The sequence below is a fragment of the Vreelandella songnenensis genome, assembly GCF_003002925.1.
Taxonomy (GTDB): Bacteria; Pseudomonadota; Gammaproteobacteria; order Pseudomonadales; family Halomonadaceae; genus Vreelandella; species Vreelandella songnenensis.
On the sequence record NZ_PVTK01000003.1, the window covers coordinates 1 to 340376 of the forward strand.

The 340376-nt window shown below is 59.2% G+C and carries 308 protein-coding genes, 4 tRNA genes, 3 pseudogenes and 1 riboswitch; of the genes and pseudogenes, 179 read left to right on the forward strand and 136 right to left on the reverse strand.

Annotation, left to right across the window (positions count from 1 at the left end; translation table 11 throughout):
* The 5 genes from B0H98_RS06435 to def form a co-directional block, all read right to left on the reverse strand.
* Window positions 1–101 (reverse strand): NAD-binding protein (locus tag B0H98_RS06435; RefSeq protein ID WP_146130238.1); only part of this gene is annotated, 101 nt, incomplete at its 3' end.
* Window positions 102–221: 120 nt separating this feature from the next.
* Window positions 222–428, reverse strand: coding sequence for a dodecin (locus tag B0H98_RS06440; RefSeq protein ID WP_106374252.1), 207 nt, complete (start codon window positions 426–428; stop codon window positions 222–224).
* Window positions 429–466: 38 nt separating this feature from the next.
* Window positions 467–1816, reverse strand: coding sequence for a 16S rRNA (cytosine(967)-C(5))-methyltransferase RsmB (rsmB, locus tag B0H98_RS06445; RefSeq protein ID WP_106374253.1), 1350 nt, complete (start codon window positions 1814–1816; stop codon window positions 467–469).
* The gene (gene fmt / locus B0H98_RS06450) at window positions 1813–2799 is read right to left on the reverse strand and encodes a methionyl-tRNA formyltransferase (RefSeq protein ID WP_106374254.1); all 987 of its coding nucleotides are present in this window, start codon (window positions 2797–2799) and stop codon (window positions 1813–1815) included. The genes rsmB and fmt overlap by 4 nt, the downstream gene beginning before the upstream one ends.
* Window positions 2800–2980: 181 nt before the next feature.
* A complete protein-coding gene (gene def / locus B0H98_RS06455) occupies window positions 2981–3496 on the reverse strand; it encodes a peptide deformylase (protein WP_106374255.1) in 516 nt (171 codons plus the stop codon).
* A 173-nt stretch (window positions 3497–3669) separates the two neighbouring features.
* Here def and B0H98_RS06460 point away from each other — a divergent pair, with 173 nt between their 5' ends.
* The 6 genes from B0H98_RS06460 (at window position 3670) to aroE (ending at window position 9018) form a co-directional block, all read left to right on the forward strand.
* Complete coding sequence (locus tag B0H98_RS06460; RefSeq protein ID WP_146130239.1) at window positions 3670–4515, forward strand: peptidoglycan-binding protein; 846 nt, start codon at window positions 3670–3672, stop codon at window positions 4513–4515.
* Between the two features lie 9 nt (window positions 4516–4524).
* Window positions 4525–5652 carry a DNA-processing protein DprA gene (dprA, locus tag B0H98_RS06465; RefSeq protein WP_106374257.1) on the forward strand — a complete coding sequence of 376 codons (1128 nt, stop codon included), beginning with the start codon at window positions 4525–4527 and terminating at the stop codon, window positions 5650–5652.
* Window positions 5653–5707: 55 nt separating this feature from the next.
* Window positions 5708–6265, forward strand: coding sequence for an L-threonylcarbamoyladenylate synthase type 1 TsaC (tsaC, locus tag B0H98_RS06470; protein WP_106374258.1), 558 nt, complete (start codon window positions 5708–5710; stop codon window positions 6263–6265).
* Window positions 6266–6267: 2 nt separating this feature from the next.
* Complete coding sequence (locus B0H98_RS06475; protein ID WP_106374259.1) at window positions 6268–7110, forward strand: oxygenase MpaB family protein; 843 nt, start codon at window positions 6268–6270, stop codon at window positions 7108–7110.
* Between the two features lie 101 nt (window positions 7111–7211).
* Window positions 7212–8126 carry an oxygen-dependent coproporphyrinogen oxidase gene (hemF, locus tag B0H98_RS06480; RefSeq protein WP_106374260.1) on the forward strand — a complete coding sequence of 305 codons (915 nt, stop codon included), beginning with the start codon at window positions 7212–7214 and terminating at the stop codon, window positions 8124–8126.
* 70 nt (window positions 8127–8196) lie between these two features.
* Window positions 8197–9018, forward strand: a complete 822-nt coding sequence (gene aroE, locus B0H98_RS06485) for a shikimate dehydrogenase (RefSeq protein ID WP_106374261.1) — start codon at window positions 8197–8199, stop codon at window positions 9016–9018.
* 124 nt (window positions 9019–9142) lie between these two features.
* On the opposite strand, the gene B0H98_RS06490 is transcribed toward aroE, so the two are convergent.
* The 16 genes from B0H98_RS06490 to trmJ form a co-directional block, all read right to left on the reverse strand.
* Window positions 9143–9946 carry a M48 family metallopeptidase gene (locus B0H98_RS06490; protein ID WP_106374262.1) on the reverse strand — a complete coding sequence of 268 codons (804 nt, stop codon included), beginning with the start codon at window positions 9944–9946 and terminating at the stop codon, window positions 9143–9145.
* 160 nt (window positions 9947–10106) lie between these two features.
* A complete protein-coding gene (locus B0H98_RS06495; RefSeq protein ID WP_106374263.1) occupies window positions 10107–10721 on the reverse strand; it encodes a hypothetical protein in 615 nt (204 codons plus the stop codon).
* A gap of 158 nt (window positions 10722–10879) precedes the next feature.
* Complete coding sequence (gene der, locus B0H98_RS06500) at window positions 10880–12283, reverse strand: ribosome biogenesis GTPase Der (protein WP_106374264.1); 1404 nt, start codon at window positions 12281–12283, stop codon at window positions 10880–10882.
* Window positions 12280–13449: an outer membrane protein assembly factor BamB gene (gene bamB / locus B0H98_RS06505; protein ID WP_422822144.1), complete on the reverse strand. Its 1170-nt coding sequence runs from the start codon at window positions 13447–13449 to the stop codon at window positions 12280–12282. The genes der and bamB overlap by 4 nt, the downstream gene beginning before the upstream one ends.
* Complete coding sequence (locus B0H98_RS06510) at window positions 13446–14102, reverse strand: YfgM family protein (RefSeq protein ID WP_106374265.1); 657 nt, start codon at window positions 14100–14102, stop codon at window positions 13446–13448. Before B0H98_RS06510 ends, bamB begins: the two co-directional genes overlap by 4 nt.
* Window positions 14103–14182: 80 nt before the next feature.
* Window positions 14183–15478 carry a histidine--tRNA ligase gene (hisS, locus tag B0H98_RS06515; RefSeq protein ID WP_106374266.1) on the reverse strand — a complete coding sequence of 432 codons (1296 nt, stop codon included), beginning with the start codon at window positions 15476–15478 and terminating at the stop codon, window positions 14183–14185.
* A 46-nt stretch (window positions 15479–15524) separates the two neighbouring features.
* A complete protein-coding gene (gene ispG / locus B0H98_RS06520; protein WP_106374267.1) occupies window positions 15525–16640 on the reverse strand; it encodes a flavodoxin-dependent (E)-4-hydroxy-3-methylbut-2-enyl-diphosphate synthase in 1116 nt (371 codons plus the stop codon).
* Between the two features lie 8 nt (window positions 16641–16648).
* Entirely contained in the window at window positions 16649–17617 is a 969-nt protein-coding gene (locus B0H98_RS06525) for a RodZ domain-containing protein (RefSeq protein ID WP_106374268.1), read from the reverse strand.
* A 41-nt stretch (window positions 17618–17658) separates the two neighbouring features.
* Window positions 17659–18393 carry a type IV pilus biogenesis/stability protein PilW gene (gene pilW / locus B0H98_RS06530; protein ID WP_106374269.1) on the reverse strand — a complete coding sequence of 245 codons (735 nt, stop codon included), beginning with the start codon at window positions 18391–18393 and terminating at the stop codon, window positions 17659–17661.
* Between the two features lie 102 nt (window positions 18394–18495).
* A complete protein-coding gene (rlmN, locus tag B0H98_RS06535) occupies window positions 18496–19677 on the reverse strand; it encodes a dual-specificity RNA methyltransferase RlmN (protein ID WP_106374270.1) in 1182 nt (393 codons plus the stop codon).
* A gap of 84 nt (window positions 19678–19761) precedes the next feature.
* Entirely contained in the window at window positions 19762–20187 is a 426-nt protein-coding gene (ndk, locus tag B0H98_RS06540) for a nucleoside-diphosphate kinase (RefSeq protein WP_106374271.1), read from the reverse strand.
* Window positions 20188–20370: 183 nt separating this feature from the next.
* A complete protein-coding gene (locus B0H98_RS06545) occupies window positions 20371–20697 on the reverse strand; it encodes a HesB/IscA family protein (RefSeq protein WP_106374272.1) in 327 nt (108 codons plus the stop codon).
* 33 nt (window positions 20698–20730) lie between these two features.
* A complete protein-coding gene (locus tag B0H98_RS06550; protein WP_106374273.1) occupies window positions 20731–21903 on the reverse strand; it encodes an aminotransferase class V-fold PLP-dependent enzyme in 1173 nt (390 codons plus the stop codon).
* Window positions 21904–21956: 53 nt separating this feature from the next.
* A complete protein-coding gene (gene iscR, locus B0H98_RS06555) occupies window positions 21957–22424 on the reverse strand; it encodes a Fe-S cluster assembly transcriptional regulator IscR (protein WP_106374274.1) in 468 nt (155 codons plus the stop codon).
* Between the two features lie 78 nt (window positions 22425–22502).
* On the reverse strand, window positions 22503–23378 hold the full coding sequence (gene cysE, locus B0H98_RS06560; RefSeq protein ID WP_106374275.1) for a serine O-acetyltransferase: 876 nt from the start codon (window positions 23376–23378) through the stop codon (window positions 22503–22505).
* Between the two features lie 69 nt (window positions 23379–23447).
* Window positions 23448–24200 carry a tRNA (cytosine(32)/uridine(32)-2'-O)-methyltransferase TrmJ gene (gene trmJ, locus B0H98_RS06565; protein WP_106374276.1) on the reverse strand — a complete coding sequence of 251 codons (753 nt, stop codon included), beginning with the start codon at window positions 24198–24200 and terminating at the stop codon, window positions 23448–23450.
* 190 nt (window positions 24201–24390) lie between these two features.
* On the opposite strand from trmJ, the gene B0H98_RS06570 reads away from it, so the two are divergent.
* Complete coding sequence (locus B0H98_RS06570; protein WP_106374277.1) at window positions 24391–25185, forward strand: inositol monophosphatase family protein; 795 nt, start codon at window positions 24391–24393, stop codon at window positions 25183–25185.
* Between the two features lie 145 nt (window positions 25186–25330).
* Here the strand turns inward: B0H98_RS06570 and secF are convergent, their stop codons facing one another.
* The 5 genes from secF to queA all read right to left on the reverse strand — a co-directional run bounded on the left by secF (window position 25331) and on the right by queA (window position 30981).
* Window positions 25331–26257 (reverse strand): protein translocase subunit SecF, encoded by a 927-nt coding sequence (secF, locus tag B0H98_RS06575; RefSeq protein ID WP_106374278.1) that lies wholly within the window; start codon window positions 26255–26257, stop codon window positions 25331–25333.
* A gap of 78 nt (window positions 26258–26335) precedes the next feature.
* On the reverse strand, window positions 26336–28189 hold the full coding sequence (gene secD / locus B0H98_RS06580; protein ID WP_106374279.1) for a protein translocase subunit SecD: 1854 nt from the start codon (window positions 28187–28189) through the stop codon (window positions 26336–26338).
* A gap of 132 nt (window positions 28190–28321) precedes the next feature.
* Entirely contained in the window at window positions 28322–28648 is a 327-nt protein-coding gene (yajC, locus tag B0H98_RS06585) for a preprotein translocase subunit YajC (RefSeq protein WP_018918121.1), read from the reverse strand.
* Between the two features lie 111 nt (window positions 28649–28759).
* Entirely contained in the window at window positions 28760–29878 is a 1119-nt protein-coding gene (tgt, locus tag B0H98_RS06590) for a tRNA guanosine(34) transglycosylase Tgt (protein WP_106374280.1), read from the reverse strand.
* Window positions 29879–29949: 71 nt separating this feature from the next.
* The gene (gene queA / locus B0H98_RS06595) at window positions 29950–30981 is read right to left on the reverse strand and encodes a tRNA preQ1(34) S-adenosylmethionine ribosyltransferase-isomerase QueA (RefSeq protein ID WP_106374281.1); all 1032 of its coding nucleotides are present in this window, start codon (window positions 30979–30981) and stop codon (window positions 29950–29952) included.
* 112 nt (window positions 30982–31093) lie between these two features.
* Here queA and B0H98_RS06600 point away from each other — a divergent pair.
* Window positions 31094–31180, forward strand: a tRNA-Leu gene (locus B0H98_RS06600).
* Between the two features lie 214 nt (window positions 31181–31394).
* Entirely contained in the window at window positions 31395–31751 is a 357-nt protein-coding gene (locus B0H98_RS06605; RefSeq protein WP_106374282.1) for a RidA family protein, read from the forward strand.
* A gap of 73 nt (window positions 31752–31824) precedes the next feature.
* Here the strand turns inward: B0H98_RS06605 and B0H98_RS06610 are convergent, their stop codons facing one another.
* Window positions 31825–32943, reverse strand: coding sequence for a pyridoxal phosphate-dependent aminotransferase (locus B0H98_RS06610; RefSeq protein ID WP_106374283.1), 1119 nt, complete (start codon window positions 32941–32943; stop codon window positions 31825–31827).
* Between the two features lie 28 nt (window positions 32944–32971).
* Window positions 32972–34354, reverse strand: a complete 1383-nt coding sequence (locus B0H98_RS06615; RefSeq protein ID WP_106374284.1) for an FAD-binding oxidoreductase — start codon at window positions 34352–34354, stop codon at window positions 32972–32974.
* Between the two features lie 632 nt (window positions 34355–34986).
* On the opposite strand from B0H98_RS06615, the gene B0H98_RS06620 reads away from it, so the two are divergent.
* The 7 genes from B0H98_RS06620 to B0H98_RS06650 all read left to right on the forward strand — a co-directional run bounded on the left by B0H98_RS06620 (window position 34987) and on the right by B0H98_RS06650 (window position 40764).
* Window positions 34987–36123: a hypothetical protein gene (locus B0H98_RS06620; protein ID WP_106374285.1), complete on the forward strand. Its 1137-nt coding sequence runs from the start codon at window positions 34987–34989 to the stop codon at window positions 36121–36123.
* A gap of 113 nt (window positions 36124–36236) precedes the next feature.
* Window positions 36237–36923: a hypothetical protein gene (locus tag B0H98_RS06625; RefSeq protein WP_106374286.1), complete on the forward strand. Its 687-nt coding sequence runs from the start codon at window positions 36237–36239 to the stop codon at window positions 36921–36923.
* 88 nt (window positions 36924–37011) lie between these two features.
* Window positions 37012–38487 (forward strand): restriction endonuclease, encoded by a 1476-nt coding sequence (locus B0H98_RS06630; protein ID WP_106374287.1) that lies wholly within the window; start codon window positions 37012–37014, stop codon window positions 38485–38487.
* A gap of 31 nt (window positions 38488–38518) precedes the next feature.
* A complete protein-coding gene (locus tag B0H98_RS17315) occupies window positions 38519–38914 on the forward strand; it encodes a DUF6979 family protein (protein ID WP_106374288.1) in 396 nt (131 codons plus the stop codon).
* A gap of 88 nt (window positions 38915–39002) precedes the next feature.
* Complete coding sequence (locus B0H98_RS06640; RefSeq protein ID WP_106374289.1) at window positions 39003–39434, forward strand: hypothetical protein; 432 nt, start codon at window positions 39003–39005, stop codon at window positions 39432–39434.
* A gap of 168 nt (window positions 39435–39602) precedes the next feature.
* The gene (locus tag B0H98_RS06645) at window positions 39603–40019 is read left to right on the forward strand and encodes a lysozyme inhibitor LprI family protein (protein ID WP_106374536.1); all 417 of its coding nucleotides are present in this window, start codon (window positions 39603–39605) and stop codon (window positions 40017–40019) included.
* 91 nt (window positions 40020–40110) lie between these two features.
* Window positions 40111–40764, forward strand: coding sequence for a DsbA family oxidoreductase (locus B0H98_RS06650; protein ID WP_106374290.1), 654 nt, complete (start codon window positions 40111–40113; stop codon window positions 40762–40764).
* Window positions 40765–40845: 81 nt separating this feature from the next.
* On the opposite strand, the gene B0H98_RS06655 is transcribed toward B0H98_RS06650, so the two are convergent.
* Window positions 40846–41973, reverse strand: a complete 1128-nt coding sequence (locus B0H98_RS06655; RefSeq protein ID WP_106374291.1) for a glycerol dehydrogenase — start codon at window positions 41971–41973, stop codon at window positions 40846–40848.
* A 160-nt stretch (window positions 41974–42133) separates the two neighbouring features.
* Here B0H98_RS06655 and B0H98_RS06660 point away from each other — a divergent pair, with 160 nt between their 5' ends.
* A complete protein-coding gene (locus B0H98_RS06660; protein WP_106374292.1) occupies window positions 42134–43096 on the forward strand; it encodes a ribonuclease Z in 963 nt (320 codons plus the stop codon).
* A 19-nt stretch (window positions 43097–43115) separates the two neighbouring features.
* On the opposite strand, the gene B0H98_RS06665 is transcribed toward B0H98_RS06660, so the two are convergent.
* Both B0H98_RS06665 and B0H98_RS06670 read right to left on the reverse strand, forming a co-directional pair.
* Window positions 43116–43535: a hypothetical protein gene (locus B0H98_RS06665; RefSeq protein WP_106374293.1), complete on the reverse strand. Its 420-nt coding sequence runs from the start codon at window positions 43533–43535 to the stop codon at window positions 43116–43118.
* 63 nt (window positions 43536–43598) lie between these two features.
* Window positions 43599–44771 carry a UbiH/UbiF/VisC/COQ6 family ubiquinone biosynthesis hydroxylase gene (locus tag B0H98_RS06670; RefSeq protein WP_106374294.1) on the reverse strand — a complete coding sequence of 391 codons (1173 nt, stop codon included), beginning with the start codon at window positions 44769–44771 and terminating at the stop codon, window positions 43599–43601.
* Between the two features lie 123 nt (window positions 44772–44894).
* Here B0H98_RS06670 and B0H98_RS06675 point away from each other — a divergent pair, with 123 nt between their 5' ends.
* Window positions 44895–45809: an NAD-dependent protein deacetylase gene (locus tag B0H98_RS06675; protein ID WP_106374537.1), complete on the forward strand. Its 915-nt coding sequence runs from the start codon at window positions 44895–44897 to the stop codon at window positions 45807–45809.
* Here the strand turns inward: B0H98_RS06675 and B0H98_RS06680 are convergent.
* Window positions 45731–46333: a DNA-3-methyladenine glycosylase gene (locus B0H98_RS06680; RefSeq protein ID WP_244183000.1), complete on the reverse strand. Its 603-nt coding sequence runs from the start codon at window positions 46331–46333 to the stop codon at window positions 45731–45733. The two genes, B0H98_RS06675 and B0H98_RS06680, sit on opposite strands and share 79 nt — an antisense overlap.
* Window positions 46334–46443: 110 nt before the next feature.
* On the opposite strand from B0H98_RS06680, the gene B0H98_RS06685 reads away from it, so the two are divergent.
* The 7 genes from B0H98_RS06685 to B0H98_RS06715 all read left to right on the forward strand — a co-directional run bounded on the left by B0H98_RS06685 (window position 46444) and on the right by B0H98_RS06715 (window position 53455).
* The gene (locus B0H98_RS06685; RefSeq protein WP_106374296.1) at window positions 46444–47907 is read left to right on the forward strand and encodes a protein adenylyltransferase SelO; all 1464 of its coding nucleotides are present in this window, start codon (window positions 46444–46446) and stop codon (window positions 47905–47907) included.
* Window positions 47908–47959: 52 nt separating this feature from the next.
* The gene (gene dinB, locus B0H98_RS06690; RefSeq protein WP_106374297.1) at window positions 47960–49006 is read left to right on the forward strand and encodes a DNA polymerase IV; all 1047 of its coding nucleotides are present in this window, start codon (window positions 47960–47962) and stop codon (window positions 49004–49006) included.
* Window positions 49007–49217: 211 nt separating this feature from the next.
* Window positions 49218–50045, forward strand: a complete 828-nt coding sequence (locus tag B0H98_RS06695) for an alpha/beta fold hydrolase (RefSeq protein ID WP_106374298.1) — start codon at window positions 49218–49220, stop codon at window positions 50043–50045.
* A gap of 9 nt (window positions 50046–50054) precedes the next feature.
* Window positions 50055–50303 carry a thiamine-binding protein gene (locus tag B0H98_RS06700; RefSeq protein WP_106374299.1) on the forward strand — a complete coding sequence of 83 codons (249 nt, stop codon included), beginning with the start codon at window positions 50055–50057 and terminating at the stop codon, window positions 50301–50303.
* A gap of 298 nt (window positions 50304–50601) precedes the next feature.
* On the forward strand, window positions 50602–51618 hold the full coding sequence (locus B0H98_RS06705) for a TRAP transporter substrate-binding protein (protein WP_106374300.1): 1017 nt from the start codon (window positions 50602–50604) through the stop codon (window positions 51616–51618).
* A 14-nt stretch (window positions 51619–51632) separates the two neighbouring features.
* A complete protein-coding gene (locus B0H98_RS06710) occupies window positions 51633–52127 on the forward strand; it encodes a TRAP transporter small permease (RefSeq protein WP_244183003.1) in 495 nt (164 codons plus the stop codon).
* A gap of 23 nt (window positions 52128–52150) precedes the next feature.
* On the forward strand, window positions 52151–53455 hold the full coding sequence (locus B0H98_RS06715) for a TRAP transporter large permease (protein WP_106374302.1): 1305 nt from the start codon (window positions 52151–52153) through the stop codon (window positions 53453–53455).
* Window positions 53456–53526: 71 nt separating this feature from the next.
* Here the strand turns inward: B0H98_RS06715 and gabT are convergent, their stop codons facing one another.
* The 6 genes from gabT to csiR form a co-directional block, all read right to left on the reverse strand.
* Window positions 53527–54801, reverse strand: a complete 1275-nt coding sequence (gabT, locus tag B0H98_RS06720) for a 4-aminobutyrate--2-oxoglutarate transaminase (protein ID WP_106374303.1) — start codon at window positions 54799–54801, stop codon at window positions 53527–53529.
* Window positions 54802–54858: 57 nt separating this feature from the next.
* The gene (locus B0H98_RS06725) at window positions 54859–55785 is read right to left on the reverse strand and encodes a GGDEF domain-containing protein (protein WP_106374304.1); all 927 of its coding nucleotides are present in this window, start codon (window positions 55783–55785) and stop codon (window positions 54859–54861) included.
* Window positions 55775–56587: an EAL domain-containing protein gene (locus B0H98_RS06730; protein ID WP_106374305.1), complete on the reverse strand. Its 813-nt coding sequence runs from the start codon at window positions 56585–56587 to the stop codon at window positions 55775–55777. Before B0H98_RS06730 ends, B0H98_RS06725 begins: the two co-directional genes overlap by 11 nt.
* Before the next feature lie 228 nt (window positions 56588–56815).
* Complete coding sequence (locus tag B0H98_RS06735) at window positions 56816–58030, reverse strand: CaiB/BaiF CoA transferase family protein (RefSeq protein ID WP_106374306.1); 1215 nt, start codon at window positions 58028–58030, stop codon at window positions 56816–56818.
* A gap of 61 nt (window positions 58031–58091) precedes the next feature.
* Window positions 58092–59270: an acyl-CoA dehydrogenase gene (locus B0H98_RS06740; protein WP_106374307.1), complete on the reverse strand. Its 1179-nt coding sequence runs from the start codon at window positions 59268–59270 to the stop codon at window positions 58092–58094.
* A 153-nt stretch (window positions 59271–59423) separates the two neighbouring features.
* Window positions 59424–60113: a DNA-binding transcriptional regulator CsiR gene (csiR, locus tag B0H98_RS06745; RefSeq protein ID WP_106374308.1), complete on the reverse strand. Its 690-nt coding sequence runs from the start codon at window positions 60111–60113 to the stop codon at window positions 59424–59426.
* Between the two features lie 149 nt (window positions 60114–60262).
* Here csiR and lhgO point away from each other — a divergent pair, with 149 nt between their 5' ends.
* The 4 genes from lhgO to B0H98_RS06765 all read left to right on the forward strand — a co-directional run bounded on the left by lhgO (window position 60263) and on the right by B0H98_RS06765 (window position 65191).
* Window positions 60263–61459, forward strand: a complete 1197-nt coding sequence (gene lhgO, locus B0H98_RS06750) for an L-2-hydroxyglutarate oxidase (RefSeq protein WP_106374309.1) — start codon at window positions 60263–60265, stop codon at window positions 61457–61459.
* A 118-nt stretch (window positions 61460–61577) separates the two neighbouring features.
* Window positions 61578–62540, forward strand: coding sequence for a TAXI family TRAP transporter solute-binding subunit (locus tag B0H98_RS06755; protein ID WP_106374310.1), 963 nt, complete (start codon window positions 61578–61580; stop codon window positions 62538–62540).
* Between the two features lie 21 nt (window positions 62541–62561).
* The gene (locus B0H98_RS06760) at window positions 62562–63074 is read left to right on the forward strand and encodes a DUF1850 domain-containing protein (RefSeq protein ID WP_106374311.1); all 513 of its coding nucleotides are present in this window, start codon (window positions 62562–62564) and stop codon (window positions 63072–63074) included.
* A 104-nt stretch (window positions 63075–63178) separates the two neighbouring features.
* Window positions 63179–65191 carry a TRAP transporter permease gene (locus B0H98_RS06765; RefSeq protein WP_106374312.1) on the forward strand — a complete coding sequence of 671 codons (2013 nt, stop codon included), beginning with the start codon at window positions 63179–63181 and terminating at the stop codon, window positions 65189–65191.
* An 87-nt stretch (window positions 65192–65278) separates the two neighbouring features.
* Here the strand turns inward: B0H98_RS06765 and B0H98_RS06770 are convergent, their stop codons facing one another.
* Entirely contained in the window at window positions 65279–67807 is a 2529-nt protein-coding gene (locus B0H98_RS06770; RefSeq protein ID WP_106374313.1) for a penicillin-binding protein 1A, read from the reverse strand.
* Between the two features lie 193 nt (window positions 67808–68000).
* Here B0H98_RS06770 and pilM point away from each other — a divergent pair, with 193 nt between their 5' ends.
* The 13 genes from pilM to B0H98_RS06835 all read left to right on the forward strand — a co-directional run bounded on the left by pilM (window position 68001) and on the right by B0H98_RS06835 (window position 86542).
* Window positions 68001–68996: a type IV pilus biogenesis protein PilM gene (gene pilM, locus B0H98_RS06775; protein WP_106374314.1), complete on the forward strand. Its 996-nt coding sequence runs from the start codon at window positions 68001–68003 to the stop codon at window positions 68994–68996.
* Complete coding sequence (locus B0H98_RS06780; RefSeq protein ID WP_106374315.1) at window positions 68993–69547, forward strand: PilN domain-containing protein; 555 nt, start codon at window positions 68993–68995, stop codon at window positions 69545–69547. Before pilM ends, B0H98_RS06780 begins: the two co-directional genes overlap by 4 nt.
* Complete coding sequence (locus tag B0H98_RS06785; RefSeq protein ID WP_106374316.1) at window positions 69544–70203, forward strand: type IV pilus inner membrane component PilO; 660 nt, start codon at window positions 69544–69546, stop codon at window positions 70201–70203. Before B0H98_RS06780 ends, B0H98_RS06785 begins: the two co-directional genes overlap by 4 nt.
* Entirely contained in the window at window positions 70200–70712 is a 513-nt protein-coding gene (locus B0H98_RS06790; RefSeq protein ID WP_106374317.1) for a pilus assembly protein PilP, read from the forward strand. The genes B0H98_RS06785 and B0H98_RS06790 overlap by 4 nt, the downstream gene beginning before the upstream one ends.
* A gap of 11 nt (window positions 70713–70723) precedes the next feature.
* Entirely contained in the window at window positions 70724–72418 is a 1695-nt protein-coding gene (locus B0H98_RS06795; protein ID WP_106374318.1) for a type IV pilus secretin PilQ, read from the forward strand.
* A complete protein-coding gene (aroK, locus tag B0H98_RS06800; RefSeq protein WP_106374319.1) occupies window positions 72418–72984 on the forward strand; it encodes a shikimate kinase AroK in 567 nt (188 codons plus the stop codon). The genes B0H98_RS06795 and aroK overlap by 1 nt, the downstream gene beginning before the upstream one ends.
* Window positions 72981–74087 (forward strand): 3-dehydroquinate synthase, encoded by a 1107-nt coding sequence (gene aroB / locus B0H98_RS06805; RefSeq protein ID WP_106374320.1) that lies wholly within the window; start codon window positions 72981–72983, stop codon window positions 74085–74087. The genes aroK and aroB overlap by 4 nt, the downstream gene beginning before the upstream one ends.
* 452 nt (window positions 74088–74539) lie before the next feature.
* Window positions 74540–78982 carry a glutamate synthase large subunit gene (gltB, locus tag B0H98_RS06810; RefSeq protein ID WP_106374321.1) on the forward strand — a complete coding sequence of 1481 codons (4443 nt, stop codon included), beginning with the start codon at window positions 74540–74542 and terminating at the stop codon, window positions 78980–78982.
* Window positions 78983–79016: 34 nt separating this feature from the next.
* Window positions 79017–80435, forward strand: a complete 1419-nt coding sequence (locus tag B0H98_RS06815; RefSeq protein WP_106374322.1) for an FAD-dependent oxidoreductase — start codon at window positions 79017–79019, stop codon at window positions 80433–80435.
* 242 nt (window positions 80436–80677) lie between these two features.
* Complete coding sequence (locus B0H98_RS06820; protein WP_106374323.1) at window positions 80678–82333, forward strand: CTP synthase; 1656 nt, start codon at window positions 80678–80680, stop codon at window positions 82331–82333.
* 9 nt (window positions 82334–82342) lie between these two features.
* Window positions 82343–83218, forward strand: a complete 876-nt coding sequence (gene kdsA / locus B0H98_RS06825) for a 3-deoxy-8-phosphooctulonate synthase (RefSeq protein ID WP_106374324.1) — start codon at window positions 82343–82345, stop codon at window positions 83216–83218.
* 58 nt (window positions 83219–83276) lie between these two features.
* Window positions 83277–84566, forward strand: a complete 1290-nt coding sequence (eno, locus tag B0H98_RS06830; protein ID WP_106374325.1) for a phosphopyruvate hydratase — start codon at window positions 83277–83279, stop codon at window positions 84564–84566.
* A 584-nt stretch (window positions 84567–85150) separates the two neighbouring features.
* Window positions 85151–86542 carry an L-cystine transporter gene (locus B0H98_RS06835; protein ID WP_106374326.1) on the forward strand — a complete coding sequence of 464 codons (1392 nt, stop codon included), beginning with the start codon at window positions 85151–85153 and terminating at the stop codon, window positions 86540–86542.
* Window positions 86543–86757: 215 nt separating this feature from the next.
* Here B0H98_RS06835 and fdxA read toward each other — a convergent pair whose 3' ends face one another.
* Together fdxA and mutS are read right to left on the reverse strand one after the other, a co-directional pair.
* On the reverse strand, window positions 86758–87081 hold the full coding sequence (gene fdxA / locus B0H98_RS06840; RefSeq protein ID WP_106374327.1) for a ferredoxin FdxA: 324 nt from the start codon (window positions 87079–87081) through the stop codon (window positions 86758–86760).
* 154 nt (window positions 87082–87235) lie between these two features.
* Window positions 87236–89818, reverse strand: a complete 2583-nt coding sequence (gene mutS / locus B0H98_RS06845) for a DNA mismatch repair protein MutS (protein WP_106374328.1) — start codon at window positions 89816–89818, stop codon at window positions 87236–87238.
* A 134-nt stretch (window positions 89819–89952) separates the two neighbouring features.
* On the opposite strand from mutS, the gene B0H98_RS06850 reads away from it, so the two are divergent.
* The 9 genes from B0H98_RS06850 to B0H98_RS06890 all read left to right on the forward strand — a co-directional run bounded on the left by B0H98_RS06850 (window position 89953) and on the right by B0H98_RS06890 (window position 97083).
* A complete protein-coding gene (locus tag B0H98_RS06850; RefSeq protein ID WP_106374329.1) occupies window positions 89953–90486 on the forward strand; it encodes a CinA family protein in 534 nt (177 codons plus the stop codon).
* A gap of 88 nt (window positions 90487–90574) precedes the next feature.
* Window positions 90575–91642: a recombinase RecA gene (gene recA / locus B0H98_RS06855; RefSeq protein ID WP_106374330.1), complete on the forward strand. Its 1068-nt coding sequence runs from the start codon at window positions 90575–90577 to the stop codon at window positions 91640–91642.
* Between the two features lie 5 nt (window positions 91643–91647).
* Complete coding sequence (locus B0H98_RS06860) at window positions 91648–92109, forward strand: regulatory protein RecX (protein WP_106374331.1); 462 nt, start codon at window positions 91648–91650, stop codon at window positions 92107–92109.
* Between the two features lie 170 nt (window positions 92110–92279).
* Entirely contained in the window at window positions 92280–94889 is a 2610-nt protein-coding gene (gene alaS / locus B0H98_RS06865) for an alanine--tRNA ligase (RefSeq protein WP_106374332.1), read from the forward strand.
* A gap of 99 nt (window positions 94890–94988) precedes the next feature.
* Window positions 94989–96239 (forward strand): aspartate kinase, encoded by a 1251-nt coding sequence (locus B0H98_RS06870; protein ID WP_106374333.1) that lies wholly within the window; start codon window positions 94989–94991, stop codon window positions 96237–96239.
* A gap of 192 nt (window positions 96240–96431) precedes the next feature.
* Window positions 96432–96620, forward strand: coding sequence for a carbon storage regulator CsrA (gene csrA, locus B0H98_RS06875; RefSeq protein ID WP_018918037.1), 189 nt, complete (start codon window positions 96432–96434; stop codon window positions 96618–96620).
* A 125-nt stretch (window positions 96621–96745) separates the two neighbouring features.
* Window positions 96746–96838, forward strand: a tRNA-Ser gene (locus B0H98_RS06880).
* A 17-nt stretch (window positions 96839–96855) separates the two neighbouring features.
* Window positions 96856–96932 (forward strand) — tRNA-Arg (locus tag B0H98_RS06885).
* 74 nt (window positions 96933–97006) lie between these two features.
* Window positions 97007–97083, forward strand: a tRNA-Arg gene (locus tag B0H98_RS06890).
* Between the two features lie 135 nt (window positions 97084–97218).
* Here B0H98_RS06890 and B0H98_RS06895 read toward each other — a convergent pair.
* Entirely contained in the window at window positions 97219–98226 is a 1008-nt protein-coding gene (locus B0H98_RS06895; protein WP_244183006.1) for a tRNA dihydrouridine synthase, read from the reverse strand.
* A gap of 126 nt (window positions 98227–98352) precedes the next feature.
* On the opposite strand from B0H98_RS06895, the gene B0H98_RS06900 reads away from it, so the two are divergent.
* The 3 genes from B0H98_RS06900 (at window position 98353) to B0H98_RS06910 (ending at window position 101846) form a co-directional block, all read left to right on the forward strand.
* Window positions 98353–98610, forward strand: a complete 258-nt coding sequence (locus B0H98_RS06900) for an OadG family protein (protein WP_106374335.1) — start codon at window positions 98353–98355, stop codon at window positions 98608–98610.
* Window positions 98611–98701: 91 nt separating this feature from the next.
* On the forward strand, window positions 98702–100513 hold the full coding sequence (gene oadA, locus B0H98_RS06905; RefSeq protein WP_106374336.1) for a sodium-extruding oxaloacetate decarboxylase subunit alpha: 1812 nt from the start codon (window positions 98702–98704) through the stop codon (window positions 100511–100513).
* A gap of 10 nt (window positions 100514–100523) precedes the next feature.
* Window positions 100524–101846: a sodium ion-translocating decarboxylase subunit beta gene (locus B0H98_RS06910; protein ID WP_106374337.1), complete on the forward strand. Its 1323-nt coding sequence runs from the start codon at window positions 100524–100526 to the stop codon at window positions 101844–101846.
* A gap of 73 nt (window positions 101847–101919) precedes the next feature.
* Here the strand turns inward: B0H98_RS06910 and B0H98_RS06915 are convergent, their stop codons facing one another.
* Window positions 101920–102549: an IMPACT family protein gene (locus B0H98_RS06915; RefSeq protein ID WP_106374338.1), complete on the reverse strand. Its 630-nt coding sequence runs from the start codon at window positions 102547–102549 to the stop codon at window positions 101920–101922.
* Entirely contained in the window at window positions 102550–102972 is a 423-nt protein-coding gene (locus tag B0H98_RS06920) for a LexA family protein (protein WP_244183008.1), read from the reverse strand.
* A gap of 281 nt (window positions 102973–103253) precedes the next feature.
* Here B0H98_RS06920 and ccmA point away from each other — a divergent pair, with 281 nt between their 5' ends.
* From ccmA to smc, 10 genes are all read left to right on the forward strand, one after another.
* On the forward strand, window positions 103254–103874 hold the full coding sequence (ccmA, locus tag B0H98_RS06925; RefSeq protein WP_106374339.1) for a cytochrome c biogenesis heme-transporting ATPase CcmA: 621 nt from the start codon (window positions 103254–103256) through the stop codon (window positions 103872–103874).
* A gap of 3 nt (window positions 103875–103877) precedes the next feature.
* Window positions 103878–104606, forward strand: a complete 729-nt coding sequence (gene ccmB, locus B0H98_RS06930; protein ID WP_106374340.1) for a heme exporter protein CcmB — start codon at window positions 103878–103880, stop codon at window positions 104604–104606.
* Between the two features lie 14 nt (window positions 104607–104620).
* Window positions 104621–105361 (forward strand): heme ABC transporter permease, encoded by a 741-nt coding sequence (locus tag B0H98_RS06935; protein WP_106374341.1) that lies wholly within the window; start codon window positions 104621–104623, stop codon window positions 105359–105361.
* Window positions 105361–105570 carry a heme exporter protein CcmD gene (gene ccmD, locus B0H98_RS06940; RefSeq protein WP_106374342.1) on the forward strand — a complete coding sequence of 70 codons (210 nt, stop codon included), beginning with the start codon at window positions 105361–105363 and terminating at the stop codon, window positions 105568–105570. The genes B0H98_RS06935 and ccmD overlap by 1 nt, the downstream gene beginning before the upstream one ends.
* Complete coding sequence (gene ccmE, locus B0H98_RS06945; RefSeq protein ID WP_106374343.1) at window positions 105560–106051, forward strand: cytochrome c maturation protein CcmE; 492 nt, start codon at window positions 105560–105562, stop codon at window positions 106049–106051. The genes ccmD and ccmE overlap by 11 nt, the downstream gene beginning before the upstream one ends.
* Window positions 106052–106112: 61 nt before the next feature.
* Window positions 106113–108098, forward strand: coding sequence for a heme lyase CcmF/NrfE family subunit (locus B0H98_RS06950; RefSeq protein WP_106374344.1), 1986 nt, complete (start codon window positions 106113–106115; stop codon window positions 108096–108098).
* On the forward strand, window positions 108095–108622 hold the full coding sequence (locus B0H98_RS06955) for a DsbE family thiol:disulfide interchange protein (RefSeq protein ID WP_106374345.1): 528 nt from the start codon (window positions 108095–108097) through the stop codon (window positions 108620–108622). Before B0H98_RS06950 ends, B0H98_RS06955 begins: the two co-directional genes overlap by 4 nt.
* Window positions 108613–109089 (forward strand): cytochrome c-type biogenesis protein, encoded by a 477-nt coding sequence (locus tag B0H98_RS06960; protein WP_106374346.1) that lies wholly within the window; start codon window positions 108613–108615, stop codon window positions 109087–109089. The genes B0H98_RS06955 and B0H98_RS06960 overlap by 10 nt, the downstream gene beginning before the upstream one ends.
* Window positions 109086–110003 (forward strand): c-type cytochrome biogenesis protein CcmI, encoded by a 918-nt coding sequence (gene ccmI, locus B0H98_RS06965; RefSeq protein WP_106374347.1) that lies wholly within the window; start codon window positions 109086–109088, stop codon window positions 110001–110003. The genes B0H98_RS06960 and ccmI overlap by 4 nt, the downstream gene beginning before the upstream one ends.
* 36 nt (window positions 110004–110039) lie before the next feature.
* Window positions 110040–113534: a chromosome segregation protein SMC gene (gene smc / locus B0H98_RS06970; protein ID WP_106374348.1), complete on the forward strand. Its 3495-nt coding sequence runs from the start codon at window positions 110040–110042 to the stop codon at window positions 113532–113534.
* 20 nt (window positions 113535–113554) lie between these two features.
* On the opposite strand, the gene B0H98_RS06975 is transcribed toward smc, so the two are convergent.
* Window positions 113555–114724 carry a mandelate racemase/muconate lactonizing enzyme family protein gene (locus B0H98_RS06975; protein ID WP_106374349.1) on the reverse strand — a complete coding sequence of 390 codons (1170 nt, stop codon included), beginning with the start codon at window positions 114722–114724 and terminating at the stop codon, window positions 113555–113557.
* Between the two features lie 124 nt (window positions 114725–114848).
* On the opposite strand from B0H98_RS06975, the gene B0H98_RS06980 reads away from it, so the two are divergent.
* The 4 genes from B0H98_RS06980 to B0H98_RS06995 all read left to right on the forward strand — a co-directional run bounded on the left by B0H98_RS06980 (window position 114849) and on the right by B0H98_RS06995 (window position 120358).
* Entirely contained in the window at window positions 114849–115727 is an 879-nt protein-coding gene (locus B0H98_RS06980; protein WP_106374350.1) for a LysR family transcriptional regulator, read from the forward strand.
* Window positions 115728–116188: 461 nt separating this feature from the next.
* Entirely contained in the window at window positions 116189–117958 is a 1770-nt protein-coding gene (zipA, locus tag B0H98_RS06985) for a cell division protein ZipA (RefSeq protein ID WP_106374351.1), read from the forward strand.
* 94 nt (window positions 117959–118052) lie between these two features.
* Window positions 118053–120089, forward strand: coding sequence for an NAD-dependent DNA ligase LigA (gene ligA, locus B0H98_RS06990; protein ID WP_106374352.1), 2037 nt, complete (start codon window positions 118053–118055; stop codon window positions 120087–120089).
* A complete protein-coding gene (locus tag B0H98_RS06995) occupies window positions 120086–120358 on the forward strand; it encodes a YheU family protein (protein ID WP_106374353.1) in 273 nt (90 codons plus the stop codon). Before ligA ends, B0H98_RS06995 begins: the two co-directional genes overlap by 4 nt.
* Here the strand turns inward: B0H98_RS06995 and mnmC are convergent.
* A complete protein-coding gene (gene mnmC / locus B0H98_RS07000; RefSeq protein ID WP_106374354.1) occupies window positions 120352–122349 on the reverse strand; it encodes a bifunctional tRNA (5-methylaminomethyl-2-thiouridine)(34)-methyltransferase MnmC2/FAD-dependent 5-carboxymethylaminomethyl-2-thiouridine(34) oxidoreductase MnmC1 in 1998 nt (665 codons plus the stop codon). The genes B0H98_RS06995 and mnmC overlap by 7 nt on opposite strands.
* Before the next feature lie 156 nt (window positions 122350–122505).
* Window positions 122506–122805: a YciI family protein gene (locus B0H98_RS07005; RefSeq protein WP_106374355.1), complete on the reverse strand. Its 300-nt coding sequence runs from the start codon at window positions 122803–122805 to the stop codon at window positions 122506–122508.
* A gap of 240 nt (window positions 122806–123045) precedes the next feature.
* On the opposite strand from B0H98_RS07005, the gene B0H98_RS07010 reads away from it, so the two are divergent.
* Window positions 123046–123984, forward strand: a complete 939-nt coding sequence (locus B0H98_RS07010; protein WP_106374356.1) for a PHP domain-containing protein — start codon at window positions 123046–123048, stop codon at window positions 123982–123984.
* Window positions 123985–124032: 48 nt separating this feature from the next.
* On the forward strand, window positions 124033–124656 hold the full coding sequence (locus B0H98_RS07015) for an L-threonylcarbamoyladenylate synthase (protein ID WP_106374357.1): 624 nt from the start codon (window positions 124033–124035) through the stop codon (window positions 124654–124656).
* 59 nt (window positions 124657–124715) lie between these two features.
* Here B0H98_RS07015 and B0H98_RS07020 read toward each other — a convergent pair whose 3' ends face one another.
* Window positions 124716–125591 (reverse strand): ion transporter, encoded by an 876-nt coding sequence (locus B0H98_RS07020; protein ID WP_106374358.1) that lies wholly within the window; start codon window positions 125589–125591, stop codon window positions 124716–124718.
* 103 nt (window positions 125592–125694) lie between these two features.
* Window positions 125695–126582, reverse strand: coding sequence for a CYTH domain-containing protein (locus tag B0H98_RS07025; RefSeq protein ID WP_106374359.1), 888 nt, complete (start codon window positions 126580–126582; stop codon window positions 125695–125697).
* 137 nt (window positions 126583–126719) lie between these two features.
* Here B0H98_RS07025 and B0H98_RS07030 point away from each other — a divergent pair, with 137 nt between their 5' ends.
* The 3 genes from B0H98_RS07030 to argA all read left to right on the forward strand — a co-directional run bounded on the left by B0H98_RS07030 (window position 126720) and on the right by argA (window position 130169).
* Window positions 126720–127400: a TIGR00153 family protein gene (locus B0H98_RS07030; RefSeq protein ID WP_106374360.1), complete on the forward strand. Its 681-nt coding sequence runs from the start codon at window positions 126720–126722 to the stop codon at window positions 127398–127400.
* Between the two features lie 9 nt (window positions 127401–127409).
* Window positions 127410–128675 (forward strand): inorganic phosphate transporter, encoded by a 1266-nt coding sequence (locus tag B0H98_RS07035; protein ID WP_106374361.1) that lies wholly within the window; start codon window positions 127410–127412, stop codon window positions 128673–128675.
* 177 nt (window positions 128676–128852) lie between these two features.
* The gene (argA, locus tag B0H98_RS07040; protein WP_106374362.1) at window positions 128853–130169 is read left to right on the forward strand and encodes an amino-acid N-acetyltransferase; all 1317 of its coding nucleotides are present in this window, start codon (window positions 128853–128855) and stop codon (window positions 130167–130169) included.
* Between the two features lie 58 nt (window positions 130170–130227).
* On the opposite strand, the gene B0H98_RS07045 is transcribed toward argA, so the two are convergent.
* Window positions 130228–131082: an SDR family oxidoreductase gene (locus B0H98_RS07045; RefSeq protein WP_106374363.1), complete on the reverse strand. Its 855-nt coding sequence runs from the start codon at window positions 131080–131082 to the stop codon at window positions 130228–130230.
* Window positions 131083–131765: 683 nt separating this feature from the next.
* On the opposite strand from B0H98_RS07045, the gene B0H98_RS07050 reads away from it, so the two are divergent.
* The 3 genes from B0H98_RS07050 to B0H98_RS07060 all read left to right on the forward strand — a co-directional run bounded on the left by B0H98_RS07050 (window position 131766) and on the right by B0H98_RS07060 (window position 134158).
* Entirely contained in the window at window positions 131766–132590 is an 825-nt protein-coding gene (locus tag B0H98_RS07050; RefSeq protein ID WP_106374364.1) for a hypothetical protein, read from the forward strand.
* A 93-nt stretch (window positions 132591–132683) separates the two neighbouring features.
* Entirely contained in the window at window positions 132684–133139 is a 456-nt protein-coding gene (locus B0H98_RS07055) for a phage holin family protein (protein WP_106374365.1), read from the forward strand.
* Window positions 133136–134158, forward strand: a complete 1023-nt coding sequence (locus B0H98_RS07060) for a DUF3618 domain-containing protein (RefSeq protein ID WP_106374366.1) — start codon at window positions 133136–133138, stop codon at window positions 134156–134158. The genes B0H98_RS07055 and B0H98_RS07060 overlap by 4 nt, the downstream gene beginning before the upstream one ends.
* A gap of 22 nt (window positions 134159–134180) precedes the next feature.
* On the opposite strand, the gene B0H98_RS17120 is transcribed toward B0H98_RS07060, so the two are convergent.
* On the reverse strand, window positions 134181–134498 hold the full coding sequence (locus B0H98_RS17120; protein ID WP_208623590.1) for a phosphoheptose isomerase family protein: 318 nt from the start codon (window positions 134496–134498) through the stop codon (window positions 134181–134183).
* Between B0H98_RS17120 and B0H98_RS07070 the strand changes: the two genes are divergently transcribed.
* A complete protein-coding gene (locus B0H98_RS07070; RefSeq protein ID WP_106374367.1) occupies window positions 134497–135822 on the forward strand; it encodes an aspartate aminotransferase family protein in 1326 nt (441 codons plus the stop codon). The genes B0H98_RS17120 and B0H98_RS07070 overlap by 2 nt on opposite strands.
* A 93-nt stretch (window positions 135823–135915) precedes the next feature.
* Here the strand turns inward: B0H98_RS07070 and xseA are convergent, their stop codons facing one another.
* Window positions 135916–137256 (reverse strand): exodeoxyribonuclease VII large subunit, encoded by a 1341-nt coding sequence (xseA, locus tag B0H98_RS07075; RefSeq protein ID WP_106374368.1) that lies wholly within the window; start codon window positions 137254–137256, stop codon window positions 135916–135918.
* A 169-nt stretch (window positions 137257–137425) separates the two neighbouring features.
* On the opposite strand from xseA, the gene guaB reads away from it, so the two are divergent.
* From guaB to B0H98_RS07100, 5 genes are all read left to right on the forward strand, one after another.
* Window positions 137426–138895 carry an IMP dehydrogenase gene (guaB, locus tag B0H98_RS07080; protein WP_106374369.1) on the forward strand — a complete coding sequence of 490 codons (1470 nt, stop codon included), beginning with the start codon at window positions 137426–137428 and terminating at the stop codon, window positions 138893–138895.
* Window positions 138896–138987: 92 nt separating this feature from the next.
* Entirely contained in the window at window positions 138988–140565 is a 1578-nt protein-coding gene (gene guaA, locus B0H98_RS07085; protein WP_106374370.1) for a glutamine-hydrolyzing GMP synthase, read from the forward strand.
* Window positions 140566–140699: 134 nt separating this feature from the next.
* Entirely contained in the window at window positions 140700–141356 is a 657-nt protein-coding gene (locus B0H98_RS07090; protein WP_146130240.1) for a DUF5320 domain-containing protein, read from the forward strand.
* Window positions 141356–141898 (forward strand): ImmA/IrrE family metallo-endopeptidase, encoded by a 543-nt coding sequence (locus B0H98_RS07095; RefSeq protein WP_106374372.1) that lies wholly within the window; start codon window positions 141356–141358, stop codon window positions 141896–141898. The genes B0H98_RS07090 and B0H98_RS07095 overlap by 1 nt, the downstream gene beginning before the upstream one ends.
* On the forward strand, window positions 141895–142959 hold the full coding sequence (locus B0H98_RS07100) for a beta family protein (RefSeq protein ID WP_106374373.1): 1065 nt from the start codon (window positions 141895–141897) through the stop codon (window positions 142957–142959). The genes B0H98_RS07095 and B0H98_RS07100 overlap by 4 nt, the downstream gene beginning before the upstream one ends.
* Here B0H98_RS07100 and B0H98_RS16965 read toward each other — a convergent pair.
* Window positions 142939–143562, reverse strand: coding sequence for a sce7726 family protein (locus B0H98_RS16965; protein ID WP_146130241.1), 624 nt, complete (start codon window positions 143560–143562; stop codon window positions 142939–142941). The genes B0H98_RS07100 and B0H98_RS16965 overlap by 21 nt on opposite strands.
* Window positions 143563–144007: 445 nt before the next feature.
* Here B0H98_RS16965 and B0H98_RS07105 point away from each other — a divergent pair, with 445 nt between their 5' ends.
* A complete protein-coding gene (locus B0H98_RS07105; protein ID WP_106374374.1) occupies window positions 144008–144214 on the forward strand; it encodes a DUF808 family protein in 207 nt (68 codons plus the stop codon).
* A 22-nt stretch (window positions 144215–144236) separates the two neighbouring features.
* On the opposite strand, the gene B0H98_RS07110 is transcribed toward B0H98_RS07105, so the two are convergent.
* A complete protein-coding gene (locus B0H98_RS07110) occupies window positions 144237–144569 on the reverse strand; it encodes a DUF952 domain-containing protein (protein WP_106374375.1) in 333 nt (110 codons plus the stop codon).
* Between the two features lie 206 nt (window positions 144570–144775).
* Window positions 144776–145141: a winged helix-turn-helix transcriptional regulator gene (locus B0H98_RS07115; RefSeq protein WP_106374376.1), complete on the reverse strand. Its 366-nt coding sequence runs from the start codon at window positions 145139–145141 to the stop codon at window positions 144776–144778.
* Between the two features lie 91 nt (window positions 145142–145232).
* On the opposite strand from B0H98_RS07115, the gene B0H98_RS07120 reads away from it, so the two are divergent.
* The 3 genes from B0H98_RS07120 (at window position 145233) to B0H98_RS07130 (ending at window position 148506) form a co-directional block, all read left to right on the forward strand.
* Window positions 145233–145967, forward strand: coding sequence for an SDR family NAD(P)-dependent oxidoreductase (locus tag B0H98_RS07120; protein ID WP_106374377.1), 735 nt, complete (start codon window positions 145233–145235; stop codon window positions 145965–145967).
* A 391-nt stretch (window positions 145968–146358) separates the two neighbouring features.
* Window positions 146359–147471, forward strand: a complete 1113-nt coding sequence (locus B0H98_RS07125; RefSeq protein ID WP_106374378.1) for a Fic family protein — start codon at window positions 146359–146361, stop codon at window positions 147469–147471.
* Between the two features lie 84 nt (window positions 147472–147555).
* Window positions 147556–148506 (forward strand): DUF808 domain-containing protein, encoded by a 951-nt coding sequence (locus B0H98_RS07130; protein WP_208623591.1) that lies wholly within the window; start codon window positions 147556–147558, stop codon window positions 148504–148506.
* 90 nt (window positions 148507–148596) lie between these two features.
* Here B0H98_RS07130 and B0H98_RS07135 read toward each other — a convergent pair whose 3' ends face one another.
* Window positions 148597–148905: a hypothetical protein gene (locus B0H98_RS07135; RefSeq protein ID WP_106374380.1), complete on the reverse strand. Its 309-nt coding sequence runs from the start codon at window positions 148903–148905 to the stop codon at window positions 148597–148599.
* A 331-nt stretch (window positions 148906–149236) separates the two neighbouring features.
* Between B0H98_RS07135 and B0H98_RS07140 the strand changes: the two genes are divergently transcribed.
* Both B0H98_RS07140 and B0H98_RS07145 read left to right on the forward strand, forming a co-directional pair.
* Complete coding sequence (locus B0H98_RS07140) at window positions 149237–150058, forward strand: type IV toxin-antitoxin system AbiEi family antitoxin (RefSeq protein ID WP_106374381.1); 822 nt, start codon at window positions 149237–149239, stop codon at window positions 150056–150058.
* Window positions 150048–150863, forward strand: a complete 816-nt coding sequence (locus B0H98_RS07145; protein ID WP_244183012.1) for a nucleotidyl transferase AbiEii/AbiGii toxin family protein — start codon at window positions 150048–150050, stop codon at window positions 150861–150863. Before B0H98_RS07140 ends, B0H98_RS07145 begins: the two co-directional genes overlap by 11 nt.
* Window positions 150864–151108: 245 nt before the next feature.
* Here B0H98_RS07145 and B0H98_RS07150 read toward each other — a convergent pair whose 3' ends face one another.
* Window positions 151109–151468, reverse strand: a complete 360-nt coding sequence (locus tag B0H98_RS07150) for a hypothetical protein (RefSeq protein WP_208623592.1) — start codon at window positions 151466–151468, stop codon at window positions 151109–151111.
* Between the two features lie 88 nt (window positions 151469–151556).
* Here B0H98_RS07150 and B0H98_RS07155 point away from each other — a divergent pair, with 88 nt between their 5' ends.
* The 4 genes from B0H98_RS07155 (at window position 151557) to B0H98_RS07170 (ending at window position 156623) form a co-directional block, all read left to right on the forward strand.
* The gene (locus tag B0H98_RS07155; RefSeq protein WP_244183014.1) at window positions 151557–152789 is read left to right on the forward strand and encodes an MFS transporter; all 1233 of its coding nucleotides are present in this window, start codon (window positions 151557–151559) and stop codon (window positions 152787–152789) included.
* Between the two features lie 362 nt (window positions 152790–153151).
* Window positions 153152–154135 (forward strand): DUF1852 domain-containing protein, encoded by a 984-nt coding sequence (locus B0H98_RS07160; RefSeq protein WP_106374540.1) that lies wholly within the window; start codon window positions 153152–153154, stop codon window positions 154133–154135.
* Window positions 154136–154163: 28 nt separating this feature from the next.
* Complete coding sequence (locus B0H98_RS07165; protein ID WP_106374382.1) at window positions 154164–155186, forward strand: methionine synthase; 1023 nt, start codon at window positions 154164–154166, stop codon at window positions 155184–155186.
* A 273-nt stretch (window positions 155187–155459) separates the two neighbouring features.
* On the forward strand, window positions 155460–156623 hold the full coding sequence (locus B0H98_RS07170; RefSeq protein WP_106374383.1) for a GGDEF domain-containing protein: 1164 nt from the start codon (window positions 155460–155462) through the stop codon (window positions 156621–156623).
* Between the two features lie 91 nt (window positions 156624–156714).
* Here B0H98_RS07170 and B0H98_RS07175 read toward each other — a convergent pair whose 3' ends face one another.
* Genes B0H98_RS07175 through B0H98_RS07190 form a run of 4 tightly spaced genes read right to left on the reverse strand, consistent with a single transcriptional unit; the run spans window position 156715 to window position 158901 of the window.
* Window positions 156715–157011: a DUF1330 domain-containing protein gene (locus B0H98_RS07175; protein ID WP_106374384.1), complete on the reverse strand. Its 297-nt coding sequence runs from the start codon at window positions 157009–157011 to the stop codon at window positions 156715–156717.
* A gap of 10 nt (window positions 157012–157021) precedes the next feature.
* Window positions 157022–157699 carry a type 1 glutamine amidotransferase domain-containing protein gene (locus B0H98_RS07180; protein WP_106374385.1) on the reverse strand — a complete coding sequence of 226 codons (678 nt, stop codon included), beginning with the start codon at window positions 157697–157699 and terminating at the stop codon, window positions 157022–157024.
* Window positions 157696–158340, reverse strand: a complete 645-nt coding sequence (locus tag B0H98_RS07185) for a TetR/AcrR family transcriptional regulator (protein WP_106374386.1) — start codon at window positions 158338–158340, stop codon at window positions 157696–157698. The genes B0H98_RS07180 and B0H98_RS07185 overlap by 4 nt, the downstream gene beginning before the upstream one ends.
* Window positions 158341–158391: 51 nt before the next feature.
* The gene (locus B0H98_RS07190; protein ID WP_106374387.1) at window positions 158392–158901 is read right to left on the reverse strand and encodes a cupin domain-containing protein; all 510 of its coding nucleotides are present in this window, start codon (window positions 158899–158901) and stop codon (window positions 158392–158394) included.
* 188 nt (window positions 158902–159089) lie between these two features.
* Here B0H98_RS07190 and B0H98_RS07195 point away from each other — a divergent pair, with 188 nt between their 5' ends.
* Window positions 159090–160289 carry a multidrug effflux MFS transporter gene (locus tag B0H98_RS07195; protein WP_106374388.1) on the forward strand — a complete coding sequence of 400 codons (1200 nt, stop codon included), beginning with the start codon at window positions 159090–159092 and terminating at the stop codon, window positions 160287–160289.
* Between the two features lie 131 nt (window positions 160290–160420).
* On the opposite strand, the gene B0H98_RS07200 is transcribed toward B0H98_RS07195, so the two are convergent.
* Window positions 160421–160813, reverse strand: coding sequence for a RidA family protein (locus B0H98_RS07200; RefSeq protein WP_106374389.1), 393 nt, complete (start codon window positions 160811–160813; stop codon window positions 160421–160423).
* A gap of 138 nt (window positions 160814–160951) precedes the next feature.
* On the opposite strand from B0H98_RS07200, the gene B0H98_RS07205 reads away from it, so the two are divergent.
* Window positions 160952–161869, forward strand: a complete 918-nt coding sequence (locus B0H98_RS07205) for a LysR family transcriptional regulator (protein ID WP_106374390.1) — start codon at window positions 160952–160954, stop codon at window positions 161867–161869.
* 29 nt (window positions 161870–161898) lie between these two features.
* Here the strand turns inward: B0H98_RS07205 and B0H98_RS07210 are convergent, their stop codons facing one another.
* The 7 genes from B0H98_RS07210 to B0H98_RS07240 form a co-directional block, all read right to left on the reverse strand.
* Window positions 161899–162696, reverse strand: coding sequence for an ABC transporter ATP-binding protein (locus B0H98_RS07210; protein WP_106374391.1), 798 nt, complete (start codon window positions 162694–162696; stop codon window positions 161899–161901).
* Window positions 162693–163736 carry a FecCD family ABC transporter permease gene (locus tag B0H98_RS07215; protein ID WP_244183015.1) on the reverse strand — a complete coding sequence of 348 codons (1044 nt, stop codon included), beginning with the start codon at window positions 163734–163736 and terminating at the stop codon, window positions 162693–162695. Before B0H98_RS07215 ends, B0H98_RS07210 begins: the two co-directional genes overlap by 4 nt.
* Window positions 163733–164710, reverse strand: coding sequence for a FecCD family ABC transporter permease (locus B0H98_RS07220; protein WP_208623593.1), 978 nt, complete (start codon window positions 164708–164710; stop codon window positions 163733–163735). Before B0H98_RS07220 ends, B0H98_RS07215 begins: the two co-directional genes overlap by 4 nt.
* A 61-nt stretch (window positions 164711–164771) precedes the next feature.
* Entirely contained in the window at window positions 164772–165758 is a 987-nt protein-coding gene (locus B0H98_RS07225) for an iron-siderophore ABC transporter substrate-binding protein (protein WP_106374393.1), read from the reverse strand.
* An 87-nt stretch (window positions 165759–165845) separates the two neighbouring features.
* Window positions 165846–168056 carry a ferric-rhodotorulic acid/ferric-coprogen receptor FhuE gene (fhuE, locus tag B0H98_RS07230; RefSeq protein ID WP_244183016.1) on the reverse strand — a complete coding sequence of 737 codons (2211 nt, stop codon included), beginning with the start codon at window positions 168054–168056 and terminating at the stop codon, window positions 165846–165848.
* Between the two features lie 265 nt (window positions 168057–168321).
* Window positions 168322–168840 carry a hypothetical protein gene (locus B0H98_RS07235; RefSeq protein ID WP_106374395.1) on the reverse strand — a complete coding sequence of 173 codons (519 nt, stop codon included), beginning with the start codon at window positions 168838–168840 and terminating at the stop codon, window positions 168322–168324.
* A 90-nt stretch (window positions 168841–168930) separates the two neighbouring features.
* On the reverse strand, window positions 168931–169362 hold the full coding sequence (locus tag B0H98_RS07240) for a MerR family transcriptional regulator (protein WP_106374396.1): 432 nt from the start codon (window positions 169360–169362) through the stop codon (window positions 168931–168933).
* A 71-nt stretch (window positions 169363–169433) separates the two neighbouring features.
* Here B0H98_RS07240 and B0H98_RS07245 point away from each other — a divergent pair, with 71 nt between their 5' ends.
* Window positions 169434–170456, forward strand: coding sequence for an SO_0444 family Cu/Zn efflux transporter (locus B0H98_RS07245; RefSeq protein WP_106374397.1), 1023 nt, complete (start codon window positions 169434–169436; stop codon window positions 170454–170456).
* A 78-nt stretch (window positions 170457–170534) separates the two neighbouring features.
* On the opposite strand, the gene B0H98_RS07250 is transcribed toward B0H98_RS07245, so the two are convergent.
* On the reverse strand, window positions 170535–171947 hold the full coding sequence (locus tag B0H98_RS07250) for a PQQ-dependent sugar dehydrogenase (protein WP_106374398.1): 1413 nt from the start codon (window positions 171945–171947) through the stop codon (window positions 170535–170537).
* Window positions 171944–172372 carry a DUF2231 domain-containing protein gene (locus tag B0H98_RS07255; RefSeq protein WP_106374399.1) on the reverse strand — a complete coding sequence of 143 codons (429 nt, stop codon included), beginning with the start codon at window positions 172370–172372 and terminating at the stop codon, window positions 171944–171946. The genes B0H98_RS07250 and B0H98_RS07255 overlap by 4 nt, the downstream gene beginning before the upstream one ends.
* A 280-nt stretch (window positions 172373–172652) precedes the next feature.
* Here B0H98_RS07255 and B0H98_RS07260 point away from each other — a divergent pair, with 280 nt between their 5' ends.
* Window positions 172653–173405 (forward strand): potassium channel family protein, encoded by a 753-nt coding sequence (locus B0H98_RS07260; protein WP_106374400.1) that lies wholly within the window; start codon window positions 172653–172655, stop codon window positions 173403–173405.
* A 17-nt stretch (window positions 173406–173422) separates the two neighbouring features.
* Here B0H98_RS07260 and B0H98_RS07265 read toward each other — a convergent pair whose 3' ends face one another.
* Window positions 173423–174118: a FadR/GntR family transcriptional regulator gene (locus B0H98_RS07265; RefSeq protein WP_146130242.1), complete on the reverse strand. Its 696-nt coding sequence runs from the start codon at window positions 174116–174118 to the stop codon at window positions 173423–173425.
* Between the two features lie 146 nt (window positions 174119–174264).
* Here B0H98_RS07265 and B0H98_RS07270 point away from each other — a divergent pair, with 146 nt between their 5' ends.
* The 4 genes from B0H98_RS07270 to B0H98_RS07285 are packed head-to-tail and all read left to right on the forward strand — an operon-like array spanning window position 174265 to window position 178269.
* Window positions 174265–175230: a sialic acid TRAP transporter substrate-binding protein SiaP gene (locus B0H98_RS07270; RefSeq protein WP_106374402.1), complete on the forward strand. Its 966-nt coding sequence runs from the start codon at window positions 174265–174267 to the stop codon at window positions 175228–175230.
* Window positions 175230–175808, forward strand: coding sequence for a TRAP transporter small permease (locus B0H98_RS07275; protein ID WP_106374403.1), 579 nt, complete (start codon window positions 175230–175232; stop codon window positions 175806–175808). Before B0H98_RS07270 ends, B0H98_RS07275 begins: the two co-directional genes overlap by 1 nt.
* The gene (locus B0H98_RS07280) at window positions 175805–177076 is read left to right on the forward strand and encodes a TRAP transporter large permease (RefSeq protein WP_106374404.1); all 1272 of its coding nucleotides are present in this window, start codon (window positions 175805–175807) and stop codon (window positions 177074–177076) included. The genes B0H98_RS07275 and B0H98_RS07280 overlap by 4 nt, the downstream gene beginning before the upstream one ends.
* A 17-nt stretch (window positions 177077–177093) precedes the next feature.
* Window positions 177094–178269, forward strand: coding sequence for a mandelate racemase/muconate lactonizing enzyme family protein (locus B0H98_RS07285; RefSeq protein WP_106374405.1), 1176 nt, complete (start codon window positions 177094–177096; stop codon window positions 178267–178269).
* 164 nt (window positions 178270–178433) lie between these two features.
* On the opposite strand, the gene B0H98_RS07290 is transcribed toward B0H98_RS07285, so the two are convergent.
* From B0H98_RS07290 to B0H98_RS07305, 4 genes are all read right to left on the reverse strand, one after another.
* Complete coding sequence (locus tag B0H98_RS07290) at window positions 178434–178910, reverse strand: DUF805 domain-containing protein (protein WP_106374406.1); 477 nt, start codon at window positions 178908–178910, stop codon at window positions 178434–178436.
* Window positions 178911–179652: 742 nt separating this feature from the next.
* Window positions 179653–181725: an FUSC family protein gene (locus B0H98_RS07295; protein WP_106374407.1), complete on the reverse strand. Its 2073-nt coding sequence runs from the start codon at window positions 181723–181725 to the stop codon at window positions 179653–179655.
* Between the two features lie 3 nt (window positions 181726–181728).
* Window positions 181729–182601, reverse strand: coding sequence for an efflux RND transporter periplasmic adaptor subunit (locus B0H98_RS07300; RefSeq protein WP_106374408.1), 873 nt, complete (start codon window positions 182599–182601; stop codon window positions 181729–181731).
* Between the two features lie 25 nt (window positions 182602–182626).
* Window positions 182627–182845, reverse strand: a complete 219-nt coding sequence (locus B0H98_RS07305) for a DUF1656 domain-containing protein (RefSeq protein ID WP_106374409.1) — start codon at window positions 182843–182845, stop codon at window positions 182627–182629.
* 267 nt (window positions 182846–183112) lie between these two features.
* Here B0H98_RS07305 and B0H98_RS07310 point away from each other — a divergent pair, with 267 nt between their 5' ends.
* Entirely contained in the window at window positions 183113–183856 is a 744-nt protein-coding gene (locus B0H98_RS07310) for a YoaK family protein (protein ID WP_106374410.1), read from the forward strand.
* Between the two features lie 63 nt (window positions 183857–183919).
* Here the strand turns inward: B0H98_RS07310 and B0H98_RS07315 are convergent, their stop codons facing one another.
* Window positions 183920–185683 (reverse strand): S8/S53 family peptidase, encoded by a 1764-nt coding sequence (locus tag B0H98_RS07315; protein ID WP_106374411.1) that lies wholly within the window; start codon window positions 185681–185683, stop codon window positions 183920–183922.
* Between the two features lie 259 nt (window positions 185684–185942).
* On the opposite strand from B0H98_RS07315, the gene B0H98_RS07320 reads away from it, so the two are divergent.
* Window positions 185943–187910, forward strand: coding sequence for a mechanosensitive ion channel family protein (locus B0H98_RS07320; protein ID WP_106374412.1), 1968 nt, complete (start codon window positions 185943–185945; stop codon window positions 187908–187910).
* Window positions 187911–187976: 66 nt separating this feature from the next.
* On the opposite strand, the gene B0H98_RS07325 is transcribed toward B0H98_RS07320, so the two are convergent.
* Entirely contained in the window at window positions 187977–188576 is a 600-nt protein-coding gene (locus tag B0H98_RS07325; protein WP_106374413.1) for a nitroreductase family protein, read from the reverse strand.
* Window positions 188577–188819: 243 nt separating this feature from the next.
* A complete protein-coding gene (locus tag B0H98_RS07330; RefSeq protein ID WP_106374414.1) occupies window positions 188820–192302 on the reverse strand; it encodes an acyl-[ACP]--phospholipid O-acyltransferase in 3483 nt (1160 codons plus the stop codon).
* Window positions 192303–192439: 137 nt separating this feature from the next.
* Here B0H98_RS07330 and B0H98_RS07335 point away from each other — a divergent pair, with 137 nt between their 5' ends.
* Together B0H98_RS07335 and B0H98_RS07340 are read left to right on the forward strand one after the other, a co-directional pair.
* Window positions 192440–193186: a helix-turn-helix domain-containing protein gene (locus B0H98_RS07335; protein WP_106374415.1), complete on the forward strand. Its 747-nt coding sequence runs from the start codon at window positions 192440–192442 to the stop codon at window positions 193184–193186.
* Between the two features lie 140 nt (window positions 193187–193326).
* A complete protein-coding gene (locus tag B0H98_RS07340; RefSeq protein WP_106374416.1) occupies window positions 193327–194193 on the forward strand; it encodes a putative RNA methyltransferase in 867 nt (288 codons plus the stop codon).
* A 138-nt stretch (window positions 194194–194331) separates the two neighbouring features.
* Here B0H98_RS07340 and B0H98_RS07345 read toward each other — a convergent pair whose 3' ends face one another.
* A complete protein-coding gene (locus tag B0H98_RS07345) occupies window positions 194332–194538 on the reverse strand; it encodes a cold-shock protein (RefSeq protein ID WP_018917934.1) in 207 nt (68 codons plus the stop codon).
* 476 nt (window positions 194539–195014) lie between these two features.
* Between B0H98_RS07345 and B0H98_RS17045 the strand changes: the two genes are divergently transcribed.
* Window positions 195015–195170, forward strand: coding sequence for a hypothetical protein (locus B0H98_RS17045; protein ID WP_167392651.1), 156 nt, complete (start codon window positions 195015–195017; stop codon window positions 195168–195170).
* Between the two features lie 55 nt (window positions 195171–195225).
* The gene (locus B0H98_RS07355; RefSeq protein ID WP_106374417.1) at window positions 195226–196488 is read left to right on the forward strand and encodes a dicarboxylate/amino acid:cation symporter; all 1263 of its coding nucleotides are present in this window, start codon (window positions 195226–195228) and stop codon (window positions 196486–196488) included.
* A 78-nt stretch (window positions 196489–196566) separates the two neighbouring features.
* Here the strand turns inward: B0H98_RS07355 and B0H98_RS07360 are convergent, their stop codons facing one another.
* Complete coding sequence (locus B0H98_RS07360) at window positions 196567–196740, reverse strand: YqaE/Pmp3 family membrane protein (protein ID WP_106374418.1); 174 nt, start codon at window positions 196738–196740, stop codon at window positions 196567–196569.
* Between the two features lie 154 nt (window positions 196741–196894).
* Here B0H98_RS07360 and B0H98_RS07365 point away from each other — a divergent pair, with 154 nt between their 5' ends.
* Complete coding sequence (locus B0H98_RS07365) at window positions 196895–198946, forward strand: TonB-dependent receptor family protein (RefSeq protein WP_106374419.1); 2052 nt, start codon at window positions 196895–196897, stop codon at window positions 198944–198946.
* Window positions 198947–199021: 75 nt separating this feature from the next.
* Here the strand turns inward: B0H98_RS07365 and B0H98_RS07370 are convergent, their stop codons facing one another.
* From B0H98_RS07370 to B0H98_RS07380, 3 genes are all read right to left on the reverse strand, one after another.
* Entirely contained in the window at window positions 199022–201544 is a 2523-nt protein-coding gene (locus tag B0H98_RS07370) for a glucose/quinate/shikimate family membrane-bound PQQ-dependent dehydrogenase (protein ID WP_106374420.1), read from the reverse strand.
* 251 nt (window positions 201545–201795) lie between these two features.
* Complete coding sequence (locus B0H98_RS07375; protein ID WP_106374421.1) at window positions 201796–202800, reverse strand: NADP-dependent oxidoreductase; 1005 nt, start codon at window positions 202798–202800, stop codon at window positions 201796–201798.
* Window positions 202801–203011: 211 nt separating this feature from the next.
* A complete protein-coding gene (locus B0H98_RS07380) occupies window positions 203012–203392 on the reverse strand; it encodes a septal ring lytic transglycosylase RlpA family protein (protein ID WP_106374422.1) in 381 nt (126 codons plus the stop codon).
* 317 nt (window positions 203393–203709) lie between these two features.
* Here B0H98_RS07380 and B0H98_RS07385 point away from each other — a divergent pair, with 317 nt between their 5' ends.
* Window positions 203710–205146 (forward strand): hypothetical protein, encoded by a 1437-nt coding sequence (locus B0H98_RS07385; RefSeq protein WP_106374423.1) that lies wholly within the window; start codon window positions 203710–203712, stop codon window positions 205144–205146.
* A 114-nt stretch (window positions 205147–205260) separates the two neighbouring features.
* Window positions 205261–206034: an RsiV family protein gene (locus B0H98_RS07390; protein WP_106374424.1), complete on the forward strand. Its 774-nt coding sequence runs from the start codon at window positions 205261–205263 to the stop codon at window positions 206032–206034.
* Window positions 206035–206069: 35 nt separating this feature from the next.
* Here B0H98_RS07390 and B0H98_RS07395 read toward each other — a convergent pair whose 3' ends face one another.
* Entirely contained in the window at window positions 206070–206948 is an 879-nt protein-coding gene (locus tag B0H98_RS07395; protein WP_106374425.1) for a DMT family transporter, read from the reverse strand.
* A 101-nt stretch (window positions 206949–207049) separates the two neighbouring features.
* Between B0H98_RS07395 and B0H98_RS07400 the strand changes: the two genes are divergently transcribed.
* The 4 genes from B0H98_RS07400 (at window position 207050) to B0H98_RS07415 (ending at window position 211209) form a co-directional block, all read left to right on the forward strand.
* Complete coding sequence (locus B0H98_RS07400; RefSeq protein ID WP_106374426.1) at window positions 207050–207922, forward strand: LysR substrate-binding domain-containing protein; 873 nt, start codon at window positions 207050–207052, stop codon at window positions 207920–207922.
* Window positions 207923–208052: 130 nt separating this feature from the next.
* Entirely contained in the window at window positions 208053–208610 is a 558-nt protein-coding gene (locus tag B0H98_RS07405; RefSeq protein WP_106374427.1) for a cytochrome b, read from the forward strand.
* Between the two features lie 61 nt (window positions 208611–208671).
* Window positions 208672–209400, forward strand: coding sequence for a hypothetical protein (locus B0H98_RS07410; RefSeq protein ID WP_106374428.1), 729 nt, complete (start codon window positions 208672–208674; stop codon window positions 209398–209400).
* Between the two features lie 153 nt (window positions 209401–209553).
* A complete protein-coding gene (locus B0H98_RS07415; protein ID WP_106374429.1) occupies window positions 209554–211209 on the forward strand; it encodes a multidrug ABC transporter permease/ATP-binding protein in 1656 nt (551 codons plus the stop codon).
* A gap of 26 nt (window positions 211210–211235) precedes the next feature.
* Here B0H98_RS07415 and fhuF read toward each other — a convergent pair whose 3' ends face one another.
* The 3 genes from fhuF to B0H98_RS07430 all read right to left on the reverse strand — a co-directional run bounded on the left by fhuF (window position 211236) and on the right by B0H98_RS07430 (window position 213639).
* Window positions 211236–212009 (reverse strand): siderophore-iron reductase FhuF, encoded by a 774-nt coding sequence (gene fhuF / locus B0H98_RS07420; protein WP_106374430.1) that lies wholly within the window; start codon window positions 212007–212009, stop codon window positions 211236–211238.
* Window positions 212010–212173: 164 nt separating this feature from the next.
* Window positions 212174–212941 carry an ATP-binding cassette domain-containing protein gene (locus B0H98_RS07425; protein WP_106374431.1) on the reverse strand — a complete coding sequence of 256 codons (768 nt, stop codon included), beginning with the start codon at window positions 212939–212941 and terminating at the stop codon, window positions 212174–212176.
* 101 nt (window positions 212942–213042) lie between these two features.
* Window positions 213043–213639 carry a cytochrome b gene (locus B0H98_RS07430; RefSeq protein WP_106374432.1) on the reverse strand — a complete coding sequence of 199 codons (597 nt, stop codon included), beginning with the start codon at window positions 213637–213639 and terminating at the stop codon, window positions 213043–213045.
* Between the two features lie 308 nt (window positions 213640–213947).
* Here B0H98_RS07430 and fhuB point away from each other — a divergent pair, with 308 nt between their 5' ends.
* Window positions 213948–215948 carry a Fe(3+)-hydroxamate ABC transporter permease FhuB gene (gene fhuB / locus B0H98_RS07435; RefSeq protein ID WP_106374433.1) on the forward strand — a complete coding sequence of 667 codons (2001 nt, stop codon included), beginning with the start codon at window positions 213948–213950 and terminating at the stop codon, window positions 215946–215948.
* Between the two features lie 29 nt (window positions 215949–215977).
* Here fhuB and ltaE read toward each other — a convergent pair whose 3' ends face one another.
* A complete protein-coding gene (gene ltaE / locus B0H98_RS07440) occupies window positions 215978–216991 on the reverse strand; it encodes a low-specificity L-threonine aldolase (protein WP_106374434.1) in 1014 nt (337 codons plus the stop codon).
* A 96-nt stretch (window positions 216992–217087) separates the two neighbouring features.
* Between ltaE and B0H98_RS07445 the strand changes: the two genes are divergently transcribed.
* A complete protein-coding gene (locus tag B0H98_RS07445) occupies window positions 217088–218299 on the forward strand; it encodes an NAD(P)/FAD-dependent oxidoreductase (RefSeq protein ID WP_106374435.1) in 1212 nt (403 codons plus the stop codon).
* A gap of 65 nt (window positions 218300–218364) precedes the next feature.
* Window positions 218365–218895 carry a spermidine N1-acetyltransferase gene (speG, locus tag B0H98_RS07450; protein ID WP_106374436.1) on the forward strand — a complete coding sequence of 177 codons (531 nt, stop codon included), beginning with the start codon at window positions 218365–218367 and terminating at the stop codon, window positions 218893–218895.
* Window positions 218896–219058: 163 nt separating this feature from the next.
* Here speG and B0H98_RS07455 read toward each other — a convergent pair whose 3' ends face one another.
* A complete protein-coding gene (locus B0H98_RS07455; RefSeq protein WP_244183017.1) occupies window positions 219059–219682 on the reverse strand; it encodes a M48 family metalloprotease in 624 nt (207 codons plus the stop codon).
* Window positions 219683–220217: 535 nt separating this feature from the next.
* Entirely contained in the window at window positions 220218–220340 is a 123-nt protein-coding gene (locus B0H98_RS17265; RefSeq protein WP_279628382.1) for a hypothetical protein, read from the reverse strand.
* A gap of 577 nt (window positions 220341–220917) precedes the next feature.
* Here B0H98_RS17265 and B0H98_RS07460 point away from each other — a divergent pair.
* The 16 genes from B0H98_RS07460 (at window position 220918) to B0H98_RS07535 (ending at window position 238444) form a co-directional block, all read left to right on the forward strand.
* Complete coding sequence (locus tag B0H98_RS07460; protein ID WP_106374438.1) at window positions 220918–222630, forward strand: thiamine pyrophosphate-dependent enzyme; 1713 nt, start codon at window positions 220918–220920, stop codon at window positions 222628–222630.
* Window positions 222631–222636: 6 nt separating this feature from the next.
* A complete protein-coding gene (locus tag B0H98_RS07465) occupies window positions 222637–222798 on the forward strand; it encodes a metallophosphoesterase family protein (RefSeq protein ID WP_244183019.1) in 162 nt (53 codons plus the stop codon).
* A 529-nt stretch (window positions 222799–223327) separates the two neighbouring features.
* Window positions 223328–224272, forward strand: a complete 945-nt coding sequence (locus tag B0H98_RS07470; RefSeq protein WP_106374439.1) for a tripartite tricarboxylate transporter substrate binding protein — start codon at window positions 223328–223330, stop codon at window positions 224270–224272.
* Window positions 224273–224279: 7 nt separating this feature from the next.
* Window positions 224280–224789: a tripartite tricarboxylate transporter TctB family protein gene (locus tag B0H98_RS07475; RefSeq protein WP_106374440.1), complete on the forward strand. Its 510-nt coding sequence runs from the start codon at window positions 224280–224282 to the stop codon at window positions 224787–224789.
* Between the two features lie 2 nt (window positions 224790–224791).
* A complete protein-coding gene (locus B0H98_RS07480) occupies window positions 224792–226279 on the forward strand; it encodes a tripartite tricarboxylate transporter permease (RefSeq protein ID WP_167392652.1) in 1488 nt (495 codons plus the stop codon).
* Window positions 226280–226290: 11 nt separating this feature from the next.
* Window positions 226291–227616, forward strand: coding sequence for an enolase C-terminal domain-like protein (locus tag B0H98_RS07485; protein ID WP_106374442.1), 1326 nt, complete (start codon window positions 226291–226293; stop codon window positions 227614–227616).
* Window positions 227617–227929: 313 nt separating this feature from the next.
* Window positions 227930–228847 (forward strand): 5-dehydro-4-deoxyglucarate dehydratase, encoded by a 918-nt coding sequence (gene kdgD, locus B0H98_RS07490; protein WP_106374443.1) that lies wholly within the window; start codon window positions 227930–227932, stop codon window positions 228845–228847.
* 37 nt (window positions 228848–228884) lie between these two features.
* Entirely contained in the window at window positions 228885–229877 is a 993-nt protein-coding gene (locus B0H98_RS07495) for a TRAP transporter substrate-binding protein (RefSeq protein ID WP_106374444.1), read from the forward strand.
* A 57-nt stretch (window positions 229878–229934) separates the two neighbouring features.
* Window positions 229935–230471 (forward strand): TRAP transporter small permease, encoded by a 537-nt coding sequence (locus B0H98_RS07500; RefSeq protein WP_106374445.1) that lies wholly within the window; start codon window positions 229935–229937, stop codon window positions 230469–230471.
* A 3-nt stretch (window positions 230472–230474) separates the two neighbouring features.
* The gene (locus B0H98_RS07505; protein ID WP_106374446.1) at window positions 230475–231755 is read left to right on the forward strand and encodes a TRAP transporter large permease; all 1281 of its coding nucleotides are present in this window, start codon (window positions 230475–230477) and stop codon (window positions 231753–231755) included.
* A 21-nt stretch (window positions 231756–231776) separates the two neighbouring features.
* Complete coding sequence (locus B0H98_RS07510) at window positions 231777–232913, forward strand: mandelate racemase/muconate lactonizing enzyme family protein (protein ID WP_106374447.1); 1137 nt, start codon at window positions 231777–231779, stop codon at window positions 232911–232913.
* 374 nt (window positions 232914–233287) lie between these two features.
* A complete protein-coding gene (locus tag B0H98_RS07515) occupies window positions 233288–234883 on the forward strand; it encodes an ABC transporter substrate-binding protein (RefSeq protein WP_106374448.1) in 1596 nt (531 codons plus the stop codon).
* Between the two features lie 41 nt (window positions 234884–234924).
* The gene (locus B0H98_RS07520) at window positions 234925–235941 is read left to right on the forward strand and encodes an ABC transporter permease (protein ID WP_106374449.1); all 1017 of its coding nucleotides are present in this window, start codon (window positions 234925–234927) and stop codon (window positions 235939–235941) included.
* Window positions 235941–236849 (forward strand): ABC transporter permease, encoded by a 909-nt coding sequence (locus B0H98_RS07525; protein WP_106374450.1) that lies wholly within the window; start codon window positions 235941–235943, stop codon window positions 236847–236849. The genes B0H98_RS07520 and B0H98_RS07525 overlap by 1 nt, the downstream gene beginning before the upstream one ends.
* Window positions 236850–236852: 3 nt before the next feature.
* The gene (locus B0H98_RS07530) at window positions 236853–237704 is read left to right on the forward strand and encodes an ABC transporter ATP-binding protein (protein ID WP_244183021.1); all 852 of its coding nucleotides are present in this window, start codon (window positions 236853–236855) and stop codon (window positions 237702–237704) included.
* Window positions 237701–238444, forward strand: a complete 744-nt coding sequence (locus tag B0H98_RS07535; protein WP_106374452.1) for an ABC transporter ATP-binding protein — start codon at window positions 237701–237703, stop codon at window positions 238442–238444. Before B0H98_RS07530 ends, B0H98_RS07535 begins: the two co-directional genes overlap by 4 nt.
* A gap of 68 nt (window positions 238445–238512) precedes the next feature.
* Here the strand turns inward: B0H98_RS07535 and B0H98_RS07540 are convergent, their stop codons facing one another.
* The 3 genes from B0H98_RS07540 to B0H98_RS07550 all read right to left on the reverse strand — a co-directional run bounded on the left by B0H98_RS07540 (window position 238513) and on the right by B0H98_RS07550 (window position 242926).
* Complete coding sequence (locus tag B0H98_RS07540) at window positions 238513–239409, reverse strand: alpha/beta hydrolase (RefSeq protein WP_106374453.1); 897 nt, start codon at window positions 239407–239409, stop codon at window positions 238513–238515.
* An 87-nt stretch (window positions 239410–239496) separates the two neighbouring features.
* The gene (locus tag B0H98_RS07545; RefSeq protein ID WP_106374454.1) at window positions 239497–241728 is read right to left on the reverse strand and encodes a right-handed parallel beta-helix repeat-containing protein; all 2232 of its coding nucleotides are present in this window, start codon (window positions 241726–241728) and stop codon (window positions 239497–239499) included.
* A 160-nt stretch (window positions 241729–241888) separates the two neighbouring features.
* Window positions 241889–242926 carry a lactonase family protein gene (locus B0H98_RS07550; protein WP_106374455.1) on the reverse strand — a complete coding sequence of 346 codons (1038 nt, stop codon included), beginning with the start codon at window positions 242924–242926 and terminating at the stop codon, window positions 241889–241891.
* 194 nt (window positions 242927–243120) lie between these two features.
* Here B0H98_RS07550 and B0H98_RS07555 point away from each other — a divergent pair, with 194 nt between their 5' ends.
* The 11 genes from B0H98_RS07555 (at window position 243121) to B0H98_RS07605 (ending at window position 256483) form a co-directional block, all read left to right on the forward strand.
* Window positions 243121–244275: a mandelate racemase family protein gene (locus tag B0H98_RS07555; RefSeq protein ID WP_106374456.1), complete on the forward strand. Its 1155-nt coding sequence runs from the start codon at window positions 243121–243123 to the stop codon at window positions 244273–244275.
* Window positions 244276–244380: 105 nt separating this feature from the next.
* Window positions 244381–246171, forward strand: coding sequence for a sodium:solute symporter family transporter (locus B0H98_RS07560; protein WP_106374457.1), 1791 nt, complete (start codon window positions 244381–244383; stop codon window positions 246169–246171).
* Window positions 246172–246311: 140 nt separating this feature from the next.
* Window positions 246312–247031 (forward strand): oligogalacturonate-specific porin KdgM family protein, encoded by a 720-nt coding sequence (locus B0H98_RS07565; protein WP_106374458.1) that lies wholly within the window; start codon window positions 246312–246314, stop codon window positions 247029–247031.
* A 190-nt stretch (window positions 247032–247221) separates the two neighbouring features.
* A complete protein-coding gene (locus tag B0H98_RS07570; protein WP_106374459.1) occupies window positions 247222–248937 on the forward strand; it encodes a pectate lyase in 1716 nt (571 codons plus the stop codon).
* 192 nt (window positions 248938–249129) lie between these two features.
* Complete coding sequence (gene kdgD, locus B0H98_RS07575; RefSeq protein WP_106374460.1) at window positions 249130–250047, forward strand: 5-dehydro-4-deoxyglucarate dehydratase; 918 nt, start codon at window positions 249130–249132, stop codon at window positions 250045–250047.
* Between the two features lie 39 nt (window positions 250048–250086).
* Entirely contained in the window at window positions 250087–250947 is an 861-nt protein-coding gene (locus tag B0H98_RS07580; protein ID WP_106374461.1) for an amidohydrolase family protein, read from the forward strand.
* Window positions 250948–251041: 94 nt separating this feature from the next.
* Window positions 251042–251839, forward strand: a complete 798-nt coding sequence (locus B0H98_RS07585) for an NAD-dependent epimerase/dehydratase family protein (RefSeq protein WP_106374542.1) — start codon at window positions 251042–251044, stop codon at window positions 251837–251839.
* A gap of 149 nt (window positions 251840–251988) precedes the next feature.
* Entirely contained in the window at window positions 251989–252666 is a 678-nt protein-coding gene (locus tag B0H98_RS07590; protein WP_340162377.1) for a FadR/GntR family transcriptional regulator, read from the forward strand.
* Between the two features lie 48 nt (window positions 252667–252714).
* Window positions 252715–254292: an aldehyde dehydrogenase (NADP(+)) gene (locus B0H98_RS07595; protein WP_106374463.1), complete on the forward strand. Its 1578-nt coding sequence runs from the start codon at window positions 252715–252717 to the stop codon at window positions 254290–254292.
* Between the two features lie 149 nt (window positions 254293–254441).
* Complete coding sequence (locus B0H98_RS07600) at window positions 254442–255455, forward strand: Ldh family oxidoreductase (protein ID WP_106374464.1); 1014 nt, start codon at window positions 254442–254444, stop codon at window positions 255453–255455.
* An 80-nt stretch (window positions 255456–255535) separates the two neighbouring features.
* Window positions 255536–256483: an AEC family transporter gene (locus tag B0H98_RS07605; RefSeq protein WP_106374465.1), complete on the forward strand. Its 948-nt coding sequence runs from the start codon at window positions 255536–255538 to the stop codon at window positions 256481–256483.
* A 28-nt stretch (window positions 256484–256511) separates the two neighbouring features.
* On the opposite strand, the gene B0H98_RS07610 is transcribed toward B0H98_RS07605, so the two are convergent.
* Complete coding sequence (locus tag B0H98_RS07610) at window positions 256512–257447, reverse strand: cation diffusion facilitator family transporter (RefSeq protein WP_106374466.1); 936 nt, start codon at window positions 257445–257447, stop codon at window positions 256512–256514.
* A 97-nt stretch (window positions 257448–257544) separates the two neighbouring features.
* Between B0H98_RS07610 and B0H98_RS07615 the strand changes: the two genes are divergently transcribed.
* The 3 genes from B0H98_RS07615 to B0H98_RS07625 all read left to right on the forward strand — a co-directional run bounded on the left by B0H98_RS07615 (window position 257545) and on the right by B0H98_RS07625 (window position 259877).
* Entirely contained in the window at window positions 257545–258105 is a 561-nt protein-coding gene (locus B0H98_RS07615) for a GNAT family N-acetyltransferase (RefSeq protein ID WP_106374467.1), read from the forward strand.
* Between the two features lie 111 nt (window positions 258106–258216).
* Entirely contained in the window at window positions 258217–259053 is an 837-nt protein-coding gene (locus B0H98_RS07620; protein ID WP_106374468.1) for an alpha/beta fold hydrolase, read from the forward strand.
* Between the two features lie 92 nt (window positions 259054–259145).
* Window positions 259146–259877: an ABC transporter substrate-binding protein gene (locus B0H98_RS07625; RefSeq protein WP_106374469.1), complete on the forward strand. Its 732-nt coding sequence runs from the start codon at window positions 259146–259148 to the stop codon at window positions 259875–259877.
* On the opposite strand, the gene nirD is transcribed toward B0H98_RS07625, so the two are convergent.
* The 3 genes from nirD to B0H98_RS07640 are packed head-to-tail and all read right to left on the reverse strand — an operon-like array spanning window position 259874 to window position 264083.
* On the reverse strand, window positions 259874–260260 hold the full coding sequence (gene nirD / locus B0H98_RS07630; protein ID WP_106374470.1) for a nitrite reductase small subunit NirD: 387 nt from the start codon (window positions 260258–260260) through the stop codon (window positions 259874–259876). The two genes, B0H98_RS07625 and nirD, sit on opposite strands and share 4 nt — an antisense overlap.
* A 23-nt stretch (window positions 260261–260283) precedes the next feature.
* Window positions 260284–262794 carry a nitrite reductase large subunit NirB gene (gene nirB / locus B0H98_RS07635; RefSeq protein ID WP_106374471.1) on the reverse strand — a complete coding sequence of 837 codons (2511 nt, stop codon included), beginning with the start codon at window positions 262792–262794 and terminating at the stop codon, window positions 260284–260286.
* 2 nt (window positions 262795–262796) lie between these two features.
* Complete coding sequence (locus B0H98_RS07640) at window positions 262797–264083, reverse strand: NAD(P)/FAD-dependent oxidoreductase (RefSeq protein WP_106374472.1); 1287 nt, start codon at window positions 264081–264083, stop codon at window positions 262797–262799.
* A gap of 743 nt (window positions 264084–264826) precedes the next feature.
* Here B0H98_RS07640 and B0H98_RS07645 point away from each other — a divergent pair.
* Both B0H98_RS07645 and cobA read left to right on the forward strand, forming a co-directional pair.
* A complete protein-coding gene (locus tag B0H98_RS07645; protein ID WP_106374473.1) occupies window positions 264827–267562 on the forward strand; it encodes a nitrate reductase in 2736 nt (911 codons plus the stop codon).
* Entirely contained in the window at window positions 267522–268433 is a 912-nt protein-coding gene (gene cobA / locus B0H98_RS07650; RefSeq protein WP_106374474.1) for a uroporphyrinogen-III C-methyltransferase, read from the forward strand. Before B0H98_RS07645 ends, cobA begins: the two co-directional genes overlap by 41 nt.
* Here the strand turns inward: cobA and B0H98_RS07655 are convergent.
* On the reverse strand, window positions 268398–269648 hold the full coding sequence (locus B0H98_RS07655; protein ID WP_106374475.1) for an MFS transporter: 1251 nt from the start codon (window positions 269646–269648) through the stop codon (window positions 268398–268400). The two genes, cobA and B0H98_RS07655, sit on opposite strands and share 36 nt — an antisense overlap.
* A 179-nt stretch (window positions 269649–269827) precedes the next feature.
* On the opposite strand from B0H98_RS07655, the gene dkgB reads away from it, so the two are divergent.
* Together dkgB and arfA are read left to right on the forward strand one after the other, a co-directional pair.
* Entirely contained in the window at window positions 269828–270637 is an 810-nt protein-coding gene (gene dkgB, locus B0H98_RS07660) for a 2,5-didehydrogluconate reductase DkgB (protein ID WP_106374476.1), read from the forward strand.
* A 102-nt stretch (window positions 270638–270739) separates the two neighbouring features.
* Complete coding sequence (arfA, locus tag B0H98_RS07665; protein WP_106374477.1) at window positions 270740–270889, forward strand: alternative ribosome rescue factor ArfA; 150 nt, start codon at window positions 270740–270742, stop codon at window positions 270887–270889.
* A gap of 77 nt (window positions 270890–270966) precedes the next feature.
* Here arfA and B0H98_RS07670 read toward each other — a convergent pair whose 3' ends face one another.
* A complete protein-coding gene (locus B0H98_RS07670) occupies window positions 270967–271683 on the reverse strand; it encodes a response regulator transcription factor (RefSeq protein WP_106374478.1) in 717 nt (238 codons plus the stop codon).
* A 165-nt stretch (window positions 271684–271848) separates the two neighbouring features.
* On the opposite strand from B0H98_RS07670, the gene B0H98_RS07675 reads away from it, so the two are divergent.
* Window positions 271849–272361, forward strand: coding sequence for a putative pterin-binding protein (locus B0H98_RS07675; protein ID WP_244183024.1), 513 nt, complete (start codon window positions 271849–271851; stop codon window positions 272359–272361).
* 18 nt (window positions 272362–272379) lie between these two features.
* A complete protein-coding gene (locus B0H98_RS07680; RefSeq protein ID WP_106374479.1) occupies window positions 272380–274611 on the forward strand; it encodes an ATP-binding protein in 2232 nt (743 codons plus the stop codon).
* On the opposite strand, the gene B0H98_RS07685 is transcribed toward B0H98_RS07680, so the two are convergent.
* From B0H98_RS07685 to B0H98_RS07705, 5 genes are all read right to left on the reverse strand, one after another.
* Window positions 274536–275768 carry an EAL domain-containing response regulator gene (locus B0H98_RS07685; protein ID WP_106374480.1) on the reverse strand — a complete coding sequence of 411 codons (1233 nt, stop codon included), beginning with the start codon at window positions 275766–275768 and terminating at the stop codon, window positions 274536–274538. The two genes, B0H98_RS07680 and B0H98_RS07685, sit on opposite strands and share 76 nt — an antisense overlap.
* A gap of 128 nt (window positions 275769–275896) precedes the next feature.
* Window positions 275897–277567 (reverse strand): methyl-accepting chemotaxis protein, encoded by a 1671-nt coding sequence (locus tag B0H98_RS07690; RefSeq protein ID WP_106374481.1) that lies wholly within the window; start codon window positions 277565–277567, stop codon window positions 275897–275899.
* 158 nt (window positions 277568–277725) lie between these two features.
* Window positions 277726–279573 carry an ABC transporter ATP-binding protein gene (locus B0H98_RS07695; protein WP_106374544.1) on the reverse strand — a complete coding sequence of 616 codons (1848 nt, stop codon included), beginning with the start codon at window positions 279571–279573 and terminating at the stop codon, window positions 277726–277728.
* A gap of 115 nt (window positions 279574–279688) precedes the next feature.
* On the reverse strand, window positions 279689–280219 hold the full coding sequence (locus tag B0H98_RS07700; RefSeq protein WP_106374482.1) for a chromate transporter: 531 nt from the start codon (window positions 280217–280219) through the stop codon (window positions 279689–279691).
* Window positions 280216–280773 (reverse strand): chromate transporter, encoded by a 558-nt coding sequence (locus B0H98_RS07705; RefSeq protein WP_106374483.1) that lies wholly within the window; start codon window positions 280771–280773, stop codon window positions 280216–280218. The genes B0H98_RS07700 and B0H98_RS07705 overlap by 4 nt, the downstream gene beginning before the upstream one ends.
* A 169-nt stretch (window positions 280774–280942) precedes the next feature.
* Between B0H98_RS07705 and B0H98_RS07710 the strand changes: the two genes are divergently transcribed.
* Both B0H98_RS07710 and B0H98_RS07715 read left to right on the forward strand, forming a co-directional pair.
* The gene (locus tag B0H98_RS07710; RefSeq protein ID WP_106374484.1) at window positions 280943–281614 is read left to right on the forward strand and encodes a GntR family transcriptional regulator; all 672 of its coding nucleotides are present in this window, start codon (window positions 280943–280945) and stop codon (window positions 281612–281614) included.
* Window positions 281615–281689: 75 nt separating this feature from the next.
* Window positions 281690–282256 carry a DUF1415 domain-containing protein gene (locus B0H98_RS07715; RefSeq protein WP_106374485.1) on the forward strand — a complete coding sequence of 189 codons (567 nt, stop codon included), beginning with the start codon at window positions 281690–281692 and terminating at the stop codon, window positions 282254–282256.
* A gap of 56 nt (window positions 282257–282312) precedes the next feature.
* Here the strand turns inward: B0H98_RS07715 and B0H98_RS07720 are convergent, their stop codons facing one another.
* From B0H98_RS07720 to B0H98_RS07755, 8 genes are all read right to left on the reverse strand, one after another.
* Window positions 282313–283980: a methyl-accepting chemotaxis protein gene (locus tag B0H98_RS07720; protein ID WP_106374486.1), complete on the reverse strand. Its 1668-nt coding sequence runs from the start codon at window positions 283978–283980 to the stop codon at window positions 282313–282315.
* Between the two features lie 124 nt (window positions 283981–284104).
* Window positions 284105–284599, reverse strand: a complete 495-nt coding sequence (locus tag B0H98_RS07725; protein ID WP_106374545.1) for a GNAT family N-acetyltransferase — start codon at window positions 284597–284599, stop codon at window positions 284105–284107.
* Window positions 284600–284692: 93 nt separating this feature from the next.
* Window positions 284693–285685 (reverse strand): LLM class flavin-dependent oxidoreductase, encoded by a 993-nt coding sequence (locus tag B0H98_RS07730; protein ID WP_106374487.1) that lies wholly within the window; start codon window positions 285683–285685, stop codon window positions 284693–284695.
* A gap of 256 nt (window positions 285686–285941) precedes the next feature.
* On the reverse strand, window positions 285942–286628 hold the full coding sequence (locus B0H98_RS07735) for an SDR family oxidoreductase (RefSeq protein WP_106374488.1): 687 nt from the start codon (window positions 286626–286628) through the stop codon (window positions 285942–285944).
* A gap of 111 nt (window positions 286629–286739) precedes the next feature.
* Window positions 286740–288041: a nitrate regulatory protein gene (locus B0H98_RS07740; RefSeq protein ID WP_106374489.1), complete on the reverse strand. Its 1302-nt coding sequence runs from the start codon at window positions 288039–288041 to the stop codon at window positions 286740–286742.
* 106 nt (window positions 288042–288147) lie between these two features.
* Entirely contained in the window at window positions 288148–289500 is a 1353-nt protein-coding gene (locus tag B0H98_RS07745; RefSeq protein WP_106374490.1) for a NarK family nitrate/nitrite MFS transporter, read from the reverse strand.
* Between the two features lie 302 nt (window positions 289501–289802).
* The gene (locus tag B0H98_RS07750; protein WP_106374491.1) at window positions 289803–290822 is read right to left on the reverse strand and encodes a patatin-like phospholipase family protein; all 1020 of its coding nucleotides are present in this window, start codon (window positions 290820–290822) and stop codon (window positions 289803–289805) included.
* 109 nt (window positions 290823–290931) lie between these two features.
* Window positions 290932–291654, reverse strand: coding sequence for a murein L,D-transpeptidase catalytic domain family protein (locus tag B0H98_RS07755; RefSeq protein WP_106374492.1), 723 nt, complete (start codon window positions 291652–291654; stop codon window positions 290932–290934).
* Window positions 291655–291759: 105 nt separating this feature from the next.
* Here B0H98_RS07755 and B0H98_RS07760 point away from each other — a divergent pair, with 105 nt between their 5' ends.
* Complete coding sequence (locus tag B0H98_RS07760; RefSeq protein WP_106374493.1) at window positions 291760–293397, forward strand: L,D-transpeptidase family protein; 1638 nt, start codon at window positions 291760–291762, stop codon at window positions 293395–293397.
* A 93-nt stretch (window positions 293398–293490) separates the two neighbouring features.
* Here the strand turns inward: B0H98_RS07760 and B0H98_RS07765 are convergent, their stop codons facing one another.
* Entirely contained in the window at window positions 293491–295146 is a 1656-nt protein-coding gene (locus B0H98_RS07765) for a peptidoglycan DD-metalloendopeptidase family protein (RefSeq protein ID WP_106374494.1), read from the reverse strand.
* Window positions 295147–295866: 720 nt separating this feature from the next.
* On the opposite strand from B0H98_RS07765, the gene B0H98_RS07770 reads away from it, so the two are divergent.
* Window positions 295867–296778 carry a LysR family transcriptional regulator gene (locus B0H98_RS07770; RefSeq protein ID WP_106374546.1) on the forward strand — a complete coding sequence of 304 codons (912 nt, stop codon included), beginning with the start codon at window positions 295867–295869 and terminating at the stop codon, window positions 296776–296778.
* 99 nt (window positions 296779–296877) lie between these two features.
* Window positions 296878–297876 (forward strand): glutathione S-transferase family protein, encoded by a 999-nt coding sequence (locus B0H98_RS07775; protein WP_106374495.1) that lies wholly within the window; start codon window positions 296878–296880, stop codon window positions 297874–297876.
* 167 nt (window positions 297877–298043) lie between these two features.
* Here B0H98_RS07775 and B0H98_RS07780 read toward each other — a convergent pair whose 3' ends face one another.
* Window positions 298044–298529: a PRC-barrel domain-containing protein gene (locus B0H98_RS07780; RefSeq protein ID WP_106374496.1), complete on the reverse strand. Its 486-nt coding sequence runs from the start codon at window positions 298527–298529 to the stop codon at window positions 298044–298046.
* Window positions 298530–298652: 123 nt separating this feature from the next.
* Window positions 298653–298850: a CsbD family protein gene (locus B0H98_RS07785; RefSeq protein ID WP_106374497.1), complete on the reverse strand. Its 198-nt coding sequence runs from the start codon at window positions 298848–298850 to the stop codon at window positions 298653–298655.
* A 498-nt stretch (window positions 298851–299348) separates the two neighbouring features.
* Between B0H98_RS07785 and B0H98_RS07795 the strand changes: the two genes are divergently transcribed.
* Together B0H98_RS07795 and nfi are read left to right on the forward strand one after the other, a co-directional pair.
* Window positions 299349–301076, forward strand: coding sequence for a DEAD/DEAH box helicase (locus B0H98_RS07795; protein WP_106374498.1), 1728 nt, complete (start codon window positions 299349–299351; stop codon window positions 301074–301076).
* 119 nt (window positions 301077–301195) lie between these two features.
* Window positions 301196–301885, forward strand: a complete 690-nt coding sequence (gene nfi / locus B0H98_RS07800) for a deoxyribonuclease V (protein ID WP_106374499.1) — start codon at window positions 301196–301198, stop codon at window positions 301883–301885.
* 3 nt (window positions 301886–301888) lie between these two features.
* Here nfi and B0H98_RS07805 read toward each other — a convergent pair whose 3' ends face one another.
* Window positions 301889–302605, reverse strand: coding sequence for a glutamine amidotransferase (locus B0H98_RS07805; RefSeq protein WP_106374500.1), 717 nt, complete (start codon window positions 302603–302605; stop codon window positions 301889–301891).
* A gap of 136 nt (window positions 302606–302741) precedes the next feature.
* Here B0H98_RS07805 and tpx point away from each other — a divergent pair, with 136 nt between their 5' ends.
* Window positions 302742–303245 carry a thiol peroxidase gene (tpx, locus tag B0H98_RS07810; RefSeq protein ID WP_106374501.1) on the forward strand — a complete coding sequence of 168 codons (504 nt, stop codon included), beginning with the start codon at window positions 302742–302744 and terminating at the stop codon, window positions 303243–303245.
* Here tpx and B0H98_RS07815 read toward each other — a convergent pair.
* Both B0H98_RS07815 and B0H98_RS07820 read right to left on the reverse strand, forming a co-directional pair.
* Window positions 303235–303918, reverse strand: coding sequence for a gamma-glutamyl-gamma-aminobutyrate hydrolase family protein (locus B0H98_RS07815; RefSeq protein WP_106374502.1), 684 nt, complete (start codon window positions 303916–303918; stop codon window positions 303235–303237). The genes tpx and B0H98_RS07815 overlap by 11 nt on opposite strands.
* Window positions 303919–303987: 69 nt before the next feature.
* Entirely contained in the window at window positions 303988–304995 is a 1008-nt protein-coding gene (locus B0H98_RS07820) for an amidoligase family protein (protein WP_106374503.1), read from the reverse strand.
* A gap of 158 nt (window positions 304996–305153) precedes the next feature.
* Between B0H98_RS07820 and B0H98_RS07825 the strand changes: the two genes are divergently transcribed.
* Window positions 305154–307574, forward strand: a complete 2421-nt coding sequence (locus tag B0H98_RS07825; RefSeq protein ID WP_106374504.1) for a mechanosensitive ion channel family protein — start codon at window positions 305154–305156, stop codon at window positions 307572–307574.
* Here B0H98_RS07825 and B0H98_RS07830 read toward each other — a convergent pair.
* The gene (locus tag B0H98_RS07830; protein ID WP_106374505.1) at window positions 307494–307922 is read right to left on the reverse strand and encodes a hypothetical protein; all 429 of its coding nucleotides are present in this window, start codon (window positions 307920–307922) and stop codon (window positions 307494–307496) included. The genes B0H98_RS07825 and B0H98_RS07830 overlap by 81 nt on opposite strands.
* Window positions 307923–307938: 16 nt before the next feature.
* Window positions 307939–308847: a DnaJ domain-containing protein gene (locus B0H98_RS07835; RefSeq protein WP_106374506.1), complete on the reverse strand. Its 909-nt coding sequence runs from the start codon at window positions 308845–308847 to the stop codon at window positions 307939–307941.
* Between the two features lie 112 nt (window positions 308848–308959).
* On the opposite strand from B0H98_RS07835, the gene B0H98_RS07840 reads away from it, so the two are divergent.
* Window positions 308960–310411, forward strand: coding sequence for a hypothetical protein (locus tag B0H98_RS07840; protein ID WP_106374507.1), 1452 nt, complete (start codon window positions 308960–308962; stop codon window positions 310409–310411).
* A gap of 71 nt (window positions 310412–310482) precedes the next feature.
* On the opposite strand, the gene B0H98_RS07845 is transcribed toward B0H98_RS07840, so the two are convergent.
* The 8 genes from B0H98_RS07845 to B0H98_RS07880 form a co-directional block, all read right to left on the reverse strand.
* The gene (locus B0H98_RS07845) at window positions 310483–311607 is read right to left on the reverse strand and encodes an aminotransferase class V-fold PLP-dependent enzyme (RefSeq protein ID WP_106374508.1); all 1125 of its coding nucleotides are present in this window, start codon (window positions 311605–311607) and stop codon (window positions 310483–310485) included.
* Window positions 311608–311773: 166 nt separating this feature from the next.
* A complete protein-coding gene (cdd, locus tag B0H98_RS07850; protein WP_106374509.1) occupies window positions 311774–312193 on the reverse strand; it encodes a cytidine deaminase in 420 nt (139 codons plus the stop codon).
* A 24-nt stretch (window positions 312194–312217) separates the two neighbouring features.
* Window positions 312218–312943 carry a purine-nucleoside phosphorylase gene (deoD, locus tag B0H98_RS07855; RefSeq protein ID WP_106374510.1) on the reverse strand — a complete coding sequence of 242 codons (726 nt, stop codon included), beginning with the start codon at window positions 312941–312943 and terminating at the stop codon, window positions 312218–312220.
* 33 nt (window positions 312944–312976) lie between these two features.
* Entirely contained in the window at window positions 312977–314221 is a 1245-nt protein-coding gene (locus B0H98_RS07860) for a phosphopentomutase (RefSeq protein WP_106374511.1), read from the reverse strand.
* Between the two features lie 26 nt (window positions 314222–314247).
* Entirely contained in the window at window positions 314248–315576 is a 1329-nt protein-coding gene (deoA, locus tag B0H98_RS07865) for a thymidine phosphorylase (protein ID WP_106374512.1), read from the reverse strand.
* Between the two features lies 1 nt (window position 315577).
* Complete coding sequence (gene deoC, locus B0H98_RS07870) at window positions 315578–316369, reverse strand: deoxyribose-phosphate aldolase (RefSeq protein WP_106374513.1); 792 nt, start codon at window positions 316367–316369, stop codon at window positions 315578–315580.
* A gap of 73 nt (window positions 316370–316442) precedes the next feature.
* Complete coding sequence (locus B0H98_RS07875) at window positions 316443–317726, reverse strand: NupC/NupG family nucleoside CNT transporter (protein ID WP_106374514.1); 1284 nt, start codon at window positions 317724–317726, stop codon at window positions 316443–316445.
* A gap of 36 nt (window positions 317727–317762) precedes the next feature.
* A complete protein-coding gene (locus B0H98_RS07880; RefSeq protein WP_167392653.1) occupies window positions 317763–318599 on the reverse strand; it encodes an outer membrane protein OmpK in 837 nt (278 codons plus the stop codon).
* 254 nt (window positions 318600–318853) lie between these two features.
* Here B0H98_RS07880 and B0H98_RS07885 point away from each other — a divergent pair, with 254 nt between their 5' ends.
* The 6 genes from B0H98_RS07885 to cyoE all read left to right on the forward strand — a co-directional run bounded on the left by B0H98_RS07885 (window position 318854) and on the right by cyoE (window position 324709).
* Window positions 318854–319651 carry a DeoR family transcriptional regulator gene (locus B0H98_RS07885; protein ID WP_106374516.1) on the forward strand — a complete coding sequence of 266 codons (798 nt, stop codon included), beginning with the start codon at window positions 318854–318856 and terminating at the stop codon, window positions 319649–319651.
* A 277-nt stretch (window positions 319652–319928) separates the two neighbouring features.
* Entirely contained in the window at window positions 319929–320915 is a 987-nt protein-coding gene (gene cyoA / locus B0H98_RS07890; RefSeq protein ID WP_106374517.1) for a ubiquinol oxidase subunit II, read from the forward strand.
* A 2-nt stretch (window positions 320916–320917) separates the two neighbouring features.
* Window positions 320918–322894: a cytochrome o ubiquinol oxidase subunit I gene (gene cyoB / locus B0H98_RS07895; protein WP_106374518.1), complete on the forward strand. Its 1977-nt coding sequence runs from the start codon at window positions 320918–320920 to the stop codon at window positions 322892–322894.
* Window positions 322894–323508, forward strand: a complete 615-nt coding sequence (cyoC, locus tag B0H98_RS07900) for a cytochrome o ubiquinol oxidase subunit III (protein WP_106374519.1) — start codon at window positions 322894–322896, stop codon at window positions 323506–323508. The genes cyoB and cyoC overlap by 1 nt, the downstream gene beginning before the upstream one ends.
* The gene (gene cyoD, locus B0H98_RS07905; RefSeq protein ID WP_018919031.1) at window positions 323505–323828 is read left to right on the forward strand and encodes a cytochrome o ubiquinol oxidase subunit IV; all 324 of its coding nucleotides are present in this window, start codon (window positions 323505–323507) and stop codon (window positions 323826–323828) included. The genes cyoC and cyoD overlap by 4 nt, the downstream gene beginning before the upstream one ends.
* Complete coding sequence (gene cyoE, locus B0H98_RS07910; RefSeq protein WP_106374520.1) at window positions 323786–324709, forward strand: heme o synthase; 924 nt, start codon at window positions 323786–323788, stop codon at window positions 324707–324709. The genes cyoD and cyoE overlap by 43 nt, the downstream gene beginning before the upstream one ends.
* Window positions 324710–324804: 95 nt before the next feature.
* Here cyoE and pta read toward each other — a convergent pair whose 3' ends face one another.
* Together pta and B0H98_RS07920 are read right to left on the reverse strand one after the other, a co-directional pair.
* Window positions 324805–326997 (reverse strand): phosphate acetyltransferase, encoded by a 2193-nt coding sequence (pta, locus tag B0H98_RS07915; RefSeq protein WP_106374521.1) that lies wholly within the window; start codon window positions 326995–326997, stop codon window positions 324805–324807.
* Window positions 326994–328178 carry an acetate/propionate family kinase gene (locus B0H98_RS07920; RefSeq protein WP_106374522.1) on the reverse strand — a complete coding sequence of 395 codons (1185 nt, stop codon included), beginning with the start codon at window positions 328176–328178 and terminating at the stop codon, window positions 326994–326996. The genes pta and B0H98_RS07920 overlap by 4 nt, the downstream gene beginning before the upstream one ends.
* 152 nt (window positions 328179–328330) lie before the next feature.
* On the opposite strand from B0H98_RS07920, the gene B0H98_RS07925 reads away from it, so the two are divergent.
* The 5 genes from B0H98_RS07925 (at window position 328331) to B0H98_RS07945 (ending at window position 332454) form a co-directional block, all read left to right on the forward strand.
* Window positions 328331–329251 carry an EamA family transporter gene (locus B0H98_RS07925; RefSeq protein WP_106374523.1) on the forward strand — a complete coding sequence of 307 codons (921 nt, stop codon included), beginning with the start codon at window positions 328331–328333 and terminating at the stop codon, window positions 329249–329251.
* Between the two features lie 77 nt (window positions 329252–329328).
* Window positions 329329–329838: an outer membrane beta-barrel protein gene (locus tag B0H98_RS07930; protein ID WP_106374524.1), complete on the forward strand. Its 510-nt coding sequence runs from the start codon at window positions 329329–329331 to the stop codon at window positions 329836–329838.
* Window positions 329839–330057: 219 nt separating this feature from the next.
* Window positions 330058–331119, forward strand: a complete 1062-nt coding sequence (locus tag B0H98_RS07935) for an HlyD family secretion protein (RefSeq protein ID WP_106374525.1) — start codon at window positions 330058–330060, stop codon at window positions 331117–331119.
* Window positions 331109–332170, forward strand: coding sequence for a DUF2955 domain-containing protein (locus B0H98_RS07940; RefSeq protein ID WP_106374526.1), 1062 nt, complete (start codon window positions 331109–331111; stop codon window positions 332168–332170). The genes B0H98_RS07935 and B0H98_RS07940 overlap by 11 nt, the downstream gene beginning before the upstream one ends.
* 107 nt (window positions 332171–332277) lie before the next feature.
* Entirely contained in the window at window positions 332278–332454 is a 177-nt protein-coding gene (locus tag B0H98_RS07945; RefSeq protein ID WP_106374527.1) for a CsbD family protein, read from the forward strand.
* Window positions 332455–332543: 89 nt separating this feature from the next.
* On the opposite strand, the gene thiC is transcribed toward B0H98_RS07945, so the two are convergent.
* Together thiC and tenA are read right to left on the reverse strand one after the other, a co-directional pair.
* Window positions 332544–334442 carry a phosphomethylpyrimidine synthase ThiC gene (thiC, locus tag B0H98_RS07950; protein WP_106374528.1) on the reverse strand — a complete coding sequence of 633 codons (1899 nt, stop codon included), beginning with the start codon at window positions 334440–334442 and terminating at the stop codon, window positions 332544–332546.
* A 38-nt stretch (window positions 334443–334480) separates the two neighbouring features.
* Window positions 334481–335149 carry a thiaminase II gene (tenA, locus tag B0H98_RS07955; protein ID WP_106374529.1) on the reverse strand — a complete coding sequence of 223 codons (669 nt, stop codon included), beginning with the start codon at window positions 335147–335149 and terminating at the stop codon, window positions 334481–334483.
* 84 nt (window positions 335150–335233) lie between these two features.
* Window positions 335234–335384: riboswitch (TPP riboswitch) on the reverse strand.
* 130 nt (window positions 335385–335514) lie between these two features.
* Here tenA and B0H98_RS07960 point away from each other — a divergent pair.
* A complete protein-coding gene (locus tag B0H98_RS07960; RefSeq protein ID WP_106374530.1) occupies window positions 335515–336117 on the forward strand; it encodes a class I SAM-dependent methyltransferase in 603 nt (200 codons plus the stop codon).
* Between the two features lie 8 nt (window positions 336118–336125).
* Here B0H98_RS07960 and B0H98_RS17320 read toward each other — a convergent pair.
* Window positions 336126–336340 (reverse strand): annotated as a pseudogene (locus B0H98_RS17320) (site-specific integrase).
* A 221-nt stretch (window positions 336341–336561) separates the two neighbouring features.
* Here B0H98_RS17320 and B0H98_RS07970 point away from each other — a divergent pair.
* From B0H98_RS07970 to B0H98_RS07985, 4 genes are all read left to right on the forward strand, one after another.
* Window positions 336562–337452 carry a hypothetical protein gene (locus B0H98_RS07970; protein ID WP_106374531.1) on the forward strand — a complete coding sequence of 297 codons (891 nt, stop codon included), beginning with the start codon at window positions 336562–336564 and terminating at the stop codon, window positions 337450–337452.
* 94 nt (window positions 337453–337546) lie between these two features.
* Window positions 337547–338167, forward strand: coding sequence for a hypothetical protein (locus B0H98_RS07975; protein WP_106374532.1), 621 nt, complete (start codon window positions 337547–337549; stop codon window positions 338165–338167).
* A 73-nt stretch (window positions 338168–338240) separates the two neighbouring features.
* The gene (locus B0H98_RS07980; protein WP_106374533.1) at window positions 338241–339056 is read left to right on the forward strand and encodes a hypothetical protein; all 816 of its coding nucleotides are present in this window, start codon (window positions 338241–338243) and stop codon (window positions 339054–339056) included.
* A gap of 71 nt (window positions 339057–339127) precedes the next feature.
* Entirely contained in the window at window positions 339128–339571 is a 444-nt protein-coding gene (locus B0H98_RS07985; protein WP_106374534.1) for a GNAT family N-acetyltransferase, read from the forward strand.
* A gap of 138 nt (window positions 339572–339709) precedes the next feature.
* Here B0H98_RS07985 and B0H98_RS07990 read toward each other — a convergent pair.
* Together B0H98_RS07990 and B0H98_RS17270 are read right to left on the reverse strand one after the other, a co-directional pair.
* A pseudogene (locus tag B0H98_RS07990) lies at window positions 339710–339924 on the reverse strand (Txe/YoeB family addiction module toxin).
* Between the two features lie 80 nt (window positions 339925–340004).
* A pseudogene (locus tag B0H98_RS17270) lies at window positions 340005–340211 on the reverse strand (type II toxin-antitoxin system Phd/YefM family antitoxin); the annotation flags it as partial.
* Window positions 340212–340294: 83 nt separating this feature from the next.
* Here B0H98_RS17270 and B0H98_RS17355 point away from each other — a divergent pair.
* Window positions 340295–340376: transposase (locus B0H98_RS17355; protein WP_217901937.1), on the forward strand; the 82-nt coding region annotated here is incomplete at its 3' end.

Here is a 340376-nt window from a genome sequence, read left to right on the forward strand (position 1 = left end):
TTGGCGTCCGTGTCGACCACGGTGATGTCGTTTTCCTCGCGGGCGAGGTGCTCCGCCAGGGTGCCGCCGACCTGGCCGGCGCCGAGAATGATGATTTTCATTACTGAGCATCGGTTCCATGAAAAGCGCCAGCGCAGTGGGCAACGTAAGGACTACGTAGTGCGCTGCAATAAAGACGGCGGCCAGTGTAAACCAGCCGCCGTCGAAAAGCAGGTGAGGATTTATTCCAGCGTGAAGCCGACCTTGACAGTGACCTGCCAGTGGGCGACACGGCCATCTTCGATATGCCCGCGGGTGTCGGTCACTTCCAGCCAGCGCATGTGCTGGATGGTTTCTGATGCCTTGGCGAGTGCGTTCTGCACGGCTTCCTCGATACCTTTCTCGGAAGAGCCGGTGATTTCTACGTGCTTGTAGGTGTGATGAGTCATGGTATCTCCATCCTTAGTCATGAATTCACTGCTTATGCTCAAGCAGTGCGCTTCTCTAGTCTGGCATAAAAAAAGCCATCGTGACGCCCCGGTTCGGGAAACAGCTGTCGACCGTGGCCGCTCGGAGTTCCCCAGGCCACGTCATTGGGCGTGGTGACACGGGCATCCGGCGTGCGTGCCAGAAATGCTTCGATTTGCTTGGCGTTCTCTTCAGGCAGCACCGAGCAGGTGGCATACAGCAGCGTGCCGCCTTCGCGCAGCATCGGCCAGAGGTTATCCAGCAACTGCTGCTGAAGCTTGGCAAGCTTGCGGATATCGTCCTTGCGGCGCAGGGTCTTGATATCCGGGTGGCGCCGGATAACGCCGGTGCCGGAACAGGGCGCATCCAGCAGAATAGCTTCAAACGGCGTGCCGTTCCACCAGTCGCGCTGGGTGGCATCGGCGTGCTGTAACTCCGCTGACAGGCCCAGGCGCGTGAGCGTGTCCTCTACTCGCGAGAGGCGCTGGTTGTCGCTGTCCAGCGCGGTCAGCGCGATATCGAACTGCTCGAGCAGATGGGCGGTCTTGCCGCCGGGGGCGCTGCACGCATCCAGCACGTGGGCACCTACACGCGGCGCCAAGGCCGGGCCCAGAAGCGCCGCCGAGAGCTGCGCCGCTTCATCCTGAACGCTGACGTGGCCTTCGGCAAAGCCAGGCAGGGTGGTGACATCGCAAGGCGTCTCGAGCGTGATGGCGTCCGGTGCGTGGGCGCACAGCTCGCCGCTCAGCCCCTGCTCGACCAGGCGCTCGAGATAGGCTTCGCGGTCGTTGTGGTGCTGGTTGACGCGCAGCGTCATGGGACCGGCCTGATTGTTGGCCTCGACAATGGTACGCCACTGCTCGGGCCAGGCGTTGCGCAGGGCATCCAGCAGCCAGCGAGGGTGGGCAAGCGCCACGCTTTCATCTTTATCGACGCTTGCCTGAAGCGCTTCGGATTCACGCTGAAGCCGGCGCAGGCAGCCGTTGAGCACGCGGGTCGCCCACTCCTTGCCCAGCAGGCGCGCAGCCCCTGCGGTTTCGCCTACCGCCGCGTGAGCCGGGATGCGCATGTAAAGCAGCTGATAGATGCCCACCAGCAGCAGGGCGTGAATATCGCTGTCGCGCTTCTTGAACGGCTGCTTGAGCAAGGTGTTGGCCAGCGCCTCCAGACGCGGCAGCTGGCGGCAGGTGCCGTAGCAGAGCTCTTTCAAGAGGCCGCGGTCACGGGCGACGACGCTGTGCTCGTCCAGGCTGGCCAGAGAGCCCTGCTGGGCGATTACCGGTGCCAGGGCACGGGCAGCGGCGGCGCGAACGTCCTGGCCGCTGTTGCCTGAAGTGCGGCCTTTCTGCGCGGGGCGTTGCTGGCTCATAGGGAGTCTCCTTGCTGGGATTCAGACTGACCAAGGCGCGTGCCGGTGGTCAGCCGCGCGTGGCGGGCATTGAGCAGGTCACGTACTGCCATGGCCTTGCCGCCCGGCAGCTGGGCACTGCTTACGCACAGCACCTCGCGGCCTTCAGCGCCGCAGGCAATACGCAGATGGTCGTCACCGTGGGCAAGCAGCATGCCAGGTGGTTCCGGCGCGTGCTCGCCGGGTTCCACGCTTGCCATCAGCAGACGCAGGCGGTCGTCGCCCAGCTGGCACCACGCCACGGGCCAGGGGTTGAAGGCGCGGATCTTGCGGGCAAGCGCTTCAGCGGGCTGGGTGAAATCGAGCTCGGCCTCGGCCTTGCTCAGCTTGGTGGCGTAAGTAACGCCTTCAAGAGGTTGGGGAGTGGCGCTTGCCTTGCCCTGGGCAAGCTCGTCCAGCACGCTGACCAGCGCATGGGCGCCCTGAATCGCCAGGCGGTCGTGAAGATCACCGCCGGTAGTGCGCGGCGTAATGGGCGTGCGCACCTCGTGCAGCATATCGCCGGTGTCGAGCCCGGCATCCATCTGCATGATGGTAACGCCCGAGGCGGAATCGCCGGCTTCGATGGCGCGCTGAATGGGCGCGGCGCCGCGCCAGCGCGGCAGCAGCGAGGCATGCACGTTGATGCAGCCAAGCCGGGGGATGTCCAGCACGGCCTGAGGAAGCAGCAGGCCGTAGGCGACCACGACCATGATGTCGGCGTTCAGGGCGGCGAGTTCGGCCTGGGCATCGGCATCTTTCAGCGTCTGCGGCTGATAGACCGGTAAATCATGTTCAAGAGCCAGCTTTTTCACGGGGCTGGGCGTGAGTTTGCGGCCGCGGCCGGCGGGGCGGTCGGGCTGGGTATACACCGCCACCACCTGATGATGGCTCTCAAGCAGAGCGGCCAGGCTAGAGGCTGCGAAATCGGGGGTGCCCGCAAAAACAACGCGCAACTGTGACATGACAATAAATACCTGCTGACTGAAAAAAGAGAAGGCTCAAACCCACAATAAAGGCCGAGAAGCAAAGGCATACAACGACTGTTGTGATCGCCGGGCTTCTCGACCTTGCGCGTTTTACGCCGCACTTTTTACCCGGGCGACTACCAAAGCCGAAGTAAACTGTGCTAAAACGCGTTGAGCGTTATGCGTCGTCCTGCATCTGCTTGTGGCGTTTCTGCATCTTTTTCATGACGCGATCGCGCTTCAGCGGCGAAAGGTAGTCAACAAACAGTACGCCCTCAAGGTGGTCGTACTCGTGCTGAATGCAGTGTGCCAGCAGGCCATCGGCCTCGAGCTCGTAAGCCTCGCCGTTGCGATCCTGGGCATTCAGCTTGACCTTGAGATAGCGGGGTACTTCGGCGTAGTACTCGGGAATCGACAGGCAACCCTCGGAAAGCGGCTCTTTCTCGTCGCCAATGGGCGTGTAACGGGGGTTGATCAGTACCAGCGGCTTAGAGTTGTCTTCGCTGACATCCATCACCACCACGCGGCGGTGGACGTCGATCTGGGTCGCCGCCAAGCCGATGCCGCGGGCGTCGTACATGGTCTCTAGCATATCGTCGACGAGCTTTTTGACCTCGTCGTCAACGGCTTCCACCGCGACTGCCTTGGTACGCAGGCGCTCGTCGGGGAATTCAAGAATAGGTAGTTTGGCCATGGGATTACAATCACCGTTCAGCTGAATCTGGAGTAAAGGCCGGGTAACCGCGGCCGGGTACTTTTCTGCCGGATACTATAGCACGCAGGCTACCCTTCTGGGCATTGCTCTGGGGATTGCTGCGCGGTCTGGAAAACGCTAAACCGCGCGACTCATCAGCACTGGAAAACCGCATGACGATACGCACGCCCATACCTGCCAGGACAACCGCCGGCGCTTGGAGTGCCTGGTTGAAAAGCACTCTTGTCGTGGGCCTGCTGCTGGGCATGGTTCAATCGGGTGGGGTGCAACTGGTCAGCGCGCAAGACGTATCTCCCTCGGTGATCGAGGCGTTCTTGCGTGGCCACCGTATCGTAGAGCCCAGTGACACCTTGCCAGCGCAGGCTTACGTGCTGGCCGGGGAGGGTGAACGGCTGATGAGTGGCGCAGGCGACACGCTATATGCGCGCGGACATGTACCGCCAGAGGCGCGGCTTGGAATTTACCGCCCAGGGGCCCGCTACCTCGATGAGCAGGGCGCACTGCTGGGGCATGAACTTCTTTATATAGGCGAGGCGCGGTGGCTGCACGGCGAGGGCGATATCAGCCAGCTGGCGGTACTGAGCGCACAGCGAGAGGTGCTGAGCAATGACCTTGTGCTGCCGCTCGAGCACCCCTTGAGCCCTCAGGCGCTGGCACCGCACCCGCCTGCATCAGCGGTTGCCGGGCGCATTCTGGCCGTGCCGGGTGGCCTGCGTTTCATTGGCCGCCTGCAGGTCATTACGCTGGATGTGGGCACGCGGGATGGCCTGCAGCCGGGGCATGTGCTTCAGGTAAATCAGGCCGGTGCACTGATTGACGACCCGCGCACCGGCGCCAAGGCCCGGCTGCCGGATTCGCCCGCGGGCCAGGTGCTGGTGATCAAGCCTTACCAGCGGGTCAGCTATGCCCTGGTGACGCAGGCGTCTCACGTGCTGGAAGTGGGTGACCGCGTGGTTAGCCCGACTCATGACATCAACGCGCCTGGCATCAGGCGCTGAGGAGAGCGGATGGAGGCCAAGGAGTGGTTAGCGGTCAACGCCCTGCCGGGAATGGGGGCGCTGCGTATTCATCAACTGGTACGGCGCAAACCGCGCTGGCCGGAAGGTTGGCTTGCCGCGCTGCCCAGCAATGCGGCAAGTGCATTGCGGCTCTGGCTCGAACACCCTGAACGCAGCCCGCTTCAGGAAGCGGTCAAGGTGTCCCTTGACTGGGAGCAGGGTGCTTCCAACCGGCATATCCTGCATCGCCACCACCCGGCCTGGCCCGCGCTTCTCGATGAAATAGACGACCCGCCGGCGGTGCTCTGGGCCCAGGGCGACCTGCACGCGCTCAATGGCCCAAAGCTTGCCATGGTGGGTACGCGCAAACCCACCGCCGAGGGCAGTGCCAACGCCCAGGGGTTTGCCCGTGAGCTTGCCCGCCGCGGCTGGTGCGTGGTCAGCGGTATGGCGCTGGGTGTGGATGGCATTGCCCAGCGCGCGGCGCTGGCCGCTGGCGGTACCAGCATTGCCGTGCTGGGCTGCGGTGTGGATGTCATCTACCCCGCCCGGCACCGCGACCTGCACGAGCAGCTTAGCCAGGCGCCGGGCGGGCTGCTGCTGTCCGAGCATCCGCCGGGAACCACTGCCCGACCAGCGTTCTTTCCCCGGCGTAACCGTATCGTGACCGGCCTGGCGCTCGGCACACTGGTGGTCGAGGCCACGGAGAAAAGCGGCTCGCTGGTGAGTGCGCGGCTGGCCCTCGAGCAGAGCAAGGAGCTGTTTGCCCTGCCAGGGTCGATACATAACGTGCAGGCCCAGGGTTGCCTGCACCTGCTACGTCATGGCGCCACGCTGGTGCGTCACGTTGACGACATGCTCGAAGAGCTGCAGCAGTGGGCAAGCACCTTTCTACCGGAACCTGGTCTCGCAGAACTGGGCACGGAACCGCCGACCCCAATAGCCGTGGAGGCACCAAGCGAAGCGGTGCCGGATACGCTGCTCAACGCGCTTTCAGCAACGCCTACTCCCATCGATGTACTGGTGCAGACCAGTGGTGAAAGCGTGAGTGGCTGCCAGCAGCGGCTGCTGATGCTGGAGCTTGATGGCTGGGTAGCCCAGCGGGCGGGTGGTTGGGTACGCGTGCCCAGGCCGTGATAAAATAGGCGCATACTCATCATCGTCCGTCGCCTTTAATAGAGCAGGAGTTGCCATGAAATCGGCCATCGACCTCGAAGCTGCCGTTAATGCGCTACAGGCAGGGGGCGTCATTGCCTGCCCTACCGAAGCCGTGTGGGGGCTAAGCTGCGACCCGGATAACGACGAAGCGCTCACTCGCCTGATGCGCATGAAGGACCGCGACCCGGCCAAGGGCGTGATTCTGGTGGCGGCGAACATTCAGCAGTTCCAGCCCTGGCTGAACAAGCTTCCAATGGAGCTGCATGCTCCGCTGGCGGCCAGCTGGCCCGGTCCCAATACATGGCTGGTGCCGGATAACGGCCGCAGCCACGCACTGGTGCGCGGTGCACACCAGTGCGTGGCCCTGCGCGTGACCGACCACCCGCTGATGAAAGCCCTGTGCGAGGCGTTCGGCGGGCCGCTGGTGTCTACCTCGGCCAACCGTGCCGGGGATCCACCGGCCATGAGTGCTACACACGTGCATGAGATATTCGGTGAGGAGCTGGGCGCCATTCTGACGGGTGAGCTTGGCGGGCAGGAGCGCCCCAGCACCATCCGCGACCTGGTGACGGGCAAAGTGATGCGCGCCTAGTCGTGACCACCTACCTGTACGACGCCATGGCGGCGCGTCTGGGCGAGGCGCGCGCCGCGCAATATCCCGGCCCCTTTCCTCTGGATGGCCTGGTGCGCAACCTGCATGGCGATTTTACCCCCATGATGTGCGGCGGGATCAGCGCGCTGCTCCTGCAGATGCTGCATCCGCTGGCGCTGGCCGGGGTGTGGGACCACTCCAACTTCCGCCATGACATGGTCGGGCGCCTGAGGCGCACCGGCGACTTTATCGCCACCACCAGCTTCGGCACCTTCGAACAGGCTGAAGCCGTGATCAGCCGGGTGCGGCGGGTACACGCCAAGGTACGCGGCCATACCGCCGACGGTCGTGCTTACTCGGCGGATGACCCGGCGCTTCTCACCTGGGTGCACGTTGCCGAGATGAGCCGTTTCATGGCCGCGCACCTGCGTTACCGGAACCCCCATCTCGCGCGTGAACAGCAGGACCGCTACTTTTTCGAGACCGCCTGTATCGCCGAGGCGCTTGGGGCGCGCAACGTGCCGGACAGCTGCGCGGCCATCGAGGCGTACCTTGACGCCCAGCGGTGCGAGCTCGTCTGCGATGAGCGCACCCGGGAAGTGGTACAGGTGCTGCTGAACGCCCCGCCGCGGCATCTGGTCGTTCGCCCGGCCGGGGCGCTGTTCATGCGCGCAGGCATCGATCTGCTTCCGGAGTGGGCGGCGAATCAGCTTGAGCTGGACATGCCCTGGGTACAGCGTCGGCTGGTACGGGCCGGGATCAAAAGCGCCATGCCGATGATCAGCCGGGCAGTGCGAAGCGGCGCTTACCACCGGGCGCTGGCACGTTTTCAGGCGCGGCCGTAAGGGCCAGGAGCCGGCCTGGCTTTTGCCAATCTGCCCTTCACCCCTTAATGCTTACGCCGTACTATTGTTATCTACACCCTAGGCACAATGTTGGAGATACCGTGGCCCACGAGCATCTAGACGACGTCAAACAGTACCTGCTCGACCTCCAGGACCGGCTATGCCAGGGCCTGATGGCGGCTGACGGTAAAGCGACGTTCAAAGAGGACAGTTGGCAGCGCGAAGAGGGCGGTGGCGGGCGTTCCCGGGTGATCGAAAACGGCGGCGTGTTCGAGAAGGGCGGCGTCAACTTTTCGCACGTCTATGGCGCGCAGCTGCCGCCCTCGGCAACGGCGGCCCGCCCGGAACTCGCCGGACGCAGCTTTCATGCTGTCGGCGTTTCCTGGGTGCTGCATCCGGAAAACCCGCACGTGCCCACCAGCCACGGCAACGTACGCTTTTTTATCGCCGAAAAGGCGGGCGAGACGCCGGTATGGTGGTTTGGCGGCGGCTTTGACCTTACCCCCTACTATCCGGTGCTCGAGGATGTGACGCACTGGCACCAGGTGGCCAAGCGTGCCTGCGACCCTTTCGGCGAGGAGGTATACCCCCGCTACAAGGCCTGGTGCGATGAGTACTTCTACCTGAAGCACCGCGATGAAACTCGCGGGGTGGGTGGGCTATTCTTTGATGACTTGAATGAAGGCAGTTTCGAGGAGTGTTTCTCGTTTCAGCGTGCGGTGGGTGACAGCTTTCTGGAAGCTTATCTTCCGATTGTAGAGCGCCGCCAGCATGATGCCTTCGGTGAACGCGAGCGCGAGTTCCAGCTCTACCGGCGCGGGCGTTACGTCGAGTTCAACCTGGTATGGGACCGGGGGACGCTGTTCGGCCTGCAAAGCGGCGGCCGAACCGAGTCGATTCTGATGTCGATGCCGCCCCTGGCGCGCTGGGAGTATGCCTACACGCCCGCGCCGGATAGCCCCGAAGCGCGGCTGAACGACTATCTGGTCGCCCGCGACTGGCTGGGTATCGAGTAATGCCTCATGGATTACCTGCTCGACGGCAAAGCCCCGCTGGGCAATGTACACACCGCACAGGAGCGCGCTAATGAGTGACCTTTACTGCGTATTCGGTAACCCGATCGAGCACTCGAAGTCGCCACTGATCCACGCCGAATTCGCTCAGCAGACACAGCAGGCGCTGGAATACACGGCAAAAAAGGCGCCCCGCGATGACTTTGCCAACGCCTGGCGCGACTTTGTCCTGCACGGCGGCCGGGGGGCCAATGTAACCGTACCGTTCAAGAACGACGCCTACGCGCTGTGCGATACCCTGAGCAAGCGCGCCCAGCGTGCCAAGGCGGTCAATACATTGACGGTGGGAGGCAATGGCCTGACCTACGGTGATAACACCGACGGCGTTGGCCTGATCCGCGACCTGAAATACCACCGTGTAACGCTTGCTGAAAAGCGCGTTCTGGTAGTGGGCGCAGGCGGCGCAGTGCAGGGGATTCTTGAGCCGCTTCTGGCAGAGCACCCTAGCGAAGTCATGGTGGTCAACCGCACCGCCGAAAAGGCCGAGCAGCTGGCCGAGGACTTTTCCGACCTGGGCGAGCTGCACAGCGGCGGATTCAAGGCGGCCAAGGGGCCGTTCGATGTGGTCATCAATGGCAGCAGCGCCAGCCTTTCCGGTGACCTGCCGCCGCTGCCCGGCAACCTGTTTGCCGACGGCGCCTGGGCCTACGACATGATGTACGGCGCGGATCAGACGGTGTTTCTGAAATGGGCCGGCACCCACGGTGCCAAGCGCCTGGATGGGCTGGGCATGCTGGTGGAGCAGGCAGCGGAAGCGTTCTATCTATGGCGCAACGTACGCCCGGATACTACTCAGGTGCGACAGACACTGCGCCGTATGCTGAACAGTCACTAGTACTATGCTAAACAGTCACCAGTACTATGCTGAACAGTCACCAGTACTATGCTGAAAATAGGAAAGGGCCGAGTGAACTCGGCCCTTTCTGGTTGGCGGCTGTGCTGCGCGGTAACGCCTGCGCTCAGGGGCGCTGGCAGTTAGGCGCCCGCCCGCTGCTGCGTGCCTGCTCATAAGTGGCCAGGGCGCCATCCATGTTGGCCTGAAGGCCTTGAATACGCTGACCCTGGTTGGGGTGTGTCGACATCCACGCCGGGGGCGCGCTGCCGCCGGAGGCTGCCTGCATGTTCTCCCAAAGCGTGACGCTCTCACGCGGATCAAATCCTGCCTGAGCCATCAAATCCAGGCCGATGATATCGGCTTCGCTTTCATGACGGCGTGAGAAGGGCAGGGCAATGCCGTACTGCGCACCCATGCCCAGCACGCCCATCAACTGCTGACCGCCCGGGGTCTGCATGCCGGAGGCGCTGGAGATCACCGAAAGGCCAAGCGAGGTGGCGTTCTGCGTAGAGGCACGCTCGTTGGCGTGACGGGCCAGCACGTGACCGATCTCATGGCCGACGACCGCCGCCAGCTGGTCCTGATTGGTCGCCACATTGAGCATGCCGGTGTTCACGCCCATGTAGCCGCCGGGCAGCGCGAAAGCGTTGGGCTGCTCGGATTCGAACACGCGGATCTGCCAGTCAAGATTGCGCTGCTCGGTAGGCAGGACATCGACAATCGCGTTGGTGATGCACTGCACGTAGCGGTGGCTGGCCTGCCCGGCGGTAGGAATATCCTGCTGGTACTGGGCAAACGCCTGCTGGCCCATTTCATTGAGCTGATCATCGGAGAGCAGCAGAAGCTGTGAACGCCCGGTGGGCGAAGTAGAGCAAGCGGCCAAGGAGGCGCACAACGCGGTAACCGCAAATGGACGAAGCCAACGCATGAGATGGTTTCCTTCTAGACGAATGAGTTCCCTGCACACAAGATAACCACTAAGAGTGGTAAATCAATTCCCCTATTGTAACCCTGCTTGCCAGAGGAAAGGTATGCACGCTGAGCCGAGCCAACGTTTGCGTCCTGGGTGGGCGCAAACGTCTAAAAGCCTAGCGCTGCGGAATCAGCTGACCATCCGGTCCTACGTTAAGGCGGATGGTAGGCGTCAGTAACCCAGCGGGCAGCGTCATGCCCAGCCCGCGCAGGTCTCCGGGGGTAATCGCCAGCTCACTGCCCGCCGGCAGCTCGCCCTGTGCGGCAAGCTGCTTGGCCAGATTGACCATGGGCGCCATCTTCTGCGTGTCGGTGCCCAACACATCAAAGGCCAGCGGCAGGCGCAGGTTGGCATCATCGCCAGGCGTCAGCGCCACATCCTGAGAGTACTGGCCCTTGACCGGGTCTACGCCCGGCATGTTCAGCGTCCAGTTGAACCCTGACATGGCCACCGCCGGCATGCCCGGCGGCAGGCCCAGGCCCATGGCGAGGGTCGCCTGAACCGGCAGGCTGCCCGCCCCCAGGCTCGAGGCCAGCAGGCTGCTCAGGTCGCTGGTATCCAGACCCGCATTGAGGCTGTAAGGGCCAATACGCACGTCCTCAACGCCCAGCGAGGTCACCGCCAAGCGAAACGCAAACAGCCCGGTTTGGGGCAGGGCCAGGCAGCCAGTAAGCAGGCTGGCCAGTCCCAGAGTTACCAGCCAGCGCCAGTAACGAACGGCATAACGCATAGATTCCCTCCCGGGAAGGGCAAGTGCTGGTACACGCCAGCAGTGGTGGGCTAAAAAGCGCGGCTATTTGAGGGCCCGCGCGGGTTTCTGTCAAGTATAAAAAACGCCTGCCGGTGACGGCAGGCGTTGCGATAAAGCGGGCGAGATAGTGCGTAACCTCAGCGGCGCTTCTGGCGCGCCTCTTTGGTCCGGTTGAGCTCGCGCTTCTTGGCTTTCTCTTTATCGCTGGCGCCGGCCATGTGGTCAAACGGGTTGTCGCCGGAGCGGAACTCGAAGCGCATGGGTGTGCCGCGTACTTTCAACACCTTGCGGAAGGTGTTGATCAGATAGCGACGATAGGCTTCGGGCACCGATGAGGTCTGGTTGCCGTGTACCACGATAATCGGCGGGTTGCTGCCGCCCTGGTGGGCCATGCGCAGCTTGATACGCCGCCCATTGACCATGGGGGGCGGATGCTGGCTGACCGCATCCTGAAGCAGCGTGGTCAGGCGGTTGGTAGACCAGTGCGCGTTGGCCGCGTTGAACGCTCGGTCAATCGAGGGGTACAGGTCGCCTACCGCGGTGCCGTGCAGCGCCGAGATAAAGTGCATTTCGGCGTAGTCGGCAAATCCCAGGCGGCGCTTGATATCCGAGCGCATCTTCTCCTTGGCGTCGCTTTCCAGGCCATCCCACTTGTTGATGGCCAGTACCAGCGCGCGTCCGGTGGTCAGCACGTAATCCAGCAGGTGCATATCCTGCTCGACCAGGCCATTGCGCGCATCCAGCACCATCACTGCCACGTGACACTCTTTGATCGCATCCAGCGTCTTGATGATCGAGAACTTCTCGGCGATTTCACTGACGTTCTTGCGCCGCCTCACACCTGCCGTGTCGATCAATACGTAGGGTTTGCCACGCCGCTCGAAGGGAATCTCGATGGCATCGCGCGTGGTGCCCGCTTCATCGAACACGACCACGCGGTCTTCGCCGAGCAGGCGATTGACCAGCGTGGATTTGCCCACGTTCGGGCGGCCGATGACACCAATACGAATACCCTTGCTGCCGGTATCTGCCGGAATGCTGGCGTCGCGCTCGGGGAACGGCTCCAGCACGGTATCCATAAGGGTGGAGACATTGCGCCCATGGGCGGCGGCAATCGGGCACGGGTCGCCAAGGCCCAGTTTCCAGAAGTCGGCCATGGCCGAGTGCTCTTCCAGGCCGTCGGTCTTGTTGACCACCAGCCAGGTTTTCTTCTGATTGACCCGCAGGTGGTTGGCGATGGCCTCGTCGGCCACGTTCAGGCCGGCGCGGGCATCCACCAGGAACAAGACGATATCGGCTTCATCGATCGCGGCAAGCGACTGCTCGGCCATTGCCGCATCGATGCCTTCTTCATCACCGCTGATGCCGCCGGTATCGATGACGGTGTAGCTCTTGTTGCCCAGCATGCCGTTACCGTACTTGCGGTCACGGGTCAGGCCGGGAAAATCAGCGACCAACGCATCACGCGAGCGCGTCAGTCGGTTAAACAGCGTCGATTTGCCCACATTGGGGCGACCGACTAAAGCAATGACGGGTGTCATGGAGTGACTTCCAGGGTTTCCAGGCGACCATTGTTGGCCTGGACATGAATGGTGTTGCCTTCGGTAACCGGGGCCACGCTGATACCGGATTTGTGGACCCGTGTGCGGCCGGTAAGGTCGCCGCTACGCGCGTCGATCAGGTGGACATAGCCCTCGAAATCGCCAAATACCAGGTTACCATCGGCAAAGGCCGGGGCGGTCAGCCAGCGGTCTTCAAGATCGTCGTTGCGCCAGATTTCCTGGCCGGTACCGGCATCCAGGGCAACTACCTGGCTATCGTCGGTGACCACGAACAGGTAATCGCCCACCATCAGCGGCGTCTTGCGGCTGGAGAGGCTGCTTTCCCAGATAACGCTTCCCTGAGTGGCTTCCAGCGCCACGACGCGGCTGTTGTAGCTGGTGACGAACAGGCGGCCATCCGGAGTGATCAGCGGCTGGCCGGAAAGATCCACCAGGCGCTCGACTTCGCTGCGACCGGAAGGCGTGGCAATCTGCAAGTCCCAAAGGGGCTGGCCGCTGCGGTTATCCAGCGTCACCAGGCGACCGTTGGCCAGGCCAGCGAAGGTGACCGGATCAATGACCGTGGGCGTGCCGGTGCCGCGCAGGGTAAGCGCTGGTTGGGAGCTGGTATAGACCCAGCGCTCCTGGCCGGAGGCGCGATCCAGGGCGGTCACCTGGCCGTCCACGCTTTGAACGATCAGCAACTGCTGGTTGGCCTGGGGGGCGGCGAGTACTTCACTGGAGACCCGTGCACGCCAGCTGACGCTGCCGTCGCGCTGGTCAAGGGCGATGACTTCGCCGTTGCGCGTGCCCAGGTACACCTCGCCGGCAATGGCGGTCAGAGCGCTTGAAACCGGCGTATCGAGCTCTACCTGCCACTTGCGGTCGCCGTTATCCGCGTTGAGCGCCATGACCAGGCCTTCGGCATCCGCGGCAAAAACGGTATTGCCTGCACGGGCCGGGGCGATGGGGTAGCGTGCGCGACCAAGGCCATTGCCTACGTTCTGGCGCCACTGGGTATCGAGCGTGGCGGTTTCATTAAAGCTTTGCAGCTCTTTTGGCGTGTAAGCGGGCTCACCCTTGCTGGCACAGCCGGCCAGCAGGGCAATGGCGGCGGCGCCGAAGGTCACGCGCATGATCTGTTTGGAAAGTCGCAGAGTCATCATTGTGTCGCCTCCTCGGCGCCGAGATCGTCAAGCTTGAATTGCACGCCGTAAAGCGTTTGGTCCTGCTCTTGGGCAAGTGCCATGGCGTCCTGCCAGGCGCTTCTGGCCTGGTCGGTCTGGCCGAGGGCGGCGTAGGCATCACCGCGAACATCGGCCTGCTGAGCAGCCAGGGAATCGCTGATCGGCTCATCCAGCAGCTCGAGGGCAGCGTCAGGGTTGTCGCTCTCCACTTCGATACGCGCCAGGCGTAGCCAGGCAAGGCTTTGAACGTAGCGGTGCGAGGAGTCGTCGGCCACCTGTTCAAGTGCTTCCCGAGCGGCGTCGAGATCATCTTGCTGCACGGAGATGCGGGCATCCAGCAGACGTGCCAGATCGGCGTACAGCGTCTTGCCGTAATCGTCGGTCAGCTCGGCAATCAGTTCGCGGGCGCCGGCGGTCTGCTGCTCGTCCAGCTCATTGGCCGTCGCGATGCTGACCAGCTGCTGATAGCGGACCGAGGCGGCTTCCGACTGGCCTTGCTGATAGTTCTGCCAGGCGTTCCAGCCAAACACACCGGCGGCGGCCAGCACGGCACCGGCAATCAGCGAGGTGCCGTTCTCTTTCCACCAGCGCTTGGCTACATCCAGCTGCTCTTCTTCGCTTCGATCCGCCACGGGCGGTCTCCTATTGCATGATATCGCCGCTCCATAGCGACGATAAGTGATTGGTAGGCGCGCAGCGCCGGTTCAACGGCTCAGCGAGCCAGCAGTTCGCCAAGCGTGGAGGCGAGTTCGGCCTGGCGTGCATGCTGCTGTTCGCGGTCATCGCGCAGGAACTTGAGCGTTACCTGCTGCTTGGCCAGTTCATCTTCGCCCAGCAAGATGGCAATGGCCGCCGCGCTCTTGTCCGCCTTCTTCATGCGGCTCTTGAAGCTGCCGCCGCCGCAGTGCAGTTGAAGGCGCAGATCGGGGAGCTCACTACGAAGCTGCTCGGCGAGCGTCAGTGCGGCAACCGTGGCGCTATCGTCCATGGGCACAACATAGACATCGCAGCCGCCAAGCGCTTCGTCAGGCACGAGATCCAGCGTTTCCAGCAGCAGAATGAGGCGCTCGATGCCCATAGCGAACCCGACGGCGGGTGTGGGCTTGCCGCCCAGCTGCTCGACCAGGCCGTCGTAGCGGCCGCCAGCGCATACCGTGCCCTGGCTGCCCAGCGCCGTGGTGGTCCATTCGAACACCGTGCGGCAGTAGTAGTCGAGCCCGCGCACCAGGCGTGGGTTGACCACGAAAGGCACGCCTGCGGCGTCGAGCATGGCCTTGAGCTGCTCGAAGTGCTCGCGGGATTCGTCATCCAGGTGATCCATCAACTGCGGCGCGCCGTCGAGCATCTCGGCCATGGCCGGGTTCTTGGAGTCCAGAATGCGCAGCGGGTTGCTGGTCAGGCGGCGCAGGGAGTCTTCATCCAGCACCTCGTGGTGCTGTTCAAAATAGGCCACCAACAGGTCGCGGTAGGCCGCACGCGCCTCAGATGAGCCCAGCGAATTGAGTTCAAGCGTGACATGTTCCAGCAGACCAAGCTCTTTCCACAGCCGGGCCGAGAGCAGGATCACTTCGGCATCGATATCCGGGCCGTCGAAGCCGTAGGTTTCAACCCCTACCTGGTGGAACTGGCGGTAGCGGCCCTTCTGCGGACGTTCGTGACGAAACATCGGGCCCTGGTACCAGAGACGCTGGGTCTGGTTGTACAAAAGGCCGTGCTCCATGGCCGCCCGCACGCAGCTGGCGGTGCCTTCCGGACGCAGGGTCAGGCTGTCGCCGTTGCGGTCCTCAAACGTGTACATCTCCTTTTCGACGATATCCGTCACTTCGCCGATGGAGCGGGCGAACAGCGCAGTCTGCTCGACGATGGGCGTGCGAATCTCGTCAAAGCCGTAGCGCAGCATCAACTGGCGCACCTTGGCCTCAAAAAATTGCCAGCGAGGGCTATCGCTGGGCAACAGGTCGTTCATTCCACGGATGGCTTGAATCTTTTTAGCGGCGGACTTGCTCAATGAAAACTCCTTGTTCTGCATCCTGGCTGATGCACGGTCCCGGCGGTTAGACGCTGCGGGCAATCATGTCATCTTCTTGCTGCTGTTTTTGGCGCACTTTTTCGCGGATCAGCCGCTCCAGGTCATCCACCAAGTGGTCGTTACGCAGCTTGCTGGCGGGCTTGCCGTCGATATACACAAGGTTCGCGGGGCTGCCGCCGGTCAGGCCGATATCGGTCTCCTTGGCCTCGCCCGGGCCATTGACCACGCAGCCGATCACGGAAACATCCAGCGGTGTCATCACGTCTTCCAGGCGCTCCTCGAGCTGGTTCATGGTGCTGATGACGTCGAAGTTCTGGCGCGAGCAGCTGGGGCAGGCGATGAAATTGATACCCTTGGCGCGCAGCCGCAGGCTCTTGAGCATGTCAAAACCGACCTTGATCTCTTCCACCGGGTCGGCGGCAAGCGAGACGCGGATGGTATCGCCAATGCCATCCATCAACAGCATGCCAAGGCCAATGGAGGATTTCACCGTGCCCGAGCGCAGGCCGCCGGCTTCGGTAATCCCCAGGTGAAGCGGCTGTTCGATGCGCGTGGCAAGCTCGCGGTAGGCGGCCACGGCCATGAACACGTCGGAGGCCTTGACGCTGACCTTGAACTCTTGAAAGTCGAGCCGGTCCAGGTGGTCGATATGGCGCATGGCCGACTCTACCAGAGCGGCAGGCGTGGGTTCGCCGTACTTCTTCTGCAGGTCCTTCTCCAGCGAGCCTGCGTTGACGCCGATACGGATCGGGATGCCGTGGTCGCGGGCAGCGCTGACCACCGCGCGCACGCGGTCTTCGCGGCCAATGTTGCCGGGGTTGATGCGCAGGCAGTCAACGCCAAGCTCCGCCACGCGCAGGGCGATCTTGTAGTCGAAGTGAATATCCGCGACCAGCGGTACATCGACAAGCTTCTTGATCTTGCCAAAGGCTTCGGCGGCGTCCATGTCCGGTACGGAAACACGGACGATGTCAGCACCGGCTTTTTCCAGCTGCTGGATCTGCCCAACGGTTGCCGCCACGTCCAGCGTGTTGGTGTTGGTCATGCTCTGTACGGAAATGGGCGCATTTCCGCCTACCGCCACATTACCTACGTGAATCTGGCGAGACTGGCGGCGTTTTATCGGAGAAGGGGCGTGCATAGGACGGGTCACTCTCCCAGGGTAAATCGGGCGACATTGTTGGCGCCGGCGCGTTGCGCAAGGTTGACCTGCTCACCTTGGTAGCGCAGCTCGACGCCAGTGGCGTTTCCTACGGTCAAACGAAACGGCGGCTCACCTTCCACTGTGGCGGTGGTGCCCGGCGTTTGCAGGCCAACGAACACGCGCTGGTTGTTGGCGTCGAAAATTTCGGTCCAGGACTGCTCGTTGAAGGTAAGTTCCAGGCGGTTGGCGCTGCCGGTAGGCGCGTCAGCCTCCTGAGTCTCTTCTTCCTCGGAGCTTGCGTTTTCAGCGTTGGCGGCGACAACCAGAGCGGCCACGTCGTTTACCGTAGCGGCAGGCGCATCGCTTGCATCGCTTTCGGCCGGGGCGTCTTCACCGGTATCGGCATCGCCTTGTGGCGCAGTACGTGCGGAAGGCTGCTCTGAAGAGAGCGCGGGCGAAGTGGGCGGCGCGGGCTCGGCGCCTTCCTCGGCGGCGGGCGGCAGCTCGCCCTCTTCTTCCATGGAGCTTCCATCGAAGCTTGGCGGCTCGCTGCCGCCACGGCTTTGCCACCACATCACGGTCACGCCAATCAGCGCGGCAATGATCAGTACCGTTACCAGCCTGAACAGCCAGGCGCCCAGCTTCGAAGGCGGGCGATTGACGGACACCGGGGCCACCTTGCGTTCGGCGTCTGCCGCACCAAAGCGCTCCTGGTAGGCGTCCAGCACCAGCCGGTCATCCAGGCCCAGGTACTTGGCGTAGGCGCGCAGGTAGCCGCGGCGGTAGGCGGTCACCGGAATCTCGTCGTAGCGGTCCTGTTCGAGCCCTTCGACCACGGCAGGGCGCAGGTTGAGCGCACGGGCAGCGTCACTTAGCGGCACGCCGAGCTGTTCACGCTGACGCGAGAGCAGTTCGCCGGGGGAGGCGTGGGTACGAGAAGCAGTGGCACTATCTTGTAACGGTGTCTCGCTCATGGCTGAGCATCCTTAAATAAATTAGGTGATCAGGGCATCAATCAATACGTGCCAAGCTGGCGCTGGTAGTCGGCTGCCAAGGCGTCATCGCCTGTGACGCGGGCGATATTCATCGCCATTTCCAGCGTTGCCTGGTCCGGGCCGGCCAGCTGCAGGTAGGTCTGCAGCGGCGTCCGGGCGCTTTCGTAATTGCCCTGTGAAAATTCCAGTTCGGCTAGGGTTAAATACCCGCGTGGGTCTCGCGGGTCGATTTGCTGCGCGCGGGTTAAATGGCCGCGCGCCTTATCAAATTCGTCCAGTGCCAGATAACATTGGCCCAGGTTGGTAAATAGCTGGGCACGATTGGCGTACTGGGTATCTTCAGACGCGTGTTCCAGCTGTTCGCAGGCGGCCGAAATCTGCCCCTGCTGATACAAAAACGCCGCATAGTTATTGCGGGCTTGGGTGAAATCGGGCTCGGCGTCTATCGCCTTTAGAAAATAGGTCTGAGCCAGCTCGACATCGCCCTGCTGCTGGTAGACCAGCGCCAGGGCCTGCAGCGCCTTGGCGTGCTGCGGGTCGAGCTCCAGCGCGCGGGTCAGGGCGGTATGCGCCCGCGGCAGGTTGGCCTGCTCAAGGTAGGCCACGCCCAGTTGGGTGTAGGCGTACTTGGCATCGTCGCTTGCCTTTGGAGGCGATGGGGAAGATGTGGCACAGCCGGCTAGCCATACGCTGCTCAACAGCACAGCGAGTATGGGCACCCTAAACGGGTCGAAGCGCCTGCAGTGACAGATCATGGTTGCCCTCATGGTGAAAATTGCCAGCTAACCGTCAACACGACGAATAAAAAACGTGTCCATCAAAGCGCCGTGCTGGCCGGAAGTCAAGATAAGCACCGTTTAGTCAGCATCCAACTGCACGGATTGAATATAGCGTGCGCTGCGTTTCGTGCGGTCTTTCACGCGGCCCACCAGCTGGCCGCAGGCGGCGTCAATGTCATCACCGCGGGTGATGCGCACCGTCGCGTTGTAGCCCAGGTCGTAAAGCCACTGCTGAAAACGCATTACCTGATTGCGCGAGGGCTTTTCATAACCCGAGTTGGGGAACGGGTTGAACGGTATCAAATTGATCTTGCAGGGCAACTCTTTCAGCAGGGCGGCCAGCTGCTCGGCATGCTCCTGCTGATCGTTCACATCGCGGATCAGCGTGTACTCGATGGTGACCTGGCGATTGTCCGGGCACTTGGAGAGATAGCGATGACACGCATCCAGCAGTGCCTGAATGTTGTACTTGCGGTTGATGGGCACCAGCTCGTTACGCAGCTCGTCGGTCGAGGCGTGCAGCGAAATGGCCAGGCTCACATCGATTTCATCGCCCAGCTTGTCGATCATGGGCACGACACCGGAGGTGGACAGGGTCACGCGGCGCTTGGAGAGCCCGTAGCCGTTGTCGTCCAGCATCAGCTTCATGGCGGGCACTACGTTATCAAAGTTGAGCAGGGGTTCGCCCATGCCCATCATGACCACGTTGGTGACCGGGCGGTTGGCGGTGTCGCGGCGCGGGCCTACGCTTCTTTGGGCGACCCATACCTGGCCGATGATCTCGGCGGCGGTCAGGTTGCGCTGAAAGCCCTGCTTGCCGGTGGAGCAGAAACTGCAATCCAGCGAGCAGCCCACCTGGGAAGAGACGCACAGCGTGCGGCGCTTGCCGTTCTCGGCCGGGATCAGCACTGTCTCGACGTAGCTGCCGTCTTCCACTTCCAGCACCCACTTACGCGTGCCGTCGCTTGAGGTCCCTTCATACACCACGCCCGGGCCGCGGATTTCAGCCACCTGGGCGAGCTTGTCGCGCAGCGGCTTGGACAGGTTGGTCATGACGGAAAAGTCGTCGATGCCTTCCTGGTGAATCCACTTCATCAGCTGGGCGGCGCGAAACTTCTTTTCGCCGATCGACAAGAAGAACGCTTCCATCTGCTCGCGCGACATGCCGAGCAGGTTCTGACGCGCAGGGGCGTTGGCCGCTGGTGTCGTGTCATCAGGGGACGATTGGGGAGCAGGCGTATGTTGTACGGTGGTGGTCATGGCGGTCAGCGTTCTGGAAAGGGGCGGGGGCAGAACCCCCGCGAAAATGGCCGGCAACGAACGTTGAAACGGCGGCGCTAGGGTTTAGCGCGGGCAGATTTCGTCGTTACCGAAGAAGTAGCTAATTTCACGCTCAGCACTTTCTGCAGAATCGGAACCATGGACAGCGTTGGCGTCGATTGTTTCCGCAAAGTCAGCACGGATGGTGCCCGGTGCTGCTTCTTTCGGGTTGGTAGCGCCCATCAGGTCGCGGTTCTTGGCAATCGCGCCTTCGCCTTCCAGCACCTGTACGACAACCGGGCCGGACGTCATGAAACCTACCAGGTCCTTGAAGAAAGGACGCTCTTTGTGCTCGGCGTAGAAACCGCCCGCTTTCTCTTCAGAAAGGTGAGTCATTTTAGCAGCAACGACTTGCAGGCCGGCTTTTTCGAAACGCGCGATGATGTCGCCGATAGCATTCTTGGCAACGGCATCGGGCTTGATGATGGAAAGAGTGCGTTCAGTAGCCATGTCAAAATCTCCTCAAAAAGGGATAAAGCAGAAATTGCCGCCCTGGCAAGCCGGGGCGGCGAAGGAAAAGCGTTTCGGCAAGAGGGCGGTGACGCCCAAAGCGCTCACCGGTTGCCGAGTGGGCGCGATTATAGCGCTTCACGCCGGGGTTGAATACCGATGATACGCGCCAAGCCAAGCGGATCAGACCGTGAAGCTCTCACCGCAGCCGCACTCGTCCTTGACGTTGGGGTTGTTGAACTTGAAAAAGCGGTTCAAACCCTCGCTGACATAATCCACTTCGCTGCCGTCGAGCATCTCGAGCGCATCCGGTGCCACATAAACGCTGGCCCCATGCGCTTCAAAATGAATTTCGTCATCACCGACTTCATCGGCAAAATCCAGCACGTAGCTGTAACCCGAGCAGCCGCTGGGCTTGACCGATACCCGCAGGCCCAGGCCCTGGCCGCGCTCATCGAGCACGTGACGGATCTGTTGTGCGGCAGACGGGGTAATGTTGAGTGTTGCCATGAGGCGTCCTCCTGATAAAAAAGCGCCGGCCGCTTAGCCTGGCGGTGTACGCAGACCGAGCACCGCATGGCGGATAAGGGTCAGCGCGTGATCAATATCGTCTTCGCTGGTAAAGCGCCCAAAACTGAAGCGTAGCGAGGATAGCGCCAGCGCGCGCGGTACGCCGACCCCCAGCAGTACATAAGAGGGGTCGACGCTTGCCGAGTTGCACGCCGAACCGGTAGACACGGCCACGTCGCGCAGCGCCATCAGCAGCGACTCGCCGTCGGTGCCTTCAAACGCCAGATTCAGAATATTGGGAACCGACTGTTCCAGCGGGGTGTTGGCCACCACGCCGTCAAGCGTTTCAAGCCCTTCCAAAAAGCGCTGCCGAAGGCGGGCGATATGCGCCTGATCTTCGGCATGCTGCTGGTGCATCAGCGCAAACGCCTCGCCCATGCCGGCAATCTGGTGAGTCGGCAGGGTGCCGGAGCGCATGCCGCGCTCGTGCCCGCCGCCGTGAATCAGCGCTTCCAGGCGGATATCCGGGTGACGCTTGACGTAGAGCGCACCTACCCCTTTCGGCCCGTAGGTCTTGTGCGCGGACAGCGACATCAAGTCGATCTGCTGCGCCACGACGTCTAGGGGAATACGTCCCACCGCCTGGGCGGCGTCGGTGTGAAAGACCGCGCCGAATTCGTGCGCCACCGCCGCCAGGGCAGCAATATCGTTGATGCTGCCAAGTTCGTTGTTCACGGCCATCAGCGACACCAGCGCGGTATCGTCGCGCATGGCATCACGCAGCTGCTCGGGCGTGGTGCAGCCATCTTCTCCCGGGGCCAGCCAGGTGACTTCGAAGCCTTCGCGCTCCAGCGCTTTGGCTGTATCCACCACCGCCTTGTGCTCGATGGTCGAGGTCACCAGGTGCAGGCCACGCTCGCGGTTGGCACGCATATAGCCAATCAGTGCCAGGTTGTCGGCCTCTGTCGCGCCGCTGGTCCAGACAATTTCACGCGGGTCGGCGCCGATGGCATCCGCCACCTGGCGGCGCGCCTGCTCGACCACCTGTTCGGCCTGCCAGCCCAGCATATGGCTGCGCGAGGCGGGATTGGCAAACAGCTGATCCACGGTCAGGTAGCGCTGCATGACCTCGGCCACGCGGGTGTCCACCGGTGCGGTGGCGGCGTAGTCCAGGTAAATGGGAAGCGAAGGAGTGGTTGTCGTCATGGGGACCCGCTTAATTCAAATGCGCCAGGAGGTGGTGTTCACACGCCGGGCCATTACGGTGATGAGGCGAGAATACCCGCTTCAACGCGATTTCGTTGCCGTGAGGCGATACGTAGTACATCGGGGCGCTGCATCAATTGAGCAAGGGTGACGTCGTCAAGAAAGTGGCGGATCTGGCCGGAGAGCTCGCACCATAAATGGTGGGTCAGGCAGGTGCTGCCCTGCTGACAATCGGACAGGCCCTGGCAGCGCGTGGCATCGACGGTTTCATCCACCGCATCGATCACCTGAGAAACGCTGATGTCATCCGCCGAACGAGCCAGCAGATAGCCACCGCCCGGGCCGCGCACGCTCTGGACAAGCCCCGAGCGGCGCAGCCGGGAAAACAGCTGCTCAAGGTAGGAGAGCGAAATCTCCTGACGCTTGGAAATATCCGCAAGGCAGGTCGGCCCGTACTGGCCGTTCAAGGCCAGGTCGAGCATGGCGGTTACAGCGTAACGCCCTTTGGTAGTCAAACGCATGACAGGCACCTCGACGCTGAACGATCAGCGTGCTCCCGGCAAATGTGCTGCCATTATGGGAAAACCTGAGTAGTTTGGTCAACCTTTACCCGGTGGGCGGGTGTCATCTTCCGGCGTGCGCTCCGGCGTAGCGGCGTTTGCTTGTGGCTTGCCAAGCCCTGCGCAGCCGGTGTCGCTTTCCTCCAGAATGCCGGCGAAGTCCTCATCGCGCAGCTCTGGAAGGCGGCCTTCACGGTAGCTTTCATCCAGCTTGCGAAGTGTCGAGCACATGCGCTCGATACGCTCGTCCACAGCGTGCATGTGATCGAGCATCGCCTGCATGGAGCGGGCGACCGGGTCGGGCATGTCCTGGCTGACGCCGTAGGCATCGAAGCCAAACTTCTGGCAGATGGCCTCGCGGCGCGCCGGGTCCACTTCCAGCGCCTCTTCTACATCCGGCTCGGCACGCTTGACCACCTTGCCCGGAATGCCGACCACGGTAGCACCTGGCGGCACCTCCTTGGTGACCACGGCGTTGGAGCCGATCTTGGCGCCGGCGCCCACGCTGAACGGCCCGAGAATCTTGGCGCCCGCGCCGACGATCACGCCGTCTTCAAGGGTCGGGTGGCGCTTGCCCTTGTTCCAGCTGGTGCCGCCCAGCGTCACGCCCTGATACAGCGTGACGTTATCGCCCACCAAGGCCGTTTCGCCAATCACCACACCCATGCCGTGGTCGATGAAGAAACGCCGGCCGATGGTGGCGCCCGGGTGAATCTCGATACCGGTCAGCCAGCGCGAAAAGGTCGACAGCGTGCGCGCCAGCCACTTGAGATTCTTCTTCCACAGCCAGTGGCTACAGCGATGAATCAACAGCGCGTGCAGGCCAGGGTAGTTGGTCAGCACTTCCAGAAAGTTACGCGCGGCCGGGTCGCGGTCGAATACGCTATTAATGTCTTCACGCAGGCGTTGGAACATGGGAAGTCCTTGTAAGGGCAGACAGTGGGGCCAAGTGCTTCAAGCCTAGACCCCGTCCAGCTATTTATATCAGGAAGCGCTATCGGTCTTCTTGCCTGCCGACTTCTCGGTGGCCGATAGAATACCGCGCAGAATGTTCATCTCCATCTTTTCCGGGCGGGCGCGCAGATAGAGCCGGCGCAGCCTGGCCATCAGTTGACGAGGCTGAGCCGGGTCGTGGAATTCGATGGCGATAAGGGCGCGCTCCAGATGCTCGAAATAGCGCTCGAGTTCTTCATGGGTGGCCTGCTCGTCGTCGTCCACTGGGGTTGGCGCGGCATCCGCCTGGCTGAGCCAGGCCATGCGGCACTCGTAGGCCAGCACCTGTACGGCGGCCGCCAGGTTGAGCGAGCTGAAATCAGCGTTGGTAGGAATATGCACGTGGGCGTGGCAGCGCTGAAGCTCGGCGTTGGTCAGGCCGCTATCTTCCCGGCCAAACACCAGCGCTACCCTTGACGCCGCCTGCTGGCACTCGCCCGGCAAGCGGTCAGCCAGTTCGCGCGGGGTGATCATCGGCCAGGGCAGGGTGCGCGAGCGGGCACTGGCGCCCACGGCGAGCGTGCAGTCGGCCACCGCCTCTTCAAGCGTTGCGTGAACGCTTGCCTGGTGCAGCAGGTGGTCGGCACCGGAGGCCCGCGAGATGCTGTCCTGGGTGATCACCTCGCAGCGCGGCGCTACAAGGGCGAGATCCGCCAGGCCCATGTTATGCATGGCACGGGCGACGCCGCCGATGTTGCCGGGGTGACTGGTGCCGATCAAGACGATACGAATGCGCTCAAGCATGATGGTAGAACTCGGTAAACGGGGCTCGGTCAGCCGTGTCTGATCAACAGAGCGTACTGAGTGAGCAAAAACGGGAAACGCGCAGTTTAGCACGAGTCGATAGCGTGCCCGACAGGGGTCTGCTAGAATTGCGCGCCATAGGCAATCCAGCGCCTAACGTTCTTTAACATCACTGTGACAAGGCCCGATCATGAATCCGATGGTCCAATTTACGCTGCGCGCGGCGCGCAGCGCAGTTGAACAATTTCAACGTGTTCGTGAGCGTATCGAAAACGCCCATGAAGAATCCAACCTCGACCGCCTGCTTGAAGACACGGCGCGCAAGGCCGAAGCGACCATTGTGCACCAGTTGGAGCGCGGCTACCCCCAGCACGGTGTTACCGGCCGCTACACGCCCCATAAAGCGGGCGAAGGCGAGGGAGAAGAGATCGTCTGGAAGATTGAACCCATGCATGGCTACTCCAATCTGGCGGTAGCGGGTAAAGGCTTTGCTCTCTCAGTGGTGTGTCTCGTCAAGGGCCGCCCGGAACACGCGGTGATCATCGCGCCGTTCGGCGACGATGAATACATTGCCAGCCGCGGCCGCGGTGCCCAGCACAACGGCAAGCGTATGCGGGTCAGCAAACCCACCGCGATTACCGGCACGCGTTTGGCCATGAGCCTTCCTGAAGCGTGGCTGCGCCCCAGTCATCTGCCTGCCTATCTCACCGTCACCCAGCAGCTTGCTCCTCAGGTAGAAACCCTGGTGGCGACTGGCTGTGGCCTGCTGGACATGTGTGAACTGGCCGCCGGCCGGGTCGACAGCGCCTTCGTGATGGGCATGGAAGAGCAGGACATGCAGGTAGGTACGCTGTTTCTGAAAGAAGCCGGCGCGCTGATGGGCACCCCGGACGGTCAGCCCAGCGTCAAGGTGGAAGGCCAACTGATGGCCGCTGGCCCGCGCCTTTACAAGGCGATGATCAAGCAGCTGGCGCCGCATTTTTGATCGGTGAGTAAAGCGCAAGGCGTGAATGGCAAGTCGTGAATGGTGAGGGGTAGGCCGTCGCGTTTGTCGCTTGCCATTGGCGCATTAAAAAGGCCCTGCCGGGAAACCGGCAGGGCCTTTTTTGTGGCTGTTTATCAGTGCTTCATCAAGGCAGCTCTTCTTCCTCTTCATCCACGGCTTTCTTGGTGGGGATCAAGTCCTCACGGGAAAGCTTGAGCGGCAGCAGCAGCGCGCCCGAGATGTAGATGGAGGAGAACGTGCCCACGCCAATGCCGATCAGCAGAGCGATGGCGAAGTTCTCGATCATGTCACCGCCGAGCAGCAGCAGGGCGACCAGTACCAGCATGGTCGTGCCGGAGGTGGCCAGCGTACGCGACAGGGTGGCGTTGATCGCTTCGTTGAAGATCTGCGGCATATCGTCGATACGCGAGGTGCGGATCGTTTCACGAATGCGGTCGTACACCACGATGGTGTCGTTCAGCGAGTAGCCGATAACCGCCAGAATGGCCGCCAGTACCGTCAGGTCGAATTCAAGCTGGAACAGCGCAAAGACGCCCACCACGATGATCACATCGTGAAGCAGGGCCAGAAGTGCCCCGATGGCAAACTTGTACTGAAAACGCAAGGCGACATACAGCATCACCACGCCGAGTGCGACCAGCAGGCCCAGACCGCTCTGGTCGCGCAACTGATCGCCTACCTGTGAGCCAACGAACTCGGCGCGTACCAGGTTGACGCTTTCACCGCTGGTGCGCAGCAGGTTGACGACATCGCTGCCTACATCCGGGTCGAAAGCCTGCTGCAGGCGGATAAGTACTTCCGTCGAGGCGCCGAAGGTCTGTACCGAGACATCCCGGAAGCCGCTATCCACCATCAGCTGGCGAATGGCATCCAGCGAGGGCGCCGTGGCGTAACGCACTTCGATCAGCGTGCCGCCGGTGAAGTCGAGCCCCAGGTTGAGCTGTTGGAACACGAGGGCGCCAATCGACACAATCAGCATTAAAGCAGAGACGATGAACGCAAGCTTGCGCCGTCCCATGAAGTCGATTTGCAGTTGCGATAGGGGTTTCATTGCCACCTCTTCAATTCGGGGCTGAGCGCACGGCTCAAACGCATGTTCTCTAAGTCCATGTTCTTGAGATCCATGTCCTTAAATCCACAGCTTTTTGACGGGCTTGCTGCCATAGGTCAGGTTGACCATGGCGCGCGTCACCATCAGTGCGGTGAACATGGACGTCAAGATGCCGATAGAGAGCGTGACCGCAAAGCCTTTCACCGGGCCGGTACCAATCGAGAACAGAATCACCGCCACCAGAAGCGTGGTGATGTTGGCATCCACGATCGAAGTAAAGGCGCGCTCGTAGCCTGCGTGGATGGCCTGCTGAATCGACAGTCCGTTTCTAAGCTCTTCACGTATGCGCTCGAAGATCAGTACGTTGGCATCTACCGCCATCCCCAGCGTTAGTACGATACCGGCAATGCCCGGCAGCGTCAGCGTGGCGCCCAGCATCGACATTACCGCGACCAGAAGCGTCAAGTTGAGGGCGAGCGCCACATTGGCAAAGATGCCGAACACCTTGTAGCGAACGAGCATGAACAGTACGACCAGCAGCAGGCCGATCTGTACCGACAGCAGGCCGCGTTCGATGTTTTCCGCGCCCAGGCTTGGGCCAATGGTGCGTTCCTGCACGAAGTAGATAGGGGCGGCAAGCGAGCCCGAACGCAGCAGAAGCGCAAGCTCAGCGGCTTCGGTCGGGGAGTCCAGGCCGGTAATCCGGAAGCTGTTACCCAGCGCGCTCTGGATGGTCGCTAGGCTGATCAAACCACGCTCAACATACGGCTCGCGCTCGATGGTCTCTTCGCCGGTTTCCGGGTCGGTGACCACCGTGTCTTCGCTCTTGTGCTCGATGAACAGCACCGCCATGTTACGGCCGATATTGGTGCGCGTGGCGCGGTTCATCAGTGTGCCGCCGGTGCCGTCCAGGTTGATGTTGACCTGAGGACGACCGTTTTCATCAAAGCTGTTGCTGGCACTGGAAACGCTGTCACCGGTAATGATGACATCGCGCATCAACTCCGCCGAGCGTGCCGAATCATTGCGGAACACGTGGGTTTCCGTTTCAGCCGTTGGCGTGTCGTTACGGGCTTCCAGACGGAATTCAAGATTCGCCGTCGCGCCCACGATCCGCTTGGCAGCCACGGTATCCTGTATGCCGGGTAGCTCGACCACGATCTGGTTCGGCCCCTGGCGTTGAACCATGGGCTCGGCAACCCCCAGCTCATTCACCCGGTTACGCAGGGTGGTCAAGTTCTGGTTGATGGCGTAGTCCTGAATTTCGTTGACGGTCTGATCGCTCAGCGTCATCACAAGCCTTGAGGAGCGGTCGCTGCCTTCGCTGGTGAAATCGAAATTGGGGAAGTCGCGGCTGATCAAGCGACGGGCGCTGTCGCGGTCTTCAGAGCTTGCGAAATCGATCGACAGCGTACGGCCCTCGACGTCCGTGTTGCGGTAGCGGATACGCTCGCTACGTAAAAGCTCGCGCATGGCGCTGGCGTTGACTTCCAGGCGCTGGGTCAGCGCTGCATCCATATCCACTTCCAGCAGGAAGTGAACGCCGCCGCGCAGATCAAGGCCCAGGGTCATGGGCGATGCCGAAAACGCTTGCAGCCAGCCGGGGGTGGCTTCGGCAAGGTTGAGTGCTACGGTGGCTTCACCGTCCAACTGCTCAGCGGCAATATCGCGAGCGTTGAGCTGGTCTTCGTCGTTGCGCAGGCGAATCAGCCATTGGCCGTTCTCCTGCTCGGAGGCCTTGACGGCGATGCCGTTCTCTTCAAGGGCGCTTTCAACGCGCTGGATTTGACGCAACTCCAGCGTCTCGCCCTGGGCGCTGCTGAGCTGAATAGCGGGATCTGCGGGGAATAAGTTGGGAAGCGAATAGATAAGGCCAACCACCAGGACGACCAGTATCAGCAGATACTTCCACAGGGGGTAACGGTTGAGCATGCAAGCCCTGCCTTCAATTACAAACGGAATTGCTGTGCGCGGAGGCCCACGCACAGCAAAATTTACCATCGTATCTACCATGGCACCCCTGCCGGGGTGGCTGGCACTGAATCGGCAGGGATGTTTTAAGCGTTAGATGGACTTGATTGTGCCCTTCGGCAGTACGGCAGCAACGGCATTCTTCTGCACGTTGACTTCGGTACCTTCAGATACTTCCAGGGTCAGGAACTCATCGCTGACTTTGGTGACGCGGCCAACCAGGCCACCGCCGATCACGACTTCATCGCCTTTATCCAGGCTGGTCACCAGCTGCTTGTGCTGCTTGGCACGCTTGGCCTGCGGGCGCCACAGCAGGAAGTAGAAAATCAGCACGAAGCCGACCAGCATGACGATTTGCGCGATGCCACCGCCAGCCGCCGCTTCTTGGGCGTGGGCTGGTGAGATGAAGAAATCCAGCATTGCAGAGAACTCCTAGGTTAAGACCCAAATGGGTGAAAGAGTTAGTAGAGGCGCCGATCAACGATTAGGTTCATGAGCGCCTCTTGGCTCATCCGCCAACGCGGATGATGACTATTCGGCCAGGGGAGGCACCGGCAGGCCGCGCCGGGCGTAGAAGCCTTCCACAAAGGTCGTCAATGTACCCGCTTCGATTGCCGCGCGCAAATCAGCCATGACGCGCTGGTAGTAGCGCAGGTTATGGATGGTATTGAGCATCGAACCCAGCATTTCGTTGCAGCGGTCGAGGTGGTGTAGATAGCCGCGCGAGAAATTCTTGCAGGTGTAGCAGTCACACTCTGCTTCAAGCGGGCTTGTATCGTGGCGGTGCTTGGCGTTGCGGATCTTGACCGTGCCGTCAGCGGTGAACAGATGGCCGTTTCGCGCGTTGCGGGTAGGCATGACGCAGTCGAACATATCCACACCGCGGCGCACGCCTTCCACCAGGTCTTCAGGCTTGCCCACGCCCATGAGATAGCGGGGCTTTTCGTCCGGCATCCAGGTGGGCAGGTAGTCGAGCACCTTGATCATCTCTTCCTTGGGTTCACCCACGGAAAGCCCGCCGATTGCCAAGCCGTCGAAGCCGATCTCCAAAAGCCCCTTGAGCGAGCGCTCGCGAAGCTCCGGGTGCATGCCGCCCTGAATGATGCCGAAAAGCGCCGAAGGCGAATCGCCGTGGGCATCGCGGGAGCGCTTTGCCCAGCGCAGCGACAGCTCCATGGATTTTTCGGCTTCCTCGAACGTGGCGGGGTAAGGCGTGCACTCGTCGAAGATCATCACCACGTCCGAGCCCAGCGAGCGCTGCACGGCCATGGACTCTTCCGGGCCCATGAAGACCTTGCTGCCATCCACCGGCGAGCGGAAGTGCACGCCCTGCTCGGTGATCTTGCGCATCTCGCCGAGCGAAAATACCTGGAAGCCGCCGGAGTCGGTGAGGATCGGCTTGTCCCACTGGGCGAAGTCGTGCAGGTCGCCGTGGGCTTCGATGACCTCCACCCCCGGGCGCAGCCACAGGTGGAAGGTATTGCCCAGAATGATTTCCGCTCCGATCTCCTTGATGGACGCCGGCGTCATGCCTTTTACCGTGCCGTAGGTGCCCACCGGCATGAACGCAGGGGTTTCTACCGTACCGCGGGGGAAGTGAAGGCGACCGCGCCGAGCGCGGCCATCGTCGGCCAGGCGCTCAAAGCGCATAAAGCATTCGTTTCGCATTGTCGTACTCGTCAAATAATCGTCGGTAAAGCGCTCATGCCAGCATGAACGCGCTAGCGGGTCAGCAGCATGGCATCGCCGTAGCTGAAGAAGGCGTAGCGCTCCTCCACGGCTTGCTGGTAGGCGTGCATGGTGTGCTCGTAACCTGCAAAGGAGGAGACCAGCATCAAGAGCGTCGATTCCGGCAGGTGGAAATTGGTGATCAGCGCCTCCACGCAGCGCCACTCGTAGCCCGGGTAGATGAAGATATCGGTATCGCCGCTGTAAGGCGCGATCTGCCCATTGCCGCTTTTCTGGCAGGCGCTCTCCAGGCAGCGCACGCTGGTGGTGCCTATCGCAATCACGCGCTTGCCCGCCGCCTGGGTGTCGCGCACCTTCTGGCAGGTGGCTTCCGTCACCTCGATCCACTCGCTGTGCATGTGGTGCTCGAGGATGTTGTCCACCCGCACCGGCTGAAAGGTGCCGGCGCCCACGTGCAGCGTGACGAAGGCGCTCTCCACGCCTTTCTCCTTGAGTGCGTCCAGCAGCGGCTGGTCAAAGTGCAGCCCGGCGGTGGGGGCGGCCACGGCGCCGTCCCGGCGGGCGTACACGGTCTGGTAGCGCTCGCGGTCGGAAAGCTCGTCTTCCCGGGTAATGTAGGGCGGCAGCGGCATGTGGCCGTGCTGCTCCAGAAGCGCAATCATTGGCGTGTCACCCAGAAAGCGCAGCTCGAACAGCGCGTCCCGGCGGCCTTCCACCACGGCATGAATGTCGCCTTCAAAGATCAGCTCGGTGCCGGGCTTGGGCGACTTGCTCGAACGTATATGCGCAAGGCCGCGGTGGCTGTCCAGCGGGCGTTCAAGCAGCATTTCCACCTTGCCGCCGCTGGCCTTGTGGCCGTGCAGGCGGGCGGGGATCACGCGGGTGTCGTTGAACACCAGCAAATCGCCGGGCTCCAGCAGCTCCAGCAGGTCGGGAAAACGGCGATGCGCAAGCTCTCCGCTTTGCCCGTCCACGCACAGCAGACGGCAGTCGCTGCGCTGTTCTGAAGGGTAGCGAGCAATAAGCTCATCGGGTAGCTCGAAATGGAAGTCCGCGCGCTGCATGGGTTGGCTCTTAACGGTGGTCAAACAGGCGGCATAGGATAGCGCTTTGTAGCCACAAAGTCAGTCAATGTGATTGACCCACCGATGATTCCCCGTATAATGCGCATCCATTGCCGGTGTGGCGGAATTGGTAGACGCAGCGGATTCAAAATCCGCCGCCTTTACGGGTGTGCCAGTTCGAGTCTGGCCACCGGCACCAAATTTCAGGGCTTAGCGTTTATCGCTAGGCCCTTTTTTGTGGCCGCTATCTGGTTTTTCAGGAGTGATATTGGTTTAGACATGAGGTAAGCGCCGTGTCTTGTGCTTTGAATGATTTCTCTGCATGATCTTGAAACCAATAATTGACTGCTGAGCGCTTTAATAGTCAAAACAACCTTTTATCTCAGCAGAGCCACTTCTTAAAGGAGAGCGGCATGAGCGTTACCTATCAAGAAAGCAATGCACGCATGAGCCAGGTGGCCATCCACAACGGCACCGTTTACCTGGCAGGTCAGGTGCCCGGTGACGCCACGGCGGACATGAAAGGCCAGACCGAACAGGTCCTGACGCGTATCGATCAGCTTCTGGAACAGGCAGGCTCCTCGAAAGCGCATCTCATCAGTGCTCAGGTGTGGGTCACCGACATGGCCGAGTTCGATCAGATGAACGTGGCCTGGGAAGCCTGGATCGGTGCCAACAAGCCGCCGGTACGCGCCGCGCTGGAAGCCAAACTGGCCAAGCCGGAGTGGAAGGTCGAGATCATGGTGATCGCGGCGTTGCCGGATGCGTAATGCGTTGTTAACGAAGAAATAGCGTTAGTGGATTGAAAACCCCGGCTCGAGCCGGGGTTCTGCATTTATAGAGCTAAGGTTTACCCACCTGTTCCTTGATGGCCTGCTCGAGTGGTGCCAGCCGCCCGGGTACTAAAGCGTCCGCCACGGCGGTAATGCGAATCACGTTGGCAAGCTCCGGGTGCGCCAGCCGCGCCACCAGCACGCCTTCGGCCAGCAGTGCCTGATGAACCGACGCCGCCAGCTCAGTGCTTGGCAGGCGGATGCCGATGAAGTTGGTCGCGCTCGGCAGCACATCGGCGCCCAGCGCGCGAAAGTGCTCGGCCAACTGCTCGCGGCGCGCTTTCACATCCGCCACGTGCTGACGCACCTCTTCCAGGTTATCCAGCACCACTTCAGCGGCGGCCAGAGCGATTGCCGATACCGCATAGTGGATACGCACCTTCATCATCATCGCAAGCACGGAAGGCTCGGCAATTGCGTAGCCGATGCGCAGCCCGGCCAAACCGTGGGCCTTGGAGAGCGTGCGTAGGCGAATCACCCCCGGCAGCGCTTTCGCGGCAAACTCGCTGCCAGCATCATCGCGAAAATCGCCGTAGGCCTCATCCAGCAATAGCCAGCAGGACTCCGGCAGCGCCTCGCGCAGCTTGAGAATCGCGCTGTCATCATGCAGGTGGCCGCTGGGGTTATCCGGGTTGGCCAGGTACACCAGGCAAGCGTTTTCAGTGTGCGCCGCGGCCGCCAGCGCTTCCAGGTCCGGCGCCAGCACGCCGGGCGCTTCATGGTAGCCAGGCTCGATCAACCGGCAGCCCTGGCCCTTGGCGAAGTAGCCAAAGGTGGGGTAGGTGCCCGCAGTCGCCACCACCGTAGCGCCCGGCTCGCAGGTAGTACGCAGCGCCAGTGCAATCAGGCTGTCTGCCCCGGCATCTACCAGCAGGTGATCCAGCGGCGTGCCCAGCAGGGCGCTCAGCCGGGTACGCACGCCCACAGCCTCGGCATCGCCGTAGGCGTAAGCGTGCTCGGCCAGCGCATCGCCAAACTGCGCACGCAGCGCCCGGTGGGGCATATCCAGGCCTTCGTTGGAACCCAGCCGGTGGGGGATTTCCCGGCCAATACGCCGTTCAAGTGCCTTGATGCCGGGGAATGGATTAACCGGGCCTTCACCGCTCAGGTGATCGGGGTAGCGGGGCATGTTGATATCCTAAAAACGAAACTGATGATTAAGCCAAGACTTTACCGCGATTCAGCAGGCCGTGGGGATCGAGTGCCTGTTTGAGCGTCTGCATCAGCTCGATTTCAGCGCTGGTGCGGCAGGCGCCTAGCCAGGCGCGCTTTTCAAGCCCGATACCGTGTTCTGCTGATACGGACCCGCCCAAGGCTTGAAGCGGTTCATACACCAGCGCTTCGACGGCCCGGCGAACCTCAGGGTCATGACTGCCAACACTGATGGAGACGTGCAGATTACCATCGCCCAGATGGCCAAAGATGACTAACCGTCCGTCCGGCCAACGCTGTAGCAGCTGCGTTTCCAGGGTCTCTGTGTAGCGCTGCATATCGACGATCGGCAGGCTGATATCAAAGGTCAGCTTCGGCGCCAGCCCTTTGATGAGCCCTTCGATATCTTCACGGATAGCCCAAAGGCCAGCACGCTGAGTGGCCGATTGGGCAATCACGGCATCGACGATCAGTTCGCGCTCCAGCGCCTGCTCCAGCGCCTCACTAAACTGTGCCTCCAGGCGGGCTTCATCACTGCCTAATCCTTCGATGATCACGTAAAACGGGTATTCGGTCGAAATCGGCGGCGTGTGGCGGCCCAGCGTTTCGGTAAGCAGCCGGTAATGGCTCTGCCACATGACCTCAAAGGCACCGAGGCTGCCGCCCAGCATTTTACCCATATGACCGAGCAGCTCGGTCAGCGCCTCAAACGACGGGCAGGCGACCAATGCGGTTTGTTCGATGGGCATGGGAGGCTGCAACCGCAGCACGGCGCGGGTGACAATACCCAAGGTACCTTCGCTGCCGATAAACAGCTGTTTCAAGTCGAACCCGGCGTTGTTCTTGAGCATGCGGTTCATCGAGCTTACCACGCGGCCATCGGCCATCACGGCTTCTAGCCCCAACACCTGCTGGCGCATCATGCCGTAGCGAATCACCCGCACGCCGCCTGCATTGGTGGCGATATTTCCACCGATCGTGCAGCTACCGCGTGCGCCAAGGTCCAACGGAAACTGCAGACCGGCCTCACTGGCCGCTTCCTGTACCCGTTGCAGCGGTGCGCCCGCCTGTACCGTCAGCGTGCCGCCGACGCGGTCTATCTCTTCAATGGCGGTCATGCGCTCAAGGGAGATCACCAGTTCATCGGGCGTGGTTTCAGCGCCGTGCACCAGGCCAGTTAGCCCTCCGTGAGTAACGACAGGCTGCTTGACCTCAAAGCAGGCACGCATAACGGCTGAAAGCTGGTCGGTATCGGCGGGGCGAACAATGGCACCGGCGTGGCAAGGCGCGCCGGTTACCCAGTCTTCCTGGCGGCTGATCACATCATCGCCGGTGAGCACATGGGCAGCGCCCACAATATTGCGCAGTGTATCTAGACTTATTTGCACTGATTATCCTTAGTATTAATGGGCAAGCTGTTACGTGGCGGCGGCCATCAGCGCGTCCCTGCGCCATACGTCTTCCATGCGGAATCCCTACTATAAGATCATAAGTTGGCGCTGTTCGTGTAATAGGTTGGGCTGACACTGGCACCGCATGAATCTGCCATGGCTCACCCAAGATGCCACGCCGCTGCACGTGCCTGCCGAGCCGTTTCCCTACCAACGCAGGCTTCGCAAACGTCTTGCCGGGCTGCCATCTGCACATCCATTGCGTGACTACCTAACGCTTTTGTTGGAAAAACAGTGGGGGAGGGGGTAAAACAGCAGTAGTTTGGTGGGGCGATGGTGTGTGAGGCTAGTGTAATTGCCTGTCTATGTGCCGCGAGGCCCACACTATTTTGCCCTTCAACCGCCTGCGCATTGCCGGACGATGTGGATGCGCCAGTATGATTGAAACCGGAAAAACGCGCAGGTACGCGAATTTTAGATATGTAGCCAAATCTTGCTTTGCTCACAATAGAAGCAATGGGGTAGAGTCCAATGAGCTGGCTACATAACCTCAATGAATGAGCGGGCACGTTTATTGAGGTTATGCAGCCTTCCGTATAATCACTGTTATATTTCTTAAGGAAGCACCGGTGGCAAATTACATTAAGCAAAACAAAAATGATGTCAATGGTTGGTTTGATGCTGTAGTCAATAACGGTATTCTTTTTCTGAACTCTTCAGTTAGTAATCTATCTACATCTCCCAAGAGTTCTCTTATTGACCTTTACACTGCAATAGAGCTTTTTTTTAAAGCAAGATTAATGAAAGAGCACTGGTCACTTATCATTTCAAAACCAGAGTCAGCAGTTAAGCAAAAATTCGAAAATGGTGACTTCCACTCAGTTTACCTAGAGCAAGCTCACACTCGTTTGAAAAACATCTGTGGTGACAAAATTAAAAAAGAAGCTATGGATAATTTTAAAGCTTTGGGTGAGCATCGGAATCAAATCGTTCACTTTGCTCATACTGGGTTTGCAGGTAAAGAAACAGAGGTGGTGATTGAACATTGGGTATCATGGTTTCATTTACACGAACTGCTAACTAATAACTGGTCAGAAATATTTGAAAGTTATCAAGAGTCGATAGAAAAAATAAATGTAAAGGTTAAATTAAACCATGACTTTCTCAAAGCCAAGTTTGATTTGATTCAAGGAAAAATTGAGATAGAAAATAAAGCAGGGAATCATATCGTCGATTGTACATCATGCGGATTAGCGTCAGCTAAAGTGCTTAAATCACATAGCTGGGGTGGAGAAGATATCGAGTGCCTAGTCTGTGATGTGAAAGATTTAAAGTTGAAGGCAATCGAAACTTCAATACCATGCTCAAACTGCAATAAAGAAGTTAAGTACTTTATGGTTAAGGATCATAAATGTACCGAGTGCCAGACAGAGTTAACGTCTGAATATGCGCTGGATAAATATACTGAAATATATCAAGAGCAAGATCCTGAAGCTCGCTATGATGATGGATCTGAACCATTAGCTTATTGCCACAACTGTCAGCTTGAAGAGCCAACAGTATTAAATCTAGAAGGAATGTGGGTTTGTGTCGAATGTGAGGATCGTGGCTGGTCTACACTAGACTGTGAAAATTGTGGTAGCTTCGTCACAGGAGATGTTCAGGCTATTCAATACTTTGCTTGTCATCGCTGCGAGGATGATGTCAGGAAACTGCATGAAGAAGAAATGAAAAAATATAGAGCTGAAGTAGAAGACGAAATATAACAAGCACTTTAAGTCGGATCAAAAACAGTTGGTTTTGTTTCGCTTCGCTATACAGCAAAACCAACAATTTTTGTCCGCTTAAGTGGACGTTAGGCACTGCAATGAGCGATGACATGGAACATGAGTCTGTAGATTTCTTTGGAAACGGGTTATGTACTCATTGCCATCTCGCGCGGCGGGAATTAGAAGAGTTTAGGTTCTTTAACGAAGCCAGCGAATCGGCATGGGGAGATAGAGATAAGCAGCTCCAGGAGCACTTGAATTCAATTCTTACCAAGTATCCAAAATCAAGCCACGATGAGATTGTCGAGAGTTACGGCTGGGACCTTCACGTGAACCAAGTAAAGTATCCGAGCATCCATCGTCAGTCGATCATTTTGACAATATTCAGCTTCCTTGAGCATGAGTTAAATAGCCTGTGCAATATCCTGTCTGAGTCCGTGAAAAACTCGGTATTGCTCAGGGATTTAAACGGTCAAGGCGTGGAAAGAGCCCTGCTTTTTCTTAGAAAGATCGCCGCTTTCGAGCTTTCTGCAATGAGTAGTGAGGTTGCCTACATTCGAGGCGTAAACTCGGTTAGAAATCAAATAGTCCATAACGGAAGTACCCTTCCGCAGAATGGGGAACACAAAGTCAACTTATTTGTAGGATCGCAGTTGCATTTAGCTGGTGAGCCAGGAAGATCTCTCCTTGTGCGAGAGGAGTTCGTGCCGGAAATGATCGTAACTCTGATGGGCTTCTTTGAAAAGCTAGATGAGCAAGTGCAAACTCATATTCAGGCGTACAGCAGCGATGCCTAACCAAGCAATCAAGTTCGCTCTTTGCGGTCGCCGGACGCTCGTTCCTCGCGCCACTTATTGCGGGCGTTAAGTGCCTAGGGAGGCATTGTTGAAATTTTCAGATTGGCGTGCATATCAAAACGAAGTGGCCGCTTTCTTTAGAAGGCAAGGCTGCAACGCCGAAGTGGAAAAAATAGTACAAGGTGTACGAGCAAAGCATGAAGTTGATGTGCATGTGAAATTTCGTCGTTCGGGTATTGAATGCACCTGGGTCGTTGAATGCAAGCTTTGGAAAACTAAAGTGCCTAAAGAAAAGGTTATGGCGCTAAAATCAATCGTGGATGATGTGGGTGCGGACCGAGGAATTATTGTTAGTGAAAAAGGATTTCAATCTGGAGCGCTAGATGCCGTCCGAGATACAAATATCACTCTCGTCACATCAATAGAAGAATTTGAGAGAACTGCATCAACCAATTCCAGCGAAGAGCAGCTTATCTATTCTGATAGCGGAAATGGTATGGCGATCTATAAGTTCCCAGATGACTCAAAGCCCCAACACTTATTGAAATATGGAGATTTTATAGTTTCAGCTAATTGGGGAAGCGTAACAATATCAATCGTAGACCCAAAAAAACGAACGATAGTTAGAACTGTCGAACTGGATAGATATGAATCAAAATCTCCAATAACCGGTGAGCGTGTGATTCGAAAACATCCACCTGGAGCTATGGCCATAGCTGAAGGAAGGCTTTTTGTTGGACAAGTATTCTCGGACTTTCTGCTTGTTATTGACATTGAAACTCATTCTATTGTAAAGCGCATTTATCTCCCCGGAGGCGGAGAGGGACAAATAGCTGTATCTCCTGATGAAAAGACTATCTATTTTGCAAGCAATAAAGAAAACCAGTTTTATATAATAGATAGTGCTACGTATAAATTTGAGTCTATTAATTATCCATCAGGAGGGCGTGGCTGCATGTCCTTATGTGCAGATCCTGGCGGAAGGATTATATATATTGGGATACAGCGTGGAGGGAAGCTAAATGGAGTGTCCTATTTTGGCGGGAATTGCTTTGTGGCTGTCTATGATCTTTCTCGGAAAGAATATTTGAAAACTTTATACCTTGCAGAGATCAATAATGGGCGCTCAGATGATGCAACTCCTGCTTGTATAGAGATCGATTCAAAAGATCAAAAAATATACATAGGTATGTTTCAGTCAATGCGAGGGGTTTGCGTTGTCGACTCCAATTCTTATGAGATTTTCGCCGACATTAGATTTCAAAAAGGCGACCATAATAAACACTTCAATTGGGTAGATCCATTGTCTGTAAAAATTTATGAAAACTACCTCCTGTCATTGAATAGAAACAATTGCGAACTAGCAGTGCTAGACAAAACGTCTCTCGAAGTTATTGAGACATTTTATCTAGGAGAGGCGCCAAATGGCCCACGAGACCTCGAAATTATTAGCGATGAGGTGATTATCAGCTACCCCGAACGAAATGGCCTAATCATATTGGATATCGAAGCAACGTCACTTAACAAATCAATGCAACCGACCGCTAACGCGGCGGCTGATTGAAGCGTTAGACATACGTAAGGAAGAAAGAGGAATGGGGAAATACGGAAAGGCCGCTGTTCGGGCTCAGGAGCTTTTGACAGCGGATATAACTGCGGAACCTGCCTCAGCCTGGAAGAGGGCTGTAAAAGAAGTCTTTCCGAATAGCCCCTCATCCCGGGAGAAAAGCTGTCCTCGCGGTGCATTCTTGGACCTTTGCTCTGACGGTTTAGTTTTAGGGGTATCATCAGGGAAGTACACACGATCGAAAGATAATCGTCGCTATGCTCGCGAAGCTGTAAAGCTTCTCCTGAAGGTACCTACGTTGGCCGACAAACCAGATGAGCTCTGGAGAGAAATCATGCCAGGGGAGGCGAAGACGGAGAATTCGCAGATGGATGTTACTATTTCGCTATGGCAAGCCGGTGTCATTAGCAAGAGCGATGTCTAACAAGTCGCTCAAGTTCGTTTCAGCCTTCGACCTCCGCCTGACGCGGTAGAGGCTCGCCGCTTAGCTCAGACGTTATAGCGAATCCCACATGAAACTCCTCATACTAACGATGACTCTATTGCTATCAGGCTGCGTTGTTTATCCCATCAACAAAACGCTTCAGCCGGAGGCCGAAATCCTCGTCACCGACGCGGAAGGAAAGCCCCTTCAGGGTGCTTGGGTGACTTTGATATCTAGCTCCTACCCGTATGGCTTTGAACAGATGAGAACGGGTGATCAAACCAATGATAGAGGCGAGGCGAGCTTTCAAAGCATTAAGGAGTGGCGCACTGAATCGTTAATGCTTCACGGCTCAAACGTATTTTTCTGGAATTGGTGCGTAGTAAAACCAGCTTTTGAAACACACACGACCATGTGGAGTAGTGATCAAGATTTTCAGCCCCAATACAACGTCATTCTTACGCCAGGGGAAAGCACGCCATGCCCAGAAGAGATGAATAAAATCGACCGCAGGCTATAACAAGCACATGTTGCCGGGCTGATTTTAGCTGAGTTCCGGGCTGGCCATCTATGCGGGTCATAAATGCGCGGGCAGGGCATTCAACGGTTAGATGATCTTCCTGACGTCGAGTGTGAGAACATGGCAGCTGTGCCTGCTTGGCCCGCACCGAATGCGTTTGGAGAAAACATGAAAAAGTGGTTATTCATAGTGCTTGCTACGCTGTCGCTGTCCGCCGTGGCTGACGACGAAGCGCTTGATTGCAATAACGTAAGGAACACGCTCGATACCAATCGGTGCGCGGCTATCGAGCTGGAGGCCGCCGAGGAGGTACTCGCCCACTATCTGGAAACGAGCGTTGAACATAACGCGGCTGACCCTGAATTAGTCGATGCTATTCAGGTGGCTCAAACGCAGTGGGAGGCGTATGCCGCTGCCCATTGCGGCGCTGTCTATACGCAGTGGCGCGACGGGACCATTCGAGGCGTCATGGGCATTACGTGCAGTACACGGTTAACGAAACAGCGAACGCACGACGTCTGGCAAGATTTCCTGACCTATATGGACAGTACGCCGCCGGTGTTACCGGAACCCGCCATCGAGTAACGCTTTGATTCGTTATATGACGGTACTGTCGTTACTTTCTATAGGCACGTACCATGCTTTCTTCCGCTTGATCGAATGAGAGGGTTCCCCAATGCAGACGTTGAGAATTGACCTGGTGTCCGATGTTGCCTGCCCGTGGTGCGCGATCGGCTACCGGCGTTTGGAACAAGCGCTGGAAACCCTGAAAGGCGAAATCGATGTGGAACTCCACTGGCAGCCTTTTGAACTCAACCGCGACATGCCGCCCGAGGGCGAGCCGATCCTTGAGCACCTGTGCCAAAAATACGGCAAGGATGCGGCCACCATGGAACAGTCCCAGCGCGAGATCATGAAGGTTGCCGAAGAGCTTGGTCTGAATTTCCGTGGTGCCGTTGAACGTCGAGCGAACAACACCTTCGCGGCCCACCGGGTGCTTGCCTGGGCTGCCACGCAGAACCGAGAGACGGCTCTACAACTGGCCCTGTTCGATGCCTACTTCGGTGAGGCGAAAAACCCGTCAGATCCACAGGTGCTACGCGAGAAGGCGATTGAGGCGGGGCTTGACGGCGATACCGCCGAGGCCATCGCCCGCTCTGATCAGTACGCGGACGAGGTTCGCGCGGCTGAGCAGAAATTCATGGAGGCGGGGGTGAGCGCCGTGCCGGGGTTCATCCTCGACGGCCGCTACCTGATTTCCGGCGCCCAGCCCGCCGAGGTGCTGGTCGATGCGCTTCGTCAGGTGGCGGAAGAAAACGCTAATCGCTAAGGGGCTAGAGGCTCTAGCCTGAATCAAGGGCTGGTCGATGCACATGACGCCACACACGTGGCGCCATGTGCCTTGCGGGCCTTACTCGCTCACCCCCACCTTCTCCATAAACGCCCGCGCATGCACATCCACTGCCTTGATGGCGTGAACGATCTGCTTGGGCGTCAGCTCATACGCCAGGTTATGGCTCGATTCGCCTTCCTTCAGTGCCGCTTCCGCTACGCGATAAAGGTCTTCCTCGCTGGCCTGGTCGAGCTTGAGCGCTTTTAGCGTCATCGGCAGGCCCAGCGCTATATACAGGTCCAGATACTCTTCCAGCTCCGCCTGCGGCGTCTGGTCAAGGATCAGCTGTGCAACCGTGCCGTAGGCGACTTTTTCGCCGTGAGTCAGGTCGTGGATCTCGCCGTGCAGAGCGGTGAAACCGTTGTGGATGGCGTGCGCTGCGGCCAGGCCGCCACTTTCGAAGCCCAGCCCGCTCAGCAGGGTGTTGGCTTCCACTACGGCTTCAAACGAGGGCGTGACGATCTGCGCCTGGTTCGCCTGATAGGCCAGCATGGCGTGCTCGAACAGAATCTCTTCGCACTTCTCGCCAATGGTCGCGCCCAGAAGCGTTGCCTTGCCGCCGGCCATGTTGTTGGCATTGGCGCGAATCGCCGCGCGTGCCTCGACCCAGGTGGCCAGCGCATCGGCAATGCCCGAGGCCAGAAAACGCGGCGGCGCCTTGCAGATGATGCCGGTATCGACCAGCACCAGATCGGGATTCTTGCTGTAGAAGCGGTAGGAGTCGAACTCGCCATCGTCACTGTAGATGACCGACAGGGCGCTGGTAGGTGCATCGGTAGAAGCGGTGGTGGGCAGTACCGCACAGGCCGCGTCGAGCTTCTCGGCCACGCCCTTGGCGGTATCAATCGCCTTGCCGCCACCGAAACCGATGACTACCTCGGCCTGCTGCTTGCGGCCCAGCTCGACGAGGCGGTCGATCTCGCGGTTGGAGGCCTCGCCCTCGAACACCGCGCGCTCAAAACTGACGCCTTCGCCCTCCAGGCTGGCGCTGAGCTCCTTGCCCGCGATCTCCCAGACTACATCGTCGGCGATCAGCAGTGCCGTTTTCCCTAGTGCCGAGACATAGTGACCGGCCCGTGCGATAACACCTTCACCCTGAACGTAACGGGCAGGGCTGATGAAGACTTTCTCGTTCGTGGCTTCCATGGCGGATACTTCCTATACATAGAATGAGTTGCCTGATCAGTGTAGTCACTTATGCTATTTGTGCGCCTGTGATGATTTGCCGCCTCTACATATCAGGCTGGCTAACAGGCCGTTCTGTACCTTGGACCCAAGTGAGCACACCAGAGATGACGAACAACCTATGAACCTGCTCTTCCTCGGCACCTCCGCCGGTGTACCCACCAAAACCCGCAACGTCACCGGCATTGCCCTGCGCGAGAGCAAGGGTAAAGGCTGGTACCTGATCGATTGTGGTGAGGGGACGCAGCATCAGGTGCTGCACACCAAGCTGTCGTTCCATTCATTGAAAGCCATCTTTATTACCCACGTACACGGCGACCACTGCTATGGGCTGCCGGGCATATTGGCGAGCGCGGCGATGGGCGGCCGGGAAGAAGCGCTGACGATTGTGGCGCCCGCGGGTATCAAGGCGTGGCTGGAGGCGACCCTTGAAGCTACGCAGCTATGTTTGCCCTTCGAGCTGGCATTTATCTGCGCCGATGAGCTGCCAAGCGTCGCGTTTGCGAACATGACTGTGGCTACTTTCACTCTTTCCCATGGCGTCGCTTCCTATGCCTATGCATTTACCGAGCGAAAGGTAAATGCCGAGCTGGACGTCGAGAAGTTGGCCCAGAAGGGCGTGCCGAGAGGGCCGCTATGGGGGCAGCTAAAGCAGGGGTTCGATATCGAGCTGGCGGGTGAAACCTTGAAAAGCCACGACTACCTGATCTTCAAGAACCGCCCCAGAAAGATGGTAATCGCTGGAGACAATGCGCGACCTGAGTTATTGCGTGATGCCTGCACGGATGCCCAGGTGCTGGTGCATGAAGCCACCTACACCCAGGAGATGGCCGAGAAAGCCAGCGCGGTGGGGCATAGTTACGCCCGGCGGGTGGCTGAGTTTGCCGAATCGGTCGCGCTGCCTAACCTGGTGCTGACGCACTTCAGCCCGCGCTATCCGCTCAAGGCCGGCGCTTTGCCGTCGATTGAAGATTTTCGCACGGAGGCCAAGAACGTCTACTCCGGTGGGCTTTACCTGGCGCGGGATTTTCTCGAATTCACCCTGGATAAATCGGGCCACTTTCGTGAAGTGGCGGATGAGTAACCCCCCTTCATCGCGCTGTTCAATCGCGGCAGTAGCCTTCGCCGGGGTGTACTACCAGGCAATCTTCCTTGTCCGCCAGCCATTTCAAGCCGGTAGCTTCGCCGTCAGCCTCGCGCAGCAGCTGTTCACCGTCTTCACGGGTAAAGCGGATGCCCTCGTCCGTTGCCTGCCCTTCGAAGGTGCCGCGCTGATCGGCGTCCAGGCCGTACTGCATTTCAAGCAGGTAATTGCCCGGGCCGGCGGAATCCTTATGGCGGATCTCCAGAACTAATCCTTCCACGCCGACCCACCGGCCAATCCAGTGGTCGGTCATCTGATGGGGCGCACTTTGCTCTGCAGAGGTATCCGATGCGGGCTCATTGGAGGTAGCCGTGCTGCTTTCCTGGCTGCACCCGCTGATCAGTATCGTGGCGCTTAACGCCAAGACTATTTTTAACATGACGAGTACCACCGGCTATCAAGGGAAGAGGAAGTGGCCAACGGATACCCGTTGGCACGCGGTTTACCACATCTTGAACGGATTCAGCCCATTGGCCTGCTGCATCATCATGCGCTTGGCGAACGGGAAGCGTTCGGCCAGGTGCAGGCTCAAGTCGCCCAGCTGGCGCAGCGGCCTGGCGCCGGTGAACAGGTGGTGGAAGCTGTCGGTCGCGGCGATCATGGCCTGGTTGGCCGCCCGGCGCTGGCACTCGAAGCGCAGCAGGTTGAGATAATCGCCCGGGTCGCGGCCCTTGATGATGATCTCCGCCAGGGTGTCCGCGTCGTGCAGGCCGATATTCAGGCCCTGGCCTGCCAGCGGGTGCACCACGTGGGCGGCGTCGCCCATCAGCGCCAGACGCTTGCCGATGTAGCGCTTGGCGTGCTGGCGCTTGATGGGAAAGCTTGCGTGGGCCACGACTCGAATAAGGTTGCCCAGGCGTTTCGGGAAGGCCGCCTCAATCGCCGCCTTGAGCGCCTCATCGTCGAGCTGTTCGCGCGCCAGGGTATTCTGGGCCGTGTCGTACCACACCAGCGAGGCGCGATGGCCGGGCAGCGGCAGCATGGCAATCGGGCCGGTGGGCGTGAACACCTGCCAACTGACATCCTGCTGGGGCAGCTCGGTTTCCACGTTGATGATCATGGCGCGCTGGTGATAGTCGTAGCTCGTGGTCTCGATCCCGGCCAGCTGGCGCAGGGTGGAGCGGGCGCCATCGGCTCCCACTACCAGCCGGGCGCTGAGCGTTCTGCCGTCGTCAAGCTCTACTCGGCGCGTGGCGTCGGTGGCGCGGGTGCTCGTCGGCGCGCTCTGGGTGTAGCAGGTCACGCTGGGAAGCTCCTTCAAGCGCTCCCATAGCGCGTGCTGCAGCGCACGGTTTTCGATGAACAGGCCGAAGTCGTCCATGTCGCTGTCCGCCGCCGAGAACACGCTGTGCCCGGTGCCGTCCTGGTTGGAGACGTCGATATGCCGGAACGGACAGCAGCGCTCTTCGGGAAGCGTGGTGCCGCTCAGCTTGACGAAGGCCAGCGAGCGGGCGTTCAGCGATGAAATACGCAGATCGTAATCGCCGCTGGCGGGTTCCGGCGCGTCGCCGCGTTCGACCAGGCCGATGGAGAAGCCCGCATTGCCCAGACGGGCAGCCAGCGCGGCACCCACCATGCCCCCGCCAACAATGATGATATCGTGATCCTGCTGCATGAGGTGCTCCTTCAATGCGTCGTCGGCACCTATCAAGTACGTTGCATGTGCCCGGAATGTCCTACAGTATCGTCGAGATAGGGGAAACTTGCCTAGGGTGAACAATTGACGCAGGCCGTGGAAATGCAAAAAAGGGTGGCCCAGGCGGGCTCGGAACTGGCCCGCTTTATCGAGCAGCACCCCAGGCTGTGGGTAATTACCGGCGCGGGCGTGAGTACCGACAGCGGCATTCCTGACTACCGTGATGAAGCGGGGCAGTGGAAGCGCCCGCCGCCGGTGCAGCACGGCGATTTCATGGCCTCGCCCAGCGTGCGTCAGCGCTACTGGGCGCGGGCGCTGGTCGGGTTCCAGGCGCTGCGTGAAGCCAAGCCCGGCGGCGCGCACAAGGCGCTGGCCGCGCTGGAAGCCATGGGGTATATCGAGCGGCTGGTGACCCAGAACGTGGACCGTCTGCATCAGCGCGCCGGCTCGCGCCGGGTGATCGACCTGCACGGCCGCGCGGATCTGGTGAAGTGCATGCGCTGCGGCTATCAAATGATGCGCCATGCCATGCACAGCGAAATGGCGCGCATGAACCCGGCTTTCGCCGCCCTTGACGCTACCCACGCCCCGGACGGGGATGCCGACCTGGAAACCGATTTCAGCACCTTTCGCGTCTTCGACTGCCCGCGCTGCCACGGCATTCTCAAGCCCGACGTGGTCTATTACGGCGATGTGGTGCCGGTCGAGCGGCGTCTGGCGGCGGAAGCGGGGCTCAAGAGTGCTCAGGCGGTGCTGGCGGTGGGGACCTCATTGATGGTGTTCTCGGGCTATCGCTTCTGCCGGGAAGCCCACGCCATGGGCCTGCCCATTGCTTCGCTGTCCCTGGGCGTTACTCGGGCGGATGCGCTGCTGACGCATCAGTGGCAAGCGCCGCTGACGCCCGTTCTGACGTACGCGGTGGAGCAGTTGGCCTCCCATCAGCGCGCCTTGGATACCCAGGGGTTGTCCGCCAGCCAGAACCGCCAGGGGGCATCGCGGTCTTCGGGTTCGGCGTAGTCGATGCCTACTCGGGGGCCGCTGGCAATCGGCAGGTGATGGCGCTCCTCGCTTACCCATAGTTTCTCGGCGCGGGTCATGTCGTGGCCATAAAGCGCCTTATCCACCCCAAGCGCCCGGGTGAGCTTGCCCGGCCCGTTGCTCAGCGCCCTTCCCGCCATGCTGCGCCGCTCGCGCATTGCCTCTTCGTTGAGTACGGGCTCCACGGCGCGAATCAGCACCGCACAGGGCGAGCCTTCCGGTTCGGTCACGATATTGAGCAGCCAGTGCATGCCATACACCAGATACACGTAAGCGTGGCCGGGCTCGCCGAACATGGCCGCCGTGCGCGGCGTCAGCCCGCTATGGGCGTGGCAGGCGGAGTCGTGGGCGCCGCAGTAGGCCTCGGTTTCCACGATGCGCGCGCCCATCAGCGTGCCGTCCAGTTCGCGTACCAGCCAGCAGCCCAGCAGGTCGTTGGCAACGGCCAGCGTGTCGCGCCGGTAGAAGTCGCGGGCAAGGGGAGGCAATGATCGTTCGTTCAAGGATCGTTCTTTCACGGATAGGTCAGGCAGTGATGACATTATCTCGCCGCATACTTGAGTGAGCTGCTAGGGTATTGGTAGACGCCATTGAATGAAAGAGGGAGATCGCCATGCTGACCTTCGAACACGATTACAAGACACTGCCCGCGCCGCTGTGGGCCGCCTGCCAGCCAACCCCGGTTGATACCCCTGCCTTGATTGCCTTCAACCGAGCGCTGGCCGGTACGCTGGGCGCGACGGATATACCCGATGACGCGACGCTGGCGCAGTGGTTCAGCGGCAATACGCTGCCCCCGGGTGCCGATCCGGTAGCGCTGGGTTACGCGGGCCACCAGTTTGGCAATTTCGTGCCGCAGCTGGGCGATGGCCGGGCGCTGCTGCTGGGCGAGGTAATGGATGCCCACGGTCAGCGCCGGGATATTCAGCTCAAGGGCAGCGGGCGCACGCCGTTTTCACGCGGCGGCGATGGCCGTTCGCCGCTGGGGCCGGTGCTGCGTGAATACCTGGTCAGCGAGTTCATGGCCGCCATCGGCGTACCTACCACGCGGGCGCTGGCGGCGGTGGCCAGCGGCGAGCAGATCCGCCGCCAGCTGCCGGAACCTGGCGCGGTCTTTACTCGTGTGGCCAGCAGTCACGTGCGCGTGGGTACTTTTCAGTTCGCGGCGGCGGGCGGCAACGAAGAAACCCTCAAGGCCCTGGCAGACTATGTGATCCAGCGCCACTACCCGGAAGCGGCCCAGGCAGAAGATCCTTATCTGGCCCTGCTCGACGCCGTGGTGGCGCGTCAGGCGGCGCTGATTGCGCGCTGGATGAGCCTGGGCTTTATTCATGGCGTGATGAATACCGACAACACCAGCGTGGCCGGGGAAACCATCGACTACGGCCCCTGCGCGTTCATGGAGCAGTTCGACCCGCGCAAGGTGTTCAGCTCCATCGATCAAGGCGGGCGCTACGCGTTCGAGAACCAGCCGGCCACTGCCCAGTGGAACCTGGCCCGGTTTGCCGAAACCTTGCTGCCGCTGATGAATGCCGAAGGCGATGAGCTTATCGCCCAGGCAACCGACGCCATCCGGCGCTTTAGCGACGTGTTCGCTATTGAGCAGTGCCGCCTGCACGCCGATAAGCTGGGCCTTGCAGCGCAAAGCGAACAGGCCCACGACCTGATGCAGGGGCTGGAAATCCAGATGCATCAGGGCGGGATGGACATGACCGCAACCTTCGATGCGCTGACCCAATACGCCGCCTCGCCAACCAACGAGCGCTATGCGGCACTGCTGGCGCTGACTGCTCACCCTGAAGAGCTGGCAACGTGGCTGAAGGCCTGGCACGTCGTGGCGGTGGCAGGCAGGGAGAACGAGCGGCTTGACGCCATGCGCCGGGCAAACCCGATCATCATCCCGCGCAATCACCGCGTACAGGAAGCCATCACGGCCGCTTATGATGGCGACTTCGCGCCGTTCAATACCCTGCTTGAGGTCGTGACACACCCTTATGACGACTCGACCCAGGCGCGCCGTCTGGCGGCGCCGGCGACCAGCAGCGAGCAGGTGTTGAGGACGTTCTGCGGCACCTGAACGTAAAGTGTCTGTGATAAACTGTGGTTTTTTACAGGTAGGCAGGTAGCCGGTGCGCAAAATCATCCACTGCGACTGTGACTGCTTTTATGCGGCGGTAGAGATGCGCGATAACCCCGCGCTCAAGGATATTCCCATCGCCATTGGCGGGAGTGTCGAGCAGCGCGGGGTAGTCGCGACCTGCAACTACCCGGCGCGCACGTTCGGCATTCACTCCGCCATGCCCATGGCCCAGGCGCTCAAGCGCTGCCCGCATCTGACGCTGATCCGCGGCGATATGCCTAAGTACAAGGCCGTGGCCCGTCAGGTATTTGCCATCTACCGCGAGGTGACCGAGCTCATCGAGCCGCTGTCGCTGGATGAAGCGTTTCTGGATGTTTCCGATGTCTCGCTGCTTCAGGGCAGCGCCACGCGGATGGCCCAGATGATTCGCGAGCGCGTCAGCCGCGAAGTGGGCATTACCGTGTCTGCCGGGGTCGCGCCCAACAAGTTTCTTGCCAAGATCGCCAGCGACTGGAACAAGCCCGACGGCCTGTGCGTGATTACCCCGGATGAGGTCGAGCACTTTGTACAGGCGCTGCCGGTGAAGAAGATTCACGGCGTGGGGCCGCGCACTGCCGAAAAGATGGCGGGGCTGGATATTCATACCTGCGCCGATCTACGCACCCGTTCATTGACCGAGCTGGTGGAGCACTTTGGCCGATTTGGTAAACGCCTGCACGAGCTGAGCTTCGGCCACGACGACCGCCCGGTGAAAACCCATCGCGAGCGTAAATCGGTAAGCACCGAGCAGACCTACGCCAAGGACTTGCCCTCTTTAGAGGCGTGCCGCAAGGAGCTGCCCATACTTCTCGAGGACCTGGAGCGCCGCTACGCACGCCTCGACCCGCCCCCGGCAGTCAGGGGGCTGATGGTCAAGGTGAAGTTCAACGATTTCACCCAGACCACCGTGGAGCACGCCGACCCGGCCCCCAACCTCGATCAGTTCGAAACCCTGCTGAACGTGGGCTGGGCACGCGGCGAGCGTCCGGTGCGTCTGCTGGGGGTGGGGTATCGCCTGGCAGAAGCCGCCCCGGTCGAACAGCTGTCGCTGTTTTAGAGGGTTTCGTTAGCCTGTTAATACCGATGTCGATTGACGCACTCCCAGGGGAGCGTTAAAACAGACGTATGATAGATCGGTTACCGCTGGCTCGGCACCTGCAACGGCGGGTTAACGCCAGGCTAAAAAAGCCAAGGTTCAAGAGCTGCGCCCATGACAAGAGCTGCGCCATGACAAGAGCTGCGCTATGACATCAGCAACGACACCCACAATGACAACAACCCCTGCACGCCCTCGGCTGGTATTTGCTCACGCCAACGGATTCCCCGGCCTGAGCTACAGGAGCCTGCTGGCGCCGCTGGCCGATACCTTTGAGGTGACTCCCCTGGATCGCCTGGGCCACCACCCGGACTACCCGGTCAACCACAACTGGGCCAACTTGGTCGATGAGCTTCTGAGCTATCTGCCGGACACCGGAGCGCCGCTGCTGGGCGTTGGCCACTCGCTGGGCGGCACGTTGATGGCCATGGCCGCCGACAAGCAGCCCGACCGCTTCTGCGGGGTAATCATGCTCGACCCGCCGCTGATGCTTGGGCCAGATGCCTGGGCCATGAAGGCTGCCAAGCGGTTTGGGTTTATCGACCGCATCACCCCGGCAGGCAAGACCCAGGGGCGGCGCAGCGTATGGCCAAGCCGCGAGGTCATGGCCAGCTATCTAAGCCGCCGCGGGCTGTTCCGCCGCTTTACCCCGGACGCGCTGAACGACTACATTGAAGCAGGCACCCGGCTTTTAGAGGATGGCAGCGCCGAGCTGACCTTTGATCCGCGTATCGAGGTGGAGATTTTCCGCCACCTGCCGGACCACCTCTCGCGCCTGCCCAGCCGGGTAGGCGTGCCGCTCGAGCTGGTGGCGGGGCAGGAGTCGCACCTGCTGACCGCCTCGCGCATCAAGCGGCTACGGCGTAACGGCCTGAAGGTTGCACAGGTGCCCGGTACGCACATGTTCCCCATGGAGCATCCGGATGAAACCCGCGCCGCCATCCTGGCCGCCTGGCAGCGCTTGTCGCGCACATCCGCCAGTCCATCACACACCGCATAAGGAGGCGTCATGTATCTTTCCGTACAGCTTAGCTACTACCCGCTCGCCGATGATTTCAAACCGGTAGTAAAAGAGGTGGTCAAACGCCTGGAAGCCTCGGGCCTCGAGGTCTATCCCAACCGCATGAGCACCCAGGTATTCGGCGAGTTCGGTGCGGTCATGGGGGCGCTTGGCGAGGTCATGAAATGGTCCTTCGAAACCCATGGCAAGGCGGCGTTCGTGGCCAATTTCCTCGAAGGCGACCGCCGTCCGCGTTAGCCGAGCCCGTGAGATGATGGTTGGATCTAAAGCGCCGCTTTAATAGCGGCGCTTTTTTATGCCACACGGTTATGGGGATGTGGGACAGCTTGCGTTGCTGTTCGCCATGCCGACGATTGACGATTTTGTCGCTTTCACTACAGGGTTTAATTAACGTAAAAAGTAAATAATACGTTAGTTTCTGGTCATGTGGATGTCGCGTTCAGAAGCGTTCGCGTCGTTTGTAAAAACTAATGCCTTGCCGATAAAGGTACATTGAAAACGACATTCAATAACAATCGGCAGGGAACCTGACTTCATGACAATGCTAAGAAATCAAAACCATCGGTTCAATGCCGGTAAGAGTCTTCTTGCTGCGCTGGGGCTTGTGATCATTGGTGGTCAAGTGCACGCCCAGTCCTTCAGCCTGGATTTTTCAAACGAATACAACGCAAGCTCGATCCACGCCCAGGGTGACGCCTACTTTATCGACAAGGTAGAAGAGCTGACAGATGGCGATATCAGCATCACGCTGCATACCGGCGGTGCGCTTGGTTTCAATTCCGGTGATCACTTTTACGCTGTGGCAGACGGCGCCGTGGATATCGCGGATACGCTTTCGGGTACCATGAGCGGCGTAGATTCGATCTTTTTACTCTCCTCCTTGCCGTTTCTGGTCAACGATATCGAGGATGCCCGCAAGCTTTATGATATTGCCAAACCCTACTACGAAACCGTATTCGAAGATAATGACCAGGTGCTGCTTTATGCTTCACCCTGGCCACCCAGCGGTATCTGGTCGAAAGACGCTGTCGACAACGCCGGTGATCTGAAGAACCTCAAGATTCGTACCTTTGACCGCAGCGGCACTGAAACCTTTAGAAACGTCGGCGCCTCGCCGGTAAGCCTCTCCTGGGGCGATGTGGTGCCGCAATTGGCTACCGGCGGTATCAGCGCCGTGCTGACTTCCGCCGAGGCCGGCGCCAACGCCAGTTTCTGGGAGCATCAAAACCACTTCTCTGCGGTTCAGTACGCCATCCCTCTCAACATGGTGCACATGAACAGAGCTGTTTTCGATTCGTTCAGCGAGGAGCAACAGCAGGCGGTACTGGAAGCCGCTCGTCTGACCGATCAGCATAACTGGGCAGCCGTTGAAACGCGTACCGAAGAGAACTACCAGGTATTGGCAGAGAACAACGTCGAAGTGAGTGACCCGGTAGCGCCAGACCTGACCGACGCGCTCTCCAAAGCCTCTAGCAGCGTGATCGAGAACTGGCTGGAGAGCACCGGCGATACCGGCGAGACGATCATGGATGAATTTCGGGGTCAGCAATGAGGTTTTTCGAGCCCTTGGAAAAAGCATCCATATTGCTCAACCGGGTGGGCGCCTTGATTGCTGTGGCGCTCATCATCTACATGTTTGGCCATATCATCCTCGAAATCGTGATGCGGTTGTTTGGCCGCTCGACCTTCATTCTGGATGAATACATTGGCTACGCCGTGGCCACCATGGCCTTTATGGGGCTTCCTTACGTGCTCGAAAAGGGCGGTTTGATTCGGGTGTCACTGCTCATGGAGCGCATTCCTGAGCCCAGGCGGTGGCCGCTGGAGCTTTTCAGCAGCCTGGTCACGGCGGGCTGCTTCTTGTGGCTCTCCACGTTCTGGCTGCAAAACGTTCAACGCAGCTACCAACGCGGCGTGGTGAGCGAAACCCTGGCCGAAACGCCTATCTGGCTTCCCGAAGGCGCCATCCTCATCGGTATGTGGCTGATCTCCTTCACGCTGGTGGTAAGGTCTTTGAAGATAATCTTGCTGCGCTCGCGGTATTCATCCCACACGGCCTAGGGCCTGGCTAACAGGAATAGATTATGGATATTTTCTGGACGGCCGTTGGCGTGGCGCTGCTGCTGGTGTTCTTCCTGTCCATGGGAACCTGGATATTTGCCTCGATGTTGGCAATCTCCATCGGCTCACTTTGGGTTTTTGGAGACTTCAGCGCTGATCGTATCGGTTTGATCTTCTCGCGTATCTTGTATCGCGCCAGTAATAGCTGGGAGCTTTCGGCAATCCCGCTGTTCATCTTGATGGGCGAGCTGATCTTCCGCTCCAATCTTTCGGAGCGGTTGTTCAAGGGCCTGGTACCTATCACCAGCCGCCTGCCTGGCGGCATTCTGCACACCAATGTGCTGGGCTGCACGCTGTTTGCCGCGGTGAGTGGCTCGAGTGCGGCCACCACCGCCACCATCGGCAAGATAACCACACAAGAGCTCAAGCAGCGCGGTTACGATCGGCACCTGTCGATTGGGTCGCTTGCCGGCGCTGGTAGTCTGGGCCTGCTGATTCCGCCGTCTATCGTCATGATCGTATACGGGGTTCAGGCGGAGGTCTCGATCAGTCAGCTGTTCATGGCAGGCGTGGTACCGGGGCTTGTGATTGCCTTGCTGTACAGCGGCTATATCAGTCTACGCGCCACGCTTTCACCAGCGCTTGCGCCCAAACAGATAGCGCACGGCCAATCCATCGGCCAGTCGATTCTGCTGCTGTTGCCGATCCTCATACTTATCGCCATCGTGATCGGTTCGATCTACACCGGTATCGCTACACCGTCCGAGGCGGCGGCGGTGGGCGTGGCGGCCACTCTGGTGCTGCTGGGCATCGAGCGGCAGATCAACCTGGCGATGCTGATCGAGGCGTTTCGGGGAACGCTGATCACCTCGATCATGGTGTGTAGTCTTTTGATCACGGCAAGCCTGCTGTCGACGGCGATGGGGTATCTGCACCTGCCGCGTGAACTTGCCAGCTGGATTGCCACACAGAACTTCAGCCCGACCATGCTGTTGCTGGCGCTGGCGGTGTTCTACATCGTGCTGGGGCTCTTTCTGGACGGCATATCGATCACCGTCATGAGTCTGCCTATCACGCTGCCGATCGTGCTGTTGGCAGGCTTTGATCCGATCTGGTTCGGCATTTTCCTGATCATAATGATCGAGCTTGGCCAGATCACCCCGCCGGTGGGCTTCAATCTCTTCGTGCTGCAGAGCCTGACCGGGGAGAGCATTGGTCGCGTGGCTTGGGCGGCGCTACCGTTCTTTTTGCTCATGTGCCTGGCAGCCATCATCATCAGCGTCTGGCCTGGCCTCGTACTTTGGTTGCCGCATTTCATGAACGGCTGAGCTGGCAGGCAGGTGCCAGTCAGGTACAACAACGCCGCCCATTGGGCGGCGTTGTTGTGTTCAAGGCGATGTTACACCAACGATTCCAGACAGGATTCGATGATATCGAGCCCTTCGTTGAGCACGCTGTCGTCGATGGTGATGGGCATCAGAAACCGGATGGTGTTGCCGTACATGCCGCAGGAGAGCAGGATCAAACCCTCTTCGCGGGCCTTCTTGCACAGCGCCCCGGCAAGCTCGGCGTTGGGCGTCTTGGCATGTTTATCCGATACCAGTTCGAAGGCGGCCATGGCGCCCAGGTGGCGAACGTTGTCCACGCACTCGTAGCGCGCCTGCCACTGGTTGAAGCGCTTGGCGAGCTTCTCGCCCAGCGCCAGGCTCTTTTCCAGAATGTTCTCTTCTTCGAACACTTCCATGACGGCAAGGGCGGCGGCGCAGGCAGTGGGGCTGCCGGTGTAGGTGCCGCCCAGCGAGTTGGGGCCGGAGGCGTCCATCACCTTGTCGGTACCCACCACGGCGGAGATCGGCATGCCGTCGGCCATGCTCTTGGCCATGGTCATGATGTCGGGCTCGACGCCGCTGTGCTCGATGGCGAACATCTTGCCGGTGCGCCCGAAGCCCGACTGCACTTCGTCGATGATCATTAAAATGCCGAGCTCATCGCAGATGGCGCGGATCCTTTCCAGAAAGGAGGTCGGCGCGGGGTAGAAGCCGCCTTCGCCAAGTACGGGTTCGAGAATGATGGCGGCGGTATTGGTGGGGCCGGCGTCGGTTTTCAGCGCCATCATCAGCCCGCGAATGGCTTCGTCTTCGCTTACCCCGTGGTAATCTACCGGGTAGGGGGCGCGGAATACGGTGCCGGGCATGGGGCCGAAATCGGTCTGGTAGGGGGCTACCTTGCCGTTCATCGCCATGGTGAAGAAGGTACGGCCATGATAGCCGCCATCAAAACAGATGACGTTGGGGCGGCCGGTGGCGGCGCGGGCGATCTTGACCGCGTTTTCCAGCGCCTCGGCACCGGAGTTGGCCAGCATTACCTTGGCATGCCCACGTACCGGCACCAGATGGCTGAGCTTTTCAGCTACCCGCACGTAGCCTTCGTAGGGCATCACCGTCTGGCAGGTGTGCATCACCTTGTCGAGCTGCGCCTTGACGGCGGCGACCACCTTGGGATGACGATGGCCAATGTTGAGAACGCCGATGCCGCCGGCGAAATCGATGAAGCGGTTGCCGTCGGCGTCCCACACTTCAGCGTTTTCGGCATGGTCGGCAAAGGCGGTGGCGGGGCTTGCCGCGCCGTTGGCAACGTATTTGCGCTTTAGTTCGTTCAGCTCAGCATTGCTCATGACTCAACTCCTCTTGGTTAAGAGTAGTGATAACTTCGTGGCCGCCTGTGCACCGCACTAGGCGATAACAACCCCGTTGCCGCCAGCCTCCTTGGCTTTGTACATGGCATCGTCGGCCCGGTCCAGGATGCAGCGGTGGGTGGTTTCAGCGTAGCAGGCAACGCCCGTTGATACAGTGACGCGTATCTGCTGGCTGGTAAAACGTGCGCTCGCGATCGCCTCGCATACGCGCTGCATGGCCCGCTTCGCAGCCTGGGTCTCCACTTCCGGCATGATGATCAAAAACTCCTCGCCGCCCAGGCGCACCTGAATATCCGTGCTGCGCAGGGTCTGGCCGACCAACTCCGTGACTTCTCTGAGTGCGTCGTCGCCAATGCCGTGGCCGTAGGTGTCGTTGATGGCCTTGAAGCTATCCAGGTCAAAGATGGCGATGCTGAGCGCGTTGCCGTAGCGCTTTGAGCGCTGCTGCTCCTCTTCCAGGCGCTGAAGGCCGGCCCGGCGGTTGAACAACCCCGTCAGCTCGTCATGATGGGCCAGGTGATCCAGGCGCTCGTTGGCCTTTTTCAACCGCTCTTCCAACTGCTTGCGTTCGGTAATATCGACAATGAACGTTACCTTGCGCGGCCTGCCGTCGTCGCCTTCAATACGCGCCGCCTCGGCAATGATCGTGTATACGTCCCCTTGCCTGCCGTGAACTTCCCACTCCTGGCGAAGCTCCTGATTGCTGTCGCCCTTGATGAACTCGTCATGCAGCGTCGTCAGTTGATCACGGTTGGCTGGTGACACCATCAGGGTAAAGTGCTTGCCCAGCAACTCCTCTTCGGTATAGCCGTAAAAGTTGCAGTAAGCGGCATTGACCATCTCGAAATGGCCATCGGGGTCGGTAACACAGATACCTAAGGGGGCTGTCTTGATAATATTCTCAGTATTGCGCTTTGAGCGGGTGAACAATTGATAGATCTGCTCCAGGCCCTTATCGATCATGAAGGCTACCCGCGATTGTTGTTAGCTGGGCTTCGTCGCGTAAAGCAGCGAGCCGGAGTGTCAGATCTTCACCTAATGAATTGACGGCAGGTCTGGCAAAATAAAACCCTTGCTGGAGGACAATGCCCGCCTTGGCAAGCCAGAGCGCTTCTGCATGGGTTTCGACACCTTCGGCGATCAGTTCGATCTCCAGTTTCCCGGCCAGCGATACCAGGGCGCTCAAGAGTGCCTGACGGCGCGGATGATGGTCACAGTTCATGACCAGCTCGCGGTCAATCTTGAGCCTGTCCGGGGTAAGGTCGGTCAGTAGATCCAGGTTGGCATAGCCGTTGCCGAAATCGTCCAGCGCGGTCTTGAAGCCCATGGAGCGGTAGGCGCCGATGATATCGCGCAGATGTTCGCGATCCTTGACGCGCTCGGTTTCGGTGACTTCGAAAATAAGCCGTTCGGCGGGCCAGCCGACGCGGCGCGAGGTTTCAAGCGTGGCCTGAATGCAGGCCTCGGGCTCATAAACCGCGTTGGGTAGAAAGTTGATCGACAGGCTGGTCTGCATGCCAAGCGCGCTGGCCATTTCGATGGCCTTGACGCGGCAGGCCTGATCAAATCGATAAAGAAGATCGTCGGTTACCTGAGAGAGAATACTCCAGGCAGATTCGCCCTCTAACCCGCGAACCAGGGCTTCGTAAGCCTCTGTTCGCGCATGGGCAAGATTGACGATAGGCTGGAATGCCATGGTGAAATCGAACGGCAGTTCGCCTTCACAGCGTTTACAGCGCCCGTTGACGCGTGCGCAATGACTCATAAAGCCTCCTTACTTGCCGTGCCCGCACAATCCCTTGTTGCAAACACTTGTTGTTTACAAACGGACACATCGATATAGAACATAGCTAAGTGTAGCGGCTATCGGGCGCTTGGATAATATGCCAGGTTATTAATTGGTCGAGTCGCCGTATTTATAGTAAGTGCATAAAAAAGCGCCCGATAGGGCGCCTGTAAGGGAGTATATACTGCTGGTCTGGCGCGCAGTGGATTAAATGATGCCGGCTTCCTGCAGCGCCTGGCGCTGTGCGGGGCTAATGCCGATTTCCTCGAGGATAGCATCGGTGTGCTCACCCAGGCTGGGTGGGGCGGTGGACGCGCTGATGGACTCGCCGTTCATGCGAATGGGGTTGGCCACCAGGTTGACCACGCCGGCCTGGGAGTGGGGTAGCGTCTGTTTCAGGCCGCGCGCCTTGACGTGGGGGTCATCAAATACGCGGTCCAGGGTGTTGATCGGCCCGCAGGGCACGCCGACGGTTTCAAGCGCTGCCAGCCACTCATCGGTGGTGCGCTGGGCAAGGGCCGCCTGGAGAATGGGCACCAGGGTTTCACGCTGATGGACCCGAGCGCCGTTGGTTGCAAACCGTGCATCGGTTGGCAGCTCGCTCAGCGAAAGCACCTCGCAAAAACGCCGAAACTGCTCATCGTTACCCACCGCGATGATCATGTGGCCATCAAAGGTGGCAAACGCCTGGTAGGGCACGATATTGGGATGTGCGTTGCCCAGACGCTGCGGCACCTTGCCCGATGTCAGGTAGTTGAGCGCCTGATTGGCCAGCACGCCCACCTGAACGTCCATCAGCGCCATGTCGATATGGCAACCCGCATCCGTATCCCGGCGCTGGTAGAGCGCAGCGAGCACCGCATTGGCGGCGTAAAGCCCAGTGAAGATGTCGGTAAACGCCACGCCGCTTTTCACCGGCCCACCGCCGGGCTCAAGGTCGGGCTTGCCGGTCAGGCTCATGATGCCGCCCATGGCTTGAATCATGAAGTCATAGCCCGCGCGGTGGGCGTAGGGGCTTTCCTGGCCAAAGCCGGTAATCGAGCAGTAGACAAGCCGCGGGTTGAGCGTCTTGAGGCTTGCGTAATCCAGCCCGTAGCGCTTGAGCCCGCCCACCTTGAAGTTCTCCAGCAGCACATCGGATTGAGCTACCAGCTGGCGGATAAGCGCCTGGCCTTCCGGCTTGGCCATGTCGATGGTGACCGAGCGCTTGCCGCGGTTAGCGCACAGGTAGTAGGCCGATTCCGCCGTGCCTTCAAGCCAGGGCGGGCCCCAGTGGCGGGTATCGTCGCCCGCGACCGGGCGCTCCACCTTGATCACGTCCGCGCCCATGTCAGCAAGCATCTGCCCGCACCACGGCCCTGCCAGCACCCGGGAAATGTCGAGTACCTTGATGCCGGCCAGCGGTTTGGAAGGTGTGCTCATGGTGACTCCTTTGGCCTGCCGATTAAGCGGCTCAATCAGTTGAACCGCCTGGATGAACGCTTTAGAAGAACGACTGAAGGCCGGTCTGGGCGCGGCCCAGAATCAAGGCGTGCACGTCGTGGGTACCTTCGTAGGTGTTGACCGATTCCAGGTTCACCATGTGACGGATCACGCCGTACTCGTCGGATACACCGTTGCCGCCGTGCATGTCCCGGGAAACCCGCGCAATATCCAGCGCCTTGCCGCAGTTGTTGCGCTTGATCAGCGAGACCATTTCCGGCGTCCAGTTGCCGCTGTCCATCAGCCGGCCCACTTGAAGCGCGGCCTGCAGGCCCAGGGTGATTTCCGTCTGCATGTCGGCGAGTTTTTTCTGGATCAGCTGGTTGGCGGCCAGCGGGCGGCCGAACTGCTTGCGGTCCAGGGTGTACTGGCGCGCTGCGTGCCAGCAGAATTCCGCCGTGCCCATCACGCCCCAGGCAATGCCGTAGCGCGCCTTGTTCAGGCAGCCAAACGGGCCTTTAAGGCCGCTGACGTTGGGCAGCAGGTTCTCTTCGGGCACGAAAGCGTTATCCAGCACGATCTCGCCGGTCACCGAGGCACGCAGCGACACCTTGCCTTCGATCTTGGGGGTGGAGAAGCCTTCGGTGCCGCGCTCCACGATGAAGCCCTTGATCTGATTATCGTGGGCGGCGGATTTGGCCCACACCACCGCGATATCGGCAATCGGGCTGTTGGTGATCCACATCTTGGCGCCGGTAAGCCGGTAACCGCCGTCCACTTTCTCGGCGCGGGTAATCATCGAGCCCGGGTCCGAGCCGTGGTCCGGTTCGGTCAGGCCAAAGCAGCCGACCATTTCGCCGCTGGCGAGCTTGGGCAGATACTTCTGCTTCTGCTCTTCAGAGCCGTAGGTCTCGATGGGATACATCACCAGCGACGACTGCACGCTCATGGCCGAGCGATAGCCGGAGTCGACGCGCTCCACCTCGCGGGCAATCAGGCCGTAGGCCACGTGATTGACGCCCGCACCGCCGTACTCCTCGGCGACGGTAGCGCCCAAGAGGCCAAGCTCGCCCATCTCGGACATGATCTCGCGGTCAAAACGCTCTTCACGGAAGGCGCTGAGTACCCGGGGCTGAAGGTTTTCCTGGCAGTAGTCGTGGGCCGCGTCGCGAATCTGGCGCTCTTCGTCGGTGAGCTGTTGTTCCAGCAGTAGCGGGTCATCCCAGTTGAAATGTGTCATTACGAAGCTCCTGGCGGTTCTTGAATATTGTGTTTGAAAAAGCGTTTCGCGTAGACACACAGGCGCCCACGACGAGCCATCGATCTACTCTTCAAGTAAAGTCAATGTATCGCCGTTATTTTAAAATATCTACATTTTTTTAAAATGCAGAATTTACCGAATGCCCCGGGCCTCAAGCACTCGGGTAATGATGGGTACCGGCGTCATCAGGTGATCGCGCATCTGCACGGCGGCCCGCTCGGCATCGCGGGCCAGAATGACCTCCACCAGGGCTGCGTGCTCCTGGCGCTTGAGTTCGAGCGCGTCCGAAGACATCACGGTTTCCTGCAGCCAAAGATGGCGGTAACGCTCTACCTGATCGAACAGGGTATGGCGCATTTGCAGCAGGTGGGGGGAGTTGCAGCCGCTGGCGATGGCGGTATGAAACGCCTTGTGGCGAAAATCCCAGCCGTCGAGCAGCTCATCCGGTGAGCTTATCTCGGTTACCTTGGCAAGCCGGTGGGCGGTAGCCACCACCGAGGCTTCCCAGTCGTCGTCGCCCCGCTCGATGGCCAGGCGCAGAATCAGCCCCTCAAGCTGAGCACGGGCATCGTAGATATCGTTAAGCTCGGCAAGCGACATGGGGGCCACGCGATAGCCCCGCTGGCTGATGGCTACCACCAGGCGGTCAGCCACCAGTTGGGAAAGCGCTTCGCGCAGCGGGCCGGTGCTGACGCCGTAGCGCTCCTTCAAGCGGCTCATCAAAAGCTTCTCTTCCGGCGCGTAGCGGCCGCGAATAATATCGTGCTTGAGCGTGCGGTAAGCGTTGATGGCGAGGTTCTGGCGCGGCGCTTCTGTTTCCATGGCAATCTCCCTACTGGTTTCCATGACAATCCCCCTAACGCGCGGCTCCCTGGTGAGATGGCGGCAAACAGGCGAAGATAGAACTGGCGAAAATAGAATAACGGCTATTATCAATAAATTTTAACAATTTGGCACAAGAGGGGCGATTCATGTGGGATTTCATCATTATTGGCGGCGGCATTCTGGGCATGTCCACTGCCATGCAGTTGCAAAAGGCCTATCCTGAAAAACGCCTGCTTGTGCTCGAGAAGGAGAGCGGCCCCGCCCAGCACCAGACCGGCCACAACAGCGGTGTCATCCATGCCGGGGTGTATTACACGCCGGGCAGTCTGAAAGCCAGATTCTGCCTTGAAGGCAACCGGGCAACCCGGGAATTCTGTGACCAGCACGGCGTGGCCTACACCACCTGCGGCAAGCTGCTGGTGGCCACCAACGCGCTTGAAACCGAGCGGATGCGGGCGCTATGGGAGCGCACTGCGGCCAACGGGCTTGAACGGGAGTGGCTGAGTGGCGAAGCACTCAAAGAGCGCGAACCCTATATTCGCGGTGAAGCGGGCATCTTCGTACCTTCAAGCGGCATCGTCGACTACGCCGAGGTCACGCGCGCCATGGCTGCCGAATTCGAGCGCCTGGGCGGCAGCATCCGCTATGGCGTCAAGGTCACGGGGCTTGAAGAGCGCCGGGCGGAAGTCGTGGTCAGCACCGCTCAGGACACGTTCAGCAGCCGCTACCTGGTGACCTGCGCAGGGCTCATGGCGGATCGCGTGATTCGTATGCTGGGTCAGGACCCGGGCTTCACGATCTGCCCGTTCAGAGGCGAGTACTACCGCCTGCCGGCGCGGCATAACCAGATCGTCAATCATCTGATCTATCCGATTCCCGACCCCGCCATGCCGTTTCTGGGCGTTCATCTGACGCGCATGATCGATGGCGGCGTCACGGTCGGGCCCAATGCGGTGCTGGCGCTAAAGCGTGAAGGGTATCGCAAGCAGGACATGTCACTGCGCGATATGGGCCAGATGTTTACCCACCCAGGCATATTGAAGGTATTGGGCAGGCATCTGAAACCCGGCCTTGGCGAGATGAAGAACTCGCTTTACAAGCGCGGCTATCTGGAGCTGGTGCGCAAATACTGCCCCAGCCTGACGCTTGATGACCTGCTGCCTTACCCGGCGGGCGTGCGCGCTCAGGCGGTTTCGCGGCAGGGCAAGCTGATGGATGATTTCGTGTTCGTGAACACCCGGCGGACCGTGAACGTGGGCAACGCGCCGTCGCCGGCGGCCACCTCGGCGCTGCCTATCGGGGCACATATTACCCGGCAGGTCATGGCACTATTGTCCCAATAGCCTCCACGCATGAGCCGTGCTAACGTCTGGCTACCGCTTCTGCACGAACAGGAGTCGGAAATTTGCACCTCCTTTGTCAACCCTACCTATAAGTCCAAACAGGACGGAGGCATTACGCATGCGCACACTCAAATACGCAGCCGCAGCATCCATGCTGGCCGTAGCACTGCCTGCCAGTGCCCAGCAGCTCTCTATCGCCACCGGCGGCACCGGGGGCGTTTACTACCCCATCGGCGGCGGCCTGGCGGAAATGATCAACAAGCATATCGAAGGCGCTCAGGCGACGGCAGAAGTGACCGGCGCCTCGGTCGAGAACATGGGGCTGATCATGCGTGGCGATGCCGACCTTGCCACGGCACTTGCCGACACGGTGTATCAGGCATATACCGGCACCGGCGATTTTGAAGGCCGTCAGATAGAAAATACTCGCGCACTCGCCTCCATCTACCCCAATGCGGTGCAACTGGTCACGCTTGCGGAATCCGACATTCAAAGCATCAGTGACCTGGCCGGCAAGCGGGTTTCCGTCGGTGCGCCGGGGAGCGGTACCGAGCTTAACGCCCGCGCCGTGCTGGAAGCCAACGGCATCAGCTACAAGGACTTCACGCCTCAGCGGCTCAACTTCAACGAAACCGCCGACGCTATCCGCGATGGCGATATCGATGCCGGTTTCTGGAGCGTAGGTCCGCCCACCAGCTCGATCCTCAACCTGGCGGCCACGCGTGATATTCGCCTGATCGGCTTGTCGGATGAAGAGATTGCCAACGCTCAGGAAGAAGAGGCGGTCTTCGCCCCTTACGAGCTGGCCGCCGGCATGTACGACGGCATGGACGAAGCCGTCCAGACCATCGGCATTCCCAACGTCCTGGTGGTCAATGCCGATATGGATGAAGACCTCGCCTACCAGCTGACCCAACTGCTGTTTGAACACATTGACGAGCTGATCGCCGTACACCCGGCAGCCAACGACACCACAATCGAGTTCACCATGAACTCTACGCCGGTACCGCTGCACCCGGGCGCGATCCGTTACTTCGAGGAAGTGGGTGCCGAGATTCCGGACCGCCTGCGCCCGGAATGACGTTCTGACGGAGTATCTGTCATGCAGTGGCAACAACGAACGCTGATGATGCTCCTGCTGGTCGGTTTACCGCTCGCCGAGGCCGGGGCTTCCCCCGCCTCGGCGTCGGCGCATCTGGTGGTAACTACCCAGCAGGGTGAAACGCTGCTGGATATGCCAGCGGCCAGCGGAGCGAGCTGGTGCATTCAATGGAAGCATTCGGTTGAACACTTCACGGTGCTGGACTGCTACCGCAACGCGAATGGCGTCATGCAGCTTGAGCGCAGCCACCAGCCCGACTTTGCCGCCGGGCTTGGGCATATCATGGGCCGGGGTGAGCAGGTATCCGATGGAAAGGGCGGCTACTGGATCAACGCCATCAACGAGCCGGTGGCCGACAACCGCTATGTGCTTCGGGTCGGCGCGCCAGCGGTCAACCACCAGGTGGTATGGCCGGGGGGTGAGCATCCGGCGGTAAGTCTGAGCGAGCAGGCGGCCGGGCAACGGGTGACGATCCAGCTGGTAGAGCCATCGACGCACACCATAAGTCAATAAACAGTGTGAAGTAAGCAGCCTGAAGTAGACAAACAACCTGAGCCGCGAGAGCCAGGGTAGTACATGTCATTAAAAACAAGCTAGACAACATTTCCGAGGACTTCATGAACGAATCCAATCCACCGCCGGTCCTCATGCCGGGCGGTAATGCGATTCAGCCGCGTCTGGTGCTGTGGTGCATTACCATCGTGGCGGTAGCACTTTCCCTGTTTCAACTCTACTCCGCCGGCATTCAGCCGCTGGGGCTTTTTTACCAGCGCGGTATTCATCTGGCGCTGATCATGCTGCTGGCGTTTCTGATGTTTCCCGCCTTCGGGCCAAACCGCAAGCGCGGGGTACTGGGCTGGGGGGTTGATCTTGTGTTCTTCGCCGGGGCCTTGATCACCGGCGGCTATCTGGTGCTCTTCCTGGATGACATCTTCAGCCGGGCCGGGTTCTGGAGCGACACCGACATTCTGGTGGCCTGCATTGCCACGGTCACCGTGCTTGAAGCCAGCCGCCGTGCCGTAGGCCTTGGCATGACGATTATTGGTTTGCTGGCCATCGTATATGCCTTTGCCGGGCCGCGGGGCGAGCTGCCCTGGCTCGGCGAATGGTTGCCCGGCATTCTGAACCACCGCGGCTATTCGCTTGACCGGGTCGCCGGGCAGCTGTACCTGGGCCAGGAGGGCATCTTCGGCCTGCCGCTGGGCGTGGCAGCCACCTATATCTTCATCTTCGTGCTGTTCGGCGCGTTTCTGGAAAGCACCGGCGCGGGCAAGTTCTTTATCGATATGGCCTACGCGGCCACCGGGCGCCAGCGCGGCGGCCCGGCCAAGGCCGCTGTGCTTGCCTCGGCCGGCATGGGGTCCATTTCGGGTAGCGCCATTGCCAACGTGGTGACCACCGGCGCCTTTACCATTCCGCTGATGAAAAAGCTGGGCTATCAGCCCAAGCAGGCGGGCGGCATCGAAGCGGCCGCGTCCACCGGCGGGCAGATCATGCCGCCGCTGATGGGTGCCGGCGCCTTCCTGATCGCCGAATACACCAATACGCCGTACCTGGACATCGTCAAGATCAGTATTCTGCCGGCGATCATGTACTTCGCCACGGTCTACCTGTTCGTGCACATCATCGCGCTGAAGCAGGGTATGCAGGGCATGCCCAGAAGCGAGCTGCCGAAGATGCGTCAGGTCATGAAGGATGGCTGGCACTTTCTGCTGCCGCTGGCGGTGCTGGTCTGGCTGCTGGCGCTGAGCCTTTCGCCCATGCGCGTGGGCTACTACGCGGTGGTGACCATGGTGGCCGTGGCGGTCATTCGCTATGCGCTGTGGTACTTCTTTGTCGCCCCCGGCCAGGGTCAGCCGGTTACGCTTGAGCGTACCAAAGGCGTTATCTGGGCAGGGCTTGTCAAACTGGTGGAAGGGCTCGAACTTGGCGCGCGCAACGCCGTGGCGGTTTCCATGGCCTGTGCCGTAGCGGGAATTATCGTTGGCGTGGTGGGGCTTACCGGCCTGGGGCTCAAGTTCTCCTCCATGATGCTGGCGTTCTCCGGCGGCAACCTGGTGCTGGCGCTGGTCATGGTGCTGCTGGCAAGCCTGATTCTGGGCATGGGGCTGCCGGTCACGGCAAGCTACATCGTGCTGATCGTGCTGGTGGGCCCGGCGCTGACCAACGAGTTCGGCGTACCGCTGTTGATCGCTCACCTGGTGGTGTTCTGGTACTCCCAGGACTCCAACGTGACGCCCCCCATAGCGCTTGCCGGGTTTGCGGGGGCGGCCATTGCGGGCAGCAAGCCCATGGAAACCGGTTTTCAGGCCTGGAAGTTTGCCAAGGGGCTTTACCTGATTCCGCTGTTCATGGTGTTCAACCCGGAAATCATCGTGGGCGGGCCGGTGCTGGTGGTGGCCTGGAACGCAGTCATTGCCATTCTGGCACTGTGCGCCTTTGCCGCCGCGCTCGAAGGTTACCTGTTTACCCGCATGGCCTGGTTACCGCGTCTGGCGATCAGCGCTGCCATCTTCGGCGTGTTCTACCCAAGCCTGCTTACTGAGGTGGCCGGCGTCATCGTCATGCTGGTAGCCATCGGCATGAACTGGAACGCCAGCAAGCGCGAAGCACCCACCACCGTGGCGTAAGGCGTCAGGAAAATACCTTGCATCTTGCAATAAAAAAGCCCGGAAACCACAAGGTTTCCGGGCTTTTGCGTTAAGCGCTGCGCACTTTTAGAAGATCGATTCTGCCGTACCCGAGCCCTGGGAGCCGCTGGCCTCTTCCAGCTCGCGGCTGATGCCGCGCGGCTGGTAGTCAGGCAGGTGGTCACGGTGGAACAGCTCGGTGATACCGCCACCTTGCCCATCCTGTAAACGACGCCCGGTGTCGGGGTCTACCTGAGCGGTGACCACCGTTGAGGGGCGTTCCAGGATGGCGCTGGGCGTGCCTTCAAGCGCTTTACCCATGAAGGCCGTCCAGATAGGCAGGGCCGCGTTGGCGCCGTATTCGGCAATGGTTTCATTGCTGTCTTTACCCACCCATACGGTGGTGACCAGGTTGGCATTGAAGCCTGCAAACCAGGCATCGCGCTGACTGTTGGTAGTACCGGTCTTGCCCACGATGTCTTCACGGTTGAGGCTTAGCGCACCGCGCCCGGTGCCCGAGGTGATAACGTCGCGCAGCATGTCGCGCAGGATGTATACGGCCGCGGCGTCTGCCACGCGCTCGGCAATCGGATATTCGCGCCCGTCGATCTCGACGAACTCCTGGCCCTCTTCACAGCTCGGGCAAGCCACTTTGGGCGTGGCTTCATCGATAAGCTCGCCATCATCGTTACGCGTCACGCGCTCGATAAACCACGGGGCTACCTGGAAGCCGCCGTTGGCGATCACCGAGTAGGCGTTGGTCATTTCCATGGGCGTGAGGCTCGCGCTGCCCAGCGCCAGCGAAAGCCCGTGAGGCAGACGGCCAGGCGCGAAGCCGAAGCCTTCCAGGTAGTTGATCGTGTGATCCAGCCCCATGGTCTGCAGCACGCGGATGGTAACCAGGTTACGCGAACGGGCAAGGGCCGGGCGCAGGCGCATGGGCCCCTGGAAATCGCGGCTGGAGTTGACCGGGCGCCACATCGAGTTGCTGCCGTCATCCAGTACGACCGGCGCATCGTTCACCACGCTTGCCGCGTTCATTTCACCGTCCTGAAGGGCGGCCAGGTAAATGAACGGCTTGAAGATGGAGCCCGCCTGACGCTGGGCCTGAATGGCGCGGTTGAACTTGCTGGCGTTGAAATCAAACCCGCCCTGCAGGGCCAGAATGGCACCGGTGCGTGGGTCCTGCGCAACCAGCGAGCCTTCGGCATCCGGGCGCTGGGAAAGGCGCACGGCACCGTCCGAGGGTTCGATGATCCGCACCAGATCACCACGCACGGCGATCTGGTCGGCGGAGCTTGGCTCGCCGCCGCGGCTGCGCGGGCTTTGATACGCGCGCGCCCAGCTCAGGCCGTCCCAGCCAATGGTCTTGAGTTCGCCGCCGCGGGTCAGCACCTGCATCTCCCGGCCGCTGCTTTGCACCACGATGGCCGGCTGAAGCAAGCCATAGTTGGGCGTACGATCCAGTACCTGAATCCAGTTGCTCACATCGCCTTCGATACCGGCGATCTCGGTCTGGCTGCGCTCGGCGGCCTGACGGGCGGTCTGGCGGATTTCCGGCGACTCGGAAAGCTCTTCCTCAAGGCCTTGGGTGGCGGTACGTTCCTGGGCTTCGACAAGGCTTGGCGCAATGTCGTGCTGCTCGGCACCGCGCCAGCCGTGGCGCATATCATACTCGCGCAGGCCGCTTGCCAACGCATCACGGGCGAACGGCTGAAGCTTGCTGTCCAGCGTCGTGTAGATACGGTAGCCGCCGGTGTAGGCGGTATCACCAAAGCGCTCAACCGCGTACTGGCGAGCCATTTCGGCCACGTAAGAGGCATCCACTTCCGTCTGAGTATAGTGGCGGCGGGCGGTTACCGGCTCCTGTACCGCCGTCTGATACAGGCTGTCATCGATGTAGCCAAGCTCGCGCATCCGGAACAGGATCCAGTTGCGGCGAATGAGCGAGCGCTCCGAGTTGGCCAGCGGGTTGAACGCCGAGGGTGCCTTGGGCAGCCCCGCGATCATGGCGGTTTCCGCCAGGGTCAGTTCGGAAAGCGGTTTGTCGTAGTAGGTATCGGCCGCCGCGGCAATGCCGTAGGCTCGATTGCCTAAGAAAATTTTGTTAACGTAAAGTTCGAAGATCTCTTCCTTGCTCAGCACCTTCTCCATCTGCAGGGCAAGCAGGATCTCGCGGATTTTACGTGTGAAGGTCTGGTCCAGCGTCAGCATGTAGTTACGCGCGACCTGCATGGTAATGGTCGAGCCGCCGGACTGAATGGCACCACCGCTCTGGGCAAGCTCAACGGCTGCCCGGGCAAGGCCGCGGGGGTCGACACCCGCGTGATCAAAGTAGTTGGTGTCTTCGGCGGCGATCAGGGCGTTCACCATGTTCTGAGGGATTTCATCGAAATCCACCACTACCCGGCGCTCTTCACCAAATTCACCAATCAGCTTGCCGTCGTTGGTGAAAATACGCAGTGGCGAATGCAGCTCGAAGTTTTGCAACTGGCGCACATCGGGCAGGCCCGGCGAGAAGTAGATAGCAGCACCCACCACGGCAAGCGCGGCGGCACCCACTAACGAAACGACAAGAAAGAACAGCGATAGGATGAGGGTTCGCAAAAACGTCATGAACAGGGGGCACCCATGATAAGAAGAATAGGATCGGCGTTTAAACGGCCGTATCGCGCAATTGGCTGCCATTATAGGAAGGCGAGGCACCGGCCACCAGTGTTGATATGGCGTAAATTCAACAGCGCGTTACATGATTGATGAGGCGTAACGCCGCGGGGCAGGCACGCAAGAAGGCGGGGTGAAACCTAGTATGCGCTTATTCAAAGCCAGTAAAAGCTTGATTGGCATCGATATTACTTCAAGCGCCGTCAAGCTGTTGGAGTCCAGGAAACGCCGTGACACCTGCCAGATCGAAAGCTACGCGATTCGACCGCTTTCCAAGGGTGCCGTCGTCGACGGTCGCGTTCAAAGCGCCGATGACGTGACGCACGCCTTGGTTCAAGCACTTGACGATGCCAGACCCGCTACCCGAAATGCCGCTATCGCCTTGCCCGCTCGCATGGCCATCACCAAAACGCTCACCTTTCCTTTAGAACTCAACGAGCAGGAAATCGAGGAGCGTTTGCTGGTCGAGTCAGACCGCCTTCTTCCTTTTCCGTTCACTGACGTCGCCTTTGATTTTGTGTCTCTGGGCGCCATGCCGGATGCACCGCATTTACAGCAGGTCATGCTGGTTGCCGCCCGGCACCAGGACCTCTGGTCGTGGACCGATGTAGTGGTACGGGCGGGACTCGAGCCTGTCGCCGTTGACGTAAAAACCCTTGCGCTGGCGCGCGCGTTCAGCGCACTGAAGCTTGCCCTGCCAAGTAACGCAGGCCCAGCCTGTGCAGGTCTGGTAGAAATAACGCTTGGTGAAGAAGGTAAGGCGGCCATAACGCTTTATGTGCTTCATGACGGGCAGGTCATCTACACCCAGGAAGGTGGGTCTAAACGCATTAAGGCGACGGTTTCAGCCTGCTGCTTTACCTCTCTGGCACAGCAGATCAACCGCGCCTTGCGGCTTTATTACGCTACGGGGAAAGTGCCGGAGATTGCCTATCTGGTGCTGGTTGGAGACGAGGCGTCAGCGCCGGGCCTTGCCGCGCATCTTGCCAGGGCGTGTGGTGTTGACGTAGCGCCTGGCGACCCGCTGGGCGCCATGGGGCTGAGTAGCCGCCTGGCGAAACGGCTGGCTCCCGAGGCACTGGCAGACGACTCCACACGCCTGATGGCCGCCTGCGGGCTGGCCATGCGGGTGGCGCCATGAGCATGAGCATCAACCTGCTGCCCTGGCGCGAGGCGCGGCGCAGAAAGCGTACGCGCCACTTCTATATCATCATGCTGCTGGTCGGCGCCTTGGGGGCCCTGGTCGGCGGCGCAATTGCCCATGGCTACCAGCAGAAACTTGCCAGTCAGCAGGCCCGCAATGCTCATATCAAGAGCCAGATAGCCCTCTTCGAACATGAACTGGCCGAAGCTGAACGCCACCATCAGGCGATAGCTCGGCTTGAGCGGCAACTGGTCTTTTTCAGGCGCTTGCTTGAAGCGCGCCCCCAGACGCTGAACCTGTTCAATGACCTGGCGGCCAGCCACGTCGCCGGCGTGACTTACCAGCGCCTTGAGCGCCGCCATGGCAAGCTCAGTGCCACGGCGGTGGCGGATAGCGAGCATCAGGTATCCGAGCAGCTGCGCCGCCTGGCGCAAAGGCCGGGGCTTGAGAGGCCGGTACGCACCGGTGTCGAGCGTGGGCAGCACGGCCAGCGCCACTTCAGCTTCGAGATCGCGCCGCTGCGCGCTGACGAACAGGAGGCGCCATGATGTCCAGCCAAAGGCGTTGGCATGAGGAGTGGCAGCGTTTGCGAACGCTTGACTGGCAGGCGCTGGACCTTAATGAAGCGGGCACCTGGCCCTGGTCGATAAAAGTGCTTGGTGGCGTACTGGTGTTCATCGCTGCGTTAGCGCTCATCGGCGGGTGGTGGGCAAGCGACTCCCGCCTGGCGCTGGCAGGCGCCCAGCGGGAGGAGGCGCGCTTGCTCAACGACTACCGCAGCAGCGTTCACGCCGCCGGGTTGCTTGGCCAGGCGCGGGCTCAGAAGGCAGCGCTTGATGCACAGCTGACCCAGGTGCGCGGCATGTCAACGCCCGAGGCCGACATGCCAGCCTTGGTAGATAGTATTATTCACGCCGCCGAGGCTAATCGCCTCGCCGTCGACACCTTGCACCAGCAGCCGAGCGTCAGCCGTGCGCTGCATACCGAGCACCCTCTGGACATCGAAGTGCTCGGTGGCTATCACGAGATTGCCGAGTTTATCGCTGATATCAGCCGCCTGCCCCGGCTGCTCAGCGTGCATGCGTTTACCCTCGAGCCCAGTGCGCCGCAAAGCGCCACGCTGCGGCTGACGCTGGCGGCCCGCGCCTATGACACGGGGCCCTCAAGTGGGGGTGAAGACCACCCGCAGGAGGGGGCGCCATGAGATGGGGGCTCGCGGTGGTCATCGTGCTAGGGCTTTCAGGCTGTGGCGGGCCGGAGCTTGACCAGTTGGACGCCACGCTTGCCGCGCTGCGTGAAAATGCCGGGCCTTACGCCGTTGAAGCGGTAAAGCCGCTGCCGGCGGTTGCCAGGCCCGTATATCGCCACGCAGAAGCCCCGAACCCTTTTCAGATCGGCGAAATAGTGGCCGGGCCGGTGGAACGTACACGTACTGCGCACACGCCCGAACCCCTGGAAGATTTTTCGCTTGCCGAGCTGCGCCTGGTTGGCACGCTTGCCATGGGCGGGCAGCGCGTAGCCCTGGTCGAGACGCCGGGCGGGCAGGTGCTGAGCGCCCGTGAAGGTGGCTACATCGGTCGTGACAGGGCGCGCATTGCAGAAATAACCGCGCAGGCGGTGCACATTACCCGGCGCGCTGCTGCGCTTGATGTAGGGCAGGCGCCGCAGGTGTCGCTTTCCCTGGACGCGCCACGCCACACCCAATCAATGTAGAGGAGCACGCCATGGCCGCATGGATGAATCGAGTAGCGCTGGTGGTTTTACTGCTGATGCCTTGCGCGGCCATGGCATCCATACTCACCGCCATTGATGTGCACCGGGTAAGCGATAGCGAGGTCAGGCTGGAGCTTCAGTTCAGCGGGGGCGTAGCGGCGCTTCAGGGCTATCGCCTTGAGGACCCGCCGCAATTGATGCTGGATCTTGCCGATACGCAAAACGGCCTGGGCCAGCGCCATATCGGGGTGGGCCAGGCGGGCGTTGGGCGTATCAGCGTAGTGGAAGACGCCAGCCGTACCCGATTGGTCGTGGGGCTGGCCAGGCCGCTGGACTACACCGTGCAAACGGCTGATGACAAGCTTCAGATTACCCTGCGCGAGCCCTCTTCAGCGCTGACTCAACGCCTGCAGGGTGAAAGGCCGCGCCCTGCCGCAGGGGCTGGCGAGCCGACGCGCTTCAGCGGTGAAAAGCTGAGCCTGAACGTGCAGGACATGGACATACGCGCCGTGCTGGCACGGCTTGCCGAGTTCACCGACATGAACCTGATCGTAAGCGACAGTGTAACCGGGCGTATCACTCTGAACCTGAACGAGGTGGCCTGGGATCAAGCACTTGCGCTGATTCTACACACCCAGGGGCTTGCCAGCCGTGAGCATGACAACGTCATTCTGGTGTCGCCGGCAGGGGAGCTTGCCGAGCTTGAGCGCCAGGAGATGGATAGTTTGAGTCAGCAGGAGGCGCTTGCCCCGCTGGTGGATGAGCTGATCGAGATAAGATACGCCCGCGCCGAGGAGCTTGCGCCCCTGGTGCGCGGCGCTGACGGCTTCGGGTTATTGACCGAGCGCGGGCGGATCAGCGTGGACCCCCGAACCAATGCCCTGCTGATTCAGGATACCCCCGAACAGGTGCAGAGCATCATGGGTACGCTTGCGCGACTCGACGTGCCGGTGCGTCAGGTGCAGATCGAGGCGCGCATCGTGATTGCCCGGGACACCGCCTCCCGGGAGCTTGGGGTTAACTGGGGCGCCTCCAGCACGCGCGGCTTTCAGGCAGCGGAGAACGGCAATTTTGGTCCGCGCAACATCAACCCGGGCGGCCTGAACCGGGCGCGCGGCGGGCTGGCCGTTGACCTTGGCGCACCTTCCGGGCCTGGCACCGGCTTCAGCTTTGGCTATTTATCCGGCGATATTCTGCTCGACCTGGAGCTCAGAGCGCTGGAGAGCGAAGGCAAGAGCCAGACCATTTCGCAGCCGCGGGTCATTACTGCCAACCAGCGCACGGCGATCATTCGCCAGGGCGAAGAGCGGGCGTTTCAAAGCGTGGATGTGCAGGGTAATCCGGATACCCAGTTCAAGGAGGCGGAGCTTTCGCTTGAAGTCACGCCGCAGATTACGCCGGATAATCGTATTATCATGGACCTGGTCATCAAGAATGACAGCTTTCGGGAGTCCGGATTTGGCGGCGAGCCGCCTATCGATACCAACCAGATCGAGACTCAGGTGCTGGTGGATAATGGCCAGACGGTGGTGCTGGGCGGTATCTTGACCACCGAGCAACTCAGTCAAATGGCCAAAACACCGCTTCTGGGTGATATTCCTTGGCTTGGGCGGCTGTTTCGGTATACCGAAGAGAGCAATGAGAAGGTAGAGTTGTTAGTCTTTATTACTCCACGACTACTTGACGACGGCTTGGCGGTTCGCTGATGCAGGATTTACCCAACCTTTTTCTGATCGGCCCCATGGGGGCTGGTAAAAGCACGATAGGCCGCCTGCTGGCAGGTGAGCTTGCGCGCACGTTTTATGACAGCGACCACGCCATTCAGGACCGCTGTGGTGCGGACATTCCCTGGATATTCGATGTAGAGGGCGAGGGCGGCTTTCGTCAGCGCGAAATTCAGATGATCGACGAGCTTACCCGTCTTTCAAGCGTAGTGGTGGCTACCGGCGGCGGGGCGGTGCTGCGTGAAGAGAACCGCCGCGCGCTGCGCGAGCGCGGCACGGTCGTCTATCTGATGACCACGGTGGACCAGCAGCTCAAGCGCACCGCGAAGGATAGAAACCGGCCGCTTCTGCAGTGTGCCAACCGTGAGCAGGTGCTGATCGACATGTTTGCCGCCCGCGACCCGCTCTACCGCGCCACATCCGATATTACCGTACGCACCGACCGTCGCAGCCCGCGCGCAGTGGTCAATGAAATCCTGCGCCGGGTACACCGGATGCTCGACCCGCTGGAAAGCGTCGATGCGCTCAACTCAAAGGTTTCTCCATGACTCGACCCGCCACGGCCCAGCGTACGCTTGATGTAGCCCTGGGCGACCGCAGCTACCCGATCCATATTGGCGCCGGACTCTTGAGCGACCCGCAGGCGCTCGTGCCCTACCTGGCGGGCAAGCAGGTAATGGTAGTCACCAATGAAACCATCGCCCCGCTCTATCTGGAAACGCTCTGCGCTACCCTGCCTGATGAGTTCGACGTACGCACCGTTATTCTGCCGGACGGCGAGCAGTACAAGAGTATCGAGCAGGTCGGGCGCATCTGGGATGCCCTGCTGGAGGCAGGCTTCAACCGGCGCTGTACGCTGGTAGCGTTAGGTGGGGGTGTCATCGGCGATATGGTTGGCTACGCGGCCGCCTCCTATCAGCGGGGTGTGGCCTTTATTCAAGTGCCTACGACGCTGCTTTCTCAGGTGGACTCGTCTGTCGGCGGCAAGACCGGCGTCAACCACCCGCTCGGCAAGAACATGATTGGCGCATTCTGGCAGCCCCGGGCGGTGCTGATCGATATCGCAACGCTTGCCACCTTGCCGGGCCGCGAGCTTTCGGCAGGCCTTGCCGAGGTCATCAAGTATGGGCTGATACGCGACGAGGCGTTTCTGAGCTGGCTTGAGGAGAACATGGCGGCACTGCGCCAGATAAGCCCTGAGGCCGTGATCGAAGCCATCGCCAGCAGTTGCCAGATCAAGGCCGATATCGTCGCTGACGATGAAACCGAGCAGGGCGTTCGCGCGCTGTTGAACCTGGGGCATACCTTTGGTCACGCCATCGAGGCGCACCAGGGTTACGGCAACTGGCTGCATGGTGAAGCAGTGGGCGCCGGGATGGCCATGGCGGCTACGCTCTCCGAGCGATTGGGCTTTATCAGTACCGCCGACCTGAAGCGCGCTCAGGCGGTGATCGAAAGTGCCGGGCTGCCGCTGGCGGCCCCGGCGGGCATGGGCAGTAACGACTTTCTCGTCCGTATGCGCCTGGACAAGAAAAATGTGGATGCCAGGCTGCGCCTGGTGCTGCTCGATGCCATCGGCGATGCCTGCATTGATGACACTACCTCTGAAGCGTTGCTGTGCGAGCTTATCGACGGCTACCCGCGCGCGTAACCCGTCTGTAAAGCAGCACTGTTTTTATAAAACCCGCCGATTGGCGGGTTTTCGCGTTTTTAGAACAGTGTTAGATAATTGGTCATAATGTAATCAGCATGAGTTATGCGTTATCGGCATGGGGGTAAAGTGTGTTGTTAGACTAAAGTTCAATGGGTTTGGTTTTTCGTTGAAATAGCGTTTTATCAATATGCAAGTCCTTGAACTGTATGTCTTTTTTGTCATGTGCTGTGTTGCAAATGCTGGATTTGAAAAGGGTTTCTTGCATTGGCGGGTGTCGGGTGATTGCGCGACAGGTAGGCGAATCGCTATGCTGAGCGACCATTTTCATGCGGCAGCGGACCGGGCGAGCGCCCTATTCCAGGCGGGTTAAAAAGGCTTTAAAAAAAGAAAAACCTGCTATTAAACCATAAGAACGCTGCTAATAAAACACCTTGACTAGAGGCACGCCCATGAATAGAGGTCTTCACCAGCCTGGCGAGTTTCGCGATAACTGCGGCTTTGGCCTTATCGCCCATATGGAAGGGCAGGCCAGTCACGATCTGCTGAAAACGGCGATTGAATCGCTGACCTGCATGACCCACCGCGGCGGTATCGCCGCCGACGGCAAAACCGGTGATGGCTGCGGGCTGCTGCTCAAGATGCCCACCCAGTTCATGCGCGAAGCTGCCCAGGAAGCACTGGGCGCCGCGCTTGGCGAGCAGTTCGCGGTGGGCGTTGTGTTCCTGCCCAACGACGATGCTCGGGCCGTTGAGGCGCGTGACACCGTCGAGCGCGAGCTGAGTGCCCGCGGCCTTCACGTGGCGGGCTGGCGCGTCGTGCCCACCGACTCAAGCGTTTGCGGCCCCATGGCGCTTGATTGTCTGCCCCGTATCGAGCAGGTGTTTGTCGAGCCCGGTAACAGCGAACAGTTCACCGTGGATCTCTTCATGGCTCGCCGCTATGCCGAGCAGGCGCTGAAGCGCGAAGAAGACTTTTACGTGGCCTCGCTCTCCTCGGAAGTCGTCTCCTATAAAGGCCTGGTGATGCCGGAAGACCTTCCGGCCTTCTACAAGGACCTGAACGACCCGCGCCTGGAAACCGCGATCTGCGTATTCCACCAGCGCTTCTCGACCAATACCGCGCCGCGCTGGCCGCTGGCCCAGCCGTTCCGCCTGCTGGCGCATAACGGCGAGATCAACACCATCGAGGCCAACCGCGGTTGGGCCAACTCGCGCAAGGCCAACTTCGTCAACGAGCGTCTGCCGGATATCGACAAGCTCGATGAAATCGTCAATACCACAGGCTCCGACTCCTCGAGCATGGATAACATGCTCGAAGTGCTGTTGACCGGCGGTATGGAGCTGCACCGCGCCGTGCGTATGATGGTGCCGCCGGCCTGGCAGAACGTCGAAACCATGGACGCCGAGCTTCGCGCCTTCTACGAATACAACTCCATGCACATGGAGCCCTGGGACGGCCCCGCCGGCGTGGTCATGACCGACGGCCGCCAGGCTGTGTGCATGCTCGACCGCAACGGCCTGCGCCCGGCGCGCTGGGTGATCACCAAGAACGGCTATATTACGCTTGCCTCGGAAGTGGGCACCTACGGCTACAAGCCCGAAGACGTGGTGGCCAAGGGGCGCGTTGGACCGGGGCAAATGCTCGCCGTCGACACCCAGACCGGTGAAGTGCTGCATACCCAGGATATTGATGACCGCTTGAAGTCCGCCTACCCCTACAAGCGCTGGCTCAAGCAGGAAGCCAACTATCTCGAGTCGGCGCTCACCGAGCTTGCGCGCTTCCAGTCCATGGATACCGACGCGCTCAACGTGCAGCAGAAGATGTTCCAGGTGACATTCGAAGAGCGTGACCAGGTACTGCGTCCGCTCGCGGAAAGCGGTCAGGAAGCCGTGGGTTCCATGGGCGATGACACGCCGATGGCGGTGCTTTCTAGCCGTCCGCGTCTGCTGACCGATTTCTTCCGCCAGAAGTTTGCCCAGGTCACCAACCCGCCCATCGATCCGCTGCGCGAAGCGATCGTGATGTCGCTGGAAACCTGCTGCGGGGCGGAGCTCAACGTATTCAAGGCAACGCCGGAGCACGCGCATCGCCTGATTCTGACCACGCCCGTGCTTTCGCCGCGCAAGTTTACCGCGCTGGTCAGCCAGGACGATCCGGCCTTTGCCAGCCATACGCTGGTAATGGGTTACGACCCGGAGCAGCAGAGCCTCAAGCAGGCGCTGACGGCGCTTTGCCAGGAAGCCGAAGCCCAGGTCAAGGCGGGCAAGGTGCTGCTGGTACTGACCGATGCCGACCTGCCCAGAGGGCAGATTCCCCTTCAGGCGGCGCTGGCCGTGGGCGCGGTACACACCCACCTGGGCCGTCTGACGCTGCGCCCGAACGCCAACATCATCGTGGAAACCGGCTACGCCCGCGACGCCCACCAGATGGCGGTGCTGTTCGGCGTGGGTGCCACCGCCGTCTACCCGTGGCTTGCCTATCAGGTCATGGCGGACATGCATCGCGTGGGCGAGCTGACCGGCAATCCGGCGGATGGTCGCGAAAACTACCGCAAGGGGCTGCAGAAGGGGCTGTTCAAGATTCTCTCCAAGATGGGCATCTCCACGCTCGCCTCCTACCGCGGCTCGATGCTGTTCGAGGCGGTGGGGCTTTCTGATGACGTCATGGACACCTGTTTTGCGGGTATGGCCTCGCGCATTCAGGGGGCAGGCTTTGCCGAGCTGCAGATGCAGCAAGAGCTGCTGGCACGAGACGCCTGGATTCCCCGCAAGGGCATTTCTCAGGGGGGAATGTTCAAGTACGTGCACGGCCATGAATACCATGCCTACAACCCTGATGTGGTAAAGACGCTGCAGGCCGCCGTTCAGGAAGGCAGCTACGCCAAGTGGAAAAAATTCGCGCAATTGGTGAACGAGCGTCCCGTGGCGACCATCCGCGATCTGCTCACGCTCAAGGCGGCTGAAACGCCGGTGCCGTTGGAAGACGTCGAGCCAATCGATGCGCTGCTGCCACGCTTTGACAGCGCGGGCATGTCGCTGGGCGCGCTGTCCCCAGAGGCGCATGAAGCGCTGGCCCAGGCCATGAACGAGGCCGGTGGCCGCTCCAACTCCGGTGAAGGCGGTGAAGACCCGGCCCGTTACGGCACCATTCGCAGCTCCAAGATCAAGCAGATCGCTTCCGGCCGTTTCGGGGTTACGCCCGCCTATCTGGTCAACGCCGAAGTGCTGCAGATCAAGGTGGCCCAGGGCGCCAAGCCCGGCGAGGGTGGCCAGCTGCCCGGCGGCAAGGTCAACGCACTGATCGCTCGTCTGCGCCACGCGGTGCCTGGCGTCACGCTGATTTCACCGCCGCCGCACCATGATATCTACTCCATCGAAGACTTGGCGCAGCTGATCTTCGATCTAAAGCAGGTCAATCCGGAAGCCCAGGTGTCGGTCAAGCTGGTGTCCGAGCCGGGCATCGGCACCATCGCCACCGGCGTTGCCAAGGCCTATGCCGACCTGATCACTGTCTCCGGTTACGACGGCGGCACGGCGGCAAGCCCGTTGACCTCCATCAAGCATGCGGGGTCGCCCTGGGAGCTGGGGCTTCCCGAGGTGCATCAGGCGCTGCGTATCAACGGTCTGCGCGACAAGATTCGCCTGCAGACCGACGGCGGCCTGAAAACCGGGTTGGACGTCGTCAAGGCGGCGATTCTGGGGGCGGAAAGCTTTGGCTTCGGCACCGCGCCGATGGTCGCGCTGGGCTGCAAGTTCCTGCGTATCTGTCACCTGAACAACTGCGCTACCGGCGTGGCCACGCAAGATGACTTCCTGCGCGGCGAACACTTCCGTGGCACCGTGGACATGGTCAAGAACTACTTCCGCTTTATCGCCGAAGAAGTGCGTGAATTGATGGCCCTGCTGGGCGTGCGCCAGTTGACTGACCTGATCGGGCGCACCGACCTGCTGGAAGTGCTGGAAGGCAATACCGCAAGCCAGCGCAAGCTGGATCTGATGCCGCTGCTGGCCAACGACTTCGTGCCGGCGGATGCGCCGCAGTTCTGCACCGTGAGCCGCAACGTGCCTCACGACCCGGGCGCCAAGAACCAGGAAGTGCTTGCGGCATTGAAAGAGGCCATCGAGAGCCAGTCCGGCGGTGAGTTCAGCTTTACCATTACCAACTGCGACCGCAGCGTGGGCGCGCTGACCTCCGGCGCCATTGCCAAGCGCTACGGCGATGAGGGGCTTGAGAGCGCGCCGGTGACCGCACGCTTTACCGGCGTGGCCGGGCAGAGCTTTGGGGTGTGGAACGCTCGTGGCCTGAACCTGTATCTCGAAGGCGATGCCAACGACTACGTGGGCAAGGGCATGAACGGCGGCAGCATCGTGATCGTGCCGCCCAAGGTCAGCCAGTTTGAGAGCCACAAGACGGCCATTATCGGCAACACCTGCCTTTACGGCGCAACGGGCGGCACGCTGTTTGCCGCGGGTACTGCCGGCGAGCGGTTCGGGGTGCGCAACTCCGGCGCCACGGCGGTCATTGAAGGTGCCGGCGATCACTGCTGCGAGTACATGACCGGCGGCCTTGTATGTGTACTTGGCGAAACCGGCGTCAACTTCGGCGCGGGCATGACGGGTGGGTTTGCCTACGTGCTGGATGAAGATCGTACCTTCGTGGACAAGTACAACCACGAGCTGGTCGAGATTCATCGTATCAGTACCGAAGCCATGGAGGCGTATCGTCGCCACCTTCGCGAGCTGATTACCACCTATGTGGAAGAAACAGGCTCCAGCCGTGGCGCGGCCATTCTGGAAGATTTCGGCGACTACCTGCGCCACTTCTGGCTGGTGAAGCCAAAAGCGGCAAGCCTTGGCAGTCTGCTGGATCAATCTCGGCGTCAGCCGCAATAACCGCCCGTGACCCTACGCTGAGAGGAGAGAAGACATGGCTAACCGTTTGAATAACGACTTCCAGTTCGTCGATGTGGGGCGTATGGACCCGCAGAAAAAGCCGGCCCATACCCGCGCCAAGGAATTTGCCGAGATCTACGAGCCGTTCAAGCCCACTGATGCGGCAAGCCAGGCGCACCGCTGCCTGCACTGCGGCAATCCGTACTGCGAGTGGAAATGCCCGGTACATAACTATATTCCCAACTGGCTGCAGCTGGTGGTGGAAGGCAATATCATCGAAGCCGCCGAGCTTTCCCACAAGACCAACTCGCTGCCGGAGGTGTGCGGCCGCGTGTGCCCGCAGGATCGTCTGTGCGAAGGCGACTGTACGCTCAATGACGGCTTCGGCGCGGTCACCATCGGCTCGGTCGAGAAATACATCACCGACACCGCCTTTGCCATGGGCTGGCGCCCGGACATGTCCAAGGTGGTATGGACCGACAAGAAAGTGGCGGTGATCGGTGCGGGCCCGGCAGGGCTTGGCTGTGCCGACATCCTGGCGCGCAACGGCGTCAAGCCCGTGGTCTTTGACAAGTACCCGGAAATTGGCGGCCTTTTGACCTTCGGTATTCCCGAGTTCAAGCTCGAGAAGAACGTCATGGAGCGCCGCCGCGCGGTATTCGAGGAGATGGGCGTCGAGTTCCGCCTGAATACCGAAATCGGCACCGATATCGAGTTCGACACCCTGCTTCAGGAGTACGACGCGGTCTTTCTAGGCATGGGCACCTACAAGTACATGCAGGGCGGCTTCCCCGGTGAAGACCTGCCCGGCGTGTACAAGGCGCTCGACTTCCTGATTGCCAACGTCAACCGCCGCCTGGGTTTCGAGAAGGATGCGAACGACTATATCTCCATGGAAGGCAAGCGCGTGGTGGTGCTTGGGGGTGGCGATACCGCCATGGACTGCAACCGCACCTCCATTCGCCAGCACGCGGCCAGCGTGACCTGCGCCTACCGCCGCGATGAGGGCAACATGCCCGGTTCGCGCCGTGAGGTAGCCAACGCGCGCGAAGAGGGCGTCGAGTTCCTGTTCAACCGCCAGCCGGTGGCGGTAGTGGGCGACGATAAGGTCGAGGGCGTGAAAGTGGTGCGCACCCGCCTGGGCGAGCCCGACGAGAACGGCCGCCAGCGTCCTGAGGTGGTGCCGGGCTCTGAAGAGATCATTCCCGCGGATGCGGTGGTAGTCGCGTTTGGCTTCCAGGCAAGCCCGGCGCCGTGGTTCGAAGGCTCGCGCATCGACCTTGACGAACGCGAGCTGGTGAAAGCCCCGGAGCACGGCCAGTACGCCTTCCAGACCAGCAACGAGAAGATCTTTGCCGGCGGCGACATGGTGCGCGGCTCGGATCTGGTGGTCACGGCAATCTATGAAGGCCGTCAGGCAGCGGAAGGCATCATGAACTACCTGGGCGTTTAAGCGGTTAACAGGCCGTGCCATCACGGCCTGGTTGCATACGTAGGAGCAGGCTTTAGCCAGCGACTTGCCTGGGGTGGCGCCTTCCTTCGCCCAATGAATTGGGCTCCTACGGGATGGCAGATCGATTAGGAAGGATGGCATGGCAGTTCAAATTGAGCCTTAAGGCGTAGTCTGCTATTCTGTCGTCCCATCCTGGTGTGGCTTTCTGTTACGCCTTTTGATCACGTTTCGACAGGTTTTCCATGACACGATATATCTTCGTGACCGGCGGCGTTGTGTCCTCTCTTGGCAAGGGCATCGCGTCGGCCTCGCTGGCGGCGATTCTCGAGGCCCGCGGCCTTAAGGTCACCATGCTCAAGCTCGACCCGTACATCAACGTGGACCCGGGCACCATGAGCCCCTTCCAGCACGGCGAGGTGTTCGTCACCGAGGATGGCGCCGAAACCGACCTGGACCTTGGCCACTACGAGCGCTTCATTCGTACCAAGATGACCCAGGGCAACAACTTCACCACCGGCCGGGTGTACGAGCACGTGCTGCGCAAGGAGCGCCGCGGCGACTACCTGGGCGGCACGGTGCAGGTGATTCCGCATATCACCGATGAAATCAAGCAGCGCGTCTACGCCGGCGGTGAAGGCTTTGACGTGGCGCTGGTGGAAATCGGCGGCACCGTGGGCGATATCGAATCACTGCCGTTTCTTGAGTCGATCCGTCAGATCAGAAGCGAGCAGGGCGCCAACCGTGCGCTGTTCATGCATCTGACGCTGGTGCCCTATATCAAGACGGCGGGCGAGACCAAGACCAAGCCCACCCAGCACAGCGTCAAGGAGCTGCGCTCGATCGGTATCCAGCCGGATATCTTGATCTGCCGCAGCGAAGTCGAGCTCGAGGAGAGCGAGCGCCGCAAGATCGCGCTGTTCACCAACGTCGAAGAGCGTGCCGTGGTGCCCTTGCAGGATGCCGATACCATCTATCGCATTCCGCTGATGCTCCACGAGCACGGGCTCGACGATATCGTCTGCGACAAGCTGCGCCTTGAAGCCGAACCTGCCGATCTTTCCGAGTGGGTGAAGGTGCTGGACTCCAAGCTCAACCCGCTGAAGTCGGTCAGCATTGCCATGGTCGGCAAGTACATGGAACTGCTGGATGCCTACAAGTCGCTCAACGAAGCCCTGATTCATGCCGGTATTCAAGGACGCATCAAGGTCAACGTCGACTATATCGACTCCGAGGACATCGAGCGCCACGGCACCGAGCGCCTGGCGGGTAAAGACGCCATTCTGGTACCCGGCGGCTTTGGCGAGCGCGGCGTGGAAGGCAAGATCCTGACCGCCCAGTTCGCCCGCGAAAACAACGTGCCGTACCTGGGCATCTGCCTGGGCATGCAGGTTGCGGTGATCGAGTTTGCGCGCAACGTGGCTGGCTGGAAAGATGCCAACTCTACCGAGTTCACTCACGATACACAGCATCCGGTGGTCGGTCTGATTACCGAGTGGATCAACAAGGAAGGCAAGATCGAGCTGCGCGATGCGGCATCCGACCTGGGTGGCACCATGCGCCTTGGCGGCCAGATATGCCATCTGAAGTCCGGCAGCAAGGCGCGCGAAGCCTACGGATCTGATGAAATCGTCGAGCGTCACCGTCACCGCTTCGAGGTGAACAACCAGTTCATCGACGAGCTGGAGCAGGCAGGGCTTGTGATTTCGGGTAAAAGTGTCGATCAGTCTCTGGTCGAAATGGTCGAGCTTGCCGATCACCCCTGGTACGTGGCGTGTCAGTTCCACCCGGAATTTACCTCTACCCCGCGTGACGGGCATCCGCTCTTCTCGGGCTTTGTCAACGCCGCGCTCGAGCACAAGGCGGCCCGCGCCCGGGCCCACGCGACACCTCAGGAATAAGGGGGAGCGATGGCTTCTCAAGTACCGTTACAAATGCCGTCTGAAGAGCGTCATATCACCATTGCCGGCCTAACCGCCGGCAATTCTTTGCCGCTGATGCTGCTGGGTGGCATGAACGTGCTGGAGTCGGCAGAGCTTGCCGATGAAGTTGCCAGTGCTTACGTCGATGTGACGAACAAGCTCGGCATGCCTTATGTGTACAAGGCAAGCTTTGACAAGGCCAACCGCAGCTCCATCAACTCCTACCGCGGCCCGGGGCTCGAGAAAGGCCTGCAGATTCTGGCCGACATCAAGTCGCGCCATGGCGTGCCGATCATCACCGATGTGCACGAACCCTGGCAGGCGGCACCCGCGGCGGAAGTGGCCGATATCATCCAGCTGCCCGCCTTCCTGGCGCGTCAGACGGATCTTGTGGTGGCCATGGCCAAGACGGGTGCTGCGATCAATATCAAGAAACCGCAGTTTCTGGCCCCGCACGAGATGCGCCATATCATCCAGAAGTTTCAGGAAGCGGGTAACGACCGCCTGATGCTCTGTGAGCGCGGCGCAAGCTTCGGCTACAACAACCTGGTCGTGGACATGCTCGGCTTTGGTGACATGAAGCAGACCGGCTATCCGCTGTTTTTCGATGTCACCCACGCGCTTCAGCGCCCCGGTGGGCGGGCGGACAGCGCCGACGGCCGACGCGCCCAGGTGGCGGAACTTGCTCGGGCAGGTGTGGCCGTAGGACTTGCAGGGCTCTTTTTGGAAGCCCACCCGGACCCGGACAACGCCAAGTGCGATGGGCCTTGCGCACTGCCGCTTGATCAGCTCGAGCCGTTCTTGACCCAACTTTCCCAACTGGATTCACTGGTGAAGAATTTCGCGCCGCTGACCATTAATTGATCGCGGCCACCCCTGCGGCACTCAATCTTCTATTAGACCGACAACCAAGGACACTGCCATGACCAAAATTGTAGATATCAGTGCACTGGAAGTACTCGATTCGCGTGGTAACCCGACGGTACAGGCGCGCGTGCGCCTGGAAAGCGGGGCAGTAGGCGAGGCCTGCGCGCCAAGCGGTGCTTCCACCGGTTCACGCGAGGCGCTCGAGCTGCGTGACGGCGACAAGGCGCGCTACCTTGGCAAGGGTGTCCTGAAGGCGGTTGAAGCGGTCAATGGCAAGATTCGTGATGCGCTGCTGGGTATGGATGCACGCGACCAGCGTGGCCTGGATGATGCCATGCTGGCCCTCGACGCTACCGAGAACAAGGCGAACCTGGGCGCCAACGCCATTCTGGCGGTGTCCCTGGCCGCGGCCAAGGCGGCTGCCAACGCCAAGGGCGTACCGCTTTACGCGCACATCGCCGAGCTTTACGGCCAGCCGGGCCAGTACAGCATGCCTGTCCCCATGATGAACATCATCAACGGCGGCGAGCACGCGGATAATAACGTGGATATCCAGGAGTTCATGGTGCAGCCGGTGGGCGCCAAGAATTTCCGCGAAGGCCTGCGCATGGGTGCGGAAATCTTCCACGCGCTGAAAAAGGTGCTCTCTGCCAAGGGACTATCGACCGCCGTTGGCGATGAAGGCGGCTTCGCGCCGGACCTGGCGTCTAATGCAGACGCGCTGGCGGTCATCAAGCAGGCCGTGGCGGATGCAGGCTACACGCTGGGTCAAGATATCACCCTGGCGCTCGACTGTGCCTCTTCAGAGTTCTACAAGGATGGCCAGTACAACCTGTCCGGTGAAGGCAAGAGCTACGACGCTCAGAGCTTCACCGACTATCTGGCGGGTCTGTGCGACGAGTATCCGATCGTCTCCATCGAAGACGGCATGGATGAGTCCGACTGGGACGGCTGGAAGGCGCTGACCGACAAGCTCGGCGACAAGGTGCAGCTGGTGGGCGACGATCTGTTCGTCACCAACACGAAAATCCTCAAGCGCGGTATCGACGAGAAGATCGGTAACTCGATTCTGATCAAGTTCAACCAGATCGGCTCGCTGTCGGAAACGCTGGATGCGATCAAGATGGCTCAGGATGCCGGTTTCACTGCGGTCATTTCCCATCGCTCGGGCGAAACCGAAGATACCACCATTGCCGATTTGGCGGTGGGTACCTGTGCCGGCCAGATCAAGACCGGCTCGCTGTGCCGCTCTGACCGGGTTGCCAAGTATAACCGCCTGCTGGTGATTGAAGCGGAACTTGGCGAGGTTACCTATCCGGGGCGCAAGGCTATCAAGGGCCAGTAAAGGGCTGTTTTTGCCTCCGGTGTAAGAGATGTCTCAAAAAATTGTAAGACATTTCTTACAAATGCCGACGAGAATCGCTCGGTTTGGGGTAAGAAATAGTGAAATTTCTGGTTAGCTATACTTCAAGTTATTGATTGATTGTTACTTTTTTTCAGAAAGCGAGCCTTGAAGGCTCGCTTTTTGCGTTTTGTGCCGCTTGAGAAGACACCGGTATCTGCCACAATGCACACAGGACAGGGGAGGCAGGGATGCTTTAGACAGGATGCAATGCAACGGGGTGTAGGCAGGTACGCCGGGTGCCACATTGATGTGAGCCTTGGTAAGGAAGTTGCCTGAGGAGTTTGACACAGGGAGTGGTCAGAGGAAGTGCTTGGAGCGGGCGGCCTACGGGCCGCCTTTTTTATGCATGAAAAATGGTCGATTCGTGAAAAAGATTATTAGGTTATAAGTAAAATACATTTTTATTCCACGCTGCTATTACTTACCATGGCGCGCAAGCGTTAGCAGGCTAGGTTTTACACCAGGCTGACGACAGCGGTACATCATTGATGTGCCGTTTTTTTAGTTTAGGGGAGACGGTAAATATGCTTGGGTTGGTTACGATCAACGTGTTGATCTTTGCGTTGGCCATCGCGCTGCTGGCGCGCTGGCAGCGAAGCGGCGCAAGCCTTTCGAAGGTGGTGCTGGTGGGCCTGGTGATCGGGGTTGGTCTGGGCGCGCTGCTACAGTGGCTGTTTGCGGATTCAGCGGTGCTTGAAGGCACCATCGACTGGGTCAATCTGGTCGGCGGTGGCTATGTCCAGCTGCTGAAGATGATCATCATGCCGCTGGTGCTGGTGACCATTCTCTCGGCGGTTACAAGGCTGCATGATGCCAGTGCGCTGGGCAAGATCAGCCTGGGGGTGCTGGCCATGCTGATGATCACAACCGCGATCTCGGCCGTCATCGGTATCAGCATGACTCAGCTGTTCGGTCTTTCCGCCGAGGGGCTGGTGCAGGGGGCGCGCGAACTCGAGCGTGGGCAGGCCATTATCGAGCGCAGCGCACAGGTGGCGGACCTGAGCGTACCGCAACTGCTACTTTCATTCATTCCCGCCAATCCGTTTCAGGATCTGGCCGGCGCGCGCCCGACGTCCATCATCAGCGTCGTGATCTTTGCCACCTTCCTGGGCCTGGCGGCACTGGGCATCAGGCGGGAAAGCCCCGCGCTTGGCGACAAGCTGATTGAAGGCATCGATCTGGTACAGAAGTGGATCATGCGCCTGGTCCGCATGGTAATTCGCCTGACGCCTTATGGTGTCATGGCGCTGATGACCAAGGTGGTTTCTACCTCCGATCTAGGCGATATTCTCGGCCTGCTTGGCTTCGTGGTGGCCTCCTACGTGGGCCTGACGCTGATTCTGGTCATGCACGCGCTGTTCTTGATGGGTGTTGGCGTCAACCCGCTACGCTATTTCCACAAGGTATGGCCGGTGCTTACCTTCGCCTTTACCTCACGCTCCAGTGCGGCCACGATTCCGCTGAATATCGAAGCCCAGGTAAGCCGCATTGGCGTGCCGCCTGCGATTGCCAACTTTGCCGCCTCCTTTGGCGCAACGATTGGTCAGAACGGCTGTGCGGGCCTGTATCCTGCGATGCTGGCGATGATGATTGCTCCCACCGTGGGAATCGACCCGCTGTCGTTCGAGTTTCTGGCAACGCTGGTGCTGGTGGTGACGCTTGCCTCCTTCGGCATTGCCGGTGTCGGCGGCGGGGCGACCTTTGCGGCCATCATCGTGCTTTCGACGCTCGACCTACCCATTGCCCTGGCGGGCCTTTTGATCTCCATCGAGCCGCTGATCGACATGGGCCGTACGGCGATCAATGTCAACGGCTCGATGACCGCGGGCACGGTGACCAGCCGGCTGCTTGGTCAGCACGACAGCGCGGTCTTCGATTCCAGCGACGACGAGCTGGGCGAGCCGAAAAGCGTCTAGTCAGACAGGCACGTCCTGACTGGCACGTCCTGACAGGCACGTCCTGACTGGCACGTCCTGACAGGCACGTCCTGACAGGCACGTCCTCACAGGCATGTCCTCACAGGTACGTTCTGTAACGCAGAAGAGCTGCCTCCGGGTGGCTCTTCTGCTTTTGGGGCATAAAAAAACCAGCGCGGACGCTGGTTCTTCGAAAATACCCTTGCGCCGTCTTGTCAGCGCTCGAGCTTCTCGAGCTTGCCGGTCTTGCCATCCCACTCTTCGGCGTCGGGCAGGGCGTCCTTCTTTTCCGAGATGTTGGGCCATACCTCGGCCAGTTCGGCGTTGATCTCGGTAAACTGCTCCTGCCCCTCGGGCAGCTCGTCTTCCGAGAATATCGCCTCGGCGGGGCATTCGGGCTCGCACAGGGCGCAGTCGATGCACTCATCCGGGTGGATCACCAGGAAGTTGGGGCCTTCGTAAAAGCAGTCGACCGGGCAAACCTCTACACAGTCAGTGTATTTGCATTGGATGCAGTTTTCGGTAACGACAAACGTCATCGCGCTATCCCTCTTGCGGGACCGGGGATGCGTCCCGGTCATGGTCAATCGTGAATGGTTATAAAACAGCCGTTTTTTATAAGCTAAAAAGTATGGGCGGTATTCTAGTAGCGCCCATACCTCACGGCAAGCTCTTGCCCCGTTTCTGAACCAATTACAGCAGATCGCGCCACTGATAGATCAGTGCCAGCGCCTCACGGGGCGACAAGTCGTCAACATCGGCCCGCTCAAGCGCGTCAATGACCGGATGCGGGGCGCTGGCAAACAGATCGTTCTGCTGGGGTGCCGATGGCGTGTGTGGCGCCTGGGCAGCAGATAGCGTCTGGTGGGTATCGACATCACGCTGTTCAAGCGCCATCAGCTTTTCTCGGGCGCGTTTGATCACGTGGGTGGGCACCCCGGCCAGCTGGGCGACCTGCAAGCCGTAACTCTGGCTTGCCGGGCCAGCCTCGATACGGTGCATGAACACGATGGTGTCGCCGTGCTCGGTGGCGGTCAAATGGATATTGGCCACGCCCTCGGCCTGTTCCGGCAGGGCGGTCATTTCAAAGTAGTGAGTGGCAAACAGGGTCAGTGCCCGTGCCCGCGCCAGATGCTCAGCGCTTGCCCAGGCAAGGGAAAGCCCGTCAAAGGTGCTGGTGCCGCGGCCGATCTCGTCCATCAGCACCAAGCTGTGCTCGGTGGCGTTATGCAGGATATTGGCGGTTTCGGTCATCTCGACCATGAACGTCGAGCGCCCGCCGGCCAGATCGTCTGATGAACCAATCCGGGTGAAAATCCGGTCGATGGGGCCGATGTCGGCGGCATCGGCGGGCACGAAGCTGCCGCTGTGAGCCAGCAGCGCGATCAGGGCCGTCTGGCGCATGTAGGTCGATTTACCGCCCATGTTGGGGCCGGTAATCACCAGCATATGCTGCTCGGGGGTGAGCGTCACGTCGTTGGGCACGAAAGGCTTGTCGCTGACCTGCTCGACCACCGGATGGCGCCCGGCAGTGATGGTAATGCCGGTGGCATCGCTTAGCGTCGGGCGTACCCAGTTGAGCGCTTCGGCGCGTTCGGCAAAGGCGCACAGCACGTCAAGCTCGGCAAGCGCGCGCGAGGTGGCCTGAAGCTCTGCTAGCAGCCCGTTGAGTTCGCCCAGCAGACGGTCGTACAGCCACTTTTCCCGAGTGAGGGCGCGGGACTTGGCGGAAAGCGCCTTGTCCTCGAACTCCTTGAGTTCGGGAATGATGAAGCGTTCGGCGTTTTTCAGCGTCTGGCGACGGATGTAGTCAGCCGGCGCCTGCTGAGCCTGAGAGCGCGGCAGCTCGATAAAGTAGCCGTGTACGCGGTTGTAGCCGACCTTCAGGTTGGCAAGCCCGGTGCGCTCACGCTCGCGAAGCTCCAGCTGAACCAGATAGCTGCCGGCGTTTTCGGCCATGCCGCGGTGCTCGTCGAGCTCGGCATCAAAGCCATCGGCAATCACGCCGCCGTCGCGGATTACCACCGGCGGATTCTCGATCAGCGCGCGGCTGAGCGTTTCGGCAAGCTCGGGGTAGGGGCGTACATGCGGGCGCAGGTTGTCCAGCGCGCTGCCATGCTCGATGTCGCCCAGCAGCTGCTCGAGATCAGGTAGCGTATTCAGCGCGTCGCGCAGGCGTGCCAGATCCCGCGGGCGGGCGCTGTAGAGCGCGACCCGGGCAAGGATACGTTCGACATCACCCACGTCGTTGAGCGTTTCGCGCAGGGCCATGTACGCCGCGTCAAGGCCAAGCAGGGCAACCCCTGCCTGGCGGCCCTGCACGATGTCGCGCTGGCGCAGTGGCCGGTTCAGCCAGCGTTTCAGAAGGCGCGAGCCCATGGCGGTGGTGCAGGTGTCCAAGACGCTTGCAAGGGTGTTGTCCGTGCTGCCGCCAAGGTTGATGTCAATTTCCAGATTGCGCCGGCTGGCGCCATCGATCACGACCGCGTCGTCGCGGTTCTCGACGCTGATGGCAGTGACGTGGGGCAGGCGCGAGCGCTGGGTATCGCGGGCGTAATCAATCAGCACGCCAGCGGCCACTAGCGCCGTGCTCAGGTGGGCGCAGCCAAATCCGCGCAGATCCTTGACTTCGAACTGGTCGCACAGGCTGCGGTTGGCGCTTTCCAGGTCAAAAAGCCATTCGCCCTGACGGCGCAGGCTGCGCTTTTGCGCCCACACGTCCGGCAGCGTCAGGCTTTCCGGCACCAGCAGTTCGGCAGGCGAAAGGCGGGTCAGCTCGGCCAGCATCTCGGCTTCGCTCTCGACTTCCAGCACGCTGAAGCGCCCACTGGAGAGTTCGAGCCAGGCAAGCCCCCAGCGGTCGTGGCCAGGGGCCAGGGAGACCAGCACGTTGTCGCGCCGGGCGTCCAGCAGCGCCTCGTCGTGCAGCGTGCCGGGGGTAACGATACGCACCACCTGGCGCTCCACCGGGCCTTTGCTGGTGGCCGGGTCGCCAATCTGCTCACAGATGGCCACCGATTCACCGGTGGCTACCAGGCGGGCGAGATAGCCTTCGGCGCTATGATAGGGCACACCGGCCATGGGAATCGGCTTGCCGCCGGACTGGCCACGCTGGGTCAGGGTGATATCCAGAAGCGCTGCGGCACGCCTGGCATCGTCAAAAAAGAGCTCGTAAAAGTCGCCCATCCGATAAAACAGAAGGACTTCGGGATGTTCGCGCTTGATCTTGAGATACTGGGTGATCATTGGCGTGTTGGCGGGGATGGCCTGTGACATGGGCGTCCTGATTGAGCGTAGCGCAAGTCGTTTCGACTCACGGCATGTTCCTGGGCAAATTCGTTGCGCAATTTCGTTGAGAAAGCTAAACGCAGTATTCTACGCTGACTGATATCTTACATGAAGGAGCGGCCATGACGCCCAGCGTGTCCAGCCTCAAGAATCTCGATCTTTCCCTGTTGGCGCAGCGCCTTGGAAAGCTTTGCCGTAAGCTGGATATAGACATCACCACGGCGGAGTCGTGTACCGGCGGCGGCATAGCCTGCGCCATTACCTCGACGCCAGGCAGCTCGGCGTACTTCACCACAGGCTATGTCACCTACGCCAACGCGGCGAAAACCCGACTGGTTGGCGTGCCAGAGGCTACACTACAAGCGCATGGCGCGGTAAGTGAAGCCGTGGTCAAGGCCATGGTGGCTGGCGCCTGCCAGGATAGCGGCGCCCAGCTTGGGGTGGCCGCCAGTGGCGTCGCAGGCCCTGATGGCGGCACGGATGACAAACCCGTGGGCACGGTATGGCTTGCCTGGGGCGATGCCAGCTTTCAGGAAGCCGAATGTTTTTATTTCCCCGGTGACCGTCAGGCCGTGCGTGAGCAGGCCGTACGCGAGGCGCTGGCCGGTTTGGTGGCGCGTCTGGATACCTGGGCGGCAGGGTCTGCCAGGAAATAATCGTTAAAAACCGCGTTGAGGATTTGTTTAGCGACGAATTTTTGGCATAATACTGGTTAATTATACAGTCTGTTATGAGGGTGTTTGCATGGCTCAGGATGACAATCGTACGAAAGCGCTAAACGCCGCACTTAGCCAAATTGATCGCCAGTTCGGCAAAGGCACGGTAATGCGCCTGGGCGACGCGCCCCGCGTCGTGATGCCGTCAGTATCCACCGGCTCTCTGGGGCTGGATATCGCGCTTGGCATTGGCGGCCTGCCCTTTGGCCGGGTGGTGGAAATCTACGGCCCGGAATCCTCGGGTAAAACTACGCTGACGCTCTCGGTGATCGCCCAGGCGCAGAAGCAGGGCAAGGTGTGTGCTTTCGTGGATGCCGAGCACGCGCTTGACCCAAGCTATGCCGAAAAACTCGGTGTCAATCTGGATGACCTGCTGGTTTCCCAGCCGGACACCGGTGAGCAGGCGCTTGAAATCACCGACATGCTGGTTCGCTCCGGCGGTGTCGACGTCATTATCATCGATTCCGTGGCCGCACTGACCCCGCGCGCCGAGATCGAAGGCGAGATGGGCGACTCCCACGTTGGCCTGCAGGCGCGCTTGATGTCTCAGGCACTGCGTAAAATTACCGGCAACATCAAGAATGCCAACTGCCTGGTGGTCTTCATCAACCAGATCCGCATGAAGATCGGCGTCATGTTCGGAAGCCCGGAAACCACCACCGGTGGTAACGCGCTGAAGTTCTACTCGAGTGTGCGTCTGGACATTCGTCGCACCGGCTCGGTCAAGTCCGGCGATGAAGTCACCGGTAACGAGACCCGCGTGAAAGTGGTCAAGAACAAGGTGGCCCCCCCGTTCCGTCAGGCCGAATTCCAGATCCTGTACGGCAAGGGCATCTACCATGCCGGTGAGGTGGTGGACCTTGGCGTGCAGTGCAACCTGGTCGACAAGGCCGGCGCCTGGTACAGCTACAAGGGCAGCAAGATTGGTCAGGGCAAGGCGAACGCCGCTCAGTACCTTGAAGAGCATCCTGAGATCATGGAAGAGATCGAAAGCCAGATCCGTGATCAACTGCTGGCCAAGGCCGATCCAAAGGCAGAAGAAGCACCCGCAGCTGATGTAGCTGCCGATGCCGATGCTGACGACGATCTGCTGTAACACTCATGTTCGGCGCCTCACGTGATGCAACCCCACGCGAGATAGTGGTTCAGCTGCTGGCTCGGCGCGAGTACTCTCGCGCCGAGCTTGCGCAAAAGCTTAGACAGAAAGCCTTTGAGAGCGCGGATATCGAGGAGTGCCTCGATACCGTTGCCGAGCAGGGGCTTCAATCCGACGTTCGTTTCGCCGAAAGCTTCGTGCGCTCACGCATCCTGCGTGGGCAGGGCGTCATCCGCATCAAGGGCGAGCTTCGCCAGCGCGGCATACATCAGGACATTCTCAGCGAAGCGCTTGCAAGCGTGGAAGCCAGCGAGAACGTGGACTGGTTCGAACTGGCCAGGGAAACCCTGGCACGCCGCTTCTCCTCCCCGGGTGAAAATCCCAAAGAGCGTGCCCGACGCGAGCGTTTTCTCGCTGCACGCGGTTTCGATTTTGAACAAATTCGTTACGCCCTCTCTTGCCTGTAAAGCCTTCTTTCATCACTATTAAGGCTTCATCACCTCTTGCGTCTTTAGCTTTCAGCCACTAACTGCCGCTTTAGTCGTTTGACAACTGCGCTATAATGGCGCTTTTGCGACCCCAGCGGGTAGCGGCGACAGCGCCCTGGGGCATCATGCTTTCTTGTTACGGATACCCTATGAAAAGCGCAGAGATCAGGCAGGCCTTTTTATCCTTCTTCGAAGAGCAGGGGCATACCATCGTCCCGACCAGCTCGCTGGTGCCAGGTAACGACCCCACGCTGCTGTTCACCAATGCGGGCATGGTGCCTTTCAAGGATGTCTTTCTTGGCCGTGATCCGCGCCCCTACGTTCGTGCAACGTCTGCCCAGCGCTGCGTACGCGCCGGCGGCAAGCACAACGACCTGGACAACGTCGGCTATACCGCGCGCCACCACACCTTTTTCGAGATGCTGGGCAACTTCAGCTTCGGCGACTACTTCAAGCGCGACGCCATCCGCTTTGCGTGGACCTTTCTGACCGAAACCCTGGGCCTGCCCAAGGAAAAGCTCTGGGTCACGGTACATATCAGTGACGACGAAGCCGAGCGCATCTGGAAAGACGAGATCGGCATCGACCCCGAGCGCTTCTCCCGCCTGGATGAGGACAACTTCTGGCAGATGGGGGATACCGGCCCCTGCGGCCCCAGCTCGGAAATCTTCTTCGATCACGGCCCCGACGTCTGGGGTGGGCCTCCCGGCAGCGCCGATGAAGACGGCGACCGCTATATCGAGATATGGAACCTGGTGTTCATGCAGTTCGATCGTGACGCCCAGGGCACGCTGAACCCGCTGCCCAAGCCCTCCATCGATACCGGTATGGGTCTTGAGCGCGTGGCCGCCGTCATGCAGGGCGTCCACTCCAACTACGAGATCGACCTGTTCCAGAACCTGCTGGCCGCCGCTGCCCAGGCGACCGGCCATGCGGATACCGCCGCCCCTTCGCTGCGCGTCATTGCCGACCATATCCGTTCCTGCGCGTTCTTGATCGCTGATGGCGTGCTGCCTTCCAACGAAGGTCGCGGCTATGTATTGCGGCGTATCATTCGCCGGGCCATCCGCCACGGCCACAAGCTGGGTGCCACCAAGCCGTTCTTCCATACTCTGGTAGACGCGCTGGATGCCGAAATGGGCGACGCCTACCCGGAGCTGCGTGACGCGAGTGCCCAGATCGCCCGCGTACTGCTGAAAGAGGAAGAGCAGTTCGCCCGCACGCTGGATCACGGCATGGGCCTGTTGAACGCTGCCCTTGAAGAGCTTGATGGTGACGTGCTGTCCGGCGAAACCGTGTTCAAGCTTTACGATACCTACGGCTTCCCGTTCGATTTGACTGCGGATGTATGCCGCGAGCGCGGCGTAACCCTCGACGAGGAAGGCTTCCAGCGTGAGCTCGAAGCCCAGCGCGAACGTGCCCGGGCGGCCAGCCAGTTTGGCGCCGACTACAGCGCCAATATCGAGCTTGACGGCACTACCGACTTTACCGGCTACGAGCGTCTGGAAGATCAGGCCAAGGTCGTTGCGCTGCTGGACAGTGAAGGTAACGCTCTGGCCGCGCTGGAAGCCGGCCAGAAGGGAACTGTCGTGCTGGACCGCACGCCGTTTTACGGCGAGTCTGGTGGCCAGGTAGGCGATACCGGCTACCTGCACATAGAGGGCGGGCGTTTCCAGGTAACCGATACCCAGAAGCAGAGCGGTCACCACCTTCACCAGGGCATCATGGTGGAAGGCGCGCTTGACGTCGGCGCCAACGTGCGTGGTGAAGTGGATGCCAGCCTGCGGGCTGCCACCATTCGCAACCACTCGGCTACCCACCTTCTCCACCAGGCGCTGCGCATGGTGCTCGGCGATCACGTGCAGCAGAAAGGCTCGCTCGTGAATGCCGAGCGCCTGCGCTTTGACTTCAGCCACTTCGAGCCGATGAGTGCCGAGCAGCTGGAGGAAGTCGAGCGGCTGGTGAACGAGCAGATTCTGGCCAATGCGGCGACCCGGGTTGAACAGATGAGCCTGGAACAGGCCAAGGCCAAAGGCGCGGCGGCGCTGTTTGAAGCCAAGTATGCCGACAACGTTCGCGTACTCACCATTGGTGCCGACGACTTCTCGATCGAGCTGTGTGGCGGCACCCACGTGGCCAGAAGTGGCGACATCGGCTGCTGCCACGTGGTCAGCGAAGTGGGGATTGCCTCCGGCGTACGCCGGATCGAGGCGATCACCGGCGAGAATGCGCTGACCTACTTCCGTGAGCAGGAAGCCCGCGTACAGCGCCTGGGCGAGCGCCTGAAGACCAAGCCAGAGCAGGTCGAGGCGCGTGTCGAGTCGCTGGTCGAGCGTAACCGCAGCCTGGAGAAGGAGCTTGAGCAGCTGAAAGCCAAGCTGGCGAGCGCTGCAGGTAGCGACATGCTGAGCCAGGCGCGTGACGTCAACGGCGTGAAGCTTTTGGCTACCCAGCTGGAAGGCGTTTCAGGCAAGGATCTGCGCGGCGTGCTCGATCAGCTCAAGAACAAGATCGGCTCCGGCGTGATCATCCTGGGCGTGGCGGATCAGGCGGCGGGCAAGGTCAGCCTGATTGCCGGCGTTACCCAGGACTTGACCGGACGCGTCAAGGCCGGCGAGCTGGTCAATCATGTGGCCTCGCAAGTGGGCGGCAAGGGCGGTGGTCGCGCGGACATGGCTCAGGCAGGGGGCAGCCAGCCAGAAGCGCTGCCCGAGGCGTTGGAGAGCGTTCCCGCGTGGCTTGCAGATATACTTAGCTAAACAAAAAGGCCGGTGGCATTATCTGCAACCGGCCTTTTGCCAACTTAATATAAATTACGTTTCATCCTCCATTCCCGAACGAATAGGAAAAAACGGCATATGGCATTATACGTACAGAAGTTCGGTGGCACCTCGGTGGGTTCAGTCGACCGTATCAAGGCCGTGGCGGAAAAGGTCAAGGGCTTTCGTGATCAGGGCCATCAGGTCGTGGTCGTGGTCTCCGCCATGAGCGGAGAGACCAACCGTTTGACCGATATGGCCAACGCGCTCAATGAAGACCCCGCCCCGCGCGAAATGGACATGCTGCTCTCGACCGGTGAGCAGGTAACCATTTCACTGCTCGCCATGGCGCTCCAGCAGATTGGCGTATCCGCCACCTCGCACACTGGCGCCCAGGTGGGTATTCATACCGATAGTGCCTACACCAAAGCCCGTATTCAGCGTATCGAAACCGATGACCTCAAGGCCGACCTGGAAGCAGGCAAGGTCGTGGTGGTCGCCGGTTTCCAGGGCGTTGATGAGAACGGCAATATCACGACCCTGGGTCGCGGCGGCTCGGACACCACCGGCGTGGCGCTGGCGGCGGCCCTGGGCGCTGACGAGTGCCAGATCTATACCGATGTAGACGGCGTTTACACCACCGACCCGCGCGTATGCACCAAGGCTCAGCGCCTTGAGAGCATCACGGTGGAAGAGATGCTGGAGCTTGCCAGTCTCGGCTCCAAGGTTCTGCAGATTCGCGCGGTAGAGTTTGCAGGCAAGTACAACGTTCCCCTGCGGGTGCTGTCGAGCTTCGAAGATGGCCCCGGTACCCTAATTGTTGCAGATGCTGACCAAGACGAGGACTCCATGGAAGAACCGCTGATCTCCGGTATCGCGTTTACCAAGAACGAAGCCAAGCTGACCCTGTTGCACACTCCTGATGTGCCGGGCGTGGCATCGCGCATTCTTGGCCCTATCGCCGATGCCAATATCGAAGTCGACATGATCGTGCAGAATGTAGCACCGGCGGGTGACTACACCGATTTCACCTTCACCGTGGCAAAAGGCGACTACAAGGCCACCAAGAAGCTGATCGAAGAGACGGTCATTCCGGATCTGGGCGGTGGCGAGCTGCGCGGTGACGACAATATTGCCAAGGTTTCCCTGGTAGGCGTCGGTATGCGTTCACACGCAGGCGTGGCCTCCAAGATGTTCCGCGTCCTGGCCGACGAGAACGTCAATATCCGTATGGTCTCTACCTCGGAAATTAAGATTTCCGTGGTCATTGACGAAAAACATATGGAATTGGCAGTGAACGCGCTGCACAAGGCATTTGGCCTGGATAAAGCAAATATAGAATCTGAATAACATTTATGCCTTAAACCTTCTACGCTGAAGAGGTACTCGCTGCCGTTGGTGGTGGGCTTTCTTTCAACGGGAGGTTTAAGTGTCATGGAACCAGAGGCATTGGTGACAGCGCCGCTATGACGCATAATGGCGCGGTGGCGCCTCTGGTGGACACAACCCGTTGTAATAAAACGTCTGAAAAGGAGATCAGCCATGCTCATCCTAACCCGCCGTGTCGGCGAAACGCTGATGATAGGTGATGAGATCACCGTCACAGTGCTAGGTGTGAAAGGTAATCAGGTACGTATAGGCGTCAACGCGCCTAAAGACGTAGCGGTACACCGGGAAGAGATTTACCAGCGCATCCAGCGCGAGCGTAATAGTGAAAGCGAAACCGAGTAAATGGCCGCTTATATCACGCCCAATAAAGGGCGTCTAAACGGTAACGTAAGGCCGGCGCGAAAAAAAATCGGCAGAGGGCTGGACACCGGCCGCTGAAATCGGTAACATTCGCGCCGTGCTGTTGAGGAGAGGTGGCCGAGTGGCTGAAGGCGCTCCCCTGCTAAGGGAGTATAGGGTTTATAGCCCTATCGAGGGTTCGAATCCCTCCTTCTCCGCCAGCCGCACATTAGAAGATGCGCCCGTAGCTCAGCTGGATAGAGTACCTGACTACGAATCAGGGGGTCGGAGGTTCGAATCCTCCCGGGCGCGCCATCTTCTAACCCGATGTGAGGCGAAAGCCCTAAAGTACTTGATTGATGTCTGACTAGGTATTTTACATCGCTAAAGCGCCCGTAGCTCAGCTGGATAGAGTACCTGACTACGAATCAGGGGGTCGGAGGTTCGAATCCTCCCGGGCGCGCCAGATTCCAAACCCGCTCTCTTCTTGAGAGCGGGTTTTCTGTTTTCTAGCCTGATCGAGATGGCTCGCGTCTCGATCTTGGATCGTTTAGAGCGCCCCGCACGTTGCGAGGGCGCTTTTTTTTGGCCCGCGGTTTGGTTATGTCGCCCAATCAGGCATTTGCAACGGTCCGCTATCCACAACCAGGCTTTCCAGCAGGGTTTCAAGGTCGGTCAGGCGCTTTACGCGCTGAAAGTGCTGATCAGCCTCTGCATTGCCCTGGCGCATCTGGGCAAGCCACTGCTTCACCAGCGAGACCACGATGCGGTCCGGCAAATGCTGGCGTTGCAGGTCGGCATACTTCTTGAGCACGCCGGCACGCATCTCCCAGGTGGTTTCCGGCAGCCGCTCACCGGTTTGCTGCCAGTGGCGAATACGCGGCGCAAGCCAGGGATCTGCCAGGGCGCTGCGCCCCAGCATGACATCGCGGCAGCCCGACAGCGTGCGCGCCTTCCAGTAAGCCTCCAGCGACCATATATCCCCATTGGCCACCACCGGTATGGATACCTGCTGGCGGATGCGTCCAATCCACTCCCAGTGGGCCGGCGGGCGGTAGCCCTCGTCGCGGGTGCGCCCATGGACCACCAGGCGTGCTGCACCACCGGCCTGGGTCGCCTGCGCGCAGGCCACCGCCAGTCGGCGGTCTGAAAAGCCCAGGCGAATCTTGGCCGTGACCGGTATCTCGCCCGCCAGGGCATCGGCCACTGCCTTCACCGCTCGATAGACGCGCTCGGGTCGGCGCAGCAGCGAAGCGCCGCCATCGTGACGGTTGACCAGCTTCGCCGGGCAGCCAAAATTGAGATCCACGCTCAGCGCGCCCAAAGAGAGCGCCTGACGGGCGTTCTCCGCAAGCGCCTCAGGGTCAGAGCCAAGCAGCTGTAAATGCACAGGAACGCCGCTAGGCGTCGCCACAGGGCGCTTGGCAAGCTCGGGACAGTGGCGATAGAACACGCGCGGGGGTAAACGCGTATCCACCACGCGGACAAACTCGGTAACGGTCCAATCGAATCCTGCCTGACGCGTCAACAGCTCGCGGGTGAGCGCATCGATGACGCCTTCCATCGGGGCAAGCCCAATCTTTCCGTTTTGTAGTAAATTAACAACCATGACTTCCACTATGGCGCGATTGCAAACTATGCTGGGTGTGGCAGGTTAGTGTATTACTTTCATTACGCCAAGGAGCTTTTATCGCCCTTGAATGCTTGATGAGTACCCAATAACAGGAGGGGGGTTATGCAGGATTCTGAGCTGCTCCAGGAAGGCCTGGCCATTATGGGGCTGGGGATGGGGTTTGTTTTTGTTTTTCTTACGGTTCTGGTTATCAGTGTCACGCTGATGTCAAAACTGATTGGGCGTTTTCAGCCGTTGCCGACACCGGCCGCGCCGGGTTCGCAGGGCGGGCGTGCGCCTGCACGGGCGGATACGGATGCCGAAGTGCAGGCCGTGATCAGTGCTGCGGTGCATCGTTATCGTTCTTCACGGCTCAATTGAACGACCCGCATTTTGTTGGTTACGACAATTCAAACGTCTTTTTTTGTTAGTTTTACTACATATCTATAATTTCAACGTGTGAGCTATCGCCATGAACGAGACAAAACGCCCGCTGGGAATTACCGATGTTGTGCTGCGCGACGCCCATCAGTCGCTGTTTGCCACTCGCCTGCGCCTTGAAGACATGCTGCCTATCGCCGAAAAGCTGGACCGCGTCGGCTACTGGTCGCTCGAGACCTGGGGCGGCGCCACCTTCGATGCGTGCATCCGCTACCTGGGTGAAGACCCGTGGGAGCGTATTCGTGCCTTGAAAGAAGCCATGCCCAATACGCCGCAGGCCATGCTGCTGCGCGGCCAGAACCTGCTGGGTTACCGTCACTATGCCGATGACGTGGTCGACAAGTTCGTCGAGCGCGCCAAGATCAATGGCGTAGACGTGTTCCGTGTGTTTGACGCCATGAACGACCCGCGTAACCTGGAGCGTGCCATCAAGGCGGTGCGTCAGGTAGGTGGTCACGCTCAGGGCACCATTTCCTATACGGTAAGTCCGGTCCATACCCTGGATAGCTGGGTCGACCTTGCCTCAACCATTGCAGCAATGGGTGCAGACTCGCTGGCTATCAAGGATATGGCGGGGCTTTTGACGCCGTATACCGCCTTCGAGCTGGTATCCAGGCTCAAGAAAACGCTCTCCATTCCGGTCCATCTGCACTGCCACGCCACGACCGGGCTCTCCACCGCCACCATTCTCAAGGCGGTGGAAGCGGGAATCGACAACGTGGATACCGCTATCTCCTCCATGTCGATGACCTACGGCCATAGCCCGACGGAATCGGTCGTGGCCATGCTCAAGGATACCGACCGTGACACCGGGCTGGACCTTGAACTGCTGGAAGACATCGCCAGCTACTTTCGCGAGGTGCGCAAGAAGTACACCGCCTTCGAGGGCTCGCTGCGCGGTATCGACTCGCGCATTCTGGTGGCCCAGGTGCCCGGCGGCATGCTCACCAACATGGAAGGCCAGCTCAAGGAGCAGGGCGCCGGTGACAAGCTGGACGACGTGCTGGGAGAAATCCCCCGGGTGCGCGAAGACCTGGGCTTCATCCCACTGGTCACGCCGACCTCGCAGATCGTGGGTACCCAGGCGGTCATGAACGTGATGATGGGGGAGCGCTACAAGTCGATTTCCAAGGAAGTGCAGGCGCTGCTGAAAGGCGAGTACGGCGCCGCGCCTGCGCCCTTCAACAAAGAGCTTCAGGCACGCGTGCTGGAAGGTGGCGAGCCGATTACCTGCCGCCCGGCGGATAATCTTCAGCCGGAAATGCAGCGCCTTGCCGCAGAGCTTAAAGATAAGGCCGGTGCCGAAAAGGTACGCCTGGCTGACGGTGAGCGCGAGCTGGACGACGTGCTGACCTACGCGCTGTTTCCGCAGATTGGTCTCAAGTTTCTTAAAAACCGCGATAACCCCGATGCCTTCGAGCCAACCCCCCAGGCTGCCGGCAGCGAAGCGGCGGCGGTGCCCGGAAAGCCGGCGAGCGCTCCGGCACCCGCCCGTGGCCCGGAAACCTATACCGTCAAGCTCAACGGCAAGGCGTTCGTGGTCGAAGTCTCCGAAGGCGGTGATATCGGCCAGGTACAGGAGCAGTCTCAAGCCGCCAGTGCCACTCCCGAGCCTGCGCCAGCGCCAAGCAGCGGTGAAAGCATTGCCGCGCCGCTGGCCGGCAATATCTTCAAAGTGAACGTGCGCCCGGGCGACCAGGTCGCCGAAGGGGACGTGGTGATCATCCTTGAAGCGATGAAAATGGAAACCGAGATCCGCGCAAGCGCTGCCGGTACGGTTTCGAAAGTCAATGTCAGCGAAGGCGACAGTGTCGCTGTCGGTGACGCACTGATCGAGCTTTAAGGGCACCGGCATGGAAAAACTAATCACCCTATGGGAAGGCTCGGGGCTTTATAACCTCGAGCTTGGCCAGGCGGTCATGATCCTGGTGGGGCTCTTGCTGCTTTACCTTGCAATCCACAAGAAGTTCGAGCCGCTGCTGCTGGTGCCTATCGGCTTTGGCGGTATTCTGGCCAACATACCGGAAGCGGGGCTTGCGATCTCGGCGCTCGACCAGGCCATCGAGGTAGCCAAGCCCGCGGTGCTTCAGCAGATAAGCGTCGCACTTGGCACCACCCTTGACCCGCTGGCCGGCGTCGAGGGCTGGCGCGAGACGCTGCACGTGCTGGCCCATGGCGACGTGGCGCCGGATCAGCTGCGGGCCGCCAAGGATATCGCGCTAAGCGTGGGCTACAGCGACGGCATGCTCTACAACTTCTACCGCGTGGCCATCGGTTCGGGAGTGGCGCCGCTGCTGATCTTCATGGGCGTGGGTGCAATGACCGATTTCGGCCCGCTGCTTGCCAATCCGCGCACGCTGTTTCTGGGTGCGGCGGCGCAGTTCGGCATCTTCGCCACGCTGTTTGGTGCGGTGCTCTTGACCTCGATGGGCGTGATGGATTTTTCGCTCAATCAGGCGGCGGCCATCGGTATCATCGGCGGCGCGGACGGACCGACCTCGATCTACGTCTCAAGCGTTCTGGCGCCGGAGCTCCTGGGGGCGATTGCCGTCGCTGCCTACGCCTATATGGCGCTGGTGCCGCTTATCCAGCCGCCCATCATGCGTCTGTTGACCACGGAAAAAGAGCGCCAGATCACCATGACCCAGATGCGCCCGGTCTCCAAGCTGGAGAAGGTCGTTTTCCCGCTGATGCTGCTGATTCTGGTGGCGCTGTTTCTGCCTGATGCGGCACCGCTTCTGGGAATGTTCTGCTTTGGTAACCTGATGCGCGAGTGCGGCGTGGTCGAGCGGCTTTCCGATACCGCCCAGAACGCGCTGATCAATATCGTGACCATCATTCTAGGGCTTTCCGTAGGCTCCAAGCTGATGGCCGACAGCTTCCTGACCGTGCAGACCCTGGGCATTCTCGGCCTGGGGATCGTGGCCTTCGGCATCGGCACCGCCGCCGGTGTGCTGATGGCCAAGCTGATGAACCTGGTCAGCCGCATGCCCATCAACCCGCTGATAGGTGCAGCCGGTGTCTCGGCCGTGCCCATGGCGGCCCGGGTAGCCAACAAGGTCGGTCTGGAGGCCAATCCGCATAACTTTTTGCTGATGCACGCCATGGGGCCGAACGTGGCCGGGGTGATCGGCTCGGCGGTGGCGGCGGGAGTCATGATCAAGTATCTGGGTTGATGTAGAAACGCTATTGGTCATGCCAATGAGCGGCTTGCGGGGTACCGCAAGCCGCTTTTTTTATCGGCAGTGATCAAGGTGGGGCATCAAGCGGGGTAATGTCCAACGTGCACTTCAAGCGATTTTCAAGCGGAGCAAGATCAAACGCCTGATCGCGCGGCCAGCCGATGGTCAGCTGTACGCCGTCCTTGTCGTAATCGACCTGCTCGACAGGAATGGCCTGTTCGCTGCACCAGCTGCGGGCAACGGCTTCGTTGGCGAATGTCAGGCGCAGGGTGTAGGCGTCGCGCTCGATCACCTCAAGCGTGGGCAGGGTTTCCAGAGCGTGGCTGACCGCCTGGGCATAGGCACGGGCCAGACCGCCGGTGCCAAGCTTGGTGCCGCCAAAATAGCGGATCACCACGCAGCCTACCTCGCCAAGCTGGCTGCCCTGCAGCACCTGATACATGGGGCGGCCCGCCGTACCGCCGGGCTCGCCATCGTCGGAAAAACCGATCTGGGTCTGCTCGCCGGGCGGGCCTGCGATATAGGCCGTGCAGTGATGGCTGGCGTTTGGATGGGTGGCGCGGGCCGCCTCGAGCAGCGCGCTGAACGCGTCAGCATCCGGCGCGTGGCATAGCCAAGCGATAAACTGGCTCTTTTCCACATCGATCTCGGCGCTATGCCACTGCGCGGCAGGTAAATCAGGGACTCGGTAACGCAATCAGTGCTCCAGAGGCCCATGAGCGTCGGCCGCAAGGCCTTGCATATCGTGCTGGGCCACGCCCATGACCATTCCCAATACTTGAATATCGCGATTATGCAAGAAGAGATCCGGCGCGTGGGCATCGGCAGGCCACAGATGCACGCCAAAGCGGTTGATCGACAGGTGCTTCAAGGCAATTTCCTGCTGATTGATCTGGGCCACCGCGGTCTCTTCATGCGTATCGTGCTGAAAACGCCGGATAATGATGACATCCCCATCGAACAAGTTGCAATCGCGCATGCGATTGCCGCGTACCTTGAGGGCGTAGGTATTGCGTCTGGTCATGCGCGGTGCCTGGAAAGCGCGCGCCGTCTGAATGCTCTTGGAAGGGCAGGGCGCTGCGGCCAGTGGCGAACGGCTCGCAAAGGTTGGTGCTGACATCGACATATTCATAGGGGATTCTCCAATGCAGCGCCCTCTCCCTAGGCATGTGATCGTGATAAACCGGTATGGTTGTTGGTATGGTTTTTCATACAGTGGTTTCAGTATACAGCTGTTCTTGCATACAGTGGTAGTGCTGTTTTTATTCACGCGTCGGGGAATGCACTGAAGGCGCCTATCGTTAGCAGGCTTAATTTATGCGTTAGACGGCCCCGGCGGCTGGCGATGAACCGGCTTTACGTGTAGAGTTTTGCCCACTATCAATACGCCGGGAGATACCCTTGAGCCTGTGCCTGGAAGCACGAAAGCTCGCCTGCGAGCGTGATGGGCGCTGGTTATTTGAAGGGCTCGATCTTTCGATTCGAAGCGGCGAAATCCTACGCATTGAAGGCTCCAACGGCAGTGGCAAGACCACCCTGTTGAAGCTTCTGTCAGGCCAGTTGAGCGATTACCAGGGTGAGCTTTTCTGGAACGGCGCCCCGCTTGGCAAGGTACGCGAGCAGTTTCTGGCCAACCTGCTGTATCTGGGGCATTCACCGGGCATCAAGGCAGGCCTTACGCCGCTTGAAAACCTGGCCTGGTATCAGGCACTCGGCGGCGAGCGGGGCAGTGAAGCGCAACGTCTTGTCGCCTTGGAGCAGGTGGGGCTTGGAGGGTTTGAAGACGTGCCGGCGGGGCAGCTATCTGCTGGCCAGCAGCGCCGCGTGGCGCTGGCGCGGTTGACGCTTACACGCCGCGCGCTGTGGGTGCTTGACGAGCCGTTCACCGCCATTGACCGCCAGGGCGTGGCCGCGCTTGAAGCGCAGCTTGCCGCCCACGCAAGCGCCGGGGGCTGTGTCCTGGTGACCACGCACCACACGCTGAGCGCGTCTTCCGCCGTTCGAAGCATTCAACTGGGGTAGAGGATGACGCAAGGGCAAAAGACTACCCCGGTAATCGCTGAGGCAACGCTGCCGGGTGGGCTGTGGATTGCCTTTACAGCGACGCTCAGGCGCGATGTGACGCTGATGTTCAGGCGCCGCGGTGAGCTGCTCAATCCGCTGGTCTTTTTCGCGCTGGTGATAACGCTGTTCCCGATTGGCATTTCGCCCGACCGCGAGGTGCTTGCGCTGATAGCCCCCGGGCTTTTATGGGTGGCCGCACTGCTGGCGGCGCTGCTGTCGCTGGATAGCCTGTTTCGCACCGATTACGACGACGGCAGCCTGGAGCAGATGCTGCTGGCACCTCAACCTCTGGCCGCGCTCGGCCTTGCCAAGGTGCTGGCTCACTGGCTGTTGACCGGGCTGCCGCTGGCACTGGTTGCGCCGCTTCTGGGGGTGACGCTGGCCCTGCCTCCGGGCAGCTACGCGGTGCTTGCACTTTCGCTTTTGCTGGGCAGTGCCAGTTTGAGCCTGATTGGCGCGATTGGCGCGGCGCTCACGGTCGGCATTGCCCGCGGGGGCGTACTGCTGTCGCTGCTGATATTGCCGCTGTATATCCCGGTGCTTATTTTCGGCGTCGGGGCGGTGCAGGCCGCCGTCATCGGTGAAGGCGTTGCCGCGCACCTGGCCATGCTCGGCGCATTGCTGGCCGCGTCGCTCTTGCTGGCCCCCTGGGCGATTGCCGCTTCTCTGCGCATCAGCATCAACGGTTAAGGACAGAACACGCCATGTGGACCTTTATTCATAAATGGGGCTCGCCCAAATGGTTTTATGCCATGAGCGCACGGGTACAGCCCTGGTGCTGGGCGGCCGCACTGATACTGATTGCGCTGGGGACAGTGTGGGGCTTGGCCTTCGCCCCGGCGGATTATCAGCAGGGCGATAGTTTTCGGATCATCTATGTCCACGTGCCCGCTGCCTTTCTCGCTCAGTCGGTATTCGTGTCGATGGCGGCGGCGAGCCTGGTCTTCATGGTGTGGAAGATCAAGGTGGCGGACATGGCCGCCACGGTAATGGCGCCATTCGGCGCGGTGATGACGTTCGTAGCGCTATTTTCCGGCGCGGTGTGGGGCGTGCCTACCTGGGGCACCTGGTGGATGTGGGATGCCCGGCTGACCTCCATGCTGATTCTGCTGTTTCTGTTTCTGGGCGTCATCGCCCTGCGCGGCGCCTTCACCAGTCGTGACGGTGGTTCAAAAGCGGCCTCGGTGCTCGCCATGGTGGGCGTCATCAATATCCCGATCATCAAGTACTCGGTGGACTGGTGGTTTACGCTCCACCAGTCCTCCACGTTTTCGGTCACTTCACGCCCGGCCATGCCCACCGAGATGTGGCTGCCGCTGCTGATCATGGTGCTGGGTTTCTACTGCTTTTTTATCGCCCTGACGCTGATGCGTACGCGCAGCGAAATTCTACGCCGAGAGATCAACAAACGCTGGGTCATGGACCTTGCCAAGGAGGCGCGCTGATGGCCTTTTCATCGCTGGGCGCGTTTTTCGCCATGGGCGGGCACGGCCCTTACGTGTGGGCAGCCTGGGGTGTCACGGCACTGCTCATGGCCGCCTGCGTTATTCACGCGCGTATCGAGCGCCGCCAGCTGGCCCGGGTGTTAACGCGCCGCGCCCGGCGTGGCGGTACTTCTCAACCCCATCAAGCGAGCCATGCCGATGACCCCTAGACGCCGCCAGAAGCTGCTGATCATTCTGGGCGCACTGGCGCTTGCGGGGGTGGCCGTGGGCCTGACGCTCTATGCCCTGCGCAGCAACATCAACCTGTTCTTCAGCCCGGTACAGATCGCCCAGGGCGATGCGCCTATCGAGCGCACCATTCGCGCAGGTGGCATGGTCAAGGAAGGTTCGGTGGCCCGTGACCCGCAAAGCCTCAACGTCGAATTCCGGATTACCGACTACGTGGATGAGCTTGCCGTGGCCTACAACGGCATCCTGCCGGATCTGTTTCGCGAAGGGCAGGGCGTGGTGGTGGTAGGCAAGCTGGCGGCCGACGGGCAGTTCATGGCCGACAAGGTGCTGGCCCGCCACGATGAAAACTACATGCCGCCGGAAGTCGCCCAGGCGCTGGAAGAGGCAGGCTACTCACCGGCCGATTACCAGGCCAAGGCCGCAGAGGTCGGTGAGCGCCTTCGCTCACAAGACAAGTAAGTGTATTCGTTGAACGGCCATGGGCCGACGATGTTGATCAAAGTGCCGGGGTAGAGCGTCGATGTTGGTAAAAATGATTCCTGAGCTTGGCCATTTCGCGCTGATCATCGCCCTGCCGATGGCCGTGGTGCAGACCCTGATGCCGCTGGCCGGTGCCGCCACGCGCCGGCCGCTGTGGATGGCCTACGGCCACCCCATGGCCGTGGGTCAGTTCCTGTTCATAGCGCTTGCCTACCTGTGTTTGACGGCAAGCTACGCGCTGGATGATTTCAGCGTGGCGAACGTGGCCAACAACTCCAATTCGATGCTGCCCTGGTACTACAAGCTGAGCGCGGTGTGGGGCAACCACGAAGGCTCGGTGCTGCTGTGGAGCCTGATGCTGGCCGGCTGGGGCTACGCCGCTTCGCGCTTTTCGAAAAGCCTGCCGCGGGACATGCTGGCCCGGGTACAGGGCATCATGGGGTTCATCAGCGTGGGTTTTCTGCTGTTTATTCTGCTCACCTCCAACCCGTTCACGCGGCTTTTACCCAACGTGCCGCAGGATGGCGCGGACTTGAACCCGCTGCTTCAGGATATCGGACTGATCGTGCATCCGCCCATGCTCTACATGGGCTATGTCGGGTTTTCGGTGGTGTTTGCGTTTGCCATCGCTGCGCTGCTGGGCGGCCGGCTGGACGCCGCCTGGACCCGCTGGGCGCGCCCCTGGACCAATCTGGCCTGGGCCTTTCTGACCGTGGGCATTGCGCTTGGCAGCTGGTGGGCCTATTACGAGCTTGGCTGGGGCGGCTGGTGGTTCTGGGACCCGGTAGAGAACGCCTCGCTTCTGCCCTGGCTGACGGGCACGGCGCTGATCCATTCGCTGGCGGTCACCGAAAAACGCGGCTCGTTCAAGAGCTGGACCGTGCTGCTGGCTATCTTCACCTTTTCGCTTTCGCTGATGGGCACTTTTCTGGTGCGCTCCGGCGTGCTTACCTCGGTGCATGCGTTTGCCAACGACCCTTCTCGGGGGCTGTTCATCCTGGTGCTGCTGGCCATTACCGTCACGCTGTCGCTCGGCGTCTTTGCCCTGCGTGCGCCCCGGGTGAGTCACCATGCAAGCTTCAGCTGGCTCTCGCGGGATGCGCTGCTGCTGATCAACAATATCCTGCTGGTCATCATGACCGTGACCATTCTGCTCGGCACGCTCTATCCGCTGATTCTGGATTCCCTCGGGCTTGGCAAGATCAGCGTGGGGCCACCGTACTTCAACGCCCTGTTCGTGCCGTTGACCGTGATCATGTGCATCTTCATGGGGCTTGGGCCGGTGGCTCGCTGGAAGCGCATGGCATCCGGTGAGCTGGTCGGCAAGCTGTGGCTTGCCGGGGGCGCGGCGCTGGCGCTGGGCGTGGTGCTGCCGCTGCTCTATCGGGGCGAGTGGAACCTGTGGGCGTCGCTGGGTATCGTCACCGCGCTGTGGATCGTGCTGCCCCTGGTGCGCGATGTCTTCGACAAGACCCGCCATGGCGCTACCCGCCTGGGCGGGCTTGGCAAGCTGTCGCTGGCCTACTGGGGCATGGTGCTCGGGCATCTGGGCATTGCGGTCACCATTGTGGGCGTGGCGGTGGTGTCCAACTACGCCGTTGAGCGCACCGTGCGCATGGCGCCGGGCGCCTCTGTAGACGTCGCCGGCTACGAGTTCACCCTGCAGGAACTGGTCAGCCGCCGGGGGGCCAACTTTCTCGCCGATACGGCGGTGCTCGAGGTTGCGCATACCGATTCAGGCCGGCGTTTTACCCTGCGTCCGGAAAAGCGGTTTTACCTGGCCACCGGCATGCCCATGACCCAGGTGGCGCTGCGTCCGGGACTTTTCCGTGACCTGTACGTCGCCATGGGCGAAGACCTTGATGATGGCAGCTGGGCCATGCGAATCCAGTACAAGCCCTTCGTGCGCTGGCTCTGGCTTGGCGGTCTGCTGATGGCGCTGGGAGGCGTGCTGGCGGTTATCGACAAGCGCTACCGCCGCACCCCGAAAGCGTCGCGCACCGCGCCGCAGGAGGTTACTTCATGAATCGTCGGCTGCTGCTGTTGCTTCTGCCGCTGGGCTTTCTGATCGTGGCGCTGTTTTTCTACCAGCGCCTTCAGCACGACCCGTCCGCACGGGATTCGGCGCTGATGGCCCGAGCCTTCCCGGCCTTCGAGGCCACTACGCTGCGCGATGAAAGCCACCACATCGACCAACGCCTGCTGGAAGGCGAGCTCACGCTGGTCAACGTGTGGGGCGAGTGGTGTCCGGCCTGCAAGCAGGAGATGCCCCAGCTGCTCGAGCTTGCTGACCACGGCATCCGCATGGTGGGGGTGAACTACCGCGATACCCGCGAAAAGGGCAAGAGCTTTCTTGACGAGTATGGCGACCCGTTCGAGGTCAATATCTTCGACCCCGAAGGCGACCTGGGCTTTGATCTGGGCGTGTACGGCGCCCCGGAAACCTTTCTGGTGGATGCCGAGGGTATCATTCGCTACCACCATAAAGGCTACATTTCGCCCGAGGACGTGACCCAGCGCATTCTGCCGGAGGTAGCCAAATGGCGTTGATTCGTCTGTTTAAAGCGGCGCTGTTTTTCGGCCTTGTGTTGACGGCGCTAAGCGCCGCGGCGGGGGGTATCGAGGTGCGCGAGTTCGACGACCCGTTGCTTGCCCAGCGCTACCATGACCTGACCGCCTCCATGCGCTGCCCGCTGTGTGAAAACCAGGCGATTGGCGACTCCGACGCGCCAATTTCCGCAGATATGCGCGAGCGCGTGTATCGGATGCTTCAGGAAGGCCGGGCGGACAGCGAAATCATAAACCATATGGTGGAGCGCTTTGGCGACTACATTCTCTATAATCCGCGCCTGGAGAGCCGCACCTACCTGCTGTGGGGGTTGCCTGTCGGCCTGGGTGTCGTTGGCTGCCTGGTGGTGGTGCTGGTGGTTCGCGCCCGGCGCAACGCGTCGGCCAAGGCGCTCAGCGCCGAAGAGCGCGCCCGCCTCGATGCCCTGATCGACCGGAGGCCCTCATGACGCTTTTATGGGTCGCCATGGCGCTGATGCTGCTGCCGGCGATGGTCTGTCTGCTCGCGCCGCTGCGCTCGGCGCGCAGGCTGTATGACCAGCAGCAGGCCTTTGAGGCAAACGACGATGCCACCGAGCAGAACGTGGCGATTTTCAAGCGCCGCCTGGCCTCGCTGAACGCCGCCCACGAGCGCGGCGATATCGACGCCGAGCAGCGCGCAGAAGGGCAGCTTGAGCTTGAGCGCAGCCTGCTCGAGGATACCGCCGCTCACCGCCCGCGCCCGCTGAAATCGGCCCGTGCCGGGCGGCTGGCCGTGCCGGTCATTGCGCTGGGGATTACCGCCATCAGCCTGTTCTGGTACGTGCAGGAGGGCGCCGTGGACGACCTCACGCTTTATGGCGTGCAGCAGGAACTGCTGGAAGATTCCAGCGCCACGGCGACCACCTATATCGCTCGGCTCGAGGAGTTGGCAGCGCGCCAGCCCGGCAACCCCAACGTCTGGGCCACGCTGTTTCCGCTCTACCGCGACACCGGCCAGCAGGCCAAGGCAATTCACGCCCTGGAACAACTGATGGCCCTGGAAGGGCGGCAGCCCGAGGTGCTTGCCCAGCTCGCACAGATCCGCTTTTTCATGGCCGGGCGAGAGCTTACGCCAGAGGTGCAGGCTCTGGTGGATGAAACCCTGGCACAAGACCCGCGCCAGCCAACGGTGTTAGGCTTGCTCGGCCTTCACGCCTTCGGTGAAGGCGATTACGCCGGTGCCATAGAGCGCTGGCGCCGGGCGCTGGCCACGGCAAGCGATAACGCCATGGCGGATTCGCTGCGCGAAGGCATTCGCGTAGCCCAGCAGCGCCTGGAAAACAGCAATGACTCAACCGAAGATAATGCCGCCGAGGCCGTAACTGATCGTGTATCTGAATAATTTTTCCATGCTGAACAGCCGCCTTGCAGGTCCGGCATGCGTTTAACCTCCATTCGTCTGGTGGGCTTCAAGTCGTTTGTCGACCCGGTGACGGTGCCGTTTGACGGCAACATGACCGCGATCGTCGGCCCCAACGGCTGCGGCAAGTCCAACATCATCGACGCCGTACGCTGGGTGATGGGCGAATCCTCCGCCAAGACCCTGCGCGGCGAGTCCATGGCGGATGTCATCTTCAACGGCTCCACCGGGCGCAAGCCCGTGGGCCAGGCCTCCATCGAGCTCAAGTTCGACAACCGCGACGGCACCATGGGCGGGGTGTATGCCCAGTACGCGGAAATCGTGGTCAAGCGCCTGGTGACCCGCGACGGTCAGTCCAACTACTTCTTCAACGGCCAGAAGTGTCGCCGCCGGGATATCGCTGACCTGTTCATGGGCACGGGCCTGGGCCCGCGCTCCTACGCGATCATCGGCCAGGGCATGATCTCGAGGCTCATTGAAGCCCGCCCGGACGATCTGCGCTCGACACTCGAGGAAGCCGCGGGCATCTCCAAGTACAAGGAGCGCCGCCGGGAAACCGAAAACCGCATGCGCCGCACGCAGGAAAACCTGGAGCGCCTGGACGACATTCGCGAGGAGCTGGACAAGCAGCTCGAGCGCCTGAAGCGTCAGGCCGAAGCGGCCAAGCGCTACCAGGAGTTGAAGCAGCAGGAGTACCGTCTCAAAGGCGAGCTTGCCCTGCTGCGCGGGCGCACCCTGCGCGCCGAACAGTCGTTGCAGGAGAGCCGGGTACGCGAGCTTGAAACCGCCGTCGAGAAGGACGTGTTTGGCGTACGCGCGTGCGAAACCCGCCTCGAGCAGGCCCGCGAGCAGCACGATGAGCTGGCGGAAGTGCTCGAGCGCCACCAGCAGCAGTTCTTCGAGACCACCACGCACATTGCCAGGCTCGAGCAGGATCAGGCCCACCGCAAGAGCCGCGACGCCCAGCTGGCCGCGGACATCGCCACCGCCCGGCGCGATCTCGACGAGCAGCGCCGGGTCAGCGAAGGCGACCGCGAACGCCTGATCGCCATCGACGAGCGCTTTGAAGACCTGGCGCCGGAGCACGAAGCGCTCGAAGAGCAGCTGGAAGCGCTGGAGCAGGCGCTTGCCGATACCACGCCAGCCCTGGAGGCCGCCGAGCAGCAGTGGACAGAGGCGGAAAATCGCTGGCGGGACTCGAGCCGCGAAGCCGAACGCAGCCAGGATCAGCTGCGCGACCTGGAGCAGCGCATTGCGCGCCTGCAGGCCGAGGGCCAGCGCCGGCGTCAGCAGCGCGGCGAGCTTGCAGATCTGAGCGCGCTGCGCGAAGAGCACCTGCAGTATCAGGCGCAGCTCGAAGAGGCACAGGCGCGCGCCGAAGCCTTCACCCAGACCCGCGAGCAGTGGCAGCAGCAGTACTTGGAAGCCAAGAACGCCTACCAGCAGGCCACGCGCACCCGCGATGACAAGCGCGCCAGCTTGAGCCAGCGCCAGGGCGAGCTTGCTTCGCTGCAGGCGCTGATGGACGCAGCCCTGGCTGACCACGACCCGGATATGCAGGCCACGCTTGCCACCCACGGCCTGAGCGATGCCCCGCGTCTGGGCGAGACCCTGAGCGTCACGCCGGGCTGGGAAACCGTCATCTCCTGGCTGCTGGCGCCCTGGCTGAATGCCCGGTTGGTCGCAAGCCATCAGCTGGCCGCGCTGCCGGAGGCGCTGGCCACCGACTGGTGTTTGATCGATGATACCGCACCTGCCGTTTCAACCGACGGCAAGCGGCTGGATTCGCTGGTAAGCGGCGCCGGTGCGCTGGGTGAATGGTTGGCAAGTATTCACTTCGTGGAGTCCGGCCTTGAGGCCGAGCAGCGGGCGGCAAGCCTTGCGCCAGGGGAAAGCGTGGTCAGCCGCGACGGCGTATGGCGCGGGCGCGGCTGGCTGCATCAGCAGGCCAACGGCCAGGGCGTCGATGGCCTGCTGGTGACGCGTCGGCGGTTCGACGAGCTGGACGCCCAGCGCGAAGCGGACGAGCAGACGCTGGCGCTGGTGGACGCGCAGTGCGACACCGCAAGCGAGACGATCGAGGCACTCGAGCTTGCCCGCGAACAGCAGGCCGAGCAGGAGCGCAGCCACGCGGCCAGCCTTCAGCAGCTGGCCATCAAGGAGCGCAGCGCCGCCCAGAAGCTCGAGCATCTGGAAGGCCGGGCCACGGAGCTCGACGCCGAACTCAGCCAGTTGCAGGAGGATGAGGCGGAGTTAACGCTCACTCTGGAAGAGCAGCGCGCCCGTTGGCATATCGCCATGGAGACCCTGGAAGCCGCCGCCGAGGCCCGAGAGACTACCGGCGAGCAGCGCGGGCGCCTGCGCGAACAGCGCGAGCAGCTGACCCGCGAGCATGCGCCGCTAAAAGCCCAGCAGCAGACCCTGGCGCTCGAGCGCGAACGCTTGACCGCCGAGCGCGACAGCCTGCGCTCGCAGCAGTCACGCGCAAGCGACAGCGAAGAGCGCCTGGCGCTGCGCATCGCCGAGCTTGAAGAGGCCCGCGAGGCGCTGCTGGAGCCCGACGAGCTGGCCGGCGAAGAGCTCGAAGAGCTGCTGCACCAGCGCGAGCAGCAGGAGCGGCGGCTCAACGACACCCGCCAGCAGGCCCAGGGATTGGCCGAGCAGTTGCGCAACGACGAGCTGGCCCGCCAGCAGCACGAACGCAACCTTGAACAGAGCCGTGAGCAGCTGCAGCAGCGGCGCATGGATGTACAGGCACTGGCCCTGAAGGCGGCAACCCAGGACGAGCAGCTCGCGGAGCTTGGCCACGACGCCGAGGCTCTGGCGGAAAATCTGCCGGGTGAGGCCAGCGAGCAGGCCTGGCAGGAGCGGCTGGAAAGCACCGGCGAGAAGATCCGCCGCCTGGGCGCGATCAACCTTGCGGCCATCGAGGAGTACGACCAGCAGGCCGAGCGGCGCAACTACCTGGAAGCCCAGCACGCCGAGCTTACCGAAGCGCTGGAAACCCTGGAGCGGGCGATCAAGCGCATCGATCAGGAGACGCGGGTGCGTTTCCGGGAGACGTTCGATCAGGTGAACAGCGGGCTGCAGGAACTCTTCCCGCGTGTCTTCGGCGGCGGGGCAGCCTGGTTGACGCTGACCGGCGATGACCTGCTGGAAACCGGTGTGGCCATCATGGCGCGACCGCCGGGCAAGAAGAACAGCACCATTCACCTGCTGTCCGGTGGTGAAAAGGCGCTGACGGCGCTGTCGCTGGTGTTTTCCATCTTCCAGCTCAACCCGGCGCCGTTCTGCATGCTCGACGAGGTGGATGCGCCGCTGGATGACGCCAACGTGGGCCGCTACGCCAAGCTGGTAAAAGAGATGTCGGAAAACGTCCAGTTCATCTACATCACCCACAACAAGATCGCCATGGAAGCCGCCGAGCGCCTGATGGGGGTGACCATGCAGGAGCCCGGCGTGTCGCGCCTGGTATCCGTGGGTATCGATGAAGCCGCGGCGCTGGTGGACTGAAGCGGTGAGACTGGGGGAAGCTAGCCTTCGCCCAGCTCACGCATGACGGCATACAACTTCGATTTGGCTTCAAAGCCTACGCCGGGAATATCGGGCAGGCCGACGTAGCCGTTTTCCACCTGAATGCCGTCGGCAAAGCCGCCAAAGGGCTGGAAGACATCCGGGTAGGACTCGTTGCCGCCCAGATGCAGGCCGGCGGCGATATTGAGCGACATCTGATGGCCGCCGTGGGGCACCACGCGGCGCGACGACCAGCCCATTTCATCCATCACCTTGAGCGTGCGCATGTACTCCACCAGCCCGTAGGAGAGCGCGCAGTCGAACTGCACGAAATCCCGGTCGGCGCGCATGCCGCCGTGGCGTAGCAGGTTGCGCGCATCCTGATGAGAGAACAGGTTTTCGCCGGTGGCCATGGGCAGCGCGTAGTGATCGGCAAGCTCGGCCTGAAGCGCGTAATCCAGCGGGTCACCGGCTTCCTCGTACCAGAAAAGGTGGTAAGGCTTGAGCGCTTCGGCGTAGGCGATGGCGGTCTTTAGATCAAAGCGGCCGTTGGCGTCCACCGCCAGGCGGCTGCCGTCACCCACGACGTCCAGCACCGCGTCGATCCGGCGAAGGTCCTCGTCAAGCGGGGCCGCGCCGATCTTCATCTTCACCACGTTGTAGCCACGGTCCAGGTAGCTCTTCATCTCCTCCTGCAGCTTGGTGTGGTCCTTGCCGGGGTAGTAGTAGCCACCGGCAGCATAGACCCACACCTTGTCGTCGGCCTGGCCGTTCTTGTAACGCTCGGCCAGCAGGCGGTAGAGCGGCTTGCCTTCGATCTTGGCCACCGCGTCCCACACCGCCATGTCGATGGTGCCCACCGCCACCGAGCGTTCGCCGTGACCGCCGGGTTTTTCGTTTTTCATCAGGGTGTCCCAGATGGCAAACGGGTCCAGGTTGTCGCGTTCCTGATCAATCAGGCTATCCGGGTCCGCCTCGCTGATACGGTCCAGAAAGCGGTCGCGCATCAGCGCGCCCTGGCCGTAGCGGCCGTTGGAGTTGAACCCGTAGCCGATCACCGGCTTGCCGTCGCGGATCACATCCGTCACCACGGCGACCACCGAGCAGGTCATCTTTGAAAAGTCGATATAGGCGTTGGCAATAGGGGAGGCGATGGAAACGGTCTTTTCGCGAATCTCGACAATGCGCATGGCACACTCCTTGAAGGCCCTTGGGGCAGGTAAGCGGTAAGTCGGTAAGCCTTACCCTAAGGGTGACAACCGGCCCTGCCCAATGCTATTACTTCGCCACCCCATGCTAAAACGGCATTGCCCTATGGAACTCGTCTGGCTTGAAGACTTTGCAGCACTTGCCGAACACAAAAGCTTCGTGCGCGCAGCAGAGGCTCGACACATTACCCAGCCCGCGTTCAGCCGGCGTATTCGCGCGCTCGAGCAATGGATGGGCGTGGGCCTGTTCGTGCGCACGCCACAAGGCACCACGCTGACCGAGGCCGGCAAGCACATTCAGGCTGGTGCCGTCGAGGCGATAGGGCAGCTCTACCGATTGCGTCGCGAAGCGCAGGAAATCGAGGGCAAGGCGGACAGAACCCTGCAGTTTGCCGCCACTCACTCACTGTCGTTCACCTTCTTTCCGCGCTGGATTCGCACGCTCGAGCAGGGCGCCCCCATGGAGGCGCTGCGCCTTCACTCGGACACCATGGCCGCCTGCGAGCAACTGCTGCTTCACGGCGATTGCCAGTTTCTACTCAGCCACCGGCATGCGGCCGTACCCACGCGGCTGCCAGCAGATCAGTTTGAAAGCCTGAAAATAGGGGAAGACACGTTAATGCCGCTGATCGGCCGCGAGCTTTCGACACAAGGGACGCGTGAAGCAATCCCGTATCTGGCCTACACCCAGGCATCCGGGCTTGGTCGGGTGGTCAGCCATTGGCTTGCTGAAAATTCCCAGGCCCTGCCTCAGGCGTCGTATTTTGAAAGTCATCAGGCCGCCGTGCTGATGTCCATGGCGCTCGAGAACAAGGGACTCGCCTGGATACCCAAAAGCCTTGCAGAACAGGAAATTGCAGAAGGAAAGCTGGTGCGCGGGCGGGAGCCTGCGTGGGACATACCGCTCGAGATTCATCTGACCCGCCATCGCGGGGCGGTTGGCGGCTTTCCCGATATGTTCTGGAAGAGGCTAGCGAAAGGCTGATTCGATAATCGCTACAAGCGTTAACAAAGTTAACCAAATTAATAAAAAAATGTGTAAAAAGGCTCAACTTCTCTATATTGATCATTATAAGATTGTGGTTGATGCTATGGTAGAGCAGGGCACTCGAAGAACGTCAAGCAGTAAACTGAGTTTTTGTACAGTATTGATTTGACAGTATTACGGTCAGTGCTGATTAGATGTTTAAGTAAACATGTTAAGTGTAAAAAGTCAGTGCCTTTTATTACGATTAAAACGAAAATGCACGGCACCAAAACTCGCCGTCAGAGTCGAACATTGGCTTTTAAAATCGTTGAAAGATCGGCTAGCGCCTGAAAAACGGCACAGGATGGCCCTTTTCGTAGCAACCGTGCCATGCTTGGTGACCAGCAGTCACCTGGAAGGACTCGAGCTTCAGGCATGGTGCCTTGGCAACCGGTAAGATGACCCATGGAATGTTCAACATGGAATTAAGAGAGTGGCTAATCATTTTAGGGCTGGCGCTGGTGTCGCTCATCGTGATTGACGGTGTGCGAAGGCTTCAGCGCCAGCGGCGTGTACCCCGCCTGGATCAAGCGGTCAAGGATCTCCCCGAAGCGAAGATCACCGACCTTGATGATGAGGTAAAGGAAGCCGAAATCAACTGGGAGCTGCCTAACGGCGGCGCGCGCGTCGTCAAACCTGCCGATTACAGCGGCCTGGGCAAAAAGCCCAAGCTTGAGCGTCAGGAACACCCCGGGCCTTCCCGCGTGCTTTCCGAGTTTCGCCGTACCTTTGCCAAGGCGGCCCCCAAGCGTAAGGCACCTGCCGCTGAACCCGTTGCCACCAAGCCACAGCCTGCAGCTCAGGTGGCGCCCGCCCAAGCCCCGCAGCCTGCTACCAGGCCAGCCCCGGTTGCCGAGCCGGAACGCCGCGAACCCAGTTTTTCATTTGATAATGAACCTGACGTTTCTGCCCGCGCTGAAGCACCGGCCGCGCCCGCTGCTGAATCGCTGGCTGCCGAGCAGACACGTACTGCCGAAACTACCCCGCAAGCTGAGCTTGCGACCAAGGCGCCTGCCCCAAGTGAGCGGCCTGTCGACGCGCCGTCTATCTCCCTATCCACTGCCGATGAAGCACCGGCGGTGAATAAGGAGAGTCACGTTACGCCTGCTGCAAGCGTCGAACAGGCCGAGCCTGTGCTGCGCGCCGAGCCCGAAGACGCGGTATTTGCCAAACAGGATGCGCCCAAGCGCCGCCAGCTGCGTGACGATATCGCCGGTGAACTTGATGAGCTCGATGATGATGCGGTTGACGAGTACCGCCTGGTCGACTTTGAAGGTATGGGCCGTTCGCTCAAGCGCCGCCTGATCATTCGCCGTAAAGAGAAAGCGCGCAAGAAAGCGGAAAAGGCTGTGCAAGCCGAAGCGAGAGCCAAACAGAAGGCCGAGCGCAAGGCGCTTGAAGCAGAACAGCGCCGCGAAGCCAAGGAAGCTGCCGAGGCCGAAAAAGCCCGTTTGGCCCAGGAGCATGCCAAGGCGCGTGAAGCCGCTGCCCTTGCCGCCGAAGCTCAGCGCGCCGCGCCGCGCCATGAAGCACCGGCGCACGACGCCCCCCGCTATGTTAACGACTACGATGATCGCGCCCAGTACGACGAGCAAGGCTACGACGAGCAAGGCTATGACGACTACGCTGACGAAGCCACGGCACACTATGCCCAGGACTCGGTAGTACGTGCCCATCCGACCCTTGAAAAAGCCCTGCGCCACGATGTATCCGGTGAAAACGCCAAGGAGACGCTCTCCAACGCCGATGAAGTCATTGTCATCAGCGTGCTCTCCCGCGATCCGGAAGGTTTCGATGGCAGCAAACTGCTGGATCTGATCATGGCCTGTGGCCTGCGCTACAGCCGCCCCATGGGTGTTTTCCACCGCTTTGAAACCGAGAGCGCGGACAGCGAGCTACAGTTCTCGATGATCAACGTGGTCAAGCCCGGTACCTTCCCCATCGAAGAGATGGGCGAGTTCATGACCCCAGGCGTTACCTTCCTGATGCCGCTGCCAGGAGCGGTAGACAGCTCCGCAGCCTTTGAAGCCATGGTGGAAACGGCCATGGTCGTGGTGCGCCATATGGGCGGTGAGTTGAAGGATGAACACCGCAGCGTCATGACGGCCCAGACCATCGAGTTTGCCCGCCAGCGGGTGCATGACTTCGAACGCCGCCACCGCCTGCATCGGCATGTGCACGCGCACTAGTCAGCGCCTGCACTTAAACACCCGCCTTCTTGCAGAGGGCGGGTGTTTTCGTTAATAGATACCCTTTTTTAGTCTGTACGATGGAAACCACGTAATGAGTCAGCCCGATCCCCACCTGCTGGAAGAGGTTACCAAGCTGCGCGCCGAGCTTGATGAAGCCAACTACCGTTACTACGTGCTGGATGAGCCGACGTTTACAGATGCCGACTACGATCGCCGGTTGCAGCGCTTGAAGCAGGTGGAAGCCGAATACCCCGAGCTGATCTCGCCGGATTCACCCACCCAGCGTGTGGGCGCGGCCCCCGCTGACGGCTTTCCTTCGGTGGCCCATGCCATCCCCATGCTGTCTCTGGATAACGCCTTCAGCCGCGAGGATATCGTCGCCTTCGCCGAGCGCGTGGCCGAGCGCCTGGAGTGCGCGGCCAACGAGGTGGAGTTTACCTGCGAACCCAAGCTCGACGGCGCGGCGGTGTCACTGGTGTACGAGCAGGGCGTGCTGGTCAGCGGCGCCACCCGGGGCGATGGGCGCACCGGCGAGGGCATTACCTCCAACCTGCGCACGCTGCGTTCGGTGCCCTTGAAACTGATGGGCAAGCACATTCCAGAGCTTCTGGAAGTGCGTGGTGAAGTGATCATGCGCCACGACGGGTTCGAGGCGCTTAACGAGCGCGCCCGGGAAGAGGGCAGCAAGGTGTTTGCCAACCCGCGCAACGCCGCCGCGGGCAGCCTGCGCCAGCTGGACCCGAAAGTGACCGCCACCCGCCCGCTGGAGTTTCACGCCTACCAGGCCGCGCGCCTGGAGCCGGACCTGGGCGACACTACCCACAGCGAACTGATGGCCCGGCTGATCAAGCTGGGCTTTCGCTCGAGCGCGGAGCTGAAAGTGCTGACCGGCCCCGAAGCCGTGGCAGAGTACTGCGAGCAGCTGGGCGAGAAGCGCGATGGGCTTGGCTATGATATCGACGGGGTGGTGATCAAGGTCAACGCGCTGCGCTACCAGCGCGAGCTGGGCTTTGTCGCTCGCGCCCCGCGCTGGGCCACGGCGTTCAAGTACCCGGCCCAGGAAGAAGTCACCACGCTGAACGATGTCGAGTTCCAGGTAGGCCGTACCGGCGCCATCACTCCGGTGGCCAGGCTCGAGCCGGTCAGCGTGGCGGGCGTGACGGTCTCTAACGCCACGCTGCACAACGCCGACGAGATTACGCGTCTTGGCGTGATGATTGGCGATACCGTCGCCATCCGCCGGGCGGGCGATGTCATTCCTCAGGTCGTCCGGGTGGACAAGGAAAAGCGCCCCGAGGATGCGAAAGCTATCGCGTTCCCCGACCACTGCCCGGTGTGCGGCTCGGATATCGAGCGCGTGGAGGGCGAGGCGGTGGCGCGCTGCTCCGGCGGGCTTTTCTGCCCCGCCCAGCGCAAGGAAGCCCTCAAGCACTTTGCCAGCCGCAAGGCGCTGGACGTGGACGGCCTGGGCGTCAAGCTGATCGACCAGCTGGTCGAGCTTGACTGGGTGAAGACGCCGGCGGATCTTTTCCACCTGAGCGCCGCCCAGCTCCAGGAGCTGCCGCGCATGGGCGAGAAGTCCTCGATCAACTTGGTGAACGCGCTGGAGAAAGCCAAGACCACCACGCTTGCCCGGTTCATCTACGCGCTCGGCATTCGTGAGGTGGGCGAAGCCACCGCCGCCAATCTCGCCCGCCATTTCGGCACGCTGCAGGCGCTGCAGGCCGCCGATCAGGCCGCGCTCGAAGCCGTCAATGATGTCGGCCCGATCGTTGCCGTCCACGTGCATACCTTCTTCCAGCAGCCGCACAATCAGGACACCATCGCGGCCTTGATCGAGGCCGGCGTGACCTGGGAAGAGGCGGAAGTGACCCAGGGCCCCACGCCGCTCGAGGGCCAGACCTGGGTACTTACCGGCGCCATGGAAAGCATGACCCGCGATGAGGGCAAGGCGCGGCTGCAGGCGCTGGGTGCCAAGGTTGCAGGCAGCGTCTCCAAGAAGACCACCGCACTGGTGGCCGGCGAGGCGGCGGGCAGCAAGCTTGCCAAGGCCGAAGAGCTGGGCGTTGAAGTGGTGGATGAAGCCACCTTTATCGAGCGCCTGAACCAATGGGAGCAGAGCCAATGAGCCGCTTTATCGAAGTGCCGGCGCGCATGCTGCCGCCGGAAACGCTGAATGCGCTGCTGGAAGCCTTCGTGACCCGCCAGGGCTACGACACCACCGACACCGGCACGGGCATGGCCGGGTGGGTGGAAGAGCTCAAGAAGCAGCTGGCGCGCAGCGAGCTGATCATCGCCCACGACCTGAAACTCGAGATGACCGAAGTCATGACCCTGGCCCAGTGGCGCTCCTTTGGCCGCGACCTGGCGGATGACGAGGAAGAGGGCGACTACTGAGCGCGCACCAGCGCACTGATGATGCGCCGCCCCGGGTGAAGATGATCCACCAGCGGCGCTTCCAGCGGCAGGGGGTCGTCGCACAAGCGGGAAGCAATCAGTTCGGCGCATAGCGGAGCGCTTGAAAGCCCTCGCGAGCCGTGGGCGGTGGATATCCACAGCCCCGGATGATGCTCACCCGGCGTTTCCGGCACCTTCGAGGCATCCTTGCTGAGCCGCGCGTAGGCCGCGTTCCAGGCGGGCGCGTCGGGCACCGGGCCTGCGTAGGGTGTTTTATCCGGACTTGCCGCCCGCACCGCGGCGCGGCCTTCAAGCGCCGCCGGGGTCACATCCAGCCCTGCGCTTTCCATCTCGGCCACCAGCGCGGGCAGCGTCTGGCGCAGTTCATCCACATTGCGCTGGTGATCCTCGGCGGTCACCGCGGTATCGGCACTGTTGGGGATAAAGCTCGCGCCAAAGGTGAGCACGCCATCAAGCGCCGGTGACACGTAACCTCCCGCACACACCACGCGTTTCGGCCCTTCCACGCCGTCGGGAAGCCTCACTTCACTGACCTGGCCGCGCACCTGCTGAAGCGGCAGGCTTGCCGTCTGCTCGAAGGCGTTGGCGTAGTGAGCGCTTGCAATCACCACCTGGTCGGCGCTGAGCGTACGGCCATCCTCGAGGTCCAGCTGCCAGGCGGCCTGCTCACGCGCAAGCCGAGTGACGCTGCCCTGCTCAAGCGTAATGCCGGGCGTTTGAAGTAAGTGCTCACAGAGTGCCTTGGGGCGCACCCAGCCAGCCTGGGGATAAAACAGGGCGTGCTGAGCGTCGATAGTCGCCCCGGCGGTTTCGCTCAATCCAGCGCTGAGTGGGCGAACCACGCTTTCCGGCAGCAGATGCTGGGCACTGAAACGCTGCTGGCGCCGGGCCTCTTTATCGCTCAGGGCAAGCTGCACCACGCCGCAGGGCTGCCATAGTTCAGGAGCTTTCAACTGGTCAAGCCAGCGCTGGCTGTACAGTAGGCCGCCAAGATAAAACCGGCTTTGATGGTTGGTGTCGGCGGCAAGCTTTACATAAAGCGCCCCCTGACGATTGCCCGACGCGCCGGCCCCCGGCGCCTCGCGCTCGATAACGGTGACGTGAATACCGCGCCGGGCGAGTGCCGCCGCCACGCTGCATCCGGCAATGCCGGCGCCAATCACCGCTACGTGGCGGGCGGGCAAGGCGTGTGGCGGGGTAAACCAGGGCGTGGCAGCACGGCGCGTGTCCACAGGCGGTGTCTCGATTGCCCCGGCCAGCATTTCTCGTTTGCGCCCAAACCCCGGCACCTTCTTCCAGCTGAACCCCGCCGCCTTCAAACCGCGCTTGACCACGCCGGCGCAGGTAAAGGTGGCGAAGGTGGCGCCGGGCCGTGAGCGGGCGGCCATGGCTTCAAAGAGTTCCGGCTGCCACATCTGGGGGTTCTTGGAGGGCGCGAAGCCATCCAGGAACCAGGCGTCCACCTGGCCGTCCAGCAGCGCCAGGCGCTCGGTGGTATCGCCAAAGTGCAGATCCAGCGTCACGCGCGGGCTCAAGTGCAGGCGGTGGATACCGCTGACCGCCGCAGGCCACTGCGCACACAGCACTTGTGAATAACTTGCAAGCGACGGCCAGGCGCGCAGGGCGCGTTCAAGCGATGCCCGCTCCATCGGGTACTTCTCTGTGGATAACAGGTGCAGGCGGGCGCCTTCGGGGGCGTACTGCTCGAAGCAGGCCCAGGCGCAGAGCATGTTGAGCCCCGTGCCGAAGCCGGTTTCCCCCACCACAAACGCACGCGTGCCTTGCCAACCCGCGAAACGTTCGGGCAGGCGGTTGGCGCCCAGAAAAACGTGCTCGGTTTCGGCGCGCCCATCCTCGCGGGAAAAATAGACGTCATCGAAGGCGTCAGAGTGCGGTGAAGTGTCGCTCCAGGTGAGCGATGGGGCGCTTAGCGCCGTTAACGGGGGCAAAGCTGTCGGGCGCTGGGTCACGCGGATATCCGTAGTGGTAGAGGTGGTTAAAAAATAGCCAATCTGTCAATCGGGGCGCTATCTCTGGCTTAGCGAAAAGCGTCCGCCGGGTTTGCACAGAGTTTTCCACAGGCTCTGTGAAAAAGCCGTCGGACCCTCCACAGTCGCCCCCCTTGGTCAAGGCATAACTTTCTTGAACGGCTTCACAATTACCTTGGCATACACGCCTGCAATGATGTATGGATCGGCGTCCGCCCAGTGCTGTGCGGCCTCCAGGCTGTCGAATTCAGCAACGATCAGACTGCCGCTGAACCCCGCCTCCCCCGGGTTTTCCGTATCCACCGCCGGGTGGGGGCCTGCCAGCACCAGGCGGCCTTCATCGCGCAGCGTTTCAATACGCGCCAGGTGATCGGGCCGGGCGGCCATGCGCCGTTCCAGGCTATCGGCCACGTCTTCACTCATGATTGCATACAGCATGGGGATAACTCCTTTAAAGCATAGTCTTTCAAAATCTAGTCTTTCAAAACCCAGTCCTTAAAAACCCAGTCCTTAAAAACCTAGCCCTTAAGCACAGGGCAAGGCGCTCTGGGCAGCATTGACCGCACCGGTATAAGCGCGCACCATGGCGGGCATTCGTCAACCGCCCGGCACTCAGCCTCATGACAGTGCCGGGTCGACACTTCTATTCTGACAAACTCGCCACACGGCGTCATGCCCATGCCCCTATTTCCAACGTTACTCCCCGCGGTGTTCGACGCCGACCAGCGCTATTCCGTGGACCTGCATATGCACTCGACGGCCTCGGACGGTGCCATGACGCCGACCGAGCTTGTCGAGCTGTGCGCCGCGCGCGGCCTTACCCATATGTCGCTGACCGACCACGACACCATGGCGGGCATCGATGAAGCTGGGCAGGCGGCGCGTCAGGCGGGGCTCTGCCTGGTACCCGGCTGCGAGTTATCCACTCGCTGGCAGGGCATCAACATCCACGTGGTGGCACTGATGCCCGGCGGCGTTCAAGGCCCGCTGATTGAGGGGCTTGAACAGCAGCGTCAGGCGCGCATTCAGCGTGCCGAGGTAATTGCCCAGCGCCTGGAGAAAGCGGGCCTTGAAAACGCCTTGGAAAAAGCCCGTCAGCAGGCCGGCAGCGACCGCCCATTGGGGCGGCCGGATTTCGCCCGGGCACTGGTAGCCGAAGGCCTGGTGGCGGACTGGGCCACGGCGTTCAAGCGCTATCTGGGCAGCGGCAAGAAGGGCGACGTAAAGGCCCACTGGCCGGAAATCGGCGATGCCGTCAGGTGGGTGGTGGACTCAGGCGGCGTGGCGGTCATCGCCCATCCGCTGCGCTACGGGTTGACCCGGCGCAAGCGCGGGCTGCTGATGGATGATTTTCAGGCCGCCGGCGGCGATGCGGCCGAGCTGGTCAGCGGTCAGCAGAACCCGGACAGCACCCGCGACCTGGCCCGTCAGCTGGTCGAGCGCGGGTTTTACGCCTCGATGGGGAGTGATTTTCACTTCCCCGGCAGCCACGCCGCCCCCGGCAGCATGAGCGTGGTGCCGCGTACCGCCGCGCCGCCCATCTGGCAGCACCCGCGCCTGATGCACCTGCGCGATGCGCCACCAGGGCCATTAGCCGCTGCATCAGCTATGGTATGAGTAGCATTATCCAATGGACTGAAACGCGCCAACGGCCAGGAGCAGACAATGAGCCAGTACTTCCAGATACATCCAGAAAATCCGCAAAAGCGCCTGATCGATCAATCCATCGAGATTATTCGCAAGGGCGGTGTGGTCGCGTACCCCACGGATTCCGGCTACGCGCTGGGCTGCCATCTGGGCGAGAAAAAAGCCATCGAGAAGATCAAATGGCTGCGCTCGCTGGATGACAAGCACAACTTCACCCTGGTGTGTTCGGATCTTTCCGAAATCGGCACCTATGCCAAGGTGGATAACGCCATCTTTCGGCTGCTGAAAGCGCATACGCCGGGGCCTTACACCTACATTCTGGACGCCACCACCGAGGTGCCGCGCCTGCTGCTGCATCCCAAGCGCCGCTCGATTGGCGTGCGCGTGCCCGACCACCGCATTACCCATGCGCTGCTCGAAGCCCTTGGCGAGCCGCTGATGAGCGTGACGCTGATTCCGGTAGGCGAGGCGCTACCCATGAGTGACCCGGAAGAGATCCGCGAGCGCTTTGGCGCGCATCTGGATCTGATCATCGACGGCGGCGCCTGCCACCTGGACCCTACCAGCGTGATCGATCTACGCGAGCTGCCGCCCAGGATCGTGCGCGAAGGCCGCGGCGATACGGCCCCCTTCGCCAGCTGACATCCCCCCGCCATGCCCTTGGCCACAAGGACATGGCGCTCACGTCGACTGTACGGTTTTTAGGTCTCTTTCGCCTGCTTCTCCTTGCGCGGGTCCTCGCTGTTTTCATCCAGCCAGGTACCGCAGCGCAGGCAGTAGCGGGCGCGCTTTTCGTGGCGGTCGTAGCCGCAGCCGGGGCAGGCTTCGTCGGAGTAGCGGTCTTCACGGATGGAGCGGATGACCTGGGCCGAGAAGATGCCGGTGGGCACCGCGATGATCGAATAGCCGATCAGGATCAATAGGACGGTAATCGCCTTGCCCAGCTGCGTGCCCGGCACGATATCCCCGTAGCCCACGGTGGTCACACTGACCACGGCCCAGTAGATCGACATGGGAATGCTGGTAAAGCCGGTTTCCGGCGACTCGATGGTGTACATGAGCGCCGCGAACATGGTGACGACCATGAAGATGCTGCAAAAAAACAGCAGTACCTGGCGTACGCTGCGTTTCAACGCCTCGATCAGCAGGCGTCCTTCACCGACAAACTCCATCAGGCGCAGAATGCGGAAAATACGCAGTACGCGCAAAAAGCGGATAATCACCAGCGCATGGAAGCCGGGCATCAGCAGTACCAGCCAGGCGGGCAGGATGGAGATCAGATCGACCACGCCATAAAAACTTTTCAGGTAGACGGTGGGGCGCTCGAGGCAGTAGATGCGCACGGCAAGCTCCACGGTGAACAGTATCGTGAAACTCCACTCCAGATAGTAGAAAAGCCAGCCGTACTCCTGGGAGATGTCCTGCACGCTACCCAGCAGGATCACCGCTACGCTGCCCAGGATCATGATGATCAGCGCAATATCGAACCCTTTGGCCGCAGGGGTATCGGACTCAAAGATAATATGAAACAGCTGCGTGCGAAGCCCTTCGGCAGCAGGGGTCAGATGAAAGCTCATAAAGGTCCTGGCGAAATGGAAAACCACCTGCCGCCGCGATAGGTAGTAGCGGCAAGCGCGTCTTGGGTGTTACCGGTTTATCAGGCGGTGTCTCTGGATAACGCTAGCTTAGCGCGCTTTGCAGCGCCAAACGATGGGAAAGCGTCAGTAGCGTCACGCCATAGGCGGTGCTTGGCTGGCCGTCGTCATCGAGCGCTCCGGGCAGGCGGCCTGCCAGTGCTTTCAGGTCATCGGCCAGGGCGGGATGGCTTGCCAGCTGCTCAAGCGCCTCGCGGGCGTCTTTGAGGTAGGTGGAATCCTTACTGTCGTGGAACGCATCGAGGGCGAGGGTGGCGCGGTGCAGCCACTGGCCCGGGGTCTGGGCGTTCGGCAGCGGCCACTGCTGGGCGCGAAGCGCGGCGCCGCGTGCCGCCTTGCTGCTGTCTGACGGACGAAGCGGTACGTGTTCCGCGAGTGCCAGGGCCAGCGACCAGAGCGCCTCTGATGACCCGTCTTTAAGCTCGAGCTCCACTTCACAAATGGGCGTGGTGTACGCGCCGCTCTCGATCTCGCCCTGATCCAGCACCAGCTCGATATGGCTGCCCTGCCAGTCAAGCTGCCAGCTGCGCCGGGTGAAATCGGTACGCAGCCGAGGGGTTAGTTGGTCAAGCTGCGCGCCAAGCGCGCCTTGGAAAGGGGGCAGGGCAGCCAGCCCCTGTTGATCCAGTTCGGCACTTTTTACCGGCCACTCCCACTCCTGGCGGCTGGAAAGCCCGCCGCCGCCCTGGCCTGCGGTCTTTACCGTTTGCAGCACCTGGGTGTCCACCTGGCGCAGGCGTACGGCAATGCGCGCGCGGGCGAGCGCGTCGTCTGGCGTGTCGAAATAACGGTTGGCAAGTGTCTGGGTAAGCGGGGCGCTACCTGCCAACAGCGGGTGATGCTTGAGTGCCTCGACGCCGGGTGGCGCCAGCGCCAGTTTGAGTTCGACTTCAATTGGTGTTGCATTTTCCATGACAATAGCCACCCTTAGGTGATGACGTGTTGATGAATTTTTCGATGTCAATATGAACTTTTCATGACGGCGGCGAACGCACTCTTTATACTGGCGTCGCCATTTCCAGGCTCCCCGAAAACAGGCTTAAAGGCTCTATGGTTACCTCCAACCCTTTTTCTGCGATGTTCGGCCGCTCGCCATTCCAGCCGCTGCTGGCCCACATCGTCAAGGCCAATGAATGCGCCGATCAGCTGTTGCCGTTTTTTGAAGCGTCGCTTGAAGGCGACTGGGACAAAGCAACGGTGCTGCGCGAAAACGTTACGCGTCTGGAGCATGAGGCGGATGTGCTCAAGACGGATTTACGACTCAACCTGCCCAACACCATGTTCCTGCCAGTTTCCCGCTCGGACCTTCTGGATCTGATCAGCGTCCAGGACAAGATTGCCAACAAGGTACGCGACATTACCGGCATCATGCTGGGACGTAAAATGCGCGTGCCCGATGAGCTGGCCGACCCTATGCGCGACTACATGATCACCAGTGTGGCGTGTGTTGCCCAGGCGCGCCAGGCGCTTGAAGAGTTGATGGAGCTTCTGGAATCCGGCTTTGGCCGGCATGTCTCCGATGTCATCCAGAACATGATTCGTGAACTGCATAACCTTGAACATCAAGCAGATAGCCAGCAGGTCGCGATTCGCCGTCAGCTGTTTCAGCTTGAAAGTCAGTTACCACCGGTCGATGTCATCTTTCTTTACAAGATTATCGAATGGGTGGGTGAAGTGTCCGACCGCGCTGAGCGCGTGGGCAGCCGCCTGCAGATTTTGACCGCACGCTAAGGGAATCCCATGCAAATTATTGCCCAGCACGGTGAGATTTTTATCATCCTGGCCTGCCTGTTCGGTTTCTTCATGGCCTGGGGCGTTGGCGCCAACGACGTTGCCAACGCCATGGGTACCTCGGTGGGGTCGAAAGCGATCACCATCAAGCAGGCCATCATCATCGCCGTTGTGTTCGAATTCCTCGGCGCCTGGCTTGCCGGTGGTGAGGTCACCGCCACCATTCGCGGCGGCATCATCGATGCCAACCTGCTCGAAGCCGATCCTCAATACCTGGTTTACGGCATGCTCTCGGCGCTGCTGGCGGCGGGCATCTGGCTGATGGTGGCTTCAGCGCGCGGCTGGCCGGTCTCCACGACCCACTCGATCGTCGGGGCGATTGTCGGCTTTGCCGCAGTGGGCTTGGGCGTCGATGCCGTGGCCTGGGGCAAGGTAGGCCAGATCGCGTCAAGCTGGGTGGTATCGCCGCTGCTTGCCGGTACCATCGCCTTTGTACTGTTCAAGTCCGTGCAGCATCTGATCTTTGAAAGCAACGACCCGTTTGCCGCTGCCAAGCGCTACGTGCCGGGCTATGTGTTCCTGGTAGGTTTCATCGTTGCCATGGTGACCCTGACCAAGGGGCTCTCTCACGTTGGTCTGCACCTGACCTTCAGCCAGAGTCTGCTGCTTTCGATCCTGATCGGCGTACTCATCATGGGGCTGGGCGTCGTGATGCAGCGGCGCGTCAAGTACACCCAAAGCCCCAACGACCATTTTGGCTATGCCAACGTGGAGCGCGTGTTCGGCGTGCTGATGATCTTCACCGCCTGCGCCATGGCGTTTGCTCACGGCTCCAACGATGTAGCCAATGCGGTAGGCCCGCTGGCGGCGGTCATCAGCGTGGTGCGCAGCGAAGGCATGATCGACAGCGCAGCGCTCGTGCCCTGGTGGGTGCTGGTGCTGGGCGGCGGCGGTATCGTGTTTGGCCTGGTCACTTACGGGCACAAGGTGATTGCCACGGTAGGCACCGGCATTACCGAACTGACCCCGAGCCGCGGCTTTGCCGCAACGCTTGCTGCCGCCACCACCGTGGTCGTGGCTTCCGGCACCGGCCTGCCCATCTCCACCACCCATACCCTGGTAGGCGCAGTGCTGGGGGTTGGCCTGGCCCGCGGCATGGCAGCGCTCAATCTGCGCGTCATCGGTACCATCGTGCTTTCCTGGCTGATTACGCTGCCCGCCGGTGCGGGCCTGGCCATCGTGTTCTTCTTCATGTTCAAGGGCATGTTCGGCTAAGGCAAAGGCCTTTACGCCAGCGCGTTAAACGCCTGGCCTGACAGCGGCATCTTCACGGCTATTTGCAAACGCAAAGAGCGATTGAAGGTGCCGCTGTTTTTTATGCTCTGGTAAAGTAGCCCGCACGGGCGGGTAAACGCCTGGTTTCTTCTTTTCACCTGCTGCCGGAGAGCGGCCTTGGATAAGCACTTCCCTTTTGTTGACTGGTTTCGTAACGCCTCCCCCTATATCAACGCGCACCGGGGGCGAACCTTCGTCATTCTGATCGAGGGCGAAGCCATGGCGTCCGGCCGCGGGGAGCAGCTGGTTCAGGATCTGGCCCTGCTGCATACCCTGGGCGTACGCCTGGTAGTGGTATTTGGCACGCGCCCGCAGGTGCAGGAAGCGCTGAGCCGTGCAAGCGTCGAGCCGACGCGGGTGAACGGCAAGTGGGTGGCCGACCGCGCCGTCATGGCCCACGTAGAGCAGGTGGCGGCGCACCAGCGCCTGTGGCTGGAGGCGCGGCTCTCGCTTGGCCTGCCCAGCACGCCGTTGCACGGTGTGGAACTCAGCGTGATTTCCGGCAACCTGGTCACGGCCAAGCCGCTTGGTGTGCGCGAAGGGGTCGATTTTGATCACAGCGGTGAAGTGCGCCGAGTGCGGGCGGGCGCCATTGAAGGCCTACTGGACAAGGGCTCGCTGGTACTGCTGCCGCCGCTGGGATTTTCCAGTACCGGCGAAGTATTCGACTTGGATGCCGCAGAAGTTGCCCAGCACGCCGCCGTGGCGCTCAAGGCCGACAAGCTGATACTGCTGGGCGAATCAGAAGGGCTCGAGGATGAAGAGGGCGAGCTGATGCGCCAGCTGACGCCAGCAGAGGCCGAACCGCGGCTAGCCAGCGCCCAGCCGGGCAGCGAACTTGCCCGCCACCTGAACGCGGCCTGCAACGCAGCGCTTGAAGGCGTGGCCCGCACGCACCTGCTTTCCTGGCGCAATCACGATGCGCTGCTGGGCGAGCTGTTCACCCGCGACGGGGTGGGCACCATGATCACCCAGCACCGCTATGAACAGCTGCGCTCGGCCAAGCTCAACGATATCGCCGGCCTGCTCGAACTGCTCGAGCCACTGGAGCAGCGCGGCATGCTGGTCGCCCGCTCCCGCGAGCGGCTGGAGCACGAGATCGATGACTACATGGTGATCGAGCGCGACGGCATGGTGATTGGCTGCGCCGCGCTGCATCTCTTCCCGGGCACGCAAGTGGCCGAGCTTGCCTGCGTGGCGGTACACGGCAACTACCGGGGCGGGGAGCGCGGTGAGCGGCTGATCGAAGCGCTGGAGCGCCGTGCGCGCAAGCGTGGGCTGAGCGATATCTTCGTGCTGACCACCCATACCGCGCACTGGTTTGTAGAGCACGGCTTCAAACCTGCAAGCCTTGAAGACCTGCCGCCCTTGAAGCGCGAAGCCTACAACCATGCGCGTAAATCCAAGGTGTTGGTAAAGACGCTGGCGGGGTAGTGGCGGTCAATTAGGAAAGGTGGCGGGGCAGCCTGTGGCCGGCCCCGCCTGGAAAGGCTCAGGTATTCAGAATGACCCCGCCGTTAAGATGCAGAGTCTGCCCCGTCATGTAGGAAGACTCCTCACATGCCAGGTACACATAGGCCGGCCCCATCTCGCTTGGCTGGCCCGCGCGGTTCATGGGTACCTGACCGCCAAAGGACGCTACCTTCTCGTCATCGAAACTTGCCGGAATCAGCGGCGTCCATACCGGCCCCGGTGCCACGGCATTTACCCGAATGCCGCGATCCATCAAGGACATTGCCATTGAGCGCATGAAGCCCTGAATGGCCCCTTTGGTAGCGCTGTAATCGATCAGCGTATCGTTACCTTTAAAGGCGTTGATCGATGAAGTCTCGATAATCGTGTCGCCCTTTTGCAGGTGCGGCAGCGCGGCTTTGGTCAGGTAGAAATGGCTGAAGATATTGGTCTGGAAGGTGCGCATGACCTGCTCATCCGGGACCTCGGTGAGATCATCCCAGTCATACTGCTCGGCGGCGTTGTTGACCACGATATTGAGCTTGCCGAAGTGCTCCAGCGTCTTTGCCACTATTTCCCGGCAGAAGGCAGGCTCGGCCACATCGCCTTTAAGCACCAGGCAGCGGCGGCCTTCGGCCTCCACCAGCGCCTTGGTATCCTCGGCATCTTTATCTTCTTTCAAATGCACGATCACGCTATCGGCGCCTTCGCGGGCATAGTGAACCGCCACCGCGCGGCCGATACCGCTGTCGCCGCCGGTGATGATGGCGACTTTATCCAGAAGCTTCTCGGCGCCTTTGTAGCTTGCGCGAATGAATTCGGGCTCGGGGTGCATCGCATGTTCGTCGCCCGGCTGTTTTTCCTGGTGCTGGGGCGGCTGCTGCTGTTCGCTCATGTGCTAGAACTCCTTGTTGGCACAGTAATCCTTCAGGGGCGGGCAGGTGAATAAATGCCTGTCCGTTTTGCGCCTATTAACCCTAGCTTACGCAGGCCACAAGAGCCAAACCTGTTTGGGTGGCCATTATAGGTTTTATGATTGTTAGCGCTATTTGTTAAATACAATAAAAGCAGGCGCGTAAATAAGGCCAATAATAAATTTTATTTAAAGGCTGCATGTTTTAATGCTTTTAAAGGATGTGCTTAAGCAGTCTTTAAAAAGGACTTATGGCGCGATGTATATCAAGGCTCTTTACTTTAAAAATTGAGCAACGCGACGATGCGGTATCCGGCCTTGTAAAGCCAGACCCAGTGGACCACCTTCGCTTGACGAAACGCCTGCTTGAGCTATGAGGCAGCGCTTGAAATAAACCATTACACCGGAGTTTTAATCTTTGTTTCGAGTTGTGCGTTGATATTGATTAAATGTTTTGGCGTCTTGACAAGCTGTGCGGTGAGAAAATTGACAAGGTCAGAAGGCACACTATAGTGAAAAAGCGATTTATATTAAACGTAAAAAGGAATAATCGATTATTTATTTTTGAATACGTTTAATTCTTAGTGGTCCAGTTCGTTTTGTTTCACTTTAGATACGCATTTATCAATGCCGTAACGTGTGAAACGACAAGGAGGAAATGACAGATGAATGATCATGGAAAACAGGCTGACCCAGGTTCAACTTCCCATCAAGGCGCGGCGCCTTCAGGCGCAGCGGATGCCGAGCATCTCAAGCAGCAGGGCCGGGATGCCGTTCACGATGTCAGTGAAGCGGCGCAGCAGCAGGCCGAAAACCTCTACAAGCAGCAGCGCGATACCGCCGCCGATCAGACGCATAAATTTTCCAGCGTCTTCAACAAGATGGCGGATGAGTTCGACAATCAAGAGCAGCCCTACTTCTCCCAGCAGGTGCGAAAGCTGGCGGATACGACGGATCGCTTCTCCAACAAGCTGCGCGACCAGGATCTGAAAAGCTTATGGCAGGAAGCCCAGAGCTATAGCCGCCGCGAGCCGGCGCTGTTCTTTGGCGGGGCGATTGCGGCAGGCTTTCTGGTGACGCGCTTTCTGCGCAGTTCCGGTCAGCATTCGCACTCATCCAGCGGGCACTCCTCTTCTCATCAGGGGCAGTCGTCTCAGGGTCAGCCATACCAGCCGTCGGGCGCCTACTCCAATCAGGCATCGCCCACTCCCGGTAGCCCGTCCGAGGGCATCATGCACGGTTCGCCCGCAAGCGCTACGCAAGACCCGACGCGCCCCGGCGCTTCCGGTACCAGCCCGTCAGGCCCAGGCACGTCAGGTTCAGGCCGTACCGGTTCCGGTACGCTGGGTACAGGCACTCCGGGCACCGACGCTTCGCATCCCGGCGCTGTGAACCCAGGCAGTTCATCGTCCTCCATGCCCGGCACGACCAATGACCCCGCCGGTGGTGCAGGTTCGACGAACAAGCCAGGCGGCCCTGGCCGCTTCTAAGGCAACGGCTGACGCTTACCGCATACAGGGTCTGGCTCGGGTAACCGGGCCAGACAGAGACGAAAAGCCCTTTACAGGGCAGGGAGGCCAGGAATGGATTCAGATCATAAAACGACGCCGTCGCAGCCCGCTTCACCGCAAGGCGCATCGGTGGGTTCGCTGTTGTCCACCGTGATGCAGGAAATTACCTCACTGGTGCGCAACGAAGCCGAACTCGCCAAGACCGAAATGTCGGAAAAAACCCACCAGGCCATGATGGCGCTTGCCGGTATTGCCGTGGCAGGCGCGGTACTGCTGGGTGGCTTCTTCACCTTGCTGGCTGCGTTGGTGTTCATGCTCAATGAAGTGCTGCCGCCGGACATGACGCCCTGGCTTTCGGCCATCATCGTGGGTGTCATTGTCTCGGTCATCGGTATCGTCATGCTCAAGGCCGGCCTTGCCAAGTTGCAGGCACGTAATCTGGTACCCAACCGTACCCTGAACAGCCTGAATACCGACAAGGAGCTCGCCAGGGAGCATCAGCATAACGTCAAGGAGGAGTTGAAATGACGGACCATAACGATCATCACGATCACCGTAGTGCTGAAGAGATCGAAAAGGATATCCACCGCTCGCGCGAGCGTCTGGACTCCACGCTGCACGAGATCGAGGAGCGCTTCTCTCCTCAGCAGCTGCTCAATACGTCCTACGACTACCTTCGCCACGGCGGCGCTAACGAGTTCGTCTCGAACCTGGGTAATACCATCAAGCAGAACCCGCTACCGTTTCTGGTGACCACAGCGGGCCTTGGCTGGCTGATGCTTGCCCAGCGCAACCCGGGCTCACAGCAGAGCTACCCGCGCTCGAACCAGTACGGCGGCTCGCAGGGCACGCCAGGCATTCCTGTTCATGAAGGTACGCATGCACAGGGCAGCGCACCCGGCTATGCCAGCTCGCCTGGGTACGTTCCCGGCAGCAACGAAACTCATGGTAGCCACCAGACCCACGGCAGCCAGCAGGGCCGCATGAGCAGCATGAAAGAGGGCGCGAAAGATAAAGCCCAGCAGTTTGGCGATAAGGCCAAGGATGTCGCGCATCAGCTAAGCGATAAAGCGCATAACCTTGGCGATAAGGCTCACCACATGGGAGATAGCATGCGCGATTCCACGTCTCATCTTCAGCACGGCACGCAGGATCACCTGCACAACATGTCTGACCGCGCCCGTCAGATGGGCAGTAGCTCTTCTGATTTCATCCAGGAGCATCCGCTGGTAGTCGGTGCGCTAGGGGTGGCCCTGGGCGCTGCGCTGGCGGGGCTTTTCCCCACTACGCGCAAGGAAGACGAATACATGGGTGAGTATCGCGATCGTGCGCTGCATAAAGCGGCCGAAGTTGGTCAGGAACAGGCTGACAAGGCGCAGCACGCTGTTCATGACAAGGCCGAAGAAATGAAAGATGGCACGCGTGAGCACGACAAGAAGGACGACAAGCAGAATCCGGCCGAGCGTCATGACAGCGGCCTGGCGAATTCGAACACTCCCTCGGGCAACACGCAGGGTAAAGATACCCTGGAGCCGCCCAAACGCTAAGGTGTAAGCGGTAAGCGTTACGTTAACGCAGAGATGAGCGCCCGGCCCTGGCCGGGCGCTTTTTTATGGTCAACTGGCTGTCGAGCACCTGTCGTCTGCGAATAATCGGCACACTGTCACAGCGTGAGACTTTACTATCGGTGATCGCGAGAATATCCAGGCCTTTGTGTCTTGCCCGCTGTGCAAGTGTCAGTGTATTTACTGCATAGGGTTTGATGGAAACGACCAGCACTACCTCATTGGATTGTGCCCCATACAAGGCGTCGCCGCCCGTGCTGGGCACGAATTTCGTTGTAGCCTTGAAACTCAAAAGCATCCTTCGAAGAGGAAAGAGAACCATGGCGCGTATTCTTCACCGCAGCATTGGCCAGACGTTGCCGCATGCAGCATCAGCTCAGGGCGTCTATATCACTGATACCCAGGGGCGCCGTTACCTGGATGGCTCCGGCGGGGCGGCGGTGACTAGCGTAGGGCACGGCCACCCGGAAGTGCTGGCAGCCATGCGCGCGCAGATCGATAACCTCTGCTATGCCCATACCGGATTTTTCACTACGGATGTTGCCGAGGAGCTGGCCGAGAAACTGGTGAACCTGGCTCCAGACGGCCTGGATTACGTTTACCTGGTATCCGGCGGCTCCGAGGCGGTAGAAGCCGCGTTAAAAATGGCCCGCCAGTATTTTGTGGAAACCGGCAGGCCCGAGCGGCGGCATATTATCGCCCGACGCCAGAGCTACCACGGCAACACCCTGGGCGCGCTTGCCACCGGGGGCAATGCCATGCGCCGGGCGCAGTTCCAGCCGCTTCTGCCCCAGACGCATCATGTCTCGCCCTGCTACGCCTACCGTGACAAGGGGAACGATGAATCGTTTGAAGCCTACGCCGCAAGGCTTGCCGACGAGCTTGAGGCCAAGATTCTCGAGCTGGGCCCTGAAAGTGTCATGGCGTTTGTAGCCGAACCGGTGGTAGGCGCCACGCTAGGCGCGGTGGCCGCTGAAGCGGATTACTTCAAACGGGTACGTAACATATGCGACCAGTACGGCGTGCTTCTGATTCTCGATGAAGTGATGTGCGGCATGGGGCGCACGGGCACGCTGTTCGCCTGTGAGCAGGAAGGGATAACGCCGGATATTCTTACCATTGCCAAGGGGCTGGGCGGCGGCTATCAGCCCATCGGCGCCGTGCTGCTCTCATCCGCGATTCATGAAAGCTTCGCCAGCGGTTCCGGCCTGTTTCAGCATGGGCATACGTACTTGGGCCACCCGGTTGCAGCGGCGGCCGCCAACAAGGTCGTCGAGATCATTGCGCGGCCGGAGACGCTGGCCAACGTCAACGCCATGGGCGAGCGTTTGCAACGCGGCCTGGAAGCGGCGCTGGTGGCATCGCCTCATGTAGGCGATATTCGCGGGCGGGGGCTGTTTCGGGGCATTGAGCTGGTCGCCGACCGCGAGCAGAAGACGCCGTTTGATCCCGCTCGAAAACTCCATGCCAGGATCAAGCGCCAGGCAATGGCGAGAGGTTTGATCAGTTATCCCATGGGCGGCACGATTGACGGTGTCCATGGGGATCACGTGTTGCTTGCCCCGCCGTATACCATCCAGGCGGACGAGATCGATCTCATCATCGAACGGATTACCCAGGCGATTGACGCCGCACTGGCAGAATAACCTGAACAGGACAACCACCAGCTGGGGTTTTCCGACGCGCGTATCGAGGCCATTCGCTAGCGCCGCTCTAACCTGGCACGCGGCGCTTCTTTTCTATTTACTCAAGCGCCGCTTGACCTCGACACTCAGCCTGCCTTCACCCAGGCGCAGCGAGAGTTTCTGGCCGGGCGTAGTCTCCTGTGCCCGGCGCACCACCTGGCCCTTTTCATCCTGGGCAATGGCGTAACCCCGGCCAAGCACCGCCAGGGGGCTGATGGCGTTCAGCTCCCGCGCGGCGCTGGTTAAACGCGCCTGCTGACGTTGAAGCTGGCGCTGCATGGCATTTTCCAAGCGACGGTTCAGCTGATTCACCCGCTCGCTTTCGGCGCGGTGCAGGCGCGTCATGTCCTGACTCGCCAAGCGCCTGCCCAACTGCGCTACCCGTGTTTGCTGCTGAGTAAGCGTTTGCTGCATGGCGCGAGTTAAGCGCTGGGCGAGTGTCGTCACGTGCTGGCGCTGACGGTTCAGCTGCTCGCCGGGGTGCCTGAGCCGGGCGCGCAAGCTGTCCAGCTGTTGGCTATCGCGCTCAAGTCTTCGCTCTATGGCGCGCTGCAGGCGGCTTTGCTGGTCATTCAGCTGGCGCTTCAAGGCGTGCTGGTCCGGCACCAGCCGCTCGGCGGCGGCGGACGGGGTGGGGGCGCGCATGTCGGCGGCAAAATCGGCAAGCGTGACATCCACTTCATGGCCCACCGCCGACATCACCGGCAGGCGCGAATGAAAGATCGCCCGGGCCAGGTGTTCATTGTTGAACGCCCACAGATCCTCCAGACTGCCGCCGCCCCGGGTAATCAGAATCGCGTCCCGCGCCGGGTCCAACCGCGCCTGGCGGTTGAGCAAACCGAGTGCGGCAATCATCGCCGGTGCCGCCTCCGCGCCCTGTACCGGCACCGGAATCAGCGTCACGTCCGCCAGGGGCCAGCGCGCGTCCAGCACCGCCAGCACATCACGAATGGCCGCGCCGGTCGCAGAGCTCAAGATCAACAGCTTGCGGGGCGGGAAGGGCAGGGGGCGGGTATTGGCAAACACGCCTTCGCCTTCCAGCTGGGCCTTGAGGCGCTCGTAAGCCGCCAGCAGCTCGCCCAGTCCCGCCGCCTGCACCGCCTCGGCAATCAACTGGTAGTCGCCGCGCGGCTCGAACAGCGACACCCGCCCGCGCAGCTTCACCTGGTCGCCATCGCGCATGGGGGCGGAAATAAACCGCGCCCGCTGGCGAAACAGCGCGCAGCGCACCTGGGCGCGGTCATCCTTCAGCGTGAAGTAGATGTGCCCCGAGGCCGGGCGCGACACGTTGGAAAGTTCGCCCTCCACCCACACTTCGCCCACATCGCGCTCGAGCGCCTGGCGCGAGCGCTTGTTGAGTTCGCTGACGGAAAGGGCGGTAGTGGCGTCTGGCATGGAAATCCCCTCGGGTTGAGCAGCAGGAAAGCGGCCTGCCTAGCCTACCACCAACGCGCTATGGATAATTGGTCGTATGCCTACATTGCTGGGGCACCCCTCAAAACGCTATAATGGGGGATTAACTTTTCACGCCCCTTCTTCCCACATCACATTGGGTGTTGCCGCTATGCTACGTATGGCCCAAGAAGCGCTTACGTTCGATGACGTACTTCTCGTTCCTGGCTTCTCCGACGTTCTTCCCAAGGATGTCAGCCTCAAAACCCGCCTGACCCGCAATCTCTCCCTCAACATTCCGCTCGTCTCTGCCGCCATGGATACCGTGACCGAAGCGCGTCTGGCGATTGCCATGGCTCAGGAAGGCGGCATCGGCATCATTCACAAGAACATGACCATGGCTCAGCAGGCCGGCGAAGTTCGCAAGGTCAAGAAGCACGAAAGCGTGATTGTGAAAGACCCGGTGACCGTCAGCCCCAAGGCCAAGCTTGAAGACCTGCTCGCCATGGCGAAAGAGTACGGCTTCTCCGGCTTCCCGGTAGTGGAAGGCGAGACGCTGGTGGGCATCGTGACCGAACGTGACATGCGCTTCCAGCCCAACGTGGGTGACAGCGTCGCCGATATCATGACCCCGCGTGAGCGTCTGATTACCGTCAAGGAAGGCACCGACCTTGAAACCAGCAAGGCCAAGATGCGCGAACACCGCATCGAGAAAATGCTGATTGTCGATGACGCCTTCCACCTGCGCGGCCTGGTGACCTTCCAGGATATCGAAAAAGCCCGCACCTACCCGATGGCCGCTAAAGACAGCGACGGCCGCCTGCTGGTAGGCGCTGCCGTCGGCACCGGCCCGGAAACCCCGGACCGCGTAGCCGCCCTGGCTGAAGCCGGCGTTGACGTGATCATCGTGGATACCGCCCACGGCCACTCTCAGGGTGTGATCGACCGCGTCAGCTGGATCAAGGAGCACTACCCGGCTATTCAGGTGATCGGCGGCAACATCGCCACCGCCGCTGCCGCCAAGGCGCTGGCCGAAGCGGGTGCCGACGGCGTGAAAGTGGGCATCGGCCCGGGTTCCATCTGCACCACGCGCATCGTTGCCGGTGTGGGCGTGCCGCAGATCACCGCGGTGTCCAACGTGGCGGCCGCACTTAAAGAGTACGACATTCCCCTGATTGCCGATGGCGGCGTGCGCTACTCCGGCGACCTGGCCAAGGCGATTGCCGCCGGCGCCAGTGCCGTGATGGTGGGTGGCCTCCTGGCCGGTACCGAAGAAGCCCCGGGCGAAGTCGAGCTGTTCCAGGGCCGTACCTACAAGGCCTACCGCGGCATGGGTTCCATGGGCGCCATGGCCCAGAACCAGGGCAGTGCCGACCGCTACTTCCAGGACAAGAGTGAAGGCGCCGAGAAGCTGGTGCCGGAAGGCATCGAAGGCCGCGTACCTTACAAAGGCATGATGAGCGCCATCGTTCACCAGCTGATGGGCGGGCTGCGGGCTTCCATGGGTTACACCGGCTGCCGCGACGTTCAGGAAATGCGCACCAAGCCGGAGTTCGTACAGATTACCGGCGCTGGCTTCAATGAATCCCACGTTCACGACGTGCAGATCACCAAGGAAGCCCCCAACTACCGGGTGAGCTAACCAGCGCTCAGTAACACGGCGGCGGGCTTTGCTCCGCCGCTTGCTTTTTAGCCTTACCAGCAGCACCTCCACTGCTTACTCGAGATACCGCCATGAATGATATCCACGCTCACAAGATCCTGATTCTCGACTTCGGCTCGCAGTACACCCAGCTGATCGCCCGCCGGGTACGCGAAATTGGCGTTTACTCCGAAGTTCGTGCCTTCGATATCACCGAAGAAGAGATCCGCGAGTACAACCCCAACGGCATCATCCTGGCCGGCGGCCCGGAATCCGTGACCGAGCTTGAGTCCCCGCGTGCGCCCCAGTGCGTGTTCGAAATGAATCTTCCGGTATTTGGTATCTGCTACGGCATGCAGACCATGGCCGAGCAGCTGGGCGGCAAGGTGGAAGGCTCCAACAAGCGCGAGTTCGGCTATGCGCAGATCAGCATCGACGCCGACAACGCGCTGTTCAACGGCATCAAGGACCACGTGGATACCGAAAGCGGCAAGGGCCTGCTGGACGTATGGATGAGCCACGGCGACAAGGTGGCCCAGGCGCCCGCCGAGTTCACCGTGACGGCTTCTACCCCGAGCTGCCCGATTGCGGCCATGGTATGGGAAGAGAAGCAGTTCTATGGCGTACAGTTCCACCCGGAAGTGACCCACACCCTGCAAGGCCAGCGGATGCTTGAGCACTTCGTGCTGGATATCTGTAAAGCCGAGAAGCTGTGGACACCTGCGCAGATCATCGAAGACCAGGTTCAGCGCGTGCGCGAACAGGTCGGCGACCGCCACGTACTGCTCGGCCTCTCCGGCGGCGTGGACTCTTCTGTGGTCGCCGCACTGCTGCACAAGGCGATTGGCGACCAGCTGACCTGCGTGTTCGTGGACAACGGCCTGCTGCGCAAGGACGAAGGCAACCAGGTCATGGAAACCTTCGCCAAGCACATGGGCGTGAAGGTCATCCGCGTAGACGCCGAAGACCTGTTCCTGGGCAAGCTGAAAGACGAGAAAGACCCGGAAGCCAAGCGCAAGATCATCGGCAACACCTTCATCGACGTGTTCGATGAAGAAGCCAGCAAGATCGAAGGTGTGGAGTTCCTGGCCCAGGGCACCATCTACCCGGACGTGATCGAATCCGCCGCCTCCAAGACCGGCAAGGCGCACGTGATCAAATCCCACCACAACGTGGGCGGCCTGCCGGAAACCATGAAGCTCAAGCTGGTCGAGCCGCTGCGCGAACTGTTCAAGGACGAAGTACGCAAACTCGGCCTGGAACTTGGCTTGCCCTACGACATGGTGTACCGCCACCCCTTCCCGGGGCCGGGCCTGGGCGTGCGTATTCTGGGCGAAGTGAAGAAAGAGTACGCCGACATCCTGCGTGAAGCCGACGCCATCTTCATCGAAGAACTGCGCGCCTCCGGCTGGTACGAAAAAACCAGCCAGGCGTTCGCCGTGTTCCTGCCGGTCAAATCCGTCGGCGTGGTCGGCGACGGCCGCCGCTACGAATGGGTCATCGCGCTACGCGCCGTCGAAACCATCGACTTCATGACCGCCCGCTGGGCGCACCTGCCTTATGAGCTGCTGGAGAAGGTTTCTAACCGGGTGATCAATGAGTTGGAAGGGGTGTCGCGGGTGACTTATGATGTGAGTAGTAAGCCGCCGGCTACTATTGAGTGGGAGTGAGTGTTTACTAGCTAGTTGCATAAAAAAATCCGCCGAAAGGCGGATTTTTTTTTATGAATTGAAATTTGGATGTTGGTCGTTATATCATCAACTGAGGTCTCTAAATTGATTTTATAAAATAATCTGAGATTTATATGTTAAAAGAAAAGGTTTTTTGCACTAGAAAAAATGCTTTTATGATAAGCCTATTAACGTGCTTAATTACAGCGGTTTTTTTATTAGCTTTTTTTGTATTTTTTTCCTCTCCTGGTGTGGTTGATAAGATGAGCAGTTTTAATCTAATTTCTGTCCTCTCCAAAAATCATGAATGTTCACATAATGGGTGTCAAGTAGCAAATATGATTCCAGGAGGTTCAGAGCTTTTAAGTCTAAAAGAAGTTTGGGGGTTTCAGTCTTCTCTATATCAAACAGTCATTACATTTTTGATAGCTATAAATGGTTTTATAGCTGCATTATCTGTTTTGTATATAAAAACAAATTCTGAGGATAAGGCTGAAGATGCAGCAAAGAGCTATGTTAAAGGTGATAGTTTCAGTGTTTTTATTGAAAAAATACTATCACGAAAAAGCAGGAAAAAGCTGCGCCAGCTTCAGCAAGATTACGCCAGTACAATGGAAACATTTGAATTGGGAATTAATGGTATAAGCGATTTAAAGGAAAATGTAGAAGCTCTTAAGAATGAAAATTCTGATCTAAAGAGGCAGCTGAGTATTATATCAAAAAAGTTGGCTGAATTAGATGAAAAAGAAAAAGAAGGCGGTAGTTTTGAACTCAATAGGAGGGTTAGATAGTGGCTTTTATTCGTAAAGGAATGGTTAAAGAAAGAAAGCTGCCTGAATTTGAGGAACTATCTACTCCAGAGGATTTGATAAAGCTTGCTGAGAGTAAAGGGCTAAATACTGATCCAATAAATATTACAGAGCTAGCCCAAGAGCTAGGTGTGACTGTAAGGTTTGAGCCTCTTGAAGATGAGGTGTCGGGTAGTCTTGTCAAAGAGAAACGCTCTGGAGCCTGGGTCATGAAAGTCAATTCTTTGCATCATCCACACAGACAAAGATTTACAATTGCGCATGAACTCGCTCATAGAATATGCCATGCTGCAAACAGTGATAATTTTGAAGATAAAACTTTCTTCAGAAATGGAGATAGTAATTGGATGGAAGCGGAAGCTAATCAATTTGCAGCTGCTTTATTGATGCCAGAAAATAGTTTTGTAAATTATATTGATAATGTTTCATCCAAAGTTGAAGATTTAGCCAATTATTTTCAAGTTTCTTCAATGGCTGTAAGAGTTCGAGCAAAAGTTCTGGGGTATGAAGGACATAACCTATGAGTGAGTTTTTATATTTCCCTATGATAAAAACTAGGGATGCTGAACTACGTTGCTTAAGCAATATTGAAGCAGATAGATTTAATAGTTTGCTTCCGATATATGAGTTGACTAAATCAAGGAAAACGCTAAAAGCTCCTGATGGTGATATTTATCGGCGTATGAAAAATATAGGTGAGATTCAAGGTGAAAGACCTTTTATCTTAGACTTGTGCACTGATGATAAATACATAAACCCACAGATTGAACAGCTTCTTTCTCCTTATATGGGTTTCAAGGATTGGCAGTATTTTATTTTTGATCTTCATAATGATCTTAATATTATACCCATGATACATATTTATGAGGATGAGGGGAAAGTGGCATCTGAAGTCGAAGTTTTTGTTAAAGCTGCCTCTGAGAGAACTGATTTTTTAGCTGTTCGTTTACCCTATGATTTAGGTGGAGAAAGCGTTCTTCATTACTTGCAACCAATTTTTAATTCATTAAGTGAAGGTTGTAAAGTTTACGTGATATTAGATGCTGGATTTACAAGGAATGAAATGCCCGGTGATGTGGCAGATAAGTTCATTGACAGCTGCTCTTGTTTAAACGATGTGTCTGAATATATAGAAGATATTATAATTATTTCGACAAGCTTTCCCTCGAATGTAGCAAAAGAGGGAGGGGGAGATTCTGAAGGTAAGTTTGATATTTTTGAAGAAAATATTTTCCAAAAAGTGGTAGAAGAAGTTGATGTAAAGTATGGGGATTATGCTTCTATTAATACTGAGCAAATTGAGATTAGAGGTGGAACCTTCGTTCCCAGGATCGATATAGCGAGCCTTGATGGATTCAGTTTTACCTATAAGCGCCATAGGCGTAATGCAGGTGGTTATGTAAAGTGTGCTAAAGAGACTGTTCGGGATGTTTCGAATTATCAATTTTTAGGTACATGGGCTGATAATGAAATAAATTTGGCAAAAGACGATGCACCTACAGGGATTAGTCCGGCTTTTTGGATATCAGTACGTATGAATTACTACATTGAAACAAGGTTGCGATTAAGAAGTTCTTCTAACTAATTTAGTGGGCGATTTCTTCGTTAGTGTAAAGATATCATCTTTGTTTATAGTATCACCTTTTTCTATTTTTACTAGCTTTGAAGCTGTTTCATATCTTTCCTTAAAGTTTAATCGTGTCCATTTTCTTATTGTTTCAATAGGATGTTTTGAAGAGATGTGTTTGCAAAGATCATGTTTTGACTTGATTTTTTTGAGAGATGCTTTGTTTCTAAGAAAGTTAATTGGGAGAGTGCTGCACAGGCTCTCCTTGTTATGGTTTTTAAATTTATTCGACTTTCTTATGTGCTTTATTTTCTTATTTGAAACAATCAAAATACCTATTGATCTTGGTGTGTTGTTTCTTACTTCTTTTAAGTTTGACTCTTCACATACAACATAGCAATAATCAAAATACGATTTATAGCTATCGAGCTGATAGCTAAGCCTAGTTGTTCTATCAGTTGCGCTTTTTATTTCGTATGAGGTCAACTCCATCTCTCTTAGAAGAGCTAAGTCTGCTCTTCTTTCACCAAACTGAAAAGGGAATTCAATACCCATGATATACTCTGGATATTGATTAGAGATGCTATCTGCCAATATAACTTTTATTTCTAGCTCAGTCATTTTTTGTGCGCGCGAAATTTGAATGTTTCTATTCTAGCATATGTCTTATTTTTTTGTTCGATGAGCATACGATTTTTATGATTTTAAATTTATGTGGTTGGAGCTTGGCTTAGTTGCTTAACACCTTGTATATAGTTTTGAGATATTTATATTTTAATTTTTAGTTGCAGGTTGATAGTGGTCCATGTTGGTGATGATGTTAATAAAAATACAAACATTAAATTGCCGGTTAAGTGCCTGCTAGTTCACCTTGCGAACTTTCCGCTAGATTAGTGCTCTGTACTCAATAAGCCGAGCAATCTGATACCGCTGATTTAAGAGACGCAATCGGGTCAGTTTAATTGAGAGGGAAGGAAACGACACTGCCCTTGGGGCAAAAGAGACGATCCACCCAAGCCGCTATGTGCTTTACTATCTGCAACTGTTATTTAAGAAGGAAGCATCCATGGTCATAGACGGCTTAATAGGATTGCTGGATGACATTACCGCATTGGCGAAGTTGTCCGCAGCATCACTGGACGATGTGAGTGCCGCCGCTGGGCGTGCGACGGCGAAGGCGGCCGAGATCTTCGCTTTGGCGGATGGCGACCGCTTTTGTAAGAGGGGATGTGTCTTTAGGCATGTCACTTCGTTCTCGGTTACCGTTCGGTAACTCAAGAGTGATTTAGAGCTAGTTACCACAAAAAAGCTTTTTCTCGGTATTCAAGCGAATGCATCGCTATCACAGCTGACAGCGGAATATGGTCTATATGCGCTCTAGGCTTCTGCCAGGGCTGATCTTGAGTGGGGGGCAGCCACTCGATCTTTTCTTTAAAGCTTGTGATATTCACTTCGATGACCACGGGCGCTCCTTCGAGAGTGAAGTATCGGTTGGCAGAAAAGGCGACGGCTTCCTGGGTGTTCAAATGAACGCAATCCGCCTTGTGGTCGTTGCCACAGCGTGGCACGTAACCTTGAGATTGCGCCTTTTGCCAGTTTGCCATGGTAAGCACACGATAGAGATGCATGGTTCGCTCCTTGAGTAGGTCAGGCTCCTGGAGCTTAAAACTTCAAGCTAGCTTGAGGTCAATGGTTTGGCAGCAGGTAACCATAAGCAGACGGTTGTTTAGCCAGCTTATTAAGGCGTGCTCGAAGTACGCCTTGCTGGTTACCCTGAGCTTGGTACCGGTACGCCGTTCGGGAAATGCCTACAAGTTGGCAGGCGGAACGCTTCCTACCGGCTGACTTTCCGGCGGTCCATCGCTGCAGCAATATCCCCTTGGTGCGTCTCGCCCCAGCCGCAAAGTGGCTCCATGGCGCGCACCAGGTTTACCCCGAAGAGCGTCAGCGAGTAGTCGACACGCAGCGGAATCTCTCCATAGTCGGTTCGCTCGACGATGCCGTCAGACTCCAGTTCTTTCAATTGCTGGATCAACATTTTGTCGCTCACCCCTCGAACGCTTCGCTTGAGTTCGCCATAACGCGTCGGCCCCTTGTTCAAAAAGAACAGAATCAAAGGCTTCCACTTTCCGGAGATCACGTGCAGTGTCGCGTGCAGGCCGCAAATGAAACGTGGGTTTTCTGAATTTTCTTTCGCCATGACGGGTACTTACCAAAAGGTGCATACTTGAGTATTTGTAAGTGGGTATATACCGTAAACCCGAATCGAGTCAACACACAGAGACCCAACCATGAGTCGGCTAAACGGTAAAATCGCACTGATCACAGGCGGCGCCAGCGGCATCGGCCTGGCTTCGGCCCAACGTCTCATCGAGGAAGGCGCCTTCGTCTTCATTGTCGGGCGGCGCCAGGAGGTTCTCGACACCAGCGTTGAGGCACTAGGGGCCAGCGCCCGGGGTGTCCAGGCGGATGTAACAAAGCCAGAGGATCTTGATCGCGTTATCGAAACGATCCAGAAAGAAAAAGGGCACCTGGATGTACTGGTGGCCAATGCGGGAGTCGGCGAATTCGCGAGCCTGGGGCAGATCACCGAGGAGCACTACGACTACATCTTCGACATCAACGTCAAAGGCACTCTCTTCACCGTCCAGAAGGCGCTGCCCCTGATGAGAAACGGTGGCTCCATCATCCTCACCGGTTCCACGGTGGGCAGCATGGGCACCCCGGCCATGAGCATCTACAGCGCCTCCAAGGCGGCCGTCCGAAACCTGGCGCGCAGTTGGGCCCATGATCTCAGGGGCACCGGCATTCGTGTGAATGTCATGTCTCCTGGCCCGACTAAAACAGACAAGGTGATGGAACTGCTCCCAGCCGAAGCCCTGGGCGAGATGAAGCGGGCCGTACCGCTTGAGCGTTTGGGCGACCCCAAGGAAACAGCGGGAGTAGTAGCGTTTCTGGCCTCTGACGACAGCAGCTTCATGACGGGTAGCGAGGTGTTCGTTGATGGGGGCTACGCACAGGTTTAAGGGGTAGGCGGGGAACAGGAAAAAGCCACCACACGTTGTGTCGCCTAGGGCGTCTAGCGTCTGGCGTATTTGAACGCTGCGCAGATAGAGCCTTTGCCCATCGACGGAAGTCGGGCCACCCCCGAGTTTTCCGCCCCCGTTGAAGCTACCGAACTCTGCTATGCCGCCAGTCAGAAGGGAGGGGGTAAGTGGCACGGGTCGTGGCGCTATCACTTTATTGTTTAACAGATCACAAGCATGTTCCAACGGGGCCAGTAAACGTGATCGGACTCGGCGCCTGAAAACGCATAGTCGCCGCACACTCCATAGTCTTGTCAGCTTCTGGCCTATGAGCCGAATATAACCCATAATCGGCTCATAAAGTGATTTGAATAGACGGTGCAATCGGCTCATGTATATCTGGCAGCAGCACAATTGGCCTTGCTTCGAATGGAATGAATCTATCCTGCGGCCCACGTTAGATGCCATACGGCTACTTCAAGGGCGCGTGTTGGGCCGAACAGACGCTGCTTTTGAGCAGGCGGACCTGGACGTGGAAATGGATGCGCTCATTCAGAACGCTATCCGAACCAGCGAAATCGAGGGCGAGCGCCTGGATGTTGGCTCTGTGCGCTCTTCGGTTGCGCGTCATCTAGGGCTTGAGCAAGCGGGGTTTTCCACCAGAACCACGCCAGAATCCGAAGCCTTGATTGAGCTGTTGCTGCAAGCCACCCACCATCCGGATGAACCCATTTCCTACCCGCAGCTCTGCTTCTGGCAGTCCTTGTTGTTCGTAAAAGGCCCTGGTGTGTTGGGGAAGGTACGGGTTGGCGAACTGCGTGGGGATCATCCCATGCAGGTCGTATCCGGGCGCATTGATCGGCCCACGGTACATTTTGAAGCGCCGCCACGGGATTTTTTGCAGGCTGAGCTGGATGCGTTTATTACCTGGTTCAATCACCCACCTGAAGGGCTTGATTCCTTGGTACGCGCGGGTATCGCCCACCTGTGGCTCATTACGCTGCACCCGTTTGATGATGGGAACGGCCGCGTGACTCGCGCGGTAACGGATAAGGCGCTGGCTCAGGCCGAGCGCCAATCGGTCCGCTTTTATTCGCTGAGCGCGGCCATCATGGCGCGCCGCGAGGCGTATTACGCTCATCTGGAAAGCGCTCAAAAGGGCGGCCTGGATATCACGCCTTGGCTATCGTGGTTCCTGGAGTCATTGAAAGAGGCACTTGAGCAGGCGCTGTTGCGAATCGACCGTGTGCTTTCGAAAACCACCTTCTGGCAGCGCCATGCCACTACCGTACTGAACGAGCGCCAGATCAGGGTATTGAACCGCTTGCTGGATACGGCGGGGGGCGAGTTCGAGCAGGGTATCAATGCCCGCAAGTACCAGGCCCTGGCGAAGGTGAGCAAGGCCACTGCTACCCGAGATATGGCCGAGCTGGTAGCAAAGGGCTGCCTTTACAAGCTACCCGGTGGCGGGCGCAGCACGCGTTATACGGTGTTACTTGGGTAGCAGTGGATGCCACCTTGTCGTGGAGAGTACGCAAGCCGGTATATGCTTTACTATCTACACCTGTTATTCACGGAGAAAGTACCCATGGCCATAGGCGGCTTGATAGGCTTGCTGGATGACATTGCTGCACTGGCGAAGTTGGCCGCCGCATCGCTTGACGATGTGAGCGCCGCCGCGGGGCGGGCGACAGCGAAGGCGGCCGGGGTAGTGGTGGATGATACGGCGGTGACGCCGCAATATTTGCACGGGGTAACGGCCGAGCGTGAGCTTTCGATCGTGAAGCAGATCGCGCTGGGGTCTATCCGCAACAAGCTGATATTTATCCTGCCGGCGGCGCTGCTGCTGAATCACTTCTTGCCCGCGCTACTGCCGATCATCCTGATGGTGGGCGGCACCTACCTGGCCTTCGAGGGCGCGGAGAAGGTCTGGCACAAGCTTTCCGGCGAGCATGACGACGACAAGCCGGCGGTAGAGAAGGGGCCGGAAGCCGAGAAAAAGATCGTGAGTGGCGCCGTTCGCACCGACCTGATTCTGTCCGCTGAAATCATGGTGATCGCGCTTTCCACGGTTTCCCATCAGGGGTTCTGGTCACAGCTGGTGAGCCTGGTGGTGGTGGCGTTCGTCATCACACTGCTGGTGTATGGCGTGGTGGCGCTACTGGTCAGAATGGACGATATCGGCCTGAAACTTGCCAAGCGCGAGAGCCCGGGAATACAGAAACTGGGCCGTAGCCTGGTGACGGCCATGCCCAAGGTGCTGGCGACCATCTCGGTGGTGGGCACCGTGGCCATGCTCTGGGTAGGTGGGCATATCCTGATGGCCAACCTGGGGGCGGATGGCACGGGGTGGTTCAACGCGCCCTACGAGTGGGTACACCACATTGAGCATAACATCAATGATGCAACCGGTGCCTTGGGTGGTGCGCTGGGGTGGAGTTTCAATACGCTGTGTTCTGCGGTGATTGGCTTTCTGGTGGGTTCGGTGGCGGTGGGTGTACTGCACTTCCTCCCTACCACGAAGGCCCATTCGGCCTAGGGGCGGCCACGGCTTCATTTGCTCGACAACCCGCGCAGCGCCGGGCGCAATCCCATGACTGCTTACAGGTCGTGGACAGGTTCCAGGGGATCAGTAAGAAACGCGCTTGCAGTTGTCGTGATACAGCGGGTCATCGGCGCCGAGCGCCAGCTGCTGGGTGTTGCTGTTGTAGTAGAAGCGCCCGGACTCGGCGCCTGAAAGCGCATAGTCACCGCACACCCCATAGCCCTTGTTGACTTGCTTCAAGCGGGAGATCTCGACCAATGCCTGGCTATCGAGCCGCTTGGTTATCGTCTCGGCGATGTGGGCATCGCGCTGGGCCTCGGAATAGGCCTGGCCGCCGAATATCAGGCCCGCAACGACGAAAATGGCGACAACGGGAATCCATAGGTTATGCATAGGGTGTCCAGTAAGAGAATTTAGAAACGCACGAAATCGGCAGAAAATTATTTAGCGGGATAATAACTTTTTGCGCGTCCAATTTCATTGATTGGCGAGTGCTTGATTGACACAAAGATCACTATTCAGAGTTGCCCCTGTGTCATGTTCCAGGCTGCCAGTCGACGACGAGAGAGGCGTCGCGAAGTTGTCAGACTCTCTTTCAAGCTCGTGACTTGTCTAGTCACTTTTTCTTCATAAAATTGATAATTTGTGTACTATGAGTACACAAAATCTAATTATCTCGAAGAGAATGTGGCAGCTTCTTTAGCTAAATGCTAGTTTGTGAACCATGAGTGCACATAAAGAAGAAAAATTAAAGAATGTTCTTGACGCTACGGCTAAAGGGTTCATGGTCGACTCTGCTTGGCTCGAACGCCACGGTGTCAGCCGTTTTCTTGCACGTAAATACGTCAACGCCGGCTGGCTGGAACGTGTCCATCGCGGCGTCTTTCGCCGTCCAATATCAAGTTCGAGTGTGCCAGGCACGCTTGACTGGAAGAACTGCCTTCTCTCGCTTCAGTACCTGATGGGCTACGAGGTTCATGTGGGTGGCATCACCGCCTTAAACCAACAGGGCTATGGCCACTATTTGCGGCTCGGTAGTAACGCCCCTATCTGGGTTTACGGTGAAAGCATACCGAACTGGCTGACCCAACTGCCATTGAATGCACCCATAGAAACCCGCAGCACGTCGCTATTCTCCGACCCGGCGCTCGGCCTGAAAATGGTCAATACGGACGTAACCGTCACGTTGCCTTGGGAATGGGAGCTGAAGATGTCAGCGCCCGAACGGGCGATTATGGAGGCCATGAATGAATTGCCTGACCATGAAAGCTTTCACAATCTCGATATGGTATTCGAGAGCCTGACGACCCTGCGCCCGAGGACGATATCGGCACTGCTGCATAGCTGCAAGAAGATCAAGGTCAAGCGCCTGTTCTTCGTCTTTGCGGATCGCCACAATCACCCTTGGCGCAAGCGCCTCGACCCTGAAGAATTCAACCTCGGCAGCGGCGATCGCGCGTTGGTCAAGGGCGGCAAGATACACCCCCGGTACCGCATCGTGGTGCCCGAAGAATTTATAAGAAGGGAGAGCCACGATGGCCCGTGAAGCCTATGAAGCCCAGGCCAGGCTGCTTGTGCGTATTCTTCCCCATGTTGCCAAGGAAGAGGTGTTTGCACTAAAGGGCGGCACGGCGATTAATCTGTTCTATCGTGATTTGCCTCGCCTGTCAGTCGATATTGATCTGACCTACTTGCCGATTAAAGATCGAAGTGAAAGCCTTCTTGAGATCAATGATGCGATGGGCCGCATTGCGGCTTCCATCGAACGTGGTATTGCAGGCGCAAAAACACAACGCATACAAGGCGGCGGTGGCGGAGCTACCCGTCTTCTTGCCCGCTTGGATGGTGTGGAGATAAAGCTTGAGACGTCACCTGTAACACGCGGCGTTGTTCACGATCCTGAAATGCGCTACGTCTCCGAAACCGTTGAGGATGAATTTGGCTACGCGGAAATGCAGATAGTCTCTTTTGAAGACTTGTTTGGCGGCAAGTTGCATGCAGCCGTAGATCGCCAGCATCCGCGCGATCTTTTTGATGTGGAGCTGCTCTATGATAATGAAGGCCTGACAGACGATCTATTCCGCACTTTTCTTATCTATATCGCGAGTTCATCGCGCCCCGCACATGAGCTTCTGAACCCGAACCTGATCGATCTGGACCAGCCTTATGCTAGAGAGTTCGAGGGCATGGCCAAGACTTCATTCAGCCTTGAAAAGCTTGTAGATACTCGCAAACGATTGATTACGGATATTCAGTCCCGCTTTGATGAAAGCACCAGAAGATTCTTGTTGAGTCTGCACGATGGCACTCCCGACTTCGCTGCCATTGACCGCCTTCAGGCGGCTGATTAACCTGCCGTGCGCTGGAAACTAATCAATTTGGAAAAGCTAAAACACGAGAATGCGGACAAGCATGCTGAGCAGCGAGGCAAACTCGAAGCGCTGCTAGAGTAGGGGCCGGGTTAAAGCGACAAAACACGTGGGTATGAGCAAGGCTTGGGCAGTGGGGTGAGGAGTTCGATAAAGGCATCAATGCCCGTAAGTACCAGGCGCTGGCGAAGGTGAGTACGGAATATGGCCGAGCTGCTAGAAAGCTGCTAATGACCTGCGGCGTCCCACAACTTCATGAGCTCGGCAATGGAGGCATTGAAGGCCGATAACTTGACGCCGTCTCTCGCTGATATGGACACCCCCAGCAAAAAACTACTGAACGCCGTGCCCAGGGCACGTGCATCGGTTGCTTCGGAAAGCTCGCCCGTGGCAATGCCACGCTCAACGCAGCGTACAAACCCGGCATGAGTACGCGCCCTTGAAACGGTCAGCGGCTTCGTAATATGAGCATGCTCGGGTTTTGAGGCGCTCATGGTCCCCAGGGCTACCATGCAGCCTTTGGGATGCCCGGATTCGCACTGCATTTTCACTGAACGACGTAGCGTCAGCTCGACCCGGCGCCACATATTTGTACCGATCGATACATATGTTTCGTGGAATGCTCTGGGTGCCTGATGCCCAGGGTTAAACCTCATCTTCGAAAGGGTATTTTTTGTGGCCTACTTCTCTACTCAAGCGGAATCGGCGGCGTCCGATAAGCTGCCCATGTCCGCACTGCTGGCCCTGGCCATGACGGGCTTTATCTGCATCGTGACAGAAACGCTGCCGGCGGGGTTATTGCCTCAAATCAGTGACGGCCTCGGGGTCAGCCAGTCGTTGGCAGGCCAGATGGTGACGGCGTATGCGCTGGGGTCGATGTTGGCGGCGATTCCTTTGACGATTGCGACACGCGGCTGGCGGCGGCGCAATGTCCTGCTGCTTACCATCGGCGGATTCTTCGTTTTCAACTCGGTCACGGCGCTGTCCAGTAGCTATGGCATAACGCTGGTTGCCCGCTTCTTTGCGGGGGTGGCCGCTGGGCTTGCCTGGAGTCTACTCGCCGGTTATGCGCGGCGCATGGTGTCGACTCATCAACAGGGGCGTGCCATGGCCGTGGCGATGGTCGGCATTCCCGTGGCGTTGTCTCTCGGCGTGCCGCTTGGCACCTACATGGGTTCGGTCGCTGGCTGGCGTACCGCTTTCTGGGTAATGTCCGCGTTGACACTGGTGCTGGCGGTATGGGTAATGGCCAGGGTTCCCGACTATCCCGGCCAGCCGAAAGGCGAGCGTATGCCATTGCGAAACGTCTTCACGACGCCGGGCGTACGGCCCGTGCTGGCCGTGGTCATCACATGGATGCTGGCTCACAATATTCTCTACACCTACATTGCGCCGTTTGTGGCGGCCACGGCACTCGGCGAACGGGTTGATCTGGCGCTATTGACCTTTGGCGTTGCCTCGCTTGGCGGTATCTGGATGGCCGGCAAGCTGGTGGACAGCCATTTGCGAATCACGGTGCTGACAAGCCTGGCGGCGTTCGCGATCACCGCGTTCATTTTCGGTGTCAACACGCAAAGCTCCATGGTCGTCTTTATCGGCATTGTGGTGTGGGGGGTTACCTTCGGCGGTGCTTCCACCTTGATGCAAACCGCGTTGGCGGATACCGCCGGAAGTGGCGCGGATGTAGCGCTTTCCATGAATGTGGTGGCATGGAATGGCGCGATTGCGGGCGGCGGCGTCGCGGGCGGTATGCTGCTTGATTCCTGGGGAGTAGGTGCCTTTCCCTGGTCGCTGGTGGTCCTGCTGGCTATCGCCTTCAGCGTCGCTTGGGGCGCGCGTTCCCATGCTTTCACACCTGGCCCGCGAAATGCAGAAACCCAGGGAGAATCCAGTTCAAGCGGCGCTTGATAAAAGCGCCTCTATCGCAGCAGCTTGAAAGGGCGACAGGATGACCTGCATGACGTGTGATCCGCACCATCCGTGGCTCCATGCGTGCCGGGTCATCCTGGGCTGCAATGGGGGGGCGGGCTAAGCCTGCGCTAACGGCATCTATGAATATTTCTAAACTTCCCATGAAATAAAGACATTTTTATTCATATTCACGCTCCTGTATAAAATCCACAGTGCTCTCCGTGATAGCCCCTGCGCCGTTTCTCACTGACAAGGCCGTCAGGCACAAACGCTGTGAAGAAGCCGGATTGAACCTGCCGGGCCGTCCAGTGAGAGCGAAGAACCTGTTCGATTTTCTCAACATTGGATGCCAGATGACGATGAATAACGATGTCGCCTTCACGATCAAGCGTATCGGCTTCGATGAGCATTATCGGCCATCAAGCACGACGCGCATCACTACCAACTTCGCCAATCTGGCCCGGGGCGAAAGGCGCCGCGAGAATCTTCGCAATACCCTGGAAATGATCAATAACCGCTTCAATGCTCTGGTGCACTGGGATAACCCGGAAGGGCATCGCTACTGCGTCGAGCTCGACATCATTTCCGTGAGTATGCAGGTAGGCGGCGAGGGCCACGGCGAGCCTTTTCAAATCATCGAGATATTGAAGCCCCGCTTTCTGGACAGGCAAACCGACCGGCACATTGACGGTATTGTCGGGAACAACTTCTCCTCCTACGTGCGCGATTACGACTTCAGCGTGCGGCTGCTGGAGCATAACAGGCACCAGTCAAGCTTCAGCATTCCGGACGATTTTGGCGTGCTGCACGGCAATCTGTTCAAGCAGTTCGTGAACTCCTCGGTTTACCAGGCGCATTTTGAAAAGCCTCCGGTTATCTGTCTGAGCGTATCGGATAGCAAGGTCTATCACCGTACCGACAACCGGCACCCCGTGCTGGGCGTTGAATATCAGCCGAACGAGTCGTCGCTGACCGAGCAGTACTTCAAGCAGATGGGGCTTCAGGTTCGCTACTTCATGCCTGCCAATAGTGCTGCCCCGCTGGCGTTCTATTTTTCTGGCGACCTGCTCAACGATTACACCAATCTCGAGCTTGCCGGCACCATCAGCACCATGGAGTCGTTTCAGAAGATCTATCGGCCCGAGATATACAACGCCAATGCGGCGGCGGGCAACGTCTATCAGCCCAACTTGAAGAACCCGGATTATTCGCTGACGCAAATCGTCTACGACCGGGAGGAGCGCAGCCAGCTGGCCGCCGAGCAAGGGAAGTTTGCCGAGGAGCATTTCATTAAACCCTATCAGGCGATGTTTGAGCAGTGGTCTTCCAACGGCTCGTTTTAACCTAATCAAATGCACGGAATGATGACCCATGAGTAAACGCTTACCTACCTCAACGGCAGGCAGCCTGCCCAAACCCGCTTGGCTTGCCGAGCCCGAAACCCTCTGGTCGCCCTGGAAGATGGAAGGCGAGGCACTGATCGAGGGCAAGCAGGATGCGCTGCGTGTGACGCTTCAGGAGCAGCAGCAGGCCGGTATCGATATCGTCAGTGATGGCGAGCAGACCCGCCAGCATTTCGTCACGACCTTTATTGAGCACTTGCGCGGTGTGGATTTCGAACAGCGCAAGACGGTGAAGATTCGCAATCGGTATGAGGCGAGCGTGCCGACGGTGGTCGGCGAAGTCAGCCGCCACCAACCGGTCTTCGTCGAGGACGCCAGATTCCTGCGCCGCCAGACCGACAAGCCCATCAAGTGGGCGCTGCCGGGGCCGATGACCATGATCGATACGCTGTATGACGCCCACTACAAGAGCCGCGAAAAGCTGGCCTGGGAGTTCGCCTGCGCGCTCAATCAGGAAGCTCGGGAGCTGGAAGCGGCAGGGGTCGATATCATCCAGTTCGACGAGCCCGCGTTCAACGTGTTCTTTGATGAAGTGAACGACTGGGGCATAGCGGCGCTCGAGCGCGCCATCGAAGGCCTCAAGTGCGAGACGGCGGTGCACATCTGCTACGGCTACGGCATCAAGGCCAATACAGACTGGAAGAAGACCCTGGGGTCGGAGTGGCGCCAGTACGAGGAGGTCTTCCCAAAACTGCAGCGGTCCAGCATCGATATCGTGTCGCTGGAGTGCCAGAACTCCCACGTGCCGATGGAGCTGATCGAACTTCTGCGTGGCAAGAAGGTGATGCTGGGCGCCATTGATGTTGCCACCCACGACATCGAGACGCCGGAAGACGTCGCCGCCACGCTCAGAAAGGCGCTCGAATTCGTCGATGCCGACAAGCTCTACCCCTGCACCAACTGCGGCATGGCGCCGCTGCCTCGCTCGGTGGCCCGCGGCAAGCTCAGTGCCCTGAGTGCCGGGGCGGAGATCGTCCGTAAAGAGCTTTGAACGCAGTAGTCCCGTGATATATGCGGCCTGGCTATTTATCCGCCACTGGAACGTGTATCGAAACCGAGCATTGCGGCATAGGCCACATCTTCCCGTTCAGTACGACTTATCTCGTCGTGGTCGTGCCGCTTTCGCTGCCTGCCAACGCTGAATATAACGTATCATCACGCTATCAAGGCCAGCGCTGAATGCCGCGGTAAATCTCGGCATTTAGCCACTGGAAGTGAGTAAAAAGGAGGCTATTCTTCTCTAACACTGTAAAAAGGGCAGGCGATGCTTAATTGGGTAAAAAGGCTCTGGTCGCCCGGCGTTGCGGGGAACCCGGCCAGGCTGCGCCGAAAGATTGAGCTTTGCAATCAGGTCGGGCTGTTTGGGGCGATTGCCACCATTCCTTATCAGCTGTTCTACTTTTTCTACGATTTTGCCCTTTACCGCGGCGTGTTTCTTTTCAATCTACTCTTCATGGCGGCCTATCTTTCGGTGCTGCTGTTGAATCACCGGGGCTGGCACAAGGCGGCTCGCAACGTGCTGCTGGTGAATGTGTGCAGCCAGCTGTTCATTGTCACGTCTTTCATCGGTTCCGGTGCTGGCGTGCATCTGTTCTATTTCACCTTCGCCTCCATCGTGGTGTTTGTTTTCCAGTGCCTGAGTGCGCTGAGGTATGCCTTCATCATGGTAACGTTGGGCGTACTGTACTTGAGCGCCCATTTTCTGTTTGCGCCGGGTTCCGTGCCGGCGCCGGTGCCATCGCCTTGGATCGATGTCATGTATGCCGGTAGCGTGGCAGGGGTATTGGCGTTGCTGGGTGTTTTTCTGTACCTCTTTCGCAAGCAGATCGATGAGGCGGAAGATGAATTAACGCGGACCAACCAGTACCTGGAAACATTGAGCAACACCGACCCCTTGACGGGGCTGGCCAACCGGCGTGTGCTGGATGAAACCCTGGAGCAGGAGTGGGCTCGCCTTGCACGCTGGCCTGGTGCGCTGTCCGTTATCATGTGCGATGTCGATCACTTCAAACTGTTCAACGACCGCTACGGCCATGATGGCGGCGACCGCTGCCTGCAACAGATTACCGCGGCGCTGCAAGGCGTACTCTCGCGGCCTGCCGATTTACTGGTGCGCTATGGCGGCGAGGAGTTTGCGGTCGTGCTGCCCGGCACCGATGAGGCGGGGAGCCGTTATATCGGCGAGAAGCTGCGCCAGGCAGTCGAGCGCCTGAACATTCCCAACGAGAAGTCGGTCACCGCTGCGTGCGTCACCATCAGCGTCGGGGTATCGGGGATCGATCACTTCAGCCCGGATGCTAACCGGCACGGGGTTGATCACCTGTTGAAGCGCGCGGATCAAGCGCTTTACCAAGCGAAGGCGAGCGGGCGTAATCAGGTGGTTTTTTTGCCGTACCTGGGGGCGTCTGTTCGTGCGGGACAGCAGTAAATCCATAAGCGCCAGGTAAGCACTGTGCAAAAGGGCCGCTCATCAACTGAGCGGCCCTTTCTATTACCCAGCGCTGTACGAAACAGGCGCCTTACGCTTCTTCAAGCCCGTCCACGATAAACACGCGGTAGTCGGCGCCCTGGAAGCGGTGCTGGCGGGCTTCCTGGTAGGCGTCGCTCTGATACCAGGCGCGGGCGGCGGCCATATCCGGGAAGCGCAGGATGACCGCGCCTTCCATGTCGCTGCCTTCCAGCACTTCAAAATCGCCGTAGAAGGCGAGCGGCTTGGGGTCGTGGCCTTCACGGGCGGCCTTGGCCTTTTCGGCGTAGCGCGCAAAGGCTTCAGTGTCGTGGGTGCGTTCGCGGGTCAGTACGACATAAGCGGGCATGGGCGTCTCCTTAGGCGAGTTTCTTGAGCAGAGCTTCAGCGGTGGCCTCTGATGAGCCGGGGTTCTGGCCGGTGATCAGCAGGCCATCGACGAGCACATAAGAACTCCAGTCGTCGCCCTTGCTGTACTCACCGCCGTTCTCCTTGAGCATGTCTTCGACCAGAAACGGCACCACCTTGGTCAGGCCAACGGCCTCTTCTTCGCTGTTGCTGAAACCGGTGACCTTGCGGCCAGCCACTACCGGTTTGCCATCGCTGCCTTTCACGTGGCGCAGTACGCCGGGGGCGTGGCATACCGTGGCGACGGGCTTATTGGCGGCCAGGGCGTCTTCGATCAGGCGCACGGAGGTGGCACTTTCGGCCAGGTCCCACAGCGGGCCGTGGCCGCCGGGGTAGAACACCGCGTCGAATTCGGCGATGTTCATGTCGGCAAGTTTATGGGTATTGGCCAGCGCTTTCTGGGCGTCGAGGTCCGCCTGGAAACGGTTGGTGGCATCGGTCTGGGCGTCCGGCGCGTTGCTGCTGGGATCCAGCGGCGGCTGGCCGCCTTCCGGAGAGGCGAGGGTTAGTTCGGCACCCGCATCGATGAAGGTGTAGTAGGGCGCGGCCAGCTCTTCGAGCCAGAAGCCGGTCTTGTTGCCGGTGTCGCCAAGTTTATCGTGTGAGGTAACGACAACGAGAATTTTCATGGTTGAGTCCTTTCTTGGGTGGGCGTTAAGTTGGATGAGAGGTTTAACAGAGCGTAGGTGGCTTTCAGCGCAGCATCCAGCGGCACCTGGTCGCGGGTAATCTTGGCGCGCAGGCTGGCGCCCAGCCACAGCTGGTACAGCGTGGTGGCAAGCTCGGCGGCGTTGCCCTGGTTCGCGTTCAGGCCGGGCAGCGAGCCATCTTCGACGCCGGCTTCGATGGTCAGGGCCAGCCGGGTGATGACTCGCTCGGTGCCGCGTTGCAGCACCTGGCGCATACGCTCGGAAAGGTCGCTCACTTCCGCCGCGAGCTTGACCGCCAGGCATTTGCCGCGCGGGTCGCCGTGGTGCTGGGTGTCCCGCCAGTTGGCCCAGTAGCTCATCAGCCGCTCGGCATTGGAGGCTTCGGCCTGGCTCAGGCGCGCTTCAAGCTGTGTGAGATAGCGGGTGAAGTAGTCTTCCAGCAGCGCTTCGCCAAAAGCCTCCTTGGAGCCAAAGTAGTGATAGAAGGAGCCCTTGGGCACCCCGGCGGCCTTGAGAATCTCGTTAAGGCCCACCGCGGTGAATCCCCGGCCCGCAATGATCAGCTGGCTGGTGTGGAGAATACGCTGCCGGACATCGCCGGTAACTGGTGTCGTGTTCATACCTGAAGCTTACGCCTGATTAGACCAGTCGTCTAGTGGGGGTGCTGACGTCTACTTCCAGAGAGCGTCGAGCGGACCGCCCACCGGGGAAGTGCTGGGTACGGTTACTTTTGCCACTCGCGCCTGGGCTTCGGCAAGCTTGGCCGGGTCGCCACGCTCTATCTCCGGGGCTTGCCCTGGCGGGTAGGCGCCTACCATGCAGAAGTCATCGTCCGCTTCCAGGCTTGCGTGGCCAACGCCTGCGGGCAGCACCAGCACGTCGCCTTCGTTAAGCATGACGTCGCGGCCATCCGGCCCGCCCAGCCGCGCGCGGGCTTGCCCGCGAAAGATGCCCAGCGCTTCGTGAGCCGTGGAGTGAAAATGATCGAAATCGTACAGGTGGTAGCGCCAGGCCGGCGGCCAGCCGTGGCGCTTGAACAGCGCTTCAAACCCCTCGGCCCGCTCTTCGGCACTGTGGGCGTCGAGCGCCCGGCGATAAATCAGTACGGGCAGGGGGGAGTTGGGGTAGCCGTTTGCTGCGTCGCTTTCCAAATGCAGGCGTTCGGGTTGCGGGATAGACATTCTGGCCTCCTTGTGTGGATGTTCTTTCTGCATATCGTTAGCGTGACTCGAGCCTAACTCAAGCATAGCCGAGCCAATCGATCAGCGGCTGGCCGGGCTTAAAAGCGGCGATTGTTGGCCGATACTGGCGGCAATCGGTATCCTGTTAGTGACGTTAACCATCATTACGCCACTTTTCGCGAGCTCTTATGACCCAATCCAAGACACCTTTCATTGTGGTGCTGAGCCTGGCATTGACCATGATGCTCGGCCCGTTTTCCATGGATACGTATCTGCCGGCCTTTCCGGTTATCGGCGAGTCGCTGGATATTTCCCAGCAGGCGGTCTCGCTGAGCGTGTCGGTGTATATATTTGCGATGGCGTTGGGTCAACTGATCGGCGGGGCGCTTTCAGACCGCTTCGGCCGCCAGCGAGTGCTGATGAGCGGGCTGGCGATCTTTGCGCTATCCAGCATTGCCATCGGCATGGCGGACTCCTTGAACACCCTGCTTGGAGGGCGGGCGGTTCAGGCGATAGGCGCGGGGTTGACGCTGGTATCGGTACCGGCGCTGGTGCGTGACCGGGTGTCCGGGCGCGATGCCGCGAAGCTGTTCTCGATGATGGGCTTTATCATGGTGCTGGCGCCGGGCATTGCGCCAAGCGTGGGTAGCGCGATTCTCTCGCTTGGTTCCTGGCACTATATCTTCTTTGCCCTGGCGGCCTACGCGGTGCTGCTGGTGCCGCTGCTGGTGCGGGTGCTGTTCTCCGGCAAGCGCAAGGTCTCGCGCGCCAAAAGCCCCCAGATGAGCCTGCTGGCGCGCTACAAGCTGGTGCTGTCGACCAAGCCGGCGCTGCCGTTCATTGCCTGGCAGGCGGCGTCTTTTTCTACCCTGATGATGTTCATTACTTACGCTTCTTTCATCTATCAGGGGCACTTCGAGCAGTCGCCTTCGAGCTTTTCGCTGTTGTTTGCAGCGAACATCGTCGCCATGCTGATCTTCAATATCCTCAACCGGATACTGCTTTCCCGGCTGCCGTCGTTTCGTATTCTTCAGTTGGCCACCGGCTGCCAGGCACTCGGCATTGTGCTGCTGGTGATGGCGGCGTTCATGGAGTGGCCGATGTACGCCTTCCTGGTGGCCATGATGCTGACCATCGGCACGGTCGGGGCCATCTCGCCCAATATTCAGGCCTGCTTTCTGGAGTACTTTCCCACCAGCGGCGGAACCGCCGCCGCGCTGCTGGGTGCGGCCCAGTTCGGTATCGCGGGCATCCTCAGCGCGCTCTCCGCCGTGCTGCCGCATACGCTGGAAGCGGTCGTGCTGGCCATGGCGGCCTGTGGCTCAGTGGCGTACTGGCTGCTGGCTCGTTCGATCATCAAGGAGCGAGCGGCGGTCAAGGCGCGCTGAGTCGGGTTCAAGATGGGCCTGGAAGAAGACCGGCTGGGCGGTTCGGGCATAGGCTGCTGGCGCCTGGTACGAAAGGCAAGGGTGATAGGCAGAGCATCAACGTCGCCTGTCAAAATAGAAAGCCTTCTAGGTTATCCGGGTAGTCTCACGACCACCTTGATTTCAAAATCGAAGCCTGCCAGCCAGTTTACTCCGACCGCCGTCCAGGCTGGATAAGGCTTGCCGGGAAACGCTCGGCGCTTGGCCTCCATCACGGTAGCGAATTGGGTTTCAGGGTTTGTGTGGAACGTCGTGACGTCGAGAATATCGTCAAAGCTTGCACCGGCGGCTTCCAAAACGCTTTGCAGATTATCGAAGGCCAGCTGTACCTGCGTGGTGAAATCCGGCTCGGGCGAGCCATCTTCACGGCTGCCCACCTGGCCCGAGACAAAGAGAAAGCCATTCGAACGAACGGCGGCGGAATAGCCATTCTGCTCGTAAAGATCCTGCCGACCCTGGGGGAAAATAACGTCGCGTTGTGCCATGGTGTTCTCCATCTGTCGTTGATGTTGATCTGGTCGTTGAGTTAACTGACTCTAGACCGGCGTTAGCGGTGGATAAACGCCAAGTCCTGATCAACACTGTTTGCACTTTCCAAACAATCACATGGCGGCATCAGCATAATGGACCGTTTTCATGCCATGCAGGCATTTGCCCGGGTTGTCGAAACAGGAAGTTTCACCAAGGCGGCTGAAACGCTGCATATCAGCAAGACCAGCGTTACCCAACTGGTGCAGCAACTGGAGGCGCGCTTGCGGGTGAAGCTTCTTAACCGTACCACGCGTAAGGTAAATGCAACCGCGGATGGCGCAGCCTACTACGAACGCGTCATCAGGCTATTAGCCGATATGGACGATGCTGAAACCAGCCTCTCCCACGCCTCGGCGACGCCCCGTGGCCGGCTTCGAATCGATGTGCCAAGCCCCTTTGCTCGCATGATTCTGATACCGGCCCTGCCGGCCTTCTATGCCCAATACCCCGACATTCACATCGATATGGGGGTAAGCGACCGCTTGGTGGATTTGATCGATGAAAACGTGGATTGCGTGGTGCGCGGCGGGGAGCTTACCGATTTATCGTTGATGGCACGCCGGGTAGGTGAGCTGAGCCTTGGCATTTACGCCGCGCCTGGCTATCTACAAACGGTAGGCGTACCTGAACACCCTAACGTGCTCTCCAGCCCGCCGCATTACACCGTCGGTTTCAAGTGGCGGGCCGGGCTGGCTTATGCCTATACCCTGCACGGCGAATCGGAGAGTGTCAGCGTTCAGGGGCGCTGCCGGATTACCGTCGATGATGGCAATGCCGCGCTTGCCGCAGGGCTGGCGGGGCTCGGCGCTGTCTCGCTACCCGAGTACATGGCTCGGGAACACGTATCGCGTGGCGAACTGGTACGCCTGTTCGATGGTTGGCACCTGGATCCCATGCCGCTATTTATTGCATTTCCGCCAAACCGGCATGTCAGCGCCAAGCTGCGTGCGTTCATTGATTGGGTAGTGATGCTGATGGAGGAGCCGTTACCCGGTACGTTAGCTGAATGACAAGAGGCGCCCAGCCTGGAAACACCATTTTACCTTCCGCCATGCCGCCCCAGCGGTATCATCATCGGCTTGCCGGTGATCGGGTCTTCTATTACCCGGCTTTGCAGGCCGAACACGTCGCGCACCATCGCCTCGGTCAGAATCTTCTCCGGCGGGCCGACGGCGTATACCTTGCCCCCCGCCATGGCGACCAGCTGGTCGGCGTAGCGGGCGGCCAGGTTCAACTCGTGGAGCACCATGACGATGGTGGTGCCGCGCTCGCGGTTGAGGTCGGTGAGCAGGTCGAGTACGTCGACCTGGTGGTTGATGTCCAGAAAGGTGGTGGGTTCATCGAGCAGCAGCACGTCGGTCTGCTGGGCAAGCGCCATGGCGATCCATACCCGCTGGCGCTGCCCGCCGGAAAGCTCGTCCACGTGGCGCTCGGCAAGCTCGCTCATGTGCGTGGCGGCCAGGGCGTCGGCCACGGCGGCTTCATCAGCGGCGCTCCAGCGCTTGAATAGCCCCTGATGCGGGTGGCGGCCGCGGCTGACCAGTTCCAGCACGCTGATGCCTTCCGGCGCGATGGGCGACTGGGGTAGAAAGCCCAGCTGCTGGGCCAGGCGGCGGGAGGGCAGTTGGTGAACGTCCTTGCCGTTCAGCAGCACGCCGCCCTTGGCGGGGGTAAGCAGGCGGGCAAGTACGCGCAGCAGCGTGGATTTTCCGCAGGCGTTGGCGCCTACGATGGCGGTGGTGTGGCCGGCGGGTACCTTCAGGCTGACGCCATCGAGAATGGTGCGCTCCCCGTAGCCTGCCACCAGGTCCTGGGCGAGTAGTGAGGAAGCGCTCATAGGGTGCCTCGGGTCTTGTTGTCACGAAGGATGAGATACAGAAGATAGGGCGCGCCCAGCACGCCGGTCACGATGCCGACCGGGTAGCGGGCAGGCAGCAGAAACTGGCCCGCGTAGTCGCCCAGCAGCACCAGAAGCGCCCCCACCAGGGCAGAAGGCACCAGCAGCGAGGCGCCCCGGCCCATCAGCCTTGCGGCAATCGGGCCTGATAGAAACGCCACGAACGCAATGGGGCCAGAAACCGCGGTGGCAAACGACACCAGCGCCACGGCGGTGATGACCACTACCGCCCGCGTAACGCCTAAGCGAACGCCCAGCCCGGCGGCCAGGTCATCGCCCATGCGCAGGGTTTCAAGGTCCTGGCGGCGGCTGAACAGCAGCCCGCCGAACAGCAGCAGGGCGATGAACAGCGGCAGCGCTTGATCCAGCTGAGCGCCGTTGACGCTGCCGGTGATCCATCGCAGGGCTTCCTGCAGCGTCCAGCTGGGGGCGCGCATCAGCAGGTAAGCGGTAACGCTTTGCAGCATGGCGGCTAGGCCGATACCGATCAGAATCAGTCGGGCGCCGGTCACGCCCTGGCGCCAGGAGAGCGTGTAAATCAGTAGCGCCACGCCGAGCCCCGCGCCAATGGCTACCAGCGAGACCGCCGGGCCGCTGAGCGAGAGCACCACGATGGCAAACACCGCGCCGGTGCTGGCGCCGGTACTGATACCGATGATGTCGGGGCTTGCCAGCGGGTTGCGCAGCAGGGTCTGAAAGGCGATGCCGCCGAGGCCAAAACTGGCGCCCACCAGCACGCAAACCACGGCCCTTGGCAGGCGCAGCTCGCGCACGGTAAAGGTCGCGCCCGGCACGTCGGCGCCGCCCAGTACGCGCAGCACGGTGGTAAGCGGTGTGAAGGACTGCCCGAGCATCAGGGTGAGCACGACACCTGCCATCAGGCAGGCCATGAGCACGAAGATCATCCTGGCACGGCGTCGGGCGGTTGCCCGGCGTATCTGGCGGAAGGTAGCCGCCGTGCCGGTCGAAGAGATCGTCACAGCGAGCCAACCTTGCGGTTGCGCACGATCCAGATAAAGACCGGTGCGCCGACAAAGGCGGTGACGATGCCCACATCCAGCTCGGCAGGGTGGGCTACCATGCGGCCCGCGACATCGGAGAACGTGAGTAGCACCGCACCGCCCAGCGCGGAGAAGGGCAGCAGCCAGCGGTAATCGCTACCGGCCAGCAGGCGGCAGGCGTGGGGCACGACCAGCCCCACAAAGCCAATCGGCCCACACACGGCGGTAATCGGCCCGCATAAAAGCACGGCACCTACCGCCGACATGGCGCGGGCCACGGCTACCTTTTCCCCCAGCCCGGCGGCGGTGTCATCGCCCAAGGCCAGCATGTTGAGTTTGCGCGCGGCGAGCAGGCTGATGATAAACCCGGCTGCCAGAAACGGCAGCACCGGCAACAGCTGGTCATAGGTCGCACCGCCGACGCCGCCCACCATCCAGGACTGTACCAGCCCGCCGATATCGCCCCGGGGCAGTACCACGGCGGTGGTGAGCGAGCTGAGGGCGGCAGTAATCGCGGCCCCCGCCAGCGCCAGGCGCAGCGGCGTGGCGCCACCCCGGCCTAGGCTTGCAATGGCGTAAACCGCGCAGGCCGCCACCGCCGCGCCGGCAATGGCGGTCCAGATATAGCGTTGCGTCTCAGCGATACCGAACCAGGCAATGCCTATCACCACGGCAAGCGCGGCCCCGGCGTTGACACCCAGAAGGCCAGGGTCGGCCAAGGGGTTGCGGGTCAGCCCCTGCATCACACCGCCGGAAACCCCAAGCGCGGCCCCGGCCAGCATGGCCAGCAGCGTGCGCGGCAGGCGGCTGGCCACGGCAGCATCGCCCATGGTGTCCACCTGACCGCTCAGCGCCGCGGTAATTTCCGCCCAGCCCACGTTGCGCGCGCCCAGCGCCACGGAGAGCATGGCGGCCAGGCCCAGAAGCCCCAGCAGCACTGCACCGCCCGCCATTCGGCGCGCGGCGTGTTGTTTAAGGGCGGCAACGGCTGAGCCAGTAAAGGCTGTGCTGCGGTTACTGACGTGCAGCTTCAAAGAGCAGGTCGGCATAATCGTCCAGCAGCCAGGAAATCGACATGGGGGTAGGGTTGGCCGCCGTGCCCAGCGGCGTATTGCCGAGCAGCACAATCGCGCCGCGCTCTACCACCGGCAGCCGTGAAGTCAGCGGGTGCGCGTTGAGCTGATCGATCAGCGCCTGGCCGCCATAGGTGACCAGAATATCCACATCGTCAAGCTCATCGATCAGCTCGGAGCTGATCTCGCCGGAGAATTTGCCCGGGGTGGAGTTCTGCTTGACCACTTCCGGCGACACCAGACCTAGGTCGTGGAAAAAGCGTACCCGCGCGTCGTTGTCGGTGTAGAAGGCGATACGCCCCAGGTTGGTGGGATCGAGATGAGTGACGAACATGGCGGTCTTGCCCGCAAGCTCGGGATGGTTTTCGGCGGTGTCGGCAATCTGCGCTTCGATATCCTCGATCAGCGCCTGGCCCTCTTCCGCCATGCCCATGCCGGTGCTGTTCAGACGGATCATGTCGCGCCAATCCGTGGCCCAGGGGCCTTCCGGGTAGGCCACTACCGGGGCAATCTGGCTCAAGGTAGCGTAGTCGGCTTGGCTGAGGCCTGAGTAGGCGGCCAGAATGACATCGGGCTGGCTTGCGGCCACGGCCTCAAAATCGATGCCGTCGCCTTCATCGAACAGGGCCGGGGGAGCGGCGTCCAGTGCCTCCAGTTTGGCTTTCACCCAAGGCAGCAGTCCGCTGCCGTTCTCGTCGCCAAAGTTGGCCGCCGCAAAACCCACCGGCACCACGCCAAGCGCCAGCGGCACTTCGTGATTGGCCCAGGCCACGGTGGCGACGCGTTCGGGCTTTTCAGCCAGTACCGTGGTGCCGAGTGCGTGTTCGATTTCCAGCGGAAATTGCTGCGCGCCTGCCAGGGTCGGCGCAAGGCCGAGGGTGGCAAGCACGGCAAGGCAGAGGGTTTTACGGTCAGGCAGCCAGATCATCGTGTTCTCCCGTTCAAGATGTGAGCGCCTCCCTTCGGCCAATACCCAAGGGAGGCGGTCGTGTCAGCGTAAGATCATCGCCTGGTGTCAGAACGCGTAGCGCAGGGTAGAGGAGATACTGGCGGGCTCGCCGTAAACGCCGTAGCCCGCTACGTTGCTGTAGTACTTCTCATCGAGCAGGTTCTTGACGTTGACCTGCAGGCTCAAGTCAGGCGTGAACTGATAGCGGCCGAACAGGTTGACCAAGGTGTAGTCGCCTTGCTCGAACTCGCTGGGAATACCGGCCGGAGTGGTCAGGTTGTTGGCAAACAGGCTGCTTTGCCAATTGACCCCGCCACCCACGGTGAGAGCGCGGTGCTGGGGCACGCTGTAGCTGGCAAACAGGTTGAACAGCGAGCGCGGCTGGTTGATGTTGAGCGTCTCGTCGTCGGTCTTGGCGGTGAAGTGGGAGTAGCCGACGGTCATGTCCAGGTCGTCGGTCACGGCACCGCTCAGCTCCACTTCGAAGCCTTCGCTTTTGATGCCCTCGGCGGCCGTATAGACCGTTTCGGTCTGGCCGGGTGCGCCCGGCAGCGCGGCTGCCACATTATCCTGTTCGATACGGAAGACCGAGACGGAGCCGTTCAGCAGGCCGTCGAGCCAGGCGGCTTTTAGCCCGGTCTCGTAGCTCTTGCCCACGACCGGGTCCAGATAGCTGCCGTTGATATCAAGATAGTCCTGCGGCTCGAAGATTTCGGTGTAGCTGGCAAAGGCTGAGTAGGTGTCGTTGAAATCAAACACCAGGCCGCCGTAGGGCGTGACTTCATACTGGCTTTGACGGTCCAGGCGGCGGAACTCGGTCATGCCGTTCCACTCGGTATAGCGCGCGCCGGCAATCAGCGTGAGCGGGTCGGCAAGCGAGAAGCGAGCGGCGGAGTACATGGCCTTTTGCCGCGTGCTGGAGGCTTCAGACGGGGCAAAGGGCGCCCAGCCTTCGTTGGGGGCCGCGCCGTTCCAGTTGTTGAAGTCATCGACTTCGAAGCCATCGATGAAGGTATTCTCGTAGTCGTTGCTCTGGTCACTGTAGCTTGCGCCGATGACCAGCTCATGCTCGCGCCCGGCGAGTTCGAACGGCCCGCTTGCCTGGGCGTCAACGGAGTCGACCTCGCGGTGCCCGCGGTTCCAGCCGGTATAGAAGAACACGCCGCTGCCATCCGCGCGGTTGGGCAAGGTGCCTTCCACGTAGGGGTAGGCCAGCTTGCCGTCCATGTCGGTTTCTTCATGGGTGCCCACGACGCGCGCCTGCCAGCCGTTGTCGAATTGATGGCTGATTTCGGCAAACACCTTTTCGGATTCGAAATCGTAGTAGGACCAGTCCGGCGCGACGCTGAACGAGCGCGAGTAGTTGGTCGGCGTGCCGTCATCGAACCATAGTGGCAGGCCACCCCAGGTGGGCGAGGAGGTGTGGCTGTCCTGATAATCAAAACCCAGCGAGAGCGTGGTGGCGTCGGTCACATCGGCATCGATCACGCCGTAGCCGAAGGTGCGGCGCTTGTCTTCACGGTCCAGATGGGCACCGCCTTCTTCATAGCCGCCGATAAAGCGGGCGCGCACGTCGCCGGAGGCGCTCAAGGGCGTTGTCACATCAAACGTGCTGCCGCGCTTGTCCCAACTGCCTAGCGTGCCGGAAATCGAGCCGGTCAGTTCGCGGCTGTCGGCGCGCTTGCGCACGAAGTTGACCGATGCGCCCGGATTGCCCGAGCCGGTCGTCAGGCCGTTTGCCCCGCGAACCACCTCGACCCGGTCGTAGATGGCCGTATTCAGGCGGCCTTCGCCAAAGTACCAGCGGCCATCACGGTTGAGCGTGGGGATACCGTCGTACTGGAAGCTGTTGATGCGAAAACCGCGGGAGTCAAAGCGAACGCGTTCGCTATCGATGTTACGTGTCGAGATGCCGGTAGTGTTGCGCAGCACCTCTTCGATGGAGTCCAGGTTCTGGTCGCGGATGCGCTGCTCGGTCACGATACTGATCGCCTGAGGCAGCTCTTTCTGGGTCAGCGTCAGGCCGGTGCCGGCATTGGTGCTGCGGCGGGTATAGCCTACGTTGTCATAAAGGTTGGTCGCCGTGACGGTGACCGTTTCCATCGCCTGGGAGTTGCCATCAGCGCTTTGTGCCAGGGTACTGCCTGATGCAAGTACGGAGGCAGAAACAAGCGCGGTCAGCGTAACGCACCGCCAGGAACGAGAGCCACTGACAACCGCATGGTGAGGCACGCCGTGGCGTGTCATGTTCAAGACATGATGTGATGACGTTTTCATAAGATCCCTTGAGGTGCGCTTGGCCGCGCTTATTTGCAGTTTTATGCATATTAATAGCCAAGGATCATATAAAAACGGTTCTTAAATGTAAATGCGCTTGAGAATGTTTAGTGTTTGCAGGTGTCCTCGATTATTTTTTCAAATTCTGTCGAGACTGGCTTTCTAGGGTATCGGAAAACAGTATGCCGCCCACCCGGTGGTGGGTGCGCGGCAGTAGTTACCTGATGGTGTAAATAGCGCTGGAGGTCAATGCCGAAGGGGCTGGTCACTCACGCTCGGATGGGGATAACCCCGGTACAGGCTCGGCATCTGAGGCGGGCAGGCTGTTTTCCATGGCGGCCAGGGCAATCTCATAGCAGTCGTCGATGTGGCTATTGCCCATGTACTTCATCGCGGTAAAGCTGATGCTGCCGGCCACGGCGCTGCCGATGAACGGCACGTACTTGGTCACGTTCTTGGCCGCTATCTTGCCGCTCATCTTCTGCAGCAGCATGACGATCAGCTTCTTGGTAATGTACTTGCCGGCCATCTTGCTGCCCACGTTCGAGATGGCGGTCATCACCATGATCTTGGATTCCGTATCCAGGCTGTCGATCTGCTCCGGCGTCAGGCCAAACTTCTCGTTGATCTTGGGGATCAGCCTTAACAGGATGGCCACATCCGATCCCACATCCACGCCGGGAATGGGCACGATGGCGGCCCCGGCCGAAAGGCTCGAACTGCGGGTAACCATCGTGCGGCAGACCTTTTTGATGTCGTCGAGTTCTTCCCTTGTTTCGATCATGTACTGCTCCTTTTTTGATGCCATCCCTTCACTGTAGTCGATACGGCCTGATACATGCGGCCATTTTGGCTCAGTGTTCTTTGCCTTGCGTTATCCACACCCGCTTTCACTGCAGGCGGGTGTGTGGTCATAAAGCGTCTGAATGATTCGGCAGTCGGCGGCCTTGCCGCCCCGACACTGGTGAATGACCTGACGCAGTTCGCCGGCCAGCGCCTGCAGCTTGGCAATGCGTGCTTCCAGGTGATGAAGATGGCGGGTAGCGATAGTGTCGGCCGCGCCGCAGTCGGTATCCGGATGATCGGAAAGTGTCAGCAGCTCCTGAATGCTGTGCAGGTCAAGCCCCAGGCTGCGCCCGTGACGAATGAAGCCGATGCGCTCTACTGCCGCCTGATCGTAATAGCGGTAGCCCTGTTCGCTGCGCCTGGGTGACGGCAGCAACCCCAGCTTTTCATAATGTCGGATGCTTTCCGGCGAGCAGCCCGTGCGCTTAGCCACTTCGCCAATGCGATAAGCAGTTTTCATCGGCTTGACCCTGTAACGATTACAGAGTTTAGGCTAGCCGCTATTACTACCGCGGACAAGCAGGTGATGATATGGCGCTGGTTTCGGAGCTTTTGCAGATTGCGTTGACGGCGGCCCCGTGGCTGCTATTGGGGTTGGTGATTGCCGGGCTGATCAAGGCGTGGCTGCCGGAGAGCTTATTACAGCGCTGGATGGGCGGGCGCGGCATGGGCAGCATCGTGCGTGCGGCGGTGATCGGCATGCCGTTGCCGCTGTGCTCCTGCGGCGCCATTCCGACCGCCATTGCCCTTCACCGGGGCGGTGCGGGGCGCGGGCCCACTACCTCGTTTCTGATCAGTACGCCTGGGGTGGGCGTGGATTCCATTCTGCTGACCAGCGTACTGCTTGGCCCGTTGATGGCCATCGTGCGCGTGGCGGGGGCGCTGGTAACTGCTATCGTGACCGGGGTGCTGGTGGGATTTACTCGTGAAAAGCAGATATCCACGCCCGCCGTATCCAGCGGATGCTGCGCATCATCGGGTTGCAAGGCGCCTCAGCCAGATACCGGCAATCCGGTGGGTCTGAAAGCCGGGCTGCGCTATGCGTTCAGCGATCTGCTGGATGATCTCAGTACGTGGATGTTTGCGGGCCTGCTGCTGGCCGGGGTGCTGGTTACGCTGGTACCGCCGGATACGCTGGCCTATTACTCCGGCGGCCTGCTGGCGCTGATACTGATGGCGGTGGTGGGCATTCCGCTCTATATCTGCGCGGCTGCTGCCACGCCGGTGGCGGCCGGGCTGCTGCTGGCGGGGATTTCTCCGGGCATGGCGCTGGTATTTCTGCTGGCAGGGCCGATCACCAGTCTGGCGACACTTGCCATCCTGCGTCGCGAGCTGGGTACGCCCGCGCTGGCCGTCTATCTCGCCAGTGTGCTGGCGGTAACCGTGCTGGTAGGCTGGACGTTTGATACGGTACTGGGCATGACCGGCTGGAACCCGGTGGAGCAGGCCAGTACGATACAGGAGCTGTTGCCCATGTGGTTTGAGTGGCTGGCGCTGAGTGCATTGGCACTGGTGGCCATTCGGCCGGTTCGCCGGCAGCTGCTGGGATTTTGAGTCACTCTGTGCTTAAAACCGACTGAACGCAAAACGCCGAGTGGAAGCCCACTCGGCGTTTGATTGCCCGTCAGCCTATCAGGTGTCTGAGGGCTGTTCGGGCTCTTCTGCGGGGGCTTGTGTTTCAGGGGTATCTGTTTCGGACACGTCCGCTTCGGACGCTTCTGCTTCAGGTGTTTCTGCATCCGGCGCTTGCGCTACCGGCGGGTTATCCGGCGTTACCCGCCAGATGGCGTTGGTCAGGTCGTCGGCGATGATCAGCGCGCCTTCCGGGTCAACGGTCACGCCGACCGGGCGGCCGAGTGCCCGGCCGTCATCGGTAAGAAATCCGGTGACGAAATCAATCGGGTCGCCGTCAGAGATCTGGCCGTTGCTGAAAGGAATGAAACTGACCTTGTAGCCGACCGGGTCGGTACGGTTCCAGCTGCCGTGCTCACCCACGAACACGCCTTCTGCGTACTCCTCGCCCATGGCAGGGGTGGAGAAGTCCACGCCCAAGGGTGCCACGTGGGAGCCCAGGCTGTAATCCGGAGCAATGGCGGCTTCGACTTTTTCAGGATTTTCCGGGCGTACACGCGGGTCAACGTGCTGGCCCCAGTAGCTGTAGGGCCAGCCGTAAAAGCCGCCTTCCTGAACAGTGGTGAGGTAGTCGGGCACCAGGTCCGGGCCCAGCTCATCGCGCTCGTTCACCACCGCCCAGAGCTGGTCGGTATCCGGCTGAATGGTCAAGGCGGTTGGGTTGCGCAGGCCGGTGGCGTAGGGGCGGTAGGCGCCGGTTTCGGCGTTGATTTCCCACACTTCGGCACGGTCGATTTCTGCTTCCATGCCGCGCTCGGTGATATTGCTGTTCGAGCCGATGCCCACATACAGGTATTCACCGTCGGCACTGGCGGTCATCGCCTTGGTCCAGTGGTGATTGATTTCGGCCGGCAGTTGGGCAATCACTTCCGGTGGGCCGCTGGCTTCGGTTTGTCCCTCTTCGTAGTCAAAGCGCACCAGGGCATCCTGGTTGGCCACATACAGATTACCGTCCACCAGCGCCAGGCCGTAAGGTGCGTTCAGGTTTTCGGCGAAAATCATCTGTTCGTAGTTGCCGTCACCATTTTCGTCGCGCAGCAGGGTCAGACGGTCGCCGCTTTCCACCGCGGTATTGCCTTGATCCTTGATGTAACCGGCAATCACGTCCTTGGGTTTCAGCGCCGGCGCATTGCCGCCGCTGCCTTCGGCTACCAGAATATCGCCGTTGGGCAGCATGATGGTTTGCCGCGGCACCTTGAGGTCAGAGGCAATCATGCTGATGGTATAACCCTCGGGCACGGTAGGCATCCGGTCGCCCCACTCGGCAGGCTCGGGTACCGTCATTTCCGGCAACAGCCCACGCTGGGGTTCAGGCAGGTCCGGGTTGGGGCCGTAAAGCTGCTGGGCGCTGGCGCCACCGGCAACCAGCAGCATGGAAAGCGGGGTGACATAGCAAACGCGGGAAAGCTTCATGCTTTACCTCCGGCAGTGGGACGGGCGAAACCAATCACGATGGCCGCGAAGGTCAGTACACAGACGATAACGGAAAGAACCAGGCCAGTCGGCATCATGGCCCAGGCATCACGGGCGTGAACCAGCGCATTGATAAAGCCCAGTATCCAGGTAACCAGTAGCAGAAGTAGATACACCCAGCCAAGCACGCTGCGCCGATGGGCACGAATCAGGCCGATCACCGCGCACAGCAGGGTAAAGCCTGCAAACACCAGGCCGCCAGCGATCAACCAGGAAGCAAAAGTGCTCCACTGGATATGGTAGCTCGTTGAGTAGGCGTAATCGCTTAACAAGGCACCCAGAAAAAGCGGCAGGGTTCCTGCAAGCAGTACGGCGTGAATCGGGTGCAGCGCACTTCGATAGATGCGATCAGTAGTTGCCACCATGGCAGGCTCTCCCTTGCTGAGTAAGCTGAGTCTTGCGCCGTTTTTCGGGCGGCAAAACCATGAGCGTTCGGGCGGAGTATAGTTGAGGCGTAGGGGGCGTGCCCAAACGATGCGGTGCGACGGGTAAAACAAACGCCCCAGAACATCACTATCAGCAACCGAGCTCACTATACATAGGCATATTGCCTTAACATGACGAGTGCCGCGAAGGCTGGTGAATCAAGCGACTGGCGGTTACCTATCTTTTATAACCCGTCTTTCATAAGAGAAAACGCAGGCCATGAAGAGAGCCCGTCTTTACCAGCAGCTGGCGCCTGAGGCGCGTGAGCAGATTGGTCTTTCAGTCATCAACCGGGTCATCTGCGCGCTGATCCTGCTTGCCTCGCTGACCGCTATCCTCGAGACCGAACCCACGCTTCGTGATCGAGCGCCCGGGCTCTTTATGGCGCTGGAGACGCTGTTTGTGGCGCTTTTTACTGCCGAGTATAGCCTGCGGCTTTATGCCGTCGGCGAGGACCCGCGCTACCGCGGCTTGAAGGGGCGGCTTCGCTATATCTTCAGCTTCTGGGCGCTGGTGGACCTGATCGCTATCCTGCCCTATTTTCTGGGCTTTCTAAGCCACAACAATGCGTTTTTACTTCGTCTGCTGCGTTTGACGCGCATGCTGCGACTTGCCCGCCTGGGCCGGTTCAGTCAGGCGTGGTCGGCGCTGGCGGATGCCTTGAAATCCCGCTCCCACGAGCTGTGGCTAAGCGCCGGCGTGGCCGGGCTATTGCTGCTGTTTTCCTCCTGCTGCCTTTACGTGGTGGAAGCCGCCGCACAGCCAGAAGCCTTTGGCAGCGTACCGCGCGCGCTATGGTGGAGCATCGCTACCCTGACCACCGTCGGTTACGGCGATGTCACGCCAATGACCGCCCTTGGCAAACTGTTTGCCGGGCTAACCGCCGTGGCGGGCATCGGGCTTATTGCCATGCCCACCGGCATTCTGGCGGCGGCGTTTAGCGATGAGTTTCAGAACAAGCGCGGAAAATAGTGCGCAGGGTGCGCCGCTCACGAATCACCGTGCAGAATGCGTGAAAGCGATGCCTCGATATGGCGCTGCATGGCCGTTCGGGCCTTCTCAGCGTCGGCTTCACGAATCGCATCGATGATGGCGTTGTGCTCTTCCGTGACCTGCCGGGACTGCAGTATTCGCGGAAGATCCGAGGTTTTTTGCCCCAACTTGACGGAGAAGACCACGCCGGTTTGCAGGGCCAGTACCGAGCTCAGCAGAAATTTGTTTTCGGCAATCTTGGCGATCTGGACGTGAAAGTCGAAATCTTCCTGGGTACCTTGCCCGCCGTTTTGATGCACTTTTCTTAGAATACGGCTCTTCTCTTCCAGGCGCTGCATATCGCTGTCGCTGCGTTTTGCTGCCGCCAGCGCCGCCGATTCCGTTTCAATCAGCATTCTGAAATCAAACAGGGCGATAAGGTCGCTGAAGTTGTTGACGAAGTTGGGCGCATCCAGCGCGGTGGTGGGGCGGGCGACGACAAACAGCCCGGAGCCCTGGCGGGAGGCAACCAGGCCTTCGTCCTTTAGCTGGGCAATCACCTGGCGTGTCGCGCTGCGGCTGAGCGCGTAACGGCCTGCCAGTTCCGCTTCGGTAGGCAGGCGGGCGCCGCGAAGATACTGGCCGCGAAGAATCCAGTTGCGCATGTCGTCGTACAGGTCTTTCGCCTTTTCGACCTTTGTCTTTGTTGTCACGTTGTCAAACTCTCTTCCCGGGCTGTTTTTATTTAAAAACAATGCACTGGCGTTATTTTGCAAAGTTGATTCTAAACAAATTGATAAATTTGTTTAGCCAGCGTGTACTTGGGTGGTTGGTTCAAGCACTCAATAAGGAGACAACAATGCGCGCTCGCCATCAACTGACCACGCTGCTCTTGGCACTTTCCATCACCCCTTTTGCTCAGGCGGATAACTTCGTTTTCGGGCATATCTACGAGGCCAGCCACAGCCATCACAAGTGGGCCTTGTGGGCGGCGGAAGAGATCGAAAAGCGTAGCGAAGGTCGCCACCATATCGAGGTGTTTCCCTCTTCCCAGCTGGGTAACGAAGTTGAGCTCAACGAAGGGCTGGACCTGGGTACGGTCGATATCATCTATACCGGCAACGCCTTTGCGGGTAACGCCTACCCGCCGATTGCGCTGGGCAGCGCGCCGTTCGTGTTCCGCGACTTCGACCACTGGATCGCCTATTCCCAAAGTGATCTGTTCAAGGAGCTTACCCAGGGCTACGAAGACACCACCGGGCACGTACCGCTGGGTCTGATCTATTTTGGCCAGCGCCACGTTACGGCCAACAAGCCGATTCTCACGCCGGAAGACATGCAGGGCATGAAGATTCGCGTGCCGGACGCCCCTCTGCTGCTGATGTTCCCAAGAGCCGTGGGCGCCAACCCGACGCCAATCGCGTTCTCGGAAGTCTATCTGGCGCTGCAACAGGGCGTCGTGGATGGTCAGGAAAACCCGCTGCCCATCATCAAGGCGATGAAGTTTGAAGAGGTGCAGTCGGACATCTCCCTGACCGGCCATATCTTCGATAGTCAGCCGATCATCATGGGAGGCAATAGCTGGTCGCAGCTTTCCGAAGAGGACCAGACGCTGTTCCGCAACGTCTTTCAGGAAGCGGCCGAGCAGGGCAGCCAGGATATTCACCAGCAGGAACTCGATCTGGTGTCCTGGTTCCAGGAGCAGGGTACCGAAGTGCACGAAGTGGATCGTGATGCATTCGCTGAAAAAGTCAGGCCGAGCCTGAGCGGCGAGAGCGTGGGCTGGAGCGCCGATCAATACCAGCGCCTGGAGGCGATCGAGTAATGCAAACCGATAAAGACACGCGTCGGGATGCGATGACGTCGATGTCGGTATCTCCCGGCCGCGAAAGTGCGGCCGGGGGGGAATCCGGGTTGTCGCCCACCGCAAGTGACACTACTCCGGCGCCGAAGTGGGTTCTTGAAGACCACATAGCGCTTGGCGTCATGATCCTGCTGGGTGGCGTGGTGTTTGCGCAGTTTCTGTCGCGCTACGTATTCAACCACTCGATTGGCTGGACCGAAGAGGGCGCCCGCATGCTGCTGGTGCTGCTGGTGTTCATCGGCGCGGCGGGGGCTGCCTCGCGAGGCGCGCATATCAACGTCGAGATTCTCGAACTGATGCTGCCCGCCAGGGCCAAGCGCTGGCTGCGCGGGTTCAATAACCTGCTGAGCGCCGCGTTCTTTGGCTACGTGGCCTGGCTTGCCTGGCAGGTAGGGCAGCGGGTGTGGAATTCCAGCATGAGCACGCTGCCCATCTCCAAGGGTTGGCTTTACACCGTGATCGCCGTGGCCTGCGCGGCAATGGCATTTCGTATGGCGCGCCAGGGCATTGCCTGTTGGCGCGGCAAGGAGGGGGGATGATCATTCTGCTGTTTGTGGCGCTGGCGTGCCTGCTGTTGGTGGGTGCACCTGTCGCGGTGGCGCTGGCCGGGTCGTCGCTGGTTTACCTGCTCGTCTCGGGCAAGATTCCGGACATCATTCTGATTCAGCGCATGGTGGGCGGGGTAGATAGCTTTCCGCTTCTGGCGGTACCGTTCTTCATTCTGGCGGGCAACCTGATGAACGTATGCGGCGTGACCGAGCGCATCTTCCGCTTTGCGAATTCGATTGTCGGGTGGACCCGCGGTGGGCTGGGGCACGTCAACGTTGGCGCCTCGGTCATCTTCGCCGGCATGTCCGGCGCGGCCATTGCCGATGCCGGCGGCTTAGGTGCCGTTGAAATCAAGGCGATGCGTGACCAGGGCTATGACGTCGATTTTGCCGTGGGAATCACCGGCGCCTCCTCGACCGTGGGGCCGATCATTCCGCCGTCGCTGCCGCTGGTGGTATACGGGGTGGTGGCCTCGGCCTCGATTGGCCAGCTGTTCATTGCCGGCATCGTACCGGGGCTTTTGATCGCAGCGATGCTGATGCTGATGGTGGCCGTCATTTCCCACCGGCGCGGCTATCCGATTGGCGAGCGCTTTTCAGTGGCGCGCCTGCTTTCTTCCTTCATGCACGCGTCGTTGTCGCTGATGATTCCGGTGATCATTGTGGGCGGCATCGTGCTGGGCATCTTTACGCCCACCGAAAGCGCCATTGCAGCGGTGGCCTACGTGCTGGTACTGGCAACGCTTGTGTACCGCAGCGCCGGCTGGCGCCAGATCATGGCGGTGTTTCGTGAAACCATCGAAATGACCTCGGTAGTGCTCCTGATCGTGGCGGCTTCCTCGATCTTTGCCTGGATACTCACGCGTGAAGGCGTGCCGACGGCCTTTGCCGGGGCGGTCATGGCGGTTGCCGACAACCCGATTGTCATTCTGCTGCTGATCAACCTGATTCTGCTGGTCGTAGGCTGCTTCATGGAAACCGTGGCCGCGATCACCATCCTGACGCCCGTACTGCTGCCGCTGGCCGTACAGGCCGGGGTCGACCCTGTTCAGTTCGGCATCATCATGGTACTGAACCTGATGATCGGGCTTTTGACGCCGCCGGTGGGGTTGGTGCTGTTTATTCTGGCCCGTGTTGCCGATATCTCGTTCCCGCGAGCGGTCAAGGCAACGCTGCCCTTTATCGCAGCGCTTTTAGTATCGCTCTTGTTGATTACCTTCATTCCCGCTTTGACGCTATGGCTGCCTAGCCTGATCTAGCCTGGAGACTTAGTTGCATGAATCATCTGCACAATGACCGTTCTGTTGCCCGCGATGCGATCATCGAGGCTATCGACATGGTACCCATCGGCAGCTACCTGCCGGCGGACGGCGGCTACGGCAGCGCGCGGGAAATTGGCCATGCGCGTATGGCTACCCTGGTGTTCGTGCGCTTTGCCACCGGCATTATCGGTATCGGCGAATGCTACGGGCCGCCCAAGACCACGCTTGCCTATCTGGATATTCTGCGCGAGGCCTACGTGGGGCAGAGCGCCTTCGACCATCGAGTGATCTGGCGGCGAATGACCAACGTGCTCTACCACGTGCGCGCCCAGAGCCAGCTTGCCGCAGCGATAAGCGGGCTGGATATTGCGCTTCATGACGGCATCGGCAAGCTTCTGGGGCTGCCGATTTACCGGCTTCTGGGTGGGGAAGAGCAGGCGTCGGTTCAGGTCTACGCCTCCGGCGGCTATTTCCATGAGCCGGCGGCGCTGCCGCTGGAAGCGCAGCTCGAGCGCGTGGCGGGGCAGTTCGACGGCTACAAGATCAAGATTGGCCACGGCATCCAAAGCGATATCGAGCGCATGCAGAGCGCTCGGCGCATTCTGGGCGATGACGTGGCCATCATGGCGGATATCAACGGCGCCTACACGGCGGATACCGCCCTGGAGTCCATGGCCGCCCTGGCATCACTTCGCCCTTACTGGATCGAGGAGCCGGTGGCGCCGGAAGACCTTCCCGGCTTCCGCCGCCTGGCGTCGCGCCGCCAAGGGCGTATCGCGGCGGGGGAAGCCTCGGTCAATGCGGTCGAGTTTCGCGAGCTGGCCGCCACCGGCGGTGTCGATGTGCTGATGCCGGACCTCAACCTGTGTGGCGGCTACGTAGAAGCGCTGCGCATTGCCGATATGGCTCAGTTGAACGGCTTGAGAATCTCGCCCCACGTGTGGGGGAGCGCGGTGGGCATCATGGCCGCTGCCCACTTCGCCGCCGCGCTGCCGCCGCACCCACATCCCGACCGCAACCATACGCCGACCTGGGTCGAGTTTGACGTATCGGCAAACAACCCTCTGCGCGAAGCGCTGTTGACCTCACCCTTGAGCCTCGACCGCGGCCGCCTCGCCCTGCCCAGCGCTCCGGGGCTGGGTATCGAGATCGATGAAGAGCGGCTTGAAGCGCTCAAGATTGATGTCTAGGTAGGTATGTGCCTGCGGGCTGCTAGTACTACTTGACGCTCGCACGGCACTATAAAAAATAGCGAGAAATAATATATTTAGACGGTCTCACCATGAAAAATTATAAATAGCGTTATCTGTCGCTAAGTGATTTATTAAAAAAATAATCATAAACTATTGAGAAGCTATATTATTGCCACGAGTGAAAATAGTGCTACCAGTAAAAAAAGAGCAATATAAATGGAATTGCTATTTTTAATAGTGGTCGCGCCAAAGCGATTTTCTCCACTGGTACCGGGCATAAAAAGCATCAATAGAAGAAGAATGGGAAAAGCGATTGGTACGAAGAATATCAATAGCCACCAACCTGACGTATTAAAATCATTTAACCTTCTTTTACAAACGATCATTGCCAGTACTAAAGCGATGACAGAGAAAAAAATCATGCAGATATCCAGCACATCGCTCCAACTAGGATAGTAAAGCTGCAAAACAACGCTGATGGTGGAGTTAACGGTGGCCCAAATTGTTAATATAATTAATGAGTAAGTCAGGAAACGAACCCTTCCAAGCCGACCGCGACTATCCAAAATATCTAGTTTGGAGCCTGAATGTTCAAATCTGTTACTATCGTGTATCGAAGTTTTGGATAATAGGTTCATAGATGGTCTTCCAATAAATTTAGTTGAAATGTCAATATTTACTTAGAAATATTAGTGCTCGATGTAACAACTCATAAATAAAAATTATCTTTAAATATCATAATATTAGCAGGTTTGTCCACTTTTTTATTAAGTAAAAATCGCTTCATTCATGTAAGCCCTCAAAAAATCATAATTTTACGATATGCCTATAGCAGCTCCTCAGTAGAGCTTGAATCTCGACTACGTAAGGTGATTTAGGGCACCTTTACTTACTTGATCGAGTTGCTATCACTGTCTGCCTTGTCCTCAATAATGTGGTCAATATGTCAGATCTAGAGTCCTCATAGCCGCTTTTACCCAACACATGACGTGCCCGTACGACTAAACGAATTACCTATAGATTAGTTAACATTAGCGCTAGTTAAACAGGGCCTGGAAGCGCTCAAGTGATGGGACACGATGCACATTGCCATCAGGTCAACAGGCCAAGAATTGAGAAGACATAGTGCAGTGTGAAAACCGGGGCTGCAAAGCCGATCAACGGCGGATCAAACAGCATACCGGCGTAACCCAGGATCGCCACATTTGCGATAGCATCCCTAGGAGGCGTATTGGGGGCGTTGGCCGTGTACGTTAATGCCAGTACTTGAATGCGCGTAGTCCAGGACTGAATAGGCTTCGATTGAGAAAGAACATGGCGGCTACCATGAGCTAGATACTGCGGTTAGGCATGTCGATTCTCCGTAGCTGAACAGTCCTCCTAGTGCGGGTTTACTTCTTGAACAGGCTGTGGGGCAGGCGCGCGATTGGGGCGCTCTGCCATGATGCGTGCCAGGCGCTCAAGCGCCAGCTCAAGGCGCTCGATCAGGCCTTCCAGCAGGACCCGACGGTCGGCGGGGACGTTGCCATGGGCCTTGATGGCTTCATCCAGCTGCTGGCCCGCTGCGTGAATGCCCTGGGGCATCTGGCCGTTGGCGCTCTGCTCGAAGCCGTTGGCCAGGGCGCGCAGCAGCTGCTGGTGGGCGCGGCGGATAAGTGGGTGAGGGGCGTCGTCCAGGCGGTCGCGCAGGCGTAGCGTGGCGGTGCCAAGGTCGAGCCCGGTCAGGCCCAGAATGAACAGGTGGCGCTGCTCTTCGGGCAGCATGTCGTCGTGCTGGGCGAGTTGCAGGAGCCGGTCGGCCATATGGCCGCTGAAGCGGGTTTCGGCGGCGCGAATCGAGCGCCTGCGCAGCAGGTGAATATCCTTGGAAATCGCCTTGATCAGGCGCCGCCGCCGCAGCCGTGCGCCGGGCCCGGGCAGCAGGCGAAAGCCCATCACCACGCAGGTCAGCCCGATCACAACGGCGACTACCCGATTGGCAAAGCTGTCGAAGGAGAAATCCATGCCGTTGCCGGGCATGGTCAGCAGAATGTTGAAGATGGCAAAGGCCAGGCAGTAGCCCATGGTGGCCGGGTTGGTGGCACCCAGTAGCCCCAGAAACAGCGGCGTGCCGAAGATCATCGCCAGCATGGGGAAGCCGTGGGCCTGGGAAAGCAGTACGTGGCCAAACAGAAACGCGCTGGGGATGGCCGCCAGCATGCCCTTATAGAACATCATGGTGATGGCAACCGGGTTTTCACGGCTGGCAAAGAACGCCGAGAACAGCGTGCCCAGCATCATGGCAATCATGGCGCTTTGCCAGGCGGTCACGATCCAGAACAGTGCCAGCACGCCGAATACGATACCCGCGCGCAGGCCGTTGATGCTGGCGCTCAGGCGGTCACGGTGCCAGGCCAATGGTGCGGAGCGAAGCGTGTGGCTGGCCGGGGAGGCAATCGCCTCGCGGGCATCGAGCATGACCATGGCGTGGCCGATGGATTCGCGCAGCCCCAGGCGCAGCCGCCGGTCAAGCGGGGCGGGCGCGCCTTGGTCATCGCACTCGTGCACCTGATGGCGCAGCGCCTGAAGTGCCTTGCGCGCATCGGCCACGCCCTTGACGTGCTCTGCCTCACGAAACCCTTGCGCCACCTGGCAGGCAAGCGTGAGGCTTTGCGGGTCGAGCCGGTCGGCGTGGTCGTGCATCAGCTGGTGCAGCGCCTGTAAATTGGCAAAAAAGCGCAGCGTACGCCGGGTAAGCACGTGAGTGGCGCGCACGCGGCCGGCGCCTTCAGGGCCTTCAAAACGGGCTGCCTGGCTGTCGGTTTCCAGTAGCGTCAAAGGGCCCAGGCTTTCGCGCAGGGCCGCTTGCATGGCGGGAATATCATCGCTGGCTTCAAGGCGCAGGGCGGCGTGTTCGAACGCCTGGTTGATCACCATGTCGGCTTGGGTCGCCAGGTGGGTGCCGACCCGGCTTGGCCACAACAGCGAACTGACCAGCATCGCGCAGATGGCCCCCAGCCCCAGCTCTGAAAGGCGCGCGGCAGCAATCTCGAAAATGCCGGCGGGGGTGCTGTTGCTGGAGATCACCACGATCAGCATCGCGGTTACCGCCGCCATCAGGCAGCCGTAGGTGTAGTTGTTGCGCCACAGCGAACCCACATAGGTGCACAGCATGATCCACAGCGTCAGGGTAATCAGCGCCGGGATGCGGGCCTGGGCGAACAGCGCCATGATGACGATGCCCGCCACGGCGCCGATAAAGGTGCCGCCCAGCTGGCAGATACCTTTTTCGATCACCATGCCGCTCATCGGGCGAACCTGCAGGAAGGCGGCCGACATCAGCGCCCAGTAAGGGCGCTCCAGATCAAACCAGAGCGCCACATAGAGCGCAAGCATCATCGCCAGCGTGGTCTTGATGGCAAACTTGACCGCTGTGGCGCTGGGCATGAGGTAGGTTTGAACGAGCGGCGGCATGGCTTACTCGGGCTGCGCGGCGGGGCGCACGCGTACCGTGGCCGTCATGCCCACACTGAGCAGCGTGTCGTCCGGCAGGTCATCCAGCGCGATGCGTACCGGGATGCGCTGTGCCAGGCGCACCCAGTTGAAGGTAGGCGCTACCTGAGGCAGCAACTGCTGGTTCAGGCTGGTGTTGCTGTCGGCGATGCCCCGGCCAATGCCTGCCACGTGGCCGTTCAAGTGCGTATCGCCGTTCATCAGCACGACATCCACCGGGTCACCGACACTGATCGTCGCCATCTTGGTCTCTTCGAAATAGCCCACCACGTAGTAGGAGTTGGCGGCGATCAGCGCCAGCACAGGAGTGCCGCGATTGACATAGTTGCCGGCAGCAAACTGCACGTTGAGCACGTGGCCGCTGACGGGGGCGGTAACCTGGGTGCGCTCCAGGTCAAGCTCGGCGCTGGCCAGGTCAGCCTCGGCCTGCTGCAGATCGGCGGCGGCAATGCGCGAATTGACCTGGGCGATCTGCTGGTCCTCGGCGCTGATGGCCCGGTTGCTGCTCAGCTGGTTGCGCCGGCCCTCTTCGGCACGGTTGAGTTCAAGCGTCGCCTGGCGATGACCCACCGTCGCCTGAGCCTTGTCCACCGCCGCCTGATAGCGTGCGTCATCTATCTCAAACAGCGTATCGCCCTGAGCCACGTAGTCGGTATCGGCCACGTTGAGGGTGCCCACCCAGCCTGAAACGTCCGGGGCGATGGTGACGACTTCGGCATGCACGCGGGCGTCCCGTGTCCAGGGGGTATAGAGATAGTAGCGCCACAGCCAGATGCCGGCAGCAACGGCAATCGCCACAATGACCAGGGTAAGCAGGATACGAAGCGAATGGCGCATCGGAAATTCTCTCTTAAGGACGTTCTCAAGGGCTCGCAAGCAGAATGGTAAACACAAAGGTAATGCCAGCCGTGAGGATGACAAACAGCGACAGGTCGAACCAGGCCGCGTACCACAGCGTATGCTGGCCCAGCAGCCAGTGAAGCAGCGTGCGTATTGCAAGCGTGGCAACGAAGCCGAGCAGCGCAAATATCAGCAGCGGGCTGAGGTAAATGCCGCCAAACGCGATTTCTTGAAGACCCATAACGTCCTTCGTGGCCTGAAGTCATGTAAAAGGAGAAGAGCTTAGCGAGTTATTGAATAGATGCCAGCTGTTTTACGCATCTTCAGCATAGTGAAGTTGCGTAGAGGTTGCCTTGGCGGCAGCTCATGAAGCGCCTTTACATGATGTTCAATGGCCTTGAAGGCTGGGCGCGGCCATTGAGAAAGCAAGTGCTTAATTAGACAAATGAGAACTATTCTTTAGTCTTAGCGTCGAACTCACTTACTGACAGGTAGTTGGAGAAGACTCTTGCTGATCAAAAAGAAGAAAGCCCGGTCGCATACCGAAGATCGTTGCCTGGCACTGGTACTTGCGACGGCTGCCGGTATTCTCAATGCCATGGCGCTCGGCGCCTTTGGCTTTCTGCCTTCGCACATGACCGGCAATGCCTCTCAGATGTCGAGCGAAGTGGCCACTTCCGATACCCATGGCCTCATGTTTCTGGCCGCGCTGCTCATGGCCTTTGTCATCGGCAGTATGCTTGCACGCGTTGTGGTCATCGCGGGGGAGAAGTTCAGAACCATCTTCTGTCTTATTCTTCTGGCTGAAGGAGTGGCGTTGACTGCCTTGTCGGTGTTCGAGATTTTCATGTTCTCGGAGAGATTTAACGCCGAAGTGTTGGTCATGCTGGGGTTCTTGATGGGGGTGCACAACTCGACGTCAACGCAGCTGTCGAATGGCCGGGTGAGATCAACGCACGTGACCGGCACGCTGACGGATGCCGGTATTGCGCTGGGCTCGTTCCTGCTGTCTTTCATGTCTCCCGACAAGTCGCTGGACCGGCATGCTTTTCGCAAGCAGCTATATACCCACCTGACGACGATCTTTTCATTTCTGGGCGGGTGCATGATCGGGTTGGCGCTGTTTGATCTGTTTGGCTTCAGGGCCATGCTGGCTCTGGGCGTGTGCTTGGTTGTCGTTGCCGTGAGTGCCATCGTGGTCACGGTACGTACGGCCAGCAGGCTGATGGTTCCTGTAAGGACAAGCGGATAGGCAGGTGTGCCCACCCTGCGGGGTGGGCTTCTTGAAGCGTTCAGTCCGGGTATCTACGGAAATCTAACGATCTCTCTCCAGACTCTGCACCGTAAGATCCAGCGCCTTGTACATGTCCAGACGAGCGGAGAGGCCGATATCTGGATGATCCAGCTCGTTGGCCCTTTCCGAGGGAATGATGGGCGCGGTCAGATCGTCGGCATCCACCGGCTCGAAGTCGTACTCCTCGCCAATGGTCATGGCGCTGCGCCGTAGCAGCATGCGCAGCTGCGCTGGCGTAAGCGCTGGGGAGATCGACATCATGGCCGCCAGCAGGCCGCCCACCAGCGGCGTCGAGTAGGAGGTGCCGCAGTGGGCTTCACCGCGCTCGCCTTCTACCAGCGAAGACCCACGCACACAGGCCGCGGCGGTGATGTCCACGCGCATGTCGATATTCGACGCATCGCGCTTGACCACGTAATCGGGGTCATCTACCTCGACATCCTGCTCGCTGCGCTCATGCCCGCCCACCACGAACAGCTGGTCGGTCACGAAGGAGGAGGGCAGGCGGTATTCGTCTCTGCTGGAAAAGGAGGATGCGTTGCCCGCCGAGTTCACGACCACCACCTCCGGATGTTCGCGGCGCAGCCACAGGAAGAACTCTTCTAAAAGCTCCTCGTAGCCGCTCATGGCAATCCCCGAGCGCACCAGCGAATCGACCTCTTTTCCTTCGATATCGATAGCGCCTACCCGATGAATGCCCCAGCTCCAGTTGAGTACCCGAACGCCGTCTTCCACCAGGTTCACCGAAGCGGCGATATTGGCGGTAATCCCGGCATCCGAATTGCGGTCCACGATGACCTCAAAGCCTGGGCTTACCTCGTCCAGCCCACGCAGAAAGCCGCTATTGCCGCCCGCATTCCAGGCTGCGGCATACACCCCTGCCACCGTGGTTCCGTGGCCGTCGGGTTTGGCGGCGTCGCGCGCGTAAACGCAGGTTCTGGGCGTACCCGCTTGGCAGTCGCCCAGGTAGTCGGCAAAATCCGGCGCGTCAAAATCGACATCGCGCTCGATCACCCCGATGCGTACCGGGTGTGTGTCGATATCTCCACTTCGAGGCAGGCGGCGCTGGTAGTAATTCACCGCATCCAGAAAGCGATTGGAAGCCCACTCCTGATCATCCTCGGCGGGCGGCGTGCCCGTTTCGCGCTCGATGCTCTCTTCAGCTCCCGACTCTTCGATGACGACGGCATCCACGCTGACCTCGCTACCTAGCCGCAGTACCAGTGCATCCCGCTCGTCAAGATTGCTGGCGGGCAGGCGCAGCTGATAAGTGTTGAGCGGCGGAATCTGGCCCACCACTTCGGCGCCGTACTTCTCGGCCAGACGCTGAGCCTCCTCGGCGCCATCGTGGCTTTCTTCGATAATCAAGCTGATCAGGTCCACGTAGGTGGTCAGGCCGTCCATGTTCCTGGCCACTTCCTGATCCGTCGCGGCCAGCACATGGCTGCCCTTGAGGCTGAGCCAGACGGGATTGCTTGCCTGCTCGCGCTGCTCAAACCAGAGCGGGCCACTTTGCGCCTCGGCCGTGGAAATTCGCACTCGCACCTTGTCGTTATCCTGGCGCAGGTGTTCAGCGGGAAGCGGGGTGCCGTTCAGCTTCACCGCAAAGCCACTGTCATCGAGCCCATTGACCTGTAGACAGAATTCCTGAGTATCTTGCTCCAGCAGGTTGCCACAGCGCTGTAGCTGTTCAATGCGCAAGGGTTCGTCTGCGGCGCTGCTCGCTGACCACATCAACAGCAGCGCCGAAGCCAACCCGCTTGTGCGCCAATACGTTACCGCCATCGTCTTACTCCACGGGGCTTGGGGAAGGAAAGGTAGACAGCATAAACGTATCGGCTGAACGCAACGTGAACGTGCCCGCGCCCGGCCCGAAGGCTTTGCGGCCACGGTTTAACTTTTTATCAATCTAACGCTTCGCCTTGCGTCATGCATGAGCGTAAGCTGTAATTCGTTTCTTTATCTTCACCGATATGGATAGATCAGCTTACGGCTGATGGTTGGTGCAGACTTTTTGTCCCCCACCTGAATGAATAAGGCACCTATGAAAGCAAAAAGCTTATGGCCTGCATGGATGGTTCTGGTCTTTACGCTCTGCTTTTCCAGCGCATGCCTGGCGCAGGCTCAGGGTGAAGAGAGCGAAGATACCCGCTGGTTCTCGGTTGATGCGATCAACGAAGGGCTAGCGGAAGCGCCCGAAGACATGAGCCTGGCAACGCCGCGCGAGACACTGCGCAATTTTCTGGAGCTTACCGACGACGAGGAGTTTACCGCCGCCGCCCATGTGCTCAATCTTTCTGCTTTTTCAAGCGGTGAGCAGCAGGAGCGTGGGGCAGAGCTTGCCAGACAGCTTGCCGAGGTGCTGCGGCGGGGCGAGTGGCTGAATGCGTCGAACCTTTCCGGGCGCCAGGATGCGGCCATTGAAGACCCCTCCGGGCAGAATCCGCGGGCCGGTGAACCGCGCCGTGACATCGAGGTGGCCTCGCTCAAGGCAGGTGGCCAGACTTACGATATTCGCCTGGGTCGTTACCGGGTAGAGGATGACGATCCTATCTGGCTGATCATGCCGGACAGCGTTTCCGCCATTCCGTTGCTGTATGACGAGTATGGGCCTTCCATGCTAGAGGAGTATATTCCCGAGCGCCTGAAGGCCTCGTTTGGCATGCTCAAGCTCTGGGAATGGATAGCCATTCCGGTATTCGTGCTGATCATCGGCTCCGTCGGGTGGGCGGTGTACAGCCTCGTCGGGCTAGTGGCAAAGCTTGTGCCCTCCGGGGCGCGCAGCATCTTTGCTGCGCGCATCAAGGGGCCGGTGGCGCTGATCGTGATGTCGCTGGTCACCCAGACGCTGCTCGATTACGTGGTGTCCTTCTCGGCCGTGGCCACCACGACATTCCGGGTAGTGCTGATTGCGGTCATGGCCTGGGGCGTGGGCACGATCGCCCTGCGCCTGGTCGATACCATCATGCTGCGCATGACGCGCCGCCTGGTGGGGGAAATCGACGATACCAAGCCCAAGGATGAGCGCAAGCTGCTGACCACGCTGTACGCGCTGCGCCGCGGTATCATTCTGCTGACGGTCATTGCCGTTTCAGTTTATGTGCTCAGTCAGATACAGCTTTTCGAGACCCTGGGGCTTTCGATCATGGCCTCGGCCAGCGTACTGGCCGTGCTCGTGGGTATCGCGGGTCAGGCGGTGCTGGGTAACATTCTTGCGTCTTTCCAGCTGTCGTTGGCCAAGCCCATCCGCATCGGTGATCTGGTGATCTTTGAAGGCCAGTGGTGCTACGTGGAAGGCATCTTCTATACGTTCATCCGTTTGAGGGTATGGGATGAGCGACGCCTGATCGTGCCGGTCACGTATTTCACCTCCAAGCCCTTTGAAAACCTCTCGGTGAAAAGCGCCAAGATGTATCGAAGCCTTGAGCTGGTTGTGCACCTGAGTGCGGATATCTCGCTTATTCGAGAAAAGTTTCTGGAGTATGCCGAGCAAGAGGACTGCGTGATCGAAAACCACAAGCTACTTCTCTACGTCACGGGCCAGACTGCTCATGCCCAGACGGTGACCGGCTACCTGATGACCTCCGACCCGCTTTCGGGCTGGTCGGCAGAGATGAATATTCGCGAAAAGCTGATCACGTTCATTCGCGATAATCATCCCGAATGGTGGCCGCGCGAGGTCATGGTGATCAGCCATCGCGATGTGACAAAAGGCCATGGGACGAATAACCCCAAGACCGCCAAGACCTCGAAAGATGATGGCGAGGAGAAGACCGAGAAAACCGGTGATGACGCGCCTGAATCTGCGATAGAAGAAGATCGGGATGAGGCAGAAGAAGACCGGGATGAGACGGAACGCCCGGATAGCGACGCTGAAACCGAAGACACTGAGAAGCACGAAAAGCCCAGGCGTTCAGCCGATTCGGAAAAAACGGTGAAAGCAAGGCGCGCTGACGACGAAGACAGCACCGATGAGGCAGAGCGCTCGGACGATGAGTCTTCCAAGCGCTGATCTGATGCGTAGCGCTAAAGTGCTGCCGCCCGCCAACGTAATGCTCGGCGGGCGGTGGCGTAATCCTTAAGAGAAAACGCGGAAGCGCTCTTCGTCGTCCATGAAGGTCTTCTCGCCAAACGGCGCTTCGTGAGAGCCGAAGGGCATCTGAGCACGCAGTTTCCAGGAAGCCGGCAGGTCCCAGGTCTGGAAGACCGCTTCATCAATGATCGGGTTGTAGTGCTGCAGGCTGGCGCCGATGTCTGACTCGGAAAGCGCGGTCCACACCGCAAACTGGGCGATGCCGGTTGAGTGCTCTGACCAGACGGGGAAGTTGTCGGCGTAGAGCGGGAATTTTTCCTGCAATTCCTTGACCACGTCCTGGTCTTCGAAGAACAGCACGGTGCCCGCACCGGCGGAAAAGCTGTTGACTTTCTGCTCGGTGGCGGCGAACGCCTCTGCCGGCACGATCTTGCGCAGAGTGTCCATCACCAGCTGCCAGAACGCTTCGTGCTGGTCGTTGAACAGAATCACCGCCCGCGAGCTTTGCGAGTTGAAGGAAGAGGGGGCCTGCTTCACGGCTTCCTTGATAAGCGCGGTCACCACCGTTGAGCTGATCGGAAGATCTTTGCCAATAACGTATTGGCTACGGCGCTGCTTGTAGATATTGATAGCGGAGTTAGGCACAAGCGCCTCCTCAATGATTGGTAGAACCCCTGAGGAAAGCGGCTCTCAGGACCGAGGCGAAATTTAAACTACTCTGTTCAAGGAAACCATGGAGAAATGTCAGCGCTTTAAGTGAAAAAAATCCTCGTATTGGTACCTCAAGTTTTGCTGAAAACGGCCAGCAGCAATGGCGCTTCAAGAGCGCCATTGCTGTGCCTGTAAAGCAGGCAATTCAGCGGCAGATTGCGCTATTGCGCGGTTTTATCATGACGCGGATGGCGCGGTGCTTTCGGCAAGCTTCGCCTTGGCCAGGCGTTTGGCCCCGGCAATATCAGGCTTGCCCGAACCCAGGCTTGGCAGCGCTTCAACGGTAAACCAGTAGCTTGGTACCATCATCGGCGAGGCGCCGTTTTCCAGCATGGCCGCGCGTGCCGCCTGGGTGTCCAGGGGCGTCTCGGAAAGCAGCACGATACGCTCGCCCTTGCTTGCATCCGGCACGCTGACCGCCATGAGTGCGGTGTCCAGGTCGGGCAGCGTGGCTTTTACTGCCTGCTCTACCGAGGCAAGTCCCACCATTTCGCCGCCAATCTTGGCAAACCTCGAGTAGCGGTCAACGATGAACAGAAAGCCGTCGTCGTCCAGATACCCCTTGTCGCCCGTGACATACCAGCGCTGGCCGTGGAGCTCGCGCAGTACGCTCTCTGTTCGCGCGGTATCGCCAAGATAACCCTGCATGACCTGAGGGCCGCTGATCAGGATCATTCCGGCGTCACCGGTGGCGAGTTCGGTAAAGCTTTCCGGATCGACGATCTTGAAGCTGGTGCCGGGCAGCGGCATGCCTACGCTGCCTATCTTGGCGCCGCGCTGTACCTGCAGGTAGTTGATATCCAGGGCATCCGGCAGGTTGACTGCGGCTACCGGCGCCGTTTCAGTAGCGCCGTAACCTTCGAAGATCAGCTTGTGGAATTTCCTCTGGAAGGCTTCGCGCACGCTGTCATCGACTTTCTCCGCCCCGGCAACCACCACGCGCAGGCTGTCCAGCATGAGCGGGTGAACCTTGGGGCTGCGGGTGAACAGGCGCAGAAAGCTGGACGTGCCGCACATGATCGTCACGCGGTGCTTGGCAATGGCCTTGGCGATGCCGGTAGCGTCGGTAGGGTCCGGGTGACACACCAGCGGCAGACCCTCGATGAGCGGCAAGAATTGCGTCACTGTGAGGCCAAAGGCATGGAACAGCGGCAGCGACGCCATCATGACATCGTCGTGCTCGGTATTCAGCGCATCAGACGTCTGCTTGATATTGGCCATCAGGTTGTGGTGGCTAAGCATGACGCCCTTGGGCGCGCCTTCGCTGCCACTGGAAAACAGGATGGCCGCGGTGGCATCGCCGCAGTGAGAGCGGCTAAAGCATTGGCGCAGAATCCCGGTAGGCAACAGGCGCACGGCCAGCCACATGCTCAGCCGCTCGGCACGACCGATCGAGGCCTGCAGCGTTTCCAGGTAGACCACGCGGTAATTGGCCAGCAGGGCATCTACCTCCAACCCGCGCTGGGCAAGCTTCTCCACAAAGCGCTGTGAGGTGAATACGGTACTGATATCGGCCTGAGAGAGTGCGGACGCCAGGGCCTCCTGGCTTGCGGTGTAGTTGAGATTGACCACTGTCTTGCCCGCCTGCAGGGTGGCCATATTGGCAAGCACCCCGGCGCTGCTGGTAGGGAGCAGCAGGCCCACATTCTGTGCCGGGCTGAGTTTGCGGATTCGCCGGGCCATCATCAGGCTGGCGGCCAGCGCCGTGCCGGCCTTGAGCGGGCGGCTCAGCGAGTCGGCCAGGGCAAGCTCCCCCGGGCGGCGTTTGACGCTTCTGATCCACGCATCGGGCAGGGTTTGCAGGTCATCCATGGCGTGCTGCCAGGAACGCGTGGCCTGATCAAAGATGCGCCGCTTGAGCACGTCCGCCGGGGTCTCCTTGGGCAGCGGTTCGCCAAAGGCGACGATGACCGAGCGGTGCAGCGGCGCGTTGCGCAGCGCCTTGAGCTTGCTCGATGAGCGCGAAAACTGGCTGCCCCACAGGCCGCGCAGATAGAACGGCACGATCTTGACATCCGGGTTGGCCATTTCGCAGGCGCGCCGATAGCCGCTGCGAAACTCGCCCAGTTGGCCGGTACGGCTGATCGCACCCTCGGGAAACAGGCACACCACTTCACCGGCATTCAACTGCTCGGCCACGGCTGCCAGCGCCTGGCTTGCGTTTTCGCCGCGCTCGATGGGAATACAGCCCAGCGCCTTGAAGAACCCGCGCAGGTACCAGCGCTCATAGACGCTTCTCAGCATCACGAAACGCACCGGGCGAGGGCTTGCGATCTGTACCATGGCCCAGTCCACCCAACTGATATGGTTACCCAGCAGCAGCACGCCCCCTTGAGAAGGCAGGTTCTCCAAACCATGCACATCTACCCGGTAGTGGCGCGTCAGCAGGAAGCTGAGCAGAAAGCGCACCAGGCTCTGGGGCAGCTTGATCACGGTGTAGGCGCCGCCCACCAGGGCCACCGCTGCAATCAGCATCAGCAGGTAGCGACTGTCGGCACCGGCGAGCGCAAAGAGCGCGGTCACGATCAGAAAGCCCAGCATGGCCAGGTTCTGAATCCAGTTGTTGGCGGCCAGCACAGTGCCCAGCTCCCGCTCGGCGGCGTGAAACTGAATCAAAGCGTTCAGGGGCACGATGAACAGCCCGCCCATCAGGCCGATAAACACGAAGTTGAGCGCCTGGGTCAGCGGAGTGGAAAATAGCGGCAGGCAGCCAAGCCCTATGGCCACGCCCAGCGCGCCGACCGGAATCAGCCCGGTTTCGATACGGTTATGGGAAAACTTGCTGGCCAGCATCGAGCCCAGGGCGATCCCCACGCCGCTGGCAGCCAGAATACCTTGTAGCACCAGCGTATTATCGATGTTCAGCGCGGCTTTGGCGTAGGCTGGAAACGCGGCAAGCAGCACCTGGCCCACCGACCAGAAAGTGGCCAGGCCAATGATCGAAAGCCTGAGCACCGGCTGACGGGCCACGATGCTGAGGTTTTCGCGAGCGGTCTGGCCGCGCCAGTAGTGCTTCCAGGCGAGTTTTTCCTGCGGGGTGGCCGCGCTATCCAGCGGCAGACGGTAGAGTAAAAGTGCCTGCATGAGGCTATTGGCCACCAGCAGCCAGCCAAGTGGGGCAATGTGGCCAAGCATCTGGCCCGGCGTTTGATCGGTTGATATTACCCAGTGCTCGAACAGCGCGGTAAAGGCGACGGTGCCCGCCAGAATGGCGCCAATGGTGACTGCCTGAATCAGTCCGTTGGCCTCGGCCAGGCGCGGTTTGCCAAACAGCCCTTTTATCAGGCCATACTTGGCGGGCGAATAAAACGCTGACTGAACGGCCAGCAGCAGCGTCATGGCAAACGCTAGCCAGAACATGCCGTAATAGTAGGCGGCGGTAATACCCAGCGACACGCCGACCGCCGCCCAGGCAGAAAGGCGCAGAATGCGTACTTTGGGGTGGGCGTTGGCCGCGTGCCCGGCGGGGGTGAACAGTAGAATGAACGGCAGCAGGATCAGTGCGTTGACCAGCGCGGTCAGCACGATCTGCGTGGTGCCCTCATAGCTTTTGAAGATCGTGTTCTGAATGACGATCTTGTGGCCCAGATCAACGAAGGCGTTGAGGAAAATGGCGATCAGGTAGGGCCAGGCGCCCGGCGTACGGAGCAGTCGTTGCATGAGTCGTCAGCCTTATGGTTGTGTTGAAGTCAGAAGGACTTTCCGTGACGGCTGCATTTTACGCAACCTTCGCACGACAAGTTGCGTTATTCGTGCGGTAAAGTATCGTTATAAGCTACTTTTCCCAGGAGGTCAGTGTGTCTCAAACCGGTTCGCTGCTCGATGCCCTGAAACGCCAGCTTCGCGCACAGGGCAAGACCTATGCCGATGTGGCCCAGTGGCTTGGGCTAAGCGAGGCCTCGGTCAAGCGCATGTTCGCCGAGCGCCATGTCACGCTAGCACGCCTTGAGTGCATGTGTGAGCGGCTCGACATTGAATTTGCCGAACTCGTTCACGCCATGCAGGCCGACGAGCGGCGCCTGCAGGAGCTTACTCAGGCCCAGGAGCAGAGCATCGCCGACGACCACGAACTGTTTCTGGTCGCGGTATGCGTGCTCAACGGCTACAGCTTTGCCGATATTCATCGCCAGTACCAGTTGAGCGAGGCGGAGTGTACCCGCCAGCTATTGAAGCTCGAGCGGCTGGCGCTGATCGAGCTTCTGCCCGGCAACCGGATCCGGCGTCGGGTAGCCCCCAATTTCCGCTGGCGCCCTGGTGGGCCCATACAGCAGTTCTTCCAACAGTATATTGCCAACGAGTTCTTTCGCTCGCGCTTTGACAGCGAAAGCGAAAAGCTGCTGGTGCTCAACGGCTTGTTATCCCGGGCGGGCAACGACGAGTGGCAACAGATCATGCAGCGCCTGGCCAAGGAGTTTCACGAACTCTGCCAGCGGGAAAGTGCACTACCCATCACCCAGCGTTTTGGTACCACCTCGGTGCTGGCGGTGCGTCAGTGGCAGCACGGGTTGTTCAAGGATTACGCGCGCGAGTCGCCGCAAAAATAAAATACAGAAGGGTAGTGAAGGCCTGCGTGTTTTAGTACGCTCTGGCCGGTTCAGGCGAACAGGCCTTTTCAGTTACCATTTCAGCTACCATCGTTTGAGATATCTCATGACCCGCAACCGCGTTATCCCGCGTGCCGTGTATGAATAGCCTGCCGTTTGAAGCCTTGGCCTGCCCGCTCGACGGCGACCCGCTCACTCAAGCCGGCGGCACATGGCGCTGTGCGGCGGGGCACAGTTTTGATATTGCCAAGCAGGGGTATGTGAATCTGCTGCCGGTTCAGCGCAAGCGCTCCGCTGACCCCGGCGACAGCAAAGCCATGGTCGCCGCGCGCCAGCGCTTTCTGAACGCAGGCTATTATCAGCCGATCGCCGAGGCGGTAAGCGAGGCCGTGCTTGAGGATAGAGCCGAAGGCGCGACTCTTGCGTGCCTGGATGCGGGTTGTGGCGAAGGTTATTACCTGCGCCAACTGGCTAACGCCGCAACGGATGCAGCGCCGCTTGAGTTGATTGGCCTGGATATCTCGAAGTGGGCCGTACTGGCCGCCGCCAAACAGGGTATTGCCGGACAGAAAAGCCCGATTGGCGCAACCTGGGTCGTCGGCAGCAACGCCAATCTCCCCGTGCAGGCACAGGCACTGGATAGGCTGCTGTGCATGTTCGGGTTTCCCGTGGTGGAGGAGTTTGCGCGAGTGCTCAAGCCGGGCGGCGTCTGGCTTCAGGTGGAGGCCGGGCCAAATCATCTGCGCGAGCTTCGCGAGGTCATCTACCCGACGCTCAAACCCGAGCGCGTAAGTAATGCACCGGTCCCGGAAGGGTTTACGCAGGCGAATACCCAAACGCTGAACTACTCGTTAACGCTGGAGGGTAAAGCGGCGATTGCCGATTTACTGGCGATGACACCGCACCTTTACCGGGCAACGGCTGAGGGCCGGGAGAGGGCGGCCGCCCTTGAGGCATTGAGCGTGACCGTAGACGTGCAGCTGAGCAAGCTCGTTCGCAACGGTTAGTCCAGACCTATTGAGCGTAGGGGTAGCTAACCTTGCGCTGTAGCTCATGTCTTCATGTAACGCCCAAACGCAACAAGGCCCGCATGAGCGGGCCTTGTGGGGCGGACCGAAGTCCGCACAAACTGTTAATCTAAAAGATTAAGAAGTTTGCTTGATGTTAGAAGCCTGAAGGCCTTTTTTACCCTGGGTAACGTCAAAAGAAACGCTAGCGCCTTCTTGAAGGGTTTTGAAGCCGTCGGACTGAATTTCGGAGAAGTGGGCGAACAGGTCGTCGCTGCCGTCAGAAGGAGCGATGAAACCGAAGCCTTTAGTGTCGTTGAACCATTTAACTGTGCCAGTTGCCATGATTAGATCCTTTCGCGCATATGCGCTGTAATAAAGTTCCTGGTATTACCCAGATTAAGTAGCGGGTGAAACAAGGAATACAATATCAGGCTTGCCGAAAAAGATCGTACACTTCTGAAACCATGCTGCTTGCTAACCAACTGACGCTACAGTGTCACGATTATCTCCGCGCGTCAAAGGCTTTTTGTATTTATTTTCCAGGCCTCGGGTAATATTTCACGCTTGGGCACCGCTGACTATCTCGCGAGTGCTAAGTATTTAATACTCATTGCTTAATGACGGCGCTTGCGCATGGTGAGCTGTAATGCCGCCCCCAAGGCAGCAAGCCCGCCAGCGCTTAAAGCAAGCATCCCGACAGGCAAAGCGTTAGAGAGCATAAGCCCGCCCGCTGCGGCCCCGATGGTGAATGAAATGCGCCGCGGCCGGATTCAAAAAAGCACGCGGTACACGCCCCATGCGAAGGAGTGCGCTACCTTGTGCTCGAGGGCTTGGGGGCGGCCACCTTCGAGCACACCTCGCTGATCGTGGATGAGGACCGACATCTGCGTCTGGTGTACTACGCTTTGCGTGACGAGCAGGACACCCCGGCGTTTCACGCCTGGCTGCGCGAAGGGAGCAGCGAATCGGCATGAGCGCCAAACTCAGCCGTTATACTTTGACCGACTATTGCCCAACCACGGTGACCAGATGAGCTGGCTTTTAAAACGTTACATGAATACCTCATTGATTCTTCGCGTCACCATCGCGCTGGTGCTCGGCGTTGTGGTGGGGCTTGTGGGCGGTGACGCCGTTGCCACATGGCTTGGGCCGGTGGGTGATCTGCTGCTGCGCCTGCTGACGTTTTTGATCGTGCCTATCGTGCTGTTTACGCTGATGGTGGGTATCAATCAGTCCCGCGAGGGCAGCGTGGGGCGCGTGGGGGGCAAGGTGTTTGCCTACTATCTCGTCTCCACGGCGCTGGCGATTGTCGTGGGACTGAGCGTGGCTTCGCTGTTCAGCCCGGGAAGTGGCATGACGCTGGACGAGAATGCCAGCTTCACGGCACCGGAAAACCCCGGCCTGGTTGATGTCATTCTCGGTATTGTGCCGAGCAACATCATCGGCGCCTTTGCCGAGCAGAACCTGCTGGGCATTATCTTTACCGCGCTGGTGTTCGGGTTTGCGCTGCTGAAGCTGCGGCAAAGTGCCCAGCCGGCAGCGGCCGAGCGTTTGTATGAGGTAATCGAAGGCTTGAACAGCGTCACGCTCAAGGTAATGGCCGGTGTGCTGCACGTGGTGCCCATCGGCGTGTTCGCCATCGTGTCCGAGACGGTCAGCCAGCAGGGCCTGGATACGCTGCTGTCGCTGGGCGACATGGTGATGGTGCTGTATATCGCACTCGCCCTGCAACTGGTGATCTACTGCGTGATCATGCGCCTGTTCGGCGTGAGACTTCGAACCTTCTTTCGCGAAGCGCGCACGCCCATGGCCACTGCGTTTGCCACACAGAGCAGCTCCGGCACCTTGCCACTGACCATCAACGCGGCGCGGCGGCTGGGGATTTCGCGCAGCGTGTACGGATTCAGCCTGCCGCTCGGGGCTACGCTCAATATGGATGGCGCGGCGATTCGCATCGCGATTTCCGCCGTTTTCGCCGCCAACGTGATCGGCGCACCGCTCGATTTTGTCAGCATGGTGCAGATCGTGCTGATCGGCACCTTGGTGTCGGTAGGTACCGCTGGTGTGCCAGGGGCGGGGATCATCATGATCGCTACGGTGTTTGCCCAGGTAGGACTACCCATCGAAACCGTGGTGCTGTTGACCGCCATCGATGCCCTGGTGGGGATGGGCGCCACTGCGTTGAACGTGACCGGCGACTTGGTAGGCACCACAGTGATCGCCCGCAGTGAAGGCGAAAAGCTCAGCGAAACGCCCGTCGAGGCAGACGACCCTTCCGCCGTCAGCCGTTAACCTGCAACGTAGGTGGAATAAAAAAGCCGCCTGGGCGTGAGCTCAGGCGGCTTGGATATTCGTTGGCGGCTTTTCAGGCTAGTGCTTCAAAATCACATAAAATGCGTGAATGATGCCGGGAATGAAGCCAAACAGGGTCAGGATGATATTGAGCCAGAAATGTCCCTTGAGGCCCACCTCAAAAAATACGCCCAGTGGCGGTAAGATGATGGCAAAAATCATCTTGATCGGATCTGTTGCAGTAAGCGCCATAAAGCCTCCTTTGCTTAATCGGTACGTTACTACTTGCAAGTGTAGACGCAAGGTTCAAACTTAGCGAACCGCTGCGCTTACGATTGACCCGGCGTTTTCGTTAGGGTTCATCAGGTTGCAGCCGGTTCTTATCAAAACAAGGGGAAGGGAAGCCATGTACAAACTATTGCCACCCTCGCTGATGCTGGCGGGCTGGGCGATGTCGGGGTCAGCCTGGGCGCAGAGTGCGCCACCGTCATCTGCTGAGGCGCTGCCGACCGTTGAGGTCAGCGCGCCGCGCCTGGCGCGGGAGCTTTATGCCACACCGGCTGCGGTTTCCACCATCGACCGCGAAACCATCGCTCAGGGGCAGCAGCGTGTGCGCCTGGATGAGGCGTTGGTAGGCGTTCCCGGGGTCTTCTTGCAAAACCGTGACAACTTCGCTCAGGGCCAGCGCATTTCCATTCGTGGCTTTGGCGCCCGCGCTCCGTTTGGCGTGCGCGGCATCACGGTAATGGTGGATGGCATTCCCTACACGCTTCCCGACGGCCAGGCGCAGCTGGATGCCATCGACCTGGATAGCGCCGAGCGTATCGAGGTCATCCGTGGCCCTTCATCGGTACTTTACGGCAACGCCGCTGGCGGGGTGATCGATATCACCACCGCCGATGGGCGTAGTGACCTAGGCTCCAGGCTGCGCGTCGAGGCGGGTAGCGATGGCTATCAGAAGCTTTCACTGCAAAACGGCGGGCAAAACGGCGACTGGTCGCACCACGTCAGCTTGTCTGCCCTGAACGTGGATGGTTATCGGGACCAGAGTTCCACCGAGAAGTACCTGCTCAACGCCAAGCTGCGTCGCGAGCTGGGTAGCGAGCGCGCCTTGACCGCGATCGTGAATCTGCTGGAAAACCCGCGCTCGGAAGACCCCGGCGCGCTGAATGCCAACGAGGTAGCGCGTGGGCGCCATCAGGCCGCGCCAAATTCGCGGGCCTTGGACGCTCACCAGAGTGTCGACCAGCAGTTGGTAGGGCTTCAGTATGAAGACCTGGCGGCCGGCCCCGGTGAGCTCTATCTCAAGGGGTTTATCGCCCGGCGCGATTTTGAACAGCAGTTGCCTTATGTCGGCGACAGCCGCTTGGGTTATCAGCGCGACTATATGGGCGTAAGCGGTGAGTACCACCACGGCATCATGCTTGGCGAGCTGCCGTTTGACTATGTGGCGGGCGTGGATATTGCCCGCCAGGACGATGACCGGTTCCGGCGGCGCGTCAATGCGCAGGGCGGCGTGGGCGAGCAGGTGGCGGATGAAACCCAGAAGGCAACCTCGGCCGGGGTATTCGGGCAGGGGGACCTGGGCTTGACCGATCAACTGACGCTTTCGCTGGGCGCACGGTTTGACCGAATCGACCTGGATGTGGATGACCGCTATCTTGCCGATGGTGATCAAAGCGGAGACCGCACTTTCAACGAATGGAGCGGCTCGGCCGGACTCAGCTACCGTTATCGCCCCGAACACCAGGTGTATCTCAATACCGGTACCGCCTTTGAAACCCCGACGTTCTCCGAGTTTGCCAACCCGGCCGGCGGCGGCTTCAACCCGTCCATAGAGCCGCAAAAAGCCTGGAACCGTGAAGTGGGCATGCGCGGTTATATCGAGCCGCTGGCCATGGATTACGATGTGGCGCTGTTCTCGGTGCGCGTGCGCGATGAGCTGGTGCCTTATGATGAAGGCGGGCGCACCTTTTACCAGAATGCGGGCGATACCAACCGCGACGGCGTGGAGCTTTCCCTGGGCTGGCAGTTTGCCGACCAGTGGCGGCTGAACAGTGCGTTGACCCTCGCTCGCTACGAGTTCGATGCGTTCTCCACGCCAAGCGAGCGTTTTGACGGGAATCGCATTCCCGGGCTGCCCGAACAGACCTGGATCAACCAGTTGACCTGGCAGGGGCTTGCCGAGCGCTTTGCAACGCTCGAGACCGAGTATATCGGCGACATGGTGGCAGATAACGCCAACGAAACCGATATCGACAGCTACTGGCTGGTCAACCTGCGGGTAGGTGATGGCTGGCGCCTGGGCGGCGATACGCTTTTGAACGCTTACGTAGGCGTGCGCAACCTGCTGGACGAGGAGCACTACGCCAACGTGCGCCTGAACGGCACCTTCGGCCGTTACTATGAGCCGGCGCCGGGGCGCAGCGTTTATGGTGGGGTAGAGGTGCGTTTTTAAGGCTTCGCGTTCATCGAACGGACCATAAAAAACGGGCAGCCCATGGGCTGCCCGTTTTCATGTTGCTGGCGCTAGTTACTCCGGCAGCGCGTAGCCGATCACGTAATCACCCATCTTGGTACCAAAGGTGCCGTGGCCCCCGGCCGAGATCACCACATACTGGCGGCCATCGGCGCCGGTATAGGTCATCGGTGTGGCTTGGCCACCGGCCGGCAGGCGAGCCTTGTAAAGCTCTTCGCCGGTGGTGATGTCGTAAGCGCGCAGGTACTGATCCAGCGTGCCGCTCATGAAGGTAACGCCGCCGGCGGTGGTCAGCGGGCCGCCCAAGGCCGGTACGCCGACAGGCAGGCCGATGGGCAGGCCAAGCGGCATGCTGTCACGCGTGGTGCCGTTGCGGTGCTTCCAGACAACATCGGCGCTCTGCAGGTCGATACCTGCCACGTCGCCCCAGGAGGGCGCCTGGCAGGGCAGGTCGAAGATGGAGAGCAGCGGGCCAAGCTCGACGGCATAGGGCGCGCCGGCATTGGGCTGCAGGCCCTGTTCGCTGGCCGAACCCTGGCCCTCTTCCACATCATCACGCGGAATCAGGCGTGACACGAAGGCCAGATACTTGGCCCCGGTGAACAGCGCCTGACGCTCCGGATCAACCGCGACACCGCCCCAGTTCATCACCCCCACGTTACCCGGGTAGACGATGCTGCCTTCCAGCGATGGCGGCGTGTACTGGCCTTCATAGCGCAGCGAATTGAACTGGATGCGACACATCATCTGGTCAAACGGCGTGGCGCCCCACATGTCGCGCTCGGTAAGCGGCGGTGGCAGCAGGTTCAGCGCCGAGCGCGGCTGGGTTTCTGCCGTCCAGTCACCTTCCACCGCGCCTTGCGGAGCGGGAATTTCCTCGATGGGCACGATCGGCTCGCCGGTTTCCCGGTTAAGCACGTAAAGGCTGCCCTGCTTGGTCGGCTGAATCACCGCAGGTTGGGTGCCTTCATCGGTGGCCAGATCAATCAGTACCGGCTGGGCCGGCATGTCCATGTCCCACAGATCATGGTGAACAAACTGGTAGACCCAGGCTACCTGGCCGGTTTCGAGTTCGAGCGCAACGAGACCTGCACTATAGGTTTCGTCGTTTTCGGTGCGGTTGGCACCGTATTGGTCCGGAGTGGCGTTACCCATGGGCAGGTAAACCAGCCCCAGGTCTTCATCCACGCTGATGGGTGCCCACACGTTGGGCGAGTTGCGGGTATAGGTTTCATCGTCCGCCAGCGGCTCGGTTTCTTCAGGGTTGCCGCTGTCCCAGTTCCACACCAGCTCGCCGGTGCGCACATCAAAGGCGCGAATCACGCCGGAAGGCTCATCGGTTGAGCTGTTGTCGGTAACGTGGCCGCCCAGAATCACCAGATTTTCGGTCACCGTGGCAGGCGATGTGGAGTAGTAGCCGCCCGGATCAAAACTGCCGATGTTGCGCGTAAGGTCGACCTCGCCGTTATCGCCAAACCCGGCGCAGGGCTCGCCGGTGTCGGCATTGAGCGCAATCAGGCGGGCATCGGCAGTAGGCAGATAGAGGCGGCGCGGACACATGACGTCGGTCTGGCTGATAATGGCCGAGGGGGCATTTTCGCCCTCATCCGTCGCGGTAGTGTCAAAACCGTTAAGCAGCGATACGTCGATGGCGAAAGCGTCGCTGTCGGCAAACAGCGGCGACGGTGCCGCGGCGGTATCGGTGCTGTCATCTTCGCTATCCGCAGCGCCGCCTGCATAGTTGGCCGCATCATAATAGGCCAGGCCACGGCAGGTCATGTGCGCCCAGCCGGAGAAGTCTTCGGCACCTTGGGTACTGATCTCGGGATCGAACTCCCACAAGGTTTCACCGGTTTCCGGCGAGAGCGCCATGGCGCGGCTGTGTGAGGTGCAGATATACAGGCTGTCGTTAACTTTCAGAGGCGTATTCTGATTGGTGATCTCGGGCGGGGCGTTGGGGCCTGGCTCGTCGCCGGTTTGAATGCGCCATACCTCTTCAAGCTCGCCGACGTTTTCCGGGGTGATCTGGTCAAGCGAGGAGTAGTGGGTGCCGGCGTTGGTGCCGCCGTAGGCTGGCCAGTCGTCACCTGCCACCTGGGCCGGGTTTGCCTCGGTGCTTGCACGGTTATCCGCCAGGGTGCCCTCTATGTGGGCCGGGTCATCAAACTGGCTGGCAATGGCCACCAGGATGGCGGCGGCAATGCTTGCGGCAAGCGCCAGACTTCCGCCACGCGAGCGAAGCGGCTTGCGCCACCAGGGCAGTAGCATGATGATCGCAATCAGGCAGGGGATCGCCACCCGCGGCACCAGTTGCCACCAGTCCAGGCCCACTTCCCATAGCGCCCATACTAGCGTGGCAAAGAGTATCGCGGCATAGAGCCATAAAGCAGCGCCTTTGCGCAGGGCCAGCAGTATGCCGGCGACGATGACGGCAACGCCGGCAATCAAGTAGTAGGCGCTGCCGCCCAGGCTGAGCAGTTTGCCCCCACCGATGGCTAGCGCAAGGCCAGCAGCGGCTAGCAGCAGGCCAAGCACGATGGCTGGCCATTTGCTGCGGGCGCGGGTGTTTTGTTCCATGGGATTCCCCTGTTAACAACGTATCAAGGGCTAGCGGGCAGTGGCGCCGACTAGCCGCTATAGACGTGCGTTAACCCATCATTCGGTGCAAACGATGGGTTAAAACACATTGGTGGCGCATTTATTTTAATTATCAATTCGCTTTTGGTCGAACCGATTCGAGAATAAATCCTGCTCAAAAAATACAGGGCTGCCCCGGAAAGGGCAGCCCTGAGCGTAAAGCGGTTCTTGAAGGCTTGAAAAACGCGCTATCAATCGGTCAGTTTAACCAGCATCTTGCCGGTATTGCCGCCCTCGAACAGTTCCAGAAACGCATCGGGCGTACTTTCAAGCCCCTCTTTGACCGTTTCCTTATAGTCGATATCGCCAGCGGCTACCTGAGGTGTCACTTCCTTCAGAAATTCAGGGTAGTGCTCCCAGTGATCCGCCACGATGAAGCCCTGCATTCTGGCTTTACGTACCACCATCTGCGACATGTTGCTGGGCCCCGGCGCGGGTTTTTCGGCGTTGTAGGTATCGATCATGCCGCATACGGCAATGCGTGCGCCTTCGTTGAGCTGGCTCAGCGCCGCTTCCAGGCAGATGCCGCCTACGTTTTCGTAATACACATCGATGCCTTCGGGGCTTGCCAGGCGGATGGCATCACTGAGTTCGTGAGCACCGCGGTCTTTATAAGTGACCGGCTCGACACCCATCGATTCAAGCCAGGCAAGCTTGTGCGCCGCGCCGGCGATGCCCACCACGTGGCAACCCTTGGCCTTGGCCAGTTGAACGACCAGGGAGCCGACCGCGCCGCTGGCAGCACTGACCAGCACGTTATCGCCGGGGCGACATTCGGCGATCAGGTTAAGGCCCGTCCAGGCAGTCATGCCGGGCATGCCCAGCACGCCCAGGTAAGCCTGTTCGGGGACGTCGGCGCTGGGCAGCGGATAAACGCCTTCTGCTGAAATCTGCGCAATATCGCGCCAGCCGCCCATGTGGCTCACGATGTCGCCCTCTTTCAAGCGCTCATCGTTCGAGGCGATCACTTCACCAATTGCGCCACCTTCCATGGGCTGGCCAAGGCGAAACGGCGCAACGTAAGTATGCTGACCGCTCATGCGACCGCGCATGTAAGGGTCTACGGAAAGCCAGCGGTTGCGAATGCGTACTTCGCCCTGATTGAGCTCAGGGAGTTCCTGGGTTTCCAGGGAAAACAGCTCGCGCTCCGGCAGGCCGTTGGGGTAGTCGGTAAGAGTAAAATAACGTGATTGCATGGGTGCCTCCTGCAAAGCCATGACTGATCAATGTACTTGCAGCATAGAGATCATTAACCTGCTTGCAAGTTCGTTATTTTTTTCACGCGTGAACGAGCCAAAAAATAGGGCGCTCTTTTAGGAGCGCCCTATTGGGTTTTGACGGTATCGCGTGGCAGCGATGGCGTTGAGCAGCTAAGGGGTACCACACACTCGGCGGGTGTGTTATCCGTTAATTCAGCAACGTGACCATGACGGGGGCCGTGCCTCTGCGCAGTATGCCCAGCTTGCGTGCTGCGCGCTTTGAAAGATCAATGATACGCCCGTTCACAAAAGGCCCTCGGTCGTTGATCAGTACTTCCACTTCTTGCCCGGTATCTGCGCGGGTTACCAACACTTTCGTCCCAAAGGGCAGGCTTGGATGGGCGGCGGTGAGCGCCTGTTGATCAAAGGCTTCTCCGCTGGCCGTCATGGCGCCTTGAAAGCGGTCACTGTAGTAGGAAGCAACGCCTTCCTGTGCATCGATATCGTTGGCGAACGCGTTATTGACCGTAAAAAATACACACAGTACGGCCAAACAACTCGTTCGAAATAGTCGTTTAGGGGCTCCCATTGGAGTACCTCAGTTATTCGTGTCGAGAGTCTCGCAAGCATCAATGAGGTGCCGTATAGGCGAGAGGATGGTAACGCGCTCTTCAAGGGGCGGCAAGCTTTAAGACGTTCGGCGCAATTGGGCGCCAAGTTGCGTATTTTCCGTCTTTTGGGTTATGGCCTTGGATTTCAGGAGGTTAGCGCTTTATAAAAGCAACGCATGACGGCGGCGTTTGGTACGTTAAAATGATGTCATTCATTGAGGCTTTTACTTACTATTAAGCATCGTCAGTCAATTTTAAACCTGACTTCCTTATGCTCTGAATCAAGGACGTACTCATGGCCAAGTCCTCTCCTTTTGCGCTGATACTGGTAGCCGTCGGCGGCGCCGTTGTTGGCTTTCTAACTGCCCAAGCGCTGCCTGCCACTGACGCTTCTGCAGCATCGAACACTGAAACTACCGGTCCGGACGGCGCCTCGGGTGCGCTGGCAGGTCTTGATGGCGTCACCCTTGGCGAGCGTATGCAGGGGGAAATCACGGCAAGCGACATGCTCAATGGTAACGACGGCAGCCGCTACGACCGCTACGTGATCAGCCTTGAAGAGGGCGACCTGGTCGAGTTTAGCTTGCGCGGGGCGTTGAACGGCGTGGTCGCGCTTTATGACGACCAACTCCAGCTTTTGAACAGTGCCTCAATGGTGCGTCACCGTATAGAAGAGGGCGGTGACTACATGGTGGTGGTCAGCGGTGGTGATGCCAGCAGCTACGGCCCTTACACCCTGAACAGCCGGGTCATCGAGCTGAGCGACGATAACGTACTGACCCTTGATGCGCCGCTGGACAGCTGGCTTGCCGGTTCTCCCAGCGAGTTTACGCTGACCATCGAAGAAGCTGGCATGTACCAGCTGGAAATGCGCTCCGATGAGTTTGATGCCTATCTGGAACTTGATGGTCCGAACGGCTACCACCGTGAGGATGACGATAGCGCCGGTGATCTGGATGCCCGCATTTCCGATTTCCTGGCCCCCGGCGAATACACGCTGACGGCAAGAGCGCCTTACGGTGAAGGCGAAGGTCTTTTCACGCTGACCGCCGAGCCGCGGGAGTTGCCCGGTGACGGGGAGCTGCGCAACGACGGCGCCATCGTTCCCGACGATTCGCTGAACGGCTGGTACAGTGGTCAGGATCTGACCTATCAGATTGAGGTCGAAGAGGCCGGTCTTTATCAGATCGACATGACGTCAAGCGATGTGGACGCTTATCTGGTGCTTGAAGGCCCCAATGGCTACTACCGTGAAGATGACGATAGCGGTGGTGATCTGGATGCGCGCATTGCCGATTTCCTGGAGCCGGGCACCTACGAGCTGACGGCACGTACTGCCTACGGTACCGACAGCGGTCTGTTTACCATCACCATGGCGCCTCATGCGTTGCCGGACGATGTGACGCTTCGCAATGACGGGGCAATTACGCCGGATGAGACCCTCAATGGCTGGTTCAATGGTGAGCCTCTGATCTATGAGCTTGAGCTTGAAGAAAGCTCGCTGGTAACACTTGATATGCGCTCCAGCGATTTCGATGCCTATCTTGAGCTTGAAGGCGAAGGTGTTGCCTACAGCGATGACGACGGTGGCAATGGCACCGATGCGCGCCTTCAAGAGCAGCTGCTGCCCGGTACCTATCGGGTGATGGCGCGCGGTTTCAGCACCATGGGAAGCGGCTTGTTCGAGCTTGAGGTGAGCGCTGAGCCCACTCAGATGCAGCCCAGCATGTAACGTTTCTAGCGTTGTCTGAAACGCCCCTGCCCATGAGAGTGAGCAGGGGCGTTTATGTTTGGCTACGCTCAATGGTTGAAGAGCGGCGAGAGCCGTATTACAGGGAGGTATAAAATGATGTATGGCAAGTTAAGTGGCGCTGCGCTTGCGGCGCTGGTTCTCAGCGGCTGCCAGTCGCCCGAAGCAGAGAGGGTTACCTCGCCTTCACTCAGCTATCAGCCGCTTGAAAAGCGCTTTGTAGAGCCTGGGTGTCAGCGCGAACACTGCTCCGAAGTGACGGTATCATCGCTCGTTTTCCCCGACGATCCTGACTTGAGTGACGAGCTGAAACGCCGTCTGCTGGCGCTTGCCATGGACATGACCGATGCCCCTGCCGACCCCCCGCAAGAGTGGGACGGCTATGCAGAGGCGTTTTTTGCCAGAGCCGGCGAGGATAGCGAAATGCTGCCCCAGTTCATGGCGAGCGAAGCGCAGATGGAGGCTAGCGTATATGCCCAGCACGACGGCCTGCTGGTGCTTGAGCTGACAAGCTACGTCTACCACGCGGGGCAGGCTCATGGGCTACCTTCAACAGCCTTCATGGTGATTGATGAGCGCCAGTCGCGAGCGGTAAGTCTGGATGACATGCTGCTGGATGGCCAGGACGGTGCGTTTCAGGAAGCGCTGCTTCAGGCGCACAGGCGGTGGATGGCTGAAATGGGTTACGACGACCAGTATGTGATCAACTGGCCGCTAAGTGAAAGCCGTAACGTGGCGCCGCTGGAAGATAGCTGGGTGGTGAAATTCAACGTCTACGAAATTGCGCCTTACGCCGTTGGTCAGCCGGAGCTCTTTATACCTTTCGAAGATCTTGAAGGCGTTGCCAAGCCGCGCTATCTGGGGCAATAGCCCTGGATAGCGCGGGTAATGTGATGTTCGAGCCCTTATCGGCCGGCGTTGAGGCAGCCAATCACAACGAGTAGCGCGGCGGTTGGCAGGCGCCAGTCCAGCACGCTGACGCCTGCCAATACCAATAGAAGGCCAGCCAGAATGGGTACGCCATAGGCCAGGCTCCCCACCAGGCTTGCATGGCCCCAGCGCAGGGCTTTATCCCATGCCACCATGGCGATGCCGTAGGGGCCAAGGCCCAGGGCGACGCCTGCCAGCAGCGCTTCGGTGCTGGGCAGGGCGGGGTGGCCTTCAAATGCCAGGCTTGCAAGCGTTGTCATCGCGCAGGCAATCAATAGCATGCGCGGCAGTAGCGGCGTAATGGAAACCGGTGCCGCCTGGCTTACCCATGAGTAGAGCGCCCAGCAGCAGGCCGCCAGCAGCGCAAGGCCGTAACCCACGGTGGCACCACCGAGTCCGCTGCTCAGCGCCTGGGGAACCAGCAGCAGCGCCGCGCCGGAAAACGCAATCAGTGCCCCCGTCACGCCCGCCAGGCGCAGCTTGCCGAAACGACTCCACTGGCTCAACAGCACAAACAGTACCGGCCAGGTATAGGTAATCAGGGCGGCTTCCGCCGCTGGCGCCAGGCGCATGCCGATGAAGTAGGTGCTGACGGCACCCAGAATCAACAGAGGAATGCCTAACCAGATGCCCAGCTGCCAGCTGCGGCTACAGCTTGCCACGTTGACGCGGCGGCTCAGCGGCATGGTAGCCAAAGCGCCTGCCAGGAGCGTCAAGGCAGTCAGCTGAAGAGGCGAGGACGTATGGGCACGTTCAGCAAGCAGCGGCGCCACGCTCCACAGCACGACTGCCACCAAAGCGGCGCCGACGCTGTACCAACGAGGGAACACGATAGGGGAGTGAGTGCGTTGCATGAGCGGTCTCCTTGCCTGGAACATGTGCAAAGCAGCATACTCGCCAATAAAACATCACAATATCGATCTTTATTGATAGCTTTGATCACAAAAGGTGATATATGCGCGCCCCTACTCTGGACCTCACGTTGCTGCGCACGCTGGTGGCGATTGCCGATACGGGCAGCGTCACTGCGGCGGCCAAGCGCCTGTCCTATACGCAGTCGACGGTGAGCATGCAGCTACAGCGCCTGGAGGCACATCTTGAGCTAAGTCTTCACGAACGCGATGGACGCCGACTGCGATTTACCCCTGACGGCGAACGCCTGCTGACCCATGCGCGGCGCCTTCTGGCGCTGAATGACGAAGCTTGGGGCGACATGCAGGCCCAGCAGGTCACCGGCGACCTGACGCTTGGGATACCCGAGGATTACGCCTCGCTGCTGCCCTCGGTATTTGCCTACTTTCACCAGCTTTACCCGGCCGTGGGGTTGAAAGTTATCTGCGGCACGAGTGCTCACCTGGTCGAGCAGGTAAAGGCCGCCGAGCTTGATCTGGCGCTGGTTACCCGCCAGCGCAATTCGCCGGGGGGCGACGTGATTCGCCGCGAACCGCTGGTCTGGGCCGTGGGTGTCAACCAGCAGCCCCTTCTAAGCGACCCGATACCCCTGGCGCTTTATTCACCCGGCGCCGACGTCTTTCGGGAAGTGGCCGAGCAGGCGTTGCAGGGGGCGGGGCGTAACTGGCGGGTGGCCTATACCAGTCAGTCGATGGCCGGACTTGCGCCTATCGTGATCGCCGGGCTGGCCGTAGTGGTGGTGACGCGCAGCATGCTTACCCCATCGCTGCGTCCACTGGATGAAAGCAGCGGCCTGCCGGCTCTGCCCATGATCGAGCTGGCGCTACACCGCGCCCCTCACCGCCCCTCAGAGCCTGCTCGGCGGCTCGGTGAGCTGATCCGCGAGCAGCTGGCCGCACCAAGCGAAGCGGTATGAGCTGAAGGCAGGAGACGCTAAACTGCCTCAAACCTGGCGACAAGAGGTCTAGCGTTGAGAGGTTAAGCGACCCGCCTTGGCCCGACTACACTAGACTGAACGCCATATAACGTTGCACTAGGAGCGCTGCATGCACGAGCTGGACCATTACATTTACCCCCATAGGGTGCTTCACTGGCTGGTAGCCGGGGGCGTGCTGCTGGCGCTTGCCAGCGGGTTCACCTTTGGCACATTAGGGTATGAAGGCACCGTCGAGCTTTTCGGCAATACGCTGACGAACCTGCTGTACACCAGTCACAAGACGCTGGGTATCACCCTCTTGCTGTTGATGACCCTGCGCATCATTACCCGCATCGCCTTCGTAGTACCGGACCATGACCCGCCCCTGAATGCCTTTGAGCGCATCGTCAGTACCAGCGTGCATCATCTGCTGTATCTGGCGTTGATCATCATGCCGCTACTTGGCTGGGCGGCCACCGCCACCGGCGGCTATCCCATCGAGTTCTTCCACTGGCACTTGCCGGGCCTTCTTGGCGAACGGCCCGCGCTTTCCAGCCAGCTCTATACCTGGCACGGACGTATTGGCTGGGCAATCGTGGTGTTGACCACGCTGCATGTGGCGGGGGCGCTGTTTCACTGGCGTATCAAGCGCGATACCGTCACCAAACGCATGAGCCTGTTCGATTAAGGACTGACCAAGCGTTTACTAGACAACAACACCAGCACGGCGCGCAGGGAGCAGAACCGCCATGGGTCAGCAAATCGCGTTCATCATTGGCTTGGCCGCCGTTCATGTGTACGCCAGCAAGCTTCGCAAGCTAAGCGCCGTGCCACGCAGCGCCTGGCTTTCGCTGGCGGGCGGCATCTCGGTCGCCTACGTGTTCATTCACGTGTTTCCGGCCTTGAGCAAAGCCCATGAAACGATCAACGCCCATGGCCTTCTGGCAGTTCTCGAGCACAATGCCTATATCGTCGCACTGATTGGTCTGGCGGTGTTTTACGGCCTCGAGCAGGTAGCTTCCCACCATTCAGAGCCTTTTCGAAAGGGTGCCAAGACTCATTTCAGAAAGCTTGAGGGTGTATTCTGGATCCATGTGGGCTCCTTTTCGCTCTACAACGCGCTGATTGGTTATCTGCTGGTGTATCGCGACAATCAGTTTCCCGACGTGGTGTTCTTTTTTCTGGCCATGAGCGCGCATTTTCTGGTCAATGACCACGGCCTGGTGCGCCATCATCGCGATCGCTACCTGGCCCGCGGGCGCTGGGTGCTGGCAAGCGCGGTTATCATTGGCTGGCTGGTGGGCATGGCCGTTGAGGTCACCGAGGCCTTTGTCGGCCTGCTGTATGCCTTCGTAGCCGGCGGTGTGGTGCTGAACGTGCTTAAAGAAGAGCTGCCGGAAGACCGGCGCAGCCAGTTCTGGCCCTTTGCCCTGGGAGTGGCGAGCTGCACCCTGCTGCTGATTTTTGCCGAGCCCTAGGCGGTTAAGTCGACCTTTACAGGTTGTCTCCCTTCGCGTGACATCCGTGCGTTTAAGCAGGCGCGTCTAGGTAAATGAAAATCACTTTGTTTATTGACTTGGGGCGTTAGTGCGTCACAATTTGCCGCCTATCAACGCCGTAGGGAAGTGCGCATGGAGCTGTTGCAGGTTGTCTTTCGTCATTACCGCTGGCCGTTTCTAGGCGCCATCGGCCTGAGCCTTTTCAGTGCGGGGCTGGGAGTCGGGGTGATTGCCTTTATCAACCAGCGGTTGATCGAGGTGGGCAGCCCGCTTTCCGCCCTGCCGCAGTTTCTCGGTCTGCTGGCGGTGCTTCTGGCAGTAACGCTGGGTACGCAGCTTGCGCTGACGCTGCTTGGGCACCACTTTGTCTTTGATCTGCGCTCGCGGCTGGTAAAGCGCATTCTGGATACCGACATCGAGCGCCTTGAGCAGCTGGGTAACGCCACGCTTCTGGCAAGCCTTTCAAGCGATGTACGCAACATCACCATCGGCTTTGTACGCCTGCCGGAGCTTGTGCAGGGCGTGGTGCTGACACTTGCCTCGATTGCCTATCTGGCCTGGCTTTCGCCGCAGATGGTGGTCATCACGGTAGTGTGGATCGCGTTCACCATGTGGGCTGGCTGGGTACTGGTGTCTCGAGTATATCGGCACTTCAACCTGGTGCGGGAAAGCGAAGACCGTTTATACAAGGATTACCAGTCGGCGATTGAAGGGCGTAAGGAGCTGGCACTGAACCGCGATCGGGCGAAACATTTCTTTGATGAAACCTACACCGCGAATGCGCGGGAGTACCGCTACCACATCATTCGCGCCGATACTTACCATCTAAGCGCCGGCAACTGGTCCAACATCATGATGCTGGGCGCCATTGGCGTGGTGTTCTTCATGGCCAATGGCCTGGGGTGGGCAACGCCGGCGGTGGCGGCCACCTTCGCTTTGACTCTGCTGTTCTTGCGCACTCCGTTGATTCAGGCGATCGGCGCCTGGCCCACCCTGATCAGCGCCCAGGTAGCGTTTGACAAGCTGGCAAGCCTCGAGCTTGCCGAGTATCAGCCGGGCTTTGGTGTCGAGAACCGCTTTACCGACTGGCAGCGCCTGGAACTGGTTGACGTCACCTATCACTACCCTGAAAGCGCGCACGGCGAAGGCTTTCACGTCGGGCCCATCAACCTGACGCTCACGCGCGGCGAGCAGGTATTTCTGATCGGCGGCAATGGTAGCGGTAAATCGACCCTGGCACGCCTCTTGAGCGGTCTTTACCGGCCCGAGGGCGGACACATCAAGGTGGATGGTCAGGTTCTTACCCCAGCGCAGTGGCAGGACTTCAGAGCGCACTTTGCCAGCGTGTTCACCGATTTTCATCAGTTCGACCTGGCCATGGGCCCGGACGGGCAAAAAGCCGATCCCGCGCTGGTCGCCACCTGGCTTGAACGGCTGCAGATGCAGCAGAAGCTGCAATGGGAAGGCGACCGGGTAATCAATACCCAGCTTTCCCAAGGCCAGCGCAAGCGTTTGGCACTGTTACTCGCCATTGCCGAAGAGCGGGATATTCTGCTGCTCGATGAGTGGGCGGCGGACCAGGATCCGCAGTTCCGGCGGCTTTTCTATCGCGAGCTTTTGCCCCACCTGCGGGAAATGGGCAAGACGGTATTTGCGATCAGCCACGACGACAGCTACTTCGCCCACGCGGACCGGCTTCTGGAGATGTCTCAGGGTAAGCTTCATGAGCTGACCGGCGCCCAGCGTGACCTGGCAAGCCAGGACGCCGTTGCCCAGATCAATACTTGATGGGGTAAGTAGTTCGACAGGTGATATCAGGGGGCGCGCTTGCGCGCCACCCGGTCACATCCTTCCAGCGGGCAGTTGCTGCATACGCTGAACTCATCAAGCAGGTAGCGCAGACAGCAGAGCTTGCGCACCCGCTTCTCTTCATCGCTGCCGTCGGGCGTGTAGGTGCGTACCGGCTCGAAAAGCGGATTGCGCTGCCCGCCAAGGTGGCGTGATTCCAGCAGCGCCCGGACGGCTTCAAGCGCCTCATGATTGACGTCGGGGTGCTCGGCAAGCAGATTCACGTAGTAATCCAGGTAGCCGCCGGCGTTGCTCCAGAACACGCGCGGGGCCGCGCCGGAAATGGCCGCCAGGCGCTCGATCAGCGGCGCCCAGTGCTGGTCAATCAGCTTGGCGAAACGTTCGCTGCCTGCCTCGGTGCCCATCGGTTCGCCTTCATGAGGTAGCCACAGCCGCTGGGTGCAGCCTTCCTCGTTGAGGATGACGTGCACATCATCGAGCTCTACCGGCAAATCGCGATTGAGCAGAAGGTGAGAGGCAATAGTGGGAACGGTCAGCGCGCTGAAGTGCCACTTCGACCACAGCGAAGTAATGGCGCGTTTGTCGCCACCCGGGTAGCGGGCGGCGTAGTGGGATAGATCCTGCTCTAAAAGCGCAGTATTACGCCAGCGTGATGCCTTGACCGCACCCGACGGGGGCGTGCCGCCGATCAGCGGCGGCGTAAACAGCACCAGCTGCCCTTGATAGCAATCGGCAAGCGTAGGGGCGTGGGCTGAATGATCTAGAGCAAGCGGCGGCATAACGGAACTCCCGAACATGAGCTTTGTGCAAGCTCAAGCACACCTGCTTGTTGGCCAGGGTGATACGCCAATGCAGTGCAGGTTGAAAGTGGTCGTCTCAGCTTAAGCGATAATGCTTATCAATTGAAGCGTTAGTTGCGAATCAATGCGTTTTACAAGAAGGCCTACTGGGCCACGGCAATCCGATGATCGCCGCTGGGGTGCTGCAATACCTGCATGGGTAGGCCGTAAATAGCTTCGAGTGTGGTATCGCACATCAGCTCATCCGGCGTGCCGTGCGCCAGCAGCCGCCCGCTATGCAGGGCCATGAGCTCATCGCAGTAGCGCGAGGCCATGTTGATATCGTGCAGAACGATAATCACCCCGAGGTTAAGCTCATCGCAGAGCTTGCGAATCAGGGCGAGCACTTCCATCTGGTGAGCAATGTCCAGCGCGGCCAGCGGTTCATCGAGCAGAAGAAAACGGCTGCCCTGGGCGATCAGCATGGCAAGCCACACCCGCTGGCGTTCACCCCCGGAAAGCGTATCCACCAGCCGGTCGGCAAACGCTTCGGTATGGGTAAGGGCAATGGCTCGATCAATCGCCGCGGTATCCTTGTGGTTGTGCCGCCCCAGCAGGCCGTGCCAGGGGTAGCGGCCAAACGCGACCAGCTCACGCCCGGTCAGGTTTTCAGCACTGGGCAGGTGCTGGGGCAGGTAGGCCACCTGACGGGCGAATTCTCGGTTCCCCCAGGCATTCAGCGGGCGCTGATCAAAATGAATCTCGCCCTCGCTGACTGCCTGCTGCTGGGCGAGCAGCTTGATGAGGGTCGATTTCCCCGAACCGTTATGGCCGATCAGGCCGTAGACCTTACCTTCTTGAAAGGTATGCTCAATGGGTTGCAAAAGGGGCTTGCCATTGATGGCAAAGGTAGCGCCTTTAACCTCGAACATGCAGGACTCCTGACCATCAGAAGAGAATGGATAAGGCCGTCATTGTATCGGGAATGGTTATCATTTAATAGCGAGAAAATACCCTTCGCTTATTACCCCGTCTAGCGACTGACAGGACCTGCCATGCGTGATATCACCTTATCCTTGAAGCCGAAGTGATGCACAAGTGCCATGCTCACGTGCCCAGCTATCAGGATTAAAAGCAGCCAGGCGAGCGGGCTATGCAGCAGGTTGGCTATCTCGATCATCCAGGGAATATCGCGTTCAGCCGCGTTGAGTAGCGGTATGCCGTAGACATCCAGCGCGCCGCCTCTGCCGTACTGACGCAAGATGCTCAAGGCAGGCAAGATGATCAGCAGCGCATAAAACGTCATATGAACTCCGCGCGCCAGCACGCCGCTTAGCCCAGCGGCGGGTAAAGGGCGCTGGCGCCGATTGAGCCAGGCCCAGCCCGCGCGTAATACCGTAATCCCTAACAGCAAAACGCCCAAGCTACCGTGGGGGCCTATGCTTGAAAGCATCAGCGTAAGTTCACTTTCGCCAAATCCTCGCCATGCCAGTACCACGCTGAACTGAAGCAGCACGATAGCCGCCGTCAGCCAATGCAGGGCGCGGCTGATCACGCCATAATGGGTAGCGCTATCTCGCCAGTAAGGGCGGGCACGTGTTGGAGAAGTCTGGTTAGTGATAAGGGGCATTGTTTCTCGTCTCTAGCGGTTTGATTTGGCTAAATGCCAATAACCCATACGGATACTCATTACCAACGGCCTTGGCCGGGTGATGATACGCCGTTTCAGCGGATGCCGAGCCACTGGCCGGCCTGCCTTGCAACGCATATAACGCTGCTAGGTCAAAGGGTTAATTGTAGTGTTAATCGTTATCATTTAAAATATTTTGCGTTAATGCAACCGCTATCTGTTATCCGGACTGGAAACTCGCCCCTTGGGCTGTTGCCAGACGCGCACGGCGTTATTTCAGTTACAGCCCATACAGTAAGGTATCTACCATGCCAGGCAGTGTGCCGTTGGCCCAGAAGATAGGCGGCATGTCTCCCGCCAAAGTGTGTCTATTGCTCAGCCTTCCGCTGGCCATGCTCCTGATAATGGGCTTTCAGGCGCAAGGCGGCCTGGGCCAGAGCCTTCAGGCTCTGTTTAGTCCGGACCTCGACCAGGTCGATGACCTGTTGCTGCACTTTACCTGGTGGCCGCGGCTGGCAGTTGCCCTATTGGCTGGGGGTGGGCTTGCCCTGGCGGGTGTGCTGATGCAGCAGGTGCTGCGCAATCCGCTTGCCGCGCCCACCACACTGGGTGTGGCAAGTGGTGCCAACTTGGCGCTCATGGCCGCCACATTGATGGCGCCAGGGCTTTTGGTGGTGGGGCGAGAGTGGGTCGCTCTGGCCGGTGGCGCTCTGGCGATGGGGCTGGTATTTGCCCTGGCCTGGCGGCGCGGGCTTGCGCCGGTGGTGGTGGTGCTGGCCGGGCTGGTGGTCAATCTTTACCTGGGCGCGCTTTCAACGGCGCTTTTGCTTTTCAATCATGAAACCCTGGCGGGGTTGCTTATCTGGAGTGCCGGCTCGCTTTCCCAGAGCGGCTGGGACGGCGCTGCCGCCCTGGCGCCGCGCCTGGCACTCTGCGTACTGGCGGCCTGGCTGCTGCTGCGCCCACTGGCGGTGCTCGAGCTTGACGAGGCCAGTGCCAAAAGCCTGGGCATATCGCTCAAGTACCTGCGCTTTGCCGGCCTGGGGCTTGCGGTATTCATTACCGGTAGCGTGGTCAGCGTAGTGGGTATCGTCGGATTCATCGGCCTGGCGGCGCCCAATATCGTACGTATGGCCGGCGCGCGCCGGCTGGGAACGCGGCTACTCTGGTCAACGCTTCTGGGGGCGGTGCTGTTGGCCACGACGGACCTTCTGCTTCAGCGATTTTCCGGCATGGCGGCGACCTTGATTCCCACCGGGGCGGTCACCGGTGCGCTGGGCGCTCCGCTGCTTTTATGGCTGATTCCCCGCCTGAAGCTTCAAGGCGACCGGCCGCCGCAGTCTTCCAGCATGCTGGCTGGCCGCCACGCTGCACCGTATCGCTTGGCCATCGGGCTTTTATTGGCGCTGTTGCTGGCCACTTGCCTGGGGCTTTTTGTCGGCCAGGGGGGCAGCGGCTGGGCGTGGGTCAACGTGTTGGATGGGAACGTTATCGAGTGGCGCTTCCCTCGGGTGATGGCCGCCGCGGCCAGTGGCCTGATGCTGGCCATCGCCGGCACGCTGTTGCAGCGGCTTTCTGCCAATCCCATGGCAAGTCCTGAAGTGCTGGGTATCAGCGGAGGCTGCGCCATTGCGCTGATTCTGGGTATCTATTTACTGCCCGCCCCCAGCAATACTGCGCTGATCGGTATCGGTACCGCAGGGGCACTGGTGACACTTTCAGGGCTGGTGGCCTTGAACCGGCGCAGCGGCTTTGTGCCCGAGCGGCTTTTGCTGAGCGGTGTGGCGATCAGCGCGCTGTTCGATGCGGTGCGCAGCATACTGCTTGCAGGCGGCGACCCGCGTGGCCAGCAGGTCATTGCGTGGCTGGCGGGCTCGACCTACTACGTGGATGTCACCAGCGCCCTGGTAGTGGGAACACTGGCGGCGGGGCTTGCTCTTGCCACGCTTCCGTTTACCCGCTGGCTGGATATTCTGCCCTTGGGCGCCCCCATGGCGCAGGCGTTGGGTGTGGGCCTGAACAGGGCGCGACTCGGGCTGCTGCTGCTGGTGGCCCTGCTGACTGCCTGCGCGACGCTGGTGGTCGGGCCGCTTTCGTTTATCGGCCTGCTGGCGCCACACATGGCGCGCCTTGTAGGGTTCTCCCGCGCCCGTGAACATCTGGTGGGGGCGGCTCTCATCGGCATGCTGCTGATGGTGCTGGCCGACTGGGTAGGGCGGCAGGTCATGTTCCCCTACGAGATACCGGCAGGCCTGGTGGCTTCGCTGATCGGCGGGGCTTACTTCATGTGGGGCCTGCGGCGGCTGTAGGCTGGATACCGCAGGCGCCACTGACCTTATCAGGCGGCGTGCTGCTGAAAATAGGCGCCCATCACTTCAAGCACCTTATCGATATCTGCATCATCAATGTCACGATGCACCACAAGGCGCGTGGCGTATAAAAGCTCGATCAGGATATCGTGCTCCTTGAGCCAGGTGGAAAGCGGGCGCACGTGTTCGTCGGGCACGTGGGCAAACACCATGTTGGTCGCCTGGGAAGTAACCTGTATACCCGGCAGGGCAGCCAGGCCTGTTGCCAGACGCGCCGCCCGGCGGTGATCGAAAGCCAGGTCATCGACATGGTGATCCAGCGCATACTGGCAGGCCGCCGCAATAATGCCCGCCTGGCGCATGCCGCCACCGACCACCTTGCGCCAGCGGCGGGCGCGCTCGATAAAGTTGCGCGAGCCGACCAGGGCCGAGCCAATTGGCGTGCCCATGCCCTTGGAGAAGCACAGCGAAATGCTGTCAAACGGGCGGCAGAGCTTCTCGAGCGGTACTTCGCTTGCCACGGCGGCATTGAACAGCCGGGCGCCATCCAGGTGGGTTGCCAAGCCACGGGAGCGGGCGAATTCCGTGGCCTGATGGACGTACTCCTGTGGCAATACCTTGCCGCCGATCGTGTTTTCCAGCGCCAGAAGGCGCGTACGCGCAAAGTGGAAATCATCGGCTTTAATCGCCGCGCTGATCTTCTCCAGCGGCAGGCTACCGTCGCTGGCGTTTTCGATGGGCTGCGGCTGAATGCTGCCAAGCACGGCAGCGCCGCCCCCTTCGTAACGGTAGGTGTGGGCGGATTGGCCGACGATATACTCATCACCGCGTTCGCAGTGGGCCATCAAACCGACCAGGTTGCTTTGGGTGCCGCTTGGAAACAGCAGCGCGGCCTGCTTGCCCGATAGCGTGGCAAGATGCTCCTGAAAGGCATTCACCGTGGGATCGTCACCCCATACGTCATCACCGACGGGGGCCGACATCATGGCCTCCAGCATGGCGGGGCTTGGACGGGTCACCGTATCGCTACGCAAATCAATCATGTTATTTCCTTGGGTAACCTGTGATAAACAGGGCAGCTCTTCAATAACCCACTATGGTTACAGCATACGAAGAAGCAACCCAGCGTAGGTAATGTGATGGATCTTAAGAGTGGCTATCCGTTTTGGGCGATAAAAAATGGTCTGTTGACTACTTTCCCACAGCTCACCCATGACCATCAATGCGATGTCGCGGTGATTGGCGGCGGGATTACCGGGGCGCTGATTGCCAATGAGCTCAGCGAGCATGGCCATCACGTGGTAGTACTCGAGCGCCGGGATATCGGCTGGGGGAGTACGGCGGCAAGTACTGCCCTGCTGCAGTATGAAATTGATACTCACCTGACCGAGCTTGCAAGGCGTTACGGTGAAGAAAACGGAGTGCTGGCCTACCAGGCGTGTGCCGACGCGATACTGGAGCTTGAAACCCTGGCGCGTGAGCTTGGAGGTGTCGAGTTCGAGCGACAAAAGAGCCTCTACTTCGCCAGTAATGAAGAGGATGTAGCATCCCTGAAAGCAGAGCTTGCCCTACGCCAGAAAAATGGTTTCGAGGCCAGCTGGCTCGAGCAGCAAGTACTTGTGGAGCGCTACGGCTTCAAGGCGCCCGGCGGCATCCTGACCGAGCTTGCGGCAAGCGTTGACCCTTATCAGATGGCCTATCAACTGTTCAACAAGGTGGCAAGCCGGGGTGGCGAGGTGTATGACCGTACCCAGGTGAGCGAGATGATTCAGCGCGACGATCACCTGGCGCTTAGGCTGACCAATGGCGCTACGCTCTCCTGCCAGCAGGTCGTCATTGCCGCCGGTTACGAGTCCCAGGCGTGGTTGCCTGAGCCGGTTGCCAAGAACCGCAGCAGCTACGCTTTCATCACCGACCCGTTACCGCTTGAGATGCTTGGCGAGCTTAAACAGACGCTGGTGTGGGAGTCGGCCAGGCCGTATCTGTACCTGCGCACCACTGTGGATGGCCGGCTGTTGATAGGCGGCGACGATGATGATCAGGACATTCCGGGCCGCCGTGACGACCGGGTGATCGAAAAAGCCCAGGGGCTTGCGAAAAAGGTGGAAGCGCTCTGGCCGTCGCTGACCATCAACCCCACGTTCAGCTGGGGCGGCACCTTTGCCGAAACGGAAGATGGACTGCCCTATTTTGGCCCTCACGAAGCGCACGGTAAAAGAGTACACTTCGCCATGGCCTACGGCGGAAACGGCATCAGCTACAGCATGGTAGGTGCCAAGCTGGTACGCGCGCTGATCGAAGGTCGGGAACATCCCTTGGCCACGCTATTTTCCTTTGAACGTCACGCTTAACCCCCGCAGCGGGCCATCGCGCCTGAGTGCAGCTCCTGGCCCGCTGCCCGATGAGAGCAGTACCCATGGATCATCTACTTTACTTGCGCGCACTGGAACGCAGCGACCTGCGTTTCGTGCACGAACTCAACAACAACCAAAGCATCATGTCGTACTGGTTCGAAGAGCCCTACGAATCCTTTGATGAGCTGGAAGAGCTTTACAACAAGCATATTCACGACAACGCCGAGCGGCGCTTCGTGGCTGAAGACAGTTCGGGCATCGCCATCGGGCTCGTGGAGCTGATCGAGATCGACTACATCCACCGCAGCGCTGAATTCCAGATCATCATCACGCCAGACCATCAGGGAAAGGGCTTTGCTCGTTCTCTGATCCGCCAGGCCTTGCACTACTCCTTTACCATTTTAAATATTCACAAGGTGTATCTGATCGTTGCAGTGGAGAACGTCAAGGCGATTCATCTTTATGAAGAGAGCGGGTTTATCGAAGAGGGGCATCTGGTGCAGGAGTTCTTCATCAACGGTAAATACCGCGACGTAAAGCGGATGTATATTTTGCAGGAGACGTATTTGGCACAGTTAGACAAGTTGCAATAAGTGAGCAGGGCGGTTTCCATATTGCAGTCGTCTGCTTTACTGCGCCTGAAAAAAACGTGCTGATTACTGAGATTTGCTGGAAAGGGCTAAGGCTTTCGTTGGCTATCATGGGTATTACTCCTGCCAACCTAACAACGGCTGGCAGGAGTAGCAGTATCGATATCTAGTTGAGCGTGGATTCCAGGCGGTTGGCACGATCACCAGAGGCTGGGTGGCTGGAGAAGAAGCTACTATCGTTGCCGTACTTGGCTTCAAGTTTACGCAGTGCCGAGATTGAAGCCTCAACATCCATATCGTGCTCCTTTAGAAGCTCGATGGCGTAGTCGTCAGCTTCATTCTCCTGGCGTTGGGAGAACTGGGCGTTGATGAGCTTCTCGCCCAGCTCGCCAAGCTCTGAACTTGAAAGAACGGCAGCGGTGGAGCTTCCGCTTGCAGCGGCTGCTTCACGCGCGGCAGAGGCAGCATAGGCCACCTGGAAGGCTCGCTTGGAGTGACCAAGTGCCACGTGACCGATTTCATGCGCGATAACGTAGCGCACTTCATCGTCGTTCATCTCATCCATCAAGCCGCTATACAGACGGATAGACCCATTGGGTACTGCAAAGGCGTTCATTTCAGGGACTTGGTACACGTTAAAATCGAGGTTGTTGCCATCGACCACGTCCCAACCCTTGGTCAGGTTTGCCAAACGTTCCGCATACTGGCTGTTGGTGGCGACGAGCTGGTTTTCACTATCGAGCTGGGCAATGGTTTGATCGCCTAATTGCTGCATTTGTTGGTCAGACATCGTTACAGCGCCTGCCATACCTGCGCCTGCAGACATGAGCCCACCCAGGTCAGCGCCGGATTGGCAGCCGCTGACCATCAGGGTTGCAGCCAAACCTAATACACAGGATGTTTTCCGCCCAGAAAAAGAGGATTGCATTATCATTTCCTTAATCAATATGCGCATAGCATGAAATGTTGCGCATTTAATAGTATGTCTCAATTGGCCTAACTAATATTAGATTAAATCGTTTCTTAACTCCATCCCTGCTGTTATTAAAACGCCTGAACCAGTCTATTGAATGCCCTTGAGGTATTCGTTGAGTGTCGATTAGCCGCAAAAATCCATATAGCCGTCATTAGTAATGGGATTGACTTGTAAGGTAAGGGTTTATTGGATTTTAAAGGGTAACAAACGTGTGGTGTTTGAAGAGGGATAAAGGACAGGGTGTGTAATGCAATCTGAATCGGATTTACTTACTTGAGAATAACGGCAGCGTTCCACAGGGAGGCGCTGAACAAGGCCGCCATTCTGGCGGCCTTTAGACACAGCTCGTTTAGCGTTTGCGCATATAGTCGGCTAATGCTTCGAACGCGGCGCGCTGCTGTAAAGCGCGCTGTGCCCAGATCTGCATGACATCGTCACGCATAGCCGGGTAGCAGGGGATTGAGTGTTGCATGGCATGCACTCCTTTGTGGGTGAAGGGTCAGAGATTATTATTAGAATGATGCTTTATTGTGCATCGCAGCACATGGCCGCGACGCTAAATAGTAAGTGCTTTTCAAGCCTTGCTCTAGTCAAAAAGGTGTAGGAGATTTGCCAACTGCTGTAAGAAATGGCTTACAGATGAGCCTCCATTTAGCTAGCTAATTGAATGAGCAGGCATTTTAGGTGAGCTAAAAAAGCCAGGAGGATACCTGACTTTATGAATCTTTTTTTCTAAAACAGTGAGTAAATGTGCTCGATTAGCCCATATAGCTGGCTATCGCGTTCATGGCTGCACGCTGACATTGCGCTTGAACAAGCCAGAATTGAAGAACGTCACTATCGTATTCGAAGGGGGGAAGCTGGAGAGGCATTGCGTGGTCCTCCTGTTAGGACACACACGTCAGTATAGTGGCTTTTTGCTGCTTTGCAGCAAGAATCGTAATGCTTGCCAGATTTAGTCTGGGATAGGCAAACGGATGACGCAGAAAATCGTATAACCCGCTAGGCTTCAAAGGAGAAACCCTTTTCCTCTGCGAATGGAGTCGCATATGAGCGCCACTGTTGCTGAAATCATGGTCGATACTCTTCAAAACGCCGGTGCCAAGCGCTGTTACGGCGTTGTCGGGGATACCCTCAATCAATTTACGGATGCCTTGCGCCAAAGCGATATCGAGTGGATCGGCGTTCGCCATGAAGAGGTTGGCGGATTCGCGGCTGGCGGCGAAGCCTATCTCACCCAGGAGCTGGCGCTATGTGCAGGCTCCTGCGGCCCCGGCAGCCTGCACTTTGTGAACGGGCTGTTTGATGCCCATCGCAACGGCGCCCCCGTGGTATTGATTGCCACTCAGGTGCCGCTGGCTGAAACCGGCGTCAGCTTTCCCCAGGAAGTGGATCAGGTACAGATCTTCAAGCAGTACAGCGTGTTCTGCGAAACGATCTCCTCACCCGAGCAGGCCCGCCGCATGACGGCCCTGGCCGCGCAGGCGGCGCTTGCCAAAGGCGGCGTGGCGGTATTGATCGTACCCGGCGATGTCATGAAGCAGGCGCCGGAAAGCCAGCTGGCGTTTCGTGCGCATCGTTTCGAGTACTCGCTGCGGCCCAGTGCCGAAGCGTTTGTGCCCGCCGTCAAGCAGCTCAACAAGGGCGGCAAGATCACCATTTTCGCTGGCTCTGGCTGTCGTGACGCCCGCGAGCAGGTGATCGCACTGGCTGAAAAGCTCCAGGCGCCCATCGCCTGGACTTCCCGTGCCAAGGATTTTATCGAACACGACAACCCCTATCAGGTCGGCATGACCGGGGTATATGGTCTGGAAGGCGGTTACCACGCCGTGGCCGAGTGCGACACGCTGTTGATGCTGGGGTGTAACTTCGCCTTCAAGCAGTTCTACCCGGAAGACGCCGCCATCATTCAGGTCGATAGCGACCCCGCCCAGATCGGCAAGCGTTATCCGGTAGACGTTGGCATCATTGGCAGCGTTCGTGATACCTGCGAGGCGCTTTGTCAGGTAGTTGAGCGCAACCCGCAATCGCGCTGGCTGGAAAAGTGTCGCAAGCACTACGCCAAGTCGCTGGAAAAATCGGCGCACAAGAGCCGCGATGATTCACTGATCCATCCTCAGGAGCTGACGCTTGCCATCGACCGGCTTGCGGCGGACAACGCGCTGTTCACTGCCGATACGGGCAGTGTGACCGTGTGGATGCTGCGCCATATTCAGGCCAGCGGCCAGCGTCGTACCCTGGCAAGTCTGCAGCACGGCACCATGGCCAACGCCTATCCGCAAGCATTGGGCATTCAGCTGGCCTACCCCGAACGCCAGGTGATTGCCCTGTGCGGGGATGGCGGGCTCTCCATGCTGATGGGCGATCTGTTGACGCTGGTACAGCGCAAGATCCCGCTCAAGATCGTGGTCTACAACAACCAGTCGCTCAGCTTCGTGGAGCTTGAGCAGAAGGTGGAAGGACTTCTGGACGCCTATACCGAGCTGCAGAACCCGAACTTCGGCGAAGTGGCCAGTGCCATGGGCCTGTGGGGTAAACGGGTTGAACGCGAGGACGAGCTTGGGGATGCCATCACCGAATGGCTTGCCCAGCCAGGCCCTGCGCTGCTGGACGTAATGACCAACCCCATGGAACTGGTCATGCCGCCCAAGGTAGCAGCAGGGCAGGTGGCTTCCACCGCGCTGTATTCAGCCAAGGCAGTACTGAGCGGGCGCATGGACGAGGTGGTTCACCTGGTGAAGAGCAACTTCTTGAAGCGGTAAGTAGACATGCGCCTTCATGTGCTATCCGATCTGCATCTTGAGCATTTCGACAGTGGCCGCCCATTGCCAGCCGTTGAGGCGGATATCGTCCTGCTGGCTGGCGATATTCACCGCCAGTGCGAGGGCATGGCTTGGGCGCGGGGCCAGTTTCTTGAAGCGCTGGATTAAGCTCTTTTTTAGCTAACACTTTGGTCTAACTGCGGGTTTATATGCTTGCGGGGGAAAGCATAGTTGATTAGGTTGTTTCTTGTATGATGTATGACGATAGTTAGCGTCGTTAATATCTGTTTAAACCCATGTGGCGTGCCGCTAGAACTATGAAGGGGTTACGTGAAGTTCTCTAAACAAGAGGTAATTAAAGCAGTTGGTGATGACCCGTTATCGTTTCCGGTCTGTAGCTGATATGCCCGTTATCTTTTACATGGAACTGTTTAAAGGGAATACCGAAGCGGTCAAGAAAATACCAGCGAATTTCCATTCCCTTTATCGATCTGCGCGACCATAAAGCAGGGGATGCCGTCAGCCTGATCAAGAGGCCGGTACCGACATTATCGGGTGCCCGGCGGGAAAGGCTTGCGCACCCTGGTAATGCCTACTCAAGAAGAGCGCAAACAGCTGGAACAACTGATTGAGTCGGCAAAGTAAAACCCCGTTGATATCCCAAAAACACTCACGCTCACAATCACAGGTGGAAACAATGAAAAAGACAATACTGACCCTTTCCGTCGCTGCCGCTGCACTTTCCTCTGCTCTCGCTTTTGCCGATTATCCAGAGAAAAACATCGAGTTCATCGTACCTTGGAACGCAGGCGGTGGTGCCGACAACGTTGTGCGAGCACTACAGAATCCGGTTGAGGAAGCGCTGGGTACGAACATCGTAGTACGCAACATTTCGGGTGGCGGTGGCGCAGTAGGCTTCTCAACCGCTGTTGCCGCCAAGACGGACGGTTACGTGATGACAATTCCGACCAATGCCACCTTCACGCTCGAAGGCCTGGGTAATGTCGGCTTCTCCTACACCGACTTTGAATACATTGCCCGCGTTCTGGTCGAGCCTTACGTTCTGGCCGTCAACAGCCAGAAAGGCTGGGGTTCGCTGGAGGAACTGGTCAACGACCTGAAAGAGAACGACCGTCCTCTGATGGTGGGTGCTTCAGGCGTCGGGTCTTCCACGCACATCATGGCCGTTGCGCTGGCTGAAGAGCTTGGCGTCCACTTTGAAGTAGTGCCTTATGACAGCGGCGCGAATGCCGTGACGGCCGCCATGGGTGGACACATCGATGCCGTCGTCCTGAATCCTTCAGAAGTGGTTTCCGCGATTGATTCCGGCCGCCTGAACGCCGTTGTCACAACGGGCGACGAGCGCAGCGGCGCACTGCCTGACTCCCCCACCATGCTGGAAGAGGGTTACGACTTCTCCATCAGCCAGTGGCGCGGTATTGCGGCACCCAAAGGCATCAGCCAGGAAGTCGAAGACCGCTGGGTGGAAGCCATCCAGGCTGCCGTTGAAGATCCCGAGTTCCAGCGCGCAGCCGAGATGATGGGGTCGGACATCATGCCGCTTTATGGCGATGAGCTTGATGCGTTCGTCGAAAACACGGCCCAACTGATGATCGAAGAAGCTGAAAAACTGGCTCAGTGAGGAAGATATGCAACGGCCTATTCCAGAAGCAACGTTTCATATTGTGCTGATAGGCCTTGTGGGTTACTTCCTGATGGAAAGTTATTCTATTCGAGGAAGCGCAGCTGGCGGCAGTCTGTCGCCGGCCTTTTTCCCCAAGGCAATCTGTGTATTTCTCATCGTTCTGCTGTTGCTGTCGCTGGTCAGGGTCATTATTGAGGGTGTGTCCAGCAAGGATGCCGACGAAGTGCGTGAAAGCAGCTTCCGAGTATCGGTCATTGCCTGGGTAACGGTACTTGCCCTGCTGATACTTTACGCCTTTCTGCTTGAACCCCTTGGCTATGTGGTCACCACGGCGTTACTGATCTTCTGCATGGTGTCGACCCTGGTGCTGCTGAACAAGCAGGAGCAGAAAGCGTCCTTGAAAGGTGTGGCGGGGCTTGCCGGTTTTTCCATACTCACTTCGCTGGCCATCTTCATACTGTTCAGTAAAGGCTTCAGCATTATTCTGCCCACCCTGGGAATAGCCGGAGTTTAATCATGAATGATTATATCGATGCACTAGGGCTTGTCTTCCAGGGGTATGTACTGCTGGCAATTGCAGGCGGAACGCTGCTCGGCCTGATCATGGGCGCGCTGCCGGGCCTGACGGCGGCCATGGCGATTGCGCTGTTGCTGCCGCTGACCTTTGGCATGCCGCCGGTGATGGGGGTCGGCATGCTGCTGGGCACCTTGTGCGGTGCCATTGCGGGTGGCTCCGTATCGGCAACGCTGTTGAATATTCCAGGGACTCCCTCTTCTGTGGCAACAACGCTCGATGCCTTCCCCATGGCCCGTAGCGGTCAGGCGGGGCGAGCGCTGGGAATTGCCATTGTTGCCTCGTTTCTGGGTGGTATCTTCAGTGCGGTAGTGTTGAGTGTTCTTGCGCCACCCATCGCTGAATTTGCCCTGCGCTTTGGCGCCCCTGAGTACTTTGCGCTCAGCGTTTTTGGCCTGGTAATCATCGCGTCTGTTTCCAAGAACCTGGCGAAAGGTCTGGCGGCCGGACTTATCGGCCTGCTGCTGGCGACGGTCGGTTCTGATCCCATGGTTGGCAGTGCCCGGTTTACCTATGGAAACATGTCACTGTTGACCGGCATCAATCTTCTGCCGGCGCTTATTGGCCTGTTTGCGGTTTCACAGGTGCTGGCCGATGTCGTCGACTACTTCAAGACAGAAAAAGCCGATACGTCCAGTACACCCGTGGACAAGGCCTCGCCGCGCTGGATTGAGGTCATCAAGCACTGGAAGGTTGTCCTGACCAGCTCCGTGATTGGTACGATCGTGGGCGCCATTCCTGGCGCGGGCGGCAGTATTGCCTCCTTCCTGTCCTACGACCAAGCCAAGAAGATGTCCAAGACTCCCGAAAAATTCGGCAAGGGACACCCGGAAGGCATCATTGCCTCTGAATCCTCGAATAACTCACTGGTCGGTGGCTCGCTGATTCCCATGCTCACCTTGGGCGTACCCGGTGAAGCGGCCACGGCCGTCTTGATGGGGGGGTTGATGATTCAGGGTATTCGCCCAGGCCCGACGTTATTTACCGAACAGGGCGCCATTATCTACGGCATCTTCATTGCCTTCTTCGTCGCCAATATCTTCATGATGCTCTTTCAGTGGTTTGGTATCAGGCTGTTTATCAAGATATTGCAGATTCCACGTAAGCTCCTGATGGCGATGATCCTGGTCTTCTGCGTCATTGGTGTCTACGCGGTGGACTCCAACATATTCAATGTTTATCTGATGCTGGCCTTCGGTGTTCTCGGGTTTTTCCTGAACAAGTATGGCTTTGGTACTGCGCCGGTCATTCTGGGCCTGATTCTGGGACCCATTGCAGAATCAAATCTGCGACGAGCGCTACTGGTATCAGGCGGCGACTGGTCTGTGTTTGTCTCTCGACCGATCAGCCTGGCGTTCCTGCTCGTTGCCCTGCTATTTCTGGCATTCAGCCTGTGGCAAAACGCCAAACATAAAACGACATCAGCTTAGGGTTAATCACTATGTTTCCAAAAATTACCTCAATGAAAGTGGTACCTGTCGCCGGTTACGATGGTTTTTTGCTTAACCTCAGCGGTGGTCATGCACCCTGGTTCATTCGCTGCGTCGTGATTCTCGAAGACGATGCCGGTAACAAGGGCGTCGGTGAGATTCCTTCCAGTGCCGGTATTCTCAAGGGCCTGGAGCAGTGCCGCGGCATCGTCGAAGGCTCCACCATCAACGCGTTCAAGCAGACGCTCAACAATGCCCGCTCGACGCTGGCCCAGAACGGCCGCGAAGAGCGCGGTCGCCAGACCTTCGATTTACGCGTAGCGGTTCATGTCGTGACTGGCCTTGAGTCGGCGCTGCTCGACCTTTACGGTCAGGCCGTCGGCCTGCCGGTAGCGGATCTTTTGGGCCAGTACGGCCGCCAGCGCGACGAAGTCGAGGTGCTGGGCTACCTGTTCCTGCTGGGCGACCCGGACAAGACCGATCTGCCTTACCCGAAGGCAACGTCCCCGGTGGATGCCTGGGACGAGGTGCGCTATCAAAAGGCACTGACGCCGGATGCCGTCGCGAATCTGGCCAAGGCCGCTTATGAGCGCTATGGGTTCAAGGACTTCAAGCTCAAGGGGGGTGTACTGCGCGGTGAGGAAGAGGCCGATTGCATTCGAGCGCTTCACGAAGCCTTCCCGGAGGCACGCTTGACGCTCGACCCCAATGGCGCCTGGAAGCTCGACGAGGCGGTGCGGGTTCTGGAGCCCATCAAGCATCTGCTCAGCTACGCGGAAGATCCCTGCGGTCAGGAAGAGAGCTACTCGGGGCGCGAAACCATGGCCGAGTTCAAGAAGCGCACGGGGCTGCCTACCGCGACCAACATGATCGCGACCGATTTCAAGCAGCTGCAGTACGCCGTTCAGCTCAACGCGGTGGATATCCCGCTGGCCGATTGCCACTTCTGGACCATGCAGAGCGCGGTCATGGTGGGTGAGCTGTGCAACGAGTGGGGCATGACCTGGGGCTCGCACAGCAATAACCACTTCGATATTTCGCTTGCCATGATGACCCACGTGGCCGCGGCGTGCCCCGGCGAGATCACCGCGATCGACACGCACTGGATCTGGCAGGACGGCCAGCGCATCACCAAGGAGCCGTTCTTGATTCGCGACGGCAAGCTGAAGGTACCGACCACGCCCGGTCTCGGCGTTGAGCTGGACGAAGAGAAGCTGATGGAGGCGCATCAGCTCTACAAGACGCTGGACGTGACCCAGCGTAACGATGCCATGGCGATGCAGTATCTGGTAGCCGGCTGGGAGTTCGATCCCAAGCGGCCGGCGCTGGTGCGCTAAGCCCTGAATCTGCGCCGATGCTTACGCACGCTATAGGTCTTCTCGGGTAGCGTGCGTGATCCTGACGTATCGATGAGTCAGGTTTTGCCCAGTGAATAGCTTGATTGATGCCGAGCGGATACTTGAAGAAGAAAGCCCGTACTCGCAGCGCGTCATCAGCCGTTAGCACTTTAGTCGAAACTCATGCTATTTCGCTTGCGCGGCTTATCGGCGTTGATTACTTTCTAATTTGTATGATGTATTACAAATTATAGTCATCACGTTTTTAAGTCGTGCCGGTGATCCTGGCGTGTGAAAACAAGAGGGTAGTTGTGTGAAATTCTCCCAACAACAAGTAATACAAGCCGTTGGCGATGGATTGCTGTCGTTTCCCATTACCGATTTCGACCAGAACGGCCAATTCGACGAGCAAAGCTACCGCAAGCGCCTGGCGTGGTTCATCAGCCATGACATTTCCGCCGTCTTTGTCGCGGGAGGCACGGGAGAATTTTTCAACCTGACGCTTGAGGAGTACCGCCAGATCGTTCGCGTTGCCGTGGAGGTTATCGACGGCAAGCTGCCCGTGATCGCCAGCGCCGGATTGAGCGTCGAGGCCGGCAAGGCGTTTGCCCAGGCCGCTGAAGAGGCTGGCGCCGATGGCATTCTGCTGATGCCGCCGTACCTGACCGAGTGCCCCCAGGATGGGCTGGTTGAGTATGCCCGGCAAATCTGTGATTCCACCGCCGTCAACGTCATCTATTACAACCGGGGTAACGGCGTGCTTGACGCCCGCTCGGTCCAGGCGCTCGCCGATGCATGTCCGAACCTGATCGGTTTGAAGGATGGCAAAGGCGATATTCAGGCGCTCAACAAGATCATCAAGACCGTTGGAAACCGGCTGGTTTACGTGGGTGGCGTACCTACGGCAGAGATTTTTGCCGAGGCGTATCTCTCCATCGGCGTCAATACCTACTCATCGGCGGTTTTCAATTTCGTACCCGACATGGCGGTCACGTTCTACCGGGCGCTGCGCGGAGGAGACAAAGCCGTGGTCAAGCAGATCACCAACGACTTCTTCATCCCCTTCATCGACCTGCGTGACCAGAAGTCGGGCTACGCGGTGAGCCTGATCAAGGAGGGCGCGGACATTATCGGCCGCCCGGCGGGCAGCGTGCGTGCCCCCTTGACCATGCCTACCCCAGAGCAGCGCCAGCAGCTAGAGCAGCTTATTGAAGCGGCTCGCTCTTTCTGAAACTTCAAACCCAATGCAGAACAAGAGGTGTTACGTGATGAAAACAACAACTATCCGTCGTCAGGCCCTGTTTGCCCTTACCAGTGCGTCGCTCCTGGCCGCGGCCATGTCGGCGCATGCCGACAACTGGCGAGGCTGGAACATTCATCCGGATGGCTACCCGAATACCGTGGCGCTTGAAGCATTTGCTGAAGCGGTGGCCGAGCAGACCGAAGGCCGTGTCACGCCCCGTGTCTACAACAACGCCGTGCTGGGCGATCAGTCGGATGCCATCGAGCAGACGCGCAATGGCGCGCTGGATTTTGCCAACTTCAACATGGGCCCCATGGGGCCGATCGTCCGTGAAACCGACGTCTTCTCGCTGCCGTTCCTGTTTACCGACATTGACCACATGCATACGGTCATGGACGGTGAAATCGGCCAGCGCTTTGCCGATGCTCTGGAAGAGAAAGGCCTGGTCGTACTTTCCTGGTTCGACTCCGGCTCGCGCAGCATCTACAACACCAAGCGCCCGATCCACACGCCTGAAGACGTTGCAGGTTTGAAAATTCGCGTCATGAACAACGACCTGTACGTTGAAATGATGGAAGCGCTGGGAGGCAACGCCACGCCCATGGCTTACGGCGAGGTGTATCAGAGCCTGACCACAGGCGTGCTGGATGGCGCCGAGAACAACTACCCATCATTTGAGTCCAGCAACCACTACGAAGCGGCGGAGTACTACTCGCTGACCGAGCACCTGATCATTCCCGAGTGCCTGTGTGTGGCGAAGGCCAGCTGGGAAAAGCTTTCCGAAGAGGATCAGGAGATCGTTCGTGAGGAGGCTGTGAAGGCGTCGGAAATGCAGCGCGAGCTGTGGGTGGAAAGCTCTGAAGAGAGCCGCCAGATCATTCTTGATCATGGCGTCGAGATCAACGAAGTCGATGACAAGGCAGCCTTCCAGGCGCTGATGGAGCCGATGTACGAAAACTTCATCGCCAACAACCCCGGCACGGGCGAACTGATCGAGGAAATCAGGGCCGCTCAATAATTTCTTTGACCTGCTTCCGGCGGCCCTTGCCGCCGGAAGATTGAAAGGGAAGGTGTCGTGAGTATAGAAATTGAAACGCCCAGCCATCGAAATAGCACGACAAGAAGCGGCGCTCTCGATCGCGTTCTGGACGGTATTGCCGAGCTGTGCGTGTGGGTGGCCGGTGTCATGCTGGTCGCTCTTATCGCTACCTTCGGCTGGCTGGTGTTCGGGCGTTACGTGCTCAACAACACGCCTACCTGGGTCGAGCAGACCTCCCTGGTACTGGTGGTCTACATCACCTGCCTTGGGGCGGCCGCCGGCGTTCGCTACCACAGCCATCTGAATATCGACTTCGTACGCGAGAGCTTTCCGCCCGCGTTACGTGCCTTGATGCATCACATCTCCGATCTGTTCATCCTCATCTTTGGCGGCTTCATGGCAGCCCAGGGCTGGAAGCTGGTGATGACCAACATGGAAAGAGCCATTCCCATGATTGGTATTCCGGAAAGCTTTCGTGCAGCGCCGCTGGTGATCTGTGGTGTGCTGATCATGCTGTTTGCCGGTGCGGATATCGTGCAGCGATTACTGTCTCGAAATACCCAGAGGACATAAGCCATGGGGCTGCTCATTCTGTTTGGAATCTTTTTTCTGGGCCTGGTGGCAGGCGCACCGGTGGCCTTTGCGGTTGGCCTGGCGGCGGTGGCCACTTTCTTGTATGAAGGATTGCCGCTGTTCGTGGCCTTTCAGCGTATTCTGTCGGGCATCTCTGTCTTTTCACTTCTGGCCATTCCGTTTTTCATCTTCGCCGGCGAGCTGATGCTGCACGGCGGTATTTCGACTCGCCTCGTGCGTCTGGCATCGGCCATGGTGGGAAGAATGCGTGGCGGCCTTGGCATGGTGAATATCAGCTCTTCGATGCTGTTTGGGGGGATTTCGGGCTCGGCGGTCGCCGATACCTCGGCGCTGGGCTCCATACTTATCCCGGTCATGAAGGAGAAGGGCTACGACGCCGACTACGCGGTCAACGTCACGGTGACCTCATCGATTGCCGGGGTGGTCATTCCGCCCAGCCATAACATGATCCTTTACGCCGTGGCCGCCGGGGGCGGGATTTCCGTTACCCAGCTGTTCATTGCAGGCATCGTGCCCGGGATTCTGATGTGCTTGAGCCTGGCAGTGGCCGCCTACATCGTGGCCGTCAAGCGCGGCTACAAGGGCGAAGCCTTTCCCGGCTGGCAGGCGCTGATGATGAGCCTGGTCGCATCGCTGCCTGGGCTGATGACGGCGGTGATCATCGTGGGTGGGGTGCTCTCAGGCATCTTGACCGTGACCGAGTCCGGTGCGTTTGGTGCCATCTATGCCATTCTGGTGACCGGGCTCGTCTACCGCGAGCTCAAGTGGGCATCGTTCAAGGCCGCGGTGATCCAGTCGGTGAAGACCACTGCCCTGGTGATGATACTGGTGGGCTGCGCCTCGGCGTTTTCCTACCTGCTGGCGCTTTATAACGTGCCGGAAATGCTGACCACCGGGCTGATGGCGATTTCCGACAGGCCTTTCGTGATCTTCTTGATGCTCAACCTGATTCTGCTGGTGCTGGGCATGATCATGGACATGGCGGCCTTGATTCTGATCTGTACGCCGATCTTTCTGCCGGTGGCCATGCAGTTCGGCATGGATCCGATTCAGTTCGGCATCATCATGATGATGAACCTGGGGCTTGGCCTCTGTACCCCGCCGGTGGGCGCCTGCCTGTTCGTGGGCTGCGTGATTGGCAAGATCAAGATCGAGCAGGCGGTGCGCACCATCTGGCCATTCTTTCTGGCGCTGTTTGTGGCGTTGATGCTGGTGACCTATATCCCGGCGGTCTCGCTCACGCTACCCGGCCTTTTCAGATAACGTCATGACAGGGACAACGCCATGAAAGTGCAAGCGGTCAACACGTATATTCTGGATCACAAGCTTGAAACTGCCTTTGAAAGTGCCTCGATGTCGTTCAAGCGCCGTCAGCACTGTCTGGTCGAGATTGTCTGCGAAGACGGCACCGTAGGATGGGGGGAGTGCCTGGGTCCGGCCAAGGCGAACGCGGAGGTGGTGAGAACCTACGCACAGTGGTTGATCGGCCAGAATCCGCTGGAAACCGAAAAGCTCTGGCTTACGCTTTACAACCGCCTGCGCGACCAGGGCCAGCGTGGCCTGACCATGACGGCCCTGAGCGGTATCGATATTGCGCTGTGGGATATCAAGGGCAAGCGCTTTGACGTACCGATTTCCACGCTGCTGGGTGGGCGCTTTCGCGAATCCGTGCGCGCCTACGCCACCGGTTCGTTCTCCCGCGAAGGCGTTGACCGGGTAAGCGACGTGGCGGCGGAGGTGGCGCGCTACCGTGAAGAGGGCTTTCACGCCGTCAAGATCAAGATCGGCTTCGATGTGGAGGAGGATCTCAAGGTGATCGAGGCGGTGCGCGAGGCGATCGGGCCAGATGTGCGCTTGATGATTGACGCCAACCACGGCTACGACTACCTGGAAGCTGTCGAAGTGGGCAAGCGCGCGGCCGCGTTCGGTATCGACTGGTTCGAGGAGCCGGTGCTTCCCGAGCAGATTGGCACCTATCAAGCGGTGAGGGCCGATCAGCCCATCCCAGTGGCAAGCGGCGAGAACTGGCACGGCCGCTACGCCATGCAGGAGCCTTTGGCGCGCCGCGCCATCGATATCATCCAGCCGGATATATGCGGTGTGGGCGGGTTCAGCGAAATGCGCCGTGTGGTGGATATGGCCGCCATGCACGGCGTGCGCCTGGTGCCGCACGTATGGGGAACGGCGGTATGCCTGGCGGCGAGCCTCCAGTTCATGGCCGCACTGCCGCCCAATCCGCCGCGGCGCTCGCCGCTGGAGCCCATCATGGAGTTTGATCGTACGGAAAACCCGTTCCGCCAAGCGGTGGTCAAGACGCCGCTGGAGCATTGCCGGGGTGTGATGGCCATTCCCGATGGCCCAGGGCTGGGAATTGATATCAATCGCGAAGCGCTAATCACTTACGCACTAAAGGAACAATAAAAAAGGAGCTATAAATGATATCAGATTTAACCAATAGCGGTTAATCAGCAGCCTTCATGGTGTGAAGTCAAGGCACTATCATCGGTTGAAAATTATATGAACCAGCCATTAGATACTCCGTTATCTAATGGCTTTCGTTTTTATAAATTGCCTGTTTTATATATAGACTAATGGAGAAGTGCAGTGATTCTAAATACACATTAATGTCATTAAACATATTATGTATGACCAATAGGCGTATGATCTATTAACTCAATAAATGTGGAGCGCGTTAACAACACACTGAAAGGAGCGGGCATGTTTGAACGTTGATGCTTAAACAACCGATACGCTGACAACTATAAATACAAGCCAGACAATCAATGGAGTACGGCATGAGCACCCTTGTAAGGTACCTGCTAGGGGCGACGATGCTGTTGCTGAGCGCAGTAGCACACTCGAATACGCCTAGTGACCAACTCATCATTGCCTTGAAAATGAACAATATCCTCTCCCTGGATCCGGCGGCGGCAACGGGCAACGATATTGCCTTCATCAACGCCAATCTCTACGACACGCTGATAGAACTGGACCCGGAAGACCCGACCATTATCCTGCCCTCCGTCGCAAGCGAGTGGGACGTGGCCGATGACAATATGTCGCTCAGGTTTACGCTGCGAGAAGACATCAACTTCCATTCAGGCAACCCACTGACGGCTGAGGACGTCGTGTGGACACTTGAACGCGTCCTTAATCTCAACCTGGCGCTGGCCACCACCTGGAAGGCGCTGGGATTCACCCAGGAAAATGTTTCCAGCCTGATATCGGCGCCAAGCTCCCATGAAGTAGAGATTAAGTTCCCCCGCGAGCTCGATCCAAAGCTTGTGATGTACACCCTGGCGACCAGCCCCAGCGCCTTCATCATCGATAAGCAGCGGGTATTGGAGCATGAACAGCAGGGCGATCTGGGCAACCAGTGGCTGACCACCAACGCGGCGGGTAGCGGCGCCTTCAGCCTGCAGCAGTGGATTCCTCAGGACCGGATCATCATGACCAAGAACGACCGTTACTGGGGGGAAATGCCTACGCTTGAGCGGATCGTCATGCGTAATCTGAAAGAGTCACAGACCATGCGCCTGATGATCGAGCGTGGCGACATCGATGTGGCCATCGGCATGTCGGTGCCCGATATTCGCTCTCTGGAAGAGGCTGAAGGGGTGGATATTCAAACCACCCAGCGCGGTACGCTCTACTACGTGGCCGTCAGCATGCAGAATGACATTCTGGCCAACAAGGATGTTCGAAGAGCCATTCGCGGCACCATCAACTACGACGGTATCAATGACAGCATCATGCCGTTCTACGGCATCTTCCACCAAAGACCTGTCAAGCTTGGCCTTCCCGCGACGCTGCCTGAACCCATGTATTCGCTGACCACCGAGGAGGCTCGGGCGCTACTGGCAGAGGCAGGTTACGAGAATGGGTTTACCACGACCATCCGAGCACTCAACGAATCGCCGTTCATCAACGTGGCGATCAACTTGCAGAACAGTCTGGAGCGTATCGGCATCAATGCGGAAATCATCAGCGGCACCGGCAACCAGGTTTACGGCGCCATGCGAGACCGCCGCTTCGATATTATCGTGGGCCGTGGCGGCGGCGGCTTTGCTCCCCACCCTGATTCCAACCTTACGCCGCTTCTGCTCAACCCCGACAATGCCGATGCCGCCAAGCTGACCAACTTTCAGGGATGGCGAACCGGCTATCAGAACGAGCGTATCAACGAGCTGATCATGCAGGCGGTTTCCGAAGCCGATAGCGACGTGCAGAACCGTTTATACGGTGAAGTTCAGTCCATCTATGAAGAGGATGTCGGCGCGCTGTTTCCCTTCTCACAGATGGTCAATACGGTCGTCGTCAGAAACGAAGTCGAGGGATACCTTGACGATCCGGCGGCGATGACGCGCTTGAGGTCCGTCACCAAGCGCTAATCGACGCGGTGAGCGGGTGTGTTAACCAAGAGGACATAATAATGACAAGATCGCGCTATTCAGGCGTTGTGAGAAAGATAGGTGTCATCTTCATTACCCTGTTCGGGCTTTTGACCATGACCTTCGTGATCGGCAGGCTGATGCCTATCGATCCGGTTCTTGCGGTCATTGGTCCTGATGCCGACTCTTCTACCTATCAGCAGGTGTTCGAACAGATGGGCCTGGACCGGCCGATATGGGTGCAGTACTTCTACTATCTGCAGGCGATGCTGTCCGGCGATTTTGGCCGGGCCATTCTGACCGGTAGCCCGGTGGTCGATGACATTCTTCGCGTACTGCCGGCCACCATCGAGCTTGCATCCATCGCGATCATGGTAGGTGTCGGCCTGGGCGTTCCACTGGGTGTCTATGCGGCCACTCATCGCGGGCGCCTGGGCGATCATCTGACGCGGGTGATCACGCTTTTCGGCTATTCGACCCCGGTGTTCTGGGTCGGCATGGTGGGGCTGATCATCTTCTACGCCTGGCTTAACTGGGCGGGTGCGGCAGGCCGCATCGGCTTTGCCTATGATGGCATGTTCACAAGCTATACCGGCTTCTATCTGGTGGACACGCTGCTTTCCGGCAACCTTGAAGCCTTCTTCAGCGCGCTGCGCCACATCGCCTTGCCCGCCTTGATTCTAGGCCTGAACTCCGTCTCCTTTATTGGCCGTATGACGCGCAGCTTCATGCTCGAACAGCTCTCCCAGGAGTATATAAAGACGGCACGCGTTAAAGGACTCTCCGAGCGCAGCGTGATCTGGAAGCATGCGTTCAAGAATATCCGCGTACAGCTGTTGACCATCGTAGCGCTCGCCTATGGCGGGCTGCTCGAGGGTGCTGTGTTGATCGAAACCGTCTTTGCCTGGCCCGGCTTCGGCCAGTACCTGACCGACAGCCTGCTGATGGGCGACATGAACGCCGTCATGGCCTCGGTACTGTTCATTGGCCTGGTGTTCGTGTTTCTGAATCTGCTGTCCGACGTCCTGTACAAGCTGTTCGATCCGAGGACTCAATAATGAAAAGTACCGAAACCCTCAAGAACCCTGGCTACGCTCTGGGTGCTCGGTCTGAAGCGCAGCCCTCGCGGATGACCTTTTGGATAAAGTCCTTCAAGAAACTGTGTAAAAACCCCTTGAGCGCCTCCGGCGTGGTCATCGTCGCCTTGCTGTTGGTGTGTGCCATAGCGGCCCCGCTTATTGCCACGCACAATCCGCTCGAGCAGGACCTGGGCCGTATTCTCGCATCACCTTCGCTTGCCCACTGGTTTGGAACGGACGAGTACGGCCGGGATATCTTCAGCCGCATCGTGTATGGCTCGCGGGTAACGCTGTATATCATTTTTCTGGTGACCATCATTGTCGGCCCTATCGGCCTTCTGATCGGCACCATGTCCGGCTATTTTGGCGGCTGGGTCGATAGCGTCTTCATGCGTATCACGGATATTTTCATCTCGTTTCCAAGCCTGGTGCTGGCGCTGGCGTTCGTGGCCGCGCTTGGCCCGGGGCTTGAGCACGCGGTAATTGCCATCGCGATTACTTCTTGGCCGCCGGTGGCGCGTCTTGCCCGTGCCGAAACGCTGACCTTCAGAAACTCTGATTACGTCGTGGCGGCTCAGCTGCAGGGCGCATCGTCCTTTCGCATCCTTTTTCACTACATCTCGCTCATGTGCCTGCCGTCGCTCATCGTGCGCCTGACCATGAACATGGCCACCGTCATATTGACCGCCGCGGCGCTGGGCTTTCTGGGCCTGGGCGCCCAGCCGCCGCTTCCCGAGTGGGGCGCGATGATATCCACCGGGCGCAGCTACATGCTCGAAAGCTGGTGGCTCGTCGCCTTTCCCGGTGCGGCCATCATGCTCGTAAGCCTGGCGTTCAATCTGCTGGGCGACGGCCTGCGTGATCTCTTAGACCCCCGGACCGAGTGAGGTATGGACATGGATGTATTGGCGATTGAAAACTTGAACGTTACCTTCCGCACCGATGAAGGCATCAAGCACGCGGTCCGCGATGTGTCTTTTACGCTCAATAACGAAAAGCTGGCGATAGTCGGGGAGTCCGGTTCGGGAAAATCCACCGTGGGCAAGGCGATCCTGCGCTTGAATCCGCCTTCGACGCTGGTAACCGCCGACGCGCTTCGGTTTGGGGAAACGGATCTTCTCGCCTGTAACGAGAAAGCCATCCGCGCCATTCGCGGTCAGCATATTTCGATGATCATGCAGGACCCCAAGTTTTCGCTGAACCCGGTGATGACCGTAGGCGAGCAGATAGCCGAGGCGCTCAGCGTGCATCGCCGTATCAGCAAGCGTGAGGCCAGGCTGGCGGCGCTCGAGATGTTGAAAGAGGTGAGCATTGCCGACCCTGAGCACGTGTATGGCCAGTATCCGCACGAGATATCCGGAGGCATGGGGCAGCGCATCATGATTGCCATGATGGTCATCCCCGAGCCCGATATCATCATCGCCGATGAGCCGACGTCTGCACTCGACGTGTCGGTTCAGCAGGATGTGCTCAATATACTTACCCGGTTGATCGAGAAGAAGAATATCAGCCTGATATTCATCAGCCACGATCTCAACCTGGTGAAGAAGTTCTGTGACCACGTGCTGGTCATGTATGGCGGCCGTGTCGTGGAGTCGATCAGGGCGGACGCGCTTTCCAACGCGTCCCACCCTTATACGCGCGGGCTGATGGAGTCGCTTCCGAGCCTCCGGCACCGTCGGGACGTCTTGCCGGTCATGACCCGCGACCAGAATTGGCTTACTCAGGACTACACGCCATGATTGCCATTGAATCACTTTCATTCGACATGCCGGGTGCCGGCAAATCCAAGCGCATCCTCAACGACATCAATATCCACGTGGGCAGAGGCGAATGCTTCGGGTTGGTAGGCGAGTCGGGTTCCGGCAAGACGAGCATTCTGAAGTGCCTGGCAGGGCAGTTCAAAGGCTGGGAAGGGGGTATCGCCGTTCAGGGAAAATCGATTGCCGACACCTCGCTCAAGGAGCGCAGTAATACCATGCAGATGGTATTTCAGGACCCCTACGGCGCCTTGCACCCACGACATACCATTCGCAAGATACTCAATGAGCCTCTGGCCATCAAAGGCCTGCCCGACAAGGCTGAGCGTATCCACAAGGCGCTCAAGGACGTAGGGCTCGATGAGTCGTTCCTGCCCCGTTATCCCCACCAGCTCTCGGGCGGCCAGCGGCAGCGGGTAGCCATCGCCCGGGCCATCATTCTGGACCCGGATATCATTCTGCTCGATGAACCAACCTCAGCACTGGATGTATCGGTTCAGGCCGAGATACTCAACCTGCTGGCCAGCCTTCACCACCGCCGGCAACTGACCTACCTGATGGTATCTCACGATCTCGGTGTCATCGCGCATCTGTGCGAGCGCGTCGCCGTCATGAAGGCCGGGGAGGTCGTCGAAGTGGTGGCAAGGGAAGACCTGATCGAGGGAAATGTTACCCACAACTATACCCAATCGCTTTTGCAGCACGCGTTTAGTCGTGAGTAAGGGGGGGCATTTGGTTGAATTATCTGTAGCTGTAAAAGGCGGGGGTTCCCGCCTTTTGCTTGCGCTGTTTATTCGGGCATGACGCCGATCTGCCCCATCCACTGGGCTAACAGGTGTGGCCAGCCGGTCACCGGTTTGCCCTGGGCACCGGCGATGCCAAAGCCGTGCCCGCCATCACGGAAGATATGCAGTTCGGCCTTCACGCCGGCGGCGTGAAGTGCGCTGTAAAACGCCACGGCATTGGCGGGCGGGACGGAAGGGTCGTCATCGGCCAGTACCAGAAACGTTTCAGGGGCATCGCTGCCAACGTGCTCTTCCGGGGAGTGGTCGCGCTTTTGCTGCGGCGTTGGGGTATCGCCCAGAAGGGCGGCACGCGAGCCTGCGTGAACGCCGTCATCCTGCATGGTGACAACTGGGTAAACCAGCGCGACAAAATCTGGCCGTGCCGAAATGGCCTGCTCATCGCTATCGGCCGGATACGCTTCTCTGCCGTATCCCGTGGCAAGCGATGCACCAAGGTGTCCCGCGGCCGAAAATCCCAGAAAGCCGATCCTTTCAGGGTCCAGACCCCATTCGTCGGCATGTCCGCGCACCAGACGCACTGCACGCTGGGCATCCGCCAGCGGCGCATCAGCGCGGTTGTCATGCCCTTCGCCAGGCAGGCGGTAGGTCAGAAGAAAGCTGGTAACCCCTAGCGTCGCCAGCGCCTTGGCAATTTCGACCCCCTCCTTGTCCAGTACTATCCGCCGGTAAGAGCCGCCGGGTGCGATAATGATGGAGGTGCCGTTAGGGTTCTCGGGAACCCAGGCGGTGACGCTGGGCGTAACGATACCCGTAAGCGCGCGGTCCGCGCGGAACAGGTTATTTGAGCGCTCTTCCACCAAGGGGGCCAAGTCGGTTGGCGTGCCTTCAGGACGATCGTTCCAGAGCGGCAGCACCGCTTCGTGCTCTAGTGTTTCAGCCATGGCAATTCCTGTACGCATCAAGCCTCACACGCATAAAAAAGAGTGCTTGAGGCTGAATATCACCTCAAGCACTCAACCCCAACCTGCTTAATCGAATACTAGCTTTTGAAGGGCCAGTGCCTGTTCGCGGCGCTCGCTTTCCGTATTGGCCTGCTGCTGAAGCAGCGCCTTGATATCGTTCAGCGTTTCTTCGTCATAGGGCGATGAGCTAGCCTGCGAGTCTTCCTCCTGGATAAACCAGTTGTCGTCACTGATATCGCCATGGACGCTGTCCAGGTAATCGCTTTCGCTCTCCAGACGCAGCGATACGTTGCCTTCAAGCTTGGCGGACTCCAGCTGGTCGCCGTAGGGGCTCTGGCGAACAATGAAGTTGAAGCGCTTGTTGTCGATGGCCACGTTGTCGATGATGGACAAGGCGCCCGAGTTGAAGTTATCGGTGAAGCCATCCATACCATTGTTGAACGAAAGATTACCCTTCACGGTGTGGGCAACGGGAAGGCCTTCGCCGCCCAGCTTGAAGCCATTGCCCAGGTTGCCACCTGTCTGTTGGGTGTTGAAGGTCTGGCCATTGTTGAACGCAATGGAGTTGGTAATGGTGACGGCACCGTTGGGGCCATCCTCTACCTTGTTGAACAGATCCCAGCCATCGTCGATATTGTGGTGCGAGATACAGTGGTCGAACGAGTTGCTTTCGCCAATACGCATCTTGGCGGCAAAGCCGTCGGCGTTGATGCCGGAGGCGTCCTCGTTGTTGTAGCTTTCGCTATAGCGCACCGTGTTATGGCTCGCCCACAGGGCGCGGCCGACGTTATCTGGTGAGGTGATCTGAAAGCCGGTGTCTGGTGCGCTATGGGTCACGATATGCTCGAACACGTTATGGCTGCCGTGCACGATCAGGCGCTCGCCGGCGACTTCCAGGTGATCCAGCTGCCAGTAGTGGGCGTTATGCGAGACCATGCCGGTAAAGCGCACCTCGGCATCTTCGCCGGAAAGCCGCTTTAACGCGTCTGGCGTGCCACTGGCGGTCAGGGGGATTTCAACCGCATCATATTCGCCGCTGGCGAGGTGAATGGTGCCTCCCGGTGCGACCAGCGAAATGGCCGATTCCAGATCCAGCGGATTTTCCAGATCGCCTGACTGCCCTGCACGGCCATCCGGCGATACGTGAAGATTATAAGGGTCAGCAACGCTCATAGGCTCAAGCGTCAGCGTGGTGTGCTGGGGCTGAGTGTCCGGTCCTTCGGAAGGCGTGAAGGTAACGTTCAGCTCGGCAGGTTCGCTGACCTCAAGCGGAAAGTGCCACAGGTGGCCGGCTTCTACTTCCTGCGCCTCGCCAAGCGCTTCGCCATCCCGGGTGATGCTGAAAGTGCCTGCGTAGTTGGCCAGTGCCTGCAGCGTGTAGTCGGGCGTTGTCACGACGCCAGGGGAGGCAAGTGACCAGACGAGCGGCATTTCGGGCGCCTGATACGCGGCGTCTTGACGGGTGTTTGCATCAGAAAGGTCGAGGGTGATATCGGAAACGCTGAGACGGGCATTGCGCGAGGCAAAAAAGCCCACATGCTGATGCTCCGGGTCTTGCACCTCGACCAGGTTGGCGGGCGCTTCGCTCAGCTCATGGCGGTAGGTTTCATCGCCGTCTTCCAGGGTGACGCTGAAATGCTCGTCGCTGCGCTCAAGGCTCATGCGGTAGGTGTGTTCACTGCCGTGAGGTATATCTTCAGCATAATCTTCTTTACTCAGCCGGTTACCCGGATTTCCCCAAGGGTCTTGAATGCCCTCACGGTATACCGCTGTCGCGTTTGCCAGCCCGTCATTTTCCCGCGTGTGCGAGCGCAACAGGTTCATGACCATATTGGAGGCGGCCGGAAACTCTTCATGCCCAAGAGGCTGCGGGTTGGCGCGCGGCGCGCCCAGCACATCGCGCACGATAATACCGGCGCCTTCCTGGCGATTGGGCGTTGCCCCGGTTTCCGGCCCTAGCTGCTCTAACGTAAGCGTTGCCGTGAGGATGAAGTTCTTGTCGGTTGGCAGGGTAGTGTAATAGAAGGTGCCGCCTTCATGAGAGTTGGCGAGTTTCCCGCCCCGGCTTTCGATCGTCACGTGGTCGAGCAGGGCGCCGGAAGTGACCGGTTCACCGTCGTGGGTCACCTCATTGGTGCCGACCTTTTCGGGCAGAATCGTAGAGCCGAAATTCAGATCCGTTGACTGGCCGAAGGTGATGCTCTGCCAAACGAGTTCGGAGGTATCGTCGGCCTGTGCCAGCGAAAAGCCCAGGGCGGGCGTCATGACGGTCAAGGCGAGCGTAGCTATTTTTCTCATGAATAAACCTTATGGTCTTTATGATTATTCTTGAAGGGCTGGCCACGACCCGAGAGAGGGTGGTGGCTCTAAAATGTGTCAAAAGATAATACATAGTACGTTTGATGCTACACATTAGCGAAAAGTATGACAGTGCTGATTCAAGATGCGGATATAGCCTTTAACGTATCTCGATCCAATCCGGGCTCTGGCCAACCGGCAGGCGATCAGTCAACGCTAGATAGCCGGTATTTTCGTCAATGCGATAACTCGCAATATGATGGGAGAACTGCCCGGCGGCAATCAGGTAGTGACCACAGGCGCTAAGCGCGAAACCGCGAGGGCGGTTTTCTGTTTCAAAATGCTTTTCGAAGATAAGTGTGCCATCTGGTTGCACGTTGAATAAGTGCAGCGTCGAAGTGGCTTTTTCGGAGGCATAAAGAAAGCGGCCATCTGGCGATATATGAATATCTGCTGCCTGAAACGCCTCTTGTTGATCTGGCAAGTGCGCCGTTTGCAGGTGGCTTAAACCTGCTGTGTCGTAACGAACGACGCTAACGGCTCCGTTGCGCTCGCCGATGATATAAGCGATAGGCTGGGCAGGGTGATAGGCAATATGCCTTGGCCCGGTGCCCGCTGAGAGCGTTAGTTCATCAACTTGCTGGACTGAAAAGGAGCTGCCGCCACCTTCCACAAGAGATTCCCATTGCCATTGATATATAACGTCTTTACCCAGCCCGGTTGCCAAGATGGTCTTGTCATCTGGCGCCATGCTCAGCATGTGTGCGTTAAGAATTTCCCGAATACGGTGCGCTTGATCCGCGACACGGCGATCTTTCTGTATGCCAAAAATACTGACGTGATGATCGATAAACGATGCGCTGAGCAGGTGTGTGTCATCCGCGCTTGTCTGGATATAGGCCAGGTTGGACTCCACGGGCGTATTGCCCAGATGCTGCAGGCCGCCTTTTGGATCAATGGTGAAACTGGCAATAAAGAACGGTTCACCGCGTGAAACGGCATAAAGCGTATTGCGCGCGCGCGATAGGGCAAGAGGCATGGCACCCCCGGGTTTTGCAAGACCTGGCAGGCGCATGTGGGACACGTATTCAAGCGTTCCAGTTGCTAGCGATAGAGTGACGGTATAAAGCTCTCCGCTTAGCGCGCAGCCTACATATAGCGTCTTTTTTTGATCGATCATCGGGTCTTTCAATCCCATGTTGAGTGTCTTTTATATGGCTTTAAACAATACTCATAAAATCGTTATTTGTGCTGATTGTCTGACTTAGTAACTTCATACCATTGTCTATATTGTTGTCCGCAGTGTGTTTCTCTAACATTAAACATATTATGTATTACCTTAAGCAGCCATATCAAATGTAAAAATACGCGAATCATGAGGGCCAAGGCACGATGAAAATCGAATCCATATCCGTAGACGTTATCCGCTATGAATCCAAGTTGGCCCGCGACAGCGCCGGCCATGCGCATGCTGGTAAACCCAGCGAAGCACAGATTGCCATGCTCTCCATCACCGCTGAAGACGGCACCAAAGGGTACGCTTTTGCACCCAAGGAATTGATCCGGCCTTACATCGTTGAAAACTACTTCAAGAAGGCAGCCATTGGTAAGCCTGTGCATGCGCGGGAACTTATCTGGCAGGATCTCTGGTTACGCCAGCGGGGCAGCGGAGCACAGCTCACCGACCGCGCCATGGCGGTGCTCGATCAGGCGCTTTGGGATCTGGCCGGCCGCCAGTTGAACGTGCCTGTCTACCAACTGCTGGGCGGTGCGCGAAACAAGGTGAAAGCCTACGCCAGCACCATGTGCGGCGATGAAACGCAAGGCGGACTCTCCACGCCGGAAGAGTACGCTCGGTTTGCAGAGGATCTGGTCGCGCGTGGCTATCAAGGCATCAAGCTGCATACCTGGATGCCGCCGGTCAGTTTTGCTCCCAGTGTCGAGATGGATATCCGTGCCTGTGAGGCCGTGCGAGAGGCAGTAGGGCCCAATGTGGCGCTGATGCTGGATGGCTACCACTGGTACAACCGGATGGACGCCCTGAAAATTGGCCGCGCACTTTCACGCCTGGATTTTGCCTGGTTTGAAGAGCCGATGCCCGAAGACTCCATGGAGTCCTACCGCTGGCTGACCCAGCAGGTAGACGTGCCGGTTATCGGCCCGGAAACCATTGGCGGCAAGCATCAGAGCCGTGCCAGCTGGGTTCAGCACAATGCCTGCGACATCCTGCGTGCCGGTGTGGCCAATGGTGGCGGCATCACGCCCTGTATCAAGGCAGCGCATCTGGCCGAAGCGTTCGGCATGGACTGTGAAATTCACGGCAACGGCGCGCCGAATCTGGCGGTCGTGGGGGCGATTACCAACTGCCAGTGGTACGAGCGTGGCCTGCTGCATCCGCATATGGATTACGACGAGGCACCTGCCTACTTGAACGTCATCGTCGATGAAATGGATGCCCAGGGTTTCGTTCATCTGCCTGATCGCCCGGGCCTGGGTGAAAGCATCAATTTTGAGTACATCCAAAATAATACGTCAGAGAGCTACTGATTCAGCTAATAGGCTGGGCTAGTTCACCGCGTATATTCCAAAGCGCCAGCGTTAACACTATTCGGCAATGCCGATGTTCCAATAATAAAGTGATAAGGGATTCTTATGAGCGTCGATGTCTGGGTAATATTGATTTACCTTGTCTTTCTGGTGGTCATTGGTTGGGTCTTTAAAAACTTCAACACCAATACCAGTGATTACTTCCGCGGCGGCGGTAACATGCTGTGGTGGCTGGTCGGCTCGACCGCTTTCATGACGCAATTCTCGGCCTGGACATTTACAGGTGCGGCCTCTCAGGCCTACGTGAGCGGCTTTGCGATCATTTTCCTGTTCATGGCCAATGCCGCCGGCTATTTCCTGAACTATGTGTATTTTGCCCCGCGATTCAGGCAACTGCGCGTAGTCACGGCCGCTGAAGCATTGAAGATGCGCTACGGCAAACCCAGTGAGCAGACCTTCATCTGGTTCAGCATGTTCGACGGCCTGGTATCGGCGGCAACCTGGTTGAGCGCGCTGGCTATCATCACTTCGGCGGTTTTCGACGTGCCGCTTGAAACCGTTATCCTGCTGGCCGGCATCGCGGTAGTGGCCATGTCCGTTACCGGTGGCGCCTGGGCGGTGGTGGCGTCTGACTACGTTCAGATGCTCATCATCATGTCGGTAACCTTCGTATGCTTCTTCGTTGCCTGGGGCAATACCGACAGCATCGGCACTATCATCTCAAGCTACGACGGCGAGTTCCTGACCGGCAGTGGCTATGGCTATGCATGGCTGTTCGGCTTCTGGGTATTCATGCTGATCATCAAGCAGATCTTCATGATGAACAACACGCTTAACGGCTACCGCTACATGTGTGCCAAGAACAGCAAGAATGCTCGCTATGGCGCGCTGTTCACACTTTGCCTGGCGTTGATCGGGCCGGTTGTGTGGTTCTTCCCGGCCTGGTTCATGCACGCCTATAGCCCTGAGTTTGCGCAAAACTTTACCATGTTGGGTGCCAGCGCCAATGAGGCGGTCTTCGTCGCGTTCGTCAGTGAATACATGCCGGCCGGCATGCTGGGTCTTCTGATGGCCGCCATGTTCGCCGCCAGCATGTCCTCCATGGACTCGGGTCTGAACCGTAACGCTGGCTTCTTCGTGCGTAACTTCTACCTCTCGGTCATCAAGCCACACGCCACCGAGCAGGAAATGCTGCGCGTATCGCGCATCGTCACGCTCTGTTTCGGCGCCATCATCATTGGCATCAGCCTGTTCATCAACTCGCTCAAGAGCATGAGCCTGTTCGAGATCCTGCTGACGGCCAGCGCCTTGATCACGTTCCCGATCACCATTCCCGCCATGCTCGGCCTGATCGTTCGCAAGACACCTGACTGGTCAGGCTGGGGAACGCTGGTAGTGGGTTGCATGGTTTCCTACGCTGTCGGCGCCTGGCTGAGCCCTGAACTGGTGACCAGTGTCATGGGCATGGACATCAGCCCGCGCGAATGGTCGGACTTCCGCGTTGCCTTCGCCATCGGTGCCCACGCGGTGATCACGGGCGGCTTCTTCCTGCTCAGTAGCCTGTTCTATAAAGCTGAAGCTCATTCGCCCGAGCGTGCAGCCGAGCGTCAGGAGATGTGGCAGCGCTGGGAAACGCCGGTAGAGAGCACTGATGCAGACCCGGCTGCCGACGCCGTGGACTACGGGCAGAAAATCATCCTGGGCCGCCTGATCCTGATTGGCAGTGTCATGGTCATGGGGTTATCGCTGCTGCCCAACTCTACCGATGGACGTCTCATCATGCTGCTGTGCGGGGCGCTGCTGCTGATCCCGGCTGTTCTGATGTTGATATCTGCTCGTTCAAGCAAGCGGGCCATGAAAGAAGCCGAGTTGCAGGCACACGTCGCCTATAAGTAGCTATCGATGAAGGGCATCCCGACCTAACGCTCGGCGATGCCCTTCAAAGGTAGTACGTCATAAATGATACAGGAGGGATTGACCCCGTAACGCCAGGCATGTTCGCAACAATAAAAAATCTTTAAATCAAGGTGAATTTAATGAAAAACAAAACGTTAGTAACCGGGATCGCCGCGCTATCCACACTGCTGTGCAGCCACGCTTATGCAAGCTCGACGACCATTTCAACCAAGTACGAACAGACCTTCAGAGAGAATCAGGATTATAAGGTTAAGTTTGGTGTTGGCCACGTTTTCGATAACGACATCGGCATCGCTTTCGAGCATCAGCGCCGGTGGCGAGACGAGGTCAGCGGCAGGCCGGAGCTTGCGGAAAACCTGTTCGGTCTTGGCTATACCTATACGCTGGATGAAGCGAAGCGCTGGTCCATTCAGCCGAAAATCGAGTACAAGTTCAATCCAGGTTCAGAAACGGCTCGCCCCATGTTGCGGCTCAACTACCGACTCAGTGACGACTGGCGTTTAGGGGCACGCTATCGATACGAGTATCAGACGTTCAGTGAAGGTGGCGGTGTGCGTTCCCGAGTGAACCGTTTCGACGGCTATGTAGGCTATGCACTGACCGACCGGATCGGCTTGGCCTGGAATGCAAGCTACGCCTACGTGCTTGGGGATTCGGGCAGCATGTATACCGGCAACAGTGATCGCTGGGAGCATGAGTTTGGGGCGGCTTACCGGGTCAATGCGGCCAATACGCTGGCACTGACTTATAAGCGTAAAGATGAAACCCGCGATAGCGCGACCTACAACGCCGGTAAAAACAACGATGCGGTTCAGGTAACTTACAGCTACCGATTCTAGAAAACGTCACTAACCGGGTGGCAGCTGGATGCTTTTAATGTCTCAAGCAGTGTTCGTTTATTCACGCTAAGCGATTTGATATTTATCCAGCGCCACCTTTCTTTGATATTTGTATGATGTACTACATCTTCAATATCTTTTCTTCGCCGGCTGGGAGCTAACGCTGCTCAATTAACCCGGAGTGATTGAAATGAATCTTCGTTTAGCCTTTAGAACATGCTGTGTACTGACCCTGGCAGCCAGTTATAACGTTTACGCTGACAGCGCGCGCCTGCAGGCGGTTCAGGCCTTTGCCGACACCGTCCTGGATCAGGCGAGCGATCACCACCACGGCGACACTCCTTCGCCGCTGCTGGCAAGCGGTGTAAATCCGCGTACCGGAGAGCAGCTGGAGTGGGTGTTCCCTGATGGACGCAGGGCAGTGCTCTCCAACTTCTCGGCACAGCAGAATCTAATGCGCGTGCTGGTGGGGTTAAGCAACTTGACCGGTGACGAGCGTTACCGTGAGCAAGCCAAAGCCAACGTGCGCTATTACTTCGATAACTATCAGGATGACAGTGGGCTGCTGTTCTGGGGCGGGCACCGCTTCGTCAATCTGAAAACGCTTGAGCCGGAAGGGCCGAGCGAAAAAGAGATGGTCCACGAGCTGAAAAACGCCTACCCCTACTATGAGCTGATGTTCGAGGTTGACCCGGACGCGACAATGGCGTTTATCCGCGGCTTCTGGAATGCTCATGTGTATGATTGGGAAGCCTTGGAAACCAGTCGCCACGGCGAGTATGGCCTGGAAATAGGGGAGCTGTGGGATAGCGACTTCACCCAGCAGCCGCCGTTCTTTGCAACCCGTGGCCTGAGCTTTCTCAATACGGGCAATGACCTGATCTACTCGGCGGGTCTGCTCTACCACTATAACGACGAACCCGGTGCGCTGACCTGGGCCAAGCGTCTTGCCGAGCAGTATGTTCTGCCGCGTAACCCTGAAACAGGGCTTGGCGTCTATCAGTTTACTCAGCCGCTCAAGCGCGATGAAACCGACGACGATAGCGATACGCTTTCCAAGTACGGTGACCGTGCCCAGCGTCAGTTCGGCCCTGAATTCGGCCCCGATGCCCTGGAAGGCAACATGCTGCTGCGCGGGCGCACGGGCACCATCTACTCCGAAAACGCCTTGATGCAGCTGGCGCTGGCAGAATCACTCGGCGACGATGGCGAAGAGCTCAAGAAGTGGACGCTGGACGGATTAAAGGCCTTCGCCCAGTACGCCTACGATGAGGAGACCAATACCTTCCGCCCCATGATTGCTGACGGAACGGATCTTTCCAGCTATACGCTGCCGCGTGATGGTTACTACGGCAAACAGGGCACCGTGTTGGAGCCTTATACGGCAGGCAGCAACTTCATGCTCTCCTACGCCCGCGCCTACACGCTCGAGCAGGATGCTGACCTGTGGCGGGTTGCCCGCGGCATAGCGAAAGGCCAGAAGCTTGGCGATATCGGCGATGCCGGTGGGCAGAATCCGCAGGTCAATCTGGAGACGGGCAACAGCGATCCGTATTCGATTTTTGCCCTGATCGACTTATGGCAGGCGACCCAGCAGCAGGCCTATCTGGATCTGGCCGAGAAAGTTGCTGACAACATTCTTGAAAATAAGCGCGTCAACGACTTTTTTGTAAGAAACCAGGAGGTGGAATACGCTGAAATCGACAGCATCGACCCCTACGCGCTACTGGCATTGGAAGCAGCGCAGCAGGGCGAAATTGATGCGGTAGCACCGTTTCTCAACGGTGGCGGCTTTACCGAAGGCGCCTATCACATGGCGAATGGCGACGTTCGATACTCGACCACCGACAATGAGCTGTTCTCGCTTAAACCAGGTGAAGAGCTCATGCCCAATGGCAAGCGATAGGTAGTCGTTAGTTCTAGAAGTACAGCGTCGATTAATCCCTGATCAATGAAAGGTCTTTATCGGCGCTGCCTGGTTCGGCAGTGCTGAATATCCAAAAGGGACAGGTTCCCACAAATTGATATTGATCCGGCTACTGCTTCCCTTTATAGTTGTGTGATGTATTACAACGAGACATGATACAGGAATAAAAATATGCATTTTTCACGCGAAAAAACGCTGGCTTCCATCTCCAATGGCTTGCTCTCCTTCCCGATCACCGACTTTGACAGCCAAGGCCGTTTTGATCGCGAGAGCTATCAGGGGCGTTTGAAGTGGTTTGTCAGCCACGAAATTTCTGCGGTATTCGTGGCCGGTGGCACGGGCGAGTTCTTCAGCCTGTCGCTTGAAGATTTCCGCGACGTAGTCACCACGGCGGTAGAGACCATTGGCGGCCAGTTGCCCATCATCGCAAGCGCGGGGCAGAGCGTCGAGCAGGCCAAGGCCCAGGCGAAAATCGCTGAAGAGGCGGGCGCCGACGGTATTCTGCTGATGCCTCCTTACCTTACCGAGTGCCCGCAGGATGGCCTGGTCGAGTATGCGCGTGCAGTGTGCGACAGCACCTCGCTGAACGTTATCTACTACAACCGCGGTAACGGCATCATGGACGCGGCTGCGGTCAAGCAGCTGGCGGACGCATGCCCCAATCTGATCGGTCTCAAGGATGGTAAGGGCGATATCCAGGCGCTGAACAAGATCGTCAAGACCGTCGGCGACCGTCTCGCCTATATTGGTGGTGTACCGACTGCCGAGATTTTCGCTGAAGCCTATCTCTCCATCGGCGTTAACACTTACTCATCCGCAGTATTCAACTTCGTGCCGGATATGGCGTCAACGTTCTACAAGGCGTTGCGGGCTGGCGAGCACAAGACGGTCGAAAAGATTACCCGCGAGTTCTTCATCCCGTTTGTTGATCTGCGTGACCGCAAGAAAGGCTACGCTGTAAGCCTGATCAAGCTGGGCGCGGATATCATCGGCAAACCGGCAGGTAAGGTACGTGCTCCACTGGTCATGCCCGATGCGTCAGAGCGCGACCAGCTGGTCGAGCTGATCGAGATTGCCAAGCAGTACTGAATATCGCTACGCAAACCCTTTTCGTTACCAGGAGCCGTGATGTCGATTCCAGAAAATACCCGCCCGTTAACTGGCCCGTCCCCGCGTTTCAAGGCGCCGGCGGGGGCAACCGATTGTCATGTCCATGTCTTTCTGCCTGGTTTCGAAGCCCAGTCGGGCGGCCCGCAGATTGCCGAGCTTGCAACGGTAGAAAACTATAAAGCGCTCCAGCAGTGGTTGGGTCTTTCGCGCGTGGTGATTACCCAGCCCAATGCCTATCAGGGCAATAACGAAGCACTGGTCAAGGCGCTTGAGCAGTTTGGCCCTGACGTCGCGCGCGCCATTGCGGTCATTACGCCCGAGACGTCGCGTCAGGAGATCGAGCGACTGCATGAGAAGGGGGTGCGCGGCGCGCGTATCATGCAGCTACCCGGTGGGGCCGTAGGGATTGATCGCATGCTGGCCGTTGAAGACGTCATTCAAGATATGGGCTGGCATCTGATGGTGCAGTTCAACGGCCGCAATCTGGCGGATTACTACGCCGAGCTTGAAAAGATCAAGGGCCGCTACATTATCGATCATATCGGCAAGTTCATTGATCCGGTCTCCGCCGATGATCGCCGCGTTGACGATATTCTGCGCCTGATCGATAAAGGCAATGCCTGGTTCAAGATCTGCGGTGCTTACGAAACCAGCCTTACGGGTGGGCCGGATTACGCAGACGTTGCCCCCATTGCCAAGCGCGTTATCGAACACGCGCCTGATCGCGTTATCTGGGGATCCAACTGGCCGCACGTGGGGGTAAAGCGCGCCCAGTACCCAAGCGACGCCGAACAGCTGGACGTGCTGCTGGACTGGGCGGATGAGCAGACGCGCCAGAAGATATTGGTAGATAATCCGGCGTTTCTCTATGGTTTTTAACGGCAAGGGTTTTTAACGGCAAGGGTTTTAAGGGCAAACCGGCGTTTCCCTGATACTTGATATCGACCAAATACAAAAGGATATGGAGATGGGTATGTTAAACAGACTATTGGTGACGGGTGCTGCTGGCGGCGTAGGCAAGGCCATTCGCCCCTATTTGAACAAGCTTGCCAAGCATGTTCGCCTTTCCGATATCTCGGATATCGAAAACCCCGCATCGCACGAAGAGATAATGACGTGTGACCTGGCCGACTACGAAGGTGTAAAAGCGCTGGTAGAGGGGTGCGACGGCATCATCCATCTGGGCGGGGTGTCGCTTGAAAAGCCCTGGCAAGGCATTTTACAGGCCAACATCATCGGCACTTATAACCTGTATGAAGCTGCGCGCCATCTGGGCAAGCCGCGCATCATCTTTGCAAGCTCGAACCACACCATTGGCTTCTACGAGCGCACGCAGAAGATCGATACTCAGGTGCCGCACCGTCCTGACTCCATTTATGGGCTTTCAAAGTGCTTTGGTGAAGATCTCGCCAGCCTTTATTTCGACAAGTTCGGCATCGAAACGCTGAGCGTGCGTATCGGGTCCTGCTTCCCCAAACCCGCCGACACCCGCATGCTGGCAACCTGGCTGCATGTCGAAGATCTGATGAGCATGTTCGAGCGTGCCTTCCAGGCCCCCAAGCTTGCCAACACCGTTATTTACGGCGCCTCGGATAATGCCGAGCAGTGGTGGGACAACCAGCGGGTTTCGTTTCTGGGCTGGAAGCCGCAGCACAGCTCCGAGCAGTGGCGCGAGGAAATCGAGTCAAGAGACGACAAGCCGGATGCCAATGCGCCTGAAGTGATTTACCAGGGGGGCAAGTTTGCCTCTTCGAATCATCCAGATGACTGATCGTCATATGTATGATTAAAAAAAGCGGTAGATACTATATAGTATCAAGCATTACGGAGGGCGTTAAACAAGCCTGAAATTCGGATCTACGTGAGAGTTGGTTAAGTATGAATAGCCTTGGCATACAACCTTTGGTGCATGGTGGCAGCTTGTCCCGGCAGGTTTCCCAGCAGCTGGAAAGCATTATCGCACGCCAGGAAATTCCGGTAGGCGATAAGCTCCCCCCTGAAGGCGCGTTGTGCGATATGTTCGGCGTAAGCCGTACGGTCATACGTGAGGCCATCACTCACCTGAAATCACAAGGGCTTGTTGAAACCCGCCGCGGGATAGGAACGCGCGTGCTGCGCTCGCTTCCTGAGCATAGAAGTCCCGAGAAGAAGATTCGACTGCGCACGATCGAGGACATTCTGAATATCCTCGAGCTACGCCTGACGATTGAACCTGAAGTGGCGGCCCTGGCGGCCAGCCGGCACGATGAGCAGGACAAGCAGCGCCTGCTCAAGCTGCATGAAGAGTTTCTTCAAGCCTGCCAGCAGACCACTCAGGCGCGTGACGAGGACCTTGCCTTTCACGCCGCCATCGCTCAGGCAACGCATAACCCGGCGTTCGTCACCATTTATGAACAGTGGGACGTGGGCGCCATTCCTCGCGCAAAGTTGATGGCCGTGGAAGCTGACTCGCAAACCACTTACCAGTATCTGGAAAGGGTGGGTCAGGAGCACGCCGACATACTTGAAGCGATTCTGGCACGCGATGCAAAGGCAGCCAATGCTGCCATGTATCAACATTTAAAACGTGCATACAAGACGTACTATTCATACAAGTAGGCGCGTTTAAGGTGGCGCCCTACGCGAATCTACTAGGAGAGATCGACCATGGCATTGGAAGGCAAACTCTTAATCGGTCAGCAGGCTGTCACCGGCACACGCAAAGATATTCAGGCCACCAACCCGGCCACGGGCGAGTCGCTTGAACCGGTCTACGTGGGCGGTGACCGCAGCCACGTAGAGCAGGCATGTACGCTTGCCTGGGACGCGTTCGATACTTACCGTGAAACCTCGCTTGACGCGCGCGCCACGTTTCTTGAAACCATCGCCGATGAGATCGAAGCGATCGGCAGCGAGCTCATCGAGCGCGCCATGGCCGAGTCCGGCCTGCCCCAGGCGCGCCTTGAAGGCGAGCGCGGTAGAACCTGCGGTCAGCTGCGCTTGTTTGCATCCGTTGTGCGTGCCGGTGAATGGCTCGACGTGCGTATCGACCCCGCCATGCCCGAGCGTCAGCCGCTGCCGCGTGCCGACCTGCGTCAGCGCCATATCGCACTGGGGCCGGTAGCCGTATTCGGCGCCAGCAACTTCCCGCTGGCATTTTCTGTTGCCGGCGGTGATACCGCCTCTGCTCTGGCGGCCGGTTGCCCGGTCGTGGTGAAAGGGCACTCTGCCCACCCCGGTACCTCTGAGCTTGTCGGCCGCGCGATTCAAAAAGCCGTGAAAGCCTGCAACCTGCCGGAAGGCGTCTTCTCGCTGCTGTTTGGCGCGGGTAATGAAATTGGTCAGGCGCTGGTAACGGATCCGCGCATTCAGGCCGTGGGTTTCACCGGCTCGCGCAGTGGCGGCACGGCGCTGATGCGCTCAGCTCAGGACCGGCCACAGCCGATTCCCGTGTATGCCGAGATGAGCAGTATCAACCCGGTCTTCCTGCTACCCGAAGCGCTCAAGGCCAACAGCCAGGCATTGGGCGAAGCCTTCGTTGGCTCGCTGAACATGGGCGCCGGCCAGTTCTGCACAAGCCCGGGCCTGGTGATTGCGGTGAAAGGCGCCGACCTTGAATCGTTCACCCAGGCTGCGCAAAAGGCCGTGGAAGCCAGCGGCGCGCAGACCATGCTGACACCGGGTATTCACAGCGCTTATGAAAAAGGCGTGTCTGCGCTGAGCGGTGAAGCCAACGTGCGTGAAATCGCCCGTGGCCAGACCGGCAGCGGTGAGTATCAGTGCCAGACCGGCCTGTTCGCCACCAGCGCCAGCGATTTTCTGGCATCCAAAGTGCTGCAGGAAGAAGTGTTTGGCGCAAGCTCGCTGATCATCGAATGCCAGGACATGGCCGAGGTGAAAAAAGTTGCCGAGCAGCTGGAAGGCCAGCTTACCGCCACGGTGCACATGAACGATGCCGATGTCGAGACGGCGAAGGCGTTGGTGCCTACGCTGGAGCGCAAGGCCGGGCGAATCCTTGCCAATGGATGGCCCACCGGTGTCGAAGTGTGCCATGCCATGGTACATGGCGGCCCTTACCCTTCAACCTCGGACAGCCGCACTACATCGGTGGGCACGGCCGCCATCAAGCGCTTCCTGCGCCCGGTGTGCTACCAGTCGCTGCCGGAAGCGCTGCTGCCGGAAGCGCTGAAAGAAGCCAACCCGCTCAAGGTAAGCCGCCTGGTAGATGGCAAGCGCGAACTCTGACGCGGTTTTCCGGCCACGCCGGTCGTCTTCAAGGCTATCGGCATGGCCGGATTCAATGATGGATAGGTTCTGATCGACAGGTTCCTCGGCAGGTAAGCAATTACCTGCTTTTTTTACGCCTGAATCTAATAAAAACGGAGAGCGTTGCAATGAGCGAAGACATTACTCTGACCCTCGAGGAGGCTGAATCCTTGAGTCTTACCGTGCTTCAGCACAACGGGTACAGCCAGGCACATGCCGAAGCCATCACGCGCAGCGTACTGGCCGCCCAGCGCGACGAGTGCCACTCCCATGGCCTGTATCGCCTGATTGGTTGCGTCAGCACCGCGCAAAACGGCGGCGTGGACACGCACGCTCTGCCGGAGATTATCGACCAGGCACCAAGCGTTGTCCGGGTCGATGCCCACCGAGGCTGTTCGCTGCTCTCCTTTGAAATGGGTAAAAAGCAGCTAGTAGAGAAAGCCAACCAGACCGGCATAGCCGCTCTTGCCATCAACAACTGCTTTCACTTCTCGGCGCTGTGGCCGGAGGTAGAAGCGCTTTCAAGCGAAGGGCTGGTGGGCATCGCCATGACCCCGACCCATGCGTTCGTGGCCCCGGCAGGCGGCAACGCACCGCTTCTGGGCACCAATCCGATTGCCTTTTCCTGGCCGCGCCCGGGTGAGACGCCCTACACGTTCGATTTTGCCACAAGCGTGGTTGCGCGAGGGGAGATCGAGCTGCACAAGCGGGCGGGTAAAATGATCCCCGACGACTGGGCGATGGACGATAAGGGCGAGCCGACCACCGACCCAGCCGCGGCGTTGGCAGGCGCCATGCGCACGTTTGGCGGCTACAAGGGGTCAGCGCTTTCGACCATGATCGCGCTGCTGGCCGGGCCGCTGATCGGCGACGTATTGGGCCATGAAACCCAGGCGGCGAATGCGGAGAAAACCGGCAAGCCGTTTCATGGCGAGCTGATCATTGCGCTATCGCCCAAGGTATTTCTGGGCGAGCACGCAGCACATCACCTTCAGCATGCCGAAGTGCTGTTCGACAGCATTTTGGGTCAGGGCGCGCGGCTACCTTCCCAGCGCCGGTTTATCGCCCGGGAGCATAGCCTGCGCCACGGGGTAACCCTGCCTAAAGCGCTGGTCGACGAACTCAAGGCGCTGACACATTGATGACCTTGCTGACAGCACACACGCTGGGCGGCTAGCCATGGGAGCCAGCACTTGATGAAGACCGATGAAAGATAAGCCGAATGCTTGACGTTGCCGCCATCATCACGCCGATCTTTCTGCTGATCGGTGTGGGTTATCTGGCCACATGGTGGCATATCATCAGCGGCGAGCAGATGCAGGGCGTCAGCCGGTTTGTGCTGTATATCGCGCTGCCTGCGCTGCTGATCCGCGCCATTACCCAGAACCCTCTGGAAGAGGTGTTCAATATCCGCTACCTGCTCGCCTACGGCCTCGGCTCGCTGGGCGTGTTTACGGCAGCGCTTTTTTATATTGTCAGGCTCAAGCGTCAGCCGCTCAGCGTAGGCAGTCTTGGGGCGCTGGGCATGTCAGTTTCCAACAGCGCCTTCAGCGGGTATCCCGTTGCCGTCATGGTGATTGGCCCTCCGGCGGCCAACTTTCTCGCCCTGAGCATGATCATCGAGAACCTGTTCATCATTCCGCTGGCGCTGGTACTGGCCGAAGTGGGCAGGCAGTCCGGCCAGGGCGTTGTCGCGACCCTCAGGCACACGCTCAAGCAACTAACCAGAAACCCCATCCTGATTGGCCTTGCGCTAGGCGTGACGATTGCCGTTACCGATACGCACCTGCCGGCGCCTGTCCTCAAGGCCGTGGATATGCTGGCAAACGCGGCGGGGCCAGCGGCGCTGTTTGCCATCGGCGGGGCGCTCTATGGCCTGAAGGTGCGCGGCGTAGCCGCAGAGGTTGGCGAGATCGTGACCGGCAAGCTGATCATTCACCCGCTGTGTGTGGGCACCTGCCTATGGCTGATAGCGGGCAGCGACCCGCTGCTGCTGGCCGGTGGGTTGCTGTTTGCTGGCGCCCCCATGGCCAGCATCTACCCGCTGCTTGGCCAGCGCTACGGCATGGGCAATGTGGCGGCGGGAGCACTGCTTGCGGCCACGCTTGCCTCTTTTCTCACCTTGAGTGTCATGATCGGACTGATGGGGTGTTTCGGTACTCTAGGCTGAACCACCTCACCGCTGATGGAAGCGTCTTTTAGGAGTGTTTATCGATCAGCAGCCCACAGGTAGGCGCCGCCCAGTGGGTGTTGGCAGTAAACACCACATCGCACACCACCGGCGAGTAGCAGCGACGCACTTCATCATCGATACGTGCGCGCAGCGCGTCCTGGCGCTTGAGCGAATCGCAGGCGCCGTCTTCAGGCATTACCACGTGTACCATGACATACAGAAGCCGGCCCGGGCGCACCATGCGTACCCGCACTTCAAGGGTATGCGTACCCGCCAGCGCGCGCTTGATGGCTTCGCGGGCGGGCACGGCGATGACTTCCTCCGGGGTCTTGTTGAGCAGCTCTTTCAGCGCCTGAGACGCCATGCGCACGGGAACCCCCAGGCACAGCAGCACAACCGCGATGACCAGAACCGAGTCGACGTAGGGCACCAGCGTGTCCAGGTTCAGCTTCTCGAAGATCATGACCAGGCAAAAGGCGGAGAGCACGGCGGCTGAAATGAGGCTGTTGACCACCCAATTGAGCTTGTCGGCGGCTACCAGGGGGCTTTGCACATAGCGCTGGCTGCGGTGCATTACCCAGGCCGTCAACGAGCAGGCAAGCGTTGCAAACAGGGCATAGATCACCGCAATACCCGCGGCGATCTCGCGGCCTCCGGTAAGCAGGGCGGCGATGGCGTCTACCAGGGCAAAGACCGAGACCCCCAGAATCAAGAGCCCTTTGCACAGATTGACCAGCGACTCGAAATAGCTATAGCCAAACGGGTAGGATTCGCTGTCCGGACGGCTCGCCAGTTTGCTGACCTTGATAGTCACCAAAGCTACACTAAAGTAGATAAGGTTAAATAAGCCATCCAGCAAAATGGCCTGGGAATTGGAGGCCAATGTAGCGGTAATTCCTGCGCTGCCGATCAAAAGCGCCATGAAGGCGGAGAATGCCAGCGTACGTGCTTCTGTTTTCATGAAAGATGGGCTCTGCTGCCATTAGTCGAGCGCGAAAGCATAGCAATATTGACGACCTATTCACTAATGATAGCTGCGCCAACAAGGACGAACGGCGATGTATTCACGAAAAGATGAACGTATCCGCCACGGTAAGGACTTGACCTTTACCCTGTTAACACCAGAGGACGCCTTTGAGCTGCTGGCGTTCGAGACAGCAGAGCGGGCATGGTTCGAGCAGCATATCGAAGCGCGCAAGGAGCAGTTCTACTCCTCCCATGGAGTGTCTCAACATATTATCGACTGCCTGGCCATGAACGCTCAGGGGCGTATGAGCCCGGTATTGATTCGTCACAAAGGGGTACTGATAGGACGCGCCAACCTGCGCGATATCGACGGTGAGAATGCCGAGATTGGCTATCGCCTGGCGGCAGATGTCTGTGGGCAGGGAATTGCTCACAAGGCGCTCAAGCATATGATGAAAGAGGCCCGCTGCGTATATGGCCTGGATACCCTTACGGCGGTGGTATCGGTCGAGAATCAGGCATCCCGGCGGGTGCTGGAAAAAGCGGGGTTCAGCGTGGTCGATAAGCTGACGCAACACTCTGAGGTCGGCGGTGAACAGCTTGATTGCCTGGTGTACCGCTGCGCATTGAGGCAGGAAGTGGAGTGCGCATGAACGTCGGCTGGGCAAAATCAAGCAGGCAGCATGGTTTGGTAAGCCTCCTTATCCTGTACTAACCTCTGGATAGGTCATTGATAAACATTAAGCCAACAGGAGGGTTTAACGATGCCTATGCTGAGCGTCGGCACGGAGCAGGGTACGCCGGTAGAGATCTATTACGAAGTCTACGGTTCGGGCAAGCCCGTAGTACTGGTTCACGGGTGGCCGTTGAGCGGCCGCTCCTGGGAAAAACAGGTGCCTGCCCTGGTGAAAGCGGGCTATAAGGTCATTACCTATGATCGTCGCGGATTTGGCGGGTCCACCCAGGCAGATGGCGGCTACGACTACGACACGCTGGCTTCTGATCTGAAAAAGCTGATTGATACGCTTGATCTTCACGATGCGACGCTGGTGGGCTTCTCCATGGGTGGCGGCGAAGTGGCGCGCTACCTTTCAAGCTACGGCTCAAGCCGGGTTACCAAGGGCGTGTTTGCCGCCGCCGTACCGCCTTATCTTTACAAGGCAGACGATAACCCGGACGGCGGTCTGGATGACGAAACCATCCAGGGCTTTCTGGACGGCGTCAGCGGCGACCGTATCGCGTTTCTGGAAGACTTTACCAAGGACTTCTTCTCGACCGAGGCGCGTAGTGACCTGATCAGCGAGCCAAACCGGCGTTACCATCGTGATATTGCCGCTTTTGCTTCGCCCTTGGCCACCTACGAGTGCGTCAAGGCCTTCAGCTATACCGATTTCCGCGAAGACCTGCCCAAGATCGACGTGCCGACCCTGATTCTTCACGGCGATGGCGACAAGATCGTACCGTTCGAGGTCAGCGGCAAGCGCGCCGCCGAGTTCCTCCCCAATGCGCAGACGCATGTAATTGAAGGCGGCCCTCACGCAATCAACGCCACTCACGCCGATGAGTTCAACCAGGCGCTGATCGACTTTCTCAAAGGCTGATTGAACGATACCTTGCCAGTAGCGCCGCCCTCGGGCGGCGTTTTTAATGGCCCAACACAAGGCTTTACCGCGCTGTTTCAGGGAGTGAGTAGATGAGCGAAGCATCAAGGCTGCGAAAGATAATGGCACCCACCGGCGTGCTGCGCACCACCATCAATGTCGGCAATCCGATTCTGGCAGGGCTCGACGCCGAGCAGCAGCCGTTTGGGGTGTCGGTTGACTTGGCAAAACGGATTGCGCAGCGATTGGAAGTCGAACTTGAGCTGCAGGTGTACGCGTCCGCTGGCGAGGCCGTTGATATCGTGAGTAGTGAAAAGGCCGACATGGGTTTTTTTGCGCTCGACCCTAAACGGGGCGAAAGCATCGAGTTTACGGCGCCCTACGTGCTGATCGAAGGCTGCTATCTGGTGCGCGAGGATTCGCCGATTACCGATCAAGAAGACGTCGACCGCCCAGGCCAGCGCATCGTGGTGGGTAAGGGCAGCGCTTATGATCTCTACCTGAGCCGCACCATACAGCACGCCGAGCTGGTGAGGGCACCCACGTCGCCGAAGGTGGTGGAGTTTTTCCGTGAGCATCAGCTGGATATTGCCGCAGGCGTCAAGCAGCAGCTGGAAGCGGGCATCGAGGAGTTTGGTGGCTTGAGACTGCTACCCGGGCACTTCATGACCATTCAGCAGGCCATGGGTGTGCCCAGGAACCGGCCGCCAGAAGCGGCGGCGTTTCTCTCCGCATTGATAGAAGAGGTGAAGGCCGAGGGCGAAGTGGCGCGCTTGCTTGAAAAACACGCCATTCAGGGCGCATCGGTTGCGCCCGCCGCCTAGCTCTCAATCCACACGGCGTCGCCCTTGAATTCAGCTCTCCAGGTACATAGCGTGACGCTTTCGTCTTCCACGCACTGGCCGTCTTCCAGGCGAAAGTGCTGCTTGTAGAGCGGAGAGGCCACCACGGCGGCGCCCTTTATATCGCCCACAATGCCGTGGGCAATCACGTTGGCGTTGGAGAACGGGTCGTGGTGGTCGATGGCATACAGCTCTCGCGGGTAGCCGGGCAGGTAGAACAGCGCGACCTGCCTGGGGCCTTTGGGTGTTTCCAGCCAGGCGGCGACGCCGGAAAATGCGACCAGGTCGGCCTTGCTGCACAGTTTCTGGCTGGCCTGCTGGCCTTCTTGCGTGAAAGGAGAGTGTTTCATTGCAGTAGCGGTCATGGGAAGCCCTCGGGTGGATGTGGTCAGGCCGGCCGTAGCTGGCCGCGCTCGGAGGTCATGATGATGGCCGGGTCCGGGCGGGCATCGTTGACGTAGCTTCTAAAGCGCTTGAGCTTGTCCGGGTCACTGATGGCGCCCGCCCACTCGCACTGATAGTTATCCACCACGGTTTGCATCTGGCGCTCCAGTTCCTCGCCCATGCCCAGAGTGTCGTCGAGAATCACTTCTTTCAGATACTCCAGCCCGCCTTCGAGGTTTTCCCGCCAGACGGACGTGCGCTGCAAGCGGTCTGCGGTGCGCACGTAGAACATCAGAAAGCGGTCGATGGTGCGGTAGAGGCCTTCGTCGTCAAGGTCCGTGGCGAAGAGCTCGGCGTGGCGCGGGCGCATGCCGCCGTTGCCGCACACGTAGAGGTTCCAGCCGTTTTCCGTTGCGATGATGCCGATATCCTTGCTCTGCGCTTCGGCGCATTCGCGCGTGCAGCCGGAAACGCCGAACTTGATCTTGTGCGGCGCGCGCAGCCCCTTGTAGCGGTTCTCGAGCCGGATCGCCATGCCCACGCTGTCCTGCACGCCGTAGCGGCACCAGGTACTGCCCACGCAGGACTTCACCGTGCGCAGCGACTTGCCGTAGGCGTGGCCGGTTTCAAAGCCGGCGTCAATCAACTCTCCCCAGATATCCGGCAGATCCTCTAGCCGGGCGCCGAACAGATCGATCCGCTGGCCGCCGGTGATCTTGGTGTACAGGCCGTACTTCTGCGCTACCTGCCCCAGCACCACGAGCTTCTCTGGCGTGATTTCACCCCCGGCAATGCGCGGTACCACCGAATAGGTACCGTTTTTCTGCATATTGGCCATGAAGGTGTCATTGGTATCCTGCAGCGGAATATGGGCGGCGTCGGTAATCGGCTCGTTGAAGCAGGAGGCAAGAATGGAGCCGACGGCAGGCTTGCAGATATCGCAGCCCAAGTGGTGAGCGCCCGACGCGCCGTGCTTTTCGATCAGTTCGCTGAAGGTCTTGATGCCCTCTACGCGCACGATGTCGTAAAGCGCCTGACGGGTATAGGCGAAGTGCTCGCACAGTGACGTGTCCACCTCGACGCCACGGGCGGTCAGCTCATGATCCACCACGCTTTTCAAAAGCGAGGCGCAGCCGCCGCAGCCGGTGCTGGCGCGGGTATCGCTTTTTACCGCGCCCAAGTCGCTGGCGCCTGCATCAATGGCGCTGCAGATACTGGCCTTGGTAACGTTATGGCACGAGCAGATCATGGCCGTGGCCGGCAGCGCGTCCGGGCCAAGTGTGGGGGCCGCGCCGCTTTGCGGCAGAATCAGCGAAGCGGGCTCCTTGGGTAATTCGATACCGTTGGCGTAGTACTGAAGCAGGGTATCGTAGGCGCTATTATCACCCACCAGCATGGCGCCCAGAAGCTTTTTGCCGTCGCTTGAAACCACCATCTTGCGGTAGACCTGGGTCAGCGGGTCCAGATAACGAAACATCCGCGCGCCGGGATTTTGATTGCCGTGGGCATCGCCAATCGAGCCTACATCCACGCCTAGAAGCTTGAGCTTGGTGCTCATGTCGGCGCCGGCAAAGGAAACATCGCCGCCGGTGAGCGTCGAAAGCGCGGTCTTGGCCATCTGGTAGCCTGGTGCCACCAGACCAAAGATGCTCTCACTCCAGAGCGCGACCTCACCAATGGCGAGGATATCCGGGTCGCTGGTCTGGCACTGGTCGTTGATGACCACGCCGCCGCGTTCGCCGACGTCCAGGCCGCACGACCGGGCCAGCTGGTCGCGGGGGCGAATGCCCGCCGAGAACACGATCAGATCGGTTTCCAGCACCTTGTCATCCTGAAACACCATGCGGTGGCGGCTGGCGTCACCATCCTCGATGCGCGCCGTGGCCCGCTCGGTCAGCACCTGCACGCCGAGTGCCTCGATTTTCTCGCGCAACAGCTCGCCGCCCTCGGCATCCACCTGCATGGGCATCAGGCGTGAGGCAAATTCGACCACGGCGGTTTCCAGGTTCAGGCCGCGCAGCGCATTGGCCGCCTCCAGGCCCAAAAGGCCGCCACCCACCACCACGCCGGTCGCGGCACTTTGCGCCGCCTCGCGAATGGCATCCAGATCGTCCAGCGTACGGTACACCAGGCAGCCGTCGCGGTCGTTGCCAGGGATGGGCGGCACGAACGGGTAGGAGCCGGTTGCCAGCACCAGCTGGTCGTAGGGGTAGTCGCCCCGCTCGGTGGTCAGTGTCTTGGCCGCGCGGTCGATGGATGTCACCGCTTCGCTGCTGTTGAAGGTTATGCCGTGGCTTGCGTAGTAGTCGGCGTCACACAGGGCGAGTGCTTCGGCATCACGCCCGCTGAAGTACTCGGAGAGGTGCACGCGGTCGTAGGCGCGGTGGCGCTCTTCGCCGAACACGGTGACATCCACCTGCGCCAGCGCGCCGCTTTCGATCAACTGTTCGACCAGATGGTGGCCGACCATGCCGTTACCGACAATCACCACGTGGCGTTTAGAAGAAGTGGACATGGCTAAGCTGCCTCCAGCGTCGTTGAGGGGGATGGCGCGTTATCAGGATCGAGCAGGGCATTGGCATCGGCTTCACCAAACAGCAGCGCCTGACGGCAGGCCGTGAGATCGGTTCCTGCCAGCGCCTTGGCGAAGTACCACGGCCCCGTGCGGGTATCGCCGTACAGCACGGCACCTTCCAGCCTGCCGTTGCGTAGCAGCAGGCGTCGGTAGTCGCCGCTTTCCGGGTCGTGGTAGCTGAGCACCTCGTGCTCGGCGCTGGCTTCGGTGGGGCCAAACGCGTACAGGGCAATACCGCTGATCTTGAGTTTGGTGGCCGTAGGAGCCTCGCGGTAACGGGCACGGCCTTTACCGCACAAGGCATCGGCGAGTACTTCCACCTGGCGCCAGATAGGCTCTACCAGCCCGTAGGTGTGCTGCTCGAACTGGCAGCACTCGCCGAGGGCATGGATTCGCGGGTCGGAGGTGGCAAGGGTGTTATCCACCAGGATGGCGCGGCGGGTTTCAAGGCCTGCCTCGGCGCCTAGTTCCGCATTGGGGGTAATACCGGCAGCCACGACCACGCTTTGGGCGGGCAGACGCCGGCCATCCGTGAGTACCACCGCGGCTACATGGCCGTGCCCGTCGTCTTCAAGGTGGCTGAGCTGCGCCTGGGTATGAATCGTCAAACCACGTTTGGCCAGCGTTGCTTCCAGCAGGCGGGCAGCGGTGTCGTCGAGTTGGCGGTTCATCAGCTGCGTGCCGCGCTGAATGACGTAGACATCAGCGCCGCGCTTTCTAAGCCCTTCGGCGGCTTCCAGGCCCAGCAGGCCACCGCCAATCACCACGCACTGCCCACCTCGAGTGGCAATATCGGCAAGCGTGTCGGCATCTTCCAGGGTGCGAAACCCGTGTACGCCTTCTAAAGCCATGCCCGGCACATCGGGCAGGGCGGGGCGGGAACCGGTGGCGATCACCAATTGATCAAAAGCGAGCGTACGTTGAGAGGTCACCACACGCTGAAGGCCCCGGTCGATATGGGTGACACGTTCGCCAAGATGCAGCGTGATGCCGCGCTCGGCGTACCAGGACGCCGAGCGCAGCGAAAGCGCGTCAGGCTGCAGCTCGCCTGACAGCAGCGGCGAAAGCAGAATGCGGTTGTAGGCCGGCGACGCTTCTGCGCCAATCACACTTATGCGGGCAGGGCGATTGGGTGCCTCCACCACCTGCTCAAGCAGGCGGTGGCTGGCCATGCCGTTGCCGATAATCACCAGATGGTCTTGGGGTGAGCACCGGGAAGTCGTTTCCATGGGTCGCTCCTTTCTTCTTTGCGCTGCGGCCATGCAAGCCGCAATCGTCGGTGAAAACCAGACAAAAAAAGCCCCTGCAGGGATATCCGGGCGACTGTATCGTCTGAATATCTGTGCAGGGGCTTCGTTGCCCGGCAGCTAAGCTCGACCCCGCCTGTGGGGGGAACGCAGAACAGCCTCCGTTGGCTGCCCGCTACGCTGAAGTTATCTACTCTTTCCTGGGCAATTTATTAGCCAATGTTCGCAAGTTGCTTGAATTATCAATTCATATCAAAGGCTTGTTTTAAAAGTTCGGAGCGGTCAAGTGCGCGCTTTGCAAGACGCCACGCGTCTGACGCACGCTAATGGTGCGCTAAGGGGCAAGGGTGCACCGTGAGTAGCCAGTACCACCAGGGTGAGGGGCTTGAAGAGGAGTTCGGCGTAAAGTTATTTGATATTAATGCCATGTTTATATTGAACTTTATTTTAAATTTTCGGGTGTTGGCGCAGCCTTTGCAGTCAGTCATGTAACAAGCAACAAGGCACAGACAGGTTTAGCGGCACAACAAGACGTGATCATCGAGTCTGACGGGCAAACAACAACGCAAACGCCCCCGGACAACATGCCATCAACAAATGTGTCCCGACCCCGGTCGTGCGAAATTTGGCACCGGTGCAGGTGTCCCTGAGACAACGGCGTCCAGGCTGGCTTCTTATGAGGCTCGCTTGGACGCCTTTTGCGTTTTAAGCGGGAGGAAATCAGTATGTCCCAGGCCACAGGCTCGGCGTGTACCGCCACGACCTGCCCCTACTGCGGAGTAGGCTGCGGTGTGAACGCCACGGTTAACGAGGATGGCACGCTCGGCATCGAGGGTGACCGAGACCACCCGGCCAATTTCGGCAGGCTCTGCGTCAAGGGCTCCGCGCTGCACGAAACCCTGGGCCACCAGGACCGGCTCACCACGCCCTGGGTAGATGGGAAGGCAACCAGCTGGGATGCAGCACTCGGCACGCTTGCCGAGCGGCTGCAGGCAACCCGTACGGCTTACGGCGCTGAATCCGTGGCTGCCTACCTCTCTGGGCAGCTGCTCACCGAAGATTACTACGTGGCCAACAAGCTGTTTAAGGGTTTTCTGGGCACGCCGCACCTGGATACCAACTCGCGGCTCTGCATGGCGTCTGCCGTGGCGGCCTACAAGCGCTCGCTGGGCGCCGATGCGGTGCCCTGCAACTACGAGGATCTGGAAGAGGCGGAGCTGGTGGTGCTGGTCGGTTCCAACCTGGCCTGGAACCACCCGGTGCTGTATCAGCGTCTGAAGGTCGCCAAGGCGCGTAATCCGCTGATGCGCGTGGTGGTGATCGACCCACGCGTGACCGACAGCTGCGAGATTGCCGACCTGTACCTGGGCATTGCGCCGGGTAGTGACGCGCTGCTGTTCAACGGCCTGCTCGCCTGGATGGCGGCGAACCATAAGCTGGATAACGTCTATCTGGAGCGCCATACGCAAGGGTTTGACGACGCGCTGGCCGCCGCCCGCGACGCCGACCTCAGCCGCGTGTCGGCAATCTGCGATATCGACCCCGAGCGTCTGGAAACCTTCTATTACTGGTTCGCAAGCCAGCTGCACGTGGTCACCCTCTACTCCCAGGGGATCAATCAGTCCTCCAGCGGTACGGACAAGTGCAACGCGATCATCAACTGCCACCTGGCGGGTGGCAAGATCGGCCTGCCCGGGGCGGGGCCTTTCTCGATCACCGGCCAGCCCAATGCGATGGGCGGGCGCGAGGTGGGGGGGCTTGCCAACCAGCTGGCCGCGCATATGGACTACCACTCGCCCGGTGCTCTGGCACGGGTCACGCGCTTCTGGGCGACTGACACATTGACTCCTCGACTGCCCGAGGCGCCCGGCTACAAGGCCATCGAGCTGTTCGAAGCCATCGAGCGTGGCGAAATCAAGGCGCTCTGGATAATGGCCACCAACCCGGCGGTGAGCCTGCCGGATGCCGCTCGCGTGCGGCGCGCGCTTGAAAAATGCCCGCTGGTGATTGTTTCCGAATGCGCCGCTCATACTGACCTGCTGGCCTACGCCGATATCATTCTGCCCGCCACCGGGTGGTCGGAAAAAGATGGCACGGTGACCAACTCCGAACGGCGTATTTCACGCCAGCGCGGCCTGCTGCCCGCTCCGGGCCAAGCGCGTCACGACTGGTGGATCATCTGCGAAGCCGCCAGGCATCTGGGTTTTGGGGAGGCATTCGCCTACACCCATCCCCACGAAATCTTCGACGAACACGCCAGGCTCTCCGGCTACGAAAACGAGGGGGAGAGCAAGCGGCTATTCGATATCTCGGGGCTTGCGGGGCTCGGGCTAGCGGGTTACGACGCGCTAGCGCCGATTCAGTGGCCGGTGACGTATTCAGCACCTCACGGAACGGCGCGGCTGTTTGAAGACGCCACCTTCGCCACGCCCAATGGACGCGCCAGATTTATCGCCGTCACGCCGCGCCTCCCGGAGCAGGCGCTGAGCGCGGCCTTTCCGCTGCGCCTCAATACCGGGCGTATTCGCGACCAGTGGCACACCATGACCCGCACGGCGCGGGCCCCGCGGTTGATGAATCACCGCTTTGAACCGTTTATCGAACTTCACCCGGATGACGCCGAGCGCTATGGTATTGAGGCGCAGCAGCTGGCAGTATTGTCCGCCCAAAGCGGCGAGTACCGGGGCCGAGCGCGCATTTCCAACGCCCAGCGGCGGGGTGAGGTGTTCATCCCCATGCACTGGACGGACGCCTTCAGTAAAGCAGGGCGCAGTGGGGCGATGCTTGCCGCGATTACCGACCCGGTTTCGGGCCAGCCCGAAGCCAAGCACGGCGCGGTGGCGCTGGCGCCGCTGGCAACGGCCTGGGAGGCAACGCTGTTGATTGCTCAGGCGGTGGGGGATAATAGCCCGGTGGGTGCGCCTCCCTGGTGCCGGCACGAGTACTGGGCGCGGGTGCCCATGCAGGGTTGCCAGCGCTGGCAGCTTGCCGGTCGTCAGCCGATAGATGACTGGCTGGCGCAGGTGGCTTCGTGGTTGCCGGAACAGGCCACGCTGTGGTGTGAAGATGGCGGTAATGGCCGCCTGCGCGCCGCTGCGGTGGCGCAGGGCAAGCTGTGCTGGTGGCTGATGGTTGGCCCGCCGAGTGAGCTGCCGGGGCTTGCCTGGCTTCAGGCGCGGTTCAATGATACCCGGCTGAGCGATACGCACCGAAGACGGCTGCTGGCAGGCTGCGATGACGGTGGTGCCGACACTGGCCCGGTAATATGCAGCTGCCATCAGGTAGGCCAAAGCGCCATCATTAAAGCCATTCGCGCGGGCGATAACAGCGTGGAGGCTCTGGGGGCACGACTTGCCTGCGGAACCCAATGCGGCAGCTGCCTGCCTGAACTAAAGTCCCTGATTGAAGAGGAGCGCTCCCATGCGCGTGCCAAGCAAGCGTCTTACACAGAAGTGGCCTGAGGTGGTAATGCGCCTTGTGCAGCGCTGCGTGCCGTTTCAGCGCACGCCGCGCCACTCATCCAGCGTGCCTTCGCTGCAGCTCAAGGGCGAGTGCCGCTCGGGGCAGGTCTATCTGGTAGGCGCCGGAAGCGGCGACATGGAGCTTCTGACGCTAAAGGCGGCGCGACTGTTGATGCAGGCCGACGCCGTGGTGTACGACCGTCTGGTAGGCGACGACGTGCTGGGGCTGATCCCGCTTTCTGCCGAGCGCTACTACGTGGGCAAGGCCAGCGGTCACCACAGCATGCCTCAGGCAGATATCGGTGCGCTGATGGTCAAGTTGGCCGCTGCCGGCAAGTCGGTGGTGCGCTTGAAAGGCGGTGATCCCGGGATTTTTGCACGCATGGGCGAGGAGCTTGCCGCTCTGGCCGAGGCCGGCGTGCCCGCCCAGATCGTGCCCGGTATCACGGCGGCTTCCGCTGCCGCGGCGAGCCTCGGCATTCCGCTTACCGATCGGGGCCACTCCCAGCAGCTGCGCTTCATTACCGCGCAGCTCTGCCGGGAGGGCGGGGCGCCGGAATGGCAGACCCTGGCACGGCGTGATGAAACGCTGGTGTTCTACATGGGGCTTTCCAAGGTGGACGCCATCTGTGAAGGCCTGCGCGGGGCCGGGCTTCCCGATGACTGGCCGATCATGCTGGTAGCCAAGGCCAGCCTGCCCGAACAGCAGGCACTGGTGGGCACGCTTGCTGATATGCCCAAGCGCCTTGCCGAACATCCGCTGCCTTCGCCCTGCGTCATTCTGGTAGGCAGCGTGGTCAATCTGGTAGCCCAAAGCCCCGCTAATGCCAACGGCCTAGCGGGCATCATCGAAGCGGTCGACCTGACGTAGCGAGGGAAACAGGCGCATCCACAGGCCGACCACCGCCAGCGTGCCCACGCCGCCAATCACCGCGGCGGGCACTACGCCAACCCCGGCGGCCATGCTGCCCGCGCGAAACTCGCCCAGCTCGTTGCTTGAACCGATAAACAGCATGTTGACCGCGTTGACCCGGCCGCGCATCTCATCCGGCGTTGCCAGCTGGATCACGGTGGTGCGAACGTAGACGCTGATCATGTCCGCCGCGCCCGCCACCAGCATGGCGATCATCGACACCCAGAACAGCGTCGAGAAGGCGAACACCAGGTTCGCCACCCCGAACACGGCCACCGCGGCAAACATCACGTGCCCGGCGCGGCGCTTGATGCCACGCACCCCCAGATAAAGCCCCATCAAAAGTGCTCCCACCGCAATGGCACTGCGCAAGGCGCCCAGCCCTTCCGGGCCCACGTGCAGTACCTCCTGTGCGTAAATGGGCAGCAGCGCCACCACTCCGCCCAGCAGCACGGCGAAAAGATCCAGCGAAATTGCCCCCAGGATGATCGGCTGGTAACGGATATAGCGAATGCCCGCAGAAAAACGCTTCCAGGCCGTGCTTTCAAGCGCCTTGGCTTTCTCGACGTAGCGCACCGGCACCAGTACCAGCAGGGCAAGTGCAATGAGAAAACAGCCCAGGCATACCGCATAGGCCAGGCGCCCGCCACCCATGGCGTACAGCACCCCACCCAGCAGCGGCCCGCTGATGACCGCGACTTTCATGATCGAGCTGTTCAGCGCAATGGCCTGGGCGAGCTGGGCGCGGGGCACGATATTGGGCAGCAGGCTTTGCAGGGTAGGGCCGGTAAACGCCCGGGCGCAGCCGAAAAGCGCCAGCACCGCGTAAAACTCCATGACGCGGCCGTGATTGGCCTGGGCCAGCATCAACAGCAGTGCACTGCACAGCGCCTGTACCGCCCAGCTCAGTTGAAGAATGCGCTTGCGTGGAAAGCGGTCGACGACATCACCTGCCGGCAGCAGCAGAATCACCATGGGCAGAAACTGGGCAAGGCCTACATAGGCCAGGGACATCGGGTCGCGAGTGATGTCATACACCTGCCAGGCGACCACGATGGCCTGGATCTGCATGGCAAATACCGCCGCCAGGCGCGAGAGCAGAAAGCTCAGAAACCCCGGCTGGCGATGAATGAGCACTAGCGGCGCGTCAGAAGTCGGTGCAGTTTGAGACATGGCGAGGGGTCTTTGTTAGCAGGCGAATAGCAGTGATTCTATCGCCTATAAAGGCATACGTGGACAAAAACGCGCAGGCCTGGCGAAAACGAACCGTTGCGTTTCCAGCCCGTGGTTGAAGAAGCGCTCGTCATCCCCCATGTTAATTAACACGCTATTCATTAGAACGGAGGCTAACGATGCACAATACGATTCCTAATCCTGGTTTTGGTACCTATCGCCTTGAAGACGATACGCTGAAAAAGAGCGTTCACGCAGCGCTGGCGGCGGGCTATCGCCATATCGATACCGCCCAGTTCTACGGCAACGAGAAAAGCGTCGGTGAAGCAATCCGCGACAGCGACGTGCCGCGAAGCGAGATTTTCCTGACCACCAAGGTGTGGTTCGACAATCTCGAGCCCAAGCGTCTGCAAGAGAGCGTCGACGAAAGCCTCGAGAAGCTCGGCACCGAGTACGTGGATCTTCTGCTGATCCACTGGCCGTCACCGAATGACGAAGTGCCGATGAATGATTATCTGACGGCGCTCAAGGAGCTGAAGAAGCTGGGCAAGACGCGTCACATCGGCGTCTCCAACTTCACGATTGACCAGCTCGACCAGGCGGTGGAGATTCTGGGCAAGGGTGAAATCCTGACCAACCAGATCGAGGTGCACCCCTTCCTGCAAAACCGCCAACTCGCCGAGCATTGTGAAAAGCTGGGCATTGCGGTCACTGCTTTCATGCCGCTGGCAGTCGGCAAGGTAATGGAGGACTCGGTGCTCAAGAACATCGCCGAGGCCCATGGGGTCACGCCCGCGCAGATCACCCTGGCCTGGATCAAGCAGCGCGACATGATCACCATTCCGTCATCCACCAAGGCGCGCAATATCGAAAGCAACATCAAGGCCTTCGAAATCACGTTGAGCGACGCCGAAATGGCGGAAATCGCCAAGCTCGATCGCGGCGAGCGCATTGCCAACCCGGATTTCGCCCCGGCCTGGGATGAGTAATAACGTTTAACGAGCAGGAACCCCGCCAGGGTTTACTGGTCGTAATCGGCGCCTGTATCCGCAGGCGCCGTTCTTTTCGTAAAACGCTCTAAAGGAGTCACCATGAAATCGCACAAGGTTCGTGATAACGCGCTCAAGGCGCAGCTGCGCACCCCCATGTTCAAGATGCAGCAGCAAACGCCCAGGAAGGGTAAAGGCAGCTACTCCCGCAAAGGGCAGAAGACCCTGCGGGGGTATCGCCAAGCCGCCTGATCTGGCGCTTTGGCAATGCCTCTTCTGGTGTGAAGTGACAGTGACCGGCTACGCCCTGTTGCGGGGGCCAAGCTGTGTCAATCTACAGAACAGCTGGCTGTATCGATGAGTGGGCATGTTTCCATGCGATAGCCGCATTGATACACGCTACGCAAGCGCAGGCCATGACGGCCATCCAGCTCCAGTTTACGACGCAGGCGGCTTACGTGAGTGTCGACAGTGCGGGTCGAAACGCTGCCCTTGATGCCCCATACCAGTTCCAATAGGTGGGCCCGGGTAATCAGCTCACCTATCTTTGAGAAGAAAAGCGTGGCTAACTGGTACTCACGCTCTGTTAGATCAATGGCTTTACCGGATACGCTGATGTAATGCTCTTCGGTATGCAGAGAAAATATCGTTGAATGTATTGTCTTCAGGAGAGGCAGGGCATAGCCTGCTCGTCTACCCAAGGCGCCTACTCTGGCGACAAGTTCTTTAGGTCTTAGAGGTTTCACCAGAAAGTCATCTGCGCCTTGCTCAAGTGCTTTGACGACATCCTCCTCATCCTGACTGGCGGTGATGAATAGAATAGGCCCGCGCCATTTATCGTGCTGGCGTAGGTAGGCAACGACGTCCATACCGCAGCTGTCGGGGAGTCGCCAGTCGATAATCAGAAAATCAAACGTATGCTGCAAAGTGGCGCGCCGAAGCTCGCTGGCGTAAGTGAACAAGGCGACTCGATGGCCCGCCGCCAATAGACACTGCTCAAGGTAGGCTTGTTGGTCGAGATCATCTTCAAGTACGCCAATGTGCATGGTAGCGCCCCTGTTGTCGTATTATAAATAGTACGCGAGCAGCAACAGCAAATTCATGCCTTGAGTTTAGTGGATGTCGGTGCGTTGACACAAAGGTTCACAGTTAACCCACCAGCGGCCGATATACACTGCTTGCACGCTAAATAAAAGGTGCCGAGGTGTAGCATGATACGTCGTACCGTGATGGTTAAATCTCTCTTTCTTGCCGTCGTGATTCTTGGGCTATCGGCCCAAGCTGTTGCCTTGGAGCCGCCTGAAGGAACGGTGGTATTGGTGATAAGCGGCAATGTAAGCCACCCCAATGTGGGCGATGAGGTGCATTTCGATAAGGAAATGCTGCAGGCCTTGCCGCAGCACGAAACCGTTACCCACACGCCCTGGTACGATGGCGCTGTCACTTTCTCTGGACCCTTGGGGCGGAGCATATTGAACGCTGCTGGTGCTCAGGGAAACAGCCTGCGCGTAGTAGCACTCAACGACTACGCGTCAACGATACCTGTCAGTGATTTTGAAAATTATGATGTGATCCTGGCTATGCGGGCGAACGGCCACGTGCTTCGTGTTCGTGACCAAGGGCCATTGTTTGTTATTTATCCTTTTGACCAGCATCCTGCACTCTTGAATGAAGAAATTCTAATGCGCTCGGTCTGGCAGGTAGCTCGCATCGACGTGCAATAATTTGAATGGATAATTGCCATGTTGGCCCCCATAACGTTCTTTTTTTCTCGCAGCACCAGGGTCGCTAGTTTTTCAGCGATCCTTTTTTTTATTTGTGTGCTGACAACCGGAGGAGTCATTTATAACCGTCAGCATGCCTTGGAGAATCGATTGCTCGAGAACCTGCTGTGGGCTGGATACCAGTTTGATCGTGAGGTGCGTGAGTTTCGCTTGACGCTACTTGAAGCAAGATCTGATAACAGCACCGTTGAAGATGTGCTGTTGCGCTATGAAATTTTATTCAGCCGGCAAACGCTGTTTTTCCAAGGTGAAATCGGTAACGTCGTAGCTAGACTGGAGCGGGTCGAGGCAGTGGCTCGTCTTGCCGAAGCGTTGGTGTTAGAAATGGAAGAGCAGCTTGAGCCGTTACAGGATGCCCCTTCTGAATTGAGTAAACCGTTGATAACAGATCTTCTGGAGCGGTCAACAAGCCTCCAGCAGTTCACCGGTACCATGCTTATAGAAACCAATGCCCATGTCTCACGTATGCGCAGTGAAGAGCGGCGGCTATTGACGCACCTTTACGGTTTGGTGCTATTGCTTATCACGCTACTGATGTTCTCGGGCGGGCTGTTGGTTCGTGCGCTCATTCTTGAGAGCCGCTCAAGCGAGCGCAAAGCTAAGGCCCTGGAAGCCAAAGGTCAGGAGCTGGATCAGACGGCTAGAAAAGCGGAGAAAGCCAGTCTCGCAAAATCGGAATTCCTGGCGGTTATGAGCCATGAAATTCGCACGCCGCTCAATGGCGTAGTGGGTATGGCAGACCTTTTGAGCGAGGAAGTCGAAACGACCAAGGGAGCAGCATATTTAGCAGCACTCAAACGCAGTGCGGAAAGTCTACGTGCGGTGATTAACGATATTCTTGATTATACTAAAATCGAATCTGGACGATTAGACTTGAACGTTCAGTCGTTTGACTTGCATAAGTGTGTTGAAGAACTGTGTGAAAGTTATACGCTTCAAGCTTCCAAGGCGAAACTAACGTTCAGCTACTCTATTGATTCTGCGTTACCACGCTATGTGGCGGGGGATGCCGCTCGATTGCGGCAAGTCATGATGAATCTAATCAATAACGCATTGAAGTTTACCGAGGAAGGATTTGTAAAGCTGCATATAAAGAGAGCGCAGGATAACGTAATTCTGGTTGTTGTCCACGATACCGGCTGTGGAGTTTCTGAAGCTGACCAGGCACAGTTATTTTCGGCGTTCTCTCAGGTAGATGCGTCCATGGCGCGTCGTCATGAAGGTACGGGATTAGGGCTTGCCATCTGTAAGCGTCTGGTTGAGGCCATGCAGGGTGATATTGGGGTCAACAGCCGTCAAGGCGTGGGCAGTCGATTCTGGTTCACTGTCAAGATGCCGGAAACCCAGCCCTTCGCGATCAATAGTAGCGGCGAAAAACGACGCGCCTTAGCAGCACGCCAGCATGTTTTAGTAGTTGAAGATAATCCGCTAAACCAGACGGTAGCCCAAGTAATGCTGGAACACCTTGGTCAGCGGGTAACAATAGCGGACAACGGGGTAGAGGCTCTCAACCAGCTGGGCGTTGATCATGCCCAATTCGATTTAGTGTTGATGGATATGCAGATGCCAACGATGGATGGTACGGAAACCAGCCGGCGCTGGCGTGCCCATGAGGCAGCCCATGGCCTCCCTCGCCTGCCTATTATCGCGATGACGGCCAATGTGATGCCGGAACATCGCGAGCGGTGCATGAACAGCGGTATGGACGATATGGTTTATAAACCTTTCACCCGAGGTGAGCTGTACCAAGTAATTTGCCGCTATCTGGCCACTGATCCGCCGTTGAGCATGGCACCATGCACGCCTGAAAGCGTAGCGTTTATGGAGGACAGCGGTGGTGATGTCCTGATACTGGATGAGCGCCTTTGCAAAGAATTGCAAGACACCTTTGAGCCGAAGGCGTTGGCCACACTGCTAACCACCTTTTTAACACGGCTTGACGAGCGGAGTGCTCGCTTGAATGACTACTGGCAGACGGCAAATCGTCAAGCGCTTTGCCAAGAGGCTCACTCTCTCAAGGGAGCTGCTTCTTCTCTTGGTTGTTTCGCCATCGCCGAGCAAGCCAGTAAGCTAGAGCAGGCAGCGCTGGATGCACCGATAAGCGAGCTGGCGGACTATCTTGCGCGCATAGCGGCGCTGCATTCGGTGACGCGGCAGGCGTTACAACGCAAAGGCATGCTCTCTTCATGATCCTGAGCAAGTGAATGTGAACGTTCGCACATCCAGGCATTAAAAGCGCCTGCGGTTAGTGGACGCGCTATAAAGTAACCTTGCCCGACTGTACAGCCTGCGCCTACCAGCATGGCGTGCTGTGCTGCTGTTTCGATACCTTCGGCTATTACCGTAAGTCCCAGGCTTTTACCCAGGCTGATGATCGCGAGCGTTATTGCCAGCGCATCTTTATCCTGGTCTATGCGGGAGACAAAACTGCGGTCGATTTTGAGCTCGTTGAAGGGTAGACGATAGAGCTGGGTCAATGACGAATACCCGGTGCCAAAATCATCCAGAGCCAACTGGCAACCGAGTTGCCGCAACGCTTTAAGTATGTGGCAAGCGTACCCCAGGCATTCCACGCCAGCCGTTTCAGTGAGTTCCAGACTGATATTGCCAAGTGCAGAATGGTGCTGATGAGTGAGCAGGTTAAATGCATCCAGCATACCTTCCGCCTTGATAAAAGCAGCCGGTATGTTGATCGCAACGTTTAGCTCCCATTGTTGTGCCTGCCATTGTGCTTGTTGTTTAAGGGCAAGTTCAATAACGCGCCAGGTAAGTGGAAGAATCAGCCCGCTTTGCTCTGCTAAGCGAATAAAGCTATCGGGATAAAGAACCCCCCGCTCGGGATTATGCCAGCGTACCAGCGCCTCGGCACCGATGACTCGGCCATTTTGGAGGTCTATTTGAGGTTGAAAGGCCAGAAAGATCTGATCGTCGGTAATGGCTTTGCTCAGCTCTTGTTCCGTTGGTGCTTTAGGCGTATGTTTCAAAGGCTCGATATATGTCGAAAGATCAGAGATCAGCTTGCTCTTGGGCAAGAACCCCAGAACGTGGAACCCCTTAGCCTTACCTGAAGCAATCACTGCGGCAGCGGTTTCTTTGGAACAGCTGCTAATAAACAAGATGGAAGCTTTTAGCCTTAAGTCATGCAAATAGTCCAGGATATCAAGAGCGGTAAACTCTCCTAATCCTATATCCAGCAGTATTAACTCAGCGTTTAACAGCGCAGGTTGCCGTGCAAGCTCACCCAGGCTTCCGGCTTTTGCCACGCTGAAACCATGCTTGATCAGTAACAGTTCGCCTAATCGCTGAATGTCAGGGTCGTCATCAATCACTAATGCATTGGACAGCATATTTACCCCTTTTTATCATTCACGTATTCGCTGTCTGTAATGTAAACACTCTGGAAAAGGTGTCTAAATACGACGCACAGGCTTTGGCCCCCTGGGCTTATAAAAGCCCAGGGACGTAAAACAATAGATTAGAAAGCTTCCCATTCGGGTTGGTGAGCGTGCGTTAAACGCCTCTGAGCCGCTGGCGATGGCTTTCGCACCGTGGTGAATGTCGCTTTGCCTGACGCGGGCTGGTCGTTGTGTGCATTGCTGAGCTTGAAAGCCCCTATCAGCTCGCCTAGCTGGTCGGCCTGCTGTCTCAGCTCTGCCGCAGCAGCGCTAGACTCTTCCACCATTGAGGCGTTGTGCTGCGTCATGCTGTCCAGCTCATTGACGGCATCGTTCACCTGACTGATACCCACACTCTGTTCTTTCGCGCCTGCACTTATTTCAGCAATCACATCGGCTACACGTTCGATACTTCCTACCATTTCCTGCATGGTATAGGCGGTCTTCTTGACTTGCTCGACGCCCGCTTTGGTACGGTTCAACGATGTCTCGATCAGTGTAGCAATTCCTTTTGATGCATCGCTGGAACGGCTGGCCAGAATACGCACTTCCTGGGCCACCACGGCAAAGCCTCTGCCATGTTCACCTGCCCGCGCTGCTTCAACGGATGCGTTCAATGCCAGGATATTGGTCTGAAAGGCAATGCTCTCGATCATGCTGACAATATTGCTGATTTCGGAGGAGGAGTCGCTGATACTACCCATGGTGTGTTCAACGCTTTCCATGGAGTGCAAGCCTTGCTGAGCCAAGTCTCGAGTGGATAGCGCCAATTGGTCAGCCTGCTGCGCCGAATCAGACGCGTTGTTAACCACAGCTGCGATTTCCTCCATCGAAGCAGATGTTTGCTGCAGGTTCGCTGCGGCTTGCTCTGTGCGCGTGGCCAGTTCCTGGCTACCCTTGGCGATTTCAGAGGATGCATGCTGAAGACTAACCGTACTGCTGCTAACGGACTGCAGCATGTCATCGATACGCTTGATAAAGGCATCAAACTGATGACCCAGCTCGCCGATCTCATCGCGACGCTGACTTGCAATACGTGCGGTCAAATCCCCATCCCCTTCAGTGATTTCTTTAATGCGCCCAGTGATTTGACGAATCGCCCGAGACATCATAAGTGGACCGAGTAAAGCGATGAGAGTGGCAACAATAAATACCACTAGAGAAAAACCGATGGTGATGGTTTGTTGAACTTTAATTCTTTCAACAACCGCGGCTTCTGCTTGATAGGTGGCAGTCTCGATGTTGACGCCTGAAATGTCATAGACATCGCGCAGCGCGTTAAAGCGCTCCAACGAAGCACCTGATAGAATGTTTAAAGCCTCAACCGTTTCGCCACTCTGGTGTCGCTGAAAAACACGTGTGGCTTCTTGCTTCCATTGTGTATATAGCGTTTCAAAATCAGCTAGCTGTGTGGTTAACTCTGGATAGTTCTTCATCAGCTCTGCGTATCGCCCCATGCGCTCGTAGGCTTGCTGAGCATTTTCTTCAAAGGCGGCCATTAGCGAGGCTGCGCGCTCACTGTTCGGGTTGGATAACAGATATTCGATTTCTGCTACTCGTGCCTGATAAAGATCACGGTCGCCGTTAAGTGTTGCAGAAGTTGCCGGAATATAGTTGGCAATAAATGTGTCCAGGCGACTTTTGACTTTATTAACCAACAGTGCGTCTGCTGCCACGATAGCGAGTAACGCCAGCGCAACGCTGATGAAGGCGAGCGCATACTTGACTTTTATCTGATGGAACCGGTTCATGAGCGTTATTCCTGGCGGTGAGGGGAATAATTGCACAGTACCTTTAAAGTATTAGAAGTGGCGAAGGTTTTATGACCTGCGTGACGTTTGTTTACGATTGAAGCGATGGTTAAGAAGCTAATAAAACATTAAGAAGTAATAGCGATGATTGCCATCGATCATTGATAGCCTTTGGCCTGAAGCTGAAAAAGCGCCGCGTAGCGGCCGTCAAGCGCAAGAAGCGCTTCATGCGTGCCGCGTTCCAGCACCTGCCCCTGGTCGATCACTAAAATCATATCGGCGCTGCGCACGGTCGAAAAGCGGTGTGAAATCAGGATCGTCATCTTGTTGCGGCTGTGCGCGCGAAAGCGGGTAAACACGTCGGCTTCCGCGGCGGCGTCCATGGCGGCGGTGGGTTCATCCAGCACCAGGATATCTGCCTCTTCGCGCATATACGCGCGGGAAAGCGCAATCTTCTGCCACTGGCCGCCGGAAAGCTCCTGGCCATCCTTGAACCAGCGGCCAAGCTGGGTTTGGTAGCCCTTGGGCATCTGCTTGATGAAACTATCCGCCATGCCGTAGTGGGCTGCCTGCTGCCAGCGTGTCTCATCATTGAACGCATGCGTATCGCCCACGCCCAGGTTTTCGCCTACCTGCAGCTGATAGCGCACGAAATCCTGAAAGATGACCCCGATGCGCTTGCGCAGCGCGCCGGTTTCCCAATCGCGCAGGTCAGTGCCATCCAGCAGGATGCGCCCGTGGGTGGGGTGGTAAAGCCGCGTCAGAAGCTTGATCAGGGTGGTCTTGCCCGAACCGTTTTCCCCTACCAGCGCAAGGCTCTGCCCGGGGGCCAGGTGCAGGGAGATCTTCTGCAGTACCTGCCTGCCACCCGGATAGGCGAAGCTTACATTCTCGAAACGTAAGCCATCGCCTGGCTGCGTACCCTGGGTCAGGCTACCGCCTTCAGCCTTGGTGGGCTGTTCCAGGTATTCGTAGAGGTTGGAGAGGTAGAGGTTGTCTTCGTACATGCCGCTGATCGCGGTCAGGCTTGCCGAAAGCGCCGACTGACCCTGCTTGAATACCATCAGGTACATGGTCATCTGGCCAAGGGTCAGCGCCCCGGCGATGGTTTCAATCACTACCCAGGCGTAGGCGGCGTAAAACGTCAGTGTGCCGAGCAGGCCCAGCACAAATCCCCAGCTCTCCCGATGCAGGGTCAGGCGGCGATCTTCGGCAAACAGGCGGGTAAAGATATCCCGGTAGCGCTGAAGAAAAAGCCCCTCCAGGCCGAACAGCTTGACTTCCTTTATGCTGTCTTCACGCGCCAGCACGGTTTCCAGGTAGCCCTGCATGCGCGTTTCCGGCGAGCGACGGCGAAACAGGCGGAAGGCGTCGCCGGAAAACTTGGCCTCCGAGATAAACACTGGAAGTGCGCCCACCGCCAGTATCAGCAGCGCCCAGGGTGAAAACTGGATCAGCAGCACGCTGAAGCTGCCGAGCGAAATGGCGTTCTGCATCAGGCCAAAGGTTTTATTGACGAGCGCAAGCGGGCGCGTGGAGGCTTCCCGGCGGGCGCGGGTGAGCTGATCATACAGCTCGGAGTCTTCGAACTGGCCAAGCGACAGCGTGCCTGCCTTTTCCAGGATCATGACGTTGACCTTTTGCCCCAGCAGCGCGCGCAGCAGCGCCTGCTGGGCGGAAAGACCGCGCTGGGCCAGGGCAATAAGGCCAATGATCAGCGCCTCGATTCCCACCAGCTTGAGCACTGGGGTGATGGAGACCCGCAGGTCAGGATCATCTGCTGCCTGATGTGCTGCCATGGCGCTGACCACACCGTCCACGATCAGCTGGCCCACCCAGGCGGCAACGGCGGGCAGTACGCCTGCCACCAGTGTGCACAAGGCGAGGCCAAACATCATCCAGCGTGAGGTTTCCCACACCAGGCCAAGGGCACGCTGGCTGTAGCGAAAAACGCTGAAAAAGCCGCTAAGGGGGGAAGAGCTTGAGTGGGGAGAGGGCGGTTGCATGGCGTGGCTAAGCGGCATCCAGAAAAAAGGGAGTGCCATGATGCGATGGAAAGACGCGGATAGCCAGCCTGACTGCCGGCGGGAAGTTGCTGGCAGTCAGAAGGGTATCAACGGATCAGGCAATGACAAAGGCGCCGTATACAAGAGCCGCCATGACCACGAAGGCCGGGTGAATCTTGAAGCGCACCAGCGCAATCGCGGCTACCACGCCGATGATCATCGTGTGCAGCCAGCCGGCACCGTTGACGCCTTCGAGCAGAAACCCGAGCGTCAGCCAGGCCATCATCATGGCGATCACCGGGCGTACCCACTGGCTCATGCGCTTGACCTGGGGGGATTCGCGGTGGCGATACAAAAGCCCCAGCGCGGCAATCATCAGCAAAAGTGAAGGCACCACCGTTGCAGCGACTGCCACGAAGGCGCCGCCCATGCCCGCCACTTCATAGCCCACGTAGCCGGCCATCTTGGTGGCGATGGGGCTTGGCAAGGCGTTGCCGAGTGCCAGGGTTTCGGCAAACGTCTGCGAGGTCATCCAGCCGTAGCGGCCGACGACCTCGGCTTCAATCAACGGAATGATGGCCGGGCCGCCGCCGTAACCCACGATATTGGGTATGAAAAACGCCAGGAAAAGTTCCCAGTAGATCATGCCGAGCGCTCCGCTTTCTTGAGTTTGGAGAAGGGGATGAACGCGGCCAGCAGAATCGCGCCGATGATGAAGCCCGGATGAACGCCCAGCCAGTAAATCAGGGCACCTGATACGATGGCCATCACGCTACTGACCAGCCAGCCCAGCGCCTTTTGCGATTTATCAAAGAAGTCCCAGGCCAGTTGCCCCATCATGATCATGACTACCGGCACCACGGCTTGCCCCATGCCCCGAATCCACGCAACATCGCGGTAGCGGCTGAAAATGCCCAGCATGACGATCATCGCCGCAATCATGGGTAGAATGACCGCGGTCACGGCCACCGCGCAGCCCAAGGGGCCGCCGACACGATAGCCGATGTAGCCAGGCATCTTGGTGGCAATCGGGCCGGGCAGGGTGTTGCCAATGGCCAGAATGTCGGCAAACTCTTCGTCGGTGAGCCACTGATAGCGGGCGACTACTTCGGCGTGTACGAGCGGTATCATCGAAGGGCCGCCGCCAAAGCCAAAAATGCCGACACGAAAGAAAGCCCAGAACAGGGAAGTCTGTTTCATTGGCGCGATACACTCTGAGCAGGCGGAAGGATAAACATGTTTTTTCTCTTTTATCGTTTATTTGTTAAAAAATCGATTATTTACTTGGCGTAGAATATAGGTGAGGCCGCTAGCCGGCGTCAATACTGAATAATCCACAGACGCGTAAGGTGGACCAAAGGACCCTACCATGAACCAGCATATTCAGCCCCCTACCAGCACGGCTTCGAGCCGCATTTACGATATTTTACGCAAGGATCTGGTGGGAGGGCGCTTTGCCGCTGGCGAGAAGTTGGCGATCAACGCCCTGAAAGAGCAGTATCAGGTGGGCCTGAGCCCGCTACGCGAAGCCTTGAACAAGCTGGCCGCCTACGGCCTTTTGATTCAGGAGAACCAGCGTGGTTTCCGGGTGCCGAGGCTTTCGCGCGCGGAGCTTGATGATATTGCCCAGATGCGGCTGGCGCTGGAAGGCATGGCGTTCGAACAGGCCATTGTGCATGGCGATGCCGCCTGGGAGGCCGAGCTGCTGGCCGCCGAGCATCGCTTGAAATGCGCTGACATGACGCTGGATAAGGATGATGAGTGGGAGCGCCTGCATACACAGTTTCACCGTACCCTGGTGGCTCCGTGTGGTTCGGTCTGGCTGCTGCGGTTTATCGAGCAGCTTCACGACCAGTTTGACCGCTACCGTCGGCTGGGCCCCAAGATGCCGGTGATTCGCCAGGAGCTGGACCAGCAGCATCACGAGCTGGTGGAGCTTGCCATGCAGCGCGATGCTCAGGCCGCCCGAACGCTGCTGGATGATCATATCCGCAAGTCCTACGACGTTGCGCTGCAGTGCTTTCTGGAACACAGCGGCTAACGGCCGGCTCAGTCACGCGTGGCGAAGGGTGTACACTGGCGCGCATTCCCTACAACACAGCAGGCGTTAAGCGAAATGCAATATTCAGATGAGGTAGTGTCCGAGCAGACATTGAACTGGGTGCGCACGTTTATCGTGGCGCACAATATCTGCCCCTTTGCCCAGCGCGAGATCGAGCGCGCCACCATTCGCGTGGAGGTGGTGCGTTCAAAGAAGCTTGAGGTGGCGCTCGAAGAGCTGATGGCGGAAGTTCAGTGGCTGGATGAGCACCCGGAAACCGAAACCACGCTGCTGGTGTTTCCTACCCTGTTCAAGGATTTCGAGCATTACCTGGATTATGTGGAGCTTGCTGAAAGCATTCTGGCCGAGCAGGGCTATGAAGGGATCTACCAACTGGCGACTTTCCATCCCGACTACTGCTTTGACGGAGCAGAACCCGACGACGCTTCGAACTACACCAACCGTTCTCCCTACGCCATGGTGCATCTGCTGCGCGAGGCAAGCGTGGAGAAGGCCATCGAATTCTATGGTGACACGTCAACGATTCCAGAGCGCAATATCGAGCACCTGACCGCCATGGGCTGCGACGAGGCCGAGCGTCACTTGCAGGCAGCGCTGGCACTGGGTGAGCAAAAAGAGTGAAAGAATTGGATGCACCGGGCAGCGCACGCTGCCCGGGCTGAACACCGCGGAAAAGCCTAGAACTCTTCCCACTCAGGCGTGGCCGATGCTGGCTTGCTGAGCGCGGCCGGTTTGCTGCGTGGTAGCGTAGACGCTGGCTTGGTCGCAGTTGCAGGCCTCAACAACCCCGCCTGCTCTGCGTGAGACAGCTTGAACGCACCCACAAGCTGTTCCAGACGCGAGGCTTCATCCTCAAGCGACGCCGAGGCCGTGCTGGTGGCTTCCACCAGCGACACGTTTTCCTGGGTAGCGGAGTCCATCTGCGCAATGGCGGTGCTGATCTGCGCGATACCCGACTCCTGCTCCTTGGCTGCCAGCGCCAGCTCCTGCATCATATCGGTCACATGGCGAATGGCGGTATTGACCTGGCCCATGCTCTCGCCGTTATGCATGGCCTGATTGGCGCCTTCGGCAATACGCTGGGCTATGTCCTCGATCATCGTGCGAATTTCTTTCGACGAGTTGGAGGTCTTGGTAGCGAGGGAGCGTACTTCGCTGGCCACCACGGCAAAACCACGGCCATGTTCACCCGCACGAGCCGCCTCGACGGAGGCATTGAGCGCCAGAATATTGGTCTGGAAGGCGATGGAATCGATCACCTGAACGATATCATGCACCTTCTGCGAATCCTTCTCGAGATCACGCATCCAGTCGCCCGCGCGCTGGGCTTCGGTTTGGCCCTGCTCGGCCTTTTGTGCAGCGCTTACGGTCAGTTTTTCTGCCTGAGTAGCCGTGTCGGCGTTCTGGCGCACGATGGAGGAAATCTCATCCATGCTGGCCGCGGTCTGCTGAATGGCGGCCGCCTGCTGTTCTGTACGCGAGGCAAGGTCCTGGCTTCCGCTGGCAATTTCCTGGGAGCTTGCCGCCACGGCGCGGCTGCTGTGGCCAAGCGTTGCAATCATCTGCTGAAGCTGGGTTTGCATATCGCGCATGGCGCTATACAGCCTGCCAATCTCGTTGCGCCCGCGCGCTTCGATATCGTTGGTCAGATCGCCTTGGGCGATTCGTTCGCAAAGCGTAACGGCGCGCTGCAGAGGAGAGACCACCAGGCGGTTGATGCCCAGTTGCACCAGCAGGTACATGATCAGTGCAATAGCGATCAAGGTGCCGCTTATCAGCATATCGCGATTAAGCGTGGATTGTGCCTGGGCGCCAGTCTCCTGGGCGAACGTCTGGGCGTAAGTATTGAAGTTACGTACATTCTGCGTGAACGCATCGAACTCTGCGTTGAGCCGTTCGCGGTGGGCCATCAACGCCGTAAAGTCACCGCGCTGTAGATCGTTGTGAAACGCAGGAGTAATCAGCCGTTCGTACTCGCTGATAAGCGAGGCCACCAGCGGTGCACGAGGCGAATCGCTGGGTATGAAAATCGAGCGGAACTCACCGAATCGCGCGTCGGCCCGCGCTAAGGCCTCCTGGGCAAGGCTCAGGGATCGATCGGCCAGCGCTGAATCGCCTTGATCGGTATAGTCCTGATAGCGTGCTAGACGTACCCGGATCTCCATCAGGTTGACTTCGGTACGGTTGATATAGGCTACCTGCCTGGCTGCCACTTCATCCAGCGCAGTCAGGTTTTTGACTGCATTTCTTTCTGCTTGTATGCCAAGCGCTGCTATCACCATCAGCATTACAACCAGCAAACCCAATGCGCCTGCCAGGGCATATTTTACAGGTAGATCTTTCATTGTCTTGACGTCTCACTCAGAAGGAGCAGAAGGTAAGGAAAGGCCAACGCAATTAGCAAGTTAGTTCACCGCGTTAACTACTCTATCGGCGTGAAACGACAATAATTTAGGAATAAATAATAAATTATAAAAATTTATGCATGACGTGGGTATCCACCCATCCAAGTGATGCATGGCGATAAGCCTTGGGCACGGTGCCGACGATGCTGAACCCCAGCCGCTGCCAGAGTGCTACGGCGACTTCATTGGTGCTTACCACGGCATTGAACTGCATGGCCTGAAAGCCGGCCGCCTGGGCCATTGTCTGGGAGTGTTCGCACATGGCGCGGGCCACGCCTTTACCCCGGGCGGCACTGGTCACCATATAGCCACAGTTGCACACATGGCCGCCGGGCCCTGACGCGTTGGCTTTCAGATAATAGCTGCCCACCAGCTCGCCGGTTGAATCCTTGACGGCAAATGTCGCTTTAGGGGTTTCGCACCACAGCGTATAAGCTGCCTGGTAGCTGATATCCGGCTCGATGGCATAGGTGTACTGCTCGGCCACAATGGCTTTGAACGTGGGCCAAAACAGTTCGAAATCGTCATGGTCCATGGGCGTAAAGCTGAGTGCAGACATGCGGAGTACCTGATCAATATCAAAAGAATCCATAGCGCGGCCAAGCAGAGCCACGCTAGTCGATGAGCGTTCTGTGAGCGTCAAACGTCGCGCTCATCTTGCCACATCTGCCACGATTTCGTAGCTGCGCAGCCGGTCGGCGTGATCATAGAAATCGCTGTTGATCATCAGCTCGTCCGCCCCGGTGCGCGCCTGGAATTCCTCAAGTCCAGCCTTGACGGTTTCCGGGCCGCCAATCACCGCTGCCCCCAGAAACTGGTTTACCTGTGACTGCTCCATGGGCGACCAGTCCAACTGCTCGACCGGAGGCTGCGACTGGGTCGGTTTACCTCGGATGAGATTGAGAAACTTCTGCTGCGCCGACGTGGCCAGGTAGTGCGCCATGCTATCGTTTTCCGCCGCGATGACCGGCAGCCCGACCATGGCATAGGGCTTGTCCAGATGCTCGGAAGGGCGGAAGTTGTCGCGGTACAGGCGCAGCGCCTCGAACAGATAACCGGGGGCAAACTGCGCGGCAAAGGCAAACGGCAGCCCGAGCCTGGCCGCCAGCTGAGCGCTGTAGCCGCTCGAGCCCAGCAGCCAGATAGGCACATGGGTGCTCTGGCCGGGAACCGCTTTTACCTGCTGGCCGGGTTCGGCGTCACCCAGGTAGCGGCGCAGCTCGCTCAACTGCTCGGGGAAGTCATCGACCCCGGCATGGGCGCTGCGCCGCATGGCACGCATGGTGGCGCCATCTGAACCCGGCGCCCGGCCAAGGCCAAGGTCGATGCGGCCGGGGTAGAGCGTTTCCAGCGTTCCGAACTGTTCGGCAATGACCAGCGGCGGGTGATTGGGCAGCATGATGCCGCCACTGCCCACCCGCAGCGTCGAGGTGTGGCCAGCCACATGGCCAATCAGTACGGACGTGGCGGCGCTGGCGATACCCGGAATATTATGGTGCTCGGCGAGCCAGTAGCGGGTATAGCCCAGCTGCTCGGCTCGCTGGGCCAGAGAAACGCTGTCGCGAAACGTTTCAGCGGCGCTCGAACCCTGGCGGATAGGGGCAAGGTCGAGAACGGAAAGCGCTGTAGAGGCTAGTTGGCTCATGGTTCACCTGCTGGAAAAAGTGGGGGTGCGTGACGGATACAGCGCCGAGGTCATTTGATAAAGGCTATTCAGCTAGCAAAGGCTATGCAGTTACTAAAGGCTATGCAGTTACTAAAGACTGTGCAGTTACTAGAGGCTATGCCGCATCGGCCTGATTGATTAGCACGCTTGGTAACCTGTTATGCGGGCGGGAAGAGGGAAATACAAGGAGCAGCCCGGCTGTGGGCTGCATAATTCGCTTACCAGACCGTCGGAATCATTCGCTTGGCGGGGTAGGGCGAATGAGGATTTCGTTGATATCGACATGGGGTGGCTGGGAGAGTGCGTAAACGACCGCGTTGGCGATGTCGCGATCTTCCAGGGCATGTTCCGGCGGCTCATCGAAGAAGGGCGTATCGACCATGCCAGGCTCGATCAGGGTGACGCGCATGCCAGAGCCGCGAAGCTCTTCGCGCAGGTTATTGCCTATACCGGTTACTGCCCATTTAGTGGCGCTGTACATGGAGCCGGGAATGGTCGTACGGCCAGCGGCAGAGCCGGTCAGCAATACGTGGCCCTTGCAACGCTTGAGCGCGGGAAGACTTGCCTGAAGCGTCAGACCAACCCCATAGATATTGGTCATGATCATATCCCGCCAGCTAGTGTGATCGGCGCCGCTGAATCCTCCCGGCGAACCGCCGCGTCCCGCGTTGGCAAATACAGCGTCCAGACGGCCAAAGGTTTCCAGTGTCTGGTCGATCATCGCCTGCTGCTGATCCATATCGGTCACATCAAGCGCGCAGGTCAGGACGTTTTCCGGCCCCAGTTCCTGGGCAAGCGCTTCGAGCTTGTCGACTGAGCGCGCGGCCAGTACCAGTTGGTAGCCTTCTCGTGCGGCGGCACGTGCGGTAGCTGCACCAATGCCGCTCGAGGCGCCGGTAATCAGTAACACGCCGTGTTGCATGGTGGCACTCCTTGCTAAGCCATAAACATGAACTTTCAGAATGGCTAATACAGGGCAATCTTGCAAACCGGCTGTATTGCAAACCGACTGTCTTTTAAACCGAGTGCGGCGTCAGGAACCCGCCTGTCGGGCGCTTGACGTCTCTTTATCGAGCATGGGCGAAAGATCGAGAATCGCCTGGGCCATATCCGCCATGCTTCTGCTCTGGTCCATAGAGGTCTTGCGCAGGAAACGGTAGGCCTCTTCCTCGCTCATGCCCTGGTGCGCCATGATCAGCCCCTTGGCGCGCTCGATCAGCTTGCGCTCACGCAGCGCCTTGCGCGTACTTTCAAGCTCATCGCTTAGCCCTCGCAGACGGCTGGACTGCGCCTGGGTCAGCTCGATCAGTGAGCGGCCAAGGGGCGAGGTCAGCGCACTGGCGGTCAAGTCGCCTAACGGCTGAGCGTGGTGCTGGGTAGCGTCCCTGACATCGCTCAGGGCGAGCAGCTGTTCACAGGGGGTGCCGGTGTGGTGAGGTGGTTGGGTCCTGGCCTGCTCGAGCGCGGCCTGGGCCTTGGCGATCTTGCGGTAGCAAAGGGTGATGAGCTGCTTGTGGAGAGCCTCTTCAACGCTTTTTATCGCATCGATACGCAGCGTGGTCAGCTCATACCAGGTATCACCCAGCGCACTGGAACCCGCTTGCCGATAGGCGGGTTGGCACGCCGCCTCGCGCAGTTGATGAATGCCTGTCAACGTGCTGTTGGAAACCGCCTGTTGCCAGTCGCGCTCGGCTTGCTGTGTGGCAAACTCGATGAAGGTATCGAAACAGCGCTGCTGATCCTCAACCAGCTGGTTGAGAAGCTCACGATGCGCGTCATCAAAATGGCCAAGGGTAAAGCCGAACGCGCCGCAGGCCCGTTCCTGGCCCGCCAGCTCCTTGCCCTGCATCAGATGAAACATGGCCACCAGGGTTCGAGTAATCTCTGGGTCATCGGCGGTATCGGCGGCTTCGAACACGACCGCCAACAGGCCGCTGATCAGGTGGTTGAAGGCCTGAGTCGCCGCATCGGGGGAAATCGCAAACGCATCCACGGCGCTGCGCAGCGTGCCCAGGTCATCAAGGGCATGCCACACCACTGCAATCCGGCGTAAAAGGCGGGCAGCGGCCTGTGGGCGCGCCTCTTCGCTCAACGCCTCCAGACGCTTGCGCATCAGCGTTTCGGCCTCCTTGCTATGCTTGAGGAAGGTCTGGCGGCGGGCTTGAAAACGCTGGCCTTGGGAGGCGAGATAGACCGTCGAGGCGCCGCGCTCGCGCTGAAGCACATGGATGAAACGGCTGATGTCGCCGACGATTTCCGACGTCGTGGCCAGATGAGTGAGATTGTCGATATCGCAACGAATGGCGGTCAAGAGTAGCTTTTTAGCGGGTGACATGGCGTTTTCCTTTTACTCGCCGCCGTGATCCATCCGCCCCGGCGCGCAGAGCGTCCGGGGCGAAATACTGCAGGTCAAGGCGATCGCATTTATGTCATGGTTGGCATTAGCGTAATGAGAGCGCTCCTGAGCCTGTATCACTGCCTGCAGCGTCGCGATAAGCCTGAGCTTCGCGGGCTTCCGTGGCATCACTGAAACGAACCACCAGTACGCAGGAGGCCAGCACCAGCACGGTCAGCCCCAGGTAGAAAAGGCCCTGCTGATAGCTCAGGTTTTCACTGCGAAACAGGAACGCGGCGGAGACGGCCCCCACGTTGCCGCCGGCGCCCACAATGCCGGCAACGGCGCCCAGGGCTTTCTTGTTGATGAATGGCACTACGCCGAACGTGGCGCCTTCGGCCATCTGTACGAACAGGCTGAACACCAGCATGATGCCAATGGCGAGGCTCAGTACGTGCATCTGCGAAAACGCGATCAGCGCGATGCCTTCGCAAACCAGGGCGATGAACAGCCAGCGCACGCGCCCTTTAAGCCCGTTTTGGCGGGCAAACAGGTCCGAAAACACGCCGCCCAGCGTACGGGCAAAAATATTCATCAGCCCGAACAGCCCGGCAATCATCCCGGCGGTGGCCAGGCTCAGCTCGAAGTGGTCAAAAAAGTAGATGGCGGCGATATTATTGATCGTGAGCTCGACGCCGAAGCACAGGCCGTAAACGATGAACAGGGCCCAGACGCGAATGTCCTTTGCCGCCGCCAGAAAACTGTGCATGGCACTGTTCTCACCCGTGGCCTCGGGCAGCTCGCCGCGGGCGCGCAGATCGCTGAAGTTGCCGTCCGGCGCATCCTGGGTGAGAAACCAGTAGCCAATACCGGTCACGAACAGCACGATGCCAGGCACCACCATGGCTAGGCGCCAGCCTAGCGTTTCGCTGACGCCAAGCATCAGAAGTCCCGAAAAGATGAGCGGCATCAGTATCTGTGTCGTGCCGCCGCCCAGGTTGCCCCAACCGGCGCTGGTGGCATTGGCGGTACCCACGACATTGGGGGCAAACATCACAGTGGTATGGTACTGGGTAATCACGAAAGAGGCGCCGATCGCGCCGATGGCCAGGCGGGCCAGCAGAAAGGTTTCAAAGCTGTCGGCAAAGGCAATGCCCATGACCGGGATCGAGCCAAGCACCAGCAGGCCACTATAGGTTTTACGCGGGCCCAGGCGGTCGCACAGCAGGCCAATCAGCAGCCTGACAATCACGGTAATCGCCACCGAGGCAATAATCGTGTTGCCGATTTGGGTTTGGGTCAGCGACAGGTCTTCGCGCACCACCGCCATCAGCGGCGCAATGCCGAACCAGCCGAAAAAGCAGACGTGGAAAGCAAACCACGATAAATGGAAGGCGCGCATGTGTGGCGTCGAGAAGTTGAACAGCCGAATACGGTTGGCTTTGTTACGTATGTCCATGGAAAGGCCTCACGGGGAACCAGTTGAGCATCACGTAACGCCGAATCGCTGTGTCGCGCCACGTGTTTACGAGAACATGCCTTCGTCGTTGAAGGTCAGGCTCGACGCACTCGTACCCCGTCAGGGCCTGGTCTACGCCTACCACCACATAGCCTAGTTAAGCAATTAGTCCGCCAGCGGATATTTTCTGCTTGTTTTTCATTTGCATAGATATAAAAAGGGGGAGTGAGCAAGCATGAGGCAGCCGTCCTGCGCGCCATAGACGAGCGCCGCACAGGCGAGATGCATCAGATTAGTGCCGTTTATTCGTGCAGGTAGACCGAGTCGATATCCAGCGTGGAGTGCTGGCCGATGGCGGCAAAGTTGTCTTCAAGCCAGCGCCCGGCGGCGGCGCGCCCCTGTTCGAAGAGATGGGTAAGAAACGCCCACTCCGAATTGAGTTTGCTCGACACCGAAAGCTCCTCCAGCGCCTGTTCGCCACTGATGCGGTGAAACAGCGCCTGCTGGTAGCAGTTTTCGATACCCTGCTCTTCCAGGGCGTGCTGGAGCAGCGCGATCATGCGGATCTCCTTGATCAGCGCGGAGTTGAAGGTGATCTCGTTGAGCCGGTTCATGATCGCCGCTGCCGACGTGGGCACTGTATCGCGGCTGATGGGGTTGATCTGCACCAGCAGAATGTCACGTGCGCTGCACTCCTCCATCAGAGGGAAGAGCGCGGGATTGCCCATGTAGCCGCCATCCCAGTAGGCTTCGCCGTCGATTTCGACGGCCTGGAAGATCAGCGGCAGGCAAGCCGAGGCCATGACGGCATCAAGGCTCATCTCTTCCCGGCGGAAGACGCGCTGCTTGCCGGAGCGCACATTGGTGGCGGTCACGAACAGCTTCAACTGATCGCAGCGACGCACGCGCTCGAAATCGATGTGCTCTTTCACAATCTTGCGCAGCGGGTTGATGTTCATCGGGTTGAATTGGTAGGGCGACACCAGGCGGGTCATGATATCCATGGCCAGATAACCCGGCGAGCTATCCAGACTCCAGTTGCCGGTCCAGACATCCAGGGGAGAGCGTCGTATAGGGCTTGCCATGCCGGCGCGACTGACGGCTTGCCAGAAATCCTGCAAGGCCTGACGGGCGAGCGCTTTATCGCCTCGGGTCAGCGCATCGGCCATGACCACGCCGTTCATGGCACCGGCGCTGGTGCCGCTGATGCCTTCGATCTCGATGCGCTCATCTTCCAGCAGGCGGTCAATCACGCCCCAGGAGTAGGCGCCGTGGGCACCGCCCCCTTGCAAGGCGAGATCCAGCTTCTTGGTTTGCGTCATAGGTCCTCATCCCGGGTAGGCGTGTACTATGCTGCGCTGCGACGTTTACCCAGCATGGCACAAGAATGTCCCCATGACCTGCAACGAGAGCCTTTAACCGAGTAATCCTTCAGCGCTGTGCCAGATGGGTGGCGCCAGCGTTGCAGCGCAGAAAGCTCGACGTGGCGAGCCACTCCTGATCCGGATAGTAGGCGAATACGTACTGGTCTTCGCGCAGACTGTCGATCAGCGGATAGGTAATATCCTGGCGTACCGCCGGACAGCCGTGGCTGCGGCCCAGCCGCCCGGTCTGGGCAATGAACGCATCGCTGACATAGTCGGCACCGTGTATCACGATGGCGCGCTCGTAGGCCAGATCGTTGACCTCGGGTTCCAGCCCGTCAAGACGCAGCGAATAGCCATTGCGCCCGTAGTAGCTGTTCATGGTGCGAAATAGCCCAAGGCTTGATTGATAGCTCTCCGGCGTATTGGAAAACACATCGGCGTAAGCGTCCCCGGAGCCCTGGCCGTGGGAGACAAGCTCCTCGAACAGCAGCTCGTGCTGGTGCAGATCGAACACCCACAGGCGCGGTTCGGTAGAGGGTAGCGAGTAGTCGATCACGGCAAGCCGTTCGGCGCTCGGATCTGCACAGTTGAGCGCCTGGGCGGCAAGGCGCAGGGCTTCGGGGGTGGCGGTCGGGGCCAGTTGCAGAAGCTGATGCTGAAGTGGTGAAACGCCCGGCGGTGGGGTAGAGGCGACACTGGTAAAGAAGCTGCTGGCCTGGAGAGGGAGGCTGGCAAACGTAAAAGACAGGCAGCACACCAGGGGCAAAGGGCGCAAACGGGTTACCATAAAGAGCAATCCTGCCGACGATAGCGACGACGAAAAAGAGTAAACGGCTATGATAAAAGTAAGCATGCCGCGAATGGGAACTCATGGTAACGCAAGGAGAGGGCGATGAACGAGAAGCAGACACTAAGACATTGGGCGATAGGGGCCGCTCTAGGTCTGACGCTGTCCCAAATCCCCTTCGGTACAATACCGGCGTATGCGGCCAATGCGCCGTTTCAACAGGCACTTACACAGCACCTGAACGCAGAGCAGGGTGGGCGTCTGCCGGTGGAAGAATTTTATCAGTTGCGCGACGAAAAACCGGCCTGGCAGAGTGAGTCCGCCGTTGAAGCACTGATAGCCGCACTCAACACGCTGGAAAGTGACGGCCTGAACCCCGCCGATTATCGCGCTGACCGGTTGATGAGCGAGTTCCAGAGCAGCCAGCGTTTAGGCGATTCCGCCCAGGCGGCGTTTGATATTCAAGCGACCCAGGCGCTGCTGCTGGCGCTGGACCACCTGGAGCGCGGCAAGGTGAACCCGCGCGACGTGGAGCCCAACTGGGACGTAGCGCGCCCCGAGCGCGGCTATTCACTGCTCAGGGTGGTTCACGCAGTGGATGACAATGACCTGGAGCGCGCCTTTAGCCTGGCAAGGCCCTCATCAAGCGAATACCAGCAGCTGCGCGAAGCGCTGAGCCAGTATCGGAAAATCGCCACGCTGGGCAGTGCGCCGTATCTCAGCGCGCGCGAGGAGTCCTTGCGCCCGGGAGATGTGGATGATGATGTGGCCGTGCTGCGTCAGCGCCTGACGCTGTGGGGCGAACCCGGCCTGCTGTCGGCGGACAGCAGCGCTTACCCGATGATCGGCGTTCAGGCTGCCGGCGACCGGCGTACCTTTGACGCCGAGCTCGAGATGGCCGTCAAACGCTTCCAGCGGCGCCATCAACTGACCGACGACGGCGTGGTCGGCGAGAAGACCCGCCTGGCGATCAACGCCCCCGCCGCCTCCCGGGTGGATCAACTGCGGGTCAACCTGGAGCGCGCCCGCTGGATCACCCCCATGCAGGCCAGTGAACCGCGAGTCTGGGTGGATATTGCTGGCTTCCAGCTGCACTACATTCGGCCTAACGGCCAGCAGTGGAACGCTCGAGTAGTGGTGGGTTCCCCGCGCCGTGAGACGCCTATTATTCACTCCTCCATCAGCCATCTGACGATCAATCCCAGTTGGACCATTCCACCTACCATCATGCGCGAGGATGTCCTGCCACGGGTACGCCAGAGTACTGACTACCTGAGCCAGCACAACATGCAGGTCATCAACATGTCCGGTGCCCAGCTGGACCCCGCCGAGGTGGATTGGCAGCGCCCGGGGGGAGTGATGCTGCGCCAGGTGGCGGGAAACAGCAATCCGCTGGGAAGAGTGGTGGTACGCTTTCCCAACAACGACATGATCTACCTGCACGATACGCCGGCTCAGGGGCTTTTTCAGCGTGACCAGCGGGCCTTGAGCTCTGGCTGCGTGCGCGTGGAAGGAGTGCGGGAGTTTGCCCAGATGCTGCTGCAGGATAGCGGCAGTCGCTATCAGCTGAGCTCGCTGTTGAATAGCGGCGGCAGCGACCGCAACGTCAATCTGCCGCAGCGCATCCCCGTGGCATTGCATTACCTGACTGCCTGGCCAAACGCCGAAGGCGAGGTGGAGTTTCGCTCGGATATCTATCGTCGCGATGCCTCGGTGCTCGCTGCCTTGCAGCGTTCGGTATAGCACTTGCCCAACAGGTGCTGCTTGAAAGTGCCGTCCTGAAAACAGTAACGCCGCCCATGGGGCGGCGTTACTGTTTGGGGTAGCGAGGGCCGTTTACTCGGCGTCGCTTTCTGGCTGGTAGCCTGCAACGCTGATGGTGCCGGTTTCACCGCTATCGAGCGCAGCCAGCATGGGCTCAGCCTGACGCTGGAAGGCAATCAGCGTATCGCCGCTTAGCCCCATGTTTTCCGGCAGATCGACGGTCATGGCGTTTACCGGCGAGTTGTTGACGATGACTTCGTAGTGCAGGTGAGGGCCGGTGCTGCGGCCGGTATTACCGGAAAGCGCGATACGCTCGCCCATGGTTATCCGGTCGCCCTGGCTGACCAGCGGCTGGGAAAGGTGCAGATAGCGTGTGCGATAGCCGTTGTCGTGGCGCACCACGATGTAGCGGCCGGCGGCAGGGTGGTTAGCCACTCGCTCGACGCGGCCGTTGGCTGGCGCAATCACCGGGGTGCCGATCGGCATGGCAAAGTCGGTGCCGTTATGCGGGCTGATGCGGCCGGTTACCGGGTGCTTGCGCTGGGGGTTGAAATTCGAGCTCAAGCGGTAGCTGCCCTCAAACGGGTAGCGCGCAAAGGAGGGATCGAGGCTGTTGCCATCCGGTGTATAGAAGTGGTCGTCTGTTGCATTACGCACCACGGTAAGATCCATGCGCTCGCCGTTGTACTTGACCGCCAGCACGCGCGAGTCGAGCGCTTCACCGTCAATCATGTCGGACTCGACCAGTACCTGAAACTGGTCGCCGCGGCGGCTGTCGCGGCGGAAGTCCAGCTTCTTCTCCAGCAGTTTGGTCAGCTCGGTGACCGAGCCGCTGCTCAAGCCGGTGGCCTGGGCAGAGCGGGCAAAACTACCGCTAACGCTACCTGCGTAGAGGCGCTGAACCGGCTCGCCCTGACGCTCGATCGCGGTAACGGCGAAGTGGTCAGCGTCGCTCTCGACCAATACGCCGTCGCGGGTATTCTTCATCATGCGCAGCGCCATCAGGCGGCCGCTCTCATCCAGCTGATAGTCGAAGCTGTGGCCTGCGCGCCAATTGGTCAGCATGCGCGGCTCGGGCAGGTCATCAAGCAGGGCCAGTACTTCGCTGTAGCCTAGCCCCAGCTCATTCTGGGCCAGCACTGCAAAGGTTTCACCAGACTCAACGATATGCGTTTCCCACTCGGGCACGAACGGCTCTTCGGCGGCCAGTTCAAGCTCAAGAAAGGAGACGTCGTCGAACAGATCAATTCCGTAATCTTCATAGGAAGTGGCATCGGCGATTTCGACGGAAGAAGTAGGGTCGACATCGAGCATGCCGCTTGTCAGCGTACCGACAACCACTGCCATGTGCAGTGCGCCGTGATCAAGCGTGGCACCCGGCGGGGGATAGTCGGCAAGAGAAGCTTCAGCGGTTGAAATGACGTCCAGGTCAACGATTTCCTTGGCCGTCAGATCGCTAAGCGGGATATGGTCGCGGGTGGCATCGATCGCACGTGAGGCGCGATTGATTGCATCAGCCACCGGCGTGCGCTCTTGATTGAGCGACGGGATGCCGGGAGCCGAGTCACTTGGAAGCGGTACTAACACGCTTTCAAGCGGAGTATGGGGTTGGTTCAGGTCTTGGTACGTTGTAATTAATTTTTGTGCGCCCAGCACAGTGACCATAGTGGCCACGGGTAACAGTAATAATTTATGCGTGCGGGGCAGCGAATGAAGGATTCGCAACATGGGTAAATAGGCCGCCGAGTTCGTGATCAAAAAGTAACATGAAAGTGAGCAAACCCCGGAACCATACCCCATGAAGCTGGGGGTGCATAGACTGTATATCCATACACCCAGGCAGCCACTACGCAAAAAGTAGAAGCTAAAAAGGAGGTCGTGCTATTTCTGAACACTGTTTGCTAACAAAAGTAAACGATCCTGCTCGGCCATCGCTTCCAATGAGCCTTCCATCGGGGAGGTGATAGCACTGATAACGTCCTATTTACTAACCCAAGCATAGACAATATCACTTTCATGTAAAGTTTGTATAAGGCTTGAGTAAAAGGCGGGTAAAGGAAAGTCGGCTGTTTCCATTGTTTTTATCTTTAGAAACAGGGGGTTATTTTGTTATTGGAGCTGATCAAGATTAGGCTTGATCGGAAGGCGAGCATAAACCTAAGTAGTCTAAGTGTCTCTCATACTTAAGCCGTGTATCGCAGACTCCAATTTTTTTGTAACAAAAAGTTAAACTGGCCTGATGGCGTCGATTTGATCCGCTGATTGAAAGTGTATCCAAGTGCCAGACGAGGCTTGCAGGCTGTTTGAAGCCTTCGTTTGCTGAAGCGTTTAGCGGTTCGCCATAAATATGCCCAGGATATGCGGTACTCACGGCAAAATGCTGGCATTCTAGCGATGTTTTCGAAAATCAAGCGGCTCGTGTGGCTGTGTAGCGTCGAGGAAATCGAAATGTCCCGGGTAACACTTGCACAATGGCAAATGCTGGCAGCGGTGGTCGATCACGGAGGGTTCGCCCGCGCGGCAGAAGCGATACATAAAAGCCCTTCCACTCTGAACCACGCAGTACACAAGTTGGAGGAGCAGTTAGGGGTTGAGGTGCTCGAGCCCATCGGCCGGCAGGTGCGCCTGACCGAAGCCGGCGAGCTTTTATTACGCCGCGCACGCCAGCTCATTGAGAGCGCCGCTTCAATTGAGGATGTCGCAAGCCGACTAGCCGCGGGCCTCGAGGCGGAAGTGGTCGTGGCGATCGACCAGGTGTTTCCGGCATCTGCCCAGGCCAAAGCGCTGGAGCGCTTTTCGGAAATGTACCCTCAGGTGCGCGTTCAGCTACATGAGAGCGTGCTTAACGGCGGCATCGAGATGCTCTACGACGGGCGAGCGGATCTTGTGATCTCGGGCATCGAAGCCCAGGGTTTTCTGGGCGAGCCACTGGTAAGCGTGCGCTTTATCGCGGTGGCTCACCCGGAGCACCCGCTGCATCAATTGGGACGCGCGCTGGATCTGCGTGACCTTGCCCAGTATCGCCAGCTGGTAGTGCGCGACTCTGCGCTGCGCCAATCGGCCAACGCCGGATGGCTCAAGGCTGAACAGCGCTGGACGGTAGGGCACCTCAATACGTCGCTGGATATGCTCAAGCGAGGGCTCGGGTTTGCCTGGATGCCGGAAACGCGTATTGCCGATGAGATTCGCGCCGGGCACTTGAAGCCACTGCCGCTAGCGGCCGGCGGCATTCGCGAAGTACCTGTGCAGATGATCTTTCGCGACCGCGACCGCGCAGGCCCCGCCGCCCACGCCATGGCGGCAGCATTGAAGCAGGCCGTGAGCGAGCAGTGCACGCAACAGTTCGATTCTCTCGAATGAAACGCGGTAAAACATCCGCTTGAGCATCCTGCCCATCGGTTTATGCTGAAATTAATTAGGCAAACGCCTGATACTTCTTATGCTTTCAGGAGATGACCTATGGGCCTGCTCGTTAACGGCGAATGGCACGATCAGTGGTACGACACCAAGAAAAGCGGCGGCGAGTTTGTGCGTGAATCGGCTCAGCTACGCGACTGGATCGGCGATCAGCCGGAAACTGATGGCAAGGTTTACCCGGCGGAAAAAAATCGTTATCACCTCTATGTCTCGCTTGCCTGCCCCTGGGCGCATCGCGTTCTGATCATGCGCAAGCTGAAAGGGCTCGAATCCTTTATAGAGGTATCGCATACCAGCCCTTTGATGCTGGATAAAGGCTGGACCTATCATCGCGATGAAGGATCCAGCGGCGATACGCTCAACGGCGTCGACTATCACTACCAGCTTTATACCATGACCGACCCAAGCTATACCGGACGCGTGACCGTGCCGGTACTGTGGGACAGAAAACGCAGCGCAATCGTCAATAACGAATCGGCCGACCAAGTACGGATATTGAATCGCGCCTTCGATGAGCTGACCGATAACCGGCTGGACTTCTATCCTGAGGATTTACGCGGCGTAATTGATGAGATCAACGCCGACGTGTACGACCATATCAATAACGGTGTGTACAAGGCGGGCTTTGCCACGGAGCAGGACGTCTACGAAAAGCATGTTGATGCACTGTTTGAAGCGCTTGAAAGAGTAGAGTCGCGGTTATCAAGCCATCGGTATCTGGCAGGAGAGTGGTTGACGGAAGCAGATATCCGCCTGTTCACCACCCTGATCCGCTTTGATGCGGTCTACTACGGCCATTTCAAATGTAATTACAAGCGCATTGAAGACTTCCCCAACCTGTCGAACTATGTGCGCGAGCTCTACCAGTGGCCAGGCGTTGCGGAAACGGTCGATATGGATCATATAAAACGCCACTACTACTATAGCCACGATACGATCAACCCGACGCGCATCGTGCCAAAAGGGCCGACGCTTGATCTTGAACGCCCCCACGACCGTGAACGCTTGAAAGGGCAGGGTATTCGCAAAACACGGGGATAATCTTCACGAAGGCGAAACGGCCAAGCAAAAACTGTCAACAAAAAGGCCGCCCCATGGGCGGCCTGCTCAAGACTGCGATCAACAGTAAGTAGCTAAATCCAAGTGCTCAAAGCAAGGTACTTAAAGCAAGGTGTTTAAAATAAGTACTTGAAGGAACCTCTATATGCTTACTGGTTATCAGTAACGGCATCACGGGTTGATTGCCACGCGCTCTGAGCACCCTCACGCGTTGTCTCCCATGCATCGCGCGCATTGGTTTTAGTCTGTTCCCACCAGTCGCGGTCATAGGTAGGAAATGCGGCAATTTCATCGGTAGAAGCATCGAGAATGATGCGATGTTCCGTATCGCCATCACTTTCGTTGTGCGTTTCCAGCGAGAAGTAATCCGTGCCGACCACGAGTTCGCGGCCACCCAGGCCAAGTACTGCGCCACTTTCGATGACCAAGGCGCTGATGCGCATGTCTTCATCGAACAAGATGTCGTCTACTTCACCAATTTCGTTTCCGGAGCCGTTGGCCAGATAAACATCCGCATCAAGAATGTCTTCAGCCGAGTACATGCCCTGAGGCTCCTGCTCTGAAGCCTGCACGCCGAATGCCAGGCTGCCTAACAGTACGGTACCGATAGCGGTTGTAAGCATTGACTTGCGCATAGCTTCTCTCCCTGTGACTTATATGTGTGATGGCTCAAGGTAGATGAACCACCACAATCGACATTTTCGTATCGATCAGAAAATTAGAGGTAACGTAGTAAACGAGCATGACTGAAAGGCAGCTTATAGATCGTTAGCCCAGTCATCGGCCCTTTTTTCCGCTTGCTCGCGTTCAAGGCCGTACTTCTGTTGAAGCTTGCCTACCAACTGATCTTTCTTGCCACCAATCTGGTCCAGCTCATCATCGGTAAGCTCGCCCCAGCTGGCGCGTGCCTTGCCTTTTACTTCGGTCCATTTGCCTTCGATTTGATCCCAGTTCATAACTCGCTCCTTGCATTGCTGAACGTGTAGAGGCACTTATCAAGTTAGACCATATTTACACAGCTGCAAATCTAAAAGTTTACTCTAGGTTAAGTAAAAAGACTGGTTTTCCCGTTGGGGCGATGTTAGGATGCGCGCTCCTCGCATGTGTTGACCCCTCCATCACGACGATAAGCGTTTGTCTGCGTAGCTCCATTATTGATACGTAGAAAAGCTTGCGGGAACATCTAGCCAACTGCAGATGTTCATTGCTGTGAAGATGGCGCGCCTCCAGCATTTCACCAAACGGGTGAAATCGGCGCAGAAGGTCGCCACAGCGGTTGGCCCCATAATGGGTTTGCCAACCGGATGCTAGGTGCGACCGGCGTCTCCGACTCCACTGATGACACTATCCGCTTGGCGGAGTCTGTTTATTGTTGATTTTTATGCAGCGATAACAGAGTCAGAGACGCTTACGATGCTTTTTGCCGGTACTGCCGGCCTACCAAGGTGTGATTAATGACCTCGACTTCTGTCGCCTCGCCGAGCTTCGGCGATCTGGCTCTATTGCCTGCTGTTCTGTCTGCTGTTGAAGCACAGGGCTATGTAACTCCCTCGCCGATTCAGGCGCAAACCATTCCAGCGCTGCTGGAAGGCCGCGATATGCTGGGCCAGGCGCAAACGGGTACCGGTAAAACCGCTGCGTTCGCTCTTCCGTTACTGTCACGTCTGGATATTCAGCGTCGCGTACCCCAAGTATTAGTCATGGCGCCGACCCGCGAGCTTGCTCAGCAGGTTGCCGCCTCATTTAGCAAGTATGGTCAAAACCTGCAGGGCCTTGAAGTGGCAACCCTGTGTGGTGGTCAAGAGTATCGTGAACAGTTAGGCGCGCTGAAGCGTGGTGCCCAGGTCATCGTTGGTACCCCCGGCCGTATCATCGATCACCTGGATCGCGGCAGCCTGAAGCTTGATGGCCTGTCTGCGCTGGTGCTGGACGAAGCCGACGAAATGCTGCGCATGGGCTTTATCGACGACGTTAAACGTGTGGTCGCCGATACCCCGAAAGATGCACAGCGCGTTTTCTTCTCGGCCACGCTGCCCACCGAAATCGAGCGTATCGTCAACCGTTATCTGGTTGATCCGGTAAAAGTGGCGATCGAATCGCGCACCACTACCGGTGAAAACATCGAACAGCGCATCGTGCGTGTCGATGGCGGCGCCAAGCTTGAAGCACTGGCACGTATTCTTGAAGTCGAGCCGGTCGATGCCGCTATCGTCTTCGTACGTACCCGTGCCGCTTGTACCACTCTGGTCGAGCAGCTGACCGCGCGTGGCGTGAACGCCGCTGGCCTGTCCGGTGATCTGGACCAGAGCCTGCGTGAGCGCACCATCACGCGCTTGAAGCGTGCCAAGGTCGACGTACTGATCGCAACCGACGTCGCCGCCCGTGGTCTTGACGTGCCGCGCATCACCCACGTCATCAACTACGATCTGCCCCAGGACGCCGAAGCCTATACGCACCGCATTGGCCGTACCGGCCGTGCTGGACGTAGCGGCATCGCGATTACCTTCGCCGGTTTCCGTGAAGGCCGTAAAGTGGGCTGGATGGAGCAGGCAACCGGTCAGAAAATGACCGAAATGCCGCTGCCTGACGAAGCCGCCATTCGCGCCCACCGCGACGAAGTCTTCCACCACCGCGTGGTAGCCGCCCTGACCAAGGGTGCAGAAGAACAGCGTGCGCTGGTCGAGCGTCTGGTGGAAGAAGGCCACGACCCGGTTGAGCTTGCCTGTGCATTCGCTGCCATGGCGCGTGCTGATGAAGCGCCGATTGGCCGTCTGCAGGCACCGCGTAAAGAGCGCTCTACGCGTGATGCGGGCAGCAGCGCCAAGCCTGGCGCACGTCGTGAGCGTGGCGAACGTGGTGAGCGCCCGCGCACACCCAGCGAAGGCATGACCCGCTACCGCGTATCCGTTGGCCATAAAGATGGCGTCAAGCCGGGCCAGCTGGTGGGTGCACTGGCCAATGAAGGCGGTATCGAAGGCGCGCGTATCGGCCGTATCGATATCCGTAACGCCTTCTCGGTGGTCGAGCTGCCGAGCGGTCTGCCTGCCACGATCCTGACCAAGATGGCCCGTGCCCGTGTTGCCGGCCGTCCGTTGGAAATCAGTGAAGATAGCGCTCCTGAGCGTGCACCGCGCCGCCGTCGCGATGATGGCGATGCGCCGGTTCGTCGCCGCGAAGCGTAAGCACGTAAACGTTCGCTAGCGGCAAACGCTGCGCCCGATGCCCCCGCCCGGAAACGGTGCGGGGGCATTTTTTTGCTACCCTGAAGAGCATCCAGACGAATGCTGACAGGGAGTCGACGATGAAGAACGCGCTACACGAATGGAACCTGGCCCCTCAGGAGGCCATTGCCCTGCAAAAAGAGCTTGCCCAGCGCCTCGAACCTGCCGACCGTATTGACCCAGTCACCCATATCGCCGGCATGGATATCGGCTTTGAAGATGGCGGTGACACGACGCGCGCGGCGATAGTGCTGCTCAAGTGGGACCCGGCCACTGCGCCGGATCTTGCCGTCGTCGAGCAGATTGTTCACCGCGAGCCGACGCGCATGCCCTACATTCCTGGGCTGTTGTCGTTTCGGGAAATCCCGGCCGCCCTCGGAGCGTTTGAAAAGCTCAGCGTAATGCCCGAACTGATCATGGTGGATGGCCAGGGAATCGCTCACCCCCGAAGACTCGGCATCGCCGCGCATCTCGGGTTATGGCTTGATCTGCCGACGATCGGTATCGCCAAGTCGCGCCTTTACGGCAAGCATGAGGACGTAGGCGAGGCGCGCGGTGACTGGACGCCGCTGCGCGCAAAAAACGCGACCATCGGCGCGGTGCTACGCTCGCGTGCCAAAGTGAAGCCGGTATTCGTATCGCCAGGGCATCGGATCAGTCTGGAAACATCTCTTGAGTGGGTGGTGCGCTGTTTAGGGCGTACCAAGCTACCCGAGCCGACCCGCCTGGCGGACCGGCTCGCCTCGCGCCGCGATCAGCGCAAGAAGTAAGCGCTATACAAAGCCCAGAAACCGCTGCAGCAGGCTGGCCGCTTCCGGAGCCGGGGCGACGTCAGCGGCCAACGCATCGGGGCTTTCGTGCTGGTCGCGCAAGGCGGCACGCTGGCGCGCAATGTACGCCCGCATGACCGCCGGCGTGAATTCTGGATGAAACTGCACGCTCCACTGGCGCGGGCCGTAGCACAATGCCTGGTGGGCATCGTGGCCGTTACAGGCCAGTATCGTCGCCCCTTCGGGTGCCTGAACAACGGTCTGTGCATGGGAAAGGTGGGCGACAAAGCGCTCCGGCAACTGGCCAAATAACGGGTCCTGCCGGCCCGCCTGGGTCAGCTCGACCCCGTGAGTGCCCGATTCGCGACCGCCAGGATGGTAGTCGCTTACCCCACCAAAGGCGGCGGCCATCAGCTGGTGCCCGTAGCACACGCCCAGCATAGGGACGTCGCTTTCAAGCGCTGCTTTCAGCCACGGTTTGAGCGCCTCGCTCCAGGGTTCGGCGTCACTGACCATGCTGTGCGAACCGGTAATCACAATGCCGGCCAGGGTATCAAGTGCAGGTGGCGTGGAATGACGCCTGGTGTCCCATACGTCCAGCGTCAGGTGAGCGGGCAGCGCAGTGCTTAATTGATGAGAAAAAAGCGTTTCAAAATCACCGTGCTCGGCGACAACTTCTGGATAAGCGTCGCCGGTTTTAACGATCAGTACACAGGCCATACCACTCCCTCAGGGAAATGCAGCGCAAACGTTGAACCCAGCGTCTGGCAATCGATCTGCAAAACGCGAACGATAGCCTACCATGGCTTGTCTGATACCCGGAATGTATTGACGATCAACGATATAAGGAGCTTCCATGCAACAGATTACCCGCGCCGGCGAACCGATGGATGTCGACGGCTTGCTGCCCGTCAAGGGCGAAATCGCCCCGGCCATGACGCTGACCGCAAGCGATATGCAGGATGTAACGCTTGAAACCTATGCCGGCAAGCGCAAGGTGCTCAATATCATTCCCAGTGTGGACACGCCCACCTGTGCGATGTCCACGCGCCGTTTCAATGAGCTGGCTTCAACGCTTGAGGATACTGTGGTGCTGGTAGTCTCGGCGGACCTGCCGTTTGCGGCCAAGCGCTTTTGCGGCGCGGAAGGGCTGGATAACGTGAAGACGCTGTCGACCTTCCGCCACCGGGAGTTTCAAAAGCAGTGGGGCGTGGCGCTATGCAATAGCCCCATGGAAGGTCTGTGTGCTCGCGCCGTGGTCGTGCTGGATGCGGATAACCGGGTGCTGCACAGCGAGCTGGTCAGTGAGCTCAAGAACGAGCCCGACTATGATGCGGCACTGGCAGTACTCAACGCCTAGCATTTTTCTGGCGCTGCTTGGCCGCTTCCAGCAGGGCGCGAATAAGGCGCTGCTGGGGGCGGTTGAAGATCAGCCACTCCGGGTGCCACTGTACGCCGATCAGAAAATCGTGCTCACGTGATTCGATGCCCTGCACCAGCCCGTCGCGGTCGCGGGCAACAATCGCGATTCCCTGGCCCGCCTCGTTGACCGCCTGGTGATGAAGGCTGTTGACCCGACACCAGGTCACGCCCAGCAGCCGATAGAGCTGGCTGTCGCCGACAATGTCCACGGTCTTGCGTGGCAGCACCGTGCGCCTGCGCTTTAATCCTTCGTGGGTGGTGTAGATATCGGGGTCCAGGGTGCCGCCCAAGTGTACGTTGATCAGTTGAGCGCCCCGGCAGATGCCCAGCACCGGGGTGTTAAGCGGAATAAAGTGCTCGAGCAGGCTGAGCTCGAGCTCATCCCGGGCGGGGTCGAGGCGCACGTCGAGCTGAATTTCCCCACCGTAAAGCGTCGCCTGAATATCGTCGCCACCACCGATGATCAAGCCATCAAGGTATTCTGGCAACGGGCGAGAAGGGGAGAGGCGCAGCGGCTTGCCGCCGTGGCGCCATACGGCAAACCAGTCAAACCACCAGGCAAGTTGGCTTTTACGGTCCGAAGTGGTGATTCCAATAAGCGGCCGGGACATTCAGATAGATTCCCTTTGAGTATCCAAGATGGTGATGCGTCCTGAGCGTGGGTAAATTCTGTCTCCGTTCTAACGCCGATTCTTCCAACGCATCAGCTTGTCTTTTAAACGCGTAAGGAGTGGTCGATTCTGCCTGGCGATGTACTCATGGCAGCGGGCGCGTAACGCTACCTCGTCGGCGGCCAGCTTCTCTACTTCGACCCAGCGGTTCCATTCGGTAACCGCTCCCCAGCCGGGTTGGGAAAGCTGAGCATTGGGCAGCCGGTAGTGAAACGTAGGGCGCGGCTTGGTAAGCTTGGTATGCAAGAGCTCGTGAGTATGGTCAGGGCGCAGATAGGCAAACAGCGGCAACAGATCAAGCTCGCGATTGCGGGTCGGGTTGTACGCAAGGTAGTCGCTGATAAACGTGTCCAGGTCCGGCTGGTAGCGACTGTCCAGCACCTTGAGCGCATACTCCTTGGGAAATGGATTGGCGTGGGGAAGCACTTCCCGGGTGATATTCACTTTGATCTCATCGCGCAGCCATTGGGCCAGAAGCAGGTAGGCGCGCAGCATTCTCAACAGGTACTCGACATCCAGGCACTCGACTTCAAGGTTGAGGTGCAGGCCAAATCCGTACAAAAGGCTTGCGTCGGTCCCCTTGGCGCCCTGTTCACGCAGCGCATCAAAGATGGTGTCCAGGCCTTCCAGCTCGCTCCAGGGCACGGGTGGACAGATAAGTTCGGTGGGCACCAGGCCTGACACCATATCGCCGATCAGCTCGCGGGTTTTCTGATGAAACTCTACCCGGCGCTGATGCTGAAGCCGTTCCCATTCGCTATCCTGATGGCTGCTCTCATCCAGCACCGCCTGATCCGGATGGGCGTACTGTGTATCAAGCTCAATGCCGAACTCGCCCCAGCGCGTGCTCTCCACCTGTAGCCGATGAGGACTGACCACGTTAAGCTCACCGCCGAACAGGTCACGCACTACCTGCGCCGTCTCGCGCGGCGGCAGGCCGGCAAACTCGATCTCGACGCCCACGTGACGTATCTTGCCATCGCTATTGAACCGGTTAGGAGGGGCTTGCAGCGTCATCTCGGCATCCTGTGAGGTGAACGTTTAAACTATCAGCCTATCATAGTCCGGCAAGAAGAAAGGCACGCGTGAAGGCTGAGCGGATTCGCCAGGGCAGCCGGCAATCCGGCACCCTGATATGCAGCGAATCATTTACCCATCCATTTCGGGAGCAAGGCGTGCGACAGCACTGGATAATCAACACTGTCATCGGCCTCATTCTGGCGCTCGCCCTCAGCGTGACGGCGGCTCAGGCGCAGGTGCCCGGCGTCTCGCTGCCAAGTCTTGGAGCAGAGCCAAGTCAAGAGGCCGATGTCAGCAGTGACGAGTTTCAACGCTCGCTTGACGATGTCATCGGCATGCTCGAAAACGAGGAACGGCGCACGGATCTGCTCAACTCGCTGCGCGAACTGCAGGTGACTGCCGATGCCGCAGAAGAAGAGACGGTCGTGCGCCAAGGGCTTCTGGGCGCGCTTGCCGATACGCTGACCGATATCGGTGAGCAGGCCCAGGCCGGCGACTCGCCCATTGATGAGTGGTCCAGGCAACTGGTGCAGGGGGCAGCGGACCTGCGCGCGCTGAACGATGGCGCAAGCCAGGGCGAGGTGATTCGTGCCGTGGCCGATGGTGCGGTGCTGGCGGTGATCTGGGTCACGCTTCTGGTCGTGATGGTCGCCTTCGGGCGCCTGGTGGCTACCCGGCGCCACTGGCCGCTGGATTTGCCCCGCGACCCCAAGGCGTGGCTGCTGGCCGCTCACTTTCTGCGCCGCATGTTGCCCTGGGCGCTCGCCTTCGTCATTACCCTGGGGGTGGGGCAACTGCTGTCGTATAGCGCCGGGCGTACGCTGGTGCTGGTCGTGGCCTATATCTGCCTGTGCGGACGAGCGCTTTCGGTGGTGTTTGAAACGGTCATTGCCTTCTTCAGCCGGGGGCACCGGTTTACCGCCGTACAGCTTTTGCAGCAGCAGGCGCTGCGCGGGCTGTTCGTGATCGGCGCGCTGATCGCCCTCGGCGATGCGGTCAACTCGACCCGTCTGGTCGAACTTCTGGGCGGTGAGCTTGCAAGCCTTACCTCGGTGCTGGCCAACATGCTGGCCGCGCTGCTTTCTGCCCGGTTCATCATCAAGTTCAAGCGCCCGGTACGCCAGCTGATCTGCAACCGCCCCTACAAGCAGCGCCGCGATGCCAGCACGGCTGTCGAGATGATCCGCGCCCTCGGCGGGCTCTGGCACGTGCCGGCGCTGCTGCTGGTAGGCGGCTCGCTGCTGGCCATCTTCATTACCGTGGGCGATGTGGGCACGGCACTGGCACGCTCGATCATCTCCGCCAGCCTTCTGGTACTCACGCTGGTCATTACCGGCCTGCTGCGCCGCCAGGAGGTCCGGCTTGGCAAGCGCCGTCATCGTCGCCGCCAGAGCCAGTACCGCAAACGCCTGGAGCGCTTCGGGTTTGTGCTGGCGCATATCTGTTCGTGGATGGTGTTTGCCGAACTCTTCATGCAGATCTGGGGCGGCTCGCTCTTCGGGCTGGGTCAGCAGGCAGTGGCCAGTGCGCGAATCGGGCAGGCGCTGGTCAGCCTGGGGGCGACCATTCTGCTGGCGTGGCTGGTGTGGATCTTTGCCGATACGGCCATTCAGCGGGCGCTTACCTCGTCAGGCCGCGCCCGAGGGCGCCGAGTCAACCAGGCGCGGGCGCAAACCATCACGCCGATGATCCGCAACGTGATCTTCGTCGCCATCCTGATCATCGCCTTCATTGCCGGGCTTGCGAACCTGGGCGTCAACGTCACGCCGCTACTGGCGGGTGCCGGTGTGATCGGTCTGGCGATTGGTTTTGGTGCGCAGACCCTGGTGCAGGATTTGATTACCGGCATCTTCATCCTGATCGAGGACTCGCTGGCGGTAGATGATTTCGTGCGCATCAATAACCACATGGGGACGGTCGAAGGGCTGACGCTGCGCACGGTACGCCTGCGCGACCTGGACGGCGTCGTGCACATCATTACCTTCAGCCGGATTGAGTCGATCCACAACATGTCGCGCCAGTTCGGTATCGCCCTGATGCGCATCCGCATTCCCTACGACATGAAAATCGACGATGCGATTACCCTGATGCAGGAGACGGCGCTGGAGCTGCGCAAGGATCCGATGATGCGCCACTACATCTGGTCGCCGCTGGAAATGCAGGGCGTGCAGGGCTTTGAAGAGGGGTGCCCGGTGCTGCGCATGCGTTTTCGCACGGCGCCGGAAATGCAGTGGGATGTTTCACGCGCCTTCAACCTGCTGCTCAAGCAGCGCATGGAAGAGCAGGCCATCGACCTTGGCGTGCCGCGCCTCAGCGTCAGCATGGAGGCGCGCTCAGAGGACCGCATGACGCCAGAAGAAGGCACCGAGCTTTCGTTTGGGGCGGCACAAGGCGAAGAGCAGCACGCGCCCAAGCACAGCCCGCCGCCGCCCAAGCCGGCCCCACGGCCTACCGAGGCCGAGGTAAGGCGTGATGAACGTGAGCGCTCGCCTGCCTCACGCGGCGAAGGTGCGGCTCAGCGCGAACCCCACGACAATACCTATGCCCGTTCCAATGCCGAAAGCGGCGATGAGTAACCACAGGCCACGCCGCCCGCGCAGGCGGTTATAAAGCGTCACGGCGTGGCTTACGCGGTCGACCAGCTCGTCATGGCGCGACACCGCCTGATCCGGTGGCCGCGAGAAGTCATTGGCCACATCCCCTTGCCAGTGCGCGCCGTGGGTCAGCCCTAGCCGTGCACGCAGCTGGCCGATATCGTTCAGCGCTTCAAGCGATTGGTGGTAGCTCTCACGATGCGTTGCCACGCCAAAGACGGCTTCGGCGTCCTGGCGAAGCGCGCTGTTGGGGCAGCGGGCCACGGCCTGTTTCAGCTCTTCGTCGTTTGCCTGGGGGGACACGCCAAGGCGTTGGTAAAGGTCGCGCATAGAAGTAGGCCGGTTATTATTGGTAGGTGTGCATCAGGTAATCATAGGCGCTTTTGATGCGCTGAAAGCGTGCCGAAGCAAGCGCAATCCGGTGTTCGCTTTCGGTATAGAAGCGGTCCGGGTGGTGCAGCTGAGCCATGCGCCGGTACGCCTTGCGGACCTCCAGCTTGCTGGCGCCGGGCATCAGTCCCAGCACGGCCAGCGCCCGCGTTGTCCGGTCCGGCGGTGTTGAGGACGTGCCCTGTTGCGAGTTCTGTCGGTGCGATCCACGCTCCTGATGACGGGAGCGCTCGCGCTGCTGGCGATGGTGGGCCTTTTCGCGCTCTGCCTGTGCCCGCGCTCGTTCGGCCTCTTCGCGCTGGCGCTGACTGGCCTCGGCCTTTTCCTGTGCCTCCTGGGCGCGCTGCCGGGCGGCTTCGGCCTCGCGAGCCTGTTCGGCATAGTAGTCGGCATCGTGTACCCGCCAGTAGGCATCGCGGCTAGGGTCTTCAGGGGTTGTCAGAGCGCGCCCCGTCAACTCCTGAAACAGGGTGTTCAGCGTTCCCGGAGAAATGCCCAGCAGGTCGGCGAGAAAGCGCAGGATATAGTGATTGGCCAGCGAAAGCTCGCCGGTGTCGGTGGCCACTACAATGGCCTGGTGCATCACCCCCAGGCCGTGCTCCTTGGAGCACTCCCTGCGCAGCACCTCGGCGGCCAGTTGAATCGCCTGAAGGTCGCGCTGCTGGGCAATGTGCATGACCGGTGCCAGCTCGTGGCCGTGACGAAAGTGCACGGATACCTGGGCCAGGCGGCGCCGCCGCTGACCTTCGGATACCTGCTGGCGATGGGCCAGAACCCAGGCCAGCAGCAGTAGCTTTGCCGTATCCACTTGGCTGCGGCTTTTCAGAAGCAGCAGCTCAAAGGGTGAAAAACGGGCAATGGACATTCCCGGGCTCCAGAAGCGAAGAAGTGGGCCAGCACCGCGTTAAATGGCTCACCATGATAATTAGTGCCATGGTATATCATCGTAGTAGGCAATAAAGCAGGAGATTAAGCAGGTGATCAGCGTCGAGCGCAAGAACAGCTTCCAGCTGCGCCTTACCCGGCGCCTCAAGGAAGAGACATCGCATAGGCTTGACGTCTATCTTTTCATGCCGGCAGAGCTTGGGTTGAACGCCCATGTGATTTCCGAAGAGGCATTTTATCACGCCTCGATCAGCGTCTCGCGGACTTACTACAGCGATGCCTACCACCTGCCGCTGGTGCATAGCCGTCTTGCCAGCCGTAACCAGCTGGGCAGTGAATCCTACCGGTTGAGCCTGAGCCTTTATGCCTACCAGTACGTCGTCGCCATGGAGCGCACGACGCAAGAACTGCTGGTGGGCGAGCGCAAGCTGCGCAGCGAGCGTCAGAAGGAGTCGGAAGAGGTTCAGGGAGGTGGCCAGGAGCTCAGCGAGCAGCTAAACGAGATGTGCGATCTCAGCGAAAGTATCCTGAAAAAGATGCGCCGCAATCAGCCCACCGACGAGCGTCTCTCCAAGTACTTCGCCAATATCGATAACTACCTCTCCTGGTTTACCGAGCAGCAGCTGCTTGCCCTGGTGGCCTATATGCCGAGAGGCGGTGAGTTCACCGATATCAAGCGGCGCTTTATCAGTGTCTGCGAGCGTGAAAGCGAGTACCGCCGCGAGCAGCAGTACAACGCTGAACGGGTAATGGCGGACCCCACGCGCATGTCCAACAAGATGCGCCTGCTGCGCAGGTTGATCGAGTACCCGATTACCCTCAAGCAGGAGTCGCTGGAGCTTGGCAGCGGCGAGCAGAAAGCGGTCAAGGCGCTGGCCACGGCGGTGGTCATGGCCTGTGTGACGCTGGGTGTACTGCGCGTGCGCGAAGTGGTGGGCGATATCACCGCGCTGTTTGTACTGGCCATGGCCCTGCTTTACGCCCTGCGCGAGGTATTCAAGGATGACCTGCGCAATACGCTGTGGCGCTGGCTGCGCCGTGGAAGGCCCAAGTGGCGGCGCCAGTACGTCGACCCGACCCGCAACGCCATGGTGGGCCGTCAGCTCGAATGGTTCGACTACAAGCGTTATGCCGCGCTCGACAAGGACATTCAACAGATGCGCCGGCGCACGGTCGCCCAGCGCGAAGAGATGGTGCTGCACTACCGCTCCAGCTCGCGCATGCTGCCCACGCGCTTTTTAAGCGGCTACGAGCACACCCGGGAAACGCTGCACGTTGATCTTTTGATGCTGACCCGCCTGATGAGCAAGGAGAAGCATCATATCTACCGGCTAAAGGACGGTCAGGCAGTGCGCGAAAGCGTGGAGCGCCGCCATCTGTTCAACCTGATCGTGCGAGAGACGGGCAGCGAAGACCAGCCCTACCTGGCGCGCTGGAAGGTCGTGGTCAGCCGTTCGGGCATTGTCGATGTGGAAAAAGTAGCTGATAACATCCCCAATGAGGAAGCGGCCCAGGAGTCCGTCTCCGCAAGCGCGTCTCCATGACCCCACCTTGAAAAAAACCGCCTGCACGGTTAAACGCGCCAGGCGGTTGATCGGGCAAACAGAAAGCGCGATTAGCCGAGCGCGTTGACCGCCTGCTCAAGATTGGCGACGCTGCGCTTCGTCTCGTGCAGCTTGTCCAGGCCAAACAGGCCGATCCGGAAGGTCTGGAAGTCGTCGCCTTCATCGCACATCAGCGGCACGCCGCCTGCAATCTGAACGCCCGCCTGGGCAAACTTGCCCACAAGCCCGGCATCATCGGTATAGCTGACCACCACGCCCGGGGCTTCAAAGCCTTCGGCCGCTACGCTGACAAACCCATGGCGCTTGAGCATGGCGCGCACTTCCTGGCCAATGGCCTGCTGCTCCTCTTTTACCTTCTCGAAGCCGTACTCGCGGGTTTCCTGCATGATATCGCGCAGCTGGCGCAGGGCATCCGTGGGCATGGTGGCATGGTAGGCATGGCCGCCGTTCTCGTAGGCCTGCATGATGGCATGCCACTTGGCTAAATCGCAGGCAAAGCTGTTGCTCTGGGTTTCATCCAGGCGCTTTACGGCGCGCTCGGAGAGCATCACCATGGCGCAGCAGGGCGAGCCGCTCCAGCCTTTCTGCGGGGCGCTGACTACCACGTCCACACCCAGATCCTGCATATCCACCCACAGCGTGCCGGCGGCAATCGCGTCCAGCACGAACAGGCCGCCAGCCTCGCGGGTCGCTTGCGCCACGGTGCGAATATAGTCATCCGGCAGCAGCAGGCCGGCCGAGGTTTCCACCTGTGGGGCGAACACCACCGCGGGCTTCTCCTCGCGGATACGCGCGGCGGCTTCCTCGGCGGGCACCGGGGCGAAGGGCGACTGACGATCATCCGGGTTGACGCGGCGCGCCTTGAGCACCGTGTGCTGGTCGGTCAAGCGGCCCATGTCGATGATCTGGGTCCAGCGGTAGCTGAACCAGCCGTTACGAATCACCAGGGTGCTCTGATCCAGCGCGAACTGACGCGCCACCGCTTCCATGCCAAAGGTGCCACTACCCGGCACGATAACCGATGCGTGAGCGTTATAGACGTCCTTGAGCGTGGCTGAAATATCGCGCATCACGTGCTGAAACTGCTGCGACATGTGGTTGAGCGAACGGTCGGTGTACACCACCGAGTATTCGAGCAGGCCGGTGGGGTCGACGTTGGGCAGTAGGGCCGCCATGGCGTTCTCCTTGATCAATGGGCGCCGGAAAAAGCGCAGTACAGTGGCGCACAGGATACGAGGAATCGCAGGGGGAGGCCAGCGGTGCCCGGGTGAGGCCGGGGCAAATAAAAGCCGCCGTCAAAGACGGCGGCAGGCATTACCATGCACCCGGCATGCGGATTATCTATTGCTGGCCCTGGCGCTTGGGCAGCTGTTCCGGGCCGAAGGCATCCGGCAGCAGCGTCTGCATGGTGTAGGTCTTGAGTACCTCGCCCTGGCGGGAGAGCACCATGATTTGCGTATCAGGCGTGGCGAACTCGCGAATACGCTGGCGGCAGTCGCCACAGGGCGTGCACAGGTGCTCGCCGGGGCCCATGACATACACCTTGGCAAGCTCGCGCTGGCCGGCGCTGATCATGGCGCTGATCGCCGAGGCTTCCGCACACAGGCCTTTATAGTGGGCAACTTCCACGTTACTGCCTACGAACTGCTGGCCGTTCGGGCTCTCCATGACCGCCGCCACCGGGTGGTCAGAGTAGGGCGCATAGGCGTTCGCCAGGGCATTCAACAGCGTATCGACCAATGCAGGATCTACCTGGCTCATAGGTGACTCCTCGAAGTGATCCACTTAGGCGTTGGCCGCGTCATCGCGCAGTACGGTATCCAGCGCAATCACCATCATGTCGTTGAAGGTGGTCTGACGGTCGGCGCTGGAGAGCGAATCGCCCTTGAGAATATGATCCGACACGGTGCAGATGGTCAACGCACGGGCGCCAAACTCGGCAGCGACGCCGTAAAGGCCGGCGGCTTCCATCTCGACACCGACAATGCCGTAGCGCTTCATCAGCTCGGCCATGTCGGTCTGCGGGTTGTAGAACAGGTCCGCCGAGAAGATGTTGCCGACCTTCACCGGCACGTTCTGCGCCTTGGCGGCGGCCACGGCGTGGCTTATCAGTTCGAAATCGGCAATCGCGGCGAAGTCGTGGTCGTTGAAGCGCATACGGTTCACCTTGGAATCCGTGCACGCGCCCATGCCGATCACCACATCGCGCACGTTGACGTCATCGCGTACCGCACCGCAAGAGCCTACGCGAATGATCGACTTCACGCCGTAATCGGTAATCAGCTCCTTGGCATAGATCGACACCGACGGAATGCCCATGCCGTGGCCCATGACCGAGATCCGGCGGCCCTTGTAGGTGCCGGTGTAGCCCAGCATGCCGCGCACGTCGTTTACCTGGCGTACGTCTTCAAGGTAGGTGTCGGCAATGTACTTGGCGCGCAGCGGGTCGCCGGGCATGAGTACCGTATCGGCGAAATCACCGTCTGCAGCGCTGATATGCGGAGTAGCCATACAATGTTCCTTTTTTAACAGTCAACGGCGCCATCAGGCCGCGTAGGATAGAAAGCTTTCGCCATCGGCCATGGCGGGCAGATCGAAATAGTCCGCCAGGGTCTGGCCGATATCGGCAAAGGTATCGCGCGCGCCCATGGGGCCAGGGGCAAATCCGGCACCGCTGACCATTACCGGAATGTATTCGCGCGTGTGCTCGGTGCCTTCCCAGCTTGGGTCGCAGCCGTGATCCGCCGTCAGAATCAGCAGGTCGTCACTGTTCAGCGCGGCGAGCAGTTCCGGCAGGCGGGCATCGAAGTGCTCGAGTGCGGCGGCATAGCCCGGCACATCGCGACGGTGGCCGTAGACCGAGTCGAAATCGACGAAGTTGGTCATGATCATGGTCGGGCGGTCGCTGGTGTCGGCAGCGGTGCGGGCCACTTCGCCAAGCGTTGCGTCCATCAGTGCATCGTGGCCGCTGGCCTTTACCTTGTGGGTAATACCGCAGTGGGCGTAGATGTCGGCAATCTTGCCAATCGACACGACTTCACCGCCGGCTTCCTGAAGCTTCTGCAGCACGGTGGGGGAAGGTGGTTCGACGCTGTAGTCGCGGCGGTTGCCGGTGCGCGCAAAGCTTTTGCTGTCTTCACCCATGAACGGGCGAGCGATCACGCGGCCGATGTTGTAGGGCTCCAGCAATTCGCGCACGGTTTCGCACAGCGCGTAGAGACGCTCGAGGCCAAAGTGCTCTTCGTGAGCGGCAATCTGAAACACCGAATCCGCCGAGGTGTAGACGATCGGCTTGCCGGTCTCTACGTGCTCATCCCCCAGGCGGGCGATGATCTCGGTGCCCGAAGCGTGGCAGTTGCCGATCACGCCGGGCAGGCCCGCTTCCTGAACGATCTTGTCCAGCAGTTCAGCGGGAAAGCTTTCGGTCTTGTCGGTGAAGTAGCCCCAGTCGAAGCGCACCGGCACGCCGGCAATTTCCCAATGGCCGGAAGGCGTGTCCTTGCCGCTGGAGACTTCCTGAGCGTGGGCGTAGGCGCCTTCAAGCACGTCTGGCAGGGCAACGCCTTCGGCCACCGTGCCGGTGCTGTCCCGGTGGGCGTGAAACAGGCCAAGCCTTGCCATGTTGGGCAGCTTGAGCGGGCCCGAGCGTTCCGCGGTATCCGCCTCGCCGCGCGCGCAGGCGGCGGCAATGTGGCCCAGCGTGTCCGAGCCTTCGTCGCCAAAGGCGGCGGCATCGGCGGCGCTGCCGATGCCGAAGGAGTCGAGTACCAGCACAATGGCACGTTTCATAGCGTTTACCTCTTCAGTCGGTGTGATTAAAGCGCTTCACCGCGATAGGTTTTCTGAAGCAGCTCATCAATGCTGGCTTCCCCTTCACCCATGGTGAAGGCCGCGCGCAGCTGCTGGGCGGCGCGCTCGGCGGCGTCTTCGCTGCGGGCGTGCACGTAGGCGAGCGGCTGCTGGCGGTCAACCTGGGTGCCCAGCTCGACAATCGCGCTGAAGCCAACGCTGTGGTCGACGTCGGCGTCGTTGCGCAGACGGCCACCGCCGAGTTCCACCACGCTCATGCCGACCGCGCGGGTATCGATGCGCTGCACGGTGCCGGTCTGCTCGGCGTATACCGGCTTGACCACGTTGGCCTTGGCAAGGTAGCTGTCCGAGCGCTCCATGAAATCACCCGGGCCGCCCAGCTCGCGCACCATGCGGGCGAATACTTCGGCAGCGGCACCGGAGGTGAGGGCTTTTTCAAGCTGGCTCAGGGCATCTTCACGGCTGTGGGCCAGTTTGCCGGCCATCAGCATTTCCACGGCAAGCTCGCGGGTAACCTGCATGACGCGGCTGTTCGGGCGTTCGCCGCGCAGAAGTTCGAGGGTCTCGACGATTTCCACCGCGTTGCCCGCGCACGGTGCCAGCGGCTGGCTCATGTCGGTGAGCAGCGCATTGGTGGGCGTACCGGCCTGAGTGGCGACGGAGGCGATGCTCTTGGCAAGCTCGTGGGATTTTTCCGTGGTAGGCATGAAGGCGCCGCTGCCGACCTTGACGTCCATGACCAGCGCATCCAGGCCCGAGGCAAGTTTCTTGCCCAGGATGGACGCGGTAATCAGCGGGATCGACTCGACCGTGGCAGTGACATCGCGCACACCGTAAATACGCTTGTCCGCGGGGGCCAGGTTGCCGGTCTGGCCGATGATCGCAACGCCCGTGGACTTGACCACGTCGCCAAAGCGTTCCGGGGCGGGGTAGGGGTCGTAACCGGGGATCGACTCAAGCTTGTCCAGCGTGCCGCCGGTGTGGCCAAGGCCACGGCCAGAAATCATGGGAACGAACGCGCCACACGCCGCCACCCAGGGGCCGAGTACCAGTGATACCAGGTCGCCCACGCCGCCGGTGGAGTGCTTGTCGACCACAGGCCCTGGCAGGTTGAGCGAGTCCCACTGCATCACGTGGCCGGAGTCACGGGTGGCGGTGGTCAGCGCAACCACTTCTTCACGGCTCATGCCGTTGAGAAACACGGCCATGGTGAAGGCGCCAATCTGGGCGTCGCTGATGCGGTCATCGGCAATGCCCTGAATGAATGTCTTGATATCCGCGGCTGCCAGCGGCTGGCCGTCACGCTTTAAACGAATCAGTTCTTGCGGGAGCATATCAGTAGCCTCCTTGAGGAGCCGCGCTTTCCGCGCCGCCCAGGGTGTTCAGTAAATTGGTCAGCAGGCTCGATGCGCCAAAGCGGAAGTGGGCAGGGGTTACCCAGGCACTGCCCATGATGCGGTTTGCCAGTGCCAGGTAGTCTGCCGCTTCTTCGGCGGTGCGCACACCGCCTGCCGCCTTGAAGCCGACTTCCTTGCCGCTTGCCTTGATGGCGCTGAGCATGATCTCGGCGGCTTCAAGTGTCGCGTTGGTAGCCACCTTGCCGGTGGAGGTCTTGATAAAGTCCGCACCGCCTTCAATGGCAAGCTCGCTGGCGCGCTTGATCAGCGCCGGGTCTTTCAGCTCGCCAGACTCGATGATGACTTTCAACAGGGCCTGGCCTGCACAGGCGGCCTTGCACATTTCAACCAGCTCGAGGCCGGTGGCTTCGTCGCCGGCGATCAGCGCGCGGTAGGGGAAGACTACATCAACCTCGTGAGCGCCGGAGGCGACTGCATCACGGGTTTCACGGGCGGCGCTCATGATGTCTTCGCCGCCCGCCGGGAAGTTGGTGACCGTGGCGATCTTGACCTGCTCGTTCAAATTATGGGCGGTCAGCGCTCGCTGGGCGGTAACAATGAATTGCGGGTAGACGCAGACAGCGGCTGGATGGCCGTAGGGCGTCTTGAGCTGCTGGCAAAGCGCTTCAATGGTCGCGTCGGTATCGCTGTCGTTCAGGCTGGTCAAATCCATCAGGGAGAGCGCCTGGCGGGCGGCCTGGTTAAGTTCGATCGAAGTAGCAGCGGTCATGAAGTTCTCGCAAGTCAGAAAATATAAACGGGCACTGCGCATGGTCGCACAGTGCCCGGTACGTCAGGCAGCGTTAACTGGTAACGTTGCTTAACGCGATGAAAAAGCCGGCAATTGACGCAGACATCAAGTTGGACAACGTGCCGGCCAGCACGGCCTTGACCCCAAAGCGGGCGATCTCTGCACGCCGCGTGGGCGCAATGCTGCCCAGGCCACCCAGCAGGATCGCAATCGAGGACAGGTTGGCAAAGCCGCACAGGGCGAATGACAAGATGGCCATGGTATGGGGCGTCATCAATTGACCCGTCGCGGCCACTACCTGTTCCCCATCAATGTAGGGAGCGAGGTTGATAAAGGCGACGAACTCGTTGACCACCAGCTTCTGGCCGATAAAGGAGCCGGCAAGCGTGGCTTCCGCCCAGGGCACGCCGAGCATGAAGGCAAGCGGGGCAAACAGCCAGCCCAGAATCAGTTCAAGGCTTAGAGACTCGAACCCGAACCAGCCACCCACGCCGCCCAGAATGCCGTTGATCAGCGCAATCAAGCCGATGAAGGCCAGCAGCATGGCGCCTACGTTGGCTGCCAGCATCAAACCGGACGTTGCACCCGACGCCGCGGCGTCCAGCACGTTGGTGGGTTTGTCTTCCTGCTCCTGAAGCTCTTCATCGACCTTGGAGATGCTGTCGCTGTCGGTGGCGTCCTGGGTTTCCGGCATGATCAGCTTGGCGAACAGCAACCCACCGGGGGCGGCCATGAAGGAGGCTGCCACCAGGTACTCCATGGGAATACCCAGCGCGGCGTAGCCCGCCAGCACCGAACCTGCCACCGATGCCAGACCGCCACACATCACGGCAAACAGCTGTGAAGGCGTCATGCGGGCAATGAAGGGGCGTACCACCAGCGGCGCTTCGGTCTGGCCGACAAAGATGTTGGCCGTGGCGGAAAGCGATTCGGTGCGCGAAGTGCCCAGCGCCTTTTGGAGCGCGCCACCCAGAATACGGATGACCCACTGCATGATGCCGAGATAGTAGAGCACCGCGATCAGTGAGGAGAAGAAGATGATGACCGGCAGTACCTTGATGGCAAACACGAAGCCGACGTTATCGACATCCGCCAGGCCACCAAACAGAAAACCGATTCCGTCGTTGGCGTAGACCAGCACCTGGCTTACCCCGGCGGAGATGGTCTGCAAGACCGCCTGGCCAAACGGCACATAAAGAACGAAGGCGCCGATACCCGCCTGAATGGCAAAGGCACCCAGTACCGTGCGCAGGCGAATCGACTTGCGATCATAAGAGAAGATCAGGGCGATGATCACCAGGGTGACCATGCCAACCAAGCTCATAAGGAGTGTCATATGGGGATCCTTTGAGTCCGCGAGGGGTGCCACGGGTTAGAGTAAGTTGAGCTTGACGGAGTAGATCATCGCATTCTGATATTCGTTGGGCGTGCCCAGCTTGTTATCGGAGTAGCGGTACTGTACGCCAGTAGTGATCAGGTCAGTCGGGTGCCACCACAGGCTCAGGGCGCCGTTGGTACCCGTGCTGCCAGCCTTATCGCCGACGTAGTTCTGCTCCAGGTAGTCATCGTCACGACCGAAGGTCTGCTCGTGCCAGTTGGTCACGCTGAAGTTCTGGTCTAACGCGGCGAAATCGTAGCCCGCTACCCAGCCGGCCATGTAACCGTTCATGCCAGTATAGGCATCACTCTGCACGCGGGCAGCGCCGATGAACGGTTTGAACCACAGGCCGTTGGCGAAAGTGGTGCGATAGCCCAGACCCAGGATCTGATCCTGTTCGCGGCTTTCATAGCCGTAGTCGCGGAAGTCGTACACGTGGGCGTAGAGCGAAAGCGGGCTGTCGCCTAGGTAGATATGCGAGGTGACCTTGCCGGCGGTACGGAAGTTGTCCTTGCCGCCGCTGGATTCATCGAACTGGTCGTTGGTCGGGTTCTCGAAGTCAAAGAAGCCGTAGAACTCGCCCCAGCTGAAGCCTGCGCCGCCCTCGATCTCGACGTAGGTGAAATCGCTTTTGGCCGCGTTGCTTGCCGTGCGGCGCTCGGTGCCGTTGGACCAGTCAAGATAGTTGACCGACACGTTGGCAAAAGACCATAACCGGTCGAGCGGCTGCGGCTGTGCATCGTTTGCCAATGCCGGGGTCATCCCTGCCATTAATACGCCAGCACTGAGGGTGACGAAGGAAGAAGTACGCGTAAGGGTTGGAGCAGTCATGTGAGCCTCAAAAGAATGATCGCGATCTAAGTTCAAGTTGGAATTGTGTGGGCTGGCGTGAGTGTGAGAATTATAACATTACGTGTTATTTTTTTAACGCCGAATTATAACAAAGCTGGCTAACGTTATTTAAATGCAGCCGCTCTTGGGTAGAGGGGAGGGCAGGCACGGTCTTTAAAAGAGGTGGCAATTGCGCGGCAGCTCGCGCAGCATTATAAAAAACGCATAATAATGCCCTGAAAGGAGAGCCCTGCATGAACGACCGCAGTGCCCAGCGTCTGGAACTGCTTGAGGAAGCGCTCGCCAGCGGCGGTACGCTGCATCTGCGCGACGCCGCCATTTTATGCGGCGTTTCGGAAATGACCATCCGCCGCGACCTTTCAACGCAGCCTTCGTCGATGACGTTGCTTGGGGGCAGGCTGGTGATGACCCGCTATCCGGGTGTTACACCGGTATATGATCTCACCGAGCAGCAGGCCAGCCACTACGCGGTGAAGTACGCCCTGTGTGAGCGGGTGGCAAGCACCATCGAAGAGGGCGATACGCTGTTTGTCGACTGCGGCTCGACGCTGATCCCGCTGCTGAACCAGCTTGGCCGTTTTACCGAGCTGACGATCGTCACATATGCCCTTAACGTCGCTTCCGCGGTTGCCGCGTTGCCCAATGTGCGGCTGATTCTGCTGGGTGGGGCCTACTGCGCTGCGTCTCAGTCCTTCGATAGCGACGATGTGCAGGGTGCCATCGAGCGAATCGGTATCAACAAGGCGTTTATCTCCGCCGCCGGGGTCGACTGTGGGCGTGGCGTCAGCTGTTTCCACTTTCATGAAGTCGCCCCCAAGCAGGCCGCCATGGCTTCGGCACTGCAGCGTTTTCTGATCGTGGATGCGAGCAAGTTCGGAGTCATTCGTCCGGCCTACTTCGCTACATTGAACGATTTCGACGTCATCGTGACTAATGAGATGCGCGCGCCTGAGCTGCTCGCCCGCTTTACCGGGCAAACGCTTCTGGTCAGCTCACCTCCCGCCTCAATCTGCCAGATGTCCCACCTTTAAGTCGCACCTGGGTGCGTCAAATCGTCGCTTTGCTTCGCTGTTTAGATAAAAGGAAAATACTCAGGTTAGAACTGGCCTCCTTAAATGTTAGGATGTCGGCTCAATCCGCTACCTGCTTCCTACCCCGGTAGCGCATATTTTTCCCGGAGCAAAGGCAGTTCATGCTGGCAGAGTGTTTTGGGAAAAGTATGGGGTGATAGTTAGTTGGCATATGGCATATCGTTTGGCTTGCTGTGTGGCGGCTAGTTTTGTAACGCAACTCTGACGAGATCGCACCATGCAACAACCTTCCTACTGGCGCAGGACAGGCACTCTGGTGCTCATTGCGCTTTGCTTGCTACTCGCAGGCTGTAGCTCGGCCTTGATGGACCCGAAAGGCGTGGTCGGTGAAACCCAGCGTTCACTGATCCTGAGTTCTTTTGGCCTGATGCTGATCGTGGTCATCCCCGTTATTGTCATGACGATAGTGTTTGGTTGGTACTATCGCCGTAGCAATACGATGGCTGAATACCTGCCCGACTGGGCGCACTCCAACTGGATTGAAGCCATTGTGTGGCTGGTTCCGGTCGTCATCGTCGCCATTCTGGGCGTGATTACCTGGAAAAGCTCCCACGACCTTGATCCTCACCGTGCGCTTGAAAGCGATGTGGCCGAGCTTGAAATCCAAGTCGTGGCTCTCGACTGGAAATGGCTGTTCATCTATCCCGAGCAAGGTATTGCAACGGTTAATGAAGTCGCCTTCCCGGTAGACACGCCCGTGCGTTTCCGGGTGAGCTCGGGTTCTGTCATGAACTCCTTCTTCATTCCGCAACTGGGTAGCCAGATCTACGCCATGGCGGGAATGGATAACGACGTTCACCTGCTGGCCAACGAAATCGGTACCTATAACGGTCGTTCGACCAACTATAGCGGTGCTGGCTTCTCGGGCATGGTGTTTGACGCCCACGTCACGTCTGACGCTGACTTTGACGCCTGGGTTGCTGAAGTTGCGCAGTCACCTGATACGCTGACTTACCCAGAAGGCTACTCTGAACTGGCGGAGCGTTCGACGTTCCACCCCGTTGAGTACTTCTCTGACGTTACACCTGAATTCTATGAGCGCTTGGTGTCCAGCTTCCATACCGGCAGCGACCCTGACACTGACACTCAGGATGCGCCGCGCGCGCCAGCAGTCGATAGCAATGAAGCCTATCAAACGACCGACAACCAAGCAGATGGCGAGGCCGAGGATGGCCAGACCGTCAGCAATGAGGCGGGAGAGTAACCGTGTTCGGTAAATTAACCCTAGAAGCAATTCCCTATCACGAACCCATTCTGGTTATCGCGGGTCTCGTAGGGATTCTAGGCGGCGCGGCGTTGTTAGGCGCGCTGACCTATTTCCGTAAGTGGGGCTGGCTATGGAACGAGTGGTTTACCTCCGTTGACCATAAAAAGCTCGGTATCATGTATTTCATCGTGGCGCTCATCATGCTGCTGCGCGGTTTTGCTGATGCCTTGATGATGCGTGTACAGCAGGCGATAGCCGCGGGCGGTTCGGCCGGTATTCTGCCGCCGGACCACTACGACCAGATCTTTACCGCCCACGGCGTTATCATGATCTTCTTCGTGGCCATGCCAATGGTCATCGGCTTGATGAACCTGGTAGTGCCGCTACAGATCGGTGCGCGCGACGTTGCGTTCCCGTTCTTGAACAACCTGAGCTTCTGGCTGTTCGCGGTGTCTGCTCTGTTGATCAACATCTCGCTGTTCGTCGGTGAGTTCGCGACCACAGGGTGGTTGGCTTACGCGCCATTGTCGGGGATAGAGTACAGTCCCGGGGTCGGGGTCGATTACTGGATATGGGCGTTGCAGATATCCGGGATAGGTACCACGTTAACCGGTATCAACTTCTTCGTTACTATCTTGAAAATGCGTACCAAGGGCATGACCCTGTTCCGCATGCCGATCTTTACCTGGACGTCGCTGTGCGCCAACGTACTGATCATTGCCTCTTTCCCGATTTTGACCGCTACTATTGCGATGTTGACGCTGGATCGTTACCTGGGGATGAACTTCTTCACGAACGATATGGGCGGCAACGTAATGATGTACGTCAACCTTATCTGGGCGTGGGGTCACCCCGAGGTGTACATCCTGATTCTGCCGGCCTTCGGTGTGTTCTCTGAAGTTATAGCCACCTTTGCTCGCAAGCGTCTGTTCGGTTACCACACCATGGTGTGGGCAACGATTGCCATTACCGTACTGTCGTTCATCGTTTGGTTGCACCACTTCTTCACCATGGGTGCAGGCGCCAACGTCAATGCCTTCTTCGGCATCATGACGATGATCATTGCGATCCCGACCGGTGTGAAAGTCTTCAACTGGCTGTTCACTATCTTCCGTGGCCGCCTGGAACTGACCTCACCGGTACTGTGGACACTGGGCTTCATCATCACCTTCACGATTGGTGGTATGACCGGCGTCATGCTGGCACTGCCGGCGGCTAACTTCGTGCTGCATAACAGCCTGTTCGTTATTGCTCACTTCCATAACGTTATCGTTGGTGGTGTGGTCTTCGGCATGATGGCGGGTCTGACGTACTGGTTCCCGAAAGCGTTTGGTTTCAAGCTGGACGAGAAGTGGGGCAAGCGTTCCTTCTGGTGCTGGATAATCGGTTTCTATGTCGCGTTCATGCCGCTGTATGTTCTGAGCTTCTACGGTGCTGCGCGCCGCATGAACTCATATCCGAACGCTGAATGGCAGCCCTGGTTCATCGTTGCGTTGATCGGTGCACTGCTGATTGCGGCGGGTATCGCTTGTACGCTCATTCAGTTCTACGTAAGCGTGCGTAACCGCGATAAGTATGCAGATGTGACTGGCGACCCATGGGATGGCCGTACGCTGGAGTGGGCAACCTCTTCACCGCCCGCGTTCTACAACTTTGCGCGCCTGCCCGTTGTTGGCGATATCGACAGCTTCTGGTCGCAAAAGCAGCGTGGCAACGAGCAGTTGGACGATGCGCCATACACAGATATTCATATGCCGAGAAATACGGTGGCCGGACCCATCATCAGTGTCTTTGCGATGATCTTTGGTTTCGCCATGGTATGGCACATCTGGTGGCTGGCTGGGTTCAGTGCAATCGGCATGCTGGTGAGCTTCCTGATGCGGGTATCTAACGACGACATCGATTACTACGTGCCTGCTGCAGAGGTCGAGCGAATCGAGCGTGCCCATCAACAACGTGTGGAGGCCCAGGCGTAATGGCTACTGAATCCCTACATCACGATGCGCATGCTGATGAGCATGAGCACCACGATGCCGGTCCTACCAAGGTATTTGGTTTCTGGGTCTACCTGATGAGCGACTTGGTGATCTTCGGAACACTATTCGCTACCTACGCCGTGCTCATGAAGGGCACGGCAGGTGGGCCGACCGGCGCTGATATCTTTGAGCTGCCTTTGATTCTCTTTGGCACCTTTGCACTGCTGATCAGTAGTTTCACCTTCGGTATGGGCGTTCTGGCGATGAACGCCAACCGTGTCGGTCAGGTGAAGATGTGGCTGGGCATCACGTTCGTGCTGGGTCTGATGTTCCTGGGGATGGAAATCTATGAATTCCATCACCTGATCCATGAAGGTTTCGGCCCGGATCGCAGCGCCTTCTTATCTGCCTTCTTTACCCTGGTAGGTACTCACGGTCTGCACGTGACCTTCGGCATGATCTGGATTCTGGTCATGCTGGTTCAGCTTTCGACTAAAGGTCTGAATGATAAAACGCGTCCGCGTATCCTGTGCTTGAGCCTGTTCTGGCACTTCCTGGATATCGTCTGGATCTGTGTATTCTCCTTCGTCTACTTGATGGGAGTGCTGGTATGAGTTCTTCTAGCCAACCGTCCGGTCACGGCACCGTAAAGTCCTATGTAACGGGGCTTGTACTGTCGTTAGTCCTGACTGTCATTCCATTTGGCGCGGTGATGCTGGGTTCGTTCAGCTTGCCCGTGAACGTGGGCATCATCGTGGTGACGGCCGTTCTGCAGGTTCTGGTTCAGCTTGTGATGTTCATGCACCTGGACTTCAAGACCGAAGATGGCTGGAACATGCTTTCCTTCGTCTTCACGGTGCTGATTCTCGGCCTAGTGGTAGGAGGTTCGCTGTGGATCATGCAGCATCTACATCTCAACATGATGATCGGCTAACCAGCATGCCCAATCGGTGGCACGATCTGCTTGAGTTGACCAAGCCAGGCATCATCGGCGGCAATCTGATTGCCGCCCTTGGTGGCTACTTTCTCGCCGCACATGGTGAGTTCGACCTGGTGACGTTTGCCTCGGTCATGCTGGGGATTGCACTGGTGATCGCGTCAGGCTGTGCGTGTAACAACGTGATTGACCGCGATATCGATGCACTGATGGCGCGTACGCGCCATCGCCCCCTGGTACGTGGCAGCGTGTCGATCACTCAGGCACTGGGTCTGTCTGCACTGCTGGGTATCAGCGGTGTGGTCTGCCTGGCGCTGGGTACCAACGGGTTGACCGTAGCACTGGCGGTGATTGGTTGGGGCGTTTATGTCGGGGTGTACAGCCTCTACATGAAACGCCACTCCGAGTACGGCACGGTCGTGGGCAGCCTTTCCGGCGCCATGCCGCCGGTCGTGGGTTACTGCGCGGTGACCGGTACCTTTGACAGCGGCGCGATCGTTCTGCTGCTGATCTTTTGCCTCTGGCAGATGCCGCACTCCTATGCGATTGCGATTTTCCGCTATGCCGATTATCAGCGCGCCTCGATTCCGGTGCTGCCGGTGGTTCACGGCATCAAGCGGGCCAAGCACCATATCCTGGGTTACATCGTGGCGTTCATTCCGGCGTCACTGGCCCTGGTGCTGGCAAGCCAGGCGGGTACCGGCTACCTGTGTGTTGCGCTGACCATGGGCGGCTACTGGCTGTATCTCGCCATCTGCGGCTATCGCCTGGATGACGACGTACGCTGGGCCAAACGCGTCTTTGGTGTCTCGATTCTCACCATTACGGCGATGAGCCTGGTGATTGTGCTGGAATCCATGGTACCGATGTGGACCTGATCGATTCACGCCGCTAGGCGGTTGAATTGAAAAAAGCCCCGAGCAGCTTGGCTGTTCGGGGCTTTTTCTTGCCTTGAATCCTTCTTTTCTGAACCTTACTTGCTGGCCATCGCTTCCCGCTGGCTTGCCTGAATGGCGGTCAGCGCAATGGTGTAGACGATGTCATCCACCAGCGCGCCACGGGAAAGGTCGTTAACCGGCTTGTTCAAACCTTGCAGCATGGGGCCCACACTCACCACGCGGGCGCTACGCTGCACCGCTTTATAGGTAGTGTTGCCGGTGTTGAGATCCGGGAACACGAATACCGTCGCCCGACCCGCTACCGGGGAATCCGGGGCTTTCTGCTTGCCCACGCTCTCAATCGCCGCCGCATCGTACTGAAGCGGGCCGTCGATCAGAAGATGTGGGGCGCGCTCCTTGGCAATGCGCGTGGCTTCACGCACTTTATCCACATCCGCACCCGTGCCGGAGTCGCCGGTGGAGTAGCTGATCATGGCTACCCGCGGCTCGATGCCAAACGCTTCGGCCGAACGTGCGCTTTGCAGAGCGATTTCGGCAAGCGTTTCGGCATCCGGGTCCGGGTTGACCGCGCAGTCACCGTATACCACCACCTGCTCCGGCAACAGCATGAAAAAGATCGACGATACCTGGTTGTACTCAGGCGCGGTCTTGATCAACTGAAACGCCGGGCGCACCGTATTGGCGGTGGTATGAATGGCGCCGGATACCAGGCCATCCACCTCATCGAGCTGGAGCATCATGGTGCCCAGCACCACGTTGTCCTGCAGCTGAGCTTCGGCGGTCAGCTCGTTGAGCTTGCCGCGCCGCCGCTCGACCATGGGGGCAATGTAGTGCGCGCGGGTGCTCTCCGGATCGATGATGGTCAGCTCATCCGGCAGGATCAGCCCGCGGTTACGGGCGATGTCCTCGATGGTCTCGCGGCTGCCCAGCAGCACGCAGTTGGCAATGCCACGGCGCTGACAGATGATGGCCGCTTCCACGGTGCGCGGCTCGTCGCCTTCGGGCAGCACGATGCGCTTGCTCGCCTGCTGAGCCTGCTTGACCAGCTGATGGCGAAACGCCGATGGCGACAGGCGCCGCGTATAGCTATGGCTCAGGGTGGCTTTCAGCCACTCGAGATCCATGTGCGCCGCCACGTAGCGGGCGACCTGCTCGGCGCGCTCGAAGTCATCGATGGGAATTTCGGTATTCAGTTCGCTCAAGTGCTGCGCAGTGGTCAGGCTGTCGGTTTCAACCGCCAGTACGGGCAGGCCGGTGCGCAGCGCCGGCCTGCACATCTCGATCATGTTGTCGTTGGGCAGAAAGCCATTGGTCAGCAGCACGCCGGCCAGCTGGGTGCCGTTCATGGTGGCGAGTGCCGAGGCCAGTATCACGTCGTCGCGATCGCCGGAGGCCACCACCAGACTGCCCGGCGTAAAGATATGCAGCGCGTTGGCCGCGCTGCGCGCGCAGAGGCTGGTGGAAAGCACCCGGCGGCTGGCCGCTTCGCCTTCGTTCAACAACTTGGCATTGAGCGCGCGGGCCACATCCAGGGTGCGCGGGGCGGTCAGCGTTCTGCTTTGCGGCACGATGCCGATCAGGTGAAAGCTCTCCGTGGCGAGCGACGGCGAGTAGCGGCGCAGCTCATTCAGCACCGGCTCTTCAAGCTGAGGCTTGATGGTGCCGGGGGCGGCGGAAAGGTCATCTTCCTGGCCGTAGGGCAGGTTCTTCATGCGCATCAAAATGCCGCCCAGCGTACGCGCCGAGCTCACGCCGCCAAAGCTTCGCGCGTGCATGTCCAGCTCTTCGGCAAGGCGCTGGGGTTCGTTGAGATCTCCGGTGCCTACCAGAATGATGCGCGCATTCAAGGCGTGGGCCAGCTGGGCGTTGGTCTGGGTGGCGTAGGTGGTGTGCTGGGTAGGCACTACGCCTTCCACGACCACCAGGTCCAGCGCGTGGCTGTCGCGCTCGGCTTGCTGCACCACCTGGTCGAAAAGTTCGACCACGTTTTCCATCAGCTCATCGGTCTGGTCATCGCGCAGCAGGCGCTCCAGCCGGGCCTGGGAAATCGGGGAGGGCGGGCGCTGGTTCAGAGTGCGCGATACCAGGGCCGTCGAGCGATCAAGCCCCGGGCCGTTCAGCTCATTTTGCATGAACGGCTTCAGGAAGCCGGCCTTGAGACCGATGGTATCCAGCGCCTGGATCAGCCCCAGGCAGGCGGAGGTCAAACCGGCGCCCACGCTGGTAGGCACCAGTAGAATGGCTTGCGGCTGGGTAGAGGTCGTCATGCCTGCACCTCCAGGCAGTGGCAGGTTTCCATCGCGATTCGGCCCTCTTCATCGGTAGGAATGACCCACACCTCAGGCCCCGTGTGCTGGTCGCTATCCAGCTTGCCTTCCTGGCCGCGAATCATCGCATCGTTGCGTATTTCGTTCAGGGCAAAACCGAAGTGGGGCAGCAGGCCGACCACCCGACGGCGTACGATGGGCGAGTTCTCGCCGATGCCGCCAGTGAAGATTACCCCGTCCAGCGAGGGCAGGGCGCAGGAGAGGGCGGCGAGAGATTTGGCAATCCGGTAACAGAAGACATCCAGCGCCAGCATGGCGCCTTCGTGACCCTGCTCGGCGGCCTCCTCCACTTCCCGCATGTCGTTGGTCAGCCCGGAGAGGCCGAGAAGCCCGCTCTGCTTGTTGAGCACATCGTCGATTTTATCCAGCGACCAGCCAAGCTGGCGGTGCAGGTGGGCGTGAAGGCCCGGGTCCACATCTCCGCTGCGGGTACCCATCACCAGGCCTTCAAGCGGGGTAAGCCCCATACTGGTGTCCTGACTCTGATTGTTCCACACCGCGCAGGTGGAGCAGCCGTTGCCCAGGTGCGCCGTGAGCCAGCCGCCCGCGCCGCGGGCGCTGAGGGTCGCGGCGCGCTGGCTGACGAACGCATGGCTGGTGCCGTGAAAACCGTAGCGGCGAATGCCATGTTCGGCATACAGGCTTTCCGGCAGGGCGTAGCGGTACGCGGTGGGCGAAAGGCTCTGGTGAAAGGCGGTATCGAATACCGCCACCTGGGGAAGCTGGGGAAATACCTTCTGCGTGGCAGCGATACCGGCCAGATTGGCAGGGTTATGCAGCGGCGCCAGGGCAGCCGTGGCTTGAATGGCGCTGACGACGCTTGCATCGATCAGCGCGGCCTGGGTGAACTTTTCGCCCCCGTGAACGATGCGGTGGCCGATAGCCCCGGGCGTGCGGCCTTCCAGGCGCTCCAGAATCGCGCTCAGCGCCTGGGTGTGGTCGGCATTGGGCAGGGCCTGTTCAAACTTGTCACCGGCGCTGCTTTTTCCTTTGAGGCAGGCATCCGGGCTGCCCAGGCGCTCGGCAATACCGGCCAGGCGTGGCGCCTCGGGGTCAGTATCAATCAGCGCGTATTTGATGGAGGAGGAACCGCAGTTGATGACCAGCACCGGTACATTCATAGAAAGTGTCTGCCAGGAAAGTAGGGTTTAAGTTTGTACTTTAGTTTAACTAGCGGCAAGGGACATTAATGCACGTCAGTATTTGTTTAGCCTTCTATGTACAATGCAGGCTTTCCTAGCCGTTTGTTGCTTTCAATAGCCGCCTGGTGCCTATGTCCGAATCGTCCCTCTCCCGTTCGCTGCCCCGCCATCTGGCCATTGCATTACTGCTCACCGTGGGCACCATGTTTGCGGCCAATCACGTCTCGGCGCGGCTGGCGTTTGATAACGGCACGGGGCTGCTGCTTGCCGTACTGACGCGTTCGGGGCTGGCGTGTCTGATTCTTATCGTACTGATCACGGTGCAGAAAAAAAGCCTGTGGCTGCCGCGGGGTACCTGGCCCTGGCAACTGGCAGTGGGTCTTTTGATCACCATCCAAAGTGTGAGCCTCTATTCGGCGGTAGCGCGGCTGCCGGTGGTGATCGCGCTGCTGCTGGTGAATACCTTTCCCATTCAGCTGGCGCTATTGAGCTGGGCGCTTGGCGGGCCGCGGCCAACGCTGCGCAGCAGCCTGATCATGGGCACCATCCTGATAGGGCTTCTGATCGTGCTGGATATTCCAGCCTGGGTAACCCGCGCGGATGGCATGGGGCCTGAGTGGCTTGCCGGCATCGTCTTCGGGCTGACCGCCGCGTTCGTGTTCGCCTGCGCGCTGTGGATTACCGAGCACCGCCTGGCCCAGGTGGGCAGCACGCTGCGCAGCCTGTTGACCATGCAGACCGTATTTTTTGCCATGGTAATAGGCGGCATTCTCGGCGTGGTGCCAGGCGGCATGAGCCTGCCGGATAACAGCCAGGGCTGGATAGGCCTTGGGCTGCTGGCGCTCTTGTACGCTACCGGGTTCTCGACGCTGTTCATCTTCGTGCCGCGCCTGAACATGGCGCGCAATGCGCCGGTCATGAATATCGAGCCGGTGGCGTCTCTGGTGATCGGCTACTTCGTGCTTGGCCAGATGCTGAGTCTTGGCCAACTGGTAGGTGGCGCCATGGTCGTGAGTGGTATTGTCGCACTCAGCGTGTCTCGGCAGCAGTAACAGTTGCGTTCTTTTCAGGGATCGACCACAATAGATTTTTGTAAGGAAACACTGTTTTTTAACTGAGGTTCAATGCTATGAAGATGACTGTATCATCACTCTCCGCTGCGGCACTTCTGGTAGGCGCCAGCGTATTTGCGGCATCGGCACAGGCTCAGCAAGCATTTGGTTACCCGGAAGGTTATGTGGCGGGCGATGCCATGTTCTGGAGCCTGGACCCGGACCGCGGTTCATCGCGCGATGACGTAGGCCTGCGCCTGCGCGGCGGTGCGCAGTTCAACGACTACTTCGCCCTTGAAGGTCACCTGGGTACCGGTGGTTCTGACGGCGGCGCCGAGCTCGACTACCTGATTGGCGCCTACGCCAAGGGTATTGCACCGATCACTCCCACGGCGCGCGTGTACGGCCTGGTGGGCATGACCGAGGTGGATTTCGACCTCGACCGTGAAAGTGGCTTCTCCTACGGCGCTGGCGGCGAGATCGACGTGGCCAACAACCTGTCCATCAGCGCGGACTACATGCGCTACCTGGATAAATCAGCCTACGATTTCGACGCGGCGAGCGTTGGCTTGCGCTACCGCTTCTAACGGGTAACGCCAAGCGTTCATGGCAGCACAACCCCAGGGCATACGCCCTGGGGTTTTTTATGCCTGACGGTTGAGTCAATGCGGCTCAGAGGTCAATACGCTTCAGAGGGATTATTGTTAGCTTGCTAATTGTTTGTTAGACTAAAGTATTCAATTGCACCTGCGCCTGTAAAAGCGCCCGTGGCTTCAAGGCCACGCGAGATAACGAGTGAAATCCCCATGTCTCCTGATCAACGCTTTGCCCGCTGGGTAAAAGTGGCGCTGGCCGCTTTTGCTCTTTTGTTTGTCTACTTCCTGATTGCCGATAGCTTCATGCCCATGACGCCTGAAGCGCGAGTGATGCGCCCTGTAACGCGCATTGCCCCGGAGCTTAGTGCGCCGGTCAGCGAAGTAGTGGTTCGCGACCATCAACAGGTCGCCAAAGGCGATGTGCTGTTTCGCCTCGATGCCGAGCCCTTCGAAATTGCGCTGGAGCAGGCAAGGCTTGAGCGGGAGCAGGCGCAGCGCGAAAATACTCGCCTTGAAGCCGAGCTTGCCGCCGCCCGCGCCGTGCTGGCCTCTGCCCAGGCAACTGCCGAAGAGCGCGCCGGCGAGCGCCGCCGTGGCGAAGCGTTGATCGGCCGGCAGAGCATTTCCCGCCAGCAGTACGACCAGCAGGTAGCGGCGGAGCATACCGCCCAGGCAGAAGTGGCTTCCGCGCGCGCCAAGATCGAAAGCCTGGAAGTACAGCTGGGCGAAGAAGGCGACACCAATCTGCGCCTGCGCCAGGCGGATATCGCGCTGGACAAGGCCCGGCTCGACGTTGCCCGCACCGAGGTACGCGCGGTCGAAGCGGGGCAGGTCACCAATCTTCAACTGCAGCCCGGTGACTACGTGCAAGCTGGCCAGCCGGTGATTGCTCTGGTCAGCCAGCGCGTGGATATCATCGCTGACTTCCGCGAGAAGAGTCTGCGCCATGTGCAGCCAGGCGACGAGGCGGCAGTGGTCTTCGACGCCTGGCCCGGGCATATCTTTGAAGGGCGGGTAAGCGCTTTTGACGCCGGGGTACGCGAAGGCCAGCTGGCCGCCGATGGGCAGCTGGCGGATATTCCGACCTCTGACCGCTGGGTGCGCGATGCCCAGCGCCTGCGTATTCATATCGCGCTCGCTGAGCCGCTGTTGGCCGCGCCCCCCAGCGGCGCCCGCGCCACGGTGCAGCTGCTGCCCGGCGAGCACCTGCTGGCTCACCCGTTTGCCTGGCTGCAAACCCACCTGATCAGCTGGCTGCACTATGTCTATTAAGGCCAGGCCTGTGCCGGAGGCTCACGCCCATCCGGGGCTGAGTGAAAACGGCCTGCGCCAGTGCCTGCGCGTGGCCGGGGGTGGCACGCTGGGATTTGTCATCAGCCAGGTAATGGGCTGGAACTACGGCGTCTTCTTTACCGTGTTTCCGATGTTTCTGCTCGGCATGGTGCCAATCCTGAACGCCAGCATCGTTCGCCAGTTTCTTGCCAACGTCTCTTTCAACGCGCTGGAAGTCAGCCTGGTGGTGGGGCTCTTGAAGCATATGCCGGTGGTCATGACGCTGGTGGTGCTGTGCATGTTTCTGTTCCGCTTCAACCTGATGGCCAGGGGCCCGCTGTTTCTGTTCGGGGCCAACGGGGTGCTTACCCTCAGCATCCTGCTGCATTTTGCAAGCTACCCGGGGGTCGATCTAAGCGATCTTCTGGCTTCCAACTTCGTGGCAAGCGTACTGGCGGTGTTTATTGCCATGCTGATGCACACGCTGTTTCCCGACGTGGAACCCCGCGAGCCACCGCCCAGAGCCGCCAAGCCCCAGGCGCAGATACGTCACGAGACGCTGATCGGCGGCATCACCGCCACGCTCTCGTTCATCGTCTTTCAGGTATTCGATTTGCAGGGTTCGCTTTCCGCGCAGATGGCGACCATTCTGGTGCTGTTTGCCATGGGCTATGCCGGTGCTCGGGTGTCGGCGCGCAAACGCGCCATCGGCACGCTGTTGGGCTGCAATCTCGCGCTGGTCATGCAACTTTTACTGTATACCCAAAGCAATCATTTCCTGCTGGTCATCATGCTTTACTGGCTGGGGCTTTTGCTGTTTGGCCGCGAGCATATCAAGGAAGGCGGCGGCTCGGGCATCGGCTTTGGCGGGCTGACGACGCTGGGGATTCTGTTTGGTCAATCGCTCGGCCCCAGTCAGGATTTAGTCTACAGCGCGCTGTACCGCTTCTCTTCCATGAGCGTGGCGCTGGTGGCAACGCTTCTCGTGATGGCGTGCCTGCATGCGCTGCTCGATAGTTGGGCGCCAACAAAAATATCTGCAACAAATTGAGGAAACTTTTTCTAAAAGGGCTACTCTGATATTGCAGATGTGATGTGAAAGACATGAGTCACGTAACACGCAGCATGTTTCCTACTAACGGATTAGAGGTGTATGTCATGAGTGGAAAAGACGATAAAGCGAAAGGCGCAGCTAACAAGGCCGCTGGTAAAGTCAAAGAAGCCGCTGGTAAAGTAACCGGCAGCGAAAAGACCGAAGCCAAGGGCAAAGCCCAGCAGGTAAAAGGCGAAGGCCAGAAAGCTAAAGGCGATGTTAAAGAAAGCCTCAAGAAGTAAGCTTTCGACCGTAGCGTAACACGTCGACAACAGGGGCCTTCGGGCCCCTGTTTGTGTTTATGGTTTCGTGTTTTTAAACTTTCTGTTGTTTAAACTTCCTGATACAACTGGCTGCCGGTTTGGCGAAACTTCGCGGCCTGCTCTTCCATACCCCGCTTCACTGCATCTGCACTATTACTCGCCTGTTCAGCCGTGTGGCCTTTATAGGTATCGCGCACCTCCTGACTGATCTTCATCGAGCAGAACTTCGGCCCGCACATGGAGCAGAAGTGCGCCACCTTCGCGGAATCCTTGGGCAGGGTTTCGTCGTGATATTCCCGCGCCGTATCCGGGTCCAGCCCCAGGTTGAACTGGTCTTCCCAGCGGAATTCGAAGCGCGCTTTCGAGAGCGCGTTGTCGCGGCGCTGCGACGCCGGGTGCCCCTTGGCGAGATCCGCCGCGTGGGCGGCGATCTTGTAGGTGATGATGCCGGTCTTCACATCCTCCTTGTTGGGCAGTCCCAGGTGCTCCTTGGGAGTGACGTAGCAGAGCATCGCGCAGCCGAACCAGCCGATCATGGCAGCGCCTATACCGGAGGTAATATGGTCATAGCCCGGCGCGATGTCCGTGACCAGCGGCCCGAGGGTGTAGAAGGGCGCCTCATCGCAGTACTCGAGCTGCTTGTCCATGTTCTCCTTCACCAGGTGCATGGGCACGTGGCCCGGACCTTCGATCATCACCTGCACATCGTGCTTCCAGGCGATGTGGGTCAGCTCCCCCAGGGTTTTCAGCTCCGCCATCTGGGCGTCATCGTTGGCATCGGCAATCGAGCCCGGGCGCAGGCCGTCGCCCAGGGAAAACGCCACGTCGTACTGCTTGCAGATCTCGCAGATCTCCTCGAAGTGGGTATACAGGAAGCTCTCCTGATGGTGGTACAGGCACCACTTCGCCATGATGGAGCCGCCACGGCTGACGATGCCGGTAACCCGATTCGCAGTCAGCGGCACGTAGCGTAAAAGCACACCGGCGTGAATGGTGAAGTAGTCCACGCCCTGTTCCGCCTGCTCGATCAGCGTGTCGCGAAATACCTCCCAGGTGAGGTTTTCCGCCACGCCGTTGACCTTCTCCAGCGCCTGGTAGATCGGCACCGTGCCGATGGGCACCGGCGAGTTGCGCAGTATCCACTCGCGGGTCTCGTGAATGTTCTGCCCGGTGGAGAGATCCATGATGGTATCCGCGCCCCAGCGGATGCCCCAGGTCATCTTGTCCACTTCCTCTTCAATGGACGAGGTCACTGCCGAGTTGCCCAGGTTGCCGTTGATCTTCACCAGGAAGTTGCGCCCGATGATCATCGGCTCGCTTTCCGGATGGTTGATGTTGCAGGGAATGATCGCCCGGCCGCGGGCGACTTCGTCGCGCACGAACTCCGGGGTGATCTCCTCCGGGATGCTGGCGCCAAAGCTCTGGCCGCGGTGCTGGTGGCCCAGAATCCGCTCTACTTCAGCATCGCCCAGCGCCTGGCGGCGCTGGTTCTCGCGGATGGCGATGAACTCCATCTCCGGGGTGACAATACCCTGACGGGCGTAGTGAAGCTGGGTCACGTTCTTACCGGCTTTCGCCCTGCGCGGCGTGCGCTTCAAATCGAAACGCAGCTGAGCAAGCGTGGGGTCGTTGGCGCGGCGCTTGCCGTACTCCGAGGTCAGGCCATCTAAAAACTCGGTATCCCCGCGCTCCTCGATCCACGCCCGGCGCAGCTCAGAAAGCCCCTGGCGCAGATCGATCTGGGCGTTGGGGTCGGTGTAGGGGCCGGAGGTGTCGTAGACCAGCAGCGGCGGATTTTGCTTATCCGTACCGCTGGTGGTGGTCGGTGATAGGGTAATTTCGCGAAATGGTACGCGAATATCCGGGCGCGAGCCTTCGATGTACACCTTGTTCGAAGCGGGCAGCGGGGCGATAGCGGCGGCGTCTACCTGGGCGGTTTCGGCCAGAAAGTGCTGTGTGCGGCTCATGATGAGAGTCTCTCGTTATGGTTATCGTTAGGGTTGCGCTAGTCGGTCAGGTCCAGGCCCATCTGCCAGAAGTCGATCTCCAGGCGCGTGGCACCGCGAAATATCTTCGTAAGCTCTGCAAAGCGCGCCGGGGTGACATCGGCCAGGCGCGTATTCAGCCACTCAAGCTCCGCGCGCATCGCCGCCTGAAATTCCTCGCCTTCGTACATGGCAATCCAGGCGTCATACGCGTTATCGCCGCCGCGCACGGTAGTGTTCTGAGCGTTCAGCCAGTTGGCAATTTCGCCGTAGCCCACCAGGCAAGGGGCTAGCGCCACGTGCAAATCAAGCAGGTCACCGCGGCTTCCGGTATCCAGCACGTAGCGGGTGTAGGCCATGGTAGCGCGAGCTTCAGGCAGCGTTGCAAGCTCCGCTTCCGAAATGCCCCATTCGCGGCAAAAGCCGATATGCAGCCCAAGCTCCACATCCACGATCGCCTTCATACCCTCATGGGCCTGGCGCAGGTCGGCAAGGGTCGGGCTCTTGTAGGCCGCCAGCGCGTAGGCACGGGCAAAGTGAATCAGAAACAGATAATCCTGCTTCAGGTAGTGGCGAAAGGCGTCTTCAGGAAGGGTGGCGGTGCCCAATTGGCGCACGAAGTCGTGCTCGATATAAGCGCGCCAATCATCCTGGCAAGCGGTGGTAAGGTCGGTGAAGCAGTAGCCCATACATCCTCCGGGAGTAGAGATCCGAAGGGCAGGCGAGAAGATCGAGGGAGTGGCGCAAGGCAGGCGTGAAATGCACAGAGATAGCCCGCGCCATCGCTTGATCCCTACGCCGGTACCCGCGCTTTTCCAATAAGCGCATTAGCCGGATCAGGTTCAGCGGGACCAGCGCTTGGCAGCGAAAATGCTCGCCCTGCACCATCTCAGCCGGATATCACCGGCACCCCGTCAAGCAAGTAGTTTGGCGAGTCTAGGATGGGCTGAAAGGAGATGCAAGAGGGCATTTGAAGGCACTGCGTGTTAGTTTTAATTCGATGCTGTCCTCAGGGGGCGCCCCATAAGCGTAAAGCGATCCGGGAACACCGACATTGAAGAGCAACAACGAAAACGGCTGGGAAGCCTTCTACACGGCCAGTCAAACACGCCCCGCCTCGCCGCTGTTGCGGCTCGCCCTGGGTGAGCAATGCTTGCCCATGGGTAACGGCCACGCCGTCGATTTGGGCTGCGGCAGCGGTATCGAAACGGCCATGCTATCGGGTGCGGGCTGGAGCGTATTGGCAATCGACAAGGAGGCTCGGGCGATCGAACGCATCGAAGCACTAAAAGCCGAGCTGCCTGCTGCTGATCTAACGGTTTGGGCATCGAGTTTCGAGGAGCTGGAAAGCCTTCCGCCTTCGTCGCTTATCCATGCAGGGCTCAGCCTGCCGTTCTGTCATCCGGCTCACTTCTCGGTACTTTGGGGCATGGTTCGTTCAGCGCTTGCATCGGGGGGCGTATTCGCCGGCCATCTTTTTGGCGACAGGCATGATTGGACCACTCATTCAGGAATGATCTTTCATTCGAGACGAGAAGTGGAAGCTCTATGCGAAGGCTTGGATATCGAGCTGTTACGCGAAAGCGAAGGGGAGGGCGGGTTAGTGCCACATCACTGGCATCGGTTTGATCTGATCTTGAGAAAGCCGGAGGCTTGATGGAATGGCTAGTTCTGCGTGGTAACTGACACAAGCCGCTCAATTGCGAGATATTTCAAAAAATTGCGCACCTCATTACCCGACATACTGGCAGGATGCTGTAAAAACGAATGAAAAAGCGAATCCAGTAGCAATAGGTCTTCTCAGTGCGAAGGCTATAGCGTTTCACCCGCAGGGTAGCCCGGACCCTATCCATTAGCGTCATGACGGCATCCTTTTGCATGAATATTTTATATGTATTTATGTACAGTATTATTGAGAATGGCAAATCTTGCCAGCACGCGAATTTTGAATAATCAGCCAAAATTTGCTTTGCTAGTAATAGAATCAATAAGGTAGATTTGATCAGAGAGGCTAGATAACCTCAATGAACGCGCCGGCACGTTCATTAAGGTTATGCGGCCGACTATATAATCACTGTTAGGGCATGGGTATGACGAACCGATGATTGTATACCTTGATCAGAACAAGTGGATTGAGCTTGCACGTGCCATTAACGGTGTGGAGAACACGGATGAAGCCGAGCTGCTGAGGAGTAAAACTCCAGCAGTTCTTAAGTCTGGCTGCATTTTTCCACTGTCAGCCATTCACATCATCGAGTTTTCTAGAATAAAAAAAGACCAGCGTCGATCGCGTCTTGGAAAGGTCATGTGGGATTTTTCGCGAGGCATAACCACTTCCCCTACGCGCGATATTATTTGTTGGGAGCTAGAGCTGGCATTTTCTAGGGCGGGGTACCAGATTACTCCAGAACCATTTGAATATCTCGGTCGCGGCATTCCTCATGCCTTTGGTGAGGTGCTGGAAGGAACGATTGCTAAAATGTTCCCTGATGAGATCGATAGGGCAATGTTGTGTGGGCTTGCGGATATACCGCCGATTCAAGGAGGTACGAAGACGTACCGGGAAAATTTTGTAAACCACCTGAGTTCTCTCCACGAGCGAAAGCATGATTTGGACAGGTCAAAATGGCAAAACTGGCTTTATGCGATTTCCATGGTTGATATTCTAGACCCATTGCAAAAGGTAATGACTGAAAACCGCATACCAAATGGAGAGTTCGAGGCTTGGGGGACTGAACGACTTAGCGAGTTTTTGGAAAGCATGCCTACCCGTGCAGTAGATATTCATTTGCATCGCCAGGTTTTAAAGAACCCAACATACAAGCCAAAACTGAGTGACTTAGAAGACTGGGCAGGCCTCGGTTCCGCAGCCTGTTATGCTGATGTGGTGATCTGTGAAAAACACTTTGCCGATATGCTGCGGCGAGACGGATTCAAGACAAAAGCAAAAATAGAAACCAGCCTGTGTTCATTTTTTCAGGGGGTTGGTTAGCCCTAACAAGTTGCTGCACGCGGAAAAATTACTCGCTACGCTCCCAATTTTCCGGTGAGCAAAGCGTTAGACACGAGGGGCGGGGCGGCTAGACATGCAGAACAATAAGGTCGAATGGGGCAAGGAAATTGTCCAAGCGGGCAGCGATGCTGCAGGACTAGCCAAGGATGTTGGCATTCCCGGCGTCGGCCTGCTCGCAAGATTCGCCCAACACTTCTATGATAAGCATCTCCAGAAGCGCTTTGAGAAATTCGTCTCGGACGCGGAGGTTGACGAAGAGCTTATTTCCAAGGTTTTAGTCGACGAGACATATTCAAATTGCTTCTACGGCATCTTGGAGACAGTTCGTCAAACCCATTCAAAGGTCGGCCTTGTCGCGTTGGCGCTCATCTACAAAGATCACTGGGACGACGAGCTCTACCTCATCGCCGCCATGCAGGCATTTTCCCAAGTAAGCGACGCGACACTCAGTGCATTTGTCTTGTTGTATGAGGCGATCCCAGCGGATCAGAACTACTTGACCCTTAAAATACAAAAAGGCGAGGAAGGTCACTTCCATGACCTTTACAACGAGGCGGTAGAACTTATCCGCCGCAACTTTTTCGTTATGAGCACTGGGGCCGGAATGCACGCGAACGGGCCGGTGCAAGGTATGAAGTGGGAGCACACGGATTCGTACTACGGCTACTGCAAGTCTGCACTTACTCGTGTCTAACAATTTATTCAAGCCGACACCACTTCGCGGCGCGGCTTAATTCAAGCGTTAGGCAGATTAAGGAGATTATTGAGTGTCATCTAACCTAGATCGCTTTAAGGAAGACCTGACCAAACTTCTTCGTGATGCTGTCAAGATCGAGCAGTCATTTATGCACGAAGTATATGGGGAGGAGTACGAAGCCGCAGTGCTCAAGTCGTGCGAGGGCAACGAAAAGGCTGCCAAAGAGCACATGGATGCGTTGCCGAAGTTTAATGCCTCTTACCAGGCTTGGTATTCAGAAAGCCTTGCTTTGATGAAACAGCTCCTTCCGGATCGCGTAGCTGACTTTATCCGTTTGTACGAGAAGCCAAAAGGGCGAAAAGACATCAGCTTTGAAAACTACCGCATCGAGGATGCTCTGCAAGGTTTACGCATTACACGCTATGGGCATGAGATCGTGGCTGATTTTAAGTCCGCCTTGCCTCATCTCAAACAGCAAATCGCGATGGTACAAGCCCTCAAAGGGCGGTTCGAAAGTTCTCTCTATGATATTCGGCAGCTCGTTCAGGCTGACCTTCTGGATTCCGAGATTGATACGGCGCGCGAACTGTTAAAGCACAAATTCATGCGCGCGTCAGGTGCAGTTGCCGGGGTCGTTCTTGAAAAGCACCTGCTTGAGGTTAGCATCAACCACAATATAAAGGCTTCAAAGAAACACCCGACAATTGCAGATCTAAACGATGGCTTAAAGAACGCTGGAGTGATAGAAACCGCCCAATGGCCATTCCATCAGCATTTGGCGGACATTCGTAATCTGTGTGACCACAACAAACAAAAAGAACCGACCGCCGAACAGGTTGGTGACTTAATCGATGGTGTATCAAAGGTTACGAAGACGGTTTTCTAGTGGTTGCCTAACATGGCGGACTGGTTTTCCGCTGCGCTCCAAACCAGCCGCAAATGCAGGCGTTAGCTTCTATGATGATACGGAAATTTCAAGAAAGCGATTTTGAGAAAGTGAACGAAATTTACTCGCTGTCGAAGCTGGACGAACTTCGCTTTGAGCGAGAGGTATTCCAGTTATTGCCCCTGAAGGAGGACGAAAAACGACTTCGAGATCTCATGGAGTCCGAAATTTTTGTTTATGAGGACGATGGTATTCTTGGCTATGGTGCTATTTACCAAAATGAAATTAGATCTCTTTTTGTCCATCCGTTGTATCGTGGCCAAGGGGTTGGTAGCGCGTTGTTCGGTCATCTGATTGCTGAGGTTAGGACTCCTACTAAACTATACGTGGCGAAGAGCAACTTCCCAGCAAAATCCATGTACCATAAATACGGCTTTACGGTTACCGGGGAGTTTGAGGCGTCATATAACGGAAAATCAGTATTGGCAAACGAAATGGTGCGAATCAGTGAGTAAGGCTAACAAACGGCTGTTATCGCCCCTTCGGGGCTGGGACGGTCTTTCCGCCGCTGCGCGGCTACAAGTCCGCCCTAAAGCCGGGCGTTATACACAGCCCGAAACCAAATGAATAGAAGGTCGACTACTGACCATGAATCAATAATGATATCGAAGCTGCGCAATCAGCAGCGCATCGCCCGCCACCTTGTAAACGATCCGATGCTCATCGTTGATTCGCCGGGACCAGTAGCCCGCAAAGCCATGCTTGAGCGGTTCGGGTTTCCAACGCCCTCGAACGGCTGTCGCTTAACCTCCTTGATCAGCTTGTCGATGCGGCCTAGAGTTTTCTTGTCGGTTTTCTGCTAGTACAAGTAGTCTTCCCAAGCACTCCCGGTAAAAACGAGCTTCTCTCAAGTAGCTTCTTTTCCTGCCAGCTATCTTGTTCCAGCTCCGCCATGGCATCTGTCAAACGGCGCGCGTTATTGGGTGAGCGTAGTAGATAAGTGGTTTCCTGTAGCGCCTCATAATCTTCCAGTGAAAGCATGACCACCGAAGCCGCTTTGCTGCGCGTGATAATGACGGGGGAATGATCTTCGCAGACCCGTTCCATGATCTTGGCCAAGTGGCTTCGGGCGGCGGTATAGCTAATAGTATCCATAATGATCCTGTACGTACGACGTCACCCCCTGATTGAGTAGCGCTACACTTTAGAGTCCGATCCTATGCGTAAGGAGATTGGACATGAAGAAGCGTTTCAGCGAAGAACAGATCATCGGTTTTCTGGGCGAAGCCGAAGCAGGACTGCCCATCAAGGAGCTATGCC

Bases quoted from the DNA above. Each gene is read 5' to 3' on its own strand.
- B0H98_RS07975 (WP_106374532.1), top strand. From the start codon at position 337,547: ATGCAGAACAATAAGGTCGAATGGGGCAAGGAAATTGTCCAAGCGGGC.
- B0H98_RS06740 (WP_106374307.1), bottom strand. From the start codon at position 59,270: ATGACACATTTCAACTGGGATGACCCGCTACTGCTGGAACAACAGCTC.
- cyoC (WP_106374519.1), top strand. From the start codon at position 322,894: ATGGCTACTGAATCCCTACATCACGATGCGCATGCTGATGAGCATGAG.
- cobA (WP_106374474.1), top strand. From the start codon at position 267,522: ATGCGCGTGCCAAGCAAGCGTCTTACACAGAAGTGGCCTGAGGTGGTA.
- bamB (WP_422822144.1), bottom strand. From the start codon at position 13,449: ATGATGACTCTGCGACTTTCCAAACAGATCATGCGCGTGACCTTCGGC.
- fhuF (WP_106374430.1), bottom strand. From the start codon at position 212,009: ATGCCGCCGCTTGCTCTAGATCATTCAGCCCACGCCCCTACGCTTGCC.
- B0H98_RS07655 (WP_106374475.1), bottom strand. From the start codon at position 269,648: ATGTCTCAAACTGCACCGACTTCTGACGCGCCGCTAGTGCTCATTCAT.
- B0H98_RS06655 (WP_106374291.1), bottom strand. From the start codon at position 41,973: ATGGAAGCCACGAACGAGAAAGTCTTCATCAGCCCTGCCCGTTACGTT.
- B0H98_RS07205 (WP_106374390.1), top strand. From the start codon at position 160,952: ATGGACCGTTTTCATGCCATGCAGGCATTTGCCCGGGTTGTCGAAACA.
- B0H98_RS07765 (WP_106374494.1), bottom strand. From the start codon at position 295,146: ATGTTGCGAATCCTTCATTCGCTGCCCCGCACGCATAAATTATTACTG.
- secF (WP_106374278.1), bottom strand. From the start codon at position 26,257: ATGAAACCCCTATCGCAACTGCAAATCGACTTCATGGGACGGCGCAAG.
- B0H98_RS07220 (WP_208623593.1), bottom strand. From the start codon at position 164,710: ATGGCGGGCGGTGCAGTGCTGCTGGGGCTTCTGGGCCTGGCCGCCATG.
- B0H98_RS07715 (WP_106374485.1), top strand. From the start codon at position 281,690: ATGCAATATTCAGATGAGGTAGTGTCCGAGCAGACATTGAACTGGGTG.
- fdxA (WP_106374327.1), bottom strand. From the start codon at position 87,081: ATGACGTTTGTCGTTACCGAAAACTGCATCCAATGCAAATACACTGAC.
- B0H98_RS06685 (WP_106374296.1), top strand. From the start codon at position 46,444: ATGCTGACCTTCGAACACGATTACAAGACACTGCCCGCGCCGCTGTGG.
- B0H98_RS06790 (WP_106374317.1), top strand. From the start codon at position 70,200: ATGAGATGGGGGCTCGCGGTGGTCATCGTGCTAGGGCTTTCAGGCTGT.
- B0H98_RS07370 (WP_106374420.1), bottom strand. From the start codon at position 201,544: ATGGAACAAAACACCCGCGCCCGCAGCAAATGGCCAGCCATCGTGCTT.
- nfi (WP_106374499.1), top strand. From the start codon at position 301,196: ATGAAGAACGCGCTACACGAATGGAACCTGGCCCCTCAGGAGGCCATT.
- B0H98_RS07925 (WP_106374523.1), top strand. From the start codon at position 328,331: ATGTCCGAATCGTCCCTCTCCCGTTCGCTGCCCCGCCATCTGGCCATT.
- pilM (WP_106374314.1), top strand. From the start codon at position 68,001: ATGCGCTTATTCAAAGCCAGTAAAAGCTTGATTGGCATCGATATTACT.
- B0H98_RS07005 (WP_106374355.1), bottom strand. From the start codon at position 122,805: ATGCTGTATGCAATCATGAGTGAAGACGTGGCCGATAGCCTGGAACGG.
- B0H98_RS07555 (WP_106374456.1), top strand. From the start codon at position 243,121: ATGAAAATCGAATCCATATCCGTAGACGTTATCCGCTATGAATCCAAG.
- B0H98_RS17265 (WP_279628382.1), bottom strand. From the start codon at position 220,340: ATGCAACACTCAATCCCCTGCTACCCGGCTATGCGTGACGATGTCATG.
- arfA (WP_106374477.1), top strand. From the start codon at position 270,740: ATGAAATCGCACAAGGTTCGTGATAACGCGCTCAAGGCGCAGCTGCGC.
- B0H98_RS07845 (WP_106374508.1), bottom strand. From the start codon at position 311,607: ATGGCGGCCCTACTGCCCAACGTCGACCCCACCGGCCTGCTCGAATAC.
- fhuE (WP_244183016.1), bottom strand. From the start codon at position 168,056: ATGAAAACGTCATCACATCATGTCTTGAACATGACACGCCACGGCGTG.
- B0H98_RS07235 (WP_106374395.1), bottom strand. From the start codon at position 168,840: ATGATCGAAACAAGGGAAGAACTCGACGACATCAAAAAGGTCTGCCGC.
- B0H98_RS07860 (WP_106374511.1), bottom strand. From the start codon at position 314,221: ATGAAACGTGCCATTGTGCTGGTACTCGACTCCTTCGGCATCGGCAGC.
- B0H98_RS07340 (WP_106374416.1), top strand. From the start codon at position 193,327: ATGAATAGCCTGCCGTTTGAAGCCTTGGCCTGCCCGCTCGACGGCGAC.
- B0H98_RS07395 (WP_106374425.1), bottom strand. From the start codon at position 206,948: ATGCAACGCACTCACTCCCCTATCGTGTTCCCTCGTTGGTACAGCGTC.
- B0H98_RS06995 (WP_106374353.1), top strand. From the start codon at position 120,086: ATGAGCCGCTTTATCGAAGTGCCGGCGCGCATGCTGCCGCCGGAAACG.
- B0H98_RS07815 (WP_106374502.1), bottom strand. From the start codon at position 303,918: ATGTCCCGGCCGCTTATTGGAATCACCACTTCGGACCGTAAAAGCCAA.
- B0H98_RS06935 (WP_106374341.1), top strand. From the start codon at position 104,621: ATGTGGACCTTTATTCATAAATGGGGCTCGCCCAAATGGTTTTATGCC.
- guaA (WP_106374370.1), top strand. From the start codon at position 138,988: ATGAATGATATCCACGCTCACAAGATCCTGATTCTCGACTTCGGCTCG.
- B0H98_RS06835 (WP_106374326.1), top strand. From the start codon at position 85,151: ATGCTTGGGTTGGTTACGATCAACGTGTTGATCTTTGCGTTGGCCATC.
- B0H98_RS07245 (WP_106374397.1), top strand. From the start codon at position 169,434: ATGGCGCTGGTTTCGGAGCTTTTGCAGATTGCGTTGACGGCGGCCCCG.
- rlmN (WP_106374270.1), bottom strand. From the start codon at position 19,677: ATGACCACCACCGTACAACATACGCCTGCTCCCCAATCGTCCCCTGAT.
- B0H98_RS07510 (WP_106374447.1), top strand. From the start codon at position 231,777: ATGAAAGTGCAAGCGGTCAACACGTATATTCTGGATCACAAGCTTGAA.
- cdd (WP_106374509.1), bottom strand. From the start codon at position 312,193: ATGAGCCAGGTAGATCCTGCATTGGTCGATACGCTGTTGAATGCCCTG.
- B0H98_RS07255 (WP_106374399.1), bottom strand. From the start codon at position 172,372: ATGGTGGCAACTACTGATCGCATCTATCGAAGTGCGCTGCACCCGATT.
- B0H98_RS07030 (WP_106374360.1), top strand. From the start codon at position 126,720: ATGGTTACCTCCAACCCTTTTTCTGCGATGTTCGGCCGCTCGCCATTC.
- B0H98_RS07485 (WP_106374442.1), top strand. From the start codon at position 226,291: ATGTTTCCAAAAATTACCTCAATGAAAGTGGTACCTGTCGCCGGTTAC.
- B0H98_RS06715 (WP_106374302.1), top strand. From the start codon at position 52,151: ATGGATATTTTCTGGACGGCCGTTGGCGTGGCGCTGCTGCTGGTGTTC.
- B0H98_RS07520 (WP_106374449.1), top strand. From the start codon at position 234,925: ATGACAAGATCGCGCTATTCAGGCGTTGTGAGAAAGATAGGTGTCATC.
- B0H98_RS06695 (WP_106374298.1), top strand. From the start codon at position 49,218: ATGACAACAACCCCTGCACGCCCTCGGCTGGTATTTGCTCACGCCAAC.
- ccmI (WP_106374347.1), top strand. From the start codon at position 109,086: ATGACGCTTTTATGGGTCGCCATGGCGCTGATGCTGCTGCCGGCGATG.
- B0H98_RS07120 (WP_106374377.1), top strand. From the start codon at position 145,233: ATGAGTCGGCTAAACGGTAAAATCGCACTGATCACAGGCGGCGCCAGC.
- B0H98_RS06765 (WP_106374312.1), top strand. From the start codon at position 63,179: ATGAACGAATCCAATCCACCGCCGGTCCTCATGCCGGGCGGTAATGCG.
- B0H98_RS07015 (WP_106374357.1), top strand. From the start codon at position 124,033: ATGAGCCAGTACTTCCAGATACATCCAGAAAATCCGCAAAAGCGCCTG.
- B0H98_RS07550 (WP_106374455.1), bottom strand. From the start codon at position 242,926: ATGGGATTGAAAGACCCGATGATCGATCAAAAAAAGACGCTATATGTA.
- ccmE (WP_106374343.1), top strand. From the start codon at position 105,560: ATGACCCCTAGACGCCGCCAGAAGCTGCTGATCATTCTGGGCGCACTG.
- B0H98_RS06950 (WP_106374344.1), top strand. From the start codon at position 106,113: ATGTTGGTAAAAATGATTCCTGAGCTTGGCCATTTCGCGCTGATCATC.
- B0H98_RS06570 (WP_106374277.1), top strand. From the start codon at position 24,391: ATGAATCCGATGGTCCAATTTACGCTGCGCGCGGCGCGCAGCGCAGTT.
- B0H98_RS07390 (WP_106374424.1), top strand. From the start codon at position 205,261: ATGATGTATGGCAAGTTAAGTGGCGCTGCGCTTGCGGCGCTGGTTCTC.
- thiC (WP_106374528.1), bottom strand. From the start codon at position 334,442: ATGAGCCGCACACAGCACTTTCTGGCCGAAACCGCCCAGGTAGACGCC.
- B0H98_RS07830 (WP_106374505.1), bottom strand. From the start codon at position 307,922: ATGCGCGACCTTTACCAACGCCTTGGCGTGTCCCCCCAGGCAAACGAC.
- B0H98_RS06815 (WP_106374322.1), top strand. From the start codon at position 79,017: ATGGCTAACCGTTTGAATAACGACTTCCAGTTCGTCGATGTGGGGCGT.
- B0H98_RS07060 (WP_106374366.1), top strand. From the start codon at position 133,136: ATGACGGACCATAACGATCATCACGATCACCGTAGTGCTGAAGAGATC.
- B0H98_RS07780 (WP_106374496.1), bottom strand. From the start codon at position 298,529: ATGCGCAAGTCAATGCTTACAACCGCTATCGGTACCGTACTGTTAGGC.
- B0H98_RS07260 (WP_106374400.1), top strand. From the start codon at position 172,653: ATGAAGAGAGCCCGTCTTTACCAGCAGCTGGCGCCTGAGGCGCGTGAG.
- B0H98_RS07515 (WP_106374448.1), top strand. From the start codon at position 233,288: ATGAGCACCCTTGTAAGGTACCTGCTAGGGGCGACGATGCTGTTGCTG.
- der (WP_106374264.1), bottom strand. From the start codon at position 12,283: ATGACACCCGTCATTGCTTTAGTCGGTCGCCCCAATGTGGGCAAATCG.
- B0H98_RS06960 (WP_106374346.1), top strand. From the start codon at position 108,613: ATGGCGTTGATTCGTCTGTTTAAAGCGGCGCTGTTTTTCGGCCTTGTG.
- B0H98_RS07315 (WP_106374411.1), bottom strand. From the start codon at position 185,683: ATGGCGGTAACGTATTGGCGCACAAGCGGGTTGGCTTCGGCGCTGCTG.
- B0H98_RS06670 (WP_106374294.1), bottom strand. From the start codon at position 44,771: ATGCAGCAGGATCACGATATCATCATTGTTGGCGGGGGCATGGTGGGT.
- B0H98_RS07540 (WP_106374453.1), bottom strand. From the start codon at position 239,409: ATGGCTGAAACACTAGAGCACGAAGCGGTGCTGCCGCTCTGGAACGAT.
- B0H98_RS06645 (WP_106374536.1), top strand. From the start codon at position 39,603: ATGAAAAAGTGGTTATTCATAGTGCTTGCTACGCTGTCGCTGTCCGCC.
- B0H98_RS06980 (WP_106374350.1), top strand. From the start codon at position 114,849: ATGGAACTCGTCTGGCTTGAAGACTTTGCAGCACTTGCCGAACACAAA.
- B0H98_RS07945 (WP_106374527.1), top strand. From the start codon at position 332,278: ATGAGTGGAAAAGACGATAAAGCGAAAGGCGCAGCTAACAAGGCCGCT.
- recA (WP_106374330.1), top strand. From the start codon at position 90,575: ATGGCTCAGGATGACAATCGTACGAAAGCGCTAAACGCCGCACTTAGC.
- zipA (WP_106374351.1), top strand. From the start codon at position 116,189: ATGGAATTAAGAGAGTGGCTAATCATTTTAGGGCTGGCGCTGGTGTCG.
- B0H98_RS07055 (WP_106374365.1), top strand. From the start codon at position 132,684: ATGGATTCAGATCATAAAACGACGCCGTCGCAGCCCGCTTCACCGCAA.
- B0H98_RS07755 (WP_106374492.1), bottom strand. From the start codon at position 291,654: ATGGTAACCCGTTTGCGCCCTTTGCCCCTGGTGTGCTGCCTGTCTTTT.
- B0H98_RS06860 (WP_106374331.1), top strand. From the start codon at position 91,648: ATGTTCGGCGCCTCACGTGATGCAACCCCACGCGAGATAGTGGTTCAG.
- tsaC (WP_106374258.1), top strand. From the start codon at position 5,708: ATGAAATCGGCCATCGACCTCGAAGCTGCCGTTAATGCGCTACAGGCA.
- B0H98_RS07670 (WP_106374478.1), bottom strand. From the start codon at position 271,683: ATGCACATTGGCGTACTTGAAGATGATCTCGACCAACAAGCCTACCTT.
- B0H98_RS06850 (WP_106374329.1), top strand. From the start codon at position 89,953: ATGACGCCCAGCGTGTCCAGCCTCAAGAATCTCGATCTTTCCCTGTTG.
- B0H98_RS06910 (WP_106374337.1), top strand. From the start codon at position 100,524: ATGGAAAAACTAATCACCCTATGGGAAGGCTCGGGGCTTTATAACCTC.
- def (WP_106374255.1), bottom strand. From the start codon at position 3,496: ATGGCCAAACTACCTATTCTTGAATTCCCCGACGAGCGCCTGCGTACC.
- B0H98_RS07295 (WP_106374407.1), bottom strand. From the start codon at position 181,725: ATGCCGCCGCTCGTTCAAACCTACCTCATGCCCAGCGCCACAGCGGTC.
- nirB (WP_106374471.1), bottom strand. From the start codon at position 262,794: ATGTCCACTTCTTCTAAACGCCACGTGGTGATTGTCGGTAACGGCATG.
- B0H98_RS07250 (WP_106374398.1), bottom strand. From the start codon at position 171,947: ATGAAGCTTTCCCGCGTTTGCTATGTCACCCCGCTTTCCATGCTGCTG.
- B0H98_RS16965 (WP_146130241.1), bottom strand. From the start codon at position 143,562: ATGACTGAGCTAGAAATAAAAGTTATATTGGCAGATAGCATCTCTAAT.
- B0H98_RS06895 (WP_244183006.1), bottom strand. From the start codon at position 98,226: ATGGTTGTTAATTTACTACAAAACGGAAAGATTGGGCTTGCCCCGATG.
- B0H98_RS07545 (WP_106374454.1), bottom strand. From the start codon at position 241,728: ATGAGAAAAATAGCTACGCTCGCCTTGACCGTCATGACGCCCGCCCTG.
- B0H98_RS07190 (WP_106374387.1), bottom strand. From the start codon at position 158,901: ATGTCTATCCCGCAACCCGAACGCCTGCATTTGGAAAGCGACGCAGCA.
- B0H98_RS06665 (WP_106374293.1), bottom strand. From the start codon at position 43,535: ATGTTAAAAATAGTCTTGGCGTTAAGCGCCACGATACTGATCAGCGGG.
- ispG (WP_106374267.1), bottom strand. From the start codon at position 16,640: ATGCACGCCCCTTCTCCGATAAAACGCCGCCAGTCTCGCCAGATTCAC.
- rsmB (WP_106374253.1), bottom strand. From the start codon at position 1,816: ATGAGCCAGCAACGCCCCGCGCAGAAAGGCCGCACTTCAGGCAACAGC.
- lhgO (WP_106374309.1), top strand. From the start codon at position 60,263: ATGTGGGATTTCATCATTATTGGCGGCGGCATTCTGGGCATGTCCACT.
- B0H98_RS07225 (WP_106374393.1), bottom strand. From the start codon at position 165,758: ATGATCTGGCTGCCTGACCGTAAAACCCTCTGCCTTGCCGTGCTTGCC.
- B0H98_RS07100 (WP_106374373.1), top strand. From the start codon at position 141,895: ATGAGTGAGTTTTTATATTTCCCTATGATAAAAACTAGGGATGCTGAA.
- alaS (WP_106374332.1), top strand. From the start codon at position 92,280: ATGAAAAGCGCAGAGATCAGGCAGGCCTTTTTATCCTTCTTCGAAGAG.
- B0H98_RS07140 (WP_106374381.1), top strand. From the start codon at position 149,237: ATGAGTGCACATAAAGAAGAAAAATTAAAGAATGTTCTTGACGCTACG.
- B0H98_RS07150 (WP_208623592.1), bottom strand. From the start codon at position 151,468: ATGTGGCGCCGGGTCGAGCTGACGCTACGTCGTTCAGTGAAAATGCAG.
- B0H98_RS07645 (WP_106374473.1), top strand. From the start codon at position 264,827: ATGTCCCAGGCCACAGGCTCGGCGTGTACCGCCACGACCTGCCCCTAC.
- cyoA (WP_106374517.1), top strand. From the start codon at position 319,929: ATGCAACAACCTTCCTACTGGCGCAGGACAGGCACTCTGGTGCTCATT.
- B0H98_RS07430 (WP_106374432.1), bottom strand. From the start codon at position 213,639: ATGCCCCTTATCACTAACCAGACTTCTCCAACACGTGCCCGCCCTTAC.
- B0H98_RS06735 (WP_106374306.1), bottom strand. From the start codon at position 58,030: ATGAGCACACCTTCCAAACCGCTGGCCGGCATCAAGGTACTCGACATT.
- fhuB (WP_106374433.1), top strand. From the start codon at position 213,948: ATGCCAGGCAGTGTGCCGTTGGCCCAGAAGATAGGCGGCATGTCTCCC.
- aroK (WP_106374319.1), top strand. From the start codon at position 72,418: ATGCAGGATTTACCCAACCTTTTTCTGATCGGCCCCATGGGGGCTGGT.
- B0H98_RS07305 (WP_106374409.1), bottom strand. From the start codon at position 182,845: ATGGGTCTTCAAGAAATCGCGTTTGGCGGCATTTACCTCAGCCCGCTG.
- B0H98_RS07835 (WP_106374506.1), bottom strand. From the start codon at position 308,847: ATGTCCATTGCCCGTTTTTCACCCTTTGAGCTGCTGCTTCTGAAAAGC.
- B0H98_RS07105 (WP_106374374.1), top strand. From the start codon at position 144,008: ATGGTCATAGACGGCTTAATAGGATTGCTGGATGACATTACCGCATTG.
- B0H98_RS07920 (WP_106374522.1), bottom strand. From the start codon at position 328,178: ATGAATGTACCGGTGCTGGTCATCAACTGCGGTTCCTCCTCCATCAAA.
- B0H98_RS07275 (WP_106374403.1), top strand. From the start codon at position 175,230: ATGCAAACCGATAAAGACACGCGTCGGGATGCGATGACGTCGATGTCG.
- B0H98_RS07580 (WP_106374461.1), top strand. From the start codon at position 250,087: ATGTCGATTCCAGAAAATACCCGCCCGTTAACTGGCCCGTCCCCGCGT.
- B0H98_RS07720 (WP_106374486.1), bottom strand. From the start codon at position 283,980: ATGAAAGATCTACCTGTAAAATATGCCCTGGCAGGCGCATTGGGTTTG.
- B0H98_RS07785 (WP_106374497.1), bottom strand. From the start codon at position 298,850: ATGAACTGGGATCAAATCGAAGGCAAATGGACCGAAGTAAAAGGCAAG.
- B0H98_RS07565 (WP_106374458.1), top strand. From the start codon at position 246,312: ATGAAAAACAAAACGTTAGTAACCGGGATCGCCGCGCTATCCACACTG.
- B0H98_RS07145 (WP_244183012.1), top strand. From the start codon at position 150,048: ATGGCCCGTGAAGCCTATGAAGCCCAGGCCAGGCTGCTTGTGCGTATT.
- ndk (WP_106374271.1), bottom strand. From the start codon at position 20,187: ATGGCTACTGAACGCACTCTTTCCATCATCAAGCCCGATGCCGTTGCC.
- B0H98_RS06545 (WP_106374272.1), bottom strand. From the start codon at position 20,697: ATGGCAACACTCAACATTACCCCGTCTGCCGCACAACAGATCCGTCAC.
- B0H98_RS07460 (WP_106374438.1), top strand. From the start codon at position 220,918: ATGAGCGCCACTGTTGCTGAAATCATGGTCGATACTCTTCAAAACGCC.
- B0H98_RS06705 (WP_106374300.1), top strand. From the start codon at position 50,602: ATGACAATGCTAAGAAATCAAAACCATCGGTTCAATGCCGGTAAGAGT.
- B0H98_RS06440 (WP_106374252.1), bottom strand. From the start codon at position 428: ATGACTCATCACACCTACAAGCACGTAGAAATCACCGGCTCTTCCGAG.
- B0H98_RS07505 (WP_106374446.1), top strand. From the start codon at position 230,475: ATGGGGCTGCTCATTCTGTTTGGAATCTTTTTTCTGGGCCTGGTGGCA.
- B0H98_RS07165 (WP_106374382.1), top strand. From the start codon at position 154,164: ATGAGTAAACGCTTACCTACCTCAACGGCAGGCAGCCTGCCCAAACCC.
- B0H98_RS06625 (WP_106374286.1), top strand. From the start codon at position 36,237: ATGGAACATGAGTCTGTAGATTTCTTTGGAAACGGGTTATGTACTCAT.
- aroE (WP_106374261.1), top strand. From the start codon at position 8,197: ATGAGTGACCTTTACTGCGTATTCGGTAACCCGATCGAGCACTCGAAG.
- B0H98_RS07400 (WP_106374426.1), top strand. From the start codon at position 207,050: ATGCGCGCCCCTACTCTGGACCTCACGTTGCTGCGCACGCTGGTGGCG.
- smc (WP_106374348.1), top strand. From the start codon at position 110,040: ATGCGTTTAACCTCCATTCGTCTGGTGGGCTTCAAGTCGTTTGTCGAC.
- B0H98_RS07585 (WP_106374542.1), top strand. From the start codon at position 251,042: ATGTTAAACAGACTATTGGTGACGGGTGCTGCTGGCGGCGTAGGCAAG.
- B0H98_RS07885 (WP_106374516.1), top strand. From the start codon at position 318,854: ATGAACGACCGCAGTGCCCAGCGTCTGGAACTGCTTGAGGAAGCGCTC.
- B0H98_RS07300 (WP_106374408.1), bottom strand. From the start codon at position 182,601: ATGCGCCATTCGCTTCGTATCCTGCTTACCCTGGTCATTGTGGCGATT.
- B0H98_RS06820 (WP_106374323.1), top strand. From the start codon at position 80,678: ATGACACGATATATCTTCGTGACCGGCGGCGTTGTGTCCTCTCTTGGC.
- B0H98_RS06760 (WP_106374311.1), top strand. From the start codon at position 62,562: ATGCAGTGGCAACAACGAACGCTGATGATGCTCCTGCTGGTCGGTTTA.
- B0H98_RS07070 (WP_106374367.1), top strand. From the start codon at position 134,497: ATGGCGCGTATTCTTCACCGCAGCATTGGCCAGACGTTGCCGCATGCA.
- B0H98_RS06785 (WP_106374316.1), top strand. From the start codon at position 69,544: ATGATGTCCAGCCAAAGGCGTTGGCATGAGGAGTGGCAGCGTTTGCGA.
- B0H98_RS07730 (WP_106374487.1), bottom strand. From the start codon at position 285,685: ATGAGCCAACTAGCCTCTACAGCGCTTTCCGTTCTCGACCTTGCCCCT.
- B0H98_RS06770 (WP_106374313.1), bottom strand. From the start codon at position 67,807: ATGACGTTTTTGCGAACCCTCATCCTATCGCTGTTCTTTCTTGTCGTT.
- B0H98_RS07685 (WP_106374480.1), bottom strand. From the start codon at position 275,768: ATGCTGTCCAATGCATTAGTGATTGATGACGACCCTGACATTCAGCGA.
- B0H98_RS07380 (WP_106374422.1), bottom strand. From the start codon at position 203,392: ATGGGAGCCCCTAAACGACTATTTCGAACGAGTTGTTTGGCCGTACTG.
- B0H98_RS07610 (WP_106374466.1), bottom strand. From the start codon at position 257,447: ATGAAAACAGAAGCACGTACGCTGGCATTCTCCGCCTTCATGGCGCTT.
- B0H98_RS07595 (WP_106374463.1), top strand. From the start codon at position 252,715: ATGGCATTGGAAGGCAAACTCTTAATCGGTCAGCAGGCTGTCACCGGC.
- B0H98_RS07820 (WP_106374503.1), bottom strand. From the start codon at position 304,995: ATGACGCTGCAAGCCCCTCCTAACCGGTTCAATAGCGATGGCAAGATA.
- B0H98_RS07560 (WP_106374457.1), top strand. From the start codon at position 244,381: ATGAGCGTCGATGTCTGGGTAATATTGATTTACCTTGTCTTTCTGGTG.
- B0H98_RS07375 (WP_106374421.1), bottom strand. From the start codon at position 202,800: ATGCAATCACGTTATTTTACTCTTACCGACTACCCCAACGGCCTGCCG.
- B0H98_RS07725 (WP_106374545.1), bottom strand. From the start codon at position 284,599: ATGTCTGCACTCAGCTTTACGCCCATGGACCATGACGATTTCGAACTG.
- B0H98_RS07285 (WP_106374405.1), top strand. From the start codon at position 177,094: ATGAATCATCTGCACAATGACCGTTCTGTTGCCCGCGATGCGATCATC.
- cysE (WP_106374275.1), bottom strand. From the start codon at position 23,378: ATGTTCCAACGCCTGCGTGAAGACATTAATAGCGTATTCGACCGCGAC.
- B0H98_RS07090 (WP_146130240.1), top strand. From the start codon at position 140,700: ATGTTAAAAGAAAAGGTTTTTTGCACTAGAAAAAATGCTTTTATGATA.
- tgt (WP_106374280.1), bottom strand. From the start codon at position 29,878: ATGCGCTTTGAGCGCCTGGCCGACGATGGCCGCGCTCGGCGCGGTCGC.
- nirD (WP_106374470.1), bottom strand. From the start codon at position 260,260: ATGACCGCTACTGCAATGAAACACTCTCCTTTCACGCAAGAAGGCCAG.
- B0H98_RS06605 (WP_106374282.1), top strand. From the start codon at position 31,395: ATGAGCGTTACCTATCAAGAAAGCAATGCACGCATGAGCCAGGTGGCC.
- B0H98_RS07175 (WP_106374384.1), bottom strand. From the start codon at position 157,011: ATGCCCGCTTATGTCGTACTGACCCGCGAACGCACCCACGACACTGAA.
- deoA (WP_106374512.1), bottom strand. From the start codon at position 315,576: ATGCTCCCGCAAGAACTGATTCGTTTAAAGCGTGACGGCCAGCCGCTG.
- B0H98_RS07750 (WP_106374491.1), bottom strand. From the start codon at position 290,822: ATGACGCAAACCAAGAAGCTGGATCTCGCCTTGCAAGGGGGCGGTGCC.
- secD (WP_106374279.1), bottom strand. From the start codon at position 28,189: ATGCTCAACCGTTACCCCCTGTGGAAGTATCTGCTGATACTGGTCGTC.
- B0H98_RS07875 (WP_106374514.1), bottom strand. From the start codon at position 317,726: ATGACACTCCTTATGAGCTTGGTTGGCATGGTCACCCTGGTGATCATC.
- aroB (WP_106374320.1), top strand. From the start codon at position 72,981: ATGACTCGACCCGCCACGGCCCAGCGTACGCTTGATGTAGCCCTGGGC.
- B0H98_RS06870 (WP_106374333.1), top strand. From the start codon at position 94,989: ATGGCATTATACGTACAGAAGTTCGGTGGCACCTCGGTGGGTTCAGTC.
- B0H98_RS07240 (WP_106374396.1), bottom strand. From the start codon at position 169,362: ATGAAAACTGCTTATCGCATTGGCGAAGTGGCTAAGCGCACGGGCTGC.
- B0H98_RS07035 (WP_106374361.1), top strand. From the start codon at position 127,410: ATGCAAATTATTGCCCAGCACGGTGAGATTTTTATCATCCTGGCCTGC.
- B0H98_RS07880 (WP_167392653.1), bottom strand. From the start codon at position 318,599: ATGACTGCTCCAACCCTTACGCGTACTTCTTCCTTCGTCACCCTCAGT.
- tpx (WP_106374501.1), top strand. From the start codon at position 302,742: ATGCAACAGATTACCCGCGCCGGCGAACCGATGGATGTCGACGGCTTG.
- B0H98_RS07795 (WP_106374498.1), top strand. From the start codon at position 299,349: ATGACCTCGACTTCTGTCGCCTCGCCGAGCTTCGGCGATCTGGCTCTA.
- B0H98_RS06650 (WP_106374290.1), top strand. From the start codon at position 40,111: ATGCAGACGTTGAGAATTGACCTGGTGTCCGATGTTGCCTGCCCGTGG.
- B0H98_RS06490 (WP_106374262.1), bottom strand. From the start codon at position 9,946: ATGCGTTGGCTTCGTCCATTTGCGGTTACCGCGTTGTGCGCCTCCTTG.
- pilW (WP_106374269.1), bottom strand. From the start codon at position 18,393: ATGATCTGTCACTGCAGGCGCTTCGACCCGTTTAGGGTGCCCATACTC.
- B0H98_RS06660 (WP_106374292.1), top strand. From the start codon at position 42,134: ATGAACCTGCTCTTCCTCGGCACCTCCGCCGGTGTACCCACCAAAACC.
- tenA (WP_106374529.1), bottom strand. From the start codon at position 335,149: ATGGGCTACTGCTTCACCGACCTTACCACCGCTTGCCAGGATGATTGG.
- csrA (WP_018918037.1), top strand. From the start codon at position 96,432: ATGCTCATCCTAACCCGCCGTGTCGGCGAAACGCTGATGATAGGTGAT.
- B0H98_RS07760 (WP_106374493.1), top strand. From the start codon at position 291,760: ATGAACGAGAAGCAGACACTAAGACATTGGGCGATAGGGGCCGCTCTA.
- B0H98_RS07320 (WP_106374412.1), top strand. From the start codon at position 185,943: ATGAAAGCAAAAAGCTTATGGCCTGCATGGATGGTTCTGGTCTTTACG.
- B0H98_RS07770 (WP_106374546.1), top strand. From the start codon at position 295,867: ATGTCCCGGGTAACACTTGCACAATGGCAAATGCTGGCAGCGGTGGTC.
- fmt (WP_106374254.1), bottom strand. From the start codon at position 2,799: ATGTCACAGTTGCGCGTTGTTTTTGCGGGCACCCCCGATTTCGCAGCC.
- B0H98_RS07115 (WP_106374376.1), bottom strand. From the start codon at position 145,141: ATGGCGAAAGAAAATTCAGAAAACCCACGTTTCATTTGCGGCCTGCAC.
- B0H98_RS07475 (WP_106374440.1), top strand. From the start codon at position 224,280: ATGCAACGGCCTATTCCAGAAGCAACGTTTCATATTGTGCTGATAGGC.
- B0H98_RS07280 (WP_106374404.1), top strand. From the start codon at position 175,805: ATGATCATTCTGCTGTTTGTGGCGCTGGCGTGCCTGCTGTTGGTGGGT.
- B0H98_RS07970 (WP_106374531.1), top strand. From the start codon at position 336,562: ATGATTGTATACCTTGATCAGAACAAGTGGATTGAGCTTGCACGTGCC.
- kdgD (WP_106374460.1), top strand. From the start codon at position 249,130: ATGCATTTTTCACGCGAAAAAACGCTGGCTTCCATCTCCAATGGCTTG.
- B0H98_RS07455 (WP_244183017.1), bottom strand. From the start codon at position 219,682: ATGTCTGACCAACAAATGCAGCAATTAGGCGATCAAACCATTGCCCAG.
- B0H98_RS07405 (WP_106374427.1), top strand. From the start codon at position 208,053: ATGCACGAGCTGGACCATTACATTTACCCCCATAGGGTGCTTCACTGG.
- B0H98_RS07355 (WP_106374417.1), top strand. From the start codon at position 195,226: ATGAGCTGGCTTTTAAAACGTTACATGAATACCTCATTGATTCTTCGC.
- B0H98_RS07705 (WP_106374483.1), bottom strand. From the start codon at position 280,773: ATGAAACAGACTTCCCTGTTCTGGGCTTTCTTTCGTGTCGGCATTTTT.
- ligA (WP_106374352.1), top strand. From the start codon at position 118,053: ATGAGTCAGCCCGATCCCCACCTGCTGGAAGAGGTTACCAAGCTGCGC.
- B0H98_RS07530 (WP_244183021.1), top strand. From the start codon at position 236,853: ATGGACATGGATGTATTGGCGATTGAAAACTTGAACGTTACCTTCCGC.
- B0H98_RS07125 (WP_106374378.1), top strand. From the start codon at position 146,359: ATGTATATCTGGCAGCAGCACAATTGGCCTTGCTTCGAATGGAATGAA.
- B0H98_RS07200 (WP_106374389.1), bottom strand. From the start codon at position 160,813: ATGGCACAACGCGACGTTATTTTCCCCCAGGGTCGGCAGGATCTTTAC.
- B0H98_RS06700 (WP_106374299.1), top strand. From the start codon at position 50,055: ATGTATCTTTCCGTACAGCTTAGCTACTACCCGCTCGCCGATGATTTC.
- B0H98_RS17120 (WP_208623590.1), bottom strand. From the start codon at position 134,498: ATGGTTCTCTTTCCTCTTCGAAGGATGCTTTTGAGTTTCAAGGCTACA.
- gltB (WP_106374321.1), top strand. From the start codon at position 74,540: ATGAATAGAGGTCTTCACCAGCCTGGCGAGTTTCGCGATAACTGCGGC.
- queA (WP_106374281.1), bottom strand. From the start codon at position 30,981: ATGCAGCGCGCGGACTTCCATTTCGAGCTACCCGATGAGCTTATTGCT.
- speG (WP_106374436.1), top strand. From the start codon at position 218,365: ATGGATCATCTACTTTACTTGCGCGCACTGGAACGCAGCGACCTGCGT.
- B0H98_RS06725 (WP_106374304.1), bottom strand. From the start codon at position 55,785: ATGATCGATAAGGGCCTGGAGCAGATCTATCAATTGTTCACCCGCTCA.
- B0H98_RS07615 (WP_106374467.1), top strand. From the start codon at position 257,545: ATGTATTCACGAAAAGATGAACGTATCCGCCACGGTAAGGACTTGACC.
- ltaE (WP_106374434.1), bottom strand. From the start codon at position 216,991: ATGATTGATTTGCGTAGCGATACGGTGACCCGTCCAAGCCCCGCCATG.
- B0H98_RS07345 (WP_018917934.1), bottom strand. From the start codon at position 194,538: ATGGCAACTGGCACAGTTAAATGGTTCAACGACACTAAAGGCTTCGGT.
- B0H98_RS07480 (WP_167392652.1), top strand. From the start codon at position 224,792: ATGAATGATTATATCGATGCACTAGGGCTTGTCTTCCAGGGGTATGTA.
- B0H98_RS07195 (WP_106374388.1), top strand. From the start codon at position 159,090: ATGACCCAATCCAAGACACCTTTCATTGTGGTGCTGAGCCTGGCATTG.
- B0H98_RS07495 (WP_106374444.1), top strand. From the start codon at position 228,885: ATGAAAACAACAACTATCCGTCGTCAGGCCCTGTTTGCCCTTACCAGT.
- dkgB (WP_106374476.1), top strand. From the start codon at position 269,828: ATGCACAATACGATTCCTAATCCTGGTTTTGGTACCTATCGCCTTGAA.
- B0H98_RS07050 (WP_106374364.1), top strand. From the start codon at position 131,766: ATGAATGATCATGGAAAACAGGCTGACCCAGGTTCAACTTCCCATCAA.
- B0H98_RS07130 (WP_208623591.1), top strand. From the start codon at position 147,556: ATGGCCATAGGCGGCTTGATAGGCTTGCTGGATGACATTGCTGCACTG.
- B0H98_RS07525 (WP_106374450.1), top strand. From the start codon at position 235,941: ATGAAAAGTACCGAAACCCTCAAGAACCCTGGCTACGCTCTGGGTGCT.
- B0H98_RS07935 (WP_106374525.1), top strand. From the start codon at position 330,058: ATGTCTCCTGATCAACGCTTTGCCCGCTGGGTAAAAGTGGCGCTGGCC.
- B0H98_RS07570 (WP_106374459.1), top strand. From the start codon at position 247,222: ATGAATCTTCGTTTAGCCTTTAGAACATGCTGTGTACTGACCCTGGCA.
- B0H98_RS07735 (WP_106374488.1), bottom strand. From the start codon at position 286,628: ATGCAACACGGCGTGTTACTGATTACCGGCGCCTCGAGCGGCATTGGT.
- B0H98_RS07135 (WP_106374380.1), bottom strand. From the start codon at position 148,905: ATGCATAACCTATGGATTCCCGTTGTCGCCATTTTCGTCGTTGCGGGC.
- B0H98_RS07700 (WP_106374482.1), bottom strand. From the start codon at position 280,219: ATGATCTACTGGGAACTTTTCCTGGCGTTTTTCATACCCAATATCGTG.
- deoD (WP_106374510.1), bottom strand. From the start codon at position 312,943: ATGGCTACTCCGCATATCAGCGCTGCAGACGGTGATTTCGCCGATACG.
- B0H98_RS06920 (WP_244183008.1), bottom strand. From the start codon at position 102,972: ATGTCAGCACCAACCTTTGCGAGCCGTTCGCCACTGGCCGCAGCGCCC.
- B0H98_RS07290 (WP_106374406.1), bottom strand. From the start codon at position 178,910: ATGAACCTATTATCCAAAACTTCGATACACGATAGTAACAGATTTGAA.
- B0H98_RS06755 (WP_106374310.1), top strand. From the start codon at position 61,578: ATGCGCACACTCAAATACGCAGCCGCAGCATCCATGCTGGCCGTAGCA.
- B0H98_RS07170 (WP_106374383.1), top strand. From the start codon at position 155,460: ATGCTTAATTGGGTAAAAAGGCTCTGGTCGCCCGGCGTTGCGGGGAAC.
- B0H98_RS07620 (WP_106374468.1), top strand. From the start codon at position 258,217: ATGCCTATGCTGAGCGTCGGCACGGAGCAGGGTACGCCGGTAGAGATC.
- B0H98_RS07365 (WP_106374419.1), top strand. From the start codon at position 196,895: ATGTACAAACTATTGCCACCCTCGCTGATGCTGGCGGGCTGGGCGATG.
- B0H98_RS07445 (WP_106374435.1), top strand. From the start codon at position 217,088: ATGGATCTTAAGAGTGGCTATCCGTTTTGGGCGATAAAAAATGGTCTG.
- B0H98_RS06610 (WP_106374283.1), bottom strand. From the start codon at position 32,943: ATGCCCCGCTACCCCGATCACCTGAGCGGTGAAGGCCCGGTTAATCCA.
- B0H98_RS07020 (WP_106374358.1), bottom strand. From the start codon at position 125,591: ATGAGCTTTCATCTGACCCCTGCTGCCGAAGGGCTTCGCACGCAGCTG.
- B0H98_RS06460 (WP_146130239.1), top strand. From the start codon at position 3,670: ATGACGATACGCACGCCCATACCTGCCAGGACAACCGCCGGCGCTTGG.
- B0H98_RS07465 (WP_244183019.1), top strand. From the start codon at position 222,637: ATGCGCCTTCATGTGCTATCCGATCTGCATCTTGAGCATTTCGACAGT.
- B0H98_RS07640 (WP_106374472.1), bottom strand. From the start codon at position 264,083: ATGGAAACGACTTCCCGGTGCTCACCCCAAGACCATCTGGTGATTATC.
- B0H98_RS06955 (WP_106374345.1), top strand. From the start codon at position 108,095: ATGAATCGTCGGCTGCTGCTGTTGCTTCTGCCGCTGGGCTTTCTGATC.
- guaB (WP_106374369.1), top strand. From the start codon at position 137,426: ATGCTACGTATGGCCCAAGAAGCGCTTACGTTCGATGACGTACTTCTC.
- B0H98_RS07185 (WP_106374386.1), bottom strand. From the start codon at position 158,340: ATGAACACGACACCAGTTACCGGCGATGTCCGGCAGCGTATTCTCCAC.
- B0H98_RS07930 (WP_106374524.1), top strand. From the start codon at position 329,329: ATGAAGATGACTGTATCATCACTCTCCGCTGCGGCACTTCTGGTAGGC.
- B0H98_RS07010 (WP_106374356.1), top strand. From the start codon at position 123,046: ATGCCCCTATTTCCAACGTTACTCCCCGCGGTGTTCGACGCCGACCAG.
- B0H98_RS07025 (WP_106374359.1), bottom strand. From the start codon at position 126,582: ATGGAAAATGCAACACCAATTGAAGTCGAACTCAAACTGGCGCTGGCG.
- B0H98_RS07535 (WP_106374452.1), top strand. From the start codon at position 237,701: ATGATTGCCATTGAATCACTTTCATTCGACATGCCGGGTGCCGGCAAA.
- deoC (WP_106374513.1), bottom strand. From the start codon at position 316,369: ATGACCGCTGCTACTTCGATCGAACTTAACCAGGCCGCCCGCCAGGCG.
- B0H98_RS07680 (WP_106374479.1), top strand. From the start codon at position 272,380: ATGTTGGCCCCCATAACGTTCTTTTTTTCTCGCAGCACCAGGGTCGCT.
- B0H98_RS07605 (WP_106374465.1), top strand. From the start codon at position 255,536: ATGCTTGACGTTGCCGCCATCATCACGCCGATCTTTCTGCTGATCGGT.
- iscR (WP_106374274.1), bottom strand. From the start codon at position 22,424: ATGCGTTTGACTACCAAAGGGCGTTACGCTGTAACCGCCATGCTCGAC.
- kdsA (WP_106374324.1), top strand. From the start codon at position 82,343: ATGGCTTCTCAAGTACCGTTACAAATGCCGTCTGAAGAGCGTCATATC.
- B0H98_RS07625 (WP_106374469.1), top strand. From the start codon at position 259,146: ATGAGCGAAGCATCAAGGCTGCGAAAGATAATGGCACCCACCGGCGTG.
- B0H98_RS07710 (WP_106374484.1), top strand. From the start codon at position 280,943: ATGAACCAGCATATTCAGCCCCCTACCAGCACGGCTTCGAGCCGCATT.
- B0H98_RS06550 (WP_106374273.1), bottom strand. From the start codon at position 21,903: ATGACGACAACCACTCCTTCGCTTCCCATTTACCTGGACTACGCCGCC.
- B0H98_RS06495 (WP_106374263.1), bottom strand. From the start codon at position 10,721: ATGCGTTATGCCGTTCGTTACTGGCGCTGGCTGGTAACTCTGGGACTG.
- xseA (WP_106374368.1), bottom strand. From the start codon at position 137,256: ATGCCAGACGCCACTACCGCCCTTTCCGTCAGCGAACTCAACAAGCGC.
- B0H98_RS07045 (WP_106374363.1), bottom strand. From the start codon at position 131,082: ATGAGCGAACAGCAGCAGCCGCCCCAGCACCAGGAAAAACAGCCGGGC.
- B0H98_RS07675 (WP_244183024.1), top strand. From the start codon at position 271,849: ATGATACGTCGTACCGTGATGGTTAAATCTCTCTTTCTTGCCGTCGTG.
- B0H98_RS07210 (WP_106374391.1), bottom strand. From the start codon at position 162,696: ATGAGCGCTTCCTCACTACTCGCCCAGGACCTGGTGGCAGGCTACGGG.
- B0H98_RS07360 (WP_106374418.1), bottom strand. From the start codon at position 196,740: ATGGCGCTTACTGCAACAGATCCGATCAAGATGATTTTTGCCATCATC.
- ccmB (WP_106374340.1), top strand. From the start codon at position 103,878: ATGACGCAAGGGCAAAAGACTACCCCGGTAATCGCTGAGGCAACGCTG.
- B0H98_RS07425 (WP_106374431.1), bottom strand. From the start codon at position 212,941: ATGTTCGAGGTTAAAGGCGCTACCTTTGCCATCAATGGCAAGCCCCTT.
- B0H98_RS06900 (WP_106374335.1), top strand. From the start codon at position 98,353: ATGCAGGATTCTGAGCTGCTCCAGGAAGGCCTGGCCATTATGGGGCTG.
- B0H98_RS07985 (WP_106374534.1), top strand. From the start codon at position 339,128: ATGATGATACGGAAATTTCAAGAAAGCGATTTTGAGAAAGTGAACGAA.
- B0H98_RS07740 (WP_106374489.1), bottom strand. From the start codon at position 288,041: ATGTCACCCGCTAAAAAGCTACTCTTGACCGCCATTCGTTGCGATATC.
- B0H98_RS06525 (WP_106374268.1), bottom strand. From the start codon at position 17,617: ATGAGCGAGACACCGTTACAAGATAGTGCCACTGCTTCTCGTACCCAC.
- B0H98_RS07415 (WP_106374429.1), top strand. From the start codon at position 209,554: ATGGAGCTGTTGCAGGTTGTCTTTCGTCATTACCGCTGGCCGTTTCTA.
- B0H98_RS06640 (WP_106374289.1), top strand. From the start codon at position 39,003: ATGAAACTCCTCATACTAACGATGACTCTATTGCTATCAGGCTGCGTT.
- B0H98_RS06730 (WP_106374305.1), bottom strand. From the start codon at position 56,587: ATGAGTCATTGCGCACGCGTCAACGGGCGCTGTAAACGCTGTGAAGGC.
- gabT (WP_106374303.1), bottom strand. From the start codon at position 54,801: ATGAGCAATGCTGAGCTGAACGAACTAAAGCGCAAATACGTTGCCAAC.
- trmJ (WP_106374276.1), bottom strand. From the start codon at position 24,200: ATGCTTGAGCGCATTCGTATCGTCTTGATCGGCACCAGTCACCCCGGC.
- cyoD (WP_018919031.1), top strand. From the start codon at position 323,505: ATGAGTTCTTCTAGCCAACCGTCCGGTCACGGCACCGTAAAGTCCTAT.
- B0H98_RS17315 (WP_106374288.1), top strand. From the start codon at position 38,519: ATGGGGAAATACGGAAAGGCCGCTGTTCGGGCTCAGGAGCTTTTGACA.
- B0H98_RS07270 (WP_106374402.1), top strand. From the start codon at position 174,265: ATGCGCGCTCGCCATCAACTGACCACGCTGCTCTTGGCACTTTCCATC.
- B0H98_RS06975 (WP_106374349.1), bottom strand. From the start codon at position 114,724: ATGCGCATTGTCGAGATTCGCGAAAAGACCGTTTCCATCGCCTCCCCT.
- dprA (WP_106374257.1), top strand. From the start codon at position 4,525: ATGGAGGCCAAGGAGTGGTTAGCGGTCAACGCCCTGCCGGGAATGGGG.
- B0H98_RS07805 (WP_106374500.1), bottom strand. From the start codon at position 302,605: ATGGCCTGTGTACTGATCGTTAAAACCGGCGACGCTTATCCAGAAGTT.
- B0H98_RS07180 (WP_106374385.1), bottom strand. From the start codon at position 157,699: ATGAAAATTCTCGTTGTCGTTACCTCACACGATAAACTTGGCGACACC.
- B0H98_RS07410 (WP_106374428.1), top strand. From the start codon at position 208,672: ATGGGTCAGCAAATCGCGTTCATCATTGGCTTGGCCGCCGTTCATGTG.
- B0H98_RS07745 (WP_106374490.1), bottom strand. From the start codon at position 289,500: ATGGACATACGTAACAAAGCCAACCGTATTCGGCTGTTCAACTTCTCG.
- B0H98_RS07940 (WP_106374526.1), top strand. From the start codon at position 331,109: ATGTCTATTAAGGCCAGGCCTGTGCCGGAGGCTCACGCCCATCCGGGG.
- B0H98_RS07775 (WP_106374495.1), top strand. From the start codon at position 296,878: ATGGGCCTGCTCGTTAACGGCGAATGGCACGATCAGTGGTACGACACC.
- B0H98_RS06795 (WP_106374318.1), top strand. From the start codon at position 70,724: ATGGCCGCATGGATGAATCGAGTAGCGCTGGTGGTTTTACTGCTGATG.
- B0H98_RS07690 (WP_106374481.1), bottom strand. From the start codon at position 277,567: ATGAACCGGTTCCATCAGATAAAAGTCAAGTATGCGCTCGCCTTCATC.
- eno (WP_106374325.1), top strand. From the start codon at position 83,277: ATGACCAAAATTGTAGATATCAGTGCACTGGAAGTACTCGATTCGCGT.
- B0H98_RS07600 (WP_106374464.1), top strand. From the start codon at position 254,442: ATGAGCGAAGACATTACTCTGACCCTCGAGGAGGCTGAATCCTTGAGT.
- B0H98_RS07470 (WP_106374439.1), top strand. From the start codon at position 223,328: ATGAAAAAGACAATACTGACCCTTTCCGTCGCTGCCGCTGCACTTTCC.
- B0H98_RS07385 (WP_106374423.1), top strand. From the start codon at position 203,710: ATGGCCAAGTCCTCTCCTTTTGCGCTGATACTGGTAGCCGTCGGCGGC.
- oadA (WP_106374336.1), top strand. From the start codon at position 98,702: ATGAACGAGACAAAACGCCCGCTGGGAATTACCGATGTTGTGCTGCGC.
- B0H98_RS07110 (WP_106374375.1), bottom strand. From the start codon at position 144,569: ATGCATCTCTATCGTGTGCTTACCATGGCAAACTGGCAAAAGGCGCAA.
- B0H98_RS07160 (WP_106374540.1), top strand. From the start codon at position 153,152: ATGAATAACGATGTCGCCTTCACGATCAAGCGTATCGGCTTCGATGAG.
- mutS (WP_106374328.1), bottom strand. From the start codon at position 89,818: ATGTCACAGGCCATCCCCGCCAACACGCCAATGATCACCCAGTATCTC.
- pta (WP_106374521.1), bottom strand. From the start codon at position 326,997: ATGACGACCTCTACCCAGCCGCAAGCCATTCTACTGGTGCCTACCAGC.
- B0H98_RS06780 (WP_106374315.1), top strand. From the start codon at position 68,993: ATGAGCATGAGCATCAACCTGCTGCCCTGGCGCGAGGCGCGGCGCAGA.
- yajC (WP_018918121.1), bottom strand. From the start codon at position 28,648: ATGCTGGATTTCTTCATCTCACCAGCCCACGCCCAAGAAGCGGCGGCT.
- ccmD (WP_106374342.1), top strand. From the start codon at position 105,361: ATGGCCTTTTCATCGCTGGGCGCGTTTTTCGCCATGGGCGGGCACGGC.
- B0H98_RS07695 (WP_106374544.1), bottom strand. From the start codon at position 279,573: ATGCAACCGCCCTCTCCCCACTCAAGCTCTTCCCCCCTTAGCGGCTTT.
- B0H98_RS06675 (WP_106374537.1), top strand. From the start codon at position 44,895: ATGCAAAAAAGGGTGGCCCAGGCGGGCTCGGAACTGGCCCGCTTTATC.
- B0H98_RS07330 (WP_106374414.1), bottom strand. From the start codon at position 192,302: ATGCAACGACTGCTCCGTACGCCGGGCGCCTGGCCCTACCTGATCGCC.
- csiR (WP_106374308.1), bottom strand. From the start codon at position 60,113: ATGGAAACAGAAGCGCCGCGCCAGAACCTCGCCATCAACGCTTACCGC.